The organism is Paenibacillus sp. LRG-1 (assembly GCF_057220305.1).
Genome location: NZ_CM170126.1, coordinates 5,495,686 through 5,957,058 on the forward strand (window position 1 = coordinate 5,495,686; position 461,373 = coordinate 5,957,058).

Sequence of the window (461,373 nt, forward strand, 5' to 3'; positions counted from 1 at the left end):
CATCCAATTGCAATTTGTCCATTTACCTTAATAACTCCTCCCGCTTGCAGGTTTGACTCTGTATCAGTCATGAGTTACTGCAAGCATAATATTACCCCGCCTGCGCTGCATAAAAACAGCTCTTGGCGGCAACAATGTTAGATATCCTTCACCTACTGCAGAAGTGGAGGTTGAGATAAGGGGCTTTTTCCGCCGGTTATGCAACCTGAGGCGCGAAGAAGCCCTTTTGCCCGTGCTTGGTTTTACCCCGCAGTGTTATAAACTTCCCCATCATTATACAGTTATCAGATACAAAAAGAAAATTACGCGGAAGTACCATATTGGGTGCTCCTATTATGGGGGTGAAGCGAAGTTTCATTTGAGTCAAGGGGGGAAAGGGCTACGGGGATGGATCATTCTTCCGATCGCTGTTAACCTCGGATTTTTTCATTGTATAAGAATTCAAAGGTAAAATCCGAGGTTAAAGGCGAACGCTATCGCTTCTTCAGAACGATTCCATCCCCTCCGCCGAGTTACTTTTGGCTCAAAAGGAAAGCCTCGCTTCAATAATACTCGCTTGCCGTGAAGGGCAGTGAAACAACCGAAGGCCTCTGCGATTGTGTCCAATGGCTGCAAGCTGCCCGTCACTGCGTTTGAAGGCTCCTGCCTGAAGGCATAACAAAACCCTGCGCCACTGGCACAGGGTTTTGTTATTCTATACTCCCCACACAAATTGCGGGGGGGGGGTTATTTTAATAAAAGTGGCCCTGATGGCGGGTAGCAGCGGAGCGAAGGATTTGAATCTGGAGAAGCGCGAGCGTTCGCCTTTGCAACGGGATTTTTACATCTGGATAATTTATCAAATAAGAAAATCCCGCTGCAACAGCGATCGTAAGATCAAATCATTCGCGGAGCGACCTTTTCCCGCCCCCACTCATTTAAAGTAAACTAAGGCGCAAATATAAGATCAATCACATGCTGCCAGGTTTTCCATTCGAATACGCCTGACAACCCTTGCTTACCTACAATTACATATCCTGCAATTAAGCCGCCTAACAGCGAGAACAGGAGCAGCAACGGAACTACGAAATAACGAGTAGTACGCCAGCGGGACTTCGTCTTTTCAGGCACCGGACGGGAATCAGATTGTTCTTCTTTCATCACCAAATCCTTAAGCCCTCAGATTGTTGGCCAGGTTCATCATCGTATCACTAGAAGTTAATGCCCGTGCCGCCATTTGATACATCCGCTGAACTTGCATCATATCCGTCATTTCGCCCGCTAAATCCACATTAGATTCCTCAAGATAACCGGAACGCAAAGATACGTCCGCTGGAACAGCACCTGCCACACCTGCAGCTCCGAATACATTTGCCTCTGTTACACCATTCAACAACACGAACAGGTTATCATCCCGCTGTTCCAGTCCTTCTGGACGCTGTACATCCATTAGCTTGATTCTCTGACCAACTGTCGGAGCCCCAGTTCCATTAGCACGAATCAGCAATTCGCCATCCGAGTTAATAGCCACCTTGGAACCCGCTGGAGCAGTCACAGGAACATCATTGTTATCCAGCACGGAATAACCTTCAGCAGTGGTCAACATCATCGTCGCACTATCATTCGGATCAGGAACAAAATGAAAGCTACCGTCACGGGTCCAAGCTTTTTGCCCATTTCCCTGAACTTCAAACATGGCATTACCTTGAATCGCCAGATCGGTAGGAAGTCCCGTCTCCTTGAGCGGACCTTGCTCCATATTTTTCATGATTGCGGCCGTTTTAACTCCGTAGCCCAAATTATAGCCGAGCGGCATGGCCCGTCCATTTTGGAGATACGTTGAAGGCTGTTGCTGCACATTGGCCAATACATCTTCAAAGGAACCCTGTTTACTCTTATAACCAACTGTATTGATATTAGCAATATTATCGGCAATTAAATCCAAACGCTGCTGCACACTGGCCATAGATACCATTGCGCCAATCATGGAGTTGTTCATCACTTACCCCCTGTTATACACGGCCTACTTCATTAACGGCCTTGTCCAAGCTTTTATCATAAAATTGAATTACCTTCTGATTCGCCTCATACGCTCTTAACGCAGCCATCATATCCACCATGGACTGTGAAGCATCTACATTAGATACCTCCAGATAACCTTGACGAACGGATACAGCATCGTTAGCAGTCATCATTCTAGCTGTAGCACCGTCAGTATCATTCAGGCGAAAATTCCCATTGCCCTCACGAACGAGCTGGTACGGACGATCAATGACACTAATACCGAGCGTCGTTCCCAATGTCTGGTTGGACTGGCTATCTACCAATTCGCCCCGCTCATTTACTTTAAGCTCTGAGACAGCCCCCGTCAATTGAATCGGGTTTCCATTCGTATCCAGCACCGCTGAGCCAGTCGATGAAAGCAATGCTCCCGCTCCATTTACTTGAAAATGTCCATCACGTGTATAACGAACGTTACCATTACTGTCCCGCACCGTAAAAAACGCTTCTGGACGGTAGGTGACTTCACCGTTAGCATTGATGAATTTCCCTGCCTGATCAAATGCCATAGGTTGACCAGTAGCTGGGTCGTTCACATTAATATTGGACTGTATCGCAAAATCCGTCGCTTGTCCACTGTCCTTTAATGCTCCCTGAATGTAAGGGGAGAGGCTTTCCTCAGCAAAAACGCCAGTATTGAGCTTGCCGACCGTACGGTCCGGGTTATCAGGGTTACCACCCGTCATGGAAATAAGCATTTCGGGGAAAGAACGCTGAACACTGTTCTCCTGTTTGTATCCCGTCGTATTCATATTAGCAATATTTTGCGTCACGGTGTCATGGCGTCGTTGTTGTGTCATCAATCCGGCGGCCGCAGTATATAAACCTCTCAACATGTATCGTGCACCCCAATCCTATACTCTGCTAAAATCATATGCTCGCGCGGAGGCACGAAAGCCAAAATGCTAGGCAACCTGTCTGACCGCACACGAGTCTCTTATAGTCACTATCGGCAGATTAGAACTTTTTCTTAACCACATGATCCAAATTATCCAGCATAATTCCTGTACCTTTAACAACACAATGCATCGGATCTTCGGCAACCAGTACCGGAACACGCAGTTCTTCAGCAAGCAGCTCGTCCAATCCGCTAAGCAAGGCGCCGCCACCAGTCAAAATAACACCACGGTCAATAATATCAGCTGACAGTTCCGGTGGGGTCTGCTCCAATACAAACTTGGCCGCAGCAACAATCGCCGATACAGGATCTCTAAGCGCATCCTGCACTTCATCCGCAGAAATACTTAATGTTTTAGGCAATCCGGATACCATATCCCGTCCACGGATGTCCATCTCTGCACGACGTCCGCTCGGATGCACGGTTCCAATAGCAATCTTGATATCCTCAGCCGTACGTTCGCCGATCAGAAGCTTGTACTTCGTTTTTACATATTTCATGATGGCTGTATCAAATTTGTCCCCTGCCATTTTAATGGAAGAAGCTGTTACGACATCCCCCATAGAGAGGACTGCAACGTCAGTCGTTCCGCCACCAATATCCACTACCATGTTGCCGCTAGGCTCAAAAATATCCATTCCTGCCCCGATGGCAGCCGCTTTTGGCTCTTCCTCCAAAAATACTTCCTTGGCCCCGCTACGCTCCGCCGCTTCACGAATCGCTTTTTGCTCCACTGAGGTAATGTTCGTCGGCGCACAAATTAGAATACGAGGGTGGCTGTACCAGCTTTTTCCCCCTACCCGATTGATAAAATATTTTAACATCGCTTCTGTTACTTCAAAATCGGCGATGACACCATCACGTAATGGACGGATGGCTATGATATTACCAGGAGTACGTCCCACCATACGGCGCGCTTCCTCTCCGACAGCCAGAACTCTTTTTGAATCGCTTTCTATCGCGACAACGGAAGGTTCGTCAAGAACAACCCCCTTCCCTTTGACGTGGATAAGCACGTTGGCCGTACCGAGGTCGATACCGATATCATTACTGAACATATTAAAAAGGCCCCCAAAGTGATATTTTAAAAAGCTAAGATTCGACAAGAAGCGGCAAATATATGTATAAACCTACGGTTACATGTCATTTTTCGTCTTGTACCATCTTTTAACATATCATACTTCAGGGGGTTGATTCAATGGCTTTGCCAGCCAATTCACTATATATTTTTAGGACTTGCCAGAAACGAGAATCTCCCTTCGTTTGCCACTCGTTTTTTTGTACTTAATTTTCGTCGCTTCTCCTCCCCGCAGATGGCGGATGGATTTATGGTATTCGAGAATGTGCTTCACCTGATCGGCAAGATCCGGGTTGATTTCAGGCAGCCGTTCGGTCAGATCTTTATGCACCGTGCTCTTGGAGACACCAAATTCCTTGGCAATCGTACGGACCGTATTCCTTGTTTCCACGATACAGCGACCGATTTTGATGGTCCGTTCCTTGATGTAATCGTGCACGCTCCCGCCTCCCTACTGTGGATAGTTTGGTACATTATATGAGGAGCGTGCCTATATATTCGCGGTTTGGCGGGAAGACATGCTTCCGAAGGCCTATTTATTTGGCAAAAGCAGCTTATGTTTACCTTATGCACAAAATCTACACAAGAAAAAAGCAGGGAATGTGGATTCCCCGCTTTGCATTCAAAGCCATGACCAAATTTATTTTTTAGGAAGCAGACCTGCTGGATTCACCGGCTTGTCATCCTGATACACTTCAAAATGCAGATGTGTTTTCAAATCCTTTTCAAGCTCGTTACGACCCGCTGAAGCAATCACATCGTTTTGTTTCACTTGATCGCCTTCTTTTACTTTCAGATCACTCAAGCTTTGATACACCGTTTTGAGATTATTATCATGCGTGATTTCTACGACACTACCTACCAGCGGATGTTGTTCCACACGAGATACTTTGCCACTCAGGGCGGCTCTCACTTCAAACGCCTGATCGTCGGCCCGGGAAAGATCAATCCCAGTGTTAGCGGTAAATGTTTTATCGTACTCTACCATAGCTGCCGCCTGCTCATCAGCGGTCGCGTTCTCATCAAAGAACGGCTTTACGACCTGTACTGCGCCAGCATCTGCTACTGGCCATGCGATATTTTCCGACTGGGCAACTACTTCCACGCTTTCTGGCTGTTGTCCGTTAACATCAGTGTTCACTGCACTTGTGCTTTGTACCGATGGACTAGCTGGGTCAGGTTTGAAAGACTTCTGGCTGGCATCCTGATAGACCCATACTAAGGTTAGTATAATGGCTGCTGCGGCAATGTAGGCTGCCGGGTATGCCCACCTTTTGGACAACAGCTTTTTCCACGAAGACGGCCGTGAAGCTCTTCCACCCTGAAAGGTTTTGGGTGTTTCTTCATGATTTTGGTTCTGGTTTTTATTTTGTTCATTCATTTGCTCATCACCTCAGTAACCAGTGTTACCGGGTGCAACTCTTTTATACTTCAAAGTTTCGAAATATTTACTAACTTAGAATGCGAGAGGCTTGCGCAAAAGAAATGCCAGTATAATAGTGAAGGAGAATTTGAGTGGCAGTATGACCTTCCTTGGCCATTCCATTGGCTCCCCACTGACTCATACCAACACCATGACCATAACCATAGGTTGTTATAGCAATCCGATCCCCTTCAGCCTTCCACGTAAACTCAGCCGAACGCAGCCCCAGTTTGTTACGGATTTCCGGCCCTGTAAAGATTGAACCACCAACCTCAATCTTCTTGATGCGATGTCCTTCTGTCTTAGAGAGTATACGAATCTCTGGCATTCTCCCTCCTCCAGTAGAAGCAGCTATCGCAGTACGACTCAACCCCAATCTATCGAACACACTCTGACGACTCAGTGTGACGGTTTCTGTATAACGTGGGGCCAACTGCTTGTCCCATGGACTTGACACACTTCGTAAATAGGGCACTGCCTTCGCCCATACATCCTCTGAATTTTCGGTGTAGCCATTGCTAGTAGAAAAAAAAGAGGCCGTAATGGGCTTGCCTTCATATACCATGATCGTATCCTTGGTGTCTCGTACGGCCTGCTGAATTTTAGCCAGCTCTGCGGATTTACCAGAGTGCCCCCATTCTCTAGTAAGTTTAGCTTTAGAGATATAAGCCTGATGTTTAACAGTATCCGTCACATCTGCTCCCGCCGGGGCACCGCTGGTGTCATCAGCCAGCAAACGCCGGGCAATGAAGGTACGCGCGGCAATGGCCTGCGCTTTCAGTGCCTCGCCCTCGAAGCTGGGCGGCATTTCGGCGGCTACTACGCCGACAATGTATTGCTCCAGCGGTAACGTCTCCGTGCGACCGGTAGACGTGACGTACACACGCACGTCCGGCTCTGCCACCACCGGCACGCTGCGCGTTGGAGCAGCGGGCACCGCCGGTATCGGCGGGACACCCGGCAGGCGCGTGACGGGCGTCCCGCCCTTTGCCGTTACGCTAGGTGCAGCCGGTGCTGCCGTGCGACTGCTCGGTGGCACCGGCTGCGCCGTCTGGCGAGGCCACGCCATTAGCGCGGGCACAGCCATGGCAAGCACCAGCACCCCTGCCATGGCGGCGAATGGCAGCCATGGGCGGCGGCTGCCCCAGCGCGGGGCACGCCCGGCGGAAGGACGCAGGTGCGGTAGCGGCACCTGCAGCGGGCTTGCAGCGCGTGTGTCATGGACCGCTGCTCCAGCAATAGGCAAAGCCGTATCAACAGAGTTCACAGCGGAAGGCACGACTGTTGTACGCCGATTGGGCTTGACGCCAATCGGCAATGTACCTCTTGTGTCCGGCTGCTGTTGCATAAGCTTATTTTTCTGTAACGAAGTAGCTATAGAGCCAGAGCGTTCCTCCGCAAGTGAAGCCTGGCGATGTTCCTTAGGATGATGAATGGGTATACGGATGCGAACCTGTGAATCTTTCATAGGCTGAAACCTCCATCAAAGGGCTAAGTGTCCGGCTGGAAGTACTGATATACTCCAGCAGATATTTTCAATCATATGAAGTCGTCCACTTTGATAGAACCGTTTTAAGAGAACTGAAAGAATGAAAAAAACTGGTTGCAAACAACAAAAAAACCAAGCCCTTTCGGACTTGGTTCCTTATTGTTCAAGAATATACTTATGCAACATGAAGCGACATACGTTAAAGCTTAGGCGAGGGAAGGCTGGATCTTCTTAAACAGATTTCCCGACGTCTCTTCCGGCATTACGCGCTCTGTACTGGGCGAATGATTCAGTTTGGACTCTTCCACGGTCACTCTGTAAATGTCCGCTCCCAATCCAGTCAGCTTCTCAGCCAAATGAACGTAACCGCGATCGATGTGATGTACGCCGGATACCTCCGTTGTACCTTCCGCAATGAGTCCGGTCAGAATTAACGCAGCACCTGCACGCAAATCTGTAGAGGTTACTTTCGCACCTGTCAGCTTAGCATTACCAGTTACAATGGCGGAACGACCTTCAACCTTAATTTCCGCATTCATGAGATGAAATTCATCCACATGCATGAAACGATTTTCAAACACGGTTTCCGTAATAATGCTCGTTCCTTCAGCGGCAAGTTGAAGTGCCATCATCTGAGACTGCATATCGGTAGGAAAACCAGGATAAGGCAATGTTTTAACATCAACGGCCTTTAACGGCTTATCTGCAATGACACGAATTCCGTTCTCATCAGGTTGAATGGTTACACCCATTTCTTCCATCTTGGAAATAACCGGTCCTAAATGATCGGATATTGCGCCTTCTACATATACGTTCCCGCCTGTGATCGCAGCAGCAACCATATAAGTACCTGCTTCTACCCGGTCGGGAATGACCGTATGTTTTACACCATGCAGCTTCTCAACGCCTTCAATACGAATAACGCCCGTGCCCGCACCGCGTACTTTGGCACCCATTCCATTCAGGAAATTTGCGAGATCAACAATCTCAGGTTCCTTAGCAGCATTCTCGATGGTAGTTACGCCCTCAGCAAGAGTAGCGGCCATCATAATATTCTCGGTTGCTCCTACGCTGGCTACATCCAAATAAACTTTAGCTCCACGCAGACGCCCGTTACTTTTAGCTTCAATAAAACCTTGGCCCAGGCTAATCTCCGCGCCCAATGCCTCAAAACCCTTCAAATGCTGATCAATTGGTCGCGTTCCGATTGCGCATCCGCCTGGAAGCGAGATCCTTGTACGTCCCAAACGTGTAAGCAGCGGCCCCATAACCAAGAATGATGCGCGCATTTTCCTAACCCACTCGTAAGGGGCTTCACAGGAAATTATCTTCCGCGCGTCAACACGAATGACCTCATCTTGGTATGTAACGCCTGCTCCTAAGGACTCCAGCACTTTGTTAATGGTCATCACATCGTCTAGAGGAGGTGCATCAATAATAACACTTTCTCCTTCTTCTCCTAGCAGAGAAGCGGCGATGATCGGCAGAACTGAGTTTTTGGCTCCGCTGACTTTGACACTCCCGGTCAATCTGTTGCCACCGCGGACGATAAATTTGCTCATCTATGGTTCCCTCCGCGCGTCATTTCCCTTTTCCATTCTGGAAAAAAAGAACATATTCCGCTATTTTCATGCCTTGCTTTTTCATTACATAAAAAAACAAGATTTTACTAATACCCTAACTGCCATCATACCACTGATTAAAACAAGTATACAAGCGTTTTTTGTACTTGACGACCATTGTACTCTAACTGATTCAGCCAGCTATACATGTATGGTTCTTTTGTTTACCATTGTTAACAATATGACGCGATGTTATTCGACAATTCCCGCAGAGACACAGTCATAAGGTCATATAACCCGCCCACTTCATGTTAAAACAAATTCTAGAGCATCTGACTCCAAGAAATGTAGCTCAACAGGAACCCAGAAACCAACTGTCCCAAAATTATAGCAAGAAACAAGTGTAGCAATCTGCCTTGCGGTCCTTTGGGTTGCCGGATTAACAAATCCAGCTTAAAACTCTGTAAAGCCCACCAAGCTAACGCTATACAGATGAGCGACACGATCATGGAGATCAGCGCGGTCATACTCGCCGATTGACTTAGCTGTTCAGCCAATTGCTGTTTCCCGTTCAACCATAATTCCTCCCATCTGCGTCACAGACTTCTTTATAATACTCGGCGAACGCCTAATATGCCAGTGCTATTTCTGTTTTCAGGACATTTATTTCGACAAAATGTGATTAATCACTTCTGTTTCGTGAATTTAAAAGGTACTAAATACCTAGCAGCCGGGCAAGAAATAGGACTGTACATTTGGTAATAACAGCTAAAAAAGGGCCCGATCACAGTGATCGAAGGAAGCAAGGTTCTCCCTCACCTTCTACCGGACATTCTTTGGCAGAAATTATGAAGTGGTCTCCTTGTCGTTCCATCCGTATACTATGCCGAACCCTTTTAAAATTCCACTTAAAATCCAATATTAATTCTTATTGGTTCTGATGCTTGTAGCATTTAAACGGTTAAGCGCCCGTTGCAGAGCTACTTCCGCCCGATGATGATCTATCTGTTCCTGCTTGCTCTGGAGCCGCAGTTCTGCCCGCTCCCTTGCCGCACGGGCACGCTCCACATCAATTTCTTCGGAACGTTCCGCACTCTCAGCCAAAATGACCACTTTATCCTTGCGGACTTCAAGAAAGCCCCCATTGACCGCGATCACTTCGGTTTGACCACCGATTTTAATGCGTATCGGTGCAATCTTCAAGGGAGTGACCAAGGGAAGGTGTCCAGGTAAAATCCCAAGATCGCCTTCCGAGCCGCGAACACTGATGCTGTTTACCTGTTCTGTATAAACCAGGCGCTCCGGCGTCACAATCTCTAGTAAATACGTGCTCACTTGAATCCCTCCTGGAAGCTGTCCGCAGACAGCTCACTTCGTAAGGCTCGGCTATTCTTTGCCTGTTGTTTACAACGTTTTAGCTTTTTCAACTGCTTCTTCGATGGCTCCTACAAAAAGGAAAGCCGCTTCTGGAAGATGGTCATACTTGCCTTCCAAAATTTCTTTGAAGCTTCGTACAGTTTCTTTAACCGGCACATATTTACCTGGGAAGCCGTTAAATGCTTCGGCAACGTGGAAAGGTTGAGAAAGGAAACGCTGGATTTTACGTGCACGTGCCACCAACATTTTATCTTCTTCACTCAGCTCGTCCATACCCAGGATGGCAATGATATCCTGAAGCTCATTGTAGCGGGCCAAAATTTGTTTTACCCCTTGTGCTACATTGTAATGCTCTTCACCCACAACGTCTGGAGCCAAAATACGGGAGCTTGATGCGAGTGGATCAACCGCCGGGTAAATACCCATTTCGGAAATTTTACGTTCCAGATTCGTTGTAGCATCCAAATGGGCAAACGTTGTAGCAGGAGCCGGGTCAGTGTAGTCATCCGCAGGCACATAGATCGCCTGAATGGAAGTAACAGAACCTTTTTTAGTAGAAGTAATCCGTTCTTGCAATTGACCCATCTCAGTAGCCAGCGTAGGCTGGTAACCTACTGCTGAAGGCATACGTCCCAACAGGGCCGAAACCTCAGAACCTGCTTGAGTAAAGCGGAAAATGTTATCAATAAAGAGCAACACGTCACGGCCTTCTTGGTCACGGAAGTATTCCGCCATCGTCAGACCTGTGAGAGCTACACGCAAACGTGCACCCGGAGGCTCGTTCATTTGTCCGAACACCATCGCTGTTTTGTTGATAACGCCGGAATCTCTCATTTCATGGTACAAGTCATTTCCTTCACGTGTGCGTTCACCTACACCCGCAAATACAGAAATACCACCATGCTCCTGAGCGATATTGTTAATCAATTCTTGAATGGTTACGGTTTTACCTACACCAGCACCACCAAACAATCCGACTTTACCACCCTTAGCATAAGGAGCCAGCAAGTCGATAACTTTAATACCGGTTTCGAGCATCTCTGCTTGAGTTGTCAGCTCATCGAAAGAAGGAGCTTGACGGTGAATCGGATTTCTAGCCGTTTCACTCATATCAGCACCATTATCAATTGGCGTTCCAAGCACGTTAAATACGCGTCCAAGAGTAGCTTCGCCGACAGGTACTGAAATAGGTGCTCCCAGATCTATGGCTTCAGCCCCACGAACCAAACCATCTGTGGAAGACATGGCAATACAACGCACACGGTTGTCACCTAGATGTTTTGAAGCTTCGAGCGTCAGATCAATTTTGACTCCGCTCTCCAGCACAGTCCCAATATGAATGGCATTCAGGATTTCCGGAAGTTGTCCACGTTCGAACTCAACGTCGACAACCGGACCCATGATGCTCACTACGCGTCCTTTGTTCATCTTTTGGTTTCCCTCCTACAAGCTTGCACAGCCGCAAATCCGAACCACTCTGATTTGTTTTGCGCCCGCAATTTATCATAATAGTGTAGACCCTGCTATAAAACAGTCGCAACAAGCCTGATTAAGACTGAGCGCTTGCCCCTGCAACGATTTCCGTAATTTCCTGGGTAATAGCCGCTTGACGAGCACGGTTATAGGTCAAGGAAAGCTCACCAATTAACTTGGAAGCATTCTTCGTAGCAGATCCCATCGCCGTCATCTTCGCTCCCAGTTCACTAGCTTTACCATCCAGCAAAGCGCCGTAAATGAGCGTTTCCGCGTAACGCGGCAGCAATACTTCCAGCACTCCTTCTGGTGAAGGCTCATACTCATAGTTAATTGAGGATGAAGCTGTAGCTGAATCCGGTGTTGCCATTGGTAACAGACGGTCAACTGTTGGAATTTGAGTCAATGCGTTGACAAAGCGGTTATAGCATAGATAAAGCTCATCAAATTCTTTAAGTTCAAAGCCTTGTACAGCCTTGCTTGCAATTGTTTTGATATCTGCAAAAGCAGGTGTATCCGACAGATCTGTTACCGATTCAGCGATAGGAAATTCACGACGTCTGAAATAATCCCTTCCTTTTCGTCCAATGATGAAAATCACAAATTCATCCTGTGAACGGTGACGTTCAGAAATCGTCTGCGTAACCTGTCGTAAAATATTGGCGTTATAACCACCAGCCAGACCACGATCAGATGTAATGATGAGATAAGCAGTCTTTTTAACCGGACGCGTTTCCAGCATTGGATGCTTGATGTTATTCGCTCCAGAAGCAATGCTACTCACAACTTCCTTAAGCTTTTCCGAGTAAGGACGAGCCGACTCCGCTTTCTCCTGAGCTTTTCTCAGCTTGGATGCAGCGACCATTTCCATCGCTTTCGTGATCTGCTTCGTACTCTGCACACTTTTAATCTGACGTTTAATCTCGCGCATACCTTTTGCCATGATTTCACCACCTTTAAGCTCCAGCAAAGCCAAAGCTAACTTCGTAAGCAATCCCTTAGCTTGGGCCAAGTCCAAGCACTTCGTAAGATTCAAATCCAGCCGGACATATGTTAAAGGGCCTGTTATTGAGGGTAAAACATGCCAAGGAAGCCAAAACCCGGAGGGCACGCTTCCTTAGTACATCTTTCATCATAAACAGGCAAATTCCAATGTATTAAACCGACGTGGCGAATGATTTTTTGAATTTCTCGATAGCCGCCTTCAAAGCCGCTTCGTTATCAGCAACCAGGTCTTTCGTGTCGCGGATAGATTGAAGCACGTCTTGATGGTCAGACACCATGAAAGACAGGAAGTCTTTTTCAAAACGTTTTACATCCGCTACAGGGATATCATCAAGGAAGCCTTTTACAGCAGTATACAAGCTCACTACTTGTTGCTCTACAGCAAGCGGTTGGTTAACACCTTGTTTCAAAATTTCCATCATGCGTGCGCCGCGATCCAGACGGGCTTTTGTGGATTTATCCAAGTCGGACCCGAATTGGGAGAACGCTTGAAGCTCTCGATATTGAGCAAGATCCAGACGCAGGGAACCTGCTACCTTTTTCATCGCTTTAATCTGAGCTGAACCACCTACACGAGATACAGAAATACCTACGTTGATCGCCGGACGTTGCCCTGCATAGAACAAGTCAGCTTCCAAGAAGATCTGTCCATCCGTGATGGAAATAACGTTGGTTGGAATATATGCAGAAACGTCGGAAGCCTGTGTCTCGATGAACGGCAATGCGGTAAGTGATCCGCCGCCCAACTCATCATTTAGCTTCGCTGCACGTTCCAGCAAGCGAGAGTGAAGATAGAAAACGTCACCCGGATATGCTTCACGACCCGGTGGACGACGCAGCAACAGGGACAGTTCCCGGTAAGCTGATGCTTGTTTAGTCAAGTCATCATAAACTACAAGGACATGCTCGCCTTTGTACATGAAATACTCACCCATGGCGCAGCCAGAGTAAGGAGCAATGTACAGCAATGGTGATGGTTCGGAAGCAGATGCCGTAACGACAATCGTGTATTCCAGCGCACCGTGACGACGCAATGTTTCAACAACTTGAGCTACCGTGGATTGTTTTTGACCAATAGCGACATAAATACATTTCATGCCGTTACCTTTTTGGTTCAAAATTGCATCAATTGCGATAGAAGTTTTACCTGTTTGACGGTCACCGATGATCAACTCACGTTGACCACGACCAATCGGAACCATCGCATCAATAGCTTTAATCCCCGTCTGCATAGGCTCATGTACCGATTTACGGGCCATAACGCCTGGAGCCTGACTTTCAACCGGACGGAATTCTGTTGTAGCAATCGGTCCTTTACCGTCTACTGGTTGTCCCAGTGGGTTAACTACACGTCCGATCAATGCTTCCCCTACAGGGACCTGCATGATTTGACCTGTACGTTTTACTTGACCGCCTTCACGAATGTCGGAGAATTGACCCAAAATAACAACACCGACATTGCTTTCTTCCACGTTGAGCGCCAAGCCCAATACGCCAGTGTCGAATTCAACCAATTCACCGGCCATAACTTTTTCCAGTCCGTAGACGCGGGCAATACCGTCGCCGACTTCAACAACAGTGCCGACTTCAACGACCTCGATATCATTTTTATATTGTTCAATCTGACTTTTAATCAATGAACTGATTTCCTCAGGTTTGATACTCAAGTGTGTTCACCCCTATCTTCTATACTCGTCTGTTAAAGGATTTCTCGAGACGATCCAGCTTGCCGGCCAGACTGCCGTCGTACAGTGTATCGCCGATAACCACTTTCAATCCGCCCAGTAGACTCGGGTCCACTATATTTTCCACACGGATTGTTTTATGTTCACGGGCTCCGAATTCCTCGGCTACCGCTGTTTTTTCCTGATCACTTAAAGCATAAGTCGAATACACCTTTGCATGAGCAATTCCCAGCTTGTATTCCTGAATATCGAGGTATCCGGCAAGGAGAGATTCGAACAAATCTGCTCTACTACGCTGAATCAACAGCTTGATCGTGTTAATTAGCGAGGCAGAAAGCTTGCCTTCAAAACTGTTAGCCAGAACTTGAAGCTTGACCGCTTCCGTAATGTTAGGAGAATTAATGAATTTACGGATTTCAGCATCCCCCGATACAGCCTCTACAAAAGCACGTAGCTCCTGCTCGGTTTCCATAATGGTCTGTTCCTGCTCTGCCACTTCAAACAAAGCTTTCGCATACCGTTTGGCTACTACCGTATCCCGGCTCATGCTTTGCCTCCTACCTCTTTAAGGTATTGGTCGACAAGCTCTCCCTGGACTTGGTCTTCCTTGATTTCCTTTTGAATCAGTTTGGAAGCAATTTGTACCGAAGCTTTACCCACTTCGCTGCGCAGTTCGGCAACCGCCTTATTACGCTCGCTTGTGATTTCACGAACAGCTTCGTCTTTCAGGCGGACAGCTTCGTCTTTAGCCTGAACAATAATTTGCTCCGCTTGTTTGTTACCTGTTTGTTTTGACTGCTCGATAATGTCGTACGCTTCCTTACGTGCCTGCTGGAGAGCCTGCTTTTGCTCCTCAACATAAGCAGCAGCCTGTTCACGCGTCTGTGCCGCTTCATTCATTTGCTGTAATACAAGCTGACGCCGCTTCTCCATAACGGAAAAGAGAGGGCCGAATGCATAACGCGTCAGTAACCAGTACAAGATCAAAAATGCAATGATTGTGAAAACGATACTTGTCCAATTTAAACTCAATTGAAGTCACTCCTTTCCGGTGAACGTCGGTTCTGGATCTTTCATGTTCAAACGAACAAAGAAGGCGCGGATGGCTGTGCCTTCCCCGCCAAACCTTGCTTCCATTCAATTAAGCACCTGCGTAGAAGATGAATGCCAGAACGACCCCGATGATTGGCAGGGCTTCGACCAGACCTACACCGATAAACATTACCGTTTGCAACGTTGCTTTTGCTTCAGGCTGACGAGCGATACCTTCAACTGTTTTACTTACGATCAGACCGTTACCAATACCTGCGCCCAAAGCGCCCAAACCTACTGCGATTGCAGCTGCGATATATGCCCAAACTCCCATTTTAAAAATCCTCCTTAGTGATGTGTATTTATATTGTACATGTATTTGCAGTTAAGAGCGAAGCGTACTCCTGAACTTAACTAAAAACCGGAAAACGAGCTTGTCTAATGCTCTTCTTCATGCGTGTCAATGGACTGCGAAATGTATACAAACGTCAGAATCGTGAAGACGAACGCTTGAATACTGCCGACAAAGATACTAAATCCTTGCCAAACAACGAGTCCCAATACGGAAGCAATCCAGCCTCCTACACCAAGTGCTGTCAATTTCAGCAGAACACTGATCAAAACTTCGCCGGCAAAAATATTACCGAACAGACGCATACCATGTGTCAATAGTTTTGAGAACTGCTCAATCAAGTTAATTGGCAAAAAGAATGGAAATGGCTGAACGTAATGCTTGAAGTAAGCTTTGGTATTGCGGAAGATTCCCAGGAAATGAACCAGGACAAAGATCATTAAAGCGAGTCCAATGGATACCCCTGCATCTGCAGTAGGTGATTTCCACCAGCTGATGCCTACATGGGCAGCTTCGCCTGGGTGAGACGCCTGTGCTTGTTCTAATGCTTCTTTGACTGGAATGATTTCATGTCCAAATACTTGGGCACTTTGCGCATTATCGAATTCGGTCACAATCCCGAACGGTAAGCCCAGCATATTCCCCACGAAAATGAACATGATCAGCGTCATCCCCAAGGAGAGGAATGGCTTCCCTTTTTTCAAATCCATCGTGCTGGTAATCAGTCCTTGAACGAATTCTACGACCCATTCCATAAAATTTTGCAACTTGCTTGGATTGTCCACAGACAAATTGCGCGTTGCAGCAAATGCCAGTCCAAATACAATCGCACAAGTCACAATAAGCATAATAATGACGGACAAGTCAATGTTAAACCCGCCCAATTGGATAATCGGTGATTCATGCAACATGTTTTCTCACCCCTTTCTCAGTTGAGCCATCATTTTTCCTGAAGCGCGAATATGATGCCTATAATTAACAGAAGAAATTGCCCAGTCACCAGGCTTGCCATTACAGCGATCTCATGGAAATAGGCCGGAAATTCTATCGCCAGCACCACTGCCAAAATTGAGGTCCCTAATCGAACGCCAAAGCCAATACCAAACACTCTCTTCTTTCTTTCACCGGCGGCCGCACTCGCAACCTGTCGAATTTTGTAGGCCATATACAGCACATTTAGACAGCTTACTCCCGTTCCCAGAATGATTCCGTGAGCAATGTCACGATGTTGGGGCATGAAGGCGGAGACCAGGAAACACAGAGCCATAATACCAAGCGCTACGATCCATAACATTTTTTGCATACGGGTCATCTCATTCATGGTTATCCCTCAGTACCTTTCCGATCACAAGGGCAATACTTAATGCGCCTACAACCAAGCCTGCGAGAACGCTTACGCCAATCCAAATTCCGGAGCCACCAAGTTTGGCATCAAGCCATTTTCCTGCATAGAAACCACCCAGTGTGCATATCGCCAAATCAATGCCGATCGCGCTCACCAGTCCTATAGCCTTAAAGGCATTTCCGGTGTTATTTCGGTTGTTGTTTTGCTTGGAAGGTTTGACCACTTTTCCATGTCACCCCTGCAATTCCAGTCCATTTTACTTAAATATAAGATACTTTGTCAATTGAGATATTTTAGTGCCCTAAAGTATAAAATCAAACGACAAAGCATCTTAAATTGCTGTATCCCTTGGTAACCGTACAGTTTAACTGTATGCTTGCCTTGTAAAGAATAATTATATCGGACGAACACCTTTTGTGAACATTGTGTGAAATTCTTCAGGGCGTTCGGATTGAACACCATAATGGTGCAAAATCGCATTGACAATTCTTACTGATGCTTGTCCATCGCCGTAAGGATTCGCTGCTTGGCTCATAGATTCGTACAACGCGGAATCTGTCAAAAGTGCCTTGGTCCGATTGTACACGTTCTCTTCACTCGTACCCACCAGTTCCAAGGTGCCCGCTTCAATTCCTTCCGGTCTTTCAGTCGTATCACGCAGCACCAGAACAGGTACTCCGAACGAAGGCGCTTCTTCCTGAAGCCCACCGGAATCCGTAAGGATCAGATGTGTATGTGGGTAAAAATTGTGCAGATCCACAACATCCAGCGGATCAATCAGCTTAATACGCGGATGGTTGCCTAAAATCTCAAATGCAGGTTCCTTCACAGCCGGACTCGGATGAACCGGGTAAACAATAGCGATATCCTCAAACTCATCCGCAATTCGCTTAACCGCATTAAAAATCTGACGATGCGGTTCCCCTTGGGATTCCCGGCGATGTGCTGTCATAAGAATCAGGCGTTTGCCCTGAGCCCAGTCCAGTACGGGGTGCTCGTAATCCTGGCGAACCGTATACTGAAATACGTCAGTTACTGTATTGCCTGTAACATATATTCGCGATTCAGGCTTATTTTCCTTCCGCAAATTTCCAGCAGATAAAGAAGTAGGCGAGAAATGCAGATCAGACAGCACGCCTGTGAGCTGACGGTTCATTTCTTCAGGATATGGAGAAAGCTTGTTCCACGTCCGCAAGCCTGCTTCCACATGCCCTACTTCAATCTGCTGCATAAAGGCTGCATAGCTGGCGAGGAAAGTGGTCAGCGTATCGCCGTGAACCAACACGATATCGGGCTTGGCCTCACGCAATACAGGTTCCAGACCTTGAAGTACCCGCATGGAGATTTCATTAAGTGTCTGGCGATCCTTCATTACGTCCAGATCATAGTCAGGGTGAATATTGAAAACTTCCAGAACCTGATCAAGCATCTGGCGATGTTGAGCCGTAACGCATACCACGGACTCGATATGCTCCGGGTGACGCTGAAGCTCCAAAATAAGAGGAGCCATCTTAATCGCTTCCGGACGCACACCAAAAATTGTCATCACTTTGATTTTGGACATTTTCTGTTGAACCCCTTTTCATAATAAATGTCCGCTTCACAGATCTTCCATTATTCAGAAAAATGACCTGTCATAACGTCCATAGATTTTGCCGAAACGCCAAAGGCAATCTACTTGGTTCCGTACAAGCGGTCTCCCGCGTCACCAAGACCTGGAATGATGTATCCATGATCATCCAGACGCTCGTCCAATGCAGCGACGTAGATGTCTACATCAGGATGCGCATCCTGCACAGCTTTGACTCCTTCAGGAGCAGCAATCAGATTCATCATTTTAATTTGAGTGCAACCTCTCTTTTTCAACACATCAATCGCCGCAATTGCCGAGCCACCCGTTGCAAGCATCGGATCAATCACGATCAACTCGCGCTCAGTTACATCTGTAGGCAGCTTCGTATAGTATTCTACGGGTTGCAGCGTCTCAGGATCGCGGAACAGTCCCACATGGCCTACCTTTGCTGCAGGCAGCAGCTTTACTACGCCATCCAGCATACCCAAGCCTGCACGCAGAATCGGAATAAGACCCAGCATACGTCCTGAAATCACTTTACCTTCTGTCTCAGCAACCGGTGTCTGCACCGTAATGCTTTCCAGCGGGATATCCCGTGTAATTTCATAAGCCATCAATGTTGCTACTTCATCCACCAGCTCGCGGAAATCCTTGGTGTTGGTCCGCACATCGCGGATAAATGTAAGTTTGTGTTGGATCAAAGGGTGATCGCAAACCACCAGTTTCGCCATAATATATTCCCTCCGGTATTATCGTCACGTTCTTTCGCGCCAGCATATCGAACTATCCTGAGTCGAAAGGATCTATGTAACCTATTTGTACAAACCAAATAAGCACAGATGCAATGCGTGCCTGTAAATCCTGTTTATTATAACATTCCCTTGATTGATTTAACACCTGCCACCGCAACCTTTTGTCAAGGGAAAGATATGACATGTAAAATACTTATTAAGACCACTTCACGTGTGACTTTCGTCACATAAAAACACATCAAAAAGGCCCTGACGGCACTTGACCGTCAAAGCCTGTGGACTTTAAGCTTCCTGCCCGACCTATCCCCTTTGCATCCTCATGCAGCGCTATTCTTTTATCTATACTTCAAATTGTCCCATGCTCCCTGAAATTGCTGAAGCATTTCATCCTTCGTGATAACCCCTGCAATATAGGCTTGCATACTACTGCTTAAATCCTGATTCAGCCCCTTCGGGAAGCGTTGGAAGTTCCAGCTCCATATCTTGCCTTCCCTCACATGCCGAGATATTTCTGCACCTAGATCACCTGTCATCTCGTCACTGGACGTGATACTTTTGAAGGCGGGAACAAACTTAAACTCCTTGGTGATATAGTGCTTGCCTGTTTCTGATGTGACCAACCAATTGAGGAATTCTTTTGCCTCCTGCTTCACAGGCGAATTTTTGTTGACCACCCAGTTCGAAGCCACTCCGACAGCCAGTCTACCTCCTGTGGAGGGATCATTGTCTATAGGCGCAGGCAGAATACCCAAATTCAAGTTAGGATTAATTCCATCCATTTGCGGTTGCGTCCAATTCCCCTGGTGCATCATAGCAGCCTTACCTGTCGAAAACAGTGTCACTTGTGTATTGTAATCCGTAGTGAGCGGATTGCGGTTTCCATATTTTATAGTTAGGTCAAGCAACTTCACCCACTGATCGAACACCGGGTTACCAGGGATGCGAGCCGTTCCTTTGTTTAAATCCGCAACATAACTTTCCGGGTTCGGCTGTCTGGCAAACGGGATATTGATAAAATGGTTCCCCAGAACCCACCATTCCGCATACCCGTTAGCAAAAGGTATAATCCCTGCCGCTTTCAGTCGCTTGGCTGCTTCTTCCAGTTCATCTATCGTCTGAGGCAGTTTGGTTATGCCCGCTTTTTTGAACAAATCCTTGTTATAAACAAAACCAAATCCTTCTAGGTTCATAGGCTGTCCATAAATCTTACCGTTAACCGTCATCGGCTTACGAGCGAAATCGTCCAGATCCTTCACCCATGGCTGATCCGACAAATCCTCCAAGTACTCCAGCCACGTATCGCGGTCCTGGTAGCCCTCATTTGTAAAAATGTCCGGCTGATCGCCTGATGCGAATTTAGCCTTCAACGAAGCACCATAGTCCGTACCACCACCGACAGATTGGATATCCAGCTTGATGCCAGGGTGGGTCTTTTCATATTCAGCCTTCAGCTTGTTTAACGGTTCCGAAATTTCTACTTTGAATTGATAAATGTGTATCGTTTTCGTCTCACTCTGTTGAGCCTTCGTATTTCCACAACCTGCAAGTGTACATGCGAGCAGCACCATCAAGGAGATGACAAGTAACGCTGTTTTTTTCATCGGTTATCCCTCCCATCAGCCTTTGACCGCACCGGCTGCAATGCCAGAAACGATGTATTTTTGCATCACCAGAAAAAACACAACAACTGGCGCGATCCCCAATACCAGTGCTGGCAGCGCCAAGTCCCATTGCTTGGTGTACTGACCAAACAACATATAGGTTGCAATCGGAATGGTGCGCAACTCAGGATCATTCAAAATGAGTGAAGGCAACAGATAGTCATTCCAGATCCATAAGGTGTTCAAAATAAGTACGGTTACGAACATAGGCAGCAGCAGTGGACAAACGATGCGAAAGAACACCCCGTACCGGGATGAACCGTCCACCCTTGCCGCCTGCTCGATCTCAATAGGTACCGTTTTAATAAAGCCATGAAAAAGAAAAACGGACAAAGGCGCTCCAAAACCCAGATAACATAAGATCAGTCCCGGTATACTGTTGTTCAAGCTCAATACGTTGGACACTTCCATAAGCGGCAACATAATTGATTGAAAAGGGACTACCATCGCAGCCACAAGCAAACCGAATAGGAAACGATTAAAAAGAGTATCATGCCGAACCATCTGGTAAGCGGCCATTGAGCTGATTAGCAGCAAAAGCGCATTACTGACGATCGTGACAATCAGTGAATTCCCCAGTGCTGTGGGAAAGTTTATTTTATTCCAGGCGTTAGCATAGTTTTCAAAACGGAAGGTTGTCGGCCACGAAGCGGAATGGGCCAAAATGTCGCCAAAGGATTTAACGGAGTTTACGAGCAAAAAATAGAACGGAACCAGAAAGATTAACCCGATCACAATAAGCAATAATTCAACAGCCCATGTGCCCAAACGATAGTTTGACGTTTTTCCCATTACATTTCGACCTCCTTTTTCTTCGTGAGACGCACCTGAATACTGGTAATGATCGCAACGACCACAAAGAAAATCATAGCTTTGGCAGTCCCTAATCCAAGTCGATTATTTGTAAACGCTTCATTATATATGTCCAACGCTACAGACTCTGTCGACTTGAAAGGTCCCCCCTTCGTGAGAGCCAAATTCAACTCAAATACTTTAAAGGACCAGGATATCGCCAGGAACAAGCAGACGGTCACCGCTGGCATAATAAGTGGCACTACGATATGACGCAAAATCTGTCTTCGGCTTGCACCGTCGATTTGGGCCGATTCAATAAGGGCATGCGGGACATTATTTAACGAGGATATGTAAATAACCATGAGATAACCTGCATATTGCCATACAAACACAATGACAGTTCCCCAAAAAGCAGTTGGCCCATCACCCAACCACGGCAGTTTAAAAAAGGAAAGCCCTGTCGCCTCCCCTACCGCAGAAAAGCCGCGTACAAATATAAATTGCCAGATAAAGCCGAGCAGCAAGCCGCCAATCATATTGGGCATAAAAAATACAGTTCGCAGTGCATTACGGGTACGCAGCGGTTTGGTAAGTGCATAGGCTAGGAAAAAGCCAATCAGGTTTGTCAGAATGACACCACATACGGTAAACCGGACCGTAAACCAGAACGCATTACGGAAATCTGGATCATCCCTAAAAATATGAACGTAATTCCCTAGTCCGAGCCATCGGATATTTTCAGATACTCCATCCCAGTTCGTCATGGAATAATACAGCCCCAGCAGGAACGGAATGACCATAATCAAGACGAAAAACAACGCCATCGGTCCCACAAATACGAGTTGCTGCAATAATTGCGCGGATTTTCTTTGACTCAATGCAATCACTCCTTTGTCGTAGATCATGAAGGATAGCGCGCGTAAACCCTTACTGTAATCGCTTATTACCCAAAAATGTAAGTTTCGAGTCGTTCGGAAGCAAAAAAAGGCTGTTCACCTCCGGCTTACGGAAGGAAAACAGCCTTTAACATAAAGATTATGAATGTTGATGAATTAGTATTGAGTTCCTGGATAGATCGGGAACTTGTCTGTCAATTCGCCAACCGCTTGGCTCGCTTTGGACAATACAGTATCATCTTTCGGATTTTTAAGGGTTTCGGCAATGATTTTACCGATCTTGACCATAGCCTCTTCATCCATACCACGAGATGTTGCAGCAGGTGTACCAATACGAATCCCGCTTGTTACGAATGGACTGGTCGGGTCAAAAGGAATCGCATTTTTATTCACTGTGATGCCCACGGAATCCAATACATGCTCCGCTTCTTTACCTGTGATATTCAAATTGCGCGTATCCAACAGCATCAGATGGTTATCCGTACCACCGGATACAATGTTAATCCCCTCAGCCAGCAGTGTTTCAGCCAGCACCTGTGCGTTGCGGACTACGTTTTGCGCATAGGTTTTGAACGATGGCTGGAGCGCTTCACCCAAAGCAACCGCTTTGGACGCAATCACATGCATCAGTGGCCCCCCTTGAGTACCAGGGAAAATAGCTTTATCAATCGCTTGCGCCCATGCTTTGCGAGTCAGAATCAGACCCCCACGCGGACCACGCAGCGTTTTGTGTGTCGTTGTTGTTACAAATTGGGCATGCGGAACTGGACTTGGGTGAATTCCCGCTGCCACAAGACCTGCGATATGTGCCATATCCACCATGAACAAAGCACCTACATCATTGGCAATGGAAGCAAAAGCTTCAAAATCAATAGTACGCGGATATGCACTCGCGCCAGCTACAATCAGACGAGGACGGTGCTTGAAGGCTGCCTTACGCACTTCATCGTAGTCGATGCGGAAGTTGTCTTCGCGTACACCATAGGCAGCAAAGTTATACAACAAGCCGGAAGCGTTAACCGGACTTCCGTGTGTTAAGTGGCCACCATGCGCCAGATTCATACCCAGTACAGTATCTCCAGGTTGGAGAGCTGCCAGATACACCGCCATGTTGGCTTGTGCTCCAGAGTGAGGCTGCACGTTAGCATGCTCGGCGCCGAACAGTTCTTTCGCGCGGTCACGTGCGATGTCTTCAACGATATCTACATGCTCACAGCCACCATAGTAGCGTTTGTTCGGATAACCTTCAGCATATTTATTCGTCAGCACGGAGCCCATGGCTTCCATTACTGCTTCACTGACAATGTTCTCGGATGCGATTAGCTCGATATTGTGGCGTTGTCGTTTCAGTTCAAGTCCCATTGCTTCCATCACTGCCGGGTCACTTTTACGCAGGTGTTCCATCATGATTGATTACTCCCTCTCCATAGTCAATTGTTGGGTATACAAGCAAACGCCTGCTCCTCTGTTGGGTACCTCATCATCAATGCAAAAAAGATTAGTACAAACATGCCGCCATGCCAAATGCTAATCGCAGTTTCCGCCGACTTCTTGCTCCAGACTGTACACCGCCCGTTGTCCGCCAATAAGTGGAGGACGGGTGAACGCTGCTGTCACACGTGCTTCGCCAATCCAGCGAAGGCTTGGGCGAAACGGAACAGCAATGGGTCGCAGATGCATGCCAATCAGCGTTTCGCCGATGTCTATCCCGGCATGAGCCTGCACGTTCGCCGCCAAACACGCGTCGCTCATAGAACGATAGGCGACGGTAGCCATAGAGCCTCCTGCTGTACGAACAGGAACAGCTGCAACCTCCATCAGTCCCAATCGCTCCAGCACAGCCCGTTCAACGACCAGCGCTCGGTTCAAATGCTCACAGCATTGAAACGCCACATCAAAGCCATACTCCCTGCGAACAGACTCTACTCCAGACAACAGTTGCTGAGCCACATCGAGCGCTCCCGCCGTACCAATCCGACTTCCAGCCACTTCACTTGTGCTAACGCCGATAACCAGCAGGCGACCAGCCTTGAGACTGGCTGCTTCTGCGATTTCCCGCACGACAGAAGTGGTCTGTGCTTCCAGCGGAATCTCATGATCTAATTGTTCCACCATTGGAACCTCCTTTGGTTGAACAGCCTCTCAGAGACTAGGCACGGTCTCATGCCCCAAGTTCAACACACTCTCTCCTGATCACAATCTGACTATATTATAGCCGATGTTTCAGATTTCGAGCAGAAAAAATGGAAGAATCTTTAATGGAATCAACTCTCAGCTAAAAATCTGGCATAACTTGTATATGAAAAAAAGAGCAGTCCACACCTATGTGGAATTGCTCTTTTGCCCAGGCGACCGGCCGTATATCCGATGCTCCATCGTGGTTAATCCCACTTTTGTCGCCAGTTACATCGGATTCTCATTTTTCCACCTTATCTTAACGGATTAACCGCCGAAAATCAACAGATTCCGTACAAAACAGATGAGTAATACCAATTTTATTCGGAAGATGCCTTTAGCTTGTCCAGCAGCTTATGCAGTGCCGTACGGATTTCCGCAGCTGTGACATCGTAATCTTCTCGCGAACCGCCAAACGGATCAGAAATATCAAAGCCCGGAATCCGTTGGTGTAATTCAATCATTCGTTCACGCTCCTGCGCCGATAGCTCTTGTCCGAGTGAAGCCATCAACTGCTGTGAAGCATATAAACTATCCAACTCCTGTACATCATTCAACACCGCATCCCGGTTCTCCACATATTCCTTAAGCGTAAATACTTTGCCCGCCGTTTGGGGAAAGCGCTGAATTACGTGCTGTTTATGTCCTTGCGTCAAGGTTAAGATCAGATGCGCCCACCCGGCAAGCCCGTCGCTCAAAGAGGTTGAAGTGATCTGATCGGATATATCATGATCACGTAGAACCGCCTCTGCATGTCGGGATATTGGCGTGCCTTCCATCGCGGCTACTCCCGCAGAACGTACTTCCAGTTCTAGCCCATGCTCAGCAGCCAACTTACGCAGCATCCCTTCAGCCATTGGACTGCGACAGGTATTCCCTGTGCATACGAATAAGATATTCTTCAACGTTTTCACCCCCCGTATGTTAAAAAAATATATAAACAGAGGATTACTATAGTTCTAATCCCTTACTATAATCCTGCATTTATTTTACACTGTCTACGCTAAAATCAAAACATAAACATAAAGCCGAATGCCAGCAAAATGGCACCGCCCACTGCTTCTCCATAATCTCCTAGATTGCGGCTGACCTTGCGACCCAGCAGCAGACCCAACATCGCCATTGCTCCCCCGCAAAAACCAAACGCCAAAACGGACAGCACCAGATCACTTTGGAACATACCTAGTGACACTCCTACAGAAAATGAGTCAACGCTCACCCCAAGTGCAAACAGCAAAAGGCCTAAAGGCGAACGATGATCCAATACCTGTACGCCGTCCCCTTTAAAGGAATTATACACCATATGCCCGCCCAAAAGGATGAGTAACCCCCCTGCGAAGTAGGCCGTCACATGACCTAATAAAGAACTCATATAATGGCCTGTGAACATTCCCAGCAATGGCATCAGAATGTGAAAAAAACCAATAACAGTACTGATGCGCAGCACGTCTCGCAGGCGTATCCCCTTCATGCCGATCCCTACGCCCAGCGATAACGCATCCATTCCTAGCGCTACCGCCATGATCAGAATCGTTACAACCTGCCCGGCATGGGCAGAGGCTGCCAGCATACTCCATCCCTCCATTATCCGTCTGTTCTTGTACACGTTATGCGGACAAGGGGGAAATCAGTACAAGCATACACTGAAAGTACCCAATACCGAGATGAGGAGGGAGGAAAATTTAATATAAGAGGCTCTGATTCGACAGAAGCTACAAGCGGACGATTCGGTGACCTGCCGCTTTAAGCAGGCGGTTCATGACGGCGTCTCCCAATCCTTTCGGCGGACAGGATTCCGCCAAAATGTAGGTGACGCCGTCCTCGTCGCAGCGGCGCAGCACGCCGTACAGGCGCTGCGCTGCCTCATGGAGCGCGTCCAGCTTGCCTAGCGTGTAGACGCGCTCTCCGGCGTAGCCGGCGGCATGCTCGTCAAACGCGAGCACTGCCGTGCGCTCCCCGCGCGCGGAAGCCTCCGCCAGCGCGGCGCGAATCCAGCCCGTCACCTCAACGGACGACGGGCCTTGTACCACGCTCAAGCGGCCTCGCGGCGCGTAGTGCGTGTACTTCATGCCTGGCGAGCGCGGCGCCGGGCTGTCCGCGTCTTCCCCAGGCGTAGCGGCCAACGCCGGGTCCAGCACGACGGCGCGAGCAACCGCAGCGAGCTGCTCGGCCGTCACGCCGCCGGGGCGCAGGATGGTGACGGTTCCGTCGTCACCCGCCTGCACCACCGTGGACTCCAGCCCCACCCCCGTGGGACCTCCGTCCAAAATGCCGCCGATGCGGCCCTCCAGATCCTCCCGCACATGCTGTGCAAGGGTGGGACTGGGTCTTCCCGACCGGTTGGCGCTTGGCGCAGCAAGCGGACAACCCGCTTCAGCGATCAAACGAAGCGCTATCGGATGATCCGGCATGCGCACACCAACCGTGTTCAGCCCGGCTGTCACACGCGATGACAGTGCCTGCGGCACTACCGGCAATACGAGAGTCAGCGGTCCCGGCCAGAACATATTCATCAGCGCTCGGGCTGTATCGTTTATTTCTGCTACCATACCCTCTAATTGATCAGCATCAGAAATATGTACAATGAGCGGGTTATCGGAAGGGCGTCCTTTGGCAGCAAATACCGCCTCCACCGCTTTTGTACTACGCGCATCGGCCCCCAGGCCGTACACGGTCTCCGTAGGAAAGGCTACCGTCTCTCCAGCTTGGAGGAGTAAGGCGGCCTCGCGTATGCCCTTTTCCGCCGTGATCCGAGTCTGTTCATCCCAAATTTCGTCAGAAACATCCCCGTCAGTGTTGCTCAAAGGAACCAAACATCTTACATCCCACCATTGTGTATGGGAAGACTTCAATGCCTGCTTCAGCTCGCGAATTCCCTGTTCATCTAGCTTTTGCTCAGGTTTTTCCTTTTGCACAAATTCTCCGCGCAAGTCTTGCATTTGATTCGATTTATCGCTCATATCAGATCATCCCATATCTTATTGTCATACAAGCCAGTTATTTCGTTTGATCCCCATAAAGCTACTTTGAAAGATCAGTTCATTTGGCTCTGCCATGTGTATATCTATCGTAAGTTCCATTATAGCATATGGGGAAACTTACACTCCTCAACGTTTAGGCAAACAAGCCACTCACCCAGCTACACAGTCCCGCAAGTGCATCCCACAGAAAAAAACGTACTTCCGGCTCCTTGTCAGCGGCATTCGTCCGACTTTCTCCGTGATCCGTTTTTGCTGATACCGTTTGTGCCGCTGCTTCCCCACTGCCTGCATCAATAAAGCACAGCGGAGGAAACAGCACGCACCACCAATTTTGCCCTTTTCCTTGCCCCAGCGTAACCCGAAGCGCTTCATAATTCCCTGCTGGGTAGACCAGACCACCGTACATTTTCGTTGGGAAAGGTACGCTCGCCAGTTCCACCTGATGATCATATGCAATGCCGCGACGAGCCAGTTCCGTACCTACCAAACGGTCAATTTCAGGTAAATGAGCACCAATCAATGATCTAGCTTGATCTAAGCTTTGCGGGTTTTCCAGCTCACCCACCCAGGCATTCATCTGCTGTACAATAGCGTCCCGTATTTCGCGTTTAACCAGCTGATCCTCCGGACGATCCGAGTTGGCCAAAATACGCAGTCGAATGGAGTCATGTGGAATCACATTCAGCCCTGTTGTAGCTACTCCTGATGCTAAGGTTCCTCTTGTTCCAGTGGTCATAGCAGCATCCGTCTTTTGACCTTCCCAAGACATCATTAATATCGAAATACAAAATAGTATCATTGCAGCTTGCTTGATCCAATTTCTCATCTTCGTCTCCCCCAAACCCAAACTCTATCATGTCTATCAGTCTGTCCGGTTTGGGAGAGTCTAAACCTATGATTCTTGTAAAAGATTCAGGACCACTTTACAGATTTTTTTCAATAATGCCCTCAAATCATGCTACACCAAGCTTCTGACCCTCACCGAGGAATATGAAAAAGCCCAGATTTCACAATCTGGACTCTCTCGTTGCACCGTTTCAACTCACACAAATACCAATCATTATCTAGCCACATTCCACCTGTGCTAGGCTTTTTTCGCCTTCGTCAAGCTTAGTCTGGAAGGCTGTGGCAGATCATCCTCCAGCTCTTGGCCGTGCACCTTAATACTCATAACCAAGCCGATACTAGCCATGTTAATAAGCAACGAGGTACCACCATAACTTATGAACGGGAGCGTAATCCCCGTAAGCGGCATAATGCCCAGAAACGCACCAATATTCTCAAAAATCTGGTACAGCAACATGGACACAATCCCGACAATAATATACGGTCCGGCGCGATCCCGGCATTCCAGCGAAATCAGGATCATGCGGTGAATCAAAATAAAATATAACAATAGCAGCACTGAAGAGCCTACAAAGCCAAATTCCTCCGCTACGACCACAAAAATAGAATCCGCGTACGTATAAGGAACACGCCCGGACTGTACCGAGGTTCCTTGCAAAAAGCCCTTGCCCATCATCCCGCCAGAGGCTATCGCCAGCTTGGCATTTTTGGTATGATAAGACGCCTTCGCGGTTGCCTCTTCCGGTACCAACCAAGGGTCCAAACGCTCAACCCAGTGACTACGGCCAATCCCCTTCATAAAGGAATCAATCTCATCGTGAAACGAAATATAAGCTTTAATCCCGCCGCCAACAGCGACTGCAAATACGATAAATCCGATTAACGCATGGGATGCCTTCACATTACCAATCCATAGCATACCGATGACGATGACAATATAACCGAGCGCATTACCCAAGTCATTTTGTGCCATAACCATGGCAAACGGGACAAAGCTCACCAGAGCGACTGGAAGAACATCCTGAATAAAATACAGCTTGCTCTTGCGCTTCTTGATCAGCATATAAGTCAGAAAAACGATAAGGACCAGCTTGAATACCTCAGCAGGCTGAAGGTTCAAGCCACCAATTTTCAAAAAGCCCTGAGAGTTGTTAACCGTCCCGCCAAAAAATCCGAGACCCAACAAGAATATTCCGCCTCCATATACGTACAGGGCTTTTTTAATGAATATCCGAAAATCGACCATCGCTAAACCCAAGATCGCCACAAAACCCAATATATAATACCCGATCATCTTCTGGTAGTCATTGCCGTGCTCTGCCAAGTTCGTAGGGCCCCTACCTGCGCTGTATACCGTTATGATACTAATCGCCATGAGCAAAACCAGAATAAAGATAACCGGACCGTCAATTTTTTTCAATTTCTGAAGCATGATTTCCCCCTGAGCCGTTTCTCGGTCATACTCCTCTTATTCTAAAGGAAAGACTCGCAAAAAGAAAATGCAGCACTACTCCGAGACACCTAGGACATGTCGCTCGATCCCTGCAAGGTCAGGAACGATTATAATGTTCTTCCAATGACCTGCCTGTGCCAGCAGACCAGCCACGTCTCTGGCCTGTCCCATCCCCAGCTCAAACCCGATTAGCCGCGGCGGAGCCTGAAGGAGTCCGAGCTGTTCCAGCATTGCCCGATACGGGCCGAGCCCGTCAGGACCACCATCCAACGCCATCCGCGGCTCATGGTCGCGTACCTCTGGCTGTAAGCCAGCGATGTCAGCAGCCGGGATGTACGGCGGGTTGGACACGAGAATGTCCACCGCCGTTCCCGCGAACGGCGCCAGCAGATCGCCCTCGCGGAATTCTACGGCTGCGCCGTTCGCAGCAGCATTATGAGTCGCTACTTTTAACGCGGCAGCCGAAATATCCCCTGCCGCCACGCGCCAGCTCGGTCGCTCAGCCGCCAGCGTCACGGCAATCGCACCGCTGCCTGCGCCGATGTCGAGCGCCTGCGGAGCGCCGCTTGGCCACAGCCGATCGCCGTGCTGGAGTATCGCCTCGACGAGCAGTTCTGTCTCGGGGCGCGGAATCAGCACCGACGGCGAAACCGCGAACGGGCGGCCATAAAATTCCTGCCGTCCGATAATATACTGCGCCGGTTCACCCGCAGCTTTGCGGGCTATAATCCGTTCCCACTCTTCCCTGACGGAGGAAGGGAACGAATCACCCAGAGCAGCGTAAAACGCCGTGCCTTCCAACCCGAGCACATGCTCCAGCAGTAAGCGGGCATTGTGCTGCGGCTCCAGAACACCACAGCTTCCTAAAAAAGAAGAAGCCTCAACTAAGGCTTCTCTGACACTCATGTTCCGTTCCGGCGACATCCGATACACACAATCGCGTTCGTTCCCCAAAACTTAAACCTCTTGTTCCATCAAATCAGCCTGCTCTGCAATCGTGAGCGCCGATACGATTTCTTCGATCTCCCCGTTCATCACCTGATCCAGCTTATGCATAGTTAGGCCAATACGATGATCCGTTACACGGCTTTGCGGGAAGTTGTAGGTACGTATACGCTCACTGCGGTCTCCAGTACCTACTTTGCTCTTACGCTCGCCTGCATATTTGGCTTCCTCTTCCTGACGCAACATATCCGAAATACGGGCACGCAAAACTTGCAGCGCCTTCTCCTTATTGGAGTTCTGGGATTTGCCGTCCTGACAGGTTGCCATAATACCTGTAGGCATATGTGTCACACGCACCGCCGACTTGGTCGTATTAACGGACTGCCCGCCTGCACCGCTGGAGCAGAACGTATCCACGCGAATATCCTTGTCGGAAATTTCAATATCCACTTCTTCTGCCTCAGGCATAACGGATACTGTAGATGTCGACGTATGAATACGTCCACCTGATTCTGTTGTCGGAATCCGCTGTACGCGGTGTGCGCCGCTTTCGAATTTCATTTTGCTGTATGCACCACGGCCGTTAATCATGAAAATAACCTCTTTAAAGCCCCCGAGATCATTCATGTTCGCGTCCATCAGCTCTACACGCCAGCCTTGGGTATCGGCATAACGAGTATACATCCGATACAAGTCAGCTGCGAACAGTGCCGCTTCGTCACCACCCGCTGCACCACGAATCTCGATAATAACGTTTTTATCATCATTCGGGTCCTTCGGCAGCAGCAAAATACGAATTTTTTCATCCAGCTCCCGCTTGCGAACACTAAGTTCATCAATCTCCATTTTGACCATTTCACGCATCTCGTCGTCCAGCTTTTCACCCTGCATGGTTTTTGCAGCTTCCAGCTCTTCAACGACATTTTTATATTCGGTATATGCTTCATAAGCAGGCTGTAAATCAGACTGTTCTTTGGAATAATCTCTAAGTTTTTTGCTATCGTTCGCTACATCCGGATCGCAGAGCAGTTCGCTCAGTTTATCGTAGCGGTCCGCCAATGATTGCAATCGGTCCAACAAGCGATTCACCTCTTCAGTTAAATTAATATGAAACCAGCTTCAATTTCACTGGCTACAGCTCTTTATTATACCAACTAATTCATGAATTAGCTACAAGAAATACTGACTAATTTAGGATTTTGCAAAAATCCACACAACATTCAATACAATAAAAAGTCGCCGCCCTAATATAGGCAGCGACCACATAATCTAGCACATTTCAGAACACACATACATTGAATCATCGTCTTTTATATATCCGAATCGAGTATTGTACTCTGGAAATTATATATTAAACATTAAAACGGAAATGCATAACGTCTCCGTCCTGCACTACATATTCCTTACCTTCCAGACGAAGCTGACCACGTTCCTTAGCCCCGTTCATCGAACCAGCAGCGACCAAATCGTTGTAGGATACAACCTCGGCACGGATAAATCCGCGTTCAAAATCCGTATGAATTACGCCCGCAGCACCCGGTGCTTTCGTTCCTTTGTGAATAGTCCAAGCGCGTACTTCCTGCACACCTGCTGTGAAATACGTATACAGGCCCAGCAAGCGATAAGCTGCTTTAATCAGACGATTCAATCCGGATTCAGCTAATCCAAGCTCCTCAAGGAACATCGCCTTGTCTTCGCCTTCCAGCTCAGCAATTTCAGATTCTACCTTGGCGCTGATCGGCACCACTTCTGCATTTTCATCTATGGCAAAATCGCGTACCTTTTGCACATATGGATTGCTGTCAGCTTCCGTTACGCCATCTTCGCTAACATTAGCTGCGTAGAGTACAGGCTTCATCGTAAGCAAATGAAGATCGCGTACAATCAACCGTTCTTCATCCGACAATTCTAAGCTACGCGCCGGTTTATCAGCATACAGCGATTCCTTGATCCGCTCCAACACTTCAACCTCTTGGGTGTACTGCTTGTTGCCACCCTTCATGTTTTTGCGGGAACGTTCAATACGCTTGTCTACGCTTTCGATATCCGCCAGAATCAGTTCCAGATTAATGGTCTGAATGTCGCTGATCGGGTCAATTTTGCCGTCCACATGGGTAATGTTCTCATCTTCAAAGCAACGTACCACATGTACAATCGCATCCACTTCACGAATATGAGCCAGAAACTTGTTACCCAGACCCTCGCCCTTGCTCGCACCGCGCACAAGTCCTGCAATATCAACAAATTCAAATGCCGTTGGCACCGTTTTATTCGGTACAACCAGTTCAGTCAGCTTATCCAGCCGCTCATCCGGTACTTCAACGACACCCACATTCGGGTCAATCGTACAAAATGGATAGTTTGCGGATTCCGCACCCGCCTGCGTTATTGCGTTAAACAGTGTTGATTTGCCCACGTTCGGCAGACCCACAATCCCCGCTTTTAAAGCCATAATCAGAACAACTCCCGTTTATATAAAATATGCGTTATGCCATCCGTTAGTTTACCAACCCACATTATATATGAGAACCTATACACGCGGCAAGCATACGGTTATGAAATTCAGGATTTTGCTATATCCCTATTTAGATTTCTTTGCTCATCTGGATATCCGTAACCCGATAACCCGATTTGCGATATACATGCAAAGCTCGCTCATTATGCCCAAATACATGCAAACCGATGCGGACAGCTCCCAGTCTGCGAGCCTCCTTTTCCAAAGCCTCCATCGCCAGCGTACCTAGACCTCTCCCCTGGTATGAATCGTATACAAGAATATCCAGTAGAAAAGCTTCTTTTCCTTGCGCGCCGTCCGTAATATTGAACCAGATATAGCCAGCTTCCTCCTGACTCTGCCCCCCGGCATCGGAAAACATCAACATATACAGGTGAGCATGAGGTGTGTCTAGCCTCTGTGGCAGGTATCGAGCAAAACTTTCTGCCGCACGTTCTGGTGCTTCTTCTACCGTCCATGTACCTGCTTGGATTTTCTCATCCGCATAGTCGGCAAGCGAGCGTTGTTCAAATCGATCATATTGCTCCGCATTCATCTGAACCAATGTAATAAGTCCGCTCATCCATTTACCTTCTTTCTTAGTCGAGTCGTGTCTTTAAGCCCTTCTATTCCATCTACCCCAATCCCAAACATGACCGTTCGGAGTTCCAGCTCCACCTGCTCCAGGCGTGTTTCCAGCGCTTCGCTGGAGTCAACCGCCGAACCGAGCAAAGAACGCCCGAAGCCTGCCATGTCAGCCCCCAGAGCGAGCGCCTTCGCTGCATCGACACCGTCTCTCAGTCCACCGCTACCGATCAGAGCACCATGTGGCTGAGCAGCTCTAACTTCCACGATACAATCAGCGGTTGAATTTCCCCAATCCGCAAACGCCTCCGCTGCGGCACGACGCACAGGATCAGGATTACGAAATTTCTCCACTTGGCTCCAGCTTGTCCCACCTGCGCCAGCGACATCAATAAAGGCAGCACCCGCATCATACAGTCTCGATGCCGTCTCGCCATCTATGCCCCAGCCTACTTCCTTCACTCCTACAGGCACTGAAAGCTGACGACACAACTCCTCGATGCGCTGAAGCAGGCCGCTAAAATCCAAATTCCCTTCGGGCTGGAAAATCTCCTGCAATCCGTTCAAATGCAGCACCAACATATCTGCTCCGGCAATTTCCACTGCACGGCGACAATCGTCCACGCCAAATCCGTAGTTCAGCTGCACCGCGCCCAGATTGGCAAGGATCGGGATGCTGGGTGCTAGACGGCGAACCGCAAAGGTTGAAGCTAATTCTTCCCTTTCCACCGCAGCCCGTACCGAACCGACGCCCAGCGCCCAGCCGCGTCTCTCCGCTGTCTCTGCTAATCGCTCATTAATCGCTCCTGTCTCGGCGCTGCCGCCTGTCATGGAGCTAATAAGCAGCGGTGTTCGTACAGCCTGTCCTAAAAAGGTAGTATCCAGACGAACCTCGTCAAAATGCAACTCCGGCAGAGCGCAGTGCTTAAAGGCATATCGCTCTAGCCCGCTGGTGATGCCTTGTCCGGCCACATCTTCTTGCAAACAAAGGCGGACGTGCTCAATCTTCCGTTCGCCTGTCCGTGCGGCAGGTAACAAAGAGCCGGATCTATTAAAACCGTCAGGTGCTCCTTTTTCATTTTCTGTACTACTCATCTATGTTCCACCTCATCCAAAGTCACTCTGTTTATTGTATCAAGTTCAAGAAGCACAAATAAGACCGTTCCCGAACACGGTAACCGATCTATTTATCGTCTCTTATATCAAATATCGTAGCCCTTAAAGTGGCTATTTTAAGATACTTTCATTGTATCATGGATGGAAAAATATATACACGATCGTGAACATTTTTTCTTTCGGAAACTCTACAGAAAAGCCGCTCCTAATTGAGCTGCCGCTTTTCTGCAAAATGCCTATTCGAAAGGACAATCCCTATCCCAGCAAGATAAAGGTCATTACAATCTCCTTTATCCCTTCATCGAATCAGGTACAGATGAAATGCTTTCTGCTTGCTCCTTCGTACGCCCATGTCCAAATTTGAATACGAGAATACCACCGATAATGACCAATACACCGATCAACTTGTTAAAGGTAAACGGAATCTTTTCTAATCCCAGCCATCCTAACGAATCCCACAACAGGGCGGTACCTAATTGTGCCGTCAATACAATGGAGATTGCATAGGTCGGGCCAAGTCGCTTCATTCCTTGTACCAGACAGAACACAACACCGACACCAATCATGCCACTGAACCAGTACCACGGCTGCATATGCTGTAAAGCAAATGTATTTTTCCCTTCAAAAATAAGACTCCCGAGTAAGGAAGCCAAGAACCCTGTACCCAGCACCAATGTTGTCGTGGCCCACGATCCTGTCCGTTCATTCACCTTATTATTGAATATCGTTTGCAGACTGACCAAGGCACCTGCGATAATCGCCAATACAATTCCTAATAACATATGTTAACTCTCCCTTGATGATCCTGATATTCTTCTGCCTTTATCCTAAATGCTCCTATTACAATGATTCATAAATGTTATGTCCTGCCAGTTCACTCAAACCTTTTCTGTCCCGAATGACAATGTAGCCTTTGGTCCGTTCAACCCATCCATCTTCAATCATTTTGCGAATGACACGGTTGAGATGTCTATAGCTGGTTCCGATCAAATTCGCCACATCTACCAGACTAGATGCACGTAATTCCTCATGAAAAGCCGTATTCGATTCGTCAAAAGAAACCGATAGCAGGTAGCTCGCCAGCCTGACTTCCACCGGATACATGAGATTGAAACTGGAAAAGTCGGAGTCCAGGCAAAACTTTCGCGTGACAATATCCAATAGAAATTGCAGCAAAGGAGCATAGTCTCTGCCGTATTTGTTCATCCATTGGTGGTGAATACCGATCACATAGATCGGAGACACTGCCTCTACTGTGTTGATAACGTGACTACTCCGAATATATTCAACATCTCCTATGACCTCGATCGGTGTTTTGAAGCAAAGGATCAGGGTTTTCCCTTCTGTAGAACTGGTATAAATCTTGACCTTGCCCTGCACCAGTATATATAGATGTTCGATGGAGTCCCCCTGTGAACAGAGCCTTTCCCCTTGCTCCAAACGATGCAACGACAAATAAGGATGTAGTGGCTCGTAGAGTATGGATTCCAACTCATGCAGCTGCAAAAAATATTTTAGCTGCTCTTGATCCTGAATTTCTCTCATTCCTAAGCTCACCTTCAATTTCTACATACTAAGCTTTCTTTACAAATAAAATTCTATTTTAGAGCTTCAGAATAATTACACCTGCGATCATCATACCAATACCTATAAATTGTGGCAGCTTCATCTTTTGCTTCACTATACCGAACCATCCCTTAATATCTACCAGGAAGGTTAAACACAACTGCGCAATCAACAACGCCGAGATCGTGAACGTAACCCCAATATGTTGGATTGCCGTGACTTCACTAAATATAATAATAGCTGCAAAGGCACCGCCCCAAAGATACATCGGCTTTACCTGTTTCATTTCAGCTACATTGCCATCCCTTGTAAACATCCAGACTAATGCTGCCAAAATAAAGCCTATTAGCTGAGTAACAGTGGCCGCCGGCCATGTACCGATATCCTGACTAATCCGTGTATTCGCTACCCCCTGTAGCGTAATACACGCTCCTCCCAGAAAAGCAAACAAGATTCCTCTCATAAATCGTTATTCTCCCCATGTAAATGACTTTTCTATATATTAAAGTATAGGGCAGACTCTCTATAAAGGACATATGTCCTCAATGAATAGTAAAACATACTCCATTTCATTCCATTCAGTATCCGCGTCAATCCTGCACACTTGCGTTAATAACTTGACAGTATCCCATCATAAAACTGCATGTTCCGGCACGATAAAATGGAATGCAGCATTCAATTGAGGAGTTGATCGTCATATGACTACACGTGATCCGCTGCATTCTGTGCCGGAATATCAAAGAAAAACCGGGAAAAAGGGCCGTACTCTTAAAATCGCCATTCTGGTACTTATCCTCTGGCTGATTGCCGTCATGCTGTATCAGACCCATAAACCATTGCCTCCGTTCGTCTCCTATGAAAGTCAGGAATATTCAACCCATGAGGTAAACTTCTGGACGGATTTGACCTATCCCACCGGGGATGGAAGCACTGCACAGCATGAAGGACAAATTTTGAATCGTATGCTCGGGATCATTGATGAAGCCCAACAATTTATTGTCATCGACCTGTTTCTGTTCAATGACTATAAGCATAAAGGTCAACGCTTCCCCCAAGTCAGCGCACAAATGACCGATCATCTTATTGCCAAAAAGAAAGCTCATCCGGATATGCCTATCTTTTTCATTACAGATGAAGTCAATACCAACTACAATTCTGCCCCCAATCCTTTGTTGGAGAATATGAAGCGAGCAGGGATTCAAGTCGTGCAGACCGATGTAGACCCGTTGCGGGACTCCACCCCCATATATTCGGCAGTGTGGCGTACCTTTTTCCAATGGTTCGGGCAGCAGGGCACAGGCTGGATTCCCAACCTGATGGCCAGTGACGGACCTGATGTAACGGCTCGCTCCTATCTTAAGCTGTTAAACGTCAAGGCCAATCACCGAAAATTGGTTGCCAACGAACAGACAGCGCTCATTTCTACAGGCAACGTGCACGACGCGAGCGCCTATCACTCCAATGTAGCGCTGGAGGTGAAGGGGCCTATCATCGGAGACATTTTACAAACGGAGCAAGCGGTGTTGGACTTCTCGGGTGGTGGTCAGCTTCCTGCCTATACACCACAGGCCGAACCCAAAGTTCCATCGAATAAGGACAGCTATCGGATCAAATATCTAACTGAGGGCAAGGTGTACACCTCGGTTCTGGATGGCATTGCGCAGACGAAAAAAGGTGACAGCATTCATATGGGCATGTTTTATTTGGCTGACCGGAAAGTATTGAACAGCCTGCTGGATGCCTCTGCGCGCGGTGTAAACATCCAATTGCTGCTGGACCCCAATGAAAACGCGTTTGGTCAGGAAAAAATCGGCATCCCCAATCGTCCGGTTGCCCAGGAGTTGTCCGATAAATCGGGCGGGAACATTCAAATTCGCTGGTATCATACCACCCATGAGCAGTTCCATACCAAACTGATTTATATCGCCAAGGCACAAGGAGAGCATATCATTTGGGGTGGCTCTACCAATCTGACCCCCCGTAATCTGGATGATTTGAATCTGGAAAATGAATTGTGGGTGGCCGCTCCGGCGGACAGCAAGCTGACCCGACAGGTTGCGGCCTATTTTGATAAGCTATGGAATAATCAGGGGGCTGAATACAGTTTGGATCTAGCAGCTTACGAGGATCATTCAACATTTTGGAAAGATATTATATACCGTCTACAGGATATTTTAGGCTTTACTACATTTTAACTACGGGATACTGCTGTAGCGAATTCGTTTATGTTACAGCAGCGGTGAAAGCAGCCGCGCGAGTGATTCCATCAAACGTTTGAACAGACGTTTTTTCATGAATTCTTCGCGTACGATCAGACTGGCAGAGTGCAAATCTCGTTCGTAGTCTGTTACCATCTGCTGCACACTGTGCGTTTGAATTAACAGAGCGTTAACTTCAAAATTCAAATGAAAGCTACGCATATCCATATTGGCTGTCCCGATGGTCGCAACTTCCCCGTCAATGATGAGGAGCTTGGAGTGGAGGAACCCTTTTTCATATTCATATACCTTGACTCCAACCTCCAGCAACGACTGGAAGTACGAATGGGACGCGAGGAACGGTAGCCATTTATCCGGTTTTGCGGGAAACAGAATACGCACGTCCAACCCGGACAGGGCAGCCATCCGTAAGGCAGTCAGGATATCTTCATCCGGGATAAAATAAGGAGTGGCAATCCAGACTGATTTTCGGGCAGATGTGATCATGGAGAAAAAGAGATTTTTAAGTACTCTCCGCTCATTATCCGGGCCGCTGGCAATAATCTGCACGCCTCCATCCGTAATGGGTTCAATATTGGGAGACAGATATTCGCTATCGAGCACCGACTCGCCCGTCATGTGAAGCCAATCCTGTAAAAATATAAGCTGCAACGTCCGCACAGCTTCGCCCTTCACAATCATATGCGTATCACGCCAAAAGCCGTAGGCTTTGTTGCGGCTGAGATACTCATCCCCTACATTTAGTCCACCAATTAATCCGATATTACCGTCGATGACTACAATTTTACGGTGATTACGATAGTTTACCCGACTGGAGAAGAACAAGATCCGAGCGCCGCCGTACGCAACAACCTCTACTCCTGCATCTCTCATTTCCTTCAAAAATGACTTCGACAACTGAATACTGCCCACCGCATCGTACATAAACCGAACCTTAACACCCGCTTTGGCCTTTTCGATCAAAATCTTCTGAATGCTGGTACCGATATCATCCGACCGGAAAATGTAATATTCCATATGGATATGATGCTGCGCCTTGCGCAGTTCTTCCAGCAAAGTGGAGAAGGTTTCATCTCCATTGTTCAGAATTTGAGTTTCTGTCGCAAAATAAATCGGGGAGCGGGCCAGTCTGCGGGCCAAACGCATCAACTGCTGCTGCTCATCTGTAAAGCAGGTCAGATCCCGTTTGACTCGCAAAGCATCCTTTTCAATGCGGTCGTAAGCCTGTTGGTCACGCAATGCCTTTTTGTCATACTTGCGACGCTTGAATACATTTTGCCCAAACAAAAAATAAAGAGGAAGTCCAACGACTGGCAGCAATGCCAGCAGCAAAATCCAGGACATCGTGGTGGAGGGATTACGATTCTCCGTAAAAATAATCAGACTGATGGAGATCACTGTCAGGGTGGAAAAAATACTGATGACAGTTCCTTCATTTTTGCCGATGTAATTAAACAAGCCAAAATAATAAATAATAAACACCATAGCCGCGATCAATACGGCCAGTAAGCTTCGCCTCATAACTAACCTCACTTCCAGTGGACTGCATTTGACAGGTATTCTTCATTATATTGTACATGAGCCCCTTATTTCTTCCCACTTTTTTATTAAAATGTTGATAAAAAAAATCCAAAGAAAAGCTTTATACAAAACGCAATGATGCTGGGTTGACACTTACTTTTTTTCGTGTAAAAATAAACTAACGAACGTTAGGTAGGTGAAAATAATGGGGATGGAAGAGATTCGAAAGGCCGCTCTTTTTCAGTTTGCCACCAATGGGTATGAGGGAGCCTCCTTGAGTAGTATTGCCGCTGAGGTCGGTATCCGAAAACCGTCTATATACGCGCATTTCCAAGGCAAGGAGGATCTGTTTCTACAGGTGGCGAGGTACGCTTTTCAAGAGCAGAATTTACGTATTTTCGAATACTTTACGGAACGTAAAGATCAGCCGCTTAAGCATACCCTGCATGACTTCTTGTTTTGGATGGGACAGGAATATGAGAGCAACGACTCAGCCAAGTTTATGCTTCGCTTTTCCTTCTTTCCGCCTGTATCGTTGTATCACGAGGTGCTGGATATTGTTAATCCTTTTCTGGACAAAATGGAGCGAAAATTAACTCGCCGCCTCCGGAATACACGGGATCGGGAACCCTTTGGGCATATGGAGCCAGTGGATGTGGCTTTAGCCTTCATGACACTGGTGGACGGAATTATGGTGGAGCTACTGTACAGTGGAAGCATCAACTACCACCGAAGACTGAACGCTGCATGGCCTATTTTTTGGCGTGGGATTACGTTAACCTCACCTCATGAAGCGTGAAGCCGTCGAACTTATAAAATCTATTTTTGAGGAGAACATTCATCATGAATCGCAGTTGGATTTACGTTTTTGTTGGCGGCCTGATTGAGGTCGTATGGGTATCGGGTTTGAAGCATGCGGATTCTGCACTCGCCTGGGCTGTAACCGTGCTGGCTGTGGTAGCCAGCTTTTATTTGATCATGAAGGCTGCGAAGCGTTTGCCTGTAGGCACGGTATATGCTGTATTCACCGGACTGGGGACAGGGGGAACGGTCGTAGGCGAAATGCTGCTATTTGGGGAACCGTTTCAATGGTCCAAAACGCTGTTAATTGCCCTTTTGCTGGCAGGTGTGGTCGGCTTGAAGTTAGTTACCGACCGTGATGTTCAGGAAGGGAGTGGTGCATAATGGCTTGGATTGCATTGGTTATCGCGGGATGCTCGGAAGTGTTAGGAGTCATCGGTATGAAGGGCGTTACGGTGGGCAAAGGCTGGAAGTCCTTAGTGCTTATGGTCTTATCCTTTGTTCTTAGCTTCTCTCTACTCAGCTATGCCATGAAAAGTTTGCCTATGGGAACTTCCTATGCGGTATGGACAGGCATCGGAACGGTTGGCAGCACGATTACAGGCATGTTCTTGTACGGTGAACAAAAAAGCGTACTGCGTGTTTTATTCATCGCCATGATTCTTGCCGCAGCATTGGGATTAAAGCTGATATCTTAGCATGAGCGAATGGCATCAAATGTTGCAAATTGCTGATCTTAAAGGAGTGATGCCTTGTGATTACCACCGTAACGCTTAACGCGGCTGTGGATAAAATCTACACGGTTGCAGGCTTCGGTTTGAATGCCGTCCACCGCATTGAAGGCGGCCTCACGGTGCCGGGCGGCAAGGGCGTGAATGCCGCTCGCGTCATTCGCACGCTAGGCGAGCCTGTACGAGCGACCGGGTTTGCTGCCGGACACACCGGACGGCTGCTCATTGACGGGTTGAGCGCAGAAGGCGTAAGCGCCGATTTCATTGAAACGGCACATGGGGAAACCCGTCTCGCCATTACCGTGCTCGACCCGTCCGCGCGCACGCAGACCGAGCTGATCGAGAGCGGACCGACCATTGGGCCGCTTGAATTAGCCGCACTGCGGCGCAAAATCGAGACCCTTGCCGAGGATTCGGCTTGGGTCGTATTCTCCGGCAGCCTGCCACCCGGCTGCCCGCCCGATCTGTACGCCGAGCTGTGCACGCTGGCGAAGGCACGCGGCGCGCGGGTGGCGCTGGACGCGAGCGGGGAGGCGCTGCGCTTGGGGCTGCGCGGAAAGCCCGACCTCGTGAAGCCTAACGAGGACGAGGCCGCCCACTTCGCGGGAATCGACGCAACGCGCCCGGATGCCGCTGAAGCGGCGGCAGCAAAGCTGCTGGAAGCCGGAGCGCAGCTGGCCGTCATCTCGCTCGGCGCGCGCGGGGCGCTGGCGGTAACGAGCGATGCGCGCTACCGCGTGAGCCTGCCAGAGGCGGACATTGTCAGCGCGCTCGGCAGCGGTGACGCCATGGTCGCCGGGCTGGTCACCGGCGCGGCGACGGGGCTGGATCTCCCTGCCATGCTACGGCAGGGAGCGGCCTGCGGCACAGCGGCAGCTCTGCACGCCATGGCCGGGAAGATCGAGCTCCAGGACGTGAAACGTCTGGAGCAAGGCATTACGGTGACGCTGTTGTAATTCAGCGTCACTTTTTTTATTTCATCCAAGCATTCGCTTGTCTTCATTTCACAAATACAGTTATTCCGAATGCTCTATATTCCAAATGTTCGGTTCTCCGATTGGCTTACAGCAAAACCCTGTTCTCCAGTATATTTTTCATACAAATATGCGACTTCGAAGGACCCAGCTTGACTAGTGAATCCTGAAGCTCTGCAATTTCCTCTACCGACGCGGTTTGTACCTTAATGAGATAATTAAATTCCCCACTAATGCGAAATAAATCGGTGACTTCCTTCGCCTCTCTACAAAATTCAACCAGCTCTTGGCAATGTTCTGTCTTTATTAGAATAAATGTAGTCGTCCCTCGATTCATTTCCCGTAAATTAAATACGGTACTATATCCGGAAATAATCCCTCGTTCTTCAAGCTTGGTTATCCTTTCTTTAACAGACGGCTGTGACATCGAGATTTCTTTACTGATTTGGGAAATAGTTATCCGAGCGTCATGCTGAAGCAATTTCATGATTTTGTGATCTATATCGTCAATGTGATGCTGCATATCGAGTCCCTCCTAACCTGAATTTAAAAAATAATATTTTTCACCCAAATTAACTTTTTTTCAATAATTAATATAGTATAAAAACCTTACTTTAATTATATAAGCACCACATAATTATTCATATAATAAGGTTCACTTACATGAGGATTTTGCAAAAATCTCATAAGCGACTTCCAATGAACAATATATAGATCGAAATGGTTTAGTTCGTCTATATATTGCACTTCGGAGGACTGGAATCGAATTTTGCAAAATCCTGAATCAAAAGGAGGATCTGAAATGAGCGTAAAGGGACTAGCGCATGTTGCCATACAAGCCCGTGACTATCAAGCGACCATTGCATTTTATACCAAGGTATTGGGATTTAAAAGAGGACATCACTGGAGTCTTCCGTCTTTTCGAATTCAAGAGGCTTCCATGCTGATCTCACCCGATCAGAGAACCTGTCTCGAAATTTTTGATAATGATGCTGTCATTCCTGCCCAAGGAAAAAAAGCTTCATCCGAGCAAGAGATTGCTCACGGGGCTTTATTACACTTGGCATTTTACGTAGACAATGTAGATGAAATATATCAAAAAGCCCTTGCCCACGGAGCAAGAACCTTTGTGGAACCCAATCAACTTACACTTGGGGAACCTCCTCTGATTGTAACAAATGCATTAGTCCACAGCCCTAATGGTGAGGTTATCGAATTTATCAAGGATGTTGATTTTGATATGTCCCTATCGAGCAAAAAGTAATCCTCGCAGCTATTAAAAAGATCCACTTCCCGGTGAAGTAGGATCTTTTTATATTCCATACAGCTCTGCCGTTATCTCTATGGAAGAATTAAACTGTTTCTAAAAAAAGTCCGATATATTGATTATCGCTTTGTTTAAAGGAGTAGATTATCATCTCAATTGATTTCAATGTGTATTGGTTTCATTTTAGCTCCGATCTGCTGATGCCATTGTTCAGCTTGATTGGACTGCTACTCATCTATTTGGGATCCAGAACGATCCGTCGTCATCGTTATCGTAAACGCCACTGGGTCCGTACCAAGGGGCAAATCGTTGATGCGCATATCGAAGTAGATATTGATGTCGTTCCCTTTGACCGAGATGATCCGGTAGATACTAGCTACACCCGCCGATTAAAGGTACGCTTCTATACAGCTTCAGGTGAAGCCGTAGAATTCTGGAATCCTTATAGCGCCAACCTAAGCCTCAACCGGGTTGGCAGCAAAATTAAGGTATTATACAATCCATCCAACCCTCGGGACGCCCGAATTGCAGGCGGTATAAATGGTGCTGGCTGTCTGGCCTTTATGCTGTTTTTGATCGGTGTTCCCTTTGCTTTGAGCGGGGTATTCGCTGTTTTGAAGTTTTTCCTCTAACCAGGCTTGGATCACATACTGGTAATAAAATTTATCGCCATATACATCGCCAGGCCTAAAATAATCAGTGCCGATATTTTGTTGAGCACAGTCCCAAACTTCCCTTCTGAATCCATACGTCCCACGAGACGCCCCGCCGTTGCCAGACCGATAAACCATATCCAAGATACGGACACGGCAGCCAGACCAAAGGCCCAGCGTTCCCCGCCGTCATATTGAAGGGAGCTGGTTCCAATTACCCCAACAGTGTCGAGTATGGCATGTGGATTCAATAGCGAAACCGAAGCAGCAAAAATCATCTGTCGTTTCGGGCGCATCGCCTGACTTTCTCCTGAGGAAGCTGCCTTCGACCTCCATAGAGTCCAGGCCATATATAGCAGAAACAAACAGCCCGCTGCATAGAGTACGTTCGTGAGCCATAGAAATTGCTGCAAAATAAGAGACACGCCCCCAACCGCAAGCGTGATCAGGATTGTATCACAGATACCCGCTGTAATGACAGCAGGCAGTGCATTGCGAAACCGCGACTGGGACGCCCCTTGATTAAACACAAATACATTTTGTACCCCTAAAGGCAAAATCAAACCCAGCGCCAATAAAACGGCATGGATAATAGCTTCCAACATGTTATGTACTCCCCTCAAAATCATTACACTTCTTCTCTCTCATGTCCTGTTATTTCCTTCCGTTCTTGACGTGGTTATCGTTCTGGTTTTTCCAGGTTCTGTGCACGTTTGGTACGTTTTTGTATATGCTCCAATTGCTCCACTGTAGTCTGATAATCTTGCGGGTAGTTCATATTAAACACAGCTTGCCGCCACATCTCTAAGCTCGCACCTGGCCAATCGCCCGCTGTCTCATAACGAACGTTCAATGAATCTAGCCAGTCGATCAGACGAAGACGGTCACTACGCAGACATTGCTCGGCAGACGGCAACACACTTTGATGGTATATGCCTAGTAGCGGATGTATACGTCCATCCACCGAGGCGATCACTGCCTGTAACGCAGGTTGTGCTGGCTGGGGCAATGAGCCATTTCCTGTCAAGGTTATATGATCTCCTTGTACTTGTTGCTTTCCTTGTTCACTGCTTGTCTCTTGCGCCGCTGTCCAGTTCGTTGCGTGAGTAAGCAAAGCACACAATATCTCTGGCTGCACGAAGGGCATATCGCAGGCAACGACAATGCCCCACTCCGTTCTGGAAGCAGAAAGCCCCGCATGAATGCCGCTCAAAGGCCCTAAGCTGGGATACAGGTCTTTTGTCGTTTCCAGATCAAACTCTCTATACTGTTGTGCATCCCGGGTCACTACAATAACCCGTTTTGCTACCTGCCCTAGCACAGCAGCTATTCTCTCCAGTACCGTAATCCCTCCCAGCTGAAGCAGCGCCTTGTCCTGTCCCATTCTGCTGGAGCGTCCGCCTGCCACGATAATTCCAGTCACCTCCACCATCACCATCGCACCTCCTTTTTGCTAGACAAATTCTATCATTAAACACGGATAAATCTAATAATATCATCTATATAAAGTATAAAAAATGGCGATCCACCTGGATCGCCAAAAAAAGAGGGTGCCTATTCGTCTAGTTCATTACTTTTAATTCGTGAACTTAATAAGTTGCAAAAATCGTTTTATTATGGAAGTAGCCTCCGCCCGGGCCGCCTGCTGTTTGGGCGCAAGCAAGTCGGGAGAGACACCCTTAATTAAGCCTTGCTCTGTAGCCTGCGCCATAGCATCTTGAGCCCAAGGAGAAACAGTAGATGCGTCACTGTAAATCTCTTTATATTTCTCATTAGCAGGACCAGCATTCAGTGTTTGAGCATAATGTACAGCCTTTTCTGTAATAACCACGATTTCCTCACGCGTAATTAACCTTTCTGGTCCAAATGACTGATCCCCATAACCACGAATCAAACCAGCTTCCACCGCAGCTCCAACACTACCAGCATACCAGGCATTTTCTTTCACATCTGTAAAATGTTCCGTTAACGGCTTTTCCTGCATACCAAGTCCGCGAACAAGCATTGACACAAATTCAGCTCTTGTTACAGCCCGATTTGGTTCAAAAATATCAGACTGAACACCTTGGACAATCAACTTGTTTGCCAGCATCTCTACATCTTTCTGCGCCCAATGATTTTCTAGATCCTTAAACTTTTTGTCTGCTGAGACTACAGCATAAATGCTGTTATGGTTTGACTTAATAATTGCCTCTAATTGCCCATCCACATTCTGTATCAACACGGGAACAGACGACAACACACCTGTCTTAGGATCGAACCAAACGGCCGCTATATGCTTAGGATCAACTTCATGATCGAGAATCAATTTCCGTTCCACGTAATGCCCGAAAAATTCAGTGATCTCTTGATCTCCAGCCATAAGCTTGAAATCAACCGGGTTTACGACAACATTCGCTAAACCCGTGTCTGCAATAGCTTGTCGCACTTGTGCACCGTTTTCGCCTGACAGCGCTGAAATTTCGACGATCAGGTTGTCTTCAGGATATAATGAGACCAATTTGCCAACCAATTCAGCAGAAAGAGTAAACTGGGCTACTGCTGTGTGAATGCTAATCGGCACCTTTGTATTTTCTTTCTCATATTCCTTTAAAAAGGTAGAAGGTATACTCACTTTTGCTGCTTTATTGTACCCCGAGGCGTTCACGACCAACTCTTTCTGCTCACCGATTGTAACATTCAGGGCTTGGCTGACGTCTCCATCGTTCAAACCAATAAGTTGAATAGTGCGGCTCTTATCGGCTACTGTCTTAGCGTCTGTTAATACGGCTCCCGTCTTAGTCTCTGTTTGGGAAGCCGCTGACGAAGTATCCTGATCAGACGTTTTTTTATCCTTAGAACGATGTGAGTGTTCATCTAGCGTACGGAACGTCCAATCCTCAGGCGTATGCATCCCCGCATACGGGTTCATCGCCATATCCGTCAGTGCTCCCGAGGTAATTTCCAGATAATACGACTTCCCTTCCTCCAGTCCACCCGATAACCCAATGTACGCTATATTTTCCTGGCCTTTTAACGTAAAATTCGAATTCCCAGCTCCGGATACCCGCAGCTCTCGCACTACAGCCCCACCCGAGACTTCACGGAGTCTTACGTAACCGTGGTTCCACTTCATCGGCTCATTAAACTCCAGCATAAAGCCTGCATACTGGCCTGCACCACTAAGCTCTGAACCTTCCGGTGATACCTTCCTTACCAGCTTCGGCGCGGTGGTGTCTGCTGTCCGAAAGCTCCACGTGTTCTTATCCCAAATGGCGTTTGTTCCCTGGCCTGCACTATCTACAAACATTCCCGAGCTGACCTCTACATAGTACCCCGTACTATCCGTCAGCGGGTGATCCAGTTTCATCACCACATTATGACCACTAAAATGGATATCTCCCCCTGTGACCGTTCCTCCGCTTATGTTTATTCTTCCCACTTCACTTCCATCTTCCTGATGCACCACCAGATGGCCTGCTCCCAGTTGCACCTCTTCGCTGAAGCTCATATACAGGTTCGGTGTGAGCGTATGTGCATATTCACGGGGGTATGTATAGATAGAATATGGGCGCTCATCTCGTACGCGGAACGTCCAATCCTCAGGCGTATGCATCCCCGCATACGGGTTCATCGCCATATCCGTCAGTGCTCCCGAGGTAATTTCCAGATAATACGACTTCCCTTCCTCCAGTCCACCCGATAGCCTAAAGTACACTACATTCTCTTCGTCGTTGATCGTATAATTCGCATTCCCGGCTCCGGATACCCGCAGCTCTCGCACCACGGCCCCACCCGAAGCTTCATGGAGTCTTACGTAACCGTGGTTCCACTTCATCGGCTCATTGAACTCCAGCATAAAGTTCGCATCTGGACCCGCTCCGCTTAGCTCTGTACCTTCCGGCAATATTTCCCTTACCAGCTTCGGTGCTGTGGTGTCTGCTGTCCGGAAGCTCCACGTGTTCTTATCCCAAATGGCGTTTGTTCCCTGGCCCGCGCTATCTACAAACATTCCCGAGCTGACCTCTACATAGTACCCCGTACTATCCGTCAGCGGGTGATCCAGTTTCATCACCACATTATGACCACTAAAATGGATATCTCCCCCTGTGACCGTTCCTCCGCTTATGTTTATTCTTCCCACTTCACTTCCATCTTCCTGATGCACCACCAGGTGGCCTGCTCCCAGTTGCACCTCTTCGCTGAAGTTCATGTACAGGTTCGGTGTGAGCGTATGTGCATATTCACGGGGGTATGTATAGATAGAATATGGGCGCTCATCTCGTACGCGGAACGTCCAATCCTCAGGCGTATGCATCCCCGCATACGGGTTCATCGCCATATCCGTCAGTGCTCCCGAGGTAATTTCCAGATAATACGACTTCCCTTCCTCCAGTCCACCCGATAGCCTAAAGTACACTACATTCTCTTCGTCGTTGATCGTATAATTCGCATTCCCGGCTCCGGATACCCGCAGCTCTCGCACCACGGCTCCACCCGAAGCTTCATGGAGTCTTACATAACCACGGTTCCACTTCATCGGCTCATTGAACTCCAGCATAAAGTTCGCATCTGGACCCGCTCCGCTTAGCTCTGTACCTTCCGGCAATATTTCCCTTACCAGCTTCGGTGCAGTGGTGTCTGCTGTCCGGAAGCTCCACGTGTTCTTATCCCAAATGGCATTTGTTCCCTGGCCCGCGCTATCTACAAACATTCCCGAGCTGACCTCTACATAGTACCCCGTACTATCCGTCAGCGGGTGATCCAGTTTCATCACCACATTATGACCACTAAAATGGATATCTCCCCCTGTGACTGTTCCTCCGCTTATGTTTATTCTTCCCACTTCACTTCCATCTTCCTGATGCACCACCAGATGGCCTGCTCCCAGTTGCACCTCTTCGCTGAAGCTCATATACAGGTTCGGTGTGAGCGTATGTGCATATTCACGGGGGTATGTATAGATAGAATATGGGCGCTCATCTCGTACGCGGAACGTCCAATCCTCAGGCGTATGCATCCCCGCATACGGGTTCATCGCCATATCCGTCAGTGCTCCCGAGGTAATTTCCAGATAATACGACTTCCCTTCCTCCAGTCCACCCGATAGCCTAAAGTACACTACATTCTCTTCGTCGTTGATCGTATAATTCGCATTCCCGGCTCCGGATACCCGCAGCTCTCGCACCACGGCCCCACCCGAAGCTTCATGGAGTCTTACGTAACCACGGTTCCACTTCATCGGCTCATTGAACTCCAGCATAAAGTTCGCATCTGGACCCGCTCCGCTTAGCTCTGTACCTTCCGGCAATATTTCCCTTACCAGCTTCGGTGCTGTGGTGTCTGCTGTCCGGAAGCTCCACGTGTTCTTATCCCAAATGGCGTTTGTTCCCTGGCCCGCGCTATCTACAAACATTCCCGAGCTGACCTCTACATAGTACCCCGTACTATCCGTCAGCGGGTGATCCAGTTTCATCACCACATTATGACCACTAAAATGGATATCTCCCCCTGTGACCGTTCCTCCGCTTATGTTTATTCTTCCCACTTCACTTCCATCTTCCTGATGCACCACCAGGTGGCCTGCTCCCAGTTGCACCTCCTCACTGAATGCCATATACAGATTTTCATAAAAAGAAACACCGCTTTCCTGAGGTGAAAGCCATGTATAGTATGGAGGCTCGTCCATTTGCGCCTGCATATAGACTGATAAAGCCACGGGGGATGAGGAAGCGTCTTGTATGAACCCGTCCGACACCGACACATTCTCCGTCGTATTGCTTACGCTCTCCGATGCAAACGCCGCTGAAATATATGGGTTCGCCAGGTTGAGTACCTGTGTTGTCAGTACACTTGCCTTAATCATTCGATTTACATGATTCTTATTTCTATTCTTCTTGCTCATATACGTGCTCCTTTTTATCTAGATGTGAATGGAACGGTGAAATTCATGGATCTCATTCTTGATTTCCATATATTCCTGCTGGCATTTCCATATGAAATCACCGAAGTACAGCAGAATTTGCTCCCCTCTGATCAGAGGATTCCTACTGCTCTGAATGGCGCCCATTTTACTGTACAAAAACTCATACCGCATACGATGGCGAGGCAGAACATATATTTTGAAAAAACAATTACCTAATAATGAGGCAAATAAGTCATCAAACTGTCCAAAGGACACGTTCAGCATATTGGCCTGCTTCAGACTGAGCTTATGTTTGATGCCGAGCAAAGCATGATGAATCTGTTCCATAATGGCTTGAAAAACCTCTTCATCCCGCTGAAGCTCTTCAATCCGTGACCTCAGAAACGAGAGATCGTATTCCGAATTGCTGCTGGTTTGCAGCCATGAATCGTCAATAGCACCTTTTAACCGCGTCTGGATTACCTCTTTCAAGTTCTGAAAAGATGTTCCTTTAATAACAGCGCCTTCACGCGTTGTGTTTATAAATTCAGTTCCCTTCACTGTACTAATGTAAAACTCCATCTCTGTTTTCATTTTGATAAAAGAATGTCGTGTAACTACCTGTTCGCCATGAACGCCCTGTACACGCGGCAAATCGGCACTAGCTGGAACACCTTGGGCATGAGTAATCCCCTCAGCATAATATTGTTCATCCCGATAAGCTAAATTTTGCCCTACCAACACAACAGGGTCTGCTTTCATATGGATCAGACATTGGAGTGCAATGACCGCTACTGAAGGAGCATCGTTAATAATCGTTGGTTTATTTCCCTCCGGTGTACGCAATACGTGTTTGGAGAGTTCATCCTGAGAAATGATGATATGCATAAGACGACCTGGATAATGATCGAGTGTGTGTTTACCGACCGTACTGCCGAAAATAAGTGGAATTGAATCAATTCGTTTGTCGATCACCTTTTGAATTACATTTACGTTGTGTTCGTTCGGGTCATAACTGAACGTGCCGTGCGGATAAATGCCATGCTCCACCAGCGTGTTCACTGCCGATCCTACTGTAAACAGATAAGCAAGATTATTCTCACGAATATGTCGCAGGTGCTCAATTTCGTCGTTAAGCGAAGGGCCAGCGGATATTACTAAGGCTGGCTTACCCCTAATATGCTCTGAGCCCGCCTGCAGAAAATCCGAACTATGTAAAATATAAGGTAAATTATGAATACTGTTTAATGCCCATTTTTTTTCGTACACGTTATTGATAGCCATTTTGTCCTTCTTGTTAGAGACCATTTTATACAATATTTCATTAAACTTCTTCAGTTCCGCAGCAAATAAGGAGCGATACGGGAGCCATGGAACAACTAGCACTCCAGATACACGGTCGATCAACCTATGCAGTGTACCGATTGTCTCTCCTGTCATTCCTCCTACCATAACCTCTTCGATCATCTCATCAGCCAGCCAATCGTTTTCATTCAGATGCTGCAAAAAAATATTCATCAAACCAGTGTCGGGCTCGACAATGGAGAAGCTGGTATTCGGGTACTTGCGTAGAAATTCACGAATATGATACCCAAGTCCTACACCAAAAAAGATCACGTGCGCTTGAGGTTTAACCTTGTTAAAACCCAAAACAAATAATTCTGCTTCCCGCCCAGGCTGCTCAGGATCATGCAAATAATATGATTGTCCCTCACGAGTCAGTATTACATTGGGCTCGTTGGTTTCAGAAGTCACCAACTCACCTCCTTCTCCTGCCTGAAGCAAAAGAAGCCGAGGAAATCGGCGGTACAAGGAATTGTCTCTATGATGCTGTAATGCCATTTTCCATCCCTTTCCACCCGATATTTCATAAAACCAACTATACAGGCCAGTCGATTAAACCTATATCATTTCTTATGAAGCATAGTATTCTGATTTTATGTAATATCTGCGACAATGTATTTTTATTCAGAAAAAATAATCCTAAATTCTCCTGATTATGGATTAAGTATCGGCTATTCTATGTATAAACTTTAGGTCTTAAGAACCTATTTATAAATAAAGATTTTGTAACTAACCAAACATTTACTTGAACTAACCATATATAGTCTTAAACCCTGTAGTTCGTCTACATGTCGCCCCTTGGAGCAACAAAAACAATAACTAGTAAAATAGCGAAATAATCATTAAGTTTGCTTAAACCAATATCAAATTAGTATCTTCAAATATTTATTACATAATTGTTAATTTATTGGTTTGTTAACCCTTTCAACACATGATACATTGGAATAAGAACCTTCCCACAGATCGGCATCGATGCGTAGTTCTCTATCGGGCTAAGAAAGGAATGGCTTGTCTTGCAAAAGAGAGAAATTCAAGAGACTCCTCTATATTCCTTAAAACTGTATAATTTTTTTCTATATGGAGCTATGGTCATTTTCTCCAGCTTCTTCCCGCTGTACCTGCAAGATATCGGCATGGACAAGCTGGAGATCGGGAGTCTGATGGCCATCGGACCTTTTGTATCCGTATTCGCGAACCCTTTTTGGGGCTATACAAGCGACCGGAGCCGTAACCTCCGACGTATTCTGCTATTTATGATTATAGGTACCTTGTTATTGCTGCAAGCTTTATTTCATGTCCATACGTATATCATGATTTATGTGTCGATGATTGGTTTTTATTTTTTCCAAAGCCCTTTATTTGCGCAAAGCAACAGCCTAATTCTCAGCTATATTGAGGGCACAGACCGGAAATTTGGTTCATTCCGTATATGGGGTTCCTTCGGTTGGGCTGTGACAGCAGCAGTTGCCGGCATAGTTATTGACCAAACGGGGATATCCAGCATATCCACCATCTTTACGGTACTTCTTCTGGCTGCATTGATCTGCACCTTGTCGATTCCACCACTGAAAAGCACTGTGGAGACAGCAACTATTCATTTGCGTGGCTTTGGCAGCGTTTTAATGAACGGATACTTTATATCCTTTATTTTATTGGGCATCCTTGTATCCATCCCGAATTCGATCAACAGCGCCTTTATGTCCCTGTACATCACCGAGCTGGGCGGGTCCAAACAGATGCTTGGTTTTGCCGTTTTTATGTCATCGGTATTCGAAATTATTGTCTTTTTGCTGTTTGATCGCTTCTTGAAGAAAAAAATGACTGTGATGGTCGGCTGTTTGGCACTCGTCAGTTTGCTGTTTGCCTTACGTTGGGAACTGATGGCTCTGGCCACAGACCCGATTCAGATTGTGTTCATTCAGGCTCTTCATTGCGTCACCTTCGGTGGATACTTCTATGTAGGCACCCAATTGACCGTCCTGTTCACCCCTGCAGCTTACCGATCATCCGGACAGGCCGTATATACTTTGACCTGGAGTGGTATATCCGGTATCGTAGCAGGTTTTGCGGGAGGTTGGCTATTCCAGAACTTTGGCGGAGAAATGATGTACCATGCAGGGGTCTTCTTTGCCCTACTTGGCTCTGCGGGCTTCGCTATCATGTGGTATATGCTGTACAAGAACGGTTATCAGCCAGGACTGCCAGCGGGCACAAACGAATAGAAGAAGCCCCTTAACAACACTAGAGGAATGAGGTATCCCCTTCCCTTCTGGCTTGTTAGCAAAGGCAATAGAGTATCGTCAAGTCAATGATCATGTATAAAGAGCGTGCATGCGTAAAATAAAGGAGTCTGCCGACGGCAGACTCCTTTTCAACTTGGTCGCACGAAGCTACCATCTCTCCCACACTTTCCAACAACCTATTGCTTAGGCAATTGGAAAGAGCTTTTCAACGATACAACACGGTTAAATACAGGCTCACCCGGTTTGGAAAGCTTCGGATCGACACTGAAATAACCATGACGGAAAAATTGGAACTTGTCCTGCGATTGAGCTTCTTTCATGTTCGGCTCGACATAGCCATGAGCAATTTCCAAAGAGTTCGGATTCAATTGGTCAAGGAATGTTTTTTCCGATGCATCCTCTTCAATCTCTTCCGTGACCTCTGCGTTAATCAAAGGCTCATACAAACGGAATTCGGCAGGTACAGCCTGAGTAGCCTCCACCCAGTGGATCGTGCCTTTCACTTTACGTCCTGTAAAGCCTGATCCGCTCTTGGTTTCTACATCATAGGTACAGTGAATCTCCGTTACATTTCCGTCCGCATCCTTAATCACATCGTTGCATTTAATGAAGTAAGCATGTTTGAGACGCACTTCATTACCAGGGAACAAACGGAAGTATTTGCTCGGCGGATTTTCCATGAAGTCCTCACGCTCGATATAAATTTCACGGGAAAATGGAATTTGGCGTGTACCAAGTTCAGGGTTTTCAGTATTGTTTTCCGCCTCCAGCATTTCAACTTGTCCTTCAGGATAGTTTGTGATAACCACCTTCAACGGATCTATGACTGCCATGGTGCGGGGTGCCTTAAGCTTCAAATCCTCACGTACAAAATGCTCCAGCACCTGCAAATCAATGACTCCGTAGGCTTTGGAAATGCCTGTCTCATATACGAAGCTGCGGATGGCCTCAGGCGTATAGCCGCGACGACGTAAACCGGATATCGTCGGCATACGCGGATCATCCCAACCATCTACATGCTTTTCATCCACCAGAAGCTTGAGCTTACGTTTGCTGGTTACGGTTTGAGCCAGGTTCAGCCGTCCAAATTCGTATTGATGCGGTACCTTTTCCATCTCGCATTCAGCTACAACCCAATCGTACAGCGGGCGCTGATCTTCGAACTCCAGCGAACAGAGCGAGTGCGTTACTCCCTCAATCGCATCTTCCAGCGGATGAGCATAGGAGTACATTGGATAGATGCACCATGTGTCGCCTGTATTGTGATGTGCTGTGTGTGAAATGCGGTAAATAACCGGATCACGTAAATTAATGTTTCCTGAAGCCATATCAATTTTGGCACGCAGCACCTTTTCACCATTTTGGTATTTGCCTGCACGCATCTCTTCAAACAGCTTCAGATTGTCTTCAACACTTCGATCCCGATAAGGGCTATTTTGCCCCGGTTCGGTCAGTGTGCCACGAGTTTCGCGGATTTGGTCCGCGCTTTGGTCATCCACGTAGGCTTTACCCTTTTGGATCAGCAGGATGGCACGCTTGTACATTTCTTCAAAATAATTGGAGGCAAAATGTTTTTCCTCCCATTCATAACCGAGCCACTTCACGTCCTCTTGAATGGAGTTCACGTATTCCGTGTCTTCCTTCGCCGGATTGGTGTCGTCAAAACGCAGATTTGTGCGTCCTCCGAATTCATCTCCTAACGAGAAGTTGATCCAGATAGCTTTGGCATGTCCAATATGCAAATATCCGTTTGGTTCAGGCGGAAATCGTGTAACAACCTCCTTTACCTTACCCGTACGTAGATCCTCTTCAATAACATTTTTAATAAAATTGGGGGGAGTGATCGGCTTCTCCACGCTAATCAACCTTTCTTCCGTATAATCTGTGTAAAACCTGTTCCCTTAAATATACCCTTTCACACCGCATAACTCAATAAAATGAAAATCCTTATGCTCTCTTCAGCAAAAAAAGTGACAAGTTATGAAAAAGAGTTAACATTTTCGGCAAATAAATTCGTTATAGTGTATATATCTTTTATTTTGTCCGGAAAAGGAGACCCACCCGTGTTTAAGCTGCTCATTGTGATCCTGCTGTCTATGCTTTTGTCCTCTTCCGTCATGACTTCCGGTCATCCTTCATCGGACCCGGTGAACGAAACCGTACAATCTCGTCCGCTAGCCAGCGCTCCAGAAGACCCCTCCGTCCATTTATATGCCGTGAATCCGTCACAGGGACTATTCCATTCGGCTGTACTGAAAATCGGTCAGCAACGCCGCACATTCCGATGGTCGGGCTCGGCAGATATCTCCACCGCACCACAATTATATTACAGGGATGTGAACGGGGATGGTGTCCGTGAAGCCGTCGTGATCCTCACGCGTGCCTCGGGAACGGGTGTCGAATTGCAGGAGTTGCATATTGTTAACGCACGCACGATGGAAGAATATGCGGTCGAATCGGCAGCAGATGCTGTGTCCCAGCGCGTACACAGCTCAGTGGAGCTACGTGATCACGACCGCCAGGTCCATATTGCTGTTACGATTGACGGTGCTACACATACGATGGACCCTAAAGCATCAGTATTTTACGATGATCCAGCCCAATTTACAAAGCATCTCGATTTTAGCTCTGTCGTAATGTATGATGCCGAACAACTTCCTCTGCAAGCCACTGTATCTGGCAGTGTATCCCCAAGCGAATTTGTAGGGGATTTGGATCTGAAATATGTATACGAGCATGAACGGTTCCGGGTGGGACCTATAGAATTTGAAGCTTCCTCTCCCTTTTGACGACTCTCGCAGAATAAGGTAGCATGGGATTAAATGCTAGACTGGCTGGTTTAGCGATTTTCCGAGTGAAAGAGGGGATCAATCATGTTTACATATGCGTTGGACGAACGCACAGTCCTTCGGCCGCTCACCAAGGAGCATGTGCAGCCTCTGTTTGAGCTGATCGAAATGTCCCGTGACCGCCTGCGTCAATGGCTTCCATGGGTAGACTCTACCACGGAAATCAGCCACACAGAGCAGTTCGTGCAGGGCGCCTTGAAACAAGCCGCAGAGAACGGTAGTCTGACCGCCGGAATTTGGATAGACAACGAGCTTGCTGGCATCATCAGCTACCATGAGATCAATTGGACTCACCGCTCCGTTAGCATCGGATACTGGCTTGGACACGGGTACGAAGGACAAGGTCTTATGACCAGCGCCTGCCGCGTATTCGTTGAATATGCTTTGATGGAGCTGGACTTGCATCGGGTCGAAATCCGTTGCGCAACTACGAACCGCCGCAGCCGCGGTATTCCAGAACGTTTGGGCTTTGTGCTCGAAGGCATTGTGCGCGAAGCGGAATTGCTGCCCGACGGCTACATGAACCACGCAGTGTATGGTATGCTCCAAAATGAATGGAAGCAACTTCGGTAATATTGATGTACAACAACGCCGCAGACCTGATCAGGTCTGCGGCGTTGTTTGTTTAGGCCGGGCATAAAACCGAATATTACTGTCTGTAGCCTCCCGCCTATTTTAAGAAATAGGCCATTAACACATCATCCACGAATTGGCCTGCTATGTAAAACTCCTCATGCAAACGTCCTTCAATCGCGAAACCGCTTTTTTCATAAAACATAAGGGCTTCCGTGTTGCATGAGAGTACACGCAAACTCAACTTGCGTATGCCCTCGGCAGCTGCAATGTCCTTCATGGAGTTCATGAGCGCCGTCCCAATACCTTTACGATGATAAGCTGGATGTACAGCTATATTTATTTCGAGTACATGACAATTACTAGCCAACAGCGTTGGAGAACGAAATCCAATATACCCGCAGAGTACTTCCTGTTCGATGGCGACCAGTTGAGAGCCTGGAGGCGTATTGCGCAGAAACTCTCCGCGCGACTTCCAGGACAGCGAAGCGGGAGCCGTGCGTTCATTCCATACCAATTCATCCAGCGCAATCAGATCAGAAGCATCCTTCATCTCCGAATGACGTATTGTCAAGGGTTGACTTGTAAACAATTCCTTTCAATCCTTCCTGTGAAGGCTTTCCTGAAGCAATAACTACAACCATTCGTCACTTATTGTACCATAATTACAGCATATTACTGCACTTTTATTAGGACTTAAGAACTGGGAGCATCCACCTTGGACGTCGTAGGATCCAAAGTATCCGAATGATGCCGGAAACGGTTCAACCAGCTATGCAGGACGAAAAACAGGATCGACAACACCGCTACGCCTGATGCCAGCCAAAGTGTAGGCGGTAACCCACCGCCATCATACAACTTCCCCATAATATAAGGCCCCATTACCCGTCCGGCTGCGCCAATACCCCCCACAAGCCCAATGTAAAAGGGTGCACCCCGACCTCCATGATCAGACAGGAATGCTGGAACCGCAGGTGCAATCAGCATTTCTCCCAGGGTCGCCAGAACCATAGCGAATATCATCCCAGTATAGTTCTGTGTGCCCAGCATGACAATATAAGCCGCCAAATAAAATCCTCCGGCCCATGTCATTTGCGCTGAAGCGTGATGAGCGTACAGTCGTTTTATCCAAAAAATAATGGGTTGTGCGGCAAAAATAAGGATACCATTCAGTGTCCATAGTAACCCATACATCGTTTTAGGCAAGCCCTGCTCAATAATATGGGGAGACACTCCTGTATTCCAGATCGAATTGCCGAACCATAAAAAAAGCGAGCCTACCCCCACAAAGAGATACAATCTGGTATCACGAAACAGCAAACGAGCTGGTATTTCCTCTCTTTTCTTCACGGACTTGCTGAGCTGTACTTCTCCCTCTTCTCGATCTACCCTGCTTAGATAAGACCAGAAGAACCCGGCAAATACCGCAGAAGTCACCCCGTTCATCACAAAGCTGAGCTGATAGGAAAGGTCAGCCAGAACGCCACTCAATCCCGTACCCACTGCAACCCCAATATTGTTAGCGACATAAATAATATTAAACAGCTCTCCACGACGGTCAGCGAAACGAAAACCTACAAAGGCCTGAATCGCAGGCACAGATACGACATTAAAAAAGCCGATAAAGCCCATCATGATGACAAACGCTACCCAATGACCACTGGTAAATGGAAGCGTGAGAAGTCCCAGCGCGTTCATCGCCAGTGAGCCAACAATCAATTTTTTGGCTCCAATACGATGATAGAGGGCTCCGCCCAGCACTTGACCAAAAATTCCGCCCAGAGACTGCACTAAAATCGCAATCCCTGCATCTCCCATACTACGGTTCAGTTCGTCAAACACATACATGCTAACCAACGGCCACATCAGGGAACTTCCAGCAGAATTAATCAGGCTAGCAACGAGAAACACTTTCACTTCTTTCGGATAAGACTCCAACCATTTCATATCTTTTGTTTCTCCTTTTGCATCTGACGCCATAAATGGCATTATCTCATTGGGGCTTCACATTCACCACCGTTGAGAAGAAAGTAGCCCCCTGTCCCATATCCGACAGCCGATCAGAGGTTAACACATTGGCACGCTGTCTGCGTCCTTTGCCTTCCCACCATAATCCCTGGCTAATCACTGTACCTGGCAGCATCAGATCGGTGACTTTGGCTTTCAGCTCATACGTCCCCCGATCATTCCATACGGTAACCGGTTCCCCATCCGCGATGCCTCTTGTCTGAGCATCCTCCGGGTGAATTTGTAGCAAGGGCTCCCGCTCCAGCCGCTGATGCTTGGGTAAGTTAGCGAAAGTAGAATTCAGAAAATTATGGTTTGGCGGTGAAATAAACATTAATGGAAACCGCTCGTCCGCTTGCGGTCGATGCTCTCCATCATACCCCTCAATCAGCGGCACATATGAAGGCATCGCGGGCAGACCTGCTTGTTTCATTTTTTCCGAATATAGCTCAATCTTGCCTGAAGGCGTGGTTAGACGATCCAAATAAGTGGCCTTTGGCGACATATCAAGCTTTACAAAAGGTGACTTCTTTAAGGCTTCCAAGGTTACACCGTTGAGATAAGGGTTCGTTGGATTATCCAGCGCGCCTGCGATCATGTCCGCTTCACTTTCCGTAAAGGCAGCTTCGTCAAAGCCCATAGCCCGTCCGAGCAGGCTAAACAGCTCATAATTGCTTTTGCTTTCCCCGAGTGGAGCAATGACGGGTTCCTGCATCTGGACATAGTGATGCCAGTAGGATTTATATAGGTCTGTACCCTCAAAGGAAGACGCTGCAGGCAGCACAATATCGGCATAACGGGCCGTATCCGTAAGAAACAGGTCATGTACGACTGTGAACAAATCCTCTCGTTCAAATCCTTCAGTCACCCGTTCCGAATCGGGAGCTACAACTACCGGGTTACTGCAGTATACAAATAACGCCTTAATCGGCTGTTCCTTCTGTAGCAGCGCTTCTCCGATCCGGTTCATGTTGATCACCCGGGCATCCGGGTTCTGTCGCAGATCAGGACGCGCCAGATTGGCGCCGTTAAACTTGCCATAAGCGCCATTAGAGCGTGATGCTCCCCCGCCGTGCTTCAGCCATTGTCCAGTGAGCGCAGGCAAGCATGTAACCGCACGTACGTTCATACCGCCATTATCATGATGCTGAAGCCCATTACCTATATTGATATACGCTGCTCGCGCAGTTCCGTACATTTCCGCTAAACGGATAATATCTGCTTCCGGCACGCCGGTAATCCGCGAAACTCGCTCTGGTGTATATGTCTTAACATGCTCGCGCAGTTCCTCATGGCCTACCGTGTAGCGATGTAAAAATTCGTCGTCCGTCAGTCCCTGAGCGAACAGCACATTCATAACACCCAGCGCGAGCGCCGTATCCGTCCCCGGATATAACGGAATGAACCAATCCGCCCATTGCGCCGTCCGGTTGCGATGAACGTCAATAACGACCACCTTAGCACCCTTTTTACGTGCCTTCTCAGCCAAAACGACCTGATGCATGTTGGTGCTAATGACATTTCCACCCCACACAATAATGAGGTCTGCATCCTCCGTGTCCTCCGGGCTGGTGCCGCCCTTAAAGCCCATAACGGATGCCCAGCCTTCATTCCCAGCCACGCTGCAAATCGTCTGATCCAGTTGGCTTGAACCCAGCGCATTAAAAAATCGGCGATCCATTCCATCCACACTCAATACGCCCATATTGCCATAAAAGCTGTAGGGGAGAATAGATTCCGATCCGTCCGTACGTATCAGCTCCTTGAATCGACCTGTAATGGTATCGACCGCTTCCTCCCAGCTAATTCGTTCAAACTTCCCTTCTCCTTTGGGGCCTATACGTTTCAACGGATAGAGCACCCGATCAGGATCATATACCCGCTCCGTCATATTGCGAACTTTGTTACAAATAGCGCCTTTGGTAATAGGATGATCCGGGTTCCCAGTGACCTTGACTATCTTTCCATTTTCCTTGTGAAGCAGGAGCCCACACGTATCCGGGCAATCTAACGGGCATACAGCCGGAAAAATACCGTCCTGCTGCTCCGTCATCCGCTGTCCCCTCTGTAAGTCTTGTTGAAGCGTGGCCTCAGGAGGCGCGCTATTGCGATGATCCATAGTGTTGATGCTCCTTTCCGTTACCGTTTCCAAAAATTACACTGATCTTATCATATCCACAGCTTTGGCCTATGGCAAGAGAAGGATTTTCCCACACAGCCGCTCTCCAAAATATTAAAAAAATCCGTCTGCTGCATAGAGCAAAACGGATTTTTTTAAGAATCATAATTTTTTTCGACATCCTGTTTCATCATATCTTACCGAGGGTAAAAGAGATCAAGGCATTATGGGACGAGAGCACACTCATCCTCCATGCCAAATCATGGACCACTCCCAAAAAAATCCGCCATGACAGGTTTCGTTCCCCCGGGCCTGTCATGGCGGATTTGCTTTGTTTATTGCTGTTTAAAGTGCCGTAATTAAGCAGGGTCACTCAACGGATTTGATGTGCAACCGAAGAAGTGGTTGGAGATTCATTCACTGGATGTGCGTTGGCTTGAGGCTTTTTCAAATAGGCCAACCAGTAGGCTCCAGCCACAAACAGGCTACCTCCTACCAAATTTCCCAGCCAGACCGGAATGAAGTTCATAACATAATCTGCCCATGAAAAGTGGCCTGCAAAAATAGCCGCCGGAATGAGAAACATATTGGCAACAACGTGCTGAAATCCAATAGCGACAAAGGCCATGGTCGGGAACCAAATCCCCATAATTTTGCCGCCAATTGAGTCTGTGCTATAAGCCAGCCATACAGCCAGTGCTACGAGCCAGTTACATCCTATACCCGATATAAAAGACTGCAAAAAGCTTTCATGTAGCTTATGTCCTGCCATATCCACCACTTTGTCCAGGTAAGGGCCCGTTTCTGTCAAACCCAGCACATGGCCAAAGAAAAATGCAACGAATAACGCACCCGCAAAATTACTGAGCGTAATAATCGCCAAATTACGAAGCATGGCCCCTGTCTTAATCCGTCCTGCCCATCTCGCCAAAGGAACCGCCATCATATTGCCGGTCAGCAATTCTCCGCCGGCGATCAAAACTAATACCAGACCTACAGGGAACACCGCAGCTCCAATAAAGGTGGCAATGCTTCCCCATTCTTTAGGCGCACTTGCAATAACACGTATATCCAGCAAAAACCCGAGTGCAATAAATGCACCTGCCAAAAATCCCAGTACCACCGCCACAGTCCACGGGTTGTTCGCCTTGGCCACTCCTGTTTCCACCGTCTTTTCGGCAATTTGCCCCGGTTTATAGCTCGCCATATGTCCCCGCTCCTTTAATATCTTTTCACTAAAATGTTCTTCTTTCATATTTTATTTAAAATCAGTGATTATGTTTGTGAAAAAAATCACTTTATCAAGCATTAAAAAAACAGCCCTTGGAAAAAGGACTGTCTTTTCTGTATTATTACATCTACTGCGCTACTACGCGCTTTGCATTTAGTTGTATTCTTCCTTTTCAACTGCTCTCAAGAACCAAATAACTCCACCGAGGCCTACCAGCGCTACGACTACAAGAAAAAGGATATAAAACAAATCCATAAGCTACTTACCCCCTAATCCTTATGCTACTCTATATTGTACTATAAGGATTCGTCCATACGTCTCAGATTGTTGACAAACTTATGAACAATGTCACAGACAAACCGAATTATACAGTAACTGGGTTCCGTTCGGATATTGTAGGCAATGCTTGTAAACCTGCTGCGTTCAGGAAATTCCAAGGCTTGTTATAATGTGGCTGGAAGAAGAAATCGACAAAGGCCAACTGGTCAATGGTCATATGATTTTGAATGGCTACGGATAGCGTGTTAATGGATTGCGTCAAATCCACCTTCGACATAATTTGTGCCCCCAAAATTCTCCGTGTCTCCTGCTCATATACCACTTTCAGTAATACCTTTTCGGAGGTTGGCATAAATTCAGGCCGGTAGCTGTCTTCAATGGTTACAGCTTCTACAGTCATGCCTTCGTCCGTTGCCGCCGCTTCCGTCATGCCTGTTCCTGCAATATTGTCTTCGTAAATTTTGATACCCGAAGTTCCTTGGGTTCCCATGTAGGCAATGGTTGGTTGTACCAGATTACGTGCTACCAGCGTACCCATACGAACTGCGTTGGTTGCCAAAGGGATATAAGCCGTTTTGCCTGTCGGATTATAGCGGATTGCACAGCTGTCACCTGCTGCAAACACGTCCGGGCAGCTACTTTGCATATAGTTATCCACAATGATCGCACCGTTAGGCAACATATCTACCTGACCTTTGAGCAGATCCGTTTGAGGTCGGAAACCGATGCAGAGAATAACAAGCTCTGTTTCATATTCTCCTTTAGAGGTCACGACTTTACTTACCTTACCGTTCGTACCCTCAAAACGACTCACCGTCTCGCCAAGTACCAGCTTAATGCCATGTTCCTTCAGGGAACTTTCAATCCGGTCTGTATACTCATGGTCCAAATACTTATTCAATATACGATCAGCACTGTCGATCAGTGTTACATTTTTACCGTTCATTTGGAAAGCTTCTACCAGTTCAACACCAATGTATCCAGCTCCGACGACTGTAATGTTCTGTACATGCTGGGCTTTCTCAATGATATCATTCGAATGATTATAGTTTTTACAGAGCAAAATATGATCAAGTTCAATGCCTTCCAGCTTCGGAATAATAGGCCATGATCCTGTGGTCACAATTAATTTATCAAATGTGTCTGTAAATTCTTCACCTGTTTGGAGATTACGTGCATGCAGCGTCTTGCCTGCCGTATCCACACTCGTTACCTCATGAAGCATCTTGGTCTCTACACCCAAGTCAGCCAGTTTATCTGGAGACGAATAAAACAGTCCGTGCGGATCTTTGACGACACCACCTACGTACAGCGCAATACCACAAGATAAGAATGAAATATTATCATTACGCTCATAAACGGTAATTTCGGCATCTGGATAACATTTAGCTGTGTTGACGATAGCTGCCGTGCCTGCGTGTGTACATCCGATAACTGCTACTTTCATGTTAAATTCCTCCTTGGTGTGTGGGCATAAAATGTATAATAATTGTGAATAGTTTCACGTAAACAGCTCGTTTGCGTTTGTGATTTATTTCACTTCATGCACTTATTATAGTGTGATATTTTTCACATTACAATAGCTTTTTAAGATATTCACAATTTGTCCACATTTAAAAAAGAAAGGATATACGAGTTCAGTCGTTTGCTGAAATGTTTCTTTGCTCCATCCAGTTTTCCCTGTAAGCCTCCTGATTATGCCCTTGGAATCGACCTTCACATGATGCAACACACCTTAAACAAATGCATATGTAGAGAACAAAAAAGGTCCGTTTCCCGGAGACATTCCGGAAATCAGACCCTTTTTAAACATATACGTTGGAATTAAAGCGAAGCTACTATAGCAATTGCTCAATAGCTGCTTTCATCGCTTCTGGTGACTCCTTCGGTTCAAAACGACCCACAGGTACACCTTCACGATTCACAATGAATTTCGTGAAATTCCACTGAATTGTCCCATCTTCCTGTTCTCCAGGCTGTTGCTGTTTTAAATATTCAAACAGAGGCGCTGTATCCGGTCCGTTGACGTCCACTTTGGCGAATATCGGGAAACTAACCCCATAATTCAATTGGCAAAATTCAGCCGCTTCCTCGCTGCTGCCCGGCTCCTGACCGCCAAATTGGTTGCAAGGAAATCCTAATACAACTAATCCCCGATCCTTATATTCGTCATAAAGCTTTTGCAAATCCCCATATTGCGGGGTAAGTCCACATTTACTGGCGGTATTCGCAATAACCAGCACCTTACCGGTGTAAGTATCCAGAGAAACCTCCTGATTCGCTGGTGTTACGGCATTATGTGAATAGACAGACATACAGCATCCTCCTTCGTGTCGCTTGGTTTAGGTTACATAACCTATTTTAACCAAAACGTGACGGACATGCCAACATCCACAGTGACTTTACCGTGATGCCATCACTTCGAGTCTGCGTTCTTCGCGTTCGGAAGCGGACATTTTTGGGCAAGCATAACAATACCGCTGGCCTCCACCTGTCTTGTAATATTGGCAACAGGACGGTTTCATGTAGGTATTTTCACCGGGGCGGTAAGGATTGTCCAATTCAATGAGACGAACCGTAAACGGATTTCTTTTACGCCCGAATACCTCTCCCTCCAGCTCACGTGTCACATACATATAATCTTGTTCAAAGTGCTCCACATCCTGAGGATCAGTCAACGATGGCTGTACTCTATCCTTAAAATACAGCAATGTCAACGGAAACTGTCCCCACATTTGCCCAATAGATGCGCTCCCCACTGCAGCTATTGCCTCCAATATGGGCCGCATCTGCAAACTGTAAAAGTCACGTAACACTTGCTGAGCCTGTTCGGAAGAATGGTCATCCCCATTGTTCCGCGTATTGTCCAGCTCTGTTAGGTCGATGACCTGGAGGCTAATAGAGGGATATTGACCTTCATAACAAATATGAAATCTGAGATTAGAAACGGACAGATCCAAACGGCGTTCACACAGTGACACCATAAAATGCTGTGCAAACACGAGACCACGCAACTGGTTCACAAAATAAACAGCTGCGGTCAAATCGTCTTCAGCACGCAGAAGATCGCTATAGTACTCCATTACAGAGCGGAGCTTCTCTGGTTCAAGCCATTCGGCCACTGGGCCGGAATATACTGCATCCTCCGGCGTGACTCTCACTATTTTCGCTAATTGCTCAAGCTGATTGTAATCCAGTGGTCTCATGGTATGTCCCCTTTAACCTCTTGCCGCTACTTGTGGTCTGGCATCACGTCGCTCGGCAACAGAACCCACGGGTTGCTTCTCTTCCACATTCATTTCCTTTACTGCTTGGCTTACCGCTGGCTGTCCAGCCAAAGCATATGGAAGACAGAGCGGTACACCCGTACGAGGATCTGTTACAATATCCGCCTCAATCCCGAACACCTCGCGCAGCACATCAGGAGACATAACCTCAGTTGGAGTTCCTACCGCCTCGGCCTTCCCTTTTTTGATCGCAATCATATGCTGAGCATACCGGGCCGCATGGTTCAAATCATGTACGACCATAACAATGGTGCGCTCCGCCGAAGTATTCAGATACTCTAGCAAATGCAGCACTTCCAGTTGATGCGCCATATCTAAAAATGTCGTCGGCTCATCCAGAAACAAAATATCCGTATCCTGCGCAAGCGCCATAGCAATCCAAGCACGCTGACGCTGACCGCCAGAAAGCTGATCAATCGGACGATCGTGGAACTCACTCATTCCCGTTACTTGAATGGCCCACTCTACCATTTTGCGATCTTCCGCTTTCATGGAACCAAAGCCTTTTTGATAGGGAAAACGTCCGTAAGATACCAGTTCCGTCACGGTTAATCCTTCCGGTGCAGTCGGATTTTGTGGCAAAATAGCCAGCTGTTTAGCTACTTCCCGGGTGGATTGCTTATGAATGGATTTACCGTCAAGCAGAACACTGCCGCCCTTAGGATTCATGATGCGAGCCATCGTCTTCAGAATGGTGGACTTGCCAGAACCATTTGCGCCCACCAAGGCTGTGATTTTCCCTTGCGGTATTTCTACGTTCAGATCTTCTACAATCAATCGATCTTCATAAGCAATATCCAGATTTGCCGTTTTCAGACGAAACATTTGGAATCATCCCTTTCCCTTATCCAATATATATAGTCACGGGCTTAACGCACGACTTTCATCAAAACTTCATTCTATCTTTATATAATAAAGATATTGATAATCATTATCAAGTGTTAACTGGTTTATTTCCTATATCATACAGTGCATATCATCCAATATTCCCTCAAAAAATTCAAAAAAAGATCACAGCTCCTCGAAGCTGTGATCTTTTAAATCCGGCGAATCGCATTATGACTATACAGAAGACAGTCCAAATGCTTCAGCCATGAGACGTATAGATTTCATTTTGGCATCAAAGTCGTGAATAATGCTCGCAACCATGATCTCCTGTGCATTATAGTCCTTACTTAATTGCTCAATCTGACGCTTCACCTGTTCGGGCGAACCGACCACCATACGTTTGCGATTCTCACGAATACGCATCCGGTCAAACGGCGTATACGGATACGCCAGTGCCTTTTCGACGGAAGGTGTTCCAGCGGAGCGCATTCCCTGCTCTAATAGTACAAGAGACAAGTCCATACTGGAAGCCAACCGATTCGCCTCCTCTTCGGTGTCCGCACAGATCGCAAATACGGCAACAAGCGAACGCGGTTGGTCACTATGCTGGGAAGGCTGGAAGCTTTCCTGGTATTCCTTCATAGCCCCTGTGCCACCTTCACCGTTAATGAACTGCGCAAACGCAAAGCCCACGCCACGCTCGGCTGCCAGACCTGCGCTATCACCGCTGGAGCCGAGCAACCACATTTCCGGTACAGTTTCTATGAGCGGCATCGCCTGTAGCGAACCGAAACGGTGATCATTGCCTGTGCTGTCATGTAAATAAGCTAACAGGTCATCCAACTGCTCAGGGTATAGATCTACGCCACCTCGCATTTTGCCTTCTTGCAGAGCTCTGGTAGCAATGGGCATTCCTCCAGGCGCTCGTCCCAGACCCAGATCAATGCGTCCCGGATACAACCCCTCCAGAACACGAAAGTTTTCCGCTACTTTATAAGCGCTGTAATGAGGCAGCATCACACCACCCGACCCCACTCGAATGGTTGAAGTCCGGGCGGCCAGATGTGAAATCAGTACCTCCGGACTGGACCCTGCAAGATTTGCGGCAGAATGATGCTCTGATACCCAAAAGCGATGATAACCCAAGCGTTCCGCCTCTATAGCAAGCTCAGCGGTCTTTTGTAATGCCTGCGCATGCGTCATGCCTTCCGATACCGGAGATTGGTCAAGAATGCTGAGTTTTATCATAAAAGTCTGACCTTTCTATTTTGGAATAAGGATAGGCATTAATTATAGCACGCGTAGCCACAGTTACCCAAGAGGGGCCCATATCAATTTTATAGTGGAAAATTTTATTTCTCGTAAAGACTTGCGTTCTCTTTATCCGCCTCATAGAGATGCGAACGCTTTTTAAAGAAACTGTACAGATGTGTAACGATTACTTTCAAGACAGCATATCCCGGAACCGCCAGTACAATTCCCACCACACCAAACAAATTGCCTGCCGTCAGAATAACGAAGATAATCGTGATCGGATGTACTCGAAGAGATTTGCCCATAATTTGTGGAGAAATAAATTTACCCTCAATGAGCTGTACGACTGTCCATACGATAACCATCTTGAGCAGCATAATCGGTGAGGTGACCAAGGCTACAATTAACGCAGGTGTAATGGCAATAACGGGACCTAAGTAGGGGACAACGCTCGTAAAGGATGCAATGACTGCAAGCGTCAGAGAGTAGTCTAATCCAATGATTAGATAACCAATATACAACAGCGCCCCAATACAGAAGCTGACAATAATCTGCCCACGAATATAGGAACTGACCTGATGGTTCATTTCAGTCATAATGCGATCTGTTTCTTTACGAAACATAGGCGGGAGCATTTTCAGGATAAACTGTGGCAGCTTGTGTCCATCTTTTAGCAAGTAGAACAGAATAAATGGAACCGTGGCAATCGCAAGTACCGTTTCTGTAACCACGCCCAAGAAGCTGCCCACGCCCGTCCATGCATTATTAATAAAGCTAGATAACTTTTCAGAAGCTTTGGAGGCCAGCTCAGATGGATTAATTTGAATGGTGTTCTGGAACTGGTTTACAAAATCGCTGCCGATCAGTTTCTCGAATTGTCGTTGTACTTGCTCGCTATAGGCAGGGAAATTTTGGATAAGCCCCTGTATTTGATCGCGGATTACAGGTACCACCGATGTAACCACAATCGCAATAACCCCTATAATGAGCAAAAACAGTACAACAATGGAGTATATTCGTTTTACCTTGTTACGCTCCAGTACATCAACCAACGGATTGAACAGATAGTACAACACGCCGGATAAAATGACAGGGAGAATTATCGTTTTCAGCAGCACCATGACAGGTGTGAATATGTATGAAATTTTGGTAAGCACCAAGATATTCAAGCCGATCAGCAGCAGTACCAGCAGGAATAACACAAACTTGTTGTTCAGAAAAAACTTCTTGAATCGGTCTTTCCATGCCGGAGTTATTTCCACACCACATTCCCCTTCTCTTTACACAATTGAGTATACGTTCTTCATAGATACGATATATTTTTGGAACAAAATATACAAGGTTATACCCAAATAAACACAAAAGCAAACAAAGTTGTACGTCATCGTACGAACTTCGCTTGCTTTCGAGGGTTATGGAGTATCATTTATCGTGGTTGCAGCATCCACCGTCGTGGTCACAGGTTTGTTCTCCTGTTCAAAAAGATTCTGTATGAAGCGCTTGAGCTTTCTTTCGTCCACACCCAACACCTGCGCACCCTTAATGGTTTCCCCGCGTACCAATTCATTTGGTGGGATTTGCTGCTTCGCTACTGTTGTTGCATCGATATTAAAGCCCAATGAAGCCAATTGCAGCATTTCCGTAGTACTGAGATTCGTTTCAATATAAGGAGAAATGCTATTTAAAATACTTGGCAGTTTAATTAGAGATGAGGTTGACTGAATTTTACCGCCAAGCTCGGTAATGAATTTGCGTTGCCGCTCCGTACGCGTAAAATCGGAAGTCGCATCATGACGAAAGCGCACATATTGCAAGGCTGTTTTACCGTCCATGTGCTGCATTCCCTTTTTCAAATCAATATCAAACTGGTGTTTATCTGCCTTGGAGGTATAGTGCATATCTTTTTCGACATCCAGGTCAATACCACCCACAGAATCAACCAACGCAATAAAGCCATTAAAATCAGTATATACATAATATTGAATCGGTATGCCCAACAGGTCGCTCACGGTCTGTCTGGTCAAATCCGGTCCACCATAGGAAAAAGCAGCATTCAATCGACTTTGCCCATGACCTGGGATATTGACGTACGTATCACGAAGAATCGACATAAGTGTAGCCTTTTTCGTAACCGGATCAATAGAAGCAACCATAACGGAGTCAGAACGCCCTGAATCCTCTCCACGGGAGTCGCCGCCTAGCAGCAGAATATTTACTCTTTCTGTCCCATCCCATTCTGGTGGGAGCGATACCTCTACAGGTTGTACATTGGTTTGAGTTTGTGCCTGCGGTTTGAATTTCGAATCCTGTCCCGAAGCAACCGAAATTTGGTTCGTAAAATGATATATAGAATACGTATAATATCCGCCCACTAAAAGAACCGCCGCAGTCACAGAAATGCCTAACCATTTTAAAAATTTTCGCATATTTTCGGGTAACCTCGCTTTTATTCATCATCGTTCGGCTTTTAAAAGCATACCCTCCCTGCAAGTTATCTGTCAATTCGCGTCGTCTGTTCTAGTGGTCGTCTGGATACCATGGATTCAAATGGACAAGCACCTCATAAACCCGCGGTTCCTGCTTCATGACAGCCCCCTTAATCAGTCGGATAATATCGTGTCCCTGCTGAATCGTCAAAGAGGCATCCACTGAAGCGCGGATATCCACGATAATATAATGGCCGTGCTCACGGGCACGGATACGGTCAATACGTTGAACCTCGGCTACACTCAGTGCGGCTGCGGCGTAGCTTTCAATTTCCTCCGTGGCAATCGCTTTTTCCATAAGCACATCTATGGATTCACGGCCCATTTCCCACGCTAATTTCAGAACTAGCAATGCCACTACGAATCCCGCAATAGGGTCGCCGTAGGATAAGATTGAAATGCTCCAGTGCTCCCCAATCAGCCCCAAACCGATACCCAGTACAGCAGCCCCAGAGGCGTACACATCAGCGAGATGATCTTTTGCCGTTGCGATAAGACCCTGACTATTGGCCGCTCTCCCGATACGAATCGTGTAGATATACAACCACTGTTTCCAGAGCAAGGAAATAATGGCGGCCACCAATGCCAGTATATGCTCCTGTGGCATCGGTTCGAACAGTGCGGCAATCGAATGATAGCCGATAAATATGCCCGCTCCAAACAATATGACCGCCACCACGCTTGCACCGATCACTTCTGCTTTGCCGTGACCATAAGGATGATCCTCATCCGGCGGCTGGCTGGATATGCGCATCGCTCCCAGTGCCGTTGCAGAGGCAATCACGTCCCCTGCATTATGCACACCATCGGCCACCAGCACCTTGCTGTTGAACATAAGTCCTGTAATAATTTTAATGCCGGTTAATAGGATGTTGCTAATCAGGCTGATCCATGCTGAGACCATGGCGCGCTTGCCCATATCCTGTTCCTGCATGATGTATAACCCCTCCAAATTTATCTTTTGAAAAATGTATCCTGAACGCTGATCATTTATTTCAAGGTAGCTCCGCTGCTCATGTCATCTTATGGTGCTGCTCCTTCAAGCGGTATGGGTGAAGATTACAATAGCCCCGGAAGATGAGCCTCCCCGGGGCTATTATGATAACCATAGTGGAGTATTCTATGAGAATACTCCTGTTTTATCTATCTGGACCGTCCGCGACGGCCGCCTTGTCCTTGACCACCACGCGGGCCGCCTTTGGCTTGTCCACCACGCTCGCTGCTTTGTCCTGCCGAGCGACCTTGGCCTCCGCGTGCAGAACCGCCGCTGCTGCTGCGGTCATATCCGCCACGCTCGCTGCTTTGTCCTGCCGAGCGGCCTTGGCCTCCGCGTGCGGAACCGCCGCCGCTGCGGTCATATCCGCCGCGCTCGCTGCTTTGTCCTGCCGAGCGGCCTTGGCCTCCGCGTGCGGAACCGCCGCTACTGCGGTCATACCCGCCACGCTCGCTGCTGCCGCTGCTAGAGCGACGTTCGCCGCCTGTGGCATCACGACGGCCCGCCTGTTCGCGGCCGCTGCCCCGGCGTCCGCCGCCGGAGTCGTTGCCGCCGTAGGAACGGCGGTCGTTTCTGCCCGAACGGCGTTCTCGACCCTGTCGATCAGCCGTATCGGAAGCAGGTCTACGCTGTCCGCCGCCCTCACTGCTGGTAAATGTGACACCAGCAACTTTCTGGATGTTCCGAAGCTCTGGAACATCTCTTGGCGTAGCGAGCGTCACTGCCACGCCTTTGCCTCCGGCACGGCCGGTACGCCCGATGCGGTGGATGTAGCTTTCGGCATCCTGTGGCATGTCATAGTTAAAGACATGCGTGACGCCTTCTACATCCAGGCCGCGCGCAGCTACATCAGTCGCTACGAGCAATTGGAGTTTCGCTTCCCGGAACGCCTTCATCACTTGCTCCCGCTTGTTCTGGGACAAATCTCCGTGAAGCTCACCGCTCTCAAAGCCCATCTCTTGCAGCTCTTCGTTCAGTTTGGCAGCCCGGCGCTTCGTACGGCAGAAAATAACAGCCAAGTACGGGCGATCCGTATTCAGCATATCCACCAATGCCTGTTGCTTACCACGGTCTGTTGTTTGCACAACGACCTGACGGATTTGGCTCACCGGAACGGAAGAAGCGGATTTCACTTTGACATCTACGGGTTCGTTCATATATACACGAGCCAGCTTGCGAATACCGGCTGGCATCGTAGCGGAAAACAGCATCGTCTGTCTCCGGTAAGGAACCTCCTGAAGAATCGTCTCCACATCGTTCAAAAAGCCCATGTGTAACATTTGGTCGGCTTCGTCCAGGACCAGCATTTTAATGCCACCCAGATCCAGCGTGCCACGTCTCAGGTGATCCAGCAGTCGCCCAGGTGTACCAATAATCAGTTGTGCGCCGCCTTTCAGTTTACGAAGCTGACGCTCTACGTCCTGTCCTCCATAAACAGCCAGTAATGACAAGCTTGGCTCTGTAGCGGCCAACGTGTTCGCTGCCTCTGTAATCTGGAGCGCCAGCTCACGCGTCGGTGCAATCACGAGCGCTTGTGGATGACGCTTGTCCAAATTCATTTTTTGCAAAATGGGTAGTAAGAACGCAATCGTCTTCCCGGTTCCCGTATGTGCCTCGGCGATAACATCCTGACCTTCCATCAACAGTGGAATCGACTCCTGCTGTACAGGAGTTGGGGATGAAATTCCCTGTTCTTTCAAGGCTTCTACCCAATGCTGCTCTACGCCTAATGCTGCAAAATTCTTCAAGTGGTATTCACTTCCCTTATCTGTATTCAATATGTGTCACGTAAAATAGGTTCATGTGCCATATGACATCTATCGTTCCATAGTTCAGAATTCCCATTTTTGTATCGGTTCTCATTCTACCCTTTTCAGGAAGGGAGCTTATCCGTTATCGTTGAATCTGTTCATGTAACCAACATACGGCCGCAATGCGGCTCAGGCCCGTTCCATCTATGACTTTCCTAGTATACGCGAAGTTGAACTGGTTTCCAAACGATTTTAATGAACAGTACCACAGTCAATGTAAAAGGTGAATTCGATCTTCATGTCATATATTATGGTATATGAATTGGTAATTCATGAATAAAGGATGGATGCTTGTGGTTAACAACCTGCATTATAATTTCATAATGACCGGTTCCTTGTCGGAGAAGCACACTTTGTTTGCCGAAGAGTGCTTTACTAACCTGTTCGATTGTTTTGAAACGCTCCTGAATATATCAGGAATCCGCAATACCCGTGTGTCAGTCTATCAAGCCGGGGCTAAAAAGGCCAAACACGGTAAGATTCGCTGGGACAAGCAGGAGTTGCTTCGTATTGTAACCGATGATGAATTGATTCCGCTTATGCTAGCTATCGAGGCTCCCAGTATCAAATCATCCTATAACAAAGGGACAACGCCGGAAGTGTACATTCTTTTGTCCAATGACCCCATGTGCCAATCTTCTAATCATTGCGGCATGCTCGTTTCAATCCGTCAGGACGTTTATGAAAGTATCGACCAAGCAATCGTCGAAGACGTTATGATGAAGCTGAGCCAGTGGTTAAAGGCAAACAAGCTGCTACACAGCTCGCGTAACTTTTATGCTGGCAGTAAAGCACGCGCTATTATGGATATTCTTCCATTTATGCTCGAACAGGATACCCCGGATATGAAGTATGTTTTTCAAACGTGGACTCCGTTCCCTTTACCACACACTTAAACAATCCGTCATACCATTAACCCCAGGAGGCTGCAATTTATGCAAATTCAAGTTCAAAAGGTTGAAAAAAAAGAGAACGAATATCTCATTCATTATCAAGCCGGGGGAGCGTTGCCGTTCGTTCCGCATGATATTGTTCTGATCCATGGCAAACAGTATTTTATAGGGACGATTTTGAAAGTAGAGCCGGAACAAGCCCTTGTACGTATCAATCCAGAATATGAAGACCAACTGGCAGGGTCCATCGGACTGGAACTGGCTTTCTCTCCAACCGTTTCTATTCAAGGAGCAGACAGCATTGTCGAGAAGCTCGGCTATTTCCCTCCCTTTCATTATGACCGAATTACAGCTGCTAATATGACGAAAGACCAGATTACGCTGACGATTGAGCTATCCTACGCTAGCGTGCTTGTCCCTAAATCACCGGATCTGGAGCCTTCGGCTGAGGCACCTGTAATCCCTGAAGCTCCAGTAAAAGACGTCCCACGCTATGCAGTGACTTTTACATTTCTGGAAACCAAAGAGCATGTATTAACTCCTGTAGAAACAGAAAACATCATCTTGCAGCTTGATTTCCGCTATGAAGAAGCAGACATGGTCGTTGATATCGATGCCTTGTCGGGACTGTCAGGTAGCTTTCTGTGCAGAGGTATCCGCGCAGAGATTAAGGAGCTGAATGAATAAACAGGAGGCTCGCGAGCTGTTACGTTGTCATTCTTTTATTCACGATGATCTGGAGCATCCCAAAATGCAAAACGGATTTCTAGGGATGCTCCGCCCCTTTCAGGGAGAACTGATCGAGGACAACTTCCATGAACTGATGACCATCATTGAAGTTCTCGCAGATGAGTTGGAGAAACCATCCGTAGAACGGGAGCTGATTGCCGCTCTGTGGGGGATATGTCAATATACACGGGCATGGGCATTGTATCCTGATAGTATGCTGCAGCGAAACAACCTGCTGACCGTAGAGCAGATCAACACCCTCGACGATTGGATTGATACGATCTCCTATGCGGTTATGGTGCTGCTGGAGGGTGGCGGACGGGAAGAAGCTTTATCGAACTACAGACATGAGAGTTGATCCGCAGTGATACATATATCTTAGTCAAGGAGGCCGCTTGTGCACTGCTTCGCGCACATAAAAGCATGCCTTTCGCACAACATGCTCTGAAGCAATTATCGCAGCATGAGAATTCGGTGCATCTGCCAAACGGGAGCTGTCCACATAATCGACAACCAAAGGAGAATCACTCTACTTATGCGTGTAAGAATATTTATATTCATATTGATTATCGGGATTATATGTGTGCCTGCCTATTTCATCATGAGCAGCTTTGGATTATTTCAAAATGAAAAGGTGCTTTTACATTACAAGCTTGCCATTGAGGTAAAGGATAAAAAGTATGATGCCTGGCCTTTAATCAGCAGCTATACCGCTATAGATAAAAAAGGGGACAATCGTCAGCTCTACTATCAGGCGGAGGGCTCAGGCATAGAGTATCTGTTTCAACTGGCGTATGGACAATATGAACTCCGACCCTCCAAGGAAAATCCTTTTCTGGACGGGGGAGTCCACTACACCATGGACCATCCTGAGTATGTGCGTGAGGAAAAGCAGTATGAGAATGCTAACGACTACACGGAATTAACCCATTATTACAATCAGCAGGAACAGATTATTTATACCTATAATCCCAAAGCCAAGCTCGATAAAACATACGTCCGTTCCATCATCACCGCTGGGATGACTCGCACGACCGGTAGATCAAGCCGTGCGGTAAAGGATGACTATATCAATATCAGTAAGCTGTTTAAGGACAAGCTGGGAGTGAATGTGAAGGTAGATGTGGATGAGGACAACAAAATCGTCACCCTATCCATGACATGATCTCACAAACGATGCACCGCTGCGTCTTCTCATTTCCAAAAAGAGGTCTATGGTTTACTAGGATCAAGGAGGCTGGTTGTTGATGTCATTCGCAATTGAATCAGGGCTTTCGCCTGCCCAGATCGCGGCATTGGAGGAACAGATACAGCATATATTGCCCGCTGGCTATACACGTTTTCTTTCACAATATAACGGTTTTTATGTAGCCGCCCCTTTTTATTGCAATGTGCCCTTCGATCGCGTGGATAACGGAGACATTGATTTGACTTGTTTTTTCGGATATGAGGTATCCAACAAAAATCATGACCTTCTAGCGATTAATGATGAATTTCTGGATGAAATCAATCATGTCCAGAACGCTTTGTTGATTGGTGCAGATGCGGGCGACAATTTTTACGTTCTAATATGTAATGAATACACCCCGTATGTGTACTACTGGGACCGCACACATCTTCATGCTTATGATGACAAACTGAACTATGATATTGCAGAGCAGGACGAATGTGGACATTTGTATCTGGTGGCAACAGACTTTACAACGTTTTTTAATCAGGTAATTGAACGACTCAACGAGCAGAAAGGGAGGCCTACTGATGACAGAAATACATAACCCTAATTGGGGACCGGCTTATTTAGAAGGTTGGGTTGTACCCGAAAACCCAGAGGCATGGGTCGAGCAGGAGTGGACAGGTACGCTTCGTTCACAGGCAGGACATACGAAATTCCACATTTTTTATTATGGAGAACTTATGGACGAGCTGATCACTGGAACTGAATTTGCCCCCCAACTCATTATTGCAGAAGAGGCAGTCACAGGTGAACAGATCGTGATTTTTGACGGAACCCGCCATGGTTACGATGCTCTGCTATGCGAAGTTTATACCAAGGAACAGCAGAACAATCGTACTCCCCTGCTGCCCTATCTGGACGAAGATGGTGAAGATACTTTCGAGGTAAGCTTGACCGCTTTTTATAATGTTGATTGGGATGACGAGTTTGCAGACGATGTGGATGAGAATGGACAGTTAGAGCTGATCAACGGCGAACGATGCGATTTTGAAGATGCGAAGCGGAACGGCTATGATGCGATCAGCATTACGATTACCAACGCTAAAGGTCTAAAAACAGAGATCATTCAGGAAGAGCTGGCCTGACGATGGTGTTCAAAAGAATCAAACATCGGGAAGGCGATATTTTTGTTATCCCCATGCATGACGGCCGATTTGCGGTATGTCAGGTGATCTGCGCACTGTATGGTAGATTCAAAAAAGCGTTCTCCTTCGGGGTTCTATCCATAGGCCAGAATCAAGCGTACAAGGGTGAAAAGACATATCTTCCGTTCACAAATTATCGCGGCCGATTTGAAGTTATATTCACCGCCACCCAAAACATGACGAAGGGAGTATGGCCTATTATCGATCAGCGCCCTCTATCCGAGGAACAACAGCAGCTAAAATATTTTAATTGTGCGGGCCATCTGTATTGCGGGGATGAATATATACGCAATCTGGAACTGGAAGAATATAATCAATATACTGTAATGGGCGTGGCTGGATATGAGTTGGTACAGCGATATTTAGCCCAATACGAAGACCACTAGCAGAAGAATAGCAGCACAAATAACCACCTTGAAGTTTGATACCAAGGTGGTTATTTACGCTGCTAAAAGGGCTCGAACGTATAAGAGAATGGTGTACGCTCTGTCCCTAATACTGACTTCACGCGCTCTTCATCCACCAACGCTTCGACGAGGCTATATAAATCCGAGGCTGCATACCGAAAATTGCCCCATGTGCATAGATTCAAAGCATAGATTGGGAATTCTCCCCGTTCATCAGGCGATTGAATATCCCAAATCAGCAGGTCATTCCCTTCACTGGAAGCGAAGGGAACCGCATGCTCCAAAAGCTCCGGAAAACCATCTGGCTCCAGCGCCGCTTCTTGTAGAACCTCTTCCGATCCCAGTAAATCATCAAACCAGGCCCGCCAGTTATGATAACGATGAAGCCATGAATCCGGGTGATCGCCAAGAGGAATATGAATGTTCCATAAGCCACATAGTCGCCCGTAACCAAGAGTTTTGACATAATCTATATAAGAAGGCGGAAAGCCCATACCATTTTTAAAACGATGCTCTATTAGAAAAACCTCATCATAATAAGCCTGAAACTGCGGACGTTGCAGCCCTGTAAAAATGCTCATGTTCGCCCTCTCCTTTTGCACGTCCTATTCACCTTTTCACCCTTCGGCGCATTGAAAAGGCCATTTTCAAGTGTTAAAATGGGAATAAGATGTATATTCTAAAAAAAGAGTGAAGATGCGTCAACATCCTCACTCTTTGGCAACAGCCGCTTTTAAGGGCGGTAGCCGTGTCAAAGGATGATCATTGAAATAGACCGTTTGCCTTTGTCGAGGGCGGTCTATTTCTTTTTATGGAAGGAAAGAATTAGGATCACCAACGTTGCGAATTGAATCATCAACATTAGGGTGTCTTTAACCTCCACAGGCCTCACCTCCTTTACAGGAGACTAGCCGACCGCCCATCTAAGCCATTCTGTTGTTGAGGAATATTATAACATAAGACTCGTAAAACGTACGTTTTTACGCTCTTTTCGAAAAAGGAGGAACGAATATGGAGCAAAAGCGCTTCAAAGATGAACATGGATATAAATATGACTTTAGCGCCGTGATCAGGAGAGGAGAACAGGTAGCTGTTCATTGCCCTCGTTGTCAGGCCCAAGCTTTCATTTCCAACTCAAAGGAAGACTGTCATTACGTCGTTCGATGTTCTCATTGTTACTACACGTATCAGCAGCCAGAATCTTATACATTCTATGCACGCGGCGTATGCAACCATTGCGAGCGGTATTTTAATATCGAAATCCATGATGACCGAACGAAACTCCATAAAAATACGAATATAAACTGTCCGCACTGTGAGACACGCAATCAGGTTCCGGTGCATCGTGTTCAATCACACGAATGGCATACAGACGTGGTCCAAAACGGAAAAGACCCTATTTTCCAGCTTCAGCTGTACTTCCTTGATTACTACCGGGGGAAACCTGTCTGGGCTCTTAACCGGATACACCTGAATTACCTGCTCTCCTATATCTCTGCCGAGTTGCGAGAAAAGCCTACATCCGGTATGATGCGTACGGCTTCCCATTCCATTCCCAAGTACATTAAGGATGCGAAGAATCGACAGGCCATCTTGAGAATATTACAAAAGCTACAGCATAAGCCAGCGACTAAGGGAGGGGCCTCCATACATGAGCATACAAACTTTTGACAGCCTTGAAGCATTGATTCGTGCCGTTGGCCAAACAGAGATCAATGAATGGGTATTTGCCAATCTGGAACGTGTTCAAAGTAATCCGCTCAATTCTACCTATTACATCATCCCCGAGGAAGAATTGTGGGAACTGGAGGATGCCGGTCTCACCGTCACCAATCATCGTGATGAAAGTATACCTGCATCTCTACCAGACCATCACGTGCAATCTTGGTTGGAGGTGGCGACTGTACAGGATGTCATTGAAGTGTTACGCCACAGCGGAAGCGAGCCGGATATTGAACGCATTGCGCAGGGACTGCGATATTATCATGAATATGATGCTTTTATGGAATAAGCGTCTCCAGCAACTCTTTTACCTCAGGGACAGCCTGCTTCAGGCTGTTTTTTAGTCTCTTCGCGCCACCCCATATACGATAAACAAGCACCTCTTGTTCGTAGTCCTCCAGCTTCTCAAGCTCCTCCACCAGTACCTGTGCCTGCTCTACAGTTTCGATTCCGGATGACTTCAGGGGTTTGGCAGACTCGTTGCTTGCCAGTAGAATCCTCGTCCAAACGGGGATCGTGTCAGGTGTTAGCCCATGCGCTTCGGCAAAAGCAGCCGCGTAACCGTCCTGTACGGACTGATGTTCACTGTCCACCAGCTTCATATAATGATTCACTAATGGGAAATAGTTCGTTCCTTTCAGTCCTAATCCCATTACCGCATAGGTTCCTGGCATCGCCGACTTTTCACCGGGCTCTACATCGTTATACCATTTGAATTCTTCCATCACGGTTTCGGCATATTCAGCCAGCAACGGATGCAGCGACGGATACTCAAGTGCATTGGCGAAGAAACGATGTAGCGTAGATTTAGCCAACTTGGGTACAGGCAGGTAGTTTTTCACCTTGCTTTTGAACTTCATCCGATATTCCTTGGTAAAGCCCTTCTTTAAAATATCGCATAAATATACGAGTGCTTCTCTATAGCTCTCTTCTTCCTCTGAACGAATCTGAACCTCCAGCGTTTGCAAAATATCATTGGCTTGGCAGATGACTCGCTCACTTGTATATAACGCTGGGATGCTTCCTGATCCGCTCTCAAGCCACACGGAAGCCTGCTCCGAGCCTAGCTGTGCAGCAATCTCCAAATACTTCTGCCGTGCATCGGCATCGGTCGAGCCCACCCGCATCGCGGTAAGCAGGAGCATCTCCATGGCTGGCGCAGGAATTTCCGAAGGGAGAATATCAGGCTTCACTTTATAATCCAGCCCATAGCTTTTTTCCCGATCTGTATAATTGGCCAAAAATTCATCCTCTGCCCAATGCTTCAAGCCACTGCTGAGCTGATACCTCCATACTTCCTCACGCTTGCGGCTGACCTTCACTTTGGCATCCATTCGATTCAGCAGCTCATTCATCCACTGGGCGTTTACAGGGTACAAATGAGGATCAAGCAAGTGCCTTACTAAGAAAAAATCGTCCTCTTCCTTCGGCACAGCTTTACTAGAGGGGTTGAGTTTCTGCTCTACAAACTGTTGGATAGTGGCTAACAGTTGCTGCCGCTTATCTTCGTTCAGGAGTGAGAATGTAAAATGACTAGCCTTATTCTCCAAGACTACTTCCAGATGAAATTCCAGCCGATAACGAAAGAACATGGAACTAAATTCTTTCGACTTAAACAGAGCCTCTATCCGTTCCCTAAACACAGGCATCCATTCGTCCTGTACCTGCTGCAATGTTACCCCATCTGTAAACCCAGAAATTTTCGTATCCGGTCTACGATGATCCCAATCAAACGGTTCGTAGGTATCCACCCACAGCCCATCCTTCTTACAGGTAACTTTTAAGTATTCATGAATCCCTTCGTGAAGGACACTTTTGATTTGGAATTCGGCGATGCGCTTTTGCTCAGAAGCGTACGCCTCATCAATCGCCTCAAAAATTGGATCTATGTAGGCTTGTACCCCTGATGTCATAAGATGTGTTCCTCCTTCGTCCCCTCACAAATTGTAGTTCCTATGAAATTAAGATAGACTAATCTATAACTATTTTATTTCCTGATTATAGCATATCTCTCATTTACTTTTGGGCTCTATCCCTATAGATAGAGTGCCGGAAAGCAGGTGTATTCTACATGTATTGGGTTTCCACACAGCACACACCGATGGCTACCGATGAACTGACAAATATTGAGCATACCTATGGAATAACTTTACCACCTCCCTATGTAGCATTCCTCACCCGCTACGGGCCGGGCACCTATTGTGGCCTGCTGATAATCGAAATGCCTGATCCTCAACTATTGCAATCCTATACGGATTACGAACTGTGGACGCATGATGATAACTGCCCAATTACAGCGCGGCAGCTGGGTGAGTGCGTGGTCATTGGCAGCTCCATAGATGGTGACTTCCTAGCGATTCACCCTCAGGTTGAAGGCTTAATGTGGCTGCCACGACACTCGGAGATCATTACTACGAAGACTTTAGATGTTCAAGTTCCATTCACAGAGACATTAGGACATATACTACAGGATGAATTTGGAAGAATGGAGCCATTCCCCCGTTATTTCGAACCTGTCAGCCAAGACAAAACCGCTACATTCCTACTGTTTAGTCCCCTGGATACGGCCGAGGCCTACAATCCAGCCAATCCGAGCGATCAGGCGCTGAATTTTGCTCCGGCATCCTTACAAGCATTGGCTCAGCGATTTAAACAGCATTTTAACTCAAATCTATGGATTGAAAATGAGCATATCTGCATGGCTTTTCTTCAGACTCTTGGCGGATACGTGCGTTTTAACTATGCATATGGACGCGAAGTGGCGATCATTTATGAATCCAAAGCGATAGCACTTCGTGATGAAATTTTATCATTCTTGCAAAAAGAGCATTGCCGGGTTGTAGAGTAAGAGGAGGGAGAATACGAATGACAGTACATTTTACACAAACCTTAGAAAAACTGGAACAAGTCGTTGATCGTCTGAGACAAAGTGGGATGCCTGATGTGGTATACCAATGGACGGAAGGGATTTCTACAGGTGAACTAACTGAGCTGGAGGAACGGCTGCAGATGCATTTGCCTGCCTCCCTGTCTGAATTGATAAAGCGGTGTGGCAGCTTAAATTTGCTATGGTGTCTCCCCCAACACTGTATTGTAGCTGATGGACCAGAGTGTTCATATAAAAACAGCAAGGATCTTGAACAAGAGCAGTGTATCCTAGACGATATCACAGGAGAGTTTGGATGGAATCATGAGTATATTGGCTATTTTACATCCTATGGGGAAGATACCGACTCAGCAGCGGACGAGCAACGATATCTGATCCTTAATTATAATGGTGCGGGTGATCCGATACTGCTTGATATGGCAACATCCGCAACAGAGCCAGCGGTTTTCTGCTATCATCACGAGCTGGATCAGTTCACGCTGCTCGCGGAAAATCTACCCGCCTATATAGACACCATGCTCACCTTGCACGGGCTATGGCTATGGGATTGGTTTAAAGTGACCGATGAGCATGGCATTCAGCTAAACAGCCCACCACTGCAACTGTGGCAACGCTGGTTGAACATGTTTTGCACGATGAAGCTGGAGGATGCACAGTCGTTGGAGACGCTAATCCATTACACCACCATGCATGGCGTAGATTATCCTGCTGTGTTGCAGGCTTTTCAAGCCTATGATCCAAAGGATATTTTTCTTGCCTGGGAGCAGCACTGGCAGAACATTCAGCATAGCCAGGTTCCATTCTCTACTTGGGCCGTTTTGGTAGGGGAGACTGCGGGGATTGGGGCTGCTGAATGGGTCCGCTCCTTGTGGGAACCGGAAACCGCGCAAGCATGGACATCTTTAGCTCAAAACAATACCCTACATGCTAAGGGTGCATTTGCGTCCACACGTGCTTATCTAAGCGCCCGCTGCCTACCCGAGCAGGAAGGCTTGGTATGTGTTTGCAATCACCTGCTACAGCATTTGGTCGCAGAAGACAAATTAGAAGGATACACCGCTAATGGGCAGCTACAACATTTTCGTTCACCACGGATCATTAACTGGATGCGGGATAAGGTCAATCATCCGGTGGATGGCTGGGCAATACTTTTCGCTCACTCCCGTCCTACAGCTGAGCAGTTGATTGAATGGCTATCCGATAGCGAGCTTCATCAAAAAATTGCAACCGAGGCGCTGGATATTATGATTCATCGGGATCCTCTTCCCGCTCTGGAAGCAGACGCTTGGGCCAATATCTCAGATCTGCTTCTTGCTTCTTTGCAGCTCGTTATGCTCAAAAAAGATAAACGTCGTATTGAAGCCGTGCTTAAGCAGCTTTCAGATTTGGAACTTCGTTAATCTTTCGGAATGGTTGTATGCGGATTCGCATGTACAGTGGTGTGAGGTAAAGAAAGTTAGCCGCTGCGTCAGCGGCTTAACCCCTTGAGGAAAGTATCTATAGTGAATGCGATCAATTCATCATTGGATTTTGCCATAGGAAGTTCAAAATTCAGGAGCAAAGAAGTCAATCCGTGCAGCATGCTCCATACGGATCTGGCGATCAGGTGCTCATCTCCTTGAATGATGCAGCCCTCCTCCATAGCAGCTTTGAGCCCCGCTTCAAGCAGCTCAAAGCCTTTAAAACTCCCACTGTCTATAAGACTGACCAAGCTTACAGATTCCAGGTTGCTGATAAACAGGATGTTGTAATATTCCGGGTTAGTCGTTCCAAAACGAACATACGCATCAGATACCGTTTTCAATGTGTCCAGCGTATTCAATCCCGCTGCCTGTGCTTCATCCACACGCTGCAGAAGAGCCTGCAGGAACAAGGTATTTCCTTCTAGCAGCAGTTCACGGACAACGGCTTCCTTATTGGCAAAATAATGATAAATAGTCGTTGGTGAATATTCGATCTGATCCGCAATTTTGCGCATGGAGACTTCGGCATACCCCTGATTCAGGAAAAGCGACCGGGCGGCCTCAATGATTTTCCGGCGGATCTCACTGCTTTCACGTTCTCGGCGTTTGATATGTTTCATGAGTAGATGTACTTGCCCCTTCTGCCTACCCCAATTTGGCGGCGATACGATCAGCTTCCATTATACCCGAGTTCATAGCCCCTTGAAACCCGCCCCCAGGCTGTGTCCACGCCCCTACCAATGACAGACGGTCTACTGCTGATTTGTGCTTCAGTCTTTTTATGCCGGACTGGCGGACCGTTTGTGCGTAGCCATAAACGGCCCCGTCGGGATTAGCGGTATAACGCTGCATCGTGCGCGGTGTGCCCAACTCGGCCACCACTACCTTGCTGCGAAAACCAGGATACAGCTGTTCTAGGCATCCCAGTATCTGCTCTGTCACGGCTTCTTTTTTGGCTTTATATTCGGGACGTGCGGCAGGCCAGTTCTCCAATCTGTCCAAAAATGTAATTGCAATGACACCCTTCCCCGGTTCATTGAGCTTAGGGTCCATAGCGTTATAATTGGTGAGCATCCAGTTGCCTTTGGTATACTGGCCGCTCATCATAACTTCATAATCTGTTTCCGAATCCGGCTCATTACGTAGGATTAAGTCTTCTTCGGTGATACCAAGCTCATGGGGTTCACATGATAATCCCAGATATAGCTGGGTGAGAGATATGCCAGTCTCCAAACTGCTGACAGCTTCCAGCTCACGACGGGCAGCATCATAGTTTTCCAGTAGGCGGCCATACGTATGATGGGGACTGATACCAGACACAATCCAGTTGGCTTTATATACATCCCCTTTTTTCAGACGGACACCAGCTGCTTTACCGCGTTCGAGCATAATCTCAGACACCTGACTGCGCAGGTGAACTTCTCCTCCCGCTGACTTAATAGCGTCAACCAGTGCATTGGATAAAGCCTGTGCGCCTCCCTCAATGTAATACGTCCCCTCCAAATGATAGCCGATCCAGGGAATGAAAAAATACAAGGCCGCAAGCCGTTTTGGAGGCAATCCATAATAGGCCCACAGCGCGGTGAAGAATTCCGTGAATCGGTCAGACAACCCGAACTGGCTTACAGCTTCCCAGGTAGTCATCTGCGTCCAGCGGAAGAAGGTTCCTGCTTTGAGCAGGCCAGCCGCCCTGCGCCAGGAAGTGAGGGAAGAAAAAGCAGAGAAGCCTGTTTCAAAACGGCGAATGCCCGCGAATAGACTATCGATGGCTGCCACCTCAGCAGGAAACATGTTTTTGAGGAGCTGCACATACTCCTGAACATCGGACGGAATATCAATGGTCTGCCCTTCCCAACGAATGGAGTAAGGGTGCTTTTTGCGGAGAGGAACAATTCGCTGGTCCGCATTACAGTCCTTTAACATCCGACCGAAGCTGCCTTCCCCGAGTCCACCGACACCATGCAAGGAGACATCAAAAGTGTAGCCCTTTCTTGTAAATTCAGTTGCGAAACCGCCAGGCAGAGTGTGGCTCTCAAAAACAGCTGTTCGGTAACCGAGCGCGGAGAGTCTTGCTGCACAGGACAAGCCACCCAGTCCTGCACCGATGACAATAGCATCATATTGGTTCATGATTTCATCTCCTTTATTAACATTGTTATATAAGTTAACGGTGTTAAGTTAAGAAGATTATATACCACAACATTCCCGTTGGAAAGCCTCGGTTTCTTATCTTCCTGTCATAGACGAATACAATCTTTTCGATCTATCTATTTCTAATTGCAAGCCGCTTTAAGGATTTTTGTAGAATCCTCCCGTTGCGAAGGTAAAACTTTTTTTATAAAAAAGATCCAAAAATGTAGCGCTTTCACTTGTCAGATTCCAATGAAGGTGCTATCCTTCAAGTGGGATTGTTACTGAAAAGGCAAAACCCGAGTACACTTGTGTACCCGGAGTTTGCCTTTTTTTTGATTTGTATGAATTCCACAGCAAACAGTCAACCATCCCGAACATGTAGTAAGCGCTTTAAAAAATGACACCAAAGGAGATTAATCTCATGCAAAGAAGACGTTTTGCCCTTGTTTTATTATCTTTCGTGTTCCTGCTTACGATCTTTTTCCCATCCTCCAGCTCTGCCGCAGCAGCCGATGTCCCAGCGCCACAGGCTACCCTGCTTACGCAGGTACAGCCTTTGGGTGAAGTCGTATCTGCTGTTGTACTGAAATACAGCACCAATATTGACGGGGCATCCTTATCCACTTCCAGCTTTCAGGTTCAATCTGTACTCAATGATGTATATACAGACAGAACCGTGACCGGTGTATATACCAATGATACTGGAGCTATCACCAACCGCAGTACTCATGGTAAATATGTCGTGATTGAGCTGGATAAGCAAGATAAAAATGCAAGTACCCTTACTTATGATGCAACAAGCGCAGTTAACCGCATCAACACGTTGAATTATAATATTAGTCAAAAGAAAGATATTGCAACTTCAAAGAAAACAGTCATTCCAGCCTCTGCACAGACTGTAAAAGCAACGGATAAAATTACACCGATCGTGGACGATTTCCAAAAAAACACCTTTGAAAATAAAGAAGGCTTCAAGCTGAACTACTTTACGTTTGAGCCTAAAGTAGAGCCCGGCAAAACCTACCCTCTGGTTGTGTTTCTGCACGGAAACGGCGAACGTGGCGACGGAAACGGAGTAAACCTGCTGGCAAATGCCGGAGCTGTTACTTGGGCTTCTCCTGAGCAGCAAGCCAAACACCCATCCTTCGTAATCGCTCCACAAAGCCCGATTGACCTGGAGCATAAATTCATTTGGGCGGATGAGCCACGCAACAGTGCTGTAGCCGATTTGGTACGTGAAACGGCGTTAAAATACCCGATCGATACCAACCGAATCTATATTGTTGGTATTTCTCAAGGAGCTATGGGGACGTGGAGATTGTTGGAAAAAAATCTTGACTTGTTCGCCGCAGGTGTACCGATTGCCGGTTTGACCAACTATGAAAAAGCCGTTAACATGTATGCGCCTGTTGAACCTACACACGTCGAAGTATTGAAAAACGTTCCTATTTGGGCCTTCCATGCTGCAGACGACACCACAGTAAGTCCTAAAAACTCGCAAGAAATGGTCGCTGCCATTAAAGCACAAAACGGAAACCTCATTCACTTCACTGAATACGAAGCAGGGATTATCAAACCTACAGGACACTTCTCCTGGGTTCCGGCTCTGCAAAATCAGGATATGATTGAATGGCTGTTTGCACAAAAGAAATAAAATTGTTTTTCATATCTATAAAAAATAATGCGCCAGAACGGTTCGATACCCGTCTGGCGCTTTTTCATATCATTCAAAAAAAGGCACCTGCCTTCCTGTGTACCACCATCAGGAAAGCAGGTGCAATATCAAAACGAGGAGACTGAAAAATTTGACACTGGTATTGCCATTTGCAGTTAACTTGGAACCTGCTACTTTGCCCGTTTCGCAGCTTTGATCGTTCTCAAAGCTCGTCTGCGAGTTACCTTGTTCGGACTCCGAAGCTGTCTTCTGGCAGTTGCCACATCTGCTTTAGCCATGTGCACATCACCATCCTATTCACTTAGGCTCATATTGGGAGCATGCACCTAAAGACTGTTAGTAATGATTATGATTCTCATTATCATTTAAGATTATATAATGAAATCTACTAGCATGCAAGAGCTTTTGGGTAGAGTATGTATCTTTATTAGGACGGTGTTCATTTCACCCTTTTACGCTTCTGTGTTACATTATATAAGTAAAACGAGAACAAAAATTCGAATCAGATTTACGTTCGCCATTTTCATAGTCCTTTATTCCGAACTAAATCAAAGTCTATATCTTCCCGACATGTGTTCCATAACAATTCATCTGTAAGAAAACTTAATGCATCCATGTTGCGCAATCGTTCGACCAACTCAGTAATCACATCTATGTCTTCACGTTGTACATGCCTTGCAAGAGTGAACTCCTCCCGTGTCACCATCAACATATAGATGCGAATGATTTCTTTCCTTTTTTACATGTCGAAGAGTAAGCACGCTATTGTCGATCATCATGACGTAACGGTCCTTGATCAGATAGCCTTCAAAAAGCTCATACATATGCGGAAGATCACAGGGACCAAGAATGACACTTACTTTTTCAAAATTACTTTTGTTCATTTAGATTTAGCTCCCTTCACATCTATTAAAACGGTCTTTACTAAAGATTAGATTTGTAAATTTTATAACTTTTAAAGATTAACCTTTGTAGTTATTTTATATCCTTTAAAGATAAACTTCAATAGTTAATGTTATTTCTATTTAAATTTCTATAATGAGGTGTATGTATGGGAATTGTTTTTAAACTTGAAGAATTACTTCGAGAAATCGGGATTACTAAAAACGCTCTCGCTCGTGAGGCAAAAATCAGGCCTAATACCATCTATGAGATGTGTAACAATACATCCAAGCGAATCGAATTTAAAACATTTAATACCGTGATGGAAACACTGATTCGGCTCTCTGGTCGTCCATTAACTCTACATGATGTTCTCGAATATATACCTGAAAATGAACTAGAGAAACACTAATTCATTCACAGAATAGTCCGCTGCACCTTATATCTCTGCCCCTGGCAGGGATATTTTTTCCCTTGTTATTTAGCATAATTGTTATCATTATTTCAGAGTACGTGTAACTAGAATCTATACTGATAAAGGAGTATTTTTCAGAAGCAAAAATACGTCCGGCTACCGTAATAGATATGGTAAATGGCAAAACCAAAAGACTTGAACTGGAAACACTAGTCCATATACTTGATGCTTTGAATAGATTTGCCCGCCAACGAAGATTTACAAGGGCTATTACTCTCGCTGATATTATAGAATACATTCCTGAAGATGGAATTGAGAGACAGTGAGACTGTAACATGAGAATGAGGATTACTATTAGCCCAGTGGGCATTTCCATGACAAAATAAGAGGTTGCTAAGGCCCTCTTTTCCCCATATTAAAGAAGCGTTGGGCTTGTTGTCCCAACGCTTCTTTATGGTAAAACAACAACTTATACTATGATTAATCCACTTTGCCGCCCTCTACAACCAATTGATCTGTAAAGCCTTCTCCATAAACAGAGGTCAATGTGTCCTTGTAGGCTTGATGCACAAAGTTTTCCTTGCCTAATGTAGCCAGCTCATTGTTGATCCAGTCTAACAACTCCTTATTTCCCTTTGCTACTGCGGGTGCAATTGTATCTTGACCACCAAAGGCCGGGATGGTTACGGTAAAGCCGGGGTTGGCCTTGGCCCAGGCGATCAGCTCTGTATTATCGTTGGCAATGGCGGCACCGCGTTTGTCTTTGAGGGCTGAGAAGATTTCTGTGTATTGATCGAATTTAAGCAGCTTGATGTCAGGATAATTTTTCGTGAAATAGGTTTCAGCCGTCGTTCCCTTTGCGACAATCAGCTTCTGGTCCGAATTCTTTAATTGGTCAATCGTGGTGATTGGAGCGCTGTCAGGTGACACAATGCCAAAGGATAATTTCATATATGGATTGGCAAAATCGACTTTTTCTTTACGCTCATCCGTCACCGTAAAGTTAGCCATGATGATATCTACCTTGTTGGATTCCAAATAGGCGACCCGGCTGGCAGCATCCACCAGGACAAATTCCACCTTGGACTCGTCACCCAAGAGATCTTTGGCAAACCGCTTCGCAATGTAAACGTCAAAGCCTTGATTCTTCCCTTCCGAATCCACGTAGCCAAAAGGCGGCTTATCTGCAAATACACCAATTCGAATCTTGCCATTCTTTTTAATGTCCTCAATCGAAGCAAATTTAGCCGAGCCTGAACTACCGTTGGTATTTCCTCCTCCTGCACATCCCGTCAAACCAACAAGCAGCAAGCTCAAAGCCAGTAATAACGTCGTGAACTTCATTCCTTTTCTCATCTGTATTCATCCCCCTGTTTATATCGTTTCGTACTGAAATATATCCAGAAAGTGCTGGGCACGCTCTGTTTCCGGTTGGGTAAAAAATTGCTGCGGTGTAGTCATTTCACATATCTGTCCTTGATCCATAAAAACGATACGATCTCCTACCGACTTGGCAAATCCCATTTCATGCGTCACGATAATCATGGTCATGCCCTGTTGTGCCAGCTCTCGCATGACATCCAGCACCTCTCTGACCATTTCCGGGTCCAAGGATGCGGTGACTTCATCAAAGAGCATAATTTCTGGGTTCATACACAGGGCGCGCACAATCGCAATCCGTTGCTTTTGCCCGCCTGATAATTGTCTCGGATACGCATCTTTGCGATCCAGCAGACCCACTCGCTCCAATAGCTGCTCCGCTTGCTCAAGTGCCTCCTGCTTGTTTCTCCGCTGAACTTTAAGCGGGCCGAGCAATATATTTTCTAAGACCGTCATATGCGGAAACAATTCGTAGTTCTGGAACACCATTCCGATATGCTGCCGCACCTCGCGCCAATTCACTTTCTTATCCGTCAGGTCCTGCCCTCTATAACGGATAGCTCCGCTCTGGACTGGTTCCAGACCATTGAGACATCGGAGGAGTGTGCTTTTTCCACATCCCGAAGGACCGAGAACGACCACGACTTCCCCCTTCGTTACATCCAGATTAATCTGTTGCAGTACTTTTCGGTCTTCGAAGCTTTTGTGCAGCCCTCGAATTTCGAGTAAAACCTCCACAGCCTCTCCCATGACACCCACCCCATCCTGCTAATTTTGCCATCTGCGTTCAAATCTTTTGGAAAGTCTGGATAACGGATAGCATACGAGAAAATACAATATGAAAATAAAGCCGTACACCCAGAAGGATGCCGAGGGCGCTTTGATTACACCGAGCTCAATAATCTGCTGTCCGACCTTGACCACTTCCACTACACCGATCAGCACCACTAATGAAGTGGTTTTGATCATCCGTGTCGCCAGATTAATAGAACCGGGAAGCATTCGGCGCACCGCCTGGGGAATGAGCACATGGCGGTATAACTGTCTATATGTCAGTCCCAGTGCCTGCCCGGATTCCACCTGATGCTTGGGCAGTGATTCCAATGCACCACGAACGATGTCACCAATCTCGGCCGCTCCCCACAGGCTGAATACGATAATTGCCGTCAATTCCCCGCTGATATTCACATTCAACAAAGGAGTAAATCCAAAATATACGACATACAACCACACCAGAATTGGAATAATGCGGAATGTCTCCAAATATAATTTCAGCACAAACCGAATCGGTCTTGATTTTAAGGTGCACAGCAACCCCATCAAAATGCCTAATAGAGTACCGATAATAATGGAAAGTAGCGCAATCTCCAGCGTAACGAGTAATCCCCCTAATAGACGCTCGAAATTGGAACCTTCAAAGAGCACATTAATCCCCGAATTCAGCATATCGCACCTTCCTTTCCACCCACGTCAGCAGTATCGACAAAGGTAAAAGCAGGACGAGATATGCCAATACCAGCAGAATTAGTGATTCTGTTGTTTTGTAGTACATGCCGATCAGGTCTTTTGCCACATTCATCAGATCTAATAAAGCAATGGCGCCAACAATGGAAGTCTCCTTGAGCAAAAAAATCGCATTCGCTCCCAGAGACGGAACACTGATGGCAAAAGCCTGTGGCAAAATAACATATCTCGCCAGTTGTATCTTGGACAGCCCGAGACTCAGCCCGGATTCCGTCTGGGTTTTACTCACTGCTTCCATTCCCCCACGGAACGCCTCAGCCATATACCCCCCGCCCAAAAAGGTCATGCCCACAATGGCACACGTCATTTCGCTCATATGCAGACCTATTTTCGTAAACCCATAATACAGAAAATATAACTGTACAAGCAGCGGCGTATTTCGGGAAAGCTCAATATAGGCAACAATGATGCCGCTAATTCCCCTTACCTTGTAATACAGTACTGTGCTGCACAGCAAACCGACGACTAGTGAAAATAGAATAGCAAAAAAGGCGATCTTCAACGTCAGCCACATAGCTTCTCCATATAACGGCAAGCTCTCTACAATAAACTCCCAGTCTAAGTTCATATGTGCATACCTTTCGATTTTCAATTATTCCTATGTATTTGCTCTGCTTAATAACAATGATTGTATTCCTGCCCAATTATTACGTCAATACTTTGACGAAAATTTGTCATAATTATCTATGATTTAGGAAGAAAAGTGTTGTTTTCTTTCAGAAATAAATAAAAAAAGCTTGAAATGAATAAATTTCATTTCAAGCTTTGATTTATGCTATACGATTCATCATACGAGCGGCTCTGTAACTACAGGACCGCCGAGCTTCTCTATAATTAAACGGCTTTCCTCATTTAACCCTTGCAGGGTAATAGATTTGCCGGATTTCGTATACTTTTGCAGCACCTTGCCGATGGCAGTAACCGCGGAGTGATCCCAAATATGAGAATGGCTAAAGTCCACAACGACACGTTCTGGATCATCCGAAGGTTCGAAATGATCGACAAAATGAGTCGTTGAAGCAAAAAACATCGGCCCCCTGACATGGTACACCTTTTCATCGTTGTTCTCCGTTGCGCTGATGCGGATTTTAGCCATTTTCCAGCCAAAATGCAGGGCACTCAGCAGTACGCCCACGATCACGCCCTTGGACAAATCATGCGTAGCCACCACGATGATCACCGTGACTACCATAATTAACGTATCTGCTTTCGGAACCTTGGCAATGTTTCGCAGCGATTTCCAATCCACGGTTCCGATACACACCATGAACATGACTCCCACCAATGCGCCCATTGGCACTTCCTTTACAACCCCGCCAAGCACGAGCAGCAGAAAGGCCAAGAATACCCCAGCCGTAAAAGTGGACAAACGCCCTCTTCCGCCTGAGCTGACATTAATGACGGATTGTCCGATCATGGCACAGCCACCCATACCACCAAAAAAGCCATTTACAAAGTTGGCAATCCCTTGTCCGCGGGCTTCCCGGTTTTTATTGCTTTTCGTTTCGGTCATTTCATCCAAAATACTGGCTGTCAGCAGCGATTCCAGCAGTCCAACCAGTGCCATCGTAAAGGAATACGGCAGCAAAATCCGCAAAGTGTGCCACGACCACTCAATTTGCGGCAAATGGAATGAAGGCAGCGAGCTGGTTAGTGTACCGATATCTCCTACTGTTTTCACATTCAATCCAAATACATACGTAATGATCGTCATGATGATGATTGCCGTCAATGGGGCAGGAATGCTTTTCACAAATCTCGGTAAAATATACACAATAAGTAGCGTCCCCGCTACCATCGCGTACATGATCCAATTAGCTCCATGAAAGTGGGTGAGTTGCGCCATAAAGACGAGGATGGCCAGCGCATTCACAAATCCGGTCATGACTGGCTGCGAAATAAAGCTGATAAAGCGACCTATTTTCAAAACACCCAGCAGCACTTGAATGATTCCTGCCAAAATGGTAGCTGCAAACAGATATTCCACGCCATGATCCTTCACCAGGCCAACGACCAGTACAGCTACGGCCCCGGTCGCTGCCGAGATCATCGCCGGACGTCCACCTGCAAAAGAGATGACAATTGCCATCGAGATGGAGGCGTACAGTCCGACCATGGGATTGACCCCTGCAATGATCGAGAAGGCAATCGCCTCGGGAATTAGTGCTAGCGCCACAGTCATGCCCGCAAGTATATCGGCCCGGATATTACCGAACCATTGTTGTCTAAGATTCATACTGTCTCGTTCCAGCCTCCTATATTTACAGAGAGTAGCGTGTTGACTCGCAACCCGTGTGTTTCGGGCATCCGTCCAGCTGCCAATCGCCAAGGCTCTCCTATCATTCAGCTCGTCTCTCTCAAACGAACCCGGTCCGTTACATTCAGTCCATCATTATAACGTAAGGAATTCGCAGAGACGAATGAGTTAAAAGGCTGTTTACAGAAAGAAATCATCTATTTCCTTGAAATATCGATCATTATCTTCATCTTATTCGTTTTCTTATAATTAAAATTTTCGCAATTACTAAGATTCTAACCTGCTAAAGTTTATCACCTTAACTTCATACTCAGACTCCGCGAACTGTAAATCTTGATCCGCCGTAACCAGTACCAATTGGTTTATAATAGCTGTCGCAAGAATCAATGCATCTGGGGTCTTGAGCTTTCTTGCAAACTTATCTTTTTGTTCTCTTCTGATACGCCCCGCTTTAACTGCGATCTCTGAATTAACTGCAATAAATTCCCCGCCAAGAAAAGGTATCGAATCTAAGTCAGTATCAGTGGGCAACCCGGCTATAAACTCGGACTGAGTTATAACAGAAAAGAAAATATTTTCTTTATCTTCCTCAGCTTGTCGTATCACTCTATCCAAAGATGAGTCAAGCCTATGAAGGGCAATAGCTGCATTCGTATCAAATAAATACCCCCTCTAATCCCAATCCTCTCTGGATTGTTTAACACTCTCTTCGATCTCAAGTAATTGCTCCTTACTTAGGCTGCCTCGGGAATTTAAAACAGCTTGCAACCCTTTCGGTAACGGGGACTCTAAATCAATAACCTCAGTTTCCCCCTGTTTATTTTCTATAGTAACTTTTGATGGTTCAAACCCAATATCACGAAGGAGACTTAGGAGACGTATTCGATGTATATCAGTTAATTTTTTTGCCACTAAAATCACTCCTTAGCAAAAGATTAGTTTCCAGTCATAGCTCGATTGATTCGTTTTCTTATATTTGAAATTTTCGCAATTCCTGTACAAGCTCCGATAGAGCTTCAGCAATCTCCGAGTCCGCATGGTGCTGAAGTAGGCTTTCAAAGTCAGGCAGTGCTTTCTTCAATAATCGATAGCTATAGTCATAATAACTCCAAAAAGCTACCGGATCATAACCGCGTGCTTCTTCCTCTTCCCACTCCAGTTCATCTTCTTCTGGATCGCTGTCTGCCGGCCATAGATATTTTTCGTCCAGCAGCATGGTTAGAGATTCCACAGACTTCTGTGAATCCTCCTGTGCATTTTCCATGTCCAATGCTCCAACAACCGCATGGTACAGTTCCAACTCACTCAGCGTGATATCATCCGAATTTCTCGTATGCATATTACGCAATAAGAAAAGTAACACCCATGGCGTAACCTGCCACAGTGTGCCTTGATGCTCTATCAGATCAGCAATTGCTGCGTACTCCCCGTTGGATATCAATTGTGGCAACTCCGTGCCCCTACCATAAGGAGTAGTCAGGCGGTGCCATGGCACATCTGCAATTAGGAGATTATTCATCTTATGTGTATCCATAACCCCTCCTTCCTGGTCGGTATCTAAAACCTTCCCGATTTAAAAATGGAATACAGTAAAAAGGCAACCATTAAGAGAGCTACAACAAAGCCGATTTCAATGGCAGGTACATTCCACAGCATGGTCGCCTGATGATTCAGCGATGAACCGATAATCAGTCCGACCATAATAATGCTGAACGCTAACAACACGATACTGAATGACAGGCGGTTGCTGATCTGATCCAGCCTGCGCAGAAGCATTTCCAGCTCCGGCACAGTAACCTCCAGCTTAAGCTTGCCCTTGCTGATAATCGAGGCCAAATGTCTCGCCTGTCCTGGCAGTTCCATCAGCGTCTCCACCAGCTCGGTTGCACCACCCAGCAGCTTGCCACGGATACGACGACCACTGAAGCGTTCCTTCAACAGCTTGTTACCAAAGGGCTCAGCCAAAGCAATAATACTGAGATCAGGGTCCAGATGCTCCACGACCCCCTCCAGTGTCAGCAACGCCTTGCCTAGCAACAGGACGTCCGACGGCAAACCAATCCGATGGCGCTGTGCTGCGCCAAACAGGTCGTTCAAAGCGTCACCAATACTGACCTGTGAGAAAGGAACGTCTGAGTAATCTTCGCGTATCTTGTCCAGATCGGCACGCAACGCATTCAGGTCAGTGTCTGGTTCGACCAGACCTAACCGTTCGATAGACCGAACCATGGCATCGGTATTTTTGCGCATCAGGGCAATAATGAGGGAAGCGAGATGATTCTTCATCTCTTCGCTCAGCCTTCCCGTCATACCAAAGTCCAAATAAGCGAGACTGCCATTTTTCAGAACGAGTAAATTCCCCGGATGGGGATCGGCATGAAAAAAACCCTCCATAAAAATTTGATGCAGCATGCTGTTCACCAGCCGCTGCGCCAGTTCTTTCAAGTTATATCCACGGCGTAATAGCTCTTCACGACTACCCAAGTGAGTTCCGTCTAGAAACTCCATGGTCAGTATACGGGAAGAGGTATGATCCCAGTATATTTTCGGAATATAGATATGTGGGTCCTGCTCAAATTGGAGCGCAATCTTCTCTGTGTTACGGGCTTCATGGTTGTAATCCAGCTCCTGAATGAGCGATCTCCCCAGCTCCTCTACCATCTGGCGAAGCTGATACCGCTCTACCCATTCCCAGCGCTTGGCTGCCATAGCGGTCAGTTCCCGCAAAATGTCCAAATCTCGCCGAATAATGCGATTAACGCCAGGACGCTGGATTTTAATGGCGACCATTTCGCCGCTGTGCAGCTTGCCCAAATGCACTTGCCCGATCGAAGCAGCGGCCAGCGGAACATCGTCAAAACGAACCAGTATGTCCTCTAATGACGTGTCCAGCTCCTGCTCTAGAATGCCACGCGCCGTTTCAGATGAAAACGGCGGTACCTGATCCTGAAGCTTAACCAGCTCACGGATAATAGGCTCCGGCAGCAGGTCAGCACGTGTGCTTGCCAACTGTCCAAGCTTGATGAATGCAGGCCCCAGATCCTCCAGCACAAGTCGAATCCGTTCACCTAGCGTTTTGGACTCGGGAGTTTCTCTCGTCAGCCACTTGCGAGGCAATGACAGCAGCTGGAACAGTCCCATTTCTTCCACCATATAGCCAAAGCCATGACGCGCCAGCGCCATGGCAATTTCCCGGTAACGACCGGCGTGCTTCATACGAACCGCCATTTTAATCCAGCCGGTTCGCTTCTTCAGCGTCGCTCGAACCCGTAAGCGCCGCCTTTTCTTTTTCCAGCTCCGCTACCTGTTTTTCCAACAATGCCACACGCTGCTCCAAACTTGTAACATCATTTTCGGTAGGTACTTCCAGCTCCTGCAAAATGCGGCTAACCTGTTCGCGGATCACTGTTTTGAATTGTCCCTGTTCCTCTGCCCCTCGTTCGATCAGACGATCGACCAGCGCTTTGGATTCCGAGGGCGCAAGTTCTCCCCGGTTTACGAGATCCTCGACGGCTTTCTCCACCTTTTCTTTGCTGACAACGGTGAGGCCCCACCCCAATGAGATGGCTTTTTTGAACAAATCGCTCATAATATATCCTCCCCTACCTGTGATTACCTATAGTATAACCTGAAAAGGGGAGCCGCATAAAGCTCGCAGCTCCCCTTCCTCAATGAATGGAATGATCTATGTTTAACCTGGAAAGCGTCCAGCCCACTTGGCAGCCTGAAGCAGCAGCTTGCGGTATCCCTCGTGCTGGAAGCTTGGCTGATTATGTCCAGGCATCAAATAAACGACCCGACCCAAGCCATAGGACAGTGACCATGCCGCCGGCCACCACTCGCCCTCGTGTTCATATTCCATCAGTAGTGTTTTTTCAGTGAATGGATCAAAGTCAAAACGATACGGTTCCTCTTGGATCTCAAACGGCTCGATTCCTTCCATAATCGGATGATCCGGCGCCGTTACTTTGAAGGAAAGCGGTCCGGCAGCCGGATGCCGCAAAAAACGCGCCCCCATTAATTGTGCAATTTCATACCGTCCTTGCAATGTGATTCCGTTATGCAGCACAAGCAATCCACCCCCGCCGCTAACATAGGACAGCAATCCTGCTGTTTGTTGAGGAGACAGGACCTCCTTGCGGCTATCACAGTACGAGATACATAGATCGAATGGGGTTAGATTTTCCTTGAGCAGCATTTTACGATTCTCACTGCATTGTACGGTCATCCAATCCTGTAAAATATGGCTAATCTCTTCGTCCACCCCTTGCAGCGGGTGAAACTCCGGATACGAATAATCTCCTAACAACAATGCTTTTCTTTTTTCCATGATAAATCCTCCTTGCCTGACTTGTATATAAGGACTTTAAAGGCGGGACCCGTGTCATTTATTCTTGTTTGTGGGGTCAAAACGCTCAGAAAATTCCGTTTGGCCCTCATCCATTTCCCATAACACCGCCATCATTGTCCGAGCTACGGCATATATAAATAATTCTACAGACGGCCTATTAAATCCTTTAGCAGAAGATTATAGCATATATGTTCGCTCGGGATAAACTTATTTAAAACTTATTCAAAATTTATAAATCTGAACGATGGCGATTCGGCCTGTTTATGGTATACTCGTAAGAAAAAAAGTGCGTCCATGCTTGATTAACAATAAAGGGCCGCTTTTTGTAAGAATTTATGCTTGCGGTTATAGAATTGATAAGAATTGCCTCAAACCTTATACATTCTATAAATCTTAAAAAACCGGGGAGGTTGCATGAATGAAAAGGACTGGAATGACCCGGCCCTTGGACAGCTTGGGGCGAATTGTGCTACCTAAAGAGTTGCGCATGACGATGGAGATTGACATCGGCGATCCATTAGAGTTTTTTATTGAAGACCAGACACTCATGCTCCGTAAGTACAAATCAACCAACTGTATTTTTTGCGGTGCGGTTGATACCAACACCTACTTTAAAGATCAGTTTATCTGCGATGAATGTGCAGCCTCGATGAAAACGGAAGATTTACTTCCGGTCACAGCGACTGAAACCCATTCACCCCCACTTAAGCAAAATATGCATATGAAAAAAATTTATCAGCGCACGGACGTTATTTTGGAGAAAATGAGAGAGCTTATGGAAGAACATCCAGCATCTTCACAAAAACAACTCGCCTCCATGCTTGGTGTGAGTCAGGGAAGGATTTCCCAACTGAAAAAGCTCATGTAAGCGAATCACCAAAAAAGTAATGTATACGCTTCCAAACTATGTAAGGTTTAAGTCTATTGATATTTAGAAAAGCCGGACCCTTTAGGGGAATCGGCTTTTTTTCGTTTTTATGAAGTAGTGGACTCGTTTGCAAAACTATTGACCGTAAGCCCGGCATTGTTCAACCCAGCGTGCTGCCGCTTTGGGAAGAGAAGCGAGATGAACATGCGTGTAGGCTGCCAAAAGGTTCCCTTTCGCATAGCCCTCGCTCTGGAGACCACGCATCCCCTTGGTTTGATAGGCATAGAAGTAGGGGGCGGATGATTCATCATAGTGCATGACAGAATAATGAAATTCATGTCCCCGAATTGTCTCTCCAGCCTCCAGCAGCAAGCAATCCTGCAAAGCGGTTGCTTCCCGGTATCCCAGTGCGGCCCGTTTCTCCTGCATGCGGACGTCCGACGGAATAACCCCGGCCATGTGATGGGCATTACCCATACGATCCGTAAGTGTCCGTGCCAGTACCATATAACCGCCGCATTCGGCGAATACTGGCATATCCCGGCTCACCGCGTTGCGGATATCTTCCAAAAAGCCTGTATTTGCAGCGATATCTGCGGCAAACTCTTCGGGGAAACCGCCGCCCAGATATAGGCCGCTTGCCTGCTCAGGTACGCGTTCTTCCGCCAGAGGACTGAAATAGACAATCTCCGCTCCCGCCTGACGTAGCAAATCCATATTTTCCGGGTAGTAAAAATTGAAAGCCGCGTCTCTGGCGACGGCGATGACGGGACGTTCCTCGGTATCAGCTTCATGCCCTGCTGATGGAAGCCAATCCGGGGAAAACAACGGTTGTGCGGGCAGAGACAACGGCGGAGCCGAATCTGCCAATGCCCGCAGTGCATCCAGATCCGTACCCACGCGGATCAGCTCTGCCGCCCGTTGGAAAAGCGGCTCCAGCTCGCCGCGTTCCACAGCAGGTACTAATCCCAGATGACGCTCGGGAATATCCAGCCCGTCATCACGCTTTAACCAGCCGAGCACGGGGATGCCGCACTCCTGCTCAATCGCCTTTTTGACGATGCCATAGTGCCCTTGGCTACCGCAGCGATTCACAATTACGCCCACAATGCGCAGCTTGGGCTCCAAGCGCTGAAAGCCGAGCACAATAGCGGCGGCGCTTCGTGCCATACTGCGCACGTCGACCACCAGCAATACAGGGCTGTCCGTCAGCATGGCGATCTCAGCGGTCGAGCCGGTGTTGCTGAGCGGGTCCTTGCCGTCATACAGCCCCATGACGCCTTCAATCACGGAAATATCCGCGCCTTCAGAAGCACGGATAAAGATTTCACGCACCGTATCTGGTGAGGTCATCCATGAATCCAGATTACGGGAAGAAGTACCGGTCGCGGCAGTATGATAGGTCGGATCAATATAATCCGGTCCGCACTTAAACCCCTGCACTCGCAGGCCGCTGGCGGCGAACGCCTTCATCAGCCCGAGGGTAACCGTCGTTTTGCCTGCACCGCTGCCTGTGCCAGCAACAACAATACGGCTTCTGCGCGTAGCGGCAGATGGATCAGACTGTACAGCAGCCTGCTTCATGACGTCAGTCATAGGAAACCCGCGCTACAGACAACGTCATATTGCCGCTTTTTTTCTTCTCCAGCAGCCAATGGTCTGCACCAGAAGACAACAAGGCTGAAGGTTCGCTGACCCCATATGCGCCAGTGTATTTGAAGACGGTTTCCGATGGATTGGGAAGCTGCACCGTATTCAGCTCTGACGGAGTATACGTCACCAGTTCCCAACCGTATTTGGCGCAAAGAGCAAGTAAGCCCTCTTCGTCCTTTTTCAGATCAATAGTGGCAATATTCCGTACGCTTTTCACGGACAAACGCAGCTCCTTCAAGGTGTCCAGCACACCCGCCTCCAGCTCCTCTAATGCAGTCCCACGGTTGCAGCCGATGCCAAGCACCAAGCTTTTCGGACGGTACAGCACGCCATTAGAAAGAAGCTGCTCCTCTTCCTCCGGCTCCAATAAACGGTCACTCACGACCAACGCGGCGTTAAATGGTTCTTGTAATGCTTCTGCCGTCGAAGCATATACCTTGATATGTACAGGTACAGGCTTGTCATAACGCCACCAGTTCCGTTCGCCTGTCTCTTGTATGAGCGCAACAGGCTCCTCGTTCACAACAGCGGCGCTCACAGGAGTGGCCTTGTCGAAGCTATCGACCACCCAACCCAATTCCCGACCAAACATGTCCACCGGAATCGTGCCCTGCACGTCTGATGCAGTCGTGATTACAGCACGTGCGCCTAGTACAGCCGCTACATGGCGGGTCAATTCATTGGCGCCACCCAAATGGCCAGACAATACGCTAATGACATGCTCGCCGCGATCATCAATGACAACTACCGCTGGGTCTACCTTTTTATCCACCAAAATTGGTGCAATCATACGAACTACTGCACCGAGAGAAATAAACAAAATAATACCGTTATATTGTTTAAATAAATCCGGCAAAATCAGCTTGACTGAGCCTTCGAACAACTGAATGCCACGCTCCTGCTCGTCGCCACGCTCAAACTTGGACATGTAATACACATCCGTGCCCGGAAAGCTGGCTCCCAAATTGCGAACCATTTCCACTCCATGCTTCGTGATCGCCACAGCGGCAAATGGATTACTCACCGGACTTCACTCCCTTCCGGTAGCCATGGGTGAACGACTTGTCGTACAGCTTGGAACGATGCGCATCCTTGTCCACCAGTCCCGGGTCCAGCGCCCAGCCTGCCAGAATCATGGCATGCATCGTAATGCCTGCTGCACGCAGATCAGCTGGCAATTGGGCAAGCGTCGTGCGTACGATCTTTTGATCCGGCCAGGTCGCCCGCTGTACAACCGCTACAGGCGTGTCCTCGCTCCAGCCTGCCGCCAGAAACTCAACAACTACCTTCTTCGCCAGCGTTGCGCTGAGGAATAAGGCCACTGTGCAGTGATGGGAAGCCAAATCACGCAGCTTTTCCCGATCTGGTACAGGTGTACGTCCTTCGGCACGCGTCAGAATGACGGTCTGCGTCAGGTCAGGCACAGTTAGCTCTGCACCCAACACGGCCGCAGAAGCAAAGACCGAGCTGACGCCCGGCACGATTTCGTATGCTACTCCGCGCTGCTTCAGCAACACCATTTGCTCCAAAATGGCACCGTACACTGCCGGATCGCCTGTATGTACGCGAGCTACACTGCGTCCAGCCTGCACAGCCTCGCTCATGATCTCGACCTGCCGCTCCAGGTCCATGCCTGAGCTTTGCAGTACCTGCGCCTCTGGTTTGGCCGTGGCAATCAACTCGTCGTTCACGAGTGAATCCGTGTACAATACCACATCGGCCGTGCGTAGAATCCGGGAGCCTTTGACAGTAATCAACTCCGGGTCGCCGGGACCTGCTCCTACAATATATACTTTGGGCTCCAACGTCATTTGCTCACCACCATTAAACTCAAATATTCAAGTTCCTGTCCGCGCAGCTCACGTGCGTTGCGCCATACCATTTCATAAGGAGAAGTGACCTTGGTAATGACAGAAGCACGGTCCCCAAGATGGAGTTCATCCAGCACATCCAAAATCAAATCCAGCACCTTGGCAACCTTGATAAACACGACCGTATCGTGATTCTCAATCGCCCGCTTCATCGCTTCCCGATCATCCGTAGCCGGAATAATACCGACCTGCTGATCTCCGTCTGCCAAAGGCAATTCCAGCGCTGCCGCCGCCCCCAACACAGACGAAATGCCCGGAATAGATACAATCGGCACCTCAGGATGGAGATCCTTCATGAGCCGTGCCAAATGAATAAAGGTACTGTACAGATTAGGGTCTCCCTCTGTGACAAAGGCTACATCCTTGCCTTGACTCAGTGCCTCCCAGCAAGCAACCACCGTTTTGTTCCATTCACGCTCCAGTACAACCGGGTCCTTGGTCATTGGAAAAATGAGTCCCAGCATCTCCTTTTCCTCCGGGTTGACGTACAACTCCACGATCTCGTGAGCATACGACTTACCTCCCCGGCGTTTCTTCGGATAAGCCACAACTGCACATTCCTGAATCATGCGATACGCCTTGACTGTAATCAGCTCGGGATCACCCGGCCCCACGCCTACGCCGTAAAGTGTTCCTGTTGCCGCTGTATTCATGCTGTCTCTCTCCCCCTCTTGAATTACCAGCTTACTCCCCTGCTACTTCATCAGCCACGTCCACCACCGGCTGTCCTGTAATAACATATATCGGATTGAGTCCATCAAAACGAGTCATATTCAAAATCGGCTTGCTACGCGCTGTTTGCAGTAACGTCACCGAAGTATCGAGTCCTGCTGCTTGCATCGCCTTCATACCGTCATGCAACGTCTCAATCGTTGCAGCATTCACTACAATTCGTCCATCCTTACGTAGACGGGAAGCACACAGACGAATCAGCTCAGCCAATTCTCCCCCGCTCCCACCGATAAACACCGCATCCGGGTCTGGCAGATCTTCCAATCCGGCAGGCGCTTTGGCATGAATGACCGGGAAATCGGTACGGAATTTGATTTTGTTTGCTTCGACATTAGCCAGATCGCCTTCATTCTTCTCAATGGCAAATACTTGCCCATACCTGGCCAGCCGCGCACATTCCACCGCTACAGAGCCGGAGCCTGCGCCGATATCCCATACGATGCTTCGTTCGGTCAGACGCAGCTCGGACAAGCTGAATACGCGTACTTCACGCTTCGTGATCAGCCCTTTTTCCGGCTTGCGCTGGTGAAATTCTGCATCCTCGAAGCCAAATCCCCGACGAATTGCAGGCACGTCTTCTCCCTTACGGCGGCGTAAAATAACCACATTCAATGGTTGGAACGTTCTCTGCGCCATCTCTTCCAGCGTATAATGCTGATACGCCTCATCCGGTCCGCCCAAATGCTCGCCGACAAAGGCATCATATTCCGTCATGCCATAATGCAGCAAATAGGCAGCGACTGTGGCGGGATGATTTCGGTCATCCGTTAGCAGCGCGACCTTGTTCTGTCCGTCGATCCGCTGCGCCAATCCGGTCATCGGACGGCCGTGTACGCTTTCCAGCACCGCATCCTGCCAGCTTTCACCGAGACGCGCAAACGCCAGCTGAACCGAGCTGAGATGCGGCAAAATATCCAGATGTTCAGCCCCCAGCTTGGCAGACAAATAACCTGCAATTCCAAAAAAAAGCGGATCGCCTGACGCAAGCACGACAATATCCTTGTCCTTGCGCAACCGTCCCAATTCTTCTACCACGGCAGATAAGCCGCTCTTTAATGTTCGTTTTTCCCCTGCGAATGCCTTGAAAAAGGCTAGCTGGCGTTCTCCACCAACCAGCAGGTCGGCACGCTCAATGTGCTCCAGCGTCTCCTGCGACAGACCTGCCGCTCCATTTTCACCGATACCAATGACACGAATCACTCTACTCACCGACTCTCGCCCTCCCCAGCACGTTCCCTTTCATCGTTACCAGTACCATTTCCACGACAATTCCACCACCTGCATGGTCCAGACAATGCTGACATCCATAGGTACACAGCTTTTCAAAAAAGCTCAGCGCATTCGCTTCGGTCATCATATCTGCCACCTGCGTAGCTGTATTCGCCTCTGCCACTGCCGCTGCAAGCGACTCGTCCACACCTGCTTCACGCGCGACCTCAGCCAAAAAGCCAAAGTCCACCGGTGCGCTCTTGGAGTGAACCATCATGACACCTTGAGCTACCTTCGACAGCTTGCCGGGCATACCGACGAGAATAATCTTTTTCATTCCCAGCCGTTTCCCGTGCTTAATGGCAAAGCCGACAAAATCCCCCATCTGAATAAAGGCCTCTTCCGTCAGCTGATCGTACATTTGCATGGCATATTTTTCACTGCTGCCACCTGTGGTCAGGACTATTTCCTGGCAGTTCATCGCTTGCGCAACCGATATGGCCTGCACGACACTGGCTTTATAAGCTGACGTGGAAAACGGAACGACCACTCCACGCGTGCCTAGTATGGAAATACCGCCAAGAATGCCAAGTCGCCCATTCAACGTTTTCTTGGCAATTTCTTCACCGTCCGGTACGCTGATGACGACACGGACACCTTTGGCCGATCCGTGCTCTTCAAGCACGCCTGTCACAGCCTCCGTAATCATCCGGCGCGGCACCGGATTAATCGCTGCTTCCCCGACAGGCACAGGCAGACCGGGCTTCGTTACCCGCCCCACGCCGATGCCACCGTCCAGCTCAATGCCCGGCTCCTCCCGCCAGCTAACAGAGGCGCTAATTCTCGCCTGATGCGTGGCATCTGGGTCATCGCCACCGTCCTTGATCGTCGTGCAGGAAGCTTCGTCCGCGTCCAACACAGGCTCAATCAGCTCAAACGCATGATCAAAGCCCGCGGGCAGCGATATCACTGCTTCCTTCGGCGGAATGCCCGTGATGAGCAGTTGTACCGCTCCTTTGGCCACTGCAGCCGCACAAGCTCCAGTCGTAAAGCCTGACCGCATCGGCTTGTCAGGTGCGGGAGCTTCACCGCTTTTCATCCGTTTGGGCCTGTCGACGGACGCCGCTTCCTTTTCCATGCCAATTCCTCCTTAACCTCTTCTGCTGATCATGTTCTAATTCATTTCATGATACAGCAAACGGACAACCGCATCTAGCGGACAGCCATTAAGGAGATCGCATTCAATGCTGCTACGACAATTGTACTGCCGCCCTTGCGTCCAATATTCGTAATGAACGGAATATCCAGCTTGCGCAGCTCGTCCTTGGATTCTGCCGCCGAGACGAAGCCTACGGGCATGCCAATTACCAGTCCGGGCTTAGCCGCTCCTTCTTTCACCAGACGAATTAACTCCAGCAACGCTGTCGGTGCATTGCCAATGGCATAGATACCGCCTTCGCCCGCCTGAATCGCTTTGCGCATGGAAATAATGGCGCGTGTCGTATTCAGCCTTTTCGCTTCTTCCATGACGTCAGGGTCAGATATGTACACATGCACATCCCCACCAAATTGACGGATACGATCCTTGCTCAGCCCCGCTTGAATCATTTGCACATCCGCCACTACCTGCTGTCCTGCACGAATCGCTGCAACCCCGGCTTCAATCGCTTTTGGATGAAACACCATACTGCGGCCCAGCTCAAAATCAGCAGATGCATGAATGACACGCTGTACAACGGGATATTGCTCTGCTGTAAAAGGATGCTCTCCCAGTTCTTCTGTGATCATCTCGAAGCTTTTGCCTTCAATCTCCTGCGGCTGTACCGTTAGCGGTTTGAAATCTGTTTTAAAATCCATCGTATCGACCACTCCCTTATGGAAAATCAGAAAATTAAATTAGCTTAGAACATTAAAGTTACCTATTGTTCCACTACGCAGTCGGATGGTGCTTCCCATCGCCACCGCCCCCGGATTCCTTGAATAAAACCTATGATCAGCGTAGAAATCCGGGGACAAAAGCGACCGCTACGCTTGTACAGCACCATTCCGACTACTCCGTTTTATGTTCATTTTTCAAGTTCGTCTTATATAGGGAAAATGACATTCATGTTAAGGAGTTACAAACACCTCTACACAAAAACTGCACATTTTAAGATGACTATATTTTAAATACACGCCAGAAATCGTTCTGAATTCATCGGATTGACTGGACCGACCAACTTCATAGGCTTATGTCTTAAAGCACAGACTCCTCTTTGTCTATACGCAGTGCGTCGATGACTCCGTCGAAATGATCAAATACTGTGCCAAATTCCACTTCCGGCCTGGAAATCAAAAGTACGTGAATCCCCAGCTCCAATGCAGATTGAACCTTTTCATCCACTGCTCCCGTGCGTCCGCTTTCCTTGGTGACCATCACGGTCGTGCCATAGTGCTTGTACAATGCTTCATTCATCTCGCGGGAAAAGGGTCCCTGCATGGCAATAATATTCTTTTGCTCCATGCCCAGTTCGCTGCATTTCTCCATATTGTCCAAGCGCGGCAGCATGCGTGCAACCAGACGAATCTCCGGGTCTCCGAGTAAATGCTTGGTGAACGTGCCGAGCGTCTTACTGCCTGTCGTAAGCATTACAGAGCCTTTGAGTTGCTTCGCTTCTAATGCGGCCTCTTCATAGGAAGACACGATGTGGAGCAACGGATGATTGTCATACACCAGTCCCGCCCGCTCGTAGCGAATATAAGGAACTCCAGATACGCGAGCGGCTGTCATCGCATTCGCATGTGCTTCTTCTGCAAAAGGATGACTGGCATCAACGACGGCCAGTATTCCCTGCTCCCGAATCATTGCACTCATTTCATCGGCTGTCATTCGGCCTGTACGTACGTCTAGTCCCACTTCGGACAAGCTGGCTGCCGCGCTTTCGGTTACGACCGAGGTCAATACGTTGAAGCCATTGTCACGGATTTGCAGCGCCAATTCCCGAGCGTCGCTCGTTCCGCATAGCATGAATATCATGAGCCCTTCACCTGCCCGCTTCCGTTCACTACAGATGGCGTATGTGAATGCTCGTGATGGTGATCATGGTCATCATGGCTGTGAGCATGGACATGCTCATGAGTGTGATCGTCGCTGTGTGTATGGTGATCATGATGATCGTGCTCATGTGCATGATGATGTTCATGGTCGTGCTCATGCTCATGATGGTGCTCATGATCGTGATGGTGATCGTGGTCATGATCGTGGTGATGATGGTGGTGCTCCTGCGCCTCCAGACGGAACTGGCAGTTATCACAATTTGCCGTAACCTTGCCAAACAAGCCTTCCTTAGCTCGCTCCAGCACCAGTTCAATCAATTGGGGATGGAAACCAAAATATCCGCCCATCTCCACTTGTAATGTAGGGTGAGCCTCGGCAAATTCCTGGGTCATTTCTCCGATGCGCTTAATCAGCACACCCGTGAACAGAAAATAGGGAAGCACGATAATCTTTTTGGCCCCCAATCGTACACAACGCTCCAATCCATCGGGAAAAGAAGGCTGCGTCACACCGATAAAGCTGCTCTCTACCCACGTATAAGAAAGCTGCTCCCACAGCATACGGGTGATTTTGAAAAAGTCACTGTTCGCATCTGGATCGCTACTTCCGCGTCCTAACACAAGTACCGCCGTTTCTTCGTCGGATACCTCGGGAAATGCCTCTACAGCGCTATTCATTCCCGCTGGAATCGCAACCGGACGGGCCTCTTTCAAGCGGCTTTGCAGAATGCTGACGATTTTCTCGTGAACACCAATCGGGCGTCCGTATACAAATTCCACCTGCGGATATTTTGCTTTTGCCCGATCAATAGCCATCGGAATATCAATTTTGGCATGTACCGCTGCGAACAAGATAATCGGAATAAGAACGACACGCGTCGCCCCTTTCTCCACACATGTTTGCATCCCTTCAGCAATGCTGGGACGTGCCAACTCCAAGAAACAGGTTTCCACGCACATATCCGGTACCCGGTCTGCCACTGCCTGTGCAAATTCCAGCAGCTCCTGGTTCCCCTCCGGGTCCCGACTTCCATGTCCAACCAACAATATTGCATCCACTGCTGTTTTTTCCTCCTCTTTAATAGGGATAACCTGCATGACGCCCTATTTTATATATATGCTTGTATCCAGTTCATCAGGCCTTCATTCCATTAATCACCACAAACCGCATTCACTTCTACCGTTGCTGGTGCATCTTCATGCCGGAAACCCGCAACGACGCCTACACGTTTAAAAAATTTATGAAAACGCTCATTCGGATGCCCTTTTTCCTTATATTCAGCAATGACGTTCTCCACGATATCAGTAATCTGATCACCCGGAATTCCTTCCGCTACGGGCTGAGCGGCATGAGCATTGCGACCGAATTTTTTGCCACCGAGGAAGAGGTCGTATCCTCCCTTGCGATAGACGATTCCGATATCCTCCAGCACCGCTCCATAGCAGGCCATACCGCATCCGTTCAAAGCAATACTCGTTTCCTTGGGTGCCTGTAATCCGCCAAGTACAACCTGTAGATGCTCAGCCACAGGCACAGCGTCATCCTTCTCCATATTGCAGAAGTCGCACGCCTTCACCTTAAACACATCGCCAATCGGCATGACAATGAATCGTTCATCCCGCAGCCGTCCGACCAGTTCCTCGGGGTCTGCACACGGCACGCGCAGCACGATCTGATGATCTGGCGAGTATTCCAGCTCGCCGTCATCACCCGCTACCTCGGCGAGCAGCGCCATCTGGCGAGCGGTGAACTTCTTGTTTCCCACACCCGGGGAAACACCCACCTCAAATAGCGCAGGCTTGCCAAAGCCGCCTGTCGCCATCCCGGACGCGGCCCCCGCTCCGGCCACCGCTGACGTTCCGGCGGTGCTCTCGGCGGTAGGCGCTTGCCCGCTCCAGCGAGCGTTGGCTACGCCAGGCAGCTTGCCGCCTACAGCGAGGCGGCTTAGTGCCTCTGCCGCCAGCGATGCCGGGGCTGCGCCGGTTTGCACAGCAGTCGTTGCCTGCACGGCAGCCATCGCTTGCGGGCGTGCCTGCGTCGCAACCGCAGCGCCGCTCGCGGAGGGTCCAGCGGGCGTAGTCGGGGCTGCGCTTGCCTGCGGTGTATCTTCTTGTGCGCCCAGCGACCACGGCTCCGCTTCCGTGCGGAGACGCTGGTGCGGCTTGAGTGCCTGCTCGGTCGCATCTAATGTGTATTTGCGCTGATATCCGCGCGGAGTCACGATCAAGCCGTCATACACCGTCGTCGAGGAATTGCCGATGATTACAGTCGTCAGCATCCCAATGTCATGGTTCAGCATATCTTCCAGCGTCGTTACAATAACTTGCTGACGTTCACGATAAGCACTTTTCACCAACCCGACTGGAGTTTGCGGATCGCGGTAACGCAGCAAAATGGACTGCGTCTCCACAATCTGGCGGGTACGCCGACCACTGCGCGGGTTGTATAATGCAATCACAAAATCGGCCGAAGCCGCTGCTTCTACGCGCTTCACAATCGTTTCCCATGGGGTCAGATGATCACTCAGACTGATCGTGCACGCATCATGCATAACTGGCGCCCCCAACAGTGAAGCACAGGACTGAATAGCCGAAATCCCCGGTACGACTTCTACCTCAACTCCGTCCTCGCGTCGCCAGCCTTTTTGCATCAGCACCTCATACACCAGCCCTGCCATACCATAGACTCCCGCATCTCCACTGGAAATGACAGCTACCTTCTTGCCCATCTCTGCTTGGCGAACCGCCTCCTGTGCACGGCTCACTTCCTCTGTCATTCCTGTGCGTACAATCTCCTGTCCGTTCAACAACGGACGGATCAAATCAACGTAGGTATTGTAGCCGATAATGACCTCACTTTCGGCCAGCGCATCCAGCGCCCGTTTTGTGATATGTTCCATATCTCCTGGTCCAAATCCAATCACCAGCAATTTTCCTAATGGGCTCATCGTGCTCCTCCTATTCATCCTTTTCAGGGCAGCTATGCTATCTATTTCAATGATTTATGTACATCGTGTAACTCGAAAAAACCCCATCCTGCCCGGATGGGGTTTCTATGTACGCATCTCTCATCAGACGAACAAACAGCGTAAGAAGACACTATTTGTCTTCCTCCAGCCTGCCGTTGTTTTCCATCTGACTGTTTACGCTTCAAACGCTGCTGCACGTTCATATCCACGCAAACCTCTAGCCAACATGGAAAAAGCAACGTGTGCCTGATTTCCTGATTTCGTACACCCATCCTCTCCGCGAAGGTTAACGGTGCATACAGATCAAGGTAGGTCTCCTGGCTTGGCATCAACGGATTCTTTCGTCTTCCCCGTTTTTCACGAGTGACCATTTTAAAAAATCCTCTTCCTTACAGTGGCGGGACCGCTCGGGATTTGCACCCGATTCCCTGTTACCCTTTGCTCAACCGCAAAGGCACCTTGTCTGTCCGCTATTTGATTATGGGTCTTATCATAACCTTGCCTCAATCAGTTGTGCAAGCATGAAAAACGCTTTATTTCAAGTTCTCTGCTTTATTTTTTAACATATGTAGCAATTCGTCCGGGTCCGCAGAGATACTTAATAACGCTGGATGCTCAGCCCCGGTAAACCCTTCTTGCACGCTATGACGCACCATTTCTACTAACGGGTCAAAATATCCATTCACATTCAGCAGCCCAATCGGCTTGCGATGAATCCCGATTTGCGCCCAGCACAATACCTCGAATAGCTCCTCGAAGGTTCCCAAGCCACCCGGAAGGGCGATAAACGCATCGGCCATCTCGCTCATTGCCGCTTTACGCTCATGCATGCTTGCTACCTCAATAAATTCGGTAACTCCCCGATGAATGATCTCTGCATCAAATAACAGGGTGGGCATAATGCCAGTGACCTGACCGTCACCCGCCAGCATTCCATCCGCCACCTCTCCCATCAGCCCCCTGCTAGAGCCACCATAGATCAGACGGATATGATGGCGAGCCATGGCTTCCCCCAGCTTGCCTGCAGCCTCAACATATACCGATGAATGTCCAGGTCTGGACCCGGCAAATACGCAAATAGAATTCATTAACGTCTCAGCTCCTGTCCTAAGTATCATGCATCGAAACTTATTCATTATATTAGATAAACATTTTCGCTATAACAAAAATCTTTGTCGATGCATGTCCAACAAAAAAAGATAAAGACCTCGTAGGCCCTTATCTTTATTTTACTCTGTATCCCAAAATATAAGTTCATTTTTTAGCATACTGCATTTATAATTTCTATCTCATTTCAATGACCATTCACGATCTTCAGACCACAGCCATGCACCGAATCGTTATGTTCAAAATATTTGCCCAGCTCCACCATCATCGCGCCCATGCGCTCTTCGGTTGGAAACACGACTCGATCAATCCCTTCTTCCACAATGGACTGTGCAGTCACCTTCCCTACGGATACAGCAATCACATCCTCACGAAAAGCTTCCAGTAACTCCTCGATTCGATTTTGCTCTCTGGCATATTGGGCCAAAAATCGGATTTGCGGACCACTTGTAAACGTAACAGCATCAACATTACGATGGATAACATCCTCCAGTAACGCCTGCAATTTTGCTTCCTCAGGTGGGATATGCTTATAAGGAAGTACCTGGCGGGTCACTGCCCCCTGCTCGTCCAGCCACTTTACCAACCGTGGAGCTGGATCGCCATGCAGTTGCAACAGTACTTCCTTCCCCTTCAGATCGTATGGGGCGAAAGCTCCTGTCAATCCGATCAAACTTCCGTCCTCGTCTCGTACTGCTGGCGTAAAGCCACGCTTTTTGAGTCCATTGACCGTCTTGTAGCCCCGCGCTGCAATGTTGGAAGATTGCAGCAACTCCATGATCTGTTCGGCCACGCCCATATCCTCTGCCATATCAAACAGGGCATCCAGCCCCATACCTGTCGTGAAGATGTACCAGTCCGGAGGGTGCTTCACCCACGATACAACAGCGTTGCGCAGCTCGATATCATCCAAAAAAACGGTGCCCTGGGCCGGGCGCTGTACTGGCTCACCCCCCATCTTCACAACTAGCAGCGCCATTTCTTCTGCTTTACGGGGACCAGCAAGAGCGACTCTCTTACCTGCCATGCGTTGTGCCATTCTGTTGCCTCCCTTGTAGAAGTCGTATTTCTTTCTACCAAGTATACAATCAGAGGGGTAAAAGACAAATAAGAATTACTTTTCCGATAAATACAGTAATCTTATAAGTGGTCGTGTCCTGTTCTGCCTCCATGCTGGCTTTCTTTCTGACTACTGCTATCCCGCTCTCCGTTAGATGCCTTATCATCTCCGCCTCTCCCTTTAGATTTGGGTCGGAGCAACATCCATAGCAACAAGGGCATGATAACAAAAAAAATGATCATCACCGCGGTCCACTCCCGGCTGAAATCATAAATTTGCACGATGTTGGAGAACAGCATAAACGAACAGACGTAACCCAACAAACCTACGGGCCAAACCATCAGACTTCCCCATGCATGGGCAAACATACGCTTTACTGCCAAACTGGTAACGTACAGGTCAACCCCAATCTTCGTAAGAAAGGTCGGTACAGTCAGTGCGGCCACGAACAAGTCGAACCGATCCAGAAAGTCCGTTAGCTGCAATTGACGCACTAGTTCATAGGATGGATAAAATAGCCGGGACAAGATAGGAACACCAATAACCAACTCCGACAGCAACATCAGCATAGTCAGAAATGCGGTTCCGAGCAAATGCCCATACCACGCACTACGCCCATTATAGCTCTTCCCAGAAATCACAAAGGGAACCATCATGATATCGGCCATATATCCCAGCATGCGCCAGCTGCCCTTGATCACTCCATCTACTTCCGGATGTAAATAGGGTCTCAGTACCGAAAAATCCATATTACGCCCGAAAAAAAGCGGCATGGTCAGCAGCGTCAGAATCAACAAAGGTACAAAAATCTCGGTCATATTCACGATGGTGCTTATTCCGCCTTTGGCCATAAACGCCAGAGTCAAAAGCAAAATAAGAGATACGACAACAATCGGAGTCAGCGGCAAAAGTACAACCTCCACCAAATCCGTGATAACTCTCAAATCCCGTGCAAAAATGATCAGAAATAAAATAAGGTAGACTGCAAGCAGCATACGTCCTAGCACAGGGTGAGAGCTCACCATGGCCTGCATCAGGTCCTGATCAGGAAAACGCCGCTTGAGTCTCAACATGGCCCAAATCGGCAAGCATAGCACGATAGCTGCAATTACACATGTCCAGTAGGCATGTTGATTCGCGTAATCTGCTGCCTGCGCCGGAGCATGTATAAGGGTAATAGCGACCTCCATCAATACACCAAGCAGCACGATTTGTCTGGTTGTGAACTGTCTCATGCAGGTACATCCTCCTTTTGCCCGCAGGCATCCATTACACGATTTACAACGTAGGGGGGAGCCACATGTCAATAAAACGGGCCAGCCATGTAGCCACATAAACAGTGCTCTTCGTTGATGTTCCGTAAATCCAGACACCAATGCTAATGACATACAATACGCGTGAGATCCAGCGATTGACGGCAGGCGCATCCCTAATACTTTTGCGGTCAATCAGATACATGAAGAGCATAGCCAGCAATAAAGGTAATAGAAATACTTTATTCATTCTGGATTTGCTCCTTTTTGACCCCGAATGGTTTGGTGACCGCACCGATATTTTCAATATGCACGACCGGATCTATAGTGACCTCCACCTTGGGATACAGTTGATCCCATTGAGGTTTAATCCGTTCCCATTCATCCGGATGACTCGTAATAATAGCCCGGCCCAAACCAAGTACGTCTGAGTGATATTTTTGCTGGATCACCTTGACACCCTCTCCCAGCTCCCTCTTAATTTCCTCGGCTGTCTGCTGTTCCAGCCACTTCAAATTTTCCTCGTTGGAAATATCGAAATCCGTCTCATTTTCCTTCACATTCCCGTTACAGTTCATATGAACGGTCATGCGAATATCGTTCCCACGAATATATGGCTTGATATGGACATTATTTTCGATGAGGTGTACAGATATGTAGCCTCTACCTTTGGGAGGGTGGATAAATATTTCTGTCTCCTTGGCTTGCTCCATACCCAAAAGCAGGAATCGACTGAGGTGGTTATCTATAATCCCTGTTAACCTGTCTTTCCGAAATACAGCTAGCCCATCGACCTGAATATTTGTCTTCTTGTCTTTAAGATTAGAGGGGCCATTCTTCACCAGAGACATCACCGGCACCACCGGGTCAATACCATCCAGCAGGACGGAATTTATCAGCAGCTTAACAGAACGAGGTTTTTTCATATAGGAATAGTTGAGCTCACGCACCATTTCTGCCGGATATTGCTCAATCGGGGCATCTGCCTGAAGCACTTCCATCGCTGATCCCTTCGTAATAACAACCAGGGAAGACAGACGGTTTTGCGGAATACGCGCCAGTACATCCATCATTTTGTTAATCCCTTCCCGCGCCAGCGTCTCACCGAACAGCAGCACCCGTCGATGGGAGTAATTCAGCGTTCGCGAAACCGCACGCTGTTCCTCGGTGCTTGCTCCCCGGAAGCTTGGGCCTGTTTTGGACTCCAGGTAGTAGGATTTCGTACCACTTGTACCTCCCCCTCCTCCTGTACTGCCCGAAGATCCAAGTTGTCCGGGTAAAGCGATTTGCATCGTTACCCGGTATTGATCGCCTTCTTTATCCAGACCCGTGCCCATCACAAAGGCCACATCGTTCACTTCACGGCGATCCCAGCATCCTCCCAAAAGAACAGAACAAAGCAGCAGACAACAGAGCACAGCCGCTTTACGTATTTGTTGTGCATCGGATTTGGGCTTCATCACCATCCCTCCTCGGTTGTAGGCGATCCATTCATCTTTTCCTTCGCTCGTTTGTTGTTGTCTTTACCAATCCAGGAAGGACGTTTAGTCATTTTCCACCAAGGCGCACGAACGACGATATCCTTTTGATCCATATGTTTGTATGGACTATATCCGCTCATATAAGGAACACCAAACGATGTTAGCTTGGTTAGATGCGTAGCAATCAGCGTTGTCGCAATAATGATCCCAAACAATCCGAATAATCCCGCCATCAGCATAATTGGAAATCGTAGCAGACGAACCGTGATGGCAAAGTTAAAACGCGGGATGGTAAACGACGCAATACCTGTGAGCGACACAATAATGACCATCGGGGCCGATACAATCCCTGCTTGTACAGAGGCCTGACCGATGACGAGCGCTCCAAGGATACTGACAGCCTGACCGACCGTTTTGGGGAGACGAATCCCCGCTTCTCGTAACGCTTCAAAGGAAATTTCCATCATTAGTGCTTCCACCAAAGCGGGGAAAGGGATAGACTCACGCGCTGCCGCAATACTCAAAATAAGCGTCGTCGGCAGCATATCATGATGATAGGTCGTCACCGCTACATATAATGCAGGCAGAAAGAGAGCCAATATGAGAAAAAGAAAACGAATCCAGCGCACCATATTACTGATAAAAAAGCGCTCGTAATAGTCTTCGCTCGCTTGCATCATCTGCCACATCGTGACTGGCCCAATCAGGGCAAAGGGCGTTCCGTCTACAAAAATAGCAAAACGTCCTTCCAATAATTGCGCAGTGACGGTATCCGGGCGTTCGGTGTATTCCATTTGCGGAAACGGCGAAAACGGGTGATCCTCAATCAGTTCCTCAATATATCCAGTCTCCAGAACACCATCAATTTTAATATCGCTAAGCCTTTTTTTAACATCCTCCACCAGTTTTGGATCTATGATCCCTTCAATATAAGTAAGGACGACGCTCGTTTGAGTTTCTGTTCCGATGGTCATGCTGTACATCTTGAGCTTGGAGGTTTTCAATTTGAAACGTAACAGTGCCGTATTGACGCGAAGTGTCTCTGTGAATCCTTCACGCGGTCCACGAATAACCGATTCGGTCTGCGGTTCCTCCACTCCACGGCGGACACCCCCCTTGGCGCTAAAAATATACGCACGAGGCGTGCCATCTACAAACAAGGCGGCATTGCCGTCCAGTATCGCTGCCGATACCATCTTCCATTCGTCCATCGTTTTGGTCTGGGACATGGAGATACGAGTTTCATCCAGCGGCTCCAATTTGCCGTTCACTTCAGGGTCCTTGAGCATCATGCCCAGAATGACAGGCCGCAGAATATGGTCCTGCAAATCCTCCGATTTTACCGTACCTTCAAAATAAGCCAATAACCCTTTGCGTTCAGGGGAAATCATGAGCTCTCGATAGACGATATCAGAGCAATCCTTGAAAATATCACGCAAAGCAATCAAATTGTCTTCCACACTGCTACGCAGCGGCTGTTCTAGCCATGAAGACTCAGGCAGTCCTTTAGGCACATTGAAATTTCGTGTCTTGCGGTCTGCGGCTGGAATCGCTCGCCGGCTCCACGGTGGCTTCGGCAACTTGGGAAAGCGCCCTTTCTTCATCGTTATTCCCCCTTTACGAATGAGCCGAACAGATAATATGACATATAGGATGTACCAGCCTGCAAAGGATTATGTATCCAATGAACTCAACATGTTGAACAGATAACAAAAAGGCCCTGCAATGATGCAGGGCCTTCGAAAATCCATTATAAATCTGAAAATTTATGATAAAGGAATGATTAATCTCCCCAATACTCCTCGGGATGGTATTCAATCTCAGAACTAGCTTTGAACGTAAGCTCATCTGTCTGATCATGATATTCCACGCTTTCCGGGGTGACGTAATACCAATGCTTCACCACGGGTCCATCGTCTACCGGCGTTACAAAACGAAATACGTTCAACTCCCCGCTATAACGCACAATCGCCTCCGCCGTCTCATGCGGCAGTCCTTGAAGCGTAAAGCGAAACACGCCGTCCGCCGATTCCAAATGGCAATCGAAAACCTGCTTGCGGCTGTCAGCAAAGCTACGTCCCGTGACGGCATGCTTGATCAGCCATGTTTCCTGCTGCGCCATTGTGCGCACCTCCTTTTAGGGCAAATCAATCAACATATAAAAAACAGAATCTTCTGCTTTCAGTGAGAGCTTCGGCTCCTGCTCAATACGAGCGGAATCGCGTCCTTGCAGAATATGTTCACCGTTCACACGCAGCGAGCCTTCGATGACGAATAGGAACACGCGCCGACCCTCGGCCTGTGTGAATTCTACTTGCTCTCCAGGCTGAAGCTTGCTTAAATAAATCGTTAAATCCTGATTGATTGCAGCTATTTCACCCTCTGTGCCTGGTACGCGCTTTCCGGCAACGACAGGCAGAAGCTGACCGTGAAGACGCTCAGGATTGAACGCTGTAGCCTCATATGACGGTTTCAGGCCTTTCGTATGCGGGCTAAACCACAATTGCAGTAGACTGACATCCTCCATTTGTGAAGCGTTGTGCTCCGTATGAATGATGCCGTGGCCAGCTGACATTCGCTGAATGCCTCCAAAACGGGTCACCGCTACATGTCCACGGTTGTCTTCATGACGCAATTCCCCATACAGCACAATCGAAACAATCTCCATATCACTGTGCGGATGCGCCCCAAAGCCCCGTCCCGGTGTGATGACATCGTCATTACAGACACGCATAGGACCAAACTCTGTATTGTTCTCATCCTGATACTCCGCGAATGAAAAGCTGTGACTCCCCCGCAGCCAGCCCTTATCGAAGCTGAATCGGGAAGCCGCCGGATATATTGTAAACATAATAGCCCTCCTTCAGGAAGAAAAATGAGATCAAATCCCTCTCATTGTACCCGAGCCCAAGCAATAAAGCTACGCCTCTGTCTGAGTGATAATCTCGTCTATAAAAGACTGCAAAGTACTGGTAACAAAGGCTTCCTTACGCCGGATAAACACCGTTGTTACTTCATTGTACGGCTCAGGCATCGCATGACCGCAGACAAGGCCTTGAGCCACCAGCCCGCTGATCGAAGATTCGGGAAAAACGGTCATTCCAATACCAGCCGCCACACTGCCGATAATTGTCTCAAATGTCCCAAACTCCATAATCTGCTTGGGAATAATCCCCTCCATCTTGAGCCAGGTTTCCAGCCGTCCCCGGTAGCCGCAACCTTTTTTATACAGCAGGAGTGGACGGGTTGTAAGATCCTCAACAGAAAAGTCATCTCCTTGGGATACGAGGACCAGCTTTTCCTGAAATACATCAAACTGTTCAATCAGCGGATGCTTCACCGGCCCGGTCACAAAAGCTCCATCCAGCCGCATTTCTGCAACCTCCTGCACCAGAGACTCTGTAACCCCGGCCTTGAGGGACAACTCGACATCCGGGTACTTGCTATAGTAAGCATGTAAAATGGCCGGGAGGGCAATGACAGTCTCCACAATGCCAATCTCCAGCACCCCCGAAGGTGCAGAGGTATTCTGAAACGCATGTTTCATTTCCTCGAATTGCGATAAAATGCTTTTCGTATATTGCAGCAGACGCTTGCCCTCGGCATTGAGGATCATTCCCCGCTTATGTCTATTAAATAAAGGCGTTTGCAGTTCCTTTTCGAGCAGCTTGATTCTGGCCGTTACATTGGACTGGACATAGCTAAGCTCGGCTGCAGCCTTGCTGACACTGCCATGCGCAGCCACCGTCTGGAAAATGTTTAAATCGTTCAGATCCACTACTGCTCCCCCTTATTGTGAAGGACAATGGGCCATCAAAATTGACGCGCCTTGTCACTTATTATCATTTTAAATGATCATAATGTTTATTTTCAATCATTTTACCAACAGCTTCCTATCCTTTATGATGTGTCCATAAGATATGTCCGCTGAGACCGGCAAGGAGGAGCTTTTGTACACCATGAACAGACAAATCATGACCGGATCTTTATTATGCCTAATCGCCAGTATGTCCTGGGGGGCGATGTTTCCGGTTTCGCACATTGCATTACAACATATCAATCCACTGTACTTTTCATTTTTGCGCTATTTATCGGTTACACTCATTTTAGTCGTGCTATTGTGGCTCAAAGAGGGACGGACTGCATTTCGCTTTGAGGGCAAGGGTAAGACGTTGTTATTCTTCGGGACCATGGGATTCACCATTTATAATATGGCCGTTTTCCAGGGGCAGCACGCGATGGGGGCAGCAGGTACTCTCGTAGCCTCTATAATGGAAGTTCTAATGCCGATGATTTCCATTGCGATGGTGTGGATCATGACCCGTAAAATGCCTCCGAAATATACACTAATCAGCATGGTGATTGCGCTGGCTGGGGCTTTACTAGTGATCACGAACGGAAAATGGACCTTTTTCACGCTTGCCGGACAACATTTACTGCCGCTGCTGCTTATTTTCGTAGGCGTCGTCGGATGGGTCGTATATTCCATGGGAGGCAGCCATTTTGCAGGATGGTCTACTCTTCGGTATTCAACTCTAACCTGCCTGCTCGGAACTCTCGTCTCCTTCGTAGTCGTCACATTTGCCTCTGCGTTCAACTGGATTGTGGTACCGGACTGGCAGGCTGTGTGGTCAGTTAAATACGAAATGAGCTTTATGATCCTGCTTCCAGGGCTAGCCGCCCTGCTTAGCTGGAATGCCGGAATCCGAAAGCTGTCTCCACTGAACGGAATTCTTTTTATTAACTTTGTACCGATTACCACGCTGGTACTCATGTACTTCCAAGGTTATGCTATTAGCCGTTTTGAACTATATGGTACAGTGTTAGTCATTTTCGCACTGATTCTGAACAATATGTTTCAGAGAAGTTCGCTGCGTCCTTCCGACAGCTCACGGGATGTCCGTTTCCGTCTGGATCGCCGCAAGTCCTTCCAACGTTAACTTCTAACCCTGCAAACCAAAAATTTGCTAAAAACATTAAAAAAGCGCCTGGATACAGAGTACAATCTCCTGTATCCGGGCGCTTTTTATCATTTCAGGATTTTGCGAAATCCTCATTTTAAGATTTTCCTTCAACCTGAAAACGTCCAACCAGTTCGCGCAATTCCTCTGCCATTTGGCTCAGGTCCGCTGTAGATGAAGCAATTTCCTCAATAGAAGCGAGCTGTTGCTCAGCTGCCGCTGAGATCGACTCGGTGTTGCTCGCTGCCTCGTCCGAAATGTGGGAAATATCGCTCATAATATCTACGACACCTACAGTCCCCCGTGCCATTTCCTGAGTCACTCCGGTAATGTCATTGATATGCTCCATAGCTCGTTCCACGGCCTGGCTGATTTCCGCAAAGGATTGCTCAGACGTGGTTACCGAATCAATGCCTTCCGTCACCCGTGTCCGCGCTTGATGCATAGCACCCAGAGCATGATTCATATCCACCTGCATCGCTTCAATGCGCTCCGAGATCAAAGTAGCCGATTTCGCTGATTCCTCAGCTAGCTTACGCACCTCCGTAGCGACCACTGCAAATCCCTTACCATGATCCCCAGCGCGTGCGGCCTCAATGGACGCATTCAGAGCTAACAGATTGGTCTGTTTAGCGATACCGGATATAACGCTGATAATATTCACGATTTCACCGGAGCGCTCATTCAGGGAGTCCATGGCTTGTCCGAGATCGTTAACGGTCTCGTCGATGTCATGCATCTTCTGTACAGCCTGCGTAGCAGCCTTGCTACCCTCCTGAGCCGACTCGGCGTTCATCTTCACATGTTCAGATACGCCCAGCATACGCTCGGATACGTTCGCTGCTTGCTGAGCAAGCTCCTCCATATGTACAGAGCCGTGCTTGACGCTCTGCACCTGACGTTCGCTGCCCACAGCTACTTCCTGGATAGCAATGGTGACATGCTCAATCGCTTGGGTCGTCTGATCTGCACCCGCAGCCAGCTCCTCCGCTGAAGAACTTACCCGATCTGTCGTTTCGTGTACGCTTCGAATCATCGTGCGCAAACTATCGACCATAGTTTGGAAGTGAGAAGACAATTCGCCTACCTCATCCGTTTTTCCAGTTTCCAAATCGCCCGTCAAATCTCCTTCACTGATTCGTTCTGCTGATTTTTGCAGCTTACGAATCGGTACCAGAACAGAACGGGTGATCAGGAAAATCGCGATAAGCGCAATCACCAATGAGGCAGCCAACACAAAAATGGTTACATAACGTATGGCAGCGGTGGCATCGCTAATCTCGGATTGATAGAAGGTACCTGCTATTTTCCAGCCGGTATCTTTATTCGTTACATAGTTCAGGTACTTCTCTTGGCCTTCATACACATATGTATACTGCCCGCTCTGCGCAGCATACATATCATTTATAAAGCTTGCATCAAGAGATGTACCCGGCTTAGCCGTAGGGTGGACTACAAATTTTTTCGTATGATCCAAAATGATGATATACCCCTCCTGGCCGACTTTGATGGAGGCCAATTTGCGTACACTTTCCAGATTTAGGGAAATCCCGATAACCCCGGACTGGTCGGAAAGCGTCTGAGATACCACCACAACAGGAATACCCGATGAATTGATGATAACAGGGGTGATCGCTACCTTACCGGGTTGCTTCATCGCTTCGATGTACCATGGCCGTGTGCGAGGATCAAATGTCCCTTCGTCCTCCTTGGGCACCCCCCGAATCATCAGCCCGTCCGGTGTTCCAACAAAAATATCCGTCGCATCTTCGTGCAAGCCCTTGTATTGAATCAGTTTGGGCTGAATCAATGGGCTGTTTCGACCATCTATCATTGAGGCGTCCAGACGCTCCGCCAAATACTTCGCATCTTTAATTTTACTGGCGATTGCATATTCAATAATCGAGTTAGCCGTCGCTACACCCTGATTTGCACTGCTGTAGAGCTGTTTTTCCATAGCATTATATGATGATTTATAGGTCGCAATGGAAATACTTAAGCTCGGAATCAGCAAAACAAGCAAAAAGCCTAAACTTAGCTTGTTCCTGAGTGTCCATATAGTTTTTCTCTTTCGCGTTGTTCCCATGTTTTTTCCCCTTTGCTCATAAAACGATATATTTGAATTACATTCAGTGTTAGTTATATCGGTTGAAAGTAACAAATGATTTACAATAAAATTTCACAAAGGAGAAAAACAAAAACCGCGCCCTATGAGACTAAGGACGCGGTTATATGAACATTTAGACCTGTACGTTACTGTTTTCAGCCTTTTTACGGCCAAATAACTGATCCACTGCCAGAAAACGTCCACCGACGAGCGCTTGCTGAAGGCTGGTGAACAGAATCAGCAGATCAAATTCAATCGAGCCAAAAGGCTGTCCTTTTTTAGCGGTTAGCAATACACCGATCATAACGATGGTCAATGCCGCTCCAGCCAGTCGTGTTCCGATACCCAGAACCAGTGCAATACCCCCAACCAGCTCAACCGTGGCGACCACAGGAGCCATCCAACCAGGGAGTCCGATGCTTTGGAAGAAGCCAGAGGTTCCGTCTAATCCCTGAAACTTTTGTGCACCGTGAACGATAAAAATAACCCCTGTAAAGATTCGTACCAACAACAATCCAATATTCATAAGCGTTTGATTCATTTGCTCATCTCCTTTTAAGTTGTATAAAAATCCTGTAACAAACTACATAGTGTAGTGTATTGCACATCAAGTATCGGGAGCGCGAAAAGCGCCACCCGTAGGAAACATCTTACCCAACTAGATTAGCGCCAGTGCGAACATAAGTGTCAGCATCACTAGCACATAGCTGGAAAACATAATCGAACGCCAAGGCATTTGAATGACAGGTTCTTGCTGAGGGTCTAAAATACGAGAGATACGATAATTAATGGACGTTTCTGCAAACGAGGAACAAGCGGCGGAGTTTACCAGGCGAGTATTGGCAGGCGTCATACTCAGAAGCTTGAGCAATGCGCTCCCAATCCCAACTGGTGAACCGGCTCGATGAATCGCTTCGTTATCAGCCAAAATTTCACGGGCCGTCTTATAATGATTGGTAATGTGACGCAGAACCGGCAAGTAAAATAGCTGTTTAGCACACACTTGCAGCAACCAGGTCTTCAACGGATCATAATGTTTCATATGATAGGCTTCATGGTATATGACCGCTTCTTCCTCGTGCTTGTCCAGTACGGACAATAGTGCAGAGGACAATACAATACGTGGCTTCCATAATCCCATGGTGAAGGCGGCTGGCTTAGGATAATCAATGACCCATATCCGATCGGTCCCGAGTTCACGATATCGCTCACCCAGTGCTTCGGTCAGCGGCAGGTCACGCATTCGGTGCAGTCTGCGAAAAGCTGCCCTGGTAGCCATACACTGTCTGACTGCTTCTCCTCCGGCGATAGTGAAGGTAACGAGAACCAGCCCGCTGAGCGCATCCACCATGTAGCCGATTCCGTAGTGCTGCAACAAGCTTCTGCATATTTGAAACACGTTATAATTCAATTTCCAGCCGAAAACATGCTGCCCGGCGTACATACCCATCTGTATAAGGGCGAAACCCGAAATCAAGGCGCCTGCTGTAAACAGTAATTTAGAACGTGTTTTCCACATCGTCTACATATCCTTTTTCCATTGTTTAATTTTTTGTTCCAGACGTTCGATCAACTTCGGATCGGCCACCTCCAGAGCATCAATCATATGATTGACAGCAAGCGGACCAAATTCATCAACCAATTCGTGACTCAGTCCCTTGGATTGCTCATCCATGAACTCATCCCTGCTTAATACTGGACGATATAAAGACGTTCTCCCACGTATACTCTTACTCAGTATTCCCTTTTCCACTAAACGGTTCATCACGGTCATTACCGTATTGAAGTTAAAGTCCCGATCCCCCTCCAACGCGGTCTGCACTTCTTTGATACTCCGATCCGAAGTGGACCATAAAATATCCATAATTTTGGCTTCCAGAGGTCCGAAAAATCGGTTAAGCCCGGTTTCGCCAGCTTTAAAATTCAGTCGTTTCATAAGAAGCACCTCACACTACCGATTGTAGTGTATATATCCGGATAAAGTCAACCGTCACACCTAATGTCAGTTTCTTCATGGAATCATATACAAACCGCCGAATGTCTCCATCCGGCGGAAATTCATCGGTATTCATAGCTTTTAGTTCAATCTGCCAATCTGTATCCTACACCTCTTACGGTTGCAATATATTCAGGTTCTGCAGGTCGATCATCCAGCTTCTTGCGCAAACTTTTGACATGCACATCTACAACGTTGCTGCCGCCTACAAAATCCGTCTCCCAGATATCGTGCATCATTTGCTCGCGGGAGATCACTTTGCCTTGAGCATCAATCAGCTTCAGCAGCAAATCGTATTCTGTTTTAGTCAGATTCAATTGACTCTCTTCTTTATATACCAGCATTTTATCTCGATCAATCCAGATGTCCTTGAATACCGTACGACGGCTGGCTTGCGCGGCCTGACGGGAAGCGGCAGGATGGCGTACAATCATCCGTTCAATGTCATGCACCATATGATTGGAAGCCAGCGGCCACACCAGCACCTCTTCTGAAGGAAGCAGCTCATGCGCATGTACAGACACCCGATCCTGAACCACATACATAACCGGTGTGTCTTTCATGTGTTCTACCTCGAGACGATTGCGGATATCCAGTAATTCACTCTGTGGTTCGGTGGCGGTCAAATCGTAAATCAACAGATCGCTTCCCAGATGACGCTGCACTTCAGGCTCCCAGCGATGAAAAACCATCACATCAAAACACGCATCTGACAACGTACGCACCAACCCATGAACTACACCCGGTACCGAACTGATCAGAATGATACGACGTGTAGTCGGACAATACAAAGGCTCATTGGAGGGAACGGTCTGCAACGTAGGTGTAGAGGGAGCTGCTAACATCGATGTCCAACTGCCCTTCACCCGTCTAGGCATGTCAGCCACTTTGAAACGATTCGTTATCTGATTCGCTTGCTTTGACATTCCTTACACACTCCTCCGAATACGACATGGGCATGGGCAATATTATACCCCGTTTCATGCGCAACCGTGTCAATCCAATCATGTGGGACTTCACTCATTACTTCATCTACTCGGCCGCATACCTGACAAATAATATGCTGATGATCGTCCATCCGTCCATCATAACGACTAGCAGCTTCCCCCAGCTTCAATTCACGGATTAATTCCTTATCCGTCAAATAACGTAGGGAATTATATACTGTTCCATAGGCCAGATTATATCCGCGCTCCATCAACCGATTCATAACATCAGCCGCAGTAGGATGATCGTGGGCTTCACGAACCACATCATATACCGCTTGGCGCTGCGAAGTTAAATTTAAAGTTCTCATACCGCATCTCCCTTAACCAACGCAGATTATATTAATTACAAAATTACAATCACAATAAAGATCAACTTAGAATAAGTATAAATCTTAATTTATTTCAAGTCAATGGGATCGGATAAATTGAACGGCTTTGCAACACAATGTATACATGGTACATCTCAGCCCATACACATTGGAGGAATATTTTATGAAAATACTGTGGATATTCATTCTCTTTATGATGCTTATGCTCGGCACCAATCTGCTAGTGAACTGGCTATTCGGTACTCATACCCCGTGGGAGCCCATGGCATTGGCTTTTAGTTCTATGCGGCCATCCGAATATATCGTCTTGGCAGGAATGCTGCTCGTATTCTTTGTAACCGTGGCAAAAAAACAAATTGAGTACGGATTTCGCTTCCTTTTTTCACGATGGTCCCGTTTTCTGAAAGTTTCCGCTTCTTCCTCGGGTTCTAACTCTGCTTCGATGCAAAAGAGCCGCCAAAAAGAGCAGCAAGGGAAAGATGTAAACAAATAACGGATGAATATAAATAAACGATAATCGGCCAAAAGCAAGGTGCTCAATCATGCTGGGTGTTTGTACCTGTGACCACAGTAAGACAATGATCCCGACAAAAAGTAGTGTTTTCCGGTAGGGGAGGTTAAAAATATCGGAGATCCCGAGCACCGCAGCATAGAAGAACAGGGCAATTTTAAAAAAATCGCCGATAATCATCGTCATCAGAACAATCACATCCAGACGCTGTAAATATTCTGAAAACTGTACATTCCCAAATGTGCTGAGTAAAGGAAAGATGGAGCGCTGTGCAATGTCAGTGCCCATAACAGCCACATTTAGTATTGCGGCTTCAGCTAAAACGAGACCACCTACGATAATGCCCGCATAGCCTGTTCTGGCCATCTGCGACGTTTTTTCCAAATGGGGCACGAACATCATAAAACAAATCATTTCTGCGTATGGAAATGCCAAATGTTCCCTAATGGCTGAATGAAGCACAGATTTAAAGCCATGCTCCATCACCGGCGTCAGCTCATGCAAATGAATGCTGTCCGATAAAATCAACAGTACATTCCCCACAAAAATGACGGTCACCACTGCAATAAGCATTATTTGTCCTGTTCGAGCTAATACTTCAAATCCTAACCAAAGGACATACATTACGCACAAAACCATAAGGAAGGCAACGACCAGGTTGGGCGTTTGCTCCAGTACGGAAATACGAATCAGCTCTGTCTCATCGCGCAAATTCCCACCTGTTAGAAATAAAAAAAACAAAATATATAATACTCCCATGACTGTTCCACATGTATGACCGACCAATTCTCTAGCATAGGTTGTGAGAGGCTTACCAGGGAACGTTTCAGCTGTGTAGCAGTACATTCGGAACAATACCATACCCAGAATCATAGCAACGAGTTGAATAATCCATGTGTCCCGCTGCATATAACTATCCATATTAATGGTGACTGCGTTCCCAATCAGAAAATGAAACATAAGAATGAGCAGTTGTCCGGTGCTGATGTATGTTTTGTTTTCAAGACGATGACTCACGAGGCATACCCCTTTCTTTTTTTGTTGCGGATCTTTTTCAGCCATGACACCATAAGCAACAAGAAAGGAAAAAACACAGCAAATACCGGAAACATCCATTTCAGTACAAACTCGCCTGTTGCAAGATGTTCTTGATAACCTTGGGTCATCAACACGCAAGAAACAAGCATGATAAGCCCAAACGGCAGGATCAGTTTATGGTACGAAACACGCAATACATCTTCAGCAGCCTTAACCGCTGCATAATAGAAAATAAAAATTTTAAAAAAATCAAAAATAATGACAGTCATGACCCCAATTACATCCACTCTATCGACGAAATCTGATATTTCGACCTTGCTGATCATAGAAAGCAGCGGGTAAGTGGCCCGTTTGAATACGTCCTCCCCAAGCACAACCACATTTGACAGTGTAACAAAAGACAGGATTGCGCCTCCCAACAATACAGCGGTGACCCCAACCCCGTTGGCACGGTAGCTTTTCTTTAATGTGGGAAGGATCATCGCAAACGTGACCATCTCACCGTATGGCAACATCAAGGCTTGTGAATAAACAACCTCCCATATCGGCTGCCAGCCATGCTGGGCAATAGGAAATATATTGCTCATATGAACAATACCTGACAATAAAATCATGATATTCGTAGCGCAGCCCAACAGCAGCAGCAAGAATAACAGCATAAGTCCCGTCCGGCCTGCGACCTCAATTCCCAAATGCATCACATACATGACAAGACCAATCATCAGGACACAGACGATAGTTAACGGCGTATGCTGTAATGTCCGATCGGCAATCAGTATTCCAGTATCTCGAAGATCGCGTGCTCCGCCGTAAAGAAAAAACACAATATATAAAAAGGCAAGCACGCTCCCAGCAGTTTTGCCTAGGAGCACCTTGCAGTACTGTGTCATGAGCAGGTCGGGAAAGTGGCGGTGAAGGCTGCCGTAGCATAGAAAAAGTAGGGCTCCCAAACCTGTGGCGATAAGAATAGCAATCCACGCATCCTTGCCCGCATCTCTTCCGGGAATAGACATCATGGACGTCCCCAACTCAAACAGCATCATCAGGGAAATCATCTCTTTTGCGTCGATTTGTATCTTTTTCAATGCCTTCCCTCCTTTCCCGATTTCACTAATTGGACTCTCCCTTCGAATAAGGGTTAGTCCGTGACTGTGTATGCTTCAGTACCGAAGTCACCTGAACACGAACGGTGCTTTCTGCAAAATAGCGGTTCCATTCAGGTGAGAGTTTTTTCCACTGTTCAGGATGGCTTTTCTCCAGTGCATGGCCTAGGCCGAGTACATCACTACGGCTACGCTGAACCTCCTTAACCGTTGAAGTAATCACTTTTTTTGTTTCCTCTCCCCACTGTTTCTGCAAGCTATACATAACCTCTGGACTTTTTAAGTCAATCGAGCACTCGGCTTCCTGAATCGTCCCGGTCTGCTCCAAATTAATAACAAAAACCGGCTTCCCTTGCTCGATCAGACTGTGTACATGGGTTTTAGAATACAAGGTTTCGATTCCAATGATTTCACCTTTTTTGCCGCAGCTCAACGCGGTTTCAGCACTTTTCACCTTGTTATTCACCATAGATAGTCCCAACGCTTGGTCATCGTCCAGCCATTGGATGAGACGATCCTTCTGGAACACTCCCATACCCTTGATGCTAACAATCGCTTCGGGCAAAATACTATCCACGTTAGCCTTAAGGTGGGCCTGCTCCAAATTACCTTCTACTTCTACACCAGTAAGGACAGGGCCACTACCTTTATTGGACATACTCCGGATAACATCGTCTAGACTCACTGCGTAATCCCCGGCGTACATACGCTGGGACGCTTCCAGCTTACCCGAGATATCATTAGCAGGAATACGACCGATGGCGGTCATGGATGCCAGTACGTTCTTGGCCGTTTCACCGCGTGCTACCAGCATTTTCATCGTTAGTCGGGGCTCCGCAGCCCTTTCCAAATAATCCAACGTATCCCCGATACCACGTCGAGCCAGCTTTTCTCCAAAAACGACAATCCTCGCATGGGCCAGAGAAACTACCCGCGGAATCTTCTGTGAAGCTTTGCGAATTACTTGAAAAAGGTTGCTTCCCTTTTGCTGATACAGCACGACTGGGGTATTTCCTCGGGCCTTAGCCCCGGCAATTTCATCCGCTACGATAATCTGTAGGGAAACCTCATAATCCGATTCCCCATCCGCATCAATGCCTATAGCCGCGACTACTGCCCGCTGGTTCAACTCCACTGAATCCCAGCAGCCAGAGAGAAGCGGCATGACTAGTAGCCCCACCAAACTCAGCACCCATATTCTCCATTTAAAGGTTACTGCGCTTCGTTCACTCCCCTTCTCCAGATACACCCTGAGCGCCCCCCTCCCGCATCGGTGAAGTTTTATCGGAAGGGGAAATCCCGCTTCCATCCTTCATTCGTGTCTGATTCGTTGATGTAATACTTTTAGGACGTTTCCGCATCATCCAAAACGGCATTCGCAATACGGCATCCTTTTGACTCTCCAGCACAAAAGGACTGAAAGGGGCCATGTAGGGCACCCCAAAGGAGCGAAGGCTGTTCATATGAGCGATCAGCGCAATGAGCCCCAATGTAATGCCATACAGTCCCATAAATGCAGCCAGCACCATAAAAACAAACCGGAACAGTCTCCCGGCTACCGCCATGTTATATGTCGGAATCGCGTAGCTGGCAATCCCCGTCAGCGCTACTACAATCGTGAGCAGCGGAGTGACAATTCCAGCCTCCACAGCCGCTTGTCCCAATACAAGCGCACCGATAACGGATACCGTTTGTCCGCCCACACGGGGCATTCGAATACCTGCTTCTCGCAAGATTTCAAAGGTGATTTCCAGAATAAACGCCTCCAGAAATGCCGGAAAAGGAACGGATTCCCGCTGCGCTAGTATGCTGATGAGCAGTGGGGTTGGTATCATTTCATAATGATAAGTGGTTAAAGCGATGTAGAGAGAAGGCCCCAAAATCAGAATAATAAAGCTGATATATCGGATGAGTCGGACGACAGTCGCCATGTCGTAACGTTCCGAATAATCGGAAGAACTTTGAAAAAATTGAGCAAATACAGTAGGCATCACCAGTACAAATGGATTTCCATCCACAATGAGTGCCACCCGACCCTCCATAATGTTGCTGCTAATTGTATCTGGTCTTTCTGAGTTGTAAATTGTCGGAAATGGTGTGAGATTTTGATCCTGTATCATCTCTTCTACCATGCCTGACTCAAATATGGCGTCAATATTGATGGCTTTTATCCGTTCGCGAACTTCATCTACAACACTTGAATCTGCAATATTCTTCATATATAGTATGGCCACATTCGTGAGGGACGTACTTCCCACTTTGAACATCTCCATCGTAAGATCGGAGCTTTTAATCCGCCGACGTACAAGAGAGATGTTCGTGAACAGGGATTCCACAAATCCGTCCTTCGGCCCCTGGACGACAGACTGTGTGGAGGGCTCGTTAACCGCCCGCGTCTCTCCTCCACGTGTGCCGCATGCGATGGTTTTTATACAGCCTTCCAGTAAAATGATCGTATCTCCCATCAAGAGTTGTTCCATCATGGAATTCCAATCATCGCACTCCTTCACTTCACCCAGTTCCAGCGCGTGAGCCTGTATTTGATTGTAAAGCTCTTCTGCACTTTCCACCTCAGCAGCCACCTCGGCAGATGGGCGGCTAAGCAATGATTTCATGACGAGTTCATTCACCGTATCCGTCTTGACCATACTATCTAGAAATACAATAGCGGCGGGCACATCCGCCTTTAGTCCGACATTAAAACGACGAATCAAGAAGTCTGGGCTGTTTGACGTCGACTCCTTAATTTGCTGCAAGTTGGTATCCACATGAGCCTCGATCTTTAAAGAACGTGAAGAATTTTCATTATTCTTGTCCGCACCCGACTTTTTATTATGTTTGCGATAGGGATAGCGAATCATGAGCAAACCTCATCTCCAGTAAGGCAGCAATAGATACCGCCCATTTTTCCTTATTCTTGTATCTTTGGAGTATGCTCAATCTATTCCCAGTTATGCACCAAACACATGAACGAAACGTTATAAGCGCATCAGCGTAATAAATTTCAATAAATTCTTCATTTTCAAGCTTAATGTCAGTTTTTTTGATAAAATGAAGAAATATGCCTCTCGGGAGGGTTAGCATCTTGTTCAGTACGTTTTTTGTAAATACCTGTATCCTTGTCACCTTTTTGTACATAACTGGCCTCATATCACAAAGATATAAAATCCGTCTGCACACCTTGAAGCGTAAGATACATTGGATCGGAGGCGGCCTTTTTGGGTGCTATGGAATTGTTATGATGTACTATTCAATTCCAGTAGGATTTAATACGATTGCCGATCTTCGTCATTTGGCCATCGTAGCTACCGCAACGTACATCGGCGCCCCAGCAACGCTCATGGCTACCCTATTTATATGTGTAGGTAGATTATTGCTGTTTGGTATCAACACTCAAGCCATCGTAGGCGCTATTTTTATGATGCTCGTTGGGCTGGGGTGCGCTTTATTGTCACATCTGTCCTGGTCACGTTTACCCAAGCTGATGATTATGAACGTTTTTGCTATGGGCATTATATTCTGTTCCCTTATGATTAATTTGAAGAATCTTGATGATGTTCTGCACGTTTATCCGCTCCAATTATTCATATCCATGATCGGCGGATGTCTTCTGTACCTCATTGCTGAATCTATCAACACATCCAATGAGCTATTACTTCGACTGGAGCATACCTCCTACACAGACCATCTCACTAATTTAAGCAACAGAAGACAGCTTGAGTTTTCATTGGAAGAGAAGCTCCCTCAAGCTCGTCAACGTCATGAGCACTTATCTGTACTGGTGTTGGATATTGATCACTTCAAGGAAGTCAACGACACCTATGGGCATGCGGCAGGAGATGCAGTGCTGCGCCAGCTTGGGCAGATTCTAATGGAAAAATGTCGTCCTAATGATGTAGTCACCCGCAGCGGGGGGGAAGAATTCACCGTGCTTTTGCCAAATTGTGCTTTTCGGCAAGCGTTGCGAATAGCTAATCAGATTCTTAGTGGAGTAAATCAGCACGAGTTTATTTTAGCGGATGGTCTTGTTCTTAAGGTCACGGTGTCCATCGGTGTGACGACATTTCCTGGTACCGGGGAAGATATGTCCGGGGCAGCCCTGTTGGAGCAGGCAGATAAAGCACTATACGAAGCTAAAAATGCAGGACGTAACCGGGTTTGCTCATATGAAACATAATTTGAGGCATGACCATTTCATAGAAATAGCCGATACAACCCTCTTTTGAGAGTCGTATCGGCTATTATCATTTTGAATCTTCATTATGATTGCATTTTCCCACCACGAGTGATGTACGATTGGCAAGCGAAGCCAGCGTATGGGACCCCCATACTTCCAGCATACATCGTTCGCTCTCGGCTAAAATTTCGGATACGGCTATCGCCAACTCCTCACAAAAAGGATTGGTTTCCGGTTCATGCATCATACCCGGGAAAATCGGATCACATATTTCAATGGCGTGGTATATATCAGCAAGTGTAATATGGTCGGCCGAACGGGTAAGCACATAGCCTCCCTCACGACCTTCGCGTGCTGCAATCAAATCTGCCTGTACAAGTCGCGTCAGCACCCTGCGCACCAAAGTGACTTCGCAGTCAATGGAACGGGCAATAGAACCGCTGGCACAGAGTTCTCCGTGCTTTTCCAAATAGACAAGCGCCTTTACCGCCACCCCAAGCCATTTGGGCGTTGCGGTGCGTAGTCGTTTTTCACTATTCAAATGAGATGACACCCCTAAGCTGTAGAAACTTCGTTGAATGCATTGTACGTGATGTCAGAAGTAAGTTCAAGCCTGAAAGCCGGAATCCTCTGTAGCATTAGCGCCCAAAGTAAAATGAGCTAGCCGCACTTCCCCGCTCAACAACAGGTATACATCACGTGTGCCAGAGACTGAATGTACCGCTTCCGAAAGCGTAACCCATGCTTGCGCCCCTCCTGTATTGCCCACGTTCACACGTGCCACAGCTTCGCTGTCCGGTGCATCCAAACGCAACTCAATTGTGGCATCGCTACTGTTGCATGACACGCGACACTGAAGCTCGACCACACTCACCGTATCCATGTCTACGCCATGAAAGGCAATCCAACCGGAACGTTGAGGTGTGCGCGGACGTACACAGGCCTCCCTTTGCTCCTTGCTTTCATCCAGTACGATGTCGGAGCAATTATCAAAGTTTTCAGCGCGGATACTTCGTCCAGCTTGGCGTGGTGGAATAACTTCGCCACGAACGTACACAGGGTGCTCCAACCGGATATCCGCTGAGGAAGCGCCTGCCAGCAGTGTATATTCACCCGATTCAACGCAATAGCAATCCCGTGTAACATCCCAAATCGCCCAATCCTTCATCCGAATCGTAAAGGAAACCGTTCGCGTCTCACCTGCCTCTAAGCGAATACGTTGAAAACCGCACAATGTCTTCAATGGTCGCTTTACTCGTGAGGCACCAGGCCGTACATAGAGTTGTACAACCTCTTCACCAGCAGCTACGCCCCTATTCGTCACCTCTACCCACACCTGGAGCGTATCCACAGCATCCAGTGCAGCAATAGATTTTACGCTATCCTTTGGGACATCCGTACGCAGGTCATTATATTCAAAAGGCGAATACGTCAATCCATGGCCAAACGGATACAAGGATTCACCTTCAAAATATTGATAGGTACGACCGCCGCGAATAATATCGTAATCTTTGATGTCGCCCAATTGATCCTCGCTCTGAACCCAGGTCATGTTCAAACGCCCCGCTGGCGCGTAGTCTCCAAATAACACATCCGCTATTGCTGTACCCTGCTCTTGTCCCGCATGAGACGTGTATACGATCGCTGGAATATGCTCCTGAACCCAAGGGATGGCAAATGAATAGCTGCCCGTCAGAACCACAATCGTATTCGGATTGACGCGATACACTTCCTCGATAAGCCGTTGCTGGGAAGCTGCCAGTTCCAAGCCTGGACGGTCATTCTCTTCCTTTCCATTGATGAGCGGGTGATTTCCAACAAATACAATTGCTGTATCTGCCGCTTGCGCAGCGGCTATCGCTTCCGCTAAACCATCTGACACCGTCTCTACCTGGAATGTTTGGCTCTGTCCTAAAACTGTCGAGGCGTTACTCTCTACAGCGTTAAGTGCAAATTTTTCAGCCTCCACTACCTTTAATGAGCCCTCCGTTCCGGCAATCACTGGTTTGCCATTCCATGTTGTCCACAGATGCTCTCCTTGTCCAACAGGAGTCAGCCCAAAGACCTCTTTGACATACCAGCCATACGCTTCATCAGCTGTAACACGGAGCGTTTCCTCATCACTCGTCACGTAAGTACCCAGATGCTCATCATGTAACGTCACACTGCCATAGCCCCAATCCGTCATGGTCAATACTGTGGGCTCTCCATCCTGGGACAGGCGCATCTCACCGGAAGAATCGACTGTGAGCTTCGCTCCGTCATTCACCGCCGTCAAGATCACGCGTTTCTTACCGTCACGGTACACGACGCGTTCCTTTGCGTCCTTGCCTTCCAGCTTGGCACGAATCGCCTCCAGCGGTGTAACCCGGTAGGGCAGCGTACCGGAATACCAGTCGCGGTACACCTCATTGCCATGCGTACCAATGACCGCTACTTTGCCGCACCGGGCAGGGTTCAAAGGCAAGAGTTCATGCTCATTTTTAAGCAATACGATCTGCTCCCTCGCCGCACGCAACGACAATTCACGGGCTTGCTCTGTCAGGAGAGCTTCCTCTCCGATTGAGGCATAAGGATTGTCTGCCGCCGGATCAAATTCCCCCAAACGAAAACGGACACGGAACGTATGGAACAATGCCCGATCCAGGTCTTCTTCTTGTAGCGTTCCTTGCGCCAAAGCTTCTCGAATCGCCTGCTTGGAGAGCTCTGCATCATCTGTAATGCTGTCAATTCCCGCCCGAATAGATTCGGCCACGCCAGGCGTATGGGAATCGTAATACTGATGATCGTTGACAATCCCCATGACATCACCCGCATCACTTACGACAAAGCCGTCCATCCCCCATTCGCCCCTGACAATATCGTTAACCCCATGATATAACGTAGCAGGCGTTCCATTAATCAGGTTGTAAGAAGTCATCATCGACTGGGCGCCGCCTTCTGTAAAAGGCTTCTCAAAGGCTCTTAAGTAATATTCTCGCAGATTTCGTGGGTCTATACTGGAGGAGCCGATTCCCCGGTCCACTTCATTGTTGTTACCCAGAAAATGTTTTAAAGTGGCAACCGCTTTCAAATATACCGGATGATCCCCCTGTATCCCCTTGACTAACTCCTTTGACAACTCTCCCGTCAAATACGGATCTTCGCCGTAAGCTTCCTCATTGCGTCCCCATCTCGGGTCACGCTCCATATCCACCGTAGGTGCCCACAGGGTCAGACCGTTTAATTTTGGATCACGACGATAGTAAACACGTGCCTCATCTGCGATAACAGAGCCGATGAGGCGCATTAATTCCGTATCCCAAGTACATGCCAATCCTACAGGCTGAGGAAATGAAGTCGCCTCACCTAACCACGCTATCCCGTGTGCCGCTTCCGTACCGTGCTTATAAGCTGCGACTCCCAATCGGTCAATGGCCGGCTGGTATTGCAACATGGATTCAACCTTTTCCTCCAAGGTTAGTCGCGAAACGAGATCCCGTACACGCTCATCCAGATGAATCTTCGGATCTTGAAATAAATATTCGATACCCGTTGTTTCATGACTCATATCCGTCATCTCCTTAGCTTAATTAAGATGATAAAAAGTACTTTTATGAAAGCGTTTTAATATATCATAGCTAAAAAGGGGTACCCCGGCAACAATACCGAAAACATCCTATACTGTTTGAAAGAGAGACCGCAGCATAAAGACAAAAAAAGTTGTATTTTACCTTCAATATACAAAGCTAAAAATAATATTTTTTGGTATAATCAGGATATATCACTGAAGGAGGAAGCGCTAATGAAAAATACCGGAATGACAAGGCCTCTGGATCAATTGGGGCGGATTGTACTCCCTAAGGAAATGCGCACTACAATGGATATCAATATCGGTGATTCACTTGAATTTTTCGTAGATGAAGAAGGGTTTGTACTAAGAAAATACACCGGTGTCTCCTGCAAATTTTGCGGCGCAGTGGATCATTTAACTTATTTTCGCGACAGCTTTATTTGCGCAGAGTGCATCCAGGTATTAAAGACCGATGAAAATGTGCATGCCACAAGCACCGATGCTATCCAGGCTCAAGAAGATTCTAAGCCGACCCGAACCAATACAACCTGGCAACCCAAGCAATCTAGAGTGCAGCAAGGTGAAATGGTAAAAAAGCTACGCAAGCTGATTCAGGAACACCCGAATCTGCCACAAAAAGTATATGCCGAAATGCTAGATATTTCCCAAGGCCGGGTGTCCCAGTTGAAAAAGCTACTCTAAACCTTCCCAAAACAATATCCCAAGATCATATACTATGTACTCGCAAGCCTATCATTTTCATCGCAACTACGATGGCCAGATATAGAGTAAGATACATATCCGTGGATGTGTCCCTTACTCTGTATCTGGCTTTTTTATACCGCCCACTCCTATCAATGTGACAATAGTCACATACTCTCAATGTTTACGTATATACAATATATAGATCGAAACAATTGGTTAACACAAGATATCATCAATATGTTGTTTTTGTGAAAAATATATATATTTTACTATATGGAGGGTTTTACGATGAAGGTGCTGGAGGAACATCAATTATACGACATCGGCGAGCGGGTCATTGGGGCACAAGATCTGGACATGCTGCGGGAGAATGCGAATTTGAATGGAGAATCGTTCAGCGGCAAAATGAGCAAGCTTGGGTCCGAGTATGCCAAATGGTATGCGCGCCTGCGGGTACTTCCGCCTGAACTGACGAACGCGATTGACCACGGATATGTATATGTTCACGATTTGGACCAATATGCGCTCGGAACTACAAATTGTATCTTTATCCCGTTTGGTCGTTTACTGCGAGACGGCTTCAATACAGGCAACGGCTCTGTGCGCACACCGCAAACGATTATGTCCGCTATGGCACTGGTCGCCATTATTTTCCAATCTCAGCAAAATAGCCAATTCGGAGGTGTCTCCGCCAATAAAATAGATTGGGACCTTGCCCCATACGTTGCCCGGTCCTTCCGCAAGCATCTGCGCAAGGGACTTCGGTTGTTCGAGGAAGAGATAGAATCCCATCTGTCTGACGACGAACTACATATGGCCAATCCCCATTTGCAAGAAGTCTGCCCTCGTTCATACGCATTCGCACGCGAAGAAACGGAAACGGAAACCCGGCAGGCTGCTGAATCGCTCATTCATAACCTGAACACCATGAGCAGTCGGGCGGGTGGACAGATTCCATTCACTTCACTGAATTACGGAATGTGCACGTCTGCTGAAGGACGGCTTGTTACTCAATCGCTGCTGGAGGCCACTATTCGCGGCTTGGGCAGCGGGGAAACTCCTATTTTTCCGCAGCATATTTTCCAATGCAAAGAGGGAATCAACCAGGCAGAAGGCGACATCAATTATGATTTGTTCTTACGGGCAGTAGAATGCTCTAGCAGACGGATGTATCCCAATTTTGTGAATGTGGATGCCACCTTCAACTTGCCTTTTTACCGTGCTGATGACCCGGATACCATTATAGCGACAATGGGTTGCCGTACCCGCACCATTTCTGACCGTTTCGGTAGAAACCGGCAGAGTGGCAAGGGAAATCTCTCCTTCAATACCATTAATCTGGTGCGGCTTGGCATTGAGTATGGTATTTGCACAGGCAAACGCCTGACACCTGACCGTGATCGCTTTGATGCGAGACTGGAAGAAGTTATGCGCATTGCGGTGGATGGCCTAATCCATCGCTATCAAATCCAGACCAGCCAACCGGCCAAAGCCTCGGACTTTATGATGCGCGAAGGGGTATGGGAAGGTGGAGAACAACTGGCGCCAGATGATAAGGTGGGAAGCGTACTAAAGCACGGTACGCTTTCGATCGGGTTCATCGGGCTGGCTGAGTGCATGAAGGCACTATACGGGAAACACCACGGGGAGGATGATTTCGTATACCGCGAGGCACAGCGAATCATCACTTCCATGCGCGTGTATTGCGATCGAATGAGTGAATATCACAATTTAAATATTACATTGTTCGCTACGCCTGCCGAAGGTCTGTCGGGCAAGTTCACATTGCTGGATCAACGTGATTTCGGGATTATCCCTGAGGTAAATGATCGAGAATATTACACGAATTCTTTTCATATTCCCGTGTATTATACGCTCCCGGCTGCTCGTAAAATCAGCTTGGAAGCTCCGTTCCATAACCTCTGCAACGCTGGTGCGATTTCATACATCGAGCTGGATGGTAACGCGCGGAATAACCCGGATGCGTTTCTTAAAATTGTTCAGTACGCACTGCATCAGAACATCGGCTATTTCTCTATCAACCACCCGGTGGATCGTTGTACGGAATGTGGTTATGAAGGGATTATCGGGACAAGCTGCCCCCAATGCGGCACAGATGAGGAGCATACACACTTTCAGCGCTTACGTCGGGTAACCGGATATCTGACAGGAGATTATACCGTTCGCTTTAATGCTGCAAAACAGGCAGAAGTTCGAGACCGGGTGAAACATAAGTGAATTTGTGTGGCTACATTCCGGAATCTCTGAACGAAGGATACGGCCTGCGCACTGTCGTGTTTATTAGCGGTTGCCGTCATGCCTGTCCCGGATGCTTTAATCCAGCGTCGTGGAGCTTCCGTGCAGGTGAGCCATTTACACCCCAACGACAACAGGAAGTCATTCGTGACATCATGGATAATCCGTTGTTGGACGGACTGACTCTCTGCGGGGGAGATCCGTTTTTCTCAGCAGCAGAATGCTCGCAATTTGTGCGTGACTTCCGCGAGGCCTGTCCCGACCGAACCGTGTGGGCTTATACTGGCTTTGTCTATGAAGATTTACTCACAGATCAGGAGCGACAGGAGCTAGCGCTTTTGTGCGATGTGATTGTGGATGGTCGTTTTGTAGAACAGCAAAAGGACCTGACCCTTCCCTTCCGGGGCAGTCGCAACCAGCGTCTGGTAGATGTAAAAGCCAGTATTCAGGCAGGCTATACCGTTTCATTGGCTTAACGCGAAGTTTACCCGGCAAGATGCTATATATCTAAGACAAGTCCCCATCATGGGTAAGGCTTGTCTTTTTTTCATATAGCTAACTGTTTCCATTGGAGTTTCTATTGCGCATCCTGTAAGTTTCACTTATGATGGTGAACAAGTATACGAGTGCATAATTATTCGTCATACCTTAACCGCATAGCTTGGAGATAGGTGTCTGTTCTATTCAGATCAGGCTTAAAAGGGAAGCCGGTGCAAATCCGGCACGGTCCCGCCACTGTAAACGGGGAACTTTCAGCTGTTCATATATCCACTGGTCCACAGACCGGGAAGGAATGCTGAGAGTCATGATCCGTAAGTCAGGAGACCTGCCTATTTTAACAACATCGCAAGTACCTACGGAAGATAGGGAGGTGTTAAGAGCAGTCGCCGTATTTTTGATTTTTTAATCACGGAGGCATTCTTTCCCCTACTTATTTTTAACTCTGGGGGAAGAATGCCTTTTTTGGTACGTAAAAATAAAACAGCTACCCACTAGGAGGAAAAGTACATGTCCATTATTGAATGGCCTGAATTGTCCGGCTTGATTAGCAGTAATCTGGGATATCCGCGTATCGGCGAAAACCGGGAATGGAAGAAAGCACTGGAACGCTTCTGGAACGGCAGCATTAACGAAAGCGAACTGCAGACGGAGATGAAAAGATTACGGTTGGAGCATCTGAGCAAGCAGCGTGACAAGGGGATTGATCGCATTCCTGTCGGAGACTTCTCCTATTACGATCACATGCTGGATACATCTGTAATGTTCGGTCTGGTACCCGAACGGTTCAACCATCGTCCCGCAGGTCCGGTTCCTCTGTCCGTGTATTTTGGGATCGCTCGTGGACAGAAGGGAGCAACCGCCAGTGAAATGACCAAATGGATGAATACCAATTATCACTACATCGTTCCTGAATTGGCAAACGCAGTCCCGGTGTTCACTGAAAATAAACCCTTACAGGCTTATCGTGAAGCAAAACGAGAACTAGGCATTGATGGGAAACCGGTCCTCATCGGCCCCTATTCATTCGTTACCTTATCCAAAGGCTATGATCGTAAGGATTTGGCCACCATCGTACGAAGCTTCCTGCCACTGTACACCCGTATCCTGTCTGAACTAGCGGCAGAAGGCGTTCAGTGGGTCCAAATCGATGAACCTGTCCTAACCACCTCATTCCCGGCAGAGGATTTGGACATTATTCAGGAAGTCTATGAAGCTTTGACTCAAGCTGCGCCCTCCTTGAATATAATGCTGCAAACCTACTTTGGCAGCCTGGACCATTATGAGCGTCTGTCCGCACTTCCGGTACAGGGATTGGGTCTTGATTTTGTGTATGATGATGGCGAAAATCTTCAGCATATATTGCAGCATGGCTTCCCTAAAGGAAAAACGCTGGGCGCTGGGGTTATTGACGGGCGCAATATATGGCGAAGCGACCTGAACGCTGTGGCTGCCCTGCTGGGTCAGTTAGCAGAACAAACCACTGCCGCACAGCTTATCGTACAGCCATCATGCAGTCTGCTGCATGTGCCAGTCAGTCTGGAGGCAGAGCACAAGCTGGACAAGGAGCTGGTGCAAGCGCTGGCCTTTGCCGATGAAAAGCTGGAGGAAATCGCCGTCCTGACGGCTGCACTTGGCAAACACGATCCTTCCGCACTCGCCAAGCTTGAGCAAAGTGCGGATGCGGTAGCCCGTTTCAACAGTTCAGCGGCACGCGTACAGACAGCTGCCGATCTGGCCGACCTGTTGGCAAAAGAGCCTCTGTCACGCAGCGTTCCTTTCGCCGAGCGTCGTGAGATTCAGCAAAATAAGCTGAAGTTGCCTCCACTGCCTACGACGACCATTGGTAGCTTCCCGCAAACCGCCGAGATCCGCAAGGCCCGCCTGCACTATCGCAAAGGAGAATGGTCAGCCGAGCAATACCGGGCGTTCATCCAACAGCAAATTAAGGAATGGATTGATATTCAAGAGGACATTGGCATTGACGTGCTTGTTCATGGGGAATTTGAGCGGACCGATATGGTTGAATTTTTTGGCGAAAAGCTGAACGGCTTTGCTTTTACGCAAAACGGATGGGTGCAGTCCTACGGCTCCCGCTGTGTCAAACCGCCGATTATATACGGAGACGTTTCCTTTGATCAGCCCATGACCGTGGAAGAAACGGCATTCGCCCAATCGTTAACTTCCAAGCCTGTTAAGGGAATGCTTACAGGCCCTGTGACCATTTTGAACTGGTCTTTTGAACGTAACGATATTCCTCGTAGTCAAGTTGCTTTACAGTTGGCTCTGGCATTACGGGCAGAGGTAGAGGCACTGGAACAAGCGGGCATCGGCATGATTCAGGTCGATGAGCCTGCAATTCGTGAAGGGCTTCCACTGAAAAAAGAACAACAGCAAGCCTATCTGGACTGGGCGGTTCAAGCCTTCCTTGTGACCACGGCCACCGTTGAACCTGTGACCCAAATCCATACGCACATGTGCTATTCCGAATTTCAGCATATGATTCAGTCCATCTCCGATATGGATGCCGACGTTATATCTATTGAAACTTCGCGAAGTCACGGAGAACTGATTGTCAGCTTTGAAGATCAGGTATACGACAAGGGCATCGGTCTGGGCGTGTACGATATCCACAGTCCGCGCATCCCCGATGTATCTGAAATGCTAAGCATGATCCAGCGTGCCCTGCGCGTATTGCCATCAGATTTGTTCTGGGTTAATCCGGACTGTGGTCTGAAAACCCGCACCAAGGAGGAATCTGTCGCCGCCTTGCGACTAATGGTACAAGCGGCTCAAGCAGCCCGGGCTGCATTGGCTGTATCCAACTAATTTTTTTATCGTATCAAATCGCGCCATCATTTTCACCATATCCTATTCCCCTTCCCGGCCCTTTTTGGTAAAAGCCGGGAAGGGGGATTTATTCTAGGTCATATAATGTATAAACGCCTTGAATATGCTCCATTTTCATCTGCTTCATATGTACGCCTAAGCCATGTTCTTGATCCCAGGAGCAACTAAAATTCAAATACAGTTCATCCTTTGCCGATGAGTCGGAAATCAGTATAGACACAAGCTGTATTCGATCCAGCAATTGTTCCGGCCGCTCCACATAAGGCGCATATTCATCTGGGTCCTCTCCCCATATACTGTAAGCATTCCGGTACTTTTCCACTATGCCAGCATAATGATGGTGTATGGACTCCAACACTTGAGGATGAATAGCTGACGAATATTCCATATACTGCTCCCATGTGTTTTTTTGCAACTGTGTAGGTTCTTCTATAATCTGTGCCTGTTCTTCGGAGTCAGCCCCCACGATAAATTCGACTTCTACTTCCGAGGGCTGCCCGCAAAAATTAAGATGTACTACACCACGCAGAACAATCTCCTCAGATACATCCCAAGACTCATCATCCTGTTCCAGTTCCATATACCAATGTTTCCAATCCACCCTTTACCCACCTCTTCATAAAAAGTAATCTTTAACCCTATTGAATACTTTACAATCTATCATTTTAATGAATGAAATTAAAGTAGCATCCTATTTGTGCTTCCAGCCATATTTCGAGTAATTTCCAAATAAAAATACTTTTTTCTACAACATTCGCTATTCAATAAAGCCTTCAAGAAAGAAAATCTGCCCATTTTGGCACAAATATTTTATTATTAAAAATTTAGTACCTTGCATTAATCAGTACATGATGTTAAATTATACCTGACTACTGTTCTATAATTAGTACCCGTGACAAATTATGCACAAACACACGTTTCTTCCCCTTATTCCGAACGACACCTATGAATTATTGATAACATCCAGGAAGGGAGCACCGCTCGTGAATGTGAACATCCAATTCAAAAAAGGGGTACTGGAACTGTGCGTTCTAGTTCTAATTGGACGCAGAGACCGTTATGGCTACGAGTTGGCTCAAGCCGTCTCCCGTCATATTGAAGTAGCTGAGGGAGCCCTATATCCATTGCTCCGCCGTCTGGTATCAGAAGGATACTGCACAACGTATTTACAGGAATCGACCGAGGGACCTCCCCGCAAATATTATCGGCTGACTGATACTGGAAGCCATTATACAAGAATACTTACGCGGGAATGGAATGATTTTGTCCATCATGTCGCAAGCCTACTGGAGGAAGGGAATTCCGATGAATAGAAAACAGTTTCTTACAGAGGTAGAGCAGCGTCTTTCTCCTCTCCCTGCAGAGGTACGCAATGAGCTGCTTAGTGATTTGAGCCAGCATTTTGACTACGGGTTGGTCAATGGCAAAAGCGAAAGTGAGATTGCCAATGAGCTGGGTAACCCGGAGGATATTGCCCGAGAAGCGTTGGATGATCCCAATGCAGCCTGGAACGCTTCTCCTCCGCTTCGTCAGGGAAGCTTCGCACGCAATCTTTTTACTTTCTTAGGGCTGCTGTTTCTCAATTTGCTAATCTCCATCCCTATTATGGCTACCCTATGGGCAGTATGGGCTTCATTGACCGTGGTATCGGTCAGCTTCATTGCAGCCCCCCTTCTCGCCGTTACTGATTATGCACTAAACAGCACCTTTTACCCGGCCAAATTCTTTTTCTCTATCACGATGACGGGTATAGGTCTATTGCTGCTGCCTGGAGTACGTTATCTCTTACTCCTTATGGTCAAAGGCACAGTACGATACTGGAAATGGAATCAGACTACCCTGAGGGGAGCTTACTAACAACATGAATAAAAAGTGGTTTATTGCAGCAGGTCTGTGCATTGTGATCGGTGTAGCCGGAATGGTGGCTTACGGTGCCCCATGGAGTCAACAAGTCATGAAGGAAACAACTGCGATTAACAAAAAATGGACGTTCACACGTGGTCAGCTACAGAAGCTGAAAGTGGACAGTTCTGATGATGTCTCTATTTTGTTTACTCCCGGCTCTGGCGACCAAGGTACGATACGCATTAGTGGAGAAGTTCAGACAAAGGTAGCCGACCAAATTCATAATGCCCGAATTGAGAACGGTAAGCTTACGATTCAATCGGAGCCGGCCGCTTCCTTGTCATTTCTTTCGATCACCCCTGATGTGGATCAAACGATTACCGTAGAGATGCCCTCCGGCGAAACACTAACTGACCTACAGGTAGATGCACATTCAGGGAATGTAAAACTTCAAGATGCCTCCGTGCAGAATACTTCCATCACCGCTACTTCAGGCACTGCCGAGATTACAAACCTCCAAAGTACCCACCTGATCGCAAATTTAACATCCGGCAATTTTACAGCCAGTCAGCTTGCAGCAGATATGGAGTTGAAGCTTACTTCTGGCGATGTTACCATCCACGATTATAGCGGTAATGGCCTTATTTCCCTAACCTCAGGGGAGACAAATATTACACAACGTGCCGTAGCCAACTTGGAAGTGAATGCTGATTCTGGTGACGTGAAGATTAAGCAAGCTCCCGATTTTAAAGGTGTTTATAATGTCCACTCTGACTCTGGGAGTATAGATACTCCCGAATCTGTTCCCGGTAGTGTGAACGTGATAAAGGCAGAAACCACCTCAGGGGATATTAATATTTCCAAATAGGAGACCTCTAGATGAATACCTCATCAGAGGCGAAGTTTGGTTCAATGAGTTTAACCTTGTATAATGTAACCATGTGCTCACATGCACAACCACGTTATGGAGTGAAAAGGAGGAGACTGGATGGAACTTAAGAATAAAACAGCCATTATTACAGGAGCCAGCAAAGGAATCGGTAAAGCAATTGCCGAAACTTTAGCTAAGGAAGGCGTTAACCTGGGATTAATCTCACGAACATTGACTGACCTGCAAAAGCTGCAGGATTCGCTGGGGAGTACATACGGTGTGAAAGTGGTGAGTGCCGTTGCAGATATATCGGATCGCGCACAGGCCGCTGCCGCTGTAGCTTCACTGGAACATGAGCTGGGCGCTGTCGATATTTTGATCAATAATGCAGGCATTGCTACCTTTGGCACAGTCGCAGATATGGCCCCCGAAGAGTGGGAACGTATTATTCGCGTAAACCTGATGGGAACCTATTATGTCACACATGCTGTTCTTCCAAGCATGCTGGCACAAAAGAGCGGGAACATTATTAATATTTCCTCGACGGCAGGAGAACGAGGTTTTGCAACAGGCTCGGCATATTGCGCATCCAAGTTTGCTTTGATGGGCTTCACGGAAGCACTGATGCAGGAAGTTCGCAAATCTAACATTCGCGTCACCGCGCTGACTCCAAGTACTGTCAATACAGAACTGGCGGCAAACGCAGGATTGCCTATTGGTGATGAGGATCGCATGCTTCAACCGCAGGATTTGGCCGATCTGACATTAGCCGCATTGAAACTGCCTCCACGGGTTCAATTAAAAGTAGCCGGTATTTGGACAACCAACCCACAGTAATTCGACATGACATCTTAGATTCATTGGCTGTACAATGCTCCGGCAGACGTAATTGTTCGTCATGCCGGAGCTTTTTTTCAGCATAGCTATACCAAAACAAACTGTAATATAAGCGCTTTGTACTTCCAGCATATATACATACAATTCCTACAACTATAAGCGCATTTCAGGAAAGGGGAAAAATGATGAAGAACACAGGAATGACACGGCCATTAGACCATTTGGGCCGCATTGTGCTGCCCAAGGAGCTGCGCAATTCTATGAATATTAATATTGGAGATGCCCTCGATTTTTTTATTACCCCAGAGGGACTGATGATTCGCAAGTATACGGGGGTTTCTTGCTATTTTTGTGGTGCCGTAGATCATTTGAGCTATTTTAGGGATCATCTGATATGTAAAAGTTGTATTGAAAATCTGAAGAGCGATAATCCTTCCAGTCATTTGAGTGAATCCCGTCCTGTCCAGCCCAAGAAAAGAAGGAGTTACAGAAATCAGAATGATCTCCTGAATAAACTAAAACAGCTCATGCAGGAGCATCCTAATGTATCTCAAAAAGAATTAGCCGAAATGCTCGAACTATCCCAGGGACGCGTGTCACAGCTTAAAAAGCTACTCCTTTAAATGATCCTGCCGATCCGTCTGTTATTATCAACAAAAAAAGAGCCTGACGGCTCTCGGATCATCATCGTTACGCAATGTCAGAATGCTCCATAACCGGGACTCGATAGGCCAGCAAGGACTCGTCTATTACGGCAGAAATAAACGTTGCTTCTATTTCAGGCACCAATCTAAGCGCATAATTCCATGCGTTTTCTTCAATTTGCAGCGCAAGTCGTTGCCGGGTCCCTATCCCGCTCTCTTGCTCCAAAGCATCGGAGAGGTCCACTAATTCCGTATCGGCGGCGTGCCCGATCTCATGTGCAAGCACAACCGTAAAATACTCCTCAACTCGATCAACGCTGCCGAACATTTGTAAACACTGTGTTTCAATAACGTCCGTATACATGGTAATGGCGTGAGCATTCATGGCATATTTGCCCCCAATCAGCCTTCCACCAGGAAAACGTTTCTCCAGCTTAACTGTCACACCTATAGCAGCCCGTTCCAAAAGCTCAGCGACAACGCGCTCTGCCTGATATCTTTCCAACTTAGCTTCGCTCCTCAAACCAGGATATATAAAGTTATATTTACTTTAAACTTATGAAATCATGGATGTGTTCATACCATACACAGTACGATATTATACCTTTTTACAAAGGAGAATACCATGTCAGAAGATTATTATATAGGCTGGGGAACGCTTGCCCTTATTAATGCCGGTTTGGCACAATCCAAAAATCGGAGCGGGCTAAATTGGTTTCTGCTCTCCCTATTAATAGGGCCACTGGCTACCCTTTTTATCGTTGCATGGGATAAGCTGGAATCCTAATCCAGCCATTAGGTCATTCCCATCATTATCCGGAATGAAAAGGGCAACCTTGGCGCTTCTGCTGAAGCACTGCATCTGATGCTGTATTAGCCTGTCTCGACATATACGGCTTCTCTTGAACTCCGAAATTCGGCTTCACAAGCCGATTATCGTAGGAACTATTAAAAATATGCGTTGTCGCCGGGGATAGCGGAGGGATCAGCCATGTCCAATTGCCTGTCAGTGCGCGCCCAGCCTTGGCCTCCCGTTCCTCAAACAGCTTGAATTGTGCCGCTGCGGTATGGTGGTCGACAATGCTGACTCCCGCTTTTTTAAAAGAATGCAGCACAGCAATATTCAATTCCACCAGCGCCCGATCACGCCAAAGCGTTGTTTCACTCGTCGTATCCAGCCCCATCAGCTTAGCCACCTGTGGCAACATATTATAGCGGAAGGTATCCGCAAAATTACGGGCGCCGATTTCTGTTCCCATATACCAGCCGTTAAAGGGAGCCGCCGTATAGATGATACCGCCAATTGCCAGCGTCATGTCCGAAATCATAGGCACGGCATACCAACGTAATCCCAAGGAAGCGAAACCCGAAAGTTCTGGATGCTCAATGGCTACCTCCATCACCAAATGCTCAGGAATATCAAATAGCTCGGGAGGCCGCCCGCCTGCTTCCACAACCAGTGGCAAAATATCAAAAGGAGTCATCGCTCCTTGCCAGCCCATATCTTTACAAACATTGGTAAAATCCACCGAGATCGGGTCCCCGATGATCCCTTGATCGGTTTCATATCCAGCGTAACGAATGAGTTGATGGTTCCAGATGCGGATATTCGGCTGCCTCGGCTTGGAGGCGCGAAATACAGTAAGCGTTGGCTTAATTTTACCGCCATTCGTTCCTATGCGCATATGCTCCAGGAGCTCGCTGACCACCTCCGCCGCATCTGACGCGGCCCGCGCATCTCTGACCAAAAGCTTGTCCCAAAATAAGCGCCCTATGCAACGATTGCTATTGCGCCAAGCCATGAGTGCTCCGTGCTCCAGCTCTTCGTACGTATGATCATACGTTCCAGTTGTCTCTATGTCGTGACGAATATGAAGAAGCCGGGCTTCCGCTTCATCGCGGCTTCGGCCCAGCTCCTCATAACATGTATATATAAACTGCTCCGCTTCATGCAAAAGCTGTTGTTTCACTTCCATAACACACACCCCATCCCGGCAGCTCTATGACTCAAGAGCCTGTGGTCTTCCACGCCTTCACGTTATTATACTCCAGTGGCAGAGTGGAACCAACGGGATGTGTATCTTGTTCACCTGATCTCCATATACGTGGAAATATATCCCAATATTTTATCCCAAATACGCACTCAGCATCCAGATATGTTTATCCATTGCTTCTCTCAAGCCGTTAAGAAGATCCTCTGTCGCTTTATCCTGTGCTGCTTCCGCTGCTTCCATCCCATTAGCCAGTTCAACAGTGATGGTTTTAAAATCAGCAACAACGGACTTCACCATATCGTCAGCTGTCTGCTCACCTGCGGACTCCTGAATAGCTGAAAGTTGCAAATGCTCCTTCAAGGTCGCAGCCGGACGGCCGCCAATAGCCAACAAACGTTCAGCAATTGTATCTAGATTAGCTGTTGCTTCATTGTAAAGTTCTTCAAATTTAGCATGCAGTGTGAAGAATTTAGGTCCTTTCACATACCAGTGAAAATAATGCAATTTCGTGTACAATACAGACCAGGTAGCTACCTGACGATTCAATGCCTTGTGCAATTCTTGAATGGCCTCTTGTGTAGGTGCGTTCGTATGATTTAATGTACTCATGTTAAAATCCCCTCCCGTTTTCATTCAAAATATAGTTGGTGTAAAGCTTGGATACTCGTTAACAGTAGTGTCTGATTTTCTTCAAAATCCCATGCATGAATCCAATAAATGTTTATTAATTAATTTAGACTTAATCTAAATCCTGTTTTAATTATAACACTGTGTCGATGTTTTTCAAGTCTTTATTCGGTTTTAATCATGAAGATTACGTGAATTGATTGTAAATCAAACTCTATATGCAATAGGACATCCACAATCAAGACTTATTTATCTTTTATACATAGGTTACATCAATAGGAGTAAAGAAGATGTTAATTTTGTCTGCTAAAGTATCTGTATTGTAGGCAAAGTCCATAACCTACTACCTCATACCTAGCCACGACAAAAAAGAGCCGGCCCGTAAGAGGGTCAGCTCTTTTATTATTCTTGCATCTCTGAAGGTTCCACGATTAAGGATACAACCTTGCCAGCATTTACATCAATCAGGCCGTGATCGGTAATTTTCAGGGCCGGGCTGACCGGCAAAGAATGCGTACTCAGCGACATGATTGGATTGTAATGGCGGTAGCCCAGCGACAACAAGGCTGAACGAAGCTCCTTCACATGGGCTGCAACCATTTCCAGCGGTCCTTCTGTTAAAATCCCGCCTACGGTTAACGGCAAATGGGACAGCACCTTGCCATTTTCAACTACGCAAAAGCCACCTTGGCTGGATAAAACCGTATTCGCAGCCAATATCATATCTTGCTTGTTATGCCCTACGACCAGCAAGTTATGGTTATCGTGCGAATAGGTGGTTGCCACTGCCCCACGTTTAATCGTATCTCCCCCGATCAAACCATAAGCACGGTTGCCATTCTTTCCATATCGCTCAAACGTAGCGATGAGTCCATGTTCACCATGTTCCCATACCAGTTCACCCTGCTCCACATGTGCAGGTGCAATCCGTTCGCTCGTAAAAGTTGAGCCATCCTTGACCATCATAATACGACATTGATGTGTGCCATCAGCTACATCCATCTTTACCGTAAAATCCTGCTCCGTGAGCGGATTGAGCTTCACACTTTGATAAAAATGGGCGGGGAAGCGGCTTTTTATCGGTGCTTGATGGTATTCCTCGAACTTATCGAATACCTTGAGTCCGTCCTTATAGACTTGCTCCACATCAAATTGACCAAGATCGGACAGCAGTACAAAGTCAGCTATTTTTCCCGGTGCAATTGTTCCGCGGTCATGCATACGCATCCGTGCAGCAGGAGTAAACGTAGCTGCATAAATGGCATCCTCAGGCTTCATGCCCATTCCGATAGCTTTACTTACGATATGGTTCAGATGCCCTCGTTCTACGAAAGAGTCTGGCATCACATCATCCGTTACGAAGCAAAAATGTTGTGCCACATCTTCCTGAATAAGATAGTCCATCACTTCAGGGGTCATCGATTTTTCTTGAATTTCAATAAACATCCCGGCGGCCATCCGCGCCTTCATACCTTCAATACTTTGGTGAGTATGGTCCGAGCCTATCCCCGCATAGATCAACTGATGCAGGTCCAGATCAAGCAGCTGCGGCGTATGGCCTTCAATGATCAGCTCCGGGTAATGCTCACGAACATGGCGTAAGATGCGATTCGTCTTGCTTTCCGGATCACGAATGACATCCACATAGTTCATAATTTCACCCAGGCAGATCATTTCACCGGTTTGCAGCAAGGCATCTATCTCGGGAATACCGATCTCGCCTCCTGAGGTTTCGAGCGGCGTTGCCGGGACAGAGCTTGGAATACCATAGAACATATCAGCCACGCAATCTTTGCTGGCTTCCATCATTTCCTGAATGCCTTCCAATCCGAAAACATTCGCCATTTCGTGCGGTTCCGGTACAATCGTCGTTACCCCATTGCGAATCAGCCCATAGGAAAAGGTTGCCGGTGTCACCATTGTGCTTTCGATATGCAGATGGATGTCAATCAGGCCGGGAATCATATATTTCCCATGCCCCTCTACAATCTCAGCCACCTCAAAAGACTCCAGACCACGCTGACCGATATACATAAACTTACCGTCAAGTATAGCTACATTACCTTCTTCGAACGTCTTATAGTAACTGTTATACACCTTAACTTGTAAAATCATTTTGTCTGCACGCATGATGTATCTCCTTCATCGAACCCGCTGATTATTGGACCAGCACCATTTTATCTGCCGGAAAATGCAGGGTAACCCGCTGACCACTCAGGTAAGGCGTATCCATTTCCTGATTAGCCGTAAAGTTGCCCTTCGCCGTTTCTACCACATACTGATAGCTACGCCCCAGGTAAGTACTTACCTTAATAATACCGGGAAGCTCATTTTCCCCTGTCTCGTTGCCTTCTGTTCGAATGACCAAATCATCCGGGCGAATAGCGCCCTGACGAGCACCTGGCTGGGCAGTACCCTGATTACGCGCTACACCGAACGAAAGATCGCCTGTATTTAGTCGAATACGATCCCCTTCTTCAGTACGCTCGTCAAAACTCAGAAAATTATTAAACCCAATAAAACGGGCGACAAATTCGGTCGTCGGATATTTAAAAATGGTCGATGGAGCATCTAATTGTTCGATGTTCCCCTTATTCATAATCGCAACCTGGTCAGAAATCGAAAAACATTCCTCCTGATCATGCGATACATATACGGTAGTGATGCCCAGTTCCTGTTGAATACGGCGGATTTCCACACGCATATTTACACGCAGGTTAGCATCCAAGTTACTCAGAGGTTCATCAAACAACAGCAGATCGGGTTCAATCACAAGCGCTCGCGCAATCGCAACACGTTGACGCTGTCCGCCTGACAATTCACCGGGGAAACGTTTTTCAAATCCCCCCAGGCTAACCGTATCCAGCATGGTCATAACGCGGCGCTTTACATCATCTTCCTTTACCTTGCGTAACCGCAGACCAAAGGCAATATTATCAAAAACGGACAAATGCGGGAAGAGTGCATAACTTTGGAATACAAAGCCGAAGTTCCGTTTATTTACCGGAATCCGAGTATAATCCTTATCGCCAAACAAAAATGTTCCTTGTTTAGCTTCGAGAAATCCTGCAATGAGACGAAGTGTGGTCGTTTTGCCACAACCACTCGGTCCGAGCAGCGAGAGCAATTGCCCCCGTTCGAGCTGCAAATCGAAATCCTGCAAGATCAGTTGGTTGTCATAAGCGACCGATACGCGATCCAGAGTAAGCAGTGCCATAAGGTTGAAGCCTCCATTACCTTTTAGTGAAGTAAGACAATCCCATCAGTCGTTCAATCAAGAACATCAGGATACCGGTCAAAATCATCAGCATAACCGAAATCGCCGCAATCGTCGGGTCAAAATAATTTTCGACGTAAGTCAGCATTTGAATGGGCAGGGTGCTGAAGCCCGGTCCTGTCATAAAGACGGAAATGTCGACATTGTTGAATGATTCCAGAAAGGCAATCAGGATAGCCGCAATAATACCTGAGCGGATGTTGGGCAGAACCACCTTGAAAAAGGTTTCCAGCCGTCCAGCCCCCAAACTAAGCGCTGCTTCCTCAATCGCGAAATCAAAGTTAGACAAACTGGATGCAATGACTCTAATAATGAACGGCAGCATAATCACCGTATGTCCGATCAATAGTCCAGCATATACTGGTAAATGGTAAACAATGATCAGATAGCGCAGCAGTGTAAAACCAAGAACAATACCTGGTATAAGCAACGGGGAAAGGAACAAAGCATTCAGCGCATCCTTCCCGCGAAACGAAAAACGACTAAGTGCATAGGCGGCAGGCATACCGATCAGCAGTGCCAAGATGTTGCCTAGCAGAGAAACGACAATGGACGTTTTGAACGTGGACATAAACAAATCCACTTCAAAAATATTTTCATACCAGCGCAAAGAAAAGCCCTGCGGAGGAAATTTTAACACCGTGCCCGGCTCGAAAGAAGTGACCGATATGATCAACAGCGGACCGAGCAGAAAGATGAAGACCAGCAGGCTAAAGAAGCCTAGTCCGTAATGTTTCTCCCGCATATCCACCTACCCCTTCGGATTGAGTTTATGGGCCGCCTTATTTAAGAGACCGACCACGATAAATGTAATAACAATCATAATTGTTGCAATAACAGAAGCTAAAAACCAGTCGTTTAGCGTCATCGCGTTCTGATACAAAAATGTAGCGATAACCCGCTGTTTTCCTCCAAGTAGTGCTGGTGTCGTATATGCAGTCAGACTGCCTACGAAAACGAGAATGCTTCCAATGATCAGGCCCGGCACAGACAGCGGAAATACGATTTTACGAAATGCGCTGAATCTGGAGGCCCCGAGGCTCTGAGCAGCATGAACAAGATCACCGTCGATATTTTCGAGTACACCAATCAGTGAAATAATCATCAGCGGTAAAAACAAATGAACCAGACCAATAATCATCGCTGCCGGAGTATACAAAATATTCAGCGGCTCATCCACGAGTCCTAAACCGATGAGCACGTTATTTAACAGCCCCTTGCGACCCAAAATGACCATCCAGCTGAATGACCGCACCACCGGACTCGTCAACAAGGGGAAGATAGCCAGCGCTAGCAAAATCCCTTTACGACGCGGGGCCTTTTGCGAAATATAATAAGCCGTCGGGAAGCCGAGTAACACGCACACAAGTGTCGTTACGACACTGACTTCCAGCGTAGTCAGCAATATTTTCAGAAAATAAGGGTCCTTGAAGAAATGGAGATAGCCTTCTAGGGTGAATGAGCTGTTCTGTACGAAGGTCGAACCGATCGTCAACACAATCGGAATGACCATGAACACCGCCAGAAAGAGCAGACCTGGCAGCAGCAGCCAATACAAGTATGTTTTCTTCATGGGTAGCTCCTTGCGGTTATCAAAATGTTATTCCTTATTCAGCACCTGGATAAACAGCTCCAGAAAAGCTTCGCTGTCCACCTGTTCGCACACATTCATATTGGGGCTATGATTGAGGCGGTTCTGTACATCGCCCACTGTTTGTCCATCACATATGCGACTCGAGGTTTCCACGTCGACATACAACAGCGAGGTATCTACTAACCTCGAATTCAACGCGACACCCACGGCAAGCGGGTCATGAAGCGCACACGCTTTTACCCCGTTGCGTTCTTCATAACGCTTGGTATAAACGGCCGTGCTTTCAGCTACATAATTACGAATTGCTGGGCGGGTCAGACGAGCAATATGATCCGCAGTCAGCAGAGCCTTCCGTGTTACATCCAGTCCCACCTGTATCAATCGACCAAATCCTGCATGAAATACGATTCGTGCGGCTTCAGGGTCAGCATACATGTTGTACTCCGCTACAGGTGTAATATTGCCGCATCCGTGAATAACACCGCCCATAAAAATGACCTCATTGACGTGATCCGTCAGCTCGGGACACTTGAGCAGCGCCAGTGCCAGATTGGTGAGTGGGCCGGTGCAAATGAGCGTCACTTCCCCCGGGTGAGCCATCACGGTATCAATGATGATATCCGGTGCAAAACCTTCGGACGCAGACATGGCTGGTACTACTCCACTCAATGCACCTCCAATGCCGTCTTCTCCATGGACACGGTGCTCGTGCAGACCTTTACGTATTAAGGGAGCCTCTGCCCCCCGATAAACCGGAATATCCGGTCTATCCAAAAGGTCGAGGATTTTGCATGTGTTCAATGTTGCTTGTTTAAGTGAAACATTACCGCATACCGTAGTAATCGCTTGAATATCCAGCTGACCACTTTTGGCCGCTAGTAAAATACCCAACGCATCATCAATGCCCGTATCTACATCTAGTATGACCTTTTTCATTATTGTGCAACTTCCCGGTTCCAGCGATCTGTCCATGCCTTGATATGATCGTTAACGAACTTCATATCCAGCTTGGTCAGCTTGTTCACTACATCCGCACCGTACGTAATTCCCTCTGTATCCGCACCGGATAGTACCACCTGCGTATTCACCGGGGAATCAACCTTTGCCTTGGCAGATTTTTCTTGAACTTCCTTGCTCAGCTGCCAGTTGATAAATTCCTCAGCCAGCTCCTTCTGGTCGGAGCCTTTCACTACATTAATCGTGTTCATTACTGCGTAAGCACCTTCACTAGGAGCTACAAATTTCGCTCCTGGCACAGCCGCCTGCAAATCTTTGAAGTACATTTCCATGATCGGACCGCCCGCAATTTCTTGTTGACTAAACATGTTCACGAACTCGGACGTTTTACTATAAAACTTAACGATATTCGGACTCAGCTCTTTCAGTTTTCCGAAGGCTTGGTCTTCATTAAACTCGTTACTACCCGCTACTTTGGAGGCTGCATCTACCATCATTGGTCCGGCAGTCGCCGTAATGTTCGGCAGAGTCACGTTTCCTTTGAACTCATTGCCCCACAGGTCAGCCCAAGAGGTCACATTTTTTTTCACCAGCTCCGGATTATAGGCAATACCGAGACGCCCAACTGTATAAGCAGGACCATACTCCTCACCCAGCGGTGCTTTGGCAATGTCATAAATTTGGTTCAGGTTTGGCACCTTGCTGCGATCCAGCTTCTCAAACAATCCCTGTTGAATTCCCTGTTGAGCATAATAATCAGACAGATAAATCAGATCGACGTCTGTGCTGCCTTGACTGATTTTGTTCAGCCGTTCTGCGTTATTTCCAATTTCGACTACGATGTCAACGTTATGTTCCTTTTCAAAAGGCTCGTACACTTCTTTGTTAAAAAAGTCCTCGGAAAAGCCCCATGTTGAAATAACTAGTTTCTTTTTCCCATCAGCTGAGCCATCTTTTCCATCTGTCTGACCGCCAGTAGCATTGCTGCCGCAACCTGCCAGTACCACAGATGCCAAGGTCACAGCCATAAATCCTTTAAACCATTTTTTCATATGAAACTCCCCCTGTTTTTTTATTCTGCACACCTTATGACACAAAAAAGAAAAGTACTCTTGTAAAACAAGAATACTTTTCTTCGTAAACAAAGAATAAGTTGATCCCGCTGCGCGTTATAACAGGTTCTCCCCTCAGATAGATCCGAAGCGAAAAGCCGAATATCCAATTTTATTAGGATTCTTTCAGTATGATGTTCGTAATTGCCCACTGCGTTGCTGCATCATAATCGCGCAGTAAAGCTTCTATATCGAGCTCCATATCCTCAATCAGCTTCTCGCGAAGTCTCTTCTTGTACAGCATGGACATTCGGAAATCCACTTCCAGCTTCAAGCCGGGGGCTTCCACTTCCAATGCCGCCGAGCGTGGAGAACGCCGGTGCTTCGCCACAAAGGTAACAATGTTGTTCTCAACGGTGGCCCGCAGCAGCGTGGTCCCGAAGCCGAACAGTTCCTTTGAAACTTCATTGTAAATCTGGCACATCCGCTTCTTGCTTTCGTTACTGTCGAGCAGCGTCAATGAACCCACCCTCATCAGCATATTACGTACAATCAATCTTTCAACACGATAGATTATACATAAATATACGATAAATAGCAAACAAAAATCCCTAATCTAATAACATATGATGCGAAAAAGCGAACAATATGTCGAACTTTGTAGCTTTTCAACATTTTTACACTTTTTCGTCTAACCCTTAAGTTTCCGAACACTGCTATATTCTCCGCAGGAAAATTAAAGTAGACTACAAAGTCGTTATCGTCATCACTCTGGGAGAATATTTTTTTCTTCTACTATATATGTAGTTTTATTTAAGCGCATTTAACCGTACCCCGCGGGAGTCCCCTAGCGATTGTACGGTTTTTTTATGTTATATAGCTGACTGGCCAGATGGGAACCCTTCAAGAAAAAGCCGATTGAATCCACGAGGACACGACAAGAGTAGCTGGCCACAGCAGCATAAAGTTAGCTATGATATACGCCTTCTTAAAAGCATAACGATGATAAAAATACCAACTGCTCCATGAAATAAATACTCCTATCGGGTAGCTCATTATGACATAGGCAAAAATATAACTGATGAGATAATCTCCAGCTGTTGGTGCATCGAAAGAAAATGCGACCACCATCAGCATGGCCGGATAGGCAAATAGCGTTAAGCCATAAACGATATTCAATATAAGTAAAATGACAAATGCATTTTGATCTTTCATGATGTTCTCCTAACTATTGCAGTCCGCCTGTATCACCATTGTGCAGCCCGTTTGCGTTTCTCTTCGCGCCGATCAGCTTCTTCCATTTTGCGAATATAATGTTTCAACTGCTCTTTATGATCGTCCAATTCCTGTATTCGTACAGTTGTACCTTGGAGAAACGTCTCCATTTTACGTGTTAATTCAGCAGCCGATTCGCCCCTCCAGTCTTGCAGACGACCATATATATTTCTCATCTGCTGCTCCTGATGCTGAAGTCTTTGCTTTAGCTGTTCGCATTGCTGTACAGCCCTTCGCAAATCCCCCAGACTCAAAGATATTCTGCCCATCTCTTTTGCCCCCTGTTGTGTTCTTACAGCTGATCTTTTACTGATCCACCATCGTGAATTCCTGACCCTTGCGATCTATATATTCTGCTATCTCCGTAATTGATTCCTGATACCAGCGATTAATCCGATCTAGCGTTGCCGTTGCACTATGCGCAATTGGGGTCAAAGACTGACTTTCACTTGTCCCGATATGAGCCTGAAATAACTGGATGGATGCTCGGGTATCGCTAGAGAACCCATGCAGGCTGGAACGCATCTGGTTAGCCGCATGCTTTAGCTCCTCAGGTGTTAATTGAATTGTGCCCCCATTTTTGTTGCCCACAAAATATGCCCCACCATGGGTGCGACCATTTTGCTGTCCTTCTCCCATCAGATTCACTCCCAGTGTAGTAGCAGCAAACTGCCCGAAAGCACCCATTTGTCCACCGTAGCGTTCAACCAGGTCGCCCATGACTTCCTTGAGTTCTGCTCGCGCGGCCAGCATTTGCTCGTACGCCTGCACCCGTGGATTGCCTTCCACCAATTGACCGTCCATGGTGTACAGCGGATTGCTGATATTGCCATTTTCATCAAATGTGAAATGATCCATGCTATGTGTTGCTTCTCCCATTACCGAATTATAGAACTTTGTAATAGGATCTTGCTGCATCATAGGTAACGTAATCGGGACATACACAATGGGAGACCATTTGGGCCCCAAAAAAAAGTTAGCCCACTTATTTTCTCTTTCGACTGGTAATGAAACAGGAATAGTGATTTTGGCTTTATTAGCCGTTTTATAATCATTGTCTATAAAGTAGGTTGTACCCACATGTGGCTGTGCATCATTAGCTCCCGAACCGATAGTATCTTTCGGATTGACATAAGCGACATTCGTCTTTTGAAAATCGCCATTTTCCACCTTCTTTTGAAGATCATCCGGTAACAGATGTACAATACTTGGTGGATTATAAGCGACTGATGTCAGTCCATTCCGCACCGCCACATATTCTGCCTCCGCTCCTCCTAGAGAATGGCCTGTGGTCGTTATTTCAGCAGAGGGATACTGTTTTTTTACGACATCATACAGATTCTCAGCTTGTGTAAATTGATTATTCTGATACTTTTCCTCATATTGAAGAAATGCACTTTGCACTTGTGGTGGGAGTTTAGCCACCTCTGCCTTATTATTTTCATAATATTGATGGACTTCTTCCAACGTTTTTGCGCGTCCTCCGACGACATCGCTGATATCCGTTCCCCAGTCCATTGCCACGCTCCATTTGGGGCGATCTGGAGGTTCTGTACCCCTATAACCGATGATCACCTGATTGGTCTTCTCGTTAAGGAATACAGTCGCATCGAATCCAGAACCGTTCGTATCATGTAGCATAGCTCCTTCAGGCTCAACAATCTTCCAGTCAGGAAGAATTCTGCTTTTAGAATCTTTGGCAGTCAACTCTCGGTCATAAACTCTGTCCGCAATGGTCCAGTATGTTTTATCGTTAGTGAAGGTCAAGTTATTCCCACCTTGTCTATTGTGTAAATATATTATAGAGTTATGAAAAAAGGTGATTACCAGAAAAGGAGAATTGTAACTTGAACAGAAAAATCCCACTGATTCTGGCACTTATTTTAATTATTATGTATTTAGGAGGTTGTTCCAGCTTGTCCGACAAAGAGAAAAAAGAATTAGTAGACGTCGCCACTCCCATCGGTGTGGAGTTTATTAAAGAACACTATAATGCCGATTTCATATTAAAGGATTATGCTGTGGATGATCCTGCTGTCCACTCCAGGCTTTATTTGTATGGGCACATTAAAGGCCACGAAGACAACAAAATTACCATCTACTATAATTATAAAACCAAAGAAGTGATCGACGTCTCCGGGCCAGATTGGTTTATCGACAGTGAAGTCCCCAAATACAAGACCCCTTCTTCCTGAGAAGGACTATTATAAATGTTAAAGTCTAATTTTTCCCAAATTAAGAAGTAGTATAATTATAGTGCATCCTTTTTGCGAGCGATATAGCCGAGAGGAAAAATAAGTATAAAGTCATTGGATACAGTATATCTGGTCACAGTACATAGTTTATGTAGAATAGGTCTTTGTAACTGTATGTTAGGTGAAAATTGCATAGATGAACACCATTTTTAATTTGTACTACTAAAGAGTATGCAATGACAAATGTAGTTAATAAACTTCACCTTTACGGCTACATAATAGTGCTAAAAGGGTATAGATCATCAAATTCAAATAAGGCTCCTTAGGAGCCTTATTTACTTGTTGCTAACCATCTTTAACGCTCTTCACCTTTGGTGCTATGCTTAGTTACATGAATAAAAGGATATTCGCCTTTATTTATTTTACGTTTCCATTCTTGAATCATATCTTCTTGGGTAGGCGGTTTCTCGTCTACGATTGCTCCTGTGGTTTCTTTAGCCATACTCTTTATCCTCTCACGGTGGATTTAGTTATTGCGTCTTTATCTTTTCTCCAGTCATTTTGATGTTACCATCCATTTCTACCAAACTCGTTTTACATTTTAAGCCGATAGCATCCTTCGCGGTGACCTGAATTGTGTTCCCCGCATTGAATACCAAATTTCCATCAGCCTTAACACGGATGTCCTTTTTACTCCGCAATTCGATGCCGTGGTCATCCAACAGTCGAATCACCACTTCATCGTCGTTCCCCGTGATTAAAATTTCATTTTTCTCAAAAATAATAGCTTTGCGGTACTTGGTCATAAAGATCTTCGTGGACGGGTCCTGAATAAAGTCGCCCCCTTTGGATCTCTTGCGGATCGAGTGAGTTACAATGGCGTCCTTTTCTTTAGCGGTCGGAAAGTAAATGTCTACAAAATCAAATAGCTCCGGCATGCAGTACCATCCTGTATTCCCTTCCGATGTATAAAATGTAGCCGTTGGGAAAGCGTAGGTTTCCTTGACATTCGGCTTGACCTTATCCATTTCATAAAAGAAAACCTTCACATGATCCTGCTCGATTCCAATAACCTTCGATTTTAACGAGATACCACGAATGCTTTCATTTACAATCAAATCCTGTTTCATTCCATCCGCTGTAGTCAGCACATATTCATGCCACAAAGCACTATGTCGTATAAACGCAACAGACTGCAGGACGTATAAAGCTTTCCCTTTAAATTTAACCCCCGCCCCAATTTGCAGCAGGACATCTCTAGCCCCTGTCGTTTGCACTTTATAATATAAAAGATTGTCATCCTTGCTGGCTCCTGGTTTGGTTTTTCTGGTCATCGAGTAGTTATATTGCTTTAGCTCCCCTTGATTGACACCATCCGGTAATCCAAAATAAAACTGAGGTTTTTCTCCAATCGGATCAGGTATTAGTCCCCAACCAAGCCGAGACGCTATACGTTTCAGAAACGACCAGTCCGTTTCGTCGAATTGCATCGTAAATTCCTGTAAAAGCTGATTTTTTAAGAGACTCGTACAATTGGCTTTGGGATATGATTTGATTACATGTTCAAGTAATGCCTGCACCTTCATCTTCACATTTTGAAAAGATTGTCTATGAAGCACTTCATCCAACTGGCTTGTATAGGATAGGGTTTCGACGACCAAATGAGCTACATTGGATACCATCTTGATTCTGAACTGCGTGACTAGCCCTCGAAATAGCACAATCTGTTTATGATCGTCATTCATATAAGAAACAACTAACTTCGCCCCTGCTTCCATATGATCTGTATACTCTTCCATTTGAGCACCCGTTAACACACCTGTCAAAAAGACTTTCACATGCTCATTCATTTTCTGTACAACTTTAACTTTTGGATTTTTAAGAGATAAAACTGTTCCATTATACTTGATGATTGGATATCCCATGTTACCGCTCCTCTATGTCGGTTAGTTTACGTTTATCCGTTGTTTGCTTACGTATTGAATGACATCTTTAATGGTTTGATTATGTCCTTGATCGTTGAGAGCCTCATCTAATTCAGGGAGCGTGATAAAGGTTTTATTTTTCTTCTGAAAATATATGTCCGCTATAGGGAATGGCTTTGCACCATCTGGTCCAGAGCCCGTTTCATAATAAGCAATACTTTTAATCCATCCTTATTTACATCCTTGAAGGCCACTGCTTCTACGCCTTCATCAGCATACCACCATTCATTCCCATATAAATCTGGAAATGAATATATAACTCGCTCTCGATCATCTAATAGAAAAAAGTAGTTTTTGGGAATTTCATCTTTCTTTGCTTGAGTCGATACAAACCTTACTTTCCCAAAGCCTTCAAGAGTAGTTTGAAAAGACTGTGACTCTTCAACTTCATACTGGTTGGTATCCAATCTCTCTTCATTTACAACGGTAGCTGGCTGATCAACGACAGAACTTAGCTCAGTCCATAGTTCTTTATTTTGCTTAATATTATCAGGAATCTGTGCAAGACGAATTTCATATTCCGCATGGTCCCCTACTGCATGAGCCACAGGGATACTAATACCTAATGAATCACTTGTGAGGTAACTAAACGATTCCATTTCTGCTTCCGCAGGCGAACCTTTGGTTACATCCGCGTTTGCTAACAATTGAATCAAATCATCTTTTGTGAAATCACTGATTAATCCTTGTTGCTCCGGCTGAACAGCTGTAATCTTCCCGCTTTTTATAAGCTCAATAAAAGATTTCTCGACCTTTACCAGATCCCTCAATTTTATTCTTGAAGCCTGCTTCATATCCAGGTTCGTCGTATAAAACATATGACTAGGATAGGCTGCGTCCTTCACATAACGAACACCCGTATATTGAACGCTCAAGAATCGTTCACTTTGTCGTTTGATCTCATAGTCAATTTCGACATGGACTCCAGAATTGGAATCCGCATAGTCGTGTAATCCTTCTAAAGCTTCGGTCTTAAGAATTTGGTTTAAAGATTTTTGCTTTGCAGTATCCTTGAGTTTTGTAATTTGAGGGTATTTAATCACGATCCCATTTTTTGAATATTCCTGTTGAATAAGTTCATAGCTTTGCCGTTCACTATAAGTATTCAAGGCGCTGCTATATTCGGAATCAATACGGACTTCTCCCCTTGTGGAAAACTCAATGATAAGGTTTTGTTCAGAATCATCACTGTTTATTAAGAAACCATCACCGTGGTCTAAAACTCCAATACTCATGCTATCATGTTGTCGATTCTCTAAAATAAACTCATCTATATCCTCGTTCAATTCCCACGCATCCGGAAGCTTTATCTTATCTGTTACTATTTCTTTCTGTGTCCATTTTTCCCCGGAGAATCCCCACAACGCAACAAATACGGGATCTGGATGATATATTGAAACATATCCCCCTAACAACAGCTGTATTCCCTTGTCTGAATCCCGAACCACGAAGTCTGTAGTCAATTCTGGCCCGCCATCCTCAATCATCTGGGCATGTACAAGTCGTTTCGTACTCCACCACTGAATAAATGTGTATTTATCTCCGATCGTACCTGTCACCGTTTTAGGTGCTCTATAATTCATAACCCTAACGTTTAGCTGCCCGCTTTTTAACGGAAACGATTTTGTTAAGATAGTGAGATTATTCTCGAACTTTTCTACTAATTCTTCATCCTTCATCTCTACACTTTCAGGCTCGTTTAACAACGAATTAAGTTCCTGTATGAACTCCTCAAGCTTATTTTGTCTGGTATCAGAATCCATATTCTCATCGTTGACTATACGAAGTTTTTGAACTAATGCATCCAACATTTCCGAATAAGAAATCGTTTTAACGTCATTTTGGAGAGAAAGCGTATGATTAGTTTCTGCTTTTGAAGAATCATTCTCTTTCGTACATCCGTTCATTACTACACAGGAAATTAGTAGTAACAGGACGCAACATATACAACCGCCCTTTAAATGATTCATGCTGGATATCACGCTCTCTACAATTTATCATTTATCTCTATACTCATAATCTTCCATTTATCTGACTGTTTTTCTAACGTAAATGTAATTTCCTTTTTCGCTCTTTCTTCTAATGAATTATCTTTTACCAAAAATATTTTTCGGTTATCATTGCTACTAACCTCATTAATACTCAGTTCCAACACCGGGTAAGATAAATATGCTAAACCGGAAAGATCGACAGCATCCTCAAAATCATACGTTTGCCTTGCTGCCGGATCGGTAAGCTGGTCCATTTCAGGAAAAGGTAAATCAAACCACTTCATAAGATAATCAACTTCCAAGTAGTTCAATATCACAGCCTTAGGATCGCTTGGATATACAAACTTTTTACTTTTATTTTTATACAAAATCTCCTTTTTTTCAGGTCCTGTTCCATCATATTTTTGATAGACCAAGATGGTATGCTCCTGAGTGTCGCTAAACTCGTAATAATCGACACTTTCAAATACACCATCATGGTCGGTATCTTTTAACGTTCGAATTCCTTGTCCAGTAGCATTAGGAAAATCAGAATTTATACTCTTGATATGATTATTTTCCAAGGTGTATATGGAGAATCCCTCTGAATAAGCCCCTCCGTCGCCTATAGAGTATACAACGATAAATTTTTGATCTGTTTGGTCCAGCTTCATGATTTTCACATCTGTATTTATATGCACAACTATAACCGGGTCCTCTAGTTTATCAATGATGTGATACCCATCATCATCCTCCCGGACTACAAATATGTTGTAAATCTCCTCTTTTTCTAATCCAAAAGCAAGCACATATTCCGGCTTTCCATCACGGTCTAAATCTTCTTTTATTATTTTTTGAAGATGCTCATCCTTGGGTTGAATTTTCTTTATAAACTGATCTAATGTGTCAGAATCTTGCACAGTATTTTTTCCAGTATCATCCACAGTAACTTCACTAGAACCTTCCGTTATGTCAGGACTATCAACAGTTGGTGTAGATGATTTAGGAGCGATACTTTTTACCTCGGCCTCTTTGTTCACACCACAACCACTAAGAATTAAAATAACTAACACAAGTACAAACAACTTCTTATTACTCACACTTTCCCTTCTTTCAAAATCCCTATTTTATAATAACTTGATTACCTTGATGAAGCCCGTGTAGGTTCAGGGCAAGCAGCTGCAGGCATATTCTTATATACGGGGCTCCACTTCTGCTAAAAAGCTGAATGCCCAGCCTGCATCATAGATTCCATAACAAGGTTGAGGATCAAAGAACCAATTTTTATCATAGGCTTCGACGACATAGTTATAGTTGCGATCCATCAGATACGTGCGCCTCATAGAATAAGTAATGTATCCGATCCTTGTCTTGGCCACTTCTCCGGAATGGGCTTGCAGACAGATCGATTGAAAGGATTGAATAAAAGAAAAAATGAGCTCATCTTTTCTTTGTTCATACAAATACGCTGCTTGATGTAATTTCTGGTTCAATACATCTTCCGCATAGGTCTTATGGAAGTGTTCTAGGGCTTCCAGTCTATTCATAATTCCACCTCTGAACCTATTATATAGAATATTTACATGATATTACTGGTCCTATCCTCCTATTTTATTACACAATTTTCATATCATGAGATTACATATGAATTTATGAAAATAGAATGAAAATAATCACATTTTTTCGTGAATATGTAATGATATAAACAAAAACTCTCCAAGAAAGGCTAGCATTAGACCTAAGAAATGAAGGTTTGCGCAAGTGAATAGGTAAATGGAAGTAGAAAGATCGGTTTATAATGAAATAATCATGTATAATTAATGATACGCTCCAAAAACACATTCAGAGGATCGGGAATGGGATACACAAACTGCTAGAGTTTTGGATAACCACCACTTTGCATCAGGATTGGAGATACATGATTACTTCACCTACAGGTTTTTATAATAGTATTCAAGAGGCTACCGCGCATGTCATTGATGTGCTAAGTGGTATTTTATATGTAAACACCATTTTTATTGCCGCTAATGACGGCATTACGAATGTGATTGTAGATTCATTTAACCGGGAAGAGGTGCTCGTTAAGGAAGGGGATGTGCTCCCTTTTGAGCTTAGCTATTGTAGTCTGGTGTTGGACCATCCTGCCGATCACCTCACGATTTCAGAAACAACTATTCACCCGCACACATGTGATTTAGATGTGACTAAAACCATTGGAAACCACTCATTTACAGGAATCCCTATTCGCATGAAAAATGGTCTGGCTTACGGAACCATTTGTATCTTGGACGCGCCATCTGTACATTTGACAGAATCCGAACTGAAGGCCCTTCAGGCTATGGCTGTATTTCTGGGCTATGTGGTAGAACTGGAGAAAGACAAGATAGATGCTGAAATCTCTTCTATGAGTAAGCTGGATTTGATATCTTCCCTGAGTAATAAAATTCGGTTTTCGCTAACCGAAATATGGGGAGCCACCGATCTCATGCTGACGACGGAGTTAACAGAGGAACAACAGCAATATATGAGCATCATGGAGTCGAGCAGTCGCTCGCTCATGACGTTATTGAGTAATATTTTGGATTACAGCACTATGGAATCCAGGCAGATTGATGATATTGAAGATCCGTTTGATCTGAGAACGATGATGGAAAATGTATTGAGCCTGTATACAGAGGTAGCCGCGCAGCGGAATCTCGAGTTGAAGCTCGACTGGAATCTCACCAGCTCGCCTATTTTTATCGGGGATGAAGCTAAAATTCGCCGTATGCTGATTAATTTGGTAGATAATGCAGTGAAGTTTACAAGCACAGGAGCTGTCACTTTATCTGCAACCACCCAATCCGTGACCGATGCACCTGAGATTGAACTGGAATTAAAGGTGAAGGATACCGGAATCGGTATATCTCCGAATAAATTGAATTTGTTGCTTGAACATGACCGTGGGTACTCTCTCTCATATGGAAATCCAGGCTTGGGTTGGCAGATTACCAAACATCTATTAAAACGAATGAACGGTAAGATGACAGGGAGCAGTGAACCTGGTAGCGGGACGGAGATAACGCTCCAGTTCACCCTGAAAATATACCAGGAGTCTGCCTAAAACAGAGATTAGCTTGTGATGATATGGCATATCCTATAATAGAAGCCCGTGACGCATAACGTCACGGGCTTTATGTTATCGGTACGTGTCACTAGGCAGTATTATCACCCTATGCCGCACGTTTGTGCATAGCCAGACTTAGTAACGTTTGGGAGCAGCCAGCTTAGCCAAATCCGCCATATACGTAAAAAAGGCCTCTGGATCTGTATCATATACCAGGTTCACAGGACGTCCATCTGCCTGTTCCACCGTTCTGCCCTGACTTGGTCCTTCTGCGATAACGCTGCAATGCACCGTCTTTTTCTTGACAATGTCCGGGCGTCCTACGGATGCAGTGGTCAGTACATCCCACAAGTAATAGGTTGAGTTCGTTTCGCTATAAACAAGCGGAGGACATCCTGCATAGCAATTGCCCAAGAAATCCACGCCTTCATATCGGCGCTCCGCAGCCCAACGATTGCGTACTGCTGGAGTTAATGGCACTTTGCTTGTGCTTTCCAGCGCTACCAGATCAATCGTAATGCCGCTTTGCCACACCCGATATGCCGCTTCTGGGTCCCAGAACACATTCCACTCTGCTGTGCCGTCATGCTCCGGCTCTTCTACATTCCCTTTTTCAAAGGTGCCACCCATCCATACCAGCTTTTCAATCTTTGCTTCAATATCCGGTGCTTCATCCAGCGCTCGCGCCAGATCGGTTAGCGGTCCAGTGAATAGTAACAGCGTCTTACCTTCAGCTCCGCGTACCTTTTCGATCAGATGCTGATGAGCTGGCAGGGATGAAAGCGGTGCTTCCATACGCCCCGATTCATTCAGTACGGGTAATGCATCCACATAGAAGGAATGTAAACGCCAAGCGGCAGGAAACGGATTTTTACCGCGTGAATTAGACTTTGCGACTTCCACAGGCCCTTTATTTTGTCCAAAACGATCAATAATTTTACGACTGGCATCCGTCGCAGGCTCCAGGTAACCATCTGCTGGAATCACCGATACTCCGGTCAAATGAACCTGCTCCATCTGAAGCAGCATAAAAAGGGATACTAGATCATCCACTCCACCATCATGATTAAAATAAACGTTTGTCTGACTCATCTGTCTCTTCCTTCCTTTATCCCCGTAAAACAGGCTTGTTCTTATCGGCAACCATCCTTCATTATGCCTGATCGCTTCACAGGAGTAAATGTGGGATAGTGCGTGAATCAGCGATTTTTTGCTTACTCCATGCTTAAGAAAGGTAGAAATGTGTGTAATAACAGGGTAGAATCGTGGGTCCTAATCGGAAGCGTATGAAGGAGAGATGCATATGACAGCCCGAACAATAGAAGAGTTGGAGCAGATCCGTAAAGAATGTAAATCCATGGTGACGAAAAGGGCTGCGGCTTCAGGTGGAGCGGTATTAGTTCCAGTTCCTGGGGCTGACGTTCTTGCTGATGTTGGCATTTTGATGCAGCTGCTTCCAGCCATTAATGGAAAATTCGGATTATCTGAGAAGCAGCTGGAAGGTCTGGACGCAGAAACAAAATCCATGGTGTATGGTTTCATCACCTCAATTGGCAGCAAGCTGATCGGGCGACTCATTACTCGTGAAGCCATCGTGCAGATTTTGCAAAAAATGGGCATTCGCATCGCTACCAAGCAGGTTAGCAAGTTTGTCCCCCTTCTGGGGCAAGGGCTAGCCGCGGCAATTGGCTTTACTGCTATGCGAACCATTGGTAATCGGCATGTCGATCAATGTTATGAAGTGGCCAAGCGCTTGCTGGAGCAGCGAACTGCGGCAGATATCGCGCGCAACTGGACGGTTCCACAGCAGCCGCTAGAGCCTGTGGGAGTTGATCATTTGCCAAACCGGGACCCGGAAGCAGCAATTCCACTACTGCCAGCATCCACTAAAGATTAAGTCCTTCAAATTCAAGTCAACCATCCATTTCACCCACACGGGGTACTGCAGATCGAGACAGCTCCTGTATCCCGTGCTTTTTAGCCTTCCACCTTGGCTCCATAGGAGCGAGCTACCGCTACTGCCTGCTCGATATCCAGCTTGGCTCCAGTGATGTCCAGATCTTTAAAATTCACACCATCCATTTTCGCACCGCGCAGGTCTGTTCCTTGAAGATGGGCTTTGTGCAGTCTTACTCGGGTAAGATCCGCCTCCCGCAAATCTGCTTTTTCCAAATTGCATTCGGATAAGTCAGCTTCCTTGAATCGTATTTTTCGCAAATCTTGTTTTCTTAAATCTGCATGACGCAAATTCGTATAAGACCAGTCTCCGCCCGTAATTGTGATACCATCCATATTCGCCCCCGCAAAATCTGAACCTACTAGCTTGCAGTTATCAAACCGGACTACAAACAGATTGGCGCTGGTGAACAAACAATTGGTAAAAGCCGACTCCTTGTAGTGAGATGCATTCAGAATGGCTCCGGTAAAATCACAGTCCACAAAAGTACAGCCCTCCACGAGGGACTCATTCATCTCCACACCCCGAAAGCGACATCGGGTAAACTCGCAATTTCTCCACTCGCCTTCTCTGGCATCCATTGATCCAAAATCACGGGCTTCATAGACCTCATCTGTATAAAAGAACATGTTCTCTCTCCTATTCCTTATTCCTTATATTAGGAATTCAGCATTTCGGCAAGGACCGCTCAAAACCGCCTTTCATTTTTCCCAGTAAACCCTTCATCATCTTATGATCCTGCGGCGTAAACTCAGACATACACGACCGAATCAACTTCGTATAATAAGGGACTATCTTACTTAACAGCTCTCGTCCTGCCTCCTTTAATCCGACAGTCACCATCCGCCCGTCACTCTCATGAGCCACACGTTCAATCATGCCATCTCGCTCTAATCCGTCGATCAGCCCCGTCATGGTTCCACGCGTCACATCAGCTTTTTCCGCCAACTCTGATGGTGTCATGCGATGTGGCGAATGGCAATGCAACAGGCTAAGAACAATAATCCTGCCCTGAGAAGCCCCCAACTTGCTAAAATCGGTATCCATTTCTCTGAAAATACCGTTAGCCAAGCGCGCAAATGTCACAAAAGTCTCTATATTATCCACTTCGGCATCTTCATGTCCAAAGCTACGCAGCACCCCGCGTATGGAGTCATTATGAAAATTAAAGTTCATAGTCTATCCATTCCTTCCTTAATCCCGCTTGTTCCGTCAGACGGTAGCTTTTCCATTCGTCTGGCAGCAAAGAAGCATACGGTTCCTTGGCAAAACGATCATCTACCAGGACCAACAATCCTTCGTCGTGCTCTGTGCGAATAAGTCTGCCACCTGCCTGAAGAACCTTGTTCATCCCTGGATATACATACGCATAGTTGAAACCATTCCGTCCCTGTTCGGAAAAATAATCCCGCAGCACATCCCGCTCTGCTCCAATTTGCGGCAAGCCGACGCCGACGACCACTACCCCATTTAAGCGATCCCCAGGTAAATCGACACCTTCAGCAAACACACCACCCAGTACGGCAAAGCCAAGCAAGGTGTGCTCTTGCCCAGGCTGGAAAGCCTCTAGAAATCGATCCCGCTCTGGTTCGGTCATCCCCGGACTTTGTACCAACGTATTTGCGGACACGTCCCGAAGCATGAACTCCTCATATACCTCACGCAGATATGGATAGGACGGGAAAAACACAAGGATATTTCCTTTCCGTTCTACAACCAATGCAGCCAGCATATCCGCAATCGCCCCTTTGGAACGCTCACGATCCCGATAACGGATGGAGAGCGGCAGCAGACGTACATCCCATTGCTCCTGATGGAAGGGGGAAGGAACCTGTAACGTATAATCTTCCTCGTTTGCTCCGAGCATGTCCCGGTAATAAGCAAGCGGTGTCAACGTTGCGGAAAAATAAATGGCTGAGCGGTAGCCCTTAATAGCTTGTCCCAGCAAGTGAGAAGGATCGAGGCAGAACAGCTTGACCCTCACTTCACTGCGCCCCGCTTCCACATAAGTAACGTATCGTTCATCGTATAAAGCAGCAATGCGCAGCATATTCTGAGCGGTAAAATACGTATCTAGAAGCAATGCATAAGCCGTACCCTCACCGCTTGCGTGGCTTGTACTGCCCCCCGTCACCAGTTCACGTTCAGCTGCTTCCACAAAAGGCGCCAACAGCTCCAGCACCTCTTGCGGTGCTGCTGTCTCCACTGCTTTTCCTGTATCTGCATATTGCTTGCGCAGCATAATCATATGTGCGTTCACTGCACTCGCAGCCGCAGCAATCTCTGGGCTTAGCAACTTAAATTCTCGTTTCAGTTCCAAAAAAGAAGATTTCAAAATTTCCGCCGAAAACATGTCCCGGCCGCGTTCTACCAGATTATGCGCCTCATCCACCAGTACGACACCTTTTCGCTTGTGCTCCTCCAGCAATCTTTTCAAAGAAATCCGTGGATCGAAAACATAATTATAATCACTGATTATACCATCCGAGGCATACGCCACATCCAGCGAAAATTCAAAGGGACATACCTTATGCTTGCGCGCATAATGCTCAATCACCGCCCGGGTCATTAACGTCTCATTCGCCAAAATATCGGATACCGCACCGTTGATCCGGTCGTAATAGCCCTCGCACATGCTGCATGATCCAGCATCACAATCATTTTCATCCTTAAAGCAAATTTTATCCTTCGCAGTCAAAGTCACCACATGCATGTGCAGCCCTTGGGCCTGCATTCTGGCGTAAGCTTCTTCGGCTGCTGCCCGAGTCGTGGTACGAGCCGTCACATAATATACTCGCCTAACCTGCCCCTCACCGATAGCCTTGATCGCAGGAAACAAGGTGGATACCGTTTTACCAATACCTGTAGGCGCTTTGGCAAACAGGTTAACCCCTTCGGCAATCGTCTTGTACACCGAACCCGCGAGAGTTCGCTGACCCGAACGATATGTGTCAAAGGGAAAGTTCAACATAGCAATGCTGGCATCCCGCTTTTCCGCATGTGCTCTCAGCAGGAATGCATACGGTGCATAACCAGCAATCATCTCTTGTGCGAAAACTTCTAGCTCAGCAAAGGATAGCTCGCGCCTAAATCGGCGAATGTCTTCACTGTGTGCCTGTACATAAGTAAGCTGGACCTGCATGGAATGATGTTGTTCCTCACGAGCAATCATATAGGCATACAGAAATGCTTGTGCCCAGTGTACGGGTTGACCGTCACCCTGAATATCTTCGAGGGGCAAAGAGATCGATTTAATTTCATCAACTGTCCATACGCCATCCAGCTCAATCAGTCCGTCACAGCGGCCTTCAATGATAAACAATTCGTCCTTATATAAAATTTCTGTACGTAAATGTACCTCTTTGCGGTCATGCTCCTTGTAACCTTTCTGGATAACCTGATGCACGCGAGTTCCTTCGAGCATACTGCTATTCGAGCGAAAGCCGCTATGAATGCTGCCGCTCCGATGCACATATTCCACAAGTGGACGCACCGATATGTGAATTGGTTCCTTCATACGATCACCCGTTCCGGTCATAGTCCTTTCACTGTACCACGTAGATAAACGAAACGTAAGGGACATAAGAATCGTTTGTGGTCGATTGGTATTCACTCATGCCTACTTTTTACCGAAATATAGAAACGAGGCCTTTTGCTTTATTCCCCACGATACTACAACTCTCATTTCAGCATAAAGGATAGGGATATGTTAAAAGAATTAATTAACAATTTTGCGTTATTAACAAGCTTCTTATTCTTTGGAAATTTATTTTTCCGGAAATATGAGCGTTACCTAAAAAAACATGTATTCATTTATCGGGTAATGAACGGTTTAATGCTGGGTCTGTTTGGCATTCTGTTAATGATGACCGGTTTATGGATCCGTGGGCACTTTGTGGTCGATCTGCGCCAATTGGCGATTATCATTTCTGTTTATATGGGAGGATCGGTATCCGGTCTGCTGACTACCTTGATCATAAGCCTGTACCGTATTTACATCACAGGTGGTTGGACAGATGTTTCTCTGACTGCTACCGTCAATTGCTTCATGACACTGGGCATTTCACTTATTTTTATTCGAGAAAAAAGCCTAACACTCCGCATGTGGATGTCGGCTGTGCTTGGAGCTGCTGTAGTGTCACTGTTATCTACTTTCTATGTGGTTAATCCTCCTGATAATGAATCTATGATAATAATCACAACCGTTAAGTTACTTGGCGGCCTGTTCACTTATTTTATGATGTCCCATATCAAAAAAACAGAACGGGCTGTTCATCTGCTGGAAGAAGCTGCAAATCGGGATCATTTAACCGGACTCTACAGTCCGCGTGCTTTCGATGCGCTATTCGAAGAGGTCTTTCATACTTCCAAGACTACAAAACAGCCCTTTGGACTCGTGATGCTGGATATTGACCACTTTAAAAATATTAATGATACGTATGGTCATTTGAACGGAGATACCGTCTTAAGCCAATTAGGAATGCTGTTAATCCGGGAATCTACAACGAGGGCGTACCCCTCCCGTAAAGGCGGAGAGGAATTTGCCATTCTGATTGGAAATTGCGATAGTCAGAAAGCAGCAAGCTTTGCCGAAAAGATTCGGAAAGCTGTGGAAAATGAACGTTTTCTTTTGAATGACGGAACCTCGATCTCTCTAACCGTATCCATCGGAGCAGGCAGTTCACCTGTCATTGCATCGAGGCACTTACTGGAAAAGTCAGATGAGGCATTATATGAAGCTAAGCGTTCAGGACGCAATCAGGTGAAACTGGCAAAACCATAAATATTAGTCGCTAAATGTCAGGAAAGCTGGATTATTGTTAATAAAAAGTGGTAAAATGGAAATAACATCGTTATCAAAAAAACTTCTGCCGCTAGTGGAGACATGCCTTACAATCGACATGGGGGGTGGGCTTTGTGAACCTCGAACAATTGGAAAAACTCATGGAAAAAGAACGCCGTGAACTGAATCGCATGGCTGACTTACACGGATTAAAAGATGAACGTGTATTGGACAAATCCTCCAGACTTGACCGTATTATGGACAAGTACCTTCACACCAAGCGTGCAATAAACCAAACACACTCATAGAAGCAAGCTACATCGCTGCCCCTCAGGGCAGCTTTTTTATGATGTAAGCAGTATTCGTCCTTCTTCGGTGCACATCTGCATCGTACTCACCTTCTTGTTGACTGACTATTTTCCGCCATATTCCGTCCGCAACAATTGTTGTGTGAACGATATCCATTCTCTGGCGGCAAAGGACAGATAACGATCGTTCCGCCAGATCATCCCCAAATGCCAAGGTATGACGGGGTCCACCAATGGAAGAACACGCAAGCGCTCGGAATCCAGATCTCGGCAAATGGCCTCCGGCAACAGCGCTACTCCCAGGTTTGCAGCAACCATTTCGCTAATCAGATCCCATTGTGAGCTTTCGTAGACTACACGCGGCTGAAAGCCAGCACGAACACATTCCGCAATGATACGGTCATGCAGCGTAAAATCCTCACGGAACAGTACAAACGCCTCCTCCGCCAACGCAGATAACGGTACCTCCTTGCACTCTGCCAATGCATGCGTAGGATGAACGAGCAAATTCAGCTTTTCCTCCACAAACAGAAATGTCTCAAACATATCTCCAACCGCAGGCAGCACAATCACCCCGATATCCAATGCCCCGGCTTCTACGTCCTGTTCCACTTTCTTCGCCCCGTCCTCAAATAATTGAATGGTCACATCAGGATATGCCTTATGGAATTCTCCAATGACACGCGGAAAAAAGCTTGATCCGACCATAGGGGGCAGGCCAATACGGATATGTCCCTTTTTCAGGTTCATCAAATCACTCAGCTCCGAGGACAGGCTTTGAAAGGACTTTACAATCGCTTGTGCTTGAAGCTCAATTACCTTTCCCGCGTCCGTCAGTTCGATTCTTTTGCCAATTCGGTCGAACAAAGCGACCCCCAATTCATCTTCCAGACTTTTAATCGTCTTACTGATCGTCGGCTGGGTAATAAACATGCTCTGGGCTGCCTTTGTAAAGCTACGCAACCGCGCGACTTCCAAAAAGTATTGTAAATGTCGGATATCCAAAGCTACACCTTCTCCCATAGACAAACGGAATAGATTACATTCTTTATATGCATTTTACTCATGAAAGCTTGTGATGTAAAATTTCATTACAGTTTGAAAATAACCGATCTCAAAGATAGGAGCCATTATATATGAAAAGCTTCATACGCGGTGTCCTCCAGATCGCCGTCCTGATGGCCTTTTCGCTCATCCTGAACGCGGTAGTCTCTTGGCTCCACCTGCCTGTACCCGGTAGTATCATTGGTATGCTGATCCTTTTTATTCTGCTGCAAACCGGCTTGGTCCGGCTAAGCTGGATTGAAGTTGGTGCAAATTGGTTGCTGGCCGAGCTGCTATTATTCTTTATCCCCTCCGCTGTCGGCGTTATGAATTATTGGCCGATGCTGGAACACGATGGTATGAGCATTATGCTGGTCGTGTTGCTCGGCACCTTTCTGGTGATGGCCTGCACAGGTATGGTCGCTAGTCTGCTTGGTAAACGAAAGGAGCATAAATCATCATGACCGGTCTTCTATGTATTGTATTGACACTCGCTATTTACTGGATGGCCAAACGCATGTACCGCACACTACCCAAGGTGTATTTGTCTCCATTGCTCATTACACCTATTGTTATCATTTTGATTTTGACGCTGACGGGTGTGAACTACCGTTCTTATAATTCGGGCGCTCACTTGCTGTCCATGCTGCTACAGCCAGCTACGATTGCATTTGCTGTCCCTTTGTACCGATATTTCCCTGTGTTAAAAAAACACGCGACCCAAATCGTGCTTAGCGTGCTGTCTGGGTCTGTTGTAGCCGTGTTGTCCTCCATGGCGCTTGCTAAGTGGATGCACCTGAATTCTTCGCTGCTGAGCAGCCTGATTCCTCGCTCCATTACGACGCCCATTGCGATGAATGTATCGCAAACGATTGGCGGCAATCCGACGGTCACGGCTGTATTCGTTATTCTGACCGGATTGAGCGGTCTTATTATCGGTCCGATGATTGTAAAACTGTTCCGTATCGAAAATGAAGTCTCACGTGGGGTGCTGCTCGGTACCGGTGCTCATGGTACAGGCACTTCCAAAGCATTCGAGTTCAGTTCGCTGACGGGGACGATATCCAGCATCTCGATGGTGCTCGCCGCTCTCTTTACCTTGGCGGCTGCCCCGTTCCTGTTCCACTTGATGCTGTAAGCCATCTGTATACAAAGAAGCAGCGATTCTCTTGTTATGAAGAATCGCTGCTTCTTTGCTTTCAGTCCATGTCTCAAAGCAATGGATGGCTCAAGGATATATATCCCTCGCGGCCTCAAATAGCTTTAACGTCACCGGGTTTCACCTCTACCTCTACAGGCGTTACAGCTTCATACAGGTAAGCATCCAGCTCAGCCGTATATTGTCGTTCTTGCGCGGCGCTCCAGCCTGCATGTTCGGACATCAATGCAATGGCGGGCTGTTTCCAGCGCTTCACCTCGTCAATCTGGAAGAACAGAGCCCCAGTTCGGCGTATAAAAAAGTCAGACGGTGTCACTGTCATTTCCTGTTCCATCGCATACAGGAGCGGGGCACGCACTTCCACAGGCAGCGCCGCTTCCTTCTCGGTAGCCTCCTTCATGCTCTGTGCCGCTATGGCAAACAATCGCTCTGTGTTGGAGCCATAGCGGGTAGCCCATGCTCTAGCTATATCCGGCGACAGGCCGAGCGCAACACCTGCTGCGGTTTGCTTACCTACGTACGCGTCCCAGCCCGCTGAGCCTCCTACGCTGCCACCCGAAATCGGGATATGTCTGGTGCGGCATGCCCGGAAGCTCTGCCCATGCAAGCGCCCCAGCTCCTGTACCGCACGATCCACGACGAGTTCGGACATTTTCCGGTAGCCCGTCAGCTTGCCGCCTGCAATCGTGATCAGACCTGAACGGGATTCCCAAATTTCGTCCTTGCGTGAAATTTCCGAAGGGCTTTTACCGTCTTCATAAATGAGCGGCCGTACCCCTGCCCAACTGGATTCTACATCCGTAACAGTCAGCTTTACATCCGGAAACATTCCGTTGATCGCTTGAAGCACATAGGCCCGATCTTCGGCGGTCATCCGGGGATGCGCCGTATCCCCCTCATACACCGTGTCGGTCGTACCTGCATAGGTTTTTCCATCACGTGGGATGGCAAATACCATGCGTCCATCCGGTGTATCGAAGTACACTGCCTGTTTGAGCGGAAAGCGCTCAGCATCGAACACCAGGTGAATACCTTTCGTCAGGCGAAGCACCTTGCCCTCTTTGGAGCGATCCATTTCCCGTAACGTGTCTACCCATGGTCCGGCTGCATTAATAACCAGCGAAGCTCGAATTTCGTATGGTTTTCCCGTTACCCGGTCCGTTACGCTTGCACCGCTTATTCGTCCTTCGTCATACAGCAGCTTGTCAGCCTTGGCATAGTTCACCGCCAGCGCCCCTCGTGTAACAGCTTCCTTCATGACCTCAATCGTCAGGCGAGCGTCATCTGTGCGGTACTCTACATAGCTGCCGCTTCCCTTCAGTCCATCACGCTTCAGCAAAGGCTCGCGCTCTAGTGTAGCTTGGATGTCCAGCATGCGGCGGCGCTCACTACGCTTAACACCAGCAAGGAAATCATATACCAGCAGCCCGACAGAGGTGGTGAATGCGTTAAACGTGCCGCCCTTGTGAAAAGGAAGTAGCATACGCTCGGGTATGGTCACATGTGGACCATTTTCGAATACGATTGCCCGCTCCTTCCCGACCTCGGCTACCATCTTAACTTCAAACTGCTTCAAATAACGAAGACCACCATGCACTAGCTTGGTCGAGCGACTGGACGTACCCGCTGCGAAATCCTGCATCTCCACCAATGCTGTCTTCAAACCACGATCCGCCGCATCCAGCGCAATACCCGCCCCTGTAATGCCGCCGCCAATGATTAAAATATCCAAATGCTCATGTCCCATACGTTCCAAAACAGCGGTTCTCTCCTGCGCAGCAAATCCCTGTTCTCCCATCATTTATCCCTCCAGCTTTGTATATATTCACGATGCAATCTGCCAACCGAATCATCATAAGGTACAAAAAAAGACCACGAACATCGCTGCGGCGGATGCCGAGCGGTTCATGGTCTCTCCAAGTCTCCTGACGAGTATTAACTTATCTATATCGTAGCACACACGGTACGCTATGAAAAGGGAAATCTGCCTGTTGCCAGATGGCTCCCTTCTATCGCATAACCGTCTCTACTTGAACGCCATTGCGGCATGAACTGCCTTTTTCCAGCCACCATAAAGCTCAGTCCGCATGTCCTCACTCATGGACGGAGTAAAGGTATGATCACTCTGCGCATATCCCCGGACTTCATCCAGACTGCTCCAAAACCCAACTGCCAGCCCTGCTAAATACGCCGCACCGAGTGCAGTTGTCTCGTTCACAGCAGGTCGTTCTACAGGCAGATCGAGAATATCGCTCTGGAACTGCATCAGGAACTCGTTCATCACTGCACCTCCATCTACACGCAATGAGCACACAGGTACACCCGAATCGCTCGCCATGGCAGTTAGGACATCTTTAGTCTGGTAGGCCAGCGATTCCAGTACCGCTCGTATAAAGTGCTCCTTGGTCGTTCCCCGCGTCAAACCAAATGTCGCGCCGCGCACGTCACTGTCCCAATACGGGCTGCCTAGACCTACAAAGGCCGGGACAAAATATACCCCTTCCGTCGAGGTCACACGCGCCGCATACGCTTCACTATCTGTGGCCTCGCGGAACATGCGCAGCCCATCACGCAACCACTGAATAGCAGACCCAGCTACAAAAATGCTGCCCTCCAGCGCATACTTTACCTGACCATTCAGCCCCCATGCAATGGTCGTAATCAGTCCATGTTCCGAGTCACAGGGTTCATCTCCGGTATTCATCAGCATAAAGCATCCCGTACCGTATGTATTTTTAATCATGCCCTTGTCAAAGCATCCCTGACCGAACAGAGCTGCTTGCTGATCGCCCGCCGCTCCGGCAATAGGAATTTCCTGCCCAAAAAAGTGATAATCCACCGTATGCGCATATATCTCGGAAGATGATTTCACCTCTGGTAGCATAGACGCAGGAACGCCGAGAATATCCAGCAGCTCCTCATCCCATTTTAGCTCATAAATGTTGTACATGAGTGTGCGGGCCGCATTGGAGTAGTCCGTTACATGTGCTTTACCACCGGACAATCTCCAGATTAGCCAGGTATCAATCGTACCAAACAGCAAATCCCCGCGCTCCGCTTGAGCTCGTGCTCCTTCGACGTTGTCGAGTATCCATTTGACCTTGGTGCCAGAAAAGTAGGGATCAATGAGTAGTCCCGTTTTGCTATGAAAAATATGATCAAATCCACGACTTTTTAATTCCTCGCAGATCCCGGTTGTTTGCCGTGACTGCCAGACCAGCGCATGATATACAGGCAGACCCGTATGTTTATCCCACACCACTACGGTTTCCCGTTGGTTTGTAATACCAATCCCGGCAATTTGGCTGGCTTTCACACCTGATTCCGACAAGCAGGAGGCGATGACGGCCAAAATAGAGCTCCATATTTCATTTGCGTTTTGCTCTACCCACCCCGGCTGGGGAAAATACTGTGGGAACTCCCGTTGTGCCTTGTATACCACTTTTCCCTGCCGATCAAACAAGATGGCCCGCGAACTGGTTGTACCCTGATCCAAGGCAAGAATGTATTGCTCCATCGTTTCCCAGCCTCCTTGCATATTTATGTATTGTTATCCACTTGATTCAAATAAAAGCTATTGCTTATAATGCTCGAACAGTTGTTTATTGGAGGTCGTAACTGCTGTAGCTCCCGCAGCCAACGCCGCTTCCACATCCTCTGGGGTGCGAATAAGTCCGCCCGCCAAAATAGGAATGCCCGTGCGTTCGCTGACTTCCCTAATCATCGGTGGAACAACACCGGGCAGCACCTCAATATAATCAGGTCGTGTTTTTTCCACCAGCGCGTAGCTTTTTTCCAGCGCAATCGTATCAAGCAGAAACACCCGCTGCACAGCAAGAATCCCCTTCTTTTTAGCGGTTGCAATCACCCCGGATCGGGTCGAAATAATCCCAAACGGCTTAATTTCCTGACACAAATATTCAGCCGCATACTCGTCATTCTTCAAGCCTTGCACCAGGTCGGCATGCAGAAGCATTTGCTTGTTGCGACTCCTAGCCATCTGGTACAGGTTGCGCAGCTGCGCTACATGCGTATCCAGAAAAACCGCATACTCATAAGAGCTGTCCAAAATACCCTCCAGCTGCTTCATATGCTTAGCTGCAGGTAAAATGCGTTGTCCCTGAAATGGCATGGATATCCCCCTTAAAGCTGAATGTCGGTCAAACTCGTTCAAATTTTATATTATCACTCTGTTCGACGAAGGTGAAGCGGTTTCATTGCAGATATGTATAAAGGCTGCCTTCCCTGCAATAGATGTCAGCAGGAAGAAGACAGCCTAATCGTTCAAAAAACTGGATCAAATCACACGACGGCACCCTTAAAATGCTCTATAGTGTACTAGCCTTCAAACCCTTGGCGCAGCCATGAGGTAGCGAGCGTGATCGCACCGCGCTTGGCCGCTGTTTCCGACAATGGGTTCAGCATCACAAAGTCGTGGATGATGCCTTGAAAGCGTGCAGCGGTCACATCTATCCCCGCTTCACGCAGCTTGTTCGCATAGGCCTCACCTTCATCGCGCAGCACATCGGCCTCGCCTGTAATGACCAGCGCACGCGGTAGCCCTTTGAGCTGTTCTGTGGTGGCACGTAACGGGGACGCCGTGATCTGCGCTCGTTCGTTGGGATCCGTCGTATATTGATCCCAAAACCATTGCATTCCTTCGCGGCTCAGGAAATATCCTGTGGCGAACTCCTGGTATGATTCCGTGTCAAAGGAAGCGTCCGTCACCGGATAAAATAACAACTGCTGCCGGATGGAAGGACCACTGCGTTCTTTGGCCAGCAGCGTTACGGCCGCGGTCATGTTACCGCCGACACTGTCTCCGGCTATCGTCAGCGTATCGGGCTTCAATCCATGCTCGCGCCCATGCTGCGCCACCCATTGAACGACCGCGTAAATTTCCTCAATTGCCGTCGGATATTTAGCTTCAGGTGACAAGCTGTATTCCGGGAATACAACTGCTGCCTGTGAGCCGACTGCCAATTCACGAATCAGACGATCATGCGTATGGGCATTACCGAATACCCAGCCTGCTCCATGAATATATACAATGACCGGGAGATCGCTTGTCACTTGTTGTGGGCGAACAATTCTGACCTTCACCTCGCCGCCAGGCCCACCTGGAATAGTTAGATCCTCTAAATCTGCGGCAGGTTTGTCTGCTGGACCGGATTGGACCTCATTGACCGTTTCACGTCCTTTTTCAGGACCCAAATCATATAGAAACGGAGGCTTGGCATTATCATCTGCAAATTTCTGTGCTGCGGGTTCAAGCTGTACTTTTTTAATCATATCAGTTCACTCTTCCTTTCTTATCTGTGCTCTACATATATCCAATATGGCTTAAGTTTGCTCATTCAGTTTCACCTTATATATTTAAACGAGTTCCTCTCTTTCCAATCGGAGGACTTTAGTTTGCCCAACAGAAGAGCTTGACTTTTATTTTATATTGTAACTATAATAGTTACATGTTAAAGTTCGTAAATGTACCAGGTACACTTACGATCAAACTAATGAATCATCCACATCATATTTATAGGAGGCTATCTATTATGAAAATTGCAGTTATTGGTGCAACCGGTAAAGCAGGAAGTAATATCGTAAAAGAAGCATTAGACAGAGGACATGAAGTAACCGCAATCGTCCGTGACTTGGCTAAAGTAACGGAAAGCCGTGCTACTGTAGTACAAAAAGACGTTTTTGATCTAAAAACAGATGATCTGAAAAGTTTTGACGTAGTCGTTAATGCTTTTGCCGCTCCACTCGGACAAGAGCATCTGCATGTCGATGCAGGTAACGTACTGATTGAAGCCCTGCGTAATGTATCCGGTACTCGCCTAATTGTCGTAGGTGGTGCAGGCAGCTTGTTCACTGACGAATCCCAAACACTTTTGGTAAAAGATACTCCTGGCTTCCCGGATTTCGTATACCCTACAGCAAATAACCAAGGAAAAAACCTGGAAATTCTGCGTGGTACCCGCGACCTGAACTGGACTTTCATTAGTCCTTCCGCTGAATTTGCACTGGGCAAACGTACAGGCTCTTACCAAGTGGGAAAAGACACTCTGTTGGTTAATTCCAAAGGTGCAAGCTATGTCAGCTATGAAGATTATGCAGTTGCCGTAGTGGACGAAATCGAAAAACCGCAACATCTGAACCAACGTTTCACAGTGGTGTCCGAGTCTTAATTTTTCTATTCTTGCAGCGTTTATAGCATAAAAGAGACCCTTCGCCCATTTTCTCATGCTGCATGGAAAGTCCGCTTTACTCTAAATCAGACTTTCCATGCACGCTATGAGAAGCTGAACCCGAAGGGTCTTTTTGTTATGACCTGTTGATACTCTCGTTATGACTTGTCAGTGCTGACCTTCTTTTCTATATCGTGAGCGGAACTCTCCCTCTTATCGCTAAAACACAGCTTGAGAATCGGAGGCGAAGCCAAGGTCGTCAGAATGATGGCAATGATCACCGATGTAAAATATTGCTGTGCCAACAGACCCGTCTGTAGACCGGTAGCTGCAATAATAAGTGCGACCTCGCCGCGAGATATCATCCCGGAGCCGATCGCAAGGGCAGAACGGTTATCGAAGCCCGTCAGCCGCGCCCCGAGACCTCCCCCGATTAGCTTTGTCACCAGCGCAATCAGTGTCAAAACAACAACAAATCCGAGCTGCTGCCCTACTCCCTCAAAGGAAACATTTAATCCGATGCTGACAAAAAATACAGGAACAAAGATGGAATAAGCGATGGGCTCCACCTTTTCTTCTACGACGTGCTTAAAGCTGGTTTGTGCAATGGCAATCCCGGCCGCAAAAGCCCCGATAATACCTGCCATCCCCAACATATCCGCAAAATACGCAAACCCAAAGCAAATAATCAACGCAGTCGTGATGACTGCTTCAGTCACCTTGAGTGGAGCAAGTATTTTCATAATCCACGGAACAACGAACCAGCCACCCAGAATAGCTACTACGAAGAAAACTAGCTTTTTGCCAACAAGAAGTCCCAGCGAAGTTTCTCCACCCATACCGAATATACTCATTACTACCGCTAGTAGCACCACGACAAGCACATCATCCAGCACTGCCGCACCCAAAATGGTCGAGCCTTCCCGGGTATTCAGCTTATTCATATCCTTAAGTACCTGTACCGTAATGCTTACAGAGGTAGCACTCAGAATAATTCCTAGAAACCAGCCTTCATGCACCGAGAATCCAAAGGCTTCCCCTACACCAAAACCGCAAATTAGCGGTAAAATAATACCTCCAACCGCCACAGCTACCGCAGGCTTCCAGTTACGTCGAAGTTGATCCAGGTCCGTCTCCAGTCCAGCAATGAACATCAGCAGCAGCACGCCGATTTCAGACATATTATGAATCAGCGAATCATTCTGAACCCATCCCAATACGGCTGGACCCAGGACAATTCCTGCGATCAGCTTTCCCAACACCGCTGGTTGACCGAGCTTGACAGACAAATGACCCGCGACTTTTGTGAACAACAGAATCAGCAGAAGATATAGTATAAATTGCATAGGCTGATAACCTCCTTTTATTTAATCCTTGAACTCATTTGCGCATAACCCACAATATTGAAGAAAACTAATAATCATAAAGTGTAAAACAAACGTGCAAAATATGTGTCTGACTTTAACGGACAACTCGCAAAATAAAAAGGGGAACCCGAGATACAGCACAGGTTCCCCTAAAAAAGACATAAAGGAGCCTTGGTGACAGGCTCCTCCGGTAATTCATATATTCATTTGATGTTGTCGGTCATACTTGCGCAAACAAGCAACTTTATCCTTTAATTATATCTCTTCTGTAAACCCGTGTAAACGTGTTGAATTAACTTTCTGCTTTTTTCACATAGCGGTCGCGGTATTCGTGGTCCAGCATACTCATCAGAATCGAATCATGGTATTCATGATTGTAGAATAAAGCATCCCGTTGTACACCTTCACGCTGAAAGCCTACTTTTTCATAGCAACGAATGGCACGTTCATTAAAATCAAATACATTCAGCTCAATCCGATGCAGATTACAGATACCAAATCCGTAACCCAGCATGAGTACAAGCGCTTCGGTGCCGTAGCCTTTCCCCTGATTTCCCTGCTCATTGATTGCAATACGGATGTTGGCGCTGCGGTTCAAGCTGTCCATATCCTGCAGGGCTATATCCCCAATTACACGATCATCTTCGCGAAGCGCAATCAACAGAAGCAGGCTTGAGGCTTCCTGTCCTTTAGCTTCAATATAACGGGCAATTTGATCCTTGGTAAAGCTGCGTTGTGTGCCTGTCAGCCGCCGCACATCCTGATCGAACAATGTATTATAGTATAGCTCGGTGTCCTCTACGTTAACGGGACGCAAGTATACCCGTGATCCTTCAAGTAACCGTGCCACAGGCTCTGAGGATGAAGTTTGTTGAGTCATCATGATCTCTCCCATGCTAAAAATATAAATGACGAAAATCAAAGCAAATTATTGCGCAAGATCGACTACGCAAGGTCTGCATTTTGCTCCGTAGTCAGGCTAGAATCGGCGAGGGACTCGCGCCAAATTACAGATTGAAGCAACAGTCCCGTCAAACCCAGGATTCCAACAGTCATTCCGATCCAGACAAAAGCCGTGCCCGCCCCTGCTATTCGGATCAATACTCCTCCGGCAAGCGGTGAAACGACCATGATTGCTCCAATCACGGTACTTTGGATACCAAAGACGCGTCCTACCATATCAGCAGGGGTTTTGGCTTGTAATATATAGTTCTGGGTGATAATGTACAGGCCGTTGCCCACGCCCAGCACAGCCCCGATCATAAGCAGTACAGGCAATCCAGTTCCAGGTTGCGCCCAGCCTAAAGCAGCAATAGCTCCGCCAACCAGCACATATCCACCACCGAGCCCCCAGCCTGCGCTTATGCGATTCAAGCGATTAAGCACAAGCATGCAGCCGACGGCGCCAGCCCCAATGGCTGAAACCAGCCAGCCAAGCAGCGATTCATTACCTGGAGCGAGCACTCGCAGCAATGTAGGGAACTGGTAGTCGATCATGAGAATGGCGATTAAGCCGAAAAGTCCGAATATGAGCGTATGCAAAAGCATTCGACTGCGCCATAAGAACGCCCAGCCCTCACGCCATTGGTTGAAAAAACGAGATGCGCGGACATGCTCCTCCCGCATTTTAGCTTCATCAGCCTCAGGCGCTGTATGCGCAGCCGACTTTCCTTGCTTCTCGGCTGCAACAGCTTGTTGGTCTGCGCTGACCAGCGCCGGACCGATTCCGCGCAGCGGCCACAGCAGCAGGCCGGAACAGAGACGCAGCAATGCATTGAGAATAATGCATGCCTGGGGGGACAACACAGTCAAGGTCATAGCGCCCAGTAATGGCCCTGCCACTTTGGAGGCCTGATTGACCAACCCATTCAGCGAGGTTGCCCGAAATAGGTCGTCGCTGGTGACTACCGTGCGGGTCAAGCCTTGCTGTGAAGGCATTTGGAATACGCCAGCCGCCGCGCGCAGACCAAGCAAAGGCAGCAGCCACGCCGGGCCCGGGACGGCGAGGATGGCCAGCGTCAATAAGGCAATAGCTGCATCGCAGACGATCATCAGCCTGGCCTTGTGTACCCGGTCGGCTAACGTGCCCGCGATGGAACCCAGCAGCAGACCCGGTAGGGCCATCACTACCGGAATCAGTGCAATCATCATAGGGTCGGCTTCCCAGCGATAGGCAACAAGCACCTGAATGGCGATAGCATCAAACCAATCGCCAAAGGAAGCAGCCGTGTGCGCCGCAAACATCCGCCGAAAACGGCCATTGCGCCAAATGCTAGGCGTGGATTGCAGTTCTTTCTTTTCCTTCATTATCTACTCACCCTGCTCTCATTTTCAGCTTCTTTAGCAATAAGAACATTCTAGCGGGTCTATATCAGAGGAAAATCAGACAGCTAAAAACATCAGACGACAGAAAGTGTTTGTTCCAACCAGCGCCTTAGCGCTGGACGATGCAGTGTTAAACTGTTATCCCGGTCAAGCCGATCATATTGAGCCGCATATTTCTCTTCCAGCATGGGATAGGAGCCGCAAAGCTTCAAAAAACTGCGGATTTGGCAGATCGCCTTGATTTTTAGCAATTCCTGTTTAGCCATATCAAGGGTGTCCAGCCCTTCATCCATGAGCCGCTCGGCGTTGCCCACATCTCCAGTACGTAAAAGCATAAGTCCGCGCATCATGCGATAACGGCCCAGTTCGCGTAAATACGGAGCCTCCGACAGCATGCCTTCCAGACGATCAGACAGTTTCGCAGCCTTTTCCATATGATTGGAAGCCAGATGCATGTACATCTCCATCAGTGCAACAGGCATCACAAATTTATCGAGATCATCCCGCTCCATGACCCTCAAGGTCAGTGGTAGACCTTCCTGTGCGCGTTCAGGTTTTCCATTTTCCACATAAGCCTCCAGGATGTTGAGAATGCGTAATTCCCGTTCCTGATCACTGGACAGTAGCCTGCTGGAAAGCGCACACTCACATAGAGCAAGCCCCTCATCCGTCACCCCTGCTGTGCACATATATAGCAGCAGCATCCAATACAATCGGTCTGCGCGTGTAAAGTCCTCCCGCTCCAAGAACCAGGACACATCCGCCTGTACAAAACGGGTATACATTTGATAAAAGACAGACAATTCAAAACCCATCTGCTCCTGCTGGGCAGCCAGCGCTACGATGGAATTCCCCTGCCCCAACAGCTGGTATTTCCGGAATAGTCCATGTACGGCGTCCTGCACCTCCTGATCGTGCAAGGACGGATGATTCTGTGGCTGCACGTCAGTCAAGGTCAAGCTGTAGCCATACCCTCTGACCGTATGAATACGGAGCACATCCCATGACTTAAGTTTTTTGCGCAATCTGTAGATATGATCATCCACCGTACGCTCCACCGGATACTCCAGCGGCCACACACGATCCAGCAGTTGTTCCCGGGTGAACACCTGATTCCGGTTATCGTACAGAAAGCGCAACAGCGCAAACTCTTTAGCCAACAACATAACACGATCTGCATTACAGATCACACTGTAACCGTCTGCATCAAATTGCAGTCTGATCATCCACCTCGCCTCCGACATATCGTTTCTTGGCTGCACCTAGCCCTATAAACATAAGCAGAACACTCAGGCACAAGAGCAGCAGCAGCGGAATTGTCCAGCCTTGTGTCGCATCATGCAAATAACCGAACAGTGTCGGCCCGGTCGCTGCTAGCAAATAACCAAAGGATTGCGCCATACCAGACAGCTCTGCTGCCTGCTGCGGTGTCCGCGTCCGCAAATTAAAGAACATCATCACTAACGGGAAAGCAAAACCACCCGCTATACCGATACAAATGACCCAAATCACACTCCACTGTGTAGCTCCAAGCAGAAATCCACCCAGACCGATAAAATACAGCGCAGCCATAATCAGAACCAATACCCGCTGATCCTTCACCCGTGCCGCCCAAATAGGCACAATAAAGGTAAATGGCATTTGCGAAAACTGCAGCACAGATAGCATCCATCCCGCAGTCTCTGAATCCATTCCCTGTCCGCTCATCATTTCTGGAAACCAGGCGGCAGGAACATAGAACAGAGCAGATTGCAGCCCCATAAACAGCGTCACCTTCCAAGCCAAAGACGATGTATATACATTCACGGTTCGGGCAGACACTGCAGCTTTATTGGCTGTTTTGCGTGCCTTAAGGAGCTGGGGCACCCAGAGTAAAATACCTACGACACCCACAATCGCCCATATTCCCAAAGCACCTCGCCAGCCCATACCTCCATTTATAGCCAGCGGTATACTCAGGCCAGATGCGGTTGCTGCGACCACATTCATGGATACTGAGTATACGCCGGTCATTAGTCCGCTGTTGCGAGGAAACTCCTCTTTGATCAGACTGGGCAGTAACACATTACACACGGCAATAGCCAGTCCCAACATGGCGGTCCCGACAAATAATGCGGTCACCCCCAGCGTTGAGCGCACCACAATACCTGCGGTCAACAACAGCAAGGCTGCAAAAATAACAAGAGACGACCCGAAGCGGCGCGACAGTTTGGCTACAAAAGGCGACAACAGGGCAAAAGCCAGCAGCGGCAATGTCGTTAATAGGCCACTCAGTGTATTCGAAATATGCAAAGAATCCTTAATCAAACCGATAAGAGGTCCTACCGAGGTAATCGAGGCGCGCAGATTGGCACCTACCAGAATGATCCCTACGGCAAGCACCCAAGGACCGGCATGCCACAAAGATTTGTATACCAAAGCTCGTTGGTGTTGCTGTGAACTCATCTCTCCATTCTCCAATCCATCTGTATTATGCTCAAAGGCTCCAACCAAGTGTACGGCTGGAGCCTAGCAATTTTTATCTCATTAAATTATAAAGGCATTCGTGCCATATGCATAGGACGGATCGACACAGCGCCCCAAGTCTTCAAGTTCACCATATAGCTTCATTGAAAAAATAAAAGCTGCCTGAAAGGATAGTTTCCTTTGGAGGCAGCTTTCAGTTCATAAACTTCGATGCGACCAGCGCTGCTTAACGTACCAACCAGCCGCCGTCCACCGCCAAGATATGACCGTTCATGTAGTCGGAACCCTGACTGGCGAGGAAAACCACAACTCCCATCAAATCAGACGGATCGCCCCAACGACCCGCAGGAATACGCGACAAGATTTCTTGATTGCGACTTTCATCCGCACGGATTGGAGCTGTATTTGCCGTAGCAATATACCCCGGCGCAATCGCATTAATCTGAACGTTATGAACTGCCAGCTCGTTCGCAAATGCCTTGGTCAAACCAGCTACCGCATGCTTGCTCGCTGTATACGGCGGAACGAATTTGCCCCCCTGAAAAGCAAGCATAGAAGCGACATTGATAATCTTCCCGCTTTTTTGCTCTACCATTACCTTTGCCACTTCCTGGCTCAGATGATATACGGCATTGAGGTTGATCTCCATGACAGCGTCCCAATCCTCATCTTTATACTCCAGCAGAGGGGCGCGACGAATCGTACCTGCATTGTTTACAAGGATATCAATTTTACCGAATTCATTGACGCATTCTTCTACAATTTTTTTAATGGATTCTTTTTGCGTCAGATCCGCCTCATGAAAGACAACCTTCACACCTGTAGGTTCGAGCAGACGTCTTGTTTCTTCATAATCATCATTGTTAGCTACAATGAACAGGTCTGCACCCGCTTTGGCCAAAGCTACGGAATACCCTTGACCCAAACCACTGTTGCCTCCTGTTACAATCGCCGTTTTACCTTTTAGACTGAAAAAATCCAATGAAAAATTGTCCAGACCCATGTCTACGCCTCCATCACAAATTAGTATAAAAACCTATATTTCCTGAAGCCTACAGCGCTGCGCGTACTTCCTTATATTTAGCTACATAACGTGCTGCATTTTCTGTGATCAAGTCGTAGCGACCTTCCTTGGCTGGAGCCGTCAAATTACCCCCAATTCCCACGGCTACACATCCATTACGCAGCCAGGTTTCCATATTGTCCAGATCAACGCCACCGGTTGGCATAATCTGTACATGAGGCATTGGACCTCTGACGGCCTTAACAAAGTCCGCTCCCATTGCACTTCCTGGGAACAACTTCACGACATCGCTACCCAATTTCATGGCTTCCTTAATCTCATTCAGCGTCATACAGCCGGGCATATAAGGAATCGCGTACAAATTGCATAGCTTCGCTGTTTCTTCTTCAAAAGAAGGACTCACAACAAACTCTGCTCCGGCCAGAATAGCAATTCTCGCCGTCAGTGACTCCAATACTGTTCCTGCACCAATCACTGCCCGATCTTTAAATTCGTCTCTCAATCTTCGAATGACCTGATCCGCATCCGGCGTCGTAAATGTAAGCTCAATATTATCCAAGCCGCCTTCAATGCAGGCTTTAGACATGAGATATGCTTCCTCCGCCGTGTTTCCCCGAATGACTGCGACGACACCTACTGAAGTGATATGTTCCAAAACTTTCTTTTTCGTCATGTTCCTGATCCTTTCCACGAATGGGATGACCATGTACCTCAGCCGCTTGCAGGTCTACGCTCCAATACACTGATCGGATTAACGCAACTCGCTCATGGCAACCTGATCCATGTCTTTGTATGTTTTATTTTCACCGGCCATGCCCCAAATGAAGGTATAGCTGCCCGTAGCCGCACCGCAGTGGATAGACCAAGGTGGAGAAATAACGGCTTCATCATTCTTCATCACCAGATGGCGCGTTTCGTTCGGTTCACCCATCAGGTGGAACATTCTCGCATTCTCATCCAGTTCAAAGTAGAAATACACTTCCATACGACGGTCATGAACATGTGTCGGCATGGAGTTCCACACACTGCCGTTCTCCAACGTCGTCATCCCCATAACCAATTGGCAACTTTGAATGCCTTCATCATGGATAAAGCGACGCAACGTACGGTTGTTGGCTGTTTCCTGCGAACCCAGACTTTCAGACGGTACATCGGCAAAAGACTGCTTTGTCGTCGGATATGTGGTATGAGCCAGGGCCGAAACGATATAAAATTTTGCAGGCTTTTCACTGGAATCGCTTTCAAAGATCAACTCCTTACCACCTTTACCTACGTAGAGACAGTCTTTTGTGGCCAGCTCGTAAGTTTCACCGTCCACCTTGACCGTACCGCTGCCCCCGACATTAAAAATACCCAGTTCGCGGCGCTCCAGGAAAGTTTCCGCTTTGATTTGATCGTTACCTTCCAGTGCAACAGATTTATTCACGGGATAAATGCCCCCGATAATGACACGATCTTCATGCGTATAGACCAGCTTTACCTCCTCAGGTACAAACAGTTCCTGGATCAGATAGTGCTGACGCAACTCTTCAGTCGTAAAATGCTTGGCATGTTCGGGATGAGTTGAATAACGCATTTCCATAAAAACATTCCTCCTGTTTAGATAAACTTTTTTATCAACGGAATTGTTATAAAAGCGGTTTCTAACTCTACTTCTTAGCTAGAATTGTAATAATTATCTAAGAGGGTGTCAACCCAAAACTTCACTATTCCTAGAAAAACCCTTAATACACACGAAGTTTTACACGATTTTCACCTTTTGATAAACAGAATCGAATTGTTTTATCTATATTACCCAAAAAGTTTTTAGCAAATATATCAACTTCATCATTGTGAAAAACCGATTTATGTGATAATTTCAATTTATTCAGTTGGTGCATGCGCTTACAGATTAAGTTTACTAAACATAAGGAGGAATACAAATGACCGCAACATTGGATGCTGTTACCTTCGGAGAACCGATGGCCATGTTTTATGCCAATGAAGCAGGCTCTCTGGATGAGGTGCGTTCATTCACCAAAGCGTTGGCCGGGGCAGAGACGAATGTTTCAGCCGGTTTGGCGCGTTTGGGTCTACGGGCGGGACTCGTGACCAAACTCGGCGAGGATACGTTCGGCAAGTTCATTGCTAGTGCGCTACGTCAAGAAGGGATCGACACCCAGAACGTCATGTTTACCAAAGACCACTCTACCGGCATGCTGATTAAATCCAAAGTTACAAGTGGGGACCCAGAGGTGGAATACTTTCGCAAACATTCCGCCGCCTCCACACTAAGCATCGCTGATTTTAACGAGGCTTACTTTTCCGGAGCTCGCCATCTGCATTTTACAGGTATTTCTGTCGCCCTCTCCCCTGAGTGCCGTGATTTCGCACGACATGCGCGGCAATTTATGAAAAAGGCTGGCAAAACCGTATCCTTTGATCCGAACCTCAGACCCAAATTATGGCCTGACACGCAAACGATGGTGGAGGCGATTAACGAAGCATCTGAGGGGTGCGACTGGCTTCTACCCGGCATTCATGAAGGTAAAATATTGACAGGCTACACCTCACCGGAGGATATCGCTTCGTTCTACCTCGATCGCGGCACCTCGCTGGTCATCATCAAGCTGGGAACCGAAGGCGCATATTACAAATCCGCAGATGCTGAGGGATACGTCAAACGCTTCCGTGTAGAGCATGTCGTGGATACCGTCGGTGCCGGTGACGGATTTGCCGCAGGCGTTATCAGCGCGCTGCTGGAGGGCTTGCCCCTGGCAGAAGCAGTCAAACGCGGAAATGCCCTCGGCGCACTGGCCGTCATGTCAGCCGGAGATATGGACGGCTATCCGACACGAGCCGAGCTGGAATCCTTTTTGCTCAGTGCCAGCACGAATTAGTCCGGGTTTATTCCCCGCATAACCTTCACCGCTATAAGCGCAAGCTCAACAAGGCCGAATCCAAAGTCAGCCTTAACTTCCAATAGCCCGTATTCGCGTTTGTACGATCTGAGCAGCATACGCATACTCAGATCGTACAAAGGAATACGGGCTATTTTTCTAATATATGACACATTGCTCGTTACAGCATTTTGACGGATTCTCCCCGATTGATATCCGGCACAAATCGGTAAATAATCGGAACCGATTCGCCGCCTTCCTCAATGCTGGACAGCAGTGTTTTTGCCGCCTGCTTCCCCATATCCGCAATCGGTTGCGTAATAGTCGTAATCGGCGGATTGTAAATATGGGCAAACTCCGCATCGTCAATCCCGATAATAGACAACTCCACCGGAATGCGTATACGGCGGGCATTCACATATTTCAGCGCCTCTGCTAGCACAATATCATTCCCGGCCAACAGCGCAGTCGGTGGCTCTGGCAGCTGGAACAACTCCTTCAGTGTCTGCTGGATTTCTTCTCTCGGCACACTGCGCATATACTCTTCTCGAAATGGCAAGCCATGCTCCTCCAGCGCCTTTTTGTATCCGCTGAGCCGCTCCACCCGTGGAGTAATCCGATTCAAGCCAAGCGGCAAAGTAATCAGCGCAATTCGCTCATGTTTGTGAGCCACAAGTTCCTGAATCGCCAGCTTAATCGCCATTTCGTTATCCAGCAGCAGGCTGCGCGTATTCACCCCGTCTACCAAACGGTCCAAAAACACTAACGGATACTTTTCACGAATGAGCTGGTTGTAAATATCTGCATGCTTGCCTGTCGGGAAGATGATCAGGCCGTCCACCTGCCGAGCCTTGAGCATCTCAATATATTGGCCCTCCTTGTCCGGGTTTTCATCGGCGTTGCAAATGATCACCTGAATGCCAAAACGCTGCAATTCCTCCTCAATCGCACGGATAGACTGGATCGAAAGGGTATAGTCAATGTTGGCTACAATGACCCCGACCATAAACGTCCGGTTTTGCTTCAAGCTGCGAGCCAGCCCGTTAGGCTGATAGTTCAGCTCTTGAATAACCTCGGCAATGCGGTCTCTGGTCTGGTCGCTCATATATTTATATCGTTTGTTCAGAAATTGCGAGACAGTGCTTTTAGACACTCCTGCCTTCTGGGCAACATCTTCAATCGTCGGCTTCTTCATCGGTACACTCCTTGTCTTTCATGTACTGCGTTAGTGCAACAAAAGTATATCTTTTTTTTAGTAAATTTACCATACTTCTATTTATGAATGCCATTATGATATAAGTCGAACTTCAAAGTTGCCTATCTGCCACCGTGTAGAAGTATGGTTCTCCAGCAGCAAAAAGAGGCAGCTCAAGATGTTCTCTTGAACTGCCTCCACGTAACCATAAATACTGCTCGGATCAGTGTGCCGGAACGGGCGTTGCAGACTGATCTGGTGTATCGTGCTCGACCAACGCATGCTTTTCCCATAATCGGCTTTTCCAGCGGGCATACATGATGACAGCACGAGTCCATTCATCAGCAGCAATCGCCAGCCACACGCCGGCGAGCCCCATGTCCAGCTTGAAAACAAGCAGATAACCAAGCGGCAAGCTCATGCAGACCATGGAGATCAGGCCCATAAAGACCGGGAACTTCGCATCTCCAGCAGCACGCAACGAGTTAATAATGACGATATTCGTTGTCCGGCCAGTTTCTAGCAGAATGCTAAGTAAAATGACCTGTGCTCCCAAACGAATAATTTCAGGGTTTTCCGTGAACAAACCAAGCAAGGGAACACGGAAAAAGATGACCACCGCATCAATAATCACGGTCACGAGCAACGCCCATTTCACACTGGTCAGTACACGTTTATAGGCAGTATCCTTCTGTCTGGCTCCCACGAGCCTTCCTACCACAATAGCCGTACCCATACCGACTGCCATACTGAACAAGTAAATATAGCTTGAAATATTATTCGCATATTGACGTGTCGCCATTGCTTCTGCGCCCAGATAAGTCACGTACAGTGTGAAGATGAGCTGACACGACTGATACATAATGGACTCCAGCGCGGATGGTACACCAATGCGCAATATTTTAGAGATGAACTTTTTGGACAGTTGGACGTAATATTTCCACTCGACACGAACCTCAGTGACCCGGTACATCAGCCAGAAGAAGATCAAGAGACAAATAAAGCGGCTACCTACTGTAGAAATAGCAGCACCCTCTACTCCAAGTGCAGGCATTCCCCAATGCCCAAAAATCAAAACATAGTTGCCGACCACGTGGATCACGTTCATAAAAACCGATACATACATCGTTTCTTTGGTAAAACCATGTGTACGAATGGTCGCCGCCAGCGCATTAATCAATGCTTGAAGAAAAATGGCACCCCCGACGATGCTCATATACGACTCCGCGTAAGCCAGAATCTCACCCTGGACATTCAGCCATTGCAACATGTGCGTACCAAATACAAGAAAAATTACGCTAAGTAAAAGACCTACCATCAAATTCAACGTAATGGCCGTACCTGTAACCTGGGCCGCTTCAACTAGTTTCTTAGAACCGATATATTGAGCTACGACGATAGCAGCGCCGTTGCCGATAACCTCCAGTACAAGGATGGCAATTGAAATAATTTGATTGGACGCGCCCACACCCGACACTGCATTATCAGATACAGAACTGATCATGAACGTGTCGACGCTCCCCATTAGCATAAACAGAAACAATTCAAGGAAAATAGGCCATGTTAAACGGAACAAATTCAGTTCCTTAGCTTCGGACAATACCGAACCTTTTTTTAGTGCTCTGGTTGTCATTCATTCACCTTTCTTCATAGATTTATTTAACGATCAAAAGGTATGTTAGCACAGTCATTCTGAAAATACATCCCGTTTACGTAAAATGATTTGCAAAATGCGTAAGAATTCATTTATCACTCTCTTTATAATTGATTATCGAACTTTATTGAAACAGAATATTGAAAGAATATACCAGGAATCTGGTCTTTTCGACGTAATTATGAGCTAAAGAGTATAATAGAATACGAGCCTGTGAGCATTGCCGCTGACAGGTTGTGAAGATTGTTGTATGCTTCCTAAGCATAATTTGTGAATTAAAGATGGAATATATAGGACATTCATAGGGTTAAAAGGTAATAAAGGAGGCTTTTACAGATGACTCAATCATTTCAAGCTCTTGTCGTCGATCAGACGCAGGACGGTGAAGTTCAAGCAGAGGTACGTTCTCTGGAAGCTAGCAGTTTACCTGCTGGAGAAGTATTGATTCGTGTCGCTTATTCCAGCATCAATTATAAAGATGGGCTTGCTGCCCACAAGGATGGAAATATTGTCAAATCCTATCCGTTCGTACCAGGCATAGATTGCTCGGGAACCGTCGTCTCTTCGGAGGATAGCCGCTTTAGCGAAGGACAAGCGGTGCTCGTTACCGGATACGGGCTGGGTGTGTCTCAATTCGGGGGATTCAGCCAATATGCACGTGTGCCTGCGGACTGGGTGGTTCCACTTCCAGACGGACTCACGCCGAGAGAGGCGATGATATTCGGGACAGCTGGATTCACCGCAGCCCTGTCGTTATATCGGCTGGAGCAAAACGGCGTTACTCCGGAGCAGGGCAAGGTACTCGTCACCGGAGCGACGGGCGGCGTAGGCGGGGCAGCCATTGCCCTGCTGAACAAGAGAGGCTATCATGTCGTAGCCAGCAGTGGCAAGGCTGATGCTCACGATTACCTCAAGGCGCTCGGAGCAGCCGAGGTCATTTCCCGCGAGGAGGTCTACGACGGTGCGGAGAGCATCCGCCCGCTGAGCAAGCAGCTTTGGCAAGCGGCTGTTGATCCTGTAGGCGGAAAGCCGCTCGCTTCGCTGCTCAGCCAAATCGCCTACAATGGCTCTGTAGCCGTGAGTGGCCTGACGGCAGGCACCAAGCTGCCTACGACGGTGCTGCCGTTTATTTTGCGGGGCGTAAGTCTGCTGGGCATAGACTCTGTCTTCTGCCCATACGACACCCGCGTAGCGATCTGGAAGCGACTCGGCAGCGAATGGAAGCCGGAGCGGCTGGAGCAGCTCGTTGAGCGCGAAGTCGGATTGGCTGACCTGCCAAGCGCGCTCGAAGACATCCTTGCAGCCCGCTCGCAAGGAAGAACGCTAGTACGACTGGTTGACTAAGCGAGTAGGTCCGCAAGCTAATCCGTTGACGCGGTTTCGCGTGAAGGAATGTTCATTCCGTAAGCTCTAGCTTCGGAAAATGTAAGAAGCCTGTAAATCTGCATTTTTTGAGATTTACAGGCTTCTTTTCGTTTATTGCTACTTCCTTATCCATAGATGAGCAAACAACATAGATACATCATGGTACATTTGAAGCAGACGGTTTACTTTTCGCAACCAAATGAACCTTTTGAGGACCTCAGTTGTTATATAGATAAACTGCACGAGAAAGGAGAGCACATTCATTGGAGAGTAATCGAGAGTTGTTTGATTTGTATCAACGAGATGTATACCGAACCTGCTACTACATGGTACATAATGCATCGGATGCAGAGGATTTAACACAGGAAGTGTTTATCATCCTGTTTCGCAGCAATCGTGAACAGATCGAACAACTAAAAGCCTGGATTATGAAAATTACGGTCAATCATTGTCTGAATTTCCTTAAACGCCAGAAAAGCCTGCATTTGAAGGTATCGGCTAATCCCTATCGATTTAGCGGGGCGGAAGGTAAGCCTGTAGACAGGCTGGTGGAAGAACGCGAATCGGCAGAAGAATGGGCCGTTTATATGAATCGTCTTCCAGCCAAAATCCGCGCTGTGCTGACACTCCGCTATATGCATGATTTCACGCTGGCGGAAATATCAAAACTGCTGGAAATTCCGCTGGGAACCGTCAAATCGAGGAATCACAAAGGGCTAAAGTTAATGGAGAAAATACTGCGGGATGCAGGTGTACAAATTCCCGAGATGGAAGGAGAGAACTATGAACAACATAGAAAAGGCATTGAAGCGCAAGTTAAATGATGATTCGGAAATGGCCTATCCTGACTTCGATGAGATGTGGAACCGGATGGAACAGACAGGGCATACTGCCCCTACGCTAACCGACACTTCCGATTCATTCCCTCCGCACCGACACAGAAATTGGCGCAAAATAGCTATCGCCGCCTCTCTGAGTGCACTTCTCGTTGCCGTTCCCGTCTATGCCGCCATCCATTATAATTGGGGCGATCTGCTGCACGGAAGAAGCGGCATACAGACGGCACTAAATCAAGACCTTGGACAGCCGCTGGAGCAATCCGTAACCAGAGACGGAGTGAAGCTGACGCTGCATACCGCTATTGTCGATGAGAACCGGACCGTGATTCTGTACAGCTTGGAGGTCGGAAAACGCGCAGACAACGAGTTTTGGAATGTCAAAGGCGTATCACTTAAAAGTGCTGCGGGGAAAAGCAGTGCGGGCGAGTATAGCTTTCAACAATGGGACGAGAAAAACCAACGTTATAACGGCTACTTTGAAAGCGATTGGACACCGCAGCAAGAAACAGAGAACGTGCGACTGACCGTAGATCATATTGAGCTCACCAGCGTTCAGGAACTGGAATTGCCGCTCGATATCAAATCGCCTCAGATGCAGACGTTCAAGCTGGATCGTAACGGCTTACAAGATTTGAAGGTACAGGTATTCGAACAAGGGAAGGATAAGCTAATGCTGTCCTCGGCAATTACCTTCGATTCGTCCAAGCCGAAGGAATGGGACAATCCACAAATCATTGCCTACAAAGGTGGAGAACCTGTGCGGCCTCAGCCTGGAGGAGCTTTTGGTACACCCGGAGAGAATGGGGAATACACAGCCCAGCAGTATTTTACTAAAGCAGATATACCGGAAGGACAGACTACTTTCAAACTGCAATATGCGCAAACTGAGAAAAGTATAAATGAACCCATAAACCTTGATCTGCAGCTAAGCAAGAAGAAAATGGAAAGCGGAACGATTAAAAGCGTGCTGAACACCCCATTGGAGAACGGCAATCCGAATTTTACGCTAGAACAAATGATTGTCACACCTACACAAATCCGTGTCACGATCAGAAGCGAAAAGAAATTCGCCATGTTACCTTATCAAAAATACTTTCTTTCTGTGAACGGCACAACGCTGGAGGGTAGTCGTTGGTCTTCACCTGATCAGGAACACGATCTGAACACGATTCGTTTTGAACGACCGTCCAATCTTGTGATTACCAAGGACACTCCCATTACTTTTACAGGCAAATACAAGGTTACGACCCATTCGGATGACAAAACGTCACAGCGTTTAACTGATATTTCTGAGTCAAAGCAGACGCTAACGACACAAATCGGTGGCTATCCTGTGAAGTGGACTTACTACAAACAAGGATCAGACTTATTCGTAGAAACCGAAAGCGAGGATGCTCACTTTGGAGGGATTAACCAGACGCATATTGGCCTGAGTAAAGAACGGATTATCGGCAAGCAAATCACAGCCAATTTCGCCGGAGACGGCAATAACAAGGCAGTGGATGTCTACAAGAACTTCATAGGGAAGGAAGCTTCTATCTATATGTTCTACTATACAACGGACGACCCAGAAGCAGAGACAACTGTACCCTTGCAGCCTCTGACAAGCAACAGCGAAGCAGCTAAATAGCAATGCTATAAAAAGAGGGTCCTCTATGCCTGTGTGAACCGTGGTATAGGGAACCCCTTTTTATTTTCCTAGTAAGGCACAGTCTGCCTGAAACGATTGACTCACGCCCTACTTCACAGAACCTTGCGTAACGCCATTGATAATCCATTTTTGTGCAATCAGATAGACAATAATCATCGGCAGCAAGGCCATCAGGTACGAAGCAAAAGCCAGATTAAAGTCAGTATTGAACTGCCCCTGGAACACATACTGAACGAGCGGCAGTGTATACTGCTCTGCATCGCTGATAATAATGAGCGGCAGCAGGAAGTCGTTATATGTGGACAGACAAGTGAGAATTCCCACCGTAGCACTAATCGGCGCCATCAGCGGGAATATAATGCGCCAAAAAGTACCCCATGTCGTCGCACCATCTACCGTGGCTGCCTCTTCCAATGCCACCGGAATGGAGCGAATATAACCGACATACACGAAGACATTAAACGCCAAACCATACACCGTATGCAGCATAATAAGACCCAACAGATTAGTCATATGAAGGCCCGAGGCCAGTTTTACAATCGGCAGCATGATGATCGGGAACGGTATAAACATGGCGCTCACAAAGTAAAAATATAATCCCTTAAAAAAGCGTCGCTGCATATTACGGGCAATCGCATAAGCGACCATCGAATTGGTTAGCAAAGTGAGTATGACCGTCGATGTCGTGACCATCACACTGTTCTGAAAAGCGCTGAAGAAGTTGGTCATTTCTACTGCACGACTAAAATTTTCCCAATGCAGCTCGGTCGGAAAGGCAAAGGCGGAGTGCGCCATCTGTTCGGGATTTTTAAGGGCTATCGTTACCGTCATATAGAGGGGAAACAGGATAAATATTGTCCCCAACGCTACCAGAAACAGCACAGGCCAGTTGGTACGTCTGCTTGTTTTCATCAGTTATCCATCTCCCTTCTCTGGAGGAATCGCAGCTGTAAGATGGAAATGATCGCGATCACAATAAAGTAAATAACAGAGTTAGCCGACTGATAAGCAAATTCTCCGCCTTTAAATCCCCCGGTGTATATCAGGTGGGAAATCGACTGGGTGGCCCGACCCGGCCCGCCATTCGTCAAAGCCACGATCTGATCGAACACCATCAGGGAATTTTTCATCGCCAATACCATATTGATCGTAAAAAATGGAGCAATTAACGGAAAGGTAATGCTCCAGAATTCGCGCCATTTACCCGCACCGTCCAAATTGGACGCCTCATACAGACTTGTCGGAATGGTTTGCAGCCCGGCCAGATAGAGAATCGTATTAAAGGCAATCCCCTGCCATACAGCTACGATGACAACCCCCACCCAAGCCAGTTGTTCGCTGCCCAAAATGTTCGTCGACAATGAGGTAATACCTAAATTTTGCCCCCAAATCGTAAACACGTTCGAGAACAAGTAATTGAATATGTAACCCACGATTAGCACGCTCAAAATATTAGGCAGAAAATAAATACCGCGGAAAAAGTTACGAAACCGTATTTTAGCATTCAGCCCTAGCGCAATCAGCAAACTAAGGATATTAGTCGCAATGGTAACCACAATCGCAAATTTAAAAGTAAACCAGTAAGCGTTCCCCACATTGTCGTCCTGAAACAAATTAATATAGTTCTTAAACCCGACAAAGTGATACTGATGACCAAAGCCGTTCCAGTTCGTAAGCGAATAATAAAAGCCCTGCAAGGCAGGCAAGGTCAAAAATACAAAAAACAATAGCACCGCTGGCACCGTCATCCAGTAAAAAGTCGTTAGTCGCTTATTCATGTCTCCTCCTCCTCTCCTATCGGCGGTTAGCTACCTTATTCCACTCACTGTCTAGCTTGGCCAGATAAGCGTCGATGTCTCTGTTTTGCAGGAAGGCCTGCACAATAGAATTCAATTGGACCGCTTTGGGAATATAGTGATCGGCAAAATCAATGACGCGGCCCGATTTAAAATAAGGCAACAGCTCCGCCACACTCGGATCATCCTGCGTAACTCCCTTCACCGCCGAAAACAGCGTTTGCTCTGTAATGTATTGCTTGCTGTTCTCCGGCTTCAACAAGAAGGCAATGAACTCCTCGGCTTCCTTTTTATGCGGAGTGCTCTCCGATACGGCCAAGAGCGTATCTATACCAGACACCAGTTTGACCGCCTTTTCGTCATTCCCTGTCGGTAATGGGAAAAAACCAAGCTCCACTTTCGGGTTGGCTTTGCGAATTTCAGATATGGCCCACGAGCCCTGAATGTACATCAATCCCTGCCCGTTAGCGAAGGCACGATTACCGTCGGCATAGTTTTTGCCAAAATTATCACCATGCCCGTATTTCAATAGCTCCAGCTGCTTTTCAGCAACCTCGCGGTACTTGTCCTGAAAGGTGACCTGATTTTCACGCCGTTGCAGGAAAAAATCAATGCCCACCAGATTCGGGCCCAGGGCATTAAAGGGGAGGTTCGTTTGCCAATCATCTTTATATGTAAAATAGAACGGGATTTTCCCAGCAGCCTTGATCTTTTGCGCCGTTGCAATCAGCTCATCCCACGTTTTAGGCACCTGTAATCCCATTTCCTTAAAAAGCGTTTTGTTATACATCACACCATTCGCATTCGCAGCATAAGGAATTCCATACACGGGATCGACCCCGGTCACATCCTTAAGCATTTTGAGGTAAATCGGGTCAATCGTACGTGGCAATTCTGTATTCGCCAGATCCGTAAAAATACCGCTTTGTGCCAAAATGGAGTAGGTATCTGTGGCCCCAAGCCCCACAATGTCAGGTACATCGTTTTTGACAACCCGGGTCAATAACACGGTCTCTGCCTCTGGCGGGTTGACCTGTGTCACTTCAATACTGGGATGTTCCTGATTGAATTGAGAGATTAGCTTATCGAATGAACCCTTGGCCTCCGGCTTGTTTTGAAAAAACTCAATTTTCACCTTACCCGAAGCATCGCCCTTGTTGCATGCGCTTACAAAAACAGCCAACAAAAGGATCGCCGCCAGTGTAGACAGCTTTTTGACCCAACTCCACATGCTCATACCTCCTTTTCCCCTATGTCAATCTATGCGGGACTAGACAATTAATACCCGTCCCTTATGGAAAAGAAACGATAAAAGATCCAACTGACCCTCAAGCGGTCAATTGGATCTTTCTTTTACTTTTATGATGTTCAGGCTACGGATGCCCCTAATACAGATAATCATCAGTCACAAAACGGCGGTATGCGCCCCAAGTAAAAAAGATAAGATATAGACTAACCACGGTGATAATCGCCCTATCCACAGACGAATTCCCGATTAAGGACCTATCTAATCCTGTATGCTGCATATATGGAATAATTATAAATGCGATCACATTGTATAGGTATGGGATATGAGAAACAAAAGAGACCAATTTTAAATACAATGAATCAAACAACAAAGAGCCCAGATTGTAAACCATACAAACACCGATGGCATACGTCACACTTTTGCTATACATAGCGATAAAACAATAAAAAGAGCTTATTGCTAATAATGAGGCAAGCGCCCAACCATAGTATTTAAGCATCCGCAGTCCTTGAGATCCGGACAGCCCCGCATCACTTACATCATAGGAAAGAGTCCATACTTCAACGATCACCTGCGAGGATACTGCAAATACAATGAGAAGAAACAAAATAGTAACATTTAAAACCAGCAGCTTACTCCAGAAAATCTGTCCGCGGGTAAATCGGCGCATAAATAACAAACGCAGTTGCCCGCTTCGAAATTCCTCTGTGTATACAACAGCAGCTAAAGCAGCCACAGCTATGTTGCATACTAAAAACAAATTCTCACGCAGACCAGTAACGACAAAGTTTAAGGATAATACCTCTACAGGAACCTTCATCGTGCGCAAAAAATATACTCCTGTCGAACAGGCTAGAATCGGTATACATAATACCATGAGCCAGAACCACTTTCGTCTCCACAATCGCTCGAACTCGCTGTATATTAATGATTTCATAGTCCCATCAATCCCATAAAAGCATCCTCTAGCCGTTGACCGTCCTCTACTAATTGATCAGTAGGTCCCTGCCAAACTAGCCTGCCCTCTTTGATAACAACGAGTTCGTCACACAACTGTTGCAGTTCATCCAACAGATGACTGGAGATAAAAAAAGCATAATTCGCTGAATCACGTAGCTGAAGCACAATATCTTTCAGCTCCTGCATTCCCATAGGATCCAGCCCATTGGACGGTTCATCCAGCAATAAAAGCTCAGGAGTCCCCAGCATGGACTGCGCAATACCTAGCCTTTGCTTCATTCCCAGCGAATAGGTTTTCACCTTGTCATCTCCCCGTGTTTCCAGCCTCACCTTTGTAAGCAACTCTTCAATATGTGTCTCCCGATCTGAGGGCGCAATCTCAGAGTGTAACCGTGACAAATTGCGCAAAACCTGCTTGCCTGTCATATAATCAAAAAAAACCGGAGATTCAATAATAGCCCCCACCTTGGACAGCGCCTTTTCCCGATCCGTCTGTACATCATATGAGGCTATCTTTACAGAACCGCTGGTTGGCTGCATTAATCCGGTCATGATTCGCATCATTGTGGTTTTACCAGCCCCATTAGGTCCGATGAATCCATATATCTTCCCTTTCTGAAGCTTAAAAGAAACACGATCTAACAAATGCCTTTTTCCCATTTTTTTCGTTACCTGACTGACCTCCACTAAGGAGTCCAACATACTATTCCCTCCATCCATAACAAATCACAACATAGTTCCAACGCGTGCATTTGATATGTAAGATCATGATGGATAAAACAAACTTCATTTAACAATGACTCATATTATTTATTCAATTTAAAAATTATCATATGTTGCGAAATGCAAACAACTTTCTTTATATGTAAAATATAATAACAATAATACATCAATACCATTTATCTTAATTAATGGTCATTAATTTTTGTGATGATATCTTTGTCTTTTCACTGCAAAAAAGGTAGCCCTTCAGTAAACGTTCTACCTCAGGGCTACCTTCTATATAAAATAAACTGTTTTCTATCCAGTAACTACTAGCCTGTCACCTACTCCAACTCAACCCACTCGCCGATCAACGTGTCCAGCTCGGCTTGCAACCGCTCACGCGCATCCCACAGCTCCGCCATGTGGATCGTGTCGCCGCTTGTGCCGAGCAGCTCCAGCTCGGCATCCGCTGTCGCCAATTCTGCTTCTTTGGCGGCGATGGCCCGCTCCAACCGCTCGCTGGATGCAGCGGGCGTGCGTGATGGCTTCGCGGCCTTCGCTTCGCGGGCCCCAGACCCGGCAGCGGGCGAGCCCAAGCGATTTGAGCGTGCACGGCTCGCATCGGCTCCCGCAGTCGCTCCCGTATGCGCAGCCGGCCCCGTGCCATTGCTCGCTGCACTGGAATGTGCAGCTGTGCCCGAGCCTGAGCCGCCACCGGATGCGGCTCTGCTTGCAGATGTCGGGCGCGTCCCGGTACCCCCCTCGCTCTGTAGACGAGCGTTTTCCAGCTCCCGCTTCTTCGCTCGGTACTCATCAAAGCTGCCCAGATAAAAGGTCAGCTTTCCAGCCTCCAGCTCCCACACGCGTCCTGCTAGCTTATTCACAAAATAGCGGTCATGTGAAATCGCCAGTACCGTTCCCGTGTAGGTGTCTAACGCTTCCTCCAGCGCCTCGCGTGAGTCAATGTCCAGATGGTTCGTCGGCTCATCCAGCACCAACAAATTTGGCTTTTTCATGACCAGCAACGCCAGCCGCAAGCGGGACCATTCGCCACCGGACAGCATGCTCACGGGCTTAAACACATCGGTACCGTAAAACAAATACTTCGCTAGCAACCCGCGTGCCTCACCTTCTTCCACCCCTGCTTCCTCCTTGAAGTAAGCAAGCACAGTCGCCCGGCTATTCCGTTCTCTCTCTTGCTGCGCCAAATATCCATACTCCACGCGCGCACCCCACTGGACCGTGCCTGCATCCGCGCTTTCCTGACCAAGCAGCAGCTTGAGCAGCGTCGTTTTGCCTGAACCGTTATCGCCCAGCAAGGCCACCTTTTCACCGAATTCCAGGCTGCCCGTTGCCCCGTTTAATATCTGATGCTCTCCATAGGCTTTAACGATTTCTTCAAACTGTAGCACCCGGCGACCGGAACGATCCTCCAGCTTTAAGTGAAATTCCGCCCCCTGCGGGTCCAATACAGGCCGCTTCACCAGCTCCATACGCTCCAACGCCTTACGAATGGAGGCTGCTTTTTTGAAAAACTTTTCGTTGTCGCCATTGCGCCCCCACTCTTCAAAACGCCGAATGGCCTCTTTCATCTTTTTAATCCGCTTTTGCTGTTCCTTATAATCTTCAAATTGCAGTAGCAATCGTTCTTCCTTTTCCTTAACATAGCCGCTGTAGTTCGTATAATACGTAAACGCCTCGCCATCCTCAAGCTCAATCATTTTAACGGCGACCCGATCCAGAAAATAACGATCATGAGATACAACCACACACGCACCTGTGTAGCCCTGCAAAAATTGCTCCAGCCATTCCAACCCTTTTAAATCCAGATGGTTGGTCGGCTCATCCAGCAGCAACAAATCTGGTCGTCCGATGAGCTGTGATGCCAGCGCTATTTTTGTTTTCTCTCCACCTGACAGCGAGCCGAAGCTGCGCGTATACATTCCTTTGGGAATACGCAGACCATCCGCTACCTGATCAATATTTGCATCCATTTCATAGCCGCCGTTGCGCTCAAACCGTTCCTGCAAGGCAGCATATGATTGCAGCAGCTTCTCCAGAAGGCCTACGTCTGCTGCCACAACCGGATCTGACATTTCCCGTTCCAGTGTGCTCATCTGATTGCGGCAATCCTTCAGCTCACGATAGGCGTAAGCCAGCGTTTCGTACACAGTAAAACTCTCAAACTCCGCCGGAATTTGCGGTAAATAACCGATTTTCGTATCCTTGGCGATGACGAGCTGCCCTTCATCCGGGCGGGACAAACGTGCGATTAGGCGTAATAGGGTGGTTTTACCGCTTCCGTTGCGGCCGATGAGTCCCACCTTTTCTCCTGTATGGATATCAAACGATGCACCATCCAAAATCAGATTGGCAGCGTGGTATTTTTTCAATTGTTGACCGTTTACTATATACATGTTCAGGCTCTCCTTTATTTAGGAAGACCCTTACCTGGGTAACACAAAAAGAGCCGCAGGAGCAACCCCGCGACTCTTCGGAATATACAGCAATCCGTTCGAGTTAAGGTAGGCGTCTTCTCGCGATGTTTACAACCGTATGATTAAAATTGGACAGACTTCTCCCGTTGTATGGAAAAGCATGAACAATGCCAGCCATAGCAATCGGCAGCTGGCTAATACGGTTGTTCAGCATCTCGTGATTCACCTACCTCACCTCCTTCTTCATAATTGTGTGTAGTATAACATGTTTGCTCGCATTATAAAAGAGGGCGATGGTCCAGCAAATTATGAAACAGAGTGGTGCCCTCTGACAGCCTGCGATGTCCCCGCTCTGGTAATCGAAAATACGCCGCAGACAAAAGCAACAATCACAAATGCCCCACCCACCCAAGCGTTCGTGGCAACAGATTCACTATTCTCAATCACTACTCCTCCCAGGGCAGAACCGAGAGCGATCCCGACCTGGAGTGCGGAGAAATTAAAGCTTTGCTGAATACTACCCGATTCGGGTGCATTTTCAATAAGATAACTTTGCATCGGGGGCGACAAGGCCCAACTCAGTATGCCCCAGATGATCAGTAGTGGTGCAAATACATAAATCGAGTGGATTGAGAATGGCAGCAAGAACATCACGGCGATAAACACGCCTACGACGACTAGAATACTTTTCGCTGTGCCGAACCGATCTGCCAAAGAGCCGCCAATAAATCCGCCGCTCACTGCCGCCAGCCCAAAGACAAAATAGGCCACACTAATCCACGAAGCGTTTAAGCCCATCATATTTTCTAAAAATGGAGTGAAATACGCATATAACGTGTAATGGCCCGCCAGTGTCAGCGTGGTCACCAGATGAGCACTGATGACTTTAACATTTTTTAAGGATTTCAGCTGATCGCGCATAGGCACAACATGTTCGGTCGGAATCCGCTCCATAAACAAGTTGATAACGATCATAGCAACGACCGTCAACAAGGCAATGATCAGGAAAAGCACCCGCCAGCCAAACGCATTTCCAATCAGCACCCCGGCTGGAATACCTAGAACGATGGAGGAGCTAACCCCCATGGAGATGACGCCAAGGACACGGGCCTGATAAGCCTTGGACACCACTTTGACTGCAATGGTCAACGACAATGTCACGATCAGCGACCCGCTTGCAGCGGTAACGATACGGGATACAAACAAGACAGCATAATTCGGACTCCAGAAGGCCAGCAGACTTCCCAGAATAAAGATAAACATCGACCACAGGTACAGTCGTTTTCGTTCAATTTTGGCGGTCAACGCCAACAAAGTTGGCCCAGCAATAGCATACACGAGCGCATAGATCATGATAAGCTGTCCTGCCGTGCTTACGGAGACATTCAAATCCTGCGCAATTTGGGGTAGCACGCCACCGATAATCAGCTCTACTAAACCCACCGTAAAGGTCGCAATCGTTAAAATAACTACTTTGAAGTTCATTACATTAGCTCCTTTGCTGTCATGTAAATTCCCTCGTATTACGCAAAAAAATCCTGACCACAAGAAATGTACAAGACGTACACTTTTTGTAATCAGGATTTATCGGTTCCTGGTAGAGACCCTCAAACCATATTATTGAGGTTATACAAATGGGGCATTCATTTATTACGCATTCACGAAGGTTATAGCTATTACTATAAAGGAGCCTGTGGCTAAGTTCAACCCCCTACAGCCGCAAAAATTCGCTCATGGCACGATCCGACAGATAGGGTAGATACTCATGACCGTATTCGTGATACAGGAGTATTTCCTTGTCTGATACGATTTTATTGTACACCGCAAACTGCGTGGAGGGTGGACAGATGGTGTCCGACAGCCCTGTCACAAACAACACACGACCACGAATACGATCTGCCAAATGTTGAATATCGATGTAGCCTAGTCGGTGAAAGAGCTCCTCCTCGCGCATATGATTCGGATCAAACCAACGAAAATAATAAACCAGTTCTTCATATGCAGATGTAGTGGCATCCAGCGCCCAAGCTCTTTTATAGTCCGACAGAAATGGATATACCGGAACTGCCATACGGACACGTGGCTCCAATGCAGCGCAGGCAACCGTTAAGGCCCCTCCCTGGGAGCAGCCAAATGCGCCGATCCGTTCAGGGTCGACCTGCTCCATAGACATCAGAATGCGTACCGTCTGCACGGTATCCAAAAATACATTGCGGTAATACATCCGATCCGGGGCCGGGTCGTCAATCCCCCGGATGATATGGCCGCGAACCGTCGTTCCTTGAACCTGCAAATTGTCCTCTGATAGCCCTCCTTGCCCCCGGCAATCCATAGCCAGCACGGTGAATCCGTGTGCCGCATAGCTCACCTTGTCGAACCAGTCACCACTGTCGCAGGAATATCCATGAAACATGGCCAACGCTGGACCTTGTTCCGTAAGGTGCTTAGGACGAGCCAGCTTCCCATGAACCTTCGCTCCGCCCACTCCAGTAAAATATAGATGGTAACACTCCACCATCGGAGAGACAAAATCAGCAGGCTCCAGTGTATAATCAAGCGGCTGCCGCTCCAGCTCCTGTAATGCCCGTTCCCAGTATGCGTCAAAGTCCGACGGCTTCGGGTTACTCCCCATATATGACTGCAATTGCTGTAAAGACATATCCTCTGGCATTCAAGTTCCTCCTACATCCGGCCCGACTCGCGGTCGTCTGCGACCACTTCATCCGTTGCGATAACATACTTCATAATGTCAGTTACTGTCGTGTATGCGATACCTACATACGTGTCAGCGGCTCCATAATAAATCGCAATCCGCCCAGTGTCCGCATCATGCAGCGTAGCACACGGGAAAACCACATTCGGCACAAAGCCCCGTTCTTCGTACCATTCCTCTGGGGTCAGCACGAAATTGGAGGAACGATATTTAACTTTAGACGGATCATCCAGGTCAAGAACGGCTACGCCCATACTGTATACCAGCCCATTGCACGTGCCCGTCACCCCGTGGTAGAACATCAGCCAACCCTCGGTCGTCTCAATCGGGGCCGGTCCGCCGCCAATCTTTACCGATTGCCACCAGCCCTGTCCGCCCTTGCTCATGACATGACGGTGCTTGCCCCAATAGACCAAGTCAGGACTTTCACTTAGAAAAATGTCGCCAAACGGTGTATGTCCACTGTCGCTCGGACGGGATAGCAACATAAAGTTTCCGTTTAGCTTGCGGGGCAACAGCACACCATTGCGATTAAACGGCAGGAACGGATTTTCCAATCGTACAAAGCTTTTAAAATCCTTTGTTTGTGCTATTCCCAACGCTGCACCGTAAAAATCTGTGCACCAGATGATATAATACGTATCCTCCACGCGGACCAGACGCGGATCGTAAGCATAATTAGGCTGGTAATCGCTTCCTTCCTCATCGACCAAATGCAGACGTTCTGTCTCAATGTCCCAAGCCAACCCGTCGTCACTCCAGCCTAGATGCAAATGCGGACGTCCATTAATCGTTTCAGCCCGGAATACCCCTACAAACCGTCCCTCATACGGGGCTACTGCACTGTTGAAAATACGGGCAATACCCGGCACCGGATTGCGTCCAATGACTGGGTTTTCAGTATGCCTCCACACCGGAGCCTGACTACCTTCCGGCTTATCCTGCCACGGCATTTTCGACAGACTTTCTCCCACAATTCGTACGTTACCTACATCCAAATCCACATTCAATTTACTCATACGTATATTCTCCTCTCACCGAGATACTTGATCTCATCATTTTTCTATTTCGCCGTTATTCTATTTCACTGAACCCTGCGCGAATCCGTTATAGATATATTTTTGTAATGATAAAAACGCAATCAGCGTCGGAATAATGGCAATGATAATGCCCGCGCTAATAACTTCCCATTGCGAGCCATATGGCCCTTTAAACTTGAACAGCGCCGTCGATATAACCTGAAGGCTTGTTTTGGGCATATACAGGAACGGGGTGTAAAAGTCGTTGTAAATATTAACGCCTTTGATAATGATCACCGTCACAATGGCAGGCTTCAGCAGGGGCAAGATAATGCGCCAGTAAATCGTCAGATAGGAGGCCCCATCCAGCATGGCTGATTCATCTAGCGCCACCGCAATGGAATCCAGAAATTGCAGGAAAATATACACCGCAATAATATCCGTTCCCAAATACAGCAAGATCGCTGCCCAAGGCGTGTTAAACAGCTCCAGCTTATTGATAATTTGAAATGTCGATACCTGTGTCGTTACCCCCGGAATGAGCGTCGCGAGCAGGAACGCTCCGAGCATAAGACTTTTGCCTTTAAATTTAAAACGGTTCAAAATATACGCGATCATGGAACCCGTTAACGTGGCTCCGATGATCGAAATCAACAGGATAAAAGCTGTGTTCACAAATCCGGTCAGCATATTTCCGTTAATAAAGGCTTTGGTATAGTTAGCCCAATTCAGCCAGTTTACGGGGGGAGTCAGAGGACTGGTTGCCGCATATTCAGCCTTCGTCTTCAAAGATGCAAACAAAATTACGACAATCGGCAGCAGTGCAATGAACGCACCTAGTAGAAGCGCGGCATACTTGATGCTGCTACCCAGTATTCTTTTCAGCTTATACATGATTAGTCCTCCTCTCCCCGAATTAGCAACCGTTGAAGCAGCGTAACAGCAATCACGATCAGCAGCAGAACGACCGCCATCGCTGAGGCCAAACCGACCTTGCTGTATTTGAATGCCACATCAAGCGTCTGAATGACGAATGTTTCACTGCCGTTGGAGCCACCGGTCATAATATACGGGATGTCGAACGCACTGATCGCCCCGCTAATCGCCAAGATGAGATTCAATTGCAAAATCCGCTTGATACTCGGCAAAATAATAGAGCGGAATTGATGCCAACGGTTAGCCCCGTCTATATCAGACGCCTCATACAGATCACTGGATATGGAGGAAATCGCACCGAGAAACACGATAAAGTTAAAGCCCATGTATCTCCAGATCGACGTGCCAGCCAGCGAAATATTGATAATCTCCGGGTTGCCCAGCCACAGCTTGATATACGAACCCAGCCCCATCGCCTGAAGCAGTGTATCAAGGGTACCGTCTGGCTTAAAAAAAAATAGAAAAATAAAACCAATAGCTACCCCGTTCATCAGGGAAGGAAAAAACAAAACGCCTTTAAAGAAATTTTTAAACCAGGTTTGAAAGCTGAGAATGGTTGCAAAATAAAGGGCCAGCCCCATCTGTACAAACGTGGCTACAAAGTAATACAGACTGACTTTAAACACCGAGAAATACTCGGGGTCGGTAAAGATTTTGATATAGTTTTCAAAGCCCACATATTCCAGACGCTTACTATAGCCGTTCCAGTCCGAAAAGCTGTACTTAAACATATTGATCACTGGCAAGTACGCAAAAGTGATCAGCAGCGCTAGCGGAATAATTGAAAAGGCAACAATAATCGCCAATCTTTGTTTGGAGTAGCTGAGATTCGAAAATTTTAACATGCTGCACCTCCTGGCTATCCGTCCATCGACTGCTACGTCGATCCTTTCTTTTCGTCAGTTCAGATGGTTATTTTGCTTCCTTTGCAGCCACTTCAGCACGCGCCTTCACCCATGCGTCGTTCAGATCCTTCATAATGGTGTCATACGATTCCGGGCGGTTACCGACTGCTGCCTCAATAATGCGTTTTTTGAAGTCAGGCTGCCACAAGCCGATTTCTCCCTTTTTGTCGATTTTATCGACAATCCCTTCCTGTCCTTTTGGAGACGGAGTAAGCGTTTCAAAAACGACTCCCTGATCTTCGTATTGCTTCAAAATGCTAGGCATTGGGGCACCCTTCAGCGGACTAATGCTACCTGCCTGCTCTACGGCATAGTTGGACTTTTCGGTAAACCAATCCACCCAGGCACGGGCCGCCGGTTTATTTTCACTGTTTACGTTAATACCGAGGTTAAAATCACCAGCCAGAGGCACAAGTACCTTGGAGGCATTCGTCGGGAAAGGCATAAAACCGATATCATCCTTGTTAGAAGCTGTGCTTTTGATCTGGTCAATCGCCCAAGAGCCAAGCACCATCGTACCGATTTTGCCTTGAGCGAGATCCGCCTTGGAGGTTTCCCAATCTGTAGTCGTTGGATCTTTTTCAATCAGGCCTTTTTTAGCCGCATCGTACAGGACCTTATACAGTTCATAGTGGGGCTGGCCCTTCGTGAAATTGTCATCTGTATTCGGTTGTGTGACATTCACATATTCCTTCGTACCCGCCAATGTTGCCAGACTAGACTCCCACTGGGTCAGTGCCCAACCAGAGGCATAGTTCGTAAACAGCGGCACTGCCTTGGTTTTGTCCTTAATCTGCTGTAACGCTGTCAGGAATTGGTCCGGTGTTTTGGGAAGCTGCGTGATTCCTGCGTCCTTGAACACCTTTTTGTTATAAATCACACCAGAGTAAACCATCGCAATCGGAATACCGTAACTGTTATGATCCACCGTACGTTCTTCAAGGCCGGTATACTTGTTTTTCATCTCCTCATAAGTACCCAGTGGCTCGAAAAAATTGGGCAGCTCTTCAACTGGAATACTGCCAGGAATCAGCAAAACATCTCCATAATCCCTGGTCCCCATACGGATTTTAATTTGACCCTCATAATCGGCCAATGCCTGAAAATTGACCTTCACGTTCGGATAAAGTTTGTTAAATTCCTTGGCGTAATCCTGAAATACGGTATCCACAATATCAGTCCGCTGTGTGATAACCGTAATTTCACCTTCCACACCCTTCGGATCAGAGCTGGCAGCTGGCTCATCCTTCTTTGAGGTACAGCCAGTAAACAGCCCCGCTAACAAAACCACGGATAGTAATGACATCAAAACCTTGGACAACTTCATGAGACGACTCCTCCTGTTGTTTTCGAATAAGGTTATCGTTAAAGTAACAAAATCATTTTATTATGTTAGCGCTTACTATGTCAATTGTAATATTCTTTTTGTAAAGTGGAATGGGTCACATCTTATAAAAAAACACCAATTTAGCATGGTTGACAGTTTACAAACGGCTAGATATGATAATCCTGTAAAGTTAACGATAACCTAATAATTCATTTTCCGAAGGAGGCTTTGTCTCTTGGAAACATTACTGGACGAAATTAGACAGGAATGGAAGGAGCACATACTCCCATTCTGGCTTGGACTGAAGGATGAGACACACGGTGGGTTTTACGGCGAGGTGGACGTGGATCTGCACACTCATAACCAAGCCGACAAAGGCGGGATTGCCACTGCACGGCTACTCTGGTCATTCTCGGCGGCTGCCCGTGTAACAGGGGAAAATACCTATGCAGAAGCCGCACGACATGCATTCACATTCCTGCGGAATCACCTGCTTGATCCATTACATGGAGGAATGTACTGGATGGTGGACTACACCGGGCAACCCGTGGACACGTGCAAGCATGTATACGCGCAGGCATTTGCGATCTATGCGATAGCAGAGTATGCACGTGCCACAGACGACCCGAATGCATTACCACTAGCTATGGAGCTGTTCCATCTGCTGGAGCAAAAAGGATATGATCGCACCCGACAGGCATACGGCGAACAATATGACCGCTTGTGGAACACGCAGCCTAATGAGCTACTCAGCGAAAATGGGGTTACCGCGCATATCACCATGAATACGCATATTCATGTTTTGGAGGCGTATACCCAATTGCTGCGCGTCTGGCCAAATGAAGAGGTTCGAAATGCGCTGACGAACGTACTGGATATTTTATATCATCGTGTTTACGATGCTTCTGCCCGACGATTGGGGGTATTCTTCGACCGTGAATGGCGCTCTCTGCTTGACCTGACCTCATATGGTCACGACATCGAAGCCAGCTGGTTGATTGAGGACGCTATGAGTGTGCTGGGTTATTACCCGTCAGAATACGTGGATATGGTGATGGATATTGCCAATGCGGTAGCAGAGCGCGCTGTTCAGCCAGACGGATCGCTCATCAATGAGCGGGAAGGAGAGCGAGTAGACACCTCACGTATCTGGTGGGTACAGGCCGAGGGGATGGTTGGTTTTTACAATGCGTTTCAACGTACAAAAGACGAACGTTTTTTGCAAATTGTGAAAAATCTATGGTCCTATACCCGGCAATATATCATCGATCCGCGCCCCGGAGGCGAATGGTTCTGGTCAGTTCAAGCGGATGGTAAGCCTGATGCGAGAGAGATTGCAGGACCCTGGAAGTGCCCTTATCACAACAGCCGATTTTGCATAGAAATGCTAGAAAGGATGGAAAACCAATGATCCATAGCAAATACAATGAGCTGCGGTTGCAGCAAGAGGAACTGATTACACGCCCCAATGAGGTTAAAGCTACCTTTTATAATGGTATCTACGAACGCTACCTCTATCCAGTGCTCACACGCCATCATGTTCCACTTCACTGGCGGTTTGATCTGGATGCGCAAACTAATCCCTTTTTCATGGAGCGGCTGGGTGTAAATGCGGCATTGAATCCAGGGGCAATCTATCATGAAGGAAAATACATTCTTGTTTCGCGTACCGAGGGACTGGATCGAAAATCATTTTTCGCTTTAGCAGAGAGCGATAACGGCATTGATCAATTTCGATTCATTGACGCCCCCCTAGTATGGGAGGATATCGACCCAGAAGAAACAAATATGTACGATATGCGGCTGGTGAAGCATGAGGACGGCTGGATTTACGGTATTTATTGCTCAGAGAAAAAAGACCCTGACGCACCACCTCACGATACCTCCAGTGCTGTCGCTCAGGCCGGACTGGTCCGTACTCGTGATCTTCGTACATGGACCCGGCTTCCCAACATCACTACCCAATCCCCACAGCAGCGCAACGTTGTCCTGCACCCTGAATTTGTGGACGGTCAATATGCCTTCTATACTCGTCCCCAGGACGGGTTTATTTCCACCGGTTCAGGCGGAGGCATCGCCTTCGGCCTGTGCAAAGATATTACACAACCCGTGATTGAACACGAAACCGTCATTGATGAGCGTTGTTATCATACGGTGTACGAAGCCAAGAATGGTCAGGGCCCTGCCCCGATCAAAACCAGTCGCGGCTGGATTCATATCGCTCACGGGGTACGCAATACGGCCGCTGGGTTGCGGTATGTGCTGTATACCTTTGCCACCAGTCTGGAAGACCCTACGCGCGTCATCGCCAAGCCCGGCGGGCACTTTCTGGCTCCTTATGATGAGGAACGCGTGGGCGACGTTTCGAATGTTATTTTTTGCAATGGGGCAGTCGTTAACGAACAAGATGAAGTCTTTATTTACTACGCATCCAGTGATACCCGTATCCACGTAGCGACGACCACCATCGCTCGACTGGAGGACTACACCTTCAATACACCATCCGACCCGTTGCGCTCTCTCAGCAGCGCCGCTGTTCGTCGTGAGCTAATTCATCACAATGAAGCGCTATTGCAAGCACACTCCCGTCCTTCCCAGCGGACATAAGCCGCAGGCTTTATCCTGCTTGCGGAACCATGTATACTATCCATAGAACAACTGTTACCCGCAGGCTAATAGTTGTTCTATGGGCAGCCATGCTGCCAGTCTTTGTATCTTTACAGGACAGCAACCCTGCTAAGTCTTTTGGATTTTTACAGGCGGCTAAGCTACTGATATATTCCCCAGCATTTTGCATCCATTCTCTGGATTAGGCAAAATGCTTATCTTTTTAAAATTGGAAGGCGGAACAGGAATGAAGAGCAACGTAACGATGCGGGATATTGCAGATAAGCTGGGAGTAAGCAGCGTGACCGTGTCGAAGGCGCTCAATGACAAGGATGGGGTTAGCGAGGAGCTAAAAGAGCGTATTAAGACGCTCGCAGGAGAAATGGGTTATCGTTTCAATACCGTTGCCAAGTCCATGAAGGAGGGCCTCACCTATAACATTGGTGTTGTCATCCCTGAACGTTTTACCGGCCCCGGCCAATCGTTTTATCTGCACATCTACCAGCAAATTTCACGGGCACTGGAGCCATACGGCTACTACGGCATCCTTCACATCCTCCATCGCGAAGACGAAGAACAGCTTAATCTGCCACGTATCTATTACGACCGCAAGGTGGACGGCTTCATTCTCCTGGGCCAAGTGAGCAAGCCATATATTGAGCTTGTACAAACCATGGACCTGCCCAAAATGTTTCTCGATTTTTATGATGAGCATGCCGATATCGACTCCGTGGTGACGGATAATTTTTACGGAGCCTACGAGCTGACCAACTATTTGATCGCCCAGGGACACCGGGATATTGCATATGTGGGTAATATCTATTCCACCAGTAGTATTCAGGATCGTTTCCTCGGCTACTATAAATCCTTGCTGGAGCACAGGTTGCCCCTCCGTAACGAGTGGGTGCTCAGTGACCGGGACGACGAAGGTACTTATGTTGAAATGGAGCTTCCTCAGCCGCTACCAACTGCCTTTGTATGTAACTGCGATCAGGTCGCTCACAATCTGGTGCATAAGCTCATTGGTCTGGGATACCGCGTACCTGAAGACTGCTCTGTGGTCGGCTTTGACAACGATGTATACGCCACTCTTATTGTTCCGCAACTGACCACGGTCGGAGTAGACATCGAGCAGATGGCACGTACCGCGATTGATTCGATGATGAAAAAAATAAGCCATCCCGGTAGCCGCTTTGGTCGAGTCCTGGTGCAGGGACATATTGTATATCGTGATTCCGTGCAGCCCATCCAGAGACCATGATCAATGCATACCTTACTTGGGGACAGGTCACCCCTACTCTAATTTCCACAACCAAAAGCCGCTCAGCATGTCGCTGGAGCGGCTTTTGACGTTCATAAATTCTGCAGTGTGATCATCGTACTCACATTCAATTGTAGATTTTGCAAAATCCTGGACTAGGAGCGCTGGGCGACAAAGGAATTGCCCGCCCGATTGAGAATCGGCAGCATCCGCATTTCTTGCCCCATCGAGGCTTGGCAAAGTGGACAAGCTGGCTCGTTTAAAAAGGTGAAATCCGTTCGCATCCAACCGTTGCAACCCTCGTTTGTACACGACCAAATAGCCGTATTTTCCTCTGGAATGATTTCCGGGGCCTGGCGTCTGTACATCTATATCCCCCCTCGGTTTTTATAGGGTAATATCCCCTGTCGGCTTACTGTTAATTTCCACCTGTCCGGGTATTAATATGCTCTAACGTCCAAAAAATATGCGCAATTTACCAAAATGTTTATTTACGGATAGCCTTGGTCCAGAAGCCGCCATGAAATTGCTTCGGCTCTACCGTAATGACAAAAGCCTTAGGATCCAGCTCCAGAATGGACTGATACAGCTTATTCTGGTTTTTACGTTTAGCCAAAATTTCCATCACCAGGCGCTCTCCATCACGTCCACTGCCCAGCCAGGCTGTAACACCGTATCCTTTGTCCCGCAGCGCATTGGCAATTCCTCCATTGATCTCATTACTGATCACCTTAACGGTGACATAACCAAGCGCTATTTTTTCCTCAATCCATGCTCCAATAAGAATGCCCAATGCATAGCCAATGGCATATACTGCAAGACTTGCCACTTGATCCAGGTACTTAAGCACAACATTCAAGCCCAACACATAGACCGTAACTTCCACGGTGCTAATGAGCGCAGCAATGTACTTCTGTCCTTTCAGCGTCAGAATCATGCGCAGTGTATACGCCGATACGTAAATAATTTGAATAACAAGAATAAACAATAAAATTTTGAGCATGCGCTCACTCCCCACTTCACGTTCTGATTTAACCCGTATCCAACATTATACCCCCGTCTGTGATATACAGCCTCTGGTTTCGTATTACCCTCGCTCGGGTAATGACTAACTACAGCATGCTGAATGAAAGTTCGATCACATAAGGAGGGCTCCAACATGAAGGATAACGGAACTAGCGATAAAATCAAAGGTAATGTGAACAAAGCCAAAGGTGAAATCAAGGACCAAATCGGGAACGCTACCAATAATAAGTCCCTTCAAGCCGAAGGTAAACTGGATAAGGCCAAAGGCCATCTTCAGGAAACAGCAGGCAAACTGAAGGACGGCAAATAATCCTGAATGGATAACCTCGACGCACTGTTTTACCAACAAGTCTCGCTGTCTTGTGCAGCGGGCTTGTTTTGTGTTGTTCGGATACTTTTGGAAAAACTTTTGCGCAAACAGGGCAACTTTTACGGTTGCTGTTGCGTCTAACCAATATAAGCACAACCCATAATGACTCTCCAACCTGTTGGATTTTGTAGGCATTAATGTTACTCTAGTCTATGAACCAGGCTATAATTCTTAAATAAAGGGGTAGACCAACGAATGAAATCACTGAAATCTATCAAAAAACCTGTCATCATCACTGCCGTATCCGCCTTGGCCATATCCGGGGCTCTTTTCAGCCAATCCACATATGCCGCACAAGTGACTAAGCCGATCCAAGCAGTATATAACAATATCAAAATCATCTACAACGGAACCGAGGTTCCTTATGATGCCAAAACAGAACCGTTCCTGCTGGATGGCGTAACGTATATCCCACTGAAGCTGGCAGGTACAGCTTTGGATAAAAAGGTAACATGGGATGGTACAAACAAACGCGTAGTCATTGCCGACAACGGCGTTCCGATTGATCAGTCTACAGTTACGGCGTTGAACAACCAGATTACGACGCTGACTCAAGAGCTCAACACAGCGAAAGCAGCGAACACGACGAAGGACGCTACCATTGCTCAATTGCAAAAAGACAACCAGACGCTAAAAGATGAAGCAAGCAAAAATAGCTCTAGCTCCTTGAAGGATCTTCAAAAGAAGCTGAACGATGATCACAGGGATGACTACAATACCAACTCGGATATCACTCTGGATGGTAACAAAAACGATATTACGGTGACCATCGAAATGACAAAATCCAGATGGACTGAGCTATCTGACAGCAGAAAGGAAAGCTTCCTGGAGGACATCGTGGAAGATATTTTGAAAGAGTATAAAGATGCCGATGTAGAGGGTACGGTTAAAAACTCCAGTAATAGAGATAAAATGGCGACCTTCACAACCAACAGCAGAGGCGATGTTACTTTGAAGGATGTAGCTTCTTCCTTGGATGCAAGTACGATTCAACGCGATTTGGTTAATAGATATGGCAATTACGCTGGCGTTGGCTTTGATTTCACAGTAAGAGGCGACAGCAGTGAAGCTAGCGTGGATGTATATGTAAAGACTGACGCTTGGAACAATACACTTACTAATGCGCAAAGAAACTCTCTTATAGAGAATGTTCTTTATGAGCTTAAAAACAGAAACTCGGTATCTCGAGTAGTGGGTAAAATTAAGTCTAGCGAAAACAGCAACACGATAACTTCGTTCTAAATCGCACTTTTTTCAAAAAAAGCGACAAAGGCTACAAAGCCTTTGTCGCTTTTTTTTGATGTACAAGCAACCTGCATTCAATTATTGAATCAGCCTGCCTACGGAAGTGATATATTTTATATAATCATTATCTGCGTCAATTGTATCGATATTCATTGTATAAACCAAATGACCGTGGCTGGTTATTTTCACTTTGTGAAATGAACCGGGTTTAGAATAAGGATCTACAGTATAGGTCCCTTTGCTATATACAATCATAGGATTAAAGTCAATTTGCTTGAAGGCGGGCGATAAGTCACTCTTATACGTAGCATGAATATTCAATACACCTTGCCTTTGATCCCAGTCAAAGGAAATAAGATCAAATGCATTCGCATCAATGACTTGGGCCAAGTCTTGTCCCTTAAACCTCATAAGAACTGGACTTTCCGTAAAGCTATCATGCCTTAGCTTCAATAAGCCACGCTTGGAATCCCACTCCATCTTCGCATCTGTATCTTTCAACAAAATGGATACCGGTAAAAACATTGCATTACTTAGCATGATAGGGACTGTATCCATTGTCATGGGTTCGCCGTTAACCGATATATCGGGTGATCCAATCGTTGCCGTTACATTACGGTCTAACAGATCAACAGAAGCGGTTTTGTTCGCTGCATTATAAGTTACTTTACCGCCCAGTATATCCTCAGCCACTTGGAGCGGTATAAGCAGTCTTCCCTTCTTATCCACAAAGGGGGATGCAGGGAAGGTGTATAAAACGTAATGATCATTGACCTTCAAGTGTATGGGGGTATGATCTTGAGCCGATGCCAAATTCGAGTTTGTAGTAGCAAAACTTAGTACAATCATAATACCGATTAATAACCTGATTTTCATAATGCCCTCCTAATCATTTTGTTTAGGCTCAAAACCAAAATTATGGTGGAGGAGTCCAGTTGAGTAAGCTTAACATGGAAAAACATCTGCCAAGCCACATTGTTGTAAGTCCCACCCAACAACAAAGGAAATGACAGATGCTATTCAGTATATTTTAGCTTGAGCCATTGTTTAACTAATTGTTCTTATCGGTTTGGATTTCTGATCCACACACTTGTGTCAAAATGAGTAATATAATCGGTGGGCCAATCAATCGTACCGAACCACTGACTTCCATCCCAAAAAGAGTAATCCCGATAGTTATCCCATGGATAATAATAATCCGAATTGAACTTTGAGACTACCAAATCTGAAAAGTCTCCACCGATAGCATTTCCATAAATATTACTGCCATCAAAGTTTTCTTTCGCTATTGCCGTCACTCTCTTAACAGACATAGACGATAGGTCCGAGGAATTAAAAGAGGTTTGCATAACGACGATTTGATTGTAGTAGGCTAACAAATAAGCGTTATAGGTACTATTATCAATATAAAATTTAACTGAATTATATCCCTCCCCATTTACCCACGAATCTGTAGAATATTTATAAACTCCATTTTTAATGTATCCCAAGTATCTTTTTTGGCCCGTTTGGAAGGAAAATCCCCCCTCAACTTTCTTCCCATTCTTCGCATCAAAACCGTAATACACCCATGGCTGTTCGTTTGCTCCTAGATCCCTAACGGTTGGCAAAATCACACGTGCATTGACCCCATCAAAGCCATCATAATCCAATTGAACTCTTGAAAAGGCCCCAGTCGTCCCTCCGCTCACTTGCCATGGAGTGGGATTATTTTTACTTGATATGGAAAAATCATGTTTATTGCCTGATTCACTCAAAGAGGTTGTCTCTGAATAAGTAGCATCCGTTACATTATCCTCTTTTGATTCAACTTTATCTGCCATGCCTACATATCCTTTTTCTGAGCTGTATACTTCTCCATCGAGCGTAAGATATATGTATTCCGACTTGTTAAGCTTCTCCAGATTTTGTTGTAGATCACTATTATTTTTACTCTTTAGTGATGTACTATCGGCCGTGTTCAGTAGTTCAGTAATAGATGCTTTCGGATTAACGACAATCTGGTGTTCTTGAAGTTCATGGACAATGGCCCGCTGTTTGAGATTTTGAAAAAATGCAGCATCGTACGTAGTGGACTTAGCTTCCGCATAAGCGAAGCTTCCCGAGAATGCGGAACACATGAGGATAGTTGCTAATCCCATGCCAATAAACTTATTTTTCCTAAACATACACAAACCTCCTAGTTATTTTTCGAAACTAGCATACCTCCACAAATATATAACGTCAACCATAATTTATAAATTTTACCTAAAAAGAGAGCATAGTATTTTACATATCATAGTGTATAGAAGGATCAACTACGTATCAAAAAGAGAGTATGGAGCAGTGCCGTCAAAGTCGCTTGGATGCCGAGACCCTCCTTATAGCCATATAATTCATAAATACATTAATAATATTTATAAATAGAAAGGTATTTAGCAATGAAAGCAGAATATATCACTGTATTCCAATTTAGAAAGGGGCAAATGTGTATGATGAGAAGTTTTGTTAAACGTAAAGTCAGGAAAAGTATTGCAATAACACTAACATTATTATTAGCAATCGCAAGCGCACCATTAGGTGCAATAGACGCGGCGGTAACGGTGCCAGATCAGAACAATAAGCAGGATGCGCCAACCTTCTCTAATGTATCGGTTCATGACCCTTCCATTGTCAAAGACGGGGACACTTATTATGTATTTGGGTCACATATCTCTGCGGCGAAGTCAAAAGATCTTACAAACTGGACTTCTTTTGCAAACGGTTACACTACGCCTGGGAACACACTTTACGGGGATTTATCGAAGAATCTGGCCGGATCTTTCGCTTGGGCGGGTGAGAATGATGCGGATAGTAAGGGAGGATTCTCAGTATGGGCGCCCGATGTATTTTGGAATGAGCATTATGTCAATGAGGATGGGACAAAAGGGGCATATATGATTTATTATAGTGTATCTTCCACCTACATTCGTTCCGCGATCGGCATTGCAGTTGCACCCAAAATCGAGGGTCCATATCAATATGTGGATACCATTATACACACTGGTTTTACGAAGGATACTGCTTTCGATAAAGATAGCAAGGTAGATAAAAAATGGACAAATACGCCGATTCAACAACTTATTAAGGAAGGCAAGCTTGAGGGGCCCAGACCGGGATGGTTTAATACCGATGGTTCTTATGCGAATCGGATGTTCCCAAATGCAATCGATGCAAGCGTTTTTTACGATGCAAACGGTCGCTTGTGGATGACGTATGGATCATGGTCCGGGGGAATATTTTTACTGGAGCTGGATAAAGCAACTGGCAAACCCATGTACCCAGGTCAAGATGGAACTACAGAAGACGGTCGGCTCATTGATCGTTATTTTGGCACCAAGATCGCAGGTGGATACGGTGAGTCAGGGGAAGGTCCGTATATTGAATACAACCAGGAGACGGGTTATTACTATTTGTATGTAACCTACGGCGGTCTTGCAGCGGACGGGGGGTATAACATGAGGTTATTCCGTTCCAAGAGTCCGACAGGACCTTATAAAGATGCCAAAGGACAGAATGCTGTTTTGCCAGCAAATACCAAAAATATAACTTATGGCAACAAGTTAATAGGTAATTTCTTGTTCGATAGTAAAATAGGTGACCCCGGTACAGGCACTGGCTACGGCTATGTTTCCCCTGGACACAATTCTGTATACACCGATCCTGCTACTGGACAAATGTTTGTCGTCTTTCATACCCGATTCCCTCATCAGGGGGAGACACATGAGCTGCGTGTACACCAAATGTTCATGAATCAGGAGGACTGGCCAGTCGTAGCTCCTTATCGTTACGGTGGCGAGACGCTTACAAAGCTAGATGAGAAACAATTCATTGGCGATTATCAATATATTAATCATGGCAGTGATTCTTCGGCTACGATCAAGAATACGCAATTCATTCAGCTTAAAGCAGATCATACCATTGAAGGCGATGTGCAAGGAACATGGCGCAAGTCGGGGGATTCGAATATCCAATTAACACTGGATGGTGCTGTATTGGATGGGGTGTTCTTAAGACAATGGGATCAGGTTACGAATCAATACATCCTGGCGTTTACAGTTTTATCGAATAAAGGTGAGATGGCTTGGGGCAGTAAGCTCCCTGATATGACCGATACGACAGTAGTGGACAGTGTGTATCGTGAATTAGATCTTGGCGATACAAGTCGGGTGACGGCTAGCCTGAATCTTCCGAAGGAAGGCAGTCGGCAATCCCGGATTACCTGGAAAACTTCAGACCAAAGCGTCATTACGGATACAGGTGAAATCAAGCGTCCAGGAATCGGAGAAAAGGCTGCATCTGCCACTTTGACAGCTACCATTACCAAGGGAGAACGTAGTCGGGACAAAATTTTTAACATCACGGTATCCCCTTATGAGAAGGCAACATTGACTGCGTCATACACGTTTGAAAATAATCTGGAGGATCAGCAAGATGCTTTTGCTAATGGCGAAGTTATCGGTGACCGAATCGATCGCCAGGGAGGGAGTGTGTCCTACGCTGAAGGCGTAAGAGGCCAAGCTGTAGTCCTTGATGGAAAGTCGGGCATTGCTCTGCCTGAAGGACTCATATCCAGCTCAGCATATTCCGTGTCACTGTGGGTAAAACCAAGCGAATTGACTGTTCATACACCAACTTTCTTTGGAGCTATGGATAGTAATCACTGGATTAGCCTTTTGCCCAGAGGACCTGAGAAGGATAACACAATGGTCTGGTCCGGCAGCTCACCTTGGTATACTGGCAGTACCGGCCTAAAGATCAAAACAAATGAATGGACACATCTCGCCTTCACTGTAGATCGTGGAATGTTAGCCTTGTATGTGAATGGAAAGATTCAATTTACCGGCTCAGGATTTCCAGATGTCTTTACCTCTAAATCTGGAACATTCAGCTTAGGTGTCAACTGGTGGGACCCTGCGTTCAAAGGATCTATTGATGAGCTGAATATATTTGAAGGTGAGCTCCCTCCTGCACAGGTGGCAGAGTTAGCGAAGATGAAAGTGAATTAAGACTAATGAATCGTGAGTATCGCTAGTGTCGAAAAGAAAAGCTACAAAAAAGAGAGCGCTGAATAGCGCTCTCTTCCAATGAACCATATAAAATGTAAGAAATATTAATAGGCCAATGCAAAAAGTCCTTTGATGTGGGACAAGTAACGGATGTTACTGCCTTCCTTCATCAAAGTGGCTACAGCGCCTTTCAGTTGGGTGCCATTCGCGCCTACAGTACCAATCGCGTCTGTTCTGCCCAAGCTGCCCAGTGTACCGGAGAATACTGGTGTAAAGCGTTCCATTTTCGCTCCGTTGAAATAAGCGAAGATGTTGTAACCAACTAATTCGCCCATTTGCCAAGCCAACTGTGCAGTTGGTGGGTATGGACGCTCGCCTTCACTCGGGAACACCACTGCACTGTCGCCAGCGAGGAAGATGTCTTCGTGAGAAGTCGATTGCAGCGCACCATTCACAGTTGCGCGACCACGGTTTACTTCGATACCAGATGCGCCAACCAGTGCATTACCTTGTACGCCGCCTGTCCAGATCAGTGTGTTCGTTTTGATCGAACGTCCGTCTTTCAAGAGAACTTCGTCAGCTTTCATTTCTGTAATCGGAACACCCGCTACGATTTGAACGCCACGTTTTTCAAGGCTTGTTACTGCACGATCAACCAGTGGTTGAGGGAAGCCTGCCAAAATAGATGGTCCAGCTTCTACGCAATACAAGTTGATATCTTCGTAGTTAATACCTTTTTCGCGACAAATTGCAGGCAATTTGTCAGCATATTCGCCCACCAGCTCAACGCCAGTCAGACCGCCACCACCGATAACGATTGTAGCGTCCGCTTGGTTACCGGATTGCTTGTAAGCATCCAGACGAGCTTCCACATGTGCGCGAATGCGATTGGCTTCTGCCACTGATTTCAGCGTGAAGCTATGCTCTTGCAGTCCTGGAATACCGAAGTAAGCCGTTTCACTGCCCAGGGAAATAACGAGAGCGTCATAGCTCAACGTAGCGCCACTGGCCAAGGTTACTTTTTTATCGTCAGGCTTGATTTCGGAAACAGTATCCACTTTCAGGATAATTTCCTTGTTACGCAGCAGTTTTTCCAAAGGAAGCGCAACAGCTTTTTCAGCAATTGTACCTGCCGCCAAACGGTGCAGTTCCGTAATAATTTGGTGCGACGCAAAGCGGTTAACCACTGTAATGGTTGCTTGGCTAGCGTCCATATGCTGGCGTGCTGTAAGAGCGGCCAGCAATCCGCCGTATCCGCCGCCCAAGATCAAAATTTGCTTCGACATGTCCATCCTCCGTTCTTGATCAGGTAATTATTTGCTTTCGCGTTGGCGCTCATTCAGAATATCCAGGAAAGCCTGGCTGAAACGCAGCGTTTTTTGTACATTCGGATCTTTAAGCATTTTGAGCAGGCCAAACAGACCTACGCTGCCGTCCGTAGTTTGTACACGGTCATTTGCTTCAATTGCAGCAGAAGCCAATCCTTTAGCCGAATCTGTAACAGGCTTCACAAACTCTCCCATGGAGCTTTTCATATCTCCGATAAAGACAGGGTCAGTCGCCAGACTGCGAGCTACATCATAAGCATCGGTCATCAAAGTAACCATCTCAGTCAACTTGGGCAGATTTTCTACCAGCACGGTCAGCGATTGCTGAACCTCCGGTTTCATCAATTGGTCCAATACATCCCGAGACTCTTTGGTAGCTTCTTGTGTTACTGCCACCTCTTGTTGGTTTTCAGACATGCGTGAACGTCCTCCTTTACTGTGAAAATAGAAGTCCATTCCTTTCTCGTAACCTGTATCCATAAACTCTAGCAATAAAACGTGCATTGAATTCACGCCCTTAAACATGCAAGAAGCACAGCTAAAACCGGCCTATACCCTAAAGGGCAAGACTGATTTATCGCAGATGCCAATTGTATATTGCTCAGACGGTATTCTGTTGTTACTGCTGCGGAATATCCCACGAAGCGCTCCTTCGTGACTACAACAGGCCGAAACGGAACCCTATACCTCTATATTACACCTTTCACAACACAATCGTCGAAGAAATTTTAAATTTGCACAAATTTCTGCAAAATTTTTATTGTTATTTTAGATAAAAATTAGAATAAGCTCGATTTTTGTCCAAGTTTCCCTTAAAAAAAGGGTCATTTTATGCTAGAGGAGGGTAATAGAGAGCGTACGTTTCAGTTCGATAATATGAAAATAACACAAAATATATTCATACGGAGGTTTAAAACGATGGCTAAAACATTTGGAGATATGGTTCAAGAGGCGAGACAGCACGTTCAAGGCATTGATTCACAGGAGGCACGTCAGCGAATGGAGGCAAATCCTGATACATTCGTTATCGATGTACAGGACTCCCATGATGCAGGCGCTTGCGGTCTGATTCGCGGAAGCGCCAATATTTCATTGGGCATGCTGCCCATCCGCGCTGACTTGGAGGTTCCACAGGATTTGCGTGACGAACGTCTACGTGACCGCAACCGCCCGATTATCACCACTTGTGGGGCAGGCGGACAAGCTGCATTGGCAGCTTATACACTCCAGCAGATGGGCTTTACCAATGTAGCTTTTATCGAAGGCGGAACAACAGCCTGGAAGGAATCCGGCTTTGAAGTAGAACTGTACTAAGGGACCTACGCTCCAAGAATCGCCCTACGTACGTAGGGTGTCTTCAGAAGTATCAGGATTATCAGGTGCTTCGAAATCATCAGGAGACGGCTGCGGCACACCAGATTCAATGAACTCATCTACATCGCGGGCAGCCTTAACTTGATTGCATTCATTGCAAGCACATACACAATTGACCGGCGTCGTGTGCCCCCCTTTTGCCCGAGGCAGTAAATGATCAATCGTGTCACCGTAGTCTCCGCAAAAAAAGCAAGTATAGCGGTCACGCTTAAGCACATATTGACGAAATTCCTTGTTGCTATACAGTCTGCGCACGGTGTATGGATTAACAATCACCGCCATACGCTCTCTGACCAGGGTCATGGCCAGATCAAGCTCAATCTCTTGATGCCAGCGTCTCCCCTGGTCGGTTTTGCCTCTTAGCCGAATCATGCCATTGCGATTGAGCCGCAATGCCCGGGTATCCGCAGGCTTCAGCCTGCTAAGCAGATGCCGAACCCGTTGCCGGTGGCGCTCACGCGCTTTATCCGTGACCAGCTTCCTGCGGGGGCGTTGTGCCTCCATAGGTAGTGGCGCCTCCAGGCTGTGCGCAGCCGTATTTGCTTCAAGGCTATGCTGCGTCACGGGAGCAGCCGAGGGGTTCGTTTCCTCGCCGGAAGGAGCGGACGTAGCCGCACGTTCTTGCGGGGCCGGGGCCAACCCTCGGCAGGAACGGCAAGGACCACGCCGTGAATAAGGACCAGCCCGGCGACCCGTTCTGCGCTGAAAGTCCGTTAAAGGTTTCATTTCCTGACAATACGTACATTTTTTAATCAGCGGTTTGCTCGCTTCATCCTTGTTCTGCTGCGGTTCTGTCACGTCCACCCCTCCTTTCCTCTGTTGCTTGTGCTTTACGGTTTTCACCAAAACCCGAACTATTGTTAAGTTAGATTCATTTTACCGTTTTCACGTTCCCTTTTCTAGCTACCGAGTCGTTGGGAACACTTAGGTATAACAAATTTTAATGATTTAGCATACGTTATACAGCGATCCTTGTTCTTCATTCAGCATCATATTGACCGTCTGACGTTTAGCCCCCCTCACTTGGTGGGTAACTTGTTATATATGAAGGAGGGACGCACATGAAAAGGAACCATACGATGATGCAATTTTTCGAGTGGAATGTCGAAGCTGACGGTTCTCACTGGAAGAAGCTTACCCGCCTGGCACCGGAACTGAAGGCCAAAGGAATTGACGCGATATGGATTCCACCTGTCACCAAAGGCCAATCGCCCGAGGATACGGGATACGGCGTCTATGACCTTTATGATCTGGGCGAATTTGACCAAAAAGGTGCGGTGCGCACCAAATACGGAACCAGGGAAGACCTGCTGGAGGCTGTTGCCGCCTGCGTTCGCCACGGTGTGGCCGTCTATGTCGATCTGGTTATGAACCATAAGGCTGGCGCGGATGAAACCGAAGTGTTCAAGGTCGTCGAGGTCAATCCGGATAACCGCAATGAGGTCATTTCCGAGCCCTTTGATATCGAGGGCTGGACTAAATTTACGTTCCCCGGCCGTCAAGGTCAGTATTCCACATTTCAATGGAACTTTGAACATTTTAACGGAACCGATTACGATGCAAGCCAGGACCGGACAGGAATCTATCGTATTTTAGGTAAAAATAAAAGCTGGAGCGAAAATGTAGATGATGAATTCGGCAATTATGATTATTTAATGTTCGCCAATATTGATTATAATCATCAGGATGTGCGCAAAGAGATGATCCGCTGGGGCAAATGGCTGGTAGATACTCTGCAATGCAACGGATTCCGTCTGGATGCAATCAAGCATATTAATCATGAATTTGTACGAGAGTTTGCTACAGAAATGATTAAAAAACGCGGACAGGATTTTTATATGGTAGGCGAGTTTTGGAAACCGGATCTGGAATCGTGTCAAAAGTTCCTGGATACCATTGATTATAAAATCGACCTATTTGACGTATCCCTCCACTACAAACTACATAGCGCTTCCTTGGGTGGCAAGGATTTCGATTTAAGCACCATTTTCGAGGATACGCTTGTTCATACCCATCCCCTGAACTCGGTTACTTTTGTCGATAATCATGATTCCCAGCCGCATGAAGCGCTTGAATCCTGGGTGGAGGACTGGTTCAAGCCCAGCGCCTATGCACTTATCTTGCTGCGCAAGGACGGTTATCCCTGCGTATTCTATGGCGATTACTACGGCATCCAGGGACAAACGCCCGTCAAAGGCAAGCAGGCTGAGCTAGACCCGCTTCTATATGCCCGATACCATAAAGCTTATGGTGAGCAAAAAGATTATTTCGATGATCCCCATACGATTGGATGGGTTCGTCAAGGCGTGCCTGAGCTGGAAGGCTCCGGATGTGCTGTGGTGATCACCAACGCAAATGACGGAGAAAAGCGCATGTTCGTAGGCAAACAACATGCAGCGGAAGAATGGATAGATTTGACCGGGCGTCACGATCATACCGTAAAGATTGAGCAGGATGGCTACGGCATATTTCCCGTTCGTGCCGGCAGTGTATCGGTGTGGGCACTTCCCGCAGAGGAAGACAGCCAGGAAACAGAAGAAGAAGCGAACGCTTAATCTATACCCAACACAAAGAGGACAGGATGCGAGGAAGCGCCCTGTCCTCTTTGTGTATGGAAAGTCACTCCGTTACCTTACTTTGGTTGGCCACAGCCTGCTTCTTAGCCTCTACATGACTCGGATCACCGAGATAAAAGCGCCGTATGGGATCTATATGCTCATCCAGCTCGTACACCAGGGGAATGCCTGTGGGAATATTCAAATCCAGCAATGCGGTTTCGTCCAGATTCTCCATATACTTGATTAAGGCCCGCAAAGTGTTACCATGTGCAGAAATGATAACTCGATCCTTTTTGAGAATCAAAGGTACAATCCGCTGCTTCCAAAACTCACCGACCCGATGCACTGTGTCCTCCAGACTTTCCCCAAGCGGCAGCTCTTCTGGCTTAATATTGCGATAACGCTCTTCCCGATGCGGACTCCGCTCGTCCTTCTCATCCAGCATGGGTGGCCGCACTGTTAGGCTACGCCGCCAGATATGAACCTGCTCCTCGCCGTATTGCACGGCGGAATCCAGCTTGCTAAGCCCTTGAAGAGCACCGTAATGGCGTTCATTCAGCTTCCATGACTTCTGCACAGGTATCCACAGATGATCCAGCTCATCCAAGATGTGATACAGCGTGCGGATAGATCGTTTTAGCACAGAGGCAAATGCCAAATCAAACGTATATCCAGCCTCCTTGAGAATACGTCCCGCCTCAATGGCCTCATGAGTCCCTTGTTCAGTCAGGTCCACGTCCGTCCAGCCCGTAAACAGGTTTTGTCGGTTATACACGCTTTCTCCATGCCTAACCAGCACCACTTGATACATACACTCACTCCTCTCCTGTCTGTCTTTATGTTTTACCCAACTTCTATGTATTTAACGTAAAATGCAATTTTTAAACCGTCTATTTAATACAAAAAAGGACGGCATTCAGCCATCCTTTTCTTCTCACCCTGCACTTAGTCCCTCTTACTGAACTTGGCCAACAGATCCAAAATCCGTACATACAGCCATACTAGAGTCACCAGCAATGCAAAAGCACCATACCATTCCATATATTTGGGTGCACCTTGATCTGCTTGCTCTTCAATAAAATTGAAATCAACCAGCAGATTCAAAGCCGCAATGATCACGATAAATAAACTAATACCAATACCCAGCCAACCCGTTTCATGGATATACGGAACATTCATACCGAAAAAGTTCAAAATAAAATCAACTAGCGTCACCAGAAAAATCGCCATCGTACACAGGACAACGAATGAGATAAAGCCGCGTGTCACCTTGATGATTCGCTGTGTGTACATAAAGAGCATTAAGAACAAAATACCCACGGTCAGCAAAATGGCATTGGCTACAATTCCAGGGTACTCATACTCCATAAAGGCTGAAACGCCACCCAAAGCAAAACCACTCAGAATCGCATATACAGGAGAGAGTAACGGAGCGGTTTTTGGAAAAAAGGATATCGCAAGTGCTACGCCTGCCATACCAATAAAGCCTGCCGTCAGCAAGGATAGCACCTCTACGGTTCCCTCGTAGGTCATGTACCAGGTAATGCTGCCAGAGACGATGAGCAGAACCAGCAGAAGCAACGTTTTGTTCACCGTTCCTCCGATGGTCATGCGTTGTTCACTAGCTTCTCTTTCATCTTCGCGCAAAAAGATGTCATCACGTAAAACTGGATTGCTAAAGCTCATACAGGGTACTCCTTTTCGATGTTGTTGTTTGCTATGCTATATGTATATATCGGCACAATATGAAAAAAGTTTCAGAAAATTTCAAACAAAAAAAACTCTAACCTTGCCATACGGCAAAGCTAGAGTTAGAGGGTCAGGTCGTTACAGGTTAAAAATCAGCCGTAGCAATTTGGATGGTGCCTGTCACAGCTCCAGCTGGAGTAGCTTGGAGAGCAGCTACCAGCAACAAAGCCACTTCTAACGTCAGACTATTGGCTGCCGGGATAACATACGTGATCACGGGAGCATTGACACGTGTAACAACCAGATCCACCGGATTGGCACCCGTGTTATTCACGGTAATTGTAGCATTATTACCGCCTTTCAAATTTTCAAAAAAGGATTTACCCACACCCGCAGCGAGATTGTAGATTTGCGAAGGTAAAAGGATCGCCATAAAACTCACCTCCCTTGCGTTTGATAGTGTATTCTATGCTTCCAATCTATGAGCGTAACGTTAAGTGACTCAGTAATAAGACACAATTTAAAAGACTCATAGATTAACATACCCTAAGCTATGCCAAAGAGGAGTTGCCCTCTCAGATCCCTTTCAGAATCTGCGGACAACTCCTTTTTTTAAATAATGGAAGTCTCAAACGGTATACAAGCGGCTAGTAGGATTGTATGTTGCCTTTGCTCCCTTATTGCACGTGAATGCTCAATTCCTGCGGACCGAAACGGGAAGGCGCAGAAACCTTCACACGAATTTGTCCAGCCTCCCCCTTCGTACGAATCCAGAATGCAATGCGTCCACCAATTAGGGATAAGCTTGAAGGACCGATCAATTCACCCACCCCTTCGACCTCCACCGAAACTGGATCTGCATAGAACGGCAAGACGTTGCCGTATTCGTCCAGCGCATCCACTACTACTCGGGTTACGTCCCAATCGCCAACTTCCAGCACCATATCATCTGCAGCTACCCGCAGCTCTGTCGGCACCGGATTACGTGAATAGTATTTGCGGGTCACTTCTTGCCCATCTACGTATCCAATGAATACAGCGTCTTCCCACTTCATGCCCCAGTGGCCTGTCAGCTCGTCGATCACGACAGGGGGATGAGGAAGCGCCGGGTACTTCTCTCGGTTCGGACGATAAACACCTTTGCGCTCATGAGCGTATATGAACTCCACCTCATCACAATTGGTGAACACGACCAGCGGCACGATGCCCCCGATATTCCGCTCGCCACGCGACCAGTAAGTGACCGGCTCCATAACGATTTCCTGTTCGACGTTCTTCTGGCTCCGGTACACACTTGCTGCAAATTTAGGCAGGCGGAACATATCCATGACACCGTGGTAGCAGATTTTATCACCGGAACCAAAATCAGCATGCGTGTTATAGTCAAAAGCACACCAACCAATCGCCCCGGCAATGCCCTCATCGGCATAAGAAGCATTTTGGACCCGCGTATGGCGCAGTGCATGCTCCATTACCCGTTCCTCCTGGTCAAAACGCTTGGTCGGGTACATATGCCCGTTATATTCCGTTACCAGATAAGGGACCGGATGATCCAGCTTTGTAACGAGAGACGGCTGGCGCAAGCCTGTCGTTTCGCCATCTACGCCTTCTGTATCGTCATACGTATCAAAATTGCGAATTTCCTTCGCCAAATATTTTTTGTGCCCACCATCATGAACAAAATCATTTATCGTATATACATCTTCCAATAGCTCACTGCCTACAATATAACGCACACCACCCGTAGCACGGGTCGGATCTAGCTTTCGTGCTAGCTCATTGGTACGCGTGTACAGATCATGGTCATCCTGCGACTCATTAATTCGTACCCCCCAGATTACAATGGAGGGATGATTACGATCACGGACAATCATGTCCTCTACGTCCCTCACCGCCTGCTCCTTCCACGCTTCACCGCCAATGTGCTGCCAACCCGGAATCTCTTCGAAAACGAGCAATCCGATCTCATCACAACGGTCTAGAAAATGACGGGACTGAGGGTAGTGGGATGTCCGTACCATATTCAGCCCCAGCTCCTCCTTGAGCACATCTGCATCACGACGCTGCGCTCTTTTAGGCATAGCATAGCCAACGTACGGATAGGACTGGTGACGGTTCAAGCCGAGTAGCTTGATCTTCCGCCCGTTCAAGTAAAAACCGTCCGGCTGAAATTCGGCCTCGCGGAAGCCAAAGCGCACGGTCACCTGATCCAACTCTTCTCCGCTTCGTAGCAGCGTCAGCTTCGCTTCATATAGCTTGGGATCATCTATATCCCAAAGTTGCAGGCCGCCCAGCTCTTTCAGCTCCAGCGTTACTTCCGCCGCCGTCACCGCTGCCAGCTCAGTCTCCGCCTTCACGCTCGCTCCGTCCAGCAATTGCAGCGCGACCGTCAAGTCGTCCTGCTGATCGCTGATGCCCTCCAGCTCCACGACCACGCGCACCGCCTTATTTGCCGCAAGCGGCTCCGGTGTTTGGACGAATACCGTTCCGAGATGTACAGGCTCCACTATTCGCAGCTGTACTTCGCGGTAAATACCGCCATAGGTCAGATAGTCAATGACTGCCCCAAAGGGAGGGATGTCGTCCCGTTCCGTGGAATCGACAATGACCGTGAGCACATTGGGGCCGCCATATTCGGCAAGTTCGGTCAATTCAACGCTGAACGGTGTATATCCACCTTTATGCTCCCCCGCTTTTACCCCGTTTAGAAATACCTGGGCATAGGTCATGACTCCTTCAAAATCAACATACACTCGCTTACCTTTGGCATCTGCCGGAATGTTCAACTCTCTTTTATACGTAGAAATAAACTGAAATGCCTTGTCGTCAAAATAATTATACGGAAGCTCTACATTGGTGTGCGGCAGCTGAATTGGCTCATACCGACTTGCATCAATGCCTGCGCTTACTTCGCTCTCGACATATTCAGGAAGATAAAACCATTGGTCATTCAACGGCAAAATGGTACGCATGGGCAGTCACCTCAACCTTTTATTTTTCACTCTTATACCATAGTAAAATATTTGAGTAAAAATAACGAGTAAAACTTAGTAAAATAAATATATGTTCAATGTAAGCATTTACAAGGCAATTGTCAATCCATTTTTGTATCTTTTTATATCAAAAAAACAACCCCGGTAAGCCGGGGCTGTCCAAATCAATAACGTCGATTTTATTGGGTATCGGTATGTAGCGGCGCACTGCTGTTGCGAATCATTAGCTCGGTCGGAATGATGACCTTGCGCCCCACCTCGTTTGCACCGTTGCGTACCGTATGCAGCAAGAGCTGAACGCCCGTCTCTCCCATCAGTTCGGTATGCGTTTTGACCGTTGACAGAGAGGGGGTCAAATATTCCGCTGTCGGAATATCATTGAAGCCAACAATTGAGATACGTTCCGGCACCGCAAGGTGATGCTGCTCCAGCGCCTTCAACACCCCAATAGCCACCGAATCGCTCGCGACAAAGAAGGCTGTAGGCAGGTTTTCTGGTGCCGCCAGAATAGCCGCTTCCATCGCACGGAAGCCATCTGCCGCCGTTCCGCCACACACATGAATATCATCCGACGTGCACAGCCTGTGCTGTTCCTGATACCGCAAAAACGTTTCATAGCGGGCATCTAGCTCGACTCGTTCGGAATCATGGGGCTGCTCATCCTTGCCCATACCTACATATCCGATGTGACGATGGCCTGCGCCCATCAAATAATCCAGTGCATCAGCCGCAGCGTGAGCAAGGTCAATGACCACATAGTCTGCCCCTGTACGCTCTACCGGATGATCCAGAAAGACGCAAGGAATGGGCAGTTCCAGCATACGTTCTACCTCTTCGCTGCTAAAATGCCCCAGCACGATCAGTCCATGTAGCCCTTCGGATGATGTCTTCAGCGCAGTCAGGTCCTCTCTCCTGAAAATACGCTCAAGCTGCGCCCCGCTTTGGCGGCACTCTTTTTCCACGCCAAACCGGATAGACAGATAATAAGGGTCTTCCAGTTCCTCGTACGCGCTAAACCAGTGCACCATACCCAACCGGATGGGTCCCTCTGCCTTCTTGCGGGGCTGACGACCAATACCGCCATTTTTACGTTTAGCAGTCGTATATTTCATGCGCTCGGCAACCTCAAAAATTTTACGTCGCGTTTCCTCTGATACAGACAGTGTTTCATCATAATTCAGCACTCGGGAGACCGTGGATATCGAAACCTCTGCCTCCTGGGCGATATCTTTTAACGTAGGCATTGCAGACTCCTTTAATGGTTTTACTCTATTTTTACTTTTATTTTACTATTATCTTACTCGTCTCCCCTGTGCAACACAACCCGTCATTCCGAAAAGGGTCAACCATTTTTTTCATATTATAAGCCTAATCATGATAAAATACGTACCATAATAGAAATGACACCAAGGAGGATACACACTTTGAAACAGGAACTGATTGACCGCCTGACTACATATGTTCAGGTAGATACCCAATCTGATGAAAGCAGCCACACTTGCCCCACTACACCCGGACAGCTCACATTGGGCAACCTTTTGGTGGGCGAATTGAAAGCCATTGGTATGACAGACGTAACCATTGATGATCATGGTTATGTGATGGCAACCCTTCCCTCCAATACGGATAAAGAGGTTCCCGTCATCGGTTTTCTCGCTCACCTCGATACGGCTACCGAGCTGACTGGCGCAGGGGTAAAGCCGCAATTGACGGAAAACTATGATGGGGGCGATATCACGCTGAATGCTTCGCTTGGTGTGGTTCTTTCTCCACGTGAGTTTCCCGAACTGACTCAATATAAAGGCCACACCCTGATCACAACAGATGGTACCACCCTGCTCGGTGCAGACAACAAAGCCGGGATCGCAGAAATCATGACAGCTATCCACTACCTGATTGACCATCCAGAAATTCAACATGGCAAAATTCGCGTTGCTTTTACACCGGACGAAGAGATTGGAAGAGGACCGGAACGCTTTGATGTAGCCGCTTTTGGCGCTGAATATGCCTATACGGTAGACGGCGGACCGCTCGGAGAACTGGAGTATGAGAGCTTTAACGCCGCAGCCGCCCATATTACCATTCACGGTGTGAATGTGCATCCCGGTACGGCTAAAAACAAAATGATCCACGCTGCCAAAATCGCTATGGAGCTGCATAGTCGGTTACCTGCAAACGAAGCCCCGGAATATACAGACGGATATGATGGCTTCTATCATCTCTTGGAGTCTACAGGTACGGCAGAACAAGCTAAACTGTACTATATTATCCGTGATTTTGACCGCGAGAACTTTGAAAACCGGAAAGCTTATTTAACAAATGTAGTCAAAGAGCTGCAGGCCGCATATGGAGAAAACCGTATTGCACTGGAGCTGAGAGATCAGTATTACAACATGAAAGAGAAAATAGAGCCAGTCAAGCATATCGTCGATGTCGCTTATGAAGCAATGACGAAGCTGAATATCGAACCTATTATCAAGCCGATTCGTGGCGGTACAGACGGTTCACAGCTATCCTACATGGGACTGCCTACCCCGAATATTTTCACAGGTGGGGAGAACTACCACGGTAAGTTTGAATATGTGTCGGTGGACAACATGGTACTTGCTACCAAGGTTATTGTGGAAATCGCACAACTGTTCGAGCAACGCGGCAAGTGAACTACCTATACACAGCACTGACACGTTAAGATTAAATAGAAGGCATATCGTTCCCTAATGGAAACGGTATGCCTTTTTTTCTGAAGCTTTCATTTCCCTTTAAATTTTCAATATCTTTATAACTTTTATCCGTCTTTAGACCGACAACTATATACGAGACTATAAAAAATATATCTAGTAAAGAAAGGTAGGTTATCTATTTGAATACAATAGATGCATTAATTGCAGCCATTCCCTACATACAACAGATTATGCGTGAGAAAGTGACCCTTGCTCTCTTCGACCGCACTCATGTCCTTATGTATACCCAATCGGAGGGTATGGATCTCGGCTTTGAAACAGGCTCGGAGCTGCTCGAGGACTATAAAGATTTTGCCATGCTTAAAAATGGACGTGAGGCCAGCCTGACCCACATTCCTGCTGAAATTCTAGGGTTTCCTCTTGATATGATCAGTATCCCTGTATTTGACGAGAAAGGTGAAGTCATCGCAGCATTTGCGGCCTCTTATAATTTGACTAACAAAAATCAACTGGATCAAATCGTATCCGAGAATCGCTCCATCACCGAGCAGCTCATTGATATGGTACAGCATGTAGCGGCTCATTCCGAGGAGCTTCAGGCAACCAGTGAACAGATTTTGAAAAACACTCAAATCGCCGTACAAAACTCGGGTAAAATCAATCAGGTAGCTGTGTTCATCAAGGAAATTTCCGATCAGACCAACCTGCTTGGATTGAATGCAGCGATCGAAGCCGCACGTGTAGGAGAAGCAGGAGCAGGCTTTGGTATCGTCGCTCAAGAGGTGCGCAAGCTATCCGTAGAATCCAAAAAGGCGACGGTCGATATTGAAGGAGCCCTTAAGGATGTACAAAACTCCATTCGTCAAATGGAGCAGGAAATTGAGCAAATTGTTTCTTCTTCTCAGGAGCAGGCGACTCTGGTAGGCTCCTTCACTGAAGTGATGGAGCGTATGCAAAAGGCGAGTGAAACGATGCAACATCTGGCCAATGACCTGACTTCGTATGCCATAAAATAAATCTTGGGATAAAAAAGGGGAGCACACTGATCGCAAAATGCGTAAAAGTGTGCTCCCTTTATGTACAAAAGCCCTATCTGGCTTGATGGTCTAAATCTGAAACTCAAGCAGTATAAGAAAAAACACCATGATTTGAAGGAAACACTGGGTCTAACCCTCCCAAAATATTTCCCACCGGAAGAGCAATACTAAGAAACGCCAAGACCATAGTTACCGAGATTAATGCCTTTTTCATTATGAAGCCCCCTTAATAAAATGGTTTGGTATTGCTCTTGCTGTGATGGTGTTGCCAAATCTCGATAAGTTTCAAACAGAGCAACCAATGTCCTGAAATCGGCATCCGCTTCTACACTGGCAGAGAATTGCAGAGAATCAAGGACATAATTTAAGGCAACAGAGTATTGCTTCTTCTTGAAATGGTAAATGGCCAACTGGTTGACCAGTTTTAAATAATATACGCGGTTTGCTCTATCTTCATAACCTTCAAATATCTTAATATCATCAGCAAAATCGTTCAGCAGGTCGTCTATATTCCAATTATTCAAGTTAGCCGCTTCGGCAATACCAACCAATCCTGGAAGTAGCTCCTCTTCATTGTCGTGAAGAAATTGAACGTACTCAGGCAAAAGTTCCCTTCTCCCCGAAAGTAATTCAATCGTAAATAAATTGGCCTTGGCGAGGAAACGGAATCTCTCTACTTCTTCGTGACCGCTCTGATCCAGCCCCATAAACCAGCCCATTTCGCTATACTTCATAATATAGTTTCTGGCTTCCTCATACTTTCCCATATTCTGATAGTAAATAGACTTCGCCAGATAACTGTAAGCATAATAAAACACTAGCGGGTGTTTGGTGTCCAATGTCTCATACTTGCCGTCTGCAGCATTTCTCAGTTGGGTGTGATACAGGCTTTCAGCCAACGTATGCAGATAATCTGCTACTTTGTTCGCTTCATCCCAATCATTATGTGTGTAGCTGATTCTAAACAACTCACAAGCTTTATCGAGTTCGTGGCTGTCCGACAACAAATAAATGGCTTCCCTTTGGTTCAGGACCTCTTCCACTAAAACCCGCCTCCCTATCCTGAAAATTGCGATTACCCCTTAGCACAGCGGCTACTCTTCAGGGTAGTTATGCTCTTAGCCTCCATTTTTTGCATACCAGTATATTACAAATATAGTCAAAACCTAACTTGAAGTCAATTTAATCATCGCTACCTTCTTTTTTTGCAACCTTACATTGCTGTGTATGGTTATGGATTTTGCAAAATTCGATTCCAGTCGCTCCGAAGTGCAAGATATAGACGAACTAAACCATTTCGATCTATATCTTGTTCATTGGAAGTCGCTTATGGGATTTTTGCAAAATCCTTGGTTACGAATAATCGACTCCCCTTATAGAAATAATGCTAAAGAAGACAAAATGCAGGCTCTCTCATGAATGGTTTTTATGATGCTATAGTATCGTCGGGGTAACTACGTTACGAATTAGTGCGTACTTTTCAATCGGATATCGGGGCCTTACAATCAAACCTGTGCATGAAACCAAAGTATAGAGTAATACTCAACAGAGCATGTACCTGTTCATCAAAATATAAATTCACTTAAGGAGTGAAGTTAATAACATGGAACTTCAATTGGCTTTAGACTTAGTAGATATCCCGCAAGGTATTGCATTGGTAAAAGAAGTAGAGTCGTATATTGATATCGTAGAAATCGGTACGCCGATTGTCATCAATGAAGGACTTCATGCAGTAAAAGCAATGAAAGAAGCATTCCCGAATCTGAAAGTGCTGGCTGACCTGAAGGTTATGGATGCAGGGGGCTATGAAGTGCTAAAAGCTTCCGAGGCTGGTGCAGATATCGTTACGATTTTGGCTGTAGCTGAAGATGCGACAATTAAAGGTGCAGTAGAAGAAGCGAAAAAACAAGGCGGCAAAAAAATCCTGGTGGACATGATCGGTGTTAAAAACCTGGAGCAACGTGCGAAAGAAATCGACGCTCTGGGCGTTGACTACATTTGTGTGCATACAGGCTACGATCTGCAAGCTGAAGGACAGAGCCCGTTCGAAGCACTGCAAACCGTCAAAAAAGTCGTGAAAAACTCCAAAACTGCCGTGGCTGGCGGTATTAAACTGAGCACCTTGGCTGAGGTCGTGAAGGCTCAACCGGATCTGGTTATCGTCGGCGGTGGTATCACTGGCGAGGACGACAAAAAGGCTGTAGCTTCCCAAATGCAACAGCTCATCAAACAAGGTTAATCCCAATGGAAACCTCTCAATATTTATCCGAGGTACTCAAGGAGCTGCAATTGGTTCCACAATTGATCAGTGATACAGAATCGGAGCAGCTGATCCACTCCATCGCCGCTGCGAATAAGGTATTCGTGGCAGGTGCGGGCCGCTCAGGGTTCATGATTCGCTCGCTGGCGATGCGGCTGATGCATATGGGGGTTCAAGCTTACGTAGTCGGGGAAACCGTAACTCCTGGTTTGAGCGAGGGCGACCTGCTCATTATTGGTTCAGGCTCTGGTGAAACCAAAAGCCTGACCTCCATGGCAGAAAAAGCAAAGAAACTTGGGGCCTCTCTGGCGCTTCTAACCACTTCCCCGGGTTCCACCATTGGCAAACTGGCCGATATCATCGTCAAGCTGCCTGGTGCGGCCAAGGACCCGTCCAACAAGGACTACCAAACGATTCAGCCTATGGGCTCATTGTTTGAACAAACCCTGCTGTTATACGGTGACGCATTGGTACTCAGAACGATGGAGCTGCGCAAGCTGACCTCCAAATCTATGTTTGGCCAACACGCCAATTTGGAATAAAAATGTAATTCCTTTACGATAACAAAGCAGGCTGTCCTTTACATGTCACATGTGAAGGACAGCCTGCTTTTATGCTTGTATAAGGCGACTTTCCTATCTACACCGTTTGGACGTTTATTCTTCAGGTTTGGCTTATAAGGCTTATATAGTCCAAGCCATCGTAGGAGAAATATTGAAAGTATGCGGGAGTCGCGGCGACAGATACCGGTTCATCTACAGCGACGGTCGATACAGCATACATGCCAATCAGCGCTCCCGTGAAACCGCCATTGCTTTCAGATGAGACTACAAAAGCCGGAACCGTAGCGAGCAGTACCCAGTTGCCTGGACGCACAGCATAAGATAAGGCGAAATGATACGCATCGGATAGGATGCGAAGCTCCATACCTTCACCGCTTGGTATATCAGGAGCCGCCAGCGGTACAGAGACCCATTCGGTTCGTTTTCCCTGATCTGCGACCGAGACCACTACAGTAAGCATGTTGCCTTCTCCATTCCGACGAATACCCAGCGTAAAGTGACCGTGCTCATTAAGTCGTACCGCAAGGCCGGCTTCCTCGCCCTCATGCTGTGGTTGAAAATAAAGCCGGCTACGGACGGCGATCTGATGATGCCGCAGACGGGTGCCGAGGAATACGCTCGGCGCTTCGTCCAGCAGCGTGTGGCGATTGCCGATGAGCGTTAGCCATCCGGGGCGCGCTTCCAGGCTGATGCAGGCTTCACACAGCCTGCGCAGAGCAGCCCAACGGAAGTCCAGCCGCTGACCACCAAAGTCATCGCGCCAGCTATGACGCTTTGCAGGCGCGAGCGGCGCAGAAGCAGGCGGGCGAGCCTGCTCCGCCAGACTGAATGGCTGACGGTCTACAGACATGTGCAATTGCACCGTGCCTGCGTTGTTGTCAGCCGTAGGCCATCCGTCCGTTGTCCAGCGGACGGGGGCCAGAAAGGTTTCGCGTCCGAGCACGCTATACGAAGGTGGTACCTCAGCCTGAGGCTCGACAGCCTCCAAGCGGTCAGCCACAGGCTCGATGTCCACCACCGGACGGACACCGAGAAAAAAAGCCCACCAGTCCCCGCGAGTGTCCTCAACCAATTCGGCATGACCTGTGTTCTGAATCGGATGTGCAGGGAGAGCGTTATGCGTGAGCATCGGCTCTGTCATACGCTCGAACGGACCGTAAGGGCCCTCCGCACGATACACGAGTGTTCGATGATCACGCCCCGTTCCGCCACATGCGCAGAGCAAATAATAGTGGCTGCCGATGTGATACAGATGCGGCCCTTCGGTCCATACGCCGCCATCCCCGTGAGCAATCGCTATAGGCTCTGTCAATGCCTGACCTGTAGTGATATCAATCTCATACTGGATAATATGCGACTCGGCATCTGCCCCGGATTGTACGGTCACATACACTTTCCCATCGTCATCCAATAGCAGAGACGGATCTATATTCCCGTAACGAATACAGATCGGGTCTGACCAAGGCCCAGCGGGGTTCACAGATGTGATATAAAAATTACCTATCCCCATCACATCTGTCGTAATCAGATAAAAAACACCTTGATGATAGCGCAGTGTGGGCGCATATATGCCTTCCGAGCTTTTGCGAGTGGACAAATCAATCTGACTGCGCCGGTTCAACGCATGCCCGATCTGCCGCCAATCGGTCAGGTTTCGGCTATGAAAAATGGGCAAGCCCGGCATGTATTCAAACGAGCTTGCCGCCATGTAATAATCTTCTCCGACACGTATCACACTCGGATCAGGATAAAATCCGGGGACAACCGGATTCGTATAGCGTAAGGTAGCCATAGCTCCAGCTCTCCTTTTGAACAGCTCTATTCCTCTGTTTCATTCAAACTATTCATTGGTTATTCCCCGCTGGCAACGGCGGGACTTTGGACGGATCAGCAAGTGCCCAATAGGCATATTTGGCCTTTAACCGTTCGTCGAATAGTAGCGGCTTATCCAGCCGGGCTATCGGAAACGTGCTGAGCCACGTATTTCCATCATCCGTACCCCAAATCGTCACATTTCTGATATGATTCTGCTGCCTTGAAAACATATCGAACAGCGCCCGATAGCGGTGAGCCTGCCGGACCAGCATAGATTCTGGAATCGTTTCATAGCGATCTGTGTCATTGGAATAAAGACCCATATCCAGCTCGGTAATCTGATTGTCCAGACCAAGCGAAGCAAACTTTTCTATGGACTGCTCAATCTCGCTAATAGCGGGAAACTCCAGGCGGATATGCGATTGGTGGCCTACCCCGTCAATCGGTACGCCTTTAGCGAGCAGATCACGTACCAAATTGTACAGAAAATCCCGTTTCTTCGGCTCATGTGTGTTGTAATCGTTAATGAATAGTCGTGCGTTCGGGCCCGCCGCTTCCCTCGTGACACGGAATGCTTTTTCAATATAATCAGTACCAGTAATCTGATACCACTTGCTGCGGCGCATGCCATCCGGCTGATCAGGATCAATGACCTCATTCACCACATCCCAATCGGTGATGACATTTTTATATCGGACTGCAACAGCGCGAATATGCGTCTCCAGCCGATCCAGCAAAAGCTTTTTATTCTCAGCAGTCGGCGTCATCGGCTGTCCATTCTTATCCTTGAACATCCAATCCCCAGTTTGGTTATGCCACACCAAAGTATGGAAGCGAATCTCCAATCCATGCTGTCTAGCAAACTGCACAATTTGGTCTGCTTCCTCCCAATGGAACTGTCCCTCGGACGGTTGTAAGGAGATTGGCTTCATCGCATTCCCTGCAACGACGCTGTTAAAATGCTTCTGTACCAACTCTCCGTAAGCCCCTTCGGTCTGGAAAGCTTCAATCGCCGTGCCAATGCTAAACTGTCCCCCATATAATCCATGCAAAGAAGGAATGTCCTTTTCAATAGCTAGTGGTGGTACAAGTGACAGCTCGAAATCATCCATATAAAAGGAAGGCGTTCCTTCTGCCGTTTCCAAATACATCGAAACGGTGTCTGCATCATGCGCAAGCGTATACGTACCAGACAAATGCATCCATCCCCCTGTCGTAGTAGCCGTGTCGCCTACAACAGTTTCATACGCACTATCCCCTTGGTGATCACGCTGTATGCTGAGCCTCACCTTGGCAGGCTGCTCACCCGGCGCCAGCTTCACCCAGGCACTGACCGTATATCGGCTGCCCTTTTGCATCGTAGCAGTCACATCCAGCTTGGGGCCGGCATATGTCTTTTGTCTGCCTGTTGTCAGCAGACTGTATGAGCCGGTTCGTGCATCGGCATTCGAAACCTGTACGGTTTCGGCTCCCATACGGGACACCCATCCTTGAGCCGTACCATCTTCAAACCCGGATACGATACCATTGGTTGGCTCCGTTGGCGTCTTCGATACCTGTGTTATTTCTACCTCATCCACATAATAGGCCTGCGCGGGATTCGAGCTTTCCACATACAGCTTCAATGCATCCATCCCCCCGGTAAAAGTATATTTCCCCTGAAGTTTGATCCACGATGTATCCGCCGTCTCCGTCTGCGCTACCGTCTTCCATGTCGTAGTCCCACCTGTCGGCTGCTGCTCCACTGTAAGTTTAACCATGCTCGGAACCGCAGAATGACCATCTAGCTTCACATAGCCACTAATTTCATACTCTACATCCGGCTGCAACAGCGACTTCACATCCAGCTCCGCCCCGTTCCAAGCCGCTGTGCGGGCGGTTGCCTTCAGACTGTGCGTGCCGCCATATGCTGCTTCCGTGACGGATGCAATTTGGGTATAAGTTCCCCGAGGCTTCCAGCCATCGCTGTTTCCTTGCTCAAATCCATACGTTCCAATGGTTTTATGGATATTACCCGCTGACAGCACCGTATCCGCAACGGGCGGGGAATGTTCTATAGACGTAGCTGCCTTCGCTACAGACGCTCCCCACCAACCAACAGGCGATAACAACAGCGCTCCAGCCAGCACCAGACAAAAAGGCTTAACCCAACATGGCCGCAAAGCAATCCCTCCCGCACTCAAATTTTTTGAATTCGTATTGGGCACCATTGGATTTCAGTTACTATCCTTTGACACCTCCCAAGGTCATACCCTTCACAAAGTATTTTTGCAAAAAAGGATAAACTAAAATAATAGGCACTGAAGCGACAATCGTCATCGTGGCCCGAATTGAGGTAGGCGTGACCGACTTCGCCAGATTTTCCGAACCAGCGAATTGGCTCGCATAGTCCTGAGTGTTAACAGACGTGTTGGAATTTTGCAGTATTTTCATCAGCTCATATTGAAGAGTGCTCCATTGCTCATATGACGAATTGTACAAAAACACATCGAACCAGGAATTCCATTGCGCGACCGCTGTAAACAGCGACACCGTCGCCAGTACGGGAACACACAGCGGCAAAACGATGCGCATAAAAGTGGCAAACTCCCCAGCCCCGTCAATACGCGCCGACTCTAAAATCCCTTCCGGCAATCCCTCAATAAAGGAGCGAATGACAATCACATTAAACACCCCGATCAATCCCGGCACGACATACACCCAGAAAGTCCCCAGCATCCCAAGCTCACGAATCAGGAGAAAGTTTGGAATCAATCCACCGCTAAAATACATCGTTAAAATAAAAGCAATCGAAACAAATTTGCGCAGCACATATTCCGGCCGGCTGATCGTATACGCCACCATCGCGCAGCAAAACACAGAGGTCACCGTACCCGCAACCGTACGTAATACAGAAATCAGCGTAGCATGGAAAATCGTCGCTTCCTTGAACACATATTCATAATTACTCCACGTGAATTCACGCGGCCACAAATAGATCCCGCCCCGAATCGAATCATTCGCTTCATTCAACGAAACCGCCAGCGTATTTAAAAACGGATACAGCGTGAACACCATCAGGCAGAGCATAAACACGATATTGCACGCATCAAAAATTCGATCCGAGGGGGCCCGAAATCGCCCGTGTACGGCCTTCCCTTTGCCCATGACTTCCGCTCCTTTCTAAAAAATAGTTTAGGCATTTGGATCGCGCACCCTCTGCTATCTCCTTCGAATAGCACAGTCCTAAAAAACAGCCTCTAATGGCGATAGCGAAGCTGAGCCAGCTATCATGACGCCCAAGGAAGCGCGAGTCACGCGTCTTCCTTAAGCTCTCCCCTTGCCACTACCCTCAGTTCTTAAAAAAGTGACTTTATGGCGGGCAACAGCGGAGCGGGCGGAATTGTTCTGAAGAAGCGGAGCGTTCGGCTAAAAGCTTTCCAGAGGAAAGCTCGCATCGTAAGCATAAGCTAGCCCCGGATTCCAACCTCTAATGTTTTATGATAAAAAGGAATACGGGGATAACAGCGATCGGAAGAACAATCCGCACGCGAAGCGGCCGTCCCCCCACCATAACTCACTCTTTTCTCAGAACAATCTCTCCTCCCCTAACCGCTTCGCAATATGATTGGCACTAAACAGTAAGATGAAGCTGACTACCGTTTTGAACATCCCAGCAGCAATGGAAAGCGAGAAATTACCCATCTGGATACCATATTTCAGTACGAAAATATCCAGATTCTCCGAATAATCCACGTTCATGCCATTGCCCAGTAAGTATTGCGGCTCAAAGCCGGATTCCAGCAGATTGCCGATGTTCATAATGAGCAGGATGATAAATACAGGCTTCAATCCGGGTAATGTCACATGCCAAATCCGCTGAAAACGCCCTGCTCCATCCATCTCGGCCGCTTCATACTGCGAGGGATCAATCATCGTCATCGCAGCCAAATAAATGATGGTGTTCCAGCCGACATTTTTCCATACCTCCGATGCACCGAGAATGCCCCAAAAATAGCTTCCCTCGCCCAGCCACAGAATAGGCTCCTTAATCAACCCCAGCCACATCAGCACCTCATTGATGATGCCGCCATCCGCAGACAGCGCCGTACTGATGATGCTAGCCGCGACCACCCACGAAATAAAATGCGGTAGATAGCTGATCGTCTGTACCACCCGCTTAAATACGAGCTGGCGAAGCTCATTCAGCAAAATCGCTAATGTTATAGCGGTGACAAAGCCCAGCACCAGATTAATAAAGCTCATCGCCAGCGTATTGCGCATGACCCGCAGAAAGTGTTCATCCTGAAATAGAAAATGGAAATGTTTTAATCCGACCCATTGCTGATCGAGCAACTTGCGGGCAGGCTTAAAATCCTGAAAGGCAATTGTCCAGCCCCAGATGGGCAAATACTTGAAGATAAACAGCCAGATTAAAAAAGGGACGGACATCCATACCAGTGCCCGTTGCTGATTCAGCTTGTGCATAAATCCCCTAAAGCCGGTTCGCCGCGAGGGCGGCAACTGATCCGGGAAGATCGTGACTGCTGGTGGTGACGAGTGGCCCATAGCTGCTTCCTCCTTTATTTTTTACCGGGATTCTCGATTTTTTTGGCAACCTCCTTCGTGATCAGCTCCTCATACGCCTTTACATCCAGCTTGTTGAATTCAGTAGTGTATTCACTCCATATCGCATCAAACTGCTCCGGTGCAGACAGCACCAAACGCGGGAAATATTTGCGCTGCAGGTCCCCCTTCTTTTGCTGGAAGAGCTGCGCAGGTGAACCTTGAGCAATTGGGATACTCCAGGCCGGATACCATGGGCGCTCGTCTGGTGCGGAAAACATTTGCGAGAAGGACTCTACACCATAGACTTTTAGTAGCTTTTTATCTCCCTCGGTGTAGGACATACGCGCAACCTCCGGCTGCCGTCCGGCACCAACGGAGTTGCCGTCAGGCAGGGTAGAACCGCTACCGTATCGCGGCCAACTGTATTCAAAATATTTGAACCCGAATGATTCGCGGAACGCGTCCTGACCAGTCTGCTTAATTTGCTCCTCAGTCCGGTAAAAGCGTCCTTTTTTATCTACATCATAGGTTTCTCCCTTGATTCCCCAGTTGGATAACACCTGGTTTTCGTCGGTCAGCAGGTTGTCAAAAAATTTGATGATACGTACCGGGTCCTTGGCACTGACCGTAATTCCTATGCCTCGGTTATTAACGAATGACGACGGATCAATGTACTGATCCTTTATATTCTGGTCGTATACAACAGGCAGCCCTATATACTCCATATCATCATTGCCCGATTGCTTGGAAGCCTCCTGCAGATTATTCAGGGCCTGCCCCGCCTGCCAGCGGTAGTCGAAAAAGCCCAGCACCTTACCCGAAGTCAGCTTCGCCAGATATTGATCGTAATTGTCCACAAAGGACGATTTATCAAATAGGCCTTCTACATTGAGCTGATTTAGCTCTTTCAGATACCGCTTTGTGATTTCCATATCTCCATAATCCGTGGCCCGGTGTGTTTTCATATCAATAATCGTGCCGCCATCATTCGGATAGCCTGCCAGATGCATCGGTGCGTTCGTAAGAGCATAAAACCTATCCTGCGTGGTTAACGCCAGGTACCCAGTCAATCCCTCATCTGCATGCTTTTTCGCATAGTTACGAATCAGGGCTAAATACTCGTCAAGTGTTTTGATTTTTGGATATCCCGCTTCTTTTAATACCCTGCGTTGCACCCAAAAGGCTCCTTGCTCTAAGTTAGGTGCAGGTAAATAATCGCCTACAACCGCACTGAGCGGCAGAAAGTAAATGTTCCCATCCTCCGCCTTCATCAAGTTGTAGTACGGTCCATATACACGCTTAATATTGGGTCCATATTTGTCGATCAAATCATTCAGGGGAATAAAAGCCCCGGCATCAAGCAGCTTATCGATCGTGCCATCCGGTACTATCACATCCGGGTAATCGTTACTGGCAATAAATGTACCGATCTTCGTATTGGAATCACCCACCAAATGCTCCAGCTTCCAGTTTACCCCCGTCTGATCCTCCAGGATTTTGCCGATCCGCGTTTCTTTGGTATTAATGTCCCTCCCCGCAGTGGCATTAAAATACGTGAATGTGACCTTCTCCTTGCTATCTCCTGACGCCGGCTCCTTGCCCGAGCTCCCTGAGCAAGCAGCGATCATAGACGCCATCATAACCATTACCAGAGTGATGATTCCGAACCTTTTGCTTGTCATGCCAGACCCTCCCCTTTCGTCCTCTTTTGTCGATTGTGTGTGAATATCGTGCGCACGTACCTCAAGCACTGAGAATCCCGTACGCCCTAAATTGTAAGCACTTTCATTTTATAAAATGCCGTTCATTTCGTTCACCTGTCAATCTAAAGGTGTTACTTAGAAAACTATAGGTAAAGGTCCTTCAAAGCAAATGGACGCCAATCCAGCATCGGCGTCCATGAAAAAACAAATTAGTAATAACGTATTTTACCTTCTTTGATATAAATCGTTTCATCACATGCATCGGCGACTTGCTGGTCATGCGTTACGACTACAATAGTTTTCCCCCGTATATTTAAATCCTTGAAAATACCCAAAATATTCTGTTCAGAGTGTTCGTCAAGGGAACCTGTCGGTTCGTCAGCTAGTATAATTTCTGGTTCTTGAACAAGAGCTCTTGCTATCGCCACCCGCTGCATTTCACCACCAGACAACATATCAACAGAATGAAAACCTAATTTTTCTAACTCTAATGCTTCTAAAACATCTTCCACCATATGACTTATCTTTGCTTTAGGGTATTTACTATATTTTAGGGGTAAAGCCACATTATCGAACACATTTTTGGTATCAATCAGAGCATAATTTTGTAAAATAAATCCTATTTTTTCTCTTCTGAAATCTGCTAATTGATTTAGAGTTTTAGTTGTCAGATCTTCTTGCTCATACATGTAAGTTCCACTGTCCGGTTTGTCTAATCCAGCAATTATATTTAGCAAAGTGGATTTCCCTGAACCGCTCCTACCCATAATTGCTGTCATAGAGCCCCTTTTAATACTCAAATCTACACCCTTTAATACTTCCAAAACCCTCTCTCCCACCTTAAAAGCTTTGTGAAGATTATTTATTGTAATCATTAAAACCAATCACTCCATTCGTTTTAAAAACATACTAACCTGCAACTTCCTGATCTTGTAGTAAAGTAGAAGTGTAGACAACGCAAATATAATTAGCATGCTCAGCAATATCGTAATGAAGTAACTCCCCATTTTAAAGTTAATAAAATAAGTATACAGAAATAGACTAATTAAACCTGGCACTATCACCAAAAATGCTATCTCTGCAATAAAATAGAAAAGTATATTCATTATCGTTGCTCCAGAGATCAAGTGAATAGATAAGTTTTTCATATTTTTCTCTAATTTAGTTACCATTAAAATCGAAATGCTAAGAATACACACTACAAATATAGTTATAGCTATAACACTGAGTACCATGATGTTTTCGTGTAGCGCTGAAAAAATAAAATTTAATGGTGGGCTGTTTGCTCCAAGAACTTGGGTATCATAAAAACCAGTCTTTTTTTGGGCTTCTTCTACCTTGCTCCTTACAAAGTACTCGGTTTCTGAACTCCAAATGTCCCCATTAATCAATTGGAGATAGTGTTTCTGTTGAAAGTTAAAGTCTTCCTTAGTATCTGGGACACTTGTAAACTGTTGTGCGGGCATAATAATATACCGATCAAGATATATTTCCGGGTTATTAGCATTAAAAACAAGTGAATCCTTTTTAACAAACCCTTTTACATAAAACTCAAAATCTTTAAACAAATATTTTCCTTTTAAAATATCTCCTGCTTTATATAGTTGCTTATATTCTGCTCCTAGGAGTACAGGAATGCTTGTATGACCCACATGATTAAAATCATGTGCGGTCAAGTTCTCCCCCTCATCTGTTTCAATGGAAAACTGATCTAGTCCTTGTTTATTAATTTGTAAAGCTTTTATAGAAACATAAGGGCCTTTGTTATTGATAGTAAAGACATTCGGTTCAAATCCTTGTTCATAATCCTGTGAAAATTTCGCCTTGTCCGCTCCTTCAAAATGAATGAGGTCAACAGGCTGCGTAAAAATGTAGATATACTTCTCACCTATATGTTTCTCTACATAATTATAAAAATTTTTAATTTTGGTTAAGAACATCGGTTGATTCATAAGTTTTTTTAATTCATCACTATTCGTTAGAGTGTCTGATAACTGGAAACTGTCTTGTGCCCCTAAGGCGGCTGTTTTACTTGATTTCGTAACTAAATGATTAAAATTCAAAAATAAAACAGTAACTAAAAAAAACAAAATAGTAATTTGAAGGAGAATAAATATCGTTGTGCTTTTGTTCTTTTGTACGCTTTCTAAAACTTCACTGTATACCATTCTCATTTAAACTTAAGTCCTTTCCTGATCTACCTATCCTTTTGACAGTAACGGATATGGAAAGATAAGAAGATAAGAGAATTAATACGTAGCCTATAAGCAAATATTGTACGTACAGTTCAATATTTTCTGTTGAAGCCCGAGCGATCAAAAATAAGAAAAGGCTTATTGTACACATAAGCAAATAAGACAGGGAGACGGCTACATAATATCGTTTGGAGAATTTCGCTATCACTTTCTCTGACTTAATTCCCATAATCCATAACCAATTTATTTCAGTTTTCTTTTTATCGTACCAATTCATAGTAAATATAACACTGGAGCAAACTAACAACAGAAATACGGTAATTATGATCGTATTACGATATATATCTATGCCCACATATCTCTGTGCTCCAGCATCACCGCGGTCAAATACATTCACCTTAACGCTTAAGTTTTCAAAAATTAAATAGCCATTTTTGAGAACAGAGGACACTGCGGGAGAATTTAGTACATAGATATTATTTAGGTGAGTTTGTTGACCAAGGGCATCCAAGTTTAGTAGCACCGTTGTATCCAGAGTTGATGGATAGGCCGCCCCCATAGAACCTATGACTTCAAATTTTTTTCCTTGGAACAGATAATACCGTCTGCCGTCAAGAGACGTAAGTGCTGATTCAGCAATACGTTGTCCAATTACAGCATACTTATGATCACTATAAAAATCGTCCTCATTAAAAAATCTCCCTGCAACCATTGGTGGCTTATATGTATCCTCTTTATAATAAAGAGCTCGCACATTCATTTCCCCAGTTTCAAGCTCCTTGAATATGGTAAATGGGTACGTTGTTCGGAGCTTACGCCAGTCCCATTCGTGAGCAGTATTTTGATTTACCATAAAGAATAAACTATTTTCTTGGTAAAGACCTCTGGATAAGGAGTCTAATTCTTTTTGTTGTACCATGTAATAACTCACAGAGATCATAATCATACTCAATAAAAAATACAGTACGAATATTGGTATTAGTCCATTTCCGGAAATTTCCTTCAGCTTACTTTTCATTTCAAATACCTCTCGTAATAAAAGGTGAAATTGTTAAAGAAACTAACAATCTCACCTTCTTTAGTTTTTAATTATTCTTGGCTACCGCCGTAAAAAGTTCTCGCTACAAGAATAGCTTCACCATAACCAGTGACAGCCCTGGTACGATCCCACCCCCATTGTCTGTCGCTATCAAGACGTACACTTCCTGCCCAAGTTAATTGTGCTCTGGAATAGTGATATTCACCCTCCCACTTTGTTATAGCAACTGCTCTTTCTAAATCTGAATTTCCTGGCTTAGCTTCCGTATAACCTTGGTGATCTGGAACACTTTTCGCAGCACGTAAGGAAAGCTCTTGATGAGAAATATTATTAGAAAAATTACCCTCCCCTTCAATCCAACCTCCTTCAATGGTGCTAGAAGCATAAGCAGAGGCGGAAATTGAACCAATAATAGCAACAACCGCTAGGGACTTAATTAACTTTTTAGTAAACTTCATCTCTTCCTCCAATAAAAAATTAGTTATATTTGAAAGCTGGCCAGCTATTCAAAACTTCATTGGTGTTAAGATATCCAAAGACTATTTCTTATAATTAATTTAGTATATATTCATATTTACCATATAATAGAAAGGAAGTATATAGCGAAAAATGAAATATTCTGTCGATAAATGATTTATTTAGCTTTTTTACACTTTTGAGGGTTCCATACTCGATCCGCAGGAATCCTAATTCGAATCTCCGTACCTTCGCCGGGTGCGCTGCGAATGGCAAGCTCAAAGCGGCTCCCGTAGTAAAGCTTAAGACGATAGATGACATTTTGCAGACCTATACGCTCACCCATTTCCTCCTGCCTTTGCATGTAACCATATAAGCGTTGTACCTGTTCCGCAGACATGCCCACCCCGTCATCCCGAACCGTTAGAATCAGTTGTCCTTCCTCATGCTCAAAATGTATCTCAATGCGTCCCCCATGCTTTAGCGGCTCAATGCCGTGGATGCTTGCATTTTCAACCAGTGTCAGCGCGACCATTTTGGGAAGCAGATTGTCCAGGTCCTCAGAGCGCGCTTGCACTTCGTACTGTATTCGCTCACCAAAGCGATATTGCTGGATTTCCAGAAAACAACGGATCAGCTCCAGCTCCTCCCGCAAAGTAACCCGATCCTTGTTCCACACCAGCGAATTGCGGAAAATCCGTGCCATGTTATGAATAATGCGCGCTGTCTCATCCTCATGCTTCATCAAGCTCCGCATGCGAATCGTCTCCAGCGCATTGAACAGGAAATGCGGGTTGATCTGGCTGTGAAGTGCATTCAACTGGGCATGTCTGCGCTGAATTTCCAGATTTTTTCGCTGAATATCGGCCATATAAACATCGTTAATCAGTCGCTTTATTTTCAACGTCATTCGGTTAAACTCACCTGTTAATTGCCCGATTTCATCTCTCGACTCTGTACCGCGAATCAGCTCAAAATGCTGGTTTTTCACCTTCTTCATGTGCTTTAAAATACGATGAATCCTCACGTTCAACGAACGTGTAATCCAAATAATGATTAATGTAGGCAGCAGCATATTGACACAGGTTAACAAGAGCACAAAATTGCGAGATTCCTGCATTTCATACAGCACTGCATCTCTCGATACCGCAGCCACAATGCTCCAGCCATTCAGATTGCTCGTAAGCACATAATTCGTCTTGAACTCCATCGTGTCCTCGGGCAGCTTGAGAGTGTTATAGGCTACATGTTTGTGGTTTATATCCACTTTGGGGTCCGTTGTATATTCGATTCCCCCTCGTTCGTTCAGCAGAAAGAGACTTCCCTGCAAATTCAGGTTATTGAAAATCTCCCGAATGGACGACATTCGCAGTTCTATTTTCAGTATTTTTTCACGACCATTTTGGGAATAAAAGTAGTTCATCCGCCGAATCAGGCTAAAAGGGTACATCTGTTCACCTGTGCTGTCATCGGTACGTACAAATATAGGCTTGGACTGGCGTCCAGGCGAGATTTTGGTATACCAGGGCAAACTTCTGACTCCCTCATCTATAAAGCTGATTCCCCCGGAATTCAGCAGCGTTGAATTATTTGTGTAGATCGTAATTCCACCTACGGAATGGTATGCAGGACTGTAAGTATTGTTCAAGATATGACGTAAATAAGAGTCATAAGCGGCGATATAGTCAGCAGGGTGGGGATATGTTTCTTCCAATACCTCATTGAGCTGATGATCAGTATAAAAGATAGACGAGATTTCCATCGCATCTTCAAATTCACGGTAAAATTCAATTTTAATCTGTTCCAGTGCGCGCGAAATATCCTGCATACGCTGTTCCTTCACGTTTTGCGAGGTGACATGGTAAAAAATAAGATTGGTCAGCACTACAGGCGTAAAAACACAGAGAAAATAAAGCAGCAGCATTTTATCTCGCAGTCGTACATGATCAAGAGTCATTCTCAGCATCTTCATTCGCCGGCCCTCTCTGACTCGTTGCCAACAATCAGGCTGTTGCGGTATTCGCTTGGTGTGGCATGCGCCATCTTTTCAAACTGGGTAACAAAATAGTCTGAACTGCCGAAGCCCACGCGCTCAGCAATTTCATAAATCCGCAGATCCGTCTGCCGCAACAAGCGTTTCGCCTCCTGAACGCGCAATTTCAGCAGAAATTCGTTAAAGTACACACCATACGTTTTTCTGAACAATTGACCGAGGTATACCGGGTTCATGTAAAAGCGAGCCGCAATACTTTTCAGGCTTATATTCTCGGCGGCATGCTGCTCAATGTAAGCACGGATGTGCTGAATGCCTCCTTGCTGACAATCCTTGCGCAGAACCCCAATATACCTTCCACTTTCCTCTGCAAAAGCTGTAAACAATCGCTGTAGTTCACCCAGGGACAGGTTCATGTCCTGCCAGTTCATCATCGGTTCTAGTGACTGAAGTGAGCGCTCATCTCCCTGCATGTTTTGAATGACCCGAACGATACTAAGTAAGCATTGATGCAGACTCATTTTCATAGCCTCAGGTGCATAACACTCCTCCCGAAAGCTGCTAAATAAATAATCCACGACCACACGCAGCTCATCCAACCGCAGTTCCTCGACTTGTTCCGTCAAGCGATCCAGTACGTCCTGAGGGATGGTCTTATAGTGAAGTGGTGGCATTCCCTCCTGTAGATATACAACAATACCGCTATTGTCATAAATGTATTTATGGAGCACTGCTTCCTTCGCACAGGCGTAGGACTGCTGGATATCCTGCAACCGATTCACAGGCTTTCCTGCATAAACGAAAACCCGACTTCCCAGCTGAACTTTTAGTGTTTTCATCCCCTCTATCTCTCGTTGTAGCGCTTTCATAAAAACTTCGACCTTGCCTTCAAAACACCCCAAAAAGAAGTCCGGTACGATAAGACCAATCCGGTTACGATGCTCATGAACATAGAGAGGGTACTTGCCATCCATTAAACGATGAAGCGCTTGCTCTATAAGCTCCCTGAACTGGAAAAGTGATAGCATGACACCATCGTCACCGGAGCGCCAGGGATGTTGGTCATTCAGCTCGACGAGTACATAGTACATATACGTGGCTTCCCCAAGCCGTAGCTGCTGCTCCCACTGTTTCACCACTACATCATCCACTGGGTTCATCATCACAGTCTCTAACAGCCCACCTGCATGGTGATTCTGATATCGTTGTGCATTCTGTTGTTCACGATGCAGTCTTTCACTCAGCTTGCGCAGTGTAGCCGAAAAGTCACCCTCATCAATCGGCTTAAGCATAAAATCATGAACCCCATAGCGGATTGCCTGCTGCGCATAAGCAAAATCACTATAACCGCTTAAGATAATAAACGCGGGATGTTCTGTACTCTGTTCGAGCACAGACCGGATCAGCTCTAATCCGTCCAGCACAGGCATACGAATATCGGTAATGACCAGGTCCGGGTGAATACGGCTGATTAGCTCCAGCGCATCCTCACCGTTATCAGCTTCTCCTACGATTTCAAAACCACAGGCTTGCCAATCCATGAGTTGAAGCAGCCCTTTGCGAGTAAAGGTTTCATCATCCACCACAATGGCTCGATGCAGCTTCATAACACGCTTCCTCCTTTTGAAGTATGCCTATTTTATTATTTTAGTTAACTATTCCAATGATCTCAGTCAATATGGTAATGTAAAACATCAGAAATTGGAAATTTTCGTTACACCTATTATATGACGAATAGAGGGGTGCAAAGCATGTGCACTCCAGCAGCCAAGCCAAAGCAGCAAATATATACAAAAAGGAGACGAATCCCTGAATGTGGGTTCGTCTCCTTTTTTGCTATTGCGTAAAAAGCTTTTATTATTCTCTTATTCGTGAATTCAGGCTATCGCTCAGCGATGATACTGACCGCTTGCAGATGGTCGGCGTACTTTACAAACTGCTTGCGCATACCCATAACCCTTGTCCGGGCAGCATGGTTACGCATAAGGTTAAAGGCGATTTTTCCAAATCTCAACCAGCCCTCGTCCTGAATGATACGTGGCAGATGCAATAAGTGCATGGGAACCGTATAGATTTTAACGACCTTAAAGCCTTCCTCTTTCAGCAGCTGTTCCCACTCTGACACCGTCAACGGTGTCGCATTAACTCTCATGGCTGTAGCCAAATCCTTGTAAATTTGTTTTCTGAGCGCAGGCTCAATATGGTTAGAAGCAAGGCACATCTCATGAATAGCATACTTCCCGCCCGTTTTCAAAAGCCGCCTGGCTTCCGAAATAATCTGCGCTTTCTTGGCTCTTGTGTGCATCGTCAGCATGGCTTCCCCATATACCACCGTCGCAGAGGCATCCGGCAACGGAACCTGTTCAGCATCGGCAATAATAACTTCCCGGTTTGCTCCGCTTGCATACGTTTTTACAATAGAAGCCGCCTTCTCATTCTGTTCAATCGCAATATAACGACGGGGATTAAGCCGCAGTGTGATTTGGGCAGTTATACCCAATCCGGGGGCAAACTCAATAACCTCATCCTGCCCGGTTACGTTAAGTCCCTCTATCATCCAACGTGTTGTTTTTAACCCTCCGGGCCTAAGCACGCGCTTACCGAGACTTGCTAATATCCAGTGCCCTGGCACCTGTTTGTAATCTACTGTCTGCATTGGCTATTAACACCTCTTCTTAAAATTTGATAATGATATTCATTATCAATACGAGTGAAAAAAAATAACCATTTTCTTTTTTTTATATGAGCATGTTGCTGCTGTGTCCTCTTTTATATGTTCTGCGCATAGCTTTCACTTGGCGTTTGGGTCAACACTACATGCAGACTGGAATTCGCCTCTGCACCGCCACGATAGGAAAAGTGCTCATCTCCCGTAACATGAATGATATCCCCTTGGACAACTTCCGTTGCTTCGCCGTTCACAGTTACAGTCCCGCTGCCTTCAAGAACAAGCAAATATACATTCGCTCCTGGGTGATTATGTGTTGGTAGCTCGGCATTAGGAGTAAAGTTGAGAATAAAAATTACATTGTCGGCTTCCTTATGCACAATTCGTTTTGTAAACGCAGCTTCTTTATATTCCTGAAATTGAATGAGGTTTGATTTTTTCATATTAGTTCACGCTCCTGTTTGAAATTAAATTTGCTTAAGATGGATTAATACCTTTATTGTATTGGATTATTTCGCTCGCCTTGTGATTGCAATCACAAAACTAAATTTAAGTAAAAATACTTTTAAAATATTTAAAAATTTGATTTCAATCATCTTTTTCATCGACACATCCAACTAGAATCAAATTGTGTTAGATAAACAAAACAAGCAGGAGGTTATTCCATATGAAGCCTGGATTCAAGCTGGCAAAGGATATTTATTGGGTAGGAAAAATTGATGACCGTGAGGTACCCTTTCATCGTCTTACATTATCAAAGGGTACAACCTATAATGCATATCTATTAAAAACCGGAAAACCAACCATTGTGGATACCGTAGATATGACGTTCGGTAGAGAATTTGCCGAAGCTGTAACCGAATTGATCGATCCATTGGATATTCAATATATCATCGTCAATCACACGGAACCAGATCACTCGGGCGGATTGGCAGCACTTGCTTCCAAGGCAACGAACGCTACGATTGTCTGCACTGAGATTGCCGTTCCGGAAATTCAACAAATGTACAAGCTTCAGCATCGCAACTTCCTCGTAATCAAGGATGGGGATCAACTGGACATTGGAGGCAAAACGCTGCTATTCAAAGAAACTCCTTATCTGCATACAGAAGAAACCATGATTACGTATTGTATAGAAGATAAAATCTTGTTCCCTTGCGATATTTTCAGTACACACGTGGCTGTAGAGCATCTATTTGCTGATGAGGCTGGTTTTGATATCACCGAGGACTTTATCGGATACTACCAGGCTATTATTCATCCACATCGCAGATATGTCCGCACATTAATCGAAGCTGTTGCTGATCTGGAAATTGAGATGATTGCACCTTCCCACGGCTTCGCGATCCGACATGATATTGCCAAGTTTATTGATTTGTACGCCTCTATGAGTACCGAAACCAAGGAGGATAAAAAAGTAGCGATTGTCTATGCCACCCTCAAAAATAACACTAAAAAAATGGCAAACATCCTGAAGGACTGCTTTTTGGAGAACCAAATCAAGGTGGAGCTATGGGACGTGGATAAAGCGGATGGAACGGAAATATTGAATAGTATTGCCTCAGCAGATGCTGTTTTCGTCGGTAGCTCTACCAAATATGCCGACATGACAGGCAAATTGGAAGACCTATTGCAACAAATGCAAAAGATGAATCTGGAAGGCAAGCTGGCTGCTGCCTTTGGTTCCTACGGCTGGAGCGGAGAAGCCATTGAAGTTGTACAGGATTACTTGAATGGTACTAATATGAAGGTCCAAAGCACTTCAGAGGTAATCAAATCAACGGGTATGACCCATGTGGAATTCCCGGTACGTATTCGTTTCTCTCCTACAGAAGTTGAAAAAGTGAAGAAAATTAAAAATGCCGCTGAATTTGTCTCAGATCTACTGCTTAGTGTTATTTAAAACACAGTAGCGTATAGCGAATAGGAGAGATACTGAATGGGTAACCAACATTACGTTATTATCGGAGGCAGTGTCGCCGCCGTCAACGCGGCAAAAGCGATTAGAGATCATGATGATCTGGCCGAAATTTCTATTTACGGGGAGGAAGCATCCTTTCCGTATAACAGAGTCAAACTTTCCAAGGGACTATTCACTGATTTGCACAGCGACAAAATCCTGATCAAAAAGGAAAAATGGTTTGCCAATCAACGAATTCATGTGTATTCCGGCATCAAGATAACCGAGATACATCCAGAGGATTATACTATCAAAACAATAGATGGACAAACCGTTGCTTATGACAAGCTACTGCTGTGTACAGGAGCTCACAACCGTAAGCTTGTGCTAGATGGGGCTTCTCTAAGGAACGTTCACAATATTCGTTTTCGACAAGATGCGGATCGCCTTAAAGCGGAATTGCGACAGGGAGACCGGATATGTATCATCGGCGGCGGTATTCAAGGCGTGGAAACCGCCTGGTCCTTCCAGCAAGCAGGATATGCTGTAACTATACTGGAAGCTTCGCATCGGCTTATCCCCCGTCAGCTAGATGAAAAGGCCTCCGCTATTTTGACCGATCGGATGACCGAACAGGGTACTCAGGTACTCCTTGGGCAAGGCGTAAAACGTATTAAAGGCACAGATCACGTAGAAGGTGTGGAACTACAGGACGGCTCTGTTATCCCCTGCGAGCATGTCGTGTACTCTATCGGAATTGTACCGAATACGGAGCTTGCTCGCCAAATCGGCCTTGATATTGGACAAGGCATTCTGGTGAATGCGCAGATGGAGACCAGCTCCGCCAATATCTATGCAGCAGGTGATGCAGCCGAATTTCAGAGTAGAGTAGATGGGCTATGGGAAAGCGCAATGGAGCAGGGAAAAATAGCAGGCGCTAATATGGCGGGCGCATCCGTCAGCTATCAGCGTCCCCTCCCTGTAACCCTTTCGAACTGCTATGAATCTCCTCTCTTTTCCATCGGTCTAGTAGATGAACAAGTCTGCGACACCAGCCTGATTACTAAAAATCAAGCTTCTTATACACGTATGTTCATACAAAACGGCTCTATCTGCGGCGTGATTGGCTTTGGAGATGCCCTTGCTTCACTACCATACAAAACAGCCATCATGCAGGGACTCAAACCGGACGCACCAGAGCTTACAAAAATTTTGAATGACAAGGAGAACTAGAGATGAAAAAATATGTATGTCAGCCCTGTGGATACATTTATGATCCTGCTATCGGTGACCCCGATGAAGACGTTATGCCCGGTACAGCGTTTGAGGATCTTCCAGAAGACTGGGTTTGTCCAGTCTGTGGTGAGGATCAAAGTCATTTTGCCCCAATAGATGATACAGAATAACAACCATGCGCTATAACCTGTAGTTTCCGGTTTATGAATGGAGTGAATGAATGTGAATGAGATGTCCTGCCCCTGCCAGTGCGAAAAGGAGCCCTGTGCCCGCAAAGTGCCTATCTTTTCCTCTTTGTCCTGCGAAGATTTGTGTAAGGTCAGCTCCATGATCCGACACCGAAAATATCAGAAAGGCGAGGCCTTGATTGTGGAGGAGCAGGCTTCCGATACGCTGTACATTATTAAAAGCGGGCATGTCAAGCTGCTGAAGATGACGCCTCAGGGCAAGGAGCAAATTCTGCACATTCTGACAACTGGCGATTTTTTTGGCGAGTTGAACATATTTAACAGCGATGAGCTGAGTAACTTTAGTGCGTATGCCTTAAAAGATACTGATATTTGTATGCTCACCAAGGATGATATGGAGCAGTTGATCCGCAACAATCCCGATATCTCTTTGAAGCTGCTCAAAACCATTACTAAACGCTTGGCACATACCGAAAACCTGGCTCAAAGCCTAGCTACCAAAGACCCGGAAATCCGCATCGCCTATATGATTCTTGAGCTTGGACATAAATATGGAAAGCCGGATGGTTCCTACATTAAAATAAACCTCCCCCTTTCACGCGAGGAAATGGCTAATTATGTGGGTGTTACCCGCGAAACCATCAGTCGCAAATTCGGAAAATTTGAACAGCTGGGGATTATTCATAGCAAGGGTACAAGAGAGATTACCATCTGCGATGTACAGAAACTGAACGAATATATGGATTGAGACACATAGATACAATGTTACTCTAACATGAGGACAACAAAAAACCGCTTCTTTAACTTATGGATTGCAGTTGATCTATCAACCACTTCCATTTCGTTAAAGGGCGGTTTTTTCACCGTATTTTATACTCCACTAACTATCAATTGTTGTGTTCACACTTTGGGAAGACGCTCCCCATGCAGGCCGCGCTGAAGGAAGTTCTGGCGAAACTCTGTCTGTGGAAGGAGCAGTCTCAATCGTGGTCGATTTGGAGCAATCCCACACTACTTTGACCAAATACCCAAACAACAACACATTCAACAATGATGTCACACACAAAATAATACCGTATTGATCCCGAGAGTTGGAGCTATAGAAGATATCAAAGGTGTTTAGGAAAATCGTAAGACTGAATCCACCCGCAAGCCACAAAAATCTGCGGTCTCGTAAATACAGATACGCCAGTACAGCTAACGCGGCCGCAGGGAACAAGTACCGTTCATGCATGCTGGAAGCGAAGGTAAATACACCTGCAATGAGCACCAGTGCAGCTGCCGCTGCAAATTGTGGTTTGCGACTACGGATATACATCCACCACGTAAACAGAGTCACCAGCACAATGCAGATCATACCCCATGTATGGTAACTGAACAGGAACAACGTTGTAGTGTCCTGCGTATAATTGCCACCGATCAGTGCAAAGAAATTATATGCGTTCACCGAAGCATACGGATACTCGCCGACCGTTCCCTTGTATAGGTCAAGTAGCAATAACGGCTCCTGCCCCCACGAAAATGGTAATATGACCAGAATGGTCGTCACAACGGCACCGCCAATGGACAACAGCCAAGGCTGTATTTTACGTTGTCTCAGCAGCTCAAAGAACAAAACAGGCCCATAAATAATTCCCTGCGGCTTCATCAATACGGCTACCGTAAACAATACGGCTGACCAGCCGACCCGGTTTTCCACAAGCAGCACAATCATGCCCACAATCAGCATAGTAAAGAAAGAATCCACCTGCCCCCAGAAGGTCGAATTGATAAATACAGCTGGGTTAAACACGTAGAATATAGCCAATCCAAGGCTTATTCCATAGCCGACCCGTTTGCTTGCCAACCGGTACAGCATGTACGCTGTCACGATATCGGCTAATATATTGGGAAGCCGCAGCAGTACGGACATGTAGGGACTGAAAGCATCCGTAGAGCCGATTTGACCGATCACATATAAAATATAAATATAGAACGGCGGATAATCACTTGATCCGTTCGTGTAAAAGCCCGATAAGCTATCCGCTGCTGTCGTAGCCCAGTTCCGGAATAGCATTAAATCCATATGACCCGAGATCCATGGGGCGATCGCCATTCTTAAAAAGAACCCCACACCCAGCACTGTCCACAGCATCAGTCCCCGATTACGTTCCCCGAGCTTCCATTCACGAGCCCGAAAACGGTATGCAATAAACACGAATGCACCGAAGAACAAAGCGGCGAAAATCGCCAGCGGAGTAGCATAAGCAGATGAGGAGTTGCCACTTCTTCCACCACCCATACCACCGCCAGGACCGCCCATGCCAGATCCGTTACCAGACATGCCACCGGGCCCTCTGTGCTGTCCGTCTCTGGCAACACCACTGCCGCCCGAAGACGTATCATTCCCGGCCGTTGTACCTTTGTCACCCGATGTCGATGTTCCCTCAGTGGAGGAGTTGGTAGTTTGCTCTGTCGTCCCCTGATACTGTCCTACATTTCCTGCTCCACGGTTCCCCGCGGTCTGACCGTCAGAAGGACGTTGCCCCGGTCCTCCCATACCTCCACCAGGTCCGCTTCCTCCTCCGAACCCGCCGGATGGGCCCTGTCTAACAGCCGCAGACGGGGACGCAGAACTACCTGAATAACTCCATAACGAAACGACACTAGCGACAGCAAACAATATGAGACTAAATAGAAGTATATATTTCAGACCGTTCGCTTTCCAAACGTTCAAATCCGATGCACCTCTCTCTGTTTCTATTTTCCCATATTGTATCTGCCTTAGCTTAGGACTTTGTGAGTTCTGGCTGAATGTTGGCTGAATACCGAATCATCACACTGAAGTTTGTCGTTCCAGCTCCATAATCGCCCTTTCCAGCTGAGATTGTGGATGCTTCAGCATGTTACCGTGACCGACAGCTAATAAAGATGGATTGAAACTCACCAGCTTTTTGGCGCTTTTCAGCGAAATTCCCTTGTTCCAGGTAGCCAGTGCCGGAAAAGGAAACAGCGGCTTAAGCCTTCCCGATACCGCTATACCACCTCGGGTCTGGAAGGCGTCGCCTGCAATCAACGCACGGGTACGAGTATCCAAAAATGCCATCGAGCCCGGCGTATGTCCTGGTGCGCTAATCGCCAACAGCGAACCTACATGATCCCCATCCTCCAGTAAAACGTCAGGCTGGGTAAGGATATGCTTCGGTACATCGCCTCGAATAGGAGTATCCGGTTCTCCTGCCTCCAACGATACATCGCCCTGTAGCAGCGGTGCGTCCCGCCTTGAAATAAATACTTGCGCATCAGGATACCTTGCCTTGAGCGTATCCAACGCACCCACATGATCCCCATGGGCATGGGTAAGTACAATTCGAATAATCGGCTGCCCGATCCGCGCCGCAGCCTGCTCTATACCACGGGTACTGTATGGCAATCCGGCATCTACCAAGGTGAGCCCCTCTTTCTCCTCCACCAAATAACAGTTCACTGGGAACAGCCGGGGCATAAACGTCAATTGATACACATGCTGCACCTGAACAATACGCATTTTAGCTCATCTCCTTGTCTTAATTATAAACTAATTATATTAGTATTATGACTAATATAATTAGTTTTAAGCAAATATTTTTGCTCCTATTCAGTTGGAGTTGGAGCTTGGAACTGCTACGGGGACGATCATACTGAGAAAACAGCAAAAAGCATCCCCAGGACTCTGCCCCCGGGGATGCCTCTCACAACAAGAATTAACCTTTTCCTCCTGTTATTAATAACGAAGCCTTCTTGGCTATTTCCTCTTTATCAAACGGAGTATTTCCAGATGCCCATAAATAACCAGCCTCATGTATGATATTGGCATAAATAGGTACATAAAAACTCTTCTCTGAGTCTGTACATATGTTATCTAAACTTTTCACTAAATATTTTTTCAGCTCAATTAACATTTTTTCTTTCAACAGAGGCGCAAGACTTAAATAGCTACGGCGACATTGAATTTTCGGTTGTTGATGAAAGTCACATACTGCTAGAACGAGTTGATTTATGGTGTCCTGATCGAACTCTACTACTCCTAATGTTCGTTTTTCAATGACGTTCGAAGCAGAGTCGTCAATCATGTAATCCAACATTTCGTACTTATCATTAAAATGTGCATAAAATGTAGCACGATTCACTTGGGCCCCTTTTGTTAGATCTGCTATTGTTATCTTTTCAAAATCCTTTTCATTCACTAAATTAACAAAAGCGTTAATCAACGATCTCTTTGTATGTGTCATTCGCATATTTTTTACTTTTGTCCCCACGTTCTGCCCTCCTTATTTGGCACATTTCAATTTTTGTTTCTATAACAACATTCTCATTTAATTGTTGGTTGTTCCATATATTAAGCGGGCTTATACTTACTAAAACAACATATGTTGCTTTAAAATATACCACAAATAAGGAGTTCATATAAGATGAAAACTATTGCAATAATTGGTGCAGGACTCGGGTTAGGTTTATCTATCGCGAAAAAATTCGGGGCGCAAGGGTTTAAGGTAGCTTTAGTTTCTCGTAATACAGAAAAATTGGAAATCATCACAAATGAACTAAAAAGCCTGAATATTGTAGCGCGCTCTTATGTCGCGGATATTACGGATTTGAACGCTTTAAAACAAGCCTTACTGGCTGCTAAAAAAGACTTAGGCAGTATTGATGTACTCGAATTCAGTCCTTATGCAGGATGGAGTAATTTCACAGATATTTTAGAAACAACGCCCGCAAGCGTCTTGGAACAAGTCAACAGCATTGTGCTTCCTGCAGTTCTATCCGTCAATGAAGTATTGCCTGACATGATCAGCAATGGTTCAGGCGCGATTCTATTTACAACGGGCATATCTGCCATGTTCCCTTTGCCCAGTCTTGGGAATGGTGGTATCGTGATGTCCGGCCTTCGAAACTATGCGACTAACCTGCATAATGAACTGAAAGAAAAAGGAGTTTTTGTAGGACACCTTTCAATCGGCACTTTCATACAAGCTGGTACGGCAGGAGATCCAGATATCATCGCAGAAGCTTGGTACAACTTATACGAGAAAAAGCATAGCTTTGAAGAAACATTCCCAAAAGGAATTGATCCAACCAAGCTGTAAAATTATTAAAGCGAGAAGATGACCATGGATGGCCGTCTTCTCGCTTTTTTGTCATTTATAAGCGTCCTCTGTGCAACAACTTCATCCGTAATTACAGCCTGATTGCCTCAGCAATAGGCGTACTGCCAGACACCAGATTAATTGCACGATGATACGTCTGCTGTTCCTCCAGCGCTGCTACCACCGCTGCCGCCACATCTTCACGGGAAATGGTCTGGCTGGTGAGCTCCTCACCGGTAGCAACTTTGCCGGCGCCAACATCATCCGTCAGGCCACCCGGGCGAAGAATCGTGTAGTTTAGGTTGCTCGCTTCCAACAGGCGGTCAGCGTAATGCTTCGCCACATAATACGGTTTAATGGATTCGGGCCACTTCTTTCGATTCTCTGCATGTAGGGCGCTGACCATAACGAAGCGTTGGATACCTGCTTGTTCGGCGGCTTCCATCGCCTTGACCGCTCCATCCAAGTCGATAAGCAGCGTTTTATCAGCTCCTGTTTTCCCGCCGGAGCCTGCTGTGAATACGACAGCATCGCTGCCTTTTATAGCTGCGGCAATTTCACCAACCGTCCCTTCGAGGTCAGCTACCACCGTTTCTGCTCCCAAACGTTCAAGCGCTTCGGCCTGATCCGAATTTCGGATCAACGCCTTTACGCGATGCGATTCATTTTGCCCCAATAGACGGACAAGATGTCTGCCTACTTTTCCATTTGCACCAATCACCAGTACGTTCACTCATACCCCTCCTGTATTCGCAGTCTCTCATCTACATTATACAGATGTATTTTACCCTTCGGGTCTGCGACGCAATCATGTTAGCTGCATCAGGTTGAAATCAGACTTCTTTGGTAAGCTCGACATCTCGCTTTTGCCGCACACGCAGACCTGCCAAAAAGGTAGCCATCATCACCTCAATACTCCGGTCCACCTCCACAGGTAAACCAAAGCCGCCCTTTTGTTCAAGCGAGGCGAATCCATGAAGCAGACTACGGAATCCCCTCGCTGCATGAATGCAATCTTCTTCCTTGAAGCCATAACCACTGGACAGGACGGTAATGACCAGCTCGGCCACGCGATCCGCAGCCTGCCTCATTTCGGTATCATTTCGATCTGTTGCATACAGCATCGCTTCATACAAACCGGGTCGCTCCCGAGCATACCGCATATACGCCTTCCCCATAGCGGTCAGCGCATCTTCGCCCGCTCTACCAACCGCTGCGCTCATCAAAGCTTCCTCCAACTGTTCGAGGCTGTGCAATGCCAGTACTTGGCGCAGTCCGTTCAATCCGTGCACGTGGTTATACAAGGACGGAGGGCGAATGTGGAGTTTTTGAGCCAGCGTGGTGAGCGTGACATCCCCCATCCCTTGTTCATTGGCAATGTCCTCGGCAGCCCGCAGGATATCTTGCAACTTTACTCCGTTTCTAGGCGACATCATCCTGTCTCCTTTCATCGAATTTCTATGTAATCCGGTTCCTTATACCTATACAGAATTGATCCAGATTCTATTTTAACTAATCCTGTTAGTTTATACAAAGAAGATGCCGTTTACAACAGCCGACCTGCATTGAACCTTTATAGAAGAGCATAGCAGTCATTACTGATATAATAAAAAAATAAGATCATAGAACGGATCTGATCCCTTTCTCGATCCCCTACAAAGGAGCTAGCTATATCTATGGAATCCAAGCCACTTCCAGCTATTGAATTCAATCACATTATCAAATATTTCGCCGGGTCTGGACAGCAACGTGCTGTTCTGAACGGGATTACGGCAAAAGTTTCCCCCGGCAAAATCACCACGTTGGTCGGTCCATCGGGGTCTGGTAAAAGCACGTTTCTTTCACTGTGCAACCTCCTAATGACACCAGATGAAGGGGACATCCGTGTCCTCGGCAAACCGATATCGGAGTGGGAGATCCCTGAACTAAGACGGAGAGTAGCATTGGTTTTTCAGGATGCCCCCATGCTTCAGGGAACTGTCCTGTACAATCTCCAAACCGTAGAACGGCTGCACGGTACAGTGCTGGATGATCCTGCCGGCCTGTTGGAACGCGTAGGACTCACCCACGATCTGTTGGAACAAAAGGCGCAGGAACTGTCCGGTGGACAAAGACAGCGCTTGGCCTTGGCGCGGACGCTCGCGAACCGCCCGGATATTTTACTGCTGGATGAGATTACTTCTGCACTGGACCCCGCCTCGGTCAAAGAGGTTGAGGAACTGCTGCTGCAAATGAACAAAGAAGAGGGAACAACGATGATCTGGATTACGCATCATATGGAACAAGCCCGCAGGGTAGGCCACGAGACATGGCTGATGATCGACGGAAGACTGGTAGAACAAGCGGATACGGAGACGTTTTTTAATGCTCCGCAGCATAGTGAGACCCGCAGGTTTGTAGCAGGAGAATGGGTATGACGATTGTTGCCTTGGTTCTCTCTCTCGGTTTTGTATTTATCGCCATCGTCATGTCCAAATCCTTCAAACTCGGTCTGGACCGAGACATTATCATCGCCACAATCAGAGCGTCGATTCAACTGCTGGCGATTGGATATGTATTACATTTAATTTTTGGGATGCAAAGCTACGGATTTATCGTATTATTCATTCTGCTCATGATTACCGTAGCCTCACAAAATGTTGCGCGCAAAGGACGATTTATCCCCGGTCTCATGTGGAAGTCATTCCTGACGCTGCTGTGTGTGGAAATCGTTACGCAGGCGTTCCTGATTGGCCTGCATATTATTCCGGCGACAGCCCGATATATGATTCCGATTAGCGGCATGATCATTGGCAGCTCCATGATTTTGTCCAGCCTGCTGGTGTCCCGGCTCAAGTCGGAAGTTCTGCTGCGCAAGCCTGAAATCATGCTCATTCTGGCGCTAGGCGGCACGCCTAGACAAGCCATCTTCCCTATACTCAAGGATTGCATACGTTCCAGTATGATTCCAACCATTGAGGGGCAGAAAACGCTGGGGCTTGTCCAGCTTCCCGGCATGATGACCGGACAAATCATCGCAGGTGCCAATCCGATTGCCGCCGTGCGTTTGCAATTGCTAATCGTATTCACTACCATGACCTCTGCTATTTTGACCAGCGTGCTGCTCAGCCTGTTCATTTATCCGGCATTATTTACCCGCCAGCAACAATTGAACACAGAAGCATGGGAACGCTAATCGAGGCGGATATATCCAGTTATTTACCATTTTCTATAAAAAAAATAGAATGTTTAATTCCTGACATGACGGTTAATAGATACACGTACCCGCTTTACTAAAATTCGATGAGGAGTGATTGAACATGGCTAACAACAACCAAAATGGCAAACTGAGTCGCGAAGAGGCAGGACGTTTAGGTGGAGAAGCTACTGCTAAAAATCACGACAAAGAATTTTATCAGGAGATTGGCGAAAAAGGTGGCGAAGCCACTTCCAAAAATCATGGCAAGGAATTCTACCAGGAAATTGGTGAAAAAGGCGGCGAAGCCACTTCCAAAAACCATGACAAGGAATTCTATCAAGAAATCGGACGCAAGGGCGGCGAAGCCCGTGGCAATTCAGACCAAAGTGATAGCGACGGGAAAATGAGTAGGGAAGAAGCAGGCCGCAAAGGCGGCGAGGCCCGCGCCCGTCAGCGTAGAAATAACTGACAATAGGGAGTATGTGGTTGGTGCAATTACAATGTAGAGGCATAGACTGCGAATAAACACGAAGTATAGTGGACGTTTATGTTATAAAAGCCTATCTGCCGGAACAACGGCAGATAGGCTTTTTGTGTGAAAGTTACTTTCATCATCGGATCATACGCATTACAATATACATAAACAGGTTAAATAACCAATCATACATATTTTATTACAAATGAAAGAATGGATTATGGGAGGTTTGCGCGAATGTTGATTACAAAGAATAAAACGGCTGCAACTATTCTAAGAATTATATTTTTTTCACTGATTTTCAGCTGGATTTATTATTATTCAGGTCATCACTCAGCAGAAACCGCTAAATTAGTTAAAACTACAGATGATTACTTGGTCATACAGAGAGATGCTGCTAACGGAGGTGAATATAAAGAATTATATATTTCCTCAAAGTCTGTGATCCCTCCTCTGGTTATAGGCAAACAATATTATTTCGTGTCTGATCAAAGGTACTTTCAACGCCCATATATCCGTTATGTAGAGGAGTAAAATAGAACAAGACAACAAGGACTAACATAGCCCTTGACTAAAGCTTCATGAATAATACAAAAGAGTGCATGCAACTCAAGTCAAATATTCCTGTATTCCGGCTGTTAAGATGGAGTCGAAAGGAGGGAACCCTCGTGTACGAATGGAACGAAATGGTCCAGCTCATGATCGATTGGATTGATAATAATCTTACTTCAGCACCTTCGTTGTTGAGAATGTCCGATCAGTTAGGCTACTCCCCTTACTACTGTACAAAACAGTTTCATTCTCTTACAGGAATGACGTTAAGGGATTATGTGTGGATGCGCCGGATTAGCCGTGCTGCACTGGAACTCCGGGATAGCAATGTCCGCATCCTCGATGTTGCAGTAAAGTATGGGTTTTCTTCACAGGAGGCTTTTACACGGGCATTTGTAAAAGCGTTTGAGGTAACTCCGGCTGTATACCAGAAGGAGCCCCGACCTATTCCGTTAGCCATTCGTGTTGAGGTATTCTCTCCTTATCATTACCATTTGAAGGAGCGGGATAAGATGGTTAAGGATCATTTGCAAGAAGCTGAAGTCAAAATCGAGCGTATACCAGCACACAAATTTATTGGAATCTGGGATACTTCTTCTCGAAACTATGGCGATTTCTGGAGAAACGGTCACAATTGTGATGAAATTTGCGGAACATTGGAAAGCATGTCTCATCTCAAGCTTCCCGAACAATTGGGTCAAACTGCGGGCTGGTTTTATCAGGATGGTCAGAAGGGCTATCTCTATGGAATACCGGTTGCCGCTGACTATGCCGGAGAGATTCCCGCAGGAATGAAGTGCCGGGACATCCCCGAATCAGATTACCTGGTGTTTTTTCACCCGCCCTTTAATTATTTAAAAAACAATGGAGACGTTATGAGAATGGTGGAGGAGAAGGCTTGGAACTTTGACCCTAGCAGCCTGGGGTATGAATGGGATGAGGAAACGAAGCAGGATTATCAGCGGCATTTCCCAGAAGGATATGGCTACGCAGTGTTACGTCCAGTGAAAAAAGTGTAGAGAAAAAGAATCCGAAGAAGCCGCTACGATCAGGGTGCTGTTCATCGTCTTGCTAAAGTCTGTTGAAAAATAATAACAGTCTATTACTAACGGGTCCCATTTTGAAGTGCAATACACATCGAATTGACATTGTGGACACAATACGATGTAAATATAGAATAAACCGATCACTGAATCATACAGTTATCGGTTTATTCTTGATCAGCATTTTTATTTTGCAAGTAACTATCAATGATTTTAACCCAATCCGGTAACAACGCCACATGGTGTTTTATCGTTTCACTATCGGATTCCAATACAATCACGCCATCTGAGCTGCTGTTGTCAATGACAATTAAATGATCGATAAGTTTAAGATGTAAGAGAAGATTGTCCAGTGAGGTCTGATGCCGTCTTATAATATCAGCGGTATCAATGTGGTGACCCCCATTTCGAACTCGTGCAGCAACTCGCTCGATATTAAGACGATAATCACCAAGGCCCACATAAAACATAATAACTTCAAAGCCCTTTTCTTTTGCCACTCGCATTTGTCGAATCACATTGCCACCAGCAAGTGTCGTCTCTACGGTAAAATCTCGTTTATTTCTTATACAATCCCGCGCTAGCTTAATCGCTTCCTTTCCTGCCGATACTTTGTGTCGATCAGGGTTTTCACGATCAATCCCTCGCGCTAACGCATCTGGATCGATATTAACACTTACACCAAGTTTATCAACGATTAGATTACGAATTGTACTCTTACCACTTCCGTTGTTTCCTGCGAATACAAACATAGTAGCAAACGGCTCACTCATGATAAAATATCCTGTTCTTTAATGCGTTCGACTTGACCATTACTGTACTCTTTAACAAATTGACCATCCGGCGTTTTGTAGACAATATATGTGCCATTTGCTTTAGCGTCCAGTTTTGCTCTATCTCCAGTTAGTTTGATTAGCTTGCCTAGGTCGTGTGTACGATTCATTCAGTCATCACCATCCCATACAATTCATATATCGAGAGTATATCACAAATCGAAAAGTCTGAAAGAATCCAGCGTCACTCAAAACCACACGAATACCGTACGTCTAAAAATCGTGACAAGTAAATAGGATCGAAATATCGTTCTTTTTAATACATTTTAATAAATAAATTTGGAATAAATGCTACTTCCAGCTTTTTGATTCGTCTATAACAACAAATACACTTGCGGAGGTATAGGCAATGAAATCTTTTCGTTTTTGGCTGGTCCTACTCTCATGTCTAGTTATTACTGTAAATATTACGGGGTATGACGACTACAATATACTATTAGCTATTATTAGTCCGTTGGTTTGGATGTATGAATCATTTCGATTTGTGCGAGAGGCAGACATCCCCATAGCCATTGTTTACTTCACTACCCTAGTTTTCTGGTATCTTATTGGATACGCCTTGGACCGTTTGATTAGAAAATTGAAAAATTAAAATCACTTGAAATTATCTTCCAAAATATTATCTACCTTCTCAGGCTCGTACTCGACCGTTCTGTAGTCAGGAGATGAAGGAATCATATTGATCACAACATTTCTCATTTGTAGCTTGTACTTTCCTTCCTCAAAAGCAAGAACATGCTTAATGGAAGGTAACTCCATATCCTCATACTTCGTTATCGACGAAACAACAATCTTGGAAGGGTTAGAATCATCCACAGACACGATACGATAATCAATCGGTGTTCCCTGAGCTTTTAGAAAGTTAAGCCGTGCCTGTTCTGTTTTAAAGCGATAATCATCAGACAGTGAAAGCATCTTATCGTAATCCCGACTCATAGAAGCGTTCATATATTCTGAAAATGTCGAGACAGCAGCCTCTTTGGGCTTATCGGGAAGTTTATAAGGTTCCTTATCCCCTCCAAAACCTGTAGCAATTACAGTCAAAATCCCTCCGAGGACAACCAAGCAAGCCAACTTATTACGCGATACAAGCCTCAATAAATAAAACCCCCTTTGTTGTAAATTTTACCACCTATTTTCAACGTATCTCAACTTAAAAAGCCACTGTAAAACGCGGTATAACTTTTTGTAAAACCCCATTCATTTAAATCCAAAGCCATTCTTTTAATATAATTTTATTTTAACGTTAATACTCACTGAACACCTTTGTTACCTTATGTAATGTCGCCTTCCCATCCTGTAAACTAAGTTCCATCAAGCGATAACCGCTGGATCATAGAGAGGATGAGATATTTATGAGTTTGGATAATAGAGTTTTTGCGATACAAGCTGATCTGGACGGACGTGTAAATGCAGTTATAGATCAAACCCTTAACGAGAAGCGCCTGGTCGGCGCAGTCGTCATGATATATATGGATGGTTCACCCGTGTATGTCCGAGCGGCGGGGCTGGCTGATCGAGAAGAACAACGTCCTATGCATGAGGAGGCTTTATTTCGGCTTTCTTCTGTATCCAAACCGATTGTATCGACTGCGGCTTTGGTTTTGGCAGCCCAAGGATTGATTAAGCTCGATGAATCTATTGAACGCTGGTTGCCCGATTTTCGCCCCCGATTAATCAGTGGTGAGCAGCCCTCCATTACAGTACGCCAATTGCTGACACATACTGCCGGGTTGACCTATGGCTTTTTAGAGGAAGAAGGCGGCGGTTCCTATCATCGTGCAGGCGTATCAGATGGCATGGATTTTTCAAATCTTACGCTGGAAGAGAACTTGCAACGTTTGGCTTCTGTGCCTCTGTTATATACACCGGGTAAAGCATGGGGATATTCGATTGCTACTGATGTGCTCGGCGCTATCATTAGCCGTGTATGTGGCACAACCCTTGATGCAGCTGTTAAAAAGCTCGTTACAGAACCTCTCGATATGCACGACACCAGTTTCGCGGTCGCGGATGCTGGACGGCTTGCGGCTCCTTATGTCAACGATATATCAGAGCCCCGGCGGATGCGTGAGCTTGAGGTTGCGCAGGTTTTTGAAGGCACCGCAGGACTTCGTTTTCAGCCTGCACGAGCCTTTGATTCCACGGCTTTCCACTCTGGTGGCTCGGGTATGATTGGCAGCGCAAAAGATTTCATGCGGCTGCTGGAAACACTGCGAAACGGCGGCAATCCGTTACTTTCAGAGGAATGGGTCCGTGAAATGGGCACCATCCAGACCGGGAACCTCCCCTTGGCAGGTTGGCCGGGGCGGGGCTTTGGACTGGGATTCACCGTACTCCAAAATCCCAACGAAAGCGGAACAGCAGAATCACCCGGAACGTGGCGTCTCGGAGGAGCTTACGGTCATTCGTGGTTCGTTGATCCCGCACTAAGACTCAGTGTGGTCGCCTTTACCAATACAGCATTCGAAGGGATGTCAGGTCCGTTTACAACCGAGCTTTGCCAAGCCATTTACGGTAGCTCAAATAGGGTCTAATAAAGTGGGGGTTACATGTTTATGGTCTACAGGCGAGGACAGGACAATTAACGTGGTAGAGTGCCCGTGCTTTCCACACTCATCCCCGAACTGCTCCAGCTTGAGCATAGACTCAACCATGACTTTCAGTAAGTAATTTTGCTCGCCGCTGATTCTATGGCATTCAATGACTTCAGGTGCAGATTGGCAAAACTCAACAAATGAATTGCATTGATTCGTGTGCACGAGCACGTGAGCCATGATCGGCTTTCCGACTTTCTCATGTGAAACTATGGCACGATACCCGGTGATGATACCTTTATCCTCCATGCGCCGCACTCTTTCCGTTACGGCAGGCTGGGAAAGCCCAACCTCCTTACCCAGCTCGGTCATGGAGATACGCGCCTGGTTTTGTAGACACAACAAAATTTTATGATCCACTTGATCCATCAAATCCATCTCCTTAAGTCCAAGGTAATATTACAAAAACACAATTATTATTATGTATTATTCCGAATATTTCCTTATTATTTTATGATTTAATGAAATATTAGCACGCAAAATCAAGGACGTAAAGCAGGAAGAAGTGGAGAAGGAATGAAACTAATGAAATATAGTAAGCCCCTGCTTTTCATTGCGCTTGGCCTATTTGGTGTATACACGATCGAGTTCGGTGTGGTTGGCATTTTGCCGGTCATCATTGAACGTTTTCATATTACGGCAGCCCAGGCCGGGTTTCTTGTCAGTTCATTTGCATTGATCATCGCGCTGTTCGGTCCCTTCATGGTGCTATGGATGTCCAGGTTTAACCGCAAGCGAATCATGACAATGTCGTTGTTTGTTTTTGCCGTAACAAGCTTGCTGTCAGCCTATACATCCAACTTTTATCTACTAGTGATTTTACGTATCATTCCGGCTCTGTTTCACCCAGTGTATTTCTCGCTTGCCTTTGTCGCCGCCACTGCGTTGTATCCCCCGGAAAAAGCAACGCAAGCTTCCGCCAAAGCCTTTCTCGGCACGAGCATGGGAATGGTACTCGGTATTCCAATTACGGCTTATATCGCCAATCAATTTTCATATGAGGCCTCCTTCTGGTTTACTGCGGTAGCGAATGGGATTGCAGGGATCGGTATTTTATTTATGCTGCCGGATACACCACAAGCCGAAATGTTCTCCTATCGGAAGCAGCTTGGCATTTTGCGTAAGGTATCGCTGTGGCTCAATATCGGGGCGGCTACTTTTATTTTTGCAGCCATGTTCTCGGTGTATAGCTATTCTGCCGAATATTTGGGGCAAAATACAGGGATGAGCAGCAATGTTATCAGCTTTCTGCTTATTATTTTCGGCATCGGCGGAATGCTCGGCAATCTGTTGGCTGGCAAGCTCATGGGCTTGCATAAGGTACGCACCGCTCTTTATCATCCAGTAGCCTTGGGGGGCACCTATTTGCTGTTGTACGGGATCAGTTCCTCATTTATCCCTACGCTCTTCATCATTATCGTGTGGGGGGCCGTTCATACCAGCGGACTGATTGTCGCCCAGATTTGGGTGATTGATGAGGCCAAAGAAGCTCCCGCGTTTGCCAACAGTCTTTATATCTCGTTTATTAACCTAGGGGTCTCACTGGGCTCGCTGGTAGGGGGGTGGTTTATGGTCAGAGCGGGGATTCATGGGACGCTGTGGAGCGGTTTGCTGTTCGCCATGCTGGCGATGGTATGCATCGGGTCTAAAGTGATCTATCCACGTATTTTGCGAAAATATAAAGGGTTAGATGTGCAAAGCTAAAGAGTTGCAAGAGGCAAACCTGTTATCATAAAAAACCGGTTCAACACTTTGTATGGTGTTGAACCGGTTTTTGTTTAAAAATTGATTCCTGCCTGTCGGATTAGATCAGCGTATAACCGCCATCTGGGAACAGCACGCTTCCGGTGGTAAACTTGTTCGTCATCAGATACAACACAGTATGTGCGATTTCCTCATTATACCCCACTCGACGGAGCAAGGTTACTTCCTTGTATTCCTCAAAAGCCTGCGCCCGCTGCTCACCCTCAGGGCCGTCTCTCCAAATCGTGCCGGGGGATACGACATTAACCCGTACGGGGGCCAATTCTACTGCCAACGCCTTGCCCAAACTTTCGATCGCGCCGTTAGCCGCTCCATATGTAGCACCAAATCCCATCGGTCGTTGACTGAAGGCCCCGGACATGAGGACGATCGAGCCGTCCTTGGAGATATGTGGTACCGCATGCTTGGCAGCAAAATATTGCGGCCAGAATTTCCCTTCGAACGGGGTTCTTGCCTTTTCCGTGTCTATCGTGATCGGACCACGCGTGTAGCTGGCACCCGGTGTAAACAGATGGTCGAATGCTCCGACTTTTTCAAAAAACGCCTGAACCTCTTCCTCTATCTGATTATTCAGTTGGAAGGTTTCCACCGATTCGGCAGGGATGACCTTCTTCGCCTGCTCCAGCTTTTCTGCGGAACGCCCAGCGATCACAATGCTTGCCCCTTGCTTTGCTGCTTCTATGGCTGTTGCCAGCCCTATACCTGCACTGCCGCCAATCACGACGACACGTTGATTATGTAAATTCATATTATTCTCAGCTCCTTTATGAGGATTATATCATAACTATTTTAAAGGCATACTTATTTTTATTCGAATGGGCTTTCCTGCACCGTGCTTTTGCGATAGGATGTCGGCGATTGGCCCGACCAGCGCTTGAACTGTCTGCTAAAATGCGCAATATCCCCATAGCCGAGCATATCGGCAATTTGTTGCACCGACCATTGCGGATCAGCCAACAGCAACTTGGCCTCATGCAGCACAAGCCCGGATAGATATACACGGGGAGATACGCCAAAAACGCTACGGAATACACGATTACAATGGGACACACTAATACCTAGCTCGGATGAAATCCCCTCGATCCCATCCTGCTTTTCCACCGAGCCGGCCTGTCCATAAGGCTGATTCACTCTGCCCTGAAGACGACTGGCAATCTGATGGGCAAGCTCTGCCTGCACATATCCACGCCCCGGCAGATGGGCCGCTTCACTGGATACAGCCTCCCATAACGTTGCGAACAGTTCAAACACAGCAGATTGAATCCGCATTCGCTTTGCCACCGAATCACTACCTACTCCTATATCTTCCGGCGCTGAAAGATCGAGCAACTTGCCCAGCGCTGGTCCCATCTGCCCTGCCACTGTTCCTTCAGCTGGAAACAGCACCTGCTCCAGACGACTCAGAAGCGAGAGAAACAGCTTATCATCAATATCGAAATGCATACAAAAATACGTAAATCCCTCTCCGTTACTATGGCTGGAGTGGACAATCCCCGGTCGCAGCAGCACCAGATCACCCTGTCGCTGGGTATAGCTGCGACCATCCACAACCATGATCTGTTCTCCTGCAAGCACGATGTTAATCTCATATTGAGGATGCTCGTGTAGCGGATAGCTCCACTCTCTTCCGACACTTCGTGTATGAATAGCAAACAAATTGACTGTGGTTCGCACATCGGGAAAAAAGAATTCCTCTCTGGCAACTGTAAGGTCTGGATGATGGGGGCGCTTCGGTAAACGTGATGTCGACATGTTTTCCCTCCTGGCTTACTTGCATGGATATACTCCAGTATATCGCTTTCAGCGCGATTTGGATAAATAGTTGAGCGATTTGACAATGGTTCCCCACCACATGACATGCTAGGCTCTAAGTGAAGTTACTCAAAGTTAAACTTTATCATGAAAGGGGTTTCATTATATGTCGAAAAATATATTTTATAACACACAGCATGCACCTATCGGTTCTTTTTCCAGCTTTACACTTGGGTTTAAGGGTAATCGCGGCGGACTTGGTTTGGAGCTGGGCAAGCCTGCCGATGAAAATGTATATATCGGGCTGCAATCCAGAGATGGCGGAGTATACGAGGCGCTTCCCTTTTTTGCATCCACACAGGATGAAAGTGCCCGCTACGACGTGGAGAAAAAGGGTAAACGAACGGAACCGCAGCTTATGGCCTTTGCCGATTCAGACATTACCCGTGAGCTAAAAGCAGGAACGGATACATGGCAGGCTGGCGATTTGACGTTCCGGCTGTACTCTCCTGTTCGCCCAGTGCCCGAGCCGGGAACCGCGGGTATGGATGAGCTGCGGGCAGCGTTGGTCCCGGCGGTATTCGCCGAGCTAACCGTCGATAACACACTGGGGACTGCAGCGCGAAGAGCTTTTTTCGGATATCAGGGCAGTGATCCGTATAGCGGCATACGCATTATAGGAGAAGATCCGCGTAGGGACGTTACGGATTCTACCCAATTAGAGGAAAGACTCACAGGCATCGGCCAAGGACGCAGCACAGCCATTGTGACCAACAGCAGTGAAGCGGTACCTGCCAGCGGATTTGCAATGGAGAAGCTGCTTGGGGAGACCATGGCCGAGAATTTATCCTTTGGCCTGGGCGCGACGGGTGCGCTTCTGATGGACGTTCCCGCAGGTGAGAAGCGCACATATGCTTTCGCCATATGCTTCTATCGCGGCGGCATTGTGACAACAGGCATCGAAGCGTCGTATTACTATACCCAGCTGTTCAAGGATATTGAAGACGTGGGAAGCTATGCGTTGAAGCATTTTTCAAACCTGACCGCAGCCTGTGTTCAGGCTAATCGCTGGATGGAGTCGGCCGACTTGAGCCCGGACCAGGAATTTATGCTCGCTCAGGCGATCCACAGCTACTATGGCAGCACCCAACTGCTTAGTCACCAAGCGGATGGAGAACCGATCTGGGTTGTGAACGAAGGCGAGTATCGGATGATGAATACACTCGATTTGACGGCAGATCAGCTCTACTATGAATTGATTTTAAATCCATGGACGGTACGCAACGAGCTGGAGTGGTTTGTCCAAAGGTACAGCTATCGGGATGAGGTACGCTTTCCGGGAGAGGAACATACCTATACCGGTGGTATCACGTTTACGCATGATATGGGCGTGGCAAACGTGTTCTCCCGGCAGGGGTACTCCTGTTATGAGCTGGCTGGGATTGACGACTGCTTCTCTTACATGAGCCATGAGGAACTGGTGAACTGGCTTTGCTGCGCCACGGTATATATCGAGCAGACACAGGATCAGTCATTTACGACACGTATGCTGCCTGTCTTGTGTGACTGCTTCGAAAGCATGCTGCGGCGGGATCACCCCGACCCGGCACAACGAAACGGCTTGATGGGCTTGGACAGCTCTAGAACCCGGGGAGGCGCGGAAATTACGACCTACGACAGTCTGGACGTATCTCTGGGTCAGTCTCGCAACAACATTTATCTAGGCAGCAAATGCTGGGCAGTATATGTTGCACTGGAAAAGATATTTGCCTCAAAAGGGCTTAACTCCCTCTCACAGGAGGCTGGCTTACAGGCGGACAAATGCGCAGCAGCGATCACAGCACATATGACAGACAAAGGCTATATTCCTGCAGTTATCAAGGAAGGTAATGATTCGCAGATTATTCCTGCCATTGAGGGGCTGATCTTCCCTTACTTTACAGGATGTGAGGCTGCGCTTAAGCCTGATGGACGGTTCGGTGGATATATCCAAGCACTGTGGCGTCATTTGGAAACTGTACTGGTACCAGGAGTTTGTCTGTTTGAAGACGGAGGCTGGAAGCTGTCCTCGACCAGTAACAACTCCTGGCTGAGCAAAATCTATCTGTCACAGTTTATTGCCCGCGAGCTGCTGGAGCTGCCTTGGGAAGAAGCTGGGCAGGCCGCAGACGCTGCCCATGCCTCATGGCTCCTTCACCCTGAAGAATCCTATTGGTGCTGGAGCGATCAGATACTCTCCGGTATTGCTCACGGCAGTAAATATTATCCGCGCGGAGTTACCGCTATTTTGTGGCTGTATGAAGGCAAGGGCAACCGTCTGACTCTCCCTGAGCATATGAGTCAGGATCAGGAACAGCATGTCTGAGGATCATCTTCACCTGCCCAAAAGGAGGCTCCAATATGAGCAAGCTTATGGATATGCCAAAAGAGAGCGGCTATGCGGCTTGGCTGCATTACCGCCGCAATAGTAAGGTAGAAAAGCTGCCCGCTTGGTGCAGGGTCATCGTGGTCCATGGGACAGATGAAGTGCTTCAATCGGCTGCGAGTGAGCTTCAGCACGGATTGACCTCTATGTTTGGACAGCAGCCGAAGATCAGCGCCGTTCCTGTGAATACGCCATTCATTGCGCTGGGTACGTTCCCAGCGCATCCTTTGGTCGCAGAACGATTCAGCGCAAAAGAACAGGCAGAAGTGAGCGCAGAAGGCTACCGAATTCGCGGGATAGAGATGCCAGATCCGGCATATTCAGCTTCGCACGGTAACGATGATATCAAGGGACAGTACGTTACAATCGCGGGGCAGACCTCCAAAGGCGTATTGTACGGAGTCTTTCATCTGCTGCGCTACCTGCAGGGGGGACTAGACGGGAAGTTGAAGCCCACCATCGAATCATTGCACGTCCCCATTCTAGACCAATTATCCAACCCTGCTAATCCCATCCGCATGATCAATCACTGGGATAACATGGATGGTAGTATTGAACGCGGGTATGCGGGTGGCTCTATTTTCTACGATAATAATGCCTTTACTACAAATATGGAGCGCCTGCGAGACTATGCCCGTCTACTCGCTTCTGTAGGCATTCAAGCACTATCCATTAACAACGTGAATGTCCATCAGGTAGAGACCGAGCTGATTACAGATAAATTCCTACCGGATGTGGCTAAAGTAGCTGCGGTATTTCGCGCCTATGGCATACAGATCTACTTGAGCATTAACTATGCCAGTCCTATTCAGCTCGGTGGGTTAACCACCGCCGATCCCCTGGAACCAGCTGTAGCTGAATGGTGGCAGACCAAAGCCCAGGAAGTTTACGCCGCCGTTCCTGATCTGGGTGGTTTTGTGGTCAAAGCCGATTCCGAAAATCGGCCTGGACCGTTCAGCTACGGGCGCCATCACGCCGATGGAGCCAATATGCTGGCAGATGCGTTGCAGCCCTATGGCGGACGTGTGATTTGGCGCTGCTTTGTCTACAACTGCAAGCAGGACTGGCGCGATCGCAAGACGGATCGGGCCTGCGCAGCCTTTGACCATTTTAAACCGCTGGATGGATTATTTCGGGAAAATGTCATTTTACAGATCAAAAATGGTCCCATGGATTTTCAGGTGCGGGAGCCTGTCTCCCCCCTGTTCGGTGCGCTGGAATCCACTCAGATACTGCTGGAATTTCAAATTGCGCAAGAGTACACCGGGCAACAGAAACATCTATGTTACCTTGTTCCCCAATGGAAGGAAGTATTGGATTTTGACACCTACGCCCAAGGAAAAGGCTCCACCATCAAGCGTATCGTGAGTGGCGCTCTGCATTCTCCCAAGCATACCAACTATGGAATAGCCGCTGTATCCAATATTGGTGCAGACACCAATTGGACCGGACATTTGCTCGCCCAGTCCAATCTTTATGGCTATGGTCGGCTGGCATGGGACCCGGATCTGTCCGCAGACGAAATCGCTGATGAGTGGGTTCGGCTGACGTTTGGCAGACAAGGGAATAGCGACGGCGGCACAGATTTAATTTCTACCCTTAAGCAGATGCTGCTCGATTCATGGAATGTCTACGAATCCTACACCGCCCCTCTCGGGGTCGGCTGGATGGTCAGTCCCGATCACCACTATGGGCCGGATGTAGACGGGTACGAATATTCCATGTGGGGCACCTACCATTTTGCTGATTGCAGGGGGATCGGGGTAGATCGCACGACCGCAACCGGAACGGGCTATGCAGGACAATATTTTTCTCCCAATACTGATATCTACGAATCTACGGACACCTGCCCGGATGAGCTGCTCTTATTCTTTCACCATGTTCCTTATACACACTTGCTCCACTCCGGCCAAACTGTCATACAGCACATTTATGATACCCATTTTGAAGGTGCAGAACGTGCGGCCCATCTCCGAGACACATGGGTTAGTCTACGAGGGCAACTGAATGCTGCCATGTATGAACAGGTGCTGGAGCGGCTGGAGCATCAGGCAGAGCATGCCAAAGAATGGCGGGATCGGATCAATACGTATTTCTACCGTAAAAGCGGCATTTCCGACCAGAAGGATCGCCCTATTTATTAAGTAAGCAACTATTAAACAAGCTGCCTCGGCAATACTTTCATACAGACTGGAACAAGGCTTTTATACGCTTAGGTTCACTTTCTCCTATACTGGCATTGGCTCGCACATCACTAAAAGGCATGCGTCTTACTCAGACCTATGCCTTATTTTTTTGTCTGAATACTTTTAAGCACACGGTTGCTTACGTAAAATGTCATATTTGTCCACCCTGAGTGTGCAATAAATTCTTCTTTTTATGCAACCGCTTGCTTTATACTATTTTTGTAGACGTTTACAAAATGTTGTCGAATTAGACTATGCTTTGGGGAGGATGATCGGTTTGACCTTGTATCGAAGTCTATGGAAAAAAGGGTGCCTGATGCTATTAAGCATTGTGCTATCTCTGACCGCCTTTATTGGCTCACCCTCCAATACGGCAAGCGCAGCGGTTGCTGATGATTTTCAGGCTTCTGTCATGGGGCCGCTGGCGAAAATTAATGACTGGGGTGCCTTCAAAAAGCAACTGCAAACGCTGAAAAGTAACGGTGTGTATGCTATTACCACCGACGTCTGGTGGGGCCATGTGGAGAGCGCAGGAGATAACCAGTTCGATTGGAGCTACTACAAGACCTATGCAGATGCCGTAAAAGAAGTGGGATTGAAGTGGGTTCCTATTATCTCTACGCATAAGTGTGGGGGAAATGTGGGGGATGATTGCAACATCCCGCTACCAAGCTGGCTGTCTAGCAAGGGCAGTGCAGATGAAATGCAGTTCAAGGACGAAAGCGGTTTTGCCAATAACGAAGCCCTCTCTCCATTATGGAGCGGGACTGGTAAACAATATGATGAGCTGTATGCCTCATTTGCTCAAACCTTTGCTAGCTACAAAAGCATCATTCCCAAAATTTATTTAAGCGGTGGGCCCTCTGGAGAATTGCGATATCCTTCATACTATCCGGCAGCGGGATGGAGTTATCCTGCACGGGGCAAATTCCAAGCCTACACTGAAACAGCCAAAAATGCGTTCCGCACGGCCATGAATGAAAAGTATGGATCAATGGACAAGATTAATGCAGCCTGGGGTACCAAGCTGAGCAGCCTTGGCCAAATCAATCCACCGACCGACGGGGACGGATTTTACACGAACGGCGGGTATACTTCCACGTATGGGAAGGATTTTCTGTCGTGGTACCAAAGCGTGCTTGAGAAGCATCTGGGCGTCATCGGAGCTGCTGCACACAAAAACTTCGATTCCGTGTTCGGTGTCCGTATCGGAGCCAAGATTTCCGGTCTGCACTGGCAGATGAACAATCCTGCCATGCCTCACAGCACAGAGCAAGCAGGTGGATATTATGATTACAACCGTCTCATCGAGAAGTTCAAAGATGCGGATCTGGATTTGACCTTTACTGCTCTGGAGATGAACGACAGTGGTACAGCACCGAATTATTCCTTGCCGTCCACATTAGTAGATACTGTCTCCTCGATCGCTAATGCCAAGGGTGTTCGCCTAAATGGTGAAAATGCACTCCCAACAGGCGGTAGCGGCTTTCAAAAAATCGAAGAAAAAATCACAAAGTTCGGTTATCACGGCTTTACACTTTTACGCCTCAACAATCTCGTCAACAACGACGGCTCACCAACCGGTGAAATGAGTGGATTCAAACAGTATATCGTAAACAAGGCCAAGCCCGGCGATAACGGTGGCGGTACAGGCAACAAAGTAACTATATACTACAAAAAAGGCTTCAACTCACCTTACATTCACTACCGTCCGGCTGGGGGAAGCTGGACTGCTGCGCCTGGTGTGAAAATGCAGGATGCCGAGATTAGCGGCTATGCCAAAATTACCGTCGATATCGGGTCTGCCTCCCAATTGGAAGCCGCTTTTAATGACGGCAATAACAGCTGGGACAGCAACAACACCAAAAACTACTCCTTCAGCACGGGCACTTCTACTTACACGCCCGGTAACAGCGGCAATGCGGGAACGATCACATCAGGCGCTCCATCGGGCACGGTTCCCGGGGATGGCGGCGGTACAACTAATAAGGTAACGGTATACTACAAAAAAGGCTTTAACTCGCCTTACATTCACTACCGCCCGGCTGGCGGAAACTGGACTGCCGTACCCGGTGTGAAAATGCAGGATGCCGAGATTAGCGGCTATGCTAAAATTACCGTCGATATCGGGTCTGCCTCCCAACTGGAAGCCGCTTTTAATGACGGCAATAACAGCTGGGACAGCAATAACACGAAGAACTACCTTTTCAGCGCGGGAACTTCTACCTACACGCCCGGCTCTAACGGAGCCGCAGGAACTATCCGAACGGGGGCACCTTCGGGGAGCATCCTCAGCGTAGGGACTTCCACCTACACAACCAACCTTAACGAAGTTGCAGGACCTATCCAAACAGTGGAACTTTCGGGTGCATCCTTAAACGTAGGCACTTCTACGTACGTACCCAACCCTAACGGAGTTGAAGTAACTATTCAAACGGGGGCGCCTTCGGGCGCCTTCACTCCTATAGATCTAGGTACCCTCTCCAAGCCCACTCCCCTCAACACAGACTGGAGCAAACAGAGCATTTATTTTATCATGACAGACCGATTTAGCAACGGAGATCCATCCAACGATAATTACGGTGGCTTCAATTCCCACAACAACGATCAGCGCAAGTGGCATGGTGGCGATTTTCAAGGTATTATTAACCAACTCGACTACATTAAAAATATGGGGTTTACCGCCATCTGGATTACTCCGGTAACGATGCAAAAGAGCGAATACGCTTACCACGGCTATCATACGTATGATTTTTATGCGGTAGACGGGCATCTTGGTACCATGGACAAGTTCAAAGAGCTGGTTGGTAAGGCACACGACAAAAATATCGCTGTGATGCTGGACGTAGTTCCCAATCACACTGGCGATTTTCAACCTGGGAACGGCATCGCCAAGGCTCCTTTTGACAAAGCGGACTGGTATCATCACAATGGCGACATCACAGGAGCAGACTACAACTCAAACAATCAGTGGAAAATCGAAAACGGTGACGTTGCCGGATTGGACGACCTGAATCAGGACAACCCAGATACAGCGAATGAACTCAAAAACTGGATCAAATGGCTGCTGAACGAGTCGGGGGTCGACGGACTGCGGGTGGACACTGTGAAGCATGTACCCAAAGGGTTTTTGAAGGATTTTGACCAGGCCGCCAATACCTTCACTCTCGGTGAAATTTACAGTGGCGATCCTGCTTATGTGGGTGATTACACCCGGTATCTCGATGCCGCACTGGATTTTCCGATGTATTATACAATCAAGGATGTGTTTGGACACGATCAATCTATGAGGAAAATCAAGGAACGCTACTCAGATGATCGTCACTATCGCGATGCCCAGACCAACGGCGTATTTATCGACAATCATGATGTAAAACGTTTCCTGAATGACGCCTCTGGCAAGCCGGGTGCTAACTATGACAAATGGCCTCAGCTCAAGGCCGCCTTGGGCTTTACTTTGACCTCACGCGGGATTCCTATCATCTATCAAGGCACCGAGCAAGGCTTTAGTGGCGGAGATGATCCTGCCAACCGGGAAAACGTTGTGTTTAACGCCAATCATGATCTGTATCAGTACATCGCTAAGCTGAACCGTGTGCGCAACAGCCACCCTGCCCTGCAAAACGGGAGCCAAAAGGAAAAGTGGGTAGACGACTCCTTTTATAGCTTCCAGCGCTCAAAAAATGGAGACGAGGCCATCGTACTTATCAACAACTCCTGGAGCAGTCAAACCCGCACGATTGGCAACTTCGACAATCTGTCCAACGGCACTCGCCTGACCAACCAATTAAGCAACGACTCCATTCAGATCAACAACGGTTCGATCACCGTGACCCTCGCTCCAAAGGAAGTTAAAGTTTTCACCAAGTAACAGCCGCATTCAGTTACATTGATTATTCAGATGTGCTAAAATGAGTTATAGAAGGATATACTAAAAAAGAGTAGGGATGCTGGTAACATCCCTACTCTTGGCAACAGCCGCTTTGAAGAGCGGTCGGCTGTTCAAAGGCGATCTACAGAAATAGACCGTTTCCCCCTTGAGCAGGGCGGTCTATTTCTTTTTGTTTTGGTTCAACGCAATAACAATCGTAACGATTAATCCGATCAACGCTACTAATAGCGTGCCGAACATCATCATTAATGTCAGAGCATCCTTAACCTCCACAGGCATCACCTCCCTTCCGGGAGACTTAGCCGACCGCCCACCTAAGCCATTCTGTTGTTACTGGAATTATAGCACGTAAATCCGTCCTTTAGCGACAACATTTTACAGCTTCATTCAACCAACCTTATGCGGACTACCATCCTTGTTTTTCTGCTTGCACATTCTACTTTTTCTCTATATGAGTATAACTTCTCAACGCCAAAAAAAGACCCAGCACAAAAATGAAGCAAATACTGATGACCCCTCCAGGAACATACGTGAATGTTCTGCCCATTTGTCCATGGGGAGAAAACAATAACGGCACTGTCCATGGATAAAAGGTATTCCCCGGTGTATTAACCAAAACAAAATTTAAGCACATAACCGTACACATCCCAATAATGGCGGGTACAAATTTTTTCCAACGAATAGCGAAGAACGTGATGATCGGGATGAGCATAGCGTGCATAAGAATCATTTTAGCAAATACCCCAAGCTGATACATAACGATTTCAAAGGTTAGCGGTCTGATTGTAATAAACGTACCCAATACTGTAGATAGCACAAATGCCATCAGTAGGCTAACAGCGATGTACATATAAATAACGAGTAGTTTGCTGAAGTAAATACGAGTCCGGCGAATCGGGTTTGTAAACAGTGCAATATGGGTCTTCTCCTGATACTCTCTTGCATAGATATAGCAGGTCAAAATATAGTAGCTCATATAACCGGTCAGAAAATTAATAAGAATAACAACACTCATAAAGTAGTCATTCCAACCATCACGATCTATGGAATACTTGGAACTACCCGCGTAACTATAAAATTCTAAAACAATGGTTAATACTAAAATCATTACACTCAACCAAAGAATTTTAGTTCCTTTCAGCTTCAAGCACTCTGCTTTAAACAGGTCAAGCATAGTAACCCTCCTCTCAAAAACTCTCCATTTAGTCTTTTCTTTGATATGTCCATATGGATAAAGACAATCCAAGAAGAAAGATCACGGATAAGCTGAGCCATGCTATTGAAACATTGGTAGGTATAGTCGCATTTCTTTCATTAGGAGATAAGAGATAGGGTACAATCCAAGGGTACCATTCACTTTTATATATAAAATTCAAAAATATAGCAGTACAAACTACGAGTACAACCACCATGATGCTCTTCCAGCGTATAGCAAAAAAAGAGGCGATTGGGATTAACATCGCATGCATCACACACATTTTAGCAAACACTTGGATTTGGTATACCCAGATAGCCATCGTTAAAGGTCGATCTGTAATAGACATGCCTAATAAGGCAGACAAAAACAGAACGAGAAATAAGGATACAATAATAAATCCATAAATAATGATCAATTTACTAAAATAAAATTTAACCCTGGTGACAGGCGTGGTAAACATAAATAGATGCGTGTTTTCCTGATACTCTCTTGCAAAAATATGACCGGTTAATATGTAGTAACTGATAAATCCGGCTGCAACATTGACGAAGAGAACTATGCCCTCGAAATAGTAAGTCCAACCCCGTTTATCAATTGAATATCTGTAAAAAATAGCGCTCGTCGCAAATTCCAACAGCACAACAGCCAGCAATATAATATAACTCAACAAGAAGGCTTTAGAGCCTTTAAGTTTGATAAGTTCTGCTCTAATCACGTTGCCCATCCTCTCCTGAAATGAGAGTCAGAAAGTACTCCTCTAGCGTCTGTTTTGAGGTGTGTATCTCATAGACTGAAAACTGATGATCTATTAACTGTTTATTTAACGTGGCTGTATTTTCGATCGGACTATGAATTCTTAGTTCTTGTGGGGATATCACATTAGATTGAAGCTGCTGTCCCATGTGCTCTTGCAGAAACGTTTGTACTGCTTTTGCATCGTGTACTTTTATGTCTGTGTATTGTTCAAATTCTTCCTCCAACTGACTCAAACGATCTTCTGTTAACAGCTTTCCATTATGTATAATCCCGATGTGTGTAGCTAACTGCTGAATTTCGCTCAAGATATGACTGGAAATAAGAATGGTTTTCCCATTCTCCTCACACAACCGCTTCAATAGCTGACGAATTTCCTTAATTCCAGATGGGTCCAGTCCGTTCGTCGGCTCATCCAATATGAGCAACTCAGGGTCATGAACAAGCGCCCTCGCAATCCCTAATCTTTGCTTCATTCCTAGGGAAAAATCCTTAAACTTTTTTTTCCCGGTATGCTCTAATCCTACCGTGGTTAGGGTACGTTCTATCCTTCCGTTGTCCTGTACCCCCATATACATACAGCAAATTCTTAGATTGTCGCGTGCGCTCAAATTTTCGTATAAACCAGGCGTTTCGATAATTGTACCTATTTTCGAGAAAATAGAAGGATAGTTTTTCTCCAGCCGCTCGCCAAATAAAAAAACCTCCCCACTTGTAGGCTCAATTAGCCTCATTAGCATGCGGATAGTGGTTGTCTTACCAGCTCCATTTTCACCGAGGAAACCGTAGATACTGCCACGCTCCACATGTAAGGATATGTCGTCTACGGCTACAGCCCCCCCAAACTGTTTGCGGAGCTTTTTCGTTTCGATAATATATTCCACTTTCAAACCTCCTAATCACTAAATAATACAAGTATACAAAATATAACCACTACCACGTGTAAGATTGCTTACACTGTACCATCTGTCCATAAAACAAAACAGGCACCTGACGAAGCGTACACTTCGTTGCAGGTGCCTTGTTTATATATAAACAACGTGGGGATTACTTAGGCCTCAGTAGCCACGTTGATATTGTTCAGGTATGGAAGGCTTCTCGCCGTGCAGCGTCACTGCTGCATGAATCGCCCAATATGGATCGCGTAGCAATCCGCGTCCCACAGCGACCAGATCGGCATCCTCGTTGCCGATAACGGACTGCGCCAAGGCTGGGTCATCCAGTGCGCCGACAGCGATCACCGGGATGTTCAGTGCCTCGCGGATTTGGCGTGCGAACGGCACTTGATAGCCCGGATAGTTGCCCGGCTTCCTGGTGCCTGCAGGTCCTTCCCCGCCCGTGCTAACATGGATCACGTCTACGCCTGCAGCCTGATATGCACGGCTCAGCTCAATGGCATGATCCACATCGTACCCACCGTCTACGTATTCCACTGCGCTGATGCGTAAGATTAACGGCATACCCGCAGGCATTCCCTTGCGTACAGCCTGAATGACTTCAACGCCGAAACGGGATAGCTCCTGACCATACACGTCGTCTCGCTTGTTCGTAACTGGCGAATGGAATTGGTGAATCAAGTAACCATGTGCCCCGTGCAGTTCAATCGTATCCACGCCCGCTTGAACTGCACGCCGGGTAGCGTCTGCGAATTTCTGCACCATGCCACGGACTTCCTCCGTCGTAAGCGCGCGTGGCTGTTTATAATTCGCATCCGGGTATGCAATGGCCGAAGGAGCAACTGGCTCAGCTGCATCCTCAGCTTTACGGCCCGCGTGAGCAATCTGGATGCCTACCTTGGACCCGTGCGCATGAATGCCATCAACCAGCTTCTTATAAGCTGGGACATGCTCGTCTGACCAAAGACCCAGATCATAATCTGTAATCCGTCCATCTGGTTCCACGTCTGTCATTTCTATAATAATCAGGCCCGTACCTCCAATAGCCCGACTCAGGTAATGAACATGATGCCAATCATTCGGAATCCCGTCCTTGGCTGTCACCGAGTATTGGCACATCGGGGGCATCACCACACGATTCTTTAATTCCAAATCTTTCAGTGTATACGGTGTAAACAACGAATTCGTCAAAACGTTCATCTCCTTTTTACCTTTACCACATCAATGAAAATGCGTTCCAAATTACACGGTCTATTATAAACATGATCGGCATAGTCCAAACGGAATAAAGAGATTCCCTCCAACGGGGGATCTCTCACATTTGCAACTTGCAGTCATTATGTATGTCGTATGTTGTAGATATATTGCACACAACCTATTATCCACAACTCAATAACTTTTTGCAAGTAAATATTTAAATATTATTAAATATTTTTTTGTCTACGCACTCTCGGCCTCCTAGCTATAACACAAAAAGACGCCCTTACGGACGCCTCTGCGGAACCAATCTTATTGTGCTGAACCTAATTGCACCCATGCCTTCTCGATCTCTGCAACCGCCTGATCCTTGTTCATGTTACCGCTGATATATGCTTGCATCAGCTCGCCAAATTTTTGGTGGAACGTATCCAGCGAGTAGTTAACAGACAGATCACCGGACTTCGACGTTTTCAAGATGCTTTCCATTTCCTTAGGCATTTCCAGATCAGGAAGCGGTGCATCCTTAATTGGAGGAATCACCTTCGCTACCTGGGAGAACCAGTTCTTGCCGTATTCCGAAGTGTACAGCCAGTTGAAAAATTCTATCGTTTCCTTCGATACTTCGGAATCCTTGTTGATACGCAGCGCCTGATCTGCACCGGTAATGATGACCGATTGATCAGCTTTGTCACTCACCGGATATCCCATGATGCCAATCTTAAGATCAGGATTAATTTTCTTGATTGCTTCCTCATCCCATGCACCTTTACCCGTCATAAACGCAGCTTTTCCGGATGCAAAATCACTTACTTCCGCATTGCTGTCCCGTTCCAGCGGCTTATCTGTGCCATGTTTCACCGTCAAATCAATGAAGTTAAAGAAGTTGTTGTACAGCACTGGGTAGTCCTTGATTTTTGCTTTGCCTGCGATAAAATCGCTAACGAGTTGCTTCGGTTCCACGCCCGCATCCTGCGCAGCAGCATCTACATAGTGTTGGAAGATATGCTTCCATACCCACCACTCTTTATATGCATTGGCAAATGGAGTAATGCCCTTCGCCTCTAGCTTGGTGACCGCATCCTGCATTTCTGCAATCGTCTTCGGCGGGGAGGTTACCCCAGCCTTGGTAAGCAAATCCTTATTGTAAATCAGCGTAAACAGGTTCCCCTTCACCGGGAATCCTAGCACTTTACCGTCACTGGAACTCATATTCGCTCGAACAGCATCCGTCATGGCTGCTGCCAGTGGCTCATTGGTCAGATCGGCGCTATAATCCGCATACGTGTCGATGTCGCCTCCTGCCGTCGTTTGGAATACATCCGGTGTACTACCTGAGGCAATTTTCGACTTCAGAATCGTGTTGTAGTCTGCCTGCATGATCTCCAGATTAATCTTCACGTTAGGTTTGACCTTCTTATACTCCTCGATATACGCGTTAAAAGCATCGGTATACTCCGGTGAGGCTGTGAACATATTTATTGTAACCGTTTTCAAATCTTCTTTGCCGCCAGCACTTTCTTTCGACGCATCCGTACCGCCGCTGCTTCCACATCCGCTCAACAAACCGACCGTCAAAAGCAAACTGCCGGATAACGCCATCATCTTCTTTAACATGGATACTCCCCCATTTGTTTGTGATCAACGTCCATGCGCTCATTCTAAAAAATATACTCCAATTTAAAAAGGCAGATTAGTGAAGCGTTAAGGGTAAAAAAGTGGTTTATTGCAGGCTTACGCGATACTCAGACGGTGACACCTGATAATAATTACGAAAAGCCTTACTGAAATAATTTTTATCTTTGTAGCCAAGCATATCCGAGATTTCCTGTATTTTCAGGCTAGAATCACCCAGTAGCTCCTTCGCCTTGTCCATTCTAACCTTCTGCACATATTCGTGAATACCGTAACCAAACTGCTGCTTGAACAGCTTCATCAGGTATTCCCGACTCAAAAAATAGGTTTCGGCAAAAAACGAAATTTTGATATCCTCAAAATAATAACGATCGATGTGCCTTTTGATGTCCGTTATGTCAAAGGGCTGGTTCCCCGCTTGAGCATGTTGGACCCCAGCAATGTAAAGCTCCAGCATTCGATTCAATCTCTGACCGTAGTGGACAAAGCTCGTAAAATCAGCAGACAAATCGCTTTCCCCCACTTGCTCCAGATCTTCCAAAGCTCCATCTTGATTCAACGCTGACGTAGACGCACCCAACTCAATCGCAGCTTCTCTCAGTAAAAAATGGAACTCCTTCATCATTCGATCCGCATCCTGTAAACGGAAAATAGGGCCTGATGCCAATTGTTTCAGCAGATCGCCCAGCAGTACCTTTGCCCGGTTTGCCTGACCTGTCTGAGCATCCTTTTGGATCGACAACAGTCGCTCCGTCCATGACATTTCCTCTAACGTACCCATTTGCCGTGGCACTGTATGAAGAATGGATTCCCCTTCCAGCTTTAACACATCCGTGCTGTGAATGAGCGTCTTGGCATCCATATAAGCAGACGCTAGCTCCAATACATCTGTGCAGAGCTTACCCAATCCGGCAACTACCACCATGCTGAACAGCCCATGCAGGTTGGCCACCGCCTTCTGTGTCACTTGTGCCAATAGTAAGGCCATATGTTCTTCTTGTCCTGGGGCCAGGGTACAGATCGAAACGACCTCACGCTCCCGTCGCGGATGGGAGAAGCTAAAACAACTCAACCGTTCATCTGACGTCTGAGCTAACACATTGGTCACGGCAAAATCCATCAGATCGGCATCGCCATGAAAACGCGTCCTGCGAATCTCATCCCTGTTCAGCAGCCGCAGCACGATCACCCCAAAGCGATTCCCCTTCTGATCCGCTCCGATCAATGGGAGCAACGCCGTATTGGCCTGCCTTTTAAAGCTACCGTCCAAAATGGACAAATATAGCTTCTCTTTCAGCTTCGGCAGTGACATATTCAGCGTAATGTTCTGGCTAATGAACTTGTTTTTGCTTTGCTCTCGACTTTCCAGAATGTCCACTGCTTTGCGCAGTGCCTGGTTCAGATCCTGACGATTGATAGGTTTGAGCAGATAGTCCACCACCCGGGATTGTATCGCCTGCCGTGTAAATTCAAAGTCGTTGTAGCCGCTAATGACAATCGTCAGCAGATGGGGATATGCCTTTTCGATCGCGCGAAGAAATTCGATACCGTTCAGCTCAGGCATTTTCATATCGACCATCACCACATCTATATGGTGCTGACCCAACAGCTCCAGTCCCAACCTTCCATTCGTCGCCTCATAAATATGTTCGATGCCCAGACGGTCCCAGTCCCCGATAATACGAATGGCTTCGCGCAACGGCTCTTCATCGTCAATAATCAATACGTTATACATGACTACTTCCTCCCCGGGGAATTTGCATTCTCATTTCCGTTCCCGTTTCATCCGTAAGTATGAATAATCCTGCCTGATCTCCGTACAAAAGCTTCAGCCGTGTGTTCAGATTTTTCAAACCAATATGCTCGCTCTCCCGTTCTTCCCATTTTTCATGGAATGAATCCAGCACCATTCCCAGCTTGTCCTCTGAAATTCCAGGTCCGTTGTCCCTGACTGCAATTGTGGCATTTGTAGAACTCGATTCGGCTGAAATGACGATCAGAATATCGCTTGATACTTTTTCCAACGCATGCTTGATAGCGTTTTCCACCAACGTCTGCACAGATAATCTCGGGATCGGCAACTCCATCAGCGTTTCCTCCCATACCACTTCGACCCGCAGTCTCGCCCCGAACCTTGCTTTTTGCAGACCTATATACCGTTCAATGTGCTTGAGCTCTTCGCGGGCAACTACGATATCCTTGCCGTTGATGGAATACCGCAACGTTTGGGCCAATGCATCCACCATATCCGCCATGTCGAACATCTCCCGCTTTAATGCCTGTGTGGATATGGCTTGCAGGGCATTGTACAGAAAATGAGGATTAATTTCAGCCTCCAACGCCTTGAGTATGGCATTCTTTTCGACCAGCTTCATGCGATAGCGCTCATTAATAAGTTCCTCGGTTCTTTGGACCATTTCGTTAAAATGCAGCGACAAATATGCAATCTCGTCATGTCCCTTCACAGGAGCTGTTGCTCCAAAATCTCCGGTGCTAAACCGCTTCATCTGGGTGGACAGCTTATGTAAAGGTCGGGTAATGGCGTTCGAGGTCAGTGTCACTAATATAATAGACACACCTAAAAATAAAGCCCCGATGGCATAGCTCCAATTCCGTGTTGTCGTAGCTGCTTCATAAATCTGGCGGTATGGGATGGGCTTGATGAGCTGCCACCCATCTTTTTCACCAGCATCATAGACGACCAAATACTCCTGATTGCCACTGCTATCTGACCACGTTACTCGCCCGCTTCCTCCCTTGCCGATCTGTGCCAACACTCCGGAATCACGCATCCGCTCATATAGCGGAAAGCTATTCACATAAAAGGGAACCCCTTTAGGGCTCATTAGCATCAATTGGTCCCCTTTGCCCAGTGGGATGTTCTGCATGATTTCATCCACGGCGCTCGTATTGTAATAAAAGGACAGCACCGCCTGCGGGTGACGGGATGCAATCGACCTCAGCACTCGATGGTATGCCATAAAGCTGGCTTGTGGCGCCACATAGCCCATATCAGAACGGGACCCTACAAAGGATTGAAATGATTCGTTCGTGGTACTAGCCATCGCCTCTTTATACCAAGGAAGCTTGGGAATATCCGTGTTTATTCCTTTGCGCACCGTAATGTTGTACGTCTCCCTGGTAACCACATAGTATTGATGTCGGTCCGCCACGTACAGATAGATCGCTTCCAGATCATTACGTGAATAAAACATGCTGCGCAAGTAATCTTCAATGACCATTCGCGAAGCATAGTCCCGGTTCTCATTGGCAATCGCGTTCATGATATCGTTATAACGTAGCTGTGGAAGAGCCAACTGCTGCATTCCCTCCAAGTAATCCTCCAAATTCTGATTGACCAGCAGCAGATTATTGGTCGTGCTGGCGATGCTATGGTTAACCGACTCCTTTTCAATCATCTGATAGGAAATAATTGTAAGTGAGCCCACCACCAGAATAATCACCGAGGTAAAAAGAAGAATGAGTTTGTTCACTAATTTTTGCGTGATCCTCCTCCACATGGAGCGAAGAATCGTTCCTACGCGCTCTGACATCATGATAACCGCCCCTTTTGAAAGCGTACACATTTTTACCCTCAACTGTTTTCTTAAATCCATTGGTCCGGCCCTAGGGGCTATCCTATACTTTCATTATATCTTAAACAGCTTGGAGCGAAAGAGCGGAAAATGTTGAGAAAAAGAGGTGCGTTATGCTGAAAAAAAGGGGAACCTGGGGCGACAAGGGTAGTAAACTGGAATTCGGTTTATTCACACTGCCCGTAATCTTGTGCATTACGATTGCATTTTATATTCCGTTTTTGATGACGATACGCTATTCCCTGACCAAGTGGAACGGCATATCCAAACATCCGAAATTTGTAGGTTTGGATAACTTCAAGCAAATCCTGCTTGGGGACGCCAATTTTGCACATGCAGCCTGGTTTACCGTCAAGTATGCCATCCTGTACATTGTATTGGTGAATGTGCTGGCCATTTTGCTGGCGCTCGTTCTCGATATGAAGCTGAAAAGCTCGGCTTGGCTGCGGGCGGCCTTCTTTATCCCGTATATCCTCAGTCTCGTGATTGTCGGCTTTATATGGAAATTCATCTTCATGCAAGGCTTTGAGTCACTGGGACACAGTACAGGCTGGGGTATCTTCCAGCTGAGCTGGCTGGGTGAGGAAGGGCTCGCGTTTGTTTCCATTTTGGCGGTATCAATCTGGCAATCCATTGGCTTTTACATGGTCATTTATATTGCAGGCTTACAATCTGTGCCAGAGGATCTAAAAGAAGCTGCCATTGTTGATGGCGCGGGGCCGATTCGGAGATTTTTCAGTATTATTCTACCGATGCTCGCACCTTCCATTACGATCTCAGTCTTCATGGCACTGACCAACTCGATCAAAGTGTTTGACGTCATTTTATCTCTGACCGGCGGTGGGCCGGGAGGTACAACATACAGCATTGCGTATGATATCTACCGGGACACGTTCCAGAACAATCTGTATGGCTACGGAACAGCCAAAGCATTGATTTTATTCGTTGCAGTCCTGATCATTACGATTATTCAATTGTCTATTTTTAAACGCAGGGAGGTTGAAGCCTGATGCAACGCAGCCGTACGGGACGTATTTTGCTAGAAGCGGGCATGATTGTATTATCACTGTTATTTTTGTACCCGCTGTTTCTCGCCATTAACAATTCGTTCAAAAGCTTCGCTGAGGTCATGACCGACGTCATTGCGCTGCCCAAGCAGCTTTCGCTGGATAATTACGTATATGTATGGAAATTCATTGACTATCCACGCCTATTTCTCAATAACACCATTATTACTGTGGTTGGCCTGGCAGGTATCGTGCTGATATCTTCCATCGCGGCCTACAAGCTGGCAAGAACCAAAAGCAAATGGAGCTCCGTGATTTACATGCTGTGCATTATGCCGATGCTGATCCCGTTTCAGTCCATCATGCTCACTGTCTTGCGACTGGCGAAAGACTTAAATCTGGCAGACAGCACTTGGGGACTTGGCTTGCTGTATTGGGGCTTCGGCGCACCGCTGGCAGTGTTTATCTATCACGGCTTCGTGAAAGGTATTCCGGCTGAGATTGACGAAAGCGCCAAAATCGATGGAGCCTCGGGCTTCCGGCTTTTCTTTTCCGTGATTTTCCCCTTGCTGAAATCAGTCACCGCCACCATTGTCATTATCGACGTGATGTGGATTTGGAACGATTTTCTGCTTCCGCTTCTCATGGTTAATGGCTCACCCAGCACCAAAACGCTGACGCTGGCCGCCTACACCTTCGTCGGACAGTATACGTCAGACTGGCAATATGCCATGACCGCGATGGTAATGGCTGTGCTTCCTTCCATTATCGTATTTATTTTTCTGCAAAAATACATTGTTAAAGGCGTCGTCGCTGGAGCCGTCAAAGGCTGAGTCGAGGATTCGAAGCCAGATGCAAAAAAGAGGACTTGCGTGTTGTTCGCGCAAGTCCTCTTGTCTTCGTGATATCCATCATAGGCTTCTGTACAGTATTCATTAAGCCTTAAACTGGCCTAGCGCTTTTAGCATCTCTTCCATAGCAAGCTGTAGGTCAGCAGAGCAGGTATTTAGACGGTTAATCTCTTCCATCTGGTCAGAGGCTGCAACCGATACTTCCTGTGAGCCGCCGCTCGTCCTGCGGGCGATGACAATAATTTCAGTAGCAGAAGCGGTAACTTCCTGCACACCTGCTGACATTTGTTCTGCGGTTGCTGCCATGCTTTCGATCCGTTCCGCAATGTGAGTGCTTCTTTCTACGATATGTTCGAAGCTGTCATGTGTCTTGTTCATCATCCGCAGCCCGCTGTCCACATGCGTTACCACATGTCCAATCGCTTCTGCCGAGCGCTGTACATCTCCATCAATGTTTTGGATAAGCTGCGCCACTTGGCGGGAGGCTATTCCCGATTGATCTGCTAGCTTCCGCACCTCGGATGCTACAACCTCGAATCATCGTCCCTGCTCACCTGCGCGAGCAGCTTCAATAGAGGCATTCAGCGCCAGCAGTCCCGTCTGTTCAGATATTTCCTGAATAACCCGCATGATTCCGGTGATTTCACCTGATTGACGGTGAAGCGCTTGAATCAGAGCCTCCGTATGCTGGATGGACGAATGCAGCTCCCCCATCTGTTCCACCGTGAGGCGCGCCGTTTCCGCTCCTGCCTCCGCCTGCTGCTTGGAGTAGATAGCAGCTTCCGCAATCTCAGAAGCATTTTCCGCGACATTCTGAATGCCCTGAGCCATCTCTTCCATCGCCGTCTGATTTTCCAACACGCTTCGGGTCTGCGCTCCGGCTCCGTCTGCAACCTGCCGGATGGTGTCTGCAATCCTATTGGCCTGCCTGGTCGATGCTTCAGCAATGACAGCAAGCCGCCCCGTTGAATCGGCTACCGCTCCACAAGCATGCATGCCCTCGGAAATCAAAATGCTCAAATTTTCTCGCATTTCATTATAGTTGACACTCAGCCGCCCAAGCTCATCTCCACTCCGGTCAAGCAGGACAGAAGTAAAATCTCCCTGACCTGCCTTGGCGAGCGCTTGGCCTACACGGCTCAGTCTGCGGTTTACCCTGCTCATGTACCAGAGAATCACGGTTAGCGATATCGCAATAGCAATCACAATCACAATCATAAACTGGCGGATAAACCCGCTAATGATCCCGTCAATGATCGATTGCGATGCACCTACATACAGAATGCCAATCACAGCACCGTCCGCACTGCGGATGGGTGTGTACGCAGCTTGATACGTTTTGCCAACTACTACCGCTTGACCATAATAGGGCTGACCCTGCTTTAAGACAACGGTAGCCACCTTCTCCGATACTTTCGTGCCTACAGCGCGTTCGCCCTCCAGCATGACATTCGTCGCTACCCGTTGCTCCCCTTGAAAGAAAGTCACTGTATCGCCTGTTGCCTCGCCAATTTCATCGACGATTTCCTCATTATTGTTAATCCGTTGGCTCCCCTTATATAATTGCCCGTCCTTGATCTTCCATGCCCCGCTATATTTGTAGTCCACCAGGCGGGTTGCCATATTCAAGTCATTTTTAGCCTTTTCGGTAGCAAAAGCCTCAATACCCTCCTGCATTCGGCTAGTAGCCACATAAGCGATCACGACAGACAACACTATCAAAATGCCGATCACCATACCACTAATTTTTGTGCCTATTCCTATTGTCCGCATGTATTGGATACGTCCTCTCTAATCTGACGCCATGCCGTCACAACTCTATACAACTTAGGCTGAATCTGTTCCATCATGGATACTTATTTTATCGTACAAATTACCTAAAATTTTAATTATTTATCGATTTGAAAATTAATACAGTTCTTATCAGGTGACCTTACCTTCCTTGACAATTCCTCTTAATAATGATTTACTAATTTTACTATTCGTAATTATTACGATTAAAGAAAGACAAAGAAAGCACGTCTGCTTTCCTATCTCGCATGATACCACTACAGCACATTCGACATTTCATGATACTTTCGAAGGGAAGAGTGATTACGTTGGCAAACGCTATGGAATTGGAAAAGAAAATACCGGTCACGGTACTAAGCGGGTACCTCGGCTCCGGCAAAACTACCCTGCTGAACTATGTGCTGAACAACCGGGAAGGCTTGCGGGTAGCCGTCATTGTCAATGATATGAGTGAGGTAAACATTGATGCTGATCTCGTTCGTGACGGTGGAGGATTATCTCGTGTGGATGAGAAGCTGGTGGAAATGTCCAACGGTTGCATCTGCTGCACCTTGCGGGAAGATTTATTAAAAGAGGTAGAACGACTGGCACTCGACAAAAGGTTTGACTATATCCTTATCGAGTCCACGGGTATAGGTGAGCCCATTCCGGTAGCACAGACCTTCAGTTATGTAGATGAGGAAAATGGAATTGATTTGACCAAGCTGACCCGACTGGATACTATGGTCACCGTCGTGAATGCACCGGAATTTTGGAAGGACTTCTACTCCAGGGACTCCCTCAGGGATCGCGGACAGGAAGTGGCAGAAGAGGATGCACGCGGCATCGTTGATCTGCTCATAGAACAGGTGGAATTTTGTGATGTGCTGATCATTAACAAATGCGATCTGGTACCCCCTGAGGAGCTGGAACGACTGGAAAAAGCGTTACGCGGCATTCAACCAAACGCCAAATCATCCGTTCCGAGTACGGCAAGGTGGACCCAAAGGAGATTTTTAACACGCATCGCTTCAATTTTGAAACAGCTAGTCAGGCGGCAGGCTGGATACAGGAAATGAACAAAGAAGAGCACGTACCGGAGACAGAAGAATATGGAATTGCTTCGTTTGTGTACAAGCGCAAAATCCCATTTCATCCCGAACGTTTGTTGAAATGGCTGGCTCAATGGCCTGCTGAGGTTGTACGTTCCAAGGGATTGGTGTGGCTCGCCACGCAGAACCGCACTGCTTTTACATTCAGTCAGGCGGGTGGCTCCAAACAATTCGCACGCGCAGGACTATGGGTATCTGCCTTGACTGAAGAAGAACGCCAATACTATCTCGGTGAAGATTTCGAAAAGACACCTGACTGGGACGAAAAGTATGGTGACCGGGTGACCAAGCTCGTATTTATTGGTATCGATATGAACCGGGAAGAAATCGAGCGCACCCTGGATGAGACACTGCTGACCCCTGAAGAAATGGAGCAGGATTGGCGCAAGCTTCCTGACCCGTTTACGAAAAAAATATAATGAGATTATAAAGTAAAAAGCGCCTTAAGTGAGGAATCCCCCCCTCTTAGGCGCTCTTATATTATTTATGCTTAACCCATTGCGCGCTATCCACCGGCCAAAAAATCACATCCGCACGGCCAACGATATCTTTAATAGAAACAAAGCCAATAGCACGACTATCCCTACTATTATTGCGGTGGTCGCCCATCACAAAAATATAACCCTCAGGTACCTTGGAATCGGTTATGGTTCCATTTGGAAAATCAACATTGTTATATAGTTCTCCCTTGGCGTGCGCATTCTGAATAGCTCCCTGAATGTATAGCTCCTCTACTTTCTTACCGTTCACATAAAGATGATCGCCTTGATACTGAATCGTATCCCCAGCCACTCCGATAACACGCTTAATAAAGTCTTTTTGTTCCTTTTTCACATGGAATACAACAACCTCACTCGGCTTGGGATCACGAAAATCATAAATCATCTTGTTCACGACCACTCGTTCATCTGTCTTGAAATTCGGTTCCATGGACGCTCCCTCAACAATAAATGGCGCAAATAATAGCCAACGTATAATGAACACGAGCACAATGGCTACAATAATGGCTTTAAGCCAATCGATCATCTCATTTTTCACTCGTGGCTGCTTTTCCTGCAATTGTTCGACAGTTGAATCCGTCAAATGATTTCCACTCTCCATGCACTAAACCCACCCTTTCTCACAGTTTTCATTCCTATTATATGTATAATGTTTAAGTATAATCAAATTTTCCCAGTCTGGCAAAATTGCATTTTTAGTTGAAACAAAAGTGTGAACTTTTTTTCACAATATCAAAAAAACAGTAAAAAACTGTTGATGCAAACGTTAACATATATTACACTGTGCATATACTTCTTAGAGCGTTTTGGACTAATGGTAGATCAATCTGTCCCCCCAGGAGGTGTCCTGTTTTTAGTGGAAAGACAGCATGAGTCACTTTTATAGATGCTATCTTCTTTTAAAATATGAGCTCAAATAAGGAGGAAATTACATGTTTAAACGAAATGATCGTCCAAAAAACGGATTTAACGCTCTAAGGCTCGGTGTTTCTTTTGTTTTCGCTTCTTCTTGTCTTATTGGAACCGCTTACGCAGATACGTCATCCAACGACATCCCTTCTTCTGCACTCACAGAAGAGGCAGTTAGTACAACCGACGCAACAGCTGTCTCCACAACGTTAGCGGCAGGAGATTTGTATGTGTCGCCAAATGGTAACGTGTCCAATCCGGGTACAATATCCAGTCCTACCACGCTCGAAGCAGCACTTACACAAATTGCTCCTGGTAAAACTATTTATCTGCGCGGTGGTAACTACACTTACTCCTCAACGATTACAATTCAGCGTGAAAACAGCGGCAATAACGGCTCACTCAAAGGGTTGGTCGCTTACGGTAGTGAAAAGCCGGTACTTGATTTCTCTGCTCAAGCCTTTGGTTCAGCCAATCGTGGACTTCAGCTTAACGGAGACTTTTGGCTAGTAAAGGGCCTTGAAGTAAAGGGTGCCGGAGATAATGGTATCTATATCGGCGGCAGCAATAACCGAATCGAAAACGTGGAAACCCACCACAACCGGGATACTGGACTCCAGCTTGGACGTTACTCGCCTAACGCTTCCACTAGTGAGTGGCCTTCGAACAATTTGATTTTGAATTCTTACTCTCACGATAACGCTGATCCCGATAATGGTGAGGATGCCGATGGCTTCGCGGCTAAATTAACTGTAGGATCAGGCAATGTGTTTGATAACTGCTTGGCTGCGTACAACGTAGACGATGGCTGGGATTTGTATAGCAAAACCGAAACGGGTCCCATCGGCGAAGTAACCATTTTGAACAGTGTGGCCCACCACAACGGGCAGACCTCAGATGGAACGTCTACCGCGAACAGCGACGGCAACGGATTTAAGCTGGGTGGAGACAAAATCAAAGTCAACCATATTGTGAAAAACAGCATTGCTTTCCAGAACAAAAAACACGGCTTCACCTACAATAGCAACCCCGGCAGCATTACGTTGACCAATAATACTTCGTGGGACAATGGACAAAGTAATTTTGCTTTTGACAAGGGTGATCACGTGTTCATAAACAATCTTTCCTTTGAGGGAAGCGCTAGTGACAAAACAAGCGGTACAGATCAAGACAACTCTAGCGTTTGGTGGAAAAACAAAAAATCGACAAATGCCAAAGGTCTGGTAGTCAGTGCAGACGACTTTGTTAGTCTCACGCCTTCTATCACTCGAAGTGCAGACGGTTCCATCCAGCTAGGTGATTTCCTTAAGCTGGCCAAAGGAAGCGATCTGATCGGCTCGGGTACTCCGAGCGGAAAAAATATAGGGGCACGTTAAAAGCCCCGCCTAATCAGGACGCCCTGGCCCATCTACCAACTTAGACAATTCTGCATAATATAGCGACCGGTGATTGTCCTCATAACCAGACAAAATATGAGGTGAACAGATCATGGAACGAAGAATCACACTGAAACATACACTCGCCTATGGAAGCGGTAACATGCTGGGAAGTGGCGCACTTGCTATTAGCGGTGCGTGGTTAATGTACTTTTATACAACCTTTTGCGGACTGTCTCCCGTTCAGGCCGCGGCCATTTTCTCTGTTGCCAGCATCATAGATGCGATCAGCAATCCGGTCATGGGCTTTATCAGCGATAACTTTCACCGGACCCGCTTGGGCCGTAAATTCGGCAGACGTCGCTTTTTCATCATGATGGGTATCCCGCTGATGCTCGTGTATCCGATGCTTTGGGTAGATGGGTTGGGCTTCTGGTATTACCTGAGTACGTATGTGCTGTTTGAACTGGTGTATACCTCTGTCATGGTGCCGTATGAAGCACTAGCGTCGGAGATGACCCGGGACTTCGGCGCACGCTCCAGATTGACTGGATGGAAGGCCATGTTTGGCAAAATTGCCAATTTCGCTGCCGCTTTTATCCCTGGTCGCTTTATTGCCGAGTATGGCAAAGACTCTCCATTGCCTTTCTTTTATACCGGTCTCGTTTTTGCAGCTATTCTGCTGATTGCGATGGCATTCTTATACAAAAACTCCTGGGAACGTCCAAGTGAGGAACTGCAAAAGGAACTGGAAGGTGAAGCTCCGCTTTCCTTTATAGATTCGATGAAAAAGTTGTTTGTCGACATTTCCTCTACCTTCCGAGTCAAGACGTTCCGTCATCATCTCGGGATGTACCTGGGCGGCTTTTCAGCTGAGTGGCTGTTTACTTCTGCTTTTACGTACTTTATTGTCTTCTCCTTGTTCCAAAGCTCGGAGATGGTATCCAATTTGAACAGCTTTAACTCTGTCATTCAATTGATTTCTACCTATTTCTTCATCCAATTCTGCGTGCGTAAAGGGTTCCGTATGCCTTTCATCGCCGCACTCGTTGTCGTTTGCTTTAGCGTAGCTGGTTATGGCCTGCTCTATATAACGGGAGCCTCTAATACGATGGTATGGCTATATGTCATCACACTGTTCATGGGACTTGGTACAGGGGGCGTCTACTACATCCCTTGGAATCAATACACGTTCCTTGCCGATGTGGATGAAGCGTTGACTGGCCGTCGCCGGGAAGGTATTTATGCAGGTATGATGACTTTTGCCGGAAAAATGGTGCGGGCCGTTGTCGTCTTCATTCTCGGCTGGGTGTTACAGCATTTTGGCTTTGTATCCGGGGCTGATAGTCAGCCAGTCGCTGCTCAGCACGCCATCTTTTATGTACTCGTGGTCGGTACCATCGTTCTCGCGATCATCGGTATGATTGCTTCTGTCGTGATGAAGCTGGATATTGACAGCCACAAGAAGCTGATCGCCGAAATTGACCGCCTCAAAAACGGTGGCTCCATGAAATCAGCCAAACCGGAAGCACGAAAGGTATTCGAGGAACTGACAGGTTTCCATTACGATCGGTGCTGGGGCAACAATAATGTGGGCTTTAAGAACAAACCTGTTGACCCTAAAACACACACTCCGTCTATGTAATAACAATAACAAATACAGATTAAACATTTACTAAAGAGGTGACTGTATCATGGCAAATCCAACATCACAACCAACAACCAGTCCTACAAAAACAGATTCTTGGGCAGTACGTATGAGCGATTCCGTTCTACAACGGAGTCCAGAATTTTACGAAAAATGGGAATATGACCACGGCGTCATTTACAGAGGTCTGGAATGGGTTGGCGAACTGACAGGCGATCCCAAGTATATGGAATATATAAAGAAACATATGGATCATTTTGTTGACGAAAATGGCGTTATTCAGCGCTATAAAGTAGATGAGTACAATATTGACCATGTGAATAACGGCAAACTGCTCTTCTCTCTGTATCGTGCTACAGGAGATGAACGATATAAGAAGGCTGCCTACCAATTACGCAGTCAGCTGGAAAAACACCCGCGCACAAGCGAAGGCGCATTCTGGCATAAGCAAATTTATCCGTATCAAATTTGGCTCGACGGCTTGTACATGGGTGCCCCGTTCTACGCTGAATTTATCCGTGAATTCGGAGATCCGTCAGAGTTTGACGATGTGACCCTGCAATTCAAGCTCTGCTATGAACATACACGTGATCCTAAAACAGGCCTGCTCTACCATGCCTGGGATGAGAAAGGTGAGCAGCATTGGTGCAACCCGGAAACAGGCTGCTCCAAAAATTTCTGGGGACGCTCGATGGGTTGGTTCGTTATGGCACTCGTTGACGTGCTGGACTATATTCCAGAGGATCATGCAGACCGTCCCGTCCTGATTGATATGCTGACGGAAACACTGGAAGCCCTGCTGAAAGTGCGTGATAAAGAAAGTGGTGTCTTTTATCAAGTGCTCAACCTGGGCCATGTGAAAGGCAACTATCTGGAAGCCTCTGCTTCCTGCATGATTCTCTATGCTATTGCCAAGGGCGTTCGCAAAGGCTATCTGCCAGAGCAATATCGTCAAGAGGCAGAAATTATCCGTAAGGGAATTATCGATGAATTTATCACGATTACTGAAGAAGGACTCGTGAATCTGAACAAAACGGTGCAAGTAAGCGGTTTGGGTGGTAAAGATCGTCGGGATGGCACCTTCGCTTACTATATCAGCGAGCCGATTATAACCAACGATCCCAAAGGTATCGGAGCTTTCATTCAGGCGATGGGTGAAGCAGAACGCATCTAAACACGCGAAGTATAAACCTTAATTGCAAAAAGGACGGTGGCCATCAGCCCCGTCCTTTTCTTACATATAAACATATCCTACTTCATAACCTTAAACTCATATCCCTGTTTCTTTAGGAATTCTATAATTTGAGGCAACGCTTTTGCGGTTTCTTCTTTACCATAGGTGTCATGCATGAGTATGATTGCTTTTTCACGACCTTTGACTGACCTTATAAACTGGTTGATTAGTGCCGGTGCCTTCTTGGATTTCCCCTCTGCATCCTTCGTTAATACATTCCAATCTACCTGATGATAGTCCTTTTGATGTAAAACTTTATCCAAAGCAGCCATCCCCTGTGGATCTCTGCTATTCCATGTCATGTGGCCCCCCGGAAACCGGATCATTCTTGTGGTGAACTCTGGCCCCAGAATACTTTTTAACACCTTATTGTTCCTCTCAATATCCTGCATAACATGGTCCGTGCTTACCCGCTTGTTAGGATATAAATACTTATAATTATGAGAGTACGTGTGGTTTCCTATCGCATGACCTTCTTTAACAATTCTTTTGATAATGTTCCTGGTATGTTCATTTTCATCGGCTTCTTTTCCTACGATAAAAAAGGTTGCCTTGACCTTCTGTTTTTTCAGAATGTCTAATATTTTAGGTGTTACCGTCACGGATGGACCATCATCAAAGGATAAGTAGGCCACTTTTTTACCATCGGCTCCATCGGGCATCTGCCCTAGCATTTGCTGTTTTAAATATTTTTCGACAAAGGCACCATCTTCTACTTCGGGGTCGCTTTTTGGAGAGACTGCTTTACCATTTGCTCCCCCATTTACTTTACCTTTTGATGAGTCCTTGGATACGGAATCTGTTTTTTTAGCAAGCTCCTGTGTTGGCGCATGCGTTTTGTTATCTGAGACCTTTATCGCAATGAAAGTAATACAGCCTGCCACAAATAATATAATAGCAAGTAAAATTAGTCTTTTTCTGTTCCTCTTCAAGCGGTGTTCTCTTGTCCTACTATGTGAATAGCCCTTTTCCATTAGCTTATGTACCTCCCACTAAAATAAGAAAAACCACCGGATCAGGGTTGATGTACACACCTTAGAATGGACATGGGAAAAACCCTTAGGTTTAGCCGATGAAAATTTAGGGATGCACTTCAACCAGAGGACAACCTACTCCTGGTGGCTTTCTTGTCTTGCATTTGCATAATTTATGAGTATCATTGCAGTTTATTACGATTGCTTCGTTAAGGCCTGAGCCAACAAGGACGCATAAGCTTTAGCACCACTAGGTTTTAAATGTACTCCGTCATGCTCGAAATATGAATTTTTACCAGAGCTAGCTGCATACCAGTCAATCATTGTAATTCGCGGGTCCTGCAACGCTGCTTCGGCAAGATGCTTGTTCACAATACTCTCCCACGGCCGAGGCACACGGGTATTCACGAGTATAATATGCTTCGTATCCTTCAGACTGGCCAGCAAATTCGCTAACTGATCCTTGGTGAAAGCGCCGTTCGTGCCCAGCTCAATAATAACTGTCTTACCCAGCTGTCCGTTCTGTCTTAGCTGCTCCAGTACGGCAGGCGCCTCCGCCATCTGACGGCCGATCCGTCCATCTACAACAGCTCCCGGGAAGGAATCCTGAATGTACGACTGTACATCCAACATGACAGAGTCTCCAATGGCGGTCACACTCGACCCATCACCTGTAATAGGCGTAGCTTTTTTGGGTTTGTCCGAAGGTTCCGACGGTTTCGTAACATCGTCCGTAGTACCAGCCTGGACCGCCGTGTTTTTAGGCGTCTGGGCTTGAGACGGGACTGGGATCTGCACCTTGCTGCCCTCGGACCCTTGCAGCTTGATGGCTTTGGGCTCCTTGGAAGCCACGGATACCGTTCCGTGAAGCGGCGGCATCGCTTTTGCCTTTGCGACTGGCTTCTCATCACTTGATGCCGCCTGAATCGTTGCGTCAGGAGACGCCACGTACAGGTGGACGGTACCCACGAGAATACCTGCAAAAAGCACAGCCGCTGTAGTTGTAGGCATCCATCTCCACCGCGCCTGTCTACGAACCGCTGAACGGATTTCTGTGATCCAGTGGCGGAATCCTCCACGGCGAATCGGCTCCTCGATATATTTAAATGAGAGAGACGCCAGCAATACGGTAGCTAGCAATTGTAAAATGATACGCATCACATGCACGCCATCGGTATCTACTTGAGGCGTCGTTAGCGTAATAACCGGAACATGCCACAGATACAGTCCATAGGAACGGGCTCCAATCCAGCGTAGCGGCTTGATTCCAAGGAGACGACCAAGGTGGCTTACCGGATGTGCCAACGCTGCGACCACAATAGCAGTGACCAAAGCTATGCCCAGCAGGCCGCCCCGGTACAGAGATGGGTCATATTCATTCGAGGCCCACGCCCAGTGACAAAGCAGCAGCAAGCTTATTGCACCGATGCTGTCCAGAAGCATACGCGCCTTAGGAGAAGCTTGCTCTTTCAGTTTGCCGCTTGGCCATACCAAGGCCAGCGCCGCACCGATCAGCAGAGCAAATCCGCGCGTATCCGTGCCATAATACACCCGGCTCGGGTCGCTTCCTGGTACGTAAATCACTGCCATCAGGAGTGCAGATATTAACGCCAGACAAGTCACCCAGCCTGCGAGCACAATACGCTTGGGCATGAATTTTAGCCCAAGCGCCAGCAGTAAAGGCCATAAGATATAAAACTGCTCCTCCACCGCCAGCGACCACAGATGCCCGAGCGGAGAAGGTGGGCCGAAACTTTCAAAATACGAAACCTGATGGAAGATAAACCACCAATTGCTCATATACACCAATGCGGCAGGTACATCTCCGCGCAAGGCCGTTAGCCGTGACGGATCGAAAAGCAACGAGCACAGGACAATGACAGCCACAACCGTCAACATGGCAGGCAGCAACCTTCTGGCACGACGCAACCAGAAATCTTTCATTTTAAAACTATGATATGTATCCCACTGACTCACCAAAATATCTGTAATCAGATACCCCGACAAAGTAAAAAACACGCCTACACCCAACAAACCACCCGGCAACCAATCCGGATTCAGATGATACACAATGACTGCGATGACCGCCAGCGCTCTTAATCCATCCAAACCTGGCATATAACGACGTTGTGACGGCAATTGTTTAGACTTCATTTCAGCCGCCGTCCTTCTTGCAAATTCAAGCTCCCTGTCTGTTTCAATGCTCTTCTGCCCTTTCCCTCTCCTGCACATCGTCTGTGCGATGCCCTGTAGCCTTTTCATTCATTATATAAAACTTCATAATCGTAATGATTTCAATGAAGTTAAAATTAATGACAATGTTTTTATTATATCATTCCTTTCCACAGTTAGGTAACCACTGATAGATATACAAAAAAAGGCATCTCTTCCCTTAGGAAGAAAATGCCTTTTTATTAGTATTCTATGCTCTTAAAATTTGATGATACCTGAGGTATGAAGGAAGACCAACAACATCAGGATCGGTGCAACATACCGAAGACCGAATAACCATACGTTGAACCAGAAGGGTTTGATGTTCGCATGCTCAGCCGCAGTCTTCCAGTAATAACCTGTGAATATAACAATCAACAAACCGCCTAACGGTAAGAAGATGTTGGAAGCGGTGAAGTCTACGAAATCAAAGAATGATTTATCCCCCACTTTTAATTCCGGCACCAGGCCCATGGACAATGCAGAAGGGACGCCCAGCATCAAGCACAGGACCGATACGACGATAACAGAGCGAACCCGGCTCCAACGCATACGCTCCATGACATAGGCTACTGGAACTTCCAGCAAGGATACCATAGAACCTAATGCAGCAACCGCCAGCAGTACAAAGAACAAACCGCCGAAGAATGCACCAAAAGGCATTGCCGAGAAAGCAGCCGGTAAAGCAATGAAAACCAGAGATGGTCCTTGAGCTGGGTTAATTCCGAAGGAGAAGGTTGTAGGGAAAATAATCATACCTGCGATAAACGCATAGATTAAATCTCCGCCACCAACTGCCAGCATGGCTCCACCCAGCGATTGACGGCGATCCACGTACGCACCGTACGTAATCATAATTCCCATCCCCAGTGAGAGTGAGAAGAAGGCATGTCCCAAAGCAACCAATGCAGACTCTATACTTAGCTTAGAGAAGTCGGGATTCAGAAAGAAGGATACGCCCGCACCAGAGCCTGGCAGCATAAGAGCGTTAATCATCAAAACGAGCAACAGGATGACCTTGGCAGGAATCAAAATTTTATTGAACTTTTCAATCCCGTTTGATACCCCCAGAGTAACCACGACTGCTGTAAATGCAAAAACAACTAACAGCCAAACCAACGGCGCATACCCGGAGGAAAAAGAAGCGAACTGTCCAGCAAAATCATTATTTGAAAACAGATTTCCGCTAAATGCCTCTACGGCATAATGCAGTGTCCAGCCTCCTACAATGGCATAGAACGATAAGATAACAAAAGGCACGATAACAAACATAATGCTCATCTTGCCCCAAATCGGGTGACCGCCTACTTTTACCATTGCAGAAGCAGCACTTCCTCGACCTGCACGACCAAGCGCAAGCTCTGCTAAAAGTACAGGCAAACCAACAAGCAACAGGCAGACAATAAACAATAAGAAAAATGCAGCTCCGCCATATTGTCCTGTAATATACGGAAATTTCCATATGTTACCTAGTCCTGCCGCACTCCCGATCGCCGCCAATATGAATCCAGCAGACGAGAAGCGTTCATTTTTATCAGACAGGCTATTCTGCCCCTTGCTCAAATTCATTATATCCCCCTCATTCTCTCTACTTACGCATAAACATGAGCATGCGTACATAAATAATTTTTACTCATTATAGCGTAAGTAGGATGTAAGGTCATGCATAATTTTTCACTATTACCGGATTTATTTTCATAATGTTCCGTATCTACAAAATACAACAGAAAACTACATATTTTCTTCAACATCCTTCTTTATTATGGTCTCTCCCATGCGATTAGATACTTTTTGATAAATATACGAAATCGCCAACAGTACAACACCAAAAGAGAAGTAGGCTACAATCGTGCTCCCCGTCGTTAACAGGTGCAGATCATACAACAGCAGCTTACCTGTCGACAGCAAGGTCAAGCCCAATCCAAATCTGCGAATGTAGACCACTCGCTTGAGGAAGCCGTATACAATATACAAAATGGCCAGCAGTAAATACACCAGACTGAACACAAGACCAGCATCCCCCAGGCGGAACTGAACTCCGAGAAAGGCGGTTATGATACCCAGCAAATATACACCCATAATGACCGGATACAACTCATTGCTTCTATAATGTCGGGTCATCAGTGCGTTCAGAAAATCCCTGCTGCTGAAGAATACCAGCACATTAAAGGCTGCGAGTACCACTAACGCCACATAATCAGCAGCCGTATTTTGTGCATAATTTTCATGCAAGGTTGGAACCGTTACGGTGATCACCAGTGCCAGCGCGTAGCCTATGACGTACAACGCCAAGCTGTAGTATTTAATCACCCGATCATACAGCAACCTCACCTTAGGCAGGAAATAAGCCAACACCAGCGATACGCAGGTGTACAACAACACTTTGTACAAGGTGTAATGGACAAACCCGTCGGATACAACGATGTTATACCAATGCCCGGCTTCATACAAAAGGTAGAAATACACGTTCACCAAAGCTACATATTTAAATCCTTGCATGATATGCATTTCGTACAAACGATTGTTTTTGAAAGCATTCGGACGGCTAAATTCACTCGCATAGAAGACGGTAACGATTAACATTCCCAGTGTAATGAGCGTATATTTGAGTCCAAAATAGTCTGTTTCAAATCCTGACAACAGATATATAGGGAAATCGACGAAAAAGAATGCGCCCAGACACAGTAATAAAATGCCCCAGCCAGCTCGTTCCAATTCCTTCAACCGGTAACGGTGCCCATATAATGTAAGAAGAACCGCTTCGATCAACCAGCCCATGGATAACCATCTAACTCCAAACTGGAACGGCACCATAAGGATGGCAAAGGTCAACGAAGTCGCATAAAATAATATTTTGGTTTGTTTCTCCTCTGGAATATATCGACGGACCCATTGTCCCAGACCCCCGTACACCAAGCAAAAGACGAGAGCCAGCAAGCCTTTATAATCATCCAGGCCTGCGTCGCCGAACAGAGAATACAGAACGGAACAGCTCACGACTGTATTCAGAGCCAAAAGGGAGAAATCCAGCCATGACAGTTTTGATTTTAAACGGAACGGCACCCACAGCGTCATCCCGAGGTACATCGCAAATGTAATGACTGCATACAGCATGCTCGCTACGGCACTTTCCGATAACCACGCCAGCACAATCATCAAGGGCGTATTAAGTAAAAAGCTGATATATTGCACGACGACCCACCGTTTGCGGAAGGATACAAGAAGAATCAGCAAGTTTAACAGGAACAAATAGCCCATGGCGATATACACGGCGTTCCCTTCCAGTCCGTTCGCTGCCATATAGGAAAAGAGCGGGAGATATCCCCCTACTAAACCAAAAGAGCATATCGTTCGGGATTCATACCTTAATGACAGGAGCACAGCGGTCACCGTAACGAGTACGGATAAGCCTATGCCTGTATACATTCCTATGATTTCTAACAAAAAGTAGCTATAAAAAATCGATCCGTACAGTACAGAAATACCGCCGCCCAAAATACCGAGCGCAAAGATCTGCTTCTGCTTGCGATACAGCCATTCCCCGCCGCCCAGCATCAACGCTCCTAGCAGAAAGAAGGCCACGCCCTTCATATTTCCTGTAAACCAGTTCGAGTATGAGTATTTAAAAGCGGCTCCCACACCCAATATAATGAGCAAAATCCCCAGCTTGTTGATCCAGTTCAAGCCTAGCTTCATTTCAAACTGGTTTTGCTTCATGCGCTTCTGCAGCGTTTCTTCGCTGATCTCTTCTTCTCCGAGCTGCTGGAGCTCGCTTGCCGTCTGATGAAGCAATTTGCGCTCGGCCTCCTGAAACCGCCCGCGTTGCTCCATGATTCGGTCACGAATCTCCTCTGAGAACAGTCGTAATCTGGCGACGATCTCGTCCTGATCTTCTTTAAGCTCATGCGTAGTTTGCTGAATAAGCTGGTCCACCCGGTTTTTAGCCCCATATTCAAAGGATGTCAGCCGATTTTCCCCTTCTGTGGTTCTGGAGGCAAAATAGGTCTCCAGCTTTTCACGCGAAATGCGGATCATATTCGCCTTTTCACTCAACATTTGCTCCGTCAGCGCAGTGCGCAGCTTTCCATTTTCCTGCTCAATATGTCGTACTCGCTCTTCCAAGTGAATGCAGCGAGCCTGATAATCCTCGAACTTTTTTCGCAGAACCTCATTCTCCAGTATGATATCTGAGGCTTCATAGTCCGCGATTAATGTTTGATACTCTTTGAGCAGCTTGTTCTGTTCTTGGCGGATCGTATGTAAACGATCTTTAAAATCCTCCATGTTCTCCTCCATCGCTGTCCATTTTGGTAATCATTACATTTTACATGAAATTAAAAAGGCATTATAGAGACTATAGCCCATTTTGGGCGTTAAATTGGGGCTTTTACTTATATATTCTTCCAGTTTCATGATCGCAGATGAAGTAGAATGGATATACATATGAAATAAAGCCTACCTTTCCCCTTCGCAAACATGAAATCCAAATTGAAAGGAGATATACATGTATTCAATAAGTGGCACTATAGCTTTGATAGCAAGCATGTCTATGTTTTGGCTTTTATACTATTTAAGAGTCACCCATTCCTCAGGGTTTAATGATGCTTTTTACTTATTTCCACTTATTTTAATTACGCTGTGTATTTATTTTTATTGGAAAGATCACGATGAAAAAAGGAATTAATTCAATGTGCAGACTCATGCCCTTGATTACCCTGCCAAAAATCCGTATACTTACAAAAAAGCAAACGATATTATGCCTATGAAGAGCATCCAACTCGGAGGCGTTTACGCCAAGGACCATACGTTAGCGTAGGATATGGCGATATGTACCTAAGTAAACCGGACCCGCCCGTTACAGCGGAGCAAAGTGGATTGGAGAGTTATGACATCTGTCATGCTGTCTGGTCAATTTGGGTGGCACCGCGAGATCAAAGCGCTCCTCGTCCCATGTGGATGAGGGCGCTTTTTGTATTTTTATCCGAAAAGGAGTGCGGTGTCATGTTGGATATCAAATGGATCAGAGAGCATCAAGAACAGGTTCAGACAGCAGCAGACGGCAAAGGAATACAGGTATCGGTCGCAGAGCTGTTGACCCTGGATGATCGGAGAAAACAGCTACTTCAGGAAGTGGAACAGCTTCGGCAGAAGCGTAATCAATGTAGTCAGGATATTGGCGCGCTAATCCATGCCGGCCAGAGTGAACAGGCAGAAGTGGCAAAGCGGCAGGTCAAAGAAATTAACGGACGACTAGATCTTCTGGAAGCCCCGCAACAGGAAGTAGAGGAACAGTTTCAACAACTCTTGCTTCTGATGCCTAATATCGTATCGCCAGATACGCCATGGGGGAGATCGGATGAGGATAATGTTGAACTGGAGCAGGTCGGGCCGGTTCCGAACTTCGGATTTGAACCAAAGGATCATATGACGCTCGGTGAGCTTCATAAGCTAATCGACGTCCCTCGGGGTGTCAAAACAGCCGGTACCCGTAACTACTATCTGACGGGAGCAGGGGTTGCATTGCATCGAGCTGTGCAGCAGCTTGCGGTGGATCTGCTGACTGGACGCGGATTCCAGTTGCTGGATGTTCCGCTGATGGTACGTGCAGAGGCCATGCGCAGCACTGGTTTCTTCCCGCTCGGACTGGATCAGACGTACCGCATCACAGGTGAGGATCAGTGGCTTGTAGGCACTTCGGAAGTGCCGCTGGTCTCGTATTACAGCGGTGAGATCGTGGATGTTACGGACCCGATTCGGCTGGCAGCCGTGTCCGTATGCTTCCGCAATGAGGTCGGCTCGGCCGGAAGGGATGTGCACGGACTGTATCGTGTGCACCAGTTTGCCAAGGTCGAGCAGGTCATCATCTGTGAAGCCAGCCTGGACGCTTCAGAGCAGATGTTTCAGGAGATTACGCGCAATGCGGAGGACCTGCTTCAACTGCTGGAACTGCCCTATCGTAAGATGGCTGTCTGTACAGGCGACATGGCGCAAAAAACCTACAAGCAGGTGGACATTGAGACATGGATGCCCAGCCGTCAAGCTTACGGCGAGACACATTCGTCGTCCCAGCTGCTTGATTTTCAGGCGCGTCGTTCCAACATCCGATACCGCAATGCGGACGGGAAGCTGCGATATTGTTACACGCTAAACAACACAGCGGTTGCTTCGCCCCGGATTCTGATTCCATTGCTGGAGCATCACCAGCAAGAGGACGGTTCGATCTGTATTCCGGAGGCTTTACGCCCATATATGCCGCGAGGTATGGAATTTTTGCGTACTCCCTTGTTATGAAAACAGGAGTGCACTTTGAAAAGTAGTACCCATGAGCAGGATTTCCCATTGTAATCATCGCAAAAAAGACGAAGGACAAATATCCTTCGTCTTTTTGATGTTTCATTGTGTCATTGTGCTTCTGCTTCCCAAGCGCTGGCAGGGCCAAAGAATTCATAGTGGATATCCGAAGCAGGGATATTCCACTCCTTCAACAGGCCGTATACCGATTGCATGAATCCCTCAGGGCCGCAAAAGTAATATTGTGCGTTACGCTCCGGTATCACGGATTGCAACCAGTCCAGATCCAAACGACCTTCCTTGTGAAAAGCCTGTGCCAGCCGATCCTGCTCCGTTGGTCTGCTGTAACACCAACGAACTGCAGCCTGTGCATCATGTGTGGCGACCAGCTTTTCTACCTCATTGCGCAGAGCATGGTTATCCCCGTTGACTGCTGCGTGGACAAAGGTGATAGGCCGATGCGGAGCAGATTTCACCAAGGAAGCCAGCATACTGACCATCGGGGTTAGTCCGACCCCTCCGCTGATCAGCACGACAGGTCTGCGATCTGTCCGATCCAGCGTAAAATCACCCGCCGGTGCAGATACCTGAAGCACATCGCCCTCTTGCACCTGCTCATGCAGATACACGGATACTTTACCTGCCGGACGGGACTCTACAGCATCCTCTCGCTTTACAGATATTCGGTAGTGAGGTTGGCCCGGTGCATCCGAAAGACTGTATTGACGAATGTGGGTATTATGTTCTCCCGGGATTTCCATCTTTAAGCTGATATATTGTCCGGGCTCGAATTCAGGCAACACCTGTCCATCCTGCGGCACCAGATAAAAGGACATAATCTGGTCGCTTTCTTTAACCTTTTTCTGCACAACAAAGCTCTTAAAATCTGACCAGCCTCCCTGCTGCTGTCCAGCCTCCTTGTACATTTCAGCTTCCATGTCTATAAATACATTAGCGATCACACCATAGGCCTCGGCCCATGCGGCAATGATCTCGTCTGTAGCCGCATCTCCCAGTACGTCCTTGATCGCAGCGAGCAGATATTTTCCGACGATAGGGTAATGCTCGGGCTTAATTCCCAAACTGCGATGCTTATGTGCAATCTGACGTACCACCGGAAGAATTTCCTCCAGACGGTCAATGTGCTGTGCAGCCGCGTATACAGCATTGGCCAGCGCTCCCTGTTGACGTCCTTGTTTCTGATTCGCGTGATTGAATATATTGAGAAGCTCGGGATGGGCCTCAAACAACATCTGGTAAAAACGCTTGGTGATTGTAGTTCCGTGTACCTCCAAAACAGGTACAGTCGATTTGATCGTTGCAATGGTTTGCTCACTTAGCATCTTTGTATCCCTCTTCTCTCCAAAATAAGATAACAAAGGGTATTTCAACATATGTTCCATTTGTAACCCTCAATTTAAAGCAAGTATACCCACATAAAGTAACCGTTTATGTGATTCCAGTCACTTTAAATTTGAAATAATGTGAACGTGTCAATGACAAAACGCACAATTACAAACGCTTCCCACATAACTGACGAGCTTTCCTCAAAGTTTCAAATATCTATATACTTATTTTGTATGTAGTGATCAGATTTGCCCTTTCTCCTAACAACAGTTTCACCATGCTAAAGACTTCAATTTATTCCACTTGTAAACGCTTCCAATTAGGGTAAAATCGAAAATGAGGTGCCGGACAAGCCATTCCGACCCATCCTATCCGTGTTAAAGGAGGCAGATGATATCGTGAAGTGGATCAACAGCAGCAAATGGTTAGCCGCATGGATTTGTATCCTATTCGCAGTGGCCAGTGCGGGTCTTCAACCCGATACAGCACACGCCAATACAACAGGCGTTACGCAAGCAACCTACGGGACCGAGGTGAACCAAGCGCTGAATGGTTTGGACGTCGCCAATGCTGAACTATCCCTGAGCGCAACAGCAAGCACAGCCATTACGAACGGAGCGGATTGGAAAGACACCGCAGGTAACCCGATTCAGGCGAACAGCGGTAGTATTCTAAAAGTAGGTTCTACTTATTATTGGTACGGCGAGCACGCCGAAAACTGGAAATTTGAAAAAGTGAACGTATATACCTCAACCGATTTGAAAAATTGGTCCTTCCGCAGCAGTATTCTCACCAAAGATTCCGCCCCTGAGCTGAATTCGAGCAAAATCGAGCGTCCCAAAGTTATCTACAACAAAACCACCGGAAAATATGTACTATGGGCGCACTATGAAAATGGCACGGACTACTCACTAGGTCGTGTAGCCGTCGCTACCAGCGATACACCCGACGGAAATTTTGCCTACCAAGGCAGCTTCCGCCCACTGAATTACGAGTCTCGTGATATGACGGTGTTCACGGATACGGACGGTAGCGGCTACCTTATTACAGCTTCCCGTAAAAATGGCGGCGCCAATGATACGATGGCGATCTTCAAGCTGACAGCCGATTATACAGGTGTGCAGGCGTTCGTTGGCTGGATTTTTGAAAATGGCTATCGCGAAGCTCCTGCTGTTGTGAAAAAGAACAATATCTACTACCTGTTCACCTCGCAGGCATCTGGCTGGTATCCGAATCAGGGCGCTTACGCAACCGCCAGTTCCATGACTGGAAGCTGGTCTGCTCTGTCACCCTTCGGTGATCCAGCGGCTTACGGCTCGCAAATCCATTCCATCGCCACGATTACAGGTAGCGCAGGAACCAGCTACATCTATATGGGCGATCGCTGGAATCCGCTCAATCTGAGCGACCACAAATTCATCTGGTTGCCACTAACTCTGAATGACTCCAACAAAACAGCAACCCTGAACTGGTACAGTAGCTGGGATCTGGATGCTGCGACAGGCACAGTAATCCTGCCGTCCCTTGTGAATCACGCACAGGGCAAAACAGCGACTGCTAGCTCAGCCGCATCCAGTTCTCCAGCTTCACTGGCGAACGACGGCAACGCCCAAACCTCGTGGAAGGCTGCCTCCGCATCCTGGCCCGCTTGGTGGCAGGTCGATTTAGGCAGTACCAAGACCATCAGCGAAGTGGATATTTCATGGTTTATGTACAAAGGATCTGAAGCGTATTACAAATATAAAATTGAATACAGCATGGATGGAGTTAACTACTCCACGATTGATCGTACAGGTAATACCACGTATGGTTTTACCAGTGACAAAGTCAATTTTCAAGCTCGCTACGTGCGAATCAACCTTGTAAATGCAGTGCTATTCAATAACCCGAACAACTGGTATACCCCGACGGTGCATGAAGTAAGATTGCTTGGCAATTAACTTTCACACTTGGAATATTGCCTTAATCCTTAAAAAAATATCGCACAGCTCTTGCGCAATGTTGTACCCATTTGCAGGAGCTGTGCAATTTGTGTTGAACCGCTATGTTCGAGTACCTCTCTTAGACTCCTGAAGTGTCCCATGCCGGGCAATGATGGTGAGTCGCAGATAATCAGATATCAAGCGCTGCATGATATCCTTGATATATTGCAGTCGTGATAGTAGATGCCTTAACGCAATCTCCGATTTGTGCAACATAAGGTGCACAATCAATTAACTCATCTACTACGTTTCTTCTTGGACGTTGTCCAAGCGCACAAATGACTGAAGTACCTGGAACAAAATGTTCCTCACCATTTTGATCAGCGCAAGCAACACCTTCTTGTGTAACACTCAGCCCTTTAAATCCTAAATGAACCTGAATGTTATTCTTTTCGATTTCTTTTAGCATAATCGGACGATGTCTAATATTAGCATCCGGAGCCAGCTCCGTTCTCATCTCTACCAGATGAACCGTCTTACCTTCCTGGGCAAGGTGAATTGCTGCTTCACAGCCTGCCAGACCGCCTCCCAATACGACTACGCTATCGCTGACCCTATCCTTCTCCAGATAGTAGTTATTAACAATGACTACGTTATCACCATTCAATCCAGGAATTGGAGGAACAATTGCTGCGGAACCAGCTGCGATAATTAACGCATCAGCATTTTCTTTCTCTGCATACTCTTTAGTAACAGGTGTATTCAAACGGATCTCAACGCCAGCGTCTTTAGCCAGCTTTCCGAGAGTAACACCTAATTCATACATCTCATATTTAAAAGGAATCGCTTGCTCTCCCCTCAAAATACCGCCTATCTCGTCAGCCTTCTCACATAGAATAACTTTATGTCCGCGTTTGGCTGCAGTAAGAGCTGCATAAAGCCCGCCTGGGCCTCCACCGGCTACTAAAACCTTGCGTGGATTAGGGGAAGGGTAAATTTCTGTTCCATCCATCTCACGACCAATTAATGGGTTAACTGTACAGCGTCTTGTGGATGTTTCTGCACGTTCTGCCATACAGGTGAAGCATCTCAGACATTTAATAATGTCCTCGTCGCGGTTGCTCATCACCTTTCTTGGAAGCTCTGGATCAGCAAGCAGTGCGCGAGCCATTTCAACAACATCCGCCTGACCGCTGGCAATGATTTCTTCCATTTGTGCCGGGTCATTTAATCCGCCGACCGTTGCAACCGGAACACTTACATGCTTCTTAATCTCTGCTGCAAGATAAACATTACTTCCATGAGGCAAGAACATCGAAGGGTGTGTGATACCAAATCCTGTCTGATAGGTTCCTGCAGATACATGAAGCAAGTCGACTCTTGATTCGATTAATTTAGCAATTTCTATACCTTCTGTCAGACCATAGCCGCCTTCAAATAACTCTGAGCCACTCATTCTAAACTCGATTGGGAAGCCAGAACCCACAGCTTTACGAACACAGTCAAGAACCTCCTGTGCAAAACGCACCCTGTTTTCCAAAGATCCGCCATACTTGTCTGTTCTGCGGTTGAAATAAGGAGAAAAAAACTGATTAATTAACCATCCATGTCCGCCATGAACCATAATCATTTCGTAACCTGCTCTCTTGGCCAGTCCAGCACATCTACCATAAGCTGCTACAATGTCAGCAATTAGTTCTTGCGTAAGTTCCTTTACTTCTCTGCCGTCTGGACGTACTCCTGGACTGGGTCCCCACTGAGCAAGTCCTTGTTTCTTATTTTTGTCAGTCAGATAAGTTCCTGCATACTGTCCAGAATGAGACAATTCCACACTGGCAATTGCCCCGTGACGGCGAATAGCGTCTGCAGTATAGGTAAAACTAGCAAGAGAATCTACTGTCCCCAGATCCAGATGGTACATATGGGAAGCTTCCGTCTCAGGATGAACCACGACTTCGCTGACCGTAACTGACGCAGCACCGCCTTTTGCTCTTAATTCATAAAAAGCTGTAGATTTCGGTCCAATAGTGCAGTCAGCTGTAATATCTGTACCTCCCATAGGAGAGCCAAACATTCTATTTCTGAAAGTCACATTTCCAATTGTAATTGGTTTACATAGATTGGGATATTTTCTTTGCATGATCTCATGCTCCTTATCTGTATTTATTGCTATGGGTTAATTGATAGCTTTCTGATTCATATCCACAGCCATCTTCTGATTTTTTCGGGTAGTGAACTTATATACAAATGTTAGAACAAGTCCGGTTATGCCAAGTACGGCCGCAATGACAAAGGCTCTCTGATAGCTACTGTCTGTGCTGTAAACATGACTCATAATCGATGGGCCAAAGTATCCTGCTGTTGCAAATCCAATAAACATAATTCCATAATTCACACTATTATTTCTCACACCAAACTGATCGGCAGTAAATCCAGGAAATACCCCCATCAGTGCACCAAAACATAAACCAATAACTGAAATACCAATATAGAATGTCAACACACTACCTTCGCCTGAAAAATAAAGCAATGTGAGTCCTATGACCGAAAAGACAGAAGAAAAAGCCAGGGTATTGATTCGACCGATTTTGTCCGAAATATAGCCTGCAACGATTCGTCCGCCCGTGTTAAACAATGCCAATACGGAAACAACTGTCGTAGCGGCTGCCGCAGACATACCAATCATTTTCTGAGCTATAGGAGAAGCTTGTGATGTACACATGAGTCCGGCAAAAGCACCACACATTAATAACAAGATCATGATATAAAACAGAGGGCTTGAGAGCATGCCTTTCCAGTCTTTGTCGTTCTGAATAGAACGGCCAACATTTACAGTCTTGGGTGTCCATCCTGCAGGAACAAAATCAGATGGACATTTCTCAATGAAGAAAGAAGCAGCACATACAATAATAAGAAATGCTATACCGATGATAATGAATGCTGATGTCACACCAGACCTACTGATTAAACTATTGGCAATAGGAGGTATAATAACTGAGCTTATTCCATAAGCAGCCGTTGTTATACCGCCAACTAATCCTCTTTTGTCAGGGAAAAACTTAATAGAGTTGCTAATTGTGCATCCGTAAACCATTCCCGTTCCTAGGCCAAGTACGATACCGTACGCCAATACCAGGTAACCTACAGATGTTGCAAATCCTGATAAAATCATACCGCCTCCAAATAGCAAGCCCCCTACAAAGATCACTTTTTTGGGCCCGAATCGATCATTAATCCAGCCACCTGAAATCATCGTGATAGGACCTACCGAATTTGTAATCGTAAATGCAATAGCCAAATTCCCCGGTGTTAAACTAAGTCCTGTGACGCTGCTCAAATATTCTGCCATTGGGGCAGAAAATACACTCCACGCGTAAATTGATCCAATACACAGATTAATAAAACAGCTTGCAATCAGAATAATCCATCTCTTTTTTGTAAGTTCCACTGAGATCTTCTTCTCCCTCGTCGTTGTATTGTGAAATCATTCACATATTTCGAAATAATATTAACACGTGCTTTGCAATATATCAACAGGAACATGTATGTAGTTATATGTTTTATTAAATATGTTTTCAATAATATATCAATCTTATTGTGGACTCGCTAAATATGTTATACTTAACCAATAAACGACGAAAATGTTAGGAAGATTGCCTTATGAGAACTTTAAAATATGCCATTCTGGGCTTGTTAAATAAAGAACCTATGACTGGTTATGATATAGGTAAAGAATTCAGTAAAGATTTAGGCGAATTTTGGACTGCAAAGCATAGTCAGATCTATCCAGAATTAAAAAAACTGCTTAATGAGGGACTTATCGTCTACGAGATCCAAATTAGCGGAGAAATTTTAGAAAAAAAATTGTATTCGATTACGGAGAAAGGCAAAGAAGATTTTTTACAATGGCTAAAAAAAGCAGAGCCTATTGAACCCACTCCCAAAGATGTGTTTAAGCTGAGAATGTATTTTTCTAATCATCTGGATATAACAACCCGATTATATTTGTTGGAACATCAGCTGCTTCAACATCAAGATAGGCTGGAACATTTACGCAAAAATAAAGAACGTTATGAAACTATTCCTCCTCTTGATAGTGATAATTTTGGCGATTATCTTGTATTAGATGGTGCTATTTTACGCGAAACTATAACCATACAATGGATAGAAAGTTTTATTGCTTATTGTAAAAAATAAAGCATCTCATTTTCCCTTAAACTTATTGTAAACACAAAAAAGCACAAGGATTCGAGAATATGTAGCTCGAACCCTTATGCTTATTTTTTTACTAATCAACGCATTCGATTCACTGTGGTAAACACAAATTTATCGTACCGATGCCGCGAGAACGAGTATTCAAATGGTATACCTGTATCCAGATAACCCACCTGCTCAATTTCCAAGATTGGATCATCCGCTGCGCAGTCCAAATGCTCACGATCCAGTTCCGTTGACTTGGATGCCCGGATGGTACGGTGTGAACCGACAATATTAAGTCCCAGCTCCTCCTTAATATGTTTGTACACCGAGCCGTACAGCACCTCCTCTGTAATACCGCTGATCAGCTTCGTGGGCATGTATGTGCGCTCGATAACGTAGGGCTCACCCTCCACGACACGCAGACGGATCACATGATATACAGGAGAATTGGCATCAATAAATAAATGGGTCGCTACCTCTTCGGATGGAAATTGAACGTCAAAGGCGACGATTTTATTTTTGATCTCTTTCCCGCGCAATACGTTGGTTAACCCCAGCATTTCATTTACGACAACGTTAACAGGGCCATTGTGAACTGATTTGACGATAAAGGTTCCGTGTCCTCTTTTACGATTCAGCAACCCATCCATCACCAATGTGTCCAATGCCCGCTTAATCGTCATCCGACTTACACGAAACTCCTTTGCCAGTGAGATCTCATCGGGAATCGGATCATCACTGCTATAGGTCTTATTCATAATCCGCTCTTTGACCTCTTGTGCAATCCGCTCGTATTTGTTCATCTGTCTACCACCTGTACTAAAAATTGTTTTATGTCAGCATTTTACCAAAACATCGGTAGCGCTGGTTCTTTTTGTTCTGCAGGCGGGACGTTAAGGTATTACGGTATAAGTAAGTATACCGAACATTATACTTTCTCACCAGCGGCGTACAGCACAGTTCTTTGACGATGATGAAGAAAAAAAGGCGGTCCAGAGGACCACCTTAGAATCCGTTATTCTCGATCACCTGTTTGAACCAGTGCCCACTCTGTTTAACGGATCTCTTGCCACCGTCCTGAAGATCGACAGACACAAAACCATAGCGATTCTTATAAGCATTCGTCCAGGACCAATTGTCCATAAACGTCCATAGGTGATAGCCCTTCACATTGGAGCCTTCTGAGATCGCTCGTTGGACCCATTTGAGATGCTCACGGATAAAATCAATGCGATAGTCATCGCGGATCATGCCCTGTTCATCTCTGAACTTTTCTTCACCTTGAACGCCCATTCCGTTTTCCGAAATGAAGCATTCAATGTTGCCATAATTTTCTCTGACATTGGTCAGAATGTCGTAAATGCCTTTCTCATAAATCTCCCAGCCCCGCATCTCATTCATCTTGCGACCAGGCATGACGTAATAATCGAAGAAACGTTCCGGCACAAAAGGCGCATCCGGGTTCGGCAGACTTTCGCGGGCCTTGACTCTGCGTGGCTGGTAATAGTTAATCCCTAGCAGGTCCACAGTGCCTTGACGTATAATCTCCCGATCTCCGTCTTCCATGCTTGGTACAAAACCCTCTTGGCGTAACAGCTCCACGAGCAAAGGATTGAATTCTCCCGTCACAGATGGGTCTAAAAAGGAACGGTTAAAGAACGCATCGCATATTTCAGCAGCCTGCACGTCTGCCGGGTGCTGACTACGCGGATAAGTTGGCGTCAGGTTCAAAATAATTCCGATTTTGCCCTTATAACCGCCTTCTCTGTAAGCCTTAATGGCACTGGCGCTCGATAACAGGGTATGATATCCCACCTGTACGGCTTTACCGAAATCCACTTCATTCGGATAGTGGAAATCGTATAGATAGCCGCCTTCCACCGGGACAATCGGCTCGTTATGTGTAAACCATTTGGCTACACGATCCCCGAATAACTCAAAGCAAGTGTTAGCGTAATCCACGTAAGCTTCGACCGTCTCCCGGTTCACCCAGCCTCCACTTTCCTGTAAAGCCATCGGCAAATCAAAATGATACAAGTTCACAAACGGCTCAATACCCGCCTGATGCAACTCTTCAATGACGGCATTATAGAATTGAACCGCCTGCTGGTTTATTGCACCTTTCCCTGCCGGAAACAGACGCGACCAGGAAATAGAGAACCGGAAAGAGTTGTGACCAAGCTCTTTCATGAGTGCAATATCTTCTTTGTAACGGGTATAGAAACGGGACGTTTCGCCAGGTCCAACCCCGTCATAAAAACGGTTCGGCTCCTGCTCAAACCAATAATCCCAAATGTTCGGTCCTTTGCCGTCTCCCTCCACGGTTCCTTCTGTTTGGGTAGCCGAAGCCGATGAGCCCCACCAGAAGTCGGATGGAAAACGGTATTGAATGGTTTGCTGCTCTGTATCTTTCATTTCGGTATGATTCACAGCTCTACTCCTCTCTCTTTTGCAATGAATAAGCTGCTAATCTAGCAGCTTATCCACATTACATTCCAACAGTTTGATCCTTACCAGCAATGGCTGCTTGGCTAAGCTCCTCTTCCTGCTCTTTACGAACGTTCATCCGGTCAATAATTTTCAGGAACGGGAACCAGATGACAAAGACGACAGCCATATTAAACAACTGCAGCACGCCACCCATCAGGGAGCCCGTAGCCATCATTCCACTAAAGAACAACGGCATCGTCCAAGGAACCTGTATTCCGTTTGGCGGCGGCACAATCCCGGTGGTCATGGCAAAGTAAGTAATCAGCGTAACGATCATTGGAGAAATAACCCATGGAACAAAAATAAGCGGATTCATCACAATCGGCAGACCGAATATGACGGGTTCGTTGACATTAAACAGACCCGGTCCAAGGGCCAGCTTACTGACCTGCTTCAATTGCTTACTCTTCAGGAAGATCAGAATCGAAAGCACGACAGCCAGTGTCATACCTGTACCACCGATACCTACGGTGTAAATATCCACAAACTGCTTGGTGATGATATGCGGCAGTTCTGCTCCTTTGGAGTACGCTTCATAGTTTTCAAGTGCCAGCGTATTCCAGATTGGGTCCATAACCGAGTTAATAATAATTTGACCATGAAGCCCAAAGAACCATAAAAGCTGAACAAAGAAAATAGCAATCAATGTAGGTATAATGCCACTGCCCAAATGCACCAGAGGTGCCTGTACAGCATGATAAATCAGATCATGCAGGTTATTATGAAGGGTCAGTGTAACTACAACATTAATGATCAAAAATATGCCCAATGTAATACATGCCGGAAGCAAAGCGGCAAATGATTTGGCAACTGCCGGCGGAACGCCTGGAGGCATTTTAATGACAAAATTCCGTTGCGTCACCTTTCGGTATATCTCTGCCGCAATAAAAGCGACGATCATACCAAGGAACATGCCTTTGGCACCAATCCGATCAACCGGAATGACACCAGCAATCGTGGCACCGCTTTCTTGTGTCAACACAAACGGGGTGAGCATCAAGAAACTAGCCAACGCAATCATGCCGCCAAATATGGGCTCGACCTTATAACTTCGAGATAGGTAATACCCAATCCCGACGATTACAAATAAGGTCATGATATTCAGTGTGGCATTAGGCGCAATGTTCAGCAGACTGCTAAAAGTCGCATAATTGCCGTCGCCCATCCACCCTTTTAGAAACGGCAGATTGATAATAACGACGATAATGGAGCCAAAAACCGTTAATGGAAATGACAGCATAAATGCATCACGCAGTACAGTAAGATAGCGGTTGTTGTTCAGTTTACCGGCAATAGGTATCAGTATCCGGCTTAATTTTTCAAACAAAGCCTATTCCTCCCCGCGAAGTGACTTGCATCAATAGGGTTGCAAGCTTTTCATGTCCCAAATTTCTCAAACTTACATGTTCCGTTATAAATTTCTGGATTTGAACAGTTCCAGCAATTCTAGAACCAGATCCTTCATGGTAACCGTGGACATCAGATGATCCTCGGCATGCATTAGAAGGAGCGAGAAAGGAGTTTGGGTACCTCCCGCTTCCTTCTTAACCATTTGAAAATGGATATCATGCGCAGCACGTAAATCCTGCTTGGCTTGTTTGAGCAGTTCGTCCGCACCTTCTACATTCTCATTTCGATATTCGGTCAGCGCCTGAATTACTTTACTGCGAGCGCTTCCACTATGAAGAATAAGTTGGAAACTAATTTGCTCTTCCGTCAGTTCAGCTATATTAACTTTATCCATTTTTGCGTTCCACCAGTTTCACGGCCTGTTCATAGGCTTTCTTACCGTCAACCATCCCGTATGCCATCATGTCAATCACTTCTACATGAATACCATATGGAGCTGCTTCCTTTTCCAGTTGTCCTTTCAGAAAGCTCATTTGTGGGCCAATCAATACCGCGTCAGCCTTAGCCATGTCTTCTGCCGCCTGATCTTGACCTACTGCCCAAATTTCAGCCTCGTCCCCAATGGACTTAGCATATTCCTGCATCTTAGTAACCAGCAAACTTGTAGACATACCTGAGCTGCAAGCCAGTAAAATTTTCTTCATGATTATTCCTTCCCTTCAAGGTCTGATTGGATGTTAAGTACTAGAAAACGTTTACAGCGTAATTATAAATCCAGTCTTTTGATTTGTCTATACATTTAATTTATATGTATAGACTTTTTTTAAAATGACACTGTTTCTTCACTTTTTTTCTTGAAAATGAACGTGATCTCTTATCTTTAATCTCTCAATAGTAATCGATTTTCACTATAAGAGGTTCTGCCAAATGATATGTTATTCGATTCTATAAAATGCTAACATGAGCTTACGGAGTAACTTGATAGCCCCTCCGTAGCCAAAGAATAGCTGAGGTGAGAAGAGATGAGTAGAGATGAGAATAGCAAGTGTCATACTTGGAAGCAGGGCTTTCTCATGTGCTGAAAATTAGAAAAATTTAGAATATCAAGAAACATTCCCACATTTTTATCGTCTATATTATGGAAGACCTTACGTATGAGGGTAAGATTTTTCGAAGCCTGAAGTTAAAAAGTCAACTCACAAAGGAGCTTATACATGTTAAAAAAGTTAGGATTAGCTGCATTGATTCTGGTTACTAGCCTCTCTGTTATTGGAACAGGCTGGGCCGCATCCAGCACAACAACCATTGAAGTTTCTAAAACTGCTCTGGATTACAACGTTGCTCGCCCGCTGAGCGATGGTGCTTTTCATGATGGCTTATTAGCCGCTGAAACATCCGCTGGAAACCTCGTGTATTACAATACCAAAGGAGAGAAAGCTTTCTCACTTCCCGCCGAGCTTAAACCCATTGGTGATTTTCATGAGCAGCGAGCCGTAGTCAAAAATACAAAAACCAATCTCTATGGATACATTAACACCAAAGGGGCACTGGTCATCCCTTGCCAATATACCGAAGCCAATTTCTTTTCTGAAGGAAAAGCAAAGGTAACCATAGCAGACACCAAAGAAAATGCAATTATAGATCGAACGGGAAAAATCCTTTCTCATTTTAAAGAAAATGTGGAGTCAGAATATGTATTTACAGACGGTCTGGCCCTTGCCTACGCCCCTAACACTGGTAAGATCGGTTTTGTGAATGCCTCTGGTCAACTAACGATTCCTTATAAATACAAATACAGTCGTGGTTTCTCGAATGGCTTGGCTATTGTTCAGAATAGCAAAGGGTTATACGGATATATCAATACAGTAGGGAAAGAAGTCATTCCTCCTCAATATAAATCTGGCGGAGACTTTTCGGAAGGATTGGCCCCGGTGCAAAATACCAAGGGGAAATGGGGATTCATCAATAAACAGGGAAAAGTCGTGATTCCCTTTAAATTTACAGATGCCCAGGATTTTAGTGAAGGCCTGGCGAGTGTGAAAAATGCAAAAAACGAAGTCGGATTTATTAATAAAAGTGGAGCACTGGTCATTAAATATCAACAAAAATATGATGTTACTACTCCGTTCAAAGAAGGCCTTGCTTTAGTCGGTAAACAAACACAATCATCCGTCTCAGACGGCAAATTTGGCTACATCAATCGTCAGGGGCAACTGCTGACTAAACTTGAGTACAGAGTGGAATCCTCCTCCTTCTCCAATGGCTATGCTGTTGCTTTTATCAAGCCAGGCAAAGCGTTCATTGTATCTAAACATTCTGTTTCGAAATAAAAAAACGACCCTGGAGGCAGATCGAATGGATCTGCTTCCAGGGTCATTAGATTTTCAATATCTTGAATATAATTAGTCGTGTGTGTAGAATTTCACTCCAGGCAGATCTGCTGCCACCCACGAGTAGTTGATGGTATTACTGTTGTAATTTTTGGTTCCCGCCTGAGCAACCTGTACCTCTTTCAAAATCGTAATCGATGAACCCTTCGGTCTGACAACGACTACATGACCATGCCCATCCGCTTTTTTGATCCCGATGGTAGGATACCCGAGATTTGCTCTTTTTTGAGCATCCTGAAAGGTTACAGTGTACCATCCCGGAGCATTGTTACCCAGTAAAGCATCAGCCATTTGATTGGCTAAGCCACTTGGCAGGGAAGCCGACATCGCAGACATCACATCTTGTGCAAAAATATTACACTTCGTTCCACCTACTGGCGAATACTTTTTGTTCGTTTCTACCTTAAAACCGTCAATTACAGACGCGTAAGTACTTGCACTTCTAGCCATTGAAATTCCCCCTGAATATAAGCTGTAGAGGAAATGACGGAGTCGCTTGAACATCTGAATGGCTCCACATTCATTGATGTTGGCCTCAATTCCCTCTCAACTATTAGGGTGAATTCCGGCTTACTTTAACAACGTAATACTACAAAAAATTAACTTCATTCTCACAACTGAAGGCTTTCTTCACTGATTACGGTTGGAACGATAAGCTCAGGAGGAGTCGTAGGCTTAGCTTGTGTTAAATAGTCTGCTGCCCCCACCATCAGAGCGATGCCGATAAATAGCACGACCCAATTACGATTCTTTTTCATCATCTGTACCTCTCATTCTTCACTGCGCCCGTTCAGCCACTTGAACCAATGGAGCAGATGACTGAATCGATATTCATGCTGCAAAGCATACGTCCATACTTCAGGCTCTTCACCAGGCTCCTTCCAGACGAGCATGGAAAAGTGACCCTCTTCCTCGCTCGCAACCGACAGCAGCGAAAGACGATCATCCCCGAATCGGTATGGAGCCGATTCCACCCAGTAATTCCGCATATCGCTGATCCAGCTGCGGAACTGCTCTGTACCTGCGATCCGCAGGACTTCATCAGGTAGGAGCAGATGCTCGTCGATATCCTTCCAATCCCCCGCATATCGGTACCGCGCTGCCAGCATTGGACTGAGTGGTCGGATTTTACCGGGAGCCAACGTAGGCATATAGGCGACGGGAACGACCGGACCGATACTCTGGATAGCATAAGACCGAGCTTCCTCCTCACTCATTCCGTAAGACATAGCCTCCACGAGAAAATCGTTCCGTCTTACCCCAAACTGATGCTGATACTGTGACATTTCATCCTGTAGCTCCAATACCATACCCTGTACCGTTTCTGTTCCGATCATTCCCAAACACCTCTCATTCCAAAATATAGTCGTGCAATTCCCGTTGCGCTCGATACTTTGCCCAATTGAATTCAGGCCAAGCCGATTCTTCTCTCGTCATGCTTGTCAAACGGGCTTGTAAAAACTCATCCAGCGCTCCATGTTCCTTACGGCTAAAGTCAATCAGCAGCGGAATCGCGTCTGCCGATAGCTCACTCAAATATTCCTTATCTATCACCGATGTCGTACGATATCGTTCGAGATTATTTTCAGCAATCCGTATATCAATGCCCACATAGTTCACGACGACATAGGCGACCAGAGCGAGTACAATATAATATTTCGCCAACGGCAGTTGACGGAAATGAATGCGCACTGCTGCAATAAGCAGTAGCAAGCCCAGAAAAATCATAAACGCGTGTACCAAATAGCGGGTGTACGTATAGCCGTATGCTTCTTCGTACATAACCAGCCGGGTATATCCCGAGTACAGCATCACACCCGAACAACCCACGAGTATGTACAGCAGGCCGCTGTTCATTTTTTGCACTATACCTGAGCCAAATTCAGTCCACTTCAATACACTGATCATCAGCACAAAGTTGATACCTGTTACCATAACCAGCTCCCCGAATCCTCTTCTCGCATATTCAGCATACGAGGTTCCTTCGGGCAGAGCACCTTCCCATGCACCAAACAGATATCCGAACTGCAACACAACGAACACAACATACACCAAATTCATGACAATCAGCACCGTAGCGGTAATTACAGGATCAAACTTGATCGCGACCGGCTCGTGGTAAGGCACCGTTGGTCGGTCAATTATCACTGAAGAATGACCATCATACTCGGTGGTTGGACCATTCGTGCGCTCATTTAACCCGTGCCATGATTGAGTCTCTCTTTGCGTATTACGCGGAGCAGGCTGTACAAATCCCCACAAGTAGCAGAAGAAACAGAAGGTGAAAAAGCAGGTCCAGATCAGCCGCAGCATGCCACTCCCAAAGGACAGTGTGCCGATCCAATCGGGTATGCCAGATAACAGCTTTTCGAACATCCCATCTGCCGAAGCCAGCAAAGATATGATGATGAACAGTAGCGGCAAGGCAATAAGCAAACCGATTATCACTTTGCCCAATACACGCTTACGCTCATCCTTCACATTCCGAAGGGCTACTGTCTTAACCATCCGAAACGGGGTCACGATATGACGAAAGTTTTGATAAAACCAATGGCTTAACGCCTGACCAATAATACCGGGTTCCGACCAGCCATGCCTTTTCTCCCCAAACAGCAGCACCATGTGTACGCTAATCAGAGCAGGTATCGCCAGCGCATTTAACACATATAGGACCGGATTATTGAACAGCGCATATGTCAATGCCAGCATGAAAATGATCACAAACAGTAAACGCCCTATCCATGATCCTAACTGGAAACGATCTCGATTAAAGGCATACATATAGGCGTAAAACACAATAACAAAAATTGGCATAGACACGCCCAGCCCATGTCCGTAAAACAGATATTGATGAACCAGCGCCAACACAATTGCGCCAGCAAAGGCGGACAGAAACGACGTTTTCGGCAAAGACGTTCCATTCATCTTGTCATGCATGGTAAATACCTCCACAAATATGCTTTATAACCCTTATTGTAGATGATAAAATAAGAAGATAAAGAGAAATTAATTCAAACAAAATTTCCTATTTTATAAAAGTGGCTACGCTTTTTATCAAATATAGGGGAAACGGAGCAACCTTGAATGAAACTCCATGCCCAATTTTTACGGCTTCACTCACACGCAGCTGACGACAAGGACGAAAACCATGCCATAGAGACGACGCTGGATGAGCTGGCGGCTATTTTTGACTGTACTCACCGCAACGCCTTGATGATCATTCAGAAAATGGAGCAGCACGACTGGATACAATGGACTCCTCGCCGAGGCAGAGGCCGCCGCTCCAGTCTGCGCTTCCTCATTCAGCCGGAAGACATTGCCGTGCAATCCATGATGCAAGCCATAGACCGCCATGATATCAAACGCGCGCTGGATGAGATCCGAGTTCATTCACGCTCCTCCACCATGCAGGAGCATTTGCAAGGCTGGCTGCTAAATTATTTTGGGCATCACGCGGAGGTGCGCAGTGATCAGCAGCAGATCGACACGCTGCGTCTGCCTATTCGCCAGCAGCTCTATACGCTGGACCCGTTGTACTTGAACTGGCTCGCCGAGTCCTTCGTATCCAGTCACGTCTTTGATGGCCTGGCCCGCCGGGCGAACGAAAGCGGCGAGATTTTGCCGGGATTGGCGCACGCTTGGGAGGTGGACGCCACTCGTACACAGTGGACCTTTTTCCTGCGTAAAGAAGTGCTGTTTCATAACGGAAAAATACTGACCGCTGAAGACGTCGTCTATACCTTTGAGCGACTGAGTCGGGCGCCGGGAAGGCGACTTTATCATTTTATCGTCCGGCAAATTCAGCACGTCCAGGCGTTGAGCCCGACGATGGTACGCTTCGTACTAAAAGAGCCGAACGAGCTATTTCTATCCTTCCTGTGTACCAGCCGGGCTGCGATTGTGCCGCGTGAGCTTAATCAGGTGGGTGAGGCCGCCTTTGGCATCCGCCCTATCGGTACAGGGGCATTCAAAGTCACGGAAATGAACGAAAGCCTGTGTACACTGGAGGCTTTCGCACCTTATTTTCAAGGCCGGGCTCATCTGGACCGAGTGGAAATTGTCCAACTCCCGTGGGCGACTAAGCTGGAATCGTCGGATACGGAAGACACCGCTTCTTCTTTTCACATTATCCATAATCCCGTATCAGCGGGAGATACGGATACCGCATGGAGCCAGATTCACTCGGCGGCTTCGGTACGCAAATTTATCACATGTAATACACACAAGGATGGACCGTTGCGCAACCCAGAAATACGTGCCCGCATTGTAGCATGTCTGGATCATCGCTCCCTTCCTCCAGCAGTGGATTCATCTAACGATTCTTATGAACCACTGGCGGCACTACAAATTGCTACCATTCCCGAGTATAAAGCGGACGCAGACCGGGTTGCGGCTCAGCTCGAATCCTGTGGGTATACCTGTAACATCGTGGCCGCATCTATGAATGAATTCAAAAGCTCATCTATCCGTATGGAGTCAGACTTAATCATCTTTTCTCTCTTTCGTGACCGTGATGAGCAATTACGCCTGTTTGACTTGTATCTCAATGTATCTGGGCATGTGGAGCCTCATAGCCGTGTGGATATCGAAAGACTGCTGCGTGAAATTGCACGGGAGGCCGATCATACTGTTAGGGCGCAGCAATTTGAACATATCGAAACTCGGCTCATGGATGAGCACCAGCTGCATATTTTATATGAAAAGCCCGTTCAGACGGCCTATCTTCCTTCTGTGCGCGGTGTATCTTTTAACAGTCAGGGCTGGGTGGATCTGCGTCATGTCTGGTTTCCGCCTGCTCAACTTCCAACTACCCACTCTTGACGGCAAAAGTGCTCCTTCAAATGCACTTCCACATCAAAAAAAGGTATCCTCTTCTTCATAAGAGGATACCTTTTGGGTTACGACAATCTAGACCTTTTCAGGTAGATGTATCAAGGGATGAAAAAGCCCATCCCCCCAGCCCATGACTGTGGACGTCGCTAGGATCTTCCATAGGGGGGGGAACGGGTGAAAAATTCAATAGGACAAAAACATTAAATGCGAGCAGAGAAAAAACGATCTTTTTTATCATGGATGTACTCTACCTCTCCAAGTAAGTTTTTATATTCCTCTTTGTCCTCAGAAGTGGCAGTATGCCGAAACTTTTCAAATAATCCTACACATTTGATTGTGACAGGATTACCATTCAGCACGACGGAATAGGAAAGGCTCTCGAGCAGGAATTTCATACCTTTGGAATAACGATGTTTGTTGAGATCATAACAAGCCATCTCTGCCAAAAATCGTGCATAGAGATCTGCTGACATTTGCTCCGTATAGGTCCCTACCTTGACATGCTGATCTGCAAATGCCTCAATTTGTTTTTCAAAGCGCTGCAGTACATGATCTACATTAAAATCATAACGGTTGGCCGCTACCATAATTTTATGTAGCCCCACCAGAATTTCACCTTCGTTTTTTTCCAAATAATCTACATACTGTGGAATCACATCCAGGCTGCCGGACATCAATTGATATAAATACCCGTTGGCCTCAGCCCAGTTGCTACAAAGGGCCTTCAAACGCTGAGCTTCTTCCGTATCCTCTTGCACCCAGCTCAAATCAGAGTATAGGGATACAAATTCCAGCGCTTTTTGGTAATCCCCGCGCTCATCCCACACCCCGGCGCGCAGCACATAAGAGTATACAATATACATAAACAAAGGACCCTTAGGTTCCTTGCCACGCTCCGATCTTCTGGTATTTCCGTATTTTTGCTCGTATTGTACCTTGGCTTTTTGAGCCATTTTTTCAGCAAACCATTCTACTTTATCCCAACGCCGCAAGGAGGCATAGGTATTGGCCAAGTCTCTTAAGGCATCCAGTTGGTCTGCTTCACCCAGTCGGTCCACAAAGCTTTCGAAATGTGTGGCTGCCCATAAGTTTTCGTCCTGGTCATCGCCAACGGCAATCGTAAATAAACGGTATTGGCAGAGCGCCAGACGCTCTGAATGTTGGTACTTTTCACTTTCCGAAACATTTTTATAAATAATTGCCGCAGCCTCGAACTTACCTTCACTGAATAATTCTTCTGCTGTCTCAAACAAAGCTGGGGCGTATATGAGATAGTCCATCATAAACTCCACGACTTGCTTAATACAATCCAGTTTGTTCAGCTCTGCACAGCGATGCAAAAAGGGGCGAACCCGTCGCCAATTCGGTGCCGTATTCCGTATAAATTCATCAATGTATAACTCATAGAGGCTCCCTTCTTCAAGCCCCATGCCTGCACCAATCCGATCCAACAGCAGCATCGCAATCGGACGATTACCGTTAATAATGGCACTGATCGTTCCTGCATTAATACCTGTGTTCTCTCCAAACTTACTAATCGTAATTCCTTCTCGTCTGATGTACTGCTCCAGCTCTGCGCGAATTGTGGTTGTTTCCTTCAAATCAGGCACCCCCAGGGATTACTTGCATGATTACAATACAAAAAAAGAAAATTCCCGTGAATATTCCCTTAATTATACAAAAGAAAGCCCACTTAGCCAACCGCTCAAGTAAATTTATATCAAAAAATTCAATAATTCTCCGAATTGCCGTATACTACGGGGAGGTGAGCCGAACAGCTACACCCAATCGGTACGCAGGAAAGGATACGACAAATGGACAACACCCCTACAACAGAACAAGAGATTGCACAATGGATGGTCGCGCAGATCCGTGAAGTGGGCACCCTGAAACAAGAAGATGCAATTGCATATGTACGCTCTGAGTATGGAGAGCAGTATGTGTTTATAAGCGAGCATGGTCATGTATCTCTGGAAAAAGAAATCAAAAAAGCATTCCGCAAGCTTCATGGTGGTAGAATTGCCTGGGATCGTGACGGATTTCTCTGGGCCTGGACTTAACAAGCAAAAGCATCTGCCCTAGGCAGGTGTTTTTTTAATCATTTATCCATATATCCTCTGGAGTCGGTTAATTTCTTCCTTCACAAACTGTCGGAGTACTGCAGGCTCCAAAACTTCAACCCTACCGATCCAATCCATAGCATCGCGACAAGCCGCTTCATAACTATACATGTTGACCGTTAGAATGAAATGACTGCCTTCCTGTACAGACTGGATGATTTCCATTCTTTTTGCTATAATTCCCGCTTGCTTCTTATTCGTTCGGATCAGAACGGGATAGTATTCTTTCTCTGTACAAAGCTGCTTAAACGCGGTTTCTTGCCTCATCCAATGATGTTCCAGCGAAAAATCGACCGGAACCTCAAAGACTTCCGTAGACGGCTGAACCTCCCTGATTCGCTCACACTTAAAGGTCCGAATCTCCTGCCCAACTTCACAGAAGGCAATGAGATACCAATCTCCTTTTTTCACCACAAGTCCATAGGGATGCACATGACGGGAAGAACAGATTCCGTCAGCTTTCTCATATTGAATGGTTATTTTATGGGACCCCCACACTGCAGCTCTTACGGATTCAAGACAAGGAATTGCTATACGTTCCGTCCACCACGGCGTATCATCAAAATAAAACCGCGCTTTGGCTTTCTTAATATCGGACTGATACGGGTCTGGCATCGTCTGTTCCAGTTTGAGCAGAGTATTCTTTAACTTCAAACCCGATTCGGTGGGCCCGCCTGTATAAATGCCCATCCCTGTTAAATACAACTGAATGACATCCCCGCCATTCAACTGTTTCAGGTTCGCCGTATAACCCTCCATTAAATAAATTCCGCCCTTCGGGCCGGATGCGGTAACAATCGGAACGCCGGCTTCAGCCAGGAGGTCGATATCCCTGTAAATGGAGCGTACAGAGGTTTCCAGTGCCAACGCCAATTCCTTGGCCTTCATTCTCCCTCTAGATTCGATACATAATAAAATCGCGATTAAACGATGCAGTCTCACAATCATACCTCCACAATAGATGGTTAACCCGAATTGAAAAGATGATGCAAAGATTGTTGACACCCTGTTGGCAGCAATAGGTGTGTATCATAGAAGTAAAGGGGTGTAATGGATGATGAATATTGGAATATTGGGGACGGGATTCGGCGCATATCATGCCTCATTGTTAAACAACCATCCCAAGGTAAACAGAATCATGGTATTTGGAAGGAACGAAACCAAGCTGCAAAAGCTGAAAGAGGAGCTAAACGTAGAAGTCACACAAAATATAGAGGATATTCTGCTGGATCCAGACGTGGATATCGTCGATCTATGCCTGCCCTCCCACCTGCATAGGTCATATGCTGTGGATGCGCTAAAGCACGGTAAGCATGTATTTTGTGAAACACCCGTTTGCTTTAATCTCGAAGACGCTCTTCTTATGCAACAAGCTGCGGAGCAATATGGCAAAAAGATTCTGGTCAACCAGTTCATTAAGTTTGATCCCGCCTATACCTATCTGTATGAGGCATACCGCCAACAGAAGTACGGAAAGCTCATTTCCTTATCTTTGAAAAGAGAAACGCCTCCTCTGTGGGGAGATCTTGGACTAAGCTCCATCCCCACTCAGTTCATGATTCATGAACTGGATTTATTGACTTGGCTATTGGGCCCCTGTGACCCATGTACAGTCTGGGGTACAGAAGTTGCCCATCCTGAACAAGCACAGGTTCGTGCTTACTTTCAGCATCGGGATACATTCACAGAAGTCATCGCTTCATCCCATATGCCGGGAAGCTACCCCTTCACAGTGGCCTATGAAGCTTATTTCGAAAAGGCCAAGCTGGTATTTCATGAAAGCGACGAAAACGATCTTATACCTACCGCATTATATGAGTATACCGCATCAGGACAGCAAAAAATCAACCTCGAATCTGCCAATCCATACGAAAAAAGTTTGGATCATGCACTTGAATGCTTTGGTGGACATTCGGAAAGCCTGATTCCACTGGAATCGGCTGTACAAGCGCTGAAAGTGGCTATTGAGATTAAAAGCAGACTGGGGCAAGGCCAGCGTTAACCCGTATTTTTTCTTATGCCTGTTCTTATCTACGGAAATCAGCTTCCTATAAGGAAGCTGTATCCGCAGGCAGGGAAACTTCGTCCGCGTAGTTCGTTGCCATAATCTTGGCTACCCCGGCCGGATCGGTCGTCTGCCCCAACGCCCACATCATTTTCGTCACCAGCGCTTCCGTTGTCATGTCATACCCCGGAATAACACCCTTCTCCAGTACTTTTTGCCCCACTTCGTAAATCGTTAAATCCCCGCCCTCATAAGGACATTGAGTAGTCACGACAATACTCATACCGTCCTTCATCAGTTCCTCGATTTTACTGATCAGGCTTCTTTCTTTAAAAGGGACGCCGCCCATACCAAAGCCCTCAATGACAATACCTTTATAGCCCAAGCCCTGAATGGCATCGAAAATCGCCGGATTCGTACCCGGAATCAGCCTGAGCAGAAATACCTCCGAAGCATACCCGTCGTTGTATGGATAACGAACGGTACTACGATTTGCAAATACGCCCTCCGTATAGACCACCTTACCGTTCTCCACGAGGCCAATGTACGGATAGTTAATACTCTCAAAGGCGTTATAGCTGCGTGTTCTGATTTTCGAGCTACGGCTACCATTGATAATTTTGCCGTTAAACACGACAAAAACCCCGGCCACCTCGCCACATGCGGTCAGGAATGAGTCAATTACATTTTTTTTGGAATCGCTGTGCTCCGCCAAAATGGAAACTTGTGAACCTGTCACAACGACGGGTTTGTCTACGGTTCCCAGCATGAAACTCAAGGCTGAAGCCGTATAAGCCATCGTATCCGTACCGTGTGCAATGACAATGCCGTCGTACTGATCGAGCGAACGATGTACCATCCGGGCGATGGAAGCCCAATCCTCTGGTTGTGTATTTGTGCTATCAATGCTCATCAGATTATGGGCATCAATCTCGCAAATCTCCTTCAGCTCCGGAATTTCCGCCAAAATATTTTCAGCCGATTGGGTCGGTGTCAGGCCGTTTTCCTGATAAGAGGAAGAAATGGTCCCTCCGGTATTAATGAACAAAACCTTTTTCATATGCCAATGTTCCTTCCCGATTACATCTTCACTGTATTGTTCTTAGAATTTATCATGAATAAGTGTGATAAGCTACTTTGCAATGGAAAAGAATTTGGGATAAGAGGCGCCAAAAAAGCACGACAAACAAGCGCGGGCCTTCCTTCCTCCTGCGACTTGTCTAACGTGCTTTTTACTATAGGTGCAATAAGTCTACAGCGTTGTACATACCTATAACCCATCCACGTACTTTTTATGGGGATACAGGCTGATCCTGTGGCGCTCTCTGTACCAACGCTTTGCCCAGAAACTGCCGTGTCCGTTCTTCCTTCGGATTGGTGAAAAACTGCTCCACGGGTCCCTGCTCCACGATCACACCATGCTCCATCAGCACAACCCGATCCGCTACATCTCTCGCAAAACCAAGCTCATGCGTGACAATAATCATCGTATTGCCTTCACTCGCCACCTTTTGAATCACGGACAGCACTTCATCCACCAGTTCAGGATCAAGTGAGGATGTCGGTTCATCGAACAACAACACCTGCGGATTTAGTGCCAAAGCACGGGCAATCGCAACTCGCTGCTGCTGTCCACCCGAAAGCTGGGCAGGATAATAGGTCATACGATCCTTTAACCCGACCTTTTCCAAAATGCCTTCACTGATCTCCCTCGCCTGCTTACGATCCAGCTTTTTCACACTGGTCAGACCAATCATCACATTGTGGAGTGCATTCAAATTTTTAAACAACTGATATTGCTGAAATACCATTGCCGTTGCCATCCGTAGTCCGAGAATGTCCTTTTTTCCTGCCTTGGCGGCATCGACCTTTACACCGTCAATTTCAATGACACCACTGTTCGGCTGTTCCAAAAAATTAATGCTGCGCAGCAGCGTGGACTTCCCCGATCCGCTTGGGCCCAAGATCACCACAACTTCTCCCTTGCCTACCGTCAGGTCTATGCCCTTCAACACATGATGCTGTCCAAAATGCTTATGAATTTGATGAAGCTTGATCATGCTCTTACTCACTTCTTTCGTAAATTCGAATACGCTTCTCCAGCACGACAAGCCCGCGCTCAATAATAATGCACACCAACCAGTAAATCAGGGACACCGCAACATATACCTCAAAAAAAGCCAACGCCCGCGCGCCCATAATTTTAGCCTGTCCCATCATATCGACGACACCGATCATAAAAATAAAAGACGTATCCTTCACCGTACTGATCAGCGTGTTTCCCAAATTGGGCAAAGCCACCGTCAACGCCTGCGGCAATACAATTTTGAGCATAATTTGTGTTTGGCTCATGCCGATGGAATTAGCTGCCTCAAATTGTCCCCGGTCGACTGAATGAATCGCCGCCCGGAACGTCTCCGACAGATAACCCCCGAGATTTAGTGAAAATGACAACAATGCGAAAACCTCGGGTGGAATCACGTAGATATTTAATTGCTGTAAGAAACCGTATTCGCTCTGAAAATAATATAAAAACTTGGGTATTCCATAATATACGAGAAACAGCTGCACAATGAGCGGTGTTCCCCGGATGTAGGAGACATACAGCGTAGACAGTTGCGCCAAGACAGGCACCTTGTATATCCGAATTAACGCCGTTGCCAACCCGATAATCGTACCCAGCAGCATGGACAAAAATGCAATCCATAGCGTAACGGGTAGATACTCAACGATCCGGGGAAGGCTTTTCAGCATATAATCAAGGTCAAACAGCTTTTCCATAGGAACCTCACTTTACCCTTTACATTGTTGTTACTGCGGGATATATTCCCCACCTGTCCATTGTTCAGACAATTTTTCCAGTGTTCCGTCCGTTTTCAACTCTTTAATAATCGGGTCGATTTTAGCTTTCAGCTCTTCGCCCTGCTTATCCTTTTTGAACACCATATTGATATCATCCGTTTGCACAGGATCACCTATCGCTTCGACCTGCAAACCTTCCTTCTTGATCGTAGCAGCCGTCATGACTGGATCATTCACATAAGCGTCCACCCGGCCATTTTGTACGTCTTGAAGGTTATCGGACGAAGTGCCTGTATCATTGTATTTCAAAATAATTTTATTCCCATTCTTCGCATTATATTGTTCCAGCAATTGTGTGTAGGAATCGCCTACTGATGCGGCTACCTTCTTGCCTTCCAAATCCTTGAGAGAGTGTATATCCGTTCTGCCTTTTTTCACAACAATGACGGATTGTGCCTGAAAGTAGGATTCATCCGAGAACAAATATTTTTGCTCGCGCTCAGGATTTTTGGCGATTTCATCTGCTACGACCTGAATCTTGTTCGATTCCAGCGCCATGAAAATTCCGTCCCAGCCAGAAGGTACAAACTCAAACTTGTAGCCGTCCAGCTTCTTGTCGATCTCCTTGACTACTTCCACATCGTACCCGGTCAGCTCGTTTTTTTCATTCGTAAAAGCAAACGGAGGGTAGTCATTTTGTGTGCCGACATAGATTACCTTATCCCCCGATGCCGCATCCTTCGAGGAACATCCACTCAAGGCACCCGTTAATAACACAAGAGATAGGCCAATCGCTGCTACCAAAGCAGATTTCTTCATATATGACATCCCCTTTTTAATATCCAAGCAATTTACTATGATTTTATATTATAACGGGTTATTCAAATAATACAACAAGTAAAGTTCATTTCGATTATTTATCCATATGTTGCACAAAAAAAGGACCCTTGCGGGTCCACTGTTATCCATGAAGCGGAAAACGCTCTGCTGGATGTTCCGGCAAAATGGACGAGATCAACCGTCGTACAGCCGGATGAGCAGATTCAAAAATCTGATCCTTCTCATCACAGCGCTCAATCAATCTTCCCTGCTCCATCACAGCAATGCCATCACAGACGGCATATGCCGCCCGAATATCATGCGTGATGAACAGATATGACAATCCAAACGAAGATTTCAGTTCTCCCAGCAGGGATAAAATATGCATCTGGTGAACCATATCGAGGCTGCTGACGGACTCATCCAGCACGATCAGCTTTGGTTTGAGCGCAATCGCCCGTGCAATGTTGATCCGCTGTAATTGTCCGCCGCTGAATTGATGCGGATATTTAATCTGATCTTCCGGCTTGAGGCCGACCCGTTCCAGCAGGCTTTCGACCGTTCTTTTTTGTTCCTGCACCGATAACCGTTCGTAATTGTCCAATGGCTCACCAATAATCTGCCCGGCGGTCATTCGGGGATTTACAGCAGAGTAGCAGTCCTGAAATACGACCTGCATATCCCGTCGCAGTCCCCTGCGGACTTGGGGGCTCGCATTATAAATGTCCTGTCCCTGGAACAGCACCTGACCCTCCTGCGGCTTCTCCAGCCCCAGAATAACCTTGCCCAGCGTGCTTTTACCGGCTCCGCTGGTACCAAGTAAGCCTAGGCAAAACCCACTTTCTATAGTAAGCGAAACGTTAGCCAACACAGGAGGACGTGGTTCAGAGCGGCCCAGCCATTTGCGCCTTCCATAGCTATGAGTTACTTTCTTCACTTGTAGCATGCGCATTCGCTCCCCTTTTGAAAGTGTAACCGTCGAACAGGCGACTAACCACCTACCTGATTTATGCCCCGAATGGACAACTTGGGTCTGACATGCAGCAGCATTTTCGTATATTCATCCTGCGGGTGATCGAATAACTGATGGACCTCAGCCTGCTCAACAATACGACCCTGCTGCATGACAGCCACTTCATCCGCCAATTGGGAAATGACGCCCAGATCATGCGAGATCAGCAAAATGGACGTATTGTATTCCGTACGCAAGCGATCCAGCTCTCTTAGCACCTGTAGCTGATTGACCACATCGAGCGCCGTCGTTGGTTCATCGGCAATAACCACTGCTGGCCGCAGGCACATGGAAATGGCGATCATGACTCGTTGCAGCATCCCGCCGCTCAACTGAAACGAATACCGCTTCATCAGCTTGGCTGGATCGGGCAGATTCATATTTTCCAGAGCCGTTATGGCAAGTTCACGGGCCTGTCGTTTGGTTAATCCGGTGTGCGTGCGGACCGTTTCCATAAACTGAGCTCCGATCGTATACACTGGCGTAAAAGCGCTCATCGGGTTTTGCATAATAAACGCGATTTCCTTGCCCCGAATACGGCGCATCTCCTCGGCCACCATTCCGTTCAGCTCACGCCCGTTCAGACGGACACTACCTTCCACGTCCATCGTCTGGCGATCCAGCAGTTGGAGCAACGCTTTACAGGTTACCGTTTTGCCGCTTCCACTCTCGCCGACAAGACCCAGTACCTGTCCCTTTTTCAGCTCAAAATGAGTTGGCTCCAGCAGAGATACCGCCCCGGCACCGGTTTTGAGCTTCACCTGTAAGCCGCTGACCTCCAGCACCTTCTCCCTGTCGTCCATCGTTGTAACTCACTCCCGTTTTACTGACGTTTGGCAATTCCGTATCGGTCGGACAGCGCCTCCCCCAATATATTGAAGGCCATCACCACCACCAGAATCATAACCCCCGGATAGATCATTAATTCCGGATAACTGCGAATGTATCCCGTTCCCTCATGAATCATGGCTCCCCATTCGGGGGTCGGCGGCTGAATGCCTAGACCGAGGAACGACAACGCGGAAATATCCATGATCGCCCAGCCCATTTCCAGCGTACCAATGACCACAATCGGCCGCAGCACATTCGGAATAATATGCCGCCGGATAATGGCCCCTGAGGAGGACCCGCTAATCCTTGCAGCAGCTATAAAATTCCGTTCTTTCAGACTGACGACCATATTGCGGCACATTCTGGCATAATACACCCACTGCACCATCATCAAGGCAAGCAGCACCTGCATGAGGCCCGGTCCAAAAATACCGACAATGCCCAGCACAAGCACCAAATTCGGAAACGCCATAATGCCCTCGCAAAACCGCATCAGCACACTATCGACCCAGCCGCCCACATAACCTGCTAGCGACCCGACCACAACGCCGATGCTAAGCGAGGACAGGAAAATTAATGTCGCAAAGCCGAGAGAAATCCGCGCTCCATACAGCAACCGGGATAAATTGCACCGACCCAAATGATCGGTCCCCAGCCAGTATTCTTTCGAAGGTCCCTCCAGCTTGTGCAGTAAATTGACTTTAACCGGATCATGGGGAGCCAGCCAAGGAGCTAGCGCCATAATGATAAAAAGAGCAGCCAGTACGACAGAGCAGACCACGATTACCTTTTGACCTTTGAACATTGTACGCAACCTTATCATCACTGCTCTGCTCGTCCCTTCGATGAAATTCGGGGGTCCATATACAAATGCACCAGATCAACGAGCAAATTGCATACGATGAACAGGCATGCCGCCAAAAACACATAGCATTGTATGACGGGAATATCCCGGTTAAAAATCGCTTCCACAAAATAACGGCCAAACCCGGGCCATGAAAACACTTGCTCCACAATAATTGTTCCGGTCAGAAGCTTGCCCAGATTCATACCCATACTTGTAATCAGTGGGGCGATGGCAATTTTCAGTACATGCTTGAGCATGATCACCCGCTCACGAATTCCTCTAGTTCTGGCATACTGCACATACGTTTCCTGAAGCTGCTCCAACACACTGGAACGCAGCAGGCGCGTATATAAAGCAATCAGAACCAGCGACAGGGTCAACGTGGGCAACACCAGATGCTGCCACGTTCCTCGCCCCTCTACAGGGAGCCAATCCAATCGGACAGAGAAAAAGAAGATTAACAAATATCCCAGCCAGAACTGGGGTATAGATGCGCCAAAATATGAAATTCCTCGACTAAGCATGTCAATCCAGCCATTTTTACGCATCGCCGCCAGCACGCCCAGCGGAATACTCACCACAATAGATAGCACCATACTGCTCACAGCCAATTCAAAAGTGGCGGGCAGCCGAACCTTGACCTCATCCCACACTGGCTTGTTGGTCAGATACGAAGTACCAAAGTCCAATTGACTGATTCTTTGAAGTGTATGCATATACTGCGTCAGCAAAGGCTGATCCAGTCCGAACTCATGTCTTTTCTGCTCCAGAATCTCTGGAGTAGGATAAATATGAGCAGCCGTCAAATAGGCCTCGGCCGGATCAACTGGTGAAATATGAATCAGTGCAAAGGTAACGAGGGTGGCAAAGAGAACAATAGGAATGACCGCTACCATTCGCTTCCCGATATAGCTGATCATGAGTTGTCCTCCTATCCTGTAAACTACCGTTACCTATCGGCTTCAGCTACTTTCCGATTTCAATTCCCTCAAACGGATTTTCATCCCGATTAGCCGGGAATACAAAGTTTGTAATCTTTTTCTGGTACACTGCCGTTTTCTTAATATACGAAATAGGCACAATGGCAGATTGCTCCTGAAGCGTCTTCAGAATCGAAGCATACAGCTCTTGACGCTTGGTTTCATCTGTCGATGAGAGCGCTTCGTGTACTTGCTGATCCAGGTCTTTCTTCATCGGAAGGGCACTCAGCACCTCGGAAATTCCGAAGCTCTTCTTGGCAATGACATTAATAAAGGAATGCGGATCATAAGGCGCACCATAGTTGTACCAGAAGTACAGATCAAACTGGTTGGATCTAAGGCGCTTAATTTGAACCGTCAGCTCCAGTCCGGTCAGGTTCACTTTGACACCCAGTTCTCCCCATTCAGCCTGAATGGTTTCAGCCATCGCCTTTTGGATCGGATCAGTCTTATCAAAAATCAGCTCAAAATCCAGCTGTTGTCCGTCTTTTTCCCGTACTGTACCGCCTGCGGGCAGCTTCCAGCCAGCCTCATCCAGTAACGCTTTGGATTTTTCCACATCATAGCCAACAGGCTGTAAGTTTACATTCGTATACGGATAGTTTTTAGATAAAACCGTATCCGCTGTTTCCTCCAGCCCTGAAGTCACACCTTCCACCATTGCCTGCTTGTTAAAGCCATGCTGGAGTGCCAGACGTACCCGAAGGTCTGCCAGCTTGGGATTGGATGAGTTGAGTAGCAGGCTTCTTGTACCGACAGGCTCGGACAGCGTGGTAACATACTGATTCGTGTCGCGAAGCTGTTTGAAAGCATCCAGACTAATGACACCCTCTCCATAAATCAGATCCAAGTCGCCTTTTTCAAAGGCCATTACACGGGTTTCGCCATCGGGAATGATTTTTACCGTAATTTTATCCACCTTCGGTGCAGTACCCCAATAGTTCGGATTACGCTTAAAGGTTGCATATTCATCTTGCTTGTATTCATCTAGCATCCAAGGTCCTGTACCTACAGGGTTCTTGATTCCTTTGGACGTATCTCCATCATCCGGGAACCCAGCTTCACCCAGAAAACGGAACGGGCGAACGACAGACAAATCCTGAAGCACTGGGTAGTATGGCTCTTTGAGCGTCATTCGGAAGGTGCTGTCATCTACAGCTTCAGTTTTGTCGAGAACGCCTACTATACCAAGCCAGCTGTGCGTTTTCTCATTTTTCATAATAGCGTCAAAGTTCTTTTTGACAATGGCCGCATTAAATAGCGTTCCATCCGAAAATTTCACACCTGTGCGCAGCTTAAACGTATATATTTTGCCGTCCTTGGAAATAGTCCAGGATTCAGCCAAAGCAGGCTCCAGCTTACCTCCTTGCTTGTAGCTGACTAACGGCTCATAAATCATAGATTGTGCAAAAAGTTGGGAAGGATTGTATACGTGAGGATTCATCGTACCAATGTCACGCGGCCACGATAGTGTGATCGACTTTTCATTGGCAGCTCCGTCAGTTGAGGTGGATGCAGGTGTGTTCTCCTGCTTCGCGCAACCCAAAACAACGGATAATAAGAGGAGCGCCACCAACATAAGGGTGGCAGTCTTGCGGTGTCGAACGGACATCAATGTATTTCCCCTTTTCTATATATGTGATAATGATTATCATAATCATATTTAGAATAGGTACCACGTTCTATTTTGTCAACAATATTCGACAAGCAATCCTCTTATTTATTTTAAATTTGTATAATATTAAATTTATGGCTTAATTCTCCAACGCTTGAAACAGAGTACGCGTGTACTCATGCTGTAACAAGTCTTCATCCCATTCCTTAAATATTTCCACGATCTCCCCCTGAACCATGACGGCAACTCGGTCACAAAACTGGCGAGTAGATTGGAGATCGTGAGTAATGAATAGGTAGGACAACTGACGTTCCATCTGCATTCTCTTGAGCATGTCCAGTACAGAAGATTGCGTTGTCGTATCCAGATTGGCGATCGATTCATCGAACAAGATAATATCCGGCTCCACCGCCAACGCTCGGGCAATACATACCCGCTGTTTTTGCCCGCCACTCAGCTGTGCTGGGTATTTTTCCAGACTGTCAGCCTCCAATCCTACCGATTCCAATAGGGACAGACAAATATCCAGCGCCTGCGCTTTTCGCTCAGGAAAATAGTTGTGGATCGGCTCCATTAAAATATCTCGAATGGTCATACGAGGATGCAATGAGGAGGACGAATCCTGTGCAACCAACTGGATTCGCTTGTACAGCTGAACGTCCTTCGTCTTTTCGAAATGTATAGGCTGATGATCCAGCCAAATCTCCCCTGAGGTCAACGACTCCAGCCCTAGAATACATTGTGCCAGCGTGCTTTTGCCACTTCCACTTTCTCCAACCAATCCAAGACACTCCCCCTGCCGTAACTCCAGACTCACCTTCTTCACGGCCTGCTCGCTATCTTGCGTGCTGAACCAGCCTTTTCTCCGTTTGCGGACAGGGTATGCTTTGGTCACATTCTTCAATTCCAGCATCACTGGTGCATCCTTCCTTCCGGGCTCATCTCCAACACTCGATCTGCTATGCGGCTCATACCTTGGCGATCATGTGAAATCAACAATATGGTGAGATCAAAGTCTTCTCTCAATTGTTGCAGCAATGCCAAAACCTTGTCGCGGTTGATAACATCCAACGCCGTAGTAGGCTCATCGGCAATAAAAAGGCTTGGACCTGAGCTTAACATTGCAGCCAGCAGCACCCTTTGACACATGCCTCCGCTTAGTTCAAAAGGATATGACGACAAAATATGCTCAGGATCTGTAAACCCAACCTTGCGGAGCAGAGAGCGCAAATAGGCCTCCCGCACTGGAGTAGCGCCTCCTCTGGCTATCTCCATGGCACGGATCAGCATCTGCCGCATCCGTGGCAGCACGCTCAGCGGGTGGACTTGCTGCGGTGCAGTGTGGGATGGGGCAGCACCAGCGTGCCCCGACTCCATCTGGTCGTGCGGCATCCGACGCCGCCCGTGCAGTCTAAGCGTATCCATCAGCTGGGCGCGGACAGTCCGGATCGGATTCAACCCGCTCAGCGATTGTTGAATGAGCAGGGCAATATCCTCTCGGCGCAGCCTTTGCCAGCGCCGTTCCTGGAACGGGAGAATGTCTTCCCCGTTATAGTAGATACGCCCTTGCGTAACACCGATACCTGGCTCCAGCATGCCTGCGATTGCGTGTGCGGTCAGACTCTTGCCGCATCCGCTCGGTCCGGTCAGGGCCACAATCTCCCCTGAATATATGGAAAAGCTCACATCCCGCAGCAGTGGTTTGCTCCCACTTCCGCTTGCTCCTACGCCTGTGCGGCAGATTTCCAAATGTTCCACGTGTAACAACGGTTTTCGCCCTGCCACTTGTTCTATCGTATCCTTGCCCCCAAGGGCTATTTGATCTCCCACTATTTGGCCGCCCCCTTTTCCGAAAAGCGGTCGCCCAAAAGCTGGCAGGCAAGTACGAATAGCATAATCGCCAAGCCCGGGAAAATCATGACATGCGGAGCCACCTGAAAATATGAGGTTGCATCATGCAGCATCACGCCCCACTCTGGCTTGGGCGGCTGTACACCCAGTCCAAGAAAGGATAGCCCAGCGATCATCAGCACCACGCGTCCGATATCCCATACCGCATAAACCAACAACTGCGGCAACGCTTGTGGCAATACATAACGTCTCAGTATACGTACGTGTGAATTGCCGGATAAACGGGCATACCGAACGTAGTCCTCCTGACAGGCTTTTTGAACCAGACTACGGATATACCGGACATAGCCCGCCCACCGTACCGCAATAATCGCAAGGGTCATGTTAACAAAACCCGGGCCCAAAATGCCCACAATTGCCACCGTTAAAATAATATCAGGAAAAGCCAATACGCCATCGATTCCCCGCATGATCAGCTGATCCACGCGTCCGCGCACATAACCAATGAGCAACCCTATAGGCAGACTGAAGCACAGCGTAGCTACGGTAATTGCACATGCGATTAGCACGCTCGTCCGAATCCCGTAAATTAGCCGTGACAGCACATCCCGACCCAGATGATCCGTACCGAAAGGATATTTCCGACTGGGTGGTGCCAGACGGTTCAAAAGATCCACTTGAAGAGGATCATGAGGAGCGACCCATGGAGCCAATAACCCAAGCAGCACGATCAGACCAAAAAGTACGCCTCCTGCCAGCAAGCTCCCTTGAAAGGAAAGCCGTATCTTTTTCATTTTCAGCTTCCCCCTTAACGCAAACGTAGCCTCGGATCTATCGCCGTCTGGACCAAATCCACCAAACACTGAACACCTACTATTAAAAATACGGCAAAAATAACATATCCCTGAATCACCGGATAATCTCGCTGGGTAATCGCATCTATAAAATACTTACCTAACCCCGGCCATGAAAAAATGGTCTCGACGATGACATTACCTGCCAGCATAAATGATAGATTTGTACCTAGCAGTGTAATCATAGGCAGAACCGCATGCTTAAATATCTCAAAAAACAGGATATGCATACGTGAAAAGCCTCGAGCCTCCGCTGCTTTCACAAAATTCCGGTCACCCAGCTCCAGCATTTGAGCGCGCAGTACACGGGCTTGCACCGCTCCCAAACCTGCGCCAAGAGTCAGCGCTGGGAGCACTAGATGTGTCCAGTCCTCCCTTCCCATGGATGGGAGCCAGCCCAAGCGAACGGAGAATAGATAGATCAACAGAAAACCAAGCCAAAAAGAGGGAATCGACGATCCCAGCAGGGCAAACAGCCTGCCCAGACGATCCAGTGGGCCGCTGATTTTTAGCGAGGCAGCCAGTCCCAGCCCCAGCGTAAGCACCGTCATGACGGCAAAGCCCGCAGCAGCTAGCTCCACAGTAGCAGGCAGTCTGTTCCATAGTTCGGCTAGCACGGATTCCTTGGATACATACGAGGTGCCCCAATGCCCCGTGAACACATCTCGCAGCCAGTTCACATATTGAATATGAAGCGGCTCGTTTAAGCCCAGTTCCTGCCGTAGCGTCGTCAACGCCTCCTCAGAGGCAGGGACATTATGCGCGGTGAGCAAAATAGTAGCAGGGTCACCAGGAGCGAGTCGCATCAGTACAAAAGTCAGCGTGGATACAACGAATACAATGATGAGCAGCTGCGCCACACGTTCCAGTATAAAACGAATCATAGGATACGCAGCTCGTTATTCCGTAATATCAGATTGCGCTGTAATGTAGTAATACTCGATCGGATGGGGTGTAAAACCCTCCACCCCTTTTTTCACACCAAACACATTATCAGGATGCACAATGAACGACTGTGGCAAATCCGCATTGATGATATCCAGCGCTTGTAGTGTCACAGCATTACGCTGCGCTGTATCCTTCGCCAGCTTCAAGCTGTTAAGAATACTCTCTAGCGGTTTGGAACTATACTGGCTTACATTGGCTTCGCTTTTCGAAGAATAAAACATGTCCATAAAATATTGCGGCTCTCCTGTATGAGCAGTAAGCATACTGTACATAGCAAAATCCCAATCGTTTTTGGTCAACGCCTCGTCGATATTTTCCACCTTGCGAATCTTGACCTGGATTCCCTCTTTCAACAATTGGCTTTGGATGACCTCAGCCATAACGGAGAGCTCCGGACGCTGAGGGAAAGTCAGCAGTGTAACCTCGAACGGCTTGCCTTGCTTAGTCCATGTCCCTTGGGCGTCTTTCTGCCAGCCATCCTTCGTCAACAGCTGCTCTGCCGTTCCGTTCAGCGCTTTACGCTCAACTTTACCGAAGGGAAGAATGCTCGGGAACGGACTGCTTGCTTCCGTACCGAAGCCCCTCATGACGGCGCTCACAATCGATGTGCGTGGAATCAGGCTGTCCACCACCTTACGGTTCGCCGCATCCTTGAATACTGGCGATTCCATATTGTACACGATCATATGGGTGCGCAAGGAGGGAGCCGACAGCACTTGTAGCTTGTCGTTCTTTTTCAGTACCTCTGCGTTATCAACTGGAATATCCGTCGCCACGTCCACCTCGCCGGATTGCAGCGCCATCAGGCGCGAATTCCCATCCGTAATGAACTTCATCGTCGCTTCAGCCAGTCGTGCCTTCTCGCCCCAATATCCGTCATAACGCTCTACGACCAAGGATTGGTCCTTGTTGAATGCTTTGATTTTAAAGGCGCCTGTCATCGCTGGGTAACTCTGCTCATCTTTCATCGATGCCACATCCAGTACAATCGTCGATGGATCAGCTAGATTGGACACCAGCGCCGCGTTCGGCTGGTTTGTCGTGATTTTCAAAGCCAGCGGGCCGCTTACATCAATGGACTTCACATTCAGTAAATCCTTCGCCAGATGGCTTTTCTCGATAGAGCGCAGCAAAGACGCTTTTACACCTGCTGCATCCATACTCTTTCCATCATGAAAAGTGACTTTATCCTGCAAGCTGAACGTCCAAACTGTAGGACTATCCTGCTTCCACTCCTTTGCCAGCCAAGCCACAGGCTCCAGCTTTTCATTCAAACGTACCAGTGTCTCACCTGCACCGGATCGCATCACATCCCAGCTATTATCTCCGTGCGGGTCAACGCCTGACGGTTTCCATGTATACGCCATTACCAGCTTTTTATCTGTCGCTGTTTGTTGTGCTGACGCGTTTTCACCCTTGCCGGAGCTATCCGACGTCTTATTGCTGGCACATCCCGAAAGAGCCATAACTGCCAGCAACAGCATCACCCCTGTACATATCAACCATGAACGCCTGCTACGATTGCTAATCATTCAATGAATCCCCCTCTATCTTGTAAAATCATATAAACCTAACGCAAAACGCGAAAAAAGCATTCCGGACCACTTGATCAGCAGTCAGAAATGCTTTCATTATAAAATGTCAAAACTCACCTCGAAGCCAACTCCAAAAACATAGAAGGGATCGGATCGGTTTCAGACATTCCGTATGCAGCACGCCTAACCACCTCCCCAGCATCCCGTGGGTCTGACAGTGATGTCAAAACAGGCAGGTCTCCTGACTCCAGGCGCATCTTTCAGGCCTTCCCGGTTCTTCACAGTTCCAGTGGCTGTTCTGAAAGCTCCAGCAGTATCCTGCTGATGCCTGTATACAGTGGCGGGTCCGTGTCGGAATCTACCGAACTTCCCTTTTAAGTGAACACGCTCAACAACCATCTACATGGTCTCAACAAAACCTCGTACATAGAGTCGTCCGGCTCACACCTGTTTTCTTCCTTTATTTCTTTCCATTACGATCTTATTTTGTTGTCACAGGCTTGTCAATAAATGCTGCACAATATTTTAAATTTGAACGATGTGGCGAGAATGAAGGTGATGTCTATTCATTGCGTGCACGAAATGAACGTGCTAAAATTAGGTATATAGATAATCATCGTGTCCGTATACTAAAAAGAGTCTTCGCCGCGCCAACGGCAAAGACTCTAGGACTTGAAAGGCTGTGGATCACCACCACGGCGCGCTGCATAACTAAATGTTAATGCAAACGAAACCCACCGTTAGGGGCCAACCTAATTACGCGGTGGGTTTTCGCTTGTTCCGAAATTTTCGACGTAGCCAGCGATAAAGTTTACGAATACTAAACACCAGGCTTAGTAACGTAACCATCCAACGCAACACATCGTAGCACGACACAAGGTTGACCATCGGCTTCACCCCCTTTCGGGAAGCTGCACCGTGGTCCGAAAACATCCACCACTATTCAAAATCCATAAGGTAAATTATACCACGACCTCGCCCACTACTCTAGCAAATTCCTCTAGTAAATAAATCAACTTAAGAGTTAACTTTAGCGCCACTGCACAGTCGGATATAACTAAATTTCTCATCTTAGAAAGGATGTATCCTTTTGAAAACAAGCAGCTATCGCTTCTTTATAGTTTCCTTGCTCGCTCCAGCTCTGTTATCATCCTGCTCTCCATCCTCTACTCCATCAGCAGAATCAGTCCCATCCAAACAAGTCCAATCAGGGGAAAAGACAGCTCTAGCCGGACAGGGCCAATATCTATCCATGACCTATACAGAATATGTGAATGGGAAAAATACAGATAAAGGTATGGTTATGCGGGTCATGACGTATGACTTAAGCAGTAAAAAAATGACCAAACTGGCCGATGTTCCTTATACCTCTCAATACCCACTTTCCCTGGTGTCCTTACCTGATCACAAAATTTATTACTCTGCCGATGTGGATGATAAGGGAGACCAACTATTTTCGTACGACTTAAATTCAAAAAAAACTGAACAATTATCCGATAATTTATTTGCCATTAATCGTATAGTGCCAACTACTCCAGAAGGTCCACTTATACTAGCTGCAGTCAAAAAAGGAGAGCGTACACTTAAAACAATTTTCTACAATAAATCGACTCATACAATGCAGTTCTTGCATGATGAAAATCAGGATATGAATACTTGGTCTGTATCTTACAACTCCAGTAAAAACGCAACGTACATTTCCCAATTTTCCGAAAATGGCCGAGATAAACAAAGAGACATCGCAACCAAGAAACAGTCCACTATGCTCCCCCCGGACTACAAGGTTACAGAGATCAACAACGCCACTAAACAAGAGCGGTCTGTCATTACACTAAAGAACGAACAAATCTTATCAATGTCCAGCAGTAATGATCAGTTGCTCCTAGTAACTGCCCGTTTCATTAATCACGGCAACCCCGAGTATAGCCTTGTTGATATTGCGACTGGAAAACGCACCAAATTAGAGCTACCCATTTCATCCCGCAGCTTTATCTATATGTCCCCAGACGGCAAGGGGATCTACTATTTAGGCAGCGCCTCTCAGAAAAATCAGGAGGAAGGACGCGGCATGTACTATTATGACTTCACTTCGAAAATCCAAACCCCAATCTTCATTCAGGAAGAGGGTTTCATCAATAACTTCATGCTGCTTAATAAATAACCCATTCTGGGTAACTCCATGCCAAACAGCCGGAAAAGAGGCATACGTTCTCTCTCCGGCTATCTTATTTATTCCTAATCATCAAACCTTCTGTGGAACCTCCTGAACCGTCACGCTTTTGACCGAGTCCCCTTGTTTTCTCGTCAAAACGATGTTCAAGACAATCGCTGTAATCGAGCCTGAAACGATACCATTTTGCAACAGCATTTTGGCAAAGCTCGGCAGCTGGTCGAACATTTGTGGCAGAACGGCAGAGCCTAGGCCCACGGCAATACTGCATGCTGCGATCAGCAGATTGCTTTCCTTCCGCAGATCCACTTCTGACAGAATAGACATGCCTGATGCAGCGACCGAGCCGAACATGACGATCATCGCCCCGCCCAGCACAGCGTTAGGAATCACTGTCGTTAAAGCAGCCAGCTTAGGCAGCAAACCGAGAACAACCATGATACCGCCCGCAGCAAAAATAACGTTCCGCGATTTGACGCGTGTGAGTGAGATCAGACCCACATTTTGCGAGAAAGCTGTATAAGGAAACGCGTTAAAAATACCCCCAAGCATGATCGCAAGTCCCTCGGAACGCAGACCATTGACGATCTGCTTCTGCTCCACCTTCTGATCAATCGCTTTGCCTACTGCCAGATAAACGCCCGTAGACTCAACCATACTGACAATATTGACGATAATCATCGTACAAACTGCCATAATGCTAAACTCTGGCTTACCAAAATAAAACGGCTGTGCAACACTCACCCATGAGGCCTCCGCCACGGGAGCAAAATGCACCATTCCCATTCCATAAGCAACCACTGTGCCCGCGAACAAACCAATAAGCACGGAAATCGAGCGCAAAAAGCCTTTTGCCAACCGATTCACAAGCAGAATAACCAGTAGTGTGACTAACGCCAACAGTAAATTACGTGGCTGTCCAAAGTCCGAACTGCCCTGGCCCCCTGCTACATTGTTCATCGCCACCGGAATAAGGGATAGACCGATAATCGTAACGACCGAACCTGTAACCACCGTCGGGAAAAAGCGTAGCAGCTTGCCATACAACGGTGCTGCTAACACCACAAATATACCAGACAAAATAATGGCACCATACGCTGTCGCTAAATTTGAGGTCGAAGCAATCGCGATGATGGGCCCTACTGCCGTAAACGTACAGCCTAAAATGACAGGCAGTCTACTACCGAAAAAGCGTGTGCCCATAATCTGTAATAACGTAGCAATCCCGCAAGTGAACAGATCGGCAGCCACCAAATAAGCCATCTGGGCTGGCGTCAGGTGCAATGCTCCCCCTACAATTAGAGGTACAGCAATTGCTCCAGCGTACATCGCCATGACATGCTGGAAGCCCAGCGCGAATAACTTTTGTTTACTTAACATCCCACATTCTCCTTAACGGGAGGAATCACCACGCCAGCTTCCTCTATAAAATGAACCTCGCCTGGTGCCATGGAAGCGATACGCGCAAGAGAACGTACGGCAATGCCTCTTTGCTCCAACAGTCCACGGCCTTCCTGGAAGCTCTTCTCAATCACACAGCCAACCCCGGCCAGCTCCGCTCCTGCTTCCTTCACAATATCCGTAAGTCCGACCAATGCTGCGCCAGTAGCCAAAAAATCATCTACGATCAGCACATGGTCGCTGGCATGGAGATATTTTTGGGAAATACTCACCTGATAGGTTTCCTGCCGAGTGAACGAATGAACCTCTGCGAAGTATACCTGCTCATTCAGCGTGATTGCCTTCTTTTTCTTCGCATAAATGAACGGGACCCCCAAGGCAATAGCAGTAGCCATAGCAAATTGAATACCACTAGCTTCAATTGTAAGCACCTTGGTGATCGGAGCACTGCCGAAAAGGCGTGCAAACTCCTTACCAATCTCCAATGCTAATGCTGTATCTACCTGATGATTCAAAAATGAATCTACCTTTAGTACGGTATCAGATAAAATTTGTCCCTCTTGACGAATACGTTCCTCCAAAGCTTTCATTATGCGAGTATCGCTCCTTCTGTACTTTAAAATAGTATAAAACCTGCCAAAACCAAAAAAAGGACAGGCTCCCTTGAGTTGTTTCTCAAGTGAAGCCTGTCCTTGGGGTTGTAATCCCTGACGGATTGGCGCACAAATAAATGCCCGCATTCATCCAAAGCCGATGCGCTATCACTCATAGTCGGACGATTACAGTGGTCATCCGGTAGAAACTTCTGGGCCATATCCCCAATATTATACGAGTCATATGAAATTGATATCTTGTATACTACACCCTCTGGCGGGCGGTTTCAAGACTATTTTTCATACAGACAGCGGCATTTGGAGAACCTTCCACAATTGGAATATCGTAAATCAAGCCGACCTTTGTTCAAGGTATATATATTGTAAGGACTTTGCATAATCCTGATTGTAGAAAACAGATAAAAAACAAAAATACATGCAAAACAACATTTAATTTTAATTATAATTTTAGAAAACAAAAATAAAACCACAAATTATACTTCCGTTTATGTTGACTACAAAGAAAAACGGAAGTAGTATGGAGTTAGTTAAGAAAGCAAAAGGCAGACTTTCAGGCTGCCAGTATTTTATCCATGCAAGGAGATTGGGTATGAATAATTATCTTGCTGTTGATATTGGAGCTTCAAGCGGAAGGCTCGTAAGTGCAACTCTGCAAGGTGACCAGCTACACTTGCAAGAGCTTCACCGTTTCAACAACTCCTTTACCGAAAAAAACGGACACGATTACTGGAATATCGACGAACTATTGAATGAGATTATTCAGGGCTTGCAAAAAGCTAAACAGACGGGGATTCACTCCTGTACGCTCGGCATTGATACATGGGCTGTAGATTACGTGCTGCTTGATCAGAAAGGAAACCGCATTCATGAGGTATACGCTTACCGGGATGCACGTACCCTCCATGCGCCCGACAGGCTGCACCAGCTCATCAGTCGAGAGGCTGTGTATGAGAAAACAGGCATTCAGGAACTAAACTTTAATACCCTGTATCAACTGTTTGTCCATGATCGGGAACAGCTTGCCCAGGCGGATAAAATATTGATGGTCCCCGATTATCTGTACTATCGCCTGACAGGCATCATGATCAATGAAATGACGAATGCGTCCACGATGCAGCTTCTCAACGTGAACACACGAGAGTTTGATGAAGACCTGCTGTCCCTGCTCCAACTGCGACGCAATCAGTTTTCAGAGCTTGCCGAGTCTGGACGGGTTCTGGGTTCTCTTTTGCCGGAGCTTGTTCAAAAATACGATCTTCCGGACTGTCAGATCATTCTTGCTCCTACTCACGATACTGCATCGGCTGTTGCAGGTGTTCCGTCACAGCGGGAAGAATCTTGGGCTTATATTAGCAGCGGAACGTGGTCACTACTGGGAATGGAACGATCCCAAGCCTTGAATACCAAGGCAGCCATGCAGGCGAACTACACCAATGAGTGGGGCGCTTACGGTACGTACCGTTTTCTGAAAAATATTATGGGGTTATGGATGATTCAAGAGGTTAGAAGAGAGGGCGGTTCCGCACATAGCTTTGCTGAATTGGCCGAACTGGCTTCAGCAGAGACACCGTTTGTCAGTCTCGTCCTCTGTAACCAGTCATCCTTCTTAAACCCGGATAGTATGACCCTTGAAATCCAGCGATTCTGTGAAGAAACAGGCCAGCCCATCCCCAAGACGCCGGGTTCACTCGCCCGCTGTATTTTTGACAGTCTGGCCTTAAGCTACCGCGATGCCTTACACGAACTGCAACGTTTAACAGACGAAACGATTACCAGATTGTACATTGTCGGCGGAGGCGCTAACAACGAGTTACTATGTCAGCTAACAGCCGATCTCTTGGGAATTGAGGTTCAGGCAGGTCCTTCCGAATCTACGGCCATCGGCAATATTGTCGTGCAATTAATCAGCTCTGGTGTTCTTGAGGATCTCAAAGCTGCTGGCCGAACCATCGCCCGCTCCTTTCCGACTCGGCTATATGAGCCGAAATCGGTGGAAGGCTTGCAAGAACTCCTGGATCGCTGGGAGCGCCTCAAGATACAAGCAACATCCTCTATTCAGATATCTCAATAAAGGAGTAAAGCCATGAATGAAGCTATTGAAGCCAGTTATAACGAAGCGAAAAAGCTGTATGCCCGCCACGGTATTCAAGTTGACGACATTTTACGGAAGCTTTCACAAATCAAAATATCACTGCACTGCTGGCAGGGAGATGATGTTCAGGGATTTCTGTTCAAAGACAAACAGCTTAGCGGGGGGATTGCCGTAACGGGCAGCTACCCGGGCAGAGCAGGCACGCCGCATGAGTTGCGTCAGGATTTAGAAAAAGCTCTATCGCTTATTCCGGGTAAACACAAGGTCAATCTGCACGCAATCTATGCGGACACCACAGAACAAGTGGATCTGGATCAACTGGAGCCACGCCATTTTCAGAACTGGGTAGACTGGGCCAAACAGCAAGGGCTCGGGCTTGATTTTAATCCAACTTTGTTCTCCCATCCCAAAGCGGAAGACGGCTTCACACTGAGTCACAAGGATTCGGAAATCCGCGATTTCTGGATCACACACTGCAAAAAATCACGCAGGATTGCAGAGCATTTTGGCAAAGAACTCGGTCAGCCCTGTGTCACAAACCACTGGATGCCGGATGGCTATAAAGATACTCCGGTTGATCGGTTGGCTCCAAGAGAACGTCTGCGTGATGCGCTGGACGAAATTTTCAGCGAGGAAATCAGTGAGGAATACAACATCGATGCGGTTGAAAGCAAGCTGTTCGGCATCGGCTCAGAAAGCTATGTCGTGGGCTCACATGAATTCTATATGGGTTACGCCCTGACACGCGGTAAATCTATCTGTCTCGACGCTGGTCACTTCCATCCAACCGAAGTCATTTCGAACAAACTGTCCTCTGTGCTGATGTTCACCGATCAATTATTGCTCCATGTCAGCAGACCGGTTCGTTGGGACAGTGATCATGTCGTGACGATGGACGACGAATTGCTGGACATTGCCCGTGAGCTGGTTCGCGGTGAATTGCTTTCCCGAACCCATATCGGTCTTGATTTCTTTGATGGCAGTATCAATCATGTAGCAGCATGGGTCATCGGAACACGCAACACGATCAAAGCGCTGCTTCGCGCTATGCTCGAACCGATTGAAGCATTAAAGCAGGCGGAAGAGGAACGGGATTTCACCACTCGTCTTGCTCTGGTCGAAGAGTTTAAATCGTATCCGTTTGGTGCCATATGGGATTACTATTGCGCTCAAAACGGCGTTCCTGTTCGTGAGGAATGGCTGGCCGAAGTAAAAAACTATGAACAACAGGTACTGCTGAAACGGTAACTACTGCACTGATAATGCTTATATTCATATCATACAAAGGGAGAGATTATCCATGACTACTGTGCTGGAGAATCAAAAAGAACGCAAATCGGGACTGGATATCCCATTTGTTCGCGAGATGGCGGAAATTACACAAAACATGTGGAAATTCGGTTGGGATGAACGCAATGGAGGTAATGTAAGCTATATTCTGGATGAAGCTGAGGTTGCAAAATATATAGATATTCATCAGGTCATTCGGACGATTAAACCTGCTTTCCCAGTGAATGAACTGGCTGGTAAATATTTTATCGTCACCGGATCGGGAAAATATTTCAAAAACGTAATTGCCGATCCGGAAGCCAATTTAGGAGTTCTTCGTGTCTCGCAGGATGGCGAGCAATTGGAAGTCTTGTGGGGCCTCAAACACGGGGCGGCGCCTACCAGTGAGTTACCATCCCATTTTATGGGCCACATTGAGCGCTTGAAGGTCGATCCTAACCATCGTGTTGTGATTCATAATCATGCCACCCATGTTATTGCCATGACCTTCATTCATAGTCTGGACGAAAACCAATTCACCAAAACGCTGTGGGAAATGTGTACCGAATGTATTGTCGTCTTTCCAGACGGTATCGGTGTAATCCCTTGGATGGTACCGGGCTCCAGCGAAATCGGCCGCGAAACGGCTAAAAAAATGAAGGATCATCACGCTGTATTATGGCCTCATCATGGCATTTTCGGAACGGGCAGCTCCATTGATGAAGCGTTTGGCCTGATTGAAACGATTGAAAAAGCGGCGCAAATTTATATGCTCATTGCTCACCATGATATTCAGCAACGAATTACGGATCAGGAATTGGCCGATCTGGCGAAAGCCTTTAACGTTACTCCAAAAGAAGGAATACTGAACGTATAAATGTAGGTTAATCTCCATCTCAAACTACAGAACTTAAAAGGCTCCACGGCTCCTCTCAAACCGGCCATGGAGCCTTTGGCATACCTAGTTTTAATTATATAACCCTTAATTCCAATGAATTAACTTGTAATTATGCTTTCCTTTATATACAATAAAATCAAAATTCCCTTATCTCCACCAAAGGAGAGGTGACAAGTTATGAAAAGAGCAAAAAATGAAGATCACTTCGACATCGTGGAAGACCATTATTTCACAGCTACCGAATTGGAAAAGTCCAGCGCCATTTGGCCTGTCAGACTGGGTATGGATATTTCGAAAACAAGCTGCCATGTCGGTCCCAAGGCTGTTCCTTATTTTTATTTGATTTTTGTACTTGAAGGTCAGGCTGAGTTTATTTATAAGCAGCAGAATTACCGTGTCCAAAAGTCTGATTTATTCTGTTTTTTTCCGCATCTTGCCCATGAATATTACACCGATCAGGAGCACCCGTTGCAAAAGGTATGGATTGCCTTTGAGGGACCTAAATCCCTCGCGCTACTGGAGCGGATCGGAATTAATCCCTCTACGCCATTTATGGCTAACGCAGTGAGCGAGGAAATCCTTGAGCTTATCTCCAACCTGTTTTCCATCGTAAACGACAACAGACAGGGTAGCGATCTGGCCCGCTTGATTACACTGCATCAGATCTTCGAGGAGTTATCCCGCAACACATCTGACGTACTGCGCAACTTTGTATGCTCTGATTATTGGCTCCAGCAGGGGAAAGATTACATTGAAATGCATTATTGTGACCGTGTTACGATTGAGCAAATTGCCGAGCATGTAGGTGTGGATCGTGCGCATTTTTCACGTAAGTTCCATTCCACCTTCCTCATCTCTCCCGCCAAGTATTTGCAAAACCTCAAGATTAACGAAGCCAAAAGATTACTGGAGCAGACAACTTACAATTTGTCGATCATAGCCCAGTCCATCGGCTATACCGATATGTCCACCTTTTCCAAGGCATTTAAGAAAACAGCAGGGATTCCACCGCGTGAGTATCGCTTCCGACATCAGTCCCGGCAAGAGATTCGTACCGTCAACGCTTAGTCGGAATCCAGTAACGTTAAAGAGAGCCACAGTATACGGTGGCTCTCTTTTTATGACCTGATCCTAATTTCCACTTGGTTCTGAGCCCTTTCAACGCTATAATAGGCTTCAAACCAACAGGAAAGGTACGTGAAATCCATGCTGCGATTCAATGCGATACGTACGGGCTATCTGCTGGGCATCTCACTGATACTGGCCGCAATTATTTATTTTTTCGCCTCCAATTGGGGCGGACTGGATCGGACATCCAAGATTGTACTTGCTGCTGCGCTTATTGTTCTGTTCTATGGCTTGTCTTTTGTATTTGCACGGATACGTGCTGTTCCCGGCCAACAAGCTTTTCTGTCTAATATGTTTTTGGTGGCTGGCTGTATAGCCTTTGGCGTTTCCGTGGCATTGCTCGGTCAAATTTACAATTCCCATGCGGACAGCTACGGATTGTTTTTCATTTGGTCGGTGCCGGCTCTGCTACTTAGCTGGATTACTCGCTACAATCCCTTTTATATGCTGTCTTATGTACTGATTCAACTTGGTTTGTGGCTTTATTTTTACCCTACGATGCAAAGTGTGCCTTATAGCGAACTTCGATCATTGTCGATTGCCGGAGTGTTCGCACTGGTCAATCTGGTGTTGTTTCTATTGGCGTTCCTTCATCGTATACGCTCTGCTCCACTACAATATATGAGCTTTACTGTTTTTCATATAGCCATGTTAGCGATGACCAACTCTTTTGCATTTGATGGGTATGGGCTGGTCATGAATATACCGTATATCGCTGTGATTGCTTTAGGATTTTATATATTTATCAAGGTGCGACTGAATAAAACGCTACTGACCTTGAATGCATTGGCGCTCTCAGCGTTTGCTGTCTTTAAATTTATAGAGCTGGCAGAGGCGTACTCCTCATCTCTGTTTTTTGTGTTTGGTTTGATTTTTGTGGCGCTGCTGCTGACGGGTAACGTGTGGTTTTTCCGTTATTTGAATCGTTTGGGAAAAACACCGCCGGAAGCAGGGATAACGGACATTAGTACATCAAAGACTGAGACGACCGTTCCCGAGGAACATGGCAGTGAATGGATCAGCAAAACCGTATCCCGTGTAATCAAAGTGGTTGGAGTGCTGATCGGTAGTATATCTCTCATCGGATTGATTATGATTAGCACGAATGTAAACCACACCGAATATGTACTGTTGGTTGTGTCGTTGCTGCTTATGATTTCGATGATTGTCATACCGGAATCCAAGCTGGATTCGGTAATACGTTATACACTGCTGACCATCAGCTATATTACAGGCTTGGCGGCCATTCTATGGTCAGATCAGTCGTTGCTTTCGGTATTATTTCTGATCGTTTCCATCGCTGGATGGTTTCGCTCCAAGGGGAAAAGGCAGTTGTTTTTTGCCTACACCTTTGTAAACCTGAATCTGGCGACCATTTTATTTCAGCAGTATCAGGAGTGGGATGGTTGGAACTGGACCTATAAGTTCATCATTTTCTCTCTTTTCATCGTCAATGCCGTGTTATATGGGGTAAGTTACTTTAAATTCAAGACGGAGTTAAAAGAACATCTGCGGAATAGTTCATTATTTTTCAGCTTGTTGTTCCTTTTTTGGGCGACGTTTTTCGAGGATGTCATTCCATACTCTTATATGTTCATTAACATTTTTTATTTTGTTATCGTTACCGGGATGATCTTTGCCTTTGCCCGTCTGAAACAAAAATCGGAGACCCTCATGAGCGTTGTCTTCTGGTTTATTTTTATCGGCTTCAAATACTATGATTTATTGTGGACGCTACTGTATAAGTCTTTTACGTTGGCGCTTCTAGGGGTCATTGCACTCGGCTTGACCTGGTGGGCGGATCGGCGAATGGACCATAGCGGCAAAGCAGCATTTGATGCCGACCACCGCAGCTTTAGCTTCATGCGCTTAAGCCCGTTACTCATCGCTATTGTCATCGTGCTACAGCTGGGGATCATCGGCTATCAGACGGCGAGAAGTGAAACCCTGCTCGCCACAGGGGCTTCAATTAAGCTCAAACTGGCTCCTATAGACCCGCGCTCCCTGCTGCAAGGCGATTATGTGGCACTGAATTACGACATATCTACCCCGCCTTCCAAGACCCCTCTTCAGGAGGAGGAATGGAGCCGAGGCAAGGTCAAAGTCGTTCTCACACCAGATAGCCAAGGAGTATACGTCGCGGATCGCCTATATCAAGATGGTGAAAAACTTACCAGTCATGAGGTCGTTCTAAATGGACAATGGTATGGTTCTCGTATTCTGTACGGTATTGAGAATTATTTCATCCCTGAGGGAACCGGACGTACTGTAGAACAGAACGCACATTTTGCCCATATTCGGGTGAGCCGCAATGGGGACGCGCTGCTGGAACGTTTGGCAGAAAGCTGACCGGATCGGCGTAGGTAGTCAACAAAGCAGGCTGAACCAAGCTGCTCCATTGCTGGAGCACAACTTGGTTCAGCCTGCTTGTTCTTTTTCGGGCCATCGAGTTACCTCTTATAGATAACCTTTATCCCTACGCTACGCTTATCCTCGTTTATACATCTCTCGTCCATGATGCTATTTCCTCAATATCCAGCGGCTGAGTCCGGCAACAGCCGCCAATCAGACGAGCTCCCGCTTCATACCATTGGCGGGCACTTTGTCCAAATGTCTCTGTACAAGTGCTGCCGTGCCATGTCTTGCTGACCGGGTCATATTCCTCCCCCAGATTGGGATATACCACCACAGGCTTATCCGTGTGACTGCGTATTTCGTGAATAAGCGATGGAACGAAATTGGGCAAAGTGCAATTGATTCCTACAGCGGCCACTTGCTCATGCCCATTCAGCCACTCAGCACATGCAGCGGCAGACTCACCATTGCTGATATGCTGCCCATCCTTTGCGCTAAAGCTGATCCAGGCATACGTGCCTGGGAATTCCTTCAGCAATCGGGCGATGGCCTTGGCTTCAACCAGACAGGGTATCGTTTCACAAGCTAAAATATCTGCACCCGCCTCAATCAGAGCTTTCATACGCGGCCTGTGGAACTCCACTAGCTGTTCCTCGCTCAGCTTGTAATCGCCGCGATACTCTGACCCATCTGCCAAAAACGCCCCGTAAGGGCCAACAGAGGCCGCGACTAGCGGCTTGGGACGATGCCGCTGACTAGCAGTAGCCGTCACGTCAGCCCAAAACTCATCGCGTGCCTGCACAGCAATCCGCACCGATGATTGAATCAGTTCCAGCGCCTCATTTTCGCTTAGGCCCCGTTTAACATAGCCTTCAACGGTAGCCTGATAGCTCGCAGTAATCGCACAGTCTGCCCCAGCTTCAAAATAATCCCTATGTACACGCTTGATCGACTCCGGATGCTCATGGAGGATTTTAGCTGACCATAAGCTATCGTTCAGATCATGTCCATGACGCTCCAGTTCGGTCGCCATGGCGCCGTCCAGCACGATCAGCTGAAATTCGTCCAGTATATATTGTATCGGGTTCATGTGACCCCTCCTGCTCGTCTTTTCTATTTAACCCACTAATCAAGTAGGGTTTAATGATTTACATTATAGCACGGATGTTGATGAGCACTCACAAAGCCAATAAATAATCATTCCGTGAAGACGTGCCCTCTCGTTTCATTTACCATCTGATGTAACGTATAAATTTTTTAAATTAGTTTCATAAGTTAAATTAATTAGATATTGTTCTTTTTTTCACAAAGTCATTTTACTATAAAAGTGCAAACCAACACTTTGGCCAAAAGATCAGGGAATTGCATCGTCACATTCTGCATCGTCATTTATGTGAAAAAAGGTACAAGAGAGGGTTTTATCTATGTCTTTACTAGAAATGATTACAGCGACCTTAACAGATAACAAAATTCTCAGTTCTATCGCTTCCACCGTTTTTATTATCCTTCTTGGTTTCTTTTGCCGGAAGAAGGGGATTTTTAACGCAGCAGTAGGAAAGATGTTATCCAAGGTTGTTCTAACCGTGGCTCTACCAGCACTAGCCTTTAATTCTTTCATGCAGGATATTAATCCTACAATGTTAAAACAAGGCATGAATGTTTTAATATGGGGAGTTCTAATTTATATTATTCTCATCTTTATTTCTAAACCGTTCTTCCTGAGCTACAACAAGGATAAACAGGATGTTTTGCGGGTGTTAACCATTTTCGGTTCTACTACTTTTTTCGGAATTCCAATTGTCGGAGCCATTTACGGTCCTACCGGAGTGATGTACAGTTCCATTTTTAACATAGGGTACCGCATTTTCTTATACTCCTATGGCTATATCAAAATGAGCGGCTTGAAAATGGAGCTTAAAAATCTCAAAACCATGTTTTTGAATCCCATCGTTATCGCCACGTTTCTAGGCTTGTTTGTTTGGTTGTTTCAAGGTTATTTGCCACAGATGAGTGTAGCTACAGAGGATGGGGCCATTCAGCAGTTCGCCTTTCTAAGAATTGATCAAACCGCTGTCTGGCTGTTCAAGCCCATGACCTACCTAGCTGGACTAGCTTCTCCATTAGCCTGGTTATCGATTGGCTCGACATTGGGGGAGATCAGCTTCAAGTCGGCAGCTACTGATAAGACCTCTTGGTATTACAGCATAGTTAAGGTTTGGCTTGTTCCTATTGTTAACATCGTCTTGCTGGCTTTGTTGACTGTATCCCATATTCTGTCAGTCGATTCTGTCGCTTTAGCTACTATTGTCATCATGATGGCTACTCCTACAGCTACCGTAGCCGCAGCCTATGCCATCAGTTTTGATAAGGAAGCCATATTAACTTCTAATGCATCGCTTCTATCTACTATCACTTCTGTCGTCATGATTCCAGTGTGGATCATTACGCTCAATGTCATTGATAAAATTGGAATTTTCTAAATCAGGGGGAAAACAACATGTTAAAAATCATTTGCTATGGTGTCCGTTCTTATGAGAAACCCTATTTCCAGGATCTCAATAAATATAACTTCCAACTAACGCTAGTAGAAGAGTTGTTAACCACCAGCAATGCAGAATTGGCACAGCATCACGATGCCGTTTTGCTAAGAGGAAACTGTGCTGCCAATCGGGAAAATATCACAAAATTCAATGAATACGGCATTCAATATGTTTTCACCAGAACAGTCGGAATCAACCACATTGATTTGGATGCCTGCAGCGAATTCGGAATGAAGGTGGCACGCGTGCCATCCTACTCTCCGAATGCCATCGCCGAGCTCTCCCTAACTTTAGCAATGATGCTGTTCCGACACACCGCTTATATGACTACCAAAAGCTCGTTCAAAAATTTTATTGTGGATGAGCATACATTCAGCAAAGAGATCCATAACTGTAAAGTTGGGATTATCGGGGTTGGTCGCATTGGTCTGACGGAGGCCAAATTGTTTAAAGGATTGGGAGCCTCTGTTATTGGTTATGATGTGTACCAATCAGATGCGGCCAAGGAAGTCATTCCATTCACAACCTTGGATGAATTACTGGCAGAGAGTGATGTCGTTAGTGTGCACGTTCCTTATCTGCCGGGACAGAACGACAAAATGATTAACGCCAGCTTTTTGGCAAAAATGAAAAAGGGATCTATTCTTATCAATACATCACGTGGAGAATTACAAGATAACCAAGCCATTTTGGACGCTTTGCTCAGTAACCATCTGGAGGGCTTCGCTACGGATGTCTTCCCTAAAGAAGATGAATTATTCTTTAGAGCATTTGAACCATGGCAAATGCTCCCGGACCCAACGATCCAGAAGCTTGTGGAGCTGTATCCAAGAGTTTTGGTAACGCCTCATGCTGGCTCGAATACCGTTACGGCGTTATCCAACATGATTGAAACTAGCTACGACAACTTCCATGATATCGTTACAACTCATTCTTCGGATAACCTAGTCCCACTTCCTGTTCTCTCTATGAAATAATTAGGAAGCTCGGTACTCTTGTTGAACAAAAAAGAACCGCTATTTCCAGATTACATCGGAAATGGCGGTTCTTTTATATCAGGATTCAACTGATAGAGCATTAGCGGCCTGCCAACCTTGTGGTATTCTATCGATTCAACTAGAAAGCCATCGTCCACCAGGAACTGAATATATTTTTTTACCGTGATACGGGACAAGTCCACTTCTCTGGCTAATGTTTCAACCGAGAATGGTCCGTCCAGCTCTTGAATATTCTTCAGTATCGTGGTCATGGTCAGTTTGGACAAATTTTTAGATAGGTTTTTCGGTAGATTATGCGATGGATGTTCAACAGGTTTTTTCTTTTCCACACCCGCATGCTCTTCTTTATTAAAATAATGGTCAATAACAGCTTGATTAATTCCGTTCCCTTCCTCCATCACCGTGGCCAGACGCTGGATTTTCTCAACAGCCAGTCTAAAGCGTTCGAATGTAAAGGGCTTAATTAAATAGTCTGCAACACCATAAAAAACAGCTTCCTTCACCGTCTGAATATCTTTTGCAGCCGTAATTAAAATAACTGAAGCATGATACTGATGCTCCTGCATATGTGATAATAAAGTTAATCCGCTTTTTCCAGGTAAATAAACGTCCAGTAATACCAGATCCGGTGACCATTTTTGAAGGCAGTCCTGTGCTTTCTTGACGGTATCTGCCTTACATACAACATCCAAATTGTCCATGCGCTCGATAAACTGTTGATTGAGCTCAGCAACCATCGGATCATCCTCAACAATTAGAACTTTCATTCATTTGTCACCTCCAATGTACAGGGCAACTCTACATATATACTTGTTCCGAGACCCGGTTGGCTATCAAGCTCAATGATTCCTTGATGATTTTCCACCATGGTTTTAACCAGATTCAAGCCGTAGCCTCTGTCTTCTCCTTTGGTTGAAAAGCCATGCTCGAATATCCTTTTTTGCATCTCAAAATCAATCCCCATACCATTATCTTTCACTTTCAAAATGAATACATTTCCCTCATACTCATAATTCAATTTCAGCTCAATTTTGCCGGGTTCTTTTTTTTGTAAGATGGAATCTATGGCGTTGTCAAAAAAATTACCCAGGATGTGTATGACATCATGAACGATATCCTGCATCTCCACATTAGAGACATCCGAGCTTTCTGCAAGAAGAACCGAAATATTCTGTTCGCGTGCTTCATTGATTTTACCCATAATAAAACCTGCTAATGCCGGAACTTTAATTCTCTCAGTCAAAAAGCCTACCTCATCTTGATACCGGTGATTTAGCTGCTGAATATATTGACTGACCTCCGCATATTTCCTCATTTCAATCAGGCCGGATATTACGTGCATTTTGTTCATAAATTCATGGGTCTGTCCGCGAAGGGAGTTAATATAATATTTTGTACCACTTAACTGGTTGCTGAGATGGATCATCTCGGATTGGTCGCGCAGCGTTGCAACTGCCCCAAAAAACTCATTTTCAATATATATAGGGGTTACTGTCGCAATGACTTCTATACCATTCACATAAAATGAGCGATCCTTGATTTTCTTTTTATCATCAAACACTCTCTTGAAGAGCACGTTATAAAAGTTGGTATCTAGCTGCTCGCCAATCGGGGCTTTCATCTCTTGGTTTGCCAGTTGATACTTGGCCTGAGCTTCTTTGTTCATGAGCATAATTTTCTTGTCAGCCGAAATGGCTATAATTCCTTCAGCGACCTCATTTTCAATAATTTCTTTTTCACGCAATCGTGTCGCTATCTCTTGCGGCTCAAGCCCAAATAAAATCGTTTTGATTTTCTGAGCCAGAATGATCGCGCCCAGAACTCCACTAAAGAGCCCCAGCATCAGCCCCCCAAAAATGGTATACTGCGCCTGCATCAAATCATGATTTAGGGTTCTCATGGTCAGCCCTACACATACAATGCCAATGACCTCATGCTGTTGATTAAATATCGGCGTAAAATATCGGTAACCTTTGCCCAAAATACCTATATTCTCAGAAAAATGTCCCTGACCGGATAGCGCTCTTCTGGCATCATTCAAATCAGAGAACGGTTTGCCAACCATCGTTGCATCCGGATGAGATAGCCGAATTAAATCGTGATTCAAAATGACAACGAAATCCACATTAACGTTGTGCATGACTCCAAGCGAGTAGTCTTGGATCTGCTTCACAGGAACTCCCTGCTCAACATTACGAATAACATCGTTGTCACTGGCAACCATCTTGGCAATACCCGAAAGTTTTTCCTTCGTATTATCAAAATGCTTGTTAATCACGAAATTACGAATGAGAAGCAAGGATATAATTAAAGAAATAATGATAACTAAAACAACCAAAATAATAATCATGAATTGTAGCGAAACCTTGAATTGTCGTCTCGGTTTCGACTTACTTTTTAATCGCAACCCCATCACCTAGCTTTTTTGTTAAGCTCTCCATTAGGAATAAGAGCCTATCTCTCTGACCCTATATTCCCTTGATATTCGACATCGTTTGACAATTTCCTTCTTATTCTGCAAGCTCTGCGCGCTTCAGAAACAAGGTGCGAACGACCAGGCGTCCGAGGAAGCCATTCATCGGCTGGAAAATCAAATTTCGTTCATCTTGAACAAGTGCGATATTAACCACTAGTTGATGCTTGGCTATTTCAGTAAAATAAATAAAACCGACTTGTCTTTTAAAGACAAGCCGGTTCTATATGAATTAGTGTATGCAAAAAGGTTCCAAATTCACAAAATTCCCCGTATCTCATCCAATGACTGCACCTTTTCCCGCTGCATCCATTGTTCAAGGCCATGTACCAGCTCAGCCCCTGCATGTAAATGAACAAAATTGTACGTTCCCACCTGAATGGCAGCGGCCCCTGCCATGGTGAATTCAATAATATCCTCCACCGAGCTAATCCCGCCCATCCCGATCACCGGAATCGACACCGCCTGTGCCACCTGGTGAACCATGCGCAAGGCAATCGGTTTAATTGCCGGGCCGGAAAGACCAGCATACGTGTTGGCGAAGACACTGCGACGCCGGCGTATATCTATTTTCATTGCAGAAAATGTATTGATCAGCGAAACTCCGTCTGCGCCTTCTTCCTCGCACATAACCGCCATCTGTGTGATGTTCTCTGCGTTTGGAGACAATTTGACGACCAACGGAAGCGCCGTCACATTGCGCACCTGGCGCACAACCTCCCGCGCTACCTCCGTCTGGATACCAAATTGCATTCCACCCTGCTTCACATTGGGACATGAAATGTTCAATTCCAGCATATCAACGCCTCTGCGGTTCATTGTGCGACGCTTTTGCGCGTTTTCCGTAATCATCGCTACGGCCTGAACGTATTCCTCCAGATTGGAGCCGCCCACATTGGCAATAACAGCCGTGTTCCAGCGTGTCATGTCATCCAGCTCATCCTTCAAAAAGGCGGCAACACCCGGATTCTCCAGCCCCACACTATTGAGCATGCCCGATGCTGTCTCATGTATTCGTGATCCCGTATTACCAGCCTTCGGATGCAGGGTCAGTCCCTTGCCGACGATACCACCCAATAATTCAGGAGAATAAAATTCCGCATACTCACGTCCGAATCCAAACGTACCGGAAGCCATGATGATCGGGTTCTTGAATGGTACACCCGCAATATTACACACCATGGAGATCATCAAACTCCACCTCCTCCACCGGGAATACAGGCCCTTCTTTACATACCCTTCGATTGCCTCCACGGGTACGCATCGTACAGCCCAAACATGCGCCAATACCACAGGCCATGTGTCTTTCAGTTGAAATATATAAACGGGATGACGTATCCACCGTTTTCATGGCGAGTGCTTGCAACATCGGAGTTGGCCCGCAGGAGAACATATTTGCATAAAGCGTCGGATCGACCTGTTCGACGATGCTTCCCCCTACCTTGACCTGCACAGATGCCGCCACAGCTTCGAACGCTTCAACCCCAAAGGCTTGCTGTGCAAACCCCAAATAAACGTGCGCATGCGGGTAATACTTTGCAGCCAACAGCAACGGAGCTGTACCCATGCCACCGCCGATCAAAGCCAAACTACCCTCTACCTGCGGAAATCCGTTTCCGAAAGGTCCTTCTAAATGAATCTCCTGACCAGGCTGTAATTGGGAAAACAAATTTGTCCCCTCTCCAACAACCCGGTACAAAAAGGAAATACTCTCTTCCCCGATATCATAAATGCTGATGGGTCTGGGCAGCAGTGGGTAACCTGTCCCGCTGCGCAGCATGTAAAACTGCCCCATGTTCCCTTTAAACTTTCCCTCTATTTTCATCACATAAATGCCCGGAACGAGCGCCACATTCGAAATTACGTTAGCCATATAACCCCTCCACTAACCACTCACTATAACGTAAAAGCAGCAACTATTACGTGACTATTTTCACATTTTCGGGTAACGTTTCGCCCTGCGGCTCGTGATATAAAAAAGCGTACTCCTGTTAGAGAGTACGCTTGTGTATTTAACTAATGGCTTCGCGCTCCGCATTGCGGCTACCCTTGGCATCCTTGCGGATTTGCTTGCTGCGTAGCTGCCCGCAGGCCGCGTCAATATCGACTCCATGCTCCAGCCGAACACTACAGCTAATGCCTTGTTTTTTCAGAACATCATAGAAGCCAGTAATCGACTCCGACTCACTCCGCTGGTATTGGCTATGCTCATCCACCGGATTGTACGGAATCAGGTTTACATTGGCCAGATTACGGCGATGGCCCACCAGCTCAGCCAGTTCGAGCGCGTGCTCCTTACCGTCATTAACATCCTTCAGCAAGATGTACTCCAGCGTAATCCGACGATTTGTTTTGTCCAAATAATAATCAATCGCCTGCATGAGTTTCTCAATCGGAATCGCCCGGTTGATCTTCATAATGCGAGTACGAATCTCATTATTCGGAGCGTGGAGGGAGATCGCCAAATTGACATGCAGGTCGGAATCTGCAAATTCAATGATTTTATCAGCCAGTCCACTTGTGGAAACGGTAATATGCCGTGGCCCAATCGCTAGCCCTTTGTGATCCTTAATGACCCGAATGAAATCGGACAGGTTCACGAAGTTATCAAACGGTTCGCCAATTCCCATCACAACAACGTGACTGACCTGGTCGCCCGGTCGTTCCTGATCCAGATACAGCTGGACCTTCATAATTTGCTCTACAATTTCACCGCTGGACAGGTCACGGCTCTTCTTCAACAATCCGCTCGCACAGAAGCTGCACCCAATGTTACATCCTACCTGCGTAGTCACACATACAGATAAACCAAACTTATGCCGCATCAATACTGTCTCAATCAAATTACCATCCTGAAGCCGGAACAAGAACTTGACCGTCCCGTCTGCTGACTGTTGCTTCACGTGTTCTTCAAGTGTTTCAATGGAAAAATGCTCGGCCAACAGGCGAGTACAATCCTCATGAACCTCTGCCATCGCTGCAAAATCAGTAACCCGCTTCCGGTACAATGCGTCCCATACCTGCAATGCCCGGGATTTCTTATGTCCATGCTCGATGAGCCATGCTGTCAATTGATCTAGCGTTAATCCATAAATGGATTCTTTTTTCATGTTCGATCCTCTTTTCAAAACATTCAAATTCGTCTTCCTCTATATGAAACTAAGCACGCACCATTCGTCTCAACCATCATTGCATCATAGCATGTTTAAGCAATCTGCGCTATTTAAACGCCTCTTCCATTGTCCCAAATTTTAATTATGAACACAAGGGGGCAGGCACATGGTTTCTCCAAAATTTTAGCGTGAAATTATATCTTGAAACAAAGTACAAGCCACATTAAACTAGGCGACAGAACCTGTTCGATAAGAGCACGCAAAGACAGGATTACAGATACTCCTAATGATATGATTACAACTAAGGAAGGTGATGCGGTTGGAATGGTTGCTTCGGATCAAGAACGCACTGGATCTGATGGAAGAGAGAATGCAGCAGTCACTCGATATCGATGAAATTGCAAAGGCAGCCTACTCGTCTCCTTTCCATTTTCAGCGTATGTTTCATATGCTAACCGGCGTTACGGTTGCAGAATATGTGCGCAAACGTCGATTGACCTTGGCTGCTCAGGAATTGAGTCTTTCTTCCGCCAAGGTGCTGGATGTAGCGTTCAAATACGGATATGATTCCCCCGAATCTTTTTCTAAAGCGTTCCGAAGGGTACACGGTATTTCGCCCTCTGAGGCCAGAAGCCCTGGGGTAAACCTGAAAGCCTTTCCACGTATCACCTTCCATTTATCGTTGAAGGGAGATCAGGAAATGGATTACAAAATTATAGAGAAGGCGGCCTTTACGGTCATTGGCAAGTCCATTCAAGTCACCACTAAGAACGGCGATAATCTTCGAGAAATCCCAAAATTCTGGAACGAACTGAATGCGGATGGTACATCGGATCAGATTCATGCCTTGGGAACAGGCGACGACATCCTCGGTATTTGTTTGGATTTCAAACATGGAGAAGAGAAATTCACGTACCTGATTGCCGCAGAAGGCAGCGAAGACGTAGCGACCGCGAATGGGCTGGAATCCAGAACCATTCCGGCTTCAACCTGGGCAGTATTTACATCCATCGGCCCTATGCCTCACTCGATCCAAAAGGTATGGCAAAGAATTTTTCAGGAATGGTTCCCTGCCAGTAATTATGAGCATTCAGGCGGCCCGGAACTGGAAGTGTATACTATGGGCGATTCACATGCTGAAGACTACCGAAGTGAAGTTTGGATTCCGATTAAGAAAAAGTAAACAACGAACCGACTGCCTATTGCAGTCGGTTTTATACCGTACTGTATTTACATCAGAAGGTGACAGAAAACACAATTCCCTGCATACTCGCTACTCTAGCTTAATGCTCCCAGGCAACTCCCCAAGCTCCTGCTTCAACACAGAGTATAGGCTTGAACCTGCCGGCTTTAGCGGATAGTCTGTTGCTTTGCAAAGAAGGCCGAAGGTCATATCGATCAGGCTGCCGCTTAATTCCCTCACCGCTGTTCCTGCTGGGACAGAACTGACCAGAATTTGTGGCACAAGTGCAATACCTAAATCGCTCTCCACATAAAATTTCAGAGCCGTCATGCTGCCAATTTCCATCGTGTTTAATATGGTTATTCCATATTCCTTCATGACCATTTCAAGTTTGCGACGATATGGACAGGTGGCCGACGTAATAAGCAACCGCTGCCCCTGTAAATCCTCCGGCCCAATCTTTTCTTTTTGCGCAAGCGGGTGATTTTCAGGCATCAATACTACAAATCTCTCCCTAAATAAAGGTTCAAAATATAGCTCTGTGCCCAAATCCGGTGCGGAGCACAGCGCTAAATCAATATCCCCCTTGAGAACACGCTCGCTTAGAGTAGGGGTATTCCCAAACTCAACAGAAACCCGAATGTTCGGATAATGGGTTAAGAATCGTTTTAAAATTTCTGGTAGTCGGTAACTGGCAGTCGGTTCGGTCACTCCTATACGAAGGTCGCCTGCGGTTCCTCTTTGCAGATTGTCCATATTTTCCTGCAATTGCTCCATATCCTTTACAATATGTAGACTTTGCTCGTAAAACATCCTGCCCGCTTCAGTTAACTTTATTTTCTTGCCCCGTTCGATCAGTTGAATTCCCATATCGGACTCCAGCTTCTGTATTTGCATCGTCACAGTAGATTGTGCATAATTCAACTCTTCCGCTGCACGAATAAAACTCCCGTAATTCACAATCATTTGAAATGTTTTGAGTGTTTTAATGTCCATTCTCAAACTCCTATATGCACAATTAATTCAATTTTATTGAATTGTAAATTCAGTTAATTCAATTATACAGAACACAATACATCTTCTACAATGATACATATCAGATCATATTATTTTTCAGACGCAAAATGAACTGGATGGGAAGGAGCGAATATATATGGATTTACATCAAAAAGTAGCACTGGTTACAGGTGGAGGTACAGGAATTGGGAGAGCCGTATGTATGGCCTTGGCAGATCGAAAAGCTACGGTAGTCGTAAACTATTCCCGCTCTAAAAACGATGCTGAGGAAACTGTACGTATGATCCTTGAAAAAGGCGGACGTGCTATCGCATTACAGGCAGATGTTTCCCGAGATCAGGAAGTTCGAATTATGGTTGACCAGATTGTCCATCAATTCGGTACGATTGATATACTTGTGAATAACGCTAGCATTACACATCACATTCCTATGGATGATCTGGAGGCAGCCACGGAAGAGGTATGGGATGATCTATTTGATGTAAATGTAAAAGGCATGTTTTACTGCGCCAGAGCCGTAGCTCCTTTTATGAAGCGTAGTAAACAAGGAGCTATCGTCAATCTGGGAAGTATAGCAGGACAAACAGGGCTAGGTTCCTCTCTTCCCTATGCGGTATCCAAAGCGGCCGTCCACGGGCTGACCAAATCTTTAGCACGAGCACTGGCACCGGATATTCGAGTCAATTGCATCGTGCCGGGAGCCGTAGCGACAAGATGGTGGGCAGGCAGGGAAGAACAAATGAAGCAACTGTTTCCTCATTTGCTCCTACAGCACATTTCCACGCCCGAGGATATTGCTAGCATGATCTGCTCTGCTTTGGAACAGGAAGCCATGACAGGCCAGACTATTACGGTGGACAGCGGACAAACGCTGTAAAAATACTGGGATTTCTGCGTAAAAACAAGCCGCCTTCTCAGACAGAAGGCGGCTTTTGAGCTATCGTATACCGTCGTTGACTACGTTTTTTAGCTTAGAGATACCGCAATTCGTGTACCTTTCACGAATTTAACAAATAAGTACCGAACAAGCGGCCCTACAATTAAGAGCTGCAGAGGGAAAGCAAAAATAAAATTCTTGCAAACTAAAGACAAGTAATTTTTAAATAATGAGTCTCCCGAAAGACCATTAAAAAAGTAAGCTGTCCCCAATCCATAAAGTGACATACAGAGAACCATTCCAATGACCATACAGCATGAGAGGGATAGAATCACAAATACCTTTTTAGTTTTGTCGTATGGTAATGAGAAGGCTATTTTCTTTGCTAGTGGACCGACAATAAATAATTCCAATACGAAAGCAATGATAAAACATAAAATAAATTGCAGAAACATTACTTTTAGAGATATTGTGCCAATCAAGTCATTTGTATATAGATTATAAAATGTCATGAATACGACCATCCCCAAGCACATCATTAAACCAAAATAAAAATCTTCTTTCTTCGTTGTTGGCAATTCCATCATCCCTTCCGTGTACCTTGGTAATTATATAAATAGTCAAAACCTCCACATAAGTGAACTTTCTGTGAACTTTATAGTAAGCGCTTCCTTTTTTGTATATAAGAAATAGGCATCGTTCAGCTCAACGATACCTTGGAATACTGCGTCATGTCCCTCAATGATCTGCTTTTAAATCTAAGCCAAATCTCTTCAGCTCAATAAAAACACCTTCCAGTCGCTTCCCTTTTTCCGTTAACGAATATTCAACACGCGGGGGAACCTCGGCATATACCTTTCTTTCTAACAGACCGTTATCTTCAAGTTCCTTCAGGCGTAGGGAAAGCGTTTTGGGGCTAATCCCCTTCATGGATTTTTGAAGTTGGCTGAATCTCAGTGTTCCTTCGATAAGAAGGTCGCGGATGATTAAAAAAGTCCATTTCGTTCCGATCAAATAAAGTGTTTGGGCAATAGGACACGGCTTACCTGGTATTCCTTTGGTCAATTCAATAGGTTCTTGGGCGTGCATAGGAACTCCTCCAAAAATATCTGTTAAACCCAATGGTATCACAATAGTTCCATTTAGGAAACTATATGAATTAAATATCACTACTTCCCTAAATAAACTTACTACATATACAATATCGGTGTAGCAAGTCATGTTTTCTCTAATACGAGGAGGTGAAGAGATGAAAAATATACTAATCATTAACGGTCATCAAAAATATGATTCGTCTGAAGGGAAATTGAACCGAACATTGATGGACAATATGGTGCGTCTCTTAAGTGAAGAGAACAAAATCAAAACAACGTCTGTTCAAAATGGCTATACCCTCAGCGAAGAACAAGAAAAATTTTTATGGGCGGATGTAGTCATTTACCAAACCCCTATCTATTGGTTCAGCGTTCCTGGATTATTAAAGACTTATATGGATGAAGTCTATGCTTACGGTGTATTCTTCACGGGTGCTCATGAATATGGTAGCGGAGGTTTATTAACCGACAAGAAATATATGTTCTCCACGACTTGGAACGCTCCAGAAAAAGCTTTTAATGATCCAACTCAATTTTTTAATGGCGCTAGTCTAGAAGCCGCACTCAGGCATTTGCATTCTGCACATGCATTTCTCGGTATGGAGCCTTTGAAAAGCTTTGCATGCTACGATGTTATTAAAAATCCAAATATACCTAAATTTATTGCTGATCTCGATATACATCTACAAGCCGTATTACATGATTAACAAATCCAGATGAACACTAGGAGGGAATCCATTTGCAAAACCAAAAGATTGTCATTATTGGTGGAAGCTCAGGTATTGGTTTAGAAACAGCTAAGCAAGTCATTTCGCTTGGAGCGGAAGTGGTAATCGCCAGCCGCTCGGAGGATAAATTGCACAAGGCCAAAGAAATGCTGGGCTCTCGTGCTGCAATATATGTGCTAGACACGTCAGATGAGCAGCAGGTAAAATCTTTCTTTGAAAAAGTCGGCCCCTATGACCATCTTATCGTTAGCGCGGCAGAAACCTCAGGTGGGTCATTCCTTCAGTTGGAGACGGATCAAGCCCGCAAGCTATTCGAAAACAAATTTTGGGGCCAGTATTATGCAGCTAAATACGGAGCTTCTCAACTTTCAACCGAGGGTTCCATTACCTTATTTTCAGGAGTGGTGGCATACAAGCCGATGATTGGCTCCTCTGCGCTCGGTGCTGTGAATGCAGCGGTTTCGAATCTTGGTCAAACCTTGGCGTTAGAGCTTGCTCCCATCCGCGTGAATGTCGTCTCACCCGGCATTATTGATACACCTTCACGCAGCAAAATGCCTGAAAATACGCGCAATCAATTCTATGATACGATCGCGCATAAGCTTCCTGTGAAGCGAGTTGGACTTGCCGAGGATGTTGCACGAGGTGTAATTTATTTGATTCAAAATCAGTTTGTGACCGGAACAGTCCTTCATGTGGATGGCGGACACATTTTAACATAAAAGCTTCGTCTTAAATCCGTCAGTCATTTAACAAAAAAACGAAGAACGCTCCCGCATCTTTGCTTGGGCGTTCTCCTCTTTTCTTATCAATGAATGATTTCACAAACTTTATCCTAGTGATGAATACGACGTTTGTTTCTCAAAATGTTGCGAATCATCTTGTGATTGGGGAGCTGCCTGAACAACATATGTCCGGGATGCGGATTGGCCTCGATAATCCAGATTTGACCGCTCTTTTCAATAGCAAGATCGATGCCCAGCTCGCGAACCGGATGATTTGTATCTATCGTGTCGGCAATGATTCTAGAAAGCTCGGTGATCTGGTCCAGAATCTCTTTCATTTTTGTTCTGTCATTTTTAAAGACCCTTAAAAGCACTTTGGACAACGGCGCCGCATGTCCTCCCTTCCGATAGTTGGTAACGACTTTTCGAGGTGCAGCGACACGGCCGGTTATTCCTGAAATGACCCATTCCGATTCCGGCTTCTGCATATACACTCTGGCATCAAAAATGGAACCTTTGTACTTGGCTAACTTAAGTCCTTGCTGTACCAAATAACGGCGATGAGGTCTCCGATAGGTTCTAACTGCTCTTCTTACGGCGTGGGATCTAACGACTCTGCGACTGGAGCCACAACGAATCTCATATTTCCTCCCCAGCTTTTTCGCACGTATGATGCCAGTTCCTCCACTCCCATAATTAGGCTTGATGAAGACTGTGCGATAGGTATCCAGCATCCGTAAAGTCCTTGCATTACTGATCCAGCGGGTTTCGGGCAAGTGAGAACGTAAAATGGGATGTTGTCGCATTTCCTTGTATTGAATCATCTTTCCAATGGGCACGAATATCCCTCGATTCTGTTGGGTTTTTGCACACATTACATGAATATGCATCTATATTCTATCTTGGTAACGGCGAATGCCACAGTTTGCTATGAAAGAGGCAAATCTCCTACTTTCTTTAAGGCGAGTCTTCTTTGATTTCAAGAGAGAAATGAACAAAGTGTTCTTTGCATGACGAAGTTATTGCAAATACCTATAAAGTTGATTCCAATAATATATTAGACCAATAATAATTCTGGATATATGATGTATTAAAAAATAACGTGAGGAGGAACGTTAATATGTCTATTTATGATTTTCAGGCAACCTCAATTAACGGGAAACCGATTGAATTCTCAGACTACAGAGGAAAGGTTCTCCTCATTGTAAACACAGCCAGCAAGTGTAGCTTCTCCAGTCAATTCGCTGATCTGCAGAGGCTCTACGAAAGACGGAGGGAACAAGGTTTTGAAATCCTTGCGTTTCCTTGTAACCAATTCAATGAAAAAGAGCCGGGTAGCCATTCGGAGGTTCAGGGAATCTGTCAAATGAACCATGGAGTAACCTTCCCGCTATTTGAGAAGACGGATGTAAGAGGCTCATCTCCTCATCCTTTATTTCAATATCTGACCCAACAGGCACCGTTTCAAGGCTTCGATACCCAGACCAAAGACGGTCAATGGATGGAGGATTTCCTGCGGGATAAGTATCCAGAAATATACGCTGGCGACGGTATCAAGTGGAACTTTTCTAAATTCTTGGTCGATCGCGATGGCCATGTAAAAGGAAGGTTTGAAGTAACAACCGAGCCCTGTGCCATTGATCCTGTCATCGAATCGCTATTGTAATTTTTCCGTTCACTTCTTTGGATTCTTTAAAAAAAGAGTATCAAATGACAAAAATGAATATTTGTCATTTGATACTCTTTGTGTTATCCTGACTTCAAGGAGGTGACTCACACGGCACTTGACCGTGTCCCTATGGAAAAATCCTCAGATGTGCTAACCAAGGAACAGATTCTCATCGCTACAGAAGACACCCTTAGACGTTTTGGTGTAGCCAAAACTTCCGTGACCGATGTTGCCAAAGTACTGGGAGTAAGTCATGGCACCATTTACCGACACTTTAAAAGTAAGGCCGAGCTTCTTGAAGGCGTGACCGAAAAATGGCTGAATGAAAAGATTATTGGCCCGTTAACGGAGGTCTGTCAGAATTCATTTATACTGGGAACGCCACATTTAAAACGATATATACAGACCTTGGTCGAACTTAAGCAGCATTATGCCCGCGATGACGAGGAAATGTTTGAGATGTATACGAGGGTCACCGAGCAAGCCGCTGATTTAATCGACCTGCATATCACACACATTGTGGATCAGCTCGCTGATATCATTGCACGCGGGGACATCACATCGGATCAGCCAGCCCAACTGGCGCGTACCCTTTTCTATGCCACAGCCCGTTTTCATCATCCCGCTCATGCTTACGAATGGAAGAGTCCCGTGATTAATCAGGAGTTTTCGGATGTGTGGATGCTTTTAGAAAAAGGAATCACTTAAAATAGATAAAGGAAAGAAGGACAAAACACATATGAAGCATTTGGACGGAAAAACAGCAATTATCACCGGGTCCTCCAGAGGGATTGGACGTGCCATTGCCGAGCAACTGGCTGATCTAGGCGCTAATGTAGTCATCAATTATGCCAGCAGTCCGGACAAAGCCCAAGAAGTCGTGAAGAGCATTCTTCAAAAAGGCGGCAAAGCCATAGCACTTCACGCTGATCTGGGCAAAATGAGTGATATTGAAGCATTATTTACAAATACGATTGCTGAATTCGGTAAAGTGGATATTCTGGTTAACAACGCTGGGCTGATGATTACCCAACCTCTGGCTGAGGTAAACGAAGCAGATTTTGACAAACAATTCGCACTCAATGTAAAGGGCACTTTCTTTGCATGTCAGCAAGCCATGAAATATATGGAGAACTACGGAAGAATCGTGAACCTGTCTACATCCGTGATCGGACAAATGTTCCCAGCCTATAGCGTATATGCAGGTACCAAGGGCGCAGTGGAGCAATTTACCCGTCAGCTAGCCAAAGAGTTCGGAAGCAAGCAAATTACGATCAACGCTGTGGCTCCCGGTCCTGTGAACACCGAGCTTTTCCAAGCAGGAAAAACCGAGCAGCAAATCGAAGGCATGAAAAAAATGAATGCTATGGGTCGGCTCGGCGAACCGGAAGATATCGCTGATGTGATTGAGTTCCTGGTCAGCGCCAAATCACAGTGGGTTACCGGGCAAACGATCCGCGTCAATGGCGGGTTCATCTAAAAGCTGGAATACATGGAATGGAGGCTGTTTACGTTCATGATATTAAACAAAGGCGAGACCTTATTTCGACAAGGAGAATCCGGCCCTTTATATCACTTAAAGAGCGGCTTGTTAAAAATTGTCCGAGTCCATGAAGACGGCTCGCAAATTTTAGTTAATGTGATTGTGCCCGATGAAATCATCCCGCACCACTCCCTGATCAGCCCCAATCCTTATTATGGTACAGCGGTGGCGTTGGTAACCTCTGAGGTCGAGGTTCTGTCGCAAAAAGAATGGTATCAGGCGCTGGAGCAAGATCCGGCTCAATGTCGGGCTATCGCTTTGCAGCTACAGGACAAGTTACGCATGATGCAGCAACGAATTGACCAGCTCACCGAGGTGTCACCTGCCGAGAAGCTTCGGAAGCTCCAACGCTGGTTCCACTCCTACATCGCACCCGCCACGTTAACGGACGTGCTGACGCAGGAGGAAATCGGCCAGTTTATTGGGCTGCGTCGGGAGACGATTAATCGGCTATTGCGTGCTTCAAGCGCTCCTTCTGCAAAAGATGATGACGATAATGCATCTCAATGAGCTCAAACCACTCTCCAGCATTCAACGCACCAAAACTGGGATGAGAGACGGTGAACAGCGTTGTTGATTTCCCAACGGTCGGCTCAATCTCTCTCATCTTGCGGATCACGACGTTTAATCCCTCCACAATTTCTTCTTTGCTAGTGGGTTGTTGGGGAGTGTACTGAGGGGATGGTGGAACTTGGATACGCATTGGCGGAAAGCTCCCCAGATTAAAAATGGCCGTGCCTGCCTCCGTTTTAACTCCTGTCTCCCCATTAGGCTGTAGACAAAGATCAATGTTCTTAAGATGCATATACAGTGCAGAGTTCACCAAATGAAGATACATTTGTCCAAGCGACCATTGACCCTCCTGAGGTGTGTATTGCAGTTCCTCCAAGCTAAAGCTGTCCAATTCAAGAAGATAGTGTTGTGCCGTTTCTTCGAAACGCTGCAATGTTTCAGTTGTATTCATATATTAATAATTGCTCCTCTCTATCAAAGTAGCTTTACTATACAAAAATGCTACTGACAGCATTATGTCAGTAGCATTTCAACATTTTTTCCACTTCCACACGTATCCGCTCCCTGAGCGACTCAGGCTCCAGCACAACCATATCCGCGCCCCATCCAAGTATCCATTGCAGTAGTTCCTCTGGCTGTCTGACGCGGAAGAGTACATGCAGTCCATCTGCACGCTCCTCTATGGCCTCCATATAAAAGTTGTTCGCTTCCTTCACCTTATCTGCGATATCTGAACGTGCTAATATGCGAACAGTTACATGACGGTCATCGGTTTGCTTGTAATCCTGCAAATGAAAATCGACAGGCAACTGAAACCTGTCCTCCAGCACGATAAGCTTGTCCATACGTGACAGACGGAAATGGCGAAGCTGCTGTCGCAATTCGCATTGCCCAATTAACATCCAAGAACCACGGAGCAGTACAAGACCATAAGGAGCGACCACACGCACACTTTGACGATTCCCGTCAGCCTCTGGCATTCTCTTGGAGTAGCCAAACTGTACTTTCCGTTTTTCCAATACTGCGAGACGCAACGTTTCCAAACAGGTTTTCTCGCTATGGTTTACCCCTTCACCCACCGCGAGCAGTCTGATGGTCGTACGCACCCGGGAAACTTCCCTGCGAACGCTCTCCGGTAATATGGCTTCAATCTTCCTGCGGGAGGTTTGCGCCTTGATACCGTAATCTGTATCAAATTTTTGTTCGACAAAATCCGTTCCGATTAGCAACGCCACAGCCTCTTCTGCGGTAAAGCTCAGGGGGGGCAGGAAGTACCCCTCCATCAAGGAATATCCAATGCCCGGTGCTCCTACAATCGGTACACCCGATTCACTTAGAGCCTGAATATCCCGATAGATGGTCCTCACACTCGTTTCGAATATGGCTGCCAAATCCTCGGCTCGTAAAATATCCTTACGCTGCAACTCTAGCAAGATCGCTAGCAAACGATCTGTTTTGTTCATACCACGGCCCCTCTCTGGAAGGATCTAAAATGCAGAAATACAAAAAAGCAATAAGGGCAGTACAGTCACTGCGACTTATTGCTCTTTTTTTTCATACGGAAGTTACTTCATTATTTAAAAAACACTTTTTCGACGTTATATTTAGCCTTTTGTGAATTGATGATGTAGGTTTCATAGATTTCTCGCTCTACAGCATCTTCCACAATACAAACCTCAATAATCGCTACTTCGTTCCGCTTGTCCTTGATCGGCGATACGGTATCTTCAAAATGCTTTTTGATTCTTTGTCTCAGCTTTCTTGCTTTACCAACGAACAGCAATTCCTCCTGTGTGTTGTAGAACATAAAGATACCAGCCTTATCTCTAGGGATCAGGTGAAAGTCGGTAAATCCGTAAATATGGCTGAGCTCAGGGTTAACCTGTTTGGTAATTGTGATATCCGGAGTTGGAATTGTTATATTAATCACTATGTCACTTCCTCATTCTATATAGGTGTAAATATTATCACAAATCCCGTGGTAACACCATTTAATAATCCTTTGTCCCATGACTAAAACTCCCGACTTAGAAACTGTATGAGAAAAAGATGACTCTGATGAATACAGAGCCACCTTTTCATTTATGTTATCCATTTTTGTAATCCGTAATGCGGTAATACATCGTTTTATCCTTCAACTTACGGAAATGGGACCTTGCCGGATAAAGATTAGCCTCAATAATCCCGATACGTCCTTTCCGGTCTATTCCAATGTCCAGTCCATACATACGATGTCCCGGAAAAAAATTACTTAATCTCTTCGCGGAACGGATGGAAACACGATTAATACGGGACTCTAGGGCACTGGCAGACAGGTGCCGAACAGAAGATTGTTTTATGCCGGATTTAAAACTGAGTAAAGTTCCCTTACTCCGTGTATTGTTGGAAACAATATAACCTTTGCCTGCAACTTTGATAACCTTCCCTGTGACTACCCATACAGGTGAGCCGGTTCTCCGTTGAATGATGACTCTCATATCAAAAGGGCGTTTGTTGATGGTCGGACGGGTAATTCTGCGTTGAACCATATAACTGGCGTTCCCGATTTTTCTTCTAATATAATGATACGTATTGGTTCTACCCCTTACTAAAACTCTTTTATTCTCGTAATGTACGATGTACTTATGGTTTCCTAACCAGGAGACCTGGAAGATCCCCCGTCCACGACTCCCCCACACCGGTTTCACAATAACATGCACGTACTTGGAGAGAAGTTTCGAGAAATTATGCCTATCCAGGAGCCTCGTCTCGGGGACATAAGACCTCAGAGACGCATACCTTCTCAATAACAAATATTTGTACCACTTATCTTTTGCTCCTGATGCCATGGGAACTCCACCTTTCTCATCCGCATTTTATGCTACTGAGATAGCCTTCAAGCAATTCCAAAAATAACTCCATTTCCTTATACGTAATATCACCTATATTGGCAATCCGGAACGTATTTAGCTTCTCTAGCTTGCCGGGATAAATCATCATGCCTTTGCTATAAAAATAATCATGCATAGATTGAAAATCATAACCTGCACAATGAGGTTCAAGAATGGAAGTAATGATCTTGGAATGATGCTCTTCGGGAATGATATAGGTTAGGCCTAACCGGGCTAACCCGTTAATTAAGGTTTTCCAGGATGTCGCGTACCTTTCGTACCTTTTATCCACCCCTTCTTGCTTTAATTCCTCAATCGCTTGTCTAAGCGCATATAAGGTTTGGACTGGGGGAGTAAACCGCATCTGCCCATGTTCCACAAAATAGTTATATTGAGCATACAAATTCAAATAATAGCTTCTTGGTTTCTGGCCTTTCAAATTCTCCAATTTGCTTTTTTCGGCGATCACAAACGAAACCCCGGCCATTCCCTGTAAGTTTTTGTTGGAGCTTGCCGCCAGGTAGGCAATGTTCATTTCCTTCAATTGAATTGGAACGGCCGCAAATGAGCTCATGGCATCCACGATCATGTCGATTTGATAGCTTTTGCACAATTCTCCGATATCCTTCACCTTGTTAAGCAGGCCAGTTGTCGTCTCATGATGTACGACGGCCAGATGGGAGACAGTGCGTTCGGAAGATTGGATACACCTTTCTAATTCGGCCAAATCAATCGCATCATCGGGAGAACTTTTGAACTCAAAATAATCCACTCCATAAACCTTCGCTATCTCGCACATCCGTTTTCCATAGGCCCCATTGCTGACAATGATTACTGCATCGTGATTCGGGACCGAACTGATGATGGATTCCACCGCTGCAGTACCTGATCCGCCAAACAATACGGTCGCATAATCATCCGGGTCAGCAACCAACCGGGTCAGTTCTGTAGAAATGTACTCCATGATTTGCCCAAACTCGGCTTCACGAGGACAAATATCCGGAACCACCTGTGAACATTTCACACTTTCTGTAGTCGTTGCCGGCCCAGGTGTTAGCAAAATGTTTTTCTTGACGACAGAACTCATGAACCGCCCACTTCCTTGCCCTTCAAAGGATCGTTATGAATAAAACGCTGCAGACGTTCTTTTACTTCGTGAGGCTTCATATGCGGACGAGCAAGCTGATCCTTAGAATCTTTGGATATTTTCAGACACAAAAACGTAAGTTCTCTATTCATTTTCCATTCTTGTAAAAAGACTTTTAGTTCCTCGAGACTGTGAACAAGAATCGACTTTGTATACCCACAGGAAGCAGCAATATCTATAAAATCAATATTATGCGATACCGTACTTTGCCCGCCTGTTGATTCATGGGCATTATTATCTAGCATGATATGAATCATATTGGCCGTATGGTAGTACCCGTTGGTTGCCAGGCTCCCCATACGCATCAACAGAGATCCATCTCCGTCAATCACGACAATATTTTTGCTTGGTTGGCTCAGAGCTAACCCCAGTCCAAAAGAACCGATGCACCCCATAGAACCTACCATGTACAGGTTGTTATCTGCATCTTCAATTTCATATAGTTCGCGCCCAGTTTTACCAGTTGTTGCGAGCTGGACGGTATGGCTGTCTTTCATGGAGTTAATCGCACATAATGCATCATAGCGCGTAGGCATTTGATGATTCGCACGACCATGCTGCCGGATCTGATTTAAATGGATGGAGGTTTGCTGTTTTTTCAATGGCTCTTTGTCGAACGTGCCTTTTTTAACGACAAAAAAGAACGGGCGATTCCGAGCAATTTGCTCATTAGCCTGGATCAATTGATTTTTTACCTCCTCTAAATCCTTGGAGAGATACTGCCATTCCACATCCATCAAATCCAGCATTTGCGTTGTAATCTGGCCCATCAGTTCATGCTGAGGCTCGTCAGGTATCCCCGGTTCTCCGCGCAGACTGACAAATCCAAGCAGAGGAATACGAAAAGGGTAAGTAAGGGAGGTCAATGGCGAAACAGCGTTGGTCAGCCCCGAATTTTGCATAAGGACTACCGATTTCTTCCCCCCTATATAAGCTCCGGATGCAATGGCGACCGCATCCCCTTCGTTAGCCGCTGCAACATAATCGCATTCGTTTATGGCATAATTGATCAAGCTTTTCAAGAAGGAGCATGGAACACCGCTGAAAAAGGTAAATCCTAATTTTTTCAGCTCTTCTCCTAACAATTTCGTGTCCATTATACGCGCTCACCCGAATCCGGTTCTGACGATGGAAGATATTCCTTTTCCGCAGCTTGCAGCTCTTCGACCCCTTGAAGCCGGAATACTTCTTCGAGGGTTGCTACTTCCTTTTCGACATGAACAAGGCTCTCATCCCGATAAATTCGGCCAGATAATTGTTTCATGGCTTGAATGGATGCTCTCAAATTATGGTTTGCCCAAATCACAAGGCTAATCCCCATCTCCTGAAACCTGATGGTTGGAGTCGTATAGTATTTGGTAGGCACGATCACTACTGGCAATCTTCCAGCCCATTCTTTCATGAACGCTTCAATCTCTGCGGCATCCGATCTTTTGCTGTGTATAAATACGGCATCGGCTCCTGCCTTCCGATATGCCTCCGCCCGCTGCAGCGCCACTTTAAGCCCACTCCCGGTAATAAATGCCTCTACTCTGGCCACCACCGTAAAATCCGTGTCCGTCTGCGTATCTTTCATCGCTTTAATTTTCCCGGAAAACTCTTCGATATCAGCCAAAGTCTGCTCTTGACCGTTAATGAAAGAATTCGTTTTGGGGAACCGCTTATCTTCGATACATACCCCCGCAATATGGCGCTGCTCCAGTTTCTTCACCAAGCGCCTTGCATTGTTGAAGTTGCCGTACCCCGTATCTCCGTCCAACAAAATCGGGATGGAGGTAGCGTCACTCATGAATTCCAAAACATCCAAAACCTGCGTCCAGGAGGCCTCATTGTTGTCCCTTACTCCCATCGCTGCAGAGATGGATAACCCGCTGGCCCAAATTCCTTTAAATCCTGCCTCCTCCACAATTTTGGCTGACAGACCATTATGAGCCTCCATGATAAACTCTGGTTTTTGTGAATTGACCAAGTCTCTAAGTTGCTTTGTTTTTTTCATTGAAACTTTCTCCTTCTCCCCTAAAAATAACGTGCATGGAATCTACTTTCGAATAAGACTCTTGTTTCTCATGATGGTGTTGATCATAGTAGGATCGGGAAATTGAGTAAATAGCATATGTCCTGGGTGTGAATTGGCCTCGATAATCCAAATATGACCTTTTTTATCTATGGCAATATCAACCCCCAATTCGCGAACCGGATGCCGTTCATTGATCTTTTTGGCAATAATGACGGATAGTTTGGAGATTCTACGAAAATAGGCATCTGCTTTCGCGCGGTTGTGCTTAAAAAGGCTGAATAGCACTCGATGCAAGGATACTGCATGCCCTCCTTTAAGATAATTGGTAACATACTTATGAGGTGCCGCGACACGGGCAGCCACCCCGGAAATAACCCATTTCCCCCTTGGCTTCTGTAAATATATCCTGGTGTCAAAAATCGACCCGTGGTACTTAGCCAACCGAAGTCCTTTCTGTACCAAATACCGATGTCTGGATTTCCGGTATGACTTAATTGCTTTTAAGACAAAACGAGATCCAACAAACTTTCGACTTGAACCGCTACGAACCTCATATCCTTTTTTCAATCTCTTGACCCGGATGATCCCGCTGCCACCACTCCCGTGATTGGGTTTTATGAAGACCGATGAATAAGTATTCAGCATCCGCGAGGTCCTTGAATCCGTATACCAGTGGGTTTCAGGTAAATGCGAACGCAAAACGGGATGTTGCAACATTTCTTTATGCTTTTTCATTTTTCCAATAGGCACTAGTCATCCCTCTTATCTTTTTGGGTTTTTGCGCATACAGTATGCATATGCATCCAGATCCCCTTCTGCGTGGGCCGCTACCTCTGCTAGAAACCAAGATTTATGTCACAAAAAGGCATGTCCCAGCTGTTATAAATACGCCCCCCTTGGAGACACCCTTTCGGACAGACTCGGGGTTCGGACCACAGAAAATAGGCTGTCACACACTGTACTTGAAATAAAACCCATTTTGACCGAAAATATAAAGGGTAATTATGTAATTAATTCAACTATTTTGTTAGGAGGAATATGTATCATGTCAAATATCTTTAATCGGAAGGTCAGGTTTAGCTTCTTACTCGTAGCCATCATTGCGTTCGTTATTCAAAATTCTACAGGAGACATTCATGTAGCCCGAGCTGCGGACAATGTAATTAATGCCAAGGATTTTGGTGTTAAAGCCAACTCGAATTCCTCACAGTCAAAGGAAATTCAGAATGCATTAAAGTATTTCTACGACCGAGGAATGGAGGGAACCGTCTATTTTCCAAAAGGAACATACTTGGTTGACGAATCTATTCGTTTATATGCCGGGGTTAGCCTGAACGGTGACGGAATGGGAAAAACGATTTTCAAAAAGACAGGGTCTAAAAGCCAATACGTCGTTGGCGATCCGATTCTACGAAACAATTCTGACCGACTAGACGTGAAGTTATCTAATCTCACCATTGATGCAGACCGTGCCAACCGTGAAGCCCGTGGCGAAAGTCAGGTAGGCGGTATTATTATGGAAATGGCCGTCTCTCACTTCACGCTGGATCACGTGGAGATTTGCGATACAACGATCGGAGCCCTTCTTCGCAGAACGAGAGATTCAGAGATTACCAACAGCCGCTTTGACCGAAATAATGGACATGCTATTGCCACTGGACACGAGAGCTTTCCGGCAGGCGAGTTCCGCAACGTCAAAATTACGAATAACCAGATTACCAATTCGGGCGGCGGCAGTGGAATCAATTTATCACGCGCAACCTACACGACAGTAACTGGGAACCAAATTATTAACAAGACCCATCAATCTGATGGATACGCAGGCATTCGCATCCCTAATAATGGCGCCAACAATACTGTAAACAATAATGTGATTGAAAATTACCCGCGCGGGATCTTTGTCTTGACTGGAGCAACAGGTAACAATGTATACGGAAATACTGTAAAAAATGCATCCCTGCAAGGTCTTTTGGTCCAATCGGATGGCAATACGTTTACCGACAACGAATTTATTCAAACCAATTCCTCACTTACTCCAGAGGCAGTCATTCGCCTTGCTGACGCAAACAACAACAAAGTTATTGGTAACGAGATGACCACATACTCCGGGTTCTCCAATATAGGAATACGGGTCACCGATTCCAACTCCAATGAAATTAAGGACAACATCACAGATACTAGAGGTAAATCAGTCAGTATTGAAGGCGGGCGTAATAACGTCAATACAGGCAACCGCAATCGGTAGAAATTTTATGAATTACCTACTATGCGAGTACGTCGGTTTCCGTTACAATATGTCAGTGTGATTCTGGCATCGGCAGATTGACGCGTACTTGAACATTATTGGAGGCTTCTATTTTTTCATGCAAAACGAATCTCATTCTAACGTAAAAATCATAACGGCCGATCCGAGTGCGATCGGCCTGTTTGGCTTGGCTATCGTAACGCTTGTGGCTTCATCCCAAAAGCTTGGTCTCACCGAAGGCTTAAGCTTCATCATCCCTTGGGCTATATTTCTCGGTGCTTTTGCGCAGCTGTTTGCCTCCATTCAGGATGCAAAACATAACAATACCTTCGGCATGACGGCATTTGGTGCTTACGCCTTCTTCTGGTTAGCCGTAGCTAGTAGCTGGATGATTAAAATGGGCGTATTCGGCCCTGAGCTGGCGTCTGCTGTAGACGGCAAGCAGCTCGGCTTTGCCTTTGCGGGCTATCTCATCTTTACGCTCTTTATGACCATTGGAGCGATGGAGACGCATAAGGTTCTATTCTTTATTTTTGTGTTGATTGATTTTCTGTTCCTCGGTCTTAGCTTCGATGCATTCGGCGTTGCACCAGAGATATTCCATACCATCGCCGCTTATGCTGAAATGGGCATTGGTCTACTCTCACTGTACGGTACAGGAGCTGCCGTTCTGAATGCTCATTTTGGCCGTACATTCCTGCCCGTTGGACGTCCTTTCGGCATTTTCAAGCCACGTCCTTAACTGTATATGTAAACCCACAAAGCCGCCTTTCGCGCCGATCCGCGTAAAGGACGGCTTTTGTTTTGGGATTAATATGCTATCTTAATTATTCAGCTTGCCAATTCGGCATCCGCTCTGCCGGATAACGAAGGCCTGCTGCCATTCCTTTGGGGATAATTGCGTTAATAGTCTCCATTTCTTCTGCGGACAAAACCACATCAACTGCTCCTGCATTTTCCTCTAAATACGTAACCCGCTTGGTTCCTGGAATCGGTACAATTCCCTCCTGCGCAAGCAGCCATGCCAACGCCAGTTGAGAAGGTTTGACCCCTTTTTGGGCAGCAAGGTCCTTAACATGCTGCACGAGGTCCAGATTTTTCTGGAAATTCTCAGGTTGGAAACGTGGCACCGAGCGACGGAAATCATCTTCTGCAAAATCATCAAACTTCTGAATTTGCCCGCTCAAAAATCCGCGTCCAAGTGGACTGTAGGCCACAAATTCGATACCCAACTCCTTACACGTCGGTATAACTTCATCTTCCGCTTCCCGGCTCCATAAGGAGTATTCCGTTTGCAGCGCTGTAATCGGATGTACCTTGTGAGCGCGTCGAATGAGCCCAGGAGAAGCTTCGGACAGCCCCAAATAGCGGACTTTTCCCGCCTGAACCAAGTCACTCATCGCGCCAATCGTTTCCTCGATAGGTACATTCGGATCGACACGGTGCTGGTAGTACAAATCAATCACATCTACACCCAGTCTTTGCAGGCTGCGGTCACATGCCTCTTTTACATATTCAGGACGGCCACTTACACCCATAAATGCGCCATCTTCCCCGCGCATAATGGAAAATTTAGTGGCCAATACGACTTCGTCACGGTGGCTCCGCAGGACTTGGCTAATCAGTTTTTCATTTTTCCCCACACCGTAGACATCGGCAGTATCCCAGAAGTTTATCCCTAGCTCCAGCGCACGATGAAGCGTTTTGATCGACTCCTGATCATTCAACTCACCGTAATATTCGGACATACCCATGCAGCCCAGACCCAGTGCAGATACTTGAAGGTCGCTGTTACCCAGTTGTTTCTTTTTCAATTTTTATCACTCCTAAATTATCAGAATAGTCATCGCATTTCCTAATCACTACGTCACATTCCGTATGTTACTACTTAAAGTTAACTTGAAGTCAAGCATTGTCTTGTATATGCTATTTCAAAATTTTTTAGAAAAATTTGATTTCCGGGTTGTAAGAGGCAGCTGTAAATTTCCTATATATATGAGAAACGAATTATCGCGCGAGATTCGGTTTCAAAATAATCCAATTGGAGGTTTAACATGCCAGCAAACTACTCTTACACCAAAACGTCCGATGGTTTCCATGTTATCATCACGCCAGCTTCGAATATTCAAAATAAAAATATTCGAAGCCGGATCACACAGCAAACCGATTACGGGATTAATGGGGGCTTCTTTAACCCAATCAGCACAACAAAGGCGCCGACCGAGTGTTTGTCTATCGCGGTCACACCTAATAATACCCATGATACTAAGGCGAATGCCAAAGGGAATAGCCGTGGTACAGCATTTGTATACACGGAGAGCAACAAAACGAAAATAGGGATTACCCGTGCTTCAAGTGTGACGGATCTCAAAAAACAAATGGGGACTTCGATTACGTATAAGTCTATTATTAGCGGCGGTAGCCTGTCGCTGAAGAAAGAGGAAGAAGCATGGCTTGAGGATTTAAAAGATATTGAAAAATTTGATTTGAACGGAACGTTGCGATACACCGATTCCACCGGGCGAACTGGCCTGGGCTTCAAGGTCGTAAATAATGTTTGGCAGGTCTACCTGGTTGTTCATGAAAATGCGACACTGAAACAACTTCGCAATTATTTTATTAAACAGGATTGCTTTGAAGCCATTCTTCTTGATGGTGGAGGCTCGTCCGGTATTCAAGTTAAGAACTCTGCAGGCACTATGGTTAAGTATGAGCAAACACGTTATATCTACAACATGGTAAAACTCATTAATATCACCTAAGCCCTATGATATAACGTGCTTGTATAGGAGTAAGGAGGCCTTACCGGCCTCCTCTATAAATCATCCAGCACAACGATTTCCAATGCCAGGAAAACAGGTGTTACAGGGTACAGATAAGAAACTTCAATCGGTTGCCCCGCTTGTAATTGTGCTGGATTGATTATTTGCCTCCGCTGACCATCCATCTGCTTATAAATATGTGTATCTGGGACAGATATATAGACCGCTTGGATAGGTTTTTCCGTTGGATCATCACTTTGGGGTAGTTCTTTAGCAAATTGAACAGGCTGTTCAAATCGGATCAAATAGTTCATGGTAGGGGCTGCTAAGGGTTGTTCTACTTCTTTTTCAATTCTTTCAATACTTTCGATTTTGGCACGCCCTGTGTATACCGTTGTGCTTTCCAGACGGTCTAAGTCAAAAATAGATTGAGCCACCGCTCCATTAGATTCGTTAACCGGCGTAGCCGATTCTGTTGTAGAACATGCAGGCAGTAATGCTGCCGCAAGCAAGACAAGGACAAGGGCAGAAACTCTATTTTTCATAAGTGATCCTCCCTAATCTGGTTTATAGAATATGTTCACTATTAAGACGCGGACAGGAACAATTTGGTTGCTTTAGTCTGTATTTATCCATTACATTTTGAAAGGTGTGCAATTATATGTTAAAAAAACTCAGTTTGGTAGCTCTCGCTGCATCAACACTTTTAGTAGGAAGCTCTATTACGGCAAGCGCTGATTCTACTGTAAATTACGATCATTTGCTCTCGGCAGGGACCACTAACGCTTTCCTGGCCATGGAAGATGGATCTTCATTTTATGCAACGGGAAGTAACAGTGATGGCAAGCTCGGCGTAGGCGCTGGCGGAGGGAATAATAAAACAAGCCCAATGCAAGCAGATGTATCCGACATCGCAATGATTGATGCTGGTGATTTGCATTCAACTTTGCTCAAAAAAGACGGAACCATCTGGTCTTGGGGGTTTGCAAGTTACGGCGAACTAGGGACAGGTAATAAGAGGGACACGGCAAGAGTACCTGTTAAAAACAAATATATTGATAATGTTAAGGAAGTGAGAGCAGGAGGTCAATTTACGCTTGCGCTCAAAAATGACGGCACAGTGTGGGCTTATGGAGAAAACAACTTTGGACAGCTGGGGATTGGCACAAAAGGAGTTTCCGCCTTTTCCGTTAAGCCTGTTCAGGTACAAGGTTTAGAAGATATTGTATCCATTGATGCTGGTGACAGTTTTGGCGCAGCCCTGGACAAAAATAATCAGCTATGGGTATGGGGACGTGGTTATGACGGCGCACTGGGGCAGGATGACAAAGAAAACCAGCTTACCCCTGTTCAATATCGAATTGATGATATCAAAACTTTTACTGCCGGAGCTGACCGCATTTATGTACTAACGAACAGCGGAGAAGTATATGCTTCCGGGAGTAACACTTCTGGAAAGCTTGGGGATGGAACCTCTACTTTTAGAAGATCACCCGTATTGATCAATGTTTCCAATGTAAGTAGACTGAAAGCAGGCAAAACTCAAACTTTTGCACTTAAAAATGATGGAACTCTTTGGGGCTGGGGAACCAATAATGAGGGACAGGTAGGTGACGGGACCGATGTATTTTCTGTTAAAGTCCCATCCCAAGTTGTAGATGACACAAACACGCCACTAACCGATGTAGTAGCATTCAGTGCAGCAGGAACCCACTCCCATGCTTTGACAGCCGATGGGACGGTTTGGTCCTGGGGATATAACAAAAACGGCGAACTGGGAATCGGTAGCACCAAGGAACAATATGCTGCCACGAAAACGAATTTCCCAAATCCTTTTTCGGAATAACCAATATTCTTATCCTTAATAAATTGTTTAAGGAATACGCTTAGCCCTCCGTTTTTTCCAACCCCAAAAAAGCAATAAGGGCAGTCCAATCAACTGCCCTCATTGCTTTTTATTTTCATTTAGAGCTGCTTTATTACAAATAAAACTATGATTATGTATGAACAGAAGCGCTTCAGTAGCTTCTGGACGGTAGGGAAATTCATTTACAGAGCTAAGGCTTCTTCCGTAATCTTTTTGATATCAATGGATGAAGGCGTTTCTTCCTTGACCATATCGGGCAGGATATTTTCCAAAAAATAATCCACGCAGTGTAATTGAATATTCTTGATTTTCACAAGCGCATTACGATACATGACTATAAACTCTTTTTCAGTATTTCCCCGCTGTAGTTCGGCAAATGCTTCGTACACCTGATCCATCTTGTCAGCAACTTCAAGGATCAAACCTTCTACTGAATTATCTTTGCCTTCCCGTAACTGTTTGCTAAAAATAGCTTTTAAATCCTCGGGAATATTCTCTTCAATAAAATACTCAATCATACCTTCTTCGACCTGCTGGATTAATAATCGTAGTTCCTTAGAGGAATGCTTAACAGGCGTTTTGATGTCTCCAATAAAAATTTCCCCGTAATCGTGACTGCTCGTAATCTCGTATAGCTTTTTCCAGTCAATACTGACACCATTTCTCTCTTCAATATCAGCCAGCGTTTTAGCGTATTGTACTACTTTCCAAGAATGTGCCGATACGCTGTGTTCCTCGAATTTAAACTTACCCGGACAACGGATGATTCTCTCCAGCTCATTTAGCGACCGAAAATACGTGTGAATCCCCATCATTGCATCCATCCTTTAACATATATGAAATAGTCAATATAAACCCCACTATAAACCTCAACTATTAACAGCAGATTATCGCAATATCAAGTTGAATCCACACATGTAGCACATATACAATTTTTGCTATACACTTTATATAAGAAGAGTCTGCAAAAATCCAATAAAAGTATAAAGTGGTGAAATCGTTGTTCAAAATCTTACTAATTGAAGATGATGAAACTTTGTTCCATGAAATGAAGGATCGGTTAACTCAATGGAACTATGATGTGTATGGCATCCAGGACTTTAATAAAGTCATTCAGGAATTCACAACGATAAAGCCTGATCTGGTCGTGATAGATATTCAATTGCCGAAATTTGATGGGTTTCATTGGTGTCGAATGATTCGATCCCACTCTAACGTCCCCATCCTTTTCTTATCATCACGGGATCATCCTACGGATATGGTGATGTCGATGCAGCTTGGAGCGGATGATTTTATCCAAAAACCGTTTCATTTTGATGTACTCATCGCAAAATTACAGGCGACACTTCGCCGCGTATATAATTACAATACAGAACCTGTCTCCCTGAAAACATGGCGTGGAGCGACGGTCGATTATGAAAAAAATGTAGTAGCCAATGAGACTGGCTCCATCGAATTAACCAAGAACGAGATTTTTATTTTGAAGCTGCTGATTGAACAAAAAAATAAAATTGTCGCACGAGAGGAATTAATTAAAAGCCTTTGGGATGATGAACGTTTTGTCAGCGACAATACTTTGACCGTCAACTTGAACCGCCTGCGCAAAAAATTGGACGAGCTGGATTTGGGCCGTTTCATTGAAACGAAAGTCGGGCAAGGCTACATGGCTACAGAAGAGGCACCTGCCTATGATTAAAAAATACCTTATAGAGAGGCGGAGCTGGATTCTACTGTTTGTGTGTCAGCAATTCCTGATCCTGTTCATTGCTTATGTGGATGCAGCAATTCCGTTAATGCCGATTCTTTATATCGTCTTCTTATCTATGATGATTTTCTTGGTTTTTTTAATCATTCGCTATCCCAAGGAAACCAAATTCTATACCACACTAGAAGAATGGGAGAGCCCTCTTGAACTAACGGGTATAGGCGAACCGGAGAGTCCGTTTGAGCAAATCATTGAACAAAAAATCACTGACCAGACCGTACGGTTACAACAGATCATCTCGCAAAATCAATTGACACTTGAACATGAAAAAGATGAATTATTATCCTGGATTCATGAGGTAAAAACACCTTTGACCACCATGCATTTGATGATTGAGCGGTTGGACGATAAGCCCCTAAAAGCTCAGCTAACCTATGAATGGCTACGAATTCACTTACTGCTGGATCAACAGCTCCATCACAAACGCATATCCTTTATTGAAAATGATCTGTATGTCGAGCAAGTGAATTTAAAATCTCTTGTTTTTAAAGAGATCAAAGCACTACAGTCATGGTGCATCCAAAAAGGGATCGGTTTTGACATCCAATTGGAGCACATGGAAGTGCTGAGTGATGCCAAATGGCTGGCTTTTATCATCAGACAGCTCTTAACCAATGCCATCAAATATAGCGATGCCAGTGATATTATCATTCACAGCTATGTACAAAGGGATCGAATACAGCTTGAGGTCCAAGACTTTGGGCGCGGTATTGATCCGAAGGATATACCCCGTATTTTCGAGAAAGGTTTTACCTCCACAACCCAACATTCTGATCATACTTCAACGGGTATGGGGTTATATTTAACGAAAAAGGCAGCACAGTCCTTGCTCATACATATAGATGTGCACTCCAAACCGAACGTGGGTACAACCTTCACTTTAATTTTCCCCAAACGAAATGATTTCGTGAGCATGGTGAGCATGTGACAGAGATGTCACATGCTTTTATGTATTGTTCGCCCAATCAAAGGAAAAACATCGGCTCTATTTTTATAATAAGGCTACAAGAACAATAAGGAGTGCATCGAAGTGAGTATTTTAGAAGCCCATAAAATTCATAAAAGCTACGGTAATAAGTTAAATATGCAGGAGGTTTTGAAGGGAATAGATATCGTCATTGAAGAAGGAGAATTTGTCAGTATTATGGGAGCCTCCGGCTCAGGTAAAACCACACTGCTGAATGTTCTTTCCTCTATTGATAAAGTGAGCCAAGGCTCCATTAAAATCAATGATATCGAAATGACGAAAATGAAAGAAAAGCAACTGGCTGAATTTCGCAAAAAGCATTTAGGCTTTATTTTTCAAGAGTATAATCTGCTGGATACGCTAACCGTGAAGGAGAATATTCTCTTACCCTTATCCATCACCAAAACGCCTAAAAAAGAAGCCAACCAAAAATTTCAGGAAGTAGCTACAGAACTGGGAATTTATGAGCTCAAGGACAAATACCCCAATGAAATCTCGGGTGGACAGAAGCAGCGTACATCTGCGGCCAGAGCGTTTATTCATGAGCCCAGTATTATTTTTGCCGATGAACCAACGGGTGCGCTAGATTCCAAATCGGCTTCCGATTTACTAAATAAGCTGGGCCAGTTAAATCAAAAACGCAAGGCCACCATTATTATGGTCACGCATGATCCTGTCGCAGCCAGTCATTGCAGTCGAGTCATTTTTATTAAAGATGGGCAAATGTATACCCAGCTTCACAAAGGCGAGCAGGAAAGACAAAGCTTTTTCCAGGATATCATGAAAACCCAAGGGGTCTTAGGCGGGGTCCAATATGAACATTAATCTGCTCATTCTAAAAAATTTGAAGAAAAACCTGAAAAATTATTACCTTTATGTTTTTGCTCTCATTTTCAGTGTTGCGCTCTATTTCGCTTTTGTCACATTACAATACGATCCCTCCATGGACGAAGTGAAGGGTTCTGTTAAAGGTGCAGCTTCCATACGGGCAGCATCCGTTTTACTGGTCGCCATTGTCTGCATCTTCCTTTTGTATGCTAATAATATCTTTATAAAAAGACGCAGCAAAGAAATTGGCCTATTTCAATTGATCGGAATGACTAAAAATAAAATTTTTCGCATCCTGAGTGCTGAAAACTTAATTCTATACTTCAGTTCACTATTCATCGGAATTGGGGTTGGATTTTCCTTTTCCAAATTAGTGATCATGATTTTATTTAAGACGACGGGCGTCGAAGCCATTGCCACTTTATATTTCTCTAACCAAGCACTGACTCAAACACTCATCGTTTTTGGTATCATCTACCTATTGATCATGCTCATGAATTATTCTTTTATCAAAAGACAGAGTATTTTGTCTTTGTTCAGAGTATCCTCAACCACCGAAGGGAAAATCAAGAAAATATCTATCTATGAGATGATCATCGGGATCATTGGAGTTTCATTCATCGCTCTAGGATACTATGTTTCTTCCAAATTGTTTGGTGGAGACTTTACATCCATGAATGAGTTATTTATGGCTATGGTGTTTATTTTGGGCTCTGTCATCATCGGAACACTCCTTTTTTATAAAGGATCTATCCGCTTTATTTCCAATATCATCAGAAAAAGTAAAGGCGGCTATTTGAACATTAATGAGGTGCTATCTCTCTCATCCATTATGTTCCGCATGAAATCCAATGCTTTGTTGTTGACCATTATTACAACAGTATCAGCACTTGCCATCGGTTTACTTTCCTTAAGCTATATCGCCTATTATTCTGCGGATCAAGCAGCTGAGGACAATGTGCCTTCCCATTTTGCAATGACGAATGTACCGGATGCTGAGAAATTCAAAACGTTACTTCAGGAGCATGACATAAAGTATCTAGAAAAGAAAATTGAAGTTATTCAAGTCAGCGTGAACACAGCGCAAATTATGGACACTCCTCTGGAAGGATTAAATATCGGTGCGAATTCCATGACGTTGCCTGTCATAAGCGATCAATCTGTGAAGGGTACGGATGTATCTCCAGGCCAAACGATTTTAACGGGCTATAATGATTTGTTACAGAAATTCATGTCCTTGAAAAACTCAGGTCCATTGGATTTGAAGGGAAATAAGGAAGTCATACACCAACAATATGTGGGTCTAAAAAAGGAGTACGTGATTCCCTACTATTTTACAGCCGGTGGATTACCCACTGTCATTGTAGACGAAACTATCTTTGAGCGGCTAAAGAAAGATGCAAATCCTGAGATTCAAAAGAAGTCATCCTTATATATTGGAATTGATATGATAAATGCAGAACAGATCAAAGAAGCCGATCGTCTCTTTGCAGCTGCGAATTTTAATGATCAACAAACATCACGCCTTGAAATGAGCAGCAATCAGAAGCGGAACATGGGAGTGATCATGTTTGTAGTTGGCTTTTTAGGACTGACCTTTCTCATTACATCAGGCTGCATCCTTTATTTTAAGCAAATGGATGAGAGTGAAGACGAAAAAGCCAATTACACCGTGTTAAGAAAGTTAGGGTTCACTCAAAGTGACCTGCTTAGAGGCATTAAAATAAAACAACTCTTTAACTTCGGCATTCCACTAGTAATTGGCCTTTCACATAGCTATTTTGCCGTTCAATCCGGCTGGTTCTTGTTTGGAACTGAAATTTGGATGCCTATGATCATCGTTATGGTGCTGTACACCGCCTTATATTCCATTTTCGGGATACTATCCATCCTGTATTATAAAAAGGTCATTAAATCAGCATTGTAATCGGCAAAAAGCAAAAAAAAGCCCCAGGCGAAAGCGCTGGGGCTTTTCCAAATATTTGAGCATTTTCGTTCCTATGTGTACAATAAAATAACTATCATCGTAACCCCAAAGGGGGAGAGCTTATTTTATTATTAATCATCAATGGCATCGGCATCGTAGCCAATATCATACTCGGTTCCTCTGTAGGCGTGGCTATTATCGTAGGAATCGTCTTTTTCCTGATTGGCTTGCCTGAGTTTAAAAGATCGCCGAAACTCACGAAAAAGGCTAAAAAAGATATCACCTATATTATGTCAACCCTATTAACTCTCCTTATATTCGTAGTTATTGTTTCTTGGAATCTCCATACTTCAGGTGACCTGTTTCTTGAAGATCCGCTAACACCGCAAATGAAGTTTCACTGGGGACAAAAGGTGTTGCTGCTAGGGTTACTGGAGGGCTTATGGGCTGTCATCAGCCTAAAATGGCTGTTGCCTATCTTTTTTGATCCGCTGGATCTCAGTAAGAAGCAAATCCTTGTTTTAGTAAGCGGGATTGTATTTAGTGTGGTTTCAGGTATTTATGCCCTGCTTGAAGCAAGTTAAAAAGTCTCGCTCTTCTCTGTTAAGGACAGGAAGAGCGAGACTTTTTTATTAATGGTTCCCCTCTACAGAGGCTAGAATGCTTAACGCAAGGGTTCAAACCCCTCTGCTTGCTTGAGAATCCGCTCAATTTCCGCGCATGTCTCCGGTTGCAGCGTCACTTCGACTGCTTTTACATTTTCTTCGATTTGTGCCGGTTTAGTGGCCCCAATGAGTGCAGCGCTGATACCCGGTTCTCTCAGAATCCAGGCAAGCGCGAGCTGTGACAGGGTAATACCCAAATCCTTCGCCAGCTTATCCAGCTCCTGGACACAGTTTAGAACGGTATCGTTCATGTAACTGCTGATGACATTATTGACAGAGGCATCAGCCCCGCGGCTGCCCGTCGGTAAAGGTTGTCCAGGCTTGTATTTACCCGTGAGGATACCTTGGGCCAGAGGCGAAAATACAATTTGGCCGATACCTACCTGCCCGGATACGGGAAGTACCTCATGTTCGATATAACGTTCGAACATATTATAGATTGGCTGATTGGCAATCAGTGGCCGCAAATTCAGCCTTTTTCCAATCCCATAGGCATCCGTGAGCTGGGCAGCACTCCATTCACTGACAGCAGCGTACAGAATCTTACCCTGAGCCTGAAGGTCATCAAGCGCTCGCAGCGTCTCTTCCAAAGGAGTACCCGAATCATAACGATGACAGAAGTACATGTCGATATAATCCGTGCCAAGACGCTTCAGACTCGCTTCACATTGCTCCATAATGTGCTTGCGTGACAGTCCCCTGTCATTGGGACCAGAATCCATAGGGAAGTACACCTTGGTAGATAACACATAGCTCTCTCTTCGATAAGGCTTCAAGGCAGCTCCCATAGCCTTCTCGCCTTCTCCCCGGTTATACGCGTTCGCGGTATCAAAGAAATTAATCCCGAGTTCAAAGGCTTTGGCAATACAGGTATGAGCTGCTTCCTGCTCGGCAGCTGTACCGTACGTTAACCAGCTACCCAGACCGATTTCACTAATTTTAAGACCACTGTTGCCTACATTTCTATATTTCATATCTACTCCTTCTTTCATAAGAAGATCATATTTTTGTATTTTAACATGTAAACCCTTTCATTAAAATCATTGATAAAGGACTCATGGAGTTATATGAAGGATATCTACCACCCTGACTGTTAGGGTGGTAGATGCTTATAGCCTCACAATCTCAAATCATATTTACTTGCTTCCTACAGGGAAAAGCGCATCATATGCGGGACAAGGCAGTTTGTCGAGAAACTCCTGAAGCTGCTTCGGTTTATTTTTGTAAATATCCTTTAGGGATGTTCCATTATAAGTATTGCCGATGACCACAGGATGGCATAGCTCACAGATCAGGATGTCCCCGTTCCCGTGAAGATGGAGCTGTTTTTTACCATCAACACAGTTGGAAAAATAAACACCAGGCTGTTCCTTGAAGCCCAGCGCTTCTGCAAAACGGTCCATACAGGTGAAATACAACACAGTATCATCTTTTTTATGTGCAATCAGGTCATGAACGGAACGGACGAGCGCTTCCTTGGTGGAAATAGCATTCCAGTTCGTATGATCCATCACAATGCTGTTTTGGATTTCATGGATGCGCACACCGAGTTCATATACCTTTTCGCTAATCGCTGGCATGTTGTTCTGCGTCTCCGCAAACAGCAACGTCTCCAGCACCGTTTCCAGCTTGGCTTCGGTACATAACCGGATATTTTGAACGATTTTCTCATACATGCGAGGATGAACATGATAATAGGTTGCATATTTATCGGCATCCGTGAAGTTGAAAGAGATATGAATGTTGGAAAGTCCTGCATCACGTAGTTTCTCAATTCGTTCAGGGCTGAGCAAGCTGGCATTGGTATTGAGCTGGGTAGCGATGCCCTTGCTTGAACAGTGAGCCACAATGTCCAGACAATCCTCATACTTCAAGGTCACTTCTCCCCCGGACAGTCGCACACGTTTTAACGTTGGAATGTCATCAATAATATCAATGACCTCTTTGCTGCTAATGCATTGCCCATCGTTCCGCTGATACGCGCAGCAGTAATCACACTTGAAGTTGCAATTAGAGGTGACCCCGACTTCCAGTCCCTCCAGCTCGTAGATGCCCGGCTTTTCCAGTTCAAGTGCTTTATATTTGTTGTCTATACTCACTTTCTCATGATCCTCCCGATCTCAGGCTTATGTCTTGAATTCCCTTGAGATTATACAGAATAGGAGCGGTTTGTAGATATGACATTGGTAACGGTGGGTGCAAACAGATACAACAGCGGTAGCGACCTTGAAATTCGCTTATCAGCGCTGAAAAATTAATTTGACAAGTACTACCTAACTTTAGTAAATTCATATTAGTTAAGCCCTTAACTACATTTATGGTGGTGATCGTTTGAAAGACCTACAAGATTACGTACTTGATTTGCCGCTGCATTCTCTGGTTTTCTTTTCACTGGTGGAAACGACAGCCGGATTAGTTGATGTCTCAGAAAAATACTGGCATTCGAAGGGAACCAATGGAGCCAGAATTCGAATTCTAGTTGAAATCATGAAGGAAGGAGGTACAATTCTCCCATCTGTGCTCGCCCAAAGGATCGGTGTCACCAAATCAAATATTAGCCTGCTGCTCACCCCGCTCGAAAACGAAGGATTCATTCGCCGGGAAGGCCATCCCATGGACGGTAGAAAATCGGTAATTTCTATAACAAGCGAAGGGCAAAGCCTTCTGCTGCGTAATTTACCCGAAAACCGGCAGAGGATTGCGGAAAAAATGCAGGTGTTGAATGATCAGGAATTGAAGCAGCTCCTTTCCCTGCTCAACAAATTAAAGAGGACGTAACGGCTTTTCTACTCAATTGGTTAAGCCCTAAACTAAAATCCCATTTGTATAAAAAGGATGATATTCCATGTCGATCGTTATTACTGGAGCCAATGGTCAATTGGGGAGCCTAATCATACAACAGCTCCTTCAAAAAGTCTCACCTCATGAAATTACCGCTTGTGTTCGCCACCTTGAAACCGGAAAACACTATGAGGCACAGGGAATTACAGTACGATTAGGTGACTACGATCAACCCAATTCGCTTGAGCAAGCATTCGCGGGTGCTTCCCAACTGTTGTTGATTTCAAGTTCACATCCCGACGATACGATTCGTATTCGTCAACATACTCATATCATAGAAGTAGCTAAAAAATGTAAAGTAGAACACATTTTATACACCAGCTTTGCCTTTTCTGAAGCCAGCTCTATCCCCCTCTCCAATCTGCATTTGGCTACAGAACACGCCATTTGTACCACCGGAATTCCTTACACTTTTCTACGGAATGCATTATATACTGATTTTGTCAAAACTCTTGACCTGAACGCCGCCATAGCGAAGGGCGCACTCGATATTTACCCTGGAGAGTGGAAATTTAACACCGTCACGCGTTGGGATCTTGCCAGAGGGATCGCAGCAGTGCTATCCGATCCAGACCGCCATAAGAACAAGAAATATGAATTTGTCTCCTCCAGTCCCTGGACCTTTTCAGATTTGACAGCAGCTTTGACCGAGCTTACAGGCAGATCCGTCTCCCTCCGTCATGACCCCCAAATCAAAAATTGGATATTTGGGTTCTTGAGCAAAATAGATACGCGCTCCACGTCGGATGATTTGGAACAGTTGATCGGTGGTCCGCTCACTTCACTGAAAGAAAGCATCCGGCCCTTTATCTCCATATGAAAAGCAACGCTAAAAATTTCTTGGCAACACCCACTCCATAAATTGTGAGCAATATGTGAACTGGGCATACTTCTCATTCCCAAATCCATACTGAATATATCTGTTGGTAATGGAGGCGGGAATTATGGATAAAAGGATGAATCTGCTTATGTTCAGCGGCGATTATGATAAGGCAATGGCTGGACTGATTCTGGCAAATACGGCACGGGAATTGGACGTGGACGTGACGATGTTTTTTGCGTTCTGGGGACTATTTCTGGTTCGTGACCCTGACAAGATGACGTTTGAGGACAAGACGATTTATGAAAAAATCATGGGCTGGATGACTCCAAAAGGACCCGAAGAGTTGCCATTATCCAAAATGAATTTTAGCGGCCTTGGCAAGCTGATGCTGACGGAAATGATCGAAGATAACGAAGCCCCGAAGCTCATTCATTTCTTAAAAGGAGCACGGAAGAAAAATGTGAAATTTTATGCCTGTAAGCTATCGGTCGATATTATGGGCTTTAAACCGGAAGAATTTATACCTGAACTGGAAATTATCGAGGCCAAAACGTATTTAAAAGATGCGCTCGAATCCGATATGCAGTTGTTTATATAAGATAGACTTGCGCCTTATCCGGCTGTTGGATGAGGCTTTTATTGTGACTAAATGATGACACTCGCCTATTTTTTTTAACCTATTCGGGCCTACCTACGTACCCTAAGAAGACAGAACGACTTGGGAGGCGCCGTATGCTCATGGCTCGAATTGGAAGCAGTAATTGTAGGTATCAGCCTTCTAACGAGGCTTATTTCCAAAGGTATCGTGAAAGTACAATCGGATATCACCAGACCTTTGAATCTCCATATGGGCAAAAAAAGCTGATTTATGCGGATTGGGCAGCCAGCGGCCGCCTGTATGGACCCATCGAGTCGAAAATAGCTAATGAATTAGGCCCTTTTGTGGCGAACACGCATACGGAGTCTAATTTGACAGGTACTCTGATGACCCAAGCCTATGAAGAAGCGAAACAAATCATTAAAAGCCACGTTCATGCCAATGAACATGATATCATCCTGTTCGCCGGGTCCGGTATGACAGGTGCAGTAAATAAGCTTCAGCGACTGTTAGGATTGAAAATACATGAAAAATTAAAGCCCCTCTACCCCATCGCCGAAAAAGAACGTCCCATTATTTTCGTTACACACATGGAGCATCATTCCAATCATATTTCCTGGGCAGAAACCATTGGAGACGTTGTGTGTCTTCCTCCGGGTCCCGGCGGGATGGTCGATCCAACTCATCTCGAACGACTGCTGCTTCAATTCCGGCATCGCCCTATCAAAATCGGCGCCTTTACCGCCTGCTCCAATGTTACAGGGTTCGAAGTGCCGATTTACCAGCTAGCCCGCAAAATGCACGAACATGGCGGCGTTTGTTTCGTTGATTTTTCGGCAAGCGCACCTTATACCGAGATCAACATGCACCGCACAGATCCCCTTGAGAAACTGGACGGGATTGTATTTTCACCCCACAAATTTCTTGGGGGTCCCGGTACAAGCGGCGTTTTAATTATGGATTCGAGGCTGTGCCTCAATTGTGCTCCAGATCAGCCAGGAGGGGGCACAGTTAGCTGGACCAATCCTTGGGGTGGATACGAGTATAAAGAGAATACTGAAGCCCGTGAGGATGGAGGGACGCCTGCCTTTCTACAGGCCGTTCGAACGGCGCTCTGCATTCGGCTGAAGGAACAAATGGGACAGAAGCGCCTGTTGGAGCGCAAAAAGGAACTGACATCTCTATTACTAAAGAGCTTGAGTACCCTACCAGACCTACACATTTTAGGAGGAAGTAGCCAAGAACGAATGGGAATCGTTTCTTTCGTTGTCGGCCATATTCACTATAACCTGATTGTGAAACTATTGAATGATCGGTTTGGCATTCAGGTCCGGGGCGGCTGCTCTTGTGCAGGCCCCTACGGACATTATTTGCTGGGCATCGACCAGCAAACATCTAAACAAATGACAGACCTGATCCATGCGGGAGACTTATCTCGAAAACCGGGCTGGGTGCGTCTGTCGCTCCATCCCATGATGACGAATCAGGAAGTCTCCTATATCGCCTCTTCCATACGGGCAATCGTGGAAAACATCATGACCTGGCAAAAAGATTATACCTATCAACCAGAATCAAACGAATGGCGATCTATGCATGAACATCACAAAATAGACATCAGCAAATGGTTCAATTTCAGCGATTAAGAGACTCCTGTCCGTTCCCTTCTTTCAAAATTCTCATAGGATACACTGTAAATTACTATATGAGGAAAGAAGTGACGACAATGGGTCTCAATTTTCGCAACAGTACTAGTGCAGCTATCTTTGTAGTCTTTGCCTACCCGGACTTCAGCTGTACTCCTGTTAACTACTCTAAAGCAGGCTGGTACCGTGTTAACCCCGGACAGACTATTCAGGTTTGGAGCGGCTTCGCAGGAGGTAATACGTTCTTCTATTACGCTGAAGATGATTTTGGACGCGAATGGCGGGGTTCATATTTCACTCAAGTTCCTGAAAATGCCTTCAATTGGTGCTGGGATACAGGCTGTACCACTTGTAGAAGCGTGGGACTGCGGAGAATCGCAGTTAGTCCGTTCGTCTTGGACTACACCATCAACTTTGTAACGAGCAGCAGTCAAAGAAAACCTGCATCATCCACACTCCGCATGACATTGCCTTCCAAAGCAACCCAAGAGAAACCTATTTTGCGCAGAGTTCCTGCAACACCTAAGAGACTAAAACAAGGCAAAACTTTATTGCAAAAACGTATTGCGCATAAAAAACGGACCAAATAAAAAATGATCTGATCAGCTCGCATATAGTTTTTTTAGAACCCAAAAAAGGAGCGACCTCACCCCCATGGCCTGCTCCTTTCTCTTTTATCTATGAGGTAACCGCTTATTTACTCTCGGATTCCCACTTGGATATCTCTTTACGAACCCGTGGTGCTACCTCTGTTCCCAATAGCTCAATAGCTCTCATGACATCATCATGCGGCATCGTACCGACGGGCACGTGCAACAAAAAACGTGTAATGCCTACCTGTTTACGCAGATGAATGATTTTCTTGGCAACCGTATCGGGATCGCCTACATACAACGCTCCTTCAAAGCTGCGTGCGGCATCGAAGCTGGAACGAGTGTAAGGGCCCCAACCACGTTCACGCCCAAGCACATTCATGCTCTGCTGAGTGGAAGGGAAGAACTTATCCGCTGCCAGCTCAGTCGTCTCTGCGATAAAACCATGCGAGTGTGATGCAACCGGAAGCAGCGATGCATCATGACCGGCATGCCTAGCGGCTTTTTTATACAGTTCCACCAACGGGGCAAACTGTACAGGACTACCCCCAATAATCGCCAGAACCAACGGCAAACCGAGCAAGCCTGCACGAACCACAGATTCCTGATTGCCCCCACTCCCAATCCATACAGGCAACGGATTTTGAACTGGACGTGGATACACGCCCAAATTGTGAATTGCAGGCCGATGTCCGCCTTTCCAGGTAACTTTCTCGGATTCTCGTATGTTCAATAACAGCTCCAGCTTTTCATCGAATAATTCATCGTAGTTATCCAAATCATACCCAAATAACGGAAACGATTCGATAAAAGAGCCCCGGCCTGCCATAATCTCGGCTCGTCCATTCGAAATACCGTCCAGTGTAGCAAAATCTTGAAACACACGTACGGGATCATCCGATGAAAGCACCGTAACTGCACTGGTTAACCGAATTCGTTGGGTCTGTGCTGCTGCAGCAGCGAGGATAACAGCCGGAGCAGATGCCGCATAATCTTTACGATGATGCTCCCCCACGCCGTACACATCCAGCCCTACCTGATCTGCAAGCACAATCTCCTCGACCACTTCACGTATACGTTGTGCGTGACTGATAACCTCACCCGTTTGGGTATCCGGCGTTGTTTCTACAAACGTGCTTATACCTATCTCCACTTGTTCTACCCCCTATTTTCATGCCCTATTCTCATACGACTGCTTTCGAAGCCAATCATTTTAAAAACCGATATCTTTATATTGAACCTTTTTCACATCTTTTTCAAGCTCTCCTTTTTTGAGTCTGAAAACCAGCCAAGGGAAGTGTCCAGATTCGCCGCAGGAAAAGAAGTCTCTTTGTCGAATATTTTATGGAATAAAGAAGATTCCCATCCCCACAACATGAATACAACAAGGAGGCACATACATTTATGGCTTTTGTCATTAACAATTTAAAGGATAACAGCAATGTTGCCATCACTGACCAATTAGGTGGATTTACGGTACTAGAATACATAACAGATTTGAGTTCCACCTCGGTGGAGGCTGCGAAAAACAATTACTATATGAGCAAAAGTAATATGCGCCGCAAACAGCTCATGATCGAAATCAACAATAGCGAGATTATGATGAAAGCGGGAGCCATGCAATATACTGTGGGTAGCATGGAAATGACTACTGGTGTAAAAGGCGTTGGAGGCTTAATGCGAAACTTGGTGTCCGGTGCTGTAACGGGAACAGGTGCCATTAAACCACACTATAGAGGCACGGGTACCATTATGCTGGAGCCTACTTACCAATATATTTGGCTTATTGATGTCGACAATGATGATATTGCCATCGAAGACGGCTTGTTTTTGGCTTGTGACACGACGCTGGACATTTCCGTCGTTGCACGTAGTAATCTTTCCTCTGCTGCACTGGGTGGAGAAGGGTTATTTAATTTAAGCGCCCGCGGAAAAGGAGTTCTGGCACTTCAAGCTCCAATCCCTTCTGAGGAAGCGGTCGTTATAGAATTGCAAAATGATGTGCTGAAGGTGGATGGTAACTTTGCCCTCATGTGGTCCAATACCTTACAGTTCACCGTCGAAAAATCCGGGAAAACCAAAATGGGCTCGGCTGCTTCCGGCGAAGGGCTGGTAAATGTGTACAGGGGAACGGGAACCGTATGGTTAGCACCATTGTAAATAAAAAAGGAGAAGCCCTCGGCTTCTCCTTTCTTACATCTTAATTCTTTTTTACAAACTCCGATTTTAGCTTCATTGCTCCAAAACCATCAATTTTGCAGTCAATATCGTGATCGCCATCCACCAGACGGATGTTTTTTACTTTGGTGCCGATTTTCAAGACGGATGAGCTTCCCTTCACTTTAAGGTCTTTAATGACAGTTACAGAGTCACCATCCTGCAGGATGTTACCATTCGCATCTTTAACAACCTTTACGTCTTCACTGCTTGCTTCTGACTCGGTAGACCACTCATGAGCGCATTCCGGGCAAATGAAAAGACTGCGATCCTCATAAGTGTACTCTGAATTACATTCAGGACAATTTGGTAAATTAGACATGGTATTATGTACTCCATTCATTTTCAAATTCTACTGCTATGCTAAGCTTCCTTGATAGACCAAGCCTGCTCCAAGTCTTCCTTGGAGTTCCCTACAAGTATATTGGATAATCCGTCACGATTCCACTCATTGATGAAACTAATCTGAGTATTGTTGTACCTTATATGTAAGCGTTCTGTCTACTGAAAATGCCGAGAGGTAAACATGTAACTAAAAAGGACGCTGTCTTCCTAGGCAGCATCCTTTTTTACGGCACGTTTATTATGCTTGGGTTTGCTTGATCAGTTCACTAATTCCTTGACTAAGCGGTGTAAGGGGGCGTTTCAACAGCTTCTCGAAATCGTTGCTTACGACATCCAAGGCTCCTTCACGAATCGCTTGTTGAATACCGACCACAATAGGGATGGCACCTTCCGGGACTCCCGCACCGAGCATAACCTCGGCATACGTAGCATCATCCACCTGCTGTACAGGTACGTCTTTGCCCAGAACCTCAGCAAGTACCGCTGCAAACTCTTCTTGGGTAATCGGCTTACCGGAGAGCTCATATATTGTATTCTCATGCCCTTCGCCAGACAAAACGGTTGCAGCTGCTTGCGCATAATCTGCGCGGGTAGCCCAACCTACTTTACCGGACCCTGCCGAGGTTAGCCAAGGAGCTCCCGCGAGTACGGATTGGATCGTGCCTAACTCATTCTCCAGATACCAATTATTACGCAGGAAGGAGTAAGGAATGCCTGACTCACGAATGAACTCCTCCGTGATGCGATGTACGGGCGCAAGGAATAGAGTGCTGTCAGCTGCATTGGCAGCGCTAGTATAGGCGATGAAGCCTACTCCAGCACGTACAGCAGCATCAACAGCCGCTTTATGCTGACGGATTCTAGTATCATTATCCCCGTCTGCGGATATAATCAGCAGTCGATCTACTCCAGCAAACGCCTGATCCAGCGTCTCCGGTTTATCAAAATCGCCATGACGAACGTCAACACCACGAGACCGTAAGTTCTCTGCTTTTTCTGGATTTCTTACGCTAACAATAAGATCGTTTGCGGAGACAGATGTAAGCAACGTATCTACCACGATGGAACCCAGTTGCCCCGTTGCTCCTGTTAATGCAATTTTCATATGAAATCCTCCATTCAAATTGTATTCACTTTTATATAGTAACTAAAAATATAACACATGTCTAATCTAGAGTCTAAAGGTCTGCTTTTCGGGTAAGAGTTGGTAACCCAGACTTTCCCCAGAGAAAGGAACATGTATATGAAGAAAGCTATGATTATTGTAAATCCCTCTTCCGGCAAAGAGGAATCCCTCCAACATGTCAGAAGCGTAGAAGAAATTCTACGTGATCAAGGATACGTTGTTACGGTTAAAGAGACGGCAAAGGAACTGGACGCCACTCGTTTTTGCGTCAATGCGTGTGAGGAAGCTTGTGACCTAGTCGTTTCCATCGGCGGGGATGGCACACTTCACGAAACAATCAACGGTTTCATTGATCAAGACCATCGTCCAAGACTGGGTGTCATTCCCCTGGGGACAGTCAATGATTTTGCCCGTGCCTTGCAAATTCCGCTAAGTCCCGAGCTGGCGATCCGTACACTGACTTCTACCCGCGTGAAAAACGTAGATATGGGTCTCTTAAACGGCCGAATGTTTGCCAATGTTGTTGCCACAGGTTCGCTTGCTGAATCGCTATCAGCTGTATCATCAGACGATAAATCCATGTTTGGCACGTTTGCCTACTTCAAAGAAGGCATGAAAGAGCTTATCAGCCATCCTGCCCACTCACTTATCGTCCGCTACGATGACAATATCTGGGAAGGAAAATCCCCACTCTTTTTGGCTACTTTGACCAATTCAGTTGGCGGATTCGAGAAACTGGCGCCCGATGCGGCTGTTGACGATGGTCTGCTTCACTGCTTTATTTTCAAAAACCTCAATATATTGAACACCGTGACGGCCAGCATATCCTTATTTTTAGGCAACCTGAAGGATCATAGTGATATCGTTTACTTTACCGCAAAGCATGTAAGTGTCAGCTCTGCAGAACCGGTCAGTACGAATGTAGATGGTGAGGAAGGGCCGTCTTTGCCTATCGAGCTTGGTATTTTACCGCGTCATATTGAGGTAATTGTGCCGGAAGAGGTTTAAGTAATGCGGTGCTGATCCTCAAGCTTGAGGATCATACTCGCTCAATTTCCCCTCGTAGATCAAATGGAATCGATCACTTTGCCGAAAATCGTCTGGCGTAACAAGAGCGGGCAGCTTGTTCCATATTTTTATGCCGGATCGCTGTAAAATTTCTGCGACGAATTGCGAACAAAAATAAGAATTGCTGAACTCGACTGGTTCTTTGAGTGCAATACCAATCAAACCCAGTAAGTTATACATATATTTTTGACGACTTCGGATAAATACATGTAAAACTCGCTTCATTTTTTCAACTTCACGGTCGGTTACTTGAAGCTCGTAGATAACACATGTTGTATTCGGAAATCTGCTGTATGTACCTGTCTTAATATCCTCTTTCACGAAACCACCATCCAGAGGGTTATTAGGGGTCTTTCTCCCGAAGCTGTATAACTCCGAAAGTTCCCGGTTGAAGGAAATGGAGGCGTGATTGTATGGCGCTCTCGTATAGCTTTTAATGACTCTCGTAAGAAACGTTCCCGTATTCGTAAGCAAGATAAAGACGGATTGATCTGCTACCATTTACGAAATTTCCCCTTATCAAGTTTGAATTATTCCTTCATAATAACATAGGAACCTTAATGGAATCCTATTTCGCGATAAGTTGGTGAGTGGTAATGGACAGTTCGCTATTAACGTTAATCCTTATTTTCGCAGCCTTATTGGTCATCCATCTGATTTATATAGTGGTAGTCAAAACACAGCCAGACAAAGACTATGCAGCTATTGGGCTTCGCATCAAGACATGGTGGGGTATGTTCTTTATCTTTTGCTTGGCAACTCTTTTCAATCCGATCGTTTCACTGCTTTCCTTGATGGCACTCACCTTTTTTGCGCTAAAAGAATACTTTTCCATGATTAGATCCAGAAAAGCTGATCGCAGATTGTTTCTATGGGCGTACTTAACGATTCCCGTACAATTTTATTGGATTTATATCGGGTGGTACGGAATGTTTATTGTCTTTATCCCTATCTATGTATTCTTACTGCTACCGCTCCCGCGATTGATCAACAAAGGAACGGTTGGTTTTTTGCGCAGTGTCAGTTCGACCCAATGGGGGCTCATGCTGATGGTTTTCGGGTTGAGTCATCTGGCCTATTTTCAGTTTGCTACGCCGCAATACGGAGCAAAACTTGTACTTTTTCTAGTGGTACTGACGCAGCTCAATGATGTCGTACACTATCTAGCATCACTCTATTTCGGAAAGCGGAAAATCGTCCCGACATCCAATCCCAATATAACTTGGGAAGGCTTTGCATTCGCTTTTCCCGTAACCATAGCGGCTTCCTATCTTATCTATCCCTATCTGACGCCGTTTGACCTGAAATTTGGAATTATTTTCGGCATGCTGATCAGCTTGAGCGGTTTCTTCGGTAGCTTAACGGTTTCCGTGCTGAAGCGGGATTTATTAATCGGCGATGATGACAAGTTCGATGCTTTGAAAAAAAGCTATTTAAGTCGGGTGGATAGCTTGACCTACACCTCGCCCGTCTTTTTTCACGTAATCCGTTATTTTTTTGACTTTATGTAGCGATTACATGGCTCAAACCTAGATGATCATGGAACACGATATCTTGCTATGAAAAGGGCAGCCTATCCTCACTTAAGGATAGGCTGCTTTTGCGTGTACTACCGTTGCAGGGCATTCCTAATCCTGCTAACCCCTTCACGAATTTCGTTTTCCCTTAGATGCCCGTAGCCCATTAGCAGTCGATTCCCTTCGAGCTGTGCCGCAAATACATTTTCGCTACGGAGATGTTCTAGCAGATTCTCTCGGAGTGGGAACTGAAACTCTGCTACCAAATGTAAACCAGCCGATCGGCCACATATCCGGTATTGCCCTGTAAAATGCTGTTCCAGGCTATCAAGCAGGACCTGACGACGCTTGGCGTACACTTTTTTCATCTTATGTACATGCTTATGAAGGAGTCGCTTCCTTATATACCGACTCAACACAATTTGCTCCAGGCTCGCTGTCTGGTAATCCGCCAGTTGCTTTAAACGGATAAAATCAGCGACTCGTGACGGGGGAAGAACAATATAGCCGATCCGCAGTGCGGGGAACAAAATTTTGCTAAACGTCCCGACATATAGCACCCGTTCTGGGTCCAGACTCTGCAAAGAGTGGACGGGCGCCCCGTCATACCGGAACTCACTGTCATAATCATCTTCGAGCAGAAGACATCCTGTCCGGGCTGCATACTGAATAAGCTCGATCCGCCTTTGGATCGGCAAGATACCCCCCAGCGGGAACTGGTGCGAGGGTGTCAGATATGCCAGTTTGGGGTGTCTCTTTTGCGGCAGATCGGCTGTTATAACTCCCGAATCATCAACAGGCATGCTCCGCAGTGTGGCCCCTGTAGCCGACAGAATGCTTTTTAAATCTTCATTTGTCGGTTCCTCTACCAGAACTTCGTCTCCAGCTGACAGTAACAGACGGGTGACAAGCTGAATCGCTTGTACTGCTCCGCTAGTGATTACAATATGTTCCGGTCTGGCTTTCACTCCTCTGGTGTGAACCAAATAGTCGGCCAGCTCCCTTCGTAACTCAGGCTCTCCAGCAGGGTCGCCATAACCCAGTGCCAGATCAGGAGCCTCTTTGCATACGCTCTGAAGCAAGTCGGCCCATGATTTGCGCGGGAACAATTCCAATGCGGGGAGGCCTGTCCGGAAGGATATTACCGACTCCTCATTTGAATATGAAGTATTCATTGCAGACGCAGACGCCTCGATAGGCGGTGCGGATACATAACCTGGAAGAACGGCCCCCTCGGCTACATAGGTACCTGAACCCGAGCGCGCAATGGCTAAGCCTTCGGCTAGCAGCATTTCATAAGCTTCGAGGATAACATTCCGGGAAACATTCAACTGTAAGGCCAGCACCCGGGTCGAAGGAAGTTTATATCCTGCATGCAGTTCTCCGGCTAAAATACGGTCCCGTATCGCTTGATACACCTGACGCAGCATCGGAACTGTCACATTCTTATCGATAGATAACCACATAGGTTGCCCCCTCAAGCGGTACTGTCAAAAACCTCTTCAACTGGATCTACAAGTGCCCAGTTTCTATTGCTACAGTATATATCAATATCTGTACAAGAGGTGAGATGAAATGAACAAACCAACCTTTTCGACTTACATGGAATTAGTGATCGCAACCTCCATTGTCGGCAGTTCTGTAGTAGTCGGTAAACTGGTCGTGATGCGGCTGCCTGTTTTTTTATCGCAATCTGCCAGTCTGGCCGTTGCCCTTCTGTTCTTGGTACCCATTGTATTCATCAAGAAATATTCACTAAGGATCAGCAAACGGGATGCCTTAATCCTGTTCATTCAGGCCCTGATCGGCATGTTTCTCTTCCGCGTCCTAATGCTGTACGGGCTGGCCTACGCCTCTGCTTCCGAAAGCGGAATTTTAACAAGCTTGACCCCAGCTATCGTTGCACTTCTTTCGTATATACTGCTGAGAGAAAAGATTACGCTACGCCCCGGTCTCGGGATTGCCTGTTCTCTGCTCGGTGTTTTGGCGTTGCAAGTGCCTCACATATCGGCGCTCTGGTTCAATGCTCCCAACGCAACCTCGTTCATTGGCATGCTGCTTGTTCTGTCTGCTGTGTTCGGAGAAGCGGCACTAACGGTATTACGCAAGATGCTATCCAGCGATGTCTCTTCCCTGCTTGGGACTATGTATATAACACTCTTTTCATTCCTTATGTTTCTGGGTTGTTCCTTCGGGGAGGCCCAACAGTTCAACTTTAACCACGTTGGGGCAGGGGATATTGGGCTTGTCTTATATTATGGTATCTTTGTCACCGCATTAGCCTACGTATTATGGTTTCGGGGCGTGTCAAGGGTATCGGCTAGTACAGCAGCTGTATACACGGGTTGTATTCCCGTCAGTACACTGTTGCTGTCCTATATCATCCTCCGTGAATCCTTCTCATTGGCTCATCTGGCTGGTGCAGGCTTTGTATTTCTCGGCATCATACTTATATCACGCGGTGAACGCCGCTGACTTACGCAAAGACCTTCTCAAGAAAAGAGGCTCCCGGCTGAAACTTCGGGAGCCTCTTTTTTTTGATTCAAGTTCTTGGCGCATTGAATTAATGCACCTGATCCAGCAATTGATATGCTTCTTCCTTCGAAGCAACCGCCAAGAGCGTTTCTCGGAAATGATCGTCCATCAGCTTACGTGATAACATTTGCAGCACTTTCAGATGCGCATTTTCCTTACTGTTGCGCGGTACGGCAATCATGAAAATCAGTTTTGCTTCACTTCCGTCTGCACTATTCCAGTCAACACCGCCCTGCTTGATGCCGAAGACCACGCTTGGCTTCAGGACAGCTTCCGATTTGCCATGAGGAATGGCAATATTCATTCCAATGCCTGTGGAGCCTTCTTCCTCTCTGGCTAATATCGCCTGTTTGAAATCACTGGCAGAGCTTACGGCTCCAGTTCTCTCAAGTGCTCTGATCATTTCATCAACCACAGCATCTCGTGTCGTTCCTTCCAGATCCAAATTAATCAGATCCATTGTTACAATATCCGTCAGTTTCTCAATGTGAATGGTTTGCGAAGACACGGCCGGCCCGTTATTTGTGACAGTTGTTGATGCAGATGACTCCGCAGCGGCCTTTGTAGTAATCGCAGATTGTCCAGCCCCTGCGGTGGAATGTCCAGGCATCGCTTCCCCAGCAGCATCCGAAGTTACAGTTGCTGCAATATCCTTTTTCAGCAAGCTTACCAGGACAACCGATACGGCTACGCCGACAATAACGGCGATGAAGAACATAAGCACATGGTCCACTGCACCAAGTACAGCTACAATCGGTCCACCGTGAGCTACCTTATCACCTACATTTCCCAACATGGCGATGACAGAGCCGACCATGGACCCTACCATGATACTGGGAATAACACGCAGTGGATCTTGCGCCGCGAATGGAATCGCACCTTCGGTAATACCGAACAAACCCATCGTGAATGTTGCCTTCCCAGCCTCGCGTTCTTCAGGTGCAAATTTACGTTTGTTGATCATCGCTGCAAGTCCCATCCCAATTGGCGGGATACAAATCGCAACGGCGATCGGGCCCATAATTTCATAATTCCCTTCGCCGATCATAGCCGAACCGAATAAGAAAGCGACTTTGTTCACAGGTCCACCCATATCGAAGGAGATCATCGCACCTAGAATCAATGCCAATAGAATTGAACTTGTACCTTGCATACCTGCAAGCCAACCTGTTAAAGCTTCAAACAATTGTGCGACTGGAGCACCAATCACAAAGACAAAGATTAATCCTACAATTAAAGATGCCAATACAGGGATAATAATAATAGGCATGATCGGCTGTAATGCTCGGCCAACTTTAATTTTCCGAATCCCAAGTGCAACATAACCCGCCAGGAACCCGGCGATAATACCGCCGATAAATCCAGCCCCCGCCTCACTTCCATAAAAGCTGCCGTTCGCAGCAATGAATCCGCCAATCATACCCGGTGCAAGCCCCGGTCTATCTGCAATACTCATCGCGATAAATCCGGCGAGGATCGGTATCATAAAGGTAAACGAAGCCGAACCGATATCCTGAACCGTCTTCCAGAATGAACCGTCCGGTATAACCAGACCGCCTGGTGTCTTCTCACCGCCAATCGTCAACGCAATGGCAATGAGCAATCCCCCAATGACGATGAAGGGTACCATATAGGATACACCGTTCATCAAGTGGCGGTAGATGGGATTTTGTTTCGGTTTGTTCTCCTGTGAGCTACTTTCGGCAGAACGTGACTCTGCTTGGTACACTGGTACATTACCCTTCATCACCCGCTGGATCAATTCTTCTGGACGGCGAATGCCATCCTGTACGCCAACGACCAGCAGTTTCTTACCGACGAAGCGGTCTTTAACCACCGTTTTATCCGCTGCAATAATAATGCCATCTGCCTCACGGATCTCCTGCTCGGTCAGTTGATTTTCGACTCCAATGGAGCCTTGTGTCTCGACCTTCATCTCGACGCCCAGTTTTGCTGCTGCCTTTTGCAGATTCTCAGCTGCCATATACGTATGTGCAATTCCGTTAGGACATGAGGTAATCGCCAATATCTTCATAGTCATTCCCCTTCTCTCTGTTGTTTCCGCTTACATTGATAGTATAAACGCCTATCTTGCTGTTATCGGACGAACTTTTTACCGGAACTTTCGGAAAAACGGAATTATACCGGCAAAAAACAGGACTTATCTATAAGTCCTGTTCCAGAGCACAGCTTTTTTAGTTTATCCCTTCATTCTCCCTAATAATCTCATCGCATCGGTCTCCTTAGATAAGGCATGAACCAAAGCAGGCTGCTCACTGATCAGGGACAATTCCTTAAATAACTGGCGCATTTCTTCCCGCCCATCCTGTTTGACCGCAAGCAAGAACACAAGCTCTACTTTCTCGGTTCCCCAGGTAAGCGGCTGCTTCAAGGTAGCGATTACAATGGAGGACTGCCTTATCCACTCAGAACCGCCATGCGGGATGGCTATGCCTCCCCCAATCGTCGTGGCCGACATTTTTTCTCGCGCCAGTACGCTGTCCACATAACCAGGCTCCACATATCCTTTGTCCTCCAGTATTTGCGCCAGCTTGGAGATCAATTGTTCCGGATGCTGCACTTCCTGCTGGGGAAAGACCAAAAAAGGTGTTGTATATTTAAAAAATACCGATTCTTCTGCTGCCCTATGTTCCGGCTCATCCAGTCGTCGGATCACTTGCTCCAGTCGACGTTCGTCCTTGACATCCAGCAAGGGAGAGACGAGAATGTGCGGAATGTTCATCTCTGGGAGATCTACAGTGGTAATGACGAGATCCACCTCCTGGGCTGCCAGATAGTCCTGGACTTCTGCTTTGGAAAGGGTTGTCTCCACATGTACAGCCGGAAATTTACGTTCCACCTTGGTGCGTAGCAGTTGGGACATACCGATGCCCATGTGACACACGATGATGGCTCTCTGGGGATGACTCTCTTTCTGGTGCAATCGCTCCACAGAAGCCTGAAAATGCAGCGTTAAATACGCCGCTTCCTCCTCGGGGAAGGATAGCCGGATCCATTTCCCCACCTCTTCCAGTGTAATAATAACTCGGTCGAACATGTAGGGGTACATCTTCTTGATCTCGGCCAGCATAGGATTGGACACGGTCAACCCATATTGAAGACGGTTCAGGGTCGTATATAAATGGACATTCAACCCTTTCAGTAACATCTTGTCCTTGGAAAAGGCAATCATATTCAGCTCGGACATCCGCCGAACTAACTGCTCAATCAACTCAGGCAAAAGCGGGTGACTATCTGCCAGCTCACCTTGTTTTCCTGTTCTTCCCTCCTGCTGGTAACGGAACTTCCCACTAAGCAGGTGCAGAGTTAAATACGCCGTCTCTTCCTTGGAAAAAGGCACAGCAAACAACTTTTGCAACTGCTGCAAAAAAGACGTAGCCCATGTAAATTCGCGTCTCTCCTGCAAAAAGGCAATGTCCTGCTTGGAGAGCGAAATGGGTTGTCCCATCTTAGTTCGTTTGACCATTAAGAGAATATGCAGCATTAGAGCTTCGAAAGCTTCGTCAGTAAAGCTGAGCTCATGGCGTTTTTGAAATGCTTTTAATTCATGATTTATGGTTGTAATCTCGTGCGATTCAAACTGTTTGCGCATCATCTGTCCTGTTAACTCAGGACTGTCAATCAGCTGGTTCATCCGCGCCAAAGCGATGCGCTTATTTTTCTCAGAGCCTTGAATGGTCAATCCAACGCGCTGCTTGGTAATCAAGGCCAGATCAAAGCTGTGCAGCCAGCCATCGATCTTCTCCATATCTCTACGAATCACCGTCTTGTTCACATAATACTGTGAAGCTAGATCCTGGATGGTCACAGGCTTGGCATTCATCAAGAGCCGATAGGCGAGATGCAGTACCCTTTCCTCATCCGACTCATGTTGGGCTGTACTCTCGTCCGCATACAGTCGATGGAACAATTCATTCTGATCCGCTTCACCCATCTCCAGATAAATGCCGCGTCCCGGCCTTCTCACCAGATTGGCATCAGAATGCTTGACGATATAATCTTCAATTACTTTCAGATCGTTGCGGATCGTCTTTTCAGAGCAGTCGGTCAGATCCGCCAGATCCTGCGCTAACCACAACCGGTCCGGTTCAGTTAACAACATGCGTAAAATTTCCATTTGCCTTTTATTCATTCCATTCTCCCATCTTCCAAAATAAAGAATGTCCAGGGCATTTCGAGCTATATTTTTGCTGGTTTTGTGTTGACTTTAAGTATACTCCAAGTAGTACATTTAAAGCATGGTGGCCGCCAAATTCAAGAATAATGAAAAGAGGAATCGCTCATGACTATTGGGAAAACAGCTCTTATTACTGGGGCCAACAAAGGCATCGGGTATGAAACAGCCAGACAATTGGGGGGGATGGGTATTACAATCCTGATTGGCTCACGGAATGAGCAGAGCGGCCGGGAAGCGGTGGCTAAGTTGGCTAATGAGGGAGTAGAAGCCCGATTGATTTTGTTAGACGTGACGAATCAAAGTACGATTGATTCCGCAGTCCAACAGATCAAACAAGAATTCGGTTCCCTTGATGTACTAATCAACAATGCCGGCATATCTTTAGGAGGAGCCACTCCTCCAAGTCAGTTCTCTTTGAACGATTTAAGAGAAACGTATGAAACGAACTTTTTCGGTTTGGTCGCCGTGACGCAAGCCATGCTACCTTTATTGCAAGAATCTCCTTGTGGTAGAATCGTTAACTTGTCGAGTGGCCTTGGTTCGTTAACCTATAATGGCGATCCTGAGCATGAGCATGCACAATTTAATTTGCTTGCCTACAATAGCAGCAAGGCAGCGGTTAATATGTTCACCGTCACCCTTGCCAAAGAATTCAAAGACTCACCTCTCAAAATTAATTCGGCTGACCCTGGCTTTACCGCCACTGACTTAAATGGCTTTACAGGACCGGGTTCGGTACAACAAGCTGCTGCTGTCGTTGTTCGTTTAGCCACTTTAAATAATGACGGGCCGTCAGGAGGGTTTTTCGACTCGAATGGAGAAGTGCCTTGGTAATCGTTACAATTAAGGAGTGGGATACTTTGCAGGAAATTCCGGAGACCATAACCTCTATTAGTCAAGCTGCAGAACTAACAGGTTTAACAGAAGATACTATACGCTATTATGAGCGAATTGGCTTGCTGCCTTATGCAGAACGAAAGGCTAACGGACACAGGTTCTACAGTAGAGATCAGATTCTGGGGATTATCTTTTTAACCCGATTAAAAGCTACTGGAATGACTATAGAGGAAATGAAGCATTATCGAGAACTTTCGATGCAAGGCAACAGCACCATTCCGATCAGACACTCCTTACTTGAGAAACATAATCAGAAGATTCAACAAGAAATTTCCAGACTGATGGAAACCCAAAAAATTATTGAATATAAGCTCAACCATTATCGTGACCTCTCTACCAATCCTGATCTTAGCGACACGAATTGCAACCCTACAACACCCAGCACCAATCCCCTTTTTTAAGGGGTTTTTTTATTTTCAGCGGGAGATTGATGGAGCTCCCTTAATTCCCTATAATCCAAATATAGTATGAATTTCTAGGGGGAATAACGGTGATCACCTATGTGAGATGCAATGACGTCAGTATGGAACACATTTTCCAAGCATTTTCGCTTGGGTTCTCGGATTATTCCATTCGTCTGACCACGGATCAGGACGATTTCGCAGCACGTTTTTTTGGTCCAGAGGGTAATACACGGAATCACTCTTTCCTTGCCATGGATGAGGATCAACCGATCGGCTTAATTCTTGGCGGTGTCCGGCAGTTCGACGGGTACAAGACCATGCGTTGCGGCACGCTATGCATCGCCCCGGCTTACCGTGGTCAGGGGATTAGCAACAAGTTGCTGGAATTACATAAACAAACAGCCATCTCCGCGGGTTGCCAGCAGCTATGGCTCGAAGTCATCAAGGATAATCATCGGGCCGTCAAATTATATGAAAAGCAAGGCTATCAGCCACGCTATACGCTGAAATACTACAACGGCACTCTGCCCTCCACCCCACCCGCTGCCCTCTCATCTTCGTATATTCTTAAGGAAGTTACATTTGATGACATCGCAGCTTTTCGAAAGACCCTTATCGACTGCCACATCCATTGGCAAAGTGACACACCTTATTACGCCACTAGTACACAGGAAGCTTTTCTCGGCATCTACGAAGTAAATCAAACGTGCCTCGGCATGGTGAGCATGAGTGCTAAGGGTAAAATCAACTTTCTTTGGGTCGATCCTAAGCATCGCAACCAAGGATTAGGATGCGCCCTCCTTCATAGAGCAGCAGAGATCCAAAAGAGTGAGAAGGTGTACATCTGTCTGTCTGACAATGACTCTCTTGAAGGCTTTATCCAAAAAATAGGTCTCTCGAAAGACCCCATTGAGCAATATGAAATGGGTATGCCGCTGAATCCAAGCTCTCCCGCTTGATTCACCTACATCTATCATTTCTGAGAACGATTGATATACTCTGATTTGACCAATGCGCACATGTAAAGATCATCATATTTCCCTAACGTAAATTCATATTGGGAGAGGAGCCCTTCTTGCCGAAAGCCTGCTTTTTCAAGCAACCGCAAGGATTGTGCCTTCTCTGGCTCTACTAGCGCCTGAATGCGGTTCAATGAGAGGAAGGGATATTTATAATAATTTCTTTGTTTATAGAATGTTTTCCTAAACATGGATTGTAAAATGACCGTTAATATAAGGAGTGTGTTTTCAATTATTAAGAAGAGGTGTATTTTTTGGACGAACAGCACATATCACACAATCCGCAGGAAACTTCAAGACAGACGTACATTCAGCATGGTCAAAATTATGGGGTAGATCCAAACAGGATGGCGGCGTTATCAAAAACATACGGGAATTCTACTCTGTTTAGACGGTGGGGAGCAACAGTTTTTGATTGCATGTTTTTTGTAATCGGGTATATTTGTTTTTTTATTTCTGTCATTCAAATAACGGACAGATGGTTTTTGCCTTTAGCGATTGCAACCCGTTGTATTCTGCTTATTGCTTTCTTCAGCTATTATTTGCTTTTGGAAGGTTACACAGGCTATACGCTGGGTAAGTTCGTTTTTCGTATTAAGGTGGTTAACGGGGAAGGAAAGCCTCCTGGTTTTCTTAAATCACTCATTCGTACGCTGCTCAGACTCATAGACACCAATCCGTTGCTAATGGGTGGGATACCTGCTGGTATCAGTGTGTTAGTAACTGCATCAAGACAACGAATTGGTGATTTAGCTGCAGGTACATATGTTGTAAAGGTACGGGATTTAGAGCCGATTAACAAAAAGACAATGAAACGTTCGCTCTTTATATTTTTTACCGCAATGGTGATCTTGGGAGCCTCGTTTGTAAATGCTATTTTTATACTGGCAAACAATTACGTGCCTCCTGAAGCTCCGGTGAACAAGAAAGAACAAAGCTATGTAAGTAAAGATGGACGATTTCAAATCACGGCCCCATTGGACTGGTCAACAGACCCAGACCGTGAAGGAAAAGCAGAGATTGCGATATTTAATCCGTACATTCAAAAGTCCGTTGCGGTAGTATCCAATTCGAAAAAGCAATTGGGCAATATAACTCTTCAACAGTATGGTAAGAAAGCTGAAAATAACTTAATCAAAGAGTGGAACCTGTCCAGTGTAGGACCTGTCTCTAACACAACCATTCAAGGATATCCTGCCCTTGAGTTCGTGATTAAAGGTAAAAAAGATGTGGACAAATATGTTACCCATGTAGCGATTATTGAGACCGAAAAGAAGTACTACCAAGTGCTTGGATATGCACCAGCGTCTAAAGACGGCCGTTTAAAGAAAGAACTGCACGACATTACCTATAGCTTCCGCGAGGTTCGTCATTAGACAGCGTGGCTGGCAATAAAAAGGATAAGACACAAAAAGCAGGTGCTCCTTAGAGCCCTGTTTTTGACACTTGTTACCTGATATATAAACTAAACTTTAAAAATCACATGGGGAACTGAGCAGGTGGGATAAGTACTGAATGAGGTTACCGTTTTACTTAAAATTAAAATTAAATATTGGTAATCCCTGCGTATAATCAACTTCTATAGATACACTTTCAAAATCGACTATATATTTTGAATCTTTTTTTAAAATTTCTTTTGTTGGGCGTTCTAATTCTAATGCATAGGAAAAAAGCTCTAAAAAATCTGCATCTAAACCATGACTATTCGATTTATATTTTATATGATCTACATCTTCCTTTTTAACAAGTATAAAATCTGAGTTATTGATAGTCTCAACAATACGTTTTTTTTCTACATGGTTAACTAAATTATCCTCATCTCCTTGGAAAGATAAAACCTGTGTATTTCCATGAAAATCTTTATACAATGTCTCTAAGTTTAAATCCTGCCTATTTTTCACTATTTTCTTCGCAAAATAGTCAAATTCAAATGCAAGCATTGAATTTCCTATACTCTGATATAGAAATCTACTGCTGGATAAATATACCGGTTCTATCCAGGCTGAGTTATCTATTAAATATGAAAATAAAGTAGGTGCTAACCTATTGCTTAAGTGTAATAGATACGCTCCATGTGAGTGTCCGTATCCAATAATTCTATTAGAATTAAATACTAAATCATTTCCACTCAGTATGATTTTAACCGACTCTACAGCGCTGATAATATCTATTGCCTGCATATAACTCATATCATTAAACTCTTCTATACTTTCATCTATATTAGCAATCACAGGGATCAGGATGTTTTTTTCAGACAATATATTTAGTAAAATAGAAGAGTCTCTATTTATTCTCTCCAATTCATCTACCGTAAGAATAGTTTGTAAAATTTGAGGATCTTTAAACTTGAAATGATTAGCTGATGATTGCATATATGAACTACCAAAATAATTACACTGAATCGTTACCATATTGTATTTGTCAGCAAATAGTTCCCTCATTTTTATGTAAACTTTAGAATCAATATTACCGCCGAACCCAGGGACGAAAATAATCAATCCTGTGTTTTCATTAACTCCATTTTGTGGGATAGAAAAGTCAATTCGTAGTTCTCGATTAGACTTACCTGTATATATATTATGATGTGCTGGAATATTAATACTATGTTGTTCAGACATACTCATTTATTCCCCCATTTAAATATTAAAGTCCCATTTCATAAAAATAATTTCGATCAATAGGTACATCAGCATATCAAGACAAGATTTTCTGATTAAATCCCCATATCGTATTCTTCTAATATTCTGATTAAAACACAAAAGACCCACAGGAGGGTCATCTTTTTTTCAAAATGTCCTTTTTGTGGGTCACATTCTACTTTCTCGGTACAACTACACTCCCCTCCGTAGTTTACAACTCAATACTAGAATATATAACCATCGTCTAATGGATTATCATAATACGCTGCAATTTCACACCTATGATAAAATTGACTGACATGTTCGACAACCTGCCTTATCATATTGTTCAGATGCACAATGGATTGAAAACCCTTTCATAAAGGTAGTACATTAAAACACACTATATCACTATAGATAAGGGAGGAATCCTGATTTGTTTCAGCTCTCCGAAAAACAAGCTCAAGACATCGTAGACAAAATGATGAAGGATATTCCATACAATATCAATATTATGAATGAACGCGGCATCATCATTGGCAGCGGCGAGAGTGAACGAATCGGAACCATTCACCAAGGCGCTGTTCAGGCGCTCGAAACTGGGAAAATGGTTGAAGTGTGGCAGGACGGCCACTATGAGAAAAAGGGAACCAATGAACCGATTGTCATTCATCATGAGTTAGTTGGTGTCATTGGTATTTCAGGCAATCCTGATGAAGTGCGTCCTTTCTGCAATATTGTTAAAACTACGGTGTCTCTCCTGATTGAACAGCGCATCTCCTTGGAGCATCTGGCCCACGAAGCCAACCGCAAAAAGTCTGTGCTGGAAATGCTGTTAAATCATCAGGGAGCCTACACGCAAAAAATAAAAAAAGAAGCAGCTCAATATCACATAGATTTGCTTCTAAAAACTTCGGCTGTATATGTAAAATATCTGCCTGCTGATCCAGCTCGTTTAGCCGAGTTGTCCAATATATTCATGCAGCATCCATCCTTTCGTATGGAGGAAGACTGTTATCTCATCCTAATACAAAATCAGGAACCGACAGACAAACTGCTAGAGCCACTTGTGCGCAGCCATCCCGATGTGCTGGTTACGGTCAGCAGACAAGAGCACAACATTGCGGATGTTTATATGCAAGCCAAGTCAGCTATGAATGTTTTACTGGCTTTGCGCCCGCCTGTGCAAAAAATTTCTTTTGCGGAAGTCGAATTTCTGGTCAAATTGAGTCAAACGAACCTGACGAACACGATCTATCTGGTTAGCAAGTTGGAAGATACTGTGGATTTGCTGGATACGCTGCGAAGCTTTATTAACCATAACGGCAGTGTCTCCTTTACCGCAGATGAATTAAATATTCACCGAAATACGCTGCAATACCGCCTGAAGCGCATCCATACCTTAACCGGTAAAGATCCCCGGAATCTCCTTCAGCTTTTTGAGCTTACGCACGGCTTATTGGCACTGTATCAATGAACTGCTGTATCACGCCAGGCCATGCGCCAGTAATACCATATTTCCGCTCGCCATCACTCCCAAATTTCTTAGTCAATCCTGCTTTGGCTAAGTTCGGGATTACAGGCGAGTGCTCGTATTATATCGTATTTGTATGATGCCGTTTTATATTTATAGCCCGCTTCTCCATCTGTTCATTTCTCGCTGAATTGAAGTACTCTTGCGATATTCTCGCACGTACGCTCTACGTTTTGCGGCCCTTCGGCCAGCAGCTTACCGAGCTCCGAGGCTCCCGGTACGATGCCGAACACCGCATCTATTCCTTCCTTGTACAACGTGTCGATCCCTTCCCCGATATAACCTGCGACCGCAATGACCTTTTTACCAGACTGTTTTGCCGCCTGGGCTACTCCATAAGGAGTTTTACCGAATTTGGTCTGAAAATCAATACCGCCTTCCCCCGTCAAAACGATATCGGCAGTGGCGAGCTTTTGTTTTAAACCGGTGTATTCAATCACAATTTCAATGCCTTTTTGCAGCGCCGCCTGAGTGAAAATTAATAAGCCCGCACCCAATCCACCTGCTGCGCCTGCGCCTGGGAGATCGCGCACATCCTTGCCCAGCTGCTGCTTCACCACATCGGCGTAATGAGCAAGATTGGCATCCAATTGCTGCACCATTTCCGGAGTCGCCCCTTTTTGTGGCCCGAATACTTGAGATGCCCCATGCTCTCCGCACAGCGGATTTGTCACATCACAGGCTACAATTAATTGTACCTGCGGCAAGCGGTCATCCAGTGATGAAATATCAACACTGGCCAGCTCGCCCAGACTACCGCCGCCGCGCGGAAGAGTATTGCCTTTTGTATCCAGAAATCTGGCGCCCAGCGCTTCCGCCATTCCTGTACCGCCATCATTCGTCGCGCTTCCACCAATGCCGATGATAATTTTTCGAATTCCCTGGTTCAGACATTCACGGATTAACTCCCCTGTTCCGTAGGTTGTTGTCTTTAACGGGTTTTTGTTATCCTTGTTCACCAAATGGATTCCACTGGCGGATGCCATCTCGATTGCCGCTGTGGTGCCGTCTCCCAGCAGGCCGTATGCAGCAGTTACAGGTTCTCCAAGCGGTCCTGTCACCTCGATATAACGAATCTGTCCGCCTGTCGCATCCACCAGTGACTGCACCGTTCCTTCACCGCCGTCCGCCATCGGTACGTGGACATAATTCGCCGCCGGATAGACCTTACGCAGTCCTTTCTCCATCGCGATACATACTTCTTTAGCCGTCATGCTTTCTTTAAAAGAATCTGGTGCCAGCACAAACGTTTTCTCTCTCATCTTCTCACCCCATCGTGAATATTAAAGTAAAAATCCATACATGATTGTCGCTACAATTGCCATCGTTCCACCCACAATAGCTTCGTAAGGAATCAAGCCCATCCGTTGTTTAATGCTCATTTTCATGCTGTCTGCCGTGACGTGAAAATAGTTGCCCTGCGGCAAGGAATCAATGACTGTAGCTCCTGTATGCACCATCACAGCTGCAGCGAGTGGGGCCGTTCCCATGTTCAGAATGGCTTCCCCAAACGAGCCTGTTGCCAAAATAACGCCCGTCGAGGTGGACGCCGTAGCAGCTGCCATCAGAATACCTGCAAGCGGTGCCAAAAATGTACCGGAAACTCCCGAAGCTTCAATCAGGCCAACCACCTGAGCAGACAAGTTGGAAGCAGAGATCAGACCCGCAATCCCGCCTGCACCGATCAAAATCAGCACAGTCGCCGTCATTTTATTTAAACCGGAGGCCGAGTACTTTAAGATATTACGCCCTTGCCCCATGGCCAGCATACCCACAATCCCAGCGATCGGCAAAATGTACATCGCATCTACCTTGAAACTCGAAAGTGCTTCAATACCGGAAATAGAACCAATCGGGTTAATCATCAGCAAAATAACAGCTACCAGCGGGGCTACAATTGCCCGTCCCAACGCTGGATATTTCGATGTATCGACATCACTGTCCATGATATCCTGGTCGGACACCTTCACACCTTTGGTTTTCAACATAGATGCCACCAAAACAGTCATGATTAAACCGCATATCGCAGGAACCACTCCTGCCAACATCACGTGGCTTAAATCCAGATTAAATCCGCGCGCCGCTGCAATCGTATTAGGATTTGGAGAGATGATGTTCCCCGCTTTTCCGCCTCCAGACAAAGCCAACAGGAGCGCCAGCTTGGAAATCCCCATTTTGTTACCGACCGACAATGCAATAGGTGCCACAATCAGCACGGCAACGGGAATAAATACACCTACCGCCGTAATAATCATCGTCGCCAAGGCTAGTGCGAGTATCGCTTTACTGCCGCCGAACTTCTTTACAATAGCCTGCGCAATCGTCTCCGCTGCCCCGGATTCCATCATTACACCTGCCAATACACCTGCGGCAAGCACACGAATGACCGTCCCCATCACACTTTGCGTACCGCTTATTAACACGCTGATCGTCTGCTCCAGATTGGCTCCGCCCAATAAAGCGCCTACAATAGCTCCCAAAAATAAAGCGTAAACCGGATTCAGCTTTCTTAATATCAGAATAATTGCAATAGCCAGCCCTGCCAGAGCTCCTATCCAACTGATCGTCAATCCTTCCATCTGTCTAACCCCCCGGGTAATTTTTGATTACGCTTTCATTATATCGATTGCCGCACGTTAAAAATATTGAAGAACAGACGAAATTGATTGTGCATTTGAACAAAAAATCCGAACTTCAATTGGAACCTATAGATGAAATCAGTATTGAGTCTAGCATTATATATGAGAAGATCCAAACAGGATCTATGTCTTAATATGCAATTTTCATTTTATGTATCGAGGCGTTACAAAACAAATTTAATGTATACGCTTGCAAATTTAAAATTTCAGATTATAATACCTGTATACAAGTATACTTGATTAATTGAGAAGGTGAAATGATGGTCGAATCAGAATTCCTATATCCCTCCAAATGGCTTTTAAAAGCCTCTACTGGTGATCGCGTAACATCCGAGCTTAGAATGCGCATTATTTCTGGCGGGATTGAAAGCGGTACCATATTATCCGAAAATAAACTAGCTGCTGATTTCACTGTAAGTCGCTCACCCATTCGTGAAGCGTTAAAAATACTGGCATCCGAAAATATCATTCGATTAGAAAGAATGGGAGCCGTTGTTATTGGCCTATCAGAAAAAGAAATAGAAGAAATTTATGATGTCCGTCTGCTCATAGAATCCTTCGTATTTGAACGTCTTGTAAAGATGGATACTAATGATTTGGCGAAGGAACTTAGTAAAATACTCGAAATGATGAAAGTCGCCGTTAAATATAGTGATGCTGATGAGTTTTCATATCAAGATGTCTTGTTCCATGAAACGATTATTCGTGCAGTCAATCATTCGCATATTCTGATGATCTGGAATAATTTAAAGCCTGTTATGGAAAGTCTCATTCTTTTGTCGATGCGTATGCGTTTCACTGAAAAGTATGAAGATTTTACACGGATTATAAACAATCACGAACTTTATATTGAAGCAATCAAAGTAAAAGATAGAGACCTCATGATCAAGTCTTTACATGAAAACTTTGATGATGTTCAAGGTAAAGTAGAAGACCTGTGGATGTCACAACAAATGCTATCTAAAGGAGTCGTGCAACAAAATGACTAACTATATGTTAGGTGTAGATATCGGAACCACAAGTACGAAAGCCGTTCTATTTAGCGAAAAAGGCGAAGTCATCCAACAAGAGAATATTGGATACCCGCTTTATACCCCGGATATAGCGACAGCTGAACAAAACCCAGAAGAGATTTTTCAGGCTGTTCTGCAAGCCACTTCAAATATAATGAAACATCACTCACAAAAAAAGCTATCGTTTGTTTCATTTAGCAGTGCCATGCATAGTGTCATTGCGATGGATGAAAATGACCGCCCACTGACGCCTTGTATTACATGGGCAGATAATCGCAGTGAAGCGTGGGCACATAAAATAAAAGATGAGCTGAATGGCCATGAAGTCTATAAACGAACAGGAACACCCATTCACCCCATGTCACCATTAACAAAAATAGCTTGGATTGTGAATGACCTTCCTGAAACCGCTGTCAAGGTTAAAAAGTATATCGGAATTAAAGAATATATTTTTAAAAAGTTCTTTGATCAATATGTAGTGGATTATTCCCTAGCTTCTGCCATGGGCATGATGAATCTAGAAAAATTAGATTGGGATGAAGAAGCATTAAAAATTGCTGGTATAACCCCTTCTCAATTATCTGAGCTCGTGCCAACAACCAGAATATTTACCAACTGTGATTCAGATTTAGCAAAAAAGATGGGGATCGATCCACAAACATCGTTTGTCATTGGAGCTAGCGATGGAGTCCTTTCTAATCTAGGTGTAAATGCGATACGAAAAGGCGAAGTTGCCGTCACAATCGGGACAAGCGGTGCCATTCGAACCATTATAGACAAGCCTCAGACAGACGAAAAGGGAAGAATATTTTGTTATGCCTTAACAGAAAAGCACTGGGTTATTGGGGGGCCGGTGAACAATGGCGGGATGGTCCTTCGCTGGATCCGTGATGAACTTGCCTCATCAGAAGTGGAAACAGCGAAAAGACTAGGAATTGATCCATATGATGTACTAACCAAGATTGCTGAACGTGTAAGACCAGGATCTGACGGATTGTTATTCCATCCATACCTGGCTGGTGAACGTGCGCCATTATGGAACCCAGACGTACGTGGCTCATTCTTCGGTTTAACGATGTCACATAAGAAAGAACATATGATTCGCGCAGCCCTAGAAGGAGTCATTTACAATTTGTACACCGTATTTTTAGCATTAACCGAATGTATGGACGGTCCTGTGACCCGAATCCAAGCTACTGGAGGCTTCGCAAGGTCAGATGTTTGGCGGCAAATGATGTCTGACATATTCTCATCTGAAGTCGTCGTTCCAGAAAGCTACGAAAGTTCTTGTCTAGGAGCTTGTATTTTAGGCTTGTATACCACCGGACAAATCCAGTCCTTTGAAGTCGTTTCTGAAATGATTGGCAGTACCAACAAACATACACCAAAAGAAGAAGCGACCAAGGAATATAGGAAATTGCTGCCGATTTTCATTAACCTATCCAGAGTATTAGAAGATGATTATACACGGATTTCCAATTATCAAAGAAGCTTAATTAAACACTAAAAAGATAAAAAGCAGGGGGGTAATTACAATGCCATTAGTTATCGTAGCGATTGGAATTTTAGCATTATTAGTTTTAATCATGGGCTTCAAATTGAATACCTTTATTTCATTAATCATTGTATCGTTCGGCGTCGCTTTAGCACTTGGAATGCCATTAGAGGAAATTGTCAAAACCATCGAAGCCGGATTAGGCGGAACCCTTGGTCACTTAGCGTTAATCTTTGGACTTGGAGCGATGTTAGGTAAGTTGATCGCTGATTCTGGTGGTGCTCAACGAATTGCCATGACCCTCGTAGACAAATTTGGTGAAAAAAATATCCAATGGGCAGTCGTAGCTGCTTCATTCATTATCGGTGTGGCGTTATTTTTTGAAGTAGGATTAGTATTGTTAATTCCAATCATATTTGCCATTTCAAAAGAATTAAAGGTTTCTATTTTATATCTCGGGATTCCGATGGTTGCAGCTTTATCCGTAACACATGGTTTCTTACCTCCACATCCAGGACCAACAGTTATTGCTGGTGAATATGGCGCGAACCTTGGTGAGGTTTTACTTTACGGTTTCATTATTGCCATTCCAACCGTTATTTTAGCTGGACCTGTATTTACTAAGCTTGCCAAAAAACTCGTACCTGCATCATTTACGAAAACCGGTAATATTGCCTCTTTAGGTGAACAAAAAGTATTTAAATCCGAGGAAACTCCGGGATTTGGTATCAGTGTATTTACTGCAATGCTTCCTGTTATTTTAATGTCTATTGCTACGGTTATTACTTTGCTTCAAAAAACAATGGGATTTGAAGATAGCAGTTTACTAGCAGCGATCCGTTTTATTGGTGATGCATCAACTTCCATGTTAATTTCCTTACTGGTAGCTGTCTACACCATGGGAATAGCACGGAAAATTCCAATCAAAAATGTAATGGCATCTTGTACAACGGCTATTACTCATATTGGGATGATGCTCTTAATCATTGGGGGTGGCGGAGCCTTCAAACAAGTACTGATTAATGGCGGCGTAGGTGACTATGTAGCTGAATTATTCAATGGAACTACATTATCACCCATCTTACTTGCCTGGATTATCGCTGCAATATTACGAATTTCCTTAGGTTCTGCAACTGTTGCAGCTTTAACAACCGCTGGTTTAGTTATTCCGATGTTAGGACAATCCGACGTTAATCTTGCTTTAGTTGTGCTTGCAACGGGAGCGGGTAGTTTAATAGCTTCACATGTTAACGATGCTGGTTTCTGGATGTTTAAAGAATATTTTGGTTTAAGTATGAAAGAAACATTTGCAACATGGACATTGCTTGAGACCATCATTTCTGTAGCTGGATTAGGATTTATTTTAGTACTAAGTTTATTCGTATAAACCATGATTCCCGGGCGGTAGATCCCCCACTTATTTTTCTTAGAATTTTCTAAGCCTATAAGTGAGGATCTACGGCCTATTCATTTCAAATAAAAGGAGCAGAAAAATGTCCAACACAATTGGTGTCATTGGTTTAGGGGTAATGGGCCGTAATATCGCCTTGAACATGGCTGGTAAGGGTGAGCAAGTCGCTGTCTATAACTATACGAGGGATTTAACGGATGATCTTGTTAAAAAAAGTGAAGGTCACTCTATCCATCCCTACTACGAAATTCAAGATTTTGTTTACTCCTTAAAAACTCCAAGAAAAATCTTCCTTATGGTAACAGCGGGCAAACCGGTCGATTCGGTAATAGGTACATTAGTACCCTTCCTTGAAGCAGGCGATGTGATTATGGACGGTGGTAACTCCCATTACAAAGATACGGAACGTAGATATGATGAATTGAAGTCAAAAGGAATCGGTTATTTAGGAATCGGTATTTCCGGCGGCGAAGTCGGGGCTTTAAATGGACCTTCGATCATGCCTGGTGGAGATAAAAACGTATATGAAAAAGCAGCTCCTATTCTAACAAAAATAGCAGCCCAAGTGGACGCAGACCCTTGCTGTGTTTATATGGGTCCAAAAGGGTCCGGTCACTTTGTAAAAATGGTACATAACGGAATCGAGTATGCAGATATGCAATTAATCGCAGAAACCTATACATTTTTAAGAAAAAGGTTACGTTTATCTGTGAATGAAATTGCTGATATCTTTGAAATATGGAATCAAGGGGAGCTAAAAAGTTATTTAATCCAAATCACAGCAGAGATTTTACGGAAAAAGGATGATGTAACAGGCTTACCACTAATTGATGTGATTCTTGATAAAACAGGGCAAAAGGGCACTGGTAAATGGACAAGCATTCAAGCAATTGACAATGGGATCCCATCATCCATTATTACAGAGTCATTGTTTGCCCGTTACATCTCCTCTTTAAAAGAAGAACGAGTTTATGCAGAAAATATTCTAACAGGACCAGGGATTGATCAGCGAAGTTTAGATAAAGATGTGTGGATTGAGTACATTAGACAAGCTTTTTATATGGGTAAAATTTGTGCCTACGCGCAAGGATTTATACAATATAAAATGACTTCTGAACTTTACGGATGGAATTTACCTTTAAAGGATATTGCCCTTATTTTCCGTGGTGGTTGCATCATTCGTGCCGAATTCTTAAACGTAATAAGCGAAACATATCAAGAACAGCCGAATTTGGCTAATCTATTAATCGCCCCGTATTTTGCTGAAAAGGTTAAAGAGTATCAAAAAGGATTACGAAAAGTTGTCTGTGAGGGTATTAATTCTGGTACTTCGTTTCCATGTTTAAGTGCTTCACTTACTTATTACGATAGTTACCGGACAGGCATTTCGAATGCTAACCTTTTGCAAGCACAAAGGGATTATTTTGGTGCCCATACTTATGAACGAAGTGATGTAGCAGGATTCTTTCACACAAACTGGCAGTGATCCATAGCCGTAGTAAATCTCCAGAGCCCTAATGAAGTGGTTCTTCCCTTCATTAGGGCTCTTATTTTGAATACATTTTCCCCACAATGCTCTTGTGTCTATATTATGTAACAGACGTTGAGATTCTGAAGGGCAAGGGGAATAAATAGAAGCTACATGACAAAACGATTAATACATGTGCTGATTCTTTATACGGACCAGAACTTTACCAAAGCGTCCTCCTTACTGAACAGGGATTCTCTTCCCTACGTACGTCTCTCTTAAATAGGCTTCTGCTTTCTGTAGCGACTGTTCATCTGTTGGCATCCCGAAGAATGAGAACCAGCCTAATGTATGTTTTACCGCCTCGTCCACCGACATCATTACCGTTTGGGTTTCACGAGTAATCAGGGTTTGAAAAGAGTAGCCATATATATTTAATAGTTGGATGATATATGCCATATCTGAAGTTTGTACTAGGTCCTCTTTTATTCCGACTACAGGGCGCAATTCCTGAATCAGACTATGCTCCTTAGGCCCAGCACTCGTACTGATGTAACAAAACTGGCTGGCACAGGCGAGCGCCTTCTCTACCATTTCCCAACCGAAAATGGCTGGACACATGGATGCAAACACCAGATCAAATTTGTTTTGCCATCCGTTCGTCTCAATAGATAACTCCTCAAATTGTTCCCGTACGATTTTAATGTTTTCCTTTATCGATGGCTTAATACTCTCTTCCATTAAGGCTGTCAACGGTCCTGAGGGCTCAACGGCAGTAACATTTGCCCCTTCCTCTGCAAAAGGAATACTGAAGACACCCGAGGCAGCACCAATATCTAGGATAGAGGAGTCTTTAATGGTAACTCCCTGTGTCCTTAGCCATCCCATAATTCTGGCTGTTCTCTTTATTCCCTCTTCATTAAATGCCTGCTTGTGGAAGCTTCTTGCCCTTGCCATATCATCAAACGAATGAGCCGGTACCGTTCCCGCTCTAAGCATTCGATTTACACCGGCTTCCGGATCGTTTATCCAAGCAGCCTTCCATACTTCGGGATCAAATAAAGACTGGGTCATTAATTAGACTTCCCTTCTACTAATTAGATTTTAAAGTCTACTAATATCTACACCTTGCTTCCGTATGGTGGTAAATATGAAACACTCTACAATAGATATTATAGACTTATTATATCCGTAATTCAATCAAAAAAATTTACATGACTAAAAATTCATACCCTCACGCCGTGCGGCACAAGAACTTTCTCGACGAATGCCCTTATGCCTTCAAGCGTGCTTGTATCCTCGGCCCGAAAATCTTTATCTCATTTTTGAACGATTGAACTCGTTGCTTCTGTTGTAGCTTTTGCCTCACCATGTCCTGCACCAAATAGGTTCAGTACCACCACGCCAATAACAATTAAAGCAATACCTGCGATACTTCCTGTATTGATTTTTTCTTTCCAAATCAATACTGAAATAAGCGTTGTAGCAACTGCCCCTACACCTGACCAGATGGCATAAGTCATATTTAAAGGAAGCGTCTTAAGGGATAGAGAGATAAAGAAGAAAGAGATCACAAACGCAACAATTGTGAATAGAGTCGGATACAATCTGGTAAAACCTTCTGAAGCTTTAAGCATTGAAGTTCCAATAAGTTCACCAACAATAGAGATTGCCAAGAAAAGATAAGCCATTATTCATTCTCCTTTATATATGTCTTCAATTCTTCCATCATTTTTTGCCTCATTTCCTCATTAGGAGGAGCAAGCCCAAACATTTCGGCAAACCACAAGCCGTCTATAGCTAATCGGACTATCGTGGAACGAACGGGATCCAATTCGTCGTTTTCAATTTTGTTTTGGATATTCTCATACTCGTCCTGAAGTAACTTTAGCATTTGAGGGTTCGTAAACTGTGCTGCTGAAAGAGCGGTATACAGGTCACTTGCATTCCGATCGCCAGAAAATGATGTATTCATATAAGCGCGAGTCCATCTTCCTTTGGAATGCATATCGTTTTCTGCTCTCTCATTAAATTCGGAGACAAAGCTGGTCGATAGTTGCTCAACCATTCCCAAAACCAATTCATCCTTATTCGGAAAATGGTAAAGCAATCCTCCTTTACTTATTCCCGCTTTCTTAGCCACCGCTTCTAACGTTAACTTCTCTACTCCTTCTTCGTGCACAATCATGGAGGCCGCTTTAAGAATTAATTCTCTTTTTAATGTTTTTTTAGTTGTATTCATATTGATCACCCCTCTTTACTATACCGTCCAGACGGTTTTATTTCAAGTGGGTTAAAGTTATAGATTGGGTATGTAAGCCTAATTGAGTTGGATTAGGTTTTGATACGTTAGGTTTAAGCTAAATAAAAAGAAGCCTTGGGCGTATAACATTTCAGCCAAGACTTCGTCAAATAAATATCTACCCAGCCCAGACATTCGGAAAAATTTCGCATCTGTTGGGTTTTAAGTGCCACCTATAGCTTAACTCTGCACATATTGTCTCAGCCATTGGAGTGCGGGACGTTCCGTGCCATTTGAGTTCAGCAGATGTGTATTCGATATCCAGGTTTGCCCCTGGATGTATCCCCAGAGCGTAACTCCCTTCACCGCGGAATGCTTCCATAATACCGGAAATTTCTCCTTGTATCTGGCAAGCTGGGTGTTGTCGTCGCCAGTTATATCCAGTTCCGACACATAGATTGGCAATCCTGTTGCCGCTAGCTTGTTCAGTACAGTGTTCATCGTGTTAACTGAGACAGTGTCCATGCTAAACTGGTGGCATTGAATACCAATACCGTCAATCAGGCCTCTGCTCTTGAGCTGATTAATAATATTGACATATTGGTCGGTTAACGAGGGATCGTTGATAATTCCATATTCATTAATCATCAGCTTGGCATTTGGAAAGGCTTGTCTTGCCTGTTGGAATGACCATATGACCCAATCCCATCCGGTCGATCCGTCACCTCCTATGGCATTGCGGAAGGATGGCTTCTGATGCAGGGGCTCATTCACCACATCTATAAACTCCGCATTCGGATAGCGTTGGCCTGCTGCTTTAATCCACTGGGTCACTTCCGCCTTCTGATCAGCAGCCGACAGTCCGCTAATCCAACCTGGCTCCTGAGCACCCCATACCAATGTATGGAACTTGAACGGGAAGCCATTGTTACGGGCATAATTGTAGGCGGTATCCGCCTGCGACCAGTTCATGTTGTTACGACTGCCTTCAACCGACCCCCATTTGGTCGAATTCTCTGGCGTCACCTGGTTCCAGTATGTTCCGAAACTTGCAGGGACACTTCCAGCAATGATATTCCCGAGGAATTTGCCACCGTTCGCCATACTGGCACTAGCCGGGTTTATCAGAACTGATGATAACAACACACCCGCCAACGCCAAGCTGCTTACCAACTTGCCCACTTTAAATTTCGACATACAATCTCCTCCTCATACGTATAGTTTTTTAATATCCTCGCCTCTAAATAAATCGCTTACATTTCCAATTATAAGAATGAAAGGTTATTATCCGCTACATGTAAAAGTAAAGATTTTACCCGAAAAACTTTACATCATTGCGGGGCGACTGAACACCTGATGCTCCTTTAACACATCGTTTCGGTTAAAATCTAGCCTCGTATCAAACGACAAAAAAGATTACTGCAAAAAGTGATATGCTCCCCTTACAGTAGCAAGTTTTATTATTTAACCTGTCTACTTTTTTGGAAGCATATCACTTTGGAGACTGCCCATTTAATAGTTTAAGAATTAAGGGCTCGTGCAATTGCATCTACATAACTTTGGCTAGCACGTTGGCTCACTTCTGCTTGCGGAACCATCCCCTCAAAGTTGTGGAATGTGCCGGGATACAGATGGAATTCAACGTCTACCCCAGCTTGGGCAAGGCGTGTCACATATTCAATCGTCTCATCTCGGAACAGATCGAGCTGGCCAATGCACGTATAGGTCGGCGGTAGCCCAGCCAAGCATTCCGCTCTCGACGGCACAGCGTATAGGGACACCTCGGTGTCTTCAGTACGATCCCCCAAGTACATGTTCCAGGCCGCCAAGTTGTTCTTCCGGTTCCATGGTGCGTTATCGGCCGTAATCTCATGACTTGACGCCGTAATACTACGGTCATCGATCATCGGATACAGCGGCATTTGGAAAATGAGGGCTGGCCCGCCTTTGTCACGGGCCATTAAAGCAAGTGCTGCGGTCAGACCGCCGCCCCCACTTGCTCCGGCAATTGCGACTCGATCTAAGTCGATGCCCAGCAGCTCAGCTTCGTCGGTCATCCACATCAAAGCGGCATAACAGTCATCGATGGCAGCTGGGTAGGGATGCTCGGGAGCAAGTCGGTAATCGACCGATACGACGACGCATTTGGCCGCCTGCACGAAGCGTTCGCACAAAGCATCGTCCATATCAGGATGCCCCATCACATAGCCTCCCCCGTGAATCCACAGCATGGCCGGAAGCCTAACGTCAGTTCGCTGGGCAGGTTCGTAGATTTTGACTAATATCTCGCCTGCTACGCTCGGAATCATCCGGCTTGTCGTGCGTACGTGCTCCGACTGCTCAATGGGAGAACTCGACAAATAGCTTCTGCTCAGTTCTAAATTTTCTTCCAGTTGAAATCCAGGAAATTGTGCAATTACCGACCTAAATTCTGGGTACAAACGATTTTCAAAATCCATGCATATCACTCCTATGTTGGTTTTTATAATCTTTTTTCCGTCTCCGCTTCCCACTGGGCTATTTCCTTCCGAACTCGGGGTGCTACCTCTGTTCCCAGCAGCTCAATGGCTCTCATCACCTCGGCATGCGGCATTGTACTTAACGGAACATACAGCATAAAGCGTGTAACACCTACATGTTTGCGAAGGTGAATGATCTTCTGGGCAACAGTCTCAGGATCGCCAACATACAGCGCACCTTCAAAGCTGCGCGCGGCATCGTAGCTGGAACGATCATAATGCGCCCAGCCCCGCTCCCTGCCTAATCTATTCATACCTGCCATCGTAGAAGGGAAATATGTATCTGCAGCTCGTTCATTATTCTCTCCAACAAATCCTATCGAGTGCGATCCAACCTTAAGCTGCGATTCGCCATGACCAGCGTGCGCTGCTGCCTTCTTATAAAGCTGTACAAGCGGTGCAAAATTCATCGGATTTCCACCAATGATCGCCAGCATCAAGGGCAGTCCTAACAGACCTGCACGGATAGCAGAATCCTGCCTGCCCCCGCTGCCAACCCATATCGGTAAAGGATTCTGAACCGGCCGTGGATACACACCCAAATTGTGAATCGCTGGCCGATGTCCGCCCTTCCAGGTTACTTTTTCGGACTCCCGTATTTTAAGGAGCAATTCCAGATGTTGTTCAAACAGCTCATCATAGTCTTCCAAGTCATAGCCAAACAGTGGAAAAGATTCAATAAAGGAACCTCGGCCCGCCATAATCTCCGCACGTCCATTCGAAATACCATCCAGCGTAGCAAAATCCTGAAAAACGCGAACGGGATCAGCTGAAGAAAGCACTGTGACTGCACTGGTCAGCCGAATCCGTTTCGTCTGCGCTGCAGCCGCTGACAGCACAATTGCTGGTGAAGATGCCGAATAATCCTGCCGATGATGCTCACCTACCCCAAACACATCAAGTCCCACTTGATCAGCAAGGATAATTTCCTCAACAACTTCGCGCAATCTCTGTGCGTGACTTATCACTTCACCTGTCTGGACGTCAGGCTTTGTTTCTACAAACGAAGTAATACCTATCTCCATGGTCCATCTCTCCTATTCTAATAGCTTTCTTTGTATGCAATTAAATACCGATAAAATATCATACCGATCGGTAATATATTTTTCCCAGTAAATATAACTCATTAAAAAGAATACTGTCAATAAATATAGTAAAAATACTTTGTTTTATCCTCATACTGATATCTCCTTGGTGCGATAAACCAATCTGCATTTGACAATATAACGGGCTAATTATAAGATAATAACATACTAATTGGTACGCAAATAAAAAAACCCTGACAATTATAATCAGAGTTATTGAGTTAAGAATAAAATTACGAGCAATGAGAGGTATTGATTATGGGACGAATCCGCGAATTTGACGAAGATAAAGTATTAGATGCAGCAATGCAAATATTTTGGGAGAAGGGATATGAAGCTACCTCGCTGAGTGATTTAACTTCCAGAATGGAAATTCAACGACCTAGTATATACTCCACTTTTGGAGGCAAAAAAGAATTGTTCGAAGCTGCGCTGCGCAAATACATGATGTCCCGTGCTTCTCTGATCCGAGCCAAGCTTCAAAGCAAACCATCTGTAAAAGAAGCATTTCGAGCTTTTTTTGAAGGTGTGGTCGATGAGGAATATACAGAAAACCCTAGAAAAGGATGCTTTTGCATCAATACAATGGTTGAACTTGCACCTCATGATGAGAAGTTCGAAATTCTTACAAGGGAACATCAAATGTACCTATCGGTTATATTTCAAGAAACCATTGAACGAGGAATACAATCAGGTGAGCTTGAGATCGTCGATGCGAAGGCTGTATCACAGGCGCTAGTCGTATCGTTAATTGGACTGACCGTAATGATAAAGTCTCGTCCAGAACGATCATTTATTGATAACACGATAGAGGTGACACTTACACTTCTTAAGTAATTCGGAGTGAATTCAATTTTAACGAATGGGTGTATTCTCGACGCACATGTCCCTCAGCGCAACAAAGGCTGCTGGATACATTTTCTCGGCAGCCTTTGTCGCGCCCATATTACATACTTCTTCGCATTTGCATGAGTTCAAAAGATTCTTTCACTGATCTTAATTTTGCATATATATACTTTATAATGTATATTAATTCAAAACTAATGAAAAGGGAGTACATCTAATGTCATTTTTAATAAGAAACGCTAAGCCTGATGATTTAAGCAGTTTGACCGAGTTAATGTATGAATACATCGTTGGTTTTTATCAAAACCCTAGGCCACCTATCGAAAAAATTCATAATTTGATTCAAACCCTTTTTGAGCAGCAAAACGGTATACAATTTGTGGCGGAACAAAATGGAGAATTAATCGGCTTTGCTACATTATTCTTTACCTTTAGCACGATGAAAGCAGACAAAATCACAGTTATGAACGACCTATTTGTATTGGAACCATTTAGAGATACAGAAGTAGAATCACAGCTTTTTTTAGAATGTCAAAAGTACTCACAAAATCATGGGTATGCTCATATGACCTGGATAACTTCTACTGAGAATAAACGCGCTCAAATTTTCTTTAAAAAGATGGATGCTGTCCAAGGGAGAAATTGGGTTCACTTTTCATCGTAACAATACTTTTGATACGGTTTTCCGCGCTAACGGCAGTTCAAAGGGCACCCGATTGGGTGCCCTTTGTTCGTAACACATGTTTTCACGCATGCGGATATGGAAATGCCGATACAATTGAAGATAAGTAATTCTCCATGAAATTGTTCAACGTAGATCCATATGGGGTAAAGTTTGTTGGTCGTTAAATTGCGAAATAGCTCAGTCGACCAACACATCAGATGCCATACACAAGAAAATGGACGAGCCCTTCGTTAAACGCTCCAAGGATACGATTAGACAAACAGTAACATGGATATGTATTAGAGTAAGCCTGGATATAGAGTATACTAGATGAGTATAAGTTCGATACACGATGACATTATATATGTATTGGTATTCAAATACAGCGCAGAAGAGGTTGAAAATGAGTCAGAAGCATTTTACAGATTACGCATTAAGTGAAGAAATTGTAAGAGCGCTCAATAGCTTGGGCTATGAGACGCCAACAGAGATTCAAACGGAAGTTATTCCTGTTGCGCTTGAGAAGAAGGATCTTGTCGCCAAATCGCAAACAGGTAGCGGCAAAACAGCAGCATATGGTATTCCAATTTGTGAGCTAGTAGATTGGAATGAGAATAAGCCCCAAGCTTTAATCCTGACGCCAACCCGTGAACTCGCGTTACAGGTCACCGAAGACATCACGAATATTGGACGCTTTAAGCGGATAAAAGCAACACCCCTTTATGGAAAACATCCTTTTCATATCCAAAAAGCTGAGTTAAAACAAAGAACGCATGTGGCTGTAGGTACGCCAGGACGTGTACTGGACCATATCGAACGAGGCACGCTATCGTTAGATCGGATTGCCTACCTCGTGATTGATGAAGCTGACGAGATGCTGAATATGGGCTTTATCGAGCAAGTCCAGTCGATTATTCAAGCGCTGCCTAGTGACCGGGTTACAATGCTATTCTCCGCTACCTTCCCTGAGGATGTAGCCACACTGTCACGTAAATATATGAAAGATCCTGTTAGAATTGAGATTAAAGCGACTGGTATAACGACCGCCACAATTGATCACTCTCTTATTCAGGTGAAGGAGTCAGACAAGCTGGCACTACTGCAAGATCTGCTCATTGTTGAGAATCCTGACAGCTGCATTATTTTCTGTCGTACGCAGGAGAATGTAGATACATTATTCAGAGCATTGGCTGATCTCGAATATCCATGTGATCGCATTCATGGTGGCATGGAGCAAGACGAGCGATTTGAGGTAATGAATGCATTCAGAAGGGGTCAATTCCGTTACTTGATTGCGACAGATGTCGCCGCCAGAGGGATTGATATCACGAATATCACCCATGTCATTAACTACGATATTCCCCTTGAGAAGGAAAGCTATGTTCACCGCACAGGACGTACGGGACGTGCTGGCAAAACGGGGAAAGCCATTTCCCTCATCACTCCTAAGGATGGCAGAAGATTAGCTGATATTGAAGCATATATTGGATTCGCGATTCCGCAGGTAAAGGCCCCCTCAGAAGAGGCTGTTGATCTCCGTAGAGAAGATTTTGAGCAGAAACTGCATGTAAAAACCGCACTCAAAAAAGATAAGCGCGAGCAATTAAACCAACAGATTATGAAGCTGAACTTTAACGGCGGTAAGAAGAAAAAACTCAGAGCTGTCGACTTCGTGGGGACCATCGCTAAGCTTGACGGAGTCACCGCAGATGATATCGGAATCATTACGATTCTGGATTATGCGACAGATGTTGAGATTCTGAATGGTAAAGGTCCACTGGTGCTTGAAATTATGAAGAATACGACCGTAAAGGGTAAGCTGTTAAAGGTACGCAAAGGGAATAAGTAGAAGATACGCTGCATTAAAGAGGGTGAGGCAATCCCGCCCAGCATAGCCGATGGTTTTCGTTAGCTATACGGGCGGGATTGCCGAGTTTATCTCTTGATCATTTAATTCATCTTTCCATTTTTTCTGCAATGCAATTAATGCCCTTCTTCTGACATATTCGTGCTCATCATTCGAGAGCTTAGACAAAAGACTATTTACTTCATCCCTCATTCCTTTTACTTCACCTAATCCATAGGCTATTTGCCATCTGGCTTCGTAATCAGAGTATGTAATTGCACTGTAGGCTAAAGACAAAAATATTTTGGGTTGTACAATTAACAACTGCAATACATTCTCAACTTCATTATCCCTTGCCAGTGTATATAAGATCAGTTCATAAACTTCTGTCTGCCATTCAGCTAATGAAGTATGTTCTAACACTTCCTCAACAGCATTATAAAGCTTATCCCAATAAAGATAATTCGTTTCCCATTCTCCATGTTTTTCAGCTATGCTAGCTCCCCATTGTTTGAATGTTATGACTTGCTCTTGAAGAGTGCGGAATAAAGCATTTTCTCTATTATCATAAAACCCCATTTTCCATCTCCTTTTTTCTTTACAATCTATTTCCACTTTTTTGATAGGTATATTTCATCATTCTATTTATTTCCACAATAAAAATTCAAGCTCTATGAAATCAACAACGTTGGTGATAATTGTTCTGCTTTATCGTATTCTCTTAGAGAGTTGATTAATACTTAAAAAATTTTAGAAAAGGTGTCCCTTTCGGTCCTCTTCATTTGTTATACAGACATAGTTTTCTTTTTAATCAGAGGGGGTGCCTAAATCTTTGAATGAGGAAATCGAATATAGAATTAAACGGGTCCAAGCTGGCGAGATCCAGGATTACGCCTACATTGTAAAGGAGTATCAGCGTCAGATTTTTGTGTACTGCTGGCGGATATTAGGCAGTGAGCAGGAAGCGGAAGAGGCTGTACAGGATATTTTCGTTAGTGCTTTCGAGAAAATTAGTATGTACAGGCCCACAGTGGGTTTCTCCTCCTGGCTGTATAAAATGGCTTATCATCACTGCCTAAACCTGATTCGCAGGAAGAAACTACAGCGCAAATTTAAAATGACCCTGTTCACCTCAACTAACATGACTTCAGACAGTGCTGCGCAGGTTATGGAACGTCAGCTTTTCAGTGAACCGCTGAGCCGGGCATTGGACCAACTGAATGCAGAGGAGCGAAACCTGTTGGTGCTGCGCATTTTTGAAGAAAAATCGTTTGGAGAAATCGGGGAAATTATGAACAAAAGCGAGGAAGCGATCAAGAAAAAATACGGCAGAACAAAAACAAAGCTCAAAAAAATGATGGAGCCCATAAAGGAGGACCCAAAATGCGTGAATTACAAGACAGAACTCAGGAACAAGGCCTGAAATACACCGATCTAAAAGATAGAGGCTTAAAAAACATGGACATGCTGACAGAACCAGAGAGTGTCCTAAAAATCCAAGCTTTTGACGTCTCTGACAAAGTGATGGAACAGGTCTACCAAAAGGCGAAACCCAAAAAGGGATTCATTGTAAAAATGCGTCTTCAGCCGCGCATCACCGCTCCTATCATGATCTTGCTTTTTGTATTGGGCGCCTCTGTGACTGGATACGCCGCTTCGCAATATCTGGAATTCCGTAACAGTAAAGGCGATGTCGTATTAAATACCGCCAAAACACCTGCCGAAACGGACGCTTCCAAAACGTATACAACCACCTACACACAGTGGAACGAAGAGGTGACAGACCGTCTACAGCCTGGAGAGTATGCCGCCTATTACGTTAAGGACGATTCTATGAATCAACAAAATTCGTCTAATCCCGTCCTGTTTGCCTACAAGCCGACTGAACTTTCTAGCTTCAGCAGTCTGCAGGATGAAATCAAGCGGACAGAAGCTCCGCTGTTGCATAGTCCCACTCATCTGCCGAATGGCTACCGGTTTGATTTCGGATACGTCTACCCAGTCGCTGCATATCCTGGGATGATGAACAAAGAGGAATATCGGGCTTTAACGGATAAACTGACGCAACAGGCTAAAGCTGCACCGAAAGGTGAAAATCTGTTTATTCAAAAGCTGATCTGGGACAAGTCAGACTTCACCCTCGCCCGGTATGCGAGAGGAAATGACTATGTAAACATCACCGTCACCAAATACGCTCCCGAAGTCACAAAGACGACCGTGATGCAAAATGAACAGGATTCGGCTGAGGAACTGATGATTAAAGGAACCAAGGCCTATTACATCAGAGCAAGCGAAACAAGCAAGCCCTTGGAGGTAGGAAAAAATCGACTGGGATGGCTCGATGAAAAAAGACGGTTACACTACAACATATCTGATAACCAGGACAGCCCGCTGAGCAAAGAAGACCTGGTAAAAATAGCTGAAGATTTGCTTAACGGTTCACCGCAATAGCTATAAAAGAAAAATTTCAAAGAGAGACCATCCCTTTTTTAAGGGTGGTCTCTCTTTGAAGAATAGTCCTTATACCTTTTCCTCACAAACTATTACGGCATGTTCCACAATCTTTTTACCTCAACTAATTCCTGATCATTGAATTCCATTCTGTATACGTCTGGTTTGGATGATGTGTAGTAAAAAATTCAAATCATACTGCTTGTCATAATACTCCATCATTAAAGTCATTACAGCTCCATGAGTGCCTAATGCGACTTTCTGTCCTCGGTAGATTTTTAGCAATTCCTTTAAGACTGTTATACTTCGGTTCTGACAAACTGCATTAGACTCTCCTCCCGTTAAAGCAAAGTTGGGATCAGAAAATGACTTATCTAACAAAGGGAATAATTCATCATCGGGGATTCGGTTATCTTCACTAGAAAAAATTCTTTCTTTACCTTTTGCTAGGGTGGTTTTCTCTTGTTTCTTATTGCATAAATTTTTCTTGAAGGTGACGTTACGTCATTTGCTATACTGACTGAGAACGACATGCTAGAGCAATCAATTGGATGTGAGCAATGGATGGACAAAGAGAACTATCTGACGACAGGACAGCTTGCCAAACGTACAGGGATAACGGTCAGGACATTGCGATATTACGACCAAATTGGACTTCTGAGTCCAGGAGGTCATCGCACTGGATCCATAAGACTGTACAACATGAAAGATATGGAAAGACTACAGCGAATTCAGATGTTGAAGTATCTAGGGTTATCGCTTCAAACAATAATGGACATTTTAGATGCAGAGTCGCCATCCAACGGAGAGATCAGACACTCGTTGCAAGCACAACTCGATGTTTTACAAAAGAAAATTGCTCATACAGAGCACGTAGTACATGCAATACGAGATGCTATGGAAATGTCGGCTTATGGCTCCGATTGGAACCATTTGGCGGATGTTATTCAAACCGTGCAGAGTGAGCAAAATTGGGGGGAGCAATATCGGACGGCGAACCGCCTGCAAACGCGGATACATCTTTACGACAAGTACAGTACAAATCCCCAAGGCTGGCATCGTTGGATCTTTGAACAACTGGAGGTCCAACCGGGAGCCCACATTCTCGAGTTGGGCTGCGGCGACGGGACCTTTTGGATAAGAAACGCCGAACGAATTCCAAGCAGCTGGCGTATCACGCTTACCGATATGTCAAGCGGGATGGTGGAAGAAGCACGTTGTCGCTTGGGAAGCAACAATCCGCAGTTTAAGTTTTTATCTGTTGACGCGCAACAGATCCCATTCCATGAAGAGCAATTCGATATGGTTATCGCTAACAACATGCTGTACCACGTGCCGGACATCCCTAGAGCAATCCGCGAGATGCACCGTATCTTAAAGCAAGGAGGTATAGTATGCACCTCTACAATGAGCACTCAACACCTACAAGAGGTCGAACACTTGGCGGTTTCGTTCGATCCTGAGCTTCATGTGTTGGATCATGCTATTAAACGGTTCCACCTGGATAACGGAGGGGACTTGCTGTCTTCTTGCTTTTCCGATCTTCGGTTGCTTCGATACGAGGACTGTTTGTTGGTCGACGAAGCGGAACCCCTGATCGAATATATAATCTCGACTCCGATGAACGCAAGAGAGCGACTTGTCGGAGCGGCTATTGACAAGTTTCGAGACCACGTCAATCGGCTTCTGCAGCAGAACGGAACTCTCGAAATGACTAAAGAGAACGGAATCTTTCTAGGGAGGAAATGAGATGAAGTCACAACAGTATCACCCAAGAGTACGGATTGTAAAAGAGGAGCTTCTATCGGATAACTGGTACATCTTAAATAAGGTCACATTCGAGTTTGAAAAAAATAATGGACAATGGGAGACACAATCCCGTGAAGTGTACGATCGCGGCAACGGCGCAACGATCCTGCTCTATAATCAGCACAAACAAACCGTTGTACTGACCAGACAGTTCCGGATGCCTACTTATCGGAACGGCAATGAAACTGGGATGCTTATCGAAACCTGTGCAGGACTACTCGATAAAGAAACACCGGAAGAAGGTATTCTTCGGGAGACGGAGGAGGAGACGGGATACCGTATCGACCGTGTGCAGAAAGTTGGCGAGGCCTATATGTCACCGGGCTCCGTAACCGAAATCCTGCACTTCTATGTAGCCGAGTATAGTGAAGATATGACAACGGGGGACGGTGGTGGCCTTGAGGAGGAGCAGGAAAACATTGAAGTAATGGAACTTCCGTTTGCTCAAGTGCTAAACATGGTCGAAAGCGGCGAGATTCGTGACGCCAAGACAATAATGCTGCTCCAATACGCTCAGATCAAGGGTCTCTTAAAAGTGAAATCGAAACCGCTTCATATCCTTATCGCAGGCCCGTATCGATCTGGAACGAATGATGATCATGTATTAATTGAGAAGAACGTCAACTACATGAATGAAATTGCTCTTCAAGTTTACGAGGCTGGTCATATGCCGGTGCTGGGGGAGTGGTATGCTTTGCCCCTTATCGCGACAGCTGGTTCCACTGCTTTGGGAGACGAGACTTTTAACAGAATCTTTCATCCGTCTTCCATTCGCCTGCTTGATTGCTGTAACGCCGTGCTTCGAGTTGGAGGACCTTCTCAGGGTGCCGATGAAATGGTAAGGGTGGCGAAAGAGAAAGGATTGTTGATTTACGAACGGCTCGACGAACTTCCGTTGGTGTGATATATCCTCTTTGACCAGACCAAAGACAACTTGCTCTGGGCCTCCTCCACGGATCACCCGAAGAATCTCTCAATCAACTGAGACACTAAGGGAATTGCGCAAATGTTTAACATCACTCATCGGTGGACGCCCAAACATGCGTCCATATTCCCGGCTGAACTGCGAAGGGCTCTCATAGCCAACGCGAAAGCCTGCATTGGCGGCTTCCACTCCCTCCGAGAGCAGCAAGCGGCGTGCAGTCTGCAGTCGAATGGCCTTCTGATACTGCAGAGGACTTATAGCCGTTACCTTTTTAAAATGCTTGTGTAAGGAAGAAGGGCTCATATTTACTTCCTTCGCCAATTCTTCAATCACAAGAGGCTTAGAGTAATCGCGGGTTATCAGATGGATCGCTTTGGAGATGCTATGTGCATAGCTACCAACTACGGCAAATTGCCTGATTAAAGCCCCCTGCTCACCTTGTAATACACGATAAAGGATCTCGTGCGTGATAAGCGGCGCAAGAAACTGAATATCCGCAGGCGTATCCGAAAGTCTGACAAGCCGAAGCAGCGCATCAAGCAGCAGAGGATCAAATTGGCTCACCAGTATGCCGCGTCCAGTCTTTACGTTACATTGAGGAGGACTCTTCTTGATAATATCCAAAATGACGTCTGGACTAATGGATAATTGAAGACTTAGATAAGGGAGCTCCGACGAGGCCTGAGTTATTTTACCAGTTACGGGAAGCTGAACTGATGTGACCATGTAAGTTGTTGGATCGTACACATAGTTTTCTCCAGCCAGCATTGCTGTCTTTGAGCCTTGTGCAACCACGTACAGGGAGGGCATATGGACCGTATGATTCAGCTCGGACACATCGCTTGCACGTCTGAAATAAAGTCCTGGCACAGACGAGACAAACGTACCATCCGAAGACGCATGTTGATGAATTAAATGAATCAGTTCTTGTAGATTCGTAGAAATATCAGAGGGGGGAGGAGACGAAATCATTCATGCTTCACCGTCCTTTCCGTTGAACGCTAATATTGATGTGCTAATTATATGCACGCCGAATAGGATTAGGCAAGAATTGGACTTGATCGGTCTACCTGTCTCAATCGAATTCTACTTAAAATTTACTTGCAAGGCCAACAAAGGGCCTAAGGCAAATAGATTAGAGGAAGAGGGATTGGGCTATGCATTTGGAAGGAAGAATAGAGAACAAAGTCGTCGTGATTACAGGTGCAAGCAGCGGAATTGGAGAAGCAACAGCACTGTTGCTTGCCGAGCGTGGGGCAAAAGTCGTGCTTGGAGCGCGCGGAGCGGATCGCCTTGAAGCGCTGGCGACACGCATTTCAAATGGAGGTGGCGAAGCTGTTTATGCACGCACTGACGTGAGACGGCGCGAGGATCTGTGCAACCTCGTTAATTTGGCTTGCGAACGGTACGGGAAGCTGGATGTTCTCGTCAGCAACGCTGGCGTTATGCCCATTTCCCCTCTCGAAGATCTGTGTGTCGAGGACTGGGAGGACATGATTGACGTCAACATTAAAGGCGTTTTGTACGGTATAGCCGCAGCGTTGCCTATCTTTCATAAGCAGGGTTCCGGACACTTCGTGAACATCGCTTCTGTAGCAGGACATAAGACTGTGCCGAACCAGTCGGTCTACTCCGGTACGAAGTTCGCTGTGCGCGCCATCTCAGAGGGGTTGCGCCAGGAGGCTGGTGACAAGCTGCGCGTGACCATCATTTCGCCTGGTATTGTGCAGACGAATTTCACGGAGGGTATGACCAATCCCGCATTGAGAGATCAACTCGCTGCCATCCGGGATAAACTAGCCATGACACCGGACGCGGTAGCCCGCGCAATTGGATTCGCAATTGAACAACCGGATGATATTGATGTGAACGAAATCGTGATCCGCCCAACCGCACAAATGTAACATAAGTGCTTTACCCTGGAAGCTGATCATCCATGTAATTAAATCCGCCTGTTGGACCACCCTCCGGCAGGGTCGCCAGTCGGACCGCCATTTTCGCTACATCCTCCACCGACAGCTCTGTCTTTTCTCCGCCCATCCGTTTTAACCAAGCCGGGGTAGCAATCCGCTGCACCAGTTTATTGGACAACTGGAACTGAATAGAGCCTATAGCGCTCTACATAATTACTGTGATCACTGTAGCAGACACCGAAAATGCAGAAGGATTGCAAAATTTTGTATTGTTAAGCAAGCATTTTAGCGGTGGGAATTCCTTCCCACCGCTTGGTGTTGTTATTTATTCAACTTTAAAATATATCGTAAGATTACTGCACATTTTATTAAAGAGTAGTGGGATGATCCAGTTACCAGCCATGCAAAAATTAACGATGAAGCGGTTCTTTTTCGCCCAGTCCCAGCACCTCCGTTGTGGAATCGTAAATTTCTTGGTAAAGCTCTGGGTTTTCCGCTAGTGACACCCCATAAGAAGGAATCATCTCTTTTATTTTTGGTTCCCACTCTTCCATATGTTGTGGGAAGCATTTTTCCAATACTTCCAGCATAACGTGAACAGCAGTAGAAGCACCCGGAGAAGCGCCGAGCAGTGCAGCTACCGAACCATCAGCGGCACTAACCACCTCCGTACCAAATTGAAGTGTTCCTTTACCGCCCTCCGTATCTTTGATCACCTGCACACGTTGACCCGCTACCACAATCCCCCAGTCCTCGATTTTGGCGTTCGGAATAAACTCGCGTAATTCTTCCAGACGCTTTTCATTCGATAACATTACTTGCTGGATCAGATATTTGGTCAATGCCATCTCTTTTGCGCCTGCGGCCAACATCGTGATGAGATTATTGGGTTTTACAGAACCGATCAAATCCAAATTTGAGCCCGTTTTCAAGAACTTCGGTGAGAAGCCAGCAAACGGCCCAAATAGCAGTGCTTTTTGGTTACCGATGTATCTTGTATCCAGATGCGGAACAGACATGGGAGGAGCACCAACCTTAGCTTTACCGTATACTTTTGCATGATGCTGGGCGACAATCTTAGGATTGTTACATACCATAAATAGTCCACTTACCGGGAATCCCCCGATATATTTGGACTCAGGAATACCAGTTCGTTGTAGCAAAGGTAGACTTCCACCCCCACCACCGATAAAGACAAATTTGGCATTATGGTATTCGATTTTACCGTTGTCCAGATTATGGACTTTGACTTTCCACGAGCCGTCGCTCGCACGTTTAATATCCTTAACACTATGTTTGTAATTGATCTCGACGTTTTTACTTTTTAAATGCTCAAACAACATGCGTGTTAAAGCACCAAAGTTGACATCTGTTCCAGAGTCGATTTTGGTTGCCGCGATTGGTTCATTCAATGTACGGCCTTCCATAATCAACGGAATCCATTCCTTCAGCTTTTCAGGGTCGTCGGAAAATTCCATGCCTTGAAACAGAGAAATAGTTGAAAGCGCTTTAAACCTTTTTTTCAAAAAAGATACATTTTTCTCTCCTGTTACCAAACTCATATGAGGTATTGGTTTGATAAAGTCCTGTGGATTACGAATCAAATTGCTGTTTACAAGAAAAGACCAAAACTGTCTTGAAAGCTGAAACTGCTCATTAATGTCTACAGCTTTACGAATATCTATAGATCCATCAGCTTTCTCGGATGTATAGTTCAGTTCGCACAGTGCAGCATGGCCTGTACCTGCATTATTCCATTCGTTAGAGCTTTCTTCTCCCGCGTTTGCGAGTTTCTCAAACACTTGAATTTCCCACTCCGGTGCTAACTCTTTCAGCAATGATCCCAGAGTCGCGCTCATGACTCCGGCACCAATTAAGATAATGTCTGTTTTTTTCTGAATGCTATTCATAAAAACCTTCCTTATCTCTTATATTTGCAAAAAAGAGCAGGCCCTCCTGCTTAGATGATACAAGAAGCAAGGCTCCACTCAGGAACATATCTTTTCTGTCTCTATTATAACTAAAATATAATCTTTTAAAAATTATATTGTCTATTATCTGATAATTATAAATCATTTCTGCTAAAAAGTGAGAATTTTCTTTGCAGAAATAATAAGAATTGATCACGCTGTATTATTTGAGCTTCACTTACTAGCAGTAATAACAGACACCAAAAAAGCGTTTAGAAGCAAATGATGTAGAGTACAGATTTCCAATGATCGAATCAACAGTCCATGTATATGAATAATTCGGTAAAATATGTCTTTACGGGATAGGCCCTTTCTAATTGCACTAACGTTTTCTGGAATGAGCTTCACGGTTTATAAATGCTTCATCATAATATTCAAAACGGTCTGTTGTTGATTCTCCCAAGCATAATCGGAGTTATCCATAATAAATGATTGAAAAGGGAGTTGCTCAATGATTTGCAATTCTAGCTCACGTCGATGTTCAAGGAACTGAATATATCCTTCGTACCCGTGCAAACCCTTCCTCTTTCCATAATCTTGCTCCGTATGGTACCAAATCGCGAAATCTAACCATTCTTGAGATCTCGTTGTTTTAACTCGCTCAATCGTCTCACGCACATTTGGTTGCTTCAAATAGAACAAAATTGGATTTAACTCCTGAATTTGCTCCGCAATCTGTAATACATGCTGAATAAAACGGTCTTCTCCAGCATCATGCCGGGCGAGTAATGCACACCCTGGATTCTGTAAAAAACAGCATTCGAGTATCATCAACTTTTCTTTTTCTCGCTGATCTTTAACAAAAGACTTCCAACGTTGAATCATCAACTCGCAATACTTTTCTACGGGTACTCCATCGTAGATTTCATAACGCCGGATTTCCTCATACAAACTAGAGGGAATTTCATTTTGGGCTGATTGCTGCGTAAGCGCATAGGCGATTAAAGCGTCGTTGCCATTCAAAGATACAAACGGATCAATGTAATGAAACACCTCGGAATAGATAGATCGGAGCCGATCAAGTTCTTCGTTTGGCATACATGCAACCGATTCATAATCAGCGGGATGTCGTAAGCCCCCTTCTAAAAATAGCTCCGATTCTATTTGATGTGTGTTCAACATGTCATGTATGTATCTAGATAATGTAGATTTGCCAGAGCCAGGTATACCTTCAACGATAACCAATTTCGTTTTCGTAGCTGGTAAATTGGCCATAGTATCACATCCTTATAAATTAAATGATTACCTTAAGGAGAATCCTATTGTCTCGTTATATCGGCCCACATTATATTTAACGGATCGGTGTATATTCCCCACTGAAATGAAAATGATAGCCGTTGTCTATGCGGATATATCCGAGAATACAATGACCTCTATCCCTGTATAAAACACTGGAGTAGTTCTTATTGTCTTTGTTACCTTCTGCGACCAAAATTTTGTTGTCATCACAACCTAGAACAATTCCGATATGATCGTGGGAATCATCCGATAGAAGCTTCTCATAAACGACAATATCACCACGTGCTGGCTCAAATCCATCTTGCTTATCGTGATAAAAAAATTCTGTTTCAGGCAGCTGGGCCCAATCCAACCACGCACCAACCCCAGCTAATCGATACATACAGTTCGGATATCGAATGGGCAGTAGAATTCCAACCTGCATACAACAGTAGTATACAAATGCAGCGCACCAATTGCCTTCCAGTACTTTATAAATATCAGAATCCGGCCAATACTTGCAAATTTCCCGATAACGTTCATCTTCCGGGACGCCAATAATGTTTTGTCCTGCAAACATTTCTGCAAAATCAGCCAGCATAAGACGACTGTCTTCAGCGTTACTGTTTATCGTTTCCGTATCAACGTTGAATCCCGCTTCCACATGTTCGACCGAAATCCCTAATTCAACAAACACATTTTGTAGTCTATGTATAGCCGCCTTAGATAAATTGTCACCAGTATTCTGTAAGTACATCTGCAATAAAATAGCATCTTTAATAATTTCTTCGCATGGTCCATGGACTTGATGCCTATCTTCTTGATAAAAGATCGACCTTAGAATGACAAGCTGCTCTTCGTCGGTAAAGAGTTGGGTGCTACGTATAATAGGTCTTACAGCATCTGCACTGTTGGGACCAGGGAAGTCCTTAATTCCGGTTTTATAAAAATAGAAACCGTGCAGCACCCCCGCGATTGCAGCGATCTCCACATCTTGTTCCCTTCTCATAGCAAGCATTGAAGCAAAATTGGATACCCCAGAAAGATGAACCCAAGCTTCCTGTTTCATGGAAGTATTCTCTGTAGTAACAAGCATTTCATGAACAAGACTACGAACACTTTCAAGCCGCTTAAACTTACTCTCATGAATCAAACTTTCGCCTCCCTACCCTGCCCACTTCAACTTCCCTTATCCCGACATCCTTAGAAAACTAATAAAAAGCACTGGGTCCTGAGGACTGACCCAATGCTTTTAGTAGATGACTATCTTCTAGTTACTTAATAATTACGTATTCCAGGTTAACCAGTTTTGCATAAGTAACAATTTGGTCTGTGGTTAGATTCAAGGAAACCACGGTATGGTGACCACCGCCGTTCTCAATCCATGCTTTAACCCCATCTTGGAAGTTTGGCTTCACGTTCCACAGTACACGGGCCACTGGAAGATTTGGAGCAGGAACTGTCGGTTCAAATGCAGTAACCTCATTGATCAGCAGTTTATAATGCGTGCCAAAGTCAGCCATGGAAACAACTACACCGTCTCCTGCCTTGCCGTCAAACACCAGACGGGCTGGATCTTCACGATCGCCGATACCTAACGGTGAAACGATGATTTTAGGCTTGTTGCTTGCCAACGTTGGGTCAACTTCAAGCATATGGGATTGAAGGATCGATTCCTGACCAGCCGCCAATTCATAGGTGTAGTCTTCCATAAAGCCAGTGGATTGGTTATGGCTCATTACTTTAAGCAGGCGATCGAGCGCTGCCGTCTTCCAGTCCCCTTCACCGGCGAAGCCGTATCCTTGTGCCATCAAACGTTGAACGGCAAGACCAGGAAGCTGTTTCATACCATAGAGGTCTTCGAAGTTCGTAGTGAAGGCAGTATAGCCGCCATGATCCAGGAACCGTTTAAGGGCAATTTCATAGCTTGCTTGCACTCTTACGCTGGCTTCCCAAGCTTCCTTGCTGTAAGTACCATAATCAAATTCATAGAGTTCGGAGTATTCTGCAAACAAAGCATCAATCTCTTCTTCTTTCACAGCATTGACGTACTGAACAAGGTCGCCAATTCCGAAGTAGTCAACGGTCCATCCAAATTGAATTTGAGCTTCGACCTTATCGCCTTCCGTAACACCAACGTTACGCATGTTGTCGCCAAAACGGGCAACTTTGATATTGAAGCTTTCGTTATAAGCAACCGCTACATCCATCCACTCTGCGATTTGCTTCTGCACTTCTGCGCGTTCCCAGTAACCTACAACCACTTTATTCTGTTTCTTCAAGCGGGCATTGATAAATCCATATTCACGGTCACCGTGAGCTGCCTGATTGAGGTTCATGAAGTCCATGTCAATCGTAGCCCAAGGAATACTTTCATTGAACTGTGTAGCAAGATGAAGCAGCGGCTTTTGCAGCAATTTAGTACCACGAATCCACATTTTTGCAGGTGAGAAGGTATGCATCCACGTGATGACACCGGCAACCTCGTCGCGATAGTTGACTTCTTTCATAAGGCTAGTAATTTTGTCTGCACTAACCGCCAGATCCTGCAATACAAGCGGATAAGGCAGAACGCCACTCTTATTTAAGGCATCGGTCATTTCTTGTGCGTGTGCTTTAACTTCTGCTAATGCTTCTTCGCCATACAGATGTTGTGAACCTACGACAAACCAGAACTGTTTTGTACCTACTGTTGACATCATTCATCCTCTTTTCATAATTTTTTAGTTTATATTACTTTTGCCCGTAGTACGCGTCTTTCCCATGTTTGCGTAAATAGTGTTTATCTAGAATGCGTTGCGGCAATTCTTCAGCAAAATGATTCAATTCTCGTGCGAATAAATTCATTTTCGAAACTTCTTCCAACACGACGCTATTCATGACTGCCGATTTCGCATCTTTGCCCCAAGTAAAAGGAGCATGCCCCTTAAGAAGAACACCCGGCACTGCTAAAATATCCAGTCCGCGCTGCTCAAAAGTTTCGATAATGACACGGCCGGTTTCCGCTTCGTAACCACGATCAATCTCCTCTTGTGTCAAGAAACGGGCGCAAGGAACAGAACCATAGAAGGTGTCTGCGTGAGTAGTCCCCATTACAGGTACATCCAGGCCTGCTTGAGCCCAAATGGTCGCCCAAGTTGAATGCGTGTGTACAATACCGCCGATCTCTGAATAATGCTTATAAAGCACAGCGTGAGTCGGTGTATCTGATGAAGGTCTCATTTCTCCTTCAACAACATTGCCATCAAAATCAACAACCACCATATCGCTAGGTTTCATCGTGTCATAACTAACACCACTAGGTTTGATAACGAATAAGCCGCTCTCACGATCAACAGCGCTTACGTTACCCCAGGTGTATTTCACGAGTCCATGTTTAGGCAAATCCAGATTGGCTTGATATACTTCTTCTTTCAGTTGCTCTAACACATCAATCCCTCCAGTTTTCCACTAGATTATCTACAGCAGCCTGTTCAATCGCTAGACCTTGTGTATAGCGTTCCATGAATGCTTCGAATCCCTTAACGTCGGAACTGTCAGGAGAAATTTCTTGCCCCTCAGCATCTCTAAATACTTTTTGGTCGAGGAAGTCTTCCAGACTTTCTTGTTGAGCCTTGTTCATCATGTAAGAAGCCAGAATAGCAATACCCCACGCCCCGCCTTCTCCAGCTGTTGACATCACTGATACTGGGACATTCATGGCAGCCGCAACAATTTTTTGTCCGACGATAGGGGTTTTAAATAAACCACCGTGAGCCAGTATGCTATCAATTGCGACATTTTCTTTCTTTGTCAAAATATCCATTCCGATTTTCAAAGCAGCAAACGCAGTGAAAAGATGAGTCCGCATGAAATTGGGCAAATTGAAACGGCTCTCAGGGGAGCGGACAAACAATGGCCGGCCTTTCTCTATTCCGGTGATATTCTCTCCTGACAAATATCCGTAGCTAAGTAAGCCGCCGCCATCTGGATCTGCTTCCAAAGCCTTGTTCAGCAACACACTGAATAATTGGTTTGGATCGGCCTTTTGCCCCATTGCCTCATAGAACTCACGGAACAATCCCAGCCAAGCATTGAGATCACTTGAACAGTTGTTGGCATGAACCATTCCGACCGGATTACCATTCGGTGTAGTCACCAGATCAATTTCCGGATATACCGCTGAAAGATCCTTCTCTAATACAAGCATAGCAAAAACCGAGGTTCCCACAGAGACGTTGCCAGTCCGTTTCCTCACACTATTCGTAGCGACCATCCCTGTTCCCGCATCACCTTCTGGAGGACAAAGCGGAATACCTGGTTGTAAATCTTCGGATTTATCTAAGATTTTGGCTCCCGCGGCGGTTAGTACACCTGCCTGCTCGCCTGAAATATAAACTTTAGGGAGAATTCCTTCTAACTTCCAATCGTAACCTTTGGCTGCAATGAGTTCATCGAACTGCTTAACCATCGATTCGTTATAATCATGTGTAGTCTCATCAATTGGGAATATGCCCGAAGCATCTCCGATGCCAATGGACTTATTGCCAGTCAGCAGCCAGTGAATATATCCAGCTAACGTCGTCATAAAATCAATCTGAGGGACATGTTGCTCTTCGTTCAATATAGCTTGATACAGGTGAGCAATACTCCATCGCTCAGGGATGTTGAATTGGAATTTATCAGTTAACACTTTTGCCGCAACACCGGTTGTCGCATTCCGCCAAGTTCGGAACGGAACAAGCAACTCACCTTTGCTGTCAAAAGCCATATATCCGTGCATCATTGCAGAGAATCCTATAGAACCAACGGTACGAAGAGTGATTCCATATTTTCGCTCAACTTCTTGCTTCATTTCACTATAAGCCTCTTGTAGACCCGTAATAATACTCTCTAAGTTGTACGTCCAATATCCGTCTACCAAGAGATTTTCCCACTCATAGCTTCCAGATGCGATTGTTTCAAAATGATGATCAATCAGCACTGCCTTGATACGTGTGGATCCAAATTCGATACCAAGTGAGGTTTCTCCCTTAGTAATCGCTTGTTTAATGTCTTGATCCATGCTCACGTGACTCCTCTCTCTGAACAACTGTTATAATCGCAATAATTGAAAGAAGGCGCTTTCTTT

General features: G+C 46.3%; 424 protein-coding genes, 6 pseudogenes and 6 riboswitches (1 of these 436 only partly in view). Of the genes and pseudogenes, 140 read left to right on the forward strand and 290 right to left on the reverse strand.

Annotated features, from left to right (window positions below; translation table 11 throughout):
• From fabZ to ACUUJN_RS24485, 40 genes are all read right to left on the reverse strand, one after another.
• Positions 1–22, reverse strand: the beginning of a protein-coding gene (gene fabZ / locus ACUUJN_RS24290) for a 3-hydroxyacyl-ACP dehydratase FabZ (protein ID WP_013312312.1). It extends 425 nt beyond the left edge of the window; 22 of the gene's 447 nt are visible here — the first part of the coding sequence; the start codon lies at positions 20–22; the stop codon falls past the left edge of the window.
• Positions 23–927: 905 nt separating this feature from the next.
• Positions 928–1,140 carry a DNA-directed RNA polymerase subunit beta gene (locus tag ACUUJN_RS24295; RefSeq protein WP_484669010.1) on the reverse strand — a complete coding sequence of 71 codons (213 nt, stop codon included), beginning with the start codon at positions 1,138–1,140 and terminating at the stop codon, positions 928–930.
• A gap of 10 nt (positions 1,141–1,150) precedes the next feature.
• A complete protein-coding gene (locus ACUUJN_RS24300; protein ID WP_028542172.1) occupies positions 1,151–1,978 on the reverse strand; it encodes a flagellar hook-basal body protein in 828 nt (275 codons plus the stop codon).
• A 13-nt stretch (positions 1,979–1,991) separates the two neighbouring features.
• Positions 1,992–2,876, reverse strand: a complete 885-nt coding sequence (locus ACUUJN_RS24305; protein WP_023990702.1) for a flagellar hook-basal body protein — start codon at positions 2,874–2,876, stop codon at positions 1,992–1,994.
• 121 nt (positions 2,877–2,997) lie between these two features.
• Entirely contained in the window at positions 2,998–3,996 is a 999-nt protein-coding gene (gene mreB, locus ACUUJN_RS24310; protein WP_013312317.1) for a rod shape-determining protein, read from the reverse strand.
• 171 nt (positions 3,997–4,167) lie between these two features.
• A complete protein-coding gene (spoIIID, locus tag ACUUJN_RS24315; RefSeq protein ID WP_007432737.1) occupies positions 4,168–4,455 on the reverse strand; it encodes a sporulation transcriptional regulator SpoIIID in 288 nt (95 codons plus the stop codon).
• 201 nt (positions 4,456–4,656) lie between these two features.
• The gene (locus ACUUJN_RS24320; protein WP_013312318.1) at positions 4,657–5,397 is read right to left on the reverse strand and encodes a M23 family metallopeptidase; all 741 of its coding nucleotides are present in this window, start codon (positions 5,395–5,397) and stop codon (positions 4,657–4,659) included.
• Between the two features lie 70 nt (positions 5,398–5,467).
• Entirely contained in the window at positions 5,468–6,907 is a 1,440-nt protein-coding gene (gene spoIID / locus ACUUJN_RS24325; protein ID WP_069080912.1) for a stage II sporulation protein D, read from the reverse strand.
• A 227-nt stretch (positions 6,908–7,134) separates the two neighbouring features.
• On the reverse strand, positions 7,135–8,490 hold the full coding sequence (gene murA, locus ACUUJN_RS24330; protein ID WP_028542175.1) for a UDP-N-acetylglucosamine 1-carboxyvinyltransferase: 1,356 nt from the start codon (positions 8,488–8,490) through the stop codon (positions 7,135–7,137).
• 323 nt (positions 8,491–8,813) lie between these two features.
• Entirely contained in the window at positions 8,814–9,065 is a 252-nt protein-coding gene (locus ACUUJN_RS24335) for a DUF1146 family protein (protein WP_013312321.1), read from the reverse strand.
• A gap of 346 nt (positions 9,066–9,411) precedes the next feature.
• Positions 9,412–9,825, reverse strand: coding sequence for a F0F1 ATP synthase subunit epsilon (locus tag ACUUJN_RS24340; protein WP_013312322.1), 414 nt, complete (start codon positions 9,823–9,825; stop codon positions 9,412–9,414).
• A 69-nt stretch (positions 9,826–9,894) separates the two neighbouring features.
• Entirely contained in the window at positions 9,895–11,295 is a 1,401-nt protein-coding gene (gene atpD, locus ACUUJN_RS24345) for a F0F1 ATP synthase subunit beta (RefSeq protein WP_013312323.1), read from the reverse strand.
• Between the two features lie 121 nt (positions 11,296–11,416).
• Positions 11,417–12,283 carry an ATP synthase F1 subunit gamma gene (atpG, locus tag ACUUJN_RS24350; RefSeq protein WP_023990707.1) on the reverse strand — a complete coding sequence of 289 codons (867 nt, stop codon included), beginning with the start codon at positions 12,281–12,283 and terminating at the stop codon, positions 11,417–11,419.
• A 214-nt stretch (positions 12,284–12,497) separates the two neighbouring features.
• Positions 12,498–14,012 (reverse strand): F0F1 ATP synthase subunit alpha, encoded by a 1,515-nt coding sequence (atpA, locus tag ACUUJN_RS24355; protein WP_013312325.1) that lies wholly within the window; start codon positions 14,010–14,012, stop codon positions 12,498–12,500.
• Between the two features lie 19 nt (positions 14,013–14,031).
• The gene (locus tag ACUUJN_RS24360; protein WP_013312326.1) at positions 14,032–14,577 is read right to left on the reverse strand and encodes a F0F1 ATP synthase subunit delta; all 546 of its coding nucleotides are present in this window, start codon (positions 14,575–14,577) and stop codon (positions 14,032–14,034) included.
• Positions 14,574–15,062, reverse strand: coding sequence for a F0F1 ATP synthase subunit B (gene atpF / locus ACUUJN_RS24365; protein ID WP_023990709.1), 489 nt, complete (start codon positions 15,060–15,062; stop codon positions 14,574–14,576). The genes ACUUJN_RS24360 and atpF overlap by 4 nt, the downstream gene beginning before the upstream one ends.
• A 109-nt stretch (positions 15,063–15,171) precedes the next feature.
• Positions 15,172–15,396, reverse strand: coding sequence for a F0F1 ATP synthase subunit C (atpE, locus tag ACUUJN_RS24370; protein WP_007432750.1), 225 nt, complete (start codon positions 15,394–15,396; stop codon positions 15,172–15,174).
• A gap of 104 nt (positions 15,397–15,500) precedes the next feature.
• Positions 15,501–16,325 (reverse strand): F0F1 ATP synthase subunit A, encoded by an 825-nt coding sequence (atpB, locus tag ACUUJN_RS24375; RefSeq protein ID WP_028542178.1) that lies wholly within the window; start codon positions 16,323–16,325, stop codon positions 15,501–15,503.
• A 29-nt stretch (positions 16,326–16,354) separates the two neighbouring features.
• Positions 16,355–16,735, reverse strand: coding sequence for an ATP synthase subunit I (locus tag ACUUJN_RS24380; RefSeq protein ID WP_013312329.1), 381 nt, complete (start codon positions 16,733–16,735; stop codon positions 16,355–16,357).
• Positions 16,728–16,982, reverse strand: coding sequence for an AtpZ/AtpI family protein (locus ACUUJN_RS24385; protein WP_023990711.1), 255 nt, complete (start codon positions 16,980–16,982; stop codon positions 16,728–16,730). The genes ACUUJN_RS24380 and ACUUJN_RS24385 overlap by 8 nt, the downstream gene beginning before the upstream one ends.
• Positions 16,983–17,153: 171 nt before the next feature.
• Positions 17,154–18,323, reverse strand: coding sequence for a non-hydrolyzing UDP-N-acetylglucosamine 2-epimerase (gene wecB / locus ACUUJN_RS24390; protein ID WP_023990712.1), 1,170 nt, complete (start codon positions 18,321–18,323; stop codon positions 17,154–17,156).
• 110 nt (positions 18,324–18,433) lie between these two features.
• The gene (gene upp, locus ACUUJN_RS24395) at positions 18,434–19,063 is read right to left on the reverse strand and encodes a uracil phosphoribosyltransferase (RefSeq protein WP_013312332.1); all 630 of its coding nucleotides are present in this window, start codon (positions 19,061–19,063) and stop codon (positions 18,434–18,436) included.
• 356 nt (positions 19,064–19,419) lie between these two features.
• Complete coding sequence (locus ACUUJN_RS24400) at positions 19,420–20,685, reverse strand: ABC transporter substrate-binding protein (RefSeq protein WP_053326266.1); 1,266 nt, start codon at positions 20,683–20,685, stop codon at positions 19,420–19,422.
• Positions 20,686–20,700: 15 nt separating this feature from the next.
• Positions 20,701–21,537, reverse strand: coding sequence for a carbohydrate ABC transporter permease (locus tag ACUUJN_RS24405; RefSeq protein WP_068938927.1), 837 nt, complete (start codon positions 21,535–21,537; stop codon positions 20,701–20,703).
• On the reverse strand, positions 21,537–22,418 hold the full coding sequence (locus ACUUJN_RS24410; RefSeq protein WP_068938929.1) for a carbohydrate ABC transporter permease: 882 nt from the start codon (positions 22,416–22,418) through the stop codon (positions 21,537–21,539). Before ACUUJN_RS24410 ends, ACUUJN_RS24405 begins: the two co-directional genes overlap by 1 nt.
• Positions 22,419–22,592: 174 nt before the next feature.
• Positions 22,593–23,843, reverse strand: coding sequence for a serine hydroxymethyltransferase (locus ACUUJN_RS24415; RefSeq protein ID WP_484669011.1), 1,251 nt, complete (start codon positions 23,841–23,843; stop codon positions 22,593–22,595).
• A gap of 120 nt (positions 23,844–23,963) precedes the next feature.
• Entirely contained in the window at positions 23,964–24,551 is a 588-nt protein-coding gene (locus ACUUJN_RS24420; protein ID WP_023990717.1) for a TIGR01440 family protein, read from the reverse strand.
• 220 nt (positions 24,552–24,771) lie between these two features.
• Positions 24,772–24,853: riboswitch (ZMP/ZTP riboswitch) on the reverse strand.
• A gap of 78 nt (positions 24,854–24,931) precedes the next feature.
• The gene (locus ACUUJN_RS24425) at positions 24,932–25,516 is read right to left on the reverse strand and encodes a low molecular weight protein arginine phosphatase (protein WP_023990718.1); all 585 of its coding nucleotides are present in this window, start codon (positions 25,514–25,516) and stop codon (positions 24,932–24,934) included.
• A 104-nt stretch (positions 25,517–25,620) separates the two neighbouring features.
• A complete protein-coding gene (locus ACUUJN_RS24430) occupies positions 25,621–26,181 on the reverse strand; it encodes a manganese efflux pump MntP (RefSeq protein ID WP_023990719.1) in 561 nt (186 codons plus the stop codon).
• A 142-nt stretch (positions 26,182–26,323) separates the two neighbouring features.
• Positions 26,324–27,571: an L-threonylcarbamoyladenylate synthase gene (locus ACUUJN_RS24435; RefSeq protein WP_341056834.1), complete on the reverse strand. Its 1,248-nt coding sequence runs from the start codon at positions 27,569–27,571 to the stop codon at positions 26,324–26,326.
• A gap of 154 nt (positions 27,572–27,725) precedes the next feature.
• Entirely contained in the window at positions 27,726–28,418 is a 693-nt protein-coding gene (gene spoIIR, locus ACUUJN_RS24440; RefSeq protein WP_039271565.1) for a stage II sporulation protein R, read from the reverse strand.
• Between the two features lie 258 nt (positions 28,419–28,676).
• On the reverse strand, positions 28,677–29,870 hold the full coding sequence (locus tag ACUUJN_RS24445) for an FtsW/RodA/SpoVE family cell cycle protein (RefSeq protein ID WP_028542184.1): 1,194 nt from the start codon (positions 29,868–29,870) through the stop codon (positions 28,677–28,679).
• Positions 29,871–29,945: 75 nt separating this feature from the next.
• Entirely contained in the window at positions 29,946–30,845 is a 900-nt protein-coding gene (gene prmC / locus ACUUJN_RS24450; protein WP_075154859.1) for a peptide chain release factor N(5)-glutamine methyltransferase, read from the reverse strand.
• 3 nt (positions 30,846–30,848) lie between these two features.
• Positions 30,849–31,916, reverse strand: coding sequence for a peptide chain release factor 1 (gene prfA, locus ACUUJN_RS24455; RefSeq protein ID WP_023990723.1), 1,068 nt, complete (start codon positions 31,914–31,916; stop codon positions 30,849–30,851).
• 271 nt (positions 31,917–32,187) lie between these two features.
• On the reverse strand, positions 32,188–33,288 hold the full coding sequence (gene ychF / locus ACUUJN_RS24460) for a redox-regulated ATPase YchF (protein WP_023990724.1): 1,101 nt from the start codon (positions 33,286–33,288) through the stop codon (positions 32,188–32,190).
• A gap of 133 nt (positions 33,289–33,421) precedes the next feature.
• Entirely contained in the window at positions 33,422–33,913 is a 492-nt protein-coding gene (locus ACUUJN_RS24465) for a GNAT family N-acetyltransferase (RefSeq protein ID WP_028542186.1), read from the reverse strand.
• Positions 33,910–35,010 (reverse strand): type 2 isopentenyl-diphosphate Delta-isomerase, encoded by a 1,101-nt coding sequence (fni, locus tag ACUUJN_RS24470; RefSeq protein WP_484669012.1) that lies wholly within the window; start codon positions 35,008–35,010, stop codon positions 33,910–33,912. Before fni ends, ACUUJN_RS24465 begins: the two co-directional genes overlap by 4 nt.
• A 311-nt stretch (positions 35,011–35,321) precedes the next feature.
• The gene (locus ACUUJN_RS24475) at positions 35,322–35,813 is read right to left on the reverse strand and encodes a DMT family transporter (protein ID WP_023990727.1); all 492 of its coding nucleotides are present in this window, start codon (positions 35,811–35,813) and stop codon (positions 35,322–35,324) included.
• A 58-nt stretch (positions 35,814–35,871) separates the two neighbouring features.
• Positions 35,872–36,576: a Crp/Fnr family transcriptional regulator gene (locus tag ACUUJN_RS24480; RefSeq protein ID WP_053326275.1), complete on the reverse strand. Its 705-nt coding sequence runs from the start codon at positions 36,574–36,576 to the stop codon at positions 35,872–35,874.
• A gap of 58 nt (positions 36,577–36,634) precedes the next feature.
• Positions 36,635–37,060: a DMT family transporter gene (locus ACUUJN_RS24485; protein ID WP_023990729.1), complete on the reverse strand. Its 426-nt coding sequence runs from the start codon at positions 37,058–37,060 to the stop codon at positions 36,635–36,637.
• 235 nt (positions 37,061–37,295) lie between these two features.
• Here ACUUJN_RS24485 and ACUUJN_RS24490 point away from each other — a divergent pair, with 235 nt between their 5' ends.
• Entirely contained in the window at positions 37,296–38,792 is a 1,497-nt protein-coding gene (locus tag ACUUJN_RS24490; RefSeq protein ID WP_160788694.1) for a phospholipase D family protein, read from the forward strand.
• A gap of 33 nt (positions 38,793–38,825) precedes the next feature.
• Here the strand turns inward: ACUUJN_RS24490 and cls are convergent, their stop codons facing one another.
• A complete protein-coding gene (gene cls, locus ACUUJN_RS24495) occupies positions 38,826–40,337 on the reverse strand; it encodes a cardiolipin synthase (RefSeq protein WP_023990731.1) in 1,512 nt (503 codons plus the stop codon).
• Positions 40,338–40,542: 205 nt separating this feature from the next.
• Here cls and ACUUJN_RS24500 point away from each other — a divergent pair, with 205 nt between their 5' ends.
• From ACUUJN_RS24500 to ACUUJN_RS24515, 4 genes are read left to right on the forward strand one after another with little or no spacing between them, the layout of a single operon-like run.
• On the forward strand, positions 40,543–41,136 hold the full coding sequence (locus ACUUJN_RS24500; RefSeq protein WP_023990732.1) for a TetR/AcrR family transcriptional regulator: 594 nt from the start codon (positions 40,543–40,545) through the stop codon (positions 41,134–41,136).
• 44 nt (positions 41,137–41,180) lie between these two features.
• A complete protein-coding gene (locus ACUUJN_RS24505; protein WP_023990733.1) occupies positions 41,181–41,522 on the forward strand; it encodes a DMT family transporter in 342 nt (113 codons plus the stop codon).
• Positions 41,522–41,836, forward strand: a complete 315-nt coding sequence (locus ACUUJN_RS24510; RefSeq protein ID WP_013312355.1) for a DMT family transporter — start codon at positions 41,522–41,524, stop codon at positions 41,834–41,836. Before ACUUJN_RS24505 ends, ACUUJN_RS24510 begins: the two co-directional genes overlap by 1 nt.
• A 56-nt stretch (positions 41,837–41,892) precedes the next feature.
• On the forward strand, positions 41,893–42,825 hold the full coding sequence (locus ACUUJN_RS24515) for a hexose kinase (RefSeq protein ID WP_160788692.1): 933 nt from the start codon (positions 41,893–41,895) through the stop codon (positions 42,823–42,825).
• Between the two features lie 106 nt (positions 42,826–42,931).
• Here ACUUJN_RS24515 and ACUUJN_RS24520 read toward each other — a convergent pair whose 3' ends face one another.
• Positions 42,932–43,366, reverse strand: coding sequence for an Lrp/AsnC family transcriptional regulator (locus ACUUJN_RS24520; RefSeq protein WP_053326278.1), 435 nt, complete (start codon positions 43,364–43,366; stop codon positions 42,932–42,934).
• Between the two features lie 279 nt (positions 43,367–43,645).
• Between ACUUJN_RS24520 and ACUUJN_RS24525 the strand changes: the two genes are divergently transcribed.
• Positions 43,646–44,107, forward strand: coding sequence for a VOC family protein (locus ACUUJN_RS24525; RefSeq protein ID WP_023990736.1), 462 nt, complete (start codon positions 43,646–43,648; stop codon positions 44,105–44,107).
• 170 nt (positions 44,108–44,277) lie between these two features.
• On the forward strand, positions 44,278–44,742 hold the full coding sequence (locus ACUUJN_RS24530; RefSeq protein ID WP_484669013.1) for a DUF3592 domain-containing protein: 465 nt from the start codon (positions 44,278–44,280) through the stop codon (positions 44,740–44,742).
• 11 nt (positions 44,743–44,753) lie between these two features.
• On the opposite strand, the gene ACUUJN_RS24535 is transcribed toward ACUUJN_RS24530, so the two are convergent.
• The 4 genes from ACUUJN_RS24535 to ACUUJN_RS24550 form a co-directional block, all read right to left on the reverse strand.
• Positions 44,754–45,368 (reverse strand): LysE/ArgO family amino acid transporter, encoded by a 615-nt coding sequence (locus ACUUJN_RS24535; RefSeq protein WP_023990738.1) that lies wholly within the window; start codon positions 45,366–45,368, stop codon positions 44,754–44,756.
• 74 nt (positions 45,369–45,442) lie between these two features.
• Positions 45,443–46,195, reverse strand: coding sequence for a molybdenum cofactor guanylyltransferase (gene mobA, locus ACUUJN_RS24540; protein ID WP_177235836.1), 753 nt, complete (start codon positions 46,193–46,195; stop codon positions 45,443–45,445).
• A 144-nt stretch (positions 46,196–46,339) separates the two neighbouring features.
• Positions 46,340–50,647 (reverse strand): Ig-like domain-containing protein, encoded by a 4,308-nt coding sequence (locus ACUUJN_RS24545; protein ID WP_484669014.1) that lies wholly within the window; start codon positions 50,645–50,647, stop codon positions 46,340–46,342.
• Positions 50,648–50,665: 18 nt separating this feature from the next.
• A complete protein-coding gene (locus ACUUJN_RS24550) occupies positions 50,666–52,402 on the reverse strand; it encodes a motility associated factor glycosyltransferase family protein (RefSeq protein ID WP_279833623.1) in 1,737 nt (578 codons plus the stop codon).
• A gap of 602 nt (positions 52,403–53,004) precedes the next feature.
• On the opposite strand from ACUUJN_RS24550, the pseudogene ACUUJN_RS24555 reads away from it, so the two are divergent.
• Positions 53,005–54,227 (forward strand): annotated as a pseudogene (locus ACUUJN_RS24555) (MFS transporter).
• Between the two features lie 183 nt (positions 54,228–54,410).
• Here ACUUJN_RS24555 and ACUUJN_RS24560 read toward each other — a convergent pair.
• Complete coding sequence (locus tag ACUUJN_RS24560) at positions 54,411–56,090, reverse strand: glutamine--tRNA ligase/YqeY domain fusion protein (protein ID WP_023990741.1); 1,680 nt, start codon at positions 56,088–56,090, stop codon at positions 54,411–54,413.
• Positions 56,091–56,297: 207 nt separating this feature from the next.
• Between ACUUJN_RS24560 and ACUUJN_RS24565 the strand changes: the two genes are divergently transcribed.
• Entirely contained in the window at positions 56,298–57,023 is a 726-nt protein-coding gene (locus ACUUJN_RS24565) for a copper amine oxidase (protein ID WP_484669015.1), read from the forward strand.
• 84 nt (positions 57,024–57,107) lie between these two features.
• Positions 57,108–57,656 (forward strand): GNAT family N-acetyltransferase, encoded by a 549-nt coding sequence (locus tag ACUUJN_RS24570; protein ID WP_028540721.1) that lies wholly within the window; start codon positions 57,108–57,110, stop codon positions 57,654–57,656.
• A 97-nt stretch (positions 57,657–57,753) separates the two neighbouring features.
• Here ACUUJN_RS24570 and ACUUJN_RS24575 read toward each other — a convergent pair whose 3' ends face one another.
• From ACUUJN_RS24575 to ACUUJN_RS24635, 13 genes are all read right to left on the reverse strand, one after another.
• Positions 57,754–58,248 carry a GNAT family N-acetyltransferase gene (locus ACUUJN_RS24575; protein WP_484669016.1) on the reverse strand — a complete coding sequence of 165 codons (495 nt, stop codon included), beginning with the start codon at positions 58,246–58,248 and terminating at the stop codon, positions 57,754–57,756.
• Positions 58,249–58,352: 104 nt separating this feature from the next.
• Complete coding sequence (locus tag ACUUJN_RS24580; protein ID WP_484669017.1) at positions 58,353–59,603, reverse strand: MFS transporter; 1,251 nt, start codon at positions 59,601–59,603, stop codon at positions 58,353–58,355.
• A gap of 46 nt (positions 59,604–59,649) precedes the next feature.
• Complete coding sequence (locus ACUUJN_RS24585; RefSeq protein ID WP_076295256.1) at positions 59,650–61,782, reverse strand: molybdopterin-containing oxidoreductase family protein; 2,133 nt, start codon at positions 61,780–61,782, stop codon at positions 59,650–59,652.
• Between the two features lie 373 nt (positions 61,783–62,155).
• Positions 62,156–62,989, reverse strand: coding sequence for a formate/nitrite transporter family protein (locus ACUUJN_RS24590; RefSeq protein ID WP_023990747.1), 834 nt, complete (start codon positions 62,987–62,989; stop codon positions 62,156–62,158).
• Between the two features lie 388 nt (positions 62,990–63,377).
• Positions 63,378–64,739, reverse strand: a complete 1,362-nt coding sequence (locus ACUUJN_RS24595) for an FAD-dependent oxidoreductase (protein ID WP_484669018.1) — start codon at positions 64,737–64,739, stop codon at positions 63,378–63,380.
• Between the two features lie 391 nt (positions 64,740–65,130).
• The gene (locus ACUUJN_RS24600) at positions 65,131–65,607 is read right to left on the reverse strand and encodes a glutathione peroxidase (RefSeq protein ID WP_076295255.1); all 477 of its coding nucleotides are present in this window, start codon (positions 65,605–65,607) and stop codon (positions 65,131–65,133) included.
• An 87-nt stretch (positions 65,608–65,694) separates the two neighbouring features.
• Positions 65,695–66,498, reverse strand: coding sequence for a hypothetical protein (locus ACUUJN_RS24605; RefSeq protein ID WP_484669019.1), 804 nt, complete (start codon positions 66,496–66,498; stop codon positions 65,695–65,697).
• A 12-nt stretch (positions 66,499–66,510) separates the two neighbouring features.
• On the reverse strand, positions 66,511–67,404 hold the full coding sequence (locus tag ACUUJN_RS24610; RefSeq protein ID WP_023990751.1) for an ABC transporter ATP-binding protein: 894 nt from the start codon (positions 67,402–67,404) through the stop codon (positions 66,511–66,513).
• A gap of 237 nt (positions 67,405–67,641) precedes the next feature.
• The gene (locus tag ACUUJN_RS24615) at positions 67,642–68,655 is read right to left on the reverse strand and encodes an LLM class flavin-dependent oxidoreductase (protein WP_028540726.1); all 1,014 of its coding nucleotides are present in this window, start codon (positions 68,653–68,655) and stop codon (positions 67,642–67,644) included.
• A 104-nt stretch (positions 68,656–68,759) separates the two neighbouring features.
• On the reverse strand, positions 68,760–69,923 hold the full coding sequence (locus tag ACUUJN_RS24620) for an AI-2E family transporter (RefSeq protein WP_254348475.1): 1,164 nt from the start codon (positions 69,921–69,923) through the stop codon (positions 68,760–68,762).
• 150 nt (positions 69,924–70,073) lie between these two features.
• A complete protein-coding gene (locus tag ACUUJN_RS24625) occupies positions 70,074–71,087 on the reverse strand; it encodes an LCP family protein (RefSeq protein ID WP_013312376.1) in 1,014 nt (337 codons plus the stop codon).
• A gap of 91 nt (positions 71,088–71,178) precedes the next feature.
• On the reverse strand, positions 71,179–72,081 hold the full coding sequence (locus ACUUJN_RS24630; RefSeq protein WP_023990753.1) for a cation diffusion facilitator family transporter: 903 nt from the start codon (positions 72,079–72,081) through the stop codon (positions 71,179–71,181).
• 209 nt (positions 72,082–72,290) lie between these two features.
• Positions 72,291–73,889, reverse strand: a complete 1,599-nt coding sequence (locus tag ACUUJN_RS24635) for a DEAD/DEAH box helicase (RefSeq protein ID WP_484669020.1) — start codon at positions 73,887–73,889, stop codon at positions 72,291–72,293.
• 350 nt (positions 73,890–74,239) lie between these two features.
• Here ACUUJN_RS24635 and ACUUJN_RS24640 point away from each other — a divergent pair, with 350 nt between their 5' ends.
• The 7 genes from ACUUJN_RS24640 (at position 74,240) to ACUUJN_RS24670 (ending at position 78,339) form a co-directional block, all read left to right on the forward strand.
• Entirely contained in the window at positions 74,240–74,848 is a 609-nt protein-coding gene (locus ACUUJN_RS24640; RefSeq protein ID WP_226887729.1) for a hypothetical protein, read from the forward strand.
• A gap of 39 nt (positions 74,849–74,887) precedes the next feature.
• Positions 74,888–75,532 (forward strand): immunity 50 family protein, encoded by a 645-nt coding sequence (locus ACUUJN_RS24645; RefSeq protein WP_023990756.1) that lies wholly within the window; start codon positions 74,888–74,890, stop codon positions 75,530–75,532.
• Complete coding sequence (locus tag ACUUJN_RS24650) at positions 75,525–75,932, forward strand: hypothetical protein (protein ID WP_053326289.1); 408 nt, start codon at positions 75,525–75,527, stop codon at positions 75,930–75,932. The genes ACUUJN_RS24645 and ACUUJN_RS24650 overlap by 8 nt, the downstream gene beginning before the upstream one ends.
• Before the next feature lie 177 nt (positions 75,933–76,109).
• Positions 76,110–76,739 carry a hypothetical protein gene (locus ACUUJN_RS24655; protein ID WP_053326290.1) on the forward strand — a complete coding sequence of 210 codons (630 nt, stop codon included), beginning with the start codon at positions 76,110–76,112 and terminating at the stop codon, positions 76,737–76,739.
• Between the two features lie 82 nt (positions 76,740–76,821).
• Positions 76,822–77,349 (forward strand): SMI1/KNR4 family protein, encoded by a 528-nt coding sequence (locus tag ACUUJN_RS24660; protein ID WP_049828352.1) that lies wholly within the window; start codon positions 76,822–76,824, stop codon positions 77,347–77,349.
• Entirely contained in the window at positions 77,333–77,893 is a 561-nt protein-coding gene (locus tag ACUUJN_RS24665) for a hypothetical protein (protein WP_023990760.1), read from the forward strand. The genes ACUUJN_RS24660 and ACUUJN_RS24665 overlap by 17 nt, the downstream gene beginning before the upstream one ends.
• A gap of 2 nt (positions 77,894–77,895) precedes the next feature.
• Entirely contained in the window at positions 77,896–78,339 is a 444-nt protein-coding gene (locus ACUUJN_RS24670; RefSeq protein WP_023990761.1) for an immunity 26/phosphotriesterase HocA family protein, read from the forward strand.
• 62 nt (positions 78,340–78,401) lie between these two features.
• Here the strand turns inward: ACUUJN_RS24670 and ACUUJN_RS24675 are convergent, their stop codons facing one another.
• Both ACUUJN_RS24675 and ACUUJN_RS24680 read right to left on the reverse strand, forming a co-directional pair.
• Entirely contained in the window at positions 78,402–78,941 is a 540-nt protein-coding gene (locus tag ACUUJN_RS24675; protein WP_023990762.1) for a hypothetical protein, read from the reverse strand.
• Positions 78,942–79,159: 218 nt separating this feature from the next.
• Complete coding sequence (locus ACUUJN_RS24680) at positions 79,160–79,252, reverse strand: putative holin-like toxin (protein ID WP_219727865.1); 93 nt, start codon at positions 79,250–79,252, stop codon at positions 79,160–79,162.
• 119 nt (positions 79,253–79,371) lie between these two features.
• Between ACUUJN_RS24680 and ACUUJN_RS24685 the strand changes: the two genes are divergently transcribed.
• Complete coding sequence (locus tag ACUUJN_RS24685; protein ID WP_484669021.1) at positions 79,372–80,031, forward strand: hypothetical protein; 660 nt, start codon at positions 79,372–79,374, stop codon at positions 80,029–80,031.
• Positions 80,012–80,371: a DUF7716 domain-containing protein gene (locus tag ACUUJN_RS24690; protein WP_023990764.1), complete on the forward strand. Its 360-nt coding sequence runs from the start codon at positions 80,012–80,014 to the stop codon at positions 80,369–80,371. The genes ACUUJN_RS24685 and ACUUJN_RS24690 overlap by 20 nt, the downstream gene beginning before the upstream one ends.
• On the opposite strand, the gene ACUUJN_RS24695 is transcribed toward ACUUJN_RS24690, so the two are convergent.
• Positions 80,361–81,995, reverse strand: coding sequence for a DUF6138 family protein (locus ACUUJN_RS24695; protein WP_484669022.1), 1,635 nt, complete (start codon positions 81,993–81,995; stop codon positions 80,361–80,363). The genes ACUUJN_RS24690 and ACUUJN_RS24695 overlap by 11 nt on opposite strands.
• Positions 81,996–82,153: 158 nt before the next feature.
• On the opposite strand from ACUUJN_RS24695, the gene ACUUJN_RS24700 reads away from it, so the two are divergent.
• Both ACUUJN_RS24700 and ACUUJN_RS24705 read left to right on the forward strand, forming a co-directional pair.
• Positions 82,154–82,930 (forward strand): SMI1/KNR4 family protein, encoded by a 777-nt coding sequence (locus tag ACUUJN_RS24700; protein WP_053326292.1) that lies wholly within the window; start codon positions 82,154–82,156, stop codon positions 82,928–82,930.
• Between the two features lie 17 nt (positions 82,931–82,947).
• Positions 82,948–84,369, forward strand: coding sequence for an SMI1/KNR4 family protein (locus tag ACUUJN_RS24705; protein ID WP_484669023.1), 1,422 nt, complete (start codon positions 82,948–82,950; stop codon positions 84,367–84,369).
• A gap of 68 nt (positions 84,370–84,437) precedes the next feature.
• On the opposite strand, the gene ACUUJN_RS24710 is transcribed toward ACUUJN_RS24705, so the two are convergent.
• Together ACUUJN_RS24710 and ACUUJN_RS24715 are read right to left on the reverse strand one after the other, a co-directional pair.
• Positions 84,438–85,052: a TetR/AcrR family transcriptional regulator gene (locus tag ACUUJN_RS24710; RefSeq protein ID WP_023990768.1), complete on the reverse strand. Its 615-nt coding sequence runs from the start codon at positions 85,050–85,052 to the stop codon at positions 84,438–84,440.
• Between the two features lie 25 nt (positions 85,053–85,077).
• On the reverse strand, positions 85,078–86,562 hold the full coding sequence (locus ACUUJN_RS24715) for a phytoene desaturase family protein (RefSeq protein WP_071558112.1): 1,485 nt from the start codon (positions 86,560–86,562) through the stop codon (positions 85,078–85,080).
• A gap of 424 nt (positions 86,563–86,986) precedes the next feature.
• Between ACUUJN_RS24715 and ACUUJN_RS24720 the strand changes: the two genes are divergently transcribed.
• Positions 86,987–88,219, forward strand: a complete 1,233-nt coding sequence (locus tag ACUUJN_RS24720) for a peptidase (protein ID WP_484669024.1) — start codon at positions 86,987–86,989, stop codon at positions 88,217–88,219.
• Between the two features lie 191 nt (positions 88,220–88,410).
• On the opposite strand, the gene ACUUJN_RS24725 is transcribed toward ACUUJN_RS24720, so the two are convergent.
• Both ACUUJN_RS24725 and ACUUJN_RS24730 read right to left on the reverse strand, forming a co-directional pair.
• Positions 88,411–88,518, reverse strand: a complete 108-nt coding sequence (locus ACUUJN_RS24725) for a putative metal homeostasis protein (RefSeq protein ID WP_158451783.1) — start codon at positions 88,516–88,518, stop codon at positions 88,411–88,413.
• 245 nt (positions 88,519–88,763) lie between these two features.
• A pseudogene (locus ACUUJN_RS24730) lies at positions 88,764–89,124 on the reverse strand (hypothetical protein).
• A 167-nt stretch (positions 89,125–89,291) separates the two neighbouring features.
• Here ACUUJN_RS24730 and ACUUJN_RS24735 point away from each other — a divergent pair.
• Complete coding sequence (locus tag ACUUJN_RS24735; RefSeq protein WP_023990771.1) at positions 89,292–89,534, forward strand: helix-turn-helix domain-containing protein; 243 nt, start codon at positions 89,292–89,294, stop codon at positions 89,532–89,534.
• A gap of 483 nt (positions 89,535–90,017) precedes the next feature.
• Here the strand turns inward: ACUUJN_RS24735 and ACUUJN_RS24740 are convergent, their stop codons facing one another.
• From ACUUJN_RS24740 to ACUUJN_RS24790, 11 genes and pseudogenes are all read right to left on the reverse strand, one after another.
• On the reverse strand, positions 90,018–90,893 hold the full coding sequence (locus tag ACUUJN_RS24740; protein ID WP_341063171.1) for a cysteine ABC transporter substrate-binding protein: 876 nt from the start codon (positions 90,891–90,893) through the stop codon (positions 90,018–90,020).
• A gap of 18 nt (positions 90,894–90,911) precedes the next feature.
• Entirely contained in the window at positions 90,912–91,667 is a 756-nt protein-coding gene (locus ACUUJN_RS24745) for an amino acid ABC transporter ATP-binding protein (protein WP_025721631.1), read from the reverse strand.
• Positions 91,668–91,685: 18 nt separating this feature from the next.
• Positions 91,686–92,363 carry an amino acid ABC transporter permease gene (locus tag ACUUJN_RS24750; RefSeq protein ID WP_484669025.1) on the reverse strand — a complete coding sequence of 226 codons (678 nt, stop codon included), beginning with the start codon at positions 92,361–92,363 and terminating at the stop codon, positions 91,686–91,688.
• Positions 92,344–93,009 carry an amino acid ABC transporter permease gene (locus tag ACUUJN_RS24755; RefSeq protein WP_023990776.1) on the reverse strand — a complete coding sequence of 222 codons (666 nt, stop codon included), beginning with the start codon at positions 93,007–93,009 and terminating at the stop codon, positions 92,344–92,346. Before ACUUJN_RS24755 ends, ACUUJN_RS24750 begins: the two co-directional genes overlap by 20 nt.
• Positions 93,010–93,228: 219 nt before the next feature.
• Positions 93,229–94,677 carry a SulP family inorganic anion transporter gene (locus tag ACUUJN_RS24760; protein WP_028540738.1) on the reverse strand — a complete coding sequence of 483 codons (1,449 nt, stop codon included), beginning with the start codon at positions 94,675–94,677 and terminating at the stop codon, positions 93,229–93,231.
• Positions 94,678–94,965: 288 nt separating this feature from the next.
• Positions 94,966–95,352: pseudogene (locus ACUUJN_RS24765) on the reverse strand (PIN domain-containing protein); the annotation flags it as partial.
• Between the two features lie 18 nt (positions 95,353–95,370).
• A complete protein-coding gene (locus ACUUJN_RS24770; protein WP_016822811.1) occupies positions 95,371–95,610 on the reverse strand; it encodes a hypothetical protein in 240 nt (79 codons plus the stop codon).
• Positions 95,611–95,668: 58 nt separating this feature from the next.
• Positions 95,669–96,232, reverse strand: a complete 564-nt coding sequence (locus ACUUJN_RS24775) for a hypothetical protein (RefSeq protein WP_341056858.1) — start codon at positions 96,230–96,232, stop codon at positions 95,669–95,671.
• Positions 96,233–96,255: 23 nt separating this feature from the next.
• Positions 96,256–97,926, reverse strand: coding sequence for an ABC1 kinase family protein (locus tag ACUUJN_RS24780; RefSeq protein ID WP_023990781.1), 1,671 nt, complete (start codon positions 97,924–97,926; stop codon positions 96,256–96,258).
• Position 97,927: 1 nt separating this feature from the next.
• Complete coding sequence (locus ACUUJN_RS24785; RefSeq protein ID WP_013312404.1) at positions 97,928–98,287, reverse strand: phasin family protein; 360 nt, start codon at positions 98,285–98,287, stop codon at positions 97,928–97,930.
• 102 nt (positions 98,288–98,389) lie between these two features.
• Positions 98,390–99,028, reverse strand: coding sequence for a ThuA domain-containing protein (locus ACUUJN_RS24790; RefSeq protein ID WP_023990782.1), 639 nt, complete (start codon positions 99,026–99,028; stop codon positions 98,390–98,392).
• Positions 99,029–99,467: 439 nt separating this feature from the next.
• On the opposite strand from ACUUJN_RS24790, the gene ACUUJN_RS24795 reads away from it, so the two are divergent.
• Entirely contained in the window at positions 99,468–99,917 is a 450-nt protein-coding gene (locus ACUUJN_RS24795) for an AbrB/MazE/SpoVT family DNA-binding domain-containing protein (RefSeq protein ID WP_023990783.1), read from the forward strand.
• A gap of 135 nt (positions 99,918–100,052) precedes the next feature.
• Here ACUUJN_RS24795 and ACUUJN_RS24800 read toward each other — a convergent pair whose 3' ends face one another.
• From ACUUJN_RS24800 to ACUUJN_RS24890, 19 genes are all read right to left on the reverse strand, one after another.
• Complete coding sequence (locus ACUUJN_RS24800) at positions 100,053–101,513, reverse strand: cobyrinic acid a,c-diamide synthase CobB (RefSeq protein WP_484669026.1); 1,461 nt, start codon at positions 101,511–101,513, stop codon at positions 100,053–100,055.
• Complete coding sequence (locus tag ACUUJN_RS24805; RefSeq protein WP_068938979.1) at positions 101,506–102,594, reverse strand: cobalt-precorrin 5A hydrolase; 1,089 nt, start codon at positions 102,592–102,594, stop codon at positions 101,506–101,508. Before ACUUJN_RS24805 ends, ACUUJN_RS24800 begins: the two co-directional genes overlap by 8 nt.
• Entirely contained in the window at positions 102,587–103,381 is a 795-nt protein-coding gene (gene cobM, locus ACUUJN_RS24810; RefSeq protein ID WP_053326306.1) for a precorrin-4 C(11)-methyltransferase, read from the reverse strand. The genes ACUUJN_RS24805 and cobM overlap by 8 nt, the downstream gene beginning before the upstream one ends.
• Positions 103,378–104,094, reverse strand: coding sequence for a precorrin-2 C(20)-methyltransferase (gene cobI, locus ACUUJN_RS24815; RefSeq protein WP_023990787.1), 717 nt, complete (start codon positions 104,092–104,094; stop codon positions 103,378–103,380). The genes cobM and cobI overlap by 4 nt, the downstream gene beginning before the upstream one ends.
• A 31-nt stretch (positions 104,095–104,125) precedes the next feature.
• Positions 104,126–105,382: a bifunctional cobalt-precorrin-7 (C(5))-methyltransferase/cobalt-precorrin-6B (C(15))-methyltransferase gene (locus ACUUJN_RS24820; RefSeq protein ID WP_068938981.1), complete on the reverse strand. Its 1,257-nt coding sequence runs from the start codon at positions 105,380–105,382 to the stop codon at positions 104,126–104,128.
• Positions 105,375–106,520 carry a cobalt-precorrin-5B (C(1))-methyltransferase gene (locus ACUUJN_RS24825; protein ID WP_023990789.1) on the reverse strand — a complete coding sequence of 382 codons (1,146 nt, stop codon included), beginning with the start codon at positions 106,518–106,520 and terminating at the stop codon, positions 105,375–105,377. The genes ACUUJN_RS24820 and ACUUJN_RS24825 overlap by 8 nt, the downstream gene beginning before the upstream one ends.
• Before the next feature lie 74 nt (positions 106,521–106,594).
• Positions 106,595–107,239, reverse strand: a complete 645-nt coding sequence (locus tag ACUUJN_RS24830) for a precorrin-8X methylmutase (protein WP_013312413.1) — start codon at positions 107,237–107,239, stop codon at positions 106,595–106,597.
• 379 nt (positions 107,240–107,618) lie between these two features.
• Positions 107,619–108,398, reverse strand: a complete 780-nt coding sequence (cobK, locus tag ACUUJN_RS24835; protein ID WP_071558106.1) for a precorrin-6A reductase — start codon at positions 108,396–108,398, stop codon at positions 107,619–107,621.
• Positions 108,395–109,477, reverse strand: a complete 1,083-nt coding sequence (locus tag ACUUJN_RS24840) for a sirohydrochlorin chelatase (RefSeq protein ID WP_484669027.1) — start codon at positions 109,475–109,477, stop codon at positions 108,395–108,397. Before ACUUJN_RS24840 ends, cobK begins: the two co-directional genes overlap by 4 nt.
• 92 nt (positions 109,478–109,569) lie before the next feature.
• Positions 109,570–111,366: a precorrin-3B C(17)-methyltransferase gene (gene cobJ, locus ACUUJN_RS24845; RefSeq protein ID WP_484669028.1), complete on the reverse strand. Its 1,797-nt coding sequence runs from the start codon at positions 111,364–111,366 to the stop codon at positions 109,570–109,572.
• A gap of 311 nt (positions 111,367–111,677) precedes the next feature.
• A riboswitch (cobalamin riboswitch) is annotated at positions 111,678–111,863 on the reverse strand.
• Positions 111,864–111,920: 57 nt separating this feature from the next.
• The gene (locus tag ACUUJN_RS24850; protein ID WP_023990794.1) at positions 111,921–112,475 is read right to left on the reverse strand and encodes an LOG family protein; all 555 of its coding nucleotides are present in this window, start codon (positions 112,473–112,475) and stop codon (positions 111,921–111,923) included.
• 206 nt (positions 112,476–112,681) lie between these two features.
• Positions 112,682–113,533 carry a uroporphyrinogen-III synthase gene (locus ACUUJN_RS24855; RefSeq protein WP_068938986.1) on the reverse strand — a complete coding sequence of 284 codons (852 nt, stop codon included), beginning with the start codon at positions 113,531–113,533 and terminating at the stop codon, positions 112,682–112,684.
• Between the two features lie 101 nt (positions 113,534–113,634).
• Positions 113,635–114,789, reverse strand: coding sequence for a GerAB/ArcD/ProY family transporter (locus tag ACUUJN_RS24860; RefSeq protein WP_023990796.1), 1,155 nt, complete (start codon positions 114,787–114,789; stop codon positions 113,635–113,637).
• A 43-nt stretch (positions 114,790–114,832) separates the two neighbouring features.
• Positions 114,833–115,057, reverse strand: a complete 225-nt coding sequence (locus ACUUJN_RS24865; RefSeq protein WP_023990797.1) for a hypothetical protein — start codon at positions 115,055–115,057, stop codon at positions 114,833–114,835.
• Entirely contained in the window at positions 115,050–116,267 is a 1,218-nt protein-coding gene (locus tag ACUUJN_RS24870) for a Ger(x)C family spore germination protein (protein ID WP_028540746.1), read from the reverse strand. Before ACUUJN_RS24870 ends, ACUUJN_RS24865 begins: the two co-directional genes overlap by 8 nt.
• Positions 116,267–117,892, reverse strand: coding sequence for a spore germination protein (locus ACUUJN_RS24875; RefSeq protein WP_023990799.1), 1,626 nt, complete (start codon positions 117,890–117,892; stop codon positions 116,267–116,269). The genes ACUUJN_RS24870 and ACUUJN_RS24875 overlap by 1 nt, the downstream gene beginning before the upstream one ends.
• 179 nt (positions 117,893–118,071) lie before the next feature.
• Entirely contained in the window at positions 118,072–118,410 is a 339-nt protein-coding gene (locus tag ACUUJN_RS24880) for a hypothetical protein (protein WP_028540747.1), read from the reverse strand.
• A gap of 15 nt (positions 118,411–118,425) precedes the next feature.
• Positions 118,426–119,139, reverse strand: a complete 714-nt coding sequence (locus ACUUJN_RS24885) for a pirin family protein (protein ID WP_075154878.1) — start codon at positions 119,137–119,139, stop codon at positions 118,426–118,428.
• A 69-nt stretch (positions 119,140–119,208) separates the two neighbouring features.
• Positions 119,209–120,066 carry a LysR family transcriptional regulator gene (locus tag ACUUJN_RS24890; protein ID WP_023990802.1) on the reverse strand — a complete coding sequence of 286 codons (858 nt, stop codon included), beginning with the start codon at positions 120,064–120,066 and terminating at the stop codon, positions 119,209–119,211.
• A 181-nt stretch (positions 120,067–120,247) separates the two neighbouring features.
• Here ACUUJN_RS24890 and ACUUJN_RS24895 point away from each other — a divergent pair, with 181 nt between their 5' ends.
• Complete coding sequence (locus tag ACUUJN_RS24895; RefSeq protein WP_226887718.1) at positions 120,248–121,228, forward strand: DMT family transporter; 981 nt, start codon at positions 120,248–120,250, stop codon at positions 121,226–121,228.
• 118 nt (positions 121,229–121,346) lie between these two features.
• On the opposite strand, the gene ACUUJN_RS24900 is transcribed toward ACUUJN_RS24895, so the two are convergent.
• From ACUUJN_RS24900 to ACUUJN_RS24925, 6 genes are all read right to left on the reverse strand, one after another.
• The gene (locus ACUUJN_RS24900; RefSeq protein ID WP_023990804.1) at positions 121,347–123,335 is read right to left on the reverse strand and encodes a methyl-accepting chemotaxis protein; all 1,989 of its coding nucleotides are present in this window, start codon (positions 123,333–123,335) and stop codon (positions 121,347–121,349) included.
• A 154-nt stretch (positions 123,336–123,489) separates the two neighbouring features.
• Positions 123,490–123,897 (reverse strand): DoxX family protein, encoded by a 408-nt coding sequence (locus ACUUJN_RS24905; RefSeq protein WP_028540751.1) that lies wholly within the window; start codon positions 123,895–123,897, stop codon positions 123,490–123,492.
• A gap of 117 nt (positions 123,898–124,014) precedes the next feature.
• Positions 124,015–124,875, reverse strand: a complete 861-nt coding sequence (locus ACUUJN_RS24910; RefSeq protein ID WP_023990806.1) for a M56 family metallopeptidase — start codon at positions 124,873–124,875, stop codon at positions 124,015–124,017.
• A 3-nt stretch (positions 124,876–124,878) separates the two neighbouring features.
• Positions 124,879–125,292: a BlaI/MecI/CopY family transcriptional regulator gene (locus tag ACUUJN_RS24915; protein ID WP_023990807.1), complete on the reverse strand. Its 414-nt coding sequence runs from the start codon at positions 125,290–125,292 to the stop codon at positions 124,879–124,881.
• A gap of 146 nt (positions 125,293–125,438) precedes the next feature.
• A complete protein-coding gene (locus tag ACUUJN_RS24920; protein ID WP_023990808.1) occupies positions 125,439–126,278 on the reverse strand; it encodes a winged helix-turn-helix domain-containing protein in 840 nt (279 codons plus the stop codon).
• Positions 126,254–126,649, reverse strand: a complete 396-nt coding sequence (locus ACUUJN_RS24925; protein WP_023990809.1) for a Fur family transcriptional regulator — start codon at positions 126,647–126,649, stop codon at positions 126,254–126,256. Before ACUUJN_RS24925 ends, ACUUJN_RS24920 begins: the two co-directional genes overlap by 25 nt.
• Positions 126,650–126,833: 184 nt before the next feature.
• Between ACUUJN_RS24925 and ACUUJN_RS24930 the strand changes: the two genes are divergently transcribed.
• Positions 126,834–127,163 carry a YczF family membrane protein gene (locus ACUUJN_RS24930; RefSeq protein WP_484669029.1) on the forward strand — a complete coding sequence of 110 codons (330 nt, stop codon included), beginning with the start codon at positions 126,834–126,836 and terminating at the stop codon, positions 127,161–127,163.
• Here ACUUJN_RS24930 and ACUUJN_RS24935 read toward each other — a convergent pair.
• The 4 genes from ACUUJN_RS24935 to ACUUJN_RS24950 are packed head-to-tail and all read right to left on the reverse strand — an operon-like array spanning position 127,053 to position 132,183.
• Complete coding sequence (locus tag ACUUJN_RS24935; protein WP_069080097.1) at positions 127,053–128,198, reverse strand: GerAB/ArcD/ProY family transporter; 1,146 nt, start codon at positions 128,196–128,198, stop codon at positions 127,053–127,055. The two genes, ACUUJN_RS24930 and ACUUJN_RS24935, sit on opposite strands and share 111 nt — an antisense overlap.
• The gene (locus tag ACUUJN_RS24940; protein WP_068938994.1) at positions 128,195–129,304 is read right to left on the reverse strand and encodes a GerAB/ArcD/ProY family transporter; all 1,110 of its coding nucleotides are present in this window, start codon (positions 129,302–129,304) and stop codon (positions 128,195–128,197) included. Before ACUUJN_RS24940 ends, ACUUJN_RS24935 begins: the two co-directional genes overlap by 4 nt.
• A gap of 25 nt (positions 129,305–129,329) precedes the next feature.
• A complete protein-coding gene (locus ACUUJN_RS24945) occupies positions 129,330–130,571 on the reverse strand; it encodes a Ger(x)C family spore germination protein (protein WP_226887719.1) in 1,242 nt (413 codons plus the stop codon).
• Positions 130,549–132,183, reverse strand: coding sequence for a spore germination protein (locus ACUUJN_RS24950; protein WP_069080096.1), 1,635 nt, complete (start codon positions 132,181–132,183; stop codon positions 130,549–130,551). Before ACUUJN_RS24950 ends, ACUUJN_RS24945 begins: the two co-directional genes overlap by 23 nt.
• A 224-nt stretch (positions 132,184–132,407) precedes the next feature.
• Here ACUUJN_RS24950 and ACUUJN_RS24955 point away from each other — a divergent pair, with 224 nt between their 5' ends.
• Positions 132,408–133,499: a GGDEF domain-containing protein gene (locus ACUUJN_RS24955; RefSeq protein WP_023990814.1), complete on the forward strand. Its 1,092-nt coding sequence runs from the start codon at positions 132,408–132,410 to the stop codon at positions 133,497–133,499.
• A gap of 67 nt (positions 133,500–133,566) precedes the next feature.
• On the opposite strand, the gene ACUUJN_RS24960 is transcribed toward ACUUJN_RS24955, so the two are convergent.
• Positions 133,567–134,040: an Rrf2 family transcriptional regulator gene (locus ACUUJN_RS24960; RefSeq protein ID WP_069080094.1), complete on the reverse strand. Its 474-nt coding sequence runs from the start codon at positions 134,038–134,040 to the stop codon at positions 133,567–133,569.
• Positions 134,041–134,106: 66 nt separating this feature from the next.
• On the reverse strand, positions 134,107–137,049 hold the full coding sequence (locus ACUUJN_RS24965) for a glycoside hydrolase family 3 C-terminal domain-containing protein (protein ID WP_341056868.1): 2,943 nt from the start codon (positions 137,047–137,049) through the stop codon (positions 134,107–134,109).
• Between the two features lie 234 nt (positions 137,050–137,283).
• Here ACUUJN_RS24965 and ACUUJN_RS24970 point away from each other — a divergent pair, with 234 nt between their 5' ends.
• The 4 genes from ACUUJN_RS24970 (at position 137,284) to metE (ending at position 143,340) form a co-directional block, all read left to right on the forward strand.
• On the forward strand, positions 137,284–137,754 hold the full coding sequence (locus ACUUJN_RS24970; RefSeq protein WP_023990816.1) for an AbrB/MazE/SpoVT family DNA-binding domain-containing protein: 471 nt from the start codon (positions 137,284–137,286) through the stop codon (positions 137,752–137,754).
• 291 nt (positions 137,755–138,045) lie between these two features.
• Complete coding sequence (locus tag ACUUJN_RS24975) at positions 138,046–139,995, forward strand: anaerobic ribonucleoside triphosphate reductase (protein WP_023990817.1); 1,950 nt, start codon at positions 138,046–138,048, stop codon at positions 139,993–139,995.
• Positions 139,992–140,489, forward strand: a complete 498-nt coding sequence (nrdG, locus tag ACUUJN_RS24980; protein ID WP_023990818.1) for an anaerobic ribonucleoside-triphosphate reductase activating protein — start codon at positions 139,992–139,994, stop codon at positions 140,487–140,489. Before ACUUJN_RS24975 ends, nrdG begins: the two co-directional genes overlap by 4 nt.
• Before the next feature lie 176 nt (positions 140,490–140,665).
• Positions 140,666–140,861, forward strand: a riboswitch (cobalamin riboswitch).
• 160 nt (positions 140,862–141,021) lie between these two features.
• Positions 141,022–143,340 carry a 5-methyltetrahydropteroyltriglutamate--homocysteine S-methyltransferase gene (gene metE, locus ACUUJN_RS24985; RefSeq protein ID WP_484669030.1) on the forward strand — a complete coding sequence of 773 codons (2,319 nt, stop codon included), beginning with the start codon at positions 141,022–141,024 and terminating at the stop codon, positions 143,338–143,340.
• A gap of 88 nt (positions 143,341–143,428) precedes the next feature.
• Here metE and ACUUJN_RS24990 read toward each other — a convergent pair whose 3' ends face one another.
• Positions 143,429–143,962: a DUF6985 domain-containing protein gene (locus ACUUJN_RS24990; protein WP_484669031.1), complete on the reverse strand. Its 534-nt coding sequence runs from the start codon at positions 143,960–143,962 to the stop codon at positions 143,429–143,431.
• Between the two features lie 382 nt (positions 143,963–144,344).
• Between ACUUJN_RS24990 and ACUUJN_RS24995 the strand changes: the two genes are divergently transcribed.
• The 5 genes from ACUUJN_RS24995 (at position 144,345) to ACUUJN_RS25015 (ending at position 147,537) form a co-directional block, all read left to right on the forward strand.
• Complete coding sequence (locus ACUUJN_RS24995; protein ID WP_023990821.1) at positions 144,345–144,674, forward strand: PadR family transcriptional regulator; 330 nt, start codon at positions 144,345–144,347, stop codon at positions 144,672–144,674.
• Entirely contained in the window at positions 144,667–145,218 is a 552-nt protein-coding gene (locus tag ACUUJN_RS25000) for a DUF1700 domain-containing protein (protein WP_069080090.1), read from the forward strand. The genes ACUUJN_RS24995 and ACUUJN_RS25000 overlap by 8 nt, the downstream gene beginning before the upstream one ends.
• 4 nt (positions 145,219–145,222) lie before the next feature.
• Positions 145,223–146,074, forward strand: coding sequence for a DUF4097 family beta strand repeat-containing protein (locus ACUUJN_RS25005; protein WP_484669032.1), 852 nt, complete (start codon positions 145,223–145,225; stop codon positions 146,072–146,074).
• 120 nt (positions 146,075–146,194) lie between these two features.
• Positions 146,195–146,914 (forward strand): 3-ketoacyl-ACP reductase, encoded by a 720-nt coding sequence (locus ACUUJN_RS25010; RefSeq protein ID WP_484669033.1) that lies wholly within the window; start codon positions 146,195–146,197, stop codon positions 146,912–146,914.
• 185 nt (positions 146,915–147,099) lie between these two features.
• Positions 147,100–147,537, forward strand: coding sequence for an AbrB/MazE/SpoVT family DNA-binding domain-containing protein (locus ACUUJN_RS25015; RefSeq protein ID WP_013312449.1), 438 nt, complete (start codon positions 147,100–147,102; stop codon positions 147,535–147,537).
• Between the two features lie 67 nt (positions 147,538–147,604).
• Here the strand turns inward: ACUUJN_RS25015 and ACUUJN_RS25020 are convergent, their stop codons facing one another.
• Positions 147,605–148,063 (reverse strand): hypothetical protein, encoded by a 459-nt coding sequence (locus tag ACUUJN_RS25020; RefSeq protein ID WP_053326325.1) that lies wholly within the window; start codon positions 148,061–148,063, stop codon positions 147,605–147,607.
• Between the two features lie 120 nt (positions 148,064–148,183).
• Between ACUUJN_RS25020 and ACUUJN_RS25025 the strand changes: the two genes are divergently transcribed.
• Positions 148,184–148,345 carry a hypothetical protein gene (locus ACUUJN_RS25025; RefSeq protein WP_013312451.1) on the forward strand — a complete coding sequence of 54 codons (162 nt, stop codon included), beginning with the start codon at positions 148,184–148,186 and terminating at the stop codon, positions 148,343–148,345.
• Positions 148,346–148,370: 25 nt separating this feature from the next.
• Here the strand turns inward: ACUUJN_RS25025 and ACUUJN_RS25030 are convergent, their stop codons facing one another.
• The 12 genes from ACUUJN_RS25030 to ACUUJN_RS25085 form a co-directional block, all read right to left on the reverse strand.
• Positions 148,371–149,534, reverse strand: coding sequence for a nitric oxide synthase oxygenase (locus tag ACUUJN_RS25030; protein ID WP_484669034.1), 1,164 nt, complete (start codon positions 149,532–149,534; stop codon positions 148,371–148,373).
• 150 nt (positions 149,535–149,684) lie between these two features.
• Entirely contained in the window at positions 149,685–150,161 is a 477-nt protein-coding gene (locus ACUUJN_RS25035; RefSeq protein WP_023990827.1) for a Dps family protein, read from the reverse strand.
• 420 nt (positions 150,162–150,581) lie between these two features.
• Complete coding sequence (locus ACUUJN_RS25040) at positions 150,582–152,309, reverse strand: adenine deaminase C-terminal domain-containing protein (RefSeq protein WP_023990828.1); 1,728 nt, start codon at positions 152,307–152,309, stop codon at positions 150,582–150,584.
• A gap of 28 nt (positions 152,310–152,337) precedes the next feature.
• Positions 152,338–153,396 carry an ABC transporter ATP-binding protein gene (locus ACUUJN_RS25045; protein WP_484669035.1) on the reverse strand — a complete coding sequence of 353 codons (1,059 nt, stop codon included), beginning with the start codon at positions 153,394–153,396 and terminating at the stop codon, positions 152,338–152,340.
• A gap of 16 nt (positions 153,397–153,412) precedes the next feature.
• Positions 153,413–154,201 (reverse strand): ABC transporter permease, encoded by a 789-nt coding sequence (locus ACUUJN_RS25050; protein ID WP_013312456.1) that lies wholly within the window; start codon positions 154,199–154,201, stop codon positions 153,413–153,415.
• A 6-nt stretch (positions 154,202–154,207) separates the two neighbouring features.
• Positions 154,208–155,029 (reverse strand): ABC transporter permease, encoded by an 822-nt coding sequence (locus ACUUJN_RS25055; RefSeq protein WP_013312457.1) that lies wholly within the window; start codon positions 155,027–155,029, stop codon positions 154,208–154,210.
• A 27-nt stretch (positions 155,030–155,056) separates the two neighbouring features.
• The gene (locus tag ACUUJN_RS25060) at positions 155,057–155,986 is read right to left on the reverse strand and encodes a nucleoside hydrolase (RefSeq protein ID WP_076264526.1); all 930 of its coding nucleotides are present in this window, start codon (positions 155,984–155,986) and stop codon (positions 155,057–155,059) included.
• Positions 155,986–157,059, reverse strand: coding sequence for an ABC transporter substrate-binding protein (locus ACUUJN_RS25065; protein WP_484669036.1), 1,074 nt, complete (start codon positions 157,057–157,059; stop codon positions 155,986–155,988). The genes ACUUJN_RS25060 and ACUUJN_RS25065 overlap by 1 nt, the downstream gene beginning before the upstream one ends.
• Before the next feature lie 175 nt (positions 157,060–157,234).
• A complete protein-coding gene (locus ACUUJN_RS25070) occupies positions 157,235–157,579 on the reverse strand; it encodes a hypothetical protein (RefSeq protein ID WP_023990832.1) in 345 nt (114 codons plus the stop codon).
• A 383-nt stretch (positions 157,580–157,962) separates the two neighbouring features.
• On the reverse strand, positions 157,963–158,274 hold the full coding sequence (locus tag ACUUJN_RS25075) for a hypothetical protein (protein WP_076295235.1): 312 nt from the start codon (positions 158,272–158,274) through the stop codon (positions 157,963–157,965).
• Positions 158,275–158,306: 32 nt separating this feature from the next.
• Positions 158,307–158,603 carry a WXG100 family type VII secretion target gene (locus tag ACUUJN_RS25080; RefSeq protein ID WP_076295234.1) on the reverse strand — a complete coding sequence of 99 codons (297 nt, stop codon included), beginning with the start codon at positions 158,601–158,603 and terminating at the stop codon, positions 158,307–158,309.
• A gap of 37 nt (positions 158,604–158,640) precedes the next feature.
• Positions 158,641–160,101, reverse strand: a complete 1,461-nt coding sequence (locus ACUUJN_RS25085; RefSeq protein ID WP_484669037.1) for a lipase family protein — start codon at positions 160,099–160,101, stop codon at positions 158,641–158,643.
• A gap of 80 nt (positions 160,102–160,181) precedes the next feature.
• Here ACUUJN_RS25085 and ACUUJN_RS25090 point away from each other — a divergent pair, with 80 nt between their 5' ends.
• On the forward strand, positions 160,182–160,529 hold the full coding sequence (locus ACUUJN_RS25090) for a hypothetical protein (protein WP_028540771.1): 348 nt from the start codon (positions 160,182–160,184) through the stop codon (positions 160,527–160,529).
• Between the two features lie 355 nt (positions 160,530–160,884).
• Here ACUUJN_RS25090 and ACUUJN_RS25095 read toward each other — a convergent pair whose 3' ends face one another.
• From ACUUJN_RS25095 to ACUUJN_RS25115, 5 genes are all read right to left on the reverse strand, one after another.
• Positions 160,885–161,031 (reverse strand): hypothetical protein, encoded by a 147-nt coding sequence (locus ACUUJN_RS25095; protein ID WP_179086204.1) that lies wholly within the window; start codon positions 161,029–161,031, stop codon positions 160,885–160,887.
• A gap of 28 nt (positions 161,032–161,059) precedes the next feature.
• Entirely contained in the window at positions 161,060–162,454 is a 1,395-nt protein-coding gene (locus ACUUJN_RS25100) for a hypothetical protein (protein ID WP_484669038.1), read from the reverse strand.
• 161 nt (positions 162,455–162,615) lie between these two features.
• Entirely contained in the window at positions 162,616–164,484 is a 1,869-nt protein-coding gene (locus tag ACUUJN_RS25105) for a polysaccharide deacetylase family protein (protein ID WP_484669039.1), read from the reverse strand.
• Positions 164,485–164,501: 17 nt separating this feature from the next.
• A complete protein-coding gene (locus ACUUJN_RS25110) occupies positions 164,502–165,584 on the reverse strand; it encodes a hypothetical protein (RefSeq protein ID WP_484669040.1) in 1,083 nt (360 codons plus the stop codon).
• Between the two features lie 93 nt (positions 165,585–165,677).
• Positions 165,678–166,031 (reverse strand): hypothetical protein, encoded by a 354-nt coding sequence (locus tag ACUUJN_RS25115; protein WP_484669041.1) that lies wholly within the window; start codon positions 166,029–166,031, stop codon positions 165,678–165,680.
• A 371-nt stretch (positions 166,032–166,402) separates the two neighbouring features.
• Between ACUUJN_RS25115 and ACUUJN_RS25120 the strand changes: the two genes are divergently transcribed.
• Positions 166,403–167,587: a sensor histidine kinase gene (locus ACUUJN_RS25120; RefSeq protein ID WP_484669042.1), complete on the forward strand. Its 1,185-nt coding sequence runs from the start codon at positions 166,403–166,405 to the stop codon at positions 167,585–167,587.
• A 138-nt stretch (positions 167,588–167,725) separates the two neighbouring features.
• On the opposite strand, the gene ACUUJN_RS25125 is transcribed toward ACUUJN_RS25120, so the two are convergent.
• Positions 167,726–168,682: a nucleoside hydrolase gene (locus tag ACUUJN_RS25125; RefSeq protein ID WP_013312477.1), complete on the reverse strand. Its 957-nt coding sequence runs from the start codon at positions 168,680–168,682 to the stop codon at positions 167,726–167,728.
• Between the two features lie 211 nt (positions 168,683–168,893).
• On the opposite strand from ACUUJN_RS25125, the gene ACUUJN_RS25130 reads away from it, so the two are divergent.
• Positions 168,894–169,487: a hypothetical protein gene (locus ACUUJN_RS25130; RefSeq protein WP_053326339.1), complete on the forward strand. Its 594-nt coding sequence runs from the start codon at positions 168,894–168,896 to the stop codon at positions 169,485–169,487.
• Positions 169,488–169,567: 80 nt separating this feature from the next.
• On the opposite strand, the gene ACUUJN_RS25135 is transcribed toward ACUUJN_RS25130, so the two are convergent.
• Genes ACUUJN_RS25135 through ACUUJN_RS25145 form a run of 3 tightly spaced genes read right to left on the reverse strand, consistent with a single transcriptional unit; the run spans position 169,568 to position 173,085 of the window.
• Positions 169,568–170,176: a pentapeptide repeat-containing protein gene (locus tag ACUUJN_RS25135; RefSeq protein WP_028540785.1), complete on the reverse strand. Its 609-nt coding sequence runs from the start codon at positions 170,174–170,176 to the stop codon at positions 169,568–169,570.
• Positions 170,177–170,213: 37 nt separating this feature from the next.
• On the reverse strand, positions 170,214–170,723 hold the full coding sequence (locus tag ACUUJN_RS25140) for a MarR family winged helix-turn-helix transcriptional regulator (RefSeq protein WP_013312480.1): 510 nt from the start codon (positions 170,721–170,723) through the stop codon (positions 170,214–170,216).
• Positions 170,713–173,085, reverse strand: coding sequence for an ATP-dependent DNA helicase (locus ACUUJN_RS25145; RefSeq protein ID WP_484669043.1), 2,373 nt, complete (start codon positions 173,083–173,085; stop codon positions 170,713–170,715). The genes ACUUJN_RS25140 and ACUUJN_RS25145 overlap by 11 nt, the downstream gene beginning before the upstream one ends.
• Positions 173,086–173,253: 168 nt before the next feature.
• Between ACUUJN_RS25145 and ACUUJN_RS25150 the strand changes: the two genes are divergently transcribed.
• Positions 173,254–174,330, forward strand: coding sequence for a GGDEF domain-containing protein (locus tag ACUUJN_RS25150; protein WP_279833484.1), 1,077 nt, complete (start codon positions 173,254–173,256; stop codon positions 174,328–174,330).
• Positions 174,331–174,464: 134 nt separating this feature from the next.
• On the forward strand, positions 174,465–174,638 hold the full coding sequence (locus tag ACUUJN_RS25155; protein ID WP_013312483.1) for an aspartyl-phosphate phosphatase Spo0E family protein: 174 nt from the start codon (positions 174,465–174,467) through the stop codon (positions 174,636–174,638).
• Between the two features lie 105 nt (positions 174,639–174,743).
• Here the strand turns inward: ACUUJN_RS25155 and cidR are convergent, their stop codons facing one another.
• Entirely contained in the window at positions 174,744–175,643 is a 900-nt protein-coding gene (cidR, locus tag ACUUJN_RS25160; RefSeq protein WP_023990853.1) for a cidABC operon transcriptional activator CidR, read from the reverse strand.
• A 131-nt stretch (positions 175,644–175,774) separates the two neighbouring features.
• Between cidR and ACUUJN_RS25165 the strand changes: the two genes are divergently transcribed.
• Both ACUUJN_RS25165 and ACUUJN_RS25170 read left to right on the forward strand, forming a co-directional pair.
• On the forward strand, positions 175,775–176,146 hold the full coding sequence (locus ACUUJN_RS25165; protein WP_013312485.1) for a CidA/LrgA family protein: 372 nt from the start codon (positions 175,775–175,777) through the stop codon (positions 176,144–176,146).
• On the forward strand, positions 176,143–176,820 hold the full coding sequence (locus ACUUJN_RS25170; protein WP_013312486.1) for a CidB/LrgB family autolysis modulator: 678 nt from the start codon (positions 176,143–176,145) through the stop codon (positions 176,818–176,820). The genes ACUUJN_RS25165 and ACUUJN_RS25170 overlap by 4 nt, the downstream gene beginning before the upstream one ends.
• Positions 176,821–176,935: 115 nt before the next feature.
• Here ACUUJN_RS25170 and ACUUJN_RS25175 read toward each other — a convergent pair whose 3' ends face one another.
• The 4 genes from ACUUJN_RS25175 to ACUUJN_RS25190 form a co-directional block, all read right to left on the reverse strand.
• Positions 176,936–178,639: a glycerol-3-phosphate dehydrogenase/oxidase gene (locus tag ACUUJN_RS25175; protein ID WP_484669773.1), complete on the reverse strand. Its 1,704-nt coding sequence runs from the start codon at positions 178,637–178,639 to the stop codon at positions 176,936–176,938.
• Positions 178,640–178,867: 228 nt separating this feature from the next.
• A complete protein-coding gene (glpK, locus tag ACUUJN_RS25180; RefSeq protein WP_484669044.1) occupies positions 178,868–180,358 on the reverse strand; it encodes a glycerol kinase GlpK in 1,491 nt (496 codons plus the stop codon).
• A gap of 57 nt (positions 180,359–180,415) precedes the next feature.
• Positions 180,416–180,973 (reverse strand): glycerol-3-phosphate responsive antiterminator, encoded by a 558-nt coding sequence (locus ACUUJN_RS25185; RefSeq protein WP_272639411.1) that lies wholly within the window; start codon positions 180,971–180,973, stop codon positions 180,416–180,418.
• A 206-nt stretch (positions 180,974–181,179) separates the two neighbouring features.
• Positions 181,180–182,133 (reverse strand): alpha/beta hydrolase, encoded by a 954-nt coding sequence (locus tag ACUUJN_RS25190; protein WP_279833462.1) that lies wholly within the window; start codon positions 182,131–182,133, stop codon positions 181,180–181,182.
• 260 nt (positions 182,134–182,393) lie between these two features.
• Between ACUUJN_RS25190 and ACUUJN_RS25195 the strand changes: the two genes are divergently transcribed.
• Positions 182,394–183,029: an NAD(P)-dependent oxidoreductase gene (locus tag ACUUJN_RS25195; protein WP_484669045.1), complete on the forward strand. Its 636-nt coding sequence runs from the start codon at positions 182,394–182,396 to the stop codon at positions 183,027–183,029.
• 158 nt (positions 183,030–183,187) lie between these two features.
• Here ACUUJN_RS25195 and ACUUJN_RS25200 read toward each other — a convergent pair whose 3' ends face one another.
• From ACUUJN_RS25200 to kduI, 8 genes are all read right to left on the reverse strand, one after another.
• Positions 183,188–184,375, reverse strand: a complete 1,188-nt coding sequence (locus tag ACUUJN_RS25200; RefSeq protein WP_341056892.1) for a cation:proton antiporter — start codon at positions 184,373–184,375, stop codon at positions 183,188–183,190.
• A 313-nt stretch (positions 184,376–184,688) separates the two neighbouring features.
• Complete coding sequence (locus ACUUJN_RS25205) at positions 184,689–185,279, reverse strand: GNAT family N-acetyltransferase (RefSeq protein ID WP_034095118.1); 591 nt, start codon at positions 185,277–185,279, stop codon at positions 184,689–184,691.
• A 62-nt stretch (positions 185,280–185,341) separates the two neighbouring features.
• On the reverse strand, positions 185,342–186,703 hold the full coding sequence (locus ACUUJN_RS25210) for an MFS transporter (RefSeq protein WP_023990861.1): 1,362 nt from the start codon (positions 186,701–186,703) through the stop codon (positions 185,342–185,344).
• Positions 186,704–186,795: 92 nt separating this feature from the next.
• The gene (locus tag ACUUJN_RS25215; protein ID WP_484669046.1) at positions 186,796–187,947 is read right to left on the reverse strand and encodes a winged helix-turn-helix domain-containing protein; all 1,152 of its coding nucleotides are present in this window, start codon (positions 187,945–187,947) and stop codon (positions 186,796–186,798) included.
• Complete coding sequence (locus ACUUJN_RS25220) at positions 187,928–189,166, reverse strand: CynX/NimT family MFS transporter (RefSeq protein ID WP_071558082.1); 1,239 nt, start codon at positions 189,164–189,166, stop codon at positions 187,928–187,930. Before ACUUJN_RS25220 ends, ACUUJN_RS25215 begins: the two co-directional genes overlap by 20 nt.
• 247 nt (positions 189,167–189,413) lie before the next feature.
• Positions 189,414–190,190 carry a 2-dehydro-3-deoxy-D-gluconate 5-dehydrogenase KduD gene (gene kduD / locus ACUUJN_RS25225; RefSeq protein WP_028540798.1) on the reverse strand — a complete coding sequence of 259 codons (777 nt, stop codon included), beginning with the start codon at positions 190,188–190,190 and terminating at the stop codon, positions 189,414–189,416.
• Positions 190,191–190,239: 49 nt separating this feature from the next.
• A complete protein-coding gene (locus tag ACUUJN_RS25230) occupies positions 190,240–190,884 on the reverse strand; it encodes a bifunctional 2-keto-4-hydroxyglutarate aldolase/2-keto-3-deoxy-6-phosphogluconate aldolase (RefSeq protein ID WP_025683172.1) in 645 nt (214 codons plus the stop codon).
• A gap of 78 nt (positions 190,885–190,962) precedes the next feature.
• A complete protein-coding gene (gene kduI / locus ACUUJN_RS25235) occupies positions 190,963–191,793 on the reverse strand; it encodes a 5-dehydro-4-deoxy-D-glucuronate isomerase (RefSeq protein ID WP_023990866.1) in 831 nt (276 codons plus the stop codon).
• Positions 191,794–192,133: 340 nt separating this feature from the next.
• Here kduI and ACUUJN_RS25240 point away from each other — a divergent pair, with 340 nt between their 5' ends.
• Complete coding sequence (locus ACUUJN_RS25240) at positions 192,134–193,090, forward strand: sugar kinase (protein ID WP_034095119.1); 957 nt, start codon at positions 192,134–192,136, stop codon at positions 193,088–193,090.
• A 181-nt stretch (positions 193,091–193,271) separates the two neighbouring features.
• Here ACUUJN_RS25240 and ACUUJN_RS25245 read toward each other — a convergent pair whose 3' ends face one another.
• Positions 193,272–194,285, reverse strand: a complete 1,014-nt coding sequence (locus tag ACUUJN_RS25245) for a LacI family DNA-binding transcriptional regulator (protein WP_484669047.1) — start codon at positions 194,283–194,285, stop codon at positions 193,272–193,274.
• Positions 194,286–194,508: 223 nt separating this feature from the next.
• Complete coding sequence (locus ACUUJN_RS25250) at positions 194,509–195,918, reverse strand: MATE family efflux transporter (RefSeq protein WP_023990870.1); 1,410 nt, start codon at positions 195,916–195,918, stop codon at positions 194,509–194,511.
• Positions 195,919–196,275: 357 nt separating this feature from the next.
• On the opposite strand from ACUUJN_RS25250, the gene ACUUJN_RS25255 reads away from it, so the two are divergent.
• From ACUUJN_RS25255 to ACUUJN_RS25265, 3 genes are all read left to right on the forward strand, one after another.
• Positions 196,276–197,283: an acrylyl-CoA reductase family protein gene (locus ACUUJN_RS25255; protein ID WP_264454415.1), complete on the forward strand. Its 1,008-nt coding sequence runs from the start codon at positions 196,276–196,278 to the stop codon at positions 197,281–197,283.
• Positions 197,284–197,567: 284 nt separating this feature from the next.
• Entirely contained in the window at positions 197,568–198,128 is a 561-nt protein-coding gene (locus ACUUJN_RS25260; protein WP_254348404.1) for an RNA polymerase sigma factor, read from the forward strand.
• Entirely contained in the window at positions 198,088–199,773 is a 1,686-nt protein-coding gene (locus tag ACUUJN_RS25265) for a DUF4179 domain-containing protein (protein WP_484669048.1), read from the forward strand. The genes ACUUJN_RS25260 and ACUUJN_RS25265 overlap by 41 nt, the downstream gene beginning before the upstream one ends.
• A gap of 108 nt (positions 199,774–199,881) precedes the next feature.
• Here the strand turns inward: ACUUJN_RS25265 and ACUUJN_RS25270 are convergent, their stop codons facing one another.
• The 13 genes from ACUUJN_RS25270 to ACUUJN_RS25330 all read right to left on the reverse strand — a co-directional run bounded on the left by ACUUJN_RS25270 (position 199,882) and on the right by ACUUJN_RS25330 (position 213,842).
• Positions 199,882–200,706 (reverse strand): carbohydrate ABC transporter permease, encoded by an 825-nt coding sequence (locus tag ACUUJN_RS25270; RefSeq protein ID WP_068939060.1) that lies wholly within the window; start codon positions 200,704–200,706, stop codon positions 199,882–199,884.
• Positions 200,706–201,572, reverse strand: a complete 867-nt coding sequence (locus ACUUJN_RS25275) for a carbohydrate ABC transporter permease (RefSeq protein ID WP_069290633.1) — start codon at positions 201,570–201,572, stop codon at positions 200,706–200,708. The genes ACUUJN_RS25270 and ACUUJN_RS25275 overlap by 1 nt, the downstream gene beginning before the upstream one ends.
• A gap of 16 nt (positions 201,573–201,588) precedes the next feature.
• The gene (locus ACUUJN_RS25280) at positions 201,589–202,821 is read right to left on the reverse strand and encodes an ABC transporter substrate-binding protein (protein ID WP_053326353.1); all 1,233 of its coding nucleotides are present in this window, start codon (positions 202,819–202,821) and stop codon (positions 201,589–201,591) included.
• A gap of 154 nt (positions 202,822–202,975) precedes the next feature.
• Positions 202,976–203,776, reverse strand: coding sequence for an ABC transporter permease (locus ACUUJN_RS25285; protein ID WP_484669049.1), 801 nt, complete (start codon positions 203,774–203,776; stop codon positions 202,976–202,978).
• Complete coding sequence (locus ACUUJN_RS25290) at positions 203,773–204,501, reverse strand: ABC transporter ATP-binding protein (RefSeq protein WP_484669050.1); 729 nt, start codon at positions 204,499–204,501, stop codon at positions 203,773–203,775. Before ACUUJN_RS25290 ends, ACUUJN_RS25285 begins: the two co-directional genes overlap by 4 nt.
• Positions 204,502–204,845: 344 nt before the next feature.
• Positions 204,846–206,921: a ribosomal protection-like ABC-F family protein gene (abc-f, locus tag ACUUJN_RS25295; protein ID WP_484669051.1), complete on the reverse strand. Its 2,076-nt coding sequence runs from the start codon at positions 206,919–206,921 to the stop codon at positions 204,846–204,848.
• 103 nt (positions 206,922–207,024) lie between these two features.
• Positions 207,025–207,168: an RAxF-45 family protein gene (locus ACUUJN_RS25300; protein ID WP_016822706.1), complete on the reverse strand. Its 144-nt coding sequence runs from the start codon at positions 207,166–207,168 to the stop codon at positions 207,025–207,027.
• Between the two features lie 80 nt (positions 207,169–207,248).
• A complete protein-coding gene (locus ACUUJN_RS25305) occupies positions 207,249–208,427 on the reverse strand; it encodes an MFS transporter (RefSeq protein ID WP_023990880.1) in 1,179 nt (392 codons plus the stop codon).
• 69 nt (positions 208,428–208,496) lie between these two features.
• A riboswitch (purine riboswitch) is annotated at positions 208,497–208,596 on the reverse strand.
• Between the two features lie 57 nt (positions 208,597–208,653).
• Positions 208,654–209,613, reverse strand: coding sequence for an acetylxylan esterase (locus ACUUJN_RS25310; protein WP_484669052.1), 960 nt, complete (start codon positions 209,611–209,613; stop codon positions 208,654–208,656).
• Between the two features lie 11 nt (positions 209,614–209,624).
• Positions 209,625–210,674, reverse strand: a complete 1,050-nt coding sequence (locus tag ACUUJN_RS25315; protein ID WP_053326359.1) for a glycoside hydrolase family 130 protein — start codon at positions 210,672–210,674, stop codon at positions 209,625–209,627.
• A 60-nt stretch (positions 210,675–210,734) separates the two neighbouring features.
• Positions 210,735–211,568, reverse strand: coding sequence for a carbohydrate ABC transporter permease (locus ACUUJN_RS25320; RefSeq protein WP_025721962.1), 834 nt, complete (start codon positions 211,566–211,568; stop codon positions 210,735–210,737).
• Between the two features lie 2 nt (positions 211,569–211,570).
• Positions 211,571–212,455, reverse strand: a complete 885-nt coding sequence (locus tag ACUUJN_RS25325; RefSeq protein WP_484669053.1) for a carbohydrate ABC transporter permease — start codon at positions 212,453–212,455, stop codon at positions 211,571–211,573.
• 67 nt (positions 212,456–212,522) lie between these two features.
• Positions 212,523–213,842, reverse strand: coding sequence for an ABC transporter substrate-binding protein (locus tag ACUUJN_RS25330; protein WP_235306645.1), 1,320 nt, complete (start codon positions 213,840–213,842; stop codon positions 212,523–212,525).
• Positions 213,843–214,077: 235 nt separating this feature from the next.
• Here ACUUJN_RS25330 and ACUUJN_RS25335 point away from each other — a divergent pair, with 235 nt between their 5' ends.
• The 3 genes from ACUUJN_RS25335 (at position 214,078) to ACUUJN_RS25345 (ending at position 217,710) form a co-directional block, all read left to right on the forward strand.
• On the forward strand, positions 214,078–215,253 hold the full coding sequence (locus ACUUJN_RS25335) for an AGE family epimerase/isomerase (RefSeq protein WP_071558074.1): 1,176 nt from the start codon (positions 214,078–214,080) through the stop codon (positions 215,251–215,253).
• Positions 215,250–216,449, forward strand: coding sequence for a glycoside hydrolase family 130 protein (locus tag ACUUJN_RS25340; protein ID WP_023990887.1), 1,200 nt, complete (start codon positions 215,250–215,252; stop codon positions 216,447–216,449). Before ACUUJN_RS25335 ends, ACUUJN_RS25340 begins: the two co-directional genes overlap by 4 nt.
• Before the next feature lie 247 nt (positions 216,450–216,696).
• A complete protein-coding gene (locus ACUUJN_RS25345) occupies positions 216,697–217,710 on the forward strand; it encodes a substrate-binding domain-containing protein (RefSeq protein ID WP_023990888.1) in 1,014 nt (337 codons plus the stop codon).
• Between the two features lie 155 nt (positions 217,711–217,865).
• On the opposite strand, the gene ACUUJN_RS25350 is transcribed toward ACUUJN_RS25345, so the two are convergent.
• Both ACUUJN_RS25350 and ACUUJN_RS25355 read right to left on the reverse strand, forming a co-directional pair.
• Entirely contained in the window at positions 217,866–218,078 is a 213-nt protein-coding gene (locus ACUUJN_RS25350; RefSeq protein WP_023990889.1) for a cold-shock protein, read from the reverse strand.
• A 119-nt stretch (positions 218,079–218,197) separates the two neighbouring features.
• Positions 218,198–218,713, reverse strand: a complete 516-nt coding sequence (locus tag ACUUJN_RS25355) for a DUF2179 domain-containing protein (protein WP_023990890.1) — start codon at positions 218,711–218,713, stop codon at positions 218,198–218,200.
• Between the two features lie 156 nt (positions 218,714–218,869).
• Here ACUUJN_RS25355 and ACUUJN_RS25360 point away from each other — a divergent pair, with 156 nt between their 5' ends.
• Positions 218,870–219,046, forward strand: a complete 177-nt coding sequence (locus tag ACUUJN_RS25360) for a CsbD family protein (RefSeq protein WP_339201124.1) — start codon at positions 218,870–218,872, stop codon at positions 219,044–219,046.
• A gap of 255 nt (positions 219,047–219,301) precedes the next feature.
• Positions 219,302–220,348, forward strand: a complete 1,047-nt coding sequence (locus ACUUJN_RS25365; RefSeq protein WP_069290637.1) for a stalk domain-containing protein — start codon at positions 219,302–219,304, stop codon at positions 220,346–220,348.
• Between the two features lie 81 nt (positions 220,349–220,429).
• Here the strand turns inward: ACUUJN_RS25365 and ACUUJN_RS25370 are convergent, their stop codons facing one another.
• Together ACUUJN_RS25370 and ACUUJN_RS25375 are read right to left on the reverse strand one after the other, a co-directional pair.
• The gene (locus ACUUJN_RS25370) at positions 220,430–221,227 is read right to left on the reverse strand and encodes a copper amine oxidase N-terminal domain-containing protein (protein ID WP_209940628.1); all 798 of its coding nucleotides are present in this window, start codon (positions 221,225–221,227) and stop codon (positions 220,430–220,432) included.
• Positions 221,228–221,412: 185 nt separating this feature from the next.
• The gene (locus ACUUJN_RS25375; protein ID WP_484669054.1) at positions 221,413–222,519 is read right to left on the reverse strand and encodes a hypothetical protein; all 1,107 of its coding nucleotides are present in this window, start codon (positions 222,517–222,519) and stop codon (positions 221,413–221,415) included.
• 303 nt (positions 222,520–222,822) lie between these two features.
• Between ACUUJN_RS25375 and ACUUJN_RS25380 the strand changes: the two genes are divergently transcribed.
• Positions 222,823–225,378 carry a LamG-like jellyroll fold domain-containing protein gene (locus tag ACUUJN_RS25380; protein ID WP_484669055.1) on the forward strand — a complete coding sequence of 852 codons (2,556 nt, stop codon included), beginning with the start codon at positions 222,823–222,825 and terminating at the stop codon, positions 225,376–225,378.
• Between the two features lie 104 nt (positions 225,379–225,482).
• Here the strand turns inward: ACUUJN_RS25380 and ACUUJN_RS25385 are convergent, their stop codons facing one another.
• Both ACUUJN_RS25385 and ACUUJN_RS25390 read right to left on the reverse strand, forming a co-directional pair.
• On the reverse strand, positions 225,483–226,664 hold the full coding sequence (locus ACUUJN_RS25385) for an NAD(P)/FAD-dependent oxidoreductase (RefSeq protein ID WP_023990895.1): 1,182 nt from the start codon (positions 226,662–226,664) through the stop codon (positions 225,483–225,485).
• A 27-nt stretch (positions 226,665–226,691) separates the two neighbouring features.
• Entirely contained in the window at positions 226,692–227,123 is a 432-nt protein-coding gene (locus ACUUJN_RS25390; RefSeq protein WP_013312528.1) for a DUF1641 domain-containing protein, read from the reverse strand.
• A 501-nt stretch (positions 227,124–227,624) separates the two neighbouring features.
• On the opposite strand from ACUUJN_RS25390, the gene ACUUJN_RS25395 reads away from it, so the two are divergent.
• Entirely contained in the window at positions 227,625–228,020 is a 396-nt protein-coding gene (locus ACUUJN_RS25395; protein ID WP_023990896.1) for a rhodanese-like domain-containing protein, read from the forward strand.
• A 24-nt stretch (positions 228,021–228,044) separates the two neighbouring features.
• Here ACUUJN_RS25395 and ACUUJN_RS25400 read toward each other — a convergent pair whose 3' ends face one another.
• Positions 228,045–228,878, reverse strand: coding sequence for an HNH endonuclease (locus ACUUJN_RS25400; RefSeq protein ID WP_068939086.1), 834 nt, complete (start codon positions 228,876–228,878; stop codon positions 228,045–228,047).
• Between the two features lie 263 nt (positions 228,879–229,141).
• On the opposite strand from ACUUJN_RS25400, the gene ACUUJN_RS25405 reads away from it, so the two are divergent.
• Complete coding sequence (locus tag ACUUJN_RS25405; protein WP_023990898.1) at positions 229,142–230,635, forward strand: alpha-amylase; 1,494 nt, start codon at positions 229,142–229,144, stop codon at positions 230,633–230,635.
• Between the two features lie 64 nt (positions 230,636–230,699).
• On the opposite strand, the gene gpmA is transcribed toward ACUUJN_RS25405, so the two are convergent.
• The 5 genes from gpmA to ACUUJN_RS25430 form a co-directional block, all read right to left on the reverse strand.
• Positions 230,700–231,449: a 2,3-diphosphoglycerate-dependent phosphoglycerate mutase gene (gene gpmA / locus ACUUJN_RS25410; RefSeq protein ID WP_025721385.1), complete on the reverse strand. Its 750-nt coding sequence runs from the start codon at positions 231,447–231,449 to the stop codon at positions 230,700–230,702.
• A 134-nt stretch (positions 231,450–231,583) separates the two neighbouring features.
• Positions 231,584–232,324 (reverse strand): Bax inhibitor-1/YccA family protein, encoded by a 741-nt coding sequence (locus ACUUJN_RS25415; protein WP_023990900.1) that lies wholly within the window; start codon positions 232,322–232,324, stop codon positions 231,584–231,586.
• A gap of 148 nt (positions 232,325–232,472) precedes the next feature.
• Positions 232,473–232,760 carry a hypothetical protein gene (locus ACUUJN_RS25420; RefSeq protein WP_023990901.1) on the reverse strand — a complete coding sequence of 96 codons (288 nt, stop codon included), beginning with the start codon at positions 232,758–232,760 and terminating at the stop codon, positions 232,473–232,475.
• Between the two features lie 244 nt (positions 232,761–233,004).
• Positions 233,005–235,299, reverse strand: coding sequence for a glycoside hydrolase family 2 protein (locus tag ACUUJN_RS25425; protein WP_023990902.1), 2,295 nt, complete (start codon positions 235,297–235,299; stop codon positions 233,005–233,007).
• A 200-nt stretch (positions 235,300–235,499) separates the two neighbouring features.
• Complete coding sequence (locus ACUUJN_RS25430; protein WP_279833380.1) at positions 235,500–236,564, reverse strand: LacI family DNA-binding transcriptional regulator; 1,065 nt, start codon at positions 236,562–236,564, stop codon at positions 235,500–235,502.
• Positions 236,565–236,744: 180 nt separating this feature from the next.
• Between ACUUJN_RS25430 and pepT the strand changes: the two genes are divergently transcribed.
• Both pepT and ACUUJN_RS25440 read left to right on the forward strand, forming a co-directional pair.
• Positions 236,745–237,980: a peptidase T gene (pepT, locus tag ACUUJN_RS25435; protein WP_264454409.1), complete on the forward strand. Its 1,236-nt coding sequence runs from the start codon at positions 236,745–236,747 to the stop codon at positions 237,978–237,980.
• Positions 237,981–238,180: 200 nt separating this feature from the next.
• Positions 238,181–239,017, forward strand: coding sequence for a methyl-accepting chemotaxis protein (locus ACUUJN_RS25440; RefSeq protein ID WP_023990905.1), 837 nt, complete (start codon positions 238,181–238,183; stop codon positions 239,015–239,017).
• A gap of 188 nt (positions 239,018–239,205) precedes the next feature.
• Here ACUUJN_RS25440 and ACUUJN_RS25445 read toward each other — a convergent pair whose 3' ends face one another.
• Positions 239,206–240,081 (reverse strand): hypothetical protein, encoded by an 876-nt coding sequence (locus ACUUJN_RS25445; protein WP_023990907.1) that lies wholly within the window; start codon positions 240,079–240,081, stop codon positions 239,206–239,208.
• Positions 240,082–240,641: 560 nt separating this feature from the next.
• Between ACUUJN_RS25445 and hxlA the strand changes: the two genes are divergently transcribed.
• Together hxlA and hxlB are read left to right on the forward strand one after the other, a co-directional pair.
• Complete coding sequence (gene hxlA, locus ACUUJN_RS25450) at positions 240,642–241,277, forward strand: 3-hexulose-6-phosphate synthase (protein ID WP_013312540.1); 636 nt, start codon at positions 240,642–240,644, stop codon at positions 241,275–241,277.
• A 5-nt stretch (positions 241,278–241,282) separates the two neighbouring features.
• Entirely contained in the window at positions 241,283–241,840 is a 558-nt protein-coding gene (gene hxlB / locus ACUUJN_RS25455) for a 6-phospho-3-hexuloisomerase (RefSeq protein WP_075154913.1), read from the forward strand.
• A gap of 121 nt (positions 241,841–241,961) precedes the next feature.
• On the opposite strand, the gene ACUUJN_RS25460 is transcribed toward hxlB, so the two are convergent.
• From ACUUJN_RS25460 to ACUUJN_RS25520, 13 genes are all read right to left on the reverse strand, one after another.
• Positions 241,962–243,653, reverse strand: coding sequence for a glycoside hydrolase family 43 protein (locus ACUUJN_RS25460; RefSeq protein WP_484669056.1), 1,692 nt, complete (start codon positions 243,651–243,653; stop codon positions 241,962–241,964).
• A gap of 52 nt (positions 243,654–243,705) precedes the next feature.
• A complete protein-coding gene (locus ACUUJN_RS25465; RefSeq protein WP_484669057.1) occupies positions 243,706–245,838 on the reverse strand; it encodes an endo-1,4-beta-xylanase in 2,133 nt (710 codons plus the stop codon).
• A 61-nt stretch (positions 245,839–245,899) separates the two neighbouring features.
• On the reverse strand, positions 245,900–246,823 hold the full coding sequence (locus ACUUJN_RS25470) for a carbohydrate ABC transporter permease (RefSeq protein WP_028540826.1): 924 nt from the start codon (positions 246,821–246,823) through the stop codon (positions 245,900–245,902).
• Positions 246,824–247,243: 420 nt separating this feature from the next.
• On the reverse strand, positions 247,244–248,224 hold the full coding sequence (locus ACUUJN_RS25475; protein WP_341063225.1) for an ABC transporter permease: 981 nt from the start codon (positions 248,222–248,224) through the stop codon (positions 247,244–247,246).
• A 14-nt stretch (positions 248,225–248,238) separates the two neighbouring features.
• Positions 248,239–249,906 (reverse strand): ABC transporter substrate-binding protein, encoded by a 1,668-nt coding sequence (locus ACUUJN_RS25480; protein ID WP_023990912.1) that lies wholly within the window; start codon positions 249,904–249,906, stop codon positions 248,239–248,241.
• Between the two features lie 230 nt (positions 249,907–250,136).
• On the reverse strand, positions 250,137–250,802 hold the full coding sequence (locus tag ACUUJN_RS25485; protein WP_028540828.1) for an ABC transporter ATP-binding protein: 666 nt from the start codon (positions 250,800–250,802) through the stop codon (positions 250,137–250,139).
• 9 nt (positions 250,803–250,811) lie between these two features.
• Positions 250,812–252,101: an ABC transporter permease gene (locus ACUUJN_RS25490; protein ID WP_028540829.1), complete on the reverse strand. Its 1,290-nt coding sequence runs from the start codon at positions 252,099–252,101 to the stop codon at positions 250,812–250,814.
• Positions 252,082–253,140, reverse strand: a complete 1,059-nt coding sequence (locus ACUUJN_RS25495; protein ID WP_076295213.1) for an ABC transporter permease — start codon at positions 253,138–253,140, stop codon at positions 252,082–252,084. Before ACUUJN_RS25495 ends, ACUUJN_RS25490 begins: the two co-directional genes overlap by 20 nt.
• A gap of 71 nt (positions 253,141–253,211) precedes the next feature.
• Positions 253,212–253,619 (reverse strand): hypothetical protein, encoded by a 408-nt coding sequence (locus ACUUJN_RS25500; protein ID WP_028540831.1) that lies wholly within the window; start codon positions 253,617–253,619, stop codon positions 253,212–253,214.
• Between the two features lie 176 nt (positions 253,620–253,795).
• Positions 253,796–255,589, reverse strand: coding sequence for a sensor histidine kinase (locus ACUUJN_RS25505; protein WP_484669058.1), 1,794 nt, complete (start codon positions 255,587–255,589; stop codon positions 253,796–253,798).
• Positions 255,586–257,217: a response regulator transcription factor gene (locus ACUUJN_RS25510; protein WP_484669059.1), complete on the reverse strand. Its 1,632-nt coding sequence runs from the start codon at positions 257,215–257,217 to the stop codon at positions 255,586–255,588. The genes ACUUJN_RS25505 and ACUUJN_RS25510 overlap by 4 nt, the downstream gene beginning before the upstream one ends.
• Before the next feature lie 275 nt (positions 257,218–257,492).
• Positions 257,493–258,266, reverse strand: coding sequence for a class I SAM-dependent methyltransferase (locus tag ACUUJN_RS25515; protein ID WP_484669060.1), 774 nt, complete (start codon positions 258,264–258,266; stop codon positions 257,493–257,495).
• A 113-nt stretch (positions 258,267–258,379) separates the two neighbouring features.
• Positions 258,380–258,721, reverse strand: a complete 342-nt coding sequence (locus tag ACUUJN_RS25520) for a cupin domain-containing protein (RefSeq protein WP_025721355.1) — start codon at positions 258,719–258,721, stop codon at positions 258,380–258,382.
• Positions 258,722–258,945: 224 nt separating this feature from the next.
• On the opposite strand from ACUUJN_RS25520, the gene ACUUJN_RS25525 reads away from it, so the two are divergent.
• From ACUUJN_RS25525 to ACUUJN_RS25540, 4 genes are all read left to right on the forward strand, one after another.
• Positions 258,946–260,181 carry an FprA family A-type flavoprotein gene (locus ACUUJN_RS25525; protein ID WP_484669061.1) on the forward strand — a complete coding sequence of 412 codons (1,236 nt, stop codon included), beginning with the start codon at positions 258,946–258,948 and terminating at the stop codon, positions 260,179–260,181.
• A gap of 36 nt (positions 260,182–260,217) precedes the next feature.
• Positions 260,218–261,411: an NAD(P)/FAD-dependent oxidoreductase gene (locus tag ACUUJN_RS25530; RefSeq protein ID WP_484669062.1), complete on the forward strand. Its 1,194-nt coding sequence runs from the start codon at positions 260,218–260,220 to the stop codon at positions 261,409–261,411.
• Between the two features lie 2 nt (positions 261,412–261,413).
• Entirely contained in the window at positions 261,414–261,584 is a 171-nt protein-coding gene (gene rd / locus ACUUJN_RS25535; protein WP_007432984.1) for a rubredoxin, read from the forward strand.
• A 61-nt stretch (positions 261,585–261,645) separates the two neighbouring features.
• Positions 261,646–262,350 (forward strand): Crp/Fnr family transcriptional regulator, encoded by a 705-nt coding sequence (locus ACUUJN_RS25540; RefSeq protein ID WP_048481570.1) that lies wholly within the window; start codon positions 261,646–261,648, stop codon positions 262,348–262,350.
• 132 nt (positions 262,351–262,482) lie between these two features.
• Here ACUUJN_RS25540 and ACUUJN_RS25545 read toward each other — a convergent pair whose 3' ends face one another.
• The 3 genes from ACUUJN_RS25545 to ACUUJN_RS25555 all read right to left on the reverse strand — a co-directional run bounded on the left by ACUUJN_RS25545 (position 262,483) and on the right by ACUUJN_RS25555 (position 265,879).
• The gene (locus ACUUJN_RS25545; RefSeq protein ID WP_484669774.1) at positions 262,483–264,141 is read right to left on the reverse strand and encodes a glycosyltransferase 87 family protein; all 1,659 of its coding nucleotides are present in this window, start codon (positions 264,139–264,141) and stop codon (positions 262,483–262,485) included.
• A 276-nt stretch (positions 264,142–264,417) separates the two neighbouring features.
• The gene (locus ACUUJN_RS25550; protein ID WP_484669063.1) at positions 264,418–265,128 is read right to left on the reverse strand and encodes an MBL fold metallo-hydrolase; all 711 of its coding nucleotides are present in this window, start codon (positions 265,126–265,128) and stop codon (positions 264,418–264,420) included.
• Positions 265,129–265,324: 196 nt separating this feature from the next.
• The gene (locus tag ACUUJN_RS25555) at positions 265,325–265,879 is read right to left on the reverse strand and encodes a TetR/AcrR family transcriptional regulator (protein WP_023990922.1); all 555 of its coding nucleotides are present in this window, start codon (positions 265,877–265,879) and stop codon (positions 265,325–265,327) included.
• 153 nt (positions 265,880–266,032) lie between these two features.
• Here ACUUJN_RS25555 and ACUUJN_RS25560 point away from each other — a divergent pair, with 153 nt between their 5' ends.
• Entirely contained in the window at positions 266,033–266,707 is a 675-nt protein-coding gene (locus ACUUJN_RS25560) for an SDR family NAD(P)-dependent oxidoreductase (RefSeq protein WP_023990923.1), read from the forward strand.
• A gap of 91 nt (positions 266,708–266,798) precedes the next feature.
• Here ACUUJN_RS25560 and ACUUJN_RS25565 read toward each other — a convergent pair whose 3' ends face one another.
• The gene (locus ACUUJN_RS25565) at positions 266,799–267,440 is read right to left on the reverse strand and encodes an SDR family oxidoreductase (protein WP_023990924.1); all 642 of its coding nucleotides are present in this window, start codon (positions 267,438–267,440) and stop codon (positions 266,799–266,801) included.
• A 100-nt stretch (positions 267,441–267,540) separates the two neighbouring features.
• The gene (locus ACUUJN_RS25570) at positions 267,541–268,140 is read right to left on the reverse strand and encodes a TetR/AcrR family transcriptional regulator (RefSeq protein WP_028540841.1); all 600 of its coding nucleotides are present in this window, start codon (positions 268,138–268,140) and stop codon (positions 267,541–267,543) included.
• Between the two features lie 243 nt (positions 268,141–268,383).
• On the opposite strand from ACUUJN_RS25570, the gene ACUUJN_RS25575 reads away from it, so the two are divergent.
• The 5 genes from ACUUJN_RS25575 (at position 268,384) to ACUUJN_RS25595 (ending at position 271,931) form a co-directional block, all read left to right on the forward strand.
• Positions 268,384–269,124 carry an ABC transporter ATP-binding protein gene (locus ACUUJN_RS25575; protein WP_484669064.1) on the forward strand — a complete coding sequence of 247 codons (741 nt, stop codon included), beginning with the start codon at positions 268,384–268,386 and terminating at the stop codon, positions 269,122–269,124.
• Positions 269,121–269,882 (forward strand): ABC transporter permease, encoded by a 762-nt coding sequence (locus ACUUJN_RS25580; RefSeq protein ID WP_484669065.1) that lies wholly within the window; start codon positions 269,121–269,123, stop codon positions 269,880–269,882. Before ACUUJN_RS25575 ends, ACUUJN_RS25580 begins: the two co-directional genes overlap by 4 nt.
• 124 nt (positions 269,883–270,006) lie before the next feature.
• The gene (locus ACUUJN_RS25585; RefSeq protein ID WP_484669066.1) at positions 270,007–270,354 is read left to right on the forward strand and encodes a KGG domain-containing protein; all 348 of its coding nucleotides are present in this window, start codon (positions 270,007–270,009) and stop codon (positions 270,352–270,354) included.
• A gap of 243 nt (positions 270,355–270,597) precedes the next feature.
• Positions 270,598–270,894 (forward strand): hypothetical protein, encoded by a 297-nt coding sequence (locus tag ACUUJN_RS25590; protein ID WP_484669067.1) that lies wholly within the window; start codon positions 270,598–270,600, stop codon positions 270,892–270,894.
• A gap of 134 nt (positions 270,895–271,028) precedes the next feature.
• Positions 271,029–271,931, forward strand: coding sequence for an AraC family transcriptional regulator (locus ACUUJN_RS25595; RefSeq protein WP_023990930.1), 903 nt, complete (start codon positions 271,029–271,031; stop codon positions 271,929–271,931).
• A 191-nt stretch (positions 271,932–272,122) separates the two neighbouring features.
• On the opposite strand, the gene ACUUJN_RS25600 is transcribed toward ACUUJN_RS25595, so the two are convergent.
• The 3 genes from ACUUJN_RS25600 to ACUUJN_RS25610 form a co-directional block, all read right to left on the reverse strand.
• On the reverse strand, positions 272,123–272,728 hold the full coding sequence (locus ACUUJN_RS25600; protein ID WP_023990931.1) for an ATPase: 606 nt from the start codon (positions 272,726–272,728) through the stop codon (positions 272,123–272,125).
• Complete coding sequence (locus tag ACUUJN_RS25605) at positions 272,725–272,898, reverse strand: hypothetical protein (protein WP_023990932.1); 174 nt, start codon at positions 272,896–272,898, stop codon at positions 272,725–272,727. The genes ACUUJN_RS25600 and ACUUJN_RS25605 overlap by 4 nt, the downstream gene beginning before the upstream one ends.
• 484 nt (positions 272,899–273,382) lie before the next feature.
• The gene (locus tag ACUUJN_RS25610) at positions 273,383–273,886 is read right to left on the reverse strand and encodes a hypothetical protein (RefSeq protein WP_023990934.1); all 504 of its coding nucleotides are present in this window, start codon (positions 273,884–273,886) and stop codon (positions 273,383–273,385) included.
• 257 nt (positions 273,887–274,143) lie between these two features.
• On the opposite strand from ACUUJN_RS25610, the gene ACUUJN_RS25615 reads away from it, so the two are divergent.
• Positions 274,144–275,325, forward strand: coding sequence for a serine hydrolase domain-containing protein (locus ACUUJN_RS25615; RefSeq protein WP_484669068.1), 1,182 nt, complete (start codon positions 274,144–274,146; stop codon positions 275,323–275,325).
• On the opposite strand, the gene ACUUJN_RS25620 is transcribed toward ACUUJN_RS25615, so the two are convergent.
• A complete protein-coding gene (locus tag ACUUJN_RS25620) occupies positions 275,311–275,754 on the reverse strand; it encodes an Lrp/AsnC family transcriptional regulator (protein ID WP_023990936.1) in 444 nt (147 codons plus the stop codon). The two genes, ACUUJN_RS25615 and ACUUJN_RS25620, sit on opposite strands and share 15 nt — an antisense overlap.
• 156 nt (positions 275,755–275,910) lie before the next feature.
• On the opposite strand from ACUUJN_RS25620, the gene ACUUJN_RS25625 reads away from it, so the two are divergent.
• Positions 275,911–277,089, forward strand: a complete 1,179-nt coding sequence (locus ACUUJN_RS25625) for an MFS transporter (protein ID WP_484669069.1) — start codon at positions 275,911–275,913, stop codon at positions 277,087–277,089.
• A 100-nt stretch (positions 277,090–277,189) separates the two neighbouring features.
• Here the strand turns inward: ACUUJN_RS25625 and ACUUJN_RS25630 are convergent, their stop codons facing one another.
• Positions 277,190–277,897 carry an SDR family oxidoreductase gene (locus tag ACUUJN_RS25630; protein ID WP_076264557.1) on the reverse strand — a complete coding sequence of 236 codons (708 nt, stop codon included), beginning with the start codon at positions 277,895–277,897 and terminating at the stop codon, positions 277,190–277,192.
• Between the two features lie 59 nt (positions 277,898–277,956).
• Positions 277,957–278,901, reverse strand: coding sequence for an AraC family transcriptional regulator (locus ACUUJN_RS25635; RefSeq protein ID WP_023990939.1), 945 nt, complete (start codon positions 278,899–278,901; stop codon positions 277,957–277,959).
• A gap of 166 nt (positions 278,902–279,067) precedes the next feature.
• Here ACUUJN_RS25635 and ACUUJN_RS25640 point away from each other — a divergent pair, with 166 nt between their 5' ends.
• The 3 genes from ACUUJN_RS25640 (at position 279,068) to ACUUJN_RS25650 (ending at position 287,383) form a co-directional block, all read left to right on the forward strand.
• Positions 279,068–281,266, forward strand: a complete 2,199-nt coding sequence (locus tag ACUUJN_RS25640; protein WP_484669070.1) for a glycoside hydrolase family 52 protein — start codon at positions 279,068–279,070, stop codon at positions 281,264–281,266.
• Between the two features lie 35 nt (positions 281,267–281,301).
• Positions 281,302–283,470 (forward strand): alpha-glucuronidase family glycosyl hydrolase, encoded by a 2,169-nt coding sequence (locus ACUUJN_RS25645; protein WP_484669071.1) that lies wholly within the window; start codon positions 281,302–281,304, stop codon positions 283,468–283,470.
• 319 nt (positions 283,471–283,789) lie between these two features.
• Positions 283,790–287,383 (forward strand): family 14 glycosylhydrolase, encoded by a 3,594-nt coding sequence (locus ACUUJN_RS25650; RefSeq protein WP_484669072.1) that lies wholly within the window; start codon positions 283,790–283,792, stop codon positions 287,381–287,383.
• 180 nt (positions 287,384–287,563) lie between these two features.
• Here ACUUJN_RS25650 and ACUUJN_RS25655 read toward each other — a convergent pair whose 3' ends face one another.
• From ACUUJN_RS25655 to ACUUJN_RS25690, 8 genes are all read right to left on the reverse strand, one after another.
• Positions 287,564–287,677 carry a putative holin-like toxin gene (locus tag ACUUJN_RS25655; RefSeq protein ID WP_010347020.1) on the reverse strand — a complete coding sequence of 38 codons (114 nt, stop codon included), beginning with the start codon at positions 287,675–287,677 and terminating at the stop codon, positions 287,564–287,566.
• Between the two features lie 163 nt (positions 287,678–287,840).
• The gene (locus ACUUJN_RS25660) at positions 287,841–288,578 is read right to left on the reverse strand and encodes an ABC transporter permease (protein ID WP_023990943.1); all 738 of its coding nucleotides are present in this window, start codon (positions 288,576–288,578) and stop codon (positions 287,841–287,843) included.
• Positions 288,579–288,606: 28 nt separating this feature from the next.
• A complete protein-coding gene (locus tag ACUUJN_RS25665; protein ID WP_484669073.1) occupies positions 288,607–289,326 on the reverse strand; it encodes an ABC transporter permease in 720 nt (239 codons plus the stop codon).
• Entirely contained in the window at positions 289,310–290,239 is a 930-nt protein-coding gene (locus ACUUJN_RS25670; RefSeq protein ID WP_484669074.1) for an ABC transporter ATP-binding protein, read from the reverse strand. The genes ACUUJN_RS25665 and ACUUJN_RS25670 overlap by 17 nt, the downstream gene beginning before the upstream one ends.
• Before the next feature lie 174 nt (positions 290,240–290,413).
• A complete protein-coding gene (locus tag ACUUJN_RS25675) occupies positions 290,414–291,442 on the reverse strand; it encodes an NADH:flavin oxidoreductase/NADH oxidase (protein WP_484669075.1) in 1,029 nt (342 codons plus the stop codon).
• Between the two features lie 318 nt (positions 291,443–291,760).
• Entirely contained in the window at positions 291,761–293,065 is a 1,305-nt protein-coding gene (locus ACUUJN_RS25680) for an ABC transporter substrate-binding protein (protein WP_028540854.1), read from the reverse strand.
• A 106-nt stretch (positions 293,066–293,171) separates the two neighbouring features.
• Entirely contained in the window at positions 293,172–294,818 is a 1,647-nt protein-coding gene (locus ACUUJN_RS25685) for a response regulator transcription factor (RefSeq protein WP_264454395.1), read from the reverse strand.
• Positions 294,811–296,670, reverse strand: a complete 1,860-nt coding sequence (locus tag ACUUJN_RS25690) for a cache domain-containing sensor histidine kinase (protein WP_484669076.1) — start codon at positions 296,668–296,670, stop codon at positions 294,811–294,813. Before ACUUJN_RS25690 ends, ACUUJN_RS25685 begins: the two co-directional genes overlap by 8 nt.
• Positions 296,671–296,792: 122 nt before the next feature.
• On the opposite strand from ACUUJN_RS25690, the gene ACUUJN_RS25695 reads away from it, so the two are divergent.
• Positions 296,793–297,689: a carbohydrate ABC transporter permease gene (locus ACUUJN_RS25695; RefSeq protein ID WP_013312582.1), complete on the forward strand. Its 897-nt coding sequence runs from the start codon at positions 296,793–296,795 to the stop codon at positions 297,687–297,689.
• On the forward strand, positions 297,689–298,519 hold the full coding sequence (locus tag ACUUJN_RS25700) for a carbohydrate ABC transporter permease (RefSeq protein WP_013312583.1): 831 nt from the start codon (positions 297,689–297,691) through the stop codon (positions 298,517–298,519). Before ACUUJN_RS25695 ends, ACUUJN_RS25700 begins: the two co-directional genes overlap by 1 nt.
• A 102-nt stretch (positions 298,520–298,621) precedes the next feature.
• Here the strand turns inward: ACUUJN_RS25700 and ACUUJN_RS25705 are convergent.
• Positions 298,622–300,310, reverse strand: a pseudogene (locus tag ACUUJN_RS25705) (methyl-accepting chemotaxis protein).
• Positions 300,311–300,636: 326 nt separating this feature from the next.
• On the opposite strand from ACUUJN_RS25705, the pseudogene ACUUJN_RS25710 reads away from it, so the two are divergent.
• A pseudogene (locus ACUUJN_RS25710) lies at positions 300,637–301,838 on the forward strand (GTP-binding protein).
• A 61-nt stretch (positions 301,839–301,899) separates the two neighbouring features.
• Here ACUUJN_RS25710 and lepB read toward each other — a convergent pair.
• Positions 301,900–302,520: a signal peptidase I gene (lepB, locus tag ACUUJN_RS25715; RefSeq protein ID WP_484669077.1), complete on the reverse strand. Its 621-nt coding sequence runs from the start codon at positions 302,518–302,520 to the stop codon at positions 301,900–301,902.
• A gap of 331 nt (positions 302,521–302,851) precedes the next feature.
• Between lepB and ACUUJN_RS25720 the strand changes: the two genes are divergently transcribed.
• From ACUUJN_RS25720 to ACUUJN_RS25730, 3 genes are all read left to right on the forward strand, one after another.
• Positions 302,852–304,204: a right-handed parallel beta-helix repeat-containing protein gene (locus tag ACUUJN_RS25720; RefSeq protein ID WP_076295202.1), complete on the forward strand. Its 1,353-nt coding sequence runs from the start codon at positions 302,852–302,854 to the stop codon at positions 304,202–304,204.
• 112 nt (positions 304,205–304,316) lie between these two features.
• Positions 304,317–305,849, forward strand: coding sequence for an MFS transporter (locus tag ACUUJN_RS25725; RefSeq protein WP_028540860.1), 1,533 nt, complete (start codon positions 304,317–304,319; stop codon positions 305,847–305,849).
• Positions 305,850–305,898: 49 nt separating this feature from the next.
• Positions 305,899–307,026 (forward strand): glycoside hydrolase family 88/105 protein, encoded by a 1,128-nt coding sequence (locus ACUUJN_RS25730; RefSeq protein ID WP_023990952.1) that lies wholly within the window; start codon positions 305,899–305,901, stop codon positions 307,024–307,026.
• A 77-nt stretch (positions 307,027–307,103) separates the two neighbouring features.
• On the opposite strand, the gene ACUUJN_RS25735 is transcribed toward ACUUJN_RS25730, so the two are convergent.
• The 4 genes from ACUUJN_RS25735 to ACUUJN_RS25750 form a co-directional block, all read right to left on the reverse strand.
• Positions 307,104–308,060 (reverse strand): polysaccharide deacetylase family protein, encoded by a 957-nt coding sequence (locus tag ACUUJN_RS25735; protein WP_028540861.1) that lies wholly within the window; start codon positions 308,058–308,060, stop codon positions 307,104–307,106.
• Between the two features lie 195 nt (positions 308,061–308,255).
• Positions 308,256–310,214 carry an acyltransferase family protein gene (locus tag ACUUJN_RS25740; protein ID WP_023990954.1) on the reverse strand — a complete coding sequence of 653 codons (1,959 nt, stop codon included), beginning with the start codon at positions 310,212–310,214 and terminating at the stop codon, positions 308,256–308,258.
• A gap of 276 nt (positions 310,215–310,490) precedes the next feature.
• Complete coding sequence (locus ACUUJN_RS25745) at positions 310,491–311,840, reverse strand: sodium-dependent transporter (protein WP_013312591.1); 1,350 nt, start codon at positions 311,838–311,840, stop codon at positions 310,491–310,493.
• A gap of 162 nt (positions 311,841–312,002) precedes the next feature.
• Positions 312,003–314,555 carry a DUF2339 domain-containing protein gene (locus tag ACUUJN_RS25750; RefSeq protein WP_484669078.1) on the reverse strand — a complete coding sequence of 851 codons (2,553 nt, stop codon included), beginning with the start codon at positions 314,553–314,555 and terminating at the stop codon, positions 312,003–312,005.
• 717 nt (positions 314,556–315,272) lie between these two features.
• Between ACUUJN_RS25750 and serS the strand changes: the two genes are divergently transcribed.
• The gene (gene serS / locus ACUUJN_RS25755; RefSeq protein WP_484669079.1) at positions 315,273–316,562 is read left to right on the forward strand and encodes a serine--tRNA ligase; all 1,290 of its coding nucleotides are present in this window, start codon (positions 315,273–315,275) and stop codon (positions 316,560–316,562) included.
• A 110-nt stretch (positions 316,563–316,672) separates the two neighbouring features.
• Here the strand turns inward: serS and hmpA are convergent, their stop codons facing one another.
• Positions 316,673–317,905, reverse strand: a complete 1,233-nt coding sequence (gene hmpA, locus ACUUJN_RS25760) for an NO-inducible flavohemoprotein (RefSeq protein ID WP_484669080.1) — start codon at positions 317,903–317,905, stop codon at positions 316,673–316,675.
• Between the two features lie 402 nt (positions 317,906–318,307).
• Here hmpA and ACUUJN_RS25765 point away from each other — a divergent pair, with 402 nt between their 5' ends.
• Positions 318,308–319,849 carry a family 43 glycosylhydrolase gene (locus ACUUJN_RS25765; RefSeq protein WP_484669081.1) on the forward strand — a complete coding sequence of 514 codons (1,542 nt, stop codon included), beginning with the start codon at positions 318,308–318,310 and terminating at the stop codon, positions 319,847–319,849.
• A 172-nt stretch (positions 319,850–320,021) separates the two neighbouring features.
• Here ACUUJN_RS25765 and ACUUJN_RS25770 read toward each other — a convergent pair whose 3' ends face one another.
• Positions 320,022–321,971, reverse strand: a complete 1,950-nt coding sequence (locus ACUUJN_RS25770; protein WP_023990959.1) for an oxidoreductase — start codon at positions 321,969–321,971, stop codon at positions 320,022–320,024.
• Between the two features lie 36 nt (positions 321,972–322,007).
• Positions 322,008–323,279 carry an L-lactate MFS transporter gene (locus ACUUJN_RS25775; protein ID WP_023990960.1) on the reverse strand — a complete coding sequence of 424 codons (1,272 nt, stop codon included), beginning with the start codon at positions 323,277–323,279 and terminating at the stop codon, positions 322,008–322,010.
• A gap of 212 nt (positions 323,280–323,491) precedes the next feature.
• Here ACUUJN_RS25775 and ACUUJN_RS25780 point away from each other — a divergent pair, with 212 nt between their 5' ends.
• Positions 323,492–324,028, forward strand: coding sequence for a PadR family transcriptional regulator (locus ACUUJN_RS25780; RefSeq protein ID WP_068939140.1), 537 nt, complete (start codon positions 323,492–323,494; stop codon positions 324,026–324,028).
• Positions 324,029–324,123: 95 nt separating this feature from the next.
• Here the strand turns inward: ACUUJN_RS25780 and ACUUJN_RS25785 are convergent, their stop codons facing one another.
• The 5 genes from ACUUJN_RS25785 to ACUUJN_RS25805 all read right to left on the reverse strand — a co-directional run bounded on the left by ACUUJN_RS25785 (position 324,124) and on the right by ACUUJN_RS25805 (position 328,575).
• Complete coding sequence (locus ACUUJN_RS25785; RefSeq protein ID WP_023990962.1) at positions 324,124–324,834, reverse strand: GntR family transcriptional regulator; 711 nt, start codon at positions 324,832–324,834, stop codon at positions 324,124–324,126.
• 202 nt (positions 324,835–325,036) lie between these two features.
• Entirely contained in the window at positions 325,037–326,446 is a 1,410-nt protein-coding gene (locus ACUUJN_RS25790) for a glycoside hydrolase family 1 protein (RefSeq protein WP_484669775.1), read from the reverse strand.
• A gap of 73 nt (positions 326,447–326,519) precedes the next feature.
• On the reverse strand, positions 326,520–327,848 hold the full coding sequence (gene celB / locus ACUUJN_RS25795) for a PTS cellobiose transporter subunit IIC (protein ID WP_023990964.1): 1,329 nt from the start codon (positions 327,846–327,848) through the stop codon (positions 326,520–326,522).
• An 84-nt stretch (positions 327,849–327,932) separates the two neighbouring features.
• Complete coding sequence (locus ACUUJN_RS25800; protein ID WP_013312602.1) at positions 327,933–328,265, reverse strand: PTS sugar transporter subunit IIA; 333 nt, start codon at positions 328,263–328,265, stop codon at positions 327,933–327,935.
• A complete protein-coding gene (locus tag ACUUJN_RS25805; protein WP_029518773.1) occupies positions 328,258–328,575 on the reverse strand; it encodes a PTS sugar transporter subunit IIB in 318 nt (105 codons plus the stop codon). Before ACUUJN_RS25805 ends, ACUUJN_RS25800 begins: the two co-directional genes overlap by 8 nt.
• 510 nt (positions 328,576–329,085) lie before the next feature.
• On the opposite strand from ACUUJN_RS25805, the gene ACUUJN_RS25810 reads away from it, so the two are divergent.
• A complete protein-coding gene (locus ACUUJN_RS25810; protein WP_484669082.1) occupies positions 329,086–330,201 on the forward strand; it encodes a WG repeat-containing protein in 1,116 nt (371 codons plus the stop codon).
• Between the two features lie 72 nt (positions 330,202–330,273).
• On the opposite strand, the gene ACUUJN_RS25815 is transcribed toward ACUUJN_RS25810, so the two are convergent.
• The 4 genes from ACUUJN_RS25815 to ACUUJN_RS25830 all read right to left on the reverse strand — a co-directional run bounded on the left by ACUUJN_RS25815 (position 330,274) and on the right by ACUUJN_RS25830 (position 333,198).
• Positions 330,274–330,711 carry a hypothetical protein gene (locus ACUUJN_RS25815; RefSeq protein ID WP_069012257.1) on the reverse strand — a complete coding sequence of 146 codons (438 nt, stop codon included), beginning with the start codon at positions 330,709–330,711 and terminating at the stop codon, positions 330,274–330,276.
• Between the two features lie 161 nt (positions 330,712–330,872).
• The gene (locus tag ACUUJN_RS25820; protein ID WP_484669083.1) at positions 330,873–331,022 is read right to left on the reverse strand and encodes a hypothetical protein; all 150 of its coding nucleotides are present in this window, start codon (positions 331,020–331,022) and stop codon (positions 330,873–330,875) included.
• A 9-nt stretch (positions 331,023–331,031) separates the two neighbouring features.
• Entirely contained in the window at positions 331,032–331,598 is a 567-nt protein-coding gene (locus tag ACUUJN_RS25825) for a hypothetical protein (protein ID WP_338532980.1), read from the reverse strand.
• Positions 331,599–331,611: 13 nt separating this feature from the next.
• A complete protein-coding gene (locus tag ACUUJN_RS25830; protein WP_023990969.1) occupies positions 331,612–333,198 on the reverse strand; it encodes a DUF4153 domain-containing protein in 1,587 nt (528 codons plus the stop codon).
• Positions 333,199–333,345: 147 nt separating this feature from the next.
• On the opposite strand from ACUUJN_RS25830, the gene ACUUJN_RS25835 reads away from it, so the two are divergent.
• Positions 333,346–335,082: an ABC transporter substrate-binding protein gene (locus ACUUJN_RS25835; protein WP_484669084.1), complete on the forward strand. Its 1,737-nt coding sequence runs from the start codon at positions 333,346–333,348 to the stop codon at positions 335,080–335,082.
• A 212-nt stretch (positions 335,083–335,294) separates the two neighbouring features.
• Here the strand turns inward: ACUUJN_RS25835 and ACUUJN_RS25840 are convergent, their stop codons facing one another.
• Positions 335,295–336,695, reverse strand: a complete 1,401-nt coding sequence (locus tag ACUUJN_RS25840) for a transcriptional regulator (protein WP_023990971.1) — start codon at positions 336,693–336,695, stop codon at positions 335,295–335,297.
• Between the two features lie 213 nt (positions 336,696–336,908).
• Between ACUUJN_RS25840 and ACUUJN_RS25845 the strand changes: the two genes are divergently transcribed.
• Positions 336,909–337,154: a DUF6953 family protein gene (locus tag ACUUJN_RS25845; protein WP_013312611.1), complete on the forward strand. Its 246-nt coding sequence runs from the start codon at positions 336,909–336,911 to the stop codon at positions 337,152–337,154.
• A gap of 42 nt (positions 337,155–337,196) precedes the next feature.
• Here the strand turns inward: ACUUJN_RS25845 and ACUUJN_RS25850 are convergent, their stop codons facing one another.
• The gene (locus ACUUJN_RS25850) at positions 337,197–338,156 is read right to left on the reverse strand and encodes a helix-turn-helix transcriptional regulator (RefSeq protein WP_484669085.1); all 960 of its coding nucleotides are present in this window, start codon (positions 338,154–338,156) and stop codon (positions 337,197–337,199) included.
• Between the two features lie 112 nt (positions 338,157–338,268).
• On the opposite strand from ACUUJN_RS25850, the gene ACUUJN_RS25855 reads away from it, so the two are divergent.
• A complete protein-coding gene (locus tag ACUUJN_RS25855) occupies positions 338,269–339,216 on the forward strand; it encodes a Gfo/Idh/MocA family protein (RefSeq protein ID WP_076295192.1) in 948 nt (315 codons plus the stop codon).
• A gap of 46 nt (positions 339,217–339,262) precedes the next feature.
• On the opposite strand, the gene ACUUJN_RS25860 is transcribed toward ACUUJN_RS25855, so the two are convergent.
• The 14 genes from ACUUJN_RS25860 to ACUUJN_RS25925 all read right to left on the reverse strand — a co-directional run bounded on the left by ACUUJN_RS25860 (position 339,263) and on the right by ACUUJN_RS25925 (position 353,310).
• Positions 339,263–340,279, reverse strand: a complete 1,017-nt coding sequence (locus ACUUJN_RS25860) for an asparaginase (protein WP_028540873.1) — start codon at positions 340,277–340,279, stop codon at positions 339,263–339,265.
• A gap of 232 nt (positions 340,280–340,511) precedes the next feature.
• Positions 340,512–341,279, reverse strand: a complete 768-nt coding sequence (locus tag ACUUJN_RS25865; RefSeq protein WP_484669086.1) for an amino acid ABC transporter ATP-binding protein — start codon at positions 341,277–341,279, stop codon at positions 340,512–340,514.
• A 4-nt stretch (positions 341,280–341,283) separates the two neighbouring features.
• A complete protein-coding gene (locus tag ACUUJN_RS25870) occupies positions 341,284–342,000 on the reverse strand; it encodes an amino acid ABC transporter permease (RefSeq protein ID WP_023990975.1) in 717 nt (238 codons plus the stop codon).
• Between the two features lie 30 nt (positions 342,001–342,030).
• Positions 342,031–342,840 carry a transporter substrate-binding domain-containing protein gene (locus ACUUJN_RS25875; protein ID WP_484669087.1) on the reverse strand — a complete coding sequence of 270 codons (810 nt, stop codon included), beginning with the start codon at positions 342,838–342,840 and terminating at the stop codon, positions 342,031–342,033.
• 142 nt (positions 342,841–342,982) lie between these two features.
• Positions 342,983–343,792, reverse strand: coding sequence for a nickel import ATP-binding protein NikE (nikE, locus tag ACUUJN_RS25880; protein WP_484669088.1), 810 nt, complete (start codon positions 343,790–343,792; stop codon positions 342,983–342,985).
• 38 nt (positions 343,793–343,830) lie between these two features.
• Complete coding sequence (locus ACUUJN_RS25885; RefSeq protein WP_484669089.1) at positions 343,831–344,655, reverse strand: ABC transporter ATP-binding protein; 825 nt, start codon at positions 344,653–344,655, stop codon at positions 343,831–343,833.
• 20 nt (positions 344,656–344,675) lie between these two features.
• On the reverse strand, positions 344,676–345,506 hold the full coding sequence (nikC, locus tag ACUUJN_RS25890; RefSeq protein ID WP_484669776.1) for a nickel ABC transporter permease subunit NikC: 831 nt from the start codon (positions 345,504–345,506) through the stop codon (positions 344,676–344,678).
• Positions 345,506–346,450, reverse strand: a complete 945-nt coding sequence (nikB, locus tag ACUUJN_RS25895; protein WP_071558037.1) for a nickel ABC transporter permease subunit NikB — start codon at positions 346,448–346,450, stop codon at positions 345,506–345,508. Before nikB (ACUUJN_RS25895) ends, nikC (ACUUJN_RS25890) begins: the two co-directional genes overlap by 1 nt.
• Positions 346,451–346,496: 46 nt before the next feature.
• Complete coding sequence (gene nikA / locus ACUUJN_RS25900) at positions 346,497–348,122, reverse strand: nickel ABC transporter substrate-binding protein (RefSeq protein ID WP_484669090.1); 1,626 nt, start codon at positions 348,120–348,122, stop codon at positions 346,497–346,499.
• Positions 348,123–348,264: 142 nt separating this feature from the next.
• Positions 348,265–349,041 (reverse strand): ABC transporter ATP-binding protein, encoded by a 777-nt coding sequence (locus ACUUJN_RS25905; protein WP_340857408.1) that lies wholly within the window; start codon positions 349,039–349,041, stop codon positions 348,265–348,267.
• A complete protein-coding gene (locus tag ACUUJN_RS25910; protein WP_484669091.1) occupies positions 349,038–349,955 on the reverse strand; it encodes an ATP-binding cassette domain-containing protein in 918 nt (305 codons plus the stop codon). Before ACUUJN_RS25910 ends, ACUUJN_RS25905 begins: the two co-directional genes overlap by 4 nt.
• Entirely contained in the window at positions 349,955–350,770 is an 816-nt protein-coding gene (nikC, locus tag ACUUJN_RS25915; RefSeq protein WP_053326421.1) for a nickel transporter permease, read from the reverse strand. The genes ACUUJN_RS25910 and nikC (ACUUJN_RS25915) overlap by 1 nt, the downstream gene beginning before the upstream one ends.
• 14 nt (positions 350,771–350,784) lie before the next feature.
• Positions 350,785–351,714, reverse strand: coding sequence for a nickel ABC transporter permease (gene nikB / locus ACUUJN_RS25920; RefSeq protein ID WP_484669092.1), 930 nt, complete (start codon positions 351,712–351,714; stop codon positions 350,785–350,787).
• Positions 351,715–351,729: 15 nt separating this feature from the next.
• Positions 351,730–353,310, reverse strand: coding sequence for an ABC transporter substrate-binding protein (locus ACUUJN_RS25925; protein ID WP_484669093.1), 1,581 nt, complete (start codon positions 353,308–353,310; stop codon positions 351,730–351,732).
• Between the two features lie 217 nt (positions 353,311–353,527).
• A riboswitch (cobalamin riboswitch) is annotated at positions 353,528–353,731 on the reverse strand.
• 672 nt (positions 353,732–354,403) lie between these two features.
• On the opposite strand from ACUUJN_RS25925, the gene ACUUJN_RS25930 reads away from it, so the two are divergent.
• The gene (locus ACUUJN_RS25930) at positions 354,404–355,474 is read left to right on the forward strand and encodes a hypothetical protein (protein ID WP_484669094.1); all 1,071 of its coding nucleotides are present in this window, start codon (positions 354,404–354,406) and stop codon (positions 355,472–355,474) included.
• A gap of 81 nt (positions 355,475–355,555) precedes the next feature.
• On the opposite strand, the gene ACUUJN_RS25935 is transcribed toward ACUUJN_RS25930, so the two are convergent.
• Positions 355,556–356,863, reverse strand: coding sequence for a nucleobase:cation symporter-2 family protein (locus ACUUJN_RS25935; protein ID WP_028540883.1), 1,308 nt, complete (start codon positions 356,861–356,863; stop codon positions 355,556–355,558).
• Positions 356,857–357,474, reverse strand: coding sequence for a xanthine phosphoribosyltransferase (locus tag ACUUJN_RS25940; RefSeq protein ID WP_053326423.1), 618 nt, complete (start codon positions 357,472–357,474; stop codon positions 356,857–356,859). Before ACUUJN_RS25940 ends, ACUUJN_RS25935 begins: the two co-directional genes overlap by 7 nt.
• 158 nt (positions 357,475–357,632) lie before the next feature.
• Positions 357,633–357,736: riboswitch (purine riboswitch) on the reverse strand.
• Positions 357,737–358,087: 351 nt separating this feature from the next.
• On the opposite strand from ACUUJN_RS25940, the gene rhaB reads away from it, so the two are divergent.
• The 5 genes from rhaB (at position 358,088) to ACUUJN_RS25965 (ending at position 365,234) form a co-directional block, all read left to right on the forward strand.
• Positions 358,088–359,569 (forward strand): rhamnulokinase, encoded by a 1,482-nt coding sequence (gene rhaB / locus ACUUJN_RS25945; protein WP_484669095.1) that lies wholly within the window; start codon positions 358,088–358,090, stop codon positions 359,567–359,569.
• Positions 359,570–359,581: 12 nt separating this feature from the next.
• The gene (rhaA, locus tag ACUUJN_RS25950) at positions 359,582–360,838 is read left to right on the forward strand and encodes an L-rhamnose isomerase (RefSeq protein ID WP_053326424.1); all 1,257 of its coding nucleotides are present in this window, start codon (positions 359,582–359,584) and stop codon (positions 360,836–360,838) included.
• A 52-nt stretch (positions 360,839–360,890) separates the two neighbouring features.
• Positions 360,891–361,736 carry a rhamnulose-1-phosphate aldolase gene (gene rhaD, locus ACUUJN_RS25955; protein ID WP_484669096.1) on the forward strand — a complete coding sequence of 282 codons (846 nt, stop codon included), beginning with the start codon at positions 360,891–360,893 and terminating at the stop codon, positions 361,734–361,736.
• A gap of 198 nt (positions 361,737–361,934) precedes the next feature.
• Positions 361,935–362,825 (forward strand): AraC family transcriptional regulator, encoded by an 891-nt coding sequence (locus tag ACUUJN_RS25960; RefSeq protein WP_076264579.1) that lies wholly within the window; start codon positions 361,935–361,937, stop codon positions 362,823–362,825.
• A 138-nt stretch (positions 362,826–362,963) separates the two neighbouring features.
• A complete protein-coding gene (locus ACUUJN_RS25965; protein WP_341063321.1) occupies positions 362,964–365,234 on the forward strand; it encodes a GDYXXLXY domain-containing protein in 2,271 nt (756 codons plus the stop codon).
• Positions 365,235–365,382: 148 nt separating this feature from the next.
• On the opposite strand, the gene mmuM is transcribed toward ACUUJN_RS25965, so the two are convergent.
• Complete coding sequence (gene mmuM / locus ACUUJN_RS25970) at positions 365,383–366,330, reverse strand: homocysteine S-methyltransferase (RefSeq protein ID WP_028540887.1); 948 nt, start codon at positions 366,328–366,330, stop codon at positions 365,383–365,385.
• 334 nt (positions 366,331–366,664) lie between these two features.
• Between mmuM and ACUUJN_RS25975 the strand changes: the two genes are divergently transcribed.
• Complete coding sequence (locus ACUUJN_RS25975; RefSeq protein ID WP_025720201.1) at positions 366,665–367,720, forward strand: AEC family transporter; 1,056 nt, start codon at positions 366,665–366,667, stop codon at positions 367,718–367,720.
• Positions 367,721–367,737: 17 nt separating this feature from the next.
• Positions 367,738–368,757 carry a 2-hydroxyacid dehydrogenase gene (locus ACUUJN_RS25980; RefSeq protein WP_028540889.1) on the forward strand — a complete coding sequence of 340 codons (1,020 nt, stop codon included), beginning with the start codon at positions 367,738–367,740 and terminating at the stop codon, positions 368,755–368,757.
• A gap of 50 nt (positions 368,758–368,807) precedes the next feature.
• Here the strand turns inward: ACUUJN_RS25980 and ACUUJN_RS25985 are convergent, their stop codons facing one another.
• The 5 genes from ACUUJN_RS25985 to rlmN form a co-directional block, all read right to left on the reverse strand.
• Complete coding sequence (locus ACUUJN_RS25985) at positions 368,808–369,545, reverse strand: response regulator (protein ID WP_023990998.1); 738 nt, start codon at positions 369,543–369,545, stop codon at positions 368,808–368,810.
• A complete protein-coding gene (locus ACUUJN_RS25990) occupies positions 369,542–371,128 on the reverse strand; it encodes an ATP-binding protein (protein WP_484669097.1) in 1,587 nt (528 codons plus the stop codon). The genes ACUUJN_RS25985 and ACUUJN_RS25990 overlap by 4 nt, the downstream gene beginning before the upstream one ends.
• Before the next feature lie 381 nt (positions 371,129–371,509).
• A complete protein-coding gene (locus tag ACUUJN_RS25995; RefSeq protein ID WP_023991001.1) occupies positions 371,510–372,442 on the reverse strand; it encodes a dihydroorotate dehydrogenase in 933 nt (310 codons plus the stop codon).
• Positions 372,423–373,124 carry a dihydroorotate dehydrogenase electron transfer subunit gene (locus tag ACUUJN_RS26000; RefSeq protein WP_023991002.1) on the reverse strand — a complete coding sequence of 234 codons (702 nt, stop codon included), beginning with the start codon at positions 373,122–373,124 and terminating at the stop codon, positions 372,423–372,425. Before ACUUJN_RS26000 ends, ACUUJN_RS25995 begins: the two co-directional genes overlap by 20 nt.
• A gap of 139 nt (positions 373,125–373,263) precedes the next feature.
• Positions 373,264–374,361 carry a dual-specificity RNA methyltransferase RlmN gene (gene rlmN, locus ACUUJN_RS26005; protein WP_023991003.1) on the reverse strand — a complete coding sequence of 366 codons (1,098 nt, stop codon included), beginning with the start codon at positions 374,359–374,361 and terminating at the stop codon, positions 373,264–373,266.
• Between the two features lie 316 nt (positions 374,362–374,677).
• Here rlmN and ACUUJN_RS26010 point away from each other — a divergent pair, with 316 nt between their 5' ends.
• Positions 374,678–375,547 (forward strand): AraC family transcriptional regulator, encoded by an 870-nt coding sequence (locus ACUUJN_RS26010; protein WP_076264582.1) that lies wholly within the window; start codon positions 374,678–374,680, stop codon positions 375,545–375,547.
• Between the two features lie 90 nt (positions 375,548–375,637).
• Here the strand turns inward: ACUUJN_RS26010 and ACUUJN_RS26015 are convergent, their stop codons facing one another.
• Positions 375,638–376,543: a LysR family transcriptional regulator gene (locus ACUUJN_RS26015; RefSeq protein ID WP_023991005.1), complete on the reverse strand. Its 906-nt coding sequence runs from the start codon at positions 376,541–376,543 to the stop codon at positions 375,638–375,640.
• A 157-nt stretch (positions 376,544–376,700) separates the two neighbouring features.
• Between ACUUJN_RS26015 and ACUUJN_RS26020 the strand changes: the two genes are divergently transcribed.
• Positions 376,701–377,441 (forward strand): SDR family NAD(P)-dependent oxidoreductase, encoded by a 741-nt coding sequence (locus ACUUJN_RS26020; RefSeq protein ID WP_075154959.1) that lies wholly within the window; start codon positions 376,701–376,703, stop codon positions 377,439–377,441.
• A gap of 89 nt (positions 377,442–377,530) precedes the next feature.
• Here the strand turns inward: ACUUJN_RS26020 and ACUUJN_RS26025 are convergent, their stop codons facing one another.
• Together ACUUJN_RS26025 and ACUUJN_RS26030 are read right to left on the reverse strand one after the other, a co-directional pair.
• Positions 377,531–378,019 (reverse strand): DUF2798 domain-containing protein, encoded by a 489-nt coding sequence (locus ACUUJN_RS26025; RefSeq protein WP_068939341.1) that lies wholly within the window; start codon positions 378,017–378,019, stop codon positions 377,531–377,533.
• Positions 378,020–378,179: 160 nt separating this feature from the next.
• Complete coding sequence (locus ACUUJN_RS26030; protein WP_484669098.1) at positions 378,180–378,530, reverse strand: winged helix-turn-helix transcriptional regulator; 351 nt, start codon at positions 378,528–378,530, stop codon at positions 378,180–378,182.
• 160 nt (positions 378,531–378,690) lie between these two features.
• Here ACUUJN_RS26030 and ACUUJN_RS26035 point away from each other — a divergent pair, with 160 nt between their 5' ends.
• The gene (locus ACUUJN_RS26035) at positions 378,691–379,242 is read left to right on the forward strand and encodes an NAD(P)H-dependent oxidoreductase (protein WP_068939180.1); all 552 of its coding nucleotides are present in this window, start codon (positions 378,691–378,693) and stop codon (positions 379,240–379,242) included.
• Positions 379,243–379,274: 32 nt separating this feature from the next.
• A complete protein-coding gene (locus ACUUJN_RS26040; protein WP_076156682.1) occupies positions 379,275–379,985 on the forward strand; it encodes an SDR family oxidoreductase in 711 nt (236 codons plus the stop codon).
• Between the two features lie 113 nt (positions 379,986–380,098).
• Here the strand turns inward: ACUUJN_RS26040 and ACUUJN_RS26045 are convergent, their stop codons facing one another.
• The gene (locus tag ACUUJN_RS26045) at positions 380,099–380,827 is read right to left on the reverse strand and encodes a YheC/YheD family protein (protein ID WP_023991010.1); all 729 of its coding nucleotides are present in this window, start codon (positions 380,825–380,827) and stop codon (positions 380,099–380,101) included.
• A gap of 281 nt (positions 380,828–381,108) precedes the next feature.
• On the opposite strand from ACUUJN_RS26045, the gene ACUUJN_RS26050 reads away from it, so the two are divergent.
• The 4 genes from ACUUJN_RS26050 (at position 381,109) to ACUUJN_RS26065 (ending at position 383,710) form a co-directional block, all read left to right on the forward strand.
• A complete protein-coding gene (locus tag ACUUJN_RS26050) occupies positions 381,109–381,654 on the forward strand; it encodes a glutathione peroxidase (RefSeq protein ID WP_023991011.1) in 546 nt (181 codons plus the stop codon).
• A 132-nt stretch (positions 381,655–381,786) separates the two neighbouring features.
• On the forward strand, positions 381,787–382,365 hold the full coding sequence (locus tag ACUUJN_RS26055) for a TetR/AcrR family transcriptional regulator (protein ID WP_028540896.1): 579 nt from the start codon (positions 381,787–381,789) through the stop codon (positions 382,363–382,365).
• Between the two features lie 31 nt (positions 382,366–382,396).
• Positions 382,397–383,137: an SDR family oxidoreductase gene (locus ACUUJN_RS26060; RefSeq protein WP_053326433.1), complete on the forward strand. Its 741-nt coding sequence runs from the start codon at positions 382,397–382,399 to the stop codon at positions 383,135–383,137.
• A gap of 36 nt (positions 383,138–383,173) precedes the next feature.
• Positions 383,174–383,710 carry a Crp/Fnr family transcriptional regulator gene (locus ACUUJN_RS26065; protein ID WP_023991014.1) on the forward strand — a complete coding sequence of 179 codons (537 nt, stop codon included), beginning with the start codon at positions 383,174–383,176 and terminating at the stop codon, positions 383,708–383,710.
• On the opposite strand, the gene ACUUJN_RS26070 is transcribed toward ACUUJN_RS26065, so the two are convergent.
• From ACUUJN_RS26070 to ACUUJN_RS26105, 8 genes are all read right to left on the reverse strand, one after another.
• A complete protein-coding gene (locus ACUUJN_RS26070; protein ID WP_023991015.1) occupies positions 383,643–384,164 on the reverse strand; it encodes a DinB family protein in 522 nt (173 codons plus the stop codon). The two genes, ACUUJN_RS26065 and ACUUJN_RS26070, sit on opposite strands and share 68 nt — an antisense overlap.
• 67 nt (positions 384,165–384,231) lie before the next feature.
• Positions 384,232–385,176 carry a helix-turn-helix transcriptional regulator gene (locus tag ACUUJN_RS26075; RefSeq protein ID WP_028540897.1) on the reverse strand — a complete coding sequence of 315 codons (945 nt, stop codon included), beginning with the start codon at positions 385,174–385,176 and terminating at the stop codon, positions 384,232–384,234.
• Between the two features lie 110 nt (positions 385,177–385,286).
• Entirely contained in the window at positions 385,287–385,643 is a 357-nt protein-coding gene (locus ACUUJN_RS26080; protein ID WP_023991017.1) for a nucleotide excision repair endonuclease, read from the reverse strand.
• Positions 385,644–385,800: 157 nt separating this feature from the next.
• The gene (locus tag ACUUJN_RS26085) at positions 385,801–386,541 is read right to left on the reverse strand and encodes a YheC/YheD family protein (RefSeq protein ID WP_053326436.1); all 741 of its coding nucleotides are present in this window, start codon (positions 386,539–386,541) and stop codon (positions 385,801–385,803) included.
• Between the two features lie 16 nt (positions 386,542–386,557).
• A complete protein-coding gene (locus tag ACUUJN_RS26090) occupies positions 386,558–387,670 on the reverse strand; it encodes a 2-aminoethylphosphonate aminotransferase (protein ID WP_023991019.1) in 1,113 nt (370 codons plus the stop codon).
• The gene (gene aepY / locus ACUUJN_RS26095) at positions 387,667–388,827 is read right to left on the reverse strand and encodes a phosphonopyruvate decarboxylase (RefSeq protein WP_028540900.1); all 1,161 of its coding nucleotides are present in this window, start codon (positions 388,825–388,827) and stop codon (positions 387,667–387,669) included. Before aepY ends, ACUUJN_RS26090 begins: the two co-directional genes overlap by 4 nt.
• Positions 388,827–389,726 (reverse strand): phosphoenolpyruvate mutase, encoded by a 900-nt coding sequence (gene aepX, locus ACUUJN_RS26100; RefSeq protein ID WP_341063264.1) that lies wholly within the window; start codon positions 389,724–389,726, stop codon positions 388,827–388,829. The genes aepY and aepX overlap by 1 nt, the downstream gene beginning before the upstream one ends.
• Before the next feature lie 42 nt (positions 389,727–389,768).
• Complete coding sequence (locus ACUUJN_RS26105; RefSeq protein WP_023991022.1) at positions 389,769–390,497, reverse strand: YheC/YheD family protein; 729 nt, start codon at positions 390,495–390,497, stop codon at positions 389,769–389,771.
• Between the two features lie 295 nt (positions 390,498–390,792).
• Between ACUUJN_RS26105 and ACUUJN_RS26110 the strand changes: the two genes are divergently transcribed.
• Complete coding sequence (locus ACUUJN_RS26110) at positions 390,793–391,992, forward strand: right-handed parallel beta-helix repeat-containing protein (protein ID WP_053326441.1); 1,200 nt, start codon at positions 390,793–390,795, stop codon at positions 391,990–391,992.
• A gap of 118 nt (positions 391,993–392,110) precedes the next feature.
• Positions 392,111–392,734 carry an acetate uptake transporter gene (locus ACUUJN_RS26115; RefSeq protein ID WP_053326442.1) on the forward strand — a complete coding sequence of 208 codons (624 nt, stop codon included), beginning with the start codon at positions 392,111–392,113 and terminating at the stop codon, positions 392,732–392,734.
• Between the two features lie 85 nt (positions 392,735–392,819).
• Here ACUUJN_RS26115 and ACUUJN_RS26120 read toward each other — a convergent pair whose 3' ends face one another.
• A complete protein-coding gene (locus ACUUJN_RS26120; protein WP_076156694.1) occupies positions 392,820–393,806 on the reverse strand; it encodes an aldo/keto reductase in 987 nt (328 codons plus the stop codon).
• A 240-nt stretch (positions 393,807–394,046) separates the two neighbouring features.
• Between ACUUJN_RS26120 and ACUUJN_RS26125 the strand changes: the two genes are divergently transcribed.
• Positions 394,047–394,754 carry a phosphodiester glycosidase family protein gene (locus ACUUJN_RS26125; protein WP_023991026.1) on the forward strand — a complete coding sequence of 236 codons (708 nt, stop codon included), beginning with the start codon at positions 394,047–394,049 and terminating at the stop codon, positions 394,752–394,754.
• 53 nt (positions 394,755–394,807) lie between these two features.
• Here the strand turns inward: ACUUJN_RS26125 and ACUUJN_RS26130 are convergent, their stop codons facing one another.
• On the reverse strand, positions 394,808–395,299 hold the full coding sequence (locus ACUUJN_RS26130) for a hypothetical protein (protein ID WP_023991027.1): 492 nt from the start codon (positions 395,297–395,299) through the stop codon (positions 394,808–394,810).
• A 116-nt stretch (positions 395,300–395,415) separates the two neighbouring features.
• Between ACUUJN_RS26130 and ACUUJN_RS26135 the strand changes: the two genes are divergently transcribed.
• The gene (locus ACUUJN_RS26135) at positions 395,416–396,600 is read left to right on the forward strand and encodes an RCC1 domain-containing protein (protein WP_023991028.1); all 1,185 of its coding nucleotides are present in this window, start codon (positions 395,416–395,418) and stop codon (positions 396,598–396,600) included.
• A gap of 203 nt (positions 396,601–396,803) precedes the next feature.
• Here ACUUJN_RS26135 and ACUUJN_RS26140 read toward each other — a convergent pair whose 3' ends face one another.
• Positions 396,804–397,433: a YfbR-like 5'-deoxynucleotidase gene (locus ACUUJN_RS26140; protein ID WP_484669777.1), complete on the reverse strand. Its 630-nt coding sequence runs from the start codon at positions 397,431–397,433 to the stop codon at positions 396,804–396,806.
• A gap of 188 nt (positions 397,434–397,621) precedes the next feature.
• Here ACUUJN_RS26140 and ACUUJN_RS26145 point away from each other — a divergent pair, with 188 nt between their 5' ends.
• The 5 genes from ACUUJN_RS26145 to ACUUJN_RS26165 all read left to right on the forward strand — a co-directional run bounded on the left by ACUUJN_RS26145 (position 397,622) and on the right by ACUUJN_RS26165 (position 402,692).
• Complete coding sequence (locus ACUUJN_RS26145; RefSeq protein WP_430177693.1) at positions 397,622–398,317, forward strand: response regulator transcription factor; 696 nt, start codon at positions 397,622–397,624, stop codon at positions 398,315–398,317.
• Positions 398,310–399,314 (forward strand): sensor histidine kinase, encoded by a 1,005-nt coding sequence (locus ACUUJN_RS26150; RefSeq protein WP_069081195.1) that lies wholly within the window; start codon positions 398,310–398,312, stop codon positions 399,312–399,314. The genes ACUUJN_RS26145 and ACUUJN_RS26150 overlap by 8 nt, the downstream gene beginning before the upstream one ends.
• A gap of 102 nt (positions 399,315–399,416) precedes the next feature.
• The gene (locus ACUUJN_RS26155; RefSeq protein ID WP_028540913.1) at positions 399,417–400,178 is read left to right on the forward strand and encodes an ABC transporter ATP-binding protein; all 762 of its coding nucleotides are present in this window, start codon (positions 399,417–399,419) and stop codon (positions 400,176–400,178) included.
• Positions 400,168–402,108 carry an FtsX-like permease family protein gene (locus tag ACUUJN_RS26160; protein WP_076295182.1) on the forward strand — a complete coding sequence of 647 codons (1,941 nt, stop codon included), beginning with the start codon at positions 400,168–400,170 and terminating at the stop codon, positions 402,106–402,108. The genes ACUUJN_RS26155 and ACUUJN_RS26160 overlap by 11 nt, the downstream gene beginning before the upstream one ends.
• Before the next feature lie 188 nt (positions 402,109–402,296).
• On the forward strand, positions 402,297–402,692 hold the full coding sequence (locus ACUUJN_RS26165) for a hypothetical protein (RefSeq protein WP_053326450.1): 396 nt from the start codon (positions 402,297–402,299) through the stop codon (positions 402,690–402,692).
• Positions 402,693–402,772: 80 nt separating this feature from the next.
• Here ACUUJN_RS26165 and ACUUJN_RS26170 read toward each other — a convergent pair whose 3' ends face one another.
• Both ACUUJN_RS26170 and ACUUJN_RS26175 read right to left on the reverse strand, forming a co-directional pair.
• The gene (locus tag ACUUJN_RS26170; protein WP_028540916.1) at positions 402,773–403,747 is read right to left on the reverse strand and encodes an aldo/keto reductase family protein; all 975 of its coding nucleotides are present in this window, start codon (positions 403,745–403,747) and stop codon (positions 402,773–402,775) included.
• Between the two features lie 162 nt (positions 403,748–403,909).
• Positions 403,910–404,872 carry a radical SAM protein gene (locus tag ACUUJN_RS26175; protein ID WP_484669099.1) on the reverse strand — a complete coding sequence of 321 codons (963 nt, stop codon included), beginning with the start codon at positions 404,870–404,872 and terminating at the stop codon, positions 403,910–403,912.
• 232 nt (positions 404,873–405,104) lie between these two features.
• Here ACUUJN_RS26175 and ACUUJN_RS26180 point away from each other — a divergent pair, with 232 nt between their 5' ends.
• The 5 genes from ACUUJN_RS26180 (at position 405,105) to ACUUJN_RS26200 (ending at position 409,268) form a co-directional block, all read left to right on the forward strand.
• Complete coding sequence (locus ACUUJN_RS26180; RefSeq protein ID WP_076295181.1) at positions 405,105–405,551, forward strand: MarR family winged helix-turn-helix transcriptional regulator; 447 nt, start codon at positions 405,105–405,107, stop codon at positions 405,549–405,551.
• A gap of 67 nt (positions 405,552–405,618) precedes the next feature.
• On the forward strand, positions 405,619–406,434 hold the full coding sequence (locus ACUUJN_RS26185) for an NAD(P)H-binding protein (RefSeq protein ID WP_484669100.1): 816 nt from the start codon (positions 405,619–405,621) through the stop codon (positions 406,432–406,434).
• A gap of 124 nt (positions 406,435–406,558) precedes the next feature.
• Entirely contained in the window at positions 406,559–407,035 is a 477-nt protein-coding gene (locus ACUUJN_RS26190) for a DsrE/DsrF/DrsH-like family protein (protein WP_023991039.1), read from the forward strand.
• 134 nt (positions 407,036–407,169) lie between these two features.
• Positions 407,170–408,678 (forward strand): aminotransferase class V-fold PLP-dependent enzyme, encoded by a 1,509-nt coding sequence (locus ACUUJN_RS26195; RefSeq protein WP_484669101.1) that lies wholly within the window; start codon positions 407,170–407,172, stop codon positions 408,676–408,678.
• Between the two features lie 80 nt (positions 408,679–408,758).
• On the forward strand, positions 408,759–409,268 hold the full coding sequence (locus tag ACUUJN_RS26200) for a DUF1036 domain-containing protein (RefSeq protein WP_028540920.1): 510 nt from the start codon (positions 408,759–408,761) through the stop codon (positions 409,266–409,268).
• A gap of 103 nt (positions 409,269–409,371) precedes the next feature.
• Here the strand turns inward: ACUUJN_RS26200 and ACUUJN_RS26205 are convergent, their stop codons facing one another.
• A complete protein-coding gene (locus ACUUJN_RS26205; RefSeq protein ID WP_484669102.1) occupies positions 409,372–410,424 on the reverse strand; it encodes an LLM class flavin-dependent oxidoreductase in 1,053 nt (350 codons plus the stop codon).
• 251 nt (positions 410,425–410,675) lie between these two features.
• Between ACUUJN_RS26205 and ACUUJN_RS26210 the strand changes: the two genes are divergently transcribed.
• Positions 410,676–411,431: an AIM24 family protein gene (locus ACUUJN_RS26210; RefSeq protein WP_023991043.1), complete on the forward strand. Its 756-nt coding sequence runs from the start codon at positions 410,676–410,678 to the stop codon at positions 411,429–411,431.
• 40 nt (positions 411,432–411,471) lie between these two features.
• On the opposite strand, the gene ACUUJN_RS26215 is transcribed toward ACUUJN_RS26210, so the two are convergent.
• Both ACUUJN_RS26215 and ACUUJN_RS26220 read right to left on the reverse strand, forming a co-directional pair.
• The gene (locus tag ACUUJN_RS26215; RefSeq protein ID WP_013312677.1) at positions 411,472–411,810 is read right to left on the reverse strand and encodes a zinc ribbon domain-containing protein YjdM; all 339 of its coding nucleotides are present in this window, start codon (positions 411,808–411,810) and stop codon (positions 411,472–411,474) included.
• 261 nt (positions 411,811–412,071) lie between these two features.
• Entirely contained in the window at positions 412,072–412,938 is an 867-nt protein-coding gene (locus ACUUJN_RS26220; protein WP_484669103.1) for an SDR family oxidoreductase, read from the reverse strand.
• Positions 412,939–413,076: 138 nt separating this feature from the next.
• On the opposite strand from ACUUJN_RS26220, the gene ACUUJN_RS26225 reads away from it, so the two are divergent.
• Positions 413,077–413,967, forward strand: a complete 891-nt coding sequence (locus ACUUJN_RS26225; RefSeq protein ID WP_075155097.1) for a diacylglycerol/lipid kinase family protein — start codon at positions 413,077–413,079, stop codon at positions 413,965–413,967.
• An 18-nt stretch (positions 413,968–413,985) separates the two neighbouring features.
• Here the strand turns inward: ACUUJN_RS26225 and ACUUJN_RS26230 are convergent, their stop codons facing one another.
• On the reverse strand, positions 413,986–414,528 hold the full coding sequence (locus ACUUJN_RS26230) for a hypothetical protein (protein ID WP_023991046.1): 543 nt from the start codon (positions 414,526–414,528) through the stop codon (positions 413,986–413,988).
• 95 nt (positions 414,529–414,623) lie between these two features.
• Between ACUUJN_RS26230 and ACUUJN_RS26235 the strand changes: the two genes are divergently transcribed.
• Positions 414,624–415,538 (forward strand): phosphatidate cytidylyltransferase, encoded by a 915-nt coding sequence (locus tag ACUUJN_RS26235; RefSeq protein ID WP_254348299.1) that lies wholly within the window; start codon positions 414,624–414,626, stop codon positions 415,536–415,538.
• Between the two features lie 98 nt (positions 415,539–415,636).
• Here ACUUJN_RS26235 and pdxR read toward each other — a convergent pair whose 3' ends face one another.
• Positions 415,637–417,010 carry a MocR-like pyridoxine biosynthesis transcription factor PdxR gene (gene pdxR / locus ACUUJN_RS26240; RefSeq protein WP_254348297.1) on the reverse strand — a complete coding sequence of 458 codons (1,374 nt, stop codon included), beginning with the start codon at positions 417,008–417,010 and terminating at the stop codon, positions 415,637–415,639.
• A 109-nt stretch (positions 417,011–417,119) separates the two neighbouring features.
• On the opposite strand from pdxR, the gene ACUUJN_RS26245 reads away from it, so the two are divergent.
• Entirely contained in the window at positions 417,120–418,019 is a 900-nt protein-coding gene (locus ACUUJN_RS26245) for a DMT family transporter (RefSeq protein ID WP_209940689.1), read from the forward strand.
• A gap of 88 nt (positions 418,020–418,107) precedes the next feature.
• Here ACUUJN_RS26245 and ACUUJN_RS26250 read toward each other — a convergent pair whose 3' ends face one another.
• Positions 418,108–420,114, reverse strand: coding sequence for a fructose-specific PTS transporter subunit EIIC (locus ACUUJN_RS26250; RefSeq protein WP_484669104.1), 2,007 nt, complete (start codon positions 420,112–420,114; stop codon positions 418,108–418,110).
• Positions 420,115–420,279: 165 nt separating this feature from the next.
• The gene (locus ACUUJN_RS26255; RefSeq protein ID WP_028540925.1) at positions 420,280–422,232 is read right to left on the reverse strand and encodes a BglG family transcription antiterminator; all 1,953 of its coding nucleotides are present in this window, start codon (positions 422,230–422,232) and stop codon (positions 420,280–420,282) included.
• Between the two features lie 150 nt (positions 422,233–422,382).
• Here ACUUJN_RS26255 and ACUUJN_RS26260 point away from each other — a divergent pair, with 150 nt between their 5' ends.
• From ACUUJN_RS26260 to ACUUJN_RS26275, 4 genes are all read left to right on the forward strand, one after another.
• On the forward strand, positions 422,383–423,111 hold the full coding sequence (locus tag ACUUJN_RS26260; protein WP_023991050.1) for an SDR family oxidoreductase: 729 nt from the start codon (positions 422,383–422,385) through the stop codon (positions 423,109–423,111).
• A 26-nt stretch (positions 423,112–423,137) separates the two neighbouring features.
• Positions 423,138–423,575, forward strand: a complete 438-nt coding sequence (locus ACUUJN_RS26265) for a MerR family transcriptional regulator (protein ID WP_028540927.1) — start codon at positions 423,138–423,140, stop codon at positions 423,573–423,575.
• An 89-nt stretch (positions 423,576–423,664) separates the two neighbouring features.
• Positions 423,665–424,537 (forward strand): GNAT family N-acetyltransferase, encoded by an 873-nt coding sequence (locus tag ACUUJN_RS26270; RefSeq protein ID WP_484669105.1) that lies wholly within the window; start codon positions 423,665–423,667, stop codon positions 424,535–424,537.
• Between the two features lie 305 nt (positions 424,538–424,842).
• On the forward strand, positions 424,843–425,973 hold the full coding sequence (locus tag ACUUJN_RS26275; RefSeq protein ID WP_484669106.1) for an RDD family protein: 1,131 nt from the start codon (positions 424,843–424,845) through the stop codon (positions 425,971–425,973).
• 153 nt (positions 425,974–426,126) lie between these two features.
• On the opposite strand, the gene ACUUJN_RS26280 is transcribed toward ACUUJN_RS26275, so the two are convergent.
• Positions 426,127–427,215, reverse strand: coding sequence for a DUF2920 family protein (locus ACUUJN_RS26280; RefSeq protein ID WP_484669107.1), 1,089 nt, complete (start codon positions 427,213–427,215; stop codon positions 426,127–426,129).
• 436 nt (positions 427,216–427,651) lie between these two features.
• Here ACUUJN_RS26280 and ACUUJN_RS26285 point away from each other — a divergent pair, with 436 nt between their 5' ends.
• Complete coding sequence (locus ACUUJN_RS26285; protein WP_076317353.1) at positions 427,652–428,692, forward strand: CdaR family transcriptional regulator; 1,041 nt, start codon at positions 427,652–427,654, stop codon at positions 428,690–428,692.
• 173 nt (positions 428,693–428,865) lie between these two features.
• Here ACUUJN_RS26285 and ACUUJN_RS26290 read toward each other — a convergent pair whose 3' ends face one another.
• Together ACUUJN_RS26290 and ACUUJN_RS26295 are read right to left on the reverse strand one after the other, a co-directional pair.
• Positions 428,866–430,011, reverse strand: coding sequence for a glycerate kinase (locus tag ACUUJN_RS26290; protein ID WP_023991055.1), 1,146 nt, complete (start codon positions 430,009–430,011; stop codon positions 428,866–428,868).
• A gap of 21 nt (positions 430,012–430,032) precedes the next feature.
• A complete protein-coding gene (locus ACUUJN_RS26295) occupies positions 430,033–431,328 on the reverse strand; it encodes a GntP family permease (protein ID WP_023991056.1) in 1,296 nt (431 codons plus the stop codon).
• Positions 431,329–431,645: 317 nt separating this feature from the next.
• Here ACUUJN_RS26295 and ACUUJN_RS26300 point away from each other — a divergent pair, with 317 nt between their 5' ends.
• The 4 genes from ACUUJN_RS26300 to gnd all read left to right on the forward strand — a co-directional run bounded on the left by ACUUJN_RS26300 (position 431,646) and on the right by gnd (position 436,793).
• A complete protein-coding gene (locus ACUUJN_RS26300) occupies positions 431,646–432,377 on the forward strand; it encodes a GntR family transcriptional regulator (protein ID WP_338533006.1) in 732 nt (243 codons plus the stop codon).
• Complete coding sequence (gene gntK, locus ACUUJN_RS26305) at positions 432,370–433,908, forward strand: gluconokinase (RefSeq protein ID WP_484669108.1); 1,539 nt, start codon at positions 432,370–432,372, stop codon at positions 433,906–433,908. The genes ACUUJN_RS26300 and gntK overlap by 8 nt, the downstream gene beginning before the upstream one ends.
• A gap of 28 nt (positions 433,909–433,936) precedes the next feature.
• Complete coding sequence (locus ACUUJN_RS26310) at positions 433,937–435,283, forward strand: GntP family permease (protein ID WP_023991059.1); 1,347 nt, start codon at positions 433,937–433,939, stop codon at positions 435,281–435,283.
• A 106-nt stretch (positions 435,284–435,389) separates the two neighbouring features.
• On the forward strand, positions 435,390–436,793 hold the full coding sequence (gene gnd, locus ACUUJN_RS26315) for a decarboxylating NADP(+)-dependent phosphogluconate dehydrogenase (RefSeq protein WP_075154980.1): 1,404 nt from the start codon (positions 435,390–435,392) through the stop codon (positions 436,791–436,793).
• 222 nt (positions 436,794–437,015) lie between these two features.
• Here gnd and ACUUJN_RS26320 read toward each other — a convergent pair whose 3' ends face one another.
• From ACUUJN_RS26320 to ACUUJN_RS26345, 6 genes are all read right to left on the reverse strand, one after another.
• Positions 437,016–437,849 carry a class I SAM-dependent methyltransferase gene (locus tag ACUUJN_RS26320; RefSeq protein ID WP_484669109.1) on the reverse strand — a complete coding sequence of 278 codons (834 nt, stop codon included), beginning with the start codon at positions 437,847–437,849 and terminating at the stop codon, positions 437,016–437,018.
• 245 nt (positions 437,850–438,094) lie between these two features.
• A complete protein-coding gene (locus ACUUJN_RS26325) occupies positions 438,095–438,466 on the reverse strand; it encodes a DMT family transporter (protein WP_053326462.1) in 372 nt (123 codons plus the stop codon).
• Positions 438,466–439,017, reverse strand: a complete 552-nt coding sequence (locus ACUUJN_RS26330; protein ID WP_023991063.1) for a TetR/AcrR family transcriptional regulator — start codon at positions 439,015–439,017, stop codon at positions 438,466–438,468. The genes ACUUJN_RS26325 and ACUUJN_RS26330 overlap by 1 nt, the downstream gene beginning before the upstream one ends.
• A 240-nt stretch (positions 439,018–439,257) precedes the next feature.
• Positions 439,258–440,214 carry an endo-1,4-beta-xylanase gene (locus ACUUJN_RS26335; protein WP_069080562.1) on the reverse strand — a complete coding sequence of 319 codons (957 nt, stop codon included), beginning with the start codon at positions 440,212–440,214 and terminating at the stop codon, positions 439,258–439,260.
• Positions 440,215–440,537: 323 nt separating this feature from the next.
• Positions 440,538–441,476, reverse strand: a complete 939-nt coding sequence (locus ACUUJN_RS26340; protein WP_075154984.1) for an alpha/beta hydrolase — start codon at positions 441,474–441,476, stop codon at positions 440,538–440,540.
• Positions 441,477–441,499: 23 nt separating this feature from the next.
• Entirely contained in the window at positions 441,500–442,561 is a 1,062-nt protein-coding gene (locus tag ACUUJN_RS26345; RefSeq protein WP_075154985.1) for an LLM class flavin-dependent oxidoreductase, read from the reverse strand.
• A gap of 318 nt (positions 442,562–442,879) precedes the next feature.
• Between ACUUJN_RS26345 and ACUUJN_RS26350 the strand changes: the two genes are divergently transcribed.
• The 3 genes from ACUUJN_RS26350 (at position 442,880) to ACUUJN_RS26360 (ending at position 445,980) form a co-directional block, all read left to right on the forward strand.
• Positions 442,880–443,458 (forward strand): TetR/AcrR family transcriptional regulator, encoded by a 579-nt coding sequence (locus ACUUJN_RS26350; RefSeq protein WP_069080565.1) that lies wholly within the window; start codon positions 442,880–442,882, stop codon positions 443,456–443,458.
• A 226-nt stretch (positions 443,459–443,684) separates the two neighbouring features.
• Complete coding sequence (locus tag ACUUJN_RS26355; RefSeq protein WP_025722810.1) at positions 443,685–444,131, forward strand: GNAT family N-acetyltransferase; 447 nt, start codon at positions 443,685–443,687, stop codon at positions 444,129–444,131.
• Between the two features lie 403 nt (positions 444,132–444,534).
• On the forward strand, positions 444,535–445,980 hold the full coding sequence (locus ACUUJN_RS26360; protein WP_023991069.1) for a DEAD/DEAH box helicase: 1,446 nt from the start codon (positions 444,535–444,537) through the stop codon (positions 445,978–445,980).
• A 63-nt stretch (positions 445,981–446,043) separates the two neighbouring features.
• Here ACUUJN_RS26360 and ACUUJN_RS26365 read toward each other — a convergent pair whose 3' ends face one another.
• Positions 446,044–446,556, reverse strand: a complete 513-nt coding sequence (locus tag ACUUJN_RS26365) for a HEAT repeat domain-containing protein (RefSeq protein ID WP_028540941.1) — start codon at positions 446,554–446,556, stop codon at positions 446,044–446,046.
• Positions 446,557–446,809: 253 nt separating this feature from the next.
• Here ACUUJN_RS26365 and ACUUJN_RS26370 point away from each other — a divergent pair, with 253 nt between their 5' ends.
• Both ACUUJN_RS26370 and ACUUJN_RS26375 read left to right on the forward strand, forming a co-directional pair.
• A complete protein-coding gene (locus ACUUJN_RS26370; RefSeq protein WP_068939242.1) occupies positions 446,810–447,400 on the forward strand; it encodes an RNA polymerase sigma factor in 591 nt (196 codons plus the stop codon).
• The gene (locus ACUUJN_RS26375) at positions 447,361–448,428 is read left to right on the forward strand and encodes a DUF4367 domain-containing protein (protein ID WP_069080566.1); all 1,068 of its coding nucleotides are present in this window, start codon (positions 447,361–447,363) and stop codon (positions 448,426–448,428) included. The genes ACUUJN_RS26370 and ACUUJN_RS26375 overlap by 40 nt, the downstream gene beginning before the upstream one ends.
• A gap of 92 nt (positions 448,429–448,520) precedes the next feature.
• On the opposite strand, the pseudogene ACUUJN_RS26380 reads toward ACUUJN_RS26375, so the two are convergent.
• Positions 448,521–448,869: pseudogene (locus tag ACUUJN_RS26380) on the reverse strand (histidine phosphatase family protein); the annotation flags it as partial.
• Positions 448,870–448,992: 123 nt separating this feature from the next.
• On the opposite strand from ACUUJN_RS26380, the gene ACUUJN_RS26385 reads away from it, so the two are divergent.
• Both ACUUJN_RS26385 and nudK read left to right on the forward strand, forming a co-directional pair.
• On the forward strand, positions 448,993–450,177 hold the full coding sequence (locus tag ACUUJN_RS26385) for a MerR family transcriptional regulator (protein WP_023991074.1): 1,185 nt from the start codon (positions 448,993–448,995) through the stop codon (positions 450,175–450,177).
• Position 450,178: 1 nt separating this feature from the next.
• Complete coding sequence (nudK, locus tag ACUUJN_RS26390; RefSeq protein WP_023991075.1) at positions 450,179–451,141, forward strand: GDP-mannose pyrophosphatase NudK; 963 nt, start codon at positions 450,179–450,181, stop codon at positions 451,139–451,141.
• A gap of 69 nt (positions 451,142–451,210) precedes the next feature.
• Here the strand turns inward: nudK and ACUUJN_RS26395 are convergent, their stop codons facing one another.
• Entirely contained in the window at positions 451,211–452,134 is a 924-nt protein-coding gene (locus ACUUJN_RS26395) for an AraC family transcriptional regulator (RefSeq protein ID WP_068939247.1), read from the reverse strand.
• A 185-nt stretch (positions 452,135–452,319) separates the two neighbouring features.
• On the opposite strand from ACUUJN_RS26395, the gene ACUUJN_RS26400 reads away from it, so the two are divergent.
• Positions 452,320–453,066, forward strand: coding sequence for an SDR family oxidoreductase (locus ACUUJN_RS26400; RefSeq protein WP_034095129.1), 747 nt, complete (start codon positions 452,320–452,322; stop codon positions 453,064–453,066).
• 10 nt (positions 453,067–453,076) lie between these two features.
• On the opposite strand, the gene ACUUJN_RS26405 is transcribed toward ACUUJN_RS26400, so the two are convergent.
• The 7 genes from ACUUJN_RS26405 to ACUUJN_RS26435 all read right to left on the reverse strand — a co-directional run bounded on the left by ACUUJN_RS26405 (position 453,077) and on the right by ACUUJN_RS26435 (position 461,307).
• Complete coding sequence (locus tag ACUUJN_RS26405; RefSeq protein ID WP_023991078.1) at positions 453,077–453,253, reverse strand: Rossmann-fold NAD(P)-binding domain-containing protein; 177 nt, start codon at positions 453,251–453,253, stop codon at positions 453,077–453,079.
• A 232-nt stretch (positions 453,254–453,485) separates the two neighbouring features.
• Positions 453,486–454,985 carry a malate:quinone oxidoreductase gene (locus ACUUJN_RS26410; protein WP_028540946.1) on the reverse strand — a complete coding sequence of 500 codons (1,500 nt, stop codon included), beginning with the start codon at positions 454,983–454,985 and terminating at the stop codon, positions 453,486–453,488.
• Between the two features lie 411 nt (positions 454,986–455,396).
• Positions 455,397–456,260 (reverse strand): P-loop NTPase family protein, encoded by an 864-nt coding sequence (locus tag ACUUJN_RS26415; RefSeq protein WP_484669110.1) that lies wholly within the window; start codon positions 456,258–456,260, stop codon positions 455,397–455,399.
• A gap of 76 nt (positions 456,261–456,336) precedes the next feature.
• Positions 456,337–457,416, reverse strand: a complete 1,080-nt coding sequence (locus tag ACUUJN_RS26420) for a CHAP domain-containing protein (protein WP_254348284.1) — start codon at positions 457,414–457,416, stop codon at positions 456,337–456,339.
• Positions 457,417–457,537: 121 nt separating this feature from the next.
• Positions 457,538–458,962: an L-arabinose isomerase gene (gene araA, locus ACUUJN_RS26425; RefSeq protein ID WP_160788403.1), complete on the reverse strand. Its 1,425-nt coding sequence runs from the start codon at positions 458,960–458,962 to the stop codon at positions 457,538–457,540.
• A 34-nt stretch (positions 458,963–458,996) separates the two neighbouring features.
• Positions 458,997–459,692, reverse strand: a complete 696-nt coding sequence (locus ACUUJN_RS26430; protein WP_484669111.1) for an L-ribulose-5-phosphate 4-epimerase — start codon at positions 459,690–459,692, stop codon at positions 458,997–458,999.
• Between the two features lies 1 nt (position 459,693).
• Positions 459,694–461,307, reverse strand: a complete 1,614-nt coding sequence (locus tag ACUUJN_RS26435) for a xylulokinase (RefSeq protein ID WP_023991083.1) — start codon at positions 461,305–461,307, stop codon at positions 459,694–459,696.
• Positions 461,308–461,373 lie beyond the last annotated feature (66 nt).

Bases quoted from the DNA above. Each gene is read 5' to 3' on its own strand.
- ACUUJN_RS24295 (WP_484669010.1), bottom strand. From the start codon at position 1,140: ATGAAAGAAGAACAATCTGATTCCCGTCCGGTGCCTGAAAAGACGAAG.
- ACUUJN_RS24300 (WP_028542172.1), bottom strand. From the start codon at position 1,978: ATGAACAACTCCATGATTGGCGCAATGGTATCTATGGCCAGTGTGCAG.
- ACUUJN_RS24305 (WP_023990702.1), bottom strand. From the start codon at position 2,876: ATGTTGAGAGGTTTATATACTGCGGCCGCCGGATTGATGACACAACAA.
- mreB (WP_013312317.1), bottom strand. From the start codon at position 3,996: ATGTTCAGTAATGATATCGGTATCGACCTCGGTACGGCCAACGTGCTT.
- ACUUJN_RS24320 (WP_013312318.1), bottom strand. From the start codon at position 5,397: ATGAATGAACAAAATAAAAACCAGAACCAAAATCATGAAGAAACACCC.
- spoIID (WP_069080912.1), bottom strand. From the start codon at position 6,907: ATGAAAGATTCACAGGTTCGCATCCGTATACCCATTCATCATCCTAAG.
- murA (WP_028542175.1), bottom strand. From the start codon at position 8,490: ATGAGCAAATTTATCGTCCGCGGTGGCAACAGATTGACCGGGAGTGTC.
- atpD (WP_013312323.1), bottom strand. From the start codon at position 11,295: ATGAACAAAGGACGCGTAGTGAGCATCATGGGTCCGGTTGTCGACGTT.
- atpG (WP_023990707.1), bottom strand. From the start codon at position 12,283: ATGGCAAAAGGTATGCGCGAGATTAAACGTCAGATTAAAAGTGTGCAG.
- ACUUJN_RS24360 (WP_013312326.1), bottom strand. From the start codon at position 14,577: ATGAGCCGGGATACGGTAGTAGCCAAACGGTATGCGAAAGCTTTGTTT.
- atpE (WP_007432750.1), bottom strand. From the start codon at position 15,396: ATGGGAGTTTGGGCATATATCGCAGCTGCAATCGCAGTAGGTTTGGGC.
- atpB (WP_028542178.1), bottom strand. From the start codon at position 16,325: ATGTTGCATGAATCACCGATTATCCAATTGGGCGGGTTTAACATTGAC.
- ACUUJN_RS24380 (WP_013312329.1), bottom strand. From the start codon at position 16,735: ATGAATGAGATGACCCGTATGCAAAAAATGTTATGGATCGTAGCGCTT.
- wecB (WP_023990712.1), bottom strand. From the start codon at position 18,323: ATGTCCAAAATCAAAGTGATGACAATTTTTGGTGTGCGTCCGGAAGCG.
- upp (WP_013312332.1), bottom strand. From the start codon at position 19,063: ATGGCGAAACTGGTGGTTTGCGATCACCCTTTGATCCAACACAAACTT.
- ACUUJN_RS24400 (WP_053326266.1), bottom strand. From the start codon at position 20,685: ATGAAAAAAACAGCGTTACTTGTCATCTCCTTGATGGTGCTGCTCGCA.
- ACUUJN_RS24405 (WP_068938927.1), bottom strand. From the start codon at position 21,537: ATGGGAAAAACGTCAAACTATCGTTTGGGCACATGGGCTGTTGAATTA.
- ACUUJN_RS24415 (WP_484669011.1), bottom strand. From the start codon at position 23,843: ATGATGGAACACCTGCGTAAAAGTGACCCGGCAGTGATGGAAGCAATG.
- ACUUJN_RS24420 (WP_023990717.1), bottom strand. From the start codon at position 24,551: ATGGTGGAACAATTAGATCATGAGATTCCGCTGGAAGCACAGACCACT.
- ACUUJN_RS24430 (WP_023990719.1), bottom strand. From the start codon at position 26,181: ATGCTGGCAGCCTCTGCCCATGCCGGGCAGGTTGTAACGATTCTGATC.
- ACUUJN_RS24435 (WP_341056834.1), bottom strand. From the start codon at position 27,571: ATGAGCGATAAATCGAATCAAATGCAAGACTTGCGCGGAGAATTTGTG.
- spoIIR (WP_039271565.1), bottom strand. From the start codon at position 28,418: ATGAGAAATTGGATCAAGCAAGCTGCAATGATACTATTTTGTATTTCG.
- ACUUJN_RS24445 (WP_028542184.1), bottom strand. From the start codon at position 29,870: ATGCTTCAGAAATTGAAAAAAATTGACGGTCCGGTTATCTTTATTCTG.
- ychF (WP_023990724.1), bottom strand. From the start codon at position 33,288: ATGGCTTTAAAAGCGGGGATTGTGGGTCTGCCGAACGTGGGCAAATCA.
- ACUUJN_RS24465 (WP_028542186.1), bottom strand. From the start codon at position 33,913: ATGAGCGGACTTATTACATTGGTTCAGATGAATGCGGAGCAATATGAT.
- fni (WP_484669012.1), bottom strand. From the start codon at position 35,010: ATGAGTAGTACAGAAAATGAAAAAGGAGCACCTGACGGTTTTAATAGA.
- ACUUJN_RS24475 (WP_023990727.1), bottom strand. From the start codon at position 35,813: ATGTTATTAGGAATTGTATTGGCGATTATCGCAGGTGCCTTGGTCAGT.
- ACUUJN_RS24480 (WP_053326275.1), bottom strand. From the start codon at position 36,576: ATGAGAGAAATTCAGGATCAAGAGCAGCTAAAATATTTTTTGCAGCTG.
- ACUUJN_RS24485 (WP_023990729.1), bottom strand. From the start codon at position 37,060: ATGAGAGGAATCTTGTTTGCTTTTCTGGGAGGAGCGTGTATTACGCTA.
- ACUUJN_RS24490 (WP_160788694.1), top strand. From the start codon at position 37,296: ATGACTACACGTGATCCGCTGCATTCTGTGCCGGAATATCAAAGAAAA.
- cls (WP_023990731.1), bottom strand. From the start codon at position 40,337: ATGAGGCGAAGCTTACTGGCCGTATTGATCGCGGCTATGGTGTTTATT.
- ACUUJN_RS24500 (WP_023990732.1), top strand. From the start codon at position 40,543: ATGGGGATGGAAGAGATTCGAAAGGCCGCTCTTTTTCAGTTTGCCACC.
- ACUUJN_RS24505 (WP_023990733.1), top strand. From the start codon at position 41,181: ATGAATCGCAGTTGGATTTACGTTTTTGTTGGCGGCCTGATTGAGGTC.
- ACUUJN_RS24510 (WP_013312355.1), top strand. From the start codon at position 41,522: ATGGCTTGGATTGCATTGGTTATCGCGGGATGCTCGGAAGTGTTAGGA.
- ACUUJN_RS24520 (WP_053326278.1), bottom strand. From the start codon at position 43,366: ATGCAGCATCACATTGACGATATAGATCACAAAATCATGAAATTGCTT.
- ACUUJN_RS24525 (WP_023990736.1), top strand. From the start codon at position 43,646: ATGAGCGTAAAGGGACTAGCGCATGTTGCCATACAAGCCCGTGACTAT.
- ACUUJN_RS24535 (WP_023990738.1), bottom strand. From the start codon at position 45,368: ATGTTGGAAGCTATTATCCATGCCGTTTTATTGGCGCTGGGTTTGATT.
- mobA (WP_177235836.1), bottom strand. From the start codon at position 46,195: ATGGTGGAGGTGACTGGAATTATCGTGGCAGGCGGACGCTCCAGCAGA.
- ACUUJN_RS24545 (WP_484669014.1), bottom strand. From the start codon at position 50,647: ATGAGCAAGAAGAATAGAAATAAGAATCATGTAAATCGAATGATTAAG.
- ACUUJN_RS24570 (WP_028540721.1), top strand. From the start codon at position 57,108: ATGTTTACATATGCGTTGGACGAACGCACAGTCCTTCGGCCGCTCACC.
- ACUUJN_RS24580 (WP_484669017.1), bottom strand. From the start codon at position 59,603: ATGAAATGGTTGGAGTCTTATCCGAAAGAAGTGAAAGTGTTTCTCGTT.
- ACUUJN_RS24585 (WP_076295256.1), bottom strand. From the start codon at position 61,782: ATGGATCATCGCAATAGCGCGCCTCCTGAGGCCACGCTTCAACAAGAC.
- ACUUJN_RS24590 (WP_023990747.1), bottom strand. From the start codon at position 62,989: ATGGCGAGCTATAAACCGGGGCAAATTGCCGAAAAGACGGTGGAAACA.
- ACUUJN_RS24595 (WP_484669018.1), bottom strand. From the start codon at position 64,739: ATGAAAGTAGCAGTTATCGGATGTACACACGCAGGCACGGCAGCTATC.
- ACUUJN_RS24600 (WP_076295255.1), bottom strand. From the start codon at position 65,607: ATGTCTGTCTATTCACATAATGCCGTAACACCAGCGAATCAGGAGGTT.
- ACUUJN_RS24605 (WP_484669019.1), bottom strand. From the start codon at position 66,498: ATGAGACCACTGGATTACAATCAGCTTGAGCAATTAGCGAAAATAGTG.
- ACUUJN_RS24610 (WP_023990751.1), bottom strand. From the start codon at position 67,404: ATGTTTCGTCTGAAAACGGCAAATCTGGATATTGCTTATGAAGATCGA.
- ACUUJN_RS24615 (WP_028540726.1), bottom strand. From the start codon at position 68,655: ATGATAAAACTCAGCATTCTTGACCAATCTCCGGTATCGGAAGGCATG.
- ACUUJN_RS24625 (WP_013312376.1), bottom strand. From the start codon at position 71,087: ATGCGAAAATTTTTAAAATGGTTAGGCATTTCTGTGACTGCGGCGGTT.
- ACUUJN_RS24630 (WP_023990753.1), bottom strand. From the start codon at position 72,081: ATGCAGGAACAGGATATGGGCAAGCGCGCCATGGTCTCAGCATGGATC.
- ACUUJN_RS24640 (WP_226887729.1), top strand. From the start codon at position 74,240: ATGCTTGTGGTTAACAACCTGCATTATAATTTCATAATGACCGGTTCC.
- ACUUJN_RS24645 (WP_023990756.1), top strand. From the start codon at position 74,888: ATGCAAATTCAAGTTCAAAAGGTTGAAAAAAAAGAGAACGAATATCTC.
- ACUUJN_RS24650 (WP_053326289.1), top strand. From the start codon at position 75,525: ATGAATAAACAGGAGGCTCGCGAGCTGTTACGTTGTCATTCTTTTATT.
- ACUUJN_RS24655 (WP_053326290.1), top strand. From the start codon at position 76,110: ATGCGTGTAAGAATATTTATATTCATATTGATTATCGGGATTATATGT.
- ACUUJN_RS24660 (WP_049828352.1), top strand. From the start codon at position 76,822: ATGTCATTCGCAATTGAATCAGGGCTTTCGCCTGCCCAGATCGCGGCA.
- ACUUJN_RS24665 (WP_023990760.1), top strand. From the start codon at position 77,333: ATGACAGAAATACATAACCCTAATTGGGGACCGGCTTATTTAGAAGGT.
- ACUUJN_RS24670 (WP_023990761.1), top strand. From the start codon at position 77,896: ATGGTGTTCAAAAGAATCAAACATCGGGAAGGCGATATTTTTGTTATC.
- ACUUJN_RS24675 (WP_023990762.1), bottom strand. From the start codon at position 78,941: ATGAGCATTTTTACAGGGCTGCAACGTCCGCAGTTTCAGGCTTATTAT.
- ACUUJN_RS24685 (WP_484669021.1), top strand. From the start codon at position 79,372: ATGGAGCAAAAGCGCTTCAAAGATGAACATGGATATAAATATGACTTT.
- ACUUJN_RS24690 (WP_023990764.1), top strand. From the start codon at position 80,012: ATGAGCATACAAACTTTTGACAGCCTTGAAGCATTGATTCGTGCCGTT.
- ACUUJN_RS24695 (WP_484669022.1), bottom strand. From the start codon at position 81,995: ATGACATCAGGGGTACAAGCCTACATAGATCCAATTTTTGAGGCGATT.
- ACUUJN_RS24700 (WP_053326292.1), top strand. From the start codon at position 82,154: ATGTATTGGGTTTCCACACAGCACACACCGATGGCTACCGATGAACTG.
- ACUUJN_RS24705 (WP_484669023.1), top strand. From the start codon at position 82,948: ATGACAGTACATTTTACACAAACCTTAGAAAAACTGGAACAAGTCGTT.
- ACUUJN_RS24710 (WP_023990768.1), bottom strand. From the start codon at position 85,052: ATGAAACATATCAAACGCCGAGAACGTGAAAGCAGTGAGATCCGCCGG.
- ACUUJN_RS24715 (WP_071558112.1), bottom strand. From the start codon at position 86,562: ATGAACCAATATGATGCTATTGTCATCGGTGCAGGACTGGGTGGCTTG.
- ACUUJN_RS24720 (WP_484669024.1), top strand. From the start codon at position 86,987: ATGCAAAGAAGACGTTTTGCCCTTGTTTTATTATCTTTCGTGTTCCTG.
- ACUUJN_RS24725 (WP_158451783.1), bottom strand. From the start codon at position 88,518: ATGGCTAAAGCAGATGTGGCAACTGCCAGAAGACAGCTTCGGAGTCCG.
- ACUUJN_RS24735 (WP_023990771.1), top strand. From the start codon at position 89,292: ATGGGAATTGTTTTTAAACTTGAAGAATTACTTCGAGAAATCGGGATT.
- ACUUJN_RS24740 (WP_341063171.1), bottom strand. From the start codon at position 90,893: ATGAGAAAAGGAATGAAGTTCACGACGTTATTACTGGCTTTGAGCTTG.
- ACUUJN_RS24745 (WP_025721631.1), bottom strand. From the start codon at position 91,667: ATGGGAGAGGCTGTGGAGGTTTTACTCGAAATTCGAGGGCTGCACAAA.
- ACUUJN_RS24750 (WP_484669025.1), bottom strand. From the start codon at position 92,363: ATGCTGAATTCGGGGATTAATGTGCTCTTTGAAGGTTCCAATTTCGAG.
- ACUUJN_RS24755 (WP_023990776.1), bottom strand. From the start codon at position 93,009: ATGAACTTAGACTGGGAGTTTATTGTAGAGAGCTTGCCGTTATATGGA.
- ACUUJN_RS24760 (WP_028540738.1), bottom strand. From the start codon at position 94,677: ATGAATCTTAGACAACAATGGTTCGGTAATATCCGGGCCGATATACTT.
- ACUUJN_RS24775 (WP_341056858.1), bottom strand. From the start codon at position 96,232: ATGGATACACATAAGATGAATAATCTCCTAATTGCAGATGTGCCATGG.
- ACUUJN_RS24780 (WP_023990781.1), bottom strand. From the start codon at position 97,926: ATGGCGGTTCGTATGAAGCACGCCGGTCGTTACCGGGAAATTGCCATG.
- ACUUJN_RS24785 (WP_013312404.1), bottom strand. From the start codon at position 98,287: ATGAGCGATTTGTTCAAAAAAGCCATCTCATTGGGGTGGGGCCTCACC.
- ACUUJN_RS24790 (WP_023990782.1), bottom strand. From the start codon at position 99,028: ATGGAAAAAAGAAAAGCATTGTTGTTAGGAGATTATTCGTATCCGGAG.
- ACUUJN_RS24795 (WP_023990783.1), top strand. From the start codon at position 99,468: ATGAAAAGGACTGGAATGACCCGGCCCTTGGACAGCTTGGGGCGAATT.
- ACUUJN_RS24800 (WP_484669026.1), bottom strand. From the start codon at position 101,513: ATGACTGACGTCATGAAGCAGGCTGCTGTACAGTCTGATCCATCTGCC.
- cobM (WP_053326306.1), bottom strand. From the start codon at position 103,381: ATGACGTTGGAGCCCAAAGTATATATTGTAGGAGCAGGTCCCGGCGAC.
- cobI (WP_023990787.1), bottom strand. From the start codon at position 104,094: ATGAATACAGCGGCAACAGGAACACTTTACGGCGTAGGCGTGGGGCCG.
- ACUUJN_RS24825 (WP_023990789.1), bottom strand. From the start codon at position 106,520: ATGGAAAAGGAAGCGGCGTCCGTCGACAGGCCCAAACGGATGAAAAGC.
- ACUUJN_RS24830 (WP_013312413.1), bottom strand. From the start codon at position 107,239: ATGGATTTTAAAACAGATTTCAAACCGCTAACGGTACAGCCGCAGGAG.
- cobK (WP_071558106.1), bottom strand. From the start codon at position 108,398: ATGATATTCATGCTATGCGGAACGAGCGACGCTCGGGAATTGGCGCTG.
- cobJ (WP_484669028.1), bottom strand. From the start codon at position 111,366: ATGAGCCCATTAGGAAAATTGCTGGTGATTGGATTTGGACCAGGAGAT.
- ACUUJN_RS24850 (WP_023990794.1), bottom strand. From the start codon at position 112,475: ATGAATTCTATTTGCGTATTTGCCGGGTCCAGACCTGGACATTCATCG.
- ACUUJN_RS24855 (WP_068938986.1), bottom strand. From the start codon at position 113,533: ATGGCACAACGCATGGCAGGTAAGAGAGTCGCTCTTGCTGGTCCCCGT.
- ACUUJN_RS24860 (WP_023990796.1), bottom strand. From the start codon at position 114,789: ATGAGACAGTTCACAACCAGACAAATCGTGCTGCTTGGTGTATTGATG.
- ACUUJN_RS24865 (WP_023990797.1), bottom strand. From the start codon at position 115,057: ATGAATAAAGTATTTCTATTACCTTTATTGCTGGCTATGCTCTTCATG.
- ACUUJN_RS24870 (WP_028540746.1), bottom strand. From the start codon at position 116,267: ATGAAGCCCAAATCCGATGCACAACAAATACGTAAAGCGGCTGTGCTC.
- ACUUJN_RS24875 (WP_023990799.1), bottom strand. From the start codon at position 117,892: ATGAAGAAAGGGCGCTTTCCCAAGTTGCCGAAGCCACCGTGGAGCCGG.
- ACUUJN_RS24880 (WP_028540747.1), bottom strand. From the start codon at position 118,410: ATGGCGCAGCAGGAAACATGGCTGATCAAGCATGCCGTCACGGGACGT.
- ACUUJN_RS24885 (WP_075154878.1), bottom strand. From the start codon at position 119,139: ATGTTTACAATATATCCGGCGGCTTCCCGATTCAGCTTCGATAAGGGC.
- ACUUJN_RS24895 (WP_226887718.1), top strand. From the start codon at position 120,248: ATGAACAGACAAATCATGACCGGATCTTTATTATGCCTAATCGCCAGT.
- ACUUJN_RS24900 (WP_023990804.1), bottom strand. From the start codon at position 123,335: ATGGGAACAACGCGAAAGAGAAAAACTATATGGACACTCAGGAACAAG.
- ACUUJN_RS24905 (WP_028540751.1), bottom strand. From the start codon at position 123,897: ATGAATCAAACGCTTATGAATATTGGATTGTTGTTGGTACGAATCTTT.
- ACUUJN_RS24910 (WP_023990806.1), bottom strand. From the start codon at position 124,875: ATGTGGAAAACACGTTCTAAATTACTGTTTACAGCAGGCGCCTTGATT.
- ACUUJN_RS24915 (WP_023990807.1), bottom strand. From the start codon at position 125,292: ATGAAACGACTGAATTTTAAAGCTGGCGAAACCGGGCTTAACCGATTT.
- ACUUJN_RS24920 (WP_023990808.1), bottom strand. From the start codon at position 126,278: ATGTCAAAGCAAGCGAATCAGATAACGAATCGTTTCAAAGTGGCTGAC.
- ACUUJN_RS24925 (WP_023990809.1), bottom strand. From the start codon at position 126,649: ATGAGAACTTTAAATTTAACTTCGCAGCGCCAAGCGGTATATGATGTG.
- ACUUJN_RS24930 (WP_484669029.1), top strand. From the start codon at position 126,834: ATGAAAATACTGTGGATATTCATTCTCTTTATGATGCTTATGCTCGGC.
- ACUUJN_RS24950 (WP_069080096.1), bottom strand. From the start codon at position 132,183: ATGATTCGCTATCCCTATCGCAAACATAATAAAAAGTCGGGTGCGGAC.
- ACUUJN_RS24965 (WP_341056868.1), bottom strand. From the start codon at position 137,049: ATGAGTCATGAAACAACGGGTATCGAATATTTATTTCAAGATCCGAAG.
- ACUUJN_RS24970 (WP_023990816.1), top strand. From the start codon at position 137,284: ATGAAAAATACCGGAATGACAAGGCCTCTGGATCAATTGGGGCGGATT.
- ACUUJN_RS24975 (WP_023990817.1), top strand. From the start codon at position 138,046: ATGAAGGTGCTGGAGGAACATCAATTATACGACATCGGCGAGCGGGTC.
- metE (WP_484669030.1), top strand. From the start codon at position 141,022: ATGTCCATTATTGAATGGCCTGAATTGTCCGGCTTGATTAGCAGTAAT.
- ACUUJN_RS25000 (WP_069080090.1), top strand. From the start codon at position 144,667: ATGAATAGAAAACAGTTTCTTACAGAGGTAGAGCAGCGTCTTTCTCCT.
- ACUUJN_RS25005 (WP_484669032.1), top strand. From the start codon at position 145,223: ATGAATAAAAAGTGGTTTATTGCAGCAGGTCTGTGCATTGTGATCGGT.
- ACUUJN_RS25010 (WP_484669033.1), top strand. From the start codon at position 146,195: ATGGAACTTAAGAATAAAACAGCCATTATTACAGGAGCCAGCAAAGGA.
- ACUUJN_RS25015 (WP_013312449.1), top strand. From the start codon at position 147,100: ATGAAGAACACAGGAATGACACGGCCATTAGACCATTTGGGCCGCATT.
- ACUUJN_RS25025 (WP_013312451.1), top strand. From the start codon at position 148,184: ATGTCAGAAGATTATTATATAGGCTGGGGAACGCTTGCCCTTATTAAT.
- ACUUJN_RS25030 (WP_484669034.1), bottom strand. From the start codon at position 149,534: ATGGAAGTGAAACAACAGCTTTTGCATGAAGCGGAGCAGTTTATATAT.
- ACUUJN_RS25035 (WP_023990827.1), bottom strand. From the start codon at position 150,161: ATGAGTACATTAAATCATACGAACGCACCTACACAAGAGGCCATTCAA.
- ACUUJN_RS25040 (WP_023990828.1), bottom strand. From the start codon at position 152,309: ATGCGTGCAGACAAAATGATTTTACAAGTTAAGGTGTATAACAGTTAC.
- ACUUJN_RS25045 (WP_484669035.1), bottom strand. From the start codon at position 153,396: ATGGCACTGCTTACTCTGGATCGCGTATCGGTCGCTTATGACAACCAA.
- ACUUJN_RS25050 (WP_013312456.1), bottom strand. From the start codon at position 154,201: ATGCGGGAGAAACATTACGGACTAGGCTTCTTTAGCCTGCTGGTCTTC.
- ACUUJN_RS25055 (WP_013312457.1), bottom strand. From the start codon at position 155,029: ATGAAGAAAACATACTTGTATTGGCTGCTGCTGCCAGGTCTGCTCTTT.
- ACUUJN_RS25060 (WP_076264526.1), bottom strand. From the start codon at position 155,986: ATGAAAAAGGTCATACTAGATGTAGATACGGGCATTGATGATGCGTTG.
- ACUUJN_RS25065 (WP_484669036.1), bottom strand. From the start codon at position 157,059: ATGAAAAAATGGTTTAAAGGATTTATGGCTGTGACCTTGGCATCTGTG.
- ACUUJN_RS25075 (WP_076295235.1), bottom strand. From the start codon at position 158,274: ATGAAAGATCAAAATGCATTTGTCATTTTACTTATATTGAATATCGTT.
- ACUUJN_RS25080 (WP_076295234.1), bottom strand. From the start codon at position 158,603: ATGGGCAGAATATCTTTGAGTCTGGGGGATTTGCGAAGGGCTGTACAG.
- ACUUJN_RS25095 (WP_179086204.1), bottom strand. From the start codon at position 161,031: ATGGCTAAAGAAACCACAGGAGCAATCGTAGACGAGAAACCGCCTACC.
- ACUUJN_RS25100 (WP_484669038.1), bottom strand. From the start codon at position 162,454: ATGGGATATCCAATCATCAAGTATAATGGAACAGTTTTATCTCTTAAA.
- ACUUJN_RS25105 (WP_484669039.1), bottom strand. From the start codon at position 164,484: ATGAATCATTTAAAGGGCGGTTGTATATGTTGCGTCCTGTTACTACTA.
- ACUUJN_RS25115 (WP_484669041.1), bottom strand. From the start codon at position 166,031: ATGAATAGACTGGAAGCCCTAGAACACTTCCATAAGACCTATGCGGAA.
- ACUUJN_RS25120 (WP_484669042.1), top strand. From the start codon at position 166,403: ATGATTACTTCACCTACAGGTTTTTATAATAGTATTCAAGAGGCTACC.
- ACUUJN_RS25125 (WP_013312477.1), bottom strand. From the start codon at position 168,682: ATGAGTCAGACAAACGTTTATTTTAATCATGATGGTGGAGTGGATGAT.
- ACUUJN_RS25130 (WP_053326339.1), top strand. From the start codon at position 168,894: ATGACAGCCCGAACAATAGAAGAGTTGGAGCAGATCCGTAAAGAATGT.
- ACUUJN_RS25135 (WP_028540785.1), bottom strand. From the start codon at position 170,176: ATGTTCTTTTATACAGATGAGGTCTATGAAGCCCGTGATTTTGGATCA.
- ACUUJN_RS25140 (WP_013312480.1), bottom strand. From the start codon at position 170,723: ATGAACTTTAATTTTCATAATGACTCCATACGCGGGGTGCTGCGTAGC.
- ACUUJN_RS25145 (WP_484669043.1), bottom strand. From the start codon at position 173,085: ATGACCGGAACGGGTGATCGTATGAAGGAACCAATTCACATATCGGTG.
- ACUUJN_RS25150 (WP_279833484.1), top strand. From the start codon at position 173,254: ATGTTAAAAGAATTAATTAACAATTTTGCGTTATTAACAAGCTTCTTA.
- ACUUJN_RS25165 (WP_013312485.1), top strand. From the start codon at position 175,775: ATGAAAAGCTTCATACGCGGTGTCCTCCAGATCGCCGTCCTGATGGCC.
- ACUUJN_RS25170 (WP_013312486.1), top strand. From the start codon at position 176,143: ATGACCGGTCTTCTATGTATTGTATTGACACTCGCTATTTACTGGATG.
- ACUUJN_RS25175 (WP_484669773.1), bottom strand. From the start codon at position 178,639: ATGGGAGAACAGGGATTTGCTGCGCAGGAGAGAACCGCTGTTTTGGAA.
- glpK (WP_484669044.1), bottom strand. From the start codon at position 180,358: ATGGAGCAATACATTCTTGCCTTGGATCAGGGTACAACCAGTTCGCGG.
- ACUUJN_RS25185 (WP_272639411.1), bottom strand. From the start codon at position 180,973: ATGCCATTTCAGGGACAACGCATTTTACCTGCAGCTAAGCATATGAAG.
- ACUUJN_RS25190 (WP_279833462.1), bottom strand. From the start codon at position 182,133: ATGATTAAAAAAGTACAGCTTGAACCCGCAGCACAGAAATTTGCAGAT.
- ACUUJN_RS25195 (WP_484669045.1), top strand. From the start codon at position 182,394: ATGAAAATTGCAGTTATTGGTGCAACCGGTAAAGCAGGAAGTAATATC.
- ACUUJN_RS25200 (WP_341056892.1), bottom strand. From the start codon at position 184,375: ATGCAATTTATACTATATCTTCTGCTGATTCTGTTGTTCACAAAAGTC.
- ACUUJN_RS25205 (WP_034095118.1), bottom strand. From the start codon at position 185,279: ATGATGACTCAACAAACTTCATCCTCAGAGCCTGTGGCACGGTTACTT.
- ACUUJN_RS25210 (WP_023990861.1), bottom strand. From the start codon at position 186,703: ATGAAGGAAAAGAAAGAACTGCAATCCACGCCTAGCATTTGGCGCAAT.
- ACUUJN_RS25215 (WP_484669046.1), bottom strand. From the start codon at position 187,947: ATGATCAGACTGCAATTTGATGCAGACGGTTACAGTGTGATCTGTAAT.
- ACUUJN_RS25220 (WP_071558082.1), bottom strand. From the start codon at position 189,166: ATGAGTTCACAGCAACACCAACGAGCTTTGGTATACAAATCTTTGTGG.
- kduD (WP_028540798.1), bottom strand. From the start codon at position 190,190: ATGGGTCTGGACAATTTTTCATTGGATTTTTTCAGTCTAAAAGGTAAA.
- ACUUJN_RS25230 (WP_025683172.1), bottom strand. From the start codon at position 190,884: ATGACGAAAAAGAAAGTTTTGGAACATATCACTTCAGTAGGTGTCGTC.
- kduI (WP_023990866.1), bottom strand. From the start codon at position 191,793: ATGGAAATGCGTTATTCAACTCATCCCGAACATGCCAAGCATTTTACG.
- ACUUJN_RS25240 (WP_034095119.1), top strand. From the start codon at position 192,134: ATGACCGCAACATTGGATGCTGTTACCTTCGGAGAACCGATGGCCATG.
- ACUUJN_RS25245 (WP_484669047.1), bottom strand. From the start codon at position 194,285: ATGAAGAAGCCGACGATTGAAGATGTTGCCCAGAAGGCAGGAGTGTCT.
- ACUUJN_RS25250 (WP_023990870.1), bottom strand. From the start codon at position 195,918: ATGACAACCAGAGCACTAAAAAAAGGTTCGGTATTGTCCGAAGCTAAG.
- ACUUJN_RS25255 (WP_264454415.1), top strand. From the start codon at position 196,276: ATGACTCAATCATTTCAAGCTCTTGTCGTCGATCAGACGCAGGACGGT.
- ACUUJN_RS25265 (WP_484669048.1), top strand. From the start codon at position 198,088: ATGAACAACATAGAAAAGGCATTGAAGCGCAAGTTAAATGATGATTCG.
- ACUUJN_RS25270 (WP_068939060.1), bottom strand. From the start codon at position 200,706: ATGAAAACAAGCAGACGTACCAACTGGCCTGTGCTGTTTCTGGTAGCG.
- ACUUJN_RS25275 (WP_069290633.1), bottom strand. From the start codon at position 201,572: ATGAATAAGCGACTAACGACTTTTTACTGGATGACGGTGCCAGCGGTG.
- ACUUJN_RS25280 (WP_053326353.1), bottom strand. From the start codon at position 202,821: ATGTGGAGTTGGGTCAAAAAGCTGTCTACACTGGCGGCGATCCTTTTG.
- ACUUJN_RS25285 (WP_484669049.1), bottom strand. From the start codon at position 203,776: ATGAAATCATTAATATACAGCGAGTTCGAGCGATTGTGGAGACGAAAG.
- ACUUJN_RS25290 (WP_484669050.1), bottom strand. From the start codon at position 204,501: ATGTTGGACTCCTTAGTGGAGGTCAGTCAGGTAACGAAAAAAATGGGA.
- abc-f (WP_484669051.1), bottom strand. From the start codon at position 206,921: ATGTATATAGTAAACGGTCAACAATTGAAAAAATACCACGCTGCCAAT.
- ACUUJN_RS25305 (WP_023990880.1), bottom strand. From the start codon at position 208,427: ATGAACTTCAAAGTAGTTATTTTAACGATTGCGACCTTTACGGTGGGT.
- ACUUJN_RS25310 (WP_484669052.1), bottom strand. From the start codon at position 209,613: ATGCCAGAGGATATGTCTTTACAGCAATTGCAGTCATATATGGGGAGT.
- ACUUJN_RS25315 (WP_053326359.1), bottom strand. From the start codon at position 210,674: ATGAGTAAATTGAATGTGGATTTGGATGTAGGTAACGTACGAATTGTG.
- ACUUJN_RS25320 (WP_025721962.1), bottom strand. From the start codon at position 211,568: ATGTATAAGCTGAAAAGAATACTGGGTAGCAGCATCAAGTATGCCGCG.
- ACUUJN_RS25325 (WP_484669053.1), bottom strand. From the start codon at position 212,455: ATGTTAAAATTTTCGAATCTCAGCTACTCCAAACAAAGATTGGCGATT.
- ACUUJN_RS25330 (WP_235306645.1), bottom strand. From the start codon at position 213,842: ATGAAGTTGTCCAAGGTTTTGATGTCATTACTATCCGTGGTTTTGTTA.
- ACUUJN_RS25340 (WP_023990887.1), top strand. From the start codon at position 215,250: ATGATCCATAGCAAATACAATGAGCTGCGGTTGCAGCAAGAGGAACTG.
- ACUUJN_RS25345 (WP_023990888.1), top strand. From the start codon at position 216,697: ATGAAGAGCAACGTAACGATGCGGGATATTGCAGATAAGCTGGGAGTA.
- ACUUJN_RS25350 (WP_023990889.1), bottom strand. From the start codon at position 218,078: ATGTACAGACGCCAGGCCCCGGAAATCATTCCAGAGGAAAATACGGCT.
- ACUUJN_RS25355 (WP_023990890.1), bottom strand. From the start codon at position 218,713: ATGCTCAAAATTTTATTGTTTATTCTTGTTATTCAAATTATTTACGTA.
- ACUUJN_RS25360 (WP_339201124.1), top strand. From the start codon at position 218,870: ATGAAGGATAACGGAACTAGCGATAAAATCAAAGGTAATGTGAACAAA.
- ACUUJN_RS25365 (WP_069290637.1), top strand. From the start codon at position 219,302: ATGAAATCACTGAAATCTATCAAAAAACCTGTCATCATCACTGCCGTA.
- ACUUJN_RS25370 (WP_209940628.1), bottom strand. From the start codon at position 221,227: ATGAAAATCAGGTTATTAATCGGTATTATGATTGTACTAAGTTTTGCT.
- ACUUJN_RS25375 (WP_484669054.1), bottom strand. From the start codon at position 222,519: ATGTTTAGGAAAAATAAGTTTATTGGCATGGGATTAGCAACTATCCTC.
- ACUUJN_RS25380 (WP_484669055.1), top strand. From the start codon at position 222,823: ATGATGAGAAGTTTTGTTAAACGTAAAGTCAGGAAAAGTATTGCAATA.
- ACUUJN_RS25385 (WP_023990895.1), bottom strand. From the start codon at position 226,664: ATGTCGAAGCAAATTTTGATCTTGGGCGGCGGATACGGCGGATTGCTG.
- ACUUJN_RS25390 (WP_013312528.1), bottom strand. From the start codon at position 227,123: ATGTCTGAAAACCAACAAGAGGTGGCAGTAACACAAGAAGCTACCAAA.
- ACUUJN_RS25395 (WP_023990896.1), top strand. From the start codon at position 227,625: ATGGCTAAAACATTTGGAGATATGGTTCAAGAGGCGAGACAGCACGTT.
- ACUUJN_RS25405 (WP_023990898.1), top strand. From the start codon at position 229,142: ATGAAAAGGAACCATACGATGATGCAATTTTTCGAGTGGAATGTCGAA.
- gpmA (WP_025721385.1), bottom strand. From the start codon at position 231,449: ATGTATCAAGTGGTGCTGGTTAGGCATGGAGAAAGCGTGTATAACCGA.
- ACUUJN_RS25415 (WP_023990900.1), bottom strand. From the start codon at position 232,324: ATGAGCTTTAGCAATCCAGTTTTACGTGATGACATCTTTTTGCGCGAA.
- ACUUJN_RS25420 (WP_023990901.1), bottom strand. From the start codon at position 232,760: ATGGCGATCCTTTTACCTTCGCAAATCTACAATCTCGCTGCGGGTGTG.
- ACUUJN_RS25425 (WP_023990902.1), bottom strand. From the start codon at position 235,299: ATGCGTACCATTTTGCCGTTGAATGACCAATGGTTTTATCTTCCTGAA.
- ACUUJN_RS25430 (WP_279833380.1), bottom strand. From the start codon at position 236,564: ATGCCTACGTTAAAAGATATCGCCCAGGAGGCAGAGGTTTCGATATCC.
- hxlA (WP_013312540.1), top strand. From the start codon at position 240,642: ATGGAACTTCAATTGGCTTTAGACTTAGTAGATATCCCGCAAGGTATT.
- hxlB (WP_075154913.1), top strand. From the start codon at position 241,283: ATGGAAACCTCTCAATATTTATCCGAGGTACTCAAGGAGCTGCAATTG.
- ACUUJN_RS25460 (WP_484669056.1), bottom strand. From the start codon at position 243,653: ATGGCTACCTTACGCTATACGAATCCGGTTGTCCCCGGATTTTATCCT.
- ACUUJN_RS25470 (WP_028540826.1), bottom strand. From the start codon at position 246,823: ATGGGCAAAGGGAAGGCCGTACACGGGCGATTTCGGGCCCCCTCGGAT.
- ACUUJN_RS25475 (WP_341063225.1), bottom strand. From the start codon at position 248,224: ATGGGCCACTCGTCACCACCAGCAGTCACGATCTTCCCGGATCAGTTG.
- ACUUJN_RS25480 (WP_023990912.1), bottom strand. From the start codon at position 249,906: ATGACAAGCAAAAGGTTCGGAATCATCACTCTGGTAATGGTTATGATG.
- ACUUJN_RS25485 (WP_028540828.1), bottom strand. From the start codon at position 250,802: ATGATTACAATAAATAATCTTCACAAAGCTTTTAAGGTGGGAGAGAGG.
- ACUUJN_RS25490 (WP_028540829.1), bottom strand. From the start codon at position 252,101: ATGAGAATGGTATACAGTGAAGTTTTAGAAAGCGTACAAAAGAACAAA.
- ACUUJN_RS25495 (WP_076295213.1), bottom strand. From the start codon at position 253,140: ATGAAAAGTAAGCTGAAGGAAATTTCCGGAAATGGACTAATACCAATA.
- ACUUJN_RS25500 (WP_028540831.1), bottom strand. From the start codon at position 253,619: ATGAAGTTTACTAAAAAGTTAATTAAGTCCCTAGCGGTTGTTGCTATT.
- ACUUJN_RS25505 (WP_484669058.1), bottom strand. From the start codon at position 255,589: ATGAAGATGCTGAGAATGACTCTTGATCATGTACGACTGCGAGATAAA.
- ACUUJN_RS25510 (WP_484669059.1), bottom strand. From the start codon at position 257,217: ATGAAGCTGCATCGAGCCATTGTGGTGGATGATGAAACCTTTACTCGC.
- ACUUJN_RS25515 (WP_484669060.1), bottom strand. From the start codon at position 258,266: ATGCAGACAGTAGATTACAAACAGGTGCCAGGGCACTGGATATTAGCA.
- ACUUJN_RS25520 (WP_025721355.1), bottom strand. From the start codon at position 258,721: ATGAAAAAATCAAACCTCATTCAATTTCAGGAATATAAAGAAGCTGCG.
- ACUUJN_RS25525 (WP_484669061.1), top strand. From the start codon at position 258,946: ATGAAGCCTGGATTCAAGCTGGCAAAGGATATTTATTGGGTAGGAAAA.
- ACUUJN_RS25530 (WP_484669062.1), top strand. From the start codon at position 260,218: ATGGGTAACCAACATTACGTTATTATCGGAGGCAGTGTCGCCGCCGTC.
- rd (WP_007432984.1), top strand. From the start codon at position 261,414: ATGAAAAAATATGTATGTCAGCCCTGTGGATACATTTATGATCCTGCT.
- ACUUJN_RS25540 (WP_048481570.1), top strand. From the start codon at position 261,646: ATGTCCTGCCCCTGCCAGTGCGAAAAGGAGCCCTGTGCCCGCAAAGTG.
- ACUUJN_RS25545 (WP_484669774.1), bottom strand. From the start codon at position 264,141: ATGGGAGGACCGGGGCAACGTCCTTCTGACGGTCAGACCGCGGGGAAC.
- ACUUJN_RS25550 (WP_484669063.1), bottom strand. From the start codon at position 265,128: ATGCGTATTGTTCAGGTGCAGCATGTGTATCAATTGACGTTTATGCCC.
- ACUUJN_RS25560 (WP_023990923.1), top strand. From the start codon at position 266,033: ATGAAAACTATTGCAATAATTGGTGCAGGACTCGGGTTAGGTTTATCT.
- ACUUJN_RS25570 (WP_028540841.1), bottom strand. From the start codon at position 268,140: ATGTCGCCTAGAAACGGAGTAAAGTTGCAAGATATCCTGCGGGCTGCC.
- ACUUJN_RS25575 (WP_484669064.1), top strand. From the start codon at position 268,384: ATGGAATCCAAGCCACTTCCAGCTATTGAATTCAATCACATTATCAAA.
- ACUUJN_RS25580 (WP_484669065.1), top strand. From the start codon at position 269,121: ATGACGATTGTTGCCTTGGTTCTCTCTCTCGGTTTTGTATTTATCGCC.
- ACUUJN_RS25585 (WP_484669066.1), top strand. From the start codon at position 270,007: ATGGCTAACAACAACCAAAATGGCAAACTGAGTCGCGAAGAGGCAGGA.
- ACUUJN_RS25590 (WP_484669067.1), top strand. From the start codon at position 270,598: ATGTTGATTACAAAGAATAAAACGGCTGCAACTATTCTAAGAATTATA.
- ACUUJN_RS25600 (WP_023990931.1), bottom strand. From the start codon at position 272,728: ATGAGTGAGCCGTTTGCTACTATGTTTGTATTCGCAGGAAACAACGGA.
- ACUUJN_RS25605 (WP_023990932.1), bottom strand. From the start codon at position 272,898: ATGAATCGTACACACGACCTAGGCAAGCTAATCAAACTAACTGGAGAT.
- ACUUJN_RS25615 (WP_484669068.1), top strand. From the start codon at position 274,144: ATGAGTTTGGATAATAGAGTTTTTGCGATACAAGCTGATCTGGACGGA.
- ACUUJN_RS25620 (WP_023990936.1), bottom strand. From the start codon at position 275,754: ATGGATCAAGTGGATCATAAAATTTTGTTGTGTCTACAAAACCAGGCG.
- ACUUJN_RS25625 (WP_484669069.1), top strand. From the start codon at position 275,911: ATGAAATATAGTAAGCCCCTGCTTTTCATTGCGCTTGGCCTATTTGGT.
- ACUUJN_RS25630 (WP_076264557.1), bottom strand. From the start codon at position 277,897: ATGAATTTACATAATCAACGTGTCGTCGTGATTGGCGGCAGTGCAGGT.
- ACUUJN_RS25635 (WP_023990939.1), bottom strand. From the start codon at position 278,901: ATGTCGACATCACGTTTACCGAAGCGCCCCCATCATCCAGACCTTACA.
- ACUUJN_RS25640 (WP_484669070.1), top strand. From the start codon at position 279,068: ATGTCGAAAAATATATTTTATAACACACAGCATGCACCTATCGGTTCT.
- ACUUJN_RS25645 (WP_484669071.1), top strand. From the start codon at position 281,302: ATGAGCAAGCTTATGGATATGCCAAAAGAGAGCGGCTATGCGGCTTGG.
- ACUUJN_RS25660 (WP_023990943.1), bottom strand. From the start codon at position 288,578: ATGCTTGACCTGTTTAAAGCAGAGTGCTTGAAGCTGAAAGGAACTAAA.
- ACUUJN_RS25665 (WP_484669073.1), bottom strand. From the start codon at position 289,326: ATGGGCAACGTGATTAGAGCAGAACTTATCAAACTTAAAGGCTCTAAA.
- ACUUJN_RS25680 (WP_028540854.1), bottom strand. From the start codon at position 293,065: ATGTTAAAGAAGATGATGGCGTTATCCGGCAGTTTGCTTTTGACGGTC.
- ACUUJN_RS25685 (WP_264454395.1), bottom strand. From the start codon at position 294,818: ATGTATAACGTATTGATTATTGACGATGAAGAGCCGTTGCGCGAAGCC.
- ACUUJN_RS25690 (WP_484669076.1), bottom strand. From the start codon at position 296,670: ATGTGTACGCTTTCAAAAGGGGCGGTTATCATGATGTCAGAGCGCGTA.
- ACUUJN_RS25695 (WP_013312582.1), top strand. From the start codon at position 296,793: ATGCTGAAAAAAAGGGGAACCTGGGGCGACAAGGGTAGTAAACTGGAA.
- ACUUJN_RS25700 (WP_013312583.1), top strand. From the start codon at position 297,689: ATGCAACGCAGCCGTACGGGACGTATTTTGCTAGAAGCGGGCATGATT.
- lepB (WP_484669077.1), bottom strand. From the start codon at position 302,520: ATGGAGAGTGGAAATCATTTGACGGATTCAACTGTCGAACAATTGCAG.
- ACUUJN_RS25720 (WP_076295202.1), top strand. From the start codon at position 302,852: ATGTTTAAACGAAATGATCGTCCAAAAAACGGATTTAACGCTCTAAGG.
- ACUUJN_RS25725 (WP_028540860.1), top strand. From the start codon at position 304,317: ATGGAACGAAGAATCACACTGAAACATACACTCGCCTATGGAAGCGGT.
- ACUUJN_RS25730 (WP_023990952.1), top strand. From the start codon at position 305,899: ATGGCAAATCCAACATCACAACCAACAACCAGTCCTACAAAAACAGAT.
- ACUUJN_RS25735 (WP_028540861.1), bottom strand. From the start codon at position 308,060: ATGGAAAAGGGCTATTCACATAGTAGGACAAGAGAACACCGCTTGAAG.
- ACUUJN_RS25740 (WP_023990954.1), bottom strand. From the start codon at position 310,214: ATGAAGTCTAAACAATTGCCGTCACAACGTCGTTATATGCCAGGTTTG.
- ACUUJN_RS25745 (WP_013312591.1), bottom strand. From the start codon at position 311,840: ATGAATTTGAGCAAGGGGCAGAATAGCCTGTCTGATAAAAATGAACGC.
- ACUUJN_RS25750 (WP_484669078.1), bottom strand. From the start codon at position 314,555: ATGGAGGATTTTAAAGATCGTTTACATACGATCCGCCAAGAACAGAAC.
- serS (WP_484669079.1), top strand. From the start codon at position 315,273: ATGTTGGATATCAAATGGATCAGAGAGCATCAAGAACAGGTTCAGACA.
- hmpA (WP_484669080.1), bottom strand. From the start codon at position 317,905: ATGCTAAGTGAGCAAACCATTGCAACGATCAAATCGACTGTACCTGTT.
- ACUUJN_RS25770 (WP_023990959.1), bottom strand. From the start codon at position 321,971: ATGCAAAGAAAATATCCCAATCTATGTAAACCAATTACAATTGGAAAT.
- ACUUJN_RS25780 (WP_068939140.1), top strand. From the start codon at position 323,492: ATGAGAACTTTAAAATATGCCATTCTGGGCTTGTTAAATAAAGAACCT.
- ACUUJN_RS25785 (WP_023990962.1), bottom strand. From the start codon at position 324,834: ATGAACAAATACGAGCGGATTGCACAAGAGGTCAAAGAGCGGATTATG.
- ACUUJN_RS25790 (WP_484669775.1), bottom strand. From the start codon at position 326,446: ATGAAAGATACAGAGCAGCAAACCATTCAATACCGTTTTCCATCCGAC.
- ACUUJN_RS25800 (WP_013312602.1), bottom strand. From the start codon at position 328,265: ATGGATAAAGTTAATATAGCTGAACTGACGGAAGAGCAAATTAGTTTC.
- ACUUJN_RS25805 (WP_029518773.1), bottom strand. From the start codon at position 328,575: ATGAAGAAAATTTTACTGGCTTGCAGCTCAGGTATGTCTACAAGTTTG.
- ACUUJN_RS25810 (WP_484669082.1), top strand. From the start codon at position 329,086: ATGTTAAAAAAGTTAGGATTAGCTGCATTGATTCTGGTTACTAGCCTC.
- ACUUJN_RS25815 (WP_069012257.1), bottom strand. From the start codon at position 330,711: ATGGCTAGAAGTGCAAGTACTTACGCGTCTGTAATTGACGGTTTTAAG.
- ACUUJN_RS25820 (WP_484669083.1), bottom strand. From the start codon at position 331,022: ATGATGAAAAAGAATCGTAATTGGGTCGTGCTATTTATCGGCATCGCT.
- ACUUJN_RS25825 (WP_338532980.1), bottom strand. From the start codon at position 331,598: ATGATCGGAACAGAAACGGTACAGGGTATGGTATTGGAGCTACAGGAT.
- ACUUJN_RS25830 (WP_023990969.1), bottom strand. From the start codon at position 333,198: ATGCATGACAAGATGAATGGAACGTCTTTGCCGAAAACGTCGTTTCTG.
- ACUUJN_RS25835 (WP_484669084.1), top strand. From the start codon at position 333,346: ATGAAACTCCATGCCCAATTTTTACGGCTTCACTCACACGCAGCTGAC.
- ACUUJN_RS25845 (WP_013312611.1), top strand. From the start codon at position 336,909: ATGGACAACACCCCTACAACAGAACAAGAGATTGCACAATGGATGGTC.
- ACUUJN_RS25855 (WP_076295192.1), top strand. From the start codon at position 338,269: ATGATGAATATTGGAATATTGGGGACGGGATTCGGCGCATATCATGCC.
- ACUUJN_RS25860 (WP_028540873.1), bottom strand. From the start codon at position 340,279: ATGAAAAAGGTTTTGTTCATTAATACCGGAGGGACCATTTCTTCCTCT.
- ACUUJN_RS25865 (WP_484669086.1), bottom strand. From the start codon at position 341,279: ATGATCAAGCTTCATCAAATTCATAAGCATTTTGGACAGCATCATGTG.
- ACUUJN_RS25870 (WP_023990975.1), bottom strand. From the start codon at position 342,000: ATGGAAAAGCTGTTTGACCTTGATTATATGCTGAAAAGCCTTCCCCGG.
- ACUUJN_RS25875 (WP_484669087.1), bottom strand. From the start codon at position 342,840: ATGAAGAAATCTGCTTTGGTAGCAGCGATTGGCCTATCTCTTGTGTTA.
- nikE (WP_484669088.1), bottom strand. From the start codon at position 343,792: ATGCGCATGCTACAAGTGAAGAAAGTAACTCATAGCTATGGAAGGCGC.
- ACUUJN_RS25885 (WP_484669089.1), bottom strand. From the start codon at position 344,655: ATGGACGACAGGGAGAAGGTGCTGGAGGTCAGCGGCTTACAGGTGAAG.
- nikC (WP_484669776.1), bottom strand. From the start codon at position 345,506: ATGATAAGGTTGCGTACAATGTTCAAAGGTCAAAAGGTAATCGTGGTC.
- nikB (WP_071558037.1), bottom strand. From the start codon at position 346,450: ATGATCAGCTATATCGGGAAGCGAATGGTAGCGGTCATTCCTATTGTT.
- nikA (WP_484669090.1), bottom strand. From the start codon at position 348,122: ATGTCCGTTCGACACCGCAAGACTGCCACCCTTATGTTGGTGGCGCTC.
- nikC (WP_053326421.1), bottom strand. From the start codon at position 350,770: ATGAAAAAGATACGGCTTTCCTTTCAAGGGAGCTTGCTGGCAGGAGGC.
- nikB (WP_484669092.1), bottom strand. From the start codon at position 351,714: ATGATTCGTTTTATACTGGAACGTGTGGCGCAGCTGCTCATCATTGTA.
- ACUUJN_RS25925 (WP_484669093.1), bottom strand. From the start codon at position 353,310: ATGATTAGCAATCGTAGCAGGCGTTCATGGTTGATATGTACAGGGGTG.
- ACUUJN_RS25935 (WP_028540883.1), bottom strand. From the start codon at position 356,863: ATGTTAAGTAAACAAAAGTTATTCGCGCTGGGCTTCCAGCATGTCATG.
- ACUUJN_RS25940 (WP_053326423.1), bottom strand. From the start codon at position 357,474: ATGAAAGCTTTGGAGGAACGTATTCGTCAAGAGGGACAAATTTTATCT.
- rhaB (WP_484669095.1), top strand. From the start codon at position 358,088: ATGAATAATTATCTTGCTGTTGATATTGGAGCTTCAAGCGGAAGGCTC.
- rhaA (WP_053326424.1), top strand. From the start codon at position 359,582: ATGAATGAAGCTATTGAAGCCAGTTATAACGAAGCGAAAAAGCTGTAT.
- rhaD (WP_484669096.1), top strand. From the start codon at position 360,891: ATGACTACTGTGCTGGAGAATCAAAAAGAACGCAAATCGGGACTGGAT.
- ACUUJN_RS25960 (WP_076264579.1), top strand. From the start codon at position 361,935: ATGAAAAGAGCAAAAAATGAAGATCACTTCGACATCGTGGAAGACCAT.
- ACUUJN_RS25965 (WP_341063321.1), top strand. From the start codon at position 362,964: ATGCTGCGATTCAATGCGATACGTACGGGCTATCTGCTGGGCATCTCA.
- mmuM (WP_028540887.1), bottom strand. From the start codon at position 366,330: ATGAACCCGATACAATATATACTGGACGAATTTCAGCTGATCGTGCTG.
- ACUUJN_RS25975 (WP_025720201.1), top strand. From the start codon at position 366,665: ATGTCTTTACTAGAAATGATTACAGCGACCTTAACAGATAACAAAATT.
- ACUUJN_RS25980 (WP_028540889.1), top strand. From the start codon at position 367,738: ATGTTAAAAATCATTTGCTATGGTGTCCGTTCTTATGAGAAACCCTAT.
- ACUUJN_RS25985 (WP_023990998.1), bottom strand. From the start codon at position 369,545: ATGAAAGTTCTAATTGTTGAGGATGATCCGATGGTTGCTGAGCTCAAT.
- ACUUJN_RS25990 (WP_484669097.1), bottom strand. From the start codon at position 371,128: ATGATTATTATTTTGGTTGTTTTAGTTATCATTATTTCTTTAATTATA.
- ACUUJN_RS25995 (WP_023991001.1), bottom strand. From the start codon at position 372,442: ATGATCTCCATGGTGTGTAATATTGCGGGTGTACCATTCAAGAACCCG.
- ACUUJN_RS26000 (WP_023991002.1), bottom strand. From the start codon at position 373,124: ATGGCTAACGTAATTTCGAATGTGGCGCTCGTTCCGGGCATTTATGTG.
- rlmN (WP_023991003.1), bottom strand. From the start codon at position 374,361: ATGAAAAAAGAATCCATTTATGGATTAACGCTAGATCAATTGACAGCA.
- ACUUJN_RS26010 (WP_076264582.1), top strand. From the start codon at position 374,678: ATGCGGTTGGAATGGTTGCTTCGGATCAAGAACGCACTGGATCTGATG.
- ACUUJN_RS26015 (WP_023991005.1), bottom strand. From the start codon at position 376,543: ATGGACATTAAAACACTCAAAACATTTCAAATGATTGTGAATTACGGG.
- ACUUJN_RS26020 (WP_075154959.1), top strand. From the start codon at position 376,701: ATGGATTTACATCAAAAAGTAGCACTGGTTACAGGTGGAGGTACAGGA.
- ACUUJN_RS26030 (WP_484669098.1), bottom strand. From the start codon at position 378,530: ATGCACGCCCAAGAACCTATTGAATTGACCAAAGGAATACCAGGTAAG.
- ACUUJN_RS26035 (WP_068939180.1), top strand. From the start codon at position 378,691: ATGAAAAATATACTAATCATTAACGGTCATCAAAAATATGATTCGTCT.
- ACUUJN_RS26050 (WP_023991011.1), top strand. From the start codon at position 381,109: ATGTCTATTTATGATTTTCAGGCAACCTCAATTAACGGGAAACCGATT.
- ACUUJN_RS26055 (WP_028540896.1), top strand. From the start codon at position 381,787: ATGGAAAAATCCTCAGATGTGCTAACCAAGGAACAGATTCTCATCGCT.
- ACUUJN_RS26060 (WP_053326433.1), top strand. From the start codon at position 382,397: ATGAAGCATTTGGACGGAAAAACAGCAATTATCACCGGGTCCTCCAGA.
- ACUUJN_RS26065 (WP_023991014.1), top strand. From the start codon at position 383,174: ATGATATTAAACAAAGGCGAGACCTTATTTCGACAAGGAGAATCCGGC.
- ACUUJN_RS26070 (WP_023991015.1), bottom strand. From the start codon at position 384,164: ATGAATACAACTGAAACATTGCAGCGTTTCGAAGAAACGGCACAACAC.
- ACUUJN_RS26075 (WP_028540897.1), bottom strand. From the start codon at position 385,176: ATGAACAAAACAGATCGTTTGCTAGCGATCTTGCTAGAGTTGCAGCGT.
- ACUUJN_RS26085 (WP_053326436.1), bottom strand. From the start codon at position 386,541: ATGGCATCAGGAGCAAAAGATAAGTGGTACAAATATTTGTTATTGAGA.
- ACUUJN_RS26090 (WP_023991019.1), bottom strand. From the start codon at position 387,670: ATGAGTTCTGTCGTCAAGAAAAACATTTTGCTAACACCTGGGCCGGCA.
- aepY (WP_028540900.1), bottom strand. From the start codon at position 388,827: ATGGACACGAAATTGTTAGGAGAAGAGCTGAAAAAATTAGGATTTACC.
- aepX (WP_341063264.1), bottom strand. From the start codon at position 389,726: ATGAAAAAAACAAAGCAACTTAGAGACTTGGTCAATTCACAAAAACCA.
- ACUUJN_RS26110 (WP_053326441.1), top strand. From the start codon at position 390,793: ATGTCAAATATCTTTAATCGGAAGGTCAGGTTTAGCTTCTTACTCGTA.
- ACUUJN_RS26115 (WP_053326442.1), top strand. From the start codon at position 392,111: ATGCAAAACGAATCTCATTCTAACGTAAAAATCATAACGGCCGATCCG.
- ACUUJN_RS26125 (WP_023991026.1), top strand. From the start codon at position 394,047: ATGCCAGCAAACTACTCTTACACCAAAACGTCCGATGGTTTCCATGTT.
- ACUUJN_RS26130 (WP_023991027.1), bottom strand. From the start codon at position 395,299: ATGAAAAATAGAGTTTCTGCCCTTGTCCTTGTCTTGCTTGCGGCAGCA.
- ACUUJN_RS26135 (WP_023991028.1), top strand. From the start codon at position 395,416: ATGTTAAAAAAACTCAGTTTGGTAGCTCTCGCTGCATCAACACTTTTA.
- ACUUJN_RS26140 (WP_484669777.1), bottom strand. From the start codon at position 397,433: ATGGGGATTCACACGTATTTTCGGTCGCTAAATGAGCTGGAGAGAATC.
- ACUUJN_RS26150 (WP_069081195.1), top strand. From the start codon at position 398,310: ATGATTAAAAAATACCTTATAGAGAGGCGGAGCTGGATTCTACTGTTT.
- ACUUJN_RS26160 (WP_076295182.1), top strand. From the start codon at position 400,168: ATGAACATTAATCTGCTCATTCTAAAAAATTTGAAGAAAAACCTGAAA.
- ACUUJN_RS26170 (WP_028540916.1), bottom strand. From the start codon at position 403,747: ATGAAATATAGAAATGTAGGCAACAGTGGTCTTAAAATTAGTGAAATC.
- ACUUJN_RS26185 (WP_484669100.1), top strand. From the start codon at position 405,619: ATGTCGATCGTTATTACTGGAGCCAATGGTCAATTGGGGAGCCTAATC.
- ACUUJN_RS26190 (WP_023991039.1), top strand. From the start codon at position 406,559: ATGGATAAAAGGATGAATCTGCTTATGTTCAGCGGCGATTATGATAAG.
- ACUUJN_RS26195 (WP_484669101.1), top strand. From the start codon at position 407,170: ATGCTCATGGCTCGAATTGGAAGCAGTAATTGTAGGTATCAGCCTTCT.
- ACUUJN_RS26200 (WP_028540920.1), top strand. From the start codon at position 408,759: ATGGGTCTCAATTTTCGCAACAGTACTAGTGCAGCTATCTTTGTAGTC.
- ACUUJN_RS26210 (WP_023991043.1), top strand. From the start codon at position 410,676: ATGGCTTTTGTCATTAACAATTTAAAGGATAACAGCAATGTTGCCATC.
- ACUUJN_RS26215 (WP_013312677.1), bottom strand. From the start codon at position 411,810: ATGTCTAATTTACCAAATTGTCCTGAATGTAATTCAGAGTACACTTAT.
- ACUUJN_RS26220 (WP_484669103.1), bottom strand. From the start codon at position 412,938: ATGAAAATTGCATTAACAGGAGCAACGGGGCAACTGGGTTCCATCGTG.
- ACUUJN_RS26225 (WP_075155097.1), top strand. From the start codon at position 413,077: ATGAAGAAAGCTATGATTATTGTAAATCCCTCTTCCGGCAAAGAGGAA.
- ACUUJN_RS26230 (WP_023991046.1), bottom strand. From the start codon at position 414,528: ATGGTAGCAGATCAATCCGTCTTTATCTTGCTTACGAATACGGGAACG.
- ACUUJN_RS26235 (WP_254348299.1), top strand. From the start codon at position 414,624: ATGGACAGTTCGCTATTAACGTTAATCCTTATTTTCGCAGCCTTATTG.
- pdxR (WP_254348297.1), bottom strand. From the start codon at position 417,010: ATGTGGTTATCTATCGATAAGAATGTGACAGTTCCGATGCTGCGTCAG.
- ACUUJN_RS26245 (WP_209940689.1), top strand. From the start codon at position 417,120: ATGAACAAACCAACCTTTTCGACTTACATGGAATTAGTGATCGCAACC.
- ACUUJN_RS26250 (WP_484669104.1), bottom strand. From the start codon at position 420,114: ATGAAGATATTGGCGATTACCTCATGTCCTAACGGAATTGCACATACG.
- ACUUJN_RS26255 (WP_028540925.1), bottom strand. From the start codon at position 422,232: ATGAATAAAAGGCAAATGGAAATTTTACGCATGTTGTTAACTGAACCG.
- ACUUJN_RS26260 (WP_023991050.1), top strand. From the start codon at position 422,383: ATGACTATTGGGAAAACAGCTCTTATTACTGGGGCCAACAAAGGCATC.
- ACUUJN_RS26280 (WP_484669107.1), bottom strand. From the start codon at position 427,215: ATGTCTGAACAACATAGTATTAATATTCCAGCACATCATAATATATAT.
- ACUUJN_RS26290 (WP_023991055.1), bottom strand. From the start codon at position 430,011: ATGAGAGAGAAAACGTTTGTGCTGGCACCAGATTCTTTTAAAGAAAGC.
- ACUUJN_RS26295 (WP_023991056.1), bottom strand. From the start codon at position 431,328: ATGGAAGGATTGACGATCAGTTGGATAGGAGCTCTGGCAGGGCTGGCT.
- ACUUJN_RS26300 (WP_338533006.1), top strand. From the start codon at position 431,646: ATGATGGTCGAATCAGAATTCCTATATCCCTCCAAATGGCTTTTAAAA.
- gntK (WP_484669108.1), top strand. From the start codon at position 432,370: ATGACTAACTATATGTTAGGTGTAGATATCGGAACCACAAGTACGAAA.
- ACUUJN_RS26310 (WP_023991059.1), top strand. From the start codon at position 433,937: ATGCCATTAGTTATCGTAGCGATTGGAATTTTAGCATTATTAGTTTTA.
- gnd (WP_075154980.1), top strand. From the start codon at position 435,390: ATGTCCAACACAATTGGTGTCATTGGTTTAGGGGTAATGGGCCGTAAT.
- ACUUJN_RS26320 (WP_484669109.1), bottom strand. From the start codon at position 437,849: ATGACCCAGTCTTTATTTGATCCCGAAGTATGGAAGGCTGCTTGGATA.
- ACUUJN_RS26325 (WP_053326462.1), bottom strand. From the start codon at position 438,466: ATGGCTTATCTTTTCTTGGCAATCTCTATTGTTGGTGAACTTATTGGA.
- ACUUJN_RS26330 (WP_023991063.1), bottom strand. From the start codon at position 439,017: ATGAATACAACTAAAAAAACATTAAAAAGAGAATTAATTCTTAAAGCG.
- ACUUJN_RS26335 (WP_069080562.1), bottom strand. From the start codon at position 440,214: ATGTCGAAATTTAAAGTGGGCAAGTTGGTAAGCAGCTTGGCGTTGGCG.
- ACUUJN_RS26340 (WP_075154984.1), bottom strand. From the start codon at position 441,476: ATGGATTTTGAAAATCGTTTGTACCCAGAATTTAGGTCGGTAATTGCA.
- ACUUJN_RS26345 (WP_075154985.1), bottom strand. From the start codon at position 442,561: ATGGAGATAGGTATTACTTCGTTTGTAGAAACAAAGCCTGACGTCCAG.
- ACUUJN_RS26350 (WP_069080565.1), top strand. From the start codon at position 442,880: ATGGGACGAATCCGCGAATTTGACGAAGATAAAGTATTAGATGCAGCA.
- ACUUJN_RS26355 (WP_025722810.1), top strand. From the start codon at position 443,685: ATGTCATTTTTAATAAGAAACGCTAAGCCTGATGATTTAAGCAGTTTG.
- ACUUJN_RS26360 (WP_023991069.1), top strand. From the start codon at position 444,535: ATGAGTCAGAAGCATTTTACAGATTACGCATTAAGTGAAGAAATTGTA.
- ACUUJN_RS26365 (WP_028540941.1), bottom strand. From the start codon at position 446,556: ATGGGGTTTTATGATAATAGAGAAAATGCTTTATTCCGCACTCTTCAA.
- ACUUJN_RS26375 (WP_069080566.1), top strand. From the start codon at position 447,361: ATGCGTGAATTACAAGACAGAACTCAGGAACAAGGCCTGAAATACACC.
- ACUUJN_RS26385 (WP_023991074.1), top strand. From the start codon at position 448,993: ATGGACAAAGAGAACTATCTGACGACAGGACAGCTTGCCAAACGTACA.
- nudK (WP_023991075.1), top strand. From the start codon at position 450,179: ATGAAGTCACAACAGTATCACCCAAGAGTACGGATTGTAAAAGAGGAG.
- ACUUJN_RS26395 (WP_068939247.1), bottom strand. From the start codon at position 452,134: ATGATTTCGTCTCCTCCCCCCTCTGATATTTCTACGAATCTACAAGAA.
- ACUUJN_RS26400 (WP_034095129.1), top strand. From the start codon at position 452,320: ATGCATTTGGAAGGAAGAATAGAGAACAAAGTCGTCGTGATTACAGGT.
- ACUUJN_RS26410 (WP_028540946.1), bottom strand. From the start codon at position 454,985: ATGAATAGCATTCAGAAAAAAACAGACATTATCTTAATTGGTGCCGGA.
- ACUUJN_RS26415 (WP_484669110.1), bottom strand. From the start codon at position 456,260: ATGGCCAATTTACCAGCTACGAAAACGAAATTGGTTATCGTTGAAGGT.
- araA (WP_160788403.1), bottom strand. From the start codon at position 458,962: ATGTCAACAGTAGGTACAAAACAGTTCTGGTTTGTCGTAGGTTCACAA.
- ACUUJN_RS26435 (WP_023991083.1), bottom strand. From the start codon at position 461,307: ATGGATCAAGACATTAAACAAGCGATTACTAAGGGAGAAACCTCACTT.